The organism is Stenotrophomonas sp. JAI102 (genome assembly GCF_013409105.1).
Taxonomy (GTDB): Bacteria; Pseudomonadota; Gammaproteobacteria; order Xanthomonadales; family Xanthomonadaceae; genus Stenotrophomonas; species Stenotrophomonas maltophilia_AA.
Window position 1 is genome coordinate 1,313,595 of record NZ_JACCCI010000001.1, and the last position, 451,769, is coordinate 1,765,363.

Genomic DNA, 451,769 nt, shown 5'->3' on the forward strand with positions numbered 1-451,769 from the left:
CCTGATCGGCGAGCTGGGCATGGGGGGCGGTCAGTTCCTGATCGATATCGAGCCGCAGACCGTGGCCAAGCCGGACCCGAACGGCGCCGAGCGGGTCGAGTTCCTCGTCGCCGCCAACGCCGGCCAGCCGCCGCGTGCCCTGCGCAAAGTCGCTTCGGGCGGTGAGCTGTCCCGGATTTCGCTGGCGATCGAAGTGGCCGCGCTGGGCCTGGATGCAGTGCCGACCATGGTCTTCGACGAAGTCGACTCGGGCATCGGCGGCGCCGTGGCCGATATCGTCGGGCAGAAACTGCGCGCCTTGGGCGAGAAGCGTCAGGTGCTGTGCGTCACCCACCTGCCGCAGGTCGCCTCCAAGGGCCACGCCCACTACCGGGTCAGCAAGGCCCCGGTGGACGGCATGACCCAGAGCGCGGTCGAGAAACTCGATGCCAAGGCCCGCGAAGAAGAGCTCGCCCGCATGCTGGGCGGGGTGGAAGTCAGCAAGGAAGCCCGGGCAGCCGCGCGCAAGCTGCTCCAAGTCTGACGGGTAGTGCCGGCCGCTGGCCGGCTCCTCCAGATGCCGGCCCGCCCTGCCCTCACCGGCCGCTGGCCGGCTCCCCCATCACCCCAGCGGCCTGGCCAGGTCCACCCGCGCCACCAGGAAATCCAGCAGCGCGCGCACCCGCAGCGGCAGGTAACCGCCCTGCCCCTGGAACACCGCATGCACCTCTTCCAGATCGCCGGGATTGGCGTGCTCCAGCACTGGCAGCAGCCGCCCGGCCGCGACATCGGCCTGCACCTGGAACGCCGCCAGCCGCGCGATGCCCACGCCGCCGAGCACCAACCGGCGCAGGGCCTCGCCATCACTGGCGCGCACGTTGCCCTCGGTCGGAACGACCCGGCGTTCGCCGTTGAGCTCCAGTGGCCAGCCCGTATACGCGCGTGGATGCCCGATATCGAGCCGGTTGTGCGCCAGCAGCGCGTCGGCGTCTTCCGGCAGCCCATGCCGGGCGGCATAGCCGGGGGCGGCCACGATCATCATCCGGGTCGCGCCCAGCCGCCGCGCGACCAGGCTGGAGCTCTTCAGCGGCCCGGCCCGCACCGCCACGTCGGTGCGCTGTTCGAGCAGATCGATCACCTCGTCGGTCAGCACCAGGTCCACCGCGACCTGCGGGTGCAGGGCGAGGAAGCTCGGCAGCAGCGGCAACAGGAAGTGCTGGCCGAACGGCACGTTGGCGTTCACCCGCAGGCGCCCGCGCGGCGCGGCATGTGCGCTGGCACAGCGCTCGGCCTCGTCCAGATCGGCCAGCACCCTCAACCCGCGCTCATAGAAGGCGCAGCCCTCCTGGGTCAGCTGCAGCTGGCGGGTCGAGCGCTGCAACAGGCGCGTGCCCAGCCGCTGCTCCAGCCGCGAGACCAGCTTGCTGACCGCCGAGGGACTCAGCTCCAGCGAGCGGGCCGCCGCCGAGAACCCGCCGGTTTCGACCACCCGCACGAATACTTCCAGTTCGCCGGAACGGTTGATGTCGGTGCCTGCCATGGGATGAATCCAGTTCACAGATGATTGTCCGCAGGCAGTCTAGTTCACAGGTGAGCCGCAGATCACCATGGCGTCCCCTCGCCCACGGATTGCCCGATGAATGCCCTCGCCCGCCTCACCGCCACCGCCCTGCTTGCCACCGCCGGGGGTGCAGCAGCGGCCCCTCCGACGATGTGGGTAGCCAGTTGGCAGGCCAGCCCGCAACCGGTCTGGGACGCTGGCTTCCTGTTTCCCACGCTGATTCCCGGGCACCTGGAGGCACAGACCTTCCGGCAGACCGCGCGGCTCGGCCTGGGGGGCGGGAAGCTGCGCGTGCGCCTGAGCAATGCGTATGGCAGGCAGCCTCTGCGGATCAGCGCGGCCAGCGTTGCTGCCGGAGCGGGACGACCCCCGCTGCAGCTCTCGTTCGACGGGCACAGCGACACCCTGATCGCGCCCGGCAAGGAACGCCTGAGCGACCCGCTGGCGCTGGCGACCGCCGATCTGCAGACCGTGCAGGTGAGCGTCTACCTTGCCGAACGCACGCCGCTGCAGACGTTTCACTGGGACGGCCGGCAGACCGCGTCGTTCGCCGCTGGCGACCAGACCCTCGCCCCTACCCTGAGCACCACCGCGACCACGACCGCCCGCCTGTTCGTCTCGGGCATTGATGTGGAAGCGCCCGCCGACGCCCACAGCGTGGTCGTGATCGGCGACTCGATCACCGATGGCGCGACCGCCAGTCTGGACCGCGACCAGCGCTGGACCGACCACCTCGCCGCGCGCCTGGCGCCGCAGGGGGTGGCCGTGGTCAACGCCGGCATCTCCGGGGGACGCCTGCTGCGCGATGGCATGGGTGAGGCAGCGCTGTCCCGGTTCCAGCGTGATGTGCTCGATCAATCCGGCGTGGCCAGCGTGATCGTGCTGCTGGGAACCAACGACATCGGCTGGCCCGGCACCGCCTTCGCCCGCACCGAGCCGGCGCCGACCCTGGGCGCGCTGCAGGCGGGCTATCGCGCCCTGGTCGAGCGCGCCCATGCGCGCGGTGTCCGCATCCTCGGCGCAACCCTGCCGCCGTTTGAAGGCGCCCTGCCCGGCACCCCGCTGGACGATTACTACCAGCCCGACAAGGACGCGCTGCGGCGTCGGCTCAATGACTGGCTCCTGCAGGACAGCCCGTTCGATGCCGTGATCGATCTCGATGCCGTGCTGCGCGACCCGGCCGATCCGTCCCGGATGGCGGTGGCGTTCGATTCCGGGGACCACCTGCATCCGGGCGATGCAGGCAACCGGGCGATGGCCGACGCGGTGGATCTGCAGGCGCTGCTGCCCCGCCAAGTGCCGGTCACGACACCCTGAGAACGAAAAAACCCCCGGGCCGAGGCGCGGGGGTCTGATCAGCAGCCTGTTCTGGCCAGGCCGGTCACCACGACCGGCCCAAAGCCATCACCGGCGCTTCTTGCGCACGTAGAGCACCAGCGAGTGCTCTTCGAGCTCGTAGCCGTGGTCCGCGGCGATCTTGCGCTGCAGCTCCTCGATCTCGTGGCTTTCGAACTCGATGATCTTGCCGCTGTCCACATCGACCATGTGGTCGTGATGACCACCGCGGTCCAGTTCGTAAACGGCCTGGCCGCCTTCGAAGTTGTGCTTCAGCACCAGGCCGGCGGCCTCGAACTGGGTCAGCACCCGGTACACCGTGGCCAGGCCGATCTCGTCGCCGTGCTCCAGGAGCTGGCGGTAGATGTCTTCGGCGGTCATGTGGTGGCTGGCATTGCGCTGCTCGAGCAGCGCCAGGATCCGCATCCGCGGATGGGTCACCTTCAGGCCGACTTTGCGCAGGTCGTGGGTTTCCATAGTTCTCCGTTCATTGGCGATTTAGCGCCAGCTGCCTCGGATTGGGTCGCGGCGACACCTCAGGAGTGTATCATCGACTCGATTTCCCCAAACGCCATTCCCCGATGCGCAATCTCCTGCTGGTCGCCGCCGTTGCCCTGTCCACCACGGGCTGCGGCATCATTTACAAGCAACCCATCTATCAGGGCAACCTGATCCGGGAGCAGGCCGTCGGTCAGCTGCAGGTGGGCCAGAGCAAGCAGCAGGTCAGTGCCCTGCTCGGCACGCCCTCCATCGCGGACCCGTTCCACGCCCAGCGCTGGGACTACACCGCCAGCCAGCGCGTGAACCGGGTCGGCAAGACGGACGTGAAGAACTTCACCGTCTACTTCGAGAACGACGCGGTCACCCGCTGGGACGGCGAGTATTTCGCCAGCGATGATGCCCAGCTGGCCCGCAGCACGGTGCGCCAGTTCGGCCGCAACCTGCCCAAGGACAAGAAGAAGCGCGGCCGCTGAGGCCCGCTTTCTTCAGTCAGCTGCCGGCGCGTGCGCGTCGGCGGCGATTGTCTTTCGGGTCGGCCAGCAGCGGACGCAGCAGCTCGACCCGGTCGCCGTCGCGCAGCCGCTGATCCGCCTTGGCCAGCAGGCCATGCACGGCCACGGCCGGGCATCGGTCACTGCCTTCGATGGCGGCCAGCGCGACGGCGTCGGCAACGGTGGCCCCCTCGGCCAGCGTCAGCACCCGCGACGCGACCCGATGAGGCCAGGCCAGCACCACCTCGACCGTGATCACGGCTCACTCCTGGGCGTCGGCGACGCGGACGAAATCATTCACCATGCGATCGGCCAGACCCTGGAAGCCCAGCGCCAAGGCCGGACCGAGCAGGCGTGAGGTCGGCTCGAACTCCAGCGTCAGCGTGACCTTGCAGGCGTCCTCGGCCAGCGCATGGAACTCCCAGCGCCCGTGCAGCCGCTTGAACGGCCCGTCCTTGAGCTGCATATCGATGCTGTGCGGGCGCTGCAGCGTGTTCTCGGTCATGAACCAGGTCGAGAACGAACCGAAGCCCAGATCCAGGCGCGCGACCAGGCGGTCCGGGCCGGACTCCAGGATCTGCGAGGCCGAACACCAGCGGAAGCGGCGCGGATAGGCGTCAATATCATTGACCAGGTCGAACATGCGGGCAGCCGAATGTTCGACCAGGGCACTACGGCGGATAGTTGGCATGCGATACAGATGTCTGATGAATCGACCGGGCGTGCCCGAATCGGAGACAATAGGGAAATGAGCAAGAACAGCGGCAAGGATAAAGCAAAGGACGCGACGGCCAACAAAACCATCGCGCTCAACAAGCGTGCCCGTCACGAGTACCACATCGAAGATCGCTTCGAAGCCGGCCTGGCCCTGCAGGGCTGGGAGGTCAAGTCGATCCGCGCCGGGCGCGGCAACATCATCGATGCGTACGCCTACGTGCGTGATGGCGAGATCTACCTGATCGGTGCGCAGATCACCCCGTTGATCCAGGCCTCCACCCACGTGGTGGCCAACGACCGCCGGGAGCGCAAGCTGCTCCTGCATCGCAACGAGATCGACAAGCTGATCGGCAAGGTCCAGCGCGACGGCTACACGATCGTGCCCACCGCGATGTACTGGAGCAAGAACAAGATCAAGCTCGAGATCGCGCTGGCCAAGGGCAAGCAGACCCACGACAAGCGCGATGCCGAGAAGGACCGCGATTGGGCGCGCGAGAAGTCGCGCACGATGCGCCGCCACAACCGCGACGCCTGATGACGCGCACGGTGCCCGCGCCGGGCATCCAGCCGGCCAGCGCCGAGGACACCCGCGCGGTGTTCGCCGGTCTGCTGGCCTTCAACCAGGCCGCCAGTGGCGATGCCTTGGACGATCAGCCGGTCAACCGCGTGATCCACGACGCCGCCGGCCAGGTGGTGGCCGGGATCGCCGCCGATGTCTGCGGGGGCTGGCTGATGGTGCATGCGCTGTGGGTCGACGACGCCCATCGCGGCGAAGGCCTGGGCCAGGCCCTGCTGGCCGATGCCGAACACCAGGCCCGCACGCTCGGCGCACACGCCGTGACGCTGGACACCTTCTCCTGGCAGGCCGAGGGCTTCTACCGCAAGCAGGGCTATGAGGTGTTCGGCTGGCTGCAGGCGTTTCCGCCCGGCCATCAGCGGCTGTATCTGCGCAAGCGGCTGTAGGGCCCTGTGCGGCGCGCGGTCAGCGCGCGGTAGCGTCCGGGTCGGCCTGATACGGTCGCATCTCCACCGGCGGCGGGTCCACCCCCAACCGCCGCGCATCGCGCATCGTTGCCGCCACCGTGTCGCCGGCCCGTGCCGCCTGGTCGAGCTCGGCGTCGGAGGCCTGCTGATAGCGGGTCCACTGCGCGCCATTGGGGAAGCCGTGCTGGTCGAGCCAGCGCCGCTCCTCCGGGTGACCGGTGCTGAAGGGGTCCTGGGCGATTTCCTGGCCCTCCCGTGAGCGGGGGAGATCGGGGAAGGGATGGGGCGGTTTGGTCGAGGGCGGCGGCGTTGCTTCAACCGAAGGCGTGGCCGCCTGCCCGGTCGGTTTCGACGCCTGCCCTGCCCCGCCCGGCGCCTGCGCACCCGACGTCGACCGCCAAAGGCTGGCGGCTCCGATCACCGCCACCGCCAGCACCGCCACTGCACTCCACACCTGCTTCTTCAACGCCTCGTCCCTGTCTGCAACCACTCTTCCGGGGCCGGATTGTAGTCCGCCCGTGCACCCGGGGGCCCGCCCCGCCTGACCCGCGGACGCCAGCGAGACAACGATCTTTCCCCGCCAACCCCGCACAACTGTCAGAATCCCCGCATTGATACGGAAAGGATCCGCGCGTGACTCTCGAAACTACCCCGGCACCCGCACTGGCGGCGGACGAACTGACCACCCTGCGCGCCGACGTGGCGGCGCTGGAGTTCATCTTTGACGAACTCGCCCGCGCCATGGACCCGGCCGCGCTGCTCAAGGTGCTGACCTACCTGATCCGCAACGCCAAGCGCGTCGCCTCGGAGACGCAGAGCTACGACAGCCTGGAGCACCGCCGCCTGGTGGCCCAGGTGGAATCGCTGATGGCCCGGGTCGAACCGCAGGCCAAGAAGCAGGCGATGACCGTGCGCAACGAGCACAACCGCCTGAAGAAGGAAAAGGCCCGGCACAAGGCCGACAGCCGCCGCCAGTTGCAGAAGTAAGTAGCCGGCGGGCAAGGTGACTGTTCAGCTGGATTGGAGTAGCATCCAATCCGTCAAGTAGACGTCCGGTGCTGTTTTCCGGATGAAGTGCGGTTCTTGAAGAAACCGGGGGTGCATTGGTTTCGACGGGGGTTGTGAAGTTACTTGGTGCATGCCGAGGGGGCAGCTTTCCTCGTTAATCCAGCAGCAAACTTTTAGTTGCCAACGACGACAACTACGGTTCGAACGACTTCGCAATCGCTGCCTAAAAACAGCTTTAGCGTTTAGTTCTACAGCCGCCTTAGGCGAACCCCCGAACCTACTTGTGCCCGTGCTCGTAGATGTAGGGTCATTATCACGGAACCGGTTGTGATGGCTGCCTGTCAGTCACGACTTAACTAAAGCAGGCTGGTCCTGGGGTGCGCTTTGCACACCGTGCTGCCACAGGATGAGATTCAACGGTGAGCTAAGCATGTAGTACCGGGGATGGAGTGCCTTCGGACGGCGGTTCAATTCCGCCCACCTCCACCAATTAGCCGTTTCGACGGTGCATCAAAGGCTGGAACCCTAGAGAAATCGAAGGTCCCGGCCTTTTTTGTGCCCGTCTTTCGCCAGCAAACAGGCGCTCAGCCCCCTCACGGCAACGTAAACTTCCGCGCCATCCGCAGCGGCCACACCGAGGTGAACTGCGCGCCGCCCACCAGCCGGTACGCCGCAGACACACTGTGCAGCACCCCCATCCTCTCCAGCACATCCTTGGTCTTCCGGAACGTCGGGCGCGGATCCGCAGTGAACATGAAAAGGTTGATCTCTTTCGCGCTGACGTCATAGCCATCCAGCGTCGCGGTCTTGCCGAGCGCGGTGGTCAGCTCGGCCTCCAGCGTCGCGAGGAAGGCCTCATCGTCCAGCGACTTGCGCCAGAATTTGATCACAAGCTGGTAATCCATCAGGCGGACCCGTCATTCAAGAAGTGAACCGCCAAGGTTACCCGCATGGCGGGCATCACGCTGTCGTCGAGGCTGCCGCGATCGTCTGCGCCAGCCGGTCGGCAATGGCCTGCCGCACCTCCGGCGCCAGCCGCGAGCGCGACAGCGCTTCGAACACCCACATGCCGTCGGCGGCGAGCTTGGCGATGAACAGGTCCAGCGCGGCCGGATCGCTCAGGTCCTGCGGTGTGGGAGGCGACCAGCGCTCCACCACCGTGGTCCAGGGCTGCATGTTCTCGTCGGTGGCGGCCGCATCGAACATCAACTGCAGCTCGGCCCGGCTCGCGGTCTGGGCACAGGTGAGTGCGTACGCCTGGTAGCGTTCGGTCCTCCCCGCGGCCTCGGCCGGCTTGCCGGCGGCATCGATCATGCTTGCCTCCCACACGCTGGCCAGGTGCTGGTGGATGCCCTGCAGCAGCGCGTCGCGCGAGGGGAAGTGGTACAGCAACCCGCCCCTGGCGATGCCGGATTCGGTGGCGACCGCTTCGAAGGTGAGCGCGGTGATGCCCTCGCGTTCGATCACGCGGACGGCGGCATCGAGGATGTTGGTTCGGTTGCTCGGGCGCATGGGCTCAGTGGGTGTGGGAGACGGTGGTGGCCGTGCCGGGGCCATGGCGGCGCAGCAGCACGCCGGTGACGACGGTGCCGACCAGCAGCACGGCGGCGATCACATACAGTACCCAAACATAGCTTGCGTCGTAGGCGCTGGTGGCGGCACTGAGCCACCCCGCGTCAGCGCCCGGGCGGGCCGCCTGGGCGAACGCCTGCTGGATGCTCTCACCGGCACCGGCATCCACGCCGTCCGGCAGCGACACGGTGGCCGAGTACAGCGCGGCGATCAGGCTGCCCAGCAGCGAAACCGCGAACAGGCTGCCGAACTCATAGGACACCTCCTCCACCGACGACGCCATGCCGGCGCGATGAGGCGGCACGTTGCCGATGATCGCGGTGGAGGCGACGGAAATGGTCGCGCCCATGCCCAGCCCGGTCAGCAGCAACCCGGCAACGGTCCAGCTCACGTCGCTGCCGAAGGTCGTCGCCACCAGCAGCACGCCCGCGGTGCCGACGCCGAGGCCGCCGGTGATCAAGGGCAGCAGCCCGACGCGGTGCAGGAAGGCTCCGCCGAACATCGCGCTGGGCAGGCAGCCGAGCGCGACCACCGAGACCAGCAGACCGGCCTGCAGCGGCGTGTACTCCGCCACCAGCTGGAAACGCTGGGTGGTCAGCAGCTGCAGGCCCGCAATGGCGAACATCGCGAACGCGGCCGAGAGCACGCCGGCCAGGAACGGCGCGTTGCGGAAGATGGCCACGTCGAGCATCGGGTACGGCAGGCGACGCTGGCGAAGCAGGAACAGCCCCAGGCCGACAACGAACATCAGCGCGGCCCCACCGGCCAGCGGCCAGTTCGGCGGTGCATGCGCAATCTCCTTGATCGCGACCACCAGGCCGGACAAGGCCACCAGGCTGAGCAGCGAGGAGATCATGTCCCACGGCCTGCTCCCATCGGGCGTGCCGTGCGGCGCGAACAGCATCGCGCCCACCAAGGCCAGCAGCACGATCGGCACGTTGATCAGGAACACCGAGCCCCACCAGAAATGCGCCAGCAGCACGCCGCCGACGATCGGGCCGAGGGCACTACCGATGATGGAGATGCAGCCCCAGACCGCGATCGCCAGGTTGCGCTCGCGCTCGTCCTCGAAGGTCAGGCTGATCAGCGCCAGGGTGGCCGGCATCATCGCAGCGGCGCCCACTGCGAGCAGCGCGCGGGCCCCGATCAGCAGGTTGGCATCCGGGGCGAACGCGGCCAGCAGCGAGGCGATGCCGAAGATCACCAGGCCGATCAGGAACATCCGACGGTGACCCAGGCGGTCACCCAGGGTGCCCGCACCCAGCAGCAGGCCCGCCATCACCAGCGGGTAGGCGTTGATGATCCACAGGCCCTGCAGCGGCGTGGCGCCGAGTTCGGCGGTCAGGGTCGGCAAGGCGGTATACAGCACCGAGTTGTCGAGCGTGATCAGCAGCAGGCCGGCGGCGACGGTGAGGAGCAGGCTCCAGCGCTGGGTCTTGGTCGGGGTCATGGGGGCGCAAACGGATCGGGCGGGGTCGTAACTATACAGGACATCCTGTTTTGTTATGAGCCCTCTGCCGCTCGGGTGTTCAGGCTGCGGAGGGCGCGGCGGTGCGCCGCCCGGACGTGGCCGCCCGACCCGTCCATTCGCGTTTGTCCGATGGCAGGGGGCTCATTACCCGGACAGGCGCGCCTGTCCGGTCCGCACGGTGTCGGGGATGGCTATGGACGGACAGAAAGAGGCGTTTCGGCAGGCACACGCCGAGCTGGAACAGTGCTGGACAGGTGGCCGTTCGGCCGCCGAGCGTTGGGCGGTATACGACCAGATCCACGATCGGCTGGTCGCGCAGTGGCCGACCGATGCCAACCGTATCGTCGGGATGATGGTGATATGGGTGACCGAAATCCGCGGCAGCTGCTCGTCCCCCTCCCCGGCCACCGGGTCAGCCGGGAAGAGCACTACCCTGCGGCTGCGCCCCGCCCGCATCGATTCCTGACCGCCTACGGCGCGGGCGGCTGGAAGGGCGCGTTGTGCCCGGCCACTTCCATGTTGATGGCATTGATCAGTGCCGATACGGCGGACGCCAGGCGGCGGCTGTCGGCGATGGAGCCGAAGAACAGGATCGACGTGCCGTCCAGTTCGACGCCGGCCAGGCCCAGTTCGCCCTTCAGCGCGGCGACGCGCTCGTCGAACAGTTTCAACCAGTGCGCATCGGGAATGACATCGAGCATCGCCACGATGGCTTCGTCCGCACCATGATCGACACGGGTCTGCAGTGTCGGGACGTCGAAACCCAGCAGTCGTGGCACGCTGCTGTCCGGTACGGGGATGCTCATGCGGGCATGGTAGCCGGTAACCCTGGGCGGTGCCGGTGACTCCAGCCACAGACCATCCACAATCCCTTGATCGGCGCGCGATCATGCTCGGCAGACAGGCCCCCTCCCGGGCCCCTTGGGACACGCTCATGATGCCGCTCCGCTCAGTACTGTTGACCACCCTGCTCGCCGCGACACCGATGCTGGCCGACGCGGCAGACAAGGTCACCACCACGCCCGTGCACTTCAGCAAAGGTGCCAGCAGCGCCACGCTGCGCGGCACGCTGTCCGGCTATGACACCGTGCGTTACACGATCGCGGCGCGCGCCGGCCAGACCATGGCGGTGACGATCGATGGCAGCCCGAATGCCAACTTCAATGTCTTCGCCCCCGGCGTGGTACCCGGCCAGGGTGAGGCGCTGGGCAGCAACGATGAGAAGCGGCGCTGGAGCGGCACCTTGCCGACCACCGGCACCTATGTCGTGCAGGTCTACCAGATGCGCGCGCAGGCGCGCCGTGGCGAAAAAGCGCCGCACAGCCTGACAGTCGCCATCCGCTGAGCCCATCCCCGGGTATCCTCGGCGTTGTCGGCTTCCTCCTCGCAAGGACCCCGGGATGGACTTCCTCAAACTGCTGCGGTCGCTGGAAGAGTTTCTCTACGAACTGTGTACCTGGTTCCTGTTCTTCCCGCGCACGCTGTATCGCGTGATCGTGCATCCGCGGCGGATGGCCCAGTACGTGGACACCGAACTGAGAGAAAAACTGGAGCACCAGTTCGACGATGCGATCAGCCCGCCGATGTTCCTGATGCTGGCGGTGCTGGTCGCGCACGGGGTCGAACTGATGCTGCACCAGCAGGTGGTCGGCACCGGGGCGTTGTCGCGCTCGGTCTTCGGCAATGAAGAGGGCCTGCTGCTGTTCCGCTCGATCAACTTCGCGATCTGGCCGCTGGTGACCACCACCCACCTGCTGCGGCGCAAACATGTGCCGCTGACCCGCGAGTCGCTGCGCCGGCCGTTCTTCATGCAGTGCTACCTGACGGCCCCGTTCGCGGTGGCACTGTCCACCAGCATGGTCTTCGTCCGGCTGCCGGGCGCGCTGTCGACCACCCTCGGCATCACGGTCGGCGTGATCGCCGCGCTCTGGTATGCGGTGGTGCAGGCCCGCTGGCTGAAGGTCGCGCTGCAGCGTTCCTGGCTCAACACGATCCTCTCCACGGCGTGGGTGCTGGTGCTGGGCTCGCTGATCAACCTCACGACCGGGTTCATCCTGCTGTCGAACTGAGCACCTCGGCGGAACGCTCCGCGAGACGGGAGTAGAGTTCGCAGACGACCTCGGCCTGGGCCAGCTGAAACCGGCCCGCTCCCCGTTCAACCGCCATGTCGCGCATAGCCTTGCCCTGCCCTTCCATGCGACCCTCCGGGAACGTTTTCATGGAATGGAGGGATTCCACATGCTGTCTCGTTTCCATCGGCCCGCGCTGCTGGCCCTGATGATGTTCGCGGCCCCGCTGGGTACCGCCTGGGCGCAGGCACCGGCTGCGTTGAAGGTGATGTCCTTCAACGTCCGCACGCCGGCCGATACCGACCCCGGCAAGCGCTGGGAAGACCGCCGCGATGCGATGGTCACGCTGATCCGTGAGCAGAAGCCCGAGGTGATCGGCACGCAGGAACTGGTGCAGAAACAGGGCGCGTACCTGGTTGAGCACCTGCCCGGGTATTCGCTGTTCGGCAAGGACCGCCGCGGCGGCAACGGCGACGAGCACATGGGCGTGCTGTACGACACCACGCGCTTGAAGGTGCTCGAATCCGGTGACTTCTGGTTGTCCGATACGCCGGACGTGCCGGGCAGCATCACCTGGGGCAACCTGATGCCGCGCATGGTCACCTGGGCACTGTTCCAGCGGCAGGCCGACGGCCAGCGCTTCTATCTGTTCAACACCCACCTGCCCTACCGCGATGAGGATGAGCCGCGTCGCGTGCTCGGTGCGAAGTTGATCGTCTCGCGCCTGGCGGCGCTGCCCAAGGACATCCCGGTGGTGGTCACCGGCGATTTCAACAGTGAGCCCGGCAGTGACACCTACAAGGCGTTCACCGCCGCGCTGGGGGATGCTCGCAAGCTCGCCGGCAGGGTCGACGGACCGCGCCTGACCTTCCACGATTTCACCGGAAAGCCCACGGTGGAACTGGACTGGATCCTGGTGCGCGGCTTCAGCGTGGACCGCTTCAGCACGCTGGACCAGAAACCCGGTGGCGTGCTGCCGTCGGACCATTATCCGGTCCAGGCCGAGCTGCGTTTTGCTGCACCGGCTGCCGCCGCAGGCAGGTAAGCGCCTGTCCGCTGGACGGCCGGGAGCCGTCCAGCGGTATCACACCGCCGCGATGGCGGTGCGATAGCGGGGTCGTCACCGGCGCTGCGGTCAGCGCTGCGTGACCGCGACCGGGGTGTTCGCCGCATCCTGCTGCTGGCCCCAGCCACCCAAGGCCTTGTACACGCCGACCACGCTGACGTTGACCGTGGATTCGGCCTCGGCCAGCGCGTCATCCGCGGCAAGCTGCGTGCGCTGTGCATCCAGCAGGGTCAGGAAGTCTTCCGACCCTTCGCGGAAGCGGATCTGCGCCAACTCCTCGGCACGCCCTGCGGCCTGGGCCTGCTCGGCGACGATCGCCAGGCGGGCCTGCTGCTTGGCGTAACGCGTCAGGGCGTTCTCGGTGTCTTCCAGTGCCAGCAGCACGGCCTTTTCGTACTCGGCCGCAGCACCGTCGGCCTGCGCCTTGCTCGCACGCAGACGGGCTTTCACCGTGCCGAAATCGAACGCGGCCCAGCTGATCGACGGGGTCACCGACCATGCCTTGTTGTTGCCGTTGACCAGCCCACTGGCATCGCCGGACAGGAAGCCGACGAAGCCGCTCAGGCTGATCCGCGGGAACAGATCGGCCGTGGCCACGCCAACGCGCGCCGTCGCCGCCGCCAGCCGGCGCTCGGCCACGCGCACATCGGCCCGCTGACGCAGCAGACCGGTGGTGTCACCCAGCGGCAAGGCCTTGGCGTACGGCCGCATCTCGCGTGGCTGCAGCAGGCTGTCCAGCGCGTCCGGGCGCTGGCCCAGCAATACCGCCAGGCGATGCCGTGACTGCACTTCGGCCACTTCCAGCAGCGGGATGTCGGCCTCGATCGCCTTCAGTCGGGCACGGCTGCTCTGCACGTCCAGCTCGCTGCCGGCGCCCAGTTCCCACCGCGTTTCGGTGAGCTTCTGGGTGTCGCGCAGGTTGACCAGGGTGCGTTTGGCCACCGCGATGCGCTTCTGGGTACCGCGCAGCTCGAAGTAGTTGCGGGCCACCTCGGCGGCGACGGTGACCTGCGCATCGGCGAGGTTGTCCTGCTCGGCACCCAGGTCCGCGCGCGCCGCTTCGGCGGCACGGCGCTGACGGCCGAACAGATCCAGCTCCCAGCCGGCATCGAAGCCGAGCTGGTAGGTCTCGCTGAAGACGCGCTCGCCACCGACGGTTGCATCCGGCTGCTTGCGACGGTCGTAGCTGCCACCGCTGGTGACGTGCGGCAACTGGTCCAGGCGCTGCTCGACAAACACCGCGCGGGCCTCACGCACGCGCGACATCGCGATGCGCAGGTCCAGGTTGGTGCCCAGTGCGTCATGCACCAGCTGCTCCAGCACCGGGTCATCGAACTGGGCCCACCAGCTCGCCACCGGCGAGGTGGTGGTGAACACCGGCGCGGCGGCGCCCTGCAGGGTCACCGGCTGGGCCGGTGGCGCCTGGTAGTTGGGGCCGACGCTGACGCAGCCGGCCAGCAGCGCGCTGGTCACGGCCACGGTCAACAGGCGGATCACCATGGCAGCACCTCGCCGAGGTAGGTGAAGCTGCCGTTCGGGCCGTCGGCATCGATCAGCGCCATGCCGACGCTGGAACGCGCGCCTTCGCTGATTTCGATTTCGCCCTCGCCACCGTTCATATCGGTTTTGACGTAGCCCGGATGCACGGTGTTGACCTTGGTGGTGCTGTCGCGCAGCTCGTACGCCAGCTGCACGGTCCAGGCATTCACCGCGCTCTTGGAGGCGTTGTAGGCCGGCACCGCGAAGCCGTAGATCGGCGAGCCGGGCTGGCTGTGCAGGGTCAGCGAGCCCAGGATGCTCGACACGTTGACGATGCGGCCGGCCGGCGACGCGTTGAGCAGCGGCAGGAAGGCCTGGGTGACGGCGATCACTGCGAACACATTGGTGTCGAAGGTATCGCGCCAGGTCTGCAGGGTCTGCGCCGACGGGGCCAGTTTGATGTCGTCCAGCAGGATGCCGGCGTTGTTGACCAGGATGTCCAGGCGGCCGTGACGCTCGGTCACGGTCTGCACGGCGGCGGCGATGCTGGCGGCATCGTCCACGTCGAGCTGGATCGCCTCGACCGGCAGGCCCTCGGCCTGCAGCTTCAGCGCCTCGGCCACGGCAACGTCGCGCTTGCGCCCGGCCAGCAGCGTATGCACGCCGGCCTGGGCCAGCTGGCGGACGGTTTCCAGGCCGATGCCGCGGGTGGCACCGGTGACCAGGGCGATCTTTTGGGTAGCGGTATTCATGTGAAAAACCTCGCGGAGGAAGGAATCAATGGTGGATGGTCGGTTCGCCGTGGGTCACCAGCTGCCCGCCGCCGTTACGGCTGACGAACTTGCGCAGGGCCACGTAGAACACCGGGGTCAGGAACAGGCCGAACAGGGTGACGCCCAGCATGCCGGCGAACACCGTGATACCGGTCACCGAGCGGACTTCCGCACCGGCGCCATGCGAGATCACCAGCGGGATGGTGCCGGCAATGAACGCGATGGAGGTCATCACGATCGGGCGCAGACGCAGGCGGCACGCTTCCAGCGCAGCCTCGACGATGCCCTTGCCGCCCATTTCCAGTTCGCGGGCGAACTCGACGATCAGGATCGCGTTCTTGCATGCCAGGCCCATCAGCACCACCAGGCCGACCTGCACGAACACGTTGTTGTCGCCACCGGTCGTCCATACGCCGAACAACGCCGACAGCAGGGTCATCGGGACAATCAGGATCACCGCCAGCGGCAGCGACCAGCTTTCATACAGCGCAGCCAGCACCAGGAACGCCAGCAGGATCGCCACCGGGAACACGATGAAGGCGGCCTTGCCCTGGGTGGCCTGCTGGTAGCTCAGGTCGGTCCACTCGGTCTGCATGCCCACCGGCAGGACCTGCCCGGCGATCTCGGTCAGCTTGGCCATGGCCTCGGCCGAGGACAGCATGCGCGGGTCGGCTTCGCCGGCCAGATCGGCCGCCGGGTAACCGTTGAAGCGCAGCACAGGATCCGGACCGTAGGTCTCCTTCACGGTGACCATCGAGCCGATCGGCACCATCTCGCCACGGTTGTTGCGGGTACGCAGGCGACCGATGTCTTCCACGCTGTCACGGAACTGGCCGTCGGCCTGCGCGATCACCTGCCAGGTACGCCCGAACTGGTTGAAGTCGTTCACGTACGCCGAACCCAGGTAGGTCTGCAGCGTGTCGAACAATTCGGTCAGCTCCACGCCCTGGGCCTTGGCCTTGACGCGGTCCACTTCGGCATCCAACTGCGGCACGTTGGCCTGGTAGCTGGTGATCGGGAACGCCATTCCCGGGGTCTGCGCGACCGCGCCCTGCATCGTGCTGACGGCAGTCTGCAGTGCGCCGTAGCCGAGATTGCCACGGTCCTGGATGAACATCTGGTAGCCGTTGCCGTTGCCCAGGCCGAGGATCGGCGGCGGCATCATGGAGAACGCGAAGCCCTCCTGCAGCCCGGCGATCTTGGCGTTGATCTCGGCATTGATCTGCGCGGCAGTGCGGCCCTTGCGCTCACTGAACGGCTTGAGCGGAACGAACGCCACACCGGTGTTGGGCGTGTTGGTGAACTGCAGCGCGTTCAGACCCGGGAACTGGATCGTGTGCGCCACGCCATCGGTATTGCGCGCGATCTCGGCGACCTTGGCCAGCATGGCGTCGGTGCGTGCGATAGAGGAACCTTCCGGCAGCTTCACACCGGCGATCAGGTACAGCTTGTCCTGGGTCGGGATGAAGCCGGCCGGGACCGCTTTGAACATCAGGCCGGTGGCCAGCAGCAGGCCGGCGTAGACCACGAACACCAGGCCACGACGGCCCAGCAGGCGGCCGACCGAACCGTGGTACTTCTCCGAGCTGGTCTTGAAGAAGCGGTTGAACGGACGGAAGATCCAGCCGAACAGACGGTCGATCAGGCGGGTCAGGCCATCTTTCGGTGCACCGTGCGGCTTGAGCAGGCGCGCGGCCAGGGCCGGCGACAGGGTCAGCGAGTTGATCGCCGAGATCACGGTCGAGATCGCGATGGTGACGGCGAACTGCTTGTAGAACGCACCGGTCACGCCCGACAGGAACGCCATCGGCACGAACACGGCACACAGCACCAGCGCGATCGCCACGATCGGGCCGGAGACTTCACGCATCGCCTGGTGGGCCGCGGCCAGCGGGGTCAGGCCTTCTTCGATGTTGCGCTCGACGTTCTCCACCACCACGATCGCGTCATCGACCACGATGCCGATCGCCAGCACCAGCCCGAACAGCGTCAAGGTGTTGATCGAGAAGCCCAGCACGTACAGCGCCGCAAACGTACCCACGATGGACACCGGCACCGCGATCAACGGAATGATCGAGGCGCGCCAGGTCTGCAGGAACAGGATCACCACCAGCACCACCAGCGCGATCGCCTCCAGCAGCGTGGAGACCACGGCCTTGACCGAGTCGCGCACGAAGATGGTGGTGTCGTACACCGCTTCGTACTTCACGCCGGCCGGGAACTGCTTGGTCAGCTCATCCATGGTGTGGATGACCGAATCGCGGATTTCCAGCGCGTTGGCGCCCGGGGCCTGGAAGATACCGATACCGACCGCGTTCTTGCCGTCCAGCTGCGAACGCAGCGTGTAGTCACCGGCACCCAGTTCCAGGCGGGCGACATCGGACAGGCGCACCACTTCACCGTCGTCACCGGCCTTGAGCACGATGTCGCGGAATTCCTGTTCGCTGCGCAGGCGACCCTGGGCGTTGATCAGGGTCAGGAAGTCGCTGCTCGGCATCGGTTCGGCGCCGAGCTGGCCGGCCGAGACCTGCACGTTCTGCTCGCGCATCGCACGCACCACGTCGCTGGCGGTCAGGCCACGCGCGGCGATCTTGTCCGGGTCCAGCCACGCACGCATGGCGTAGTCGCCGCCGCCGAACATCTGCGCATCACCGACGCCCTGCAGGCGTGCCAGCGCATCCTTGACGTGCAGGCGGGCGTAGTTGCGCAGGTACAGCGAGTCGTACTTGCCGTCCGGAGAGGTCAGGTGGACCACCATCAGGAAGGTCGGCGACTGCTTCTGGGTGGAGACACCCTGGCGGCGCACGTCTTCCGGCAGGCGCGCCTGCGCCTGGGCGACGCGGTTCTGCACCTTGACCGCCGCCTCGTCCGGGTCGGTACCCGGGCGGAAGGTCACGGTCATCTGCAGCACGCCGTCGGAGCCGGCGACGGACTTGATGTACATCATGTCCTCGACGCCGTTGATCGCTTCTTCCAGTGGCGTGGCCACGGTTTCAGCGATCACCTTGGGGTTGGCGCCCGGGTACACCGTGCGCACCACCACCGATGGCGGCACCACTTCGGGGTACTCGCTGATCGGCAGCATGGGGATCGCGATCAGGCCTGCGGCGAAGATCACGATCGACAGCACCGCCGCGAAGATCGGCCTGTCAATGAAAAAACGGGAAAAGTCCATGGGTGGATTCCTGGGTGTTCGCCGACACCGGCGTGCAGGCCCCCTGCCGCTGTCGCGGACGACAGCGGAGACGGGCAGCCCCGCACGGGGCATCAGCGAGGGAAGATCAGTTCAGAGCGGCGGTGGCTTTCGGCGCAACGGTGCCGCCGGCCGGCTGCATCGCGACGGCCTTGGCCTGGACCGGCATGCCCGGCATGAAGACTTTCTGCACGCCGTCGATGATCACGCGGTCACCGGCCTTCAGGCCCTGCTCGACGATGCGCAGGCCGTCGGCGGTGCGGCCGAGTTCGATATCACGGCGCTGTGCCTTGTTGTCCTTGTCGACCACGTAGACGAACTTGCGGTCCTGGTCGGTCAGCACGGCCTTGTCATCGATCAGCATGGCCTGGAACTGGCCGCTGCCGAGCAGCTGCACGCGCGCGAACAGGCCCGGGGTGAAGGCGCGGTCGGCGTTGTCCAGCAGCGCGCGGACCCGGATGGTGCCGGTGCTGCGGGTGACCTGGTTGTCCAGGAAGTCGACCTTGCCTTCATGCGGGTAGCCGGTCTCGCCGGACAGGCCGACCTTCACCGGCAGTTCGCTGTCACGCTCGCTCGGGCGTTCACCCTTGCGGGCCATCTGGGCGTAGCGCAGGAAGGTCCCTTCATCGGCATCGAAGTACACATGCACCTTGTCCAGCGAGACCAGCGTGGTCAGCACGCTGGCACTGTCGCCGGCGGTCACCAGGTTGCCGGCGGTCACCATCGCGCGGCCGGCACGGCCGTTGATCGGGGCGCGCACCTGGGTGAACTCCATGTTCAACCGCGCCGCATCCACCGCCGCCTGCGCGGCCTGGACCTGCGCCAGTGCCTGTTCGGACACCGCGCGGCGCTGCTCCCAGGTCTCGGTGGAGATCGCCTGCTGCTCGGACAGGCGGCGGGCACGGTCGGCTTCGCTGCGGCTCACCTGGGCCTGGGTGCGCGCGCGGTTGAGCTCGGCGGTGGCGCGGTCCAGCTCGGCGCGATAGCTGCGTGCGTCGATGGTGAACAGCACGTCGCCCTTCTTGACCTCCTGGCCTTCGACATAGTTGACCTTGTCGATGTAGCCGGAGACGCGCGGGCGCAGTTCAACGCTTTCGACCGCTTCGACGCGGCCACTGAAGTCGTCCCACTGACTGACCTGCTTGACCAGCACCGGGGCGGCGCTGACCGACGGCGGCGGCGGCATGCCGGCTTCTTCAGCGTGACTGCCACTGCAGGCGGTCAGCACCGCGGCGGCGAGGATCGAGACGCCGGCCATGGCCAGCCGTCGGGTGAAACGATGCGGGGAGGAGTTGGAAGTCATGTCATGCATCCGTACGTAGGGGTGGTGATACAGAATCGAAAACGTGGGGCGACGTGGGGGGCGTAGCCTGGGACCTGAACCTTGGTAGAGGTCAAGCGGTGCCGGCCGTGTTGCGCGACATCGGAGGGGGGCGATCCAGATGCAGCAGCCCGCGCGGCAACTCGGCATCGCGCGCGTCGCAGCGCACGATCGCGCGGTTGTCGGTGCAGTTGTCCAGCAGCGAGACCACGCGACGGCCGACCAGCAGCGCGCTCGGCCATTCGATGCAGGCCTTGGCCGCATTCGCCGGGGTACACACCGGATCGCACACTTCCAGCATCTGCGCGCGCACACCGAGGGCCTGTGCCTCCTGGTGCAGCACCTGCGCGTACATGCGCGTGGCGGACATGGTGATGGAGGATTCCCCATGCCCGGCCCACGGCTTGAAACCGGCCGGGCCGCCGACCAGCACGTAGCGCCGCGCCTGGCCGCCACCGCGCAGCAGCGGCAGCAGATGCCGCCCCGCATGCACGTGCGGCATCACGTCGGCCTGCAGCGCGTGCAACAGTGCATCACCACTGCGGTCGGTCACCCGCCCGCGGTTGTACGGGCCGCCCATGGCATCGACCACGGCCGCCAGCGCACGGCGACGCCCGCCGATGCGCTCGGCCACGGTGCGCGCAGAGCCGTCATCGCCCAACGAGCCAAGCAGGACTTCCAGCCCGGGCTCATCGGCGAACTGCTCCTGCAGCGCGGCCAGCCGCGTGGGATCGCGGCCGACCACCAGGACCGGGCTGCCGGCCTCCAGCAAAGCGGCCACGATGCCCTGGCCCACGCTGCCGGTGCCACCGAGCACCAGCACCTCGGGGGCCAATGTCCCATTCATGGGACTTTCACTCCCGTCGCCGGGATAATCCCAATTCGACCCAGTCGGTCGTTGCCACGGGCACCCAGGCGAAGGCTGCCACCGCGCTGCATGTTGGCAGGCGGGGTGAATTCCCGGAACGCCTTGCGGGACAAGGAACCCAGGCGGGGCTCCACGGTCATCGCGAGGTCCAGCGGGGCGTTGGGGCCGCTACGCAGGCGGCCAAGAATGTTCCGCAACCACATGGTTGTCGTCCTTCATATCTGGAATGGCGCCAGATTAGTCCTCAAACTCCCCCTTGATTAGTCCGGATTTAGGGGAATAATCATCCCGTGCCCGGCACAATCATCTGCGACACTCTTCCCCTCCCCCGACTTTGGATCCCGTCATGGCCCACGATCTCAACGACACGCTGATCTTCGTCAAAGTGGTCGAGCAAGGCAGTTTCATCGCCGCCGCCACTGCACTGGGGCTCCCCAAGACGACGGTGAGCCGCAAAGTGCAGGAACTGGAAACGCGGCTCGGCGCACGCCTGCTGCACCGGACCACCCGCCGCCTCGGCCTCACCGAGGCCGGCTCGGTCTATCACGAGCACTGCCAGCGCATCGCGCGCGAACTGGAAGAAGCCGAAGGTGCGGTCAACCAGCTGCAGTCCGGCCCGCGCGGCTGGCTGCGCTTCACCGTGCCGTATTCGATCGGCATCACCTGGATCGCGCCGCTGCTCGGCCAGTTCCACGCGCAATACCCGGAAATCCAGCTGGACATGCACCTGGGCAACGAGAAGCTCGACCTGATCGCCGGTGAAGCGGATCTGGCGCTGCGCGTGGGCACCCTGCCCGACTCCAACCTGGTGGCGCGCAAACTCGGCAGCCTGCGCACGCAGGTATTCGCCAGCCCGGCCTACATCGAGCGCTACGGTGAGCCGCTGCATCCGGATGAGCTGCAGTTCCACCGCATCCTGGCGATGCGCAAGGCACGCAACCTCAACAACAACCGTTTCTTCTGGCAGCTGGGCGAGAACGGCGGCGAGCTGCTCGATTTCCCGGTCAATCCGCTGCTGGTCGCCAATGATCCGTCCGCATTGAACGGCGCACTGGTGTGCGGCGAAGGCCTGCTGCTGACCGGTGACGTGATGGCCAAGCCCTTCGTCGAATCGGGCATGGTGCGTCGCGTGCTGGCCGGCTGGACCGGCCCGGAAGTGGACTTCAACGCGGTGTTCGCCGGCGGCCGGCTGGTCTCGCCGAAGGTGCGCGCGTTCGTGGATTTCCTGGTCGAGAAGATGAACTTCGACGCCAACTACATGCTCGCCCAGTGCCCGGCTGCGAAGCTGGCCAAGCAGCAGCAGACCCAAGCGGAAACGGAGCTGCAGTCGGCAGGGAAGCGGATTCTGGAGACGGTGACCGCGGGGTGATGCTGGCGATGCTTCATCAGCGTAGTGCCGTATGAACGACAACGCCGCCCTTGGGCGGCGTTGTCGTTTGGGCGGTGCGGTTGTGTGGGTGTGCGAGCGGATGGAGTTGTTCCGGGTGTACCGGCCAGCGGCCGGTACCCACAAGAATGCCGCCTGCGAGGGCGGCATTCTGTTCCCGCCTGCGGCGCGAACGTTGCAGCAATAACGCGACGCGTTATTGTTGCAACGGAATCACACGGATCTCGACGCGGCGGTTCTGCGCACGGCCGGCATCGGTGTTGTTGTCGGCGATCGGGTAGGCCTTGCCGGCCCCCAGGGTTTCGATGCGGGCGCGCTGCACGCCCTGGCCGGCCAAGTAAGCGGCGACCGAGTCGGCGCGTTCCTTGGACAGGCGGTTGTTCACCGCATCGCTGCCAATGCTGTCGGTATGACCGACCACTTCGATCATCGTCTGGTTGTATTCGGCCAGCGTGCTCGCCACGCCGTTGAGCGACCCGTAGAACTGCGGCTTCAGCGTGGACTTGCCGAAGTCGAAGGTGATGCCGTCCGGCAGGTTCAGCACGAGGTTGTCGCCATTGCGGGAGACGTCGATACCGGTGTTGGCGGTGCGCTCGCGCAGGGCGCGCTCCTGGCGGTCCTGGTACTGGCCGACGGCCGCGCCGCTCAGTGCGCCGATACCGGCACCGATCATGGCGTGCTGGCGGCGTTCGGTGGCGCTGTTGCCGCTGAGCAGGCCCGCGGCGACGCCGACGGCGGTACCGATCAGGGCGTTGCGGCCGGTGCGGTTCTGCTGCTCGACGGGATTGCCGTACTGGTCACTCTGCACGTAGGAGCCACCGGTGGCGCAGGCCGTCAGGGCGGCAGCAGTCATCAGGGCCAGGGCCACGTTGCGGGTTGCGGGTCGAATCATGAGGTTTCTCCTTGGTTACCGGACGGCGCCGGCGTGCGGGCCGTGAAGAGCATAAACAGCCCAACGCGATGCCGGCATGATGAATGGCACGCTCGGCAGCTCCCTGTTCAGGTAATCGTTTACGGCGGCGGCGCTGGATCCGGGGTGCGGGTCACGCTCCGCCGGTGTGGCGATACGCGGCCAAGGCGGCATCCCGGCCTTCGGACAGATCCACCAGCGGCAAGGCCGGATAGCCTGGCGCGCACGCGGCCAGCAGCTCCGGTGACTGCCAGGGAGCAAAGCGCGCCTTGACCGGCAATGGGGCCAGCTCAGGCACCCACCGCGTGATGTAACGCGCCCGCGGGTCGAACTTCTGCGACTGCGTCACCGGGTTGAATATCCGGAAGTACGGCGCCGCGTCCGCCCCAGTGCCGGCAACCCACTGCCAGCCCATCGTGTTGTTGGCCAGGTCCGCATCGACCAGCGTGTCCCAGAACCAGCGCGCGCCTTCGCGCCAGTGCTGGCGCATGTGCTTGCACAGGTAGCTGGCGACGATCATGCGCACGCGGTTGTGCATGTAACCGGTGGCCCACAGCTCACGCAGGCCCGCGTCGACGATCGGAACGCCGGTGCGACCCTGCTGCCATGCACGCAGCGCGTCCGCATCGGGCTTGGCCCATTGGAACTGATCGAAGCGCGGGTTGAGGTTGTGATCCGGCGTCTGCGGGAAGTGATGCAGCAGGTGATACGAAAACTCGCGCCAGCCCAGCTCGCGGATGTAGCCGTCGATGTCGGCATCCCGGCTGGCACTGCGCTCGCCCTGCAGGCGGCGGACGATCTGCCACGGGGCGATCTCGCCGAAATGCAGGTGCGGCGACAGCAGCGAGGTGCCGACCCGGTCGGGCAGATCACGTTGCTCGCGATAGCCGTTGAGGGCACCGTCGATGAAGACCGTCAGCGCCTCGTGGGCGCCGGCTTCACCTGGCTGCCAATGCGCCCAGAACTGCCGGTCCCATGTGATCGCCGGCGCCAGGCCCAGGGACTCCAGCGTCCCGCCGCTCGCGCTGTGCCCGGGGAACCGGTCCGGGACACCGCTCGGCGCCGGCAGCTGGAGGCGGGTCAGCGCATTCCGCCAGAACGGGGTGAACACTTTGTACGGCCCGCCCTGCTGGGTTGCCACGTCCCATGGCTCGAACATCAGGCTGCCGTTGTGGCTTTCGGCCTCGATGCCCTGCTCGCGCAGCGCCCGCTTGATCTTCGCATCGCGCGGCTGGGTGGCCGGTTCGTACTTGCGGTTCCAGTAGACCGCCACCGCACCGGTCTGCTCGATCAGCGCCTGGAGCTGCGACTGACTGTCGCCCTGGCGCAGCACCAGCGAAGAGCCGCGCGCACGGAGGTCAGCGTCGAGGGCTGACAGCGAGCGATGCAACCACGTATTGGACGCGCCACCGGGCGCCCAATCGCCTTCTTCGTGTGGCGCATGGATGTAGACCGGCACCGGCACGTGGCCGGCCTCCAGGGCGGCCTGCAGGGCCGGGTTGTCCTGCAACCGCAGGTCACGGCGAAACCACACCAACGCTACCGACACGAGACTACCCCGGAAGATTCGAGAGGCAATGATAGCCAGTGCAGGTGAAGGACAGGCAGCGATCACGCGTGGATGGCCCGCACTGTTCCACATCGCCGTGCTTGACCTCAATCATGCTTGAGGTTCTATCGTGGCGTCCTCCCTCCCGCCTCCCTTCTGGAGATGCACATGGCCTACACCCTCCCCGCCCTGCCCTACGCTTACGACGCACTCGAACCGCACTTCGATGCACGCACGATGGAAATCCATCATGCCAGGCACCACCAGGCCTACGTCACCAATCTCAATGCCGCCCTCACCGATGCCGGGATCGAGGGCACCGACATCGACGCGCTGATCGCCGATATCGGGTCGCTGCCCGAAGGTGTGCGCAATGTCGTCCGCAACAACGGCGGCGGGCATGCCAACCACAGCCTGTTCTGGACAGTGCTGACCGCCAGCGGCGGCACGCCGGAAGGCGCCGTGGCCCAGGCGATCGAGCGCGATCTCGGCGGCTACGCCGCGTTCAAGGAGGCCTTCACCAAGGCCGCGCAGACCCGCTTCGGCAGTGGCTGGGCGTGGTTGACGTTGAGCCACGACGGCAAGCTTCTGGTGGAGAGCAGCCCGAACCAGGACAACCCGTTGATGGGCGACTTCGCGGGTCTCTCCGGTGGCACGCCGATCCTGGGGCTGGATGTGTGGGAGCACGCTTACTACCTGAACTACCAGAACCGCCGCCCGGACTACATCGCCGCGTTCTTCGAGCTGATCGACTGGGCCGAAGTCGCGCGCCGTTACCAGGCCGCCGGCGGCCGTTGATGGACACGGGTCCTGCACTGGGCCTCGGCACGCAGCCCTCCGCCACGCCGTCCGAGGCTGCAATGCTGGACCCGTCCCTGTCCCCGGGCGCGCTGCGCCATGCGTTCGGCCAATACCCGACCGGGGTGGCCATCGTCGCATCACGCGCGGACGACGGCCGTCTGATCGCAATGACGATCAACTCGTTCGCATCGGTGTCGCTCGACCCACCCCTGATGCTGTGGAGTCTGTCCAGCCACTCGCCGGACCTGCCGGTGTACGGCGTCGGGAAGCCCTTCTCGATCAGCATCCTCGCGGCGCAGCAGATTGCGTTGGCGCGGCATTTCGCCGATGGGAAGCTGCGGCGGGTGGCGTTGCCCGGCGCGATGACCGACCATGCCAGCGGGGTGCCGCTGGTGCGCGATGCAGTGGGGAACCTGGTCTGCGTTATCGAACAAACGGTGCCGGCCGGTGACCACGTGCTGATCATCGGCCGGGTCATGCAGCTGGAGACCGCCCCCGGCGACACCCTTGCCTTCCACCGTGGGCGCTACGCCCGCGTCACCGCTGCCTGAGTCCGCATCGAATGGATATCCCCGCACTGCAACGTCTTCTCGACCGGGGTCGCGACAGCGCCCTGCTTCGCTTCGGGCTGGGCAAGGCCCTGCTCGACGCGGGTGACACCGCGGAAGCGGTCATCCATCTGCAGCGCTGTGTCGCACAGGATCCACAGTACTCGGCAGGCTGGAAATGGCTGGGTAAAGCCCATCTGGCGGTCGGCGATCCGGACGCGGCGGCACAGGCATGGCAACAAGGCCGTTCTGTCGCCGAGACCAACGGCGACAAGCAGGCGGTGAAGGAGATGGCCGTGTTCCTGCGGCGGCTGCAGAAGGCCAGCGCCGGCCCGGCCTGATGGCCTGCGATGGCTACCAGAGCAGACCGTTGTTATGGAGCGCGATCAGGGTCCACACCAAGGCGATCAGCCCGAAGCCAGTGAAATAGCTCCAGTTCTGATGCGCGGCCGTCCAATCGTCCTTCCCGAAGCGGCCCCCGCTGAAGGCGAACAACGTCAGGCGACCAATGCCGAACACCAGGATCTGTACGATGAAAACGACCACGATCCAGTGGATCACGGTCAGTACGCCGCGCTTGATCTCCTCTTCCATGTGCCGTCGCCCCGTCCCTTGAAAGGCCGGTCATCGGCGATGCGCAGACGACCGATACCGAGCATAGCGGACGTCACCGGCCGCGCGGAAGCTGTTGGACCACCGCCTGGTCCGACAGCCCGAACGATCAATCGCCCTTCGCCCGCCGCTGCTGCGCGTCGAAGCGCTGCATCGAAGCCCGGATCAGCGCCTTGGCCTCGGCGGCATTGCCCCAGCCGTTGAGTTGGACCGGATTGCGGCCGGCCGGCAGGTCCTTGTAGACGCGGAAGAAGGCTTCGATGCGCTGCCGTTCGATCAGCGGCAGATCGTCCAGATCGCGGATGTTGGCGTAGGTGGGGTCGATCTTGTCGGTCGGCACGCCGATGACCTTTTCATCCTGCTCGCCGTCATCGACCATCTTCAGGTAGCCGATCGGACGGAACCGCACGATCACGCCGGGATGCAGCGGCTCACGGGTCAACACCAGTGCGTCCAGCGGATCGTTGTCGCCGGCCAGGGTGCGCGGCATCGAGCCGTAGTTGGCCGGGTATGCCACCGGCATCGACTGGAAGCGGTCCACATGGACCAGGCCGTCTTCCTTGATCTCGTACTTGGTGAAGCTGCCGGCCGGGATCTCCACGGCCAGATGCACTTCGTCCGGCGCGCTCTTCGGCTGGGCGGCGAGGAACGGGTGCAGGACTGCATTGCCAGCCACGCCGGCACCGGCGAGCAGCAGCAGCGAGGTGGCCAACACGGCCCGCGCGATGGAACGGCGATGCGTCATCTCGATCTCCACGGAAGGCCGGGCGCACCGCAGTGGCCCGGCCGGTCGGTCATTCCCAGCAACGGTCGGCGCGGCCCTTGAGGGTCTGGGCGCGCGTGCAGTCACGGGGGGCGATACGTCCCTGCGTCAGTTCGGCCTTCTGTTTGCGGCCATCGGCAGCGCGTGTCAACTCGAAGCCGTCGTACAGGCGGCCGGTGACAGTGCGCGCCTCGTAGCGCAGATGCGTCGGATCGATCTTCAATACCTGGAACAGCTGCGTGTCCTCGCCGACCGGCGCCATGGTGGTCCGGGCCTCGTCGGAGAGCCGGTACTGCTTCGGCCCGGCGACGGTGACCACGAACTGCGGCGTCGCGCCCTGCCCTTCGCCACGGCGGCCGTAGGTGTGGTCGTGGCCCTGCAGGACCAGATCGACCTGGTGGCGGCGCACCACCGGCAGCAGCACATCGCGCAGTTCGGTGTTCTCGCGGCCCTCGCGCGGGGAATAGAACGGCTGGTGCAGCAGCACGATGCTCCACGGGTGTGGATTGGCGGCCAGCACCGTGTCCAGCCAGGCGGCCTGCGCCCTGGCCGTGCCCAGATCGAGCGCGGAGGTGCCGTCGAGCACGGCGATGCGCACGCCCTGGTAGTCGAACCAGTAGGTACTGGTGTCGGCGGCGTCCACGCCGTTGCGCGGCAACGCGAACGTCACCGGCCAGTGGCGGCCGAGCACGCGGCGCTCCTGCGGCGTGTCTTCGAACTCCTCGAAGTACTCGTGGTTGCCGATCGCCGGGGCGACCGCGGTCTCCTGCGGCAACCAGCCGGCGGCGGCGAACCACTCGCCCCACTCGCTGTCATCCTGCCCGTCACCGCCACTGACCAGGTCACCAGCGAACAGGCTCAGACGCGCGTCCGGGGCCGCCTTGATGCCGGCCCGCAGGACCCGGGAGACGTGGCTGAGGTTCTTGTTCTGGGTGTCACCGAAATACAGCAGCGTGAGCGGCTGATCGGCACGCCCAGCCGTGCGCAGCTGGTTCCAGGCACTCCAGGTGTTCTGGCCCTGCACGCGCCACAGGTACAGGGTGTCCGGCTGCAGGCCGGTCACGTCGGCACGGTGATGATGGGACGCGCCGAGTTCAGTGGTCAGCGCCTGGGTGGTCGCGGTGATGCGGGTCGGCGTGCCGACATCCGGTGAGTCGCCGGCCACGACCCATTCCAGCACGGGCGCCTTCACCGAGGTGTCGGTACGCCAGGCGACCGAGAAGCCGCGCGCGGCGTCCTGCGCCGGCGAGGCGACCAATCGATCCGGGAAGCCAGTCGCTGCGTAATGGCGGTTGCCCACAGGAACTTGGGTGTTCGGCTCGGCACCGTTCTCCGTCCCTTTCTTCGCCACGGCACTGCCGCTGCACAGCAGCAGCGCCATCGCCAGCGCGGTCAGGGCGGCAGGAACGCGGCTCACGCGCCACACTCCAGCGGCAGCGACAACTGCGTGGCGATGCTCGCCCAGTCGAAGGCCACCACGCCCTGGTCATCGTGCACCGCGTACAGCGCGCCATGCGGGAAACGCGCGGACGGCGCCTGCATCGACCAGATGCCGTCGGTGTTGGCCACCGTATTGCCCTGGAACGCGCCGACATGTTTCAGGCTGTGCCGGTCGAACAGGTGGAATACGCTGCGCTGCTTGCCCTGCTCGGTGGTGATCCACCAGCCATCCTTGCCACAGGTCCGCAGCATCACGCCTTCGGCCTGGGCCTGGAACGCATCGCGTCCGAAGGTGGTGCCGCTGAAACGGCCTTCCAGCGTGTAGACCTTGAACTCGCTGGCGTAGGTTTCGTCTTCTTCGGCGATCAGCAGGCGGTCGTTGGCCGGGTCACCCCAGATCGATTCGACCACGCGCAGCGCACCCGCTTCGGTGGTGTCACCGATGCTGGCGGTGAGCGTGGCCTGCGCCTTGCCGTCCTGCACGGTGAGCGCGTAACGGCGCACGCGCTTGTCCAGTTCGGCCAGCGGCGGCAGCACGTCGTTGCCCTGCGCGTCTTCGCCCGCGTCGTAGGAATCGGTCACGTACACGTCGTAGCCGCTGCCCTGCTTGTTCACCCACAGGCCGTAGGGCTTGCGCAGGTCGTCGGCGGCGAACACACCCAGGGGTGTGAAGTCCGGCAGCTGCAGTACCTGCACGCGGTGGTTGTCGCGCTCCACGATCAGCACGAGGTCATCGACCACGGCGATGCCGTTCGGGCGATCGAACTGGCCGGGGGCGGTGCCGAGGCTGCCGACGTCACGCAGCTTCGCGCCGGTCTGCCCGTCGTAGACCACCAGCTTGTCGGTGGCCTTGGCGGTCGCGATCAACCAGACCTGGCCCTCGGGCGTGGTCCAGCTGGCCGGCGAGTCGATGTTGTCGTCCGGGGTCATCGGGGTCAGGAACGCCTCGGCGACCGTGGCGACATCGCGTGCGGCGGAGGCCTCGGCCGCAGTCGTCGGCGCGGCGGGTGCCGCAGCGTCCGGCGTCGCTGCCGGCGTGCAGGCGGTCAACAGCGCCAGCGCGAGCAGGCTCAGGCAAGGGGCGGCGCGCATCACAGGGCCACCTTCAGGCCGAGGGCGTAGGTGCGGCCATATTCTTCGTTCTGCAGGGTGCGCGAGCGCACGCCCTGGTAGAGCTCCAGCGGCTTGTCGAGCAGGTTCTGGGCTTCGAAATAGAGGCTCACGTTGGCGGTGAACTTGTAGTCCAGGCTGAAATCGAGCTGGGTATTGGGCGCCACGTAGATATCGTAGGCGCGGCTGTCGCCCAGCGAATCCAGGTACTCGCTGCGGTAGACCGCAGCCACGCGGGTGCTGAACCCGGCCTTTTCATAGCCCAGGTGTGCGCTGTACACATGTTTGGAGGCGCGCGGCAGCATGAAATCGTCGCGCTCGCGGCCGGCCACGCCGGGATCGAAATCGGTGTCCAGCCAGGTGCCGCTGGCACCGACCAGCAGGCCATCCCAGCCCGTCGGCAGGAAGGCGAGCTGCTGCTGCCAGTTGAATTCGGCGCCCTTGACCGTGGCCTTGTTGCCGTTGATCACACGGGTGACCTTGAAGTCCGGGTACGCGGGATCCGTGTTGCTCACCGTGTTGACGATATAGCCATCGATCGACTTGTGGAACACGCCCAGCGAGACGATGCCGGTGCTGCCGAGGTACTTCTCGAGCGACAGATCGATGTTCTTCGATTCGTACGGATCCAGCTGTGGATTGCCGATCCGGACTTCCTCGTCGCCCCGGCTCAGGCCGACGCGCGGCGCCACATCGCCGAACGACGGGCGCGAGACGGTCTTGTTCGCGGCCGCGCGCAGCACCCAGTCATCGCCGGCGTCGTAACGCAGGTGCAGGCCGGGCAGCACGTTGGTATAGCTGCGGCTCACGCTCAGCGGAGTCACCGTGAAGCTGCGCCCGTTGCTGGCCACCTCGACGCTGTTGCCGGTCGCACTGAACTGGGTGTTCTCCACGCGCACGCCGCCGATGATGCGCAGCGCGCCGACATCCCAGGTGCCCATTGCATAGCTGGCGAAGATGTCTTCACTGGCGGTGTAGTCCTCTTCCAGCGAGGTCAGCGCGTTGCCACCGGCGTCCTGCGGACGGGCGCTGTACTGGCCGCCATGCTGGGCCCAGTAGCGGCGCATGGCATCCGAGCTCATCCCCTGGCCGAGGCTGCCGCCACGGTGATCGGGGGTGGCGGCGGTCCAGTCCGACAGCGCCACGTCCGGGCCGACGCGCAGTTCGCGCTCGTCGACATTGACGTCGCGGTCGCGCCAGCGGCCGAGCAGGCCGAACTTGACGCTGGAGGAATCCCCATCGAAGCGCACGTTGATCTGCGCACTGCGCTCGCTGTCGTTGACCTGCTTCGGCGAGAGCACGAAGCGGTCGAAATCGTAGTTGCCGTTATCCATCCACTGTGCACTGGTCAGTGTGTAGCGCGGGATGCCGCTGTTCTGATCGACGCTGGCGCCGAGGTCGTCGCCGTTGTACTCGAAGCGCGCCTCCATCTCATCGTTGACGCGCTCTTCGGTGCGGGTGTAGCCGACCTTGTAATCGATCACTGCGTTGGTGAGGCGGTTCTCGCCACCGGCACTGGTGGTGAAGGTATTTTCCTTCTTGGTGCGGTAACGCATCCGCTTCTGGATCGCATCGGCCGGCAGGTCCTCGACGCGGTACTGGTTGTTGCCCAGCGCGGTGACCTCGCCATCGCCGAAGTTGAAGATCGTGCGCTGGCGGGTTTCTGCATCATCGAACTGGCTGTACAGCGTGCGCAGGTAATAACGGTTGTCTTCATCCGGACGCCAGTCGAGATTGAGGTTGGCGCCGATGCGCTTGCGTTCGATCTCGTACTTGCGCTGCTGCAGGCTGTTGGCGAACAGGTCGTCCTCCGCACCACCGTCGAATTCGCCGTACTCCACTTCGGTGTTGTCCGATTCGAACTTGCGGTTCTGGTAGTTCACGCCCAGCGCGACGCCGAACGTATCGGCGAACACTTCGCTGTAATTGATCGCCGCCTTCGGGCTGGTGTTGCCGGAGAGCTGCTGGTGGCTGGCTTCGATCTTGCCGCGCAGGTTGCGGCCTTCGCGGTCGAATGCCGAGGCGGACTCGACCAGGATCGCACCGCCGATCGCGTCGCCGGGCATGTCCGGGGTCGGCGATTTGACCACGCGCAGGCGCTCGGTCGAATCGGAAGGAATCACATCCAGCGGCGCCGCACGGCTAGAATCTTCCGGGGTGCCGATGGCGATGCCGTCGACACTGACGCTGTTGAGGTTGGCATCCAGGCCGCGGATGACCACGAAGCGCCCCTCGCCCTGGTCACGGGTGACGCTGACGCCCGGCAGGCGCTGCAGCGATTCGGCCACGTTCTTGTCCGGATAGACGCCCATGGCATCGGAGGACACCGCATCTTCGATCGCATCGCTGCTGCGCTTGAGGTCGACCGCACGGGTCTGCGACTCCAGCTGCGGGCGGACCTCGACGCGGTCCAGGTCGATGGCGGCGGCCCCGGCGGCGGCGCTGCCGGCCACCGTGCTGCCATCGGGGGTGTCGGCGGCATGGGCCGACGGGGTGATCACCGCCAGCAACGAAAGGCTGATCGCCAGGCCCAACGGACGCTTCTTCTGCACTGCATTCCCCAATCTGTGTAAAGAATGGGTCAGCACGGTATGTCCGGGAAGTTGCATGGGGATGACACCGGGGACATCGGGGGCGGTCGGTGGCGGCGTCGGCTTTTGGCTTCGGTGGGGTGTTGCGGCACACTATCGGCCTCTCCTTTGCAGTCTTCCCCCATGAAAATCGTCGAAGTGCGCCATCCGCTGGTGCAGCACAAGATCGGCCTGATGCGCGATGCGTCCCTGAGCACCAAGGACTTCCGCGAGCTGGCCAATGAACTCGGTGAGCTGCTGGCCTATGAGGCCACCGCCGATCTGGACACCGAGGCCCACACCATGGCCGGCTGGGCCGGGCCGGTGACAGTGCAGCGCATCGCCGGGGCCAAGATCACCGTGGTGCCGATCCTGCGCGCCGGCCTGGGCATGCTCAGCGGCGTGCTCTCGCTGATCCCGGCCGCGCGCGTGAGCGTGGTCGGCCTGCAGCGCGATGAGGAAACCCTGCAGCCGGTGCCCTACTTCGAGCGCCTGACCGGCCGCCTGGAAGAGCGCGATGCGCTGATCCTGGACCCGATGCTGGCCACCGGCGGCACCCTGATCGCCACCATCGACATGCTCAAGCGCGCCGGTGCCCGCCGCATCAAGGGCATCTTCCTGGTCGCCGCACCGGAAGGCATCGCTGCGGTGCAGGCCGTGCACCCGGACGTGGAGATCTTCACCGCCGCGATCGACGCCCAGCTCAACGAGAAGGGCTACATCCTGCCGGGCCTGGGCGATGCCGGCGACCGCATTTTCGGGACCCGTGTGGTCGGTTGACCCGGGCGTCTGCAGCGGCGGCCGCCACCGGCCGCCGGTACTTCACATGGAGTAGCCATGTCCGGGATGCGTCGAGGGTGCCGTGCCGACCCACGGTCGGCACCTTCCGGTGTGGTTGCGCGGCCGCGCCAACCGCAGGCGTTACGCCAGCGCGCGGGCCTTCAGTTCGCCCTGTTCGTGCACGGTGCCGAAGCGGCCCTTCTCATCGCGTGACACCTGCGCCAACGCGCAGTGCGGGTCATGGGTGAAGAACAGATGGACGTTGCGGGCAAGCTTGTCTTCCAGGAAGCTGCGCTTCTCGTCGATCAGCAGCTCGGCGTTGCGGTCGTAGCCCATGGTGATCGGGACGTGCACCCATGAGCGGCCCGGGATCAGGTCCGCACAGAACACCACGCCGCCTCGCGGCTGACCCTCCACGGTCTCCGGCCCGATGATCTCGGCCAGCATCAGGCCCGGCGTATGCCCGTCGCTGAAGCTGAAACGCACGCTGTCGCCCAAGGTCTTCGAGTGCGGACCATCGACGATTTCCAGCCGACCGCTCGCCTCCAGCAGGCCGGGCAGTTCCGGAATGAAACTGGCGCGGTCGCGTGGATGCGGATGCAGCGCGCGGGCCCAGTGCTCGGCCCCGACCAGGAAGGTCGCATTCGGGAACAGCAGCTCGGGCGAGCGGCCCTCGCTCCACGGCGCCAGCAGGCCGCCGGCGTGGTCGAAGTGCAGATGGCTCAGCACCACCACGTCGATGTCTTCGTGCTCGAAACCCGCCTCGCGCAGCGATTCGATCAGCACGTGGCTGGGTTCCTGCACGCCGTAACGGTCCCGCAGTTTCGGCTCGAAGAAGGCACCGATGCCGGTTTCAAACAGCACGGTCTTGCCGGCCAGCGGGCTGGCCAGCAGCGCGCGGCAGGCCAGTTCGATCCGGTTGAGATCGTCCGGCACCGCCCATTTTTCCCAGACTGCGCGCGGCGCATTGCCGAACATTGCGCCGCCGTCGAGTTTCTGCGAGTTACCGCGGATGGACCATAGTTTCATCCGCAAATTATCGTCGCGCGACCGTTAAATATTCGCTAGCCGTCGCCCATGAAAAAACCCCGCCACTGGGACGGGGTTTTTCGTTTCCGCACGCAATCAGTGGGCTTGGCTGACCTTGGCGCTGCCCACCGGGTTGCGCGGATCGCTGCCACCGCTGAGCACGTTGCTGCGGCGGTCCCATTCCACGGTCTGCAGGTTGCCCCAGACGTGGCTGGAACCCCGGCCCCCGGCGGCGCTGTCGCCGGGCAGATCGATCTTGTGGCCCATCGCCTGCAGCTGCTTGATGGTATCCGCATCGAAGGTGCCGTCTTCGGCCTCGATCAGGTCCGGCAGCCACTGGTGGTGGTAGCGCGGCAGCGCGGCGACCTGCTGGGCGGTCAGGCCGTCGTCGTAGCCGAGGATGCCGAGCAGCACCATGGTGATGATGCGGCTGCCACCGGGCGTACCGAGCACCACGACCTTGTCGGCGGACTCCATGAAGGTCGGCGTCATCGAGCTGAGCATGCGCTTGCCGGGCTTGGGTGCGTTGGCCGCATAGCCCATCACACCGAAAGCGTTGGGCGTGCCCGGCTTCAGCGCGAAATCGTCCATTTCGTTGTTCAGCAGCACGCCGGTACCCGACGGAATCAGGCCCGAGCCGTACAGCAGGTTCACGGTCTGGGTCGCACCGACGCGGTTGCCTTCGCGGTCGATGATCGAGAAATGCGTGGTCTCGTCATCTTCCAGCGGGGTCGGGTTGCCCGACAGCAGATCACTCGGGGTGGCCTTCTCCGGGTGGATGGTGGCACGCAGGCCCTGGGCGTAGTCCTTGCTGGTCAGCACCTTCTGCGGGATATCGACGAAGTCCGGGTCACCGAGGAAGAAGGTGCGGTCGCGGTAGGCGCGGCGCATCGCTTCCACCACCAGATGGGTGCGGTGCGCCTGGTCCATCGCCTTCAGGTCCCAGCCTTCCAGGATCTGCAGCATGGCGGCCAGCGCGATGCCACCGGAGGACGGCGGCGAGGCGGTGGTGATGGTCCAGTCGCGGTACTTGAAGGCGATCGGCTCGCGCAGCTTGACCCGGTAGCCGGCCAGCTCCTCGGCGGTCCAGTGGCCACCGGCCTGCTTGACGCCCTTGAGCAACAGCGTGCCGGTCTCGCCGCGGTAGAACCCGTCAAAGCCCTGGTCGGCCAGGCGCTCCAGGGTCCGCGCCAGTTCCGGCTGGCGGAACAGGTCGCCCTCGGCGATCGGCCTGCCGTTGCGCTCGTATACCTCGCGCGTGCCGGGATAGCGCTGCATCACCGCGCGCCGGGACTGATAGCCCCTGGACATGCGCGCATACACCGGGAAGCCCTCGCGCGCGATGCGCATCGCCGGTTCCAGCGAGGTCTTCAGCGGCAGCTTGCCGTGTTTGGAGGACAGTTCGACCAGCGCTGCCGGCAGGCCCGGGATGCCGGCCGACCACGCACCGTTGACCGAACGGTCGCGGTCCAGCTCGCCCTTCTTGTCCAGGAAGGCGGCCGGGGTCGCGGATTGCGGCGCGGTTTCGCGCGCATCCAGCATCACGTCCTTGCCGGTGGCGGCATCGTGCAGCAGGAAGAAGCCGCCGCCGCCGAGGCCCGAGCTGATCGGCTCGACCACCGCCAGCGTGGCGGAGACCGCCACCGCCGCATCGAATGCGTTGCCGCCCTTGGCCAGGATGTCCATGCCGGCTTCGGTCGCCAGATGGTGACCACTGGCGACGGCCACGCCATCCGGATGTTTGGCCAGGACCGCCTGCGCGGACCCGCCAGCCCAGGCACTCGGCGCAACCAGCAGGACGAGCAGCAACCAACGACGCGACAGCGTTCTCATTTCGGCAGAAACTCCGTGACATACAATTCGGGATGATCGCGCTGCAGCCCGCGCAGCTTGGCGAGCAGGGCGTCCTGGGTTTCCGGAATGTCCGGATCGGGATCGATGCATTCGACCGGGCAGACGACCACGCACTGGGGTTCGTCGAAATGCCCCACGCACTCGGTGCAGCGGGCCGGATCGATCACGTAGATGGTTTCACCCATCGAGATGGCCTGATTGGGGCAGGCCGGCTCACAGACGTCGCAATTGACGCAGAGCTCATTGATTTTCAGCGACATGGCGTTACTCCACGCCCGCGCCGGCGGATGAGAACCGGCCCACGCGGGCGCGCGGGCCGGTCATCGGTGACGCCCCTGCGGGCGCCACCCGGGCCGCGCACGAGGCGCGGCCGCCACTGCACGGGTTACTTGGCTTCGACGAAGATGTACTCGGCGCCGGTCGGCTGGATGATCGACTGGACGCGGGCGTTGTCGGCGGCCTGGCCGATGAAGACCACGCGCACACCCTTCATCGAGTCCGGCGAGACGTCCTTGAACACGGCCTGGATCATGTCGGCCATCTTGGCCGAGGCCGAGGAACCGAAGGCCAGCATGTTGCCCGGCTGCACGCCACGGGCGACGGCCTGGGTGGCGCTTTCGACCTGACGCTCATACTTGGCGGCGAATTCCGGATCCGATTCCGGCGAGAGGTAGTACAGGTACGGGCTGTTGCTGATGTTGCCCATGTTCTGCACGGCCACGGCCTGCAGGTACTTCTTCCAGCCGGCATCGTCATCGGCAGCCGGGGCGACCAGCGCCTGCTGGGCTTCGACGACCGGTGCGGCCTCTTCCTTCTTGCAGGCGGTGAAGGCCAGCGCGAACGACGCGATCAACATGGCACGCATGGTGTTGTTCATGGAATTCCTCCCTTGGTGATTCTTGGTATGTATGGGTCTGACAGGTACTACGCTTGGCCCGACTTCGCTTCACGGACCTTGCGCAGCGCCTCAAGCACGGCGGACGGCACAAAGCCGGACACGTCGCCGCCCAGGCGGGCGATCTCGCGGACCAGCGAAGACGAAATGAAGCTGTGCTGCTCGGCCGGGGTCAGGAACAGCGTCTCGACCTCCGGGATCAGATGACGGTTCATGCTCGCCATCTGGAATTCATATTCGAAATCGGACACCGCGCGCAGGCCGCGCAGCAGCACCCCGCCCTGCACCGAGCGCACGAAATGCGCCAGCAGGGTATCGAAACCACGCACTTCCACGTTGCGGTTGTGGCCCAGCGCATCGCGGGCCAGCTGGACACGCAGCTCCAGCGGCAGCGTCGGCCCCTTGGACGGACTCTGCGCCACGCCCACCACCACCTTCTCGAACAGGGGCGCAGCGCGGTTCACCAGATCGATGTGACCGTTGGTGATCGGATCGAAGGTGCCCGGGTACACGGCAATGCGGCGGTTGGCCACGGTCATACGTCAGCTACGCGTGTTGGTCTGGTGAAAGTGTAGCAGTGGCGCGCCGATACAGGGCAAAACGGACCTCCCGGGTGCCCCCCTCGCGGTGCAGCAGCCATCCGGCGGGGATCCGGAGCGTGAGATCGGCCGGGGATTCCACGTACAGCCAGGCGTCGGCGGCCAGATGCGACGGCAGCCCGGCGATCACCGCCTCCCACAGCCCATCGGCAAACGGCGGATCGACGAACGCGATATCCGCCAGCGGCCCGGCCGGCTGCCGCAGCCACTGCAGCGCATCGGCCTGGACCACCGTGATCTGGTCCTGCGCCCCCAGCCTGGCGATCGACTCGCGCAACTGCCGGGACAATGCCGCATCGCGCTCGACCAGCGTCGCCTGCGCCGCCCCCCGCGACACCGCCTCCAGCCCCAGCGCCCCGCTCCCGGCGAACAGATCCAGCACCCGCGCCCCGCCCAGGCGCGGCGTCAGCCAGTTGAACAGCGTCTCCCGCACCCGGTCACTGCTGGGCCGCAGCCCGGGCGACAGCGGTACCGGCAGCTTCGTATTGCGCCACCTGCCCCCGATGATCCGAACCTGGCCCATTGCGGCCGCCGGCTGACGCGACTTCATGCGTGGCTCTTGGTTGAGTGGGTCGACGCGTGAAACGGAGGGAAACGGGTCATGGCACGAAGGTCTGGGGGGAAGGCGGTCCAATATTCTAATCGGTGGTACCGGGCGAGTGCGCTTCATGGACCAAACGCGACACGGGGCGATCTCACCGATAGATCTTGGACCCGCACCTCTGTATGGATGGGCGAGGACCGTCGCATTCATACATCAATCTACTATTCCGCAAATCCTGAGCGCCCTCGTCGCTCGAAACTTGGCCAGTACGCATGGCTGCGTCGCAACGCCTCACATCCACATCCAATCAGTTTTCCCGACCGGGTTGTCAATCGATTAGCAATTCCATGCATCGATGGCCACCCAACATCGGCACAGCAAATAGCCTCGCCAGTATCAATATAAATATATCATTGACAGGCTCGCAGTTTCGAGACGACGGATGCTGCACAACCGCACTTGGTTAAAGAGAATCCAATTGCCGCATCTGCGACCCTCTGAACACTCACAATGAATAAACTCGCGATCACGCTGATAATTGCACTCCCAGTATCTGCAGCCCCTCCCACCTCTCAAAAAGATCGAGTAGAAAATACAGGCGAGGGGCGCACCATGGTCAGGACCACTGACTGGCCGGACTTTGAAGGGGGCTTCGTCGCCGTCGAACAACGTTTATTGATCAACGAAGAAGGGGATCCCACCTATCAGTATTCTCGCCAAAGCAAGGCAACGCAGCTCTACCATGAGGCCTTCTGCCTCGAAAAGAATGCGCAGCCGGCTGGAGGAGAGGCAGTATTGAAAGGAAGTATTGCGGCCTGGATATGCGAGTTGGGCGATGAGAACAAGGCGCTCGACCCAGAAGTAGCTACCCCTCGAAACCCGGGGGCGTTCATGGATAGATCAACCGATTATGTTTTTGCAAACACACCCAATGGCTCAGCCCGCGTAGGCGTCAACTTCCACTCCACGGGCTCCATTCGCTACAGCAGCTCAATCTCCGGCTCCATGCGAGGTAGTGTTTCAGTCGATGGCGGGAGGTGTACAACCAATTTTCCGCAGTTTTATGCCAGCCCATTCAGCGGCAGTCATGTTGCAACCGCGATCTGTATCGTTCACGAGCCAAGAAGGGTGTCAACGAAAATGGAAGGCTGCGTCCCCCGCCTATGTGGCTCCGACAGTGGCTCGGTGACTATCAACTGAAGCAAGCGGAGTTGCTCCGTCACTCCAGAATGTTCAGTAGGTATTGAGCCGCATCACCAGCAAAAAGACGCTGGGCCATCAACGAAATAGTGTGATGTTCATTAACAATGGCGACGGGGCGCGACCAGTCCAGGCGGAACCGCCCCGCCTCTGCCCCATCAATAGAGAAGGGCCGCGTCTGCCCACAAGACCACGGGCTTCGCCCGCATCGTCAGGGTCCACGCAGGTCTACGCGCTGCTTCCACGCCCTTGAAAACCCGTGCCGCCACCCCTACCCCTTGAGCCAGCCGCCGCGCCGGGCGCGGCAATGTCCCAAGGAGCAACACGACCCATGACCGTGCAGACCCAAAAAGAAACCCTGGGCTTCCAGACCGAAGTCAAACAGCTGCTGCAGCTGATGATCCACTCGCTGTACTCCAACAAGGAAATCTTCCTTCGCGAGCTGATCTCCAACGCGGCCGACGCCTCGGACAAACTGCGCTTCGAAGCGCTGACCCAGCCGGACCTGCTCGAGAACGACGGCGACCTGCGCATCCGCGTCAGCTTCGATGCCACGGCCAACACCCTGACCATCGACGACAACGGCATCGGCATGAGCCGTGACGAAGCGATCGCCCACCTGGGCACCATCGCCAAATCCGGCACCGGCGACTTCCTGCGCCAGCTCTCCGGCGACCAGAAGAAGGACTCCCAGCTGATCGGCCAGTTCGGCGTCGGCTTCTACAGCGCCTTCATCGTCGCCGACCAGGTCGACGTCTACTCCCGTCGCGCCGGCCTGCCCGCCAGCGAGGGCGTGCACTGGTCCTCGCGCGGCGAAGGCGAGTTCGACGTGGAAGGCATCGACAAGCCCGAGCGCGGCACCCGCATCGTCCTGCACCTCAAGGATGACCAGCGCGACTTCGCCGACGGCTGGCGCCTGCGCGGCATCATCAAGAAGTACTCCGACCACATCGGCCTGCCGATCCAGATGGTCAAGGAACACCACGGCGAAGATGCCCCCGCCGAGATCGAATGGGAAACCGTCAACCGTGCCAGCGCGCTGTGGACGCGGCCGCGTACCGAGATCACCGACGCCGAGTACCAGGAGTTCTACAAGCACGCCGCGCACGACCACCAGGATCCGCTGGCGTGGAGCCACAACAAGGTGGAAGGCAAGCTCGAGTACACCTCGCTGCTGTACGTCCCCGGCCACGCCCCGTTCGACCTGTACCACCGCGATGCGCCCAAGGGCCTGAAGCTCTACGTCCAGCGCGTGTTCGTCATGGACCAGGCCGAGCAGTTCCTGCCGCTGTACCTGCGCTTCATCAAGGGCGTGGTGGATTCCAACGATCTCTCCCTGAACGTCTCGCGCGAGATCCTGCAGTCCGGCCCGGTCATCGATTCGATGAAGTCGGCGCTGACCAAGCGCTCGCTGGACATGCTGGAGAAGCTGGCCAAGGACAAGCCGGAGGTCTACGCCGGCTTCTGGAAGCAGTTCGGCCAGGTGCTCAAGGAAGGTCCTGCCGAAGACTATGGCAACCGCGAGAAGATCGCCGGCCTGCTGCGCTTCGCCTCCACCCATGACGACAGCGGCGAGCCCAGCGTCTCGCTGGCCGACTACGTGGGCCGCATGATCGAGGGCCAGGACAAGATTTACTTCCTGACCGGCGACAGCCACACCCAGGTCAAGGACAGTCCGCACCTGGAAGTGTTCCGCAAGAAGGGCGTGGAAGTGCTGCTGCTCACCGACCGCATCGACGAGTGGCTGATGGGCTACCTCACCGAGTTCGACGGCAAGTCGTTCGTCGATGTGGCGCGTGGCGATCTGGACCTGGGCGCGCTGGAAAGCGCCGAAGACAAGCAGGCCCAGGAAGCCGTCGCCAAGGACAAGCAGGCGCTGGTGGACCGCATCAAGACCGCGCTGGGTGACGACGTCGCCGACGTGCGCGTTTCGCACCGCCTGACCGATTCGCCGGCGATCCTGGCGATCGGCGAACAGGACCTGGGCCTGCAGATGCGCCAGATCCTGGAAGCCAGCGGCCAGAAGGTGCCTGACAGCAAGCCGGTGTTCGAGTTCAATCCGGGCCATCCGCTGATCGGCAAGCTGGACCAGGAAGGCGATGCCGCACGCTTCGACGACCTGAGCCGCGTGCTGTTCGACCAGGCCGCGCTGGCCGCCGGCGACACGCTGAAGGACCCGGCGGCGTATGTGCGCCGGCTCAACAAGCTGTTGCTGGAGCTGTCGGCGTAAGGCGTTCTGTAAGCGGGTGCCGGCCAAGGGCCGGCATCTGCCGCGGAAGTTCTGCGTGGAGCCGGCCAGCGGCCGGCACTACCGAACGAATCAGGTCCAGCGGTCCAGCAGGGTGCCCAGCATCTCGTCCTGACGGCGGACCACCGTCGCGTTGGCGGCAAACGCCAGCGCGGCTTCCCTGGCCGTCAACAGGCCCGCAATCGGCGCATTGGCGTCGTCCGGCGCGGCAACCACGGTGGCGGTGACGCCGCCTCCTGCCGCTGTCGTCTGTGCGACACCCAGCCGGGTGGTCTCGGTGACCGGCAGCCGCGCCACGTTGGAGGCCGCAGCCTGCACGCCCAGCGAGGCAGCGCGCATGCCTGAGCTGGCAATGGACATCACGCTCATCGTTCACCGTTTCGCTGTTATGGCCGCACCCGCATGGCGCAGCCCTTCACAACCGGTAACGGCCGCATCGGCCATTACTTGAGTCCCGCCCCACCGCACCTGCACGCCCATGGGCATTCGGGGCGCAGTGGTAGCATAGCCCTCTGATTTCAGCGTCTTTTGCCAATGCTCAGCTTCTTCCGTCGCAAAAAGCCCCAGGACGCCCCGCAAGAGGCGGCCAAGACCCAGCATTACTCCACCGAGGAGCTGGCTGCCGCGTTCCCGCAGGCCACTCCCGAGCCTGCGGCACCGCCGGCGCCTGCGCCGCTGCCGCCCGTGGTGGAAACGCCTGTACCCGCTGCCGAGCCGGCCGCTCCGGTAGAGCGCGTGATCGCGCCGACGCCGGTGGTGCCTGCGCCTGTGGTTCCCGCGCCGGTTGTGCCTGCCCCTGTGGTGCCTGCCCCCGCGGTGGCTGCGCCGGCGGCCCCGGCTCCGGTTGCGCCGGAACCGGTCGCCCCCGCGCCTGCGGTGACCGCACCGGCTCAAGCACCGATCGCACCGGTAAGCGCACCCGCGCCCGCTGTCGTCGCGCCGCCGGCCGTCACCCCGGCTGCTCCGGTTGCTCCAGCCCCAGTCGCCCCGGTCGCCCCGACCATCGTGACCGAGCGCCCGACCTCCCAGGACATGGCTCCCGCCGCCGCCGGCAAGAGCGGCTGGCGCGAGCGCCTGCGCAACAGCGTGATCGCACGCAGCTTCGGCGGCCTGTTCTCGCGCAATCCCAAGCTCGATGACGACCTGCTCGACGAGCTGGAAACCGCGCTGATCACCGCCGATGTCGGCGTCGGCGCGACCACCGCGCTGGTCGAAGGCCTGCGCAAGCGGATGAAGGCGCGCGAGTTCACCGATGCCAATGCGCTGCTGACCGCGCTGCGCGCCGAACTGATCGCGATCCTGCAGCCGGTGGCCAGGCCGCTGGTCATCGACCGCACCGCCAAGCCGTTCGTGGTGCTTACCGTCGGCGTCAACGGCGTCGGCAAGACCACCACCATTGGCAAGCTGGCCAAGCGCTTCAAGGACGACGGCCACAGCCTGATGCTGGCCGCCGGCGATACCTTCCGTGCCGCTGCCGTCGCGCAGCTGCAGGCCTGGGGCGAACGCAACGGCGTCGCCGTGGTCGCGCAGGGCCAGAACGCCGATGCGGCCTCGGTCGCCTTCGATGCGCTGCAGGCCGGCAAGGCCCGCGGCACCGAAGTGCTGATCGCCGATACCGCCGGCCGCCTGCACACCCAGGCCGGCCTGATGAACGAGCTGGGCAAGATCCGCCGCGTGCTCGGCAAGATCGATCCCGATGCCCCGCACGAAGTGCTGATGGTCATCGATGGCACCACTGGCCAGAACGCGCTGTCGCAGCTGCGTCAGTTCCATGCGGCGGTCAACGTGACCGGCCTGGTGGTGACCAAGCTGGACGGCACCGCCAAGGGTGGCGTGGTGTTCGCGCTGGCCCGTGAGTTCGGCATCCCGATCCGCTTCTGCGGCATCGGCGAGCGCCCGGAAGACCTGCGCGTGTTCGACCCGGAAGCCTTTGTCGACGCACTGCTGCCGGAAGCATTGGGCGCCTGAGCCGATGCAGCCACGCATGGCGTGGCTCCACCCCTTCCTCCGGAACCTGCATGACCCGCCAGCCTCCCGCCAGCGCCCCGGTGCCGACCGACGATGTCTTTGTCGCGCGGCTGCTGCACTGGTTCGACGACCACGGCCGGCATGACCTGCCGTGGCAGCACCCACGCAGCCCGTACCGGGTGTGGCTGTCGGAGATCATGCTGCAGCAGACCCAGGTCGGCACGGTCATCCCGTACTTCCTGAAATTCCTCGACGTATTCCCGACCCTGCCCGACCTGGCCGCGGCCAGCAATGATGCGGTGATGGCACAGTGGGCCGGGCTCGGGTACTACGCCCGCGCACGCAACCTGCATGCCGCCGCACAACGCTGCGTCGAACTGCACGACGGCGAGCTGCCGCGCGATTTCGATGCGCTGCACGCGCTGCCCGGCATCGGCCGCAGCACCGCAGGCGCGATCCTCAGCCAAGCCTGGAATGATCGGTTCGCGATTCTCGACGGCAACGTCAAACGCGTGCTGACCCGCTATCACGGCATCGAGGGCTTCCCGGGGCTGCCGGCGATCGAGAAGCAGCTGTGGGCGGTGGCCGAGGCGCATGCGGCGCAGGTACCGGCATCGCGCATGGTCGATTACACCCAGGCGCAGATGGACCTGGGCGCCAGCATCTGCAGCCGCAGCAAGCCCGCCTGCGTGATCTGCCCGCTGCAGGCCACCTGCGTGGCGCGTCGCGAGGGCCGCACCGATCAGCTGCCGACGCCCAAGCCGGGCAAGACCCTGCCCGAACGCGAGGCGGTAGCGCTGCTGCTGCGCGATGCGCGCGGTCGGGTACTGCTGCAGAAGCGGCCGGACACGGGGATCTGGGCACAGTTGTGGACCCTGCCCCAGGCCGACAGCGGGGTCGCGCTGCAGGACTGGTTCGACACGCACATCGATGGCTCGCTGGACGATGCCGAGCCGTTGCCGGTGCTGGAGCACACCTTCAGCCACTACCGGCTGCACCTGCAGGTGCTGGTGCTGGTGGCCACGGTGCAGAGCCTGCGCAACCAAGCGGAGGGGCTGCGCTGGGTCGCTGCCGAAGAACGGGTCACGCTGGGCCTGCCCGCGCCGATCCGCAAGCTGCTGGAGACCGGTGCACCGCCCGCTCAGCCCAAGCGCCGTACAATGCGGCGCGCAGCAACATCCCAAGACATCGAGTAACGCTATGCCCCGCACCGTTTTCTGCCAGTACGAACAACGCGACGCCGAAGGCCTGGACTTCGTGCCCTACCCCGGCGAACTGGGCCAGCGCATCTTCAACCACATCGGCAAGCCGGCGTGGGCCGCGTGGCTGGCGCACCAGACCATGCTGATCAACGAAAACCGCCTGTCGCCGCGTGACCCCAAGCACCGCGCGTTCCTGGAAGAAGAACTGGTGAAGTACCTGTTCAGCGGTGGCGCCGAAAAGCCGGCCGGATTCGTTCCGGAGGCGTGACCGGGTCTGATACCGACCAACGGTCGGTATCTACCGCGAGGATGGGGCGGCCACGAGGATGGGCGACAGCGAGGATGTGGCGACCGCGAGCTCACGGTGCCATCTTCGATACCTCGGCCGGCCAGCGGCCGGCACTACCGGACCTGCTGGCCTTCTTCGCGCTCCTGCAGCTGCGCCTGCCGCAGCTCCTGCTCGGAGGCGCGCAGCGCCTGGGTATCGAGCTTGCGGATGCTGCTGATGAAGCACGGCATGTTCATCGGTCCGGACGTGGGGTCACGCACCAGCACCTTGTCGAAGCGGGCCGACACACGGCCCACCCGGCTGGTCAGGCCGATCGCCGGGGCGTAGTCCAGCCCCTGGCACGGCCCGGTCAGTTCCAGCAGATAGCCTTCGCTCGGGCGCGTCCACACCGCCAGCGCGCTGTCGCCCAGTTCGGTCCAGCCTGACAGCGAACCGTACAGCGGCATGTCCTGCTGCGGCGGCCCCGCGTGGGCACGGTAGAGATCGAGCTTCTGCGCGGTGGATAGGCGGCCGGTACTGGCGCACGCGGCCAGCCCAAGGCACAGGGCCACGATGGCGAGGGTCTGCTTCATGACGCCTCCTGCTGGAGAATGTGCGCCGATGATGCGCCGTCCGGCGTGGTCCCGGCGAGAGGAACCCGCCGGGTGTTCAGCGCCCAGGCAGGCACCGATGCCTGCTCAGACCTCGCTGTGGGCCAGGCTGTGCAGCCGCCCTTCGCGCAGCTCCAGCACCCGGTCCAGCTTGCGCGCCAGCGAGCGATCGTGGGTCACCAGCACCAGGCTGGTGTGGTGCGCGCGGTTGAGCTCCAGCATCAGCTCGAACACGGTCGCCGCCGTCTTGTCGTCCAGGTTGCCGGTCGGCTCGTCGCCAAGCACGCAGGCCGGTCGGTTGACCAGGGCGCGGGCGACGGCAGCGCGCTGGCGCTCACCACCGGAGAGCTCACCGGGCTTGTGGTCCAGGCGATGGCCCAGGCCGACCGATTCCAGCAGCGCCTGCGCACGGGTGCGCGCGTCCACCACTTCTTCGCCCCCGAGCAGCACCGGCATCATCACGTTTTCCAGCGCGGTGAATTCGGGCAGCAGGTGGTGGAACTGGTAGACGAAGCCGAGCGCGCGGTTGCGCAGCCGGCCGCGCTGGCTGTCGGACAGGCCGGACATGCGCTGGCCGGCCACATAGACCTCGCCCGCCGTCGGGGTATCCAGGCCGCCCAGCAGGTGCAGCAGGGTGCTCTTGCCGGCGCCGGAGGCACCGATGATCGCCACGGTTTCGCCCGCGGCCACGCGCAGGTCCAGCCCGTTGAACACGGGCGTCTGCATGCGGCCTTCGGCGTAGGTCTTGGCCAGGGCTTCGGCGCGGATGACTTCCTCGCCCAGGGTGAGTGCTTCATTCATAACGCAGGGCCTCCGCCGGCTGGGTGCGTGCCGCGCGCCAGGCGGGATACAGAGTGGCAAGGAAGCTCATGACCAGCGCCACGGCGGTGATCACGATGATGTCCGGGGTCTGCATGTCGGTCGGCAGGCCGGTGATGTAGTAGACGTCTTCCGGCAGCAGCTTGACGTTGAACAGGGTCTCGATCGCCCCGAGGATGCGCTCCAGGTTCAAGGTCAGGGTGATGCCGCCGACCACGCCGAGCACGGTGCCGAAGATGCCGATCAGCGAGCCCTGCACCATGAACACCTGCATGACCCCGCCCGGGGTGAGCCCAAGCGTGCGCAGGATGGCGATGTCAGCCTGCTTGTCGGTGACCAGCATCACCTGCGAGGACACCAGATTGAAGGCGCCCATGGCGATGATCAGCGAGAGCAGGATGCCCATCACCACCTTCTCCATGCGCAGCGAGTGGTAGAGGTTGGCGTTCTGCTGGGTCCAGTCGCTGACGCGGTAGGCGCCGGTCAGGTTGTGGGCCAGATCGACGCCGACGTCCAGCGCCTTGTCCATGTCATGCAGCTTCAGGCGCACGCCGGTGACACCGTCGATACGCAGCACTTTTTCCAGATCGGCCATGTTGGCGTACGCCACGCCGCGGTCGACCTCGTTGTAGCCGGCTTCGAAGATGCCGCTGACGGTGAAGCGCTTCATGCGCGGGATCGCACCGATCGGCGTGCCCTGCACTTCCGCCAGCGTCACCAGCACGGTATCGCCGACGCCGACACCGAGGTAGAGCGCCAGCTCCTTGCCGACCAGCAGGTTGTAGCTGCCTGCGGTCAGGCTGTCGAAACTGCCTTTCTTGACCTTCTCGTTGATGACCGAGACGTTCGGCTCCAGCGCCGGGTCGATGCCCTGCACGATGGCGCCCTGCACGCGGGGACCGCTGAGCATGGCCTGGATTTCGATATACGGTGCCGCGCCGGCAACACGCGGATCCTTTTTCGCCACCTCCACCGCATGCGCCCAGTCAGCCATCGGCGCGCCGTCGGTGGTGATGGTGGTATGCGCGGTCATCTGCAGCAGTCGATCGCGGATTTCCTTCTGGAAACCGCTCATGACCGCCAGCGTGGTGATCAGCACGGTCACGCCCAGGGCAATGCCGAGGATCGAGGCCATGGAGATGAAGGAGATGAAGCCGTTGCGGCGTTTGGCGCGCAGGTAGCGCAGGCCAATCGAGACAGGTATGGGTTTGAACATGCAGGTACGCCGGACAATTCAGGCTATGGTGCCACTGCAGGGGGTGAACGGGAAATGCAGTGTGCCCGGACGGCTAGTCGCAGTTCACGTGCCTGCCCCTGCGGGAGGGTATCGGGCCAGAACAAACGCCAGTGGCGGCGCCCCCCGTCTCGCCAGGCCAGCTGCACCAGCGGGCCGCGCTGCCGCATCTGCAGCTCCTCGACCGGCGCGTCATCCACCTGTGCCGGGGCGTCATCGACCGGGATCAGGAAGACGCAGCCCGGACGGCGCGCATGGCGCCGTGCCTCCCACCAGGTACCGGCCATCGCCACCATGCCCAGCGCCAGACCCCAGGGCGCGGGCAGATCGGTCGACCCCAGCGCCCAGGGCATCAGCGCCCCCATGGCGATCAGCGCACGGCACTGCCAGCGCGAGGGATGCCACTCACGCCGGAAGGGCGCGGATCCGGGCGATGAGGGCGGCGGGCGCGGCATGCGGGCACTCCTCGTAGCCCATGAACCAGCGCCACAACTTATCGTCCTCGCTCTCGAGCAGGAACAGGAAAACCTCGCGCTCGTCTGTCGGTGCCTGCAGCCAGCAACGGTCCAGGTAACGGCCGAACAGCTGGTCCAGCTCGCGCATGCCACGGCGGCAGCGCCAGCGCAGCTTTTTCAGTTCGGTTGCTTCATCCATTTTCTGCGTTTCCAGATAAGGCAAAGCCACGCATGGCGTGGCTCTACCGTTTCGATCCTTTTCTGCAAAGCCACGCATGGCGTGGCGCTACAGGGCACACCTGGATCAGGCGCGGCGCGCCATCATCAGCTTCTTGATCTCGGCAATGGCCAGCGCCGGGTTCAGGCCCTTCGGGCAGGTGCGCGAGCAGTTCATGATGGTGTGGCAGCGGTACAGCTTGAACGGGTCTTCCAGCTCGTCCAGGCGCGCACCGGTGTCTTCATCGCGCGAGTCGATGATCCAGCGGTAGGCCTGCAGCAGGATGGCCGGGCCCAGGTAACGTTCGCCGTTCCACCAGTAGCTCGGGCAGCTGGTCGAGCAGCACGCGCACAGGATGCACTCGTACAGGCCGTCCAGCTTCTTGCGGTCTTCCGGCGACTGCAGGCGCTCGCGATCCGGCGGCGGCGGCGTCTGGGTACGGATCCACGGCTTGATCGAAGCGTACTGCGCGTAGAAGTGGGTCAGGTCTGGCACCAGATCCTTGACCACGCTCATGTGCGGCAGCGGGTAGATCGGCACTTCGGCCTTGCCGCAATCGGCAATCGCACGGGTGCAGGCCAGCGTGTTGGTGCCGTCGATATTCATCGCGCACGAACCGCAGATCCCCTCGCGGCACGAACGACGGAAGGTCAGGGTCGGATCGATCTCGTTCTTGATCTTGATCAGCGCGTCCAGGACCATCGGGCCGCAGGCGTCCAGATCGATCTCATACGTATCGGTGCGCGGATTGCTGTCGTCGTCGGGACTCCAGCGGTAAATCTTGAAGGTGCGGGTGTTCTTCGCACCGGTCTGGGCGGGGAAGTGCTTGCCCTTTCCGATCTTGGAATTCTTGGGGAGGGAAAACTCGGCCATGGCTGTTCTCGTTGGCTCAGGCGGCTCGCGCTGCGGAGCAGGCGCGGGTAGCACGGAAGATGAGGAAGTCGACACCACCGGCCAGCGGCGCACGCGCCACCCCACCCGTGCGGGTGGCGGCGGTCGCGAGCGCTGCGTGGACGGAGGTCATGCCGCAGGTCTCTTAGTAAACGCGCGGCTTGGGCGGGACGACGTCCACGTCCTTGCTCAGCGTGTACATGTGGACCGGACGGTAGTCGAACTCGCACTTGCCGTTTTCGTCGACGTTGACCAGCGTGTGCTTCTGCCAGTTGACGTCGTCGCGGTCCGGGAAGTCCTCATGCGCATGTGCGCCGCGGCTTTCCTTGCGCTGTTCGGCCGAGTTGATCGTCGCCACCGCGTTGAGCAGCAGGTTGTTCAGCTCGTAGGTTTCGATCAGGTCCGAGTTCCACACCAGCGAACGGTCGGAGACCTTGACGTCCTGGAAGGAGTCGAAGATCTCGGCCATCTTGCCGCAGCCCTCTTCCAGCGTCTTGCTGGTACGGAACACCGCCGCGTCGTTCTGCATGGTGCGCTGCATGCGATCGCGGATGACCGAGGTCGGGGTGTCGCCGTTGGCGTAACGCAGCTTGTCGAGCAGGCCCAGGGCCTTGTCGCAGGCATCGGACGGCAGGGTCTTGTGCGGTGCGCCGGACTTGATGGTGTCGGCGCAGCGGTTGGCCACCGCGCGGCCGAACACGACCAGATCCAGCAGCGAGTTCGAGCCCAGGCGGTTGGCGCCGTGCACGGACACGCAGGCCGCTTCGCCGATGGCGTACAGGCCCGGCACGACCGCATCGGGGTTGTCGCCGACCTTGCGCACGACTTCGCCGTGGTAGTTGGTCGGGATGCCACCCATGTTGTAGTGCACGGTCGGGATGACCGGGATCGGCTGCTTGTGCACGTCCACGCCGGCGAAGATGCGGGCGCTTTCAGCGATGCCCGGCAGCTTGTCGTCGATGACGCCCGGGCCGAGGTGGGTCAGGTCGAGCAGGATGTGATCCTTGTGCTCGCCGACGCCGCGGCCTTCGCGGATCTCGATGGTCATCGAACGCGACACCACGTCGCGTGACGCCAGATCCTTGTAGTGCGGTGCATAGCGCTCCATGAAGCGCTCGCCGTTGCTGTTGCGCAGGATGCCGCCTTCGCCGCGCACGCCCTCGGTGATCAGGCAGCCCGCGCCGTAGATACCGGTCGGGTGGAACTGCACGAACTCCATGTCCTGCATCGGCAGGCCGGCGCGCATGACCAGACCGCCGCCGTCGCCGGTGCAGGTGTGGGCCGAGGTGGCGCTGAAGTAGGCGCGGCCGTAGCCGCCGGTGGCCAGCACCACGCCATGGGCGCGGAACAGGTGCAGCGAGCCGTCGGCCATGTCCAGCGCGAGCACGCCGCGGCAGACGCCTTCGTCATCGAAGATCAGGTCGAGCGCGAAGTACTCGATCATGAAGCGCGCGTTGTGGGCCAGCGACTGCTGGTACAGGGTGTGCAGCATGGCGTGGCCGGTACGGTCGGCGGCGGCGCAGGTGCGCTGCGCGGACGGGCCTTCGCCGTACTTGGTCGTCATGCCGCCGAACGGGCGCTGGTAGATCTTACCCTCTTCGGTACGGCTGAACGGCACACCGTAGTGTTCCAGCTCGATGATGGCCGGGATCGCTTCGCGGCACATGTACTCGATGGCGTCCTGGTCACCCAGCCAATCCGACCCCTTGATGGTGTCGAAGAAGTGGTAGCGCCAGTCGTCTTCGCCCATGTTGCCCAGCGCGGCGGAAATACCGCCCTGCGCGGCCACGGTGTGCGAACGGGTCGGGAAGACCTTGGTCAGACAGACCGTCTGCAGGCCCTTGGCGGCAAGGCCGAACGTGGCGCGCAGGCCAGCACCGCCGGCGCCGACCACGACCATGTCGTACTTGTGTTCCGTAATCTTGTAAGCGGACATCTAATCTGGATTCCTGTCTTGGTGCCTGGACTCAGGCGACGCCGAGCGCGATGCGGGCGACCGCAAAAACACTGACGATCCCGCCGAGCACGGCGATGAACTTCACCGTGGTCTGCAGCGCCAGGGCCAGCAGCGAATTGTGGATGTAGTCTTCCAGCACGACCTGCAGGCCGAACTGGGCATGCCAGAACATCGCGACCAGGAAGCCGACCAGCAGCACCGCGTTCCACGGCTTGGACACCGCGTCGGTGGCGGTCACGTAATCGGCGCCGATCAGGCTCAGCACGAACACCAGGAACCAGATGGTCAGGCCGACCAGCGCGGTGGCGGTCAGGCGCTGCAGCACGAAATGCTCGGTGCCGGTCTTGGCGGCGCCCAGGCCACGCACGTTCTTCAGCGGGGTACGGTACTTGTTCATGCGGCCGCTCCCAGGAAGACATAGGCCCAGATCAGGGCGGTGATCACCAGGCTGGCGAAGACCGAGACCCAGCTGCTGCGCACGAAGGCGGGAATGGAGAAGCCGATCGCGAAGTCCTGCACGATATGGCGGATGCCATTGCACAGGTGGTAGGCGAAGGACCAGCTCCAGGCGAACAGGAACAGCTTGCCGTACCAGCTGCCGGCATGGCCGGTGAAGCAGTTCCAGGATTCAGGGCCCATCATCAGGGCGAGCAGGCCGCCGGCGATGATCAGGGCTCCAACAGACAGAAAGATGCCGGTCGCTCGATGCAGTATCGAGGTGGCCATCTGAATCTGCCAGCGATACACCTGAAGGTGCGGGGAAAGGGGACGTTCTCTGGCGGCCATTCGCTGGGCTCGTTGTCTCGGCTGGGCGGCGCAATGCCGCGTTGGCTCAATGCTGATCAGAAATCGATGCAGCGTCCGTTTTTTTCCCAATCTCCGTACCGCACCGGATCAAGTCCGCCGCGGCCGCCGATTTCCAAAGGCAATGCCTCGGTCTCGGGAAGCGGCTGCTTCTCCGGTACCAGCGTGCCTTCAGCTTCAGAATCTGGAGTGGGGGGTGTTTGGCCTATCATGGGTGTTCTCGCAACGCACAAATTTTAGACCCCGTTCACGTGCCTGACAACCTGCCCTCCGATTTCGCCGGCTTTTCGCGCCTCCCCGGTCACCAGCTGCTCAGCCTCAGCGGTGCCGACGCGGCCGCGTTCGCCCATGCCCAATTCTCCAGCGATGTCACCGCCCTGCCCCTGCGGCATTGGCAGTGGAGCGCCTGGCTGACGGCCAAGGGCCGCACCATTGCTGTGTTCCAGCTGTTGCGGCTGGACGAGGAGCGCATCGTGCTGCTGCTCGCCGACGGCGATGCCGATGCGATTGCGTCGCAGTTGCAGCGTTTTGTATTCCGCCGCAAGGTCCGGATCGAGGTGCGCAACGACCTGGCCGTGGTGGCGAGCTTCACCGCCCCCGAAGCGGCCTCCGGCGCCGCGATTGCGCAACTTGGTGGCGAAACCGTGGAATTGGACCTGGGCAGCGATGCGCTTCCGCGCAGCCTGCGGATCGGTGCCGCCGATGCCGTGGCCGCCGCCGCGGACAGCGCGGATATCGCGCTGGCCTGGCGCCAGTCCGACCTGCGCTATGGGCTGCCGCGACTGGACGCCGATCAGCGTGAACAGTGGACGCCACAGCAGCTGGGGCTGGACCGCCTGAACGGGTACAGCGTCAAGAAAGGCTGCTACCCGGGCCAGGAAATCGTGGCCCGCACCCATTTCCTGGGCAAGGCCAAGCGCGCCCTGCAGCTGCTGCGGGTCGTGGAGGGCACGACCAGCGGCACGCAGGTGCAGCAGAACGAGGCGGCGATCGGCACGGTGGCCGCGGTGGCCGGTGACCTGGCCCTGGCGGTGCTGCCGCTGGAAATCGCCCCCGAACCGTTGACGGTCGGCGGGGTCGAAGCTACCCATCTGCCCTTGCTGGACGGCCTGGCGCGGTAGACCCGGCAGGCGCCGACCGTTGGTCGGCGCGCCCCGTAACCCGTCCGCGCCTTAGGCGTCGTTCAAGCGCTCGCCGGTCTCTGCATCGAAGAAATGCAGGCCCTGCGGGTGGATCGCCACGCGGATCGGCTCGCCGACCGACGGCAACGCCTGCGGCGCCACGCGCATCACCAATGGCTGGCCGCCGCTGGTCATGTTGACGAAGATTTCGTTGCCGACCGGCTCGATGCCATCGATCATCGCCTCGAACGCCGTCGCATCCCCGGCCGCGGCCGGCTGCAGATGCTCCGGGCGCACGCCCACGGCGATCGCCTTGCCGACCCACGCCTGATCGATCCGGGCCTGGCCCAGCGGCGCGGTCAGTGCGGTGTCCTGCACGGCATAGCCACTGGCGGTGCGCTGCAGGGTGCCGCGCAGCACGTTCATCGCCGGGCTGCCGAGGAAGCCGGCCACGAACAGATTGGCCGGACGGTCGTACAGCGCCATCGGGGTATCGATCTGCTGGATCACGCCGTCCTTGAGCACCACGATCCGCTGGCCCAGGGTCATCGCTTCCACCTGATCGTGGGTCACGTAGATCATCGTGGTGCCGAGCTTGCGATGCAGCTGCGCGATTTCCGTGCGCACGCTGTGGCGCAGCTTGGCGTCCAGGTTGGACAGCGGCTCATCCAGCAGGAACACCGCCGGCTCGCGCACCAGCGCACGGCCCAGCGCGACACGCTGACGCTGGCCGCCGGACATCGCCTTGGGCAGCTTGTCGAGCATGTCGGTCAGGCCCAGCGTTTCGGCCGCCTCGCCCACCCGCTTGCTGATCGTGGCCTTGTCGTGCCCCCGCAGCTTCAGACCAAAGGCCAGGTTCTCGGCCACGGTCATGTGCGGGTACAACGCATAGCTCTGGAACACCATGGCGATGTCGCGGTCCTTGGGCGCCACGTCGTTGACCACGCGGTCGCCGATCGTCAGCGTGCCGCCACTGATTTCTTCCAGGCCGGCGACCATGCGCAGCAGTGTGGACTTGCCACACCCCGACGGCCCCACCAGCACCATCAATTCACCATCGGCCACTTCGAAGGTCGCGCCCTGCACGGCCACCTGACCGTTGTCATAGACCTTGCGAACGCCCTGCAACTGCACTTTTGCCATATCACCATTCCAGTCCGCCCGGTCTCCGGGCTGTTATGCGGAACTGCCTTCGGCCCTCCCGATGGCAGGTCGATGGCGTGGTGCCGCATGACGGCGACCACTGCAATCGAATACAGTCTGCGCATTCTGCCATGTAAACGTTTTCACGTGGCACTATCCGATAGTCGGCCGTGACCTGGATGCCGGGGAGGATGCGATATCTCCCACGACACCGGGTTGGCAGGCCATCATGCCGGGCGGAATCCATGGGGCGTGCTGCACCTGCAACAAGCAGACAACGGACCCCGCCCGACCCCCGAGAACATAGACGAGAAGCGATTGACAACGATGTCACCCGGATCTGAAACTCGAGCGATGCACGACACCCTTTTCCTGTTTGGCGCCACAGGTGACCTGGCCCAGCGCTATCTGTTCCCCTCGCTGCTGCGATTGCTGGGCGACGGTCTGCTCCCCGAGGACTTCAAGGTCCGTGCGCTGGCGCTGTCGCCGCACGATACCGAAGCCTTCCGCGAGATCCTGCGCCCGCGCCTGCAGCAGGCCATGCCGATGGCCAGCCAGGACGACATCCACTCGCTCCTGCAGCGCATCGATTACCGCTCGGTGGATCTGCGCAATCCGGACTCGGTGGCCGAGTCGGTCAGCGATCTGGTCGACCGCCACTGCGTGAGCTACCTGGCCATTCCGCCGGGCCTGTACATCTCCACCTGCGAAGGGCTGGCCAAGGGCGGCGCGTTGGCCGCTCCGCACCGCCTGATGCTGGAGAAGCCGATCGGCAGCGACAGTGCCAGCGCCGAGGAGATCATCTCCACCATCGGCCAGTGGATCGACGAAGACCGCGTGTTCCGCCTGGATCACTACCTGGGCAAGGCCGCGGTGCAGAACCTGATCGCGCTGCGCTTCGGCAACACGCTGCTCGAGGCGGTGTGGAACCGCAACTACATCGAATCGGTGCACATCCTGGTCGCCGAGAGCGAGGGCGTGGACGGTCGCGATGCCTATTACGCCCGCTCCGGCGCGCTGCGCGACATGGTCCAGAGCCACATCCTGCAGCTGCTGTGCCTGGTCGCGATGGAGCCGCCGGCCTCGCTGGAAGCCGATCGCATCCGCGATGAAAAGGTCAAAGTGCTGCGCGCCCTGCGCCCGCTCACCGCCAAGCACGCCGCGCGCGACAGCGTCCGCGGCCGCTACACCGCCGGCACCATCAACGGCCAGCCCGCGCAGGCCTACCAGCCTCCGGAAGGCAGCGATGTGGAAACCTTCGCCGGGGTCACCGCGCATATCGACAACTGGCGCTGGTCCGGCGTGCCGTTCCACCTGGTCACCGGCAAGCGCCTGGCCGAGCGCACCACCCGCGTGGTGGTCACGCTCAAGCCGGTCACCCACTGGCTGTTCGAGCGCCCGCACCGCCGCAACGCGACCCCGAACCGCATCACCTTCCAACTGCAGCCGCAGGAGAACATCGAGCTGGGCCTGATGAGCTCGCTGGCCGGCCCGGAATGGGGCGCGCTGGAGCTGCATCCGCTGGAACTGGAACTGTCCGTCCCGACCGGCCTGCACCGTCGCATCGCTTACGAGCGCCTGTTCCTGGATGCATTCAACGGCAACCATGCGCTGTTCGTGCGCGATGACGAAGTGCGCGCCGCCTGGGCCTGGATCGACAGCGTCAGCGACGCGTGGAAGGAAGCCAAGCTGCCACTGCAGCCCTACCCGGCCGGCGAATGGGGTCCGCGGGAAGCCACCGGCTTCCTGCCCGCCGACGCCGAGGCCGACGCTGTCCACGGTGATCAGGCATGACGGTGTTGTCCCAGCCGGTCCTCGTCGCGGATATCGGAGGCACCAACGCACGCTTCGCCCTGGCCGATACCTCGCTGGCCGCGCCGCTGCAGCAGGACAGCATCCGCGAGTTCCGCGTCGCGGAGTTCCCGTCGCTCGGTGAGGCGGCGCGCCACTATCTGGACGAGATCGGCGCGGAGGCAAAACGCGGCGTGTTCGCCGTGGCCGGCCGCGTCGACGGTGACGAGGCGCGCATCACCAATCACCCGTGGGTGATCTCGCGCATGCGCACCGCGCACATGCTCGGCTTCGACGAGCTGCACCTGATCAACGACTTCGCCGCCCAGGCGATGGCGATTTCGCTGCTGCAGCCGCAGGACGTGATCCAGGTCGGCGGCGCGGCGTGGGTGCCGGGCAAACCCGGCCAGCCGCGCAACTATGCGGTGATCGGCCCGGGCACCGGGCTGGGCGTGGGCGGGCTGATCCTGCGCCACGGCCGCTGCTACCCGCTGGAAACCGAAGGCGGCCACGTCAGCTTCCCGCCGGGCACGCCGGAGGAAATCCGCATTCTGGAAATCCTCTCCGAGCAGTTCGGCCGTGTCTCCAACGAGCGCCTGATCTGCGGCCCGGGCCTGGTCAACATCCATCGCGCCGTGTGCGAGATGGCCGATATCGATCCGGGCCAGCTGCAGCCGGTGGACGTCACCGCGCGTGCGCTGCATGGCGACCCGCAGGCGATGCGCACCGTGGATGTGTTCTGCGCGGTGTTCGGCGCGATCGCCGGCGACCTGGTGCTGATGCAGGGCGCCTGGGACGGCGTGTTCCTGACCGGCGGCCTGGTGCCCAAGATGCTCGATTCGCTGCAGCACTCCGGCTTCCGCCAGCGCTTTGAACACAAGGGCCGCTTCTCTTCGATCATGTCCAAGGTGCCGTCACTGGCGGTGATGCACCCCAGCCCCGGCCTGCTCGGCGCGGCCGCATATGCGGCGGATGTGGAACGCGATCTGCCGGGAGGCACCGCATGAATACCTTGGATACGTCCGACCGTTTCACCCTGGTCCGCCACGGCGATGCCGATGGCTGGATCGAAGCCGTGGCCGCCGAAATGGCCGCCGAGCTCAACCGCGACATCGCCGAATTCGGGCGGGCGCGCATGCTGCTCTCCGGCGGCACCACGCCGGCGCCGATCTACCAGGCGCTGGCCGAGCTGGACGTTCAGTGGGACCGGGTGGAAGTGAGCCTGGTCGATGAGCGCTGGCTCTCGCCGCAGGATCGCGACAGCAATGCATGGCTGGTGAAGGAGAGCTTCCTCACCCGTGCCGAAGGCGCGCATTTCGATCCGCTGGTACGGGTCGGCAAGCCGCTGCCCGAGTGCGTCTACAGCGCCAACCTGCAGGCCCAGCACAGCCAGCGGCCCTGCCTGAGCGTGCTCGGCATGGGCAATGACGGCCACACTGCCTCGCTGTTCCCGGGCTCGAAGGATCTGACCCGCGCACTGGAAAGCACCCTGCCCTACGCGGCGCTGGATGCCACCGGCTGCCCCGGTGCGAACCAGTGGCCGCTGCGCATCACCCTCACGCCACACGGCCTGAAGCAGAGCCGCCAGCGCCTGTTGCTGCTGCGTGGCAAGCAGAAGCTGGAAGTGCTCAAGCACGCGCTGGAAAGCAACAATCCGCAGCTGTATCCCATCCTCAACGCGATCGATCTCGACGGCGCGAAACTGCGCGTCCACTGGTGTGACTGAGTTGCCCCGGTGTTGTTCCGTTCGCCTTCTCATAGCCGGTAGCCAATGAGCCTGCATCCCAAACTCCATGCCATCACCGAGCGCATCGTCCAGCGCAGCGTCGCCTCCCGCGCCGCCTACCTGGCCGGTGTCGACGCGGCGCTGCGCGACGGTCCGTTCCGTTCGCGCCTGAGCTGCGGCAACCTCGCCCACGGATTCGCCGCGTGCGGCCCCACCGACAAGTCGCGCCTGCGCGGCGGCGTGACGCCCAACCTGGGCATCATCACCGCGTACAACGACATGCTCTCGGCGCACCAGCCGTTCGAGCACTACCCGGAGATCCTGCGCGAAACCGCGCGCGAACTCGGCGCGACCGCACAGGTTGCCGGTGGCGTGCCGGCGATGTGCGACGGCGTCACCCAGGGCCGCGGCGGCATGGAGCTGTCGCTGTTCTCGCGCGATGTGATCGCACAGTCGACCGCGATCGGCCTGAGCCATGACATGTTCGATGCCAGCGTCTACCTCGGCGTCTGCGACAAGATCGTGCCGGGCCTGCTGATCGGTGCGCTCGCTTTCGGCCACCTGCCGGCGATCTTCCTGCCGGCCGGCCCGATGACCCCGGGCATTCCGAACAAGCAGAAGGCCGAAGTGCGCGAGCGCTATGCGGCCGGCCAGGCGACCCGCGAGGAACTGCTGGAAGCCGAAGCCGCCTCGTACCACGGCGCCGGCACCTGCACCTTCTATGGCACCGCCAACTCCAACCAGACCCTGCTCGAGGCGATGGGCGTGCAGATGCCGGGCGCCTCGTTCGTCAATCCGGATACGCCGCTGCGCGATGCACTGACCCGCCAGGCGGCAGTGCGTGCGCTGGAGATCAGCGCGCTGGGCGACGACTTCCGTCCGCTCGGCCGCCTGATCGACGAACGCGCGATCGTCAACGCCGTGGTCACCCTGATGGCCACCGGTGGCTCGACCAACCACACCATCCACTGGATCGCAGTGGCGCGTGCAGCCGGCATCGTGCTGACCTGGGACGACATGGACCAGCTCTCGCAGCTGATCCCGCTGCTGGCCCGCGTCTATCCGAACGGCGAAGCCGACGTGAACCGCTTCGCGGCCGCGGGCGGCACCGCGTTCGTGTTCCGTGAGCTGATGGAGGCCGGCCTGATGCACGCCGACCTGCAGACCGTGGCCGAAGGCGGCATGCCGCAGTACGGCCAGGAGCCGGCGTTGCGCGACGGCAAGCTGACCTACATCGATGGCGTGCGCGAGAGCGCCGATCCGGATGTGGTGCGTGGCGTGGCCAATCCGTTCGAATCCCAAGGCGGCCTGCGCCTGCTGCGCGGCAATCTCGGTCGCTCGCTGATCAAGCTGTCGGCGGTGAAGCCGGAGTTCCGCACGATCGAAGCGCCGGCGGTGGTGGTCGATGCGCCGCAGGTGCTGAACAAGCTGCACGCGGCCGGCGTGCTGCCGCACGATTTCGTTGCGGTGGTCCGTTACCAGGGCCCGCGCTCCAACGGCATGCCGGAGCTGCATTCGCTGGCGCCGCTGCTGGGTCTGTTGCAGAACCAGGGGCGCCGGGTGGCGCTGGTCACCGATGGTCGTCTGTCGGGCGCCTCGGGCAAGTTCCCGGCGGCGATCCACATGACGCCGGAAGCGTCGCGTGGGGGGCCGCTGGCGCGGGTGCGCGAGGGCGACATCATCCGCCTGGATGGTGAGGCCGGCACGCTGGAACTGCTGGTGGATGCGGCGGAGTTCGCGGCACGCGAGCCGGCGCCGAACACGGCACCGGCGGGGCACGATCTGGGCCGCAATCTGTTCGCGATGAGCCGCCGTCTTGTGGGCCCGGCCGATCAGGGCGCGATGTCGATTTCGTGTGGGCCGGCGGCCGATGACGGCAGCATCTGGAATTACGATGCGGAATACGAGCTTGGGCGTGATGCGGCGGCTGCGGATGCGCCGCATGAGGCGAAAGACGCCTGAGCTGACCCAGCGGTAAGGTTTCCTGGTTGAGGCAGCGGATGGCCCCAACCAGGACGCGCCGTGAACCCGTCCATGGGGGCTCGTCAGCGCCATCCATGGCGCTGTAACGGTCCTGGTTGGGGCCATCCCGCTGCCTCCGGACACATTTTGGCGCGTCGTTTGCGCTGCAGACATTGATGAGAAGAAGGATTGGAAACGCATGAGCATCGCCGAACATCAGAAACGTGCTGAAACCCTGTTGACGGCTGCCGGCATTCTGCCGGTGGTGACGGTGCATACGCTGGATCAGGCCCGTGCGGTCAGCGCGGCGTTGCTGGAGGGTGGGCTGCCCGCGATCGAGCTGACGCTGCGGACGCCGGTGGCGATGGAAGCACTCGCGATGCTCAAGCGCGAGCTGCCGGATGTGGTGGTGGGTGCGGGCACGGTGTTGACCGTGGAGCAGATGCAGCAGTCGATCGATGCGGGGGCGGATTTCCTGGTCACGCCGGGTACGCCGGCGCACATGGCCGATGCGTTGGCACAGGCCGCGTTGCCGGTGGTGCCGGGTGCGGCGTCGCCGACCGAAATGCTGGCGCTGTATGCGCGCGGCTTCCGGGTCTGCAAGCTGTTCCCGGCCTCGGCCGTGGGCGGGCTGGCGATGATCAAGGGGCTGGCCGGTCCGATTCCGGACCTGAAGCTGTGCCCGACCGGTGGCATCACCGAAGACACCGCCGCCGAGTACCTGGAGCAGAAGAACGTGGTCTGCATCGGTGGCTCGTGGATGGTGCCGGGCGGTTGGATCGAGCGCGGCGAGTGGGACAAGGTACGCGCGAGTGCGGCCCAAGCCGCGAAGATCGTGGCGCGGGTCCGCGCGCGCTGAACGAAAACGCCCGGGCATGCCCGGGCGTTTTTCATCCGCCGCCAGCACGCGGGTTACATCGGTCGCGCCGGATTCACCAGGCCGTACTGGCTGGCCATGCGCGCCAGCGCGATGTTGTCATTGATGCCCATCTTCTCGAACAGGCGCGCCTTGTGCGTGTTGACGGTCTTCGCGCTGAGGCTCAGGCGCTTGGCGATGTCTTCCTGGCGCAGGCCCTGGGTGAGCAGCAGCGCCACTTCCAGTTCGCGCGGGGACAGCGTGTCGAACGGCGAGTGGTTGCCTTCCACGTTCGACAGCGCCAGGTTCTGCGCGATGCTGTTGCCCAGGTAACGGCGACCGAGCGCGGCATCGCGCACGGCACGCAGCAGTTCCTGTGCGTCGCAGGCCTTGCCGATGTAGCCGGAGGCACCGGCTTCGAGCAGGCGCTTGGGCATCGGGCCATCTTCAAGGACGGAGACGATCACCACGCGGGTGCCGTGATCGCCACGGACCACGCGTTCGGTGACCTCCATGCCGCTCACGCCCGGCAGGTGCAGATCGCACAGCACGACGTCGGGCCGCAGGCGGCGGATATCCGGCAGCGCATCTTCACCGCTCTCCGCCTCACCGACCACCTCGATGTCGGTCTCGTTGGAGAGGATCATTTTCATGCCGGTACGCACCAGAGCATGATCGTCCACCAGATACACTCGAATCGTCATCCGCCAACCTCGTCAAACACTGTGAACGGGGGCAAGCCTAGCTGCGGGATGTGTCGATCACAAGGAACCCGGTTCCCCGTCATCGCGTTCTGCTCCGCGCATCACAGACGTGCTGTCCTGCCCCTCCCCCTGTGCCTCTCATCCTAGTCTGTTCCAAAGAAACAGCCTATCGATGCGGCTCGCTTTCATGCCGTTTTCGGCCAGTTTACCGCCGTAATGCTCTCAGTGGCGGTGCCGCCAGGGATGGCGGCGGCGGAACATGACCAGGAAGCACCCTACCACCCAGACCAGGGCGGCACACCAGCCGGCCAGGATGTCGGAGGGGTAATGGACCCCGAGGTAGACCCTCGAGAGGCTCACCAGCACCGCGAAGGTCACCGCCGACAGGGCCACCGGCCAACGCCAGCGGGTGTTCCAGGCCAGCAGCACCAGGGTAACGGCCAGGGTCATCGAGCCCATCGCATGGCCGCTGGGGAAACTGAAGGTGCTCTCCGGGGCGATCGATTCCCACAGGCTGGGGCGGTCGCGCTGGAAGAAGCGCTTGCTGCCCAGGTTCAGCAGGGCGGAGCCGACGAAGCAGATCGCCACGAAACTGGCTTCGCGCCAGCGTTTGCGCCAGACCAGCAGGGACACGATCAACACGTCGGCGGGGATCAGGAACCACTCATAGCCCAGCTTGGAGAGCAGCACGAAGAACGCGTCCAGCCCCGGCGAATGCAGGCCGTGCAGCTTCCACAGCAGGGGCGCGTCGAAATAGATCGATTCCAGTTCGTGGACTTCGTCGGCCAGCGCGACGAACCCGGCCAGCGGCAACAGCACGCCGACGAACAGCAGCACGAAGCGCCAGGCGTTGCGGCCCATCCAGTGGCGGAAACCGGCCGCCGGCTCCGGGGCGGCCAGCACCGCCGGCTTATCCCGCGCGTCGGACATAGGTCCGTTCGACGTACGCGTCGATCAGCGCCACGAAGTCCTGGGCGATGTTGTCGCCGCGCAGGGTCACCGTCTTCTCACCGTCCACGAAGACCGGTGCAGCCGGGGTTTCGCCGGTGCCCGGCAGCGAGATGCCGATGTTGGCGTGGCGCGATTCGCCCGGCCCGTTGACGATGCAGCCCATGACCGCCAGGGTCATGCTTTCCGCGCCGGGGTGGCTCACTTTCCAGACCGGCATCTTCTCGCGCACATGGTTCTGCACCACCTTGGCCAGTTCCTGGAAGAACTCGGAGGTGGTCCGGCCGCAACCCGGGCAGGCCGTGACCAGCGGCGTGAAGGCCCGCTGCCCGGTGGTCTGCAGCAGCTCCTGGGCCACGATCACCTCGGCCGTGCGCGACTGGCCCGGCTCGGGCGTCAGCGAAATGCGGATGGTGTCGCCGATGCCTTCCTGCAGCAGCACGGCCAGCGCCGCCGAGGAGGCGACGATGCCCTTGCTGCCGATACCGGCTTCGGTCAGGCCCAGGTGCAGCGCGAAATCCGAGCGCTGGGCCAGGTCGCGGTACACCGCGATCAGTTCCTGCACGCCACTGACCTTGGCCGAGAGCACGATGCGATCGCGCGGCAGGCCGAGCTCGACAGCGGTTTCAGCCGAATCCAGCGCCGACCGGATCAACGCTTCGCGCAGTACGCGGCCGGCATCCCAGGGCTGCGCGCGCTGGCTGTTCTCGTCCATCAGGCGCGCGGCCAGGGACTGGTCCAGCGAGCCCCAGTTGGCGCCGATGCGGACCGGCTTGTTGTAGCGGATCGCGAACTCGATCAGCTGCGCGAACTGGGTGTCCTTCTTCCTGCCGAAGCCGACGTTGCCCGGATTGATCCGGTACTTGGCCAGGGCCTCGGCGCAGGCCGGTTCCTGGGTCAACAACTGGTGGCCGTTGTAGTGGAAGTCGCCGATCAGGGGGACATCGATCCCCATCATCTGCAGCTTCTCCACGATCCGCGGAATGGCCGCGGCCGACTCGGGATTGTTGACGGTCAACCGCACCATCTCCGAGCCCGCACGCCACAGTTCGGCCACCTGCTTCACGCTGGAGGCGACATCGGCGGTGTCGGTGTTGGTCATCGACTGCACCACCACGGGATGGCCCCCACCCACGACCACGCCGCCGATATGGACAGGCTGGGTCTGGCGGCGGGCCCACACGGCGGAATCGGCGGGTTGGGTCGGTCGGGTCACGGCGTCATGCATCCGCCTATTTTAGCGCGCCAGGCGCACGCTGAGGTGCTTGCCGTTGGTTGCCGCTCATGTTGCCCCGCCGCGATGCGGCCGATTGTCGCAGGCAGGCGTTGGCGGGAGCGCATACGATGTGCGGACATGACCGGTACCGACGCCCCCTTCCTCCGCACCCTGTGCAGCCTGCGCTGGCTGGCCGTGGCCGGCCAGGCCGCGACGATCCTGGTCGCCACCTCGGTGCTGGGGCTGGAACTGCCGCAACTGCCGCTGTGGGCCGGCGTTGCCGCGCTGACCCTGTTCAACCTGTACGCGCAGCTGCGTGTCCAGGGCCCCGATACCGCGCCGGTCACCGCGTTCGGCCACATCCTGGTGGATGTCACCGTGCTGACCTGGATGGTGGGCTGGAGCGGCGGCATCGCCAATCCCTTCGGCTCGCTGTTCCTGATCCTGATCGCGCTGGCCGCGCTCGCCCTGCCCCTGCGCTGGACCCTGGCGGTGGCCGCGGCCTGCCTGATCGGTTATGCGGTCAGCGGCGTGTTCGGCCTGCCGCTGCCGAGCGGCTACTTCACCGGCGCGCAGATGCAGCAGTGGGGCGTGGTCTGCAACTTCCTGCTGTCGGCGACCGTGGTGCTGGTGTTCGCGACCCGGCTGGCGATCGCCCTGCGCCAGCGCGAGCATGAGCTGGCGATGCTGCGCGAACGCTTCGTGCGCAACGAGGGCATCGTCGCGCTGGCCACCCACGCTGCCTCGGTCGCCCACGAACTCAATACGCCGCTGGCGACCATGACCCTGCTCGCCGACGACATCGCCGACCAGACCGAAAGCAGCGAGGTCCGCGATGACGTGGAAACCCTGCGCGAGCTGCTGGTGCAGTGCCGTGAGCGCGTGCTGGCGCTCGCCCGCCCGGCCGCCGGCGATGCGCCGGGCCGCGACGCGGTGACCCTGCCGCAGGTGCTGGAACAGTGGCGGCTGGTGCGGCCGACCATCGCGCTGCATCGCAATGAAGATGCCCCGCTGACCCTGCCGCTGGACCCGGGCATCGGCCACCTGCTGATGGTGCTGCTCAACAATGCCGCCGACGCCGGCGAGAAGGCCGACCGCGCGCAGGTGGATCTGACGCTGCGCATCGAAGGCGACGACCTGATCGGCGAAGTGCGGGATTACGGCCACGGCTTCGACGCGCGCCAGGCGGTGCTGCCCGGCACGCTGTTCAACAGCGGCAAGACCGACGGCATGGGCGTCGGCCTGGCCCTGTCCCACGCCACCATCGAACGCCTGGACGGCGAGCTGTGGATGCGCCCGGCCAAGGGCGAAGGCACCCGCGTCGGCTTCCGCCTGCCTCTGTCCCCACGGGAGACTTCCGCATGACCACCTTCACTCCGGCGCCCGGCCTGGCCAGCCATGGCCTGCTGGTCGACGACGACGAACTCTATCTGCGCACGCTGCAGCGCAGCCTGGCCCGCAAGGGACTGGAAACCGTGACCGCCAGCGACACCGCCTCGGCGCTGCTGCTGGCCCGGCAACAGCCCCCGGCCTACGCGTTGATCGATCTCAAGCTCGGCACCGAATCCGGCCTCGCCCTGATCCAGCCGCTGCGCGCCCTGCGCGAAGACATGCGGATCCTGCTGGTGACCGGCTATGCCAGCATCGCGACCGCGGTGGAGGCGATCAAGCTCGGCGCGGACGACTATCTGCCCAAGCCGGCCACGGTGCCGATGATCCTGCGCGCGCTCGGCGAGGAAGACGATGGCCCGGCCGACGATGGCGACATGGAGCCGCCGGATGCGATGACGCCGATCAGCCGGCTACAGTGGGAACACATCCAGCAGGCAATGCATGAGACCGGTGGCAACGTCTCCGCCGCTGCGCGCCTGCTCGGCATGCACCGGCGCTCGCTGCAGCGCAAGCTGGCCAAGCGGCCGAGCCCGGAGCGCGACCCGAGCCGGTGAAGCGTCATTACCCCACGCGGCATGAGACAGAAACGGCGACCCGAAGGTCGCCGTTTCTGTTTCCGGAAGCCACAACGCAGAACCGCCGGACAGGCCGGCGGTTCGTGATGGCACGGGATGAGACGATGCTCAGCCCTTGAGCCGGCCCAGCAGTTCCAGCGTCACCGGGTCGGTGATCGCATGCGCCTGGCCTTGCAGCGCGGGCAGCAACTGGCTGGCCAACTGCTTGCCCAGCTCCACGCCGAACTGGTCGAAGGCGTTGATGTTCCAGATCAGCGACTGCACGTACACGGCGTGTTCGTACATCGCGATCAGCGCCCCCAGCGACTGCGGGGTCAGCGCGTCGAGCAGGATCAGCGTGCTCGGGCGGCCGCCGGGATACTCGCGGTGCGGATCATCGCTGCCCTGGCCATTGGCCAGCGCTTCGGTCTGCGCCAGCAGGTTGGCCATCAGCGCCTGGTGGTTGACCACGTAGGGATCATCGTTGTGCACGCAGCCGATGAAATCGGCCGGGATCACGCTGGTGCCCTGGTGCAGCGCCTGGAAGAAGCTGTGCTGCACATCGGTGCCCGCCCCGCCCCACCACACCGGCACGGTGTCGCTGGCGACCGGACTGCCATCGAGCTGCACGCGCTTGCCCAGGCTTTCCATCACCAGCTGCTGCAGGTAGGCCGGCAGCAGCGCCAGGCGCTGGTCGTAGGTCATCACCGCATGCGTGGCATGGCCGAGCAGGTTGCGGTTCCAGATGTCGGTCAGCGCGTGCAGCACCGGCAGGTTCTGTGCCAGCGGTGCGGTCAGCGCGTGTTCGTCCATCTGCGCCGCGCCCTCGAGCAGCTGCTCGAAGCGCGTGAAGCCGATGGCCAGTGCGATCGGGAAACCGACCGCCGACCACAGCGAATAGCGCCCGCCGACCCAGTCCCACATCGGCAGCACGCGGCCGGCGGCGATCGAGAAGGCCTTGGCCGCACGCTCCGGGTTGGCGCTGACCGCATACAGGCGCTCGCTGCCGCCCAGCCAGTCATGCAGGATCTGACCGTTGAGCAGGGTTTCCTGGGTGCCGAAGGTCTTGGAGATCAGGATGCCGGCGGTGGTGGCCGGGTCCAGCGTGGCCAGCGTGCGCTGCATCGCGGCGCCGTCCACGTTCGAAACGAAATGCACGCGGAAGCGTGCGCCGGTGACCGGACGCAGCGCATCGGCGACCAGCCGCGGACCGAGGTCCGAGCCGCCGATGCCGACGCTGACGATATCGGTGATGGTGGTGGCTTCCAGCGCGGCGACCAGCTCGCCCATCTGCTGGCGTACCTGCGCGGCGGTAGCGCAGGCCTCGCCGGCCACCGGCGCGCCGCTGGCATCGCCGCGCAGCGCGGTGTGCAGCGCCGCGCGGCCTTCGGTCACGTTGACCGTTTCACCGCGGAACAGGCGCTGGAAGCCGCCGGCGACATCGCGCTCGGCGGCCAGCTGCAGCAGTGCGTCCAACGCCGCGCGGTCGTACTTCTGCCGCGCGAAATTGACGTACAACGGACCGACCCGCAGCCCCAGCGATTGTGCGCGGCCCGGTTCGGCGGCGATCAACGAAGGGATGCTCGCGCCACGCAGGCGCTGGGCATGGGAATGAAGCGGGTCGAATCCGTTGTGCTGTGTCATGCGGCCTGTGTCGGGATCGTGTCGTTGGTGTGGGAGATCTGGTTCTTGCCGTCCACATATACCAACTTCGGCTTGAAGCTGTCAGCTTCTTCTTCGCTCATGCTGGCGAAGGCCGCGATGATGATGATGTCGCCCACCTGCACGTGGCGCGCGGCGCCACCGTTGAGCGACACCACGCCGCTGCCGGCTTCGGCGCGGATGGCATAGGTGGAGAAACGCGCACCGTTGGTGACGTCCCAGATGTGCACCTGCTCGAACTCACGGATGCCGGTGGCAGCCAGCAGGTTGTCATCGATGGCGATGGAACCTTCGTAGTTCAGCTCGGAATGCGTGACGGTGGCGCGGTGGATCTTGGTCTTCAGCAGGGACAGGTGCATGGCGACGGGACAACGGTAACGGAAAGGGAAATTCTAGCACCCGCTGGATCGGCGGCAGGGCGCGCGGCGCCGGTCCCGGGAGGGCGCTGCCGGCGGTTCAGCATCGTCACGACCCACACCCGACCCCGTAGAGCCACCCCATGGGTGGCTGCGAGGGACCGGGGGTCACATCGGCGGAACGGGGGGCACACCGGCCGGACGGCAGGTGACCCGTAGAGCTGCCACGCGTGGCGTGGCTCTACACCCGCCCCGCCCGGAGGTTTGCCCCCTCAGAACTCCAGGTTGTCGATCAACCGGGTGTTGCCGATCCGCGCGGCGATCAGCGCTACGCGGGTGCCGTCGTTGGCATCGGCCGGCTCGGACAGGTCCGGCAGGCGCACCACGGCGTAGTCGACCTGGAAGCCCGCCGCCTGCAGTGCGGCGGCCGCCTCGGCCTCGATCAGGCTGCGGCTCTTGCCGGCGATGAAGCCTTCGCGCATGCCCAGCAGCACCTGGTGGATGCTGGTCGAGACCGGCCGCTGCTCGGCGTTGAGGTACTGGTTGCGCGAGCTCATCGCCAGGCCGTCGTCTTCGCGGACGATGTCGCCGCCGACGATCTGGATCGGGAAGGCCAGGTCTTCCACCATCTGGCGGATCACCGCCAGCTGCTGGTAATCCTTCTTGCCGAAGGCCGCCACGTCCGGCTGGACCTGGTTGAACAGGCGCGAGACCACGGTGCAGACGCCATCGAAATGGCCCGGGCGGTGCGCGCCCTCGAGCAGGCCGCTGATGCCCGGCACGTTGACGCTGGCCGCCAGCTCGACGCCGAACGGGTACATCGATTCAACGGTGGGCAGCCACAGCACATCGCACCCGGCCTGCTCCAGGCCGGTGGTGTCGGCTTCGGGCGTACGCGGATAGCGGGTGAAATCCTCGTTCGGGCCGAACTGGGTCGGATTGACGAACACGCTGGAGACCACGCGGTCGGCGTACTGCCGGGCCAGCGTGACCAGCGAATAATGACCTGCATGCAGGTTGCCCATGGTCGGGACCAGCGCGACGCGCAGGCCCTCGCGCTTCCAGCCGTTGACGACGGCGCGCAGACGGGACAGTTCGGTGACGGTTTCGATCATGAGGCGTAGGCGTGTTCTGCGTCGGGGAAGGAGCCGTCGCGCACGGCGTCGGCGTAGGCACGGACCGCACCGGCAACCGACCCGCCTTCGGCAAGGAAATCCTTGACGAACTTGGGACGGCGATGGCCGCTGTCCAGGCCGAGGAAATCATGCAGCACCAGCACTTGGCCATCGCAGTGCGGGCCGGCACCGATGCCGATGGTGGGCACACTGATGTCCGCGGTGACCTGGGCAGCCACCGGCGTCGGCACGCATTCGAGCACGACCAGGCTGGCGCCGGCGGCGACCGCGGCCTTGGCGTCGTCGCGCAGTTGCTGGGCGGCATCGCCACGGCCCTGCACGCGGTAACCGCCCAGGCGCAGCACCGACTGCGGGGTCAGGCCCAGATGCGAGCAGACCGGAATCTCGCGCTCGACCAGGTAACGGATGATGTCCAGCTTGAAGCCGGCGCCTTCGATCTTGACCATCTCCGCACCGGCCTGCAGCAGGCGCAGCGAGGCATCCAGCGCGCGCTCGGGCGTCGCGTCGGCGCCGAACGGCAGATCGGCGACCAGCAGCGCGCGGTTCAGCACGCGGGCCACGGCGCGGGTGTGATAGACCATGTCGTCGGTGGTCACCGGCAGGGTCGAATCGTGCCCCTGCACCACCATGCCCAGCGAGTCGCCGATCAGGATCAGGTCCACGCCGTTGGCGTCGAAACTGCGGGCGAACCCGGCATCGTAGGCGGTCAACATCACCAGCTTCTGCCCAGTGCGCTTGGCCTCCGCCAATGCGGGGAGAGTCCAGGGCTTGCTGTCTGCGTGGGTACTCATGAGCTGATAACCGGTGGCGATAAGCCCCGCATTATCCTCCTATTGGAGCGATCCCGCAGGCCTCGACCCGCATCACAGCATCCCGCACGCGGCCGTGCCCGGGAATGGTGGCGTCCGGCGCGATCTCGGCCAGCGGCAGCAGCGCGAACGCACGCGCGTGCAGATACGGATGCGGCACCTGCAGCTGCGGCAGATCGATGACCTCCTCGCCGTACAGCAGCACGTCCAGATCCAGCGCGCGCGGGCCCCAGTGCACGGCCGGGTCGCGCACGCGGCCGAACTGGCGCTCGATCTCCAGCAACGCGTCCAGCAGCGCGGGCGCGGGCAGCGCGGTATCCAGCACGGCGGCGGCATTCACGAACGCCGGCTGGTCTTCGTTGCCCCAGGCCGGCGTGCGGTACAGCTGCGAGCACGCGCGCAACGTGGTCTGCGGCAGCACCGCCAGCGCCTGGAACGCATCGCGCAGGGTCTGCGCGGCGTCCCCGAGATTGGCGCCCAATCCGATACAGGCCAGGGTCACGGCTTACTCGCCTGCCACTCCACCGGGACGACGACGGCGGCGGCGACGCTTGCGCGGTGCACCGTCTTCGCCTTCGCCGTCGGCCTGGGCGGCATCCAGGGCCGAGTCGAGCTCGGTACCGGACTGCAGCTGGGCCTCGCGCCAGAACGCCACGTCCGCTTCATGCTCGCTGGAGGCGACCTGGCGCAGGACCAGGAAGTCGTAGGCGGCGCGGAAGCGCGGGTGGGTCAACGTACGGATCACGCGCTTGCGCTGGCGCGAGCCGAAGCGGCCCTGCAGCAGCCAGATTTCCTGCATCGGCAGCGAGAAGCGGCGCGGCAGGGCGATCGTGGTCAGCTGGTGCAGGGTCACGCGATCCGCGGCGCGGCGCTGTGCCTCTTCCAGTGCGACGCCCTGCTTCTGCAGGCTGGCCAAGGCGCGGCAGAAGGCCGGCCACAGCAGCAGCGCGAACAGGAACGACGGCGACACCGGTTCATCGTTGGCCACGCGCAGATCGGTGTTGTGCAGGCCTTCGATGACCATCCGGCGCAGCGCACCGCTGCGGTTGCTGCGCAGGGCGGCGGCGCTTTCCGGGAACATCACGTCGAGCAGACCGTAACGCTCCAGGCCTTCGAAGCTGGCCACGCCGTGCCCGGACAGGAACAGCTTGAGCACTTCCTCGAACAGGCGCGCCGGGGCGGCCTCGGCCAGCAGGTTGGCCAGGCGCGGCAGCGGCTCGGCGGTCGCCTCTTCGATCTGGAAGCCCAGCTTGGCCGCCAGGCGCACCGCGCGCAGCATGCGCACCGGGTCTTCCTGGTAACGCTGCTCGGGATCGCCGATCAGCTTCATCAGGCGTGCCTGCACGTCTTCAAAGCCACCGGTGTAATCGCGCACCGAGAAATCCTCGATCGCGTAGTACAGGGCGTTGCAGGTGAAGTCGCGGCGGATCGCGTCGTCTTCGATGCTGCCGTACACGTTGTCGCGCACGAGCATGCCGTTTTCCATCTCACGGTCGCCGCTGCCATCGTCGATGTTGGCGCGGAAGGTGGCGACCTCGATGATCTCGCGGCCGAACACCACGTGCGCCAGGCGGAAGCGGCGGCCGATCAGCCGGCAGTTGCGGAACAACTGCTTGACCTGCTCGGGCGTCGCGTCGGTGGCGACGTCGAAATCCTTGGGGTGGCCGTTCACCAGCAGATCGCGGACGGCGCCGCCGACCAGGTAACCGGCAAACCCGGAATCACGCAGCCGGTACAGGACGCGCAGGGCGTTCGGGCTGATGTCCTTGCGGGAGATGTTGTGCTGATCGCGCGGGATCACGCGCAGGCTGAACGGTGATGTAGCAGAGGAATTGATGTTGGCGCTTCCGGTTGAGTTTTCGGGATTGCCCAATGGCATCTAGGTCCATATACTAGCGCGCTGCGCAGTTCGCGACAAAGTCTGCTCCCTTCGTCTAGAGGTTAGGACGTGGCCCTCTCAAGGCTAAAACAGGGGTTCGAGTCCCCTAGGGAGCACCAGTCGCGGTGCAGAAAGCCAAAAACCCCGCCACCGCGGGGTTTTTTGCGTTCCGGGCCCGGGTTGTCGCTCCTGCCCCGCCCGGACCGGACCGGGGCGCACGCTCCCCGACCCGACCCGGCCCCTGCCCTGCGCGCAGGGCCGTCGGAAGCGGCTCAGCCCTCCATCTGCTCCAGTTCCTTGCCCTTGGTCTCCTTGACGAAGCGCAGCACGAAGAACACCGAGATCACCGCCGCGACCGTATAGATGCCATAGGCCCCGGCCAGGCCGATGCTGGCCAGCAGGACCGGGAAGGACACGGTGATGGCGAAGTTGGCGGTCCACTGCGCCGCACCGGCCACCGCCAGCCCCGAGCCACGAATCTGGTTGGGGAACATCTCGCCCAGCATCACCCACATCACCGGGCCCCAGGACATGTTGAAGAAGATCACGTAGACGTTGGCGGCCACCAGCGCCAGCGTGCCCATGCCGTCGGTCAACTGCAGCTTGCCGCCGGCATCGAGCGAGCCGCTGGCAAAAGCGAAGGTGACCAGCGCCAGCGAGACCGCCATGCCGACCGAGCCGGTCCACAGCAGCGGCTTGCGCCCGATACGGTCGATCAGGACCACGGTGATCAGGCAGGCGCCGATGCTCAGCGCTCCGGACAGCACGTTGATCAGCAGCGCGTCGTTCTCGGAGAAGCCCACCGCCTGCCACAGCACCGCGCCGTAGTAGAAGACGACGTTGATGCCGACCAGCTGCTGGAACACCGCCAGGCCGATACCGATCCAGACGATCGGACGCAGCCTGCCGGTCGCCTTGCTGACCAGGTCGGAGAAGGTCGGGCGGTGCTGGTCACGGGACAGCGAGCCTTCGATCTCGGTGATCTTGGCCTGGGCCTCGGCCGCACCGTACAGACGGGTCATCACCGCCAGGGCCTGGTCACGGCGTCCTTTGACCACCAGGAAGCGCGGGCTCTCCGGGATCACCAGCAGCAGGCACAGGAACAGCAGCGAGGGAATGGCCTGCATCCAGAACATCCAGCGCCATGCCGCCTGCCCCAGCCACAGCGCCTCGGTGGAGGCACCGGCGGCCTTGGCCAACAGATAGTTGCTGAGGAAGGCGCAGAACAGGCCGCTGATGATCGCGATCTGCTGCACCGTCGCCAGCCGCCCCCGATACCGGGCCGAGGCGACCTCGGCGATGTAGGCCGGCGACATCACGCTGGCCGCACCGACCGCGAAGCCGCCGATGACCCGGGCGATGATGAACACTGCGGAGCTGTGTGCCGCCCCGGCCGCCAGGGCGGAGAACAGGAACATCAGCGCGGCGATGATCAGCACGCCGCGACGACCGAGCCGGTCGCCGAGGCGGCCCGCGAAGAACGCACCGATCGCGCAGCCGAGCAGCATCGAGGCGACCTCGAAGCCGATCCCGGCCGAACTGGACTGGAAGGTGTCCTTCAGGCCATCGACGGTGCCGTTGATCACGCCACTGTCGAACCCGAACAGGAAGCCACCGATGGTGGCCACGCAGCTGATCAGGATGATGAAGCCGGTGTTCTCGCCGCCGGCGGCGCGGGGACTGCTGAGCGAAGCACTGGACATGGGAAACCCTGGGTTGAAGGGACGCTGCGGATCCGCGCAGCAGGGACGGGTGGACCAGATTCTCACACCTGCAGCGCACACGGGATTGATCGGCCGGATGGCAGAATGCCGCAGCCCCTGCTGTCGTGAGACCTGCCCCATGCCCGATGCCATCGCCGCACCCTCCACCGCTGTCGCGGATGCCCCCCTGCTGGTCGACAGCCGTTGCACCCATGGCGAAGGTGCACTCTGGTCGGCACGGCGGCAATGCCTGTTCTGGGTGGACATCAGCGAGCGCCGCCTGTGGCAGTACCGTACCGCCGATGGCAGCCACCGCAGCTGGCTGCTGCCCGACCGCCCCGGCTGCCTCGCCGAGGGCGAAGACGGCCGCCTGCTGATCGCGCTGGCCGGTTCGCTGCAGCGCCTGGATGTCGACCGCGATGGCGATGCCCCGGCCCCGCCCCTGGAATGGCTGGCCGATGTGGAGCCCGAGGTCGCGGATACGCGCAGCAATGACGGCCGGACCGACCGCGCCGGCAACCTGGTGTTCGGCACCATGAGCGAGGATCCCGCGCGTGCGCCGCTCGGCCGCTACTACCAGTTCTCGATGCGGCACGGCCTGCGCGAACTGAACCTGCCCGCCGTCGTGATCCCCAACGCGATCTGTTTCAGCGCGGACGGCACCACAATGTACTTCTGCGATTCGGTGCGCCCCGCGCTGTGGTGCTGCGACTACGACGCCGAGCGCGCGCACTGCGGCCCGCCCCGCCTGTTCGCGGCCCTGCCCGATCCGGGCTGGGAACCCGATGGCGCCATCATCGATGCCGAAGGCGGCCTCTGGAACGCGCAGTGGCGTGCTTCCCGCGTGGTGCGCTATCGACCCGACGGCCAGGTCGACCGGGTCGTGCTGCTGCCGGTGCGGAACCCGACCTGCGTTGCACTCGGTGGACCATCGCTGCGGCAGTTGATGATCACCAGCTCCCGGCTCGATCACACCGACGCAGAATTGGCGGCCAGCCCCCGTGCGGGCGGCGTGTTTGCGCTGGAAATCGGCATCGCGGGCCTGCCCGAGCAGCCCTTCCGCTGGTCCTGAGCCTTGCGCCGAGGGCATTTCGCGGTTTGAGGCACGATCCGACCCCGCGTCACGGACCAACCTGTTCTAGAATTGTCCGGCTTACTGTCGGATCCAGATCCAGCCATGCCTTTTGTCGTCACCGAAAACTGCATCAAGTGCAAACACACCGATTGCGTGGAAGTGTGCCCCGTGGATTGCTTCCATGAAGGCCCCAACTTCCTGGTGATCGACCCGGATGAGTGCATCGATTGCACCCTGTGCGAACCGGAGTGCCCGGTCAACGCGATCTTCCCCGAAGACGACGTGCCCGCCGGGCAGGAGGCGTTCGTAGCGCTGAACGCCGAACTGGCCCAGGCCTGGCCGGTGCTGACCGTGCGCAAGGACCCGCCCGCCGATGCCGGCGAATGGGACGGCAAGCCGGACAAGCTGAAGCTGCTGGAACGCTGAGCCTCCGGGTTCTGGCGGCAACGAAAAAGGGCGCCGAGGGCGCCCTTTTCGTTTCTCTGAGACGGTCCGGTTACGGAGCCAGCTTCGCCTTCAGCTCACCCAGCAGCTTGGTCGGGGCTGCGGCGGTCGCCGGCAGGCCACGCGGATCCACGGCGGAGACGTAGGCACCGGCATCGACGGCGACCACGCGGACCAGGAAATCGCTGCCTTCGAAGGCCACGTCGTAGGAACCGAGCAGCTGCGCCTTGCTGGCGATCTTCACGCCTTCAACGGACTCCAGCGCGGTGCCGACCTTGGCGAACACCTCTTCCTTGGTGCCCGGCACGGTGAAACCGGCATTGTTGGCGGCAGCCTGGGTCGAGGCCGGGGCCGGACGCGCAGCCTGCGAGGCCAGCGAGGAGCTGGTGGCAGCCGTGGCGGCGGCCTGGCCGGCCGGGACGTTCAGATCCGGCGGCACTTCCAGCGGGCGCACGTCCGGGGCCAGAGCGTAGTCGCCCTTGGCGCCGCGCTTGAAGCAACCGGTGGTGCCGATGAGGGTGGCGGTAGCCAGGATCGCGAAGGACAGCACGCGGATGGCGGAAACGGATTGACGCATGGGAATCTCCTGGGTGACCACTGTCATCAGTGGTTGGATAGTGCTTCCAGCGCACCGATATCGGTGGCCAGGTGTTCGGCAGCGGCGTGATGGGCCGCGGACAAGGGCAGCAGCGGCAGGCGCAGGCCGTCACCAATGCCGATCCGGCGCAGCAGGTCCTTCACCGGGATCGGGTTGGACTCCACGCCGCAGAATTCATGGAAGGGCTCAAGACGGGCATCCCACGCCTCGGTCGCCTCGCGCTCACCGGCCGCGGCCAGGTCGCACATCCGGCGGTAGGCCCCCGGCAGCGCGTTGGAGCCGACCGAGATCAGGCCATCCACGCCGGACAGGATCGAGCGCGCGGCGGTGCCATCGTCGCCACTGAGAATGACGAAATCCGGCGAACGCAGGGCCAGCAGCGCATGGACCCGGCCGACATCGCCGACCGCTTCCTTGATGCCCACGATGTTCGGATGACTGGCCAGTTCGGCCACGGTGTCGGGCAGCATGTCGCAGCCGGTGCGCCCGGGCACGTTGTACAGGATGACCGGCAGGCCGCCCTGGTCGGCCACCGCGCGATAATGCGCGATCAGGCCGGCCTGGGTCGGGCGCACGTAAGGCGGGGTCACCACCAGCGCGTGGGTGGCGCCATTGGCGGCCGCCCGGCGGGTCTGCTCGATGGTTTTGGCCGTCCCCGACAGCCCGGTCCCGGCCAGCACCGGAATGCGCCCGGCCACGGTTTTTACCGCACTGCGCAGCAACTGGTCGTACTCGTCGTCGGACAGGGCCGCCGCTTCACCGGTCGAACCGGCCACCACGACACCGTGAACACCACCCTCCAGTTGCAGGTGCAGCAGGCGCTGCCAACCGTCGGGATCCAATGCGCCGTTCGCCTGGAAGGGCGTCGCCAGCGCGGTGATGAGACCGGAAAGGGACAAGGACATCGTGCTCGGAAGAAAAGGGGGCACCCCGCCTGCGTAAACGCCGGCCAGATGTACGTCGCATGTTACTTGCGGGTCGAAAGCGCGGGCAAGTATGCTGGACTCCGGCGAACGTGCCGTCGTCCGGCCGTTCAGACTCACCTTGCATCACCCGGAACCATCTTGACCGACACCACGCCGCGGCCTGCGCCGACCGAAAACCACCTCCTGATCAACGCCTATACGACGCATCCGGAGTCCCCCCTGCTGCCTGTGACCCGGCGTATCGCCGACAGTGGCTGCAATCTGGTCGATGCCCGCCTGGCCACGGTCGGTCGCGACGTCTCCGTCACCGCCCTGGCCACCGGCTCGTGGGATTCGGTGGCCAAGCTGGAGGCGATGCTGACCCGGCTCGAGCGCGAGGAAGGCCTGAAGCTGGTCTGGTACCGCACCGGTGCCAAGCAGGCGCAGTCCAACCTGCTGCCCTACATCGTGGAAGTGATCGCGGCCGACAAGCCGGGGATCCTGTTCCAGCTGGCCGATTTCTTCGACCGCCAGGGCATCACCATCGAAACCCTGCAGAGCACGCGTTACCGCGCGATGCAGACCGGTGCGGAAATGTTCTCGGCACAGGTCACCATCGGCGTGCCCGCGAACATGCACATTGCCGCGCTGCGCGATGATTTCCTCGAGTTCTGCGATCACCTGAACCTCGATGCGATCATGGATCCGATGAAGTTCTGATGTTTCGCGCGTTCGTCACGGGCGCGCGGGGTTTCATGCAGGTGTAGTAGACGTACCCCAGGATCCGGAAAGGAACCCATGAACGACGGCGACACCCTGGACAGCACCACCCTCGCACTGCCGCTGGCCTTGTCCGGCGGCGAGACCACCACCCTCGGCGATCTCGCCGGCCAGTGGCTGGTGCTGTACTTCTATCCCAAGGACAGCACCCCGGGCTGCACCACCGAGGGCATCGATTTCAACGCGCTGCTCCCGCAGTTCACGAAGGCCGGCGCCCGCGTGTTCGGCGTCTCCCGCGATTCGGTCAAATCCCACGACAATTTCTGCGCCAAGCAGGGCTTCGCCTTCCCGCTGATCAGCGATGGCGACGAAGCGCTGTGCACCGCGTTCGACGTGATCAAGCTGAAGAACATGTACGGCAAGCAGGTGCGTGGCATCGAACGCAGCACCTTCCTCATTTCGCCGGACAGTCGTATCGTGCAGGTGTGGCGCAAGGTCAAAGTGGCCGGCCACGCAGACACCGTCCTTGAAGCCCTGAAGGCCGCGAAAGCCCAGTGATCAACCCGGCACCCCCAATGGCCATCACCCTGCCCTGCAGGTCGTGATGGCTTGTCCCTGTTCCGCCACCAGGAATTGACGATGACCCGAGGCAAGCGCATCTACGTACTGGATACCAACGTGCTCATGCACGATCCGACCGCGCTGTTCAAGTTCGAGGAGCATGATGTCTACCTGCCGATGCAGGTGATCGAAGAGCTGGACAACGGCAAGAAGGGCACCACCGAGGCGAGCCGCAATGCGCGCCAGGTCAGCCGCTTCCTCAATGAGCTGGTGCAGGCCTCGGGCCTGGACAACCTGGCCGATGGCATCCCGCTGCAGCGCCCGAACGGGCTGCAGCTGCGCGGCAAGCAGAGCGTGGGCCTGCTGCGGTTCCAGACCAGCCACTTCGAGGCCGGCAAGAGTTTCGGCGCGGTCATCCCCGACAACGCCATCCTCGGCGCGATCCTGGCGCTGAAAGAGCAGGTGCCGGACATCCCGGTGGTGTTCGTCTCCAAGGACATCAACCTGCGGATCAAGGCGGCGATCGCCGGCATCGTGTCCGAGGATTACGAGAACGACCGTGCGCTGGATGATTTCAGCCTGCTCTACACCGGTGCCACCGAGCTGCCGGAAGACTTCTGGAAGAAGCACACCGACAACCTGCGCAGCTGGAGCGACAAGGGCCGCACCAGTTACGAGATCATCGCCAGCGAAGACGAGAACTGGCATCCCAACCAGTACGCCTACCTGCCGGGCGACGATGAAGTCGAACTGCGCGTGGCCAAGATGGACGGCGACAAGATCACGCTGTCGCTGGTCAACGATTTCCGCCATGGCAGCCACGCGGTGTGGGGCATCAGCGCACGCAACCGCGAACAGAACTTCGCGCTCAACGCGCTGATGGACCCGGAGATCGATTTCGTCACCCTGCTCGGCACCGCCGGCACCGGCAAGACCCTGCTCGCGCTGGCCGCCGGCCTGGCCCAGACCATGGACCAGCAGCGTTACCGCGAGATCATCATGACCCGCGCGACGGTCAGCGTCGGCGAGGACATCGGTTTCCTGCCCGGCACCGAGGAAGAGAAGATGACGCCGTGGATGGGCGCGCTGACCGACAACCTGGAAGTGCTGACGCATACCCAGGAAGGCGGCGCATGGGGCCGTGCGGCGACCAACGACCTGATCGCCAGCCGGATCAAGATCCGCTCGCTGAACTTCATGCGTGGCCGTACGTTCCTGTCGCGCTATCTGATCCTGGATGAAGCGCAGAACCTCACCCCCAAGCAGATGAAGACCCTGATCACCCGTGCCGGCCCAGGCACCAAGATCGTCTGCCTGGGCAACGTCGAACAGATCGACACCCCGTACCTGACCGAGACCACCTCGGGCCTGACCTACGCGGTGGACCGCTTCAAGAACTGGCCGCACAGCGCGCACATCACGCTGCGTCGTGGCGAGCGTTCGCGCCTGGCCGATTACGCGTCGGAGGTGTTGTGATCCGTTCCCTGTCACGTGCCGTCCTGCCGCTGGCGCTTGCCGCGCTGGCGGCGGCCTGCACGCCCGCCAATACGCGGCCGGGCGCCAGCGTCCCGACCGCGATCAAGACCGGCCAGTCCTGGGTGGTGACGCGACCGCTGGTCGCCGCCCAGGTGCTGGATACCTGCTCGCGCGACAGTCCCGGCCGCGAGGCCGGGCGCGTGACCGGTTACTGGGCGCCCAGCCGCAAGGAGGTCGAGCAGTTGGAGGCCGCACTGCCGACGCTGGAGGCGCAGGTGCCAAAGGCCGCCGATTTCGATCGCCAGTACGTCGGCATCGAAATGAGCGGACGCAAGCTGATCTACCTCAATGCCTTCCATCTGCCCGATGACGCCGACATCGATCCGGCCCGCGACGCGATCCGGGTCTGCGATGGGGGCGCGCAGTTCTGGGGCGCGCTGTTCGATCCGGCCAGCGGCAGCTTCTCGGATGTGCAGTTCAACGGCCCGCCCCCGGGTCGTTGATCGTGCCGTGACCCCCACCGCGCACGCCGGATGAGCATCCGGCTGCCCACCTGGGTCTGGATCGGGGCGATCGCCCTGTCCTGCGTGGCCGGGATGGTCAACGTGGTCGGCTTCCTGGGGTTCGAGCACCAGGCGGTGAGCCACATGACCGGCACCACCAGCCAGCTCGGCATGGCGCTCGCCCAGCGGGACTGGCGGGTGGTCGCGCCTCTATGGGGACTGCTGATCGCGTTCTGTGCAGGCGCCACGCTCAGCGGCATGATCATCCAGGACAGCGGCCTGCAGCTGGGCCGACGCTATGGCGTGGTGCTGGCGCTGGAATCGCTGTTGCTGCTGATCGCGATCCCGCTGTTCAAGCAGCAGCAGATCTGGGGCGCACTGGCGGCGGCGATGGCCTGCGGCCTGCAGAACGCGATGGCGACCACCTTCAGTGGCGCGGTGGTGCGCACCACCCATCTCAGCGGCATGTTCACCGACCTGGGCATCGGCCTGGGCCATCTGCTGCGCGGCCTGCCGCTGCCGATCCGGCGCCTGACCCTGAGCGGGCTGATCATCAGTGGTTTCCTGGCCGGCGGCGTGATCGGCGCCTGGCTGTTCCTGCGCTTCGGCTATGACGCCCTGCTCGCCCCCGCCCTGCTGACCGGCGGCACCGGGCTCGGCTACGTGCTGTACCGGCAGTGGGCACTGCTGCGGGCACGCTGAGAGCGCGGCAGCAATGCCGCGGCAAACATTGCACAATCGAGTCATGACACCGTCCAGCCCCGTTTCCGCCCTGACCATCGCCGGCTCCGATTCCGGCGGGGGTGCCGGCATCCAGGCCGACCTGAAGGCCTTCGCCGCCCATCGCGTGCATGGGCTCTCCGCGATTGCCGCGCTGACTGCACAGAACACCCGTGGCGTCATCGCCGTGCACGTGCCGCCGCTGGATTTCCTGCAGGCGCAGATCGATGCCTGCTTCGCCGATTTCGACATCCATGCGGTGAAGCTGGGCATGCTGGCCAACGCCGAAGTGATCGGCCTGGTCGCTGATGCACTGGAAAAGCACCGGCCACCGCACGTGGTGCTGGATCCGGTGATGGTCGCCACCAGCGGCGCCAAGCTGCTGGAGGACAGTGCACTGGCGGCGATGCGCACCCGCCTGATCCCGTTGGCCACGCTGCTGACGCCCAATACTCCGGAAGCCGAGCTGCTGCTCGGCCGCCGCATCGTTACCGCCGAAGACGCGGAGGATGCCGCCGACGCGTTGCTCGAACTGGGCGCCGGTGCGGTACTGCTCAAGGGCGGCCATCTGGATGAAGGCAGCCGCGTGATCGATCGCTACTTCGACGGTGTGACCCGCGAAGAATTCATCCATACGCGGCTGCCCGTGGATGCGCACGGCACCGGCTGCACGCTGGCCTCGGCCATCGCCGCGCAACTGTGCCAGGGGCTCTCGTTGCCGAACGCCTGCGAAGCGGCCATCGATTACGTCGCGCGCGGGCTGCAGGGCGGCTATTACCCCGGCCGCAGCGAGGTGCTGGTGATCGACCACTTCGGCGCGGCACGCCCGGCATGATCGACGCCTCGCCCCTGCCCGTGCAGGCCGCAGACGGCCACCGCTTCGAGCTGCTGGCGCGCGTCCCCGTGCAGCCGCGCGCGCGGCTGCTGTGGCTGCCTGCGCTGGGTGTCGCCGCGCGGCACTACCTGCCTTTCGCCGAAGCGCTGGCCGCACGCGGCATCGCGGTGTACCTGCACGAGTGGCGTGGCAACGGCAGCAGCAGCCTGCGGCCCTCGCGCACGCAGGAGTGGGGCTATCGGGAAATCCTCGAACAGGACCTGCCGGCGAGCCTGGCCAACATGCCAGGGGAATCTGAAGCGCCTTTGATCATCGGCGGCCACAGTCTCGGCGGCCAGCTCGCCTGCTGCTTCGCGGGGCTGCACCCGCAGCGTTTTGCCCGCGTGTGGCTGGTGGCCAGCGGCACGCCGTACTGGCGCACCTTCCCTGCCCCGCGTGGCTGGACGCTGCCGCTGGTGTATCGCTTCCTGCCCTGGCTGGCCCAGCGCCAGGGGGTCCTGCATGGCAAGAAGCTCGGCTTTGGCGGCACCGAGGCACGCGGGTTGATCCGCGACTGGTCGCGCGTGGGCCTCAACAACCATTACGCGGCCGTCGGCATGGCGGACGATCTGGAGGCCGGCATGCGCGAGCTGCGCGGCCAGGCCACCGCGGTGGTGATGGAGGCCGACTGGCTGGCCCCGACGGGATCGATGCAGGGCCTGCTGGCCAAGATGCCGGGCATGCGTGCGCAGCTCAGCGTGATCAGTGCGCAGATGCTGGGTGCGCGTGCCGATCACTTCGCGTGGATGAAAACGCCGGAAGCCGTGGTGGAGCGGCTTTTTCATTCATTTGCATGAAGACCTTCACAAAAACCGTTGACGAATGCGACGCCGATCCGCATAATTCCGCTCCTGTTGACGCGCCCGTAGCTCAGTTGGATAGAGTACCTGGCTACGAACCAGGCGGTCGGGAGTTCGAATCTCTCCGGGCGCACCATCAACAGGGTATCGATTTCGCCGTCGGTATCAGCAATGAAAATTCGATGTAAATGCGCCCGTAGCTCAGTTGGATAGAGTACCTGGCTACGAACCAGGCGGTCGGGAGTTCGAATCTCTCCGGGCGCACCATTACATCGAACGGCAGGCTCGCCTGCCTTCCCGTCGAACGTGGCGACACGCGCGGCAGGACACACAACCAGACAATGCAAATGCGCCCGTAGCTCAGTTGGATAGAGTACCTGGCTACGAACCAGGCGGTCGGGAGTTCGAATCTCTCCGGGCGCACCATTGCATCGACGAAGACAGCAGCCATCGGTTGCTGTTTTTTTTTGCGTTGGCGCCGGCCAGCGGCCGGCACTACCGGGGGTCATCCCTGCGGTGCGCGTGCCTGGGCCGCCTGCATCGCCATGAGATCGGCTTCACCCGGCAGCTCCGGCGCCGGGCACGCGCCACCGGCGTGATCATCATGCGCCAGCCAGTCGTCCACCACGCCGCCCAGCAGATCCACGCGCAGCGGGAGGGTGATGTGGTCTTCGCCACGCATCTCGATGTAATGCACGCGCGGGCTGGCGGCGGCCAGGCGGCGGCCCTGCCCGACCGGCACGTGCGCATCGTCCTGGCCGTGCAGCAGCAGCACGCAGGCGCGGCTGTCGGCCAGCGCGCGGGTGACGTCGACGCGGTCCAGGTCCAGATCCAGCCGCTGGCTGGCGGCGGCGATCACCTGGTCGATATCCTGCCCGCCATAGCGCCAGCGCCCGTAGGCCGCCATGGCCTGCGCCTTCCATGCGGTCGGCTGCAGCGACATCAGGTGCGGGATCATGCTGCGGATCGCATCGCCGGCATTGGCGAAGGACTCCATCGCCACCACGCCGGTGACCTGATCGCCGAGCTTGTCGGCGGTGAACAGCGCCGTGGCCGCACCGTAGGAAACGCCGAACAGGTACAGCGGCCCGACCACCTCGCCGCGCGCCTTCAACGCCGCGATGACATCGACCACGTCATCCGATTCGAACGTGCCGTAGCCGGACGGGCCGGCGCCGGAATGGCCGTGGTTGCGCAGGTCGATGGTGACCACGCGGTAGCCGGACTGCGCCAGCTGCAGCGACCACGGCAGCATCGCATCACCGTTCATCATCCAGCCGTGCAGCAGCACCACCGTGCCGCGTGGCGCCTGCGGCTGGAACGGATGCGGCAGGTCCAGCGCCATGCCAGTGCGCAGCGGCTCGCCGTTCTCGTGCTGCTGGGCCAGGTAGGCGTAGCGCGCCCCGTACTGGCCCGGGTCGAAGGCCCGCCAGAAGATCGGCACGCCCGCGCGGCCGGTCACCAGGCCGTGCCGGTTGGGCACGCTGTCCACCGCTTCGGCGATGCGCGCGGTGTCCAGCAGCGTGGACACGCCACCCGGCGCGATCAGCCGATCGCTCAACGAGGTCGAGGCGGCGGTGGAGGTCAGGGAGGAGCAGGCAGCCAGCCACAGGCCAGCCCCGGCCAGCAGCAACAGCAGCAAGCGCTTCATGGGGAGATATGCGAAAAACAGACGAGTCGGGCAGGTTACCGATCACGCTGACGGCGCTCTATCGCATCCAGATGACCATCCGATGACAGCGAGGCCACGATTCAGGTTGACTAGCCCAGCCAGGCCTCCATGGTCGGCCACCAGCCCGCCAGCACCTCCGGGCGCTGCATGCGCTCGCGCCACCACTTCAGCGCGGCCCCCTCCTCGCCGGTGCGCCAGGCCAGCCAGAAGGTCTCATCCGGCTTGGGCTCCTCGACCTGCCGGATCACCAGCCGCCCTTCGCGCACCGCCTGCTGCACATACGGCTCGGGCAGGAAGCCGAACCCCAGTCCCGCACACTGCAGGCGGAACTTGCTGACCATGTCCGGCACGGTGACCGTCTCCTGCCCCATCAGCAGCCCGACCGTGCGCGGCAGCAGCCGCCGCGCCGAATCGGCCACGGCGATCGCACAGTGTCCGGCCAGCTGTTCGCGGCCCAGCGGCGCGGGCGCGGTGGCCAACGGGTGCGAGGGCGCCACCGCGAACACGAAACGCACCACGCCCATCGGCTCGACCACGTAGCCGCCGCCACTGGGCCCCTCGCCTGCCGCGCCGATCAGCAGGTCCGCGCGCCGGTCCAGCAGCGCCTCCCAGGTGCCCGACAGCGATTCACTGATCAGCCGCATCCGGGTCTGTTCGGCCACCGCATTGAACGCGCGCACGTCCTCGGCCAGCAGTGCCGGCACGAACATGGCGTCGACCGCCACGGTCAGTTCGGCTTCCCAGCCGGAGGCCACCCGCCGCACCCGCATCTCCAGCTCGCGCGCCGCCCGCAGCAGGTGGCGCCCCTCTTCCAGCAGCGCCTCCCCGGCCGGGGTGAGGTGCGCGCGCGGCCCGACCCGGTCGAACAGCTGCACGTCCAGGTCCTCTTCCAGCTTGGACACGGTGTAGGAAATGGTCGACGGCACCTTGTGCAGGGCCTTGCCGGCCGCGGCGAACGAGCCCCGGCGGTCGATGGCATCCAGGATCTGCAGGGCGTCGAGGCTGAGTTTGAGCATTCGAATTTTTCGATGATGGCTTGCAAAACTATCCGTTTTTCAAGCCGACGGAGCAAGCGGATACTGGCCGCAACAGGAAAGGGGACGGCAGCGACCGCCCCAGACCGCCATCGAAACCATCGAACACCAAGGAGATTCCCATGCTGCAGATCCGCAAGAGCAACACCCGTGGCAAGGCCGACCATGGCTGGCTGAACTCCATGCACACCTTCTCCTTCGCCAACTATTACGACCCGCGCTACGTCAGCTTCGGCCCGCTGCGGGTGATCAACGAAGACCGCGTCCAGGGCGGCCAGGGCTTCGGCACGCACAGCCACAGCAACATGGAGATCATCTCCTACGTGCTCGGCGGCGCGCTGGAGCACAAGGACTCGATGGGCACCGGCTCGGTGCTGCGCTACGGCGACGTGCAGCGCATGAGCGCCGGCAGCGGCGTCAGCCACAGCGAGTTCAACCACTCGGCCGACGAAGCGGTGCACTTCCTGCAGATCTGGCTGTTCCCCGACCAGGAGAACATCACCCCGAGCTACCAGGAGACCCACTTCGCCCCGGACACCAAGCGCGGCCAGCTGCGCCTGATCGCCTCGCGCGATGGCCGTGAGGGGTCGCTGCTGATCCACCAGGACGCCAACCTCTACGCCACGATCCTGGACGGCGACGACCGCGTCCACCTGCCGCTGGCCCCGCGCCGCGGCGCCTACGTGCAGGTCGCCCGCGGGCAGCTGCAGGTCAATGGCATCACGCTGGAGACCGGCGATGCGCTGCAGGTCAGCGACGAGGCACAGCTGACGCTGGAGAACGCCAGCGACGCGGAAGTCATCGTGTTCGAGCTGGCGCTGTAACCCAGGCCTCAAACGCAGACACCCCGGTTGCCCGGGGTGTCGTTCGTTGCGTGGATCAGAATCTGTAGTTCAGCGTCAGCCGCACGTTGCGCGGCTCGCCCCAGGTGTAGGTGCTGTACCAGCTGAAGATCGTGTAGTAGTGCTTGTCCAGCAGATTGTTGACGTTGAGCGTCGCCGACAGCTGGTCGTTGAACTGATAGCGCGCCATGGCATCGAGCAGCCAGTACGGCTCGGTGCGATGGAGCTGGCTCCCGCCGGTGGCGGGGTTGGTGATGGTGCCGAACGTGCTGCCCTGCCAGCGCGCGCCACCGCCCACGCTCCAGCCATCGGCTGCACCGGTGAGGCGGTAGCTGGTGTGCACGCTGAACTGATCTTCCGGCTCCAGCGTGGAGACCTTGGTGGACTGCTGGCGCGCGATCTTGTGCGCATAGCCGCCCTGGACCTGCCAGCCCGGCGCCAGCTGACCCGACACCTCCAGCTCGTAGCCCTGGGTGCGCACCCCCATCAGGCCTTCATAGGCGATCCCGCCGCTCGGCGTCCTGCCGCCGGTCGGTTGTGCGTAGTTCTCCTGCTCCAGCTGGAACACCGCCGCGCTGGCGTTGAGCCGACCGTCGTAGAACTCCGCCTTCAGGCCGGCCTCGTAGCTGCGCCCTTCCATCGGATCCAGTACCCGGCCCTGTTCGTCCTGGTTGCCCTGCGGCTTGAAGATGGTGCTGTAGCTGGCGAACACCGAGAAGTTGCGGTTGAGGTCGTACACCAGGCCGGCGTACGGCACGACCACGCCACTCTCGTCGGTATCCGGAGATTTATAGTTGGCGATGCGGCTGCCGATGATCAGCTTCAGCGGGTCGGCCAGGTCGAAACGGCCCACCACGTAGGCGCCGCTTTCGCGGGTGACCTGGTTGTCACCGTAGCCCCACTGCCAGTCCGGCTCGGGCACGTCGCCGGTCCAGGCGTAGTAGTCGGCAACGCCGCTGACATAGCCCGGCTGCGGCGAGTAGCCGTTGTTGACCCAGCGCTTGCGCGACACGCTGCCGCCGACCACCAGCTCGTGCTGACGGCCGAACCACTCGAACGTGCCACTCACGTACAGATCGGCCGCGTTGCTGGTGGTCTTGCCGATGTACTGGCCCAGCCACATGCTCACGCCTTCACCGGTGACCGGATCCGGATTGCCACCGGCCGCGGCACCCAGCGAGGCGTCATACCCGTTGACCTGATGGTTGAGCTGCAGCTTGGCGACCCAGTCATTGCCGAAGGTGTGCTCCAGCGTGGCGAAGCCGGTACGGGCGTACTGGCCCCAGCGGCTCCAGCGCGCGCCGTTGTTGAACGAGCGCGGCATCGTGTTGAAGTCGCCTTCGCTGTCCAGCAGCGGAATGCCGCCCCAGCTGGACCCCTCGGGATCGCTGTCCTGGTAATCGGCACCGACGGTCAGCAGCGTGCTCTCGCCGATGTCGGCCTCGAGGATGCCGTAGAACACCTCATTGCTGCGCTGGTAGTGGTCGGCATTGGAATGCCTGTCCTGGTAGGCGCCGACCACGCGGCCGCGCACGCGGCCACTGTCGGTGAGCGGCCCGCCGACATCGACCTCGGCGCGATAGCTGTCCCACGAGCCCACGCCCAGCGTGGCGCTGCCGGCCACTTCGCGGGTCGGCTTCTTGCGCACCAGGTTGATGGTCGCGCCCGGGTCGCCCATGCCGGTCAGCAGGCCGGTGGCGCCCTTGAGCACTTCGATGCGGTCGTAGATGGCCATGTCGCTGAGTGTGTTGCCGGCCGAGTACGCCGAATCACGCGCCATCGGGATGCCGTCGTACTGGAAGTTCTGCACCGCGAAGCCGCGCGCGTAGTACTCGGTGCGCTCGCTGTCATAGGTGACGATGCTCACGCCGGGCGTGACCTTCATGACGTCGTCGATGCCGTTGAGGCCGAAGTCGTTCATTTCCTGCCGGGTGATCACGCTGATCGACTGCGGGGTCTGGCGCGGGCTGAGCACCAGGCGGGTCGCCGTGGCGATCGTGCCGGGCGTATACGAATCACTGCCTTCGGTCACGGTGCCGAGCTGGTTGGCGGTGACCTGCACCGTCTGCAGGGTCTGCGCGCCCTCCTTGGGCGGTGCTTCGCCATTGGGCGCCTCGTCGGCCTGCACGGCCGAGGCGAACAGGGCCAGGCCCAGTACGCAGGCCATCGCCTGCATCAGCGGGGAGAGCGCGGGAACAGCACGACGGCGACCCGGGTGGATCGGGGCAACACGCAACGGAACGACGGACACGGCAATGCCTCCAGGCAGGAAGGAACTCCTCTGGCGGCGGCTGGAGGGAACGAATGGGCGGCATGATGCCGCATCCGGGGCGATAGCGAAAGGCTATCGCGGCATGCGATAGGCGGACAGCCCTGCAGCACGGTGATGCCCCCACTGCAGGCGGGGCGCAGCGGATCAAGGGGCGTGCCGATCAGGTCCAGCGATCTGCAGGTCCACGGGCTGGATCAGCCACGCGGTACCGGCGCATCCGAGGCGATCAGCTTCTCCTGCTTCAGCTCGGCCCAGAACGCGGCCGGAATCGCCACGGACATCGAGGCGACATTGGCCAGCACCTGTTCCGGCGTCCGCGCGCCGGGAATCACCGCCGAGACCACCTCCGGCGCATCGGCGAACTGCAGCGCCGCGGTGCGCAGATCCACACCATGGCGATCGCAGAGAGCCTGCACCTTCGCGCGCTTCTCCGGCGCCCACGACGGCACCTTGCCGTCATAGAGATACCGGTCGCGACCGGCCAGGTAACCGGCCAGCAGCGGCGAACCGACCACCACCGACGCACCGTGTGCGGCGATCTTCGGGAAGGTGTCATGCAACGCCTGCTCGTGGTCCAGCAGCGAGTACTGGCAGGCGAGCAGGAAGATGTCCGGATCCGCCTCGGCCACCGCGCGCAGTGCGGGCTCGGGACGGTTCACACCGAAGCCCCACGCCTTGATCAACCCCTCCTCGCGCATGCGGGTCAGCGCCGGCATCGCGCCCTTCGCCGCTTCCGCGAAACGCTGCTCCCAGGGCATGCCCAGGTCTTTCTCGTTGTCCGGCGACAGGTCATGGATGAAGACCACGTCCAGCTGCGACACACCCAGCCGGTTGAGGCTGTCCTCCACCGAACGCCGCGTGCCGTCCGCGGAGTAGTCGTAGCGGTAATGGAACGGCGACGGGTCCTTCCACATCACCTCCTGCAACTCACCGGCGGTCGCCGTCAGCAGGCGGCCGACCTTGGTCGACAGCGTGTACCCGCGCGCGGGGTGGCTGTGCAGGTGATGGCCGTACCGACGCTCGCTCAGGCCAAGCCCATACCAGGGCGAGGTATCGAAGTAGCGCACCCCGGCCGCGTACGCTGCGGCCAGGGTGGCTTCGCTCTGCGCATCGGTCGCGGCCTCGAAACCATTGCCGATCGCGACGCCGCCCAGGCCCAGGCGGGTGTGCGGACGGTAACGCCCGCCCTGCTGCGCGGGATTGCCGGGCAAGGGCTTCGCTGACGCCTGCCCGCGGGTGGGCAGGACGCTACCCGGGCCGGCCGGTTGCGCCATCAACGGCGAGGCCGCGAACGCTGCGGTACCGGCGGCGGCAACGGAGAGGAAGTGGCGGCGCGCGTTCACGGCGACTCCTGTTTCTGCGGGGGAAGCGCACACCTTCGCAGAGCGGTGGTGCAGGGCATGACGTTGCCGCGTCAAGGCAGCGGCAACACGGCCCCCTGCCGTCCTGCGGATGCTCAGCCCTGGCCAGCGCCGGCGACGAGAAGCAGCGTCTCGATCTCGCGGTAGCCGCGCTGGCGTGCATGCTGCAGTGGGCTCACGCCCTCACCGTCGGGCAGGTTCACATCCGCGCCTGCCGCGATGAGCTGACGGACGATCTCGACATGCCGTGGGCCGCCATCGGCGAGGATGATCGCCTCCAGCAGCGCGGTCCACTGCAGCTTGTTGACGTGATCCACATCGACACCGGCCGCGATCAGCGTCGCCACGGTCTCCACGTGCCCGCGTTCGGCCGCTGGAATGAGTGCGGTGCCGCCGTAGCGGTTGGTGCTCTTCAGGTCCGCACCGGCCGCGAGGGTCGCGCGCAGGATGTCGAGATGCCCGCGGGCCCCGGCGTAGAGGTAGGGGCTGTCCTGGATCGCGTCCTTGGCATTGACGTCGGCACCGGCCTGGATCAGCGCCAGCGCGGCCTCCACGTGGTTGTGGTGGGTCGCGACCAGCAACGGCGTCGCGTTCGCCATGCCGCGCGCATCCACCCGGGCGCCCTGCCCCAGCAGCGTACGCACCGCAGTGGCGTCACCTTTCTCCGCCGCCCGATGCAGCCGCTCTTCCAACGAGGCGGCACTGGCCGGCATGACCATGCCCATCAGCAGGCTCATGACCACCCAACCACGCAGCGACCTCCGTCCCATCGACATGTTCCTGCTCCTTTCACGGGGGCGCCCGGTGGGACGCCGCTGGAGAACGACCGTAGCCGAGCCGCCGCGCCGGTACCAATGAAGATTGGGGATCGACGGCATTCGCCATCCGAATGTGCCGGCCGGCGCGCGTTCCGCCGATTTCATGCGACGCTGCGCGCGACATTCGACACGGACGCACATCGCCATGCTGCATCACATTTCCCTGGGCGTGCGCGATCTCGCGCGTGCCGCCGCCTTCCACGATGCCGCGCTCGGTGCACTGGGCATGCGCCGCGTCTTCGAAGACGACGAGGCCATCGGATATGGCTACGCGGAGGATGAGGACCTGGTATGCCTGAAACTGCGGGCCGATGCGGCAGCGCCCGGACCTGGATTCCACCTGGCGTTCGGCGCCCCGTCCCGCCAGGCCGTGGACGCGTTCCATCGCGATGCGCTGGCGGTCGGCGGCACCTGCAATGGTGCGCCGGGACTGCGCGCGGACTATGGCGATCACTACTACGCCGCGTTCCTGATCGATCCGGACGGGCATCGGATCGAAGCGGTCTGCAAGTCGGTCGCTTGAACCGGATCGCACAAAGAAAAAGGCCTCCGCACTTGCGTACGAAGGCCTTCTCTACAACTGGCGGAGCGGGAGGGATTCGAACCCTCGATAGAGTTTTAAGCCCTATACTCCCTTAGCAGGGGAGCCCCTTCAGCCACTCGGGCACCGCTCCAGTGTTCTTGGTCCGCCGCCGTGATGAATCATCTCAGCGGGGGCGCGAATAATAACGTTTTCCGCGCCCTCAGGTAAAGCCTTAATCCGAAGAATTTTCACTTCCGGATGCATTCGGCTCATCACCGCGCTGGATGCGCTGGTAAATCTCTTCGCGGTGCACGGCCACGTCCTTCGGAGCGGTGATACCGATACGCACCTGGTTGCCCTTGACGCCGAGCACGGTCACGCTGACCGAGTCACCGATCATCAGGGTTTCGCCTACACGGCGAGTCAGGATCAACATTTGTTCAAGTCTCCAGGGGAACCGGTGGTGGCATTTCCCCACCGGCTTGGCGCCCCGGCAAGAGCGCCCCACGACAACGGGAAAAGATTCGCCATAGTACCGTCAGGCCTCCCGACCCATCAAGGAGCAGGAGGCTTCAGGCTGTTCAGATACGGGGGGTGACCCAGTCGACGACCGCAGCCAGTGCAGAAGCAAGGGCGGGCCCGTCCTCACCACCACCCTGGGCGAGGTCCGGGCGGCCGCCGCCCTTGCCCCCGATCTGACTGGCGATATGGGCCAACAGTTCCCCGGCCTTGACCTTGCCCATTGCGCTGCCGTTCACGCCCGCGACCAGGGCGGCCTTGCCGTCCTGGGTGCCGGCCAGCACGATCACCGCGTTGCCGAGCTGCTGCTTGAGGCGGTCGATCGCATCGCGCAGCGCCTTGGCATCAAAGCCTTCCAGGCGCGCGGCCAGGATCTTGATGCCGTTGACCTCGACCGCGGCGGCGCCCAGATCGGCGGTCGCACCGGCGGCCTGCTTGGCCTTGAGCGCCTCGAGCTCGCGCTCGAGCTTCTTCTGGCGCTCGCCCAGCTGGCGGATCTTGTCGACCACGTCGCCGGCGTTGCCGCCGAGCAGTGCGGCCGCTTCGCTCAGCTGCGCTTCTTCATGGGCCACGTAGTCCAGCGCGCCCTGCCCGGTCACCGCTTCGATGCGGCGCACGCCCGAGGACACACCGCCTTCAGCGGTGATCTTGAACAGGCCGATGTCACCGGTGCGCGACACATGCGTACCGCCACACAGTTCGGTGGAGTAATCGCCCATCTTCAGCACGCGCACGTGCTCGCCGTACTTCTCGCCGAACAGCGCCATCGCACCGAAGTCGAGCGCTTCCTGCATGCCCATGGTGTGGACTTCGGCCGCGTTGTTGGCGCGTACCTGCTCGTTGACCTTGCGTTCGATGATCGCCAGGTCCTCGGCGCTGATCGGCGCGAAGTGCGAGAAGTCGAAGCGCAGGCGATCGGGTGCGACCAGCGAGCCCTTCTGCTGCACGTGGGTGCCCAGCACTTCGCGCAGGGCGGCATGCAGCAGGTGGGTGGCCGAGTGGTTGAGGATGGTCGCGCCGCGGCGCTGCCCATCGACCTGCCCGGACAGCACATCGCCGACCTTCAGGGTGCCGGAGGTGATCCTGCCCACGTGCCCATGGAACTGGCCCGCGAACTTCTGGGTGTCGCTGACGTCAACCTGCACGCCGGCGCCTGACAGGCTGCCGTTGTCGCCGACCTGGCCACCGGATTCGGCGTAGAACGGGGTCTGGTGGGTCAGCACGATGACGTCGTCGCCGGACTGCGCGGTCTCCACCGGGCGGCCCTCCTTGAGGATCGCCACCACGGTGAGGTCGTCGGCCTGCAGGCGGTCATACCCGAGGAACACGGTCGGCTTGAGCGTGGCGACCAGATCGGCCGACAGGGTCACGCCGCCGCCGAACTTGCCGGCCGCGCGCGCGGTCTCGCGCTGGGTGTCCATCGCGGCGTTGAAGCCCTCGATATCCACGGTCAGGTCACGCTCGCGCGCGATGTCCTGGGTGAGATCGAGCGGGAAGCCGTAGGTGTCGTACAGGCGGAACGCATCCACGCCCGGGATCACGCCGTTGCTGACCTTGGCCGCGACGTCGTCGAAGATCTTCATGCCCGAATCCAGCGTTTCAGCGAAACGCTCTTCTTCGGCCTGCAGGGCGCGCACGACGATGTCGACCTGCGCCGGCAGTTCCGGATAGGCCACGCCCATCTGCTCGACCAGGGTCGGCACCAGCTTGCTGAAGAACGGCTGGCGCACGCCCAGCATCCAGCCATGGCGCAGGGCGCGGCGGATGATCCGGCGCAGCACGTAGCCACGGCCTTCGTTGGACGGCAGCACGCCATCGACGATCAGGAACGAGCACGCGCGGATGTGATCGGCGATCACGCGCAGCGACTTGTTCTCCAGATCGGCCATGCCGGTCAGCTCGCTGGCCTTGCGGATCAGCGCCTGGAACAGATCGATCTCGTAGTTGGTGTGGACGTGCTGCAGGATCGCGGCCAGACGCTCCAGGCCCATGCCGGTATCCACGCACGGCGCCGGCAGCGGCACCAGGGTGCCGTCGGGCTGGCGGTCGAACTGCATGAAGACCAGGTTCCAGATCTCGATGAAGCGGTCGCCGTCTTCATCCGGCGAGCCCGGGGGGCCACCGGCGATATGGTCGCCATGGTCATAGAAGATTTCGGTGCACGGGCCGCACGGGCCGGTTTCCGCCATCTGCCAGAAGTTGTCCGAGGCAAACGGCGCGCCCTTGTTGTCGCCGATGCGCACGATCCGGTCTTCCGGAATGCCGACCATGTCGCGCCACAGCGCATAGGCCTCGTCATCGGTCTGGTAGACGGTGACCAGCAGGCGCTCGGCCGGCAGCTTCCAGACCTGGGTCAGCAGCTCCCAGGCCCAGGCGATGGCGTCCTTCTTGAAGTAATCGCCGAACGACCAGTTGCCCAGCATTTCGAAGAAGGTGTGGTGGCGCGCGGTGTAACCGACCTGGTCCAGATCGTTGTGCTTGCCACCGGCGCGCAGGCAGCGCTGGACGTCGGCCGCGCGCACGTAGCTGCGCTTCTCGGCGCCAAGGAACACGTCCTTGAACTGCACCATGCCGGAGTTAGTGAACAGCAGGGTCGGATCATTGCCCGGCACCAGCGGCGCCGACGGCACGATCGTATGGCCTTTGCCCTTGAAGAACTCAAGGAAATCGCTGCGGATCTGGGAGGTAGTGAATTTGACGGATGCGTTCATGGGGGGCTGGCTTTGTGCGGGCCGGTCAGTCCCTGGCACGCAGCCCCAATGGCCGGGTGTCAACTGCAGGACCGCCGAAACCACAAAGGGTATCAGGCCCGGGCCGCTCAGTCCTCAGGGTCGTAACGGGTAGCCTGGCGGATGCTGTCGCCGGGGAACCCACGGCGGGCCAGAAGATCGGCGGCTTTGCGCCGCGCAGGCAGTTCCTGCGGGCCGGCGTCGCCGAAACGGCGGCAGACCAGGTCGCGGGCGTTCTCGGTCCAATCGCCCTCGAAGGTGTCCATGGCGGCGGCGATCTGGTCGCTGTCCAGCCCATGCGTGCCCAGTTCGGCGCGGATGTGGATCGGGCCGTAGCCCGTATTGGCCCGGATCCGGACCAGGTTCTCGGCAAAGCGGGTGTCATCCTGCCAGCCGGCCTCGGCCAGCTTGGCGACGGCCGCATCGGCCGCCTCGTTCTCGATGCCACGGGCCTGCAGCTTGCGGGTCAGCTCTTTACGCGAATGCTCCCGGCGCACCAGCAGCGCCAACGCCCGCTGGACCGGCGTCTGTTCCTGGACACGGCGCTTGCGCCGGGGTGCGGGGGCTTCGGAGTCTTGCATGGCAGCGGTCCATTACAGTGCGCCGTCCTTGGCGCCATCCCGTCGGGGATACGTGAAACTGCGGGACAGGGCGAGCGTCACTGACGGCGCTGCCCTGCCCCGCAGGAAACTCATTCGGCGTCGTCTTCGGCCTCGTCGCCGCCTTCGCGCACGGCTTCCTCCGGCTGGAACTTTTCGCGCAGCTCGGCTTCCAGGCGCTGGGCAATCTGCGGGTTGTCGCGCAGGTAGCCGCGGGCGTTGTCCTTGCCCTGGCCGATGCGCTCTTCGCCGTAGCTGTACCAGGCGCCGGCCTTCTCGACCAGCTTGGCTTCCACGCCCATGTCGATCAGTTCGCCTTCGCGGCTGATGCCTTCGCCGTACAGGATCTCGGTGATGACCTGCTTGAACGGGGGCGCCAGCTTGTTCTTGACCACCTTGATCTTGGTCTGGTTGCCGATGATCTCGTCGCCCTTCTTGATCGCACCGATGCGGCGGATGTCCAGGCGCACCGAGGCATAGAACTTCAGCGCGTTGCCGCCGGTGGTCACTTCCGGGCTCTGGCCCGGCATCATCACGCCGATCTTGTGACGCAGCTGGTTGATGAAGACCACCAGGGTGTTGGAGCGCTTGATGTTGCCGGTCAGCTTGCGCAGCGCCTGGCTCATCAGACGGGCCTGCAGGCCCGGCAGCTGGTCGCCCATTTCACCTTCGATTTCGGCCTTCGGGGTCAGCGCGGCGACCGAGTCGACCACCACGATGTCCACCGAGCTGGACCGCACCAGCATGTCGGCGATTTCCAGCGCCTGCTCACCGGTATCCGGCTGCGAGAGCAGCAGGTCGTCCACGTTGACACCCAGCTTGGCGGCGTAGATCGGATCCAGCGCGTGCTCGGCATCGATGAAGGCGGCGGTACCGCCCTTCTTCTGGCATTCGGCGATCGCCTGCAGGGTCAGGGTGGTCTTGCCCGAGGATTCCGGACCGTAGATCTCCACGACACGGCCCTTGGGCAGGCCACCGATACCGAGGGCGATGTCCAGCATCAGCGAACCGGTGGGGATGACCTCGACCGCCTCGACGACGCGGTCGCCCATGCGCATCACGGCGCCCTTGCCGAACTGCTTTTCGATCTGGCTCAGCGCGGCGGTGAGGGCGCGCTTCTTGTTTTCGTCCATCGGAGTGGTCCTTGCAGAGGTCGTATCGGTGGAGGTGCTGTCTTTGGAAGTCTTCTTGGCCATGGGTTCACTTTAAGGCTGGCGTATCGCACGGGCTGAGATTCTGCCCGGCGTTCGGAAAAAAAGTATCGGACATCCGTACCAACCTCAGCAGAACCAGAGATGTGCCACAAAAGACCGCGCGTAATAGAGGGAAAAACCGGGTCAGCGGTTGGGCCGCAGCAACCCGCAATAGAGGCCTTCGATGGCGAAGTCCTGGTCGGGCAGCACTTCGATCGGCTTGTAATCGGGGTTGCGCGGCAGCAGGCGGATCCGGTCCTTGCCCATCTTCAGCAGCTTGACCGTGATCTCGTCATCGATGCGGGCCACCACGATCTGGCCGGACCGGGCGTCGCGGGTGCGGTGCACGCCGATCAGGTCGCCGTCGAAGATGCCTTCGTCGATCATCGAGTCGCCCTGCACTTTCAGCAGGTAATCCGGTGCCGGCGAGAAGAACACCCGGTCCAGGACCACGAAATCGTCGGAGCCGATGTCCGCCCCGATCGGCAGACCGGCCGCGACCCGGCCCAGCACCGGCAGGCGCAGGACGTGGTCCGGCAGCGCCGAGGCGTGCAGCGATTCGGGCAGGCCGCTCTGCAGCGACGGCGCCTGGACCAGCCGGATGCCGCGCGCCTGGCCCGGGATGCGACGGATCGCCCCGGCCTGCTCCAGCGCCTCCAGATGGTATTGCGCGGCCCGGACGCCCTTGAAGCCGAACGCACGGGCGATTTCGGTCTGCGACGGCGGTGCGCCATCGGTCTCTATACGCTCGGCGATCAACTGCAGGATCGCCTGCTGGGTATCGGTCAGGTCCATGGTTAGTAGTATTACTACTAACGATGCGGGCACGCAAGTGCCCGCAGAGAAAGAGCAGATAGAAGAAGGGTGGTCCAGGCCCGACCGAAGCCGCCAGCAACACCTGTAGCCACCGACCGTTGGTCGGTGACCGCGCGCACGCGCGGCAATGCCTGACGGCGCGTGCGCATGTCGCTTGCGGCCGTCTCTCCGGCGTTTAGCCTCTGCCATCTCTTGGGTCAGGCATTCGTGGGCGCCGGATGAGGAGCAGCCACGCATGGCGTGGCTCTACAGGGGGGCCGAAGCAGCCACGCATGGCGTGCCGGTGGCGCAACCGAGGCAGCGGGACGGGCCGAAGCGCAGCCACGCATGGCGTGGCGCAACCGGAAGCGGTGACGGGTCGGTCAGGAAGGAGCGTCCGACCAACGGTCGGACCTACACGGAATCCCCCGCTTGGGCGGGAGATTCCGGGGATCCTGCGGATCCCAGCGGCAAGAACCCTACGGGTTCTTGCCGCTGCGCCAGATCGAAAACAGGATCCACACGCCGCAGAGCCCGGCGCCGATGAAGCCGGCCACGCCGAGCGCGAGCAGCCAGCGGCTGGAGATGCCGCCGACGCTGTGCATGACGATCGAGGAGCCGATGATCAGCGCGGCAGTCACGATCCCCATCACCAGCCGGTTGGCGGCGCGGTTGACCTGGTCGCCGAACCCCTGCAGCGCGGTGGTCTCGACCTTGAGCTGGAGCCGCCCGCGGCGCGCCATCTGCAGCAGGCGGCGCACATCGCGCGGCAGATCGCCGACCAGGTCCATCACCCCGACCAGGCTGCGCTTGCCGCGCTTGAGCATCGCGCCGGGCGAGTAGCGCTGCCACATCACGCGCTCCAGATAGGGACGCGCGGCACTGGCCATGTCGAACTGCGGATCGAGCTGCCGCCCCATGCCTTCCAGGGTGAGGAAGGTCTTGATCATCAGCGCGAGGTCGGCCGGCAGGGTCAACGCGTACTGGCGCAGCAGCTGGGTGATGTTGCCCAGCATCAGGCCCATGTGCAGGTCTTTCAGCGGCACGCCGCGGTACTGGTCGACCAAGGTGCTGATGTCCTGCTGCAGCCGCGATTCGTCGACCTCCACGCCCCCGGCCCAGTCCAGCAGCACGTCGGCTACTTGTTCCGGCTCCTGGGTGACCAGGCCATGCAGCAACTGGGCAACCTGGAAACGGCGCTGCTCGGAGATCGCACCGACCATGCCGAAATCGATCACGCCGATGCGGCCATCCCGCAGGTAGATGATGTTGCCCGGATGCGGGTCGGCGTGGAAACAGCCATCTTCCAGCACCATCTTCAGCACGATGCGTGCCCCCGTGCGGGCCAGCTGCACGCGGTCCAGACCGGCCGCATCGACGCCGGCCAGGTCACGGCCGGGAATGCCGTCGACGAAGTCCTGCACGTTGAGGCTCTCGCAGGTCCACTGCCAGTGCACGTTGGGGATCAGGATGTCCTCGCGGCCCTGGAAGTTGCGTGCGATGCGTTCGGCATTGCGGCACTCGGCGGCGAAATCCAGCTCGCGGCGCAGCGATACCTGGAACTGCTGCACCACTTCGGCCGGGCGGTAGCGCTGCAGGTCGGGCAGGCGCGCTTCGACGATTTCGGCCAGCCGCGCCAGCAGACGCAGATCGGCCTCGATCACGTCACGGATGCCCGGCCGCCGGATCTTCAGCACCACGGCGGTGCCGTCGTGCAGGGTCGCGCGATGGGCCTGCGCCAGCGAGGCTGCGGCCATCGGCGTTTCATCCAGCCACGCGAACACCTCGGTCGCCGGCGCGCCCAGGTCGCGCTCCAGCTGATCACGCACCTGTGCATACGGCAGCGCGGGCACGGCGTTCTGCAGTTCGGAGAATTCAGCGATCCAGTCCGGCGGGAACAGGTCCACGCGGGTTGCCAGCACCTGGCCGAGTTTGACGAACGTGGGGCCAAGGTCTTCCATCGCACGACGGACGCGCACCGGTGCGGTCATCCGCAGCATCTGCTGGGTGTCGTTCCAGTGCAGCAGCCGGCCGGCGCGTTCGAGCACATCGGCCAGGCCGATCCGGCGCACCAGGTCGCCAAAGCCATAGCGAATCAGGACCGACGCGATTTCCTGCAATCGCCCCAGGTCACGCACGGTACCCAGCGTTTCCCACATCGGCCCACTCTCCTGTCAGCACACCCGGTCAGGATGTCACAACAGCGGGAAGATTCCGGTCAGCGCCTGCTGCACGGTCTGCCGCCGTATGGCTTCGCGGTCGCCCTCGAACTGGAACAACTGCGCACGCGCGTAACCGCCACGGCCCTTCCAGCCGATCCAGACGCTGCCGACCGGCTTGTCCTCGCTGCCGCCGCCCGGCCCGGCAATGCCGGTCACCGCCACGGCGATGCCGGCACCAGAATTGATCAGCGCACCGGAGACCATTTCCAGCACGGTCTCGCGGCTGACCGCACCGAACTGCTCCAGTGTCTGCGCACGCACGCCGAGCAGGCGTTGTTTGGCTTCATAGCTGTAGACGACCATGCCGCAATCGAAGAACGCCGAGGAGCCGGCGATATCGGTCATCGCCTTGGCGATCCAGCCGCCACTGCAGCTTTCGGCGGTCACCAGCTGCAGCGAGGCCTGCTGCAGGCGCTGGCCCACGTCACTGGCGAGGGCGCCCAGCTCGGCGTCGGAAGGAACGGTCATGGGGAAATCCTGGATCAACGGGGGGACGAACGCCCCCTGTTTTAGCCGAAAACGTGGGTGGTGTCGTGTGTCGCCGGCCAGTGGCCGGCACACCCATCACCATTCCGGGAGCTTCTCCGGAAGCATCGCGCGGATCGGTTCGCCCCCCTCGCCGGCCGCCAGCTTCTCGGCCTCGGCAATCGGAATCTCGACCTGGAGCAGCCAGCCGTCCTCATCGGTGACTTCGCTGCGCACGACCTCCAGCTGATGCAGGCGCGAGCGCAGGCGACCCGCACTCGGCGGCAGCCGCAGCTCGCCACTGACGTGCTGCAGGCCCAGGCGCTTGCCCAGCACGGACTGCAGCAGCGGCAGGCCGACACTGTCGCGGGCGGAAATCCAGACCCGCTCGCGGCGTGCGCTGTCCGGGATGCCGTCCTGGCCATCGTGGCGCACCTCGGCCCCGTCGATACGGTCGATCTTGTTGAACACCAACAGCTGCGGCAGATCGCCCGCGCCGATGGCGGTCAGGACTTCATCGACCTGCGCGATGCGTTCCTCGCGGTGCGGATCGGCGGCGTCGACCAGATGCAGCAGGAAGTCCGCTTCGCGGGCTTCGGACAAGGTCGACCGGAACGCGGCCACCAGATCATGCGGCAGGTCGCGGACGAAGCCGACGGTGTCAGCGAGCACCACGCTGCCGCCCGGCAGCGCGATGCGGCGCACGGTCGGGTCCAGCGTGGCGAACAACTGGTCCGCGGCGTAGGCCTCGGCACCGGTCAACGCGTTGAACAGGGTCGACTTGCCGGCGTTGGTGTAGCCCACCAGGGCCACGCGCGGCAGCTCGCTGCGCAGACGGGCACGGCGCATCTGGGTGCGCTGCACTTCCACCTTTTCCAGCTTCTTCTGCAGCTGTTCCACCCGCTTCTGCAGCAGGCGGCGATCGGTTTCCAGCTGGGTTTCACCCGGCCCGCGCAGGCCGATGGAACCGCCGCGCTGGCGCTCCAGATGGGTCCAGCCGCGGATCAGCCGCGTGGACATGTGGCGCAGCTGCGCCAGCTCGACCTGCAGCTTGCCTTCGTGGCTGCGCGCGCGCTGGGCGAAGATGTCCAGAATCAGCCCGGTACGGTCGATCACGCGCCGCTCCAGGAAGCGCTCCAGGTTGCGCTCCTGCCCCGGCGACAGCGCATGGTTGACCAGGATCAGGTCGGCCCCGGTCGCATCGGCCGCAGCCTTGACCTCGTCCAGCTTGCCGCTGCCGATCAGGATCGACGGGTTGGGCCGATCGATGCGCGCGGTCAGGGTGGCCGCGATTGTGGCCCCGGCGGAGCGGGCCAGATCGGTGAACTCTTCAAGCACGTCGTCTTCGAGCCGGCCGGCATGCGGCTGGATCAGGAGTGCATGTTCGCCTCGCTTGGAACGGTCAAACACGCAGTTCTCCAGAAATTTTCACACTGTCACTCAACGTCGTCATCACCTTGGACGCCTTCGGCGCCATCATTGGACTGCACATAGCCACCACCGGGCCCGACCTTCACGTTGCGCGCCGGAACGACGGTCGAGATGGCGTGCTTGTACACCATCTGGCTCACCGTGTTACGCAGCAGCACCACGAACTGGTCGAACGATTCAATCGTCCCCTGCAGCTTGATGCCATTGACCAGATACACCGACACCGGCACACGTTCGCGCCGAAGTGCATTCAGAAACGGATCCTGCAGCGATTGCCCCTTGGACATTGCACACTCCTGATTATTGTTTTTATGGTCTTCCGGCAGTTGCCACGGCCCCCGCCGCCCGCCGGAACCCTTGATGGTACACGGGGTGGAGGCGTGAAGGCGTGGACTCAGCGTGCGACGAAGGTCGACACCGCATCCGCCAGGGAAGCCCTGTCTAAATGGGGATCGAACCAGCGCGCATCAAGCTCCCCGCGCAGCCAGGTCAGCTGGCGCTTGGCCAGCTGACGGGTAGCCTGGATGCCGCGTTCACGGAACGCCGCCGCCGTACCCTGCCCGTCCAGATACTCCCAGCCCTGCCGGTAGCCCACCGCGCGCACCGCCGGCAGATCCAGCGGCGCCGCGACCCCGGCCATGGCCGGCAGGGCCCGCAGCGCGCGGACTTCGTCCAGGAACCCGTGAGCCAGCATGGCGTCGAAACGCGTCTCGATGCGCTGGTGCAGTACCAAGCGTTCGCGCGGTGCAAGGACCAGTTTCAGCGCCCGCACCGGCAGCCGGTCCACGCCAGGCAGCTTCTGCCACTCGCTGATCGGTGTGCCGGTCAGGCGATGGACTTCCAACGCCCGCTGGATGCGTTGCGGGTCGGTGGCATGGATGCGCTTTGCAGCGGCCGGATCGATCCCGGCCAGCTGCGCGTGCATCGCCGCCCAGCCCTGCTCAGCCGCCTCGGCCGCGATCTGCGCGCGCACCGCCGGGTCGGCTTCGGGCATCGGCGACAGGCCCTGCAGCAGGGCGCGGAAATACAGCCCGGTGCCACCGGCCAGGATCGGCATGCGCCCGCGCGCGATGATGTCGCGGACGGCACGCGCCGCGTCGCTGGCGAACTCCGCCGCCGAATAGGTCTGCCATGGGTCGCGCACATCGAGCAGATGGTGCGGCGCCTGCGCGCGCTCGGCCGCATCGGGCTTGGCCGAGCCGATATCCAACCCGCGATAGACCAGCGCCGAATCGACGCTGACGATCTCGCCGTCCAGCTGCTGGGCCAGCGCGATCGCGGTGGCGGTCTTGCCCGACGCGGTCGGGCCCATGACCGCGATCGCCAGCGGGCGCCGATCGACGGCCATCAGTCCTCGTCCGGCCAGCGCGGCATCGCCGGGGCGGCGGACACCCGCGGCATCGGGACGGCATCGACCGCTGCCCACACCTTCAGGGCATCGACCGTGGCCGCGACATCGTGCACGCGCAGCAGCATCGCGCCACGCTGGGCCGCGATCAGGTGCGCGGCCACCGAACCGGCCACGCGGTCACGCGGCTGCTCGCGACCGGTCAGTTCACCGATGCTGCGCTTGCGCGACAGGCCGGCCAGCATCGGCACGCCCAGCTCGAGGAACCGGTCCGAGCGCGCCAGCAGGATCATGTTGTGTTCGGTGGTCTTGCCGAAGCCGAAGCCCAGATCGATGATCAGGTGCTTCTTGGCGACGCCGGCCATCTCGGCCTGGAACATGCGCTCGGTCAGGAAGCGGTGCACCTCGGCGACCACGTCATCGTAGTGCGGGGTGTCCTGCATGCTGCCCGGCTCGCCCTGCATGTGCATCAGCACCACCGGCACGCCGAGATCGGCGGCGGCGTCCAGCGCACCCGGCTGGCGCAGTGCATGGATATCGTTGATAAGCCCCGCACCGGCGGCGACGGCGGCCCGCATCACCTCGGGCTTGAAGGTGTCGATGCTGATCGGCACGCTGGTTTCGCGTGCCAGGCGCTCGATCACCGGGATGACCCGGCGCAGTTCTTCGTCCAGCGGCACCGGCGCACTGCCAGGCCGGGTCGACTCGCCGCCGATGTCGAGCAGGTCGGCGCCCTCGGCCACCAGCTGCAGGCCGTGTGCGACCGCGGCCTCGACGCTGTCGTGGTCACCGCCGTCGGAAAACGAATCCGGGGTGACGTTGACGATGCCCATGACCCGCGGGCGATCCAGCCGCAGCAGGCGGCCGCCGCAATCGAGCTGGGGGGAGATATCGAACATGGGCAGATCCACGAAGTACGCCAGCGGGTAGTTTACGCTGGCGTACCGGACCGGCCGTCAGAGGTCGCCGAGGCGGGCCCCATCGACCGGCTTGGCCAGCCAGATCGCCAGATCGTTGCCGATCGCATTGACGGTGCGTTCAAGCACATCGCAGGAGCCCTTGAAGCCGGCAAACGCGCCACCGCGCGACACGCGGCGTGCGGTGACCGTGGCCACCTGCTGGCCGTTCTCGAACAGCACACCGCGCACGGCGGCCGACTTGAAGTGGCCGGTGAACGCATTGCCTGCGCTCTGCGCCTCCACCAGCTCCAGCTTCAATGCGTGTCCGCTGCCGGTGTTCACCGGATCACTGCCGAAGACGATGGTGTTGCCATGCGCCGGAGCATTCCTGCCCAGCGCGGTCGCCAACTGCGCGCCCATGCGGCACTCGGCCTTGATGTTCTCGGCGATCATCGCCGACTCGTTGAACGGCACCGGATCCTGCACGTGGATCTCGGCCGCCATGACCGGCGTGGCACAGCACAGCAGCGCAGCGACGGCTGCGCGCATCGAATGACGCATGAACATCCCCCTGGAAAGTGTGTCGGCCGATCCCCCGGCCATGCCCGACCGCAGCATGCGGCGCGGGCAAGCGCATCGTGCCCACTGCCAGCCGCGCGCGCAACTACTCAGCGCTGGCGGCGCTTGCGCTCCACGTACACGGTCTTGGCGATGCTCATCAACACGCCGACCGCGATGCCGATGCCGGCGCCGAGCAGGAAGTTGTCGCGGGTCAGGCCGACGGCCACGCCGATGATCGTGGCGATCACCATTTCGGTGGTGTGCGAGATCGGCTGCGGCGGGGGGGCGGACATGGCGACTCCAGAACGGGAACGAATACGGTGTCCCATTATGACCTGCCCGAAACGACGAAGGCCGGGTTTCCCCGGCCTTCGTCACTTACGTGGGCAACACTCAGATCTGCTCGGCAGGACCGGCGATCGGCGCGACCGGACGGGCATCGCCGCCCTTGTCGTTGTTGTTGCCACCATCCTTGTTGCTGGGCGACTTGTCCCAGCCCATCGGCGGCGGCGGATCGCGGCCTTCCATCACGGCGTTGATCTGCGGCGCATCGATGGTCTCGTACTGCAGCAGCAGCTGGGACATCGTGTGCAGCTTGTCGAGGTTGGCGGTCAGCAGCTCCGTGGTCCGGGCGTAGGCCTTGTCCAGGATGCTGCGGACGACTTCGTCGATCCGGCGGGCGGTGTCATCGGAGACGCTCTTGTGCTGCGTCACCGAACGGCCGAGGAACACTTCATCGTCCTCTTCGCCGTAGGCGATCGGGCCAAGCTCGTCGGACAGGCCCCACTTGGTGACCATGTTGCGGGCCATCTTGGTGGCGCGCTCGATGTCGTTGGAGGCACCGGTGGTGACCTTGTCGGTGCCGAAGATCAGCTCTTCGGCAACGCGGCCACCGTACAGCGAGCACAGCTGCGACTCGATCGCGACGCGGTTCATCGAGTACTTGTCGCCTTCCGGCAGGTACATCGTCACGCCCAGCGCACGGCCGCGCGGAATGATGGTGACCTTGTAGACCGGATCGTGCTCGGGCACCAGGCGGCCGACGATGGCGTGGCCGGCTTCGTGATAGGCGGTGAGCGTCTTTTCTTCTTCGCTCATCGCCATCGAACGGCGCTCGGCACCCATCAGGATCTTGTCGCGGGCACGATCGAAGTGGTCCATGCGGACTTCCTTCTCACCGCCACGCGCGGCAAACAGCGCTGCTTCGTTGGCCAGGTTGGCCAGGTCCGCACCGGAGAAGCCCGGGGTACCCCGCGCGATCACCATCGGCTCGACATCGTCGGCCAGCGGCAGCTTGCGCATGTGCACCTTGAGGATCTGCTCGCGGCCCTTCACGTCCGGCAGGCCGACCACGACCTGGCGGTCGAAACGGCCCGGGCGCAGCAGCGCCGGATCCAGCACGTCCGGACGGTTGGTGGCGGCGATGACGATCACGCCCTCGCCTCCCTCGAAGCCGTCCATTTCGACCAGCAGCTGGTTCAGGGTCTGCTCGCGCTCGTCATGACCGCCGCCCAGGCCGGCACCACGGTGGCGACCGACGGCGTCGATTTCATCAATGAAGATGATGCACGGCGCCTGCTTCTTGGCCTGTTCGAACATGTCGCGCACGCGGCTGGCGCCGACGCCGACGAACATTTCCACGAAGTCCGAACCGGAGATCGAGAAGAACGGCACCTTGGCTTCGCCGGCGATCGCACGGGCCAGCAGGGTCTTGCCGGTACCGGGCGGGCCGACCATCAGCACGCCGCGCGGAATCTTGCCGCCCAGCTTGGTGAACTTGGTCGGGTCGCGCAGGAAGTCGACCAGCTCGCCGACTTCTTCCTTGGCTTCGTCGCAACCCGCGACGTCGGCGAAGGTGACCTTGATCTGGTCTTCGCCCTGCAGCTTGGCGCGCGACTTGCCGAAGGACATCGCGCCCTTGGCACCGCCGCCACCGCCCTGCATCTGGCGCATGATGAAGATCCAGAAGCCGATGATCAGGATCACCGGGAGGAAGTTCATCAGGATCGCGCCCAGCGAGATGCCGCTGGACGGGGGCGCCTGCTCGAATTCCACTTTCTTGCCACGCAGCACGTTGATCAGGTCGCGATCGTAGGGCGCGGTGATGGTGCTGGTCTGGCCGCTGCGGGTGGTGTAGGTCACATCATTGGCACCGCCGCGCATTTCGCCCAGCACTACCTTCTGGATGTTGCCGCTGTCCACCTGGTCCAGGAACTGCGAGTACGTCGCACCCTGTGCGCCGGCTCCGCTGCTCTTTGGCGAGAAGCTCTGGAAGACCACCATCAGCACGACGGCGACGACCACCCATAGCAGGAGGTTCTTGGTCAAGTCGTTCATCCTCATTGGCTCCGGTGTTCCTCTAATTCCTGACGCGATTCGTATGGTTGAGCTTACTTGATCTGCGCGCGTTTTCCCTGCCCCAAGGCATACACCTCGGGCGAGCGCTTGCGGGACGCTTCAGGCTTGCGGATCACCACTTTGTCGTACCGGCGGCGCATTTCGCGCACGTAGTCGTCAAAGCCCACGCCCTGGAACAGCTTGATCAGGAACGCGCCACCGGGCTTGAGATGGTTGTCGGCAAAATCCAACGCCAACTCCGCCAGGTGCATCATCCGCGGTTGGTCCACCGCGTCCATTCCACTCTTATTGGGGGCCATATCCGAGAGCACAAGGTCCACCGGCTGATCGCCCAGCATGGCTTCGAACTCCGATAGGACGGCCTGCTCCCTGAAGTCCCCGTGAAGGAACTCCACGCCGGCCAGCGGCGGCATCTCCAGGATGTCCAGGGCCAGCACCCGGCCGGTGTCGCCGATCTGGCGGCGGACCTGCTGGGACCAGCCGCCCGGGGCGGCGCCCAGGTCGACCACGACCATGTGCGGCTTCAGCAGCCGATCCCGCTGCAGCAACTCCTCCAGCTTGTAGGCGGCGCGCGAACGCATGCCCTCGGCCTGGGCCTTCTTCACGAAGGGGTCGGCGAAGTGCTCTTTCAACCAGCGTTGACTGCTTTTGCTACGGGTTGCCATTGAGATGCGGGTCGGATGGGGAGGTCATGATACCCTGATCGCCCCAGTTAACCGCTTGTTCCTGAATGGCTATCGCCCTGACGTCTTCCCAAACCCGTTTCCTCCGCGGCCACGCGCATGATCTGAAAGCCCTGCTCCAGATCGGCGGCAAGGGGGTGACACCGGCCTTCCTGGCTGAACTGGAAGAGGTGCTGGAGCGCCACGAGCTGATCAAGGTCAAGGTCGCCGCCGAAGACCGCGAGGCCCGTGACGCCCTCATCGCCGAGCTGGTCAGTGCCAGCGAAAGCGCGCTGGTGCAGCGCATCGGCCACGTCGCCGTGCTGTACCGCCCGAGCAAGGAACAGCGCCAGATCGTCCTGCCGCGCGGCTGATCCCGGAACGCCCATGCAGCTGAGCCACGAAATCCCCGACTACGCCTACGCCCTGCGCGCCGCCGATGGCCGCAGCGCGAAGGTGAATGACCGGATGCTGGCCGCCAGTTTCATCCTGGCCCCGGATACGCTGATCGAGGCCTGGCCGGTGACCGACATCGCCCAGCTCACGCCCGAGCACCTGCAGCCGGTGCTGGCCTTGAACCCGGCGCTGGTCGTGCTGGGCACGGGCGACACCCAGGTGTTCCCGCCGGCCGCGGTCATGGCCGCCTGCCTGACCCGGGGGATCGGCCTGGAAGTGATGAACAACCCGGCCGCGGCGCGGACCTTCAACATCCTCGCCAGCGAGGGTCGCAAGGTGGCGGCGGCGTTCATCCTGAGGGGGTGAGGCCGGGATTTCCGTTCAGAAAAGGCCGCCCTTGGGGCGGCCTTTTTCGTTCTTACTTCGGCGGCAGGTACAGCAGCGGATCGACCGGCTTGCCGTTGTAGCGGATCTCGAAGTGCAGCATGTCGCGCGCAGCACCCGTCCGGCCCATCTCGGCGATCTGCTCGCCGGCCTTGACGCTCTGGCCTTCGTTGACCAGACGCTTGCGGTTGTGGCCATAGGCCGACAGCCACTGGTCGCTGTGCTTGATGATGATCAGCTCGCCGAAGCCGACCAGGCCGGCACCGGAGTACACCACCACGCCGGCGGCCGTCGCGCGGACCGGCTGGCCACTGGCGCCGGCGATGTCCACGCCCTGCTTGGTCGCTTCACCCGCGACGAAACGGCCGACGATCGCGCCATCCGCCGGCCAGCGCCAGCTGATGTTGCTCTTGATCGCGGTGGTCGGTGCCGGGGTCGCGGCCGGCGCGGAGGTGCCCGGGCGCGGCGCGGTGACGACGGTGGTCGGCGCGCGGCCGGGGCTGCCGCTGGCGCCCGGGTACAGGCGCAGCGACTGGCCGGGATAGATCGTGTACGGCTCGGCCAGCCTATTCCAGGCCGCCAGGTCACGCGGCGTGATGTTGTGCATGCGGGCCAGCGCATACAGCGTGTCGCCGCGGCGGACGACCGCCGTCTGGCCCGGCTTGGCCACCGAGGTCTGCGGGGTGCTGTGGGCCACGCCACCGCCCGAGCCCGAAGGCCGCACCACGGTGGCGGTGCCACAGGCGCTCAGCGCCGACACCACCAACAGCAGCGCGCCGGTGCGCACTCCTTTGCTCAAACAATCAGCACTCATGCGAACTTCGACCTCCATACAAGCCAGGCCACCAGCACGACCACCAGCGCGGTCGCGATCCAGCCCAACGGTTCAATCCAACGGCGCAGCGCAGCTTCCGCGCGCGGCCCGCCAATACGAATGACCGCCGCCAGCACGTACACGCGCTTGCCACGGCCGATCAACATGCTCAGGAAATACTGTGGCAACGGCACGCCGACGATACCCGATGCCCATGTGAAGACCTTCATCGGGATCGGCATGAAACCGCCCAGCACCAGGAAGGTGAACACTGCCCACGGCGATTCGGCCATCTTGGCCTGCACGAGGGCGATGCCGCCTTCGATGCTGGTCAACATGCCCAGCGCGGCGAAGACCGGCTTGAGCGCTTCGAAGGCGAAGTGACCCAGCGCATAGCCGACCAGCGCACCGGCCATCGAGCCGGACAGGCTGAGCGTGGCGAACCACCAGCCGCGCTTGGGCTGGGCAACGCACATCGGGGCGAGCATCACCTCGGGCATCACCGGGAAGATGATCGCCTCGATGAAGCTCAACACCGTCAGATAGGTCGGCGCGCGCTCGTGCGCGGCCCACTTCATTGCCCGCTCGTACAGCGGACCGAAAATCTTCATGACGCAACGCTCCTTGGAATCAGTCCAGCATGCCAGACAGCAGCGGCACGAACGTGACCGGCGCCAGTACCTGCTGTTCGACACTGCCGTCGTCGCGACGGGTCAACTGGATCAGCGACTGCGCGCCCGGGCCACCGACCGGTGCGACCAGGCGGCCGCCGACGGCAAGCTGCTCGACCAGCGCATCCACCAGCGCCGGTGCCGCAGCAGTCACCACGATCGCATCGTACGGACCGTGCTCGGCCCAGCCGACGCGGCCATCGTCATGCTTGCTGCGGATGTTCATGCCCAGGGCGCGGAAGCGCTTGCGCGCCTGGCGCAGCAGATCGCCGATGCGCTCGACCGTGTACACCTCCAGCCCGATCGCGCCCAGCACGGCAGCCTGGTAGCCCGACCCGGTGCCCACTTCCAGTACCGTCTTCGGCGCGGACTGCAACACCGCTTCGGTCATGCGCGCCACCACCCACGGTTGCGAAATGGTCTGGCCATGGCCGATCGGCAGTGCGGTGTCCTCGTAGGCACGCGAGGCCAGCGCTTCATCGATGAACAGATGACGCGGCACCACGCGGATCGCATTGAGGGTAGCTTCGTCAGCGATGCCGGCATCGCGCAGCCGATCCACCAGGCGATCGCGGACCCGCTGCGAGGTCATGCCGATGCCGACGGCTTCGGGCTGCAGGCGCAGGCGTGGGCTCATGCCGGCCGGTCCAGTGCGGCAGTCAGCCCGCCGACCCAACTGGCCACTTTCTCCAGCGCCTGGTAACGGGTGAGGTCCACCTGGATCGGGGTGATCGAGATGAAGCCGTTGCGCACCGCATGGAAATCCGTGCCGGGGCCGGAGTCCTGCTCGCGCCCGGCCGGGCCGATCCAGAACACCTGGTTGCCGCGCGGGTCGCGCTGCGCGATGCAGCCTTCGGCGCGATGGCGGTTGCCCAGGCGGGTCACTTCGAAACCACGCACCTCGCTCCACGGCAGGTCCGGCACGTTGACGTTGAGGATGGTGTCGGCCGGCAGCGGATCGGCCTTGAGGCGGGTCACGATCTCGACCGCGGCACGCGCGGCGGTCTCGAAATGACGGGGCTCGTGGTTGTGCGTGACCAGCGACATCGCCACGGCAGGCAAACCGAGGAAACGTCCTTCCATCGCCGCCGACACGGTGCCGGAGTAGATGACGTCGTCGCCGAGGTTGGCCGCGTTGTTGATGCCCGAGACCACCATGTCAGGCTCGTACTCGAGCATGCCGGTCAGGGCCAGGTGCACGCAGTCGGTCGGCGTGCCGGCCACCGAGCAGGTGTAGTGGTCGATGCGTTTCATGCGGATCGGCAGGTCCAAGGTCAGCGAATTGCTGGCGCCGGAACGATCACGATCCGGAGCGACCACGGTCACTTCATGACCGGCGTCACGCAATACCGTGGCGAGCATCTTGATGCCCGGGGCATCGACACCGTCGTCGTTGCTGACCAGAATCCGCATCTGCGATTTAACCGCTTGATTTTTCAAGACTTCGATTCCATCACTTCCCACTGTTGGCGGCGGTGGCCCTGCCCCTCCCGGGACCGGACGACCGCGCAAGTGCGTCAGCTATTGTGCCGCAAGCAGACAGATCGTCCTACCCCGATAACGGTAGGCATCGCCGTTCCCGCCCATTAGGCTGTACGCATGTCACATCCTGAAGACGAAGATCCCGCGGCGCTGTTCCGGGCCGCCATCGGCGAGGTCACGCCGCTGCGCAAGGCGGTCACCCCGCCGCCGGCCGCGCCGCGGCCCAAGCCGCGTGCGCGGATGGCCGAACAGGATGAACAGGAGGCCCGCGGGGAATTCGCCCGGCTGCTGCGCGACAGCAGCCCGCTGGAGGCCGGCGATACCGCCAGCTACCGGCGCGACAACCTGCCACCGCGGATGTTCCAGCGGCTCAAGCGCGGGCAGTATTCCGTGCAGGACGAACTCGACCTGCATGGCGCGACGGTGGCCCAGGCCGAGGCACTGGTGCGGCAGTTCCTGGTGGAGGCGCATGCGCATGAGTACGGCTGCGTGCGCATCATCCACGGCAAGGGGCTGCAGTCCGACGGGGGTGCGCCGGTGCTGAAGAATCTGGTCGATCGCCTGCTGCGGCTGCGCAACGACGTGCTGGCGTTCCATTCCGCGCCCGCCGGGCAAGGCGGAACGGGCGCAGTGCTGGTACTGCTGGCAAACCGGTAGCCACCCCGCAGCCACGCATGGCGTGGATCTACGCCTCCGGTGCGGACTGGCTGGCGTCTTCCACCGGGCCCAACTCGTGCAGCACCGCGGTGGCATAGCAGCCCGGCGGCAACGCGAAACTGAGCTCCAGCACATCTGCAGCCAGCCACTGATGCTGCAGCATGGCCGGGCGCAGGCGCAGTGCGCGGCGCTCCTGCTTCAGGCGAGCGCTTTCCAGGCCGGCCCGCAGCGCGAGCGATTGCTCATCCGACACCGCGCCTAGTTCCAGTTCGGCAGCGGCACCGGTGCTGCGCAGCTCGCCCTCGCCCCACAATGGGCCGCTGGGATGGATGTCGAACCGGCCGAGACGATCGGCCAGCAGATCCGTCCACGGCTCCGGGCCGAACACGCTGCGGCTGCCATCGAGCATCCAGACCTCGCCGTCCAGCGGCGTGTCCCAGTTGCCCTGCTCCACGCGTGCCGCCAGCACCTGGTTGAACAGGGCCGAACGGGCCGCCGAAAGCAGCAGCGAACGCTGGTCGGGGCGCATGCGACGGCCACCGAACATCGCCAGCGCGGCCGGCACGTTGCCACCATCGCGGCCGAAGCGCTGCTCACCGAACCAGTTCGGCAGGCCACGCGAGGCGATATGGGACAAGCGCTCTTCGATGGCCGCGGGATCGCCCTGCACATCGCGCAGCACCAGCTTGAAGCGGTTGCCGGCCAGCGCACCGCGCTGCAGCTTGCGGTTGTGCCAGGTCGACTCGACCACCTCGATCTCGTCCGAGGCCAGCAGCCCCGGGTCCGGTGCCACGCGCTTGGGCAGGTGCACGCTGAAGCGCTGCGTGGTGACCGCGTGGCGATCCTTCATGCCGGCGTAGCTGACCCCCATGTCCGGCAGCCCGGCCCACTTGGCCAGCACTTTGGCGACATGCACGGTGTTGGCGCCGCGCTTGCGGAGGGTCAGCAGCAGGTGCTCGCCCTCCCCGCTCGGCTCGAACGCCGGCAGTTCGTCGACCTGGAAGTCCTCGGGCGTGGTGCGGATCTTGGCGCTGAGCAGCGGCGCGCCGAACGCCAGCGGCAACGGGATCACAGCGTCACCAGCAGCACGCTGGCCTGGGCGGCGATGCCCTCGCTGCGGCCGGTGAAGCCCAGCTTCTCCGACGTGGTCGCCTTGACGCTCACGCAGTCCAGCGCGATCCCCAGCACGGCGGCGATGCGCTCGCGCATGGCCAGGGCGTGCGGACCGACCTTCGGCCGCTCGCAGATCACGGTGATGTCGGTGTTGCCGACCTGCCAGCCGCGCGCGCGCAGCAGCCCGTTGCAATGGTCGAGCAGGTGCGCGCTGTCCGCGCCCTTCCAGCGCATGTCGGTCGGCGGGAAATGCACGCCGATGTCGCCCAGCGCCAACGCACCGAGCATCGCATCGCACAGCGCGTGCAGGATCACATCGCCATCGCTGTGCGCGAGCACCCCGCAGCTGTGTTCGACACGGATGCCGCCGAGCATGACGTGGTCGCCCTCGCCGAAGGCATGGACGTCGTAGCCCTGTCCGATGCGGAAGGGAGGAAACTGTGGCGTGATCATTGCAAGAACCTGCGGTTGGGTGCGGCGCGTGCGGACGTCAGGGTGCGCGACGCGACAGCACGAATTCGAAACGGGACAGATCAGCCGGGGTGGTGACCTTGAAATTGTCTTCGCTGCCTTCCACCAGCAGCGGGCGCAGCCCCTGGCGCTCCATCGCCATGGCTTCGTCGGTGATCTCCACGCCGGCGTCGGCCGCCTCCTGCAGCGCGCGCGCCAACTGGTGGCGGCGGAACAGCTGCGGGGTCAGCGCGCGCCAGAGGCGTTCGCGTGGCTCGGTGGCATCGATGCCGCCGTCGTCGCCGGCACGCTTGAGCGTATCGCGCACGGGTGCGGCCAGGATCGCCCCGACCGGGTCGGCACGACCGACTTCCAGCAGGCGACCGAGATCGGCAGCGGCCAGATTGGGGCGTGCGGCGTCGTGGACCAGCACGAAATCGTCGGCGCGCACGTCATCCGGCAAGGCCTGCAGGCCGGCCAGCACCGAGCCGGCGCGGGTCGCGCCGCCGATGCAGGTCAGAATGGGTTTGTCCGCCAGCGACTGCCAGCCCGGCCAGTCGGCGTCGTTCTCGGCGACCACCACCATCACCCCGGCCACGACCGGGTGCGAGAGCAGTGCCTCGAGGGTATGGGCCAGCAGCACACGGTCGCCGGCGAGCAGATACTGCTTGGGCGTGGCCCCGCCGAAGCGGGTGCCACGGCCAGCGGCGGGAACCACCGCCCAGATGCCCGCCATCAGGGAATATCCTGGTGCGGCGCGTCCGGATCGGTGACCGCCGTCGGCGCACGCGGAGGCGGCACCGGCGCGTCTTCGACCACGCGGTAGAACTTCTCGCCGGGCTTGATCATGCCCAGCTCGCTGCGGGCGCGTTCTTCGATCGCTGCTTCGCCTTCCTTGAGGTCCTTGACCTCGGCAGCGAGCGCGTCATTGCGCTGCTGCAGCCCGGCGTTGTCCCGCTTCTGGTTCTCGACCTGGGCCTCGAGCATCATCACTTCGCCCGAGTTGCCCGGTCCAAACCAGAAGCGGTACTGCAGCCATGCGAGCAGCAGCGCGAGCACCAGCAGCAGCCAGCGCCAGTTGCGCATGCGATCAGCGCTTCAGCGACACGAACGCGTCACGACCGGCGTAACGCGCGCCGGCACCGAGGGCTTCCTCGATACGCAGCAGCTGGTTGTACTTGGCCACGCGATCGCTGCGGCACAGCGAGCCGGTCTTGATCTGGGTGGCGGTGGTGGCCACGGCGATGTCGGCGATGGTGGTGTCTTCGGTTTCGCCCGAACGGTGCGAGACGATCGAGGCGTAGTTGGCCGCGTGCGCCATGGCGATCGCTTCCAGGGTCTCGGTCAGGGTGCCGATCTGGTTGACCTTGATCAGGATCGCGTTGGCGGTGCCGGACTCGATGCCTTCCTTGAAGATCTTCGGGTTGGTGACGAACAGATCGTCACCGACCAGCTGCACCTTGCTGCCGATGCGGTCGGTCAGCAGCTTCCAGCCGGCCCAGTCGTTCTCGGCCAGGCCGTCTTCGATGGTCACGATCGGGTACTGCGCGGCCCAGTCGGCCAGGAAGTCGACGAACTGCTCGGAGGTCAGTCGCTTGTTCTCGCCGACCAGGTTGTACTTGCCGTTCTCGTAGAACTCGCTGGAGGCCACGTCCAGGCCCAGCAGCACGTCTTCACCGGCGGTGTAGCCGGCCTTGCCGATCGCTTCCAGGATGGTGTCCAGCGCTTCGACGTTGCTGCGGAAGTCCGGCGCGAAGCCGCCTTCATCGCCCACCGCCGTGCTCAGGCCGTGGCCCTTCAGCACCGACTTCAGCGAATGGAAGATTTCGGTACCGGCACGCAGCGACTCGGAGAACGAGGTGAAGCCGACCGGCAGCACCATGAATTCCTGGAAATCGACGTTGTTGTCGGCATGCGCGCCGCCGTTGATGATGTTCATCATCGGCACCGGCAGGGTCACGTCACGGCCGTTGGCCAGGTGCTGCCACAGCGCCTGCTTCTTCGAGGCGGCCACGGCGTGGGCATTGGCCAGCGAAACACCGAGCAGCGCGTTCGCGCCCAGGCGGCCCTTGTTCTCGGTGCCGTCCAGGTCGATCAGGCGGCGGTCGAGGCCTTCCTGGTCGGCGGCATCGAAGCCCTTCAGCGCGGTCGCGATGGTGGTGTTGACGTTGGACACGGCGTTGCGCACGCCCTTGCCCAGGTAACGGGTCTTGTCGCCGTCACGCAGTTCCACGGCTTCCTTGGTGCCGGTCGAGGCGCCCGAGGGCACCGCGGCACGACCGAACGAGCCGTCCTCGAGGATGACTTCGGCTTCCAGCGTGGGATTGCCACGGCTGTCGAGGATTTCACGGGCGTGGATGCTGCGGATCGTGGTCATAGCGGGCCGGTTACCAGTCAGAGGGGGGAGGCGCCGCCAACGCAGCGCCGAAAAATAGATGCCGCGTGATTATCCCTGCACACCCGTCACTTGCCAAATCGGCGAGGGCGCGGACAGCGCCCCAACCACGCTGGCGTTGCCCGGAACCAGCGACGGGATCACCAGCAGCACCAGCAGCAACGCCAGCAGGACCAGCCCGACGCCGCCGCCGGCCGGTTGCCGGCGCAGCCGGAACGCGAGCACGCTGGCGGTGACGCAGGCCAGTGCGGCGGTGCCGGTCAGCGACAGCGTCACCAACAGCATCGGCATCACCGCGCGCACTGCGTTGTCGCCATCGCCGGGCGAGCCCATGCTGGTGAACATCAGCACCACCATCAGGAACACCCCGCACCAGGCGGCGATCGCCGCGCCCAGCGCGATCCAGCCCCAGGCCCAGCCGCGCCAGCCGCGGCGCACCGCGGGGGACGCCGGAACGTCGGCCATCATGCGAAGCGCGAGAACCCGTGCTTCTTGGTGACCGCGTCGAGCTCCATCAGGGTTTCGAGCAGTTCTTCCATGCGGTCCAGCGGCCACGCGTTGGGACCATCGGACAGCGCCTTGGACGGATCCGGGTGGGTCTCGGCGAACAGGCCCGACACACCGACCGCCACCGCCGCGCGCGCCAGCACCGGCACGAACTCGCGCTGGCCACCGGAGCTGTTGCCCTGCCCGCCCGGCAGCTGCACCGAATGGGTGGCATCGAACACGACCGGGCAACCGGTATCGCGCATCACCGACAGCGAGCGCATGTCGCTGACCAGGTTGTTGTAGCCGAAGCTGGCGCCGCGCTCGCAGACCATGATGTCCTGGTTGCCGGTGGCCTTGGCCTTCTCCACGACAGGCTTCATGTCCCACGGCGACAGGAACTGGCCCTTCTTGATGTTGACCGGCTTGCCGGCCGCGCACACCTTGGTGATGAAATCGGTCTGGCGCACCAGGAAGGCCGGCGTCTGCAGCACGTCCACCACCGAGGCCACTTCGTCCATCGGGGTGTATTCGTGCACGTCGGTGAGCACCGGCACGCCGATCTGCTTCTTCACTTCGGCCAGGACCTTCAGGCCCTCCTCCATGCCCGGGCCGCGGAAGGCGGTGCCGGAGGTGCGGTTGGCCTTGTCGAAGCTCGACTTGAAGATGAAGTTGATGCCGAGGCGATCGGTGATTTCCTTCAACTTGCCAGCCACGTCCAGCTGCAGCTGCATCGACTCGATCACACACGGGCCGGCGATCAGGAACAGGGGCTGGTCCAGCCCGACGTCGAATCCACACAGTTTCATGGCGTTTCCTTGTTGTCCGGCGGACACTGGCCAGGCCAGCCGCCGTGGGTGATTAGCGCTCTGCAATGGGGGCGCGCGGCCCCCACTGCAAGTGCAGCGTGCCGATCAGGCGGCTGCGTCCTGGGCCAGCTTGCCACCGGCCTTGCGCTCGCGCGCGGCGCGGATGAAGCCGATGAACAGCGGGTGGCCTTCGCGCGGCGTGGACAGGAACTCCGGGTGCGCCTGGCAGGCCAGGAACCACGGATGCTGGTCGCGCGGCAGCTCGATGACTTCCACCAGGGTGTCGTCCATCGACTTGCCGGCGATCACCAGGCCCGCATCCTCAAGCTGGGTGCGGTAGCGGTTGTTGAACTCGTAGCGGTGGCGGTGACGCTCGGAGACCACGTCCTTGCCGTACAGCTCGCGCGCCAGCGTGCCCGGCTTCAGGCGCTGCTCCTGCAGGCCCAGGCGCATGGTGCCGCCCAGATCGCTCTTGTCGTCACGCTTCTCGACATCGCCGGTGGCGGTGCGCCATTCGGTGATCAGGCCGATCACCGGGTTCGGCGACTGGCGGTCGTTCTCGGTGCTGTTGGCGCCGTCCAGGCCGGCCACGTGGCGGGCGAAATCGACCACCGCGGCCTGCATGCCGTAGCAGATGCCGAAATACGGCACGTGATGCTCACGGGCGAACTGCGAGGTCAGCACCTTGCCTTCGAAGCCGCGGTCGCCGAAGCCGCCCGGCACCAGGATGCCGTCGACATCCTTGAGCGCGGCGAGGTCGCTGTCTTCCAGTTCCTGTGCTTCGAGCCACTTCAGGTTGACCTTGGTGCGCTGGCGCAGGCCGCCGTGCTTGAGCGCCTCGCCGACCGACTTGTAGGCATCCTGGTGATCGACGTACTTCCCGACCACGGCGATGGTGACCTCGTCCAGCGGATGCAGGGTGGCATCCACCGCGGCTTCCCACTCGGCCAGGTCGACCGGGCCGGCCTTGTCGCCGAGCTTGAGCTGGTTGACGACGATGTCGTCCAGGCCCTGCGCATGCAGGCCCATCGGGATGCGGTACAGCACGTCCACGTCCGGCACGCTGATCACCGCGCGCTCGGAGACGTTGGTGAACTGGGCGATCTTGCGGCGCTCCGAATCCGGCACGACCTGCTCGGAACGGCACAGCAGCACGTCCGGCTGGATGCCGATCGAGCGCAGCTCCTTGACCGAGTGCTGGGTCGGCTTGGTCTTCAGCTCGCCGGCGGCGGCGATGTATGGCACCAGGGTGAGGTGCATGAACAGCGCCTTCTCCGGGCCGCGCTCGGTGCGCACCTGGCGGATCGCTTCCAGGAACGGCAGCGACTCGATGTCGCCCACGGTGCCGCCGATCTCGACCAGCGCCACGTCGAAGCCTTCGGTGGCCTCGTCCATGCAACGGCGGATTTCATCGGTGATGTGCGGAATGACCTGCACGGTGGCGCCGAGGTAGTCGCCGCGGCGCTCCTTGCGGATCACGTTCTCGTAGATCCGGCCGGTGGTGACCGAATTCTTGCGGCTCAGGCGGGTGCGCACGAAGCGCTCGTAATGGCCCAGGTCCAGATCGGTCTCGGCGCCGTCGTCGGTGACGTAGACCTCACCGTGCTGGAACGGGCTCATGGTGCCCGGATCGACGTTGATGTACGGATCGAGCTTCATCATCGTCACCCGCAGGCCGCGGGCCTCGAGGATGGCGGCAAGCGACGCGGCGGCAATACCTTTGCCGAGCGAGGACACTACGCCACCGGTTACGAAGATCAAGGGAGTCATGGCTGGGGGTGTCCTGTCAGGAAGGGGGAAACGGCGCCGGCGCGCAGGGCGACGGACGACGTGAAGGGGGAAATCGGGGCGATCCGGGCGGCTGCGGGGCGTTCACGCGCCAGGGCCGGGATCAGGGGGGAGACGGTGCGGGAGTGGGTCAGCGACGTCGGGTCAGCCGTGCCGGCCACTGTCTGGACCGTCACCTCCTGCCTACCCTGCTGGCGATCGCGCACGATCAGGCCAGTCCATTCGCTGATGGATGACACGCACTACTCCCGGAAAGCCATAGTTTACAGATTGCCGGCCTCCAGCCCAAGGGGCGGATGACGGTCTTCACATAAAAAACGCCCCGGCCAGGCCGGGGCGTCGGTTGTCAGGCCAAAGGAATCAGCGCTTCTTCCGCGCTTCTTCTTCCTCTTCCTTCTGCGGGGCCTGCCCGCCCTTGGCCTTCATTTCGGCCGTGGCGGCGGCGCGGCGCTTGGCCTTGGCGTCCGCCTCGGCCTGCGCCTTGTCGGCCTGTTCGCCCTGCTGCGGCGTGGGCTGGCCCTGTCCGGCGTTCTGGGCCAGTGCCATGGGCACGGCCACCACGGCGGCGGCGATGGCAACGATGGTCAGCAACTTCTTCATGGGGTGCTCCTCGCGGTATGGCATGGAATGGGTCGCCGGAGGCTCCGGTTTCCCATCGCAGACAGTCTATCGCGCCCCGGTCGGCCGCCCCCTGAACGTGTGGCGTGCAAAAAACCCGTCCAGACCGCAAACTTCGCCGTCGCATTGCGCTTTATGAAGACAGATGAACGCCCGCTATAACGCCGCCGATATTGAAGTCCTGTCCGGCCTGGACCCGGTCAAGCGCCGCCCCGGCATGTACACCGACACCGCGCGCCCGAACCATCTGGCGCAGGAAGTCATCGACAATGCCGTCGACGAAGCCTTGGCCGGACACGCCCGCACGGTCGAAGTCACGCTGTTCAAGGACGGCAGCTGCGAGGTCAGCGATGACGGCCGCGGCATGCCCGTGGACATCCACCCCGAGGAGAAGATCCCCGGCGTCGAACTGATCCTGACCCGCCTGCATGCGGGCGGCAAGTTCAACAACAAGAACTACACCTTCTCCGGCGGCCTGCATGGCGTCGGCGTCAGCGTGGTCAACGCGTTGTCCACCCTGGTCGAAGTGCACATCAAGCGCGACGGCAGCGAACACCGCATCACCTTCCGCAACGGCGACCGCGCCACCCCGCTGGAAGTGGTCGGCAGCGTCGGCAAGAAGAACACCGGTACCCGCGTGCGCTTCTGGGCCGACCCGAAGTACTTCGATACGCCCAAGTACAACCTGCGTGCGCTGCGCCACCTGCTGCGCGCCAAGGCCGTGCTGTGCCCGGGCCTGACCGTCAAGCTTCTCGATGAAGCCACCGGCGAGCAGGACACCTGGTACTACGAAGATGGCCTGAGCGATTACCTGAAGGCCGAGCTTGGCGAGCGCGAGATGCTGCCGGCCGACCTGTTCGTGGGCCACCTGAAGAAAGAAAACGAGATCGTGGACTGGGCCCTGGCCTGGATTCCCGAGGGTGAACTGGTCCAGGAAAGCTACGTCAACCTGATCCCGACCGCTCAGCACGGCACCCACGCCAACGGCCTGCGCACCGGCCTGACCGAGGCGCTGCGCGAGTTCTGCGACTTCCGCAACCTGCTGCCACGTGGCGTCAAGCTGGCCCCGGAAGACGTCTGGGACCGCGTGTCGTTCGTGCTGTCGCTGAAGATGACCGATCCGCAGTTCAGCGGCCAGACCAAGGAACGGCTGTCCTCGCGCCAGGCCGCGGGCTTCGTCGAGGGCGCAGCGCATGATGCCTTCAGCCTGCTGCTGAACCAGAACGTCGCCTTGGGCGAGCAGATCGCGCAGCTGGCCATCGAGCGCGCCAGTGCGCGCCTGAAGACCGAAAAGCTGGTGACCCGCAAGAAGGTCACCCAGGGCCCCGCCCTGCCCGGCAAGCTGGCCGACTGCATCAGCCAGGACCTGTCGCGCACCGAGCTGTTCCTGGTCGAAGGCGACTCCGCGGGCGGCAGTGCCAAGCAGGCCCGCGACAAGGACTTCCAGGCGATCCTGCCGCTGCGCGGCAAGATCCTCAACACCTGGGAAGTGTCCTCGGGCAGCGTGCTGGCCTCCGAAGAAGTGCACAATCTGGCGATCGCGATCGGCTGCGACCCGGGCAAGGAAGACATCGCCGGCCTGCGCTACGGCAAGGTCGTCATCCTGGCCGACGCCGACTCGGACGGCCTGCACATCGCGACCCTGCTGACCGCGCTGTTCCTCAAGCACTTCCCGGCGCTGGTCGATGCCGGTCACGTGTTCGTGGCGATGCCGCCGCTGTTCCGCGTCGACGTGGGCAAGCAGGTGTTCTACGCCCTGGACGAGGAAGAAAAGCGCACGATGCTGGACAAGATCGAGCGCGAGAAGATCAAGGGCCAGGTCAGCGTGACCCGCTTCAAGGGCCTGGGTGAAATGAACCCGCAGCAGCTGCGCGAATCCACCATCCATCCCGATACGCGCCGCCTGGTGCAGCTGACTATCGACGATGGCGAGCAGACCCATTCGCTGATGGATATGCTGCTGGCCAAGAAGCGCGCCAGCGACCGCAAGGGCTGGCTGGAAAAGAAGGGCGACCTGGCCTCGCTGGAAGTCTGATCGACCGGTAGTGACACTGGAAAACCCGCCTCCCGGCGGGTTTTTTCTTGGGCGCGGGGACACGCCAGGCATGGCTACACGGCGCAGGAGCGGCTACCTTGGCCACACCTCGAGCACAGGAACCCGCATGCCGTTCGATCCCACCCTGCAATTGGAGAGCGCGCGCCTGATGTTGACACCGATCCGCGCCACGGACGCGCAGGCGTTGTTCGCGATCCAGTCCGACCGTGCGGTGATGCGGTACTGGAACCATCCGGCGTGGACCGACCTCAAGCAGGCCTATCTGCAGATCTTCGACGATCTGGCCGCGCTGGATGCGGGCACGCAGTTGAAGCTGGCGATCCGGGAGCGTGTGGACGGGCCGCTGCTGGGGATCGTGGTGGTGTTCGCGATCGACGAGACGTCCCGGCGCGCGGAGATCGGGTATCACCTGGCGCCGTCGGCGCAGGGCAAGGGCTACATGCACGAGGCGCTGTCACGGTTCGTGGCATATCTGTTCGATGTGCTGCGCCTGCGCCGCCTGGAAGCGGAGATCGATCCGCGCAACGTCCCCTCGGCGAAGGTGCTGGAGCGGCTCGGCTTCCAGCACGAGGGACTGCTGCGGGAACGCTGGCGGGTCGCCGGCGAAGTATCGGATTCGGCGGTGTATGGGCTGCTCGCAAGGGAGTGGCAGAGGCCAGGCAGCGCAGTGCCGGGGTGACCATCGCACGAAACTCCCCCGGCCATTGCGGCCTCGGCATCCGCCTTGCCCCACGAAAAAGCCCGCCTTTCGGCGGGCTTTTCGATGTTCAACCGCGTGGACCGATCAGGCCCAGCCGAACATTTCGAACAGACGCAGGATCAGGTACGCACAGCCGCCGGCGGCCGGGATCGTCAGGATCCAGGCCCACACGATGCGCTCGATCACGCCGAAGCGCAGCGAACGCGGGTTCTTGGCGAAGCCCACGCCCATGATCGCGGTGGAGATGCTGTGGGTGGTGGAGACCGGCATGCCGAAGTGCGCCGCCACGGTCAGGATCGTGGCCGAGCTGGTTTCCGCGGCGAAACCGTGGATCGGGTGCAGCTTGACCATCTTGTGGCCCAGGGTCTTGATGATCTTCCAGCCGCCCGAAGCGGTACCGGCGGCCATCACCACGGCGCAGGTCAGCACGATCCACATCGCGATGCCGTCACCGGCGCTCGCGTCCGGGTGCATGAAGGCCAGCCAGGACGGCAGGTCGTTCAACGCACCGGTCGCCTCGGCACCGATCAGGGTCATGGCGATGATGCCCATGGTCTTCTGCGCGTCGTTGTGGCCGTGGGCGAAGCCCATGTAGGCCGCCGACACGATCTGCGCCTTGCCGAAGAACGCGTTGACGATGCGCGGGCGAGCCAGGCGGCCCAGGAAGCCACCGATCTTCGCCATGCCCGCGATCATGCCCCACAGCAGCAGCATCACCGCGATGCCGAGCAGGAAGCCGGCGATCGGCGAGGTGATCATCGGCAGGAACACCTTCCACAGCAGGCCCTTGTTCTGGGCCCAGGTGCCGATGCGCTCGGACCAGATCAGCGCGTCCCAGTTGTTGTGGGCCGCGGCCAGGCCGGCGCCGCACAGGCCGCCGATCAGGGCGTGCGAGGACGAGGACGGCAGGCCCTTCCACCAGGTGATCAGGTTCCAGATGATGCCGCCCAGCAGCGCGCACAGGATCACCTGCGGGGTCACATCGACCACGTTGGTGTTGAGCAGGCCCGAGGCGATGGTCAGCGCGACGGCGGTGCCGGTCAGCGCGCCGATGAGGTTCATGAACGCGGCGAGCATCACCGCCCAGCCGGGCGAGAGCACTTTGGTCGCCACCACGGTGGCGATGGAGTTGGCGGTGTCGTGGAAGCCGTTGATGAACTCGAAGACGAGCGCGGCCAGGATCACCACCAGGACAAGGGTCAGCATGCTGTGGCGTCCGTCAGCTGTTCTTCAAGACGATCTGGTACGCCACCACGCCGGCCTCGCGGCAACGATCGATGGCCTTTTCCAGGATCTCGAAGAATTCCTTGAGCAGGAACATCTGCAGGCTGTCCAGGCGGCCGGAATAGATGTCGCGGTACAGCTCGAGCATCAGGCGGTCGGCTTCGTTTTCCAGCGAACGCAGCTTCTCGTTGAGCGCGGTCATCCGGTCCAGGTTCATGTGGCGCAGGTCGTTGACCATCTCCACCACCACGTTGGCGGCCTGTTCCAGCATCGCCGCGCGCGGCGCGAAATCGATGTGCTCCAGATGCTGGGTGGCCAGCGAATAGCGATCGGCGAACTTCTCGATCTGCTTGGGAATCTTGTACAGCGCCGAACCCAGCGCTTCGATGTCTTCGCGCTCGATCGGGGTCATGAAGCTGTCGACCAGCGCCTGGCTGATCTTGTCCGAGGCCGCGCGCTCGCGCAGGCGGGCCAGCTTGAAGGCGTCCAGCGCCGGCTGGCGGTCCGCTTCGCGCAGCATGGAGTGCAGCGCCTTGGAGCTGTCCTGGGCGGCCTGGGCAGCCTCGTCCAGCAGGGTGTAGAACTGTTTGCCGGAGCCAAAAATGGTCTGCAGAGAGAACATTGAGAAACCTATTCGCCGTCGAGGAAGGACGGCACCGGGCGGAATTATGACGGTTTGATGTCCAATCCGGGTACTCCCTGTCATCTTCACGCTCTGACGGCCCTGCCTGAACGACCCTGATTGCATCCCTGCCCCGGCCTTTTGTTAAGATGCGCGGGCACCTTCGGGTGCACTCTATGGACGACGACCCTTACCCCCCGCCGCACCGCCGCGCTCACGCGCCCTCCGGTAGCCGACATCGCTTGAACACGCCCTCCCTGCCACCAACCGGGGATGCCGCCCGTGTTTGAACTGATTATTGTCCTCGCCCTGATCCTGCTCAACGGCTTCTTCGCCATGTCCGAGATGTCGGTCATGACCTCGCGCAAGAGCCGGCTCAAGCAGATGGCCGGCTCCAGCAAGCGCGCCGAGCGCGCCCTGGCGCTGTCCGAGAAGCCCGAGAACTTCCTCTCCACGGTCCAGATCGGGATCACCCTGATCGGCATCCTGACCGGCCTGTTCGGCGGTGAGGCCATCGGCCTGACCATTGCCGAGTGGCTGCAGGGCATGTTCCCGGCCTTTGCTTACTCGGGCGTGGTCGGCAAGACGCTGGCCGTGGCCCTGATCACCTTCCTGACGCTGATCTTCGGCGAACTGGTCCCCAAGCGGCTGGCCCTGACCCGTTCGGAGGACATCGCCGGCCTGGTGGCGCTGCCGATGAGCTGGCTGGCCCGCATCGCCGCGCCCGGCGTCTGGCTGCTGTCCCACTCCACCCGGCTGGTGCTGCGCGTGCTCGGCCTGGGCAAGGACGAATCGGCCTCGGTGACGGAAGAAGAGATCCGCATGCTGGTGGCCGAGAGCCACGAGGCCGGCGTGATCGACGCCCACGAGCGCGACATGATGAACCGCGTCATGCGCCTGGGCGACCGCACCGCCGACAGCCTGATGACCCCGCGCAACCGGATCGCATGGCTGGATACCCAGGCCGATCCGGAGAAGAACATCGCGACCATGCGCGAGAACGAGTTCTCGCGGTACCCGGTGTTCCGCGACAACGACCAGGACATCGTCGGCGTGCTCGAGGTCAAGAGCCTGGTGACCCGACTGGTGCGCGATGACCATTCGCTGTTCCAGAACCTGCGCGAGCCGCTGTACGTCTCCGAGTCCACCCATGCGATGAAGCTGCTGGAGATCTTCCGCGAGGAACAGCAGTCGATGGCGCTGGTGGTGGACGAGTACGGCGAGATCCAGGGCCTGGTCACCATCAGCGACCTGATGGGCGCGGTGGTTGGCCGCCTGCAGTCGGTGGAGAACGTGGACGAGGACGCGCTGGTGGTGACCCGTGAGGATGGCTCGTTCCTGGTCGACGGTTCGCTGTCGATCGAGGACCTGCGCGAACTGATGGGCAACGCCGAGCTGCCCGATGCCGACGATGGCGACTACTACACGCTGGCCGGCATGTGCATCCACTATTTCGGCCGCATCCCGCATGCGGGCGAGTACTTCGATTGGGCCGGCTGGCGCATCGAGATCGTCGATCTCGACGGTGCCCGGGTCGACAAGCTGCTGCTGCGTACCCTGAGCGAAGACGAGACCGATGACATCACCGGCTGAGCCGACGCCGCCGGACCCGACGCGGCCCCAGTACCGCAACGAGGGTATCCGTACCCTGCTGGCGATGTTCGACCACGGTGACCCGGAGCAACGGCTGCTGCTGGGCCAGATTCTGCAGGACCTGCAGCAGAGTGCGTTCGGTGTGTTTCTGTTCGTCGCGATCCTGCCCGCCTTCATTCCGATCCCCGGGATCGGCGGTGCGGTCAGCGGGCCGCTGGTGGTGCTGATCGGCGCGCAGATGCTGTGCGGCATGCGCCGGCCGTGGCTGCCGGGCTTCGTCAGCAGGCGGGGTCCGAAACGCGGAACCATGCATCGTTTCCTGGAGCGCATCGACGGCCCGCTGCGGCGGCTGGACCGCCTGCTCAAGCCGCGGATGCCCGGCCTGCTGGTGCCGCTGCCGGCGCATGCGTTCAGCGGCCTTCTGCTGATCCTGATCGGCGTACTGTTGTCGCTGCCGATCCCGCTCACCAATTACCTGTTCGGCTTCCAGCTGCTGCTGTTCGCCCTCGCGCTGCTGGAGCGCGACGGCGTGCTGATGCTGCTCAACTGGATCGGCGCCGTGGCCGCCGTGTTGTTCTTCGGCTTCAGTTCGGGGCAGCTGGTGGGCTATACGGTGGATCTGTTCCAGCGCTGGTTCTGACGTACCGACCAACGGTCGGTACCTACCGCGTTTCTGACCAACGGTCGGTACCTTCCGCATTGCTGACCAACGGTCGGTACCTTCCGCATTGCTCACCAACGGTTGGTACCTGTCGTTGAAGTACCGACCAACGGTCGGTACCTACCGCTGAATTACCTACGCGCCCGGCTTGAGATCCACCGTGCCGGTGTCGGACATCGCGCCCGGATCGTCGGTCACCGCCGACAGCACGAAGTACAGTGCCTTGCCCAGCAGGCCACCGGGGCCATCCCAGTACTCGGCCGATTCGGCGCTGACGTGGATCAGGCGCAGGTTCGGGTCGTCCTTGCCGCCGGGGAAGAAGAGCTTCATCGCCGGTGACCACAGCTCATCGATCTTGGCGCGGTCATTGACCACGCGGGCCGTACCCGAAACCGAGACATAGGTGTTGCCCGAGGGCGACGCGTAGGCAACGTTGACGCGCGGATTGGCCGCGATCTCGGCGATCTTCGGGCTGTCGGCCCCGGTGGCGAACCACAGGTCGCCATCGAACTCGACTTCCTGCGTGCCCAGCGGTCGGCTGAACAACCGTCCATCCGCGCCGACCGTGGTGAACATCGCGATGTCCACGTCGCGGATCAATCCGGCCAGTTGTTTGATGTGCTGCTGGCGATCGTGTTCGGCCATGAGGTGGCTCCTGTAAGGGGAGCCCCCATCACAGCCGATTGGCGGCTACGGCGACGTGAACCGCGCGGTCACGCGTTCTTCGCATGCAGCGCCGGGGTCAGGCCTGCAACGCGCGCCATGCCTGCATCGCCAGGCCGAACGAACGCTTGCGCGCGGCATGATCGTAGATGTTGGCGGTGACCAGCACTTCGTCCGGCTTGTGCCGCGCCACGAAGGCGGCGAGACCGTCCTGCACCTGCTTCACGTCACCGACCACCGCGCAGGCCAGCGCGCTCTGAACACCGGCCTTTTCGTGCGGCTGCCAGAACGCTTCGATGTCGTCGATCGGCGGCGGAATCAGGCCCGGCAGGCCGCGGCGCAGATTGACGAAGCTCTGCTGCTGGGTGGTGAACAGCCGCTTGGCGTCGGCCTCGGAGTCACTGGCGACCACGTTCAGGCCCAGCACCGCGTACGGCGCCTGCAGATACTGCGAGGCGCGGAACTCGCGACGGTAGACCGCCAACGCTTCGTCCATCGCGTCCGGGGCGAAGTGCGAGGCGAACGCGAACGGCAGCCCCATCGCCGCCGACAGGCGCGCACTGAAGAGACTGGAGCCCAGCAGCCACACCGGCACCGGAATCCCCGCACCGGGCACGGCGCGCACGGCCTGGCCCTTCTGGGCCGGCTCGAAGTAGTGCAGCAGCTCGCGCACGTCCTGCGGGAACTGGTCGGCGCTGTCGAAGTAACGGCGCAGCGCACGGGCGGTCGGCTGGTCGGTGCCCGGCGCGCGGCCCAGGCCGAGATCGATGCGGTCCGGGTACAGCGAGGCCAGCGTGCCGAACTGCTCGGCCACCTGCAGCGGCGAGTGGTTGGGCAGCATGATGCCGCCGGCGCCGACGCGGATGCGCTGGGTGCCACCGGCCACATGACCGATCAGCACCGCGGTCGCGGCGCTGGCGATGCCAGGCATGTTGTGGTGCTCGGCCAGCCAATAGCGATGGAAACCCCAGCCTTCGGCGTGCTGGGCCAGGTCCAGCATGTTGGCGAAGGCCTGCGTGGTGTCGCTGCCTTCGCAGACCGGCGCCAGATCAAGAATCGACAGCTGCATCATGAATGCTCGTTCCAACCAGGAGATATCTCACTGAGATGGGGCTGTCCGCGCGGTTTGCCACCGCCCACAAGGCACGGATGGCAAGACGCTGATTTCCGTCTCGCGACGATTCAGGACAATCAAGGCCGTGAAGACGGCTCAGGCGGCGTCGGCGTTGGCGTCCTGGTCGACCAGGGGTTGCAGAGACGGGTCCAGCGCCACCCGCTCGTCGAACACGAAGCAGCGGCCGTCATAGCCCTCGCCGCCCACGGCCTCGAAATAGCCCAGGATGCCGCCGTCCAGCTGCAGCACGTTGTCCATGCCGTCATTGCGCATCCACAGCGCCGCCTTCTCGCAGCGGATGCCGCCGGTGCAGAAGCTGACCACCGTGCTGTCCTTGAGCGCCTCGCGGTGCGGGGCCAGGGCCTCGGGCAGGTCGGTGAACTTGGTGATCGGCAGCACCAGCGCGTCCTGGAAGGTGCCGTACTCGATTTCCTGGGTGTTGCGGGTGTCCAGCATCACCACCGGCCTGCCCGCGTCATCGTGCCCCTGGCGCAGCCAGCGCTGCACCGTGGCGGGATCGATCGAGGGTGCGCGCGGATAGGCCAGCGGCTGGCCGTCATCGATGCGGAAACTGATGATCTCCGGCTTGACCTTGGCCTTGAGCCGGGCGAACGGCTGCATGTGGCTGTAGCTGGTCTTCACGCGCAGCCCGGCAAACCGCGGATCCGCCCGCAGCGCGGCGTAGAAGCCGTCGATCCCGGGCTCGGCGCCGGCCAGGAACAGGTTGATGCCCTCGCCCGCCACCAGGATCGTACCGCGCAGCTGCGCGGCGGTTGCCCGCTCCAGCAGGGTCGCGCACAGCGCGTCCGGGTCGGCGACAGGGGTGAAGTGGTAGGCAGCGGTATTGGCGATCATCCCGGCATTTTAGCCGCTGGTCAGGCGCCGCGCCTGACCCGGCCGGGAATCAGCCGCGCAGCAGCACGAACGGCAGCAGCACCAGCGCGGTCGCGACGGCCATGCCGATCAGCACCGCGACCACGAACACCGGGCGGCGCCGGATCAGGCTGCCGAAGGTCTCGGCCGTGCCCTCGCGCAGGGCGGCCTCGCGCTCACCGCGGACGCGTTCACCGCGCGCCTGCTGGTACTCGGCCATCAGCGCCTTGGCCCGGGGGTGATCCTCGTTGTCGCGGACCCAGATCCCGCCAAAGGAGATTCCCCAGGGGCTGGGCTCGGTGCGGTAATGGGCGATGCCCGCCTTGTCCAGCAGGGCGGTGACATCCTGGATTTCATCGTCCGCGACATTGCGCAGGTTGAGCAGCAGTTTCGACATGCGCCCATGATAGCGCCCGGCGATGCGCTACCCTTGCGTCCCCGTTTTTTGGATCCGGAGCCCGCCATGCGCCGTCTGCCGCGTTACCTGCTCGCCCCCCTGATGTTGTCGCTGCTGGCGGCCTGCACCCCGCCCGGCCCGCCGCCCGGGGGCAGCATCGCGCAGTTCGAGAAGATCGACACCCAGCCGGGCACCGGCGCCGAGGCCACGCCGGGCAGCAAGGTCACCGTGCATTACACCGGGTGGATCTACGACGAACGCACCGCCGACAAGCATGGCGACAAGTTCGACAGCTCGGTGGACCGTGGCGAGCCCTTCAGCTTCGATCTCGGCCAGGGCCAGGTCATCAAGGGCTGGGACGAAGGTTTCGCCGGCATGAAGGTGGGCGGCAAGCGCACGCTGATGATCCCTGCCGAGTATGGCTATGGCGCCCGCCGCGCCGGTCCGATCGCACCGAACTCCTCGCTGGTGTTCGATGTCGAGCTGCTCGACGTCAAGCCGCGTTGATCCTGCCTGCATGAGCATTGCCCTGACTCCCCCACGCCGGGTTGCGATCATCGGCGGCGGTCCCGCCGGCCTGATGGCGGCGGAAACCGTGCGCGCTGCCGGCCACGTCGTCGATCTGTACGAGGCCAAGGGATCCCCCGGCCGCAAGTTCCTGATCGCCGGCAAGGGCGGCCTCAACCTGACCCACTCCGATGCGCGCGACGTGTTCGTCTCGCGTTATCGCGAGCGGGCGGAAGCGGTAGGCGGCTGGCTGGCCGATTTCGATGCCGGTGCGCTGCGCGCCTGGGCGCTGGCATTCGGCGTGGAGACCTACGTGGGCAGTTCGGGGCGCGTGTTCCCGGTCGATCGCAAGGCCGCGCCACTGCTGCGCGGCTGGGTGCGGCGGCTGAAGGAACAGGGTGTGCGCGTCCATGTGCAGCATCGCTGGACCGGTTGGGATGACGCGGGCGCGCTGTGTTTCCAGACCCCTGAAGGCGCGACCACCGTGACTGCCGACGCCGTGGTGTTCGCGCTCGGCGGCGGCAGTTGGCCGGAACTGGGGTCGGATGGCGCGTGGGTCTCTCCCATGAGCGCGCGCGGCATCGACATCGCCCCGCTGAAGCCGGCCAACTGCGGCTTCGACATCGGCTGGACGCCCTACTTCAGCGAGCGCCAGGCCGGTGCCCCGCTCAAGCCGGTGGTGGCGCACTGGACCGACCTGCAGGGTCAGCCGCGCTCGCTGCAGGGCGAATGCGTGATCACCGCGACCGGGATCGAAGGCAGCCTGATCTATGCGCTGTCGGCCGATCTGCGCGACGGCCTGGCCCGCGATGGCCGGGTGGACCTGCAGCTGGACCTGTTGCCGGGCCAGACCGAAGCACAGGTACTGGAGAAGCTGCAGAAGCCACGCCAGGGCCGCAGCTTCGGCGAGTTCCTGCGTCGCCAGCTCGGCCTGGGCGGGGTCAAATCCGCGCTGCTGTTCGAGGTGCTGGGCCGCGAGGCCGGGCAGCTGCCGCAGGACCGGATCGCGCACGCGCTCAAGCGCCTGCCGCTGGCACTGCAGGCACCGCGGCCGATCGATGAAGTGATCAGCACCGCCGGTGGCGTGCGGCTGGAGGCGATGGACGCGCAGTTGATGCTGCGCGAGCGCCCCGGCACGTTCTGCGCCGGCGAGATGCTGGACTGGGAAGCGCCGACCGGCGGTTACCTGCTGACGGCGTGCTACGCCAGCGGGCTGCGCGCCGGGCGTGGCGTGGTGGCGTGGCTGGCGCAGGCGTAGACCGCGTGGTGCCGGCCAGCGGCCGACACTACCAGTGACGCGCCGGGACAGGCGCTCAGCACACCTCGGCGTGCATGCCGCGCGCAGCATCGAGGTAGTGCCGGCCGCTGGCCGGCATCACCGTGTGCGCTGCATGCGCACCGAGGCGAGCGCTACCCCGCTGGGATGCGGATAGGATTCCTCGCGCAGGGCCTCGAAGCCACAACGGGTGTAGAACGGCACCGCGTTGAGCGAGGCCGAGAGCACCAGCGGCCGCGCCGGATCGGCCAACGCCTCCATCGCCTGCATCAAGGTCAGGCCGATGCCACGGCCACCGCAGTCGGGATCGACGAACAGCGCATCGATCTCATTGCCGTCCCGATCGATCACCCCGTACCCCAGCAGGTCGCCGTCGTTGTCTTCAGCGATCACGCAGCCACCGGCCGCCAACAGCGCGCGATAGTGCGCCGGCGGTGGCGTGGCCGACCAGGGCCCGATCACCTCCGGCGGATAGGCCGCGCTGCACAGTTCGCGCACGCAGCGCGTGCGCAACACCCACAGGGCGTCGGCCTCATCGGCACGTCCCACACGCAGTTGAACGGTACGGTCTCCACTCATCGCGATTTGCTCGTCCGCAGCGCCTGGATGCGCGCCGGGGGCTGGAAGGAATCGCTGCGCGCATCGGCCCAGTAATCGTGGAAGACGGCATGGTCCGGCACCTTGCGCAGCAGCTCGCCCGGGGCGAGATACCGGTACAGCGATGCCAGCGATCGGATCTCCACCGGTGAAACACGGCGCAGGATGTGCTCCGGTCCCAGCTCCGACGGATCATTGAGGCCGGCCGCACACAGCAGGTCGCGCAGCGCACGCAGCGTGTTCTCGTGATAGCTGTGCACGCGCGTGGCCTTGTCGGTCGCGTCCAGGTGGCGCCAGCGATGCGGGTTCTGCGTGGCGATGCCGGTCGGGCATTTGTCGCTGTGGCAGCTCAGCGACTGGATGCAGCCCAGCGCGAACATGAAGCCCCGCCCGGCATTGCACCAGTCCGCGCCCAGCGCGATGGTGCGGGCGATCTCAAACGCGCTGGTCACCTTGCCGGCCGCACCGATACGGATACGGTCGCGCAGGTCCAGCCCGACCAGGGTGTTGTGCACCAGCAGCAGGGCTTCATGCATGGGCACGCCGACATGATCGATGAACTCGGCCGGTGCCGCACCCGTACCGCCCTCGGCCCCGTCGACCACGATGAAGTCCGGCAGCAACCCGGTTTCCTGCATTGCCTTGGCGATGCCGAACCACTCCCAGGGATGACCGATGGCCAGCTTGAAACCGACCGGCTTGCCGCCGGACAACTCCCGCAGCCGCGCCACGAACTGCAGCAGCTCGACCGGCGTGTTGAACGCACTGTGCTTCGACGGCGAGACGCACTCCACGCCCATCGGCACGCCGCGGGTGATCGAGATTTCCTCGCTGACCTTGGCCGCCGGCAGCACGCCGCCGTGGCCGGGCTTGGCCCCCTGCGAGAGCTTGATCTCGATCATCTTGACCTGATCGTGGCTGGCGTTGGCGACGAACTTCTCTTCGCTGAAGCCACCCGCATCGTCACGGCAGCCGAAGTAGCCCGAGCCGATTTCCCAGACCAGATCGCCGCCCATCTCACGGTGATACGGTGAGATCGACCCTTCGCCGGTGTCGTGATAGAAACTGCCGCGCCGTGCGCCTTCGTTGAGCGCGCGGATCGCATTGGCCGACAGCGAGCCGAAGCTCATCGCGGAGATGTTGAACACACTGGCCGAATACGGCTTGGCGCAGTTGGGGCCGATCTGGATGCGGAAATCGTGGTGGCCGATCTCGGTCGGCGCGAGCGAATGGTTGATCCATTCGTAGTCCACGGCGTACGTGCTGCGCAGCGTGCCGAACGGCACCACGTCCATGTCATTCTTCGAGCGCTGGTAGATCAGGGCGCGCTGCTGCCGCGAGAACGGCACGTCCTCCAGATCGCTCTGCACGAAGTACTGGCGGATCTCCGGGCCGATCGATTCCAGCCCGTAGCGGAAGTGCGCCAGCACCGGGTAGTTGCGCCGCAGCGTGCTGCGTTTCTGTAACAGATCCCAAGTGCCCAGCACCGCCAGTGCGGCCGTCACCCCCACGCCCCAGTACCAGGCGGGCCAGATCGTGGCCAACCACAGGCAGACCGGAAACAGCAGGATGGCGAGCAGATACGCGAGATAGCGATGCATGGCTTTCCTCAATCAATAGCTGCCCCGAGTCTACAGGCGGTCGTCCACCACTTCCCGGGGCCATACGGATTTGACGTCGTACACCACGCCACCGGGCGTGAGCAGCGCGCGCACCTGCGCCGCGTCGAAGGCGCGGAAACGCTCATGCGCCACCGCCAGCACCACCGCGTCATAGCCGGCCGCCGCCGGTGCCTCGACCCAGTGCACCCCCGCATCGGCGAGCGCGGCCGGCCCGACCCACGGGTCCTGCACGTCCACCCGCGCGCCACTGGCCTGCAGCCGCTGCGCCAGCTCCAGCGCACGGCTGTTGCGCAGGTCCGGGCAGTTCTCCTTGAAAGTCACGCCCAGCACCAGCACGCGCGCCTGTGCGACGGCGATGCTGCGCGAGGCCAGCAGCGCCAGCACTCGCTGTGCGACGTGCTCGCCGACCCGGTTGTTGACCTGGCGCGCGGTGTGGATCAGATCGGGGTGGTACCCCACGCTTTCGGACTTGTGCAGCAGGTAGTACGGGTCCACGCCGATGCAGTGGCCGCCAACCAGTCCGGGCCGGAACGGCAGGAAGTTCCACTTGCTGCCGGCGGCGTCCAGCACATCCTGGGTGTCGATGCCGAGCCGGTCGAAAATCAGCGCCAGCTCGTTGACCAAGGCGATGTTGACGTCGCGCTGGATGTTCTCGATCACCTTGGCCGCTTCGGCCACGCGGATCGAGGGCGCCGGCCAGGTGCCGGCGGTGATGATGCCCTTGTACAGCGCGTCGACCACGGCGGCGACCTCGGGCGTCGAGCCGGAGGTGATCTTGCGGATATCCGGCAGCCGGCGTTCGCGATCGCCCGGATTGATCCGCTCGGGGCTGTAGCCGCAGTAGAAATCGACGTTGAAGCGCAGCCCCGATCCCGCCTCCAGCAGCGGCACGCACACTTCTTCGGTGGTGCCGGGATAGACGGTGGATTCGTAGATGACGATGTCGCCGGGTGTGAGCAGGCCGGCGATCAGGGTGCTGGCGCTGCGCAACGGCGCCAGGTCGGGCTGTTCGTGTGCGTCGATCGGGGTCGGCACGGTCACGATGTACACATTGCACTCGGCCAGATCGGTCGGATTGGCGGTGTAACGCGCGTGTACCGCGGCAGCGAGTTCGTCCGCCTCGAGTTCCAGGGTGTGGTCCACCCCACGCTGCAGCTCGGCCACGCGCGCGTGGTCGATGTCGTAGCCGATCGTGGCGTGTTTTCCGCCGAAGGTCACCGTCAACGGCAGACCGACGTAGCCGAGCCCGATGACGCCGATGCGCGGGGCGAGCGCGGCGGAGATGGCCTGCGTCATCGAGCGGCTCCGCACCGCGGAACCGGACCGGCCATCAGGCGGGGCATCATCAGGGAATACGTCATGCGCTACGGAACCGGGGGTGCAGGTGATGCAAGCCTAACGCGCCGGACCCTGCCCCACAAAGAACAAAGCCGCCGCCCGCGGAGAGTACGGACGACGGCCAAAGGAATAATGGTCCAGCTGCGGTTACTACCCTTTCAGACAGCCTCCAAGGGCAAACCCCGCAAGACTGGTCACAGCTGGTAGAAACATACTAGGCACTGAGCCGTGATCATTCTGTTACGGCCAGCGTTGTTTTGCGTTACGACCCCAGCGTCACCGCCGCCGGTTCCAGCTCTCCGGAGACACCGGTCCAGGCGGCGAGGAGACACCCGAAGCCTGCCAGTGTGTCGCTGCCAGCCGCGGTCAACGACTGGAATCCCTGCCACGGCGCTTCGGCGATGCGCGCCAGTGCCGTCGGGTCGACCGCTGCCGATGCCATCGTCCAGCGCGGGAAATGACGGGCATCCACCCGACCACGCGCGAGTTCGCGAAGATTCGTATGGATACGCGCGTTGAGCACACGCTGGAACACTGAGTCGACGCCGTCTTCCGGGCCTTCGAAGTACTGCAGGAAGCGCTGGCCGTCGAACATCAGCACGCCGGTCACACCCGCCACTTTGTTGAATCCCATGGCTGCCTGCAGGATCTGATCGATATCAGACGTTTCGATTCCATCGATAGCGTCGCTGACATAGGCGACCGCATGCAGCGGCATGAAGTATTTCCTTGATGAACTTAAGCTGACTATGCCACGAAGCCTTCGCACTGGGTAGACGCCGTATATCGCGCTCACTCCGGCACCAGGACCTCGTAGCCACGCGCCCGCAGTTGATCGGCATAGCCACCGGGCGTGACCATCGACGTCACCGGGACGGTGGCGAAGGTCACCGCGTTGCGACGCAGCGCAGCGCTGGCCATGTCCAGCCATTTACGCTGCGCCTGGGCATCGACGTCGGCCAGCCCGCGCCGCCGCCCGAAGTCGCTGGTCGCCACCGCATCCACGCAGGCCAGGTACTGCCCTTTGACCGCCAGACTCTCCAGCGCCGCGATGTCGCCGACCGACCAGGCATTGGCCCGCTCGGCCAGCAGCGGCAGCCCGTGCTCGACCACGTCCAGTGTGCGGCGGAAGCACTCCACGTCCTGCAGCGCGGTGCCGCGCACTTCCTTGAGCGCTTGCCGCGGGTCGGCGATCTTGATCGTCACCCGTGTCGATACGGGCGTAATGCCGCGAGCCTTGCTGGCCTTCTCCACCACCTTGGACACCGGCGAGGAACGCCCAAGGCCGACATCCTTGAGCGCGGCCGCGTACAACTGCCCCGCCGCGACCAGGGGCCGGTCCTTCTCGATGCCGTTGTCGCGCCCGATGTGGCGCTGCTTGAGCACCTCCCAGCGCGCGTAGAGGTCGGCCGGCACGACCTCGCGCAGCGTGCGCCCGTCCGGGTCACGCGCGGCCTTCATCGCCGAGGGCAGCAGGGTCAATCCGCGGAAGAAACCTACATCGGCGTCCAGCGTCCAGCCGGGTGAGCCAAGCACCTCCTGCGCGCTGGCGATCACGGCCCGCACCTCGTCGGCGCGCCACTCCAGCTTGGCGGGCAGCGGCGACACGGTACCGAGGATCCACAGCGTGTGGCCCTGCGCGTCGCGGACCTGCCACATACCGGGCCCGGGCTGCTCGCCCGAGACCACCACCGGCGCGAGGTCGATCACCTCCCCCGCAGCCTCCTTCGCCGCCGGCAGCGGCGTCGGAACCTGGGCATGGGCGACGCTGCCGAGCAGCAGCGCGACACTCCACACCAGTGCTTTCCCTGCACGTACTGCGTTTGCCATGTGGCCTGTCCGGGATGGTGTGCTGCGCAGCCTACGGCGGTGTGCGTCGGGCTGCGTAAAGTTTGCGTTGCGCGTGATCCCAAGAAGCCTTGGTGCCCGGGGCCGGAATCGAACCGGCATGGGGTTGCCCCCGGCGGATTTTAAGTCCGATGCGTCTACCAGTTTCGCCACCCGGGCAACGGCGCGCATAGGGTGCCTGATCACGCCGGGTTTTGGAATGCACGCACGCCGATGCCACCGCGCTCAGATCGCCCGCGAGTAGCGTACCGGCTGGTCCGGTTGGGCCAGATAGCGGTCGAAACACATCGCCAGCAGCCGCAGCAGCGGGCGTCCACGCTCACTGGCACGCACCACGCCCTGCGTGTACTCGGCCAGGCCGTCGGCCTGCAGTGCGGCCAGCGCGCGCAGCCCGTCGGCGAAATACGTGTCGAAGTCCACGCCATACCTCGCCGCAAGCGCCCTGCCATCCACTTCGCCCTGGCACATCAGCTGGCCGATCAGGTCGGCACGCAGCACATCGTCCGGGTCCAGTGCCAGGCCGCGCCAGACCGGCAGCCGCCCCGCATCGACGGCCGCTTCCCAGGCCGGCAGCTCGCGCGGGTTCTGGCTGTAGGTGTTGCCGATATGGCTGATCGCGCTGGCGCCAAGGCCGACCAGATCGGTATCGGCGTGCGTGGTGTAGCCCATGAAGTTGCGGTGCAGTTGACCCGCGCGTTGGGCGCGCGAGAGGTCTTCCTCCGGCAGCGCGAAGTGGTCCATGCCGATGTACTGATACCCCGCCTCGGAGAGTCGCTGCACCGCCAGGCCGAGCAGGGCGAGTTTCTGTTCGGGGCTGGGCAGATCCGCATCGGCGATCTGGCGCTGCGCGCGGAACAGGTGCGGCAGGTGCGCGTAGCCATAGACCGCCAGGCGATCCGGCCGCTCGCGCAACACCGTTTCCAGCGTCTGCGCGAAACCGGCCAACGTCTGTTTCGGCAACCCATAGATCAGATCGACATTGACCGAGCGCAGCCCGTACTCGCGGCATGCACGCAGGATATCCAGCGTGGCTTCCACGCCCTGCTCGCGGTTGATCGCCTTCTGTACATCGGGATCGAAATCCTGCACGCCCAGACTGGCGCGATTGAAGCCCAGTTCGGCCAGCACCGCGATGTCGGCGCGCGTGACGAAGCGCGGATCGAGCTCGATGGAAAAGTCGCGCGAGGCCGCCGTGCTGAGCGTGAAGCGCTGGCGCAGCCCCTCGATCAGCTCGCGCATCTGTGCCGGCGCGAGGAAGTTCGGCGTGCCACCGCCGAGATGCAGCTGGATCACCTCCCGCGCCGGATCGAACTGTGGCCCCATCAGGTCCGCCTCGTTCAGCACCCGCGCGACATAGGCGATGCCCTTGCCGTGGTCGCGGGTGATGACCCGGTTGCAACCGCAGTAGAAGCACGGGCTGCTGCAGTACGGCACATGGACATACAGCGACAACGGTCGCCCGAGCCGGTTGCTGTCCACGATGGCCCCGCGCAGGGCCGGTTCACCATAGCCGTCATGGAAGTGCGGCGCGGTCGGATAGGAGGTGTAGCGCGGGCCGGGCCGATCATGGCGGCGCAGCAGCTCGGGGTCGAAGTGCCAGGCGAGCCCGGCGGCGGCAGGCGAGAAGGTATCCATGTCGCCAGCGTGCGCGCACATGGGCGCGCGCGCATTGCGTCAGATCAATTCAGACCCGGGCGCCCTGCCATCGGCAGGCTGGGCCAGCGCAGCATCTGGAAGCGGCGCCAGAACGTATCGGCGATGCGCTCGGCGACATCATCGGCCAGCCGCTGCATCGGCACGTTGCCGCCTTCGGCAGTGGTCTGCCGGAACAACGCCAGCCAGCGGTCGAACAGGTCGCGGTCCAGCTCGTCCATGGCCATGTGCTTGGGCATCGGCGCGCCTTTGAAGCGACGCGTCCCGCGCAGCATCGCCGACCAGAAATCGACCAGCTGGGCCAGGTGCGCATCCCAGTCGTGGACCCGCGCCGCGAACACCCGTGCCAGGCGCGGCTCCTCACGGACACGCGCGTAGAAGTCGTGCACCAGGCGGGTGACCTCGTCCTCGCTGCACAGGTCCAGCGCCGGGAGCGGCAGCGTGTTGTCGGTGGGATCGGCCATGAACATCCTCGGGCGGCAACGCCCAGCATCGTCGGCAGGGTCCGCCGCTGCCTTGATCAGGATCAATGAAGCCGGCGGCGAAGCCTTCTAGTCTGGGAACTCGACAGGAAGCGCGCACCCGCGATCCCGGCCCCCGGTCGGCGCAAAGTATAGCCGTGCCCTGCCCCCTCCTCCTGAGCGTGGCCGCAATGAACGACCTGCACGACCCGCCCGACGGCAGCCGCCGACGGCTGATCCAGCAATGGGGCGCCATCCTGTGGCCCAGCTTCGTCGCCGCCGGCCTGGCCAGCGTGGTGTTCTTCGCCTTCGTCGACCCATTGCGCCTGCGCGACATCAGCTTCCCGCAGCACGAGATCAGCCGCGAGCTCGGGTACACGCTGGGCTTTTTCATGTTCTGGGCGGTCACCGCCGCCGCCAGTGCGATCACCGGGTACCTGCTGCGGCCGATGCCAGGCGACGACGACGATCTGCCGCTGGGCTGACCATGTCCGATCGCCTGACCCTGCACCTCGTCGATACCTCGCCCGCGCCCCCGGCCCCAGGTCAACGCGCGCCGCTGCGCTGGCGTCCGCTGTTGTCCGCGCTGCTGCTGGCCGGCTTCTACGCGCTGCCGTGGCTGCGCTGGGACGGCCGCCAGGCGCTGTTGTTCGACCTGACCGCGCGCCGCTTCGATCTGTTCGGCTGGACGCTCTGGCCACAGGACGTGGGCCTGCTGTTGGGGCTGGCCGCCGTGCTCGGCGCCGCGCTGGTACTGCTCACCAACCTGGCCGGGCGGGTGTGGTGTGGCTACGGCTGCCCACAGACCCTGTGGAGCCGGCTGTTCCGCTGGATCGAACAGGGCATTGCGCGCCGGGTGCCGTCCGCAGGCGTGGCGCGCGCGATCAAGCACCTGGCGTGGATGCTGGTGGCGGCGTGGACCGGTATCACCTTCGTCGGGTTCTTCAGTCCGATCCACGGGCTGGTCGGCGCCTCATGGCCGCCGGCCTGGAGCGGCTGGGAAACCTTCTGGGTCGTGTTCTATGCGGCAGCCACCTGGGGCAATGCCGGTTTCCTGCGCGAGCATGTCTGCCGCGAACTATGTCCGTATGCACGCCTGCACGGCAGGTTCTGCGACAGCGACACACCGCGGATGCAGTACCTCGCCCGCCGCGGCGAGCCCCGTGGCCCACGCGCGCCGGGGTTGGGCGGTGTCGAGGCGCGCGGCCGCGGGCTGCTCGACCCCACCAGTGCCAGCGATTACGCGTTCCGCGCCGCGCATGAAGACATCGCCGGCCCGATGCCGCACTTCAGCGCCGACCGTCTTGGGGATTGCCTGGATTGCGGCGCCTGCGTCAGCGTCTGTCCGATGGCGCTGGACGTGCGTGCCGGGCCACACGCGGACTGCATCGGCTGTGGCGACTGCCAGGACGCCTGCGATGCACGGATGCGCGCCGCGCAGTTCCCGATCGGGCTGATCCAATACACCAGCGTGGCGGCCATCCAACAACGCCCGGCGCGCTGGCTGCGCCCGCGCACGCTTGCCGCGGCCGGCACGCTGCTGGCGTTGCTGGGTATCGGTCTTCATCACGTGTCGTAGCGCCGTGCTGGCGGTGTCCCCGCTGCGGATTCCCGGCCCCCCGACCCGGTCTCAGCGCGCGCGCGTCCGCGCACTGCGCGGCGGCACCAACTGCGCCCGCCGCACGATCCCCAGCTGTTCGATGATCAACGCCAGCTCATTGGTGACACGGGTTCGCGCGATGCCCTGCGCGGGTGGGACCAGGCGCTCGAGCACGCGCTGGTAGGTGGACCAGAATTCCGGGCCGCAGCCATGCTTCACGTAGCTGGCTTCCAGCTCGGTTCGCACTCCGTCAGCCAAGTCATGTTCGCCGTATGCCATACGACCTCCGTGGGACTTGCTCGCTTCAGGGACGACAAAACCCCCTCAGGGGCGGATTCACTTCGGGTTCACTTAAAATTTGCACGGCCGTTGCATTAAGTCAATTACCCCAAGGGCAAATGCAGACGCCATGATGAACCGTTCATAGTGCGTCCGCGCCCACATCCGCATCATGCAGGCGCTGTATTGACAGCAATATGTCAGCGCGGCATCCGGATAATCCGTGGCTCATCGGCCGCGGCCCAAGGGAAACTCCCGGTGCGACGTTCTCACTCCGCAGACGAACGGGTCTGCTGCACCCCAGCGCGTTCGGGAAGATGCGGCGCGACAAACCGCATCAGGCGTTCCATCGCACTGTCCACCGGCGGGCCGCCCAGGATGCGGTCGGCAAACGCCTCCCAGTCACCGGCCGACAACCCTGCGATCTGGGTCGGTTCCACCCCCAGCCAGCGCATGCTCCAGTACGGGAAATAACGCTGCGGCACGCGTGCATGGCCGAGTTTTTGGATGGCCCGATGACTGCGCGCCTGCAGCACGCGCTCATGCACGGCGGACACGCCATCATCCGGACCTTCGAAGTACTGCAGGAACCGACTGCCGTCGTAGAGCAGTACACCGGTGACCCCAGCCAGGCTGTTGAAGCGGATGGCATCTTCGACAAGAGCATCGAGATGCGCCGCAGACAACGGGCCCGCAACGTCGCTGACATACGCGATCGCGCACAGGGGCATGGGTAAACTCCGACAATTTCAAACCACTATGCTGGCACTTTCAGGTACCTAAATAAAGCGCCTGCCTGAAGCGTTCAGAACATGGCGCGTTTACTGGCGCGGGGCAATCGAGCTGCGTACCGCCTCACTGAACGCATCGAGCAGGAACGGTTTGGCGATCATGGCCATGCCGTTGTCGAGAAACGCCGAGCGTTCCTGCGCTTTCTCTGCGTAGCCGGTCATGAACAGCACCGGCAACGACGGGCGCGACTGCCGCGCGATTTCCGCCAGCTGTCGTCCGTTGAGGCCCGGCAGCCCGACATCGGTAATCAGCAGGTCGATTTTTTTCGACGACGCCAGGATCGGGATGGCGCCGTCGGCATCGCCCACCACCTCCGCGGTATACCCAAGATCTTCCAGCACCACGGTCACCAGCATGCGCACCTGCTCGTCATCCTCCACCACCAGGATCGACTGCCCGGCGCCGAGCGACACCGGCGGCGTGTTGGGGGCGGCGTCGTCTTCGGTGACCTCGTGGGCCACCGGCATGAACAGCGACACCGTGGTGCCCTGCCCCGGCGCGGAGTCGACAGTGATGTGGCCGCCGGACTGCTGCATGAAGCCGTAGACCATGGACAGGCCGAGCCCGGTGCCCTTGCCGATCGGCTTGGTGGTGAAGAACGGCTCGAAGATGCGTTCCACCACCTCCGGGGGCATGCCCGTGCCGGAATCGGAGACGGACACCACCGCGTACTCGCCGGCCGGAATGGTCGGCACCTCGCCATCGGCGACGTGGACGTGCAACGTGCGCAGCTGCAACTCGCCGCCATCGGGCATCGCATCACGCGCATTGATGGCCAGATTCAGCAGCGCGCTTTCGAACTGGTTGCTGTCCAGATTCGCATGCAGCGGCGTCTGACTGATGGCCATCTGGATGCGGATCGTTTCGCCCAGGGTGCTGCGCAGCAGGTGCTGCACCGAACCGACCCGCTCGTTGAGTTCCACCGTCCTGGAATCCAGCGATTGCCGGCGCGAGAACGCCAGCAGCCGCTGCGTGAGCGCCGCCGCACGCTGGCTGGAGGCGGTCGCCGCATCGAGGAAGCGCTCCAGCCCATCCATGCGCCCCATGTCCAGGCGCATGCGCACGATATCCAGCGAGGACAGGATGCCGGTCAGCATGTTGTTGAAGTCGTGCGCGATACCGCCGGTCAACTGCCCGATCGCATCCATCTTCTGCGACTGGCGCAGGGCCGCTTCACTGGCCTCGCGCGCGGCCATCTGGCGCTCCAGTTCGGCGGTGCGCTCGGCTACCATCGCCTCGAGGTCCAGCGCGTGCTGCTGGCTGGTCTCCAAGGCGAGTTTGGAGGCGGTGATATCGGTGACGAACACATGGAAACCGTCCGGCGCGCCTTCCGCATTGAAACGCGGCGAGTAGCGGATTTCACTGTCGCGTCGACGGCCGTCACTGAAGGGCCAGTTGGCTTCGAACACGATGTGCTCGCCGTTCAGCGCACGCTCGATCAACAGGTGGCGACTGCTCCAGACCTCCGGCCCGAACACGTCCGGCACGCGCTTGCCGATCACCTCCGACACGGGCCGCCCAAACCAGGCTTCATAGGCCTTGTTCGCGAAACGGTAGTGCAGGTCGCGGTCGATGAAAGCGATCAGCACCGGCATGGCATCGGCGACCAGGCGCAGTTCGGCTTCACTGCGCTCCAGCGCGGCGCGCCCATCGGCCAGCGCCTGCATCTGGTCACGCACCAGGAACTGCTTGTCGCGCGCTCTCAGCGCACTCTGCACGGAGCTGAGCAGCGAGCTACGCCCCAATGGCCGATCCAGCTCGATGATGTTGATCGCCAGCGGCAGGCCCGGATCGGCCAACGGGCGTTTCTGCGAACGCGGCGATCGCAGCAGGATGAACGGAATATCCGACCAGGAGGGCTGCCGGGCCAAGGGCTCCAACAGGACGCCCGCGCCTTTGACTACCGCTTCCTCGGTAACGACCACCGCGCCGACGCCATCATCGAGCGCATCGGCCAGCCGCGACAGGCTGTCATGGACCGTGGTCTTCAGTCCAACGCCGGTGAGCACGGAGGCGATGCTTTGCGCATCGTGCCCGAACGGCGCAAAGATGTGGACGGCGCCGGACACGCCCTCATTCTGCACGGGCAAGACCAAGCAGATGCGCCGTGTTGCCCACGAACTCCGGCGTGCCGGTCAGGATGCCCTTGAATTCGTCGAGGGGCGCACTGAGCGAGATGCCCTTGCCGTCGATCTTCAACTCCCGGATCGTGTTCTCGTGCGCACCGCCGCGGTTCTTGATGACCGAGATCGCCTTGCGGATGCGACCCTGCGATTCGAAGAAACGGAACAGCACGACCGAGTCGGCGATGTAGGAAACGTCGAGGTTGCCGGTCGACATCGTTCCGACCAGGCCATGTTGCGGATTGATCAGGACGGTCACCACGCCCTTCTGGTTGAGGTAGGAGAGCATCTCGTGCAACTGCAGCATGAGCTGCTTTTCCTGCGGCATGGCGGTGACATAGCCGTTGAGGCTGTCGATCACCAGCACGCGACACTGCCTCTCCTCGACCGCGCGCCGCATGTTCCAGGCGAACTCGCCCGGCGAGATTTCCGCCGGATCGACCTGCTGTATCTCCAGCAGACCTGACGCCATGTGCTTGCTCAGATCGATGTCCAGCAACTCCGCACGTGCCAGCAGGGTGCCGATGCGTTCATCGAACTCGAAGATGCAGCAGTGCTCGCCACGCTCGCAGGCCGCCCAGACATACTGCAGCGCCACGTTGGTCTTGCCGCTGCCGGCCGGGCCGGTCAGCAGGGTGCTGGTACCCCGCAGCGGGCCACCTCCGAGCAGGCTGTCGATGCCGGCCACGCCACTGCTGATGGGCGTACCCAGGAACGTTGCGTGGTGGTCCGAGGCGATCAACCGCGGGAACACCTCCAGGCCGCCTTCGCGGATGACCATGTCATGGTAGCCAGCGGTGAAGTTCACCCCGCGCAGCTTCTGCACATGCATCCGGCGCCGTGCCGGACCGAAATCCAGCGTCAGTCGCTCCAGCGACACCACGCCATGACACAGGCTGTGCAGCTGGCCATCGCGCTCTTCACCGGAGGCGGTCATGTCATCGACCAGCACCACCGTCGCGCTCTTGGGCGCGAAGAACTGCTTCAGCGAGAGAATCTGGCGCCGGTAACGCAGCGGATCCTGCGCCAGCAGCCGCAGTTCGGACAGGGAATCGAAGACCACGCGGTGCGGCTTGATGCGCTCGACCTCGCCCAGGATCAGCTTGACCGTTTCGTCCAGCTCCACCTCCCAGGGATGCAGCACGGACTGCAGGCGGCCATCACCGAGGGCCTCTTCGGCCGAGGCGAGCTCGAACAGCTCCAGCCCCTCCAGCGACCAGCCGTGGGCATGCGCGACCTCGCGCAGTTCATCGGCCGTTTCCGAGAGCGTGATGTACAGGCAGCGCTCCCCCCTGCTCAATCCATGCAGCAGGAACTGCAAGGACAGCGTGGTCTTGCCCGATCCGGGTGGCCCCTCGAGCAGGTACAGCCGCCCTTGGGGAAAGCCTCCGCCCAGAATGCTGTCGAGCCCTTCGATCCCGGTTGCTACGCGCGCTTTTTGTGTCTGCATAAGGCTGCCAATGTGGACGGCCGCAGCATACGAAGCCCGCTGTGTAGGCCCCGTCGGCTCTCGCGTCCGAAACTGAATGGAGCCCCACAACGCACAAAGCCCGCTTTCGCGGGCTCTGGACTTGTTTCTATTTGGAGGCCTGGGTCGGAATTGAACCGGCGTACGCGGATTTGCAGTCCGCTGCATGACCACTCTGCCACCAGGCCGGTGACCCTACGATCATCGAAGGCGTGTTGCGTGCCCCGATAAAACAAGACCCCGAGAACGGGGCCTGGTCAGGATTTGGAGCGGGAAACGAGACTCGAACTCGCGACCTCAACCTTGGCAAGGTTGCGCTCTACCAACTGAGCTATTCCCGCAAAATCAAGCGTGCATGTTACCGAAACCACTCGAAACACGCCAGCTTTTTCACACCTTTTTTCACATCCCGGTCGATGCCGCCGGACCGGATGCCCGCGTGCCACCGCGGAGAAAAACAAGGCCCCAAGGGGGCCCTGTCGAAATCTGGAGCGGGAAACGAGACTCGAACTCGCGACCTCAACCTTGGCAAGGTTGCGCTCTACCAACTGAGCTATTCCCGCAGACTTTCGCTTGCCCCGACCGCACCGCACCCTGGGGCGCTGGAGGCTGTCGGCCCCTCGACCTGCGTCGAAGGAGCGCTATTCTGTCGGAATTCCTTCACGTCGTCAACATCCTTTTGGCGGCAATTCCGTGCGTTGCTCCGGGCCGCCCCGGGGTGCTTGCCGGCCTTGCCCTGCCCCTCCCCGGTCAATCCATGAATCACCGCATGCCACGCCCTCTCCGCATTGCCAGCCTCGCCATCGCCGCCCTGATCGGCGCGCTCGCCATCGTCGGCGCGGCCACCCACGTCGTCTCCAATGCCTGGATGATGCTGACCGACAGGAGCAACGTGATCCCGGCCGAATCATCGATCCTCTCGTTCGAGCCCTACGTCATCAACCCGGGCTCATCGAACTATTGGCTGTACGGCAAGGACCGCACGAACTATTACCACTTCGTGCACACAGAGCAGGCGCTCTACGTGTACCTGCCGATCGAAAACAGCTGTCCCGGGTTCGACCGCGAGAACATCCGCACGTGGTGCAACGTCCGGATCGGAACACGCCACTGACCGCAGACGCGCGCATACGAAAAAAGCGACCCGGAAGGTCGCTTTCTTCGGCGTTTCCGTTCGCGACGAATCGCGATGGAAACAGTATCTGGAGCGGGAAACGAGACTCGAACTCGCGACCTCAACCTTGGCAAGGTTGCGCTCTACCAACTGAGCTATTCCCGCTTGGGAGGCGAAATTCTACAGCCAAATGCAGGGCTGTCAACAGCCTTTCATGCATTCTTTTTCGCCTTGGCGCTCTCACGCGCGAGGCGTTCGTCTTCGCGCAGGCTCGGCCAGGCCGCGTGCAGGTACTGCAGGCCCGACCACAGCGTCAGGATCGAGGCGATCGCCAGGGTCCAGTCACCGATATGGAAGACCTGGATGCCCATCCAGATGTCCTGCATCGGGGTGTGCGGTGCGACCGAATACAGCAGGCACAGCAGCGCGACCATCTGCGCGGTGGTTTTCACCTTGCCGATCACGGCCACGCGCACCTTGGCGCGCTGGCCGATTTCCGCCATCCATTCGCGCAGTGCGGAGACGGCGATTTCACGGCCGACGATCACCGCCGCCCAGACCGCCATCCACGCCGTGGGATGGCCCTGCACGATCAGGAACAGCGCCACCGCCACCATCAGCTTGTCCGCGACCGGGTCCAGGAACGCGCCGAACGCGGACTGCAGGTCGTAGCGGCGGGCGATCCAGCCGTCGAGCCAGTCGGTGAGCGCGGCCAGGCCGAAGATCGCCGCAGAGGCGAAATTGGTCCACTTGTAGGGGAGATAGAACACCAGCACCAGCACGGGGATCATCACGATCCGCAACAGGGTCAGCCAGGTGGGGAGGGTCAACTTCATTGCGTCTCTCTACTCGCCCGCCGCGTCGGGCGTGGGCAGTCCATGAAGGTTAGCGTAGATACGCGCAGCGAGGGCGTCATTGATGCCTTCCACCTTCGCGATTTCCGCTTCGCCGGCGGCTTTCAGGCCGACCAGGCCGCCGAAATGTTTGAGCAGGCTGGCACGCCGGCGCGGGCCGATGCCGGGGATATCTTCGAGTTTGCTGGTCATGCGGGCCTTCTGGCGGCGCCCGCGGTGGCCGGTGATGGCGAAGCGATGGGCCTCGTCGCGCACCTGCTGGATGAACTGCAGCGCCGGTGAGGCCGCGCCCGGGCGCAGCTCGCGGCCGTCGGGCATGACCAGGGCTTCATGCCCTGCCCTGCGCTCCACGCCCTTGGCCACGCCGACCAGCATCACCCCTTCCACGCCCAGATCGGCCAGTGCGGCCTGCGCCTGGGCCAACTGGCCGGCGCCACCATCGATCAGCAGCAGATCGGGCAGCACGCCATCCTCTTCGACCGCACGGCGGAAGCGCCGTTCGATCGCTTGGCGCATGGCGGCATAGTCATCACCCGGCTCGATCCCGCTGATGTTGAAGCGGCGGTACTGGCTGCGCACGGGCCCGGCGGCATCGAACACCACGCACGAGGCCACGGTGGCTTCGCCCATGGTATGGCTGATGTCGAAACACTCGACCCGCTTGACCTGCTCGGTGAGGCCGAGCATCTGGCGCAGGTCTTCGCTGCGCGCGTGCTGCGCGGTGCGGCTGCCCAGTTCGGTCACCAGGGTGATCTGCGCATTGCGCGCGGCCAGCTCCACATACCCGGCGCGCTCGCCACGGACATTCCACCGCAGCTGCACCTTGTGCTCGGCGGAGGCACTCAGCGCCGATTCGATCAGGCTGGCATCGGGAATCTCGCGGTCGAGCAGGATCTCGCGCGGAGGGGCGTGTTCGGCGTAATACTGGGACACGAACGCGCCCAGCACTTCGTCGGCACTTTCTTCGCCATTGGTGCGCGGGAAGAACGGCCGCGTGCCCATGTTGCGGCCATCACGGAAGGCCAGCAGCAGCACACAGGCACTGGCGCCCTGGGTGGCGCAGGCGAGCACGTCCAGGTCGGCAGCGCGGCCGTCCACGTATTGACGGGTCTGCATGCTGCGCAGCGAGGCGATCAGATCGCGCAGGCGCGCGGCCTGCTCGAACTCCAGCGCTTCGCTGGCGGTCTGCATCTGGGTGCCGAGCTCGCGCGCGAGCTGGTCGCTCTTGCCTTCCAGGAACATCGAGGCGCGGCGCACGGATTCGGCATAGTCCTCCGCCGCCACCAGGTCCACGCACGGCGCGCTGCAGCGGCCGATCTGGTATTGCAGGCAGGGCCGCGAGCGGTTGCGGAACACGCTGTCTTCGCAGCTGCGCAGCTTGAACAGCTTGTGCATCAGGTTGAGCGTTTCGCGCACCGCGGTGACGCCCGGGTACGGCCCGAAGTACCGCCCCGGCACCGCACGCGGGCCACGGTGCAGCGCGATGCGCGGCCATTGCTCGCGGGTCAGCAGCACGTGCGGGTAGGTCTTGTCGTCGCGCAGGGAGACGTTGTAGCGCGGCGAGAGCGACTTGATCAGCTGGTTTTCCAGCAGCAGCGCCTCGGCTTCCGAGCGGGTCACGGTCACGTCCATGCGCGCGACCTGCGACAGCATCGACATGATCCGCGTGGTCTTGGGCGTGCCGTTGAAATAACTGCCCACGCGATTGCGCAGCGCACGCGCCTTGCCGACGTACAGCAGGGTGTCGTCGGCAGCGTACATGCGGTACACGCCGGGGGCGGTGCTCAGGTGGGCCGCAAATGCCTTGCCATCGAAGGCGGGGGCGGAAGAAACAGTCATTCGTTGATCGGCACGTCGCTCAGGACACCACTGACGGGGTCGAAACGGAGGACGGCATGGGCGTCGGTCTCCGCGATCCAGACCGCACCGCCGCCCAGCGCCAGGCCGGCCGGGCCATGCAGGCGGCGCGGCAGCTCCAGCGTGCTCAGCTCGCCGCCGCCGAGGCGCAGCGTGCGCAGGCGGCCGTTGCCGGCATCGGCGATCCACAGCAACGGGGCATCCGGACTCAGCGCGATCGCCTGCGGGTACTGCAGCAGCGCCGAGGCCCGCGGGCCATCCTGTTCGCCGAAGGTCCACAGGCCCTGCCCGACCAGTGTCTGCACCAGGTCGCCGCGCAGCTGCAGGGCGCGGATCGACGAGCCGAGTGCATCGCAGACGTACAGCACCTGCTGGACCGCCGCGACCGAGCACGGCTGCGCGAACGCGGCCAGATGACCGCTACCGTCGCGCGCGTCGATCGCGCCGCTGCCGGCGCGCCACTGCAGGCTGCGCTGGCCAAGGTGATAGCTCCAGATGCGGTTGTCGCCGGCCATCGCGATATGGATCTGGTTGTCGGCGACCGCCAGGCCCTGCGGGTGGTTGAGCGCGGTACGGCGCGGATCGGCCACCGGCCCTTCGATCGGCTCGCCGGGGCGGCCGGTGCCGCACAGCGTATCGACCTGGCCGGACAGCAGATGGATGCGGCGCAGCGCATGGTTGCCGGTGTCGGCGACGTACAGCCATTCGCGCTCCAACGCGAGGCCCTGCGGGTGGTGGAAGGCCGCTTCGGCCTGGCCCCCGTCCATGAAATCGGCGGTACCCATGCCGAACTGGCGCAGCACGCGGCCACCGTGGCTGCATTCCAGCACGCGGTGATGCCCGGTATCGGCGATGTACAGGCGCTCGGTGGTCACCGCCAGGCCGGTCGGGAAGCGCAGCGCGAGGCGCGGTTCGGGGCTGAGTTCGCGGGCGCCGTGCAGGTCCTCATCGGACGGCCGCGAACTGCCTTCGCAGAGGGCCGTGAGGGCGCGCTCGAGTTCGCCGCCGAGGCCGACCAGCCGTTCGCGCTCGCGCCCCTGGGCATCCAGCAGGACCAGAGTCGGCCACGCGGTCACGCCGAAGCGGCGCCAGCCGTCCCACTCCGCATCCAGCAGCGCCGGGGCGTTCAGGCCCTGGCGGCGGAGCAGTTTCAGCGACTGCGCGGGATCGCGCTCGCCATCGAACCGCGGCACCTGCAGCACCAGCAGCTGCAGCTTGCCCGGGTTGCGCGACTGCCACTGGGCCAGCTCGGCCAGCCGCTGCGCGCACCACACCGAGGCGGCATTGACGAAGGCCAGCACCACCGGCCGCCCCTGCAGCTCGGCGAGGGTGGTCGGCGGGGCGTTGAGCCAGGTGGCGAATTCGGGCAGATCCTGGACGGGCTGGACGTTCATGCCCCGATTATGCCGGACTCGGCGTCATGCATCCGTCGTGCCACGGTCATCCGGCGGTTCATCGGCGTGCGGCGGAGGTCGCCGCGGCGGACGACCGCCCCGGTCACGGGTGCGCGGCCCACCACGCTTCTGCGCGCTCCAGATCCTCCGGCGTATCGATGCCGGGCGGGAACTCGGACGGGGTCAGCGCCACGCTGATGCGGTGCCCCGCTTCCAGCACGCGCAGCTGCTCCAGTGATTCCAGCTGCTCCAGCGTGCCGGGCGGCAACGCAGCGAACTGGCGCAGGAAGCCGGCGCGGTAGCCGTAGATGCCGATATGGCGCAGCCAGTGCGGGCCGGCCAGGGTGTCGCGCGAGCGCGCGAACGCATCGCGGTGCCACGGGATCGGTGCACGGCTGAAGTAGAGCGCGTCCAGGTTCTGCCTGCGCACGACCTTGACCACGTTCGGGTCGAACAGGGTTTCGGCGTCCTCGACCGGGGTGGCCAGCGTGGACATCTCCGCACCGCTGTAGACCAGGGCTTCGGCCACTGCGCGGATGCCCTCGGCCGGGGCGAACGGCTCATCGCCCTGCAGGTTCACCACCAGCGTGTCATCCGCCCAGCCAGCCTGCGTTGCGCACTCGGCCAAGCGATCGGTGCCGGAGGCATGCGCGGTGGAGGTCATCGCCACGCGCACCTCGGCCAGCCCCTGCAGGGCATCGGCGATGCGCTGATCATCGGTGGCGACCCAGACTTCGCGCGCACCGGCAAGCAGGGCGCGTTGTGCGACGCGCAGCACCAGCGGCTCACCGCCGAGCAGGCGCAGTGGCTTGCCCGGCAGCCGCGAGGCGGCATAGCGGGCGGGAATGGCGACGACGAACTCGACGGAAGCGCTCATGGGGGACGACCTGTACGGAAGGAATGCAGTCAGGGCCTCAGTGTGCCGCACGCGGCACCGGGCCCGTCAACGCTTGCCGAGTTTCTCGACGCGGTCCAGCAGCGTGATCCAGAACGCCGCCGGCAGTTCGGCCGACAGCGGCACGGCGAAGTGCCATTCGGTCGCGAAGGCCTTGCACTTGACCGCGTCCTTCTCGGTCATCAGCACCGGCAGTTCGCTGCCGAAGCGCAGATCGGCCGGCTGGTAGGCATGGTGATCGGCGAAGGCATGCGGCACCACGCCGATGCGATGCGCACGCAGCATGTCGAAGAAGCGCTGCGGGTTGGCGATACCGGCCACTGCGTGCACGCGCTGCCCCTGGAAATGCGCGAGGCGCCGCGCGCGGCCGCCCTGCAGCGGCTGGGCGCTGTCGATGCGCAGCTGCATCGGCCATTCGCCGAAACCGCAGGCGGTCTGGGCTTCGGTGCCATCGCTGGCCTGGCCCATGTTGACCACCCGGAAGTCGCAGTCTCGCGCACGGCTGGCCGGCTCGCGCAGCGGCCCGGCCGGAATCAGCCGGCCATTGCCGTAGCGACGCTGGGCGTCGACCACTTCGATCTCGATGTCACACGCCAGCCGGTAATGCTGCAGGCCGTCGTCGCAGACGATGATGTCGCAGCCCGCCTCGACCAGCGCCTTGCCGGCCGCGACGCGGTCCGCATCCACCCGGACCGGCACACCGGTTTTCCAGGCGATCAGCACCGGCTCGTCGCCGCCGAGCGCGGTATCGGTCGTGGCCAGCACCCAGCGTGGCGTGCCCGCGTCATCGCGGCCATAGCCACGGCTGGCGACGCCCGGCTTCCAGCCCGCCTCGCGCAGGCGGTTGACCAGCGCGATCGTCAGCGGGGTCTTGCCGGTGCCACCGGCGGTGATATTGCCGACCACCACCACCGGCACCGGCAGCGGATGCCGCTTCAGCCAGCGGCGGCGATACGCCATCCGCCGCAGCGCGATGGCCGCGCCGTACAGCGGTGACGCCAGGCGTGCCAGGAACGGAATCGCGGTGCCGTCATACCAGTACGACGGCGTGTGCGTACCCTTGCCGGCCATCAAGGCTGCCTTTCGCGGAACTGCATCTTGTGCAGGTGCTCGTAGAGGCCACCCAGCGCCAGCAGCTCAGTGTGCGTGCCACGCTCGACGATGCGGCCGTGATCCATCACCAGCACCTGGTCGGCATGCTCGATGGTGGACAACCGGTGCGCGATCACCAGCGTGGTGCGCTCGGGCATCAGGCGCTGCAGGGCATCCTGCACCAGGCGCTCGGATTCGTTGTCGAGCGCAGCGGTGGCTTCATCCAGGATCAGGATCGGCGCGTCGCGCAGGATCGCGCGGGCGATCGCCAGACGCTGGCGCTGGCCGCCGGAGAGCAGCGCACCGTTCTCGCCGACCGGCGTCTGCAGCTGCTGCGGCATGCGCGCGATGAACTCCCAGGCATTGGCCGCTTCGGCCGCCGCGCGGATCTGTTCTTCGGTGGCGTCCATGCCGTAGGCGATGTTGGCGCCCACGGTGTCATCGAACAGCATCACCTTCTGTCCGACCATCGCGACCTGGCGGCGCAGATCGGCCAACGGATAATCATCCAGCGCCACGCCGTCCAGCGTGATGCGGCCACCGCTGGGTTCGTAGAAGCGCGGCACCAGGCGGATCAGGCTGGTCTTGCCGCTGCCGGAGCGGCCGACGATCGCCGTCACCGTGCCCGGCTTGGCCACGAAACTGATGTCATCCAGCGCGATGCCGGTGTCCTCGCGGTAGCGCAGCATCACGTGTTCGAACGCGAGCTCGCCACGTGCGCGGCCGATCCGCTGGAGGCCTTCGTCGCGCTCGACCGGCATGTCGAGAATCCCGAACAGGCGCTCGGCTGCGGCCACGCCGCGCGAGATCGAGGTCTGCACGCTGGTCAGGCGACGCAGCGAGGGAATGATCGCCATCATCGAGGTCATCAGGCCCATGAACTGGCCTGCGTTGAGCTTGCCGGCCAGCGCCTCGCGGGTGGAGACCCACACGATCACCGCCAGCGCCAGCGCGGCCAGGAACTGCACCGTGCTGGAAGCCAGCGCGCGCGTGGTTTCGACCTTCATGTTCAGGCCGAGCATGCGGTTGGCCAGACGCGAATAGCGCGAGATCTCGTGCGCCTGGGTGCCATGCACCTTCACTTCCTGCTGCGCGGCCAACGATTGCTCGGCGGTCTGCGCCATGCCACCCATGCCGTCCTGGATGCCGCGGCTGATGCGGCGGTAACGCTTGCCGACGATCGAGACGATCACACCGATCAGCGGCACCACGACCAGCATCGCCATGGTGACCTTGACGCTCATCTGCAGCATCACCACCAGCATGGCGATGATGGTGAGGGTGTCGGCCACCAGGGTCTTGAGCGCATCGGCGCTGGCCTGGGTGACCTGCTCGGTATCGAAGTTCAGGCGGCTGACCATCACCGGCGTGGCTTCGGCATCGAAATGCGAGGACGGCAGGTGCAGGTATTTCTCCAGCACCTGCTCACGCAGGTCGCGCACCACGCTGCGCCCGGTGCGGGCAAGCGCGTAGTCGCTGACCAGGGTGGCCAGGCTGCGCATCATGAACAAGCCGAGGATGGTCAGCGGCAGGATCACCGCCATGCGCGGCTCCGGGTTGACGAAACCCCGGTTGACCAGCGGCTCCATCAGCTTGGTGAAGCTGTAGCCGGCCAAGGCTTCGATCACCATCGCGACCACGGCCGCGACCATGAACACCCAATAGGCACCTGTATAGCCGAGCAGGCGCTTGTAGATCGGCCAGACGGGGGAATGTTTCTTGCTCATGGACGCACCTCCGGCGCGGTAGCGATGGCGATGCGGCGGAAGCCCAGCTGGCCCAGGGCATCCTGGGCCGTGACGACAGCCTGGTAAGGCGTACGCGCGTCGGCGCGCAACAGCACGGTCTGTTCGCGATCACTGCCGGCCACGGCGGCGATCGTCTGCTTGACCGACTCGACGTCGGTACGCAGCACTTCCTGGTCGTTGATGAAGTAACGCCCTTCGGCATTGACCAGCACGCTCAGCGAACGCGGCGGCTCGGTGGTGTCCTGCTGGCTGGCGGTCGGCAGCTGCAGCTGCAACGTCGAGCGCGCGTCGAAGGTGGTAGTGACCACGAAGAAGATGATCAGGACGAGGATCACATCGATCAGGGGAACCAGATCGATGTGCGGCTCGTCCTGGATCCGGTCATTGCGGATGCGCATCCGTCAGCCCTTGACCGTCACGGGTGCGGCACCGGCCGAAGCACCGCCGGCGCGCGGGGCGTTGTTCATCACGCCCGGGCGGCCATCGAGCGCGTCCAGCAGGGCCGAGGCCTCCTGCTCCATGTCGATCACGTAGCCGGCGATGCGGCCCTTGAAGTAGCGATGGAACATCAGCGCGGGGATCGCCACGATCATGCCGGTGGCGGTGCAGACCAGCGCCTTGCCGATACCGCCGGCCAGCTGGTTCACATCGCCCACGCCGTGGTCGAGGATGCCCATGAACATCTGGATCATGCCGACCACCGTGCCGAGCAGGCCGAGCAGCGGGCCGGCCGAGGCGATCGTGCCCAGGGCGTTCAGGAACCGCTCCATGCGGTGAACCAGGTGCCGGCCGGCATCTTCGATGCGCTCGCGGATCTGGTCGCGCGGGCGATTGCGTGCTTCCAGCGCGGTGGCCAGCAGCGCGCCCAGCGGCGAATTGCCGCGCAGCGACTGGATATGGCTCGGATCGAGCTTGCCGCGCGCAGCCCAGTTGCGCACTTCCTGGCCCAGCCCGGGGGGCAGGACTTCATTGCGGCGCAGGGTCCAGAAACGCTCCAGGACAATTGCCAAAGCCAGTACGCCCAACAGCAGCAGCGGCAGCATCGGCCAGCCACCGGCCTTGACCAGTTCCCACACGTTTCAATCCTCCGGCCCAGCGGCCGCCTGTTTGATCGCCGATAGGATAGCAGCCGGCCGGCTCCGCTCCGCGGCATCCCACCAACGCCGCTCGAAAACCCGTTGTTCACGCACCTGCAGGCCTTCACGCCCGAGCCAGACCCGCACCGCACCACTGTCGGCGGTGCTGAGCACTTCGGCGCCCACCGCCTGCCAGCGCTCCACCACCTCGGCACGGGGATGACCGAAGCGGTTGCGGTGGCCCGCCGAGACGATTGCCAGCCGCGGCGCGACCGCGGCCACCCACGCCGGTGTGGACGAACCGGCGCTGCCGTGGTGTGGGACGACCACCGCTTCCGCCGCCAGGCGTGCGCCCGCCTGCTGGACCAGCAGGGCTTCGCTGCGCTTTTCGATGTCACCGGCCAGCAGGATCGCCCCCTGCGGCGTCTCCAGCCGCAGCACGCAACTGCTGTCGTTGGTGGACTGCGGTTCGTCGCGCGGGGGATGCAGCACCCGGAACGTCACCCCGTCCCACTGCCAGGATTGCCCGGCATGGCAGGCCGAGGCCCGACCGCGCAGTGCATCGGGCGGCGCCTGCAGCATCGCGTCCGGAAAGCTGCGGCGGACCCCACGCAGGCCGCCGGTGTGGTCGCGGTGATCGTGGCTGATCATGATCCGGTCCAGACGGCCCTGCACCAGCGCCCGCAGGGTCGGCACCACGATCCGCTCGCCCGCGTCGAAGCCATCGTCGGCCCCGGGCCCGGTGTCGTACAGCAGCGTGTGCCGGCGCGTGCGCACGGCTACTGCCAGGCCCTGCCCGACATCCATCACGATCAGCTCCACCTCGCCCTCGCCCGGGCCATGCCGCGCCGGCCACAACAGCGGCAGGCACAGCAGCAGGGCCGGCACGCGGCCACCACTGCCGCGCGGCAGCAGCAGCCAGAACACACCGAACATGGCCGAGATCAACGCCCAGCGATTGGCCTGCGGCAACCACCACAGCGACAGCTGGCTGCGCGCGGCATACCCGAACAGCCACCAGCTCGCCTCGAAGCACCACGCCGCCAGCTGCCACGGCCAGCGTCCCGCCCCGTCGATCAGCGCCTCCAGCGCGGTGCCGAGCAGCGCCAGCGGCACCACCACCATCGTCCACCACGGAATCGCCACCAGATTCACCAGCGGCCCCGCACGCGAGGCCTGGCCGAACAGCGCCACGGTCAGCGGCAGCAGCGCCACGGTCGCCACGCCCTGCGCGCCCAGAAAACCGCGCAGCCAGCCCTCCTCACGCCCCGGCAGGCACCAGATCAGCCACAGCACGCCGGCAAAGCTCAGCCAGAAGCCCGGGGCGAGCACGGCGAGCGGATCGAACAGCAGCATCGCCAGTGCCGCCAGCGCCAGCGACTGCGCGACGGTCGCCCGGCGCCGACTACAGCGTGCAGCGGCCACCACCGCGATCATCAGCACGGTCCGCACGGTTGGCAGCGCGAAACCGGCTGCGGCGGCGTACAGCGCCGCGCCTGCGACAGCGGCTACCGCGGCGCCCATCGGCCTCGGCCAGTGCAGGCCGAGCATCGGCAGGCAGCGCCAGAGCCCGCCCGCCAGCACGGCGGCAACGCCCGCCACCACACCGACATGGAAACCGGAGATCGCCACCAGGTGGGTCACCCCCAGCGCGCGCAGATCGTCCCAGTCGGCCGGGCTCAGGCCACGGGTGTCGCCCAGCGCCAATGCCTGGACGAAGCGGCGGCCGTCGCTCTCGACCGCCGTGGCGATCGCGTCGGCCATCCGCTCGCGCCACGCAGGCAATCCGGTGGGCGCGGCCAGCGCAGCCGCCTGCGCGGGTTCCCGCACGTAGCCGCTGCCGGCAACACGGTGCCGGAGTGCGTAGCCCTCGGCATCGAACCCACCAGGATTCACCCGGCCGCGCGGGGGCCGGACGCGCACGCCGAGCGACCAGCGCTCGCCCGCGCGCAGCGTGCGCCGGCGATCATCGGCCGCGCCACGGAATCCGTCGTACCAGCCCAGGGCCAGGTCGCGGCCACGGAGTTCGGCTGGCATCGCCGGATCATCGTCCACCCGAAAGCCGAAGCGGGTGCCGCCGGGGCCGTGCTCCGGCAGGCTGGTCACCCGTCCCTGCACGACGTGGTCCACCGGCGCGGTGCCGGGGGGAAGCTGCTGGGCGAGCCCGGCGTGGCCGTGGAAGGCGGCCCAGCCGAGGCCGAAAAGGGCGGCGCCGAGCAGGCGCAGGCGGGAGGGCAGGATCCAGAGCAGGATGCCGACCGACGCCGCAGCCACGCCCCATCCCGCCGGCAGCAGCCGGGGCGCGAATACGGTCGCGCAGACGCCGACCAGCAGGGCCACGACACAGGCCTTGCCGAAGATCGGAAGATGCGTCGGCATTGCCATGACACTGGCGTGCAGCACTCGCAGCATGCGAAGCGCCCTGGAAAACCAGAGTGTCGGTCGTTGGCTACATGCTGGGTATCAGGGGGGTGTGTATTACGTTGTCGGGATACGCACAGGAAGCGCCAAGGGGAAATCACACCGCAGTGGAGGAACGCGCCCTTTCCTGTCGCCAACAAAACGCACATAGCAAAAAAGCCAACCGTATGGCTGGCTTTTCTGATGTTCCACTGCAGTCTCCGGGACTGAAGTGGTGGGCGGTACAGGGTTCGAACCTGTGACCCCTACCATGTCAAGGTAGTGCTCTACCGCTGAGCTAACCGCCCGTTTTGCTTCCCTGCCCCGCTGCGAATGCGTCGGTGCAGGCCGCGTATATTACGGACGCCCCCTGAAAAGCGCAACACTTTTGTGAAGATATTTCACAACGCGTTGTTCAGCCCAGACTGGCCTCCTTCAATTTGCGGATCTGGTCGCGGACGCGGGCGGCATCCTCGAACTCCAGATCACGCGCGTGCTGGTACATCTGCTGCTCCAGCGCCTGCAGGCGCTTGGCGATCTGGGCCGGCTCCATCGTGCGGTAATCGGCCGCCTCTTCGGCCACGCGGCCGCCCTTGCCCTTGCCCTTCCCTTTGCCGCGCGACTCCTTCTCGGCCGCTTCCGATCGCGCGCCTTCCAGCATATCGGTGATCGGTCGCAGTACCGACTTGGGCACGATGCCATGCAGTTCGTTGTATTCGACCTGCTTGGCGCGGCGGCGGTCGGTCTCGTCGATCGCCGCCTGCATCGAGCGGGTCATCTTGTCCGCATACAGGATCGCCTTGCCACGCAGGTTGCGGGCGGCACGGCCGATGGTCTGGATCAGCGAGCCGGTCGAGCGCAGGAAGCCCTCCTTGTCGGCATCCAGGATTGCCACCAGCGACACTTCGGGCATGTCCAGGCCTTCGCGCAGCAGGTTGATGCCGACCAGCACATCGAACTTGCCCAGGCGCAGGTCGCGGATGATCTCCACGCGCTCGACGGTGTCGATATCCGAGTGCAGGTAACGCACGCGGATGCCGTGCTCGGTCAGGTATTCGGTCAGGTTCTCGGCCATGCGCTTGGTCAGCGTCGTGACCAGCACGCGGTCGCCGAGCTTGATGCGTTCGTTCACCTCGGACATCAGATCGTCGACCTGGGTGCCGACCGGACGGATTTCGACCACCGGATCAATCAGGCCGGTCGGACGCACCACCAGCTCGGCAATCTCGCCCTCGGTCTCGCGCAGCTCGTACGGCCCCGGCGTGGCCGAGACGTAGATGCTGCGCGGGCACCGTTCTTCCCACTCCTCGAACCGCAGCGGACGGTTGTCCAGCGCCGACGGCAGGCGGAACCCGAACTCGACCAGGGTCTCCTTGCGCGAGCGATCGCCTTTGAACATCGCGCCGATCTGCGGGATGGTCACGTGCGATTCGTCGATCACCAGCAGCGCGTCCGGCGGCAGGTAATCGAACAGGGTCGGCGGCGGATCGCCGGCATTCTTGCCGGTGAGATGGCGCGAGTAATTCTCGATGCCGTTGCAGTAGCCGACCTCGGCCATCATCTCCAGATCGAACTGGGTGCGCTGCGCCAGGCGCTGCGCTTCCACCAGCTTGTTCTGCTCGTACAGCTGCTCCAGGCGGACTTTCAACTCCGCCTTGATCGTATCCACCGCCGACAGCACGCGCTCGCGCGTCGTGGCGTAGTGGGTCTTCGGATAGATCGTGTAGCGCATCATCTTGCGCAGGCTCTCGCCGGTCAGCGGATCGAACATGCTGATCTGCTCGACCTCGCCTTCGAACAGCTCGATGCGCACCGCCTCGCTGTCCGACTCGGCCGGGAACACGTCCACCACTTCGCCGCGCACGCGGAAGGTGCCGCGGTGCAGCTCGAACTCATTGCGGGTGTACTGCAGCTGGGTCAGGTGCTTGATCAGGTCGCGCTGGTCGATCCGCTCGCCGGTGGAGAGGATCAGCCGCATCGACAGGTAGTCCTCCGGCGCACCGAGGCCGTAGATCGCCGACACCGTCGCCACCACGATCGCGTCCGGGCGCGACAGCAGGGTCTTGGTCGCGGCCAACCGCATCTGCTCGATGTGCTCGTTGATCGAACTGTCCTTCTCGATGAAGGTGTCCGACGAAGGCACATAGGCCTCGGGCTGGTAGTAATCGTAGTAGCTGACGAAGTACTCGACCGCGTTGTGCGGGAAGAACGACTTGAACTCGCCGTACAGCTGCGCCGCCAGCGTCTTGTTCGGGGCCATCACCAGGGTCGGCTTCTGCACCTGCTGGATCACGTTGGCGATCGTATAGGTCTTGCCGGAACCGGTGACGCCGAGCAGGGTCTGCTTGGCGATGCCCGCCTCGAAGTTGGCGGTCAGTTTCTCGATGGCCGCCGGTTGGTCGCCCGCCGGCGAATACGGGGATACAAGTTGGAAACGATCGCTCATGGTGCCGCCACTGCCGGGAAGCGCCCAGTATAACGGCCGCCTTGGTGACGGCTGGTTGATGGGATCACCGACAGCAGAACGCGGCATGAACCGGCGGCGGCGGGACATCCGGACGGCCAGAGTGGACACTTCCCGCGCGCCGGACGTCCACCGTGAACCACCTCCGCTCCCTGCCCCGCCCCGCCGCCTGCGCGGGCGTGACCCTGATCCAGGCACTGGTCGCAATGGCGGTGCTGGGCATCCTCACCGGCATGGCCTTGCCGGCTATGCAGCAGACCCGGGACCGCCTGCAGGCCGACAGCCTGCGCATGCAGCTGGCTTCGGCGCTGGCCACCGCACGCAATACGGCGATCACCGAGCGGCGCCGGATCACAGTCTGTCCGACCGACGATGGCATCCACTGTAGCCGGGACTGGAGCCGGGGCTGGATGCTCCATCGGGCCGCGACGCCCTCGGGCCAGGACCCGGGACAGGACCCCATTCTGGTGCAGCTGCAGGCCCGCTCGAGGCTGAGCGCCCACGGCAGCCAGCACAAGCCCACCCTCCAGTTCCGGCCGGATGGGCAGCTCAATGGCAGTAATCAGTCGGTCATCTTCTGCCTGGACGGCAGCGCTCAAGGGAAGGTCGTGGTCAGCCGGCAAGGCCGCATCCGCAGCGAGCGGCCCCGCCGACCGGAGGCCTGCTGAGGCAGGCATCGCCGGCCCGCCAGAAACACAAAAAACAAAAGCCGCGATTGCTCGCGGCTTTTGTAGATCTGGCGCCCGAAGTTGGACTCGAACCAACGACCCCCTGATTAACAGTCAAGTGCTCTAACCGGCTGAGCTATTCGGGCGGGGTGCGCATTCTAGCCAGCATCGGCGGTGTGATGCAAGCGCTCGCGTCCGTCGGATGGAACAGCCGCGTCACCAGCAACCGGAGACGGTCTTTTCGGTCGGCGTCTTGCGCCCGGCCTGGTCCAGCGCCAGCGTGCCGCACTTGTCCTTGGCCTGGCTGCCGCCCTCGACCGGGGTGGCCTGGATGCCGAAGGTGCTGCCGGTTGGATCCTTGTCGAACGCCAGTGTGTAATGCGCGGTGCCTTCGCGCGGCGACTGCGCGAAGGCCAGCGTGGCGGCGGCATAGGTGTTGTTCACCGTGTGATAGCGCTCCAGATTCTGGGCCAGTTCGACCAGATCGGCCTTGGCCTGCGCCCGCCGCGACTTGCGTACGGAGTCCTGGTACGCCGGCAGCGCCACGGTCGCCAGGATGGCGACCACGGCCACCGTGATCATCAGTTCGATCAGGGTGAAGCCCGCGACCTGGCGGCGGAAGGAAGTGCGCATTGTCTTTCTCGTCAGGAGGGTCATCAGCGCACCTGCCGCCAGGACTGGCGACCGCAGGGACGCGGCATGTACAACGGATCGGCGCTACCGGTGCGCAGCACGTAGGTGCAGATGTCGTTCTTGAGCTGCTCATCGATCGTGCAGCCCGGATCGCCCGCCTTGCAGATGTTGCTCTTGTTGTCCGGGACGAAGATGCTGTTGTCCTTCATGGGCGGTCCGTTGCTGTCCTTGCCCCCGCTGGTCAGCTTCGCGCCCCCGCAGTTGCCGGTGCACAGCGGATCCCCACCGGGCGTGTCACTCAGCCCGCCCAGCGCGCCGGCGCCGGTCAGCAGGTTCAGCGCATACCGCCAGTTGACGCCACCGCCACCACCGCAGACGGCCTGGCCGGGCACGTAGGTATTGAAGTACACCGCACCACTCTGGATGCGCGGATTGCCGATGAAGCGCTCCCCATCGACGGTACCGCCGACGATCAGGTCGACGTACCAGCCGCGTTTGCTTACGTAGCTGACTGCGTTCTTGCTGACGTAACGGTAACCATCGCTGCCAAGCGTGATCTCCTGGGCGACCAGGTCACTCCTGCTGCCGACGGTCGTGCTCAGGTTGTCCCAGACGCTGTACAGCGAATTGATCGGAGAGTTCGAGCTGACGGCATTGTCATCGCTTGCGAAGTACTGGCCGGTACCGAACAGGATGTTGTAGCCGCGGCCGGCCGCTCGGGTCACTTCGAAACCGCCGGTGATCGGCTGGGCCACGCCGTTGCGGGTCGCGGTGAACACCGGCGCACCGCCATAGGCAACGGTCCAGTTGGCCGGATCGGCGTCGCGCAGATCGAACTTCCAGAGATTGCCCTGCATGTCGCCGCCATAGACCGTATCGACGATGCGGTTGTTGTTGTTGGCGGCCACGGCGGCAACGTTCATCAGGCCGTTGCGCAGCGCATAACCACCGCCGCTCGGAGAAATCCGGCCGATCACCTCACCGGTCTGGATGTCCACCACGAACAGCACCGGCTTGCCGCTGGAGGAATTGATGCCGTTACCGAACAGCGCCACGAAGCGCGGTGCGGTATTCGCATCGCCGCCGCTGACCGGCACGATCACCGGCTTGCCCAGTGCAAAACCCATGTCCGAATCGGTCTTGCCCGAGATCTCCCACAGCACGTCATCCTTGGTGAAGCCGGTCGGGTTGCTCACATTCAACGCGAACATCGAACCGTTACCTGCGGCCGTCGCATTCGGTGCACGGTTGGCGCCGCCGGCACCAGTCGAACCGACCAGCACGGTGTGCCACGCATCCCCGTAGTAGACATCCGAGGACGTCAGCGGACCATCGACGTAGTACCGGTGCGCATAGCTCGGGTTGGCCAGTTCCGCCATGTGCTGCAGCGAGGAGGACGGAATGAATGCCATCACCTCGCTGCCTGCCGCGGTACCCGTGGACGCGTCGAAGCCATGCAGCATGCCGTCGTTGGCACCGACGTAGAGCATGCTCGGCGGGCCACCGGCGGCCTTTTTTGCCTTCAGATAGGCGGTGTAGCGGGAGCCGAGCGTTGCTTTCCATTCGGGCGACGTGGTCCAGGAGCCGTAACCGAAGTTGTTGGCCGTCGACACGATCTCGGTCGTCGAATTGACGATGTCGCCGAGGATGGCGCTGCGCGAACGGAAGCCACTGAACGCTGCGCCCTTCAGGTAGTTCACCAGATCGGCGACGGTATGCGAGCCGAACCAGTTCGGGACCGAGCTGCTGAAGCCCATGTTGCCCAGCTGAGCGGCGCGATCGCTGCCCGGGACGTTGTTGGCCTCGAACGGTGCAGCTGCTACCGGCACCAACTGACCGCGTGCGTTGACCGTCGTCGGCGCGGTCGCCATGACGATGTTTCGTCCACTGGAGCTCATCTTGGTCGATGCCCGCCACAGCACATCGCCATCGGCCCCGAGCGGACCCACCTTGGTCGCGACCACGTCGCCGGTCCAGTCGTTCGTGCCCGAGGGCACCTTGTAGCTGGCCGAGATCGTGAAGGAACCCTTGCTGATGCGTGCGCCGGTACCACCACCGCCCACGGGCGCATCGCCCTCGGCGGCGCTTTCGAAGATGGCCTCCAGCGCCGCCTTCAGCTTGGCCGGGTTGCGCGCCAGGAAGTAATTGTCCGGCACACCGGCTTCCTTGGTATCCCACTTGCCGCTGGGAACGCCGTATTTGGCGGCGTACCAGAGCGGGCTCTGGAGCTGGTTGGCCTGGGTGCCGCCGAGCTTGTAGCGGACCACAGAGGGCTTGGTCCAGTCATTCGGCGGATTCTCCGTGGAGCTGATCACCGAGCCGTTGCTGTTGCCGGGACGCAGCAGCAACCGCTGCACGTTGTTGGCTGCGTTGGAACCGACGATGGTGTACCCGGTGAGCATCGCATTGCCTGCATAGGCCGAGAGATTCTCCAGGCGGACCAGCACCTCGTCTTCACCAATGGTCGCATTCAACAACTGGTTGGAACACACCGCGTTGTTCGGAGAACGCCAGCACATGTCGGCGATCCCGGTCTTGTCACCGCAGGCAGCGCCAACGCAGTAGCTCATCATCGTCACGACGTCATTGTCGTGGTCGTTGCCCCACAGCGAATCCTCCCAGACCAACGAGAAGCTGCCGGACTTGGCATCGGCACGATACGGGCGGCCATATATGTGCTTTGGCGAGACCGCGGCCTGCTTGGTGCCGATACCCACCGAGCCCAGGAAACAACTCCGCCAGCCGGAATCCGCGGCCTTGGCGCTACCCGTGTTGTTCGCCTGGCACAACGGGGAAAGCGAGATCGTGCCACCGGCGACACTGATGTCGAATTTGGGCAGGTTCTCGGCCATGGCCACGGTGTACGTGGTCGCGGTGACCTTGTAATCCGCCGGCTTGCCCGCCAGACCGGGCCGCATGTCGGTCTCCGCTGCGGCCTTGGCCAAGCCTGCAATCAGGTAGCTGCCCTCGGTGGACGGAATATCCGGGCAAATACCACGGACGAGGCTGAGCTGGTTGACCGTCAGCGCCTTGCAGATGTCCTCGTGGGTACTGAGCGAGGCGTAGCGCGGGGTCGCACCGACACGGCCGGCGAGGTAGCTCTTTCCATTGATGCCTTCGGCTGCGCCGAGCGCGTCGGTGGCTGCCTCGGCCGAAGCCAGGTGCGGTATGGAACCGACGTTGTCGCTGTCGAACGAGGGCAGGCCCGACGACATCACCAGGATGTTGCAGGTCGCGCAGTAGGAATTGCCCCCCTGTGCCGGGGTGCGATACGGATCCTTCCATTCCACACCTTTCGGGAGCCCGGACAGGTCTCCGGTGTCGCCGTACACCTTGGTCCCGGCACCCACGTAGCGCAGCGCCTCGGCATACATCTCCGCCAGCGGATTACCCCAGGCACTGCACTTCTTGGCCTTGTCGCCCGACGTGCCAGGATCCAGCAGATTGCCACGGTCGCCGAAGCCTTGACGGTTGAGAATGCTGTAGTCGTTGCAGTCGTTCCAGTTGTTGCTCCAGTTCCACTGGTCGATGCGGAAGTTGGACATCGTATTGATGATGCCCTCGGCCTCACTGTTCCGTGCCAGACAGAGTTGTCCCGTGGCAAGATTGATCTCATCGCCGATATCACAGAGTTTGGTGCCATTACCCGCGATCTTGCCGATGTTCTTGCGCAGAACGCCACCGTCACGCGGACTGGAATACGTGCCGCTCACCAGACCGAAGCGCAGGCGCCCGCTCTCACCGTACGTCTGCAGCAGGCCGCTGGGCTTGTAGTGATCGGTGGTGCCGTCGTTGTATTTCCGGCAGAAGGCCTCACGATGGCTGTCCTTGCCGGGATCGCAGACTTCCACCCGCACGGTGTAATCGGACACGCCCTTGGGCGTATCCGCGCCGCCCTCACCACTGCGATTGACGCCGCACTGGTAGGACGCCGTCGACGCCCATTCGGACCAGTTACCATTGGCCACGCGCATGAGCGGCGCGCCGCCCGCTCCGATGGTGGCATTGCAGAAAGAGGCGCTCGCGCTCAGCGGCGTGAACTTGTTGATGTCCGAGCCGGTATAGATCTTGACCCACGCATGCAGATCGTTGGGGATCTGAGCACGCTCGATCACAGTCTTGTTGGGGGCGTCCGTGGAGCGCTGCCCGCCATAAAGCACGTAACGCATCACATCCAGACGGCTCATCGTCACCCAGTTAAGGAAGTTTCCCGACCATGCACCGCTGCACTCGTGCTTTTTTTCCCCCGCCCCCGTCGCTGGGCCTGACGCTTTGAATACGCCGCTGGCGTAGCCGTAGCAGAGGTTCGAGTCGAAATAGCCCGAGTACGAGAAATTGTTCTGGTACGTCGTATCGATGATCTTGTCATCGTCCAGATCGCTGTAGTCGCTGTACGCTTTGTTGAACAGCTGCTCATCGCGCGACATCACCATCATCATCAGCGGCGGCTGGCTCTGCTTGGTGTACAGCGGTTCCTGGGCGAGGTCGTAATCGCCGAGCGCGGCGCGCAGCGGCACCACGCGGCTGAGCAGGAAGCCCAGCACCAGGACACCGAAACCGATACGCAGCCAGGTGATGGTGCGCTTGCTGAAGTGGAAGCGATCAGAGGTCATGGGATATAGATCGTGTCGACGACCGCACTGGCCGAGGGGTTGTCCGCGTCATCACTGGCCAATGCCGTGATCTGGTAGATGTTGCCGGTGTCTTCGTTCTCGGGCTGGCCCTCAAGGACACTGCCACCGGCCGTGAAGCACTTGTCCAGCCGCCGTGTATAGGTGGCCTTCGTGTCGCTGGTGCCGTCGGCCCAGGTCAGCGGATCGAAGATCGGACTGCACTCTTCCTGGTCGGCGCTGTAGGTCTCACCGCCGGCCAGCGTCGTCTCGATCGTGCTCTCCATCGAACGCGCATCTGCCTCGGCGTTCTGGAAGGCCAGGTTGGTACGCAGGTAGTTGGCGGCCATGCGCTCCTGCATACCGGTCACCTGCATCCCGGCCACGCCGAGCAGGGCCAGCAGGATCAGGATGATCAGGGCGACATACAGCACGGCGCCATCCTGGCGGCGGGGTGCGGTGAAGGGCTTGCGACGCATGGCCATGGAGACCTCAGTTGCCGTAGAGGCGGTTACGCACCGCGATCGTGGTCTGGTAGACCGTGCGGAACCGGCCGTCCTTCGGTGCAGTGAAGGTCACCCCAAGCGCGGTCAACGCGGCAGCGGTATTGGCCTGCGCTGCCGCGGAGGGATCCGGGCTTTCCAGCACCAGGCCCAGCTGCACCGCGCCGACCCGGCGCCATGCCGCGTCAGCCGGGCTGAGTGACGCGTCCACGTCCGCCGCGGTGCCCTGGCGGTCGATGAAGCCGCTGGGTGCGCCGGTCGCGCTCAGCGCGTGGTCCTGGCCGTACAACAGCTGCATGTTCCGGACGCCTTCGACCAGCGCTTCGGGCTGGCCGGCAGCCAGCGCACCGCCTGGAGCGGCATCGAAACGCACCCGATACAGCGAACTCTGCTTGGTCGTCGCGTCGTACCCGATGTAATAGACCACGCTCTCGGCGCGGTAGAGCACCGACTGGCCGGCGGTGTACAGCGTGGCGAAGCTGGTGCTGTTGTTCGGTGCCGTGTCGAAACGCACGGTGCCGGCGGTACTGCTGACGGCACTGGCCTGGAACACCGTGGCCGACACGCAGTCGGCCACGCCGAACAGGCCCGGCGTCGGCACCCCGCTCTGCAGCACCGCCCAGCGGCCGGTATCGAACGAGAAGGTGGGCTTGTCATCCGTGCCGCCGATGCTGGTCACCGGCACCCCGTCAGGCACCAGGAAGCGCAGTGCGACGATATCGCTGCCGTCGACGCGGTTGGTCAGCGCCGCGGCGTATTCGGTCGGCAGCGCGGGGGTGTACTCGACGCCGCCGGTCGCGGGCGTGGCGCTCAGGGTCAGCGGATCGCCCGGTTTGGTATCGGCGGCCTCATAGCCCTGGATGGACTGCGTGAAGTCCAGCGCAGGGTGGGCACCGGCGGTGAACGTGGTGTGCAGCGAACCGGGGTTGTTGATGCTGTGGCTCTGGTCGTTCACGCAGCCGAAGTGGCCGGCCATGCGCAGGTCGCGCTGCAGGAAGTCCATCGCGAAGCGTCCGTTCTCCTGCACGCGGGCCAGGCCTTCGGACAGGCGCGAGGCGGTGCGGGACGCGGCGAACACCTGCATCAGGCCCAGCAGCAGGACCAGGCCGATGACCATGGCGATCATCAGCTCGACCAGCGACAGGCCCGCGCTGGTGCGATGGAAGGCAGGCGCGCGCCTCACAGCCGGGTCCCCGCCGAGAAGGTGGTATCGGCCGCATCCAGCCAGCGCTCATCGCCCCAGCTGACGTTGACCGTGATCTCGTCCCCGTCGCGGGTGACACTGGCGCTGGCTTCGTCGCCCAGCGCCTTGCCCAGCCGGCAGCGCCAGTCCGTCATGTACGCATCCTTGGTGATCTCCGCGCCGGTGGGTGAGACACAATCGGCGGCCTTGGTGGTTGCCGCATAGGTGCCGACGTAGGTCCCGGCATTGATGCGGTTGATCCGGATCTGATCCAGCAGCTCGTAACTCAGGTTGGTCGCCTGGGTGCGGAAATTCGCGCTCTGCACGAACCGCACGTTCATGGTCTGCAACAGGGCGAAGCCGAGCAGGCCGATGCTCATCACCACGATCGCGATCAGCACCTCGATCATGGTGAAGCCGCCCTGCCCTGCGCGACGCGCGCCAAGGTGTCTTGCCCTCACTTGCAGCTCTCCTTTTCCACGCGCACCTGCCCCACTGCCGACAGCCGCAGCGTGCGCTGCAGCGGCTGGTCGCCGCATTCGTCAGGCTTCAGGGTGATGTCCAGCGCCGCGGCGGCGCGATTGCGACCGCGGCCATCGAAGGCCACGATCAGGTTGTCCTTGCTGCCGAGCATCTTGGGCGAGCCGGCGGAGTAGCGCAGGACCTGCTCGCCGGCGTCGAAGCTGCCACTGCCGTCGGCATCGGACCAGACCATCCAGCCGTCGCCCCAGCTGTCGCCGTTGCATCCGGTGCCTTCGGTGGAGGCGCACACGCCGGCACCGCGGGTGTTCTTCAGCGCTTCACTGCGCGCCAGTGCGAGCGAGGCCATCAATTCGTTGGTGGTGGTGGCCGCGCGATTGGAGCGCAGCACGCCCTGGAAGCTCGGCATGCCAAGCGTGATCAGGATGGCAAGCACCGCGATGGTGACCATCAACTCGATCAGTGTGAAGCCGTTGGACCGGCGCAAAGACATGAAACGCTCCCCAGCGTTGATGACACAGAAGATGAACGCCCCGCCGCCGATCAGCAAGCGGCGGCAGGACGAACGGTCGCCCGGAGGCGACAGGCGTCAATCAGTTGACGCAGAACAAGGCCAGCGGCGGGGCCCCTGCCCGCCGCCGGCCGGGTCACGGCCTCAGGCCATGACCTTGTAGCAGGGCTGGTACTCGCCCGAGATCTTCATGCGGCGCTGCTCGACGAAGGCGCGCAGCAGCTCGTCCAGGGCCTGCATCATGTCCGCATCGCCATGGATCTCGAACGGACCGAACTGCTCGATGCGACGCATCCCGTCTTCCTTCACGTTGCCGGCGACGATGCCGGAGAACGCACGACGCAGGTCGGCGGCCAGGGCATGCGGCGGGCGGCCGTGGTGCAGGTCCAGCGCGGCCATCGCCTCGTGGGTCGGCACGAACGGCTGCTGGTACTCCCACGGAATCTCGATCGACCAGTTGAAGAAGAACGAGTCCTTCTGCGCCAGGCGGTGCTCGCGCACGCGCTTGATGCCCTGGGCCATCTTGCGGGCCACGTTGACCGGGTCGCCGATGATGATCTCGTAGCGGCTGGCGGCTTCTTCACCCAGGGTGAGGCGGATGAAGCGGTCGATCTGCTCGAAGTACGGCGCGGCCACGGTCGGCCCGGTCAGGATCAGCGGGAACGGCAGGTTCTTGTTCTCGTCGCGCAGCAGGATGCCCAGCAGGTACAGGATCTCCTCGGCGGTGCCGACGCCGCCAGCGAACACGATGATGCCGTGGCCGATACGCACGAACGCTTCGAGGCGTTTCTCGATGTCCGGCATGATCACCAGGTGGTTCACGATCGGGTTCGGCGATTCGGCGGCGATGATGCCCGGCTCGGTCAGGCCGATGTACCGCGTGGTGGTCTTGCGCTGCTTGGCATGGGCGATGGTGGCGCCCTTCATCGGACCCTTCATCGCACCCGGACCGCAGCCGGTGCAGATGTCCAGCCCACGTAGGCCCAGCTCGTAGCCGACCTGCTTGGTGTACAGATACTCATCGCGGCCGATCGAGTGGCCGCCCCAGCACACGACCAGGTTCGGGTCGCCCGGGTTGAGGATGCGCGCATTGCGCAGCAGCCCGAACACCGCGTTGGTGATGCCTTCGGAGGATTCCAGCTCGGCCGCGTAGGCCGGGCCCATCTCGATGGCCATGTAGGCCAGGTCGCGGACCACGGCGAACAGCAGCTCGGCGACGCCGCGGATGATCTCGCCATCCACGAACGCCATCGCCGGCGCGTTGACCAGGTCGATGCGCACGCCGCGATCCTGCTGCGCCACCTGGATGTCGAAATCGGGGTACAGATCGCGCGCCGCGCGCGGATCGTCGGAGGCACTGCCGCTGGTCAGCACGGCCAGCGCGCAGCGGCGCAGCAGCTCGTGCATGCCGCCGCCGGATGCATCGCGCAGGCGTGCCACCTCGGCGCGCGACAACACATCCAACCCACCGCGCGGGTAGATCCGCGCGTCCTGCACCGGCAGCGTACGCGCCGGTTTTTCGTTGATCGTCATGTCCATCTTTTTCGCTTTCCTCAAGGTTACCGACTGTACCGCTGCCCCCTTAAAAAGCAAAACGGCCGGGAAACCCGACCGTTTGGATGTGTCCTGACCGCGACAGGGGCACTGGGCCGTCGCAATTGCGTCGATTTCCGCGCAACTAGACGAAGATACATCCTCGAAGACGTTCTGGCAAGAAAGTCGATGCGCCCTGTCGCCGGCAATGCCGCTAAAAAAAGAAAGCGGCCAGGTTGCCCCGGCCGCTTCCACTTACTGCTTCAGGTTCTGAAAGATCAGAACTTGTATTTCAGGGTCAGCTGCATCGACCAGCGCGACACGGCGGTGTTGCCCTTGTCGTTGTTGTTTTCCTGGATCGCAGAGCTGTCCGCACCGGTGAACGAGTACACGTACTTGCCGGTGGCCGGATCGATACCAGCGTAGTTGGCCACACGGCGGGTCGAGTAGAAGCCGTAGTCGTCGATCAGGCCCCACTTCTTGTTGATCAGGTTGCCGACATTCATGATGTCCAGCGCGATCTCACCCTTGTGGCTCTTCACGAAGCCCGGGAATTCCTGACTGATACGGACGTCGAAGGAGTTGGTCCACTTGGAGCGGTGCTCGTTTGCCGGGACCACGCCGCCACGGTAGGCATCGAGTTCCGGATTCTGCGCCAGCCAGTCGAAGAACTGCTTCTCCATCGCCGCGCCGCCGGTGAACAGCACGTCACCCGGACCCTTCGGCACGTAGAACAGGTCGTTGGTGGTGGCACCGTCGCCGTTCGCATCGTTGTAGAAGATGTAGCTGTACGGACGACCCGAACGGCCTTCGTAGAACATGCCGACGCGGGTAGCGTTGTCACCGAAGAAGTTGTGCTTCCACTCCAGGGTACCGGTGATGCGGTCCTTGATCGCGTAACGCGAGTTGTAGGCCACGTTCTCGTTGGCATTGAAGATCATCGTGTTGTTCCAGTTCGAGGTGTTCTGCGAGCTGGACAGCGGGCTGACTTCTTTGGACTGGGTGTAGGTGTAACCCAGCGACCAGCCCCAGTTTTCGGTCAGCGGCTTGGCCAGCGCGAAGGTCGCCTGGGTGCCACGGCCCTTGTCGGTGTTGCGCATGACCAGCACGTCGCCGATGTCACCCGGGCGGTTGGCGCGGTCGACAGCAGACTTGGTACCGGTGGTGATGCCGTAGTCCACACCCTTGTCGATACGGGTGTTGGCCTGGTTGCGGCCTGCGGCGTTCCAGTAGATCGCACGGCCGTCGGGACCGTAGGTGGTCGGCGCGGAGACGTCCAGACGGTCGAAGTAGATGCCGTCCTTGACCTTGGTCACCAGTACTTCGGCCGAGGCCACGATGCCATACCACGGCAGTTCATGGTCGAACGCCAGGTTGGCCTTCCACACCGACGGCAGGCGGGTGCCCGGGGCGATGATGTCCACATTTTGGCGCGCCGACGCTGGGCCACCGGCCGGAACGTACGGGTTGTTGCCATCCGGAGTGAAGGAGCCCACCGGCGGATTGCGCTGGTCATACTCGATGTAGTTCAGACCGGTGTTCTGGTACGCACCGGCCAGCCACACGTTCGGGGCCGCGCCGCCGAACAGGCCAACGCCACCGCGCAGCTGGGTTGGACGATCACTGTCGAAAGTGTAGTTGAAGCCGACACGCGGCTGCACCAGGTTCTTGTCGACCAGCTGGGTGTTGTTGAAGCCGTACAGCTGTTCGATACGCGGGTTGTACAGGCGCTGGGTGCTGAAGTCCGGCATGTCCACGCGGACGCCGAACATCAGGCTCAGGTTGTAGTTGATCGCCCAGGTATCCTGCACGAACACACCCGTGTTCTTCAGGGTGAAATCGGCCGGGATGTCACTGCGACTGCCATCGGCGCGCGGAGCGCGCAGCTGGTAACGCGCCGCGTTGCCAGCCAGGAAATCATTGACGCTGTTGAATTCGTACACGCCGTTGAGGTTGCGGCCGTAGAAATTCATCAGGTCGTTCTTCGAGTAGTCGAAGCCGAACTTGACGGTGTGGTCGCCGACATACCAGGTACCGGCACCGAAGGCGCTCAGCTCCTTGGATTCGACGATGTTGACGTGGGTGTTCTGCTCGGTACCGACGTACAGGGAGTCGTTGCCCGAGCGGATGCGGATCTGCGGCATGTCGACCAGCGGAATACGGTTGGCCGAGTAATCCTTGTGCGAGACCTTGAACTCGGTCGAGAAGTTCTCGGACCAGTCGCTGAACAGTTCGCCCATCCAGGTTTCATACTGGGTCGGCTGCTGGTACCAGAAGTTGCTCAGCGAGATGGCGCTGCTGCTGACCTGCGGGAAGCGAACGACGTTCTGCTCCATCTTGTTGTAGCGCAGGGCCGCACGGTGGTTCTCGTTGATGTTCCAGTCCAGCTTGACCGCGTATTCTTCGATCTCGGTCTTGCTGCTCGGCGCAGTCAGGGAGCCCGGATCGTAGCCCAGGTTGCCCAGGTAGTTCTGGACGCTGGTGATCTGGTCCTGGGTGATGGTGCCCTTGCCGATCGGGGTGTCGCTCAGGCTGATGCCGGCGGCCGAACGCTCATACTTTTCGTAATTGCTGAAGAAGAACAGCTTGTCCTTGATGATCGGGCCGCCGAAGGTCATGCCATAGGTCTTCTCGTCTTCAAAGCCGTTGAAGTCCTGCTTGTCACCTTCCAGACGCGAACGGACCATGTCCTTGTCGCGGTAGGAACCGTAGACGGTGCCATGGAATTCGTTGGTGCCCGACTTGGTCACAGCATTGATCACCGCACCGGTACCGCCGGCGATGGTCGTGTCGTAGTTGGCCAGGTCGATGTTGATTTCCTGGATGGCGTCCATCGACACCGGCTGACGCTCGGTCGGCAGGTTGTTGGAGCCCAGGCCGAACGGATCGGAGGCGCTGATACCGTCGATGCGGATGGCGTTGTAACGGGTGTTCTGGCCGCCAGCCGAGATCGCGCCGTCAGCCTTGCTGACCTGCGAGATGCGCGGGTCCAGACGCACGTAATCCTGGATGTTGCGGTTCGCGGACGGCAGCGCGTCCATCGTTTCGCGGGTCACGTTGGAGCCGGTGCCCATCTTGGTCGCGCTGAAGACGTCCAGGCCGCCAGCAACGGCGACGACGTTGACGGCGCCCAGGTTGGTGGCCGCGATGTCACCCGCCAGGTTGGCGTTGATCGTGTTCACCTGGTTCAGGTTGAGGTACACACCCTCTTCGGTCTTGGTACCTTCACCGGGCTTGTTGATGGTGATGGTGTACGGACCACCCACGCGCAGGCCGCGCGCGTTGTAACGACCCGATGCATCGGTCGTGGCGCGGCTGACCGTGCCCGACTCGGTGTGCGTGATGGTGACTTCTGCACCAGCGACAGGCGCGCCTGCAGCCGACGTGACCTGACCGCCGACACCGGCAGAGGTGCTCTGGGCGAAGGCGGGAGCGGCGGCAAGTGCAGCCACGAGACCAAGCGTCAGCTTGGACATCCGGAGACAACGGGAGTGGGTCATTGGGGAGTAGCCTCGATGCGAGATTGGCGATGGCGGAGAAAAAAACGCGCCCAAGCAGCCTTGCTGGCGGCTGACTGGACTTTTATCTGGGTTCCCTAGCCGCGAGCTGGTTTCAGCCGCAACGGTTAACACTAGATTAACACGATAGCCTTGGATTGTGACGGTTTGGCGACAAAACACACGCCCTCACAACGGAATCGTGACGCCATCTTCACATCTGTTTGTGACCGGCTGAATGCAGGCCGTTGAAGGCGTTCAGCGGGGTCGAGACGGTTTTTCGCGGGTTGGCTGGGGAGCCGGCCAGCGGCCGGCACTACCGGGGCGGCCGGTCGGCACCGAGCGCCCTGCGGGCGACGCCCTCAGGCGTCGAGAATCTGGCCGCGGTGCGCGGCGCCCGCGGCGGACAGCAACAGGACCGCCGCGGCGGCGCAGTCGGCCGGGTCCCGGGCGGTGCGGTCCTCGTCCAGCGAGAACGCGCGGGCCCGCAGGGCCGTGCGCATCGGCCCGGGCTGCAGGCCGCTGACCCGTACCGGGCTGCGGCCGAGTTCGTCATGCAGGGAGGCGATCAGTCCGCGCAAGCCATGCTGGGCCGCGCCGTAGCCACCCCAGTAGGCCTGCCCTACCCGCGCGGGATCGTCCACGGTGAACACCAGGGCGGCATCGTCGCGCTGGCGCAGCAGCGGCAGGCAGGCCTGGGCCAGCCAGGCCGGGGCGGTCAGGTTCACGTGGACCGCGCGGGCGAAGGCGGCCGGATCGGCCAGTTCGAACGGGGTCAGCCCGGCGAAATCGGCCGCGCAGTAGAGCACCCCGTCCAGCTGGCCCAGCTCGGACTGCAGGCGCTCGGCCAGGGTGGCGTAGTCGTCGGGGGTCGCGCCTTCCAGATCCAGCGGATACAGCAGCGGCTCCGGGCCGACGGCTTCGACCGCGGCATAGACCCGGTCCAGCCGGCGCGGTTTGCGCCCCAGCAGCACCACGGTCGCCCCGGCCTGCGCGCAGGCCACGGCGGTGGCGCTGCCCAAGCCTCCCCCGGCCCCGGCAACAAGAATGACGCGATCGGCGAGCGATCCGGTCCCGACCACCACGGACGGGACCGCACTCACGGCTGGGAGGCCTCTTCGACGATGCGCTTGAGCTCGCCGGATTCGAACAACTCCAGCACGATGTCGCAGCCACCGATCAGCTCGCCGTGAATGAACAGCTGCGGGAAGGTCGGCAGATTGGAGAAGCGCGGCAGGTTGGCGCGGATCTCAGGCTCTTCCAGCACGTTGACCGTGCGAAGCGCGATCGCGCCGGCGGCCATCAACGCCTGGAGGGCACGGCTGGAAAAGCCGCACATGGGATATTGCGGGGTGCCCTTCATGAACAACACGAGGGGGTAACGTTCGACTTCGGACTGGATCTGCTGCATCACCGCCACAACGACTCTCCCTCCAATGGGACAACCCGGCCTCACCGGTCGGATAGACTTCCCTGACCGCCATTGTATGCCCTACCTTCGCGTGGTGGGCACCCTGTCGGCGCTCTCCCCTCCCAATCTGTCGTGCCCATGCCCCTCGAACTGCCTCGCCTTCCCTACGACCGCGCCGCCCTGCAACCCCACCTGTCGGCGGAGACGCTGGACCTGCATCACGGGCGGCACTTCCGGGCCTATCTGGAGGCGGTCAACGCACGTATCGACGGCACGGAGCTGGCCGAGCTGCCGCTGGAGGACATCGTCCGCCAGAGCCAGGGCAGCCTGTTCGATGCAGCGGCGCAGGCCTGGAACCACCAGTTCTATTTCCAGTGCCTGCACCCGCGCGCCGGTGGCGATCCGCAGGGCCGGCTCGGCGAACGGGTGACCCGATATTTCGGGGATGCCAAGCGGCTGCGCGAGGCCTTCGACCGCGCGGCGCTGGGCCTGTTCGGCTCGGGCTGGGTGTGGCTGGTGCAGCACCCCAACGGCGCACTGGCGATCCAGGTCACGCGCAACGCGGGCACGCCGTTGACCGGCGAGAGCACGCCGCTGCTGGCCTGCGATGTGTGGGAACACGCGTATTACACCGATTACCAGAATGAGCGCGGCCGCTATCTGGAGGCGTTCTGGAAGCTGGTGAACTGGGATTTCGTCACCGCGCAGCTGCGCGATTAAGGTAGCGCACGACCGTTGGTCGTGCGGCCGGGTCGTGCGGCCGGGTCGTGCGGCCGGGTCGTGCACCCGGGTGGGTAGTGCCGGCCGCTGGCCGGCACTACTGCGCCTTCAACCGCGCAGGCTCTCGATCACCGGCGCAACCTGCTCACCGCGATCAAGCTGCCCACCGACGGTCTCCAATGCACGGGCCAGCGCAGCCGCATCATCGTCGCGCAGCGTGGCATGGCCGACCTTGCGGCCGTCCCGCGCCTGCTTCCCGTAATCATGCCAATGGCCGCTGGCCTGGCCGAGCACGGCACCGGCGGCGGGCATCTGCCCGATCCAGTTGAGCATGCAGGCGTGGCCGAGCATGCGCGTATCGCCCAGCGGCAGGCCGAGCACGGCGCGCAGATGGTTCTCGAACTGCGAGGTCTCGCTGCCTTCGATGGTCCAGTGGCCGGAGTTGTGCACCCGCGGCGCCATCTCGTTGGCCAGCAGTTCGTCGCCGCGGCAGAACAGCTCCAGCGCGAATACGCCCACATAGTCCAGGCGCTCGGCCAGGGTGCGGGCGTAGCCGATGGCCGCCTCGTGCTGGGCCGCTGACAGCCGTGCCGGGGCCAGGCTGGCCGAGAGCACGCCATTGACGTGCCAGTTGCCGGTGATCGGCCAGGCGCGGAACTCGCCGTCCTGCCCACGGACCGCCACCACGCTGACCTCGCGATCGAAGGCGACGAAGCCTTCCAGGATCAGGCCGGTCTTCTCGACCTGGCTGCCGAGGGTGTCCCAGGCCGCGTCGATGTCGGCGACGCTGCGGATCCGGAACTGACCCTTGCCGTCGTAGCCCAGGCGGCGGGTCTTGAGGATGCAGGGCATGCCGAATTCGGCGATCCTGGCCGCCAGTTCGTCGCGGCTGCGGATGTCGGCGAAGGCCGGCAGCGGGATGCCCAGCGACTGGAACAGGGTCTTCTCGCTGAGCCGGTCCTGGGCCACGGCCAGCGCATCCGGATTCGGATGCACCGGCACGCGCTCGGCCAGGAACGTCGCGCTCTGCGCCGGCACGTTCTCGAAATCGAAGGTCACCACGTCCACGCGGGCGGCGAAGGCGGCCAAGGCGGCTTCGTCCTCGAACGCAGCCACCTGCAGCGGCGCCACCTGGGCGCCACAGGCATCGGCAGCCGGGTCGAACAGCTCGAAGCGCAGCCCCATCGGCGCGCCGGCCAGGACCATCATGCGGGCGAGCTGGCCGCCGCCCAGGATGCCAACGGTCTTGGGGCTCATTGACGCGGGTCGTCGTGGGCCATGACGTCTTCGGTCTGGCGGGCACGGAAGGCTTCCAGCGCCTCACCGATCGCCGGCTGGTCCGAGGCCAGCATGGCGGCCGCGAACAGCGCCGCGTTGGAGGCGCCAGCATTGCCGATGGCGAACGTGGCGACCGGGATGCCGGCCGGCATCTGCACGATCGAGAGCAGCGAGTCCATGCCGTTCAGGGCCTTGGACTGCACCGGCACGCCCAGCACCGGCACGGCGGTCTTGGCGGCGATCATGCCCGGCAGGTGCGCGGCCCCGCCGGCACCGGCGATGATCGCGCGCAGGCCACGCTGGCCCGCCTGCTCGGCGTAGGTGAACAGCACGTCCGGCGTGCGGTGCGCCGAAACCACTTTCACTTCATAGGGAACGCCCAGCGAATCCAGCTTCTGGGCGGCGTGCTGCATGGTTTCCCAATCCGAGCGGGAACCCATGACGATGCCGACGAGCGGCGCGGTTTGGTTGAGGGTCATTGGCCGTCACCTGCCTTAAAGACGTATTCTAGCCGTCTTCCACGCAAGACGAAGAATCCATGGATCGCAAGCTGCTCGACCTCCTGTGCTCGCCCGATACGCGCCAGCCCCTGTCCCTGCTCGACGCCACCGGCCTGGACGCGCTCAACCGCGCGATCGGCAGCGGTGCCGTGCTCAAGGCCGATGGCAGCCCGCAGGCCCAGGCGCTGCGCGAGGCCCTGCTGACCCGCGACCGCAAGCAGGTGTTCCGCGTGGACGACGGCATCCCGGTGCTGCTGGCCGAAGAGGCCATCGCCACCGCCCAGATCGCCGATTTCCCGGAAAAATGAACCACCTCCCCGTGCCGGCCCCCGAGGCCGCCCTGGTGGCCGCCGATGTGGCCCGTGCACTGGCCGAGGACATCGGCAGCGGTGATGTCACCGCCGCCCTGCTCCCGGACCGCCCCGACACCGCCTACCTGCTGTGCAAGCAGGACGCGGTGATCGCCGGCCGCCCTTGGTTCGATGCGACCCATCAGGCGCTCGACCCGCAGGTACGGATCGACTGGCGCGTGGCCGAGGGCGACCACGTCGCCGCCGGTACCGTGCTGGCCCTCCTGCAGGGCCGAAACCGCAGCCTGGTGAGCGCCGAGCGGACCTCGTTGAACTTCCTGCAGACGCTGTCCGGCACGGCGACCACCACCGCGCAGTACGTCGCGGCGGTGGCCGGTACCGGCGCGCGGATCCTGGACACCCGCAAGACCCTGCCCGGCCTGCGCGTGGCGCAGAAGTACGCGGTGCGCTGCGGCGGCGGTGACAACCATCGCCTGGGCCTGTTCGACACGGTGATGCTCAAGGAAAACCACATCCGTGCCGCCGGCTCGCTGACCGCCGCGGTGCTGGCCGCGCGCGCGCAGTGGCCGGCACTGCCGCTGGTGGTCGAGGTCGAGGACCTGGACCAGCTGCGCGAGGCGCTGGAAGTCGGCTGCACCCGCATCCTGATCGATGATTTCGACGCCGCCACGCGGCGCGAAGCCGTGCGCATCGCGGCCGGGCGGATTCCATTGGAAGTCTCCGGCAGTGTCGGCCTGGACGGGCTGCGCGCGATCGCCGAGGACGGCGTGGACTGCATCTCGATCGGCGGGTTGACCAAGCATGTGCAGGCGATCGACCTGTCGTTGAAACTGGGTCCGCCCCCGCAGGGGTAATGCCGCTTTCACGGTATGGGCAGATGCGGTCTGCGAGGCTGCGTCTGCCCCCACCTGGATTGCACGCATGCGCTGCCTGCCGCTTCTCGCCTGCCTGTCTCCCCTGCTCGCGCTGCTGCCCCTGCGGGCGGCCGCCGCCGAGGTCTGCGATGTGCCGCCGCGCTTCGGGCTCAGCCCGCTGGCGATCAACATCGTCAGAACCGCCTGCAACGAACACCGCCTCTGGTACCGCCCTTTCATCGATCGCGATGGCCGCGCGGCCAGCCTGAGCGTGACCGAAGCCGAGGACGTACACCTGGCCGACAACGGCCTGGTTGCCTGGCAGCGGGTGGTCGGCTACTGGCGGCAGAGCGGCACGCTGTCGCCGATGGGCAGCCAGCCCGGCGCATCGAGCTGCATGGCCCCGCCGGGTACGCGCTACACCGACACCGACTGCCGTGCGTTCCTGGTGGACAACCCGTGGTCGGCCGCCTTCATTTCCTGGGTGATGACCCGCGCCTCGGCACCCGGCTTCACCCGCTCGCCGCGGCACATCGACTACATCCGCGCGGCGTACCAGAACAGCGGACCGTACCGGATGACCGACCCGGCGCAGGAGAAACCAGCGCCCGGCGACCTGCTGTGCTACCTCCGCGATCGGCGCGAGACGCTGAGCTACAGCGGCCTGGTGCAGTCGCTGGGCAGCGGCGCGGTGACGCACTGGAAATCGCATTGCGAAGTGGTGATCGCGGCCAACATGGGCGGCGATCGCACGCTGTATCTGATCGGCGGCAATGTCATGAACACCGTGGCGTTGCGCAAACTGTCGCTGGACCGCAGCGGCCGGATCGAGCTGCCGCCCGCGAAGGCCAGTGCAGGCGACGGTGTGGACCTGGGCTGTACGCCGGGCCGCGAAGAGGAATGCAGCTTCAACCGCCAGGACTGGGCCGCACTGCTGAAACTGGTCGCGACCGCCCCAGCGACGATGCCGATGGACGCGCCCGTTCCGGGCGACGTGCCAGCGCCGGGCACGATGACACCGCCGATCCCGGCGCCACAGCCCGTACCGGTCCTGCCACCCCGCACGCCCTGATCGTCGACGCCCGCACGGCTTGATCCGCGCCGCATTCGTCGCCATCTTGGAGGGACCGTCCTCCCTGACCCCGCCGAGTCACCGATGCCCAGTTTGATCCTGTTGATGATTGCCGGCGCGTTTGCCTACGCCTTCTGGAATTCTTCGCGTGCCGCCGCCGAACGTGCCGGCGTGCTCGGGCGCAATGCCTGCCGCGCTGCCGACGTGCAGTGGCTGGACCAGAGCGTGCACGCCACCGGCCTGCGCGTGTGCCGCAAGGACAACGGCTGGCTGGGCTGGGAGCGCACCTTCAAGTTCGAGTATTCGCACGATGGCGTGGACCGCCACAGCGGCCGCATGGTGCTGCGCGGTGATCAGCTGATCACGTTCGTGGGGCCGTCGGCGGCGCGGATCAGTGAGATCCGGCGCGATATCGATACCCGGGATGCTGAAGACGTCTGATGAAAATGGCCGCCTTGCGGCGGCCAGGGTGTGTCTTATTTGACGACCCGCAGATGCGGGCGACCACTGGGCTTGGGCGGTGCATCGTCCGGCGGGGTCGGTGAATCGTCCGGCGGCAGCTCGTCATCCGGGCCTGGCTCGTGGCCCGGGATATCGTCCGGCAGCGCCATGCCCTGCCCCGTCTCGCGGGCATACACGGCCAGCACGGCCGAGATCGGCACGTGCACCGGGTAGCTGGTGCCCGAGAAGCGGGCCGAGAAGCTCACGCTGTCATTGTCGATATGCAGGCGCACCACGGCGCGCTCGGCGATGTTCAGGACGACGCGGCCGTCCTTGACCGCGCTCTGCGGTACCTGCACGCCGGGCATGCCGGCGTCGACCAGGATATGCGGCGTCAGGTCGTTGTCATTGATCCACTCCACCAGGGCCCGCAACAGGTACGGACGGTGGCTGGTCATGCGAAAAGTGTCTTCAGTCATGTGGTAGAGCCGAGCCGTGCTCGGCTGCTCTTGATCCGGATTGCCTGATGCAAGTGTACGCGCCCGCCTACCCGCAGGTCAGCCATGGCGCGTACCGGCACCGCGATTTCGTTCAGTCCACCGGTGCCGGACGCGGCACGCGCCCCGCCGCTCAGACCGGCAGGTCGCGCAGCTTCTTTTCCTGCTCGGTCAGGCTGCGGATGAAGCCCGGGTGGCGGAAAATGCGGTTGCCATAGTCTTCGATCGACTTGCCATCCTTCGGCAGCGGCACGTCCAGTGCCTGCAACCGCCAGATGATCGGCGCCATCGCGCAGTCGGCCAGGCTCATTTCCGGATTGAGGAAGAACTTGCTGGCCTTGAACAGCGGGACCGCGCTGGTCAGCAGTTCCTTGAGCCGCTTGCGGCCGGCCTCGGCCTGGGTCTTGTTGCCCAGCTGGATGGCCTGCACCTGCGGCACCCAGTCGTGTTCGATGCGCAGCATCGCCAAGCGGATGCGGGCCCGCGAGAGCGGATCGACCGGCATCAACGGCGGGTGCGGATAGCGCTCGTCCAGGTACTCGCTGACCACCGACGCCGCGTACAGCACCAGCTCGCGTTCCACCAGGGTGGGCACGGAATGGTACGGATTGAGATCGATGAGATCCTCGGGCGGGTTCTGCGGGTCGACCGGCACGGAGTCATAAGTGACGCCCTTGGCCGCCAGTACCAGCCGCACGCGATGGCACAGCACATCGTCGTTCGAGGAAAACAGCGTCAGGGTGTTCCGCATGCGTACGCTCGCCGCCATCAAAGGCTCTCCAACGTCCGGTAACCGCCGGTCGTATCGGCGCCGCCAGCCCATTGCCGACGGTCGTCACAGTACCCGAGTGTGCAACCGCACATCACAAAAGCCAATAGGTCGATCGTCCCACGGCAGGAACGATCGACACAGGACGGCGTCCGGCGGCTCAGTGGACGTCCTTCCAGTATTCCTTCTTGAGCAGATAGGCCAGGAAGGTCAGCAGCGCCAGGAACAGGATCACCCAGACACCCAGCTTCTGCCGCTTGAGCGCGGCCGGCTCGCCGGCATACTCCAGGAAGTTGGTGATGTCGCGCACCGCCTGGTCGTACTGCCCGGGATCCATGTTGCCCGGCTGCTCGATCTTCAGGCCGACCACCGGCGGATCTTCACCCGGGTTCTCCGGCTTGCCGTGCACCGCATGCTGCAGCCCCTGCATTTCCCACAATGGGTTGGGCATGGACGCATTCGGGAACACGGTGTTGTTCCAGCCCAGCGGCCGCGTGGGATCGAGGTAGAACGATTTCAGGTACGTGTAGACCCAGTCGCTGCCGCGCACACGCGAAATCAGGCTCAGATCCGGCGGCATCTTGCCGAACCATTTCTCGGCCTGCGCCTTGGGCATCGTCACCGGGATCGGCTCACCCACCGGGGTGCCGGTGAAGTTGAGGTTGTTCATGACCTCCTCTTCGCTCAACCCGAGATCGGCGGCCATGCGCGAGTAACGCAGGTATTTCAGCGCGTGGCAGCCGGAGCAGTAGTTCATGTAGAGCTGCGCGCCGCGCTGCAGCGAGGCACGATCGCTCAGGTCATTGCCTGCCTGCAGGGTCTTGGCGCCCTCGGCGGCATCGGCTGCCGCGACACCCAGCATCAGGGCCGCCGCGCAGGCCAGCCGGACAATCCAGTGGTCAGTCATGCGTGGTCACCCGGTCCGGTACCGGCTTGGTCCTGTCCAGCTTGGTCCATAGCGGCATGGTGATGAAGAAGGCGAAATACAGGAAGGTCAGCACGCGGCCGACGTAGGTCTCGTGCGCATCCGTACCCGGGCCCGAGCCGATCACGCCCAGCCACACGAAGCACACCGCGAACATGCCCAGCAGGCCGCGCGAGAGCAGGCCGCGGTAACGGTAGGACTTCACCCGCGCCCGATCCAGCCACGGCACCAGGAACAGGATGGCGATCGCGGAGAACATCACGATCACGCCGCCGAGCTTGTTGGGCACCACCCGCAACATCGCGTAATACGGGGTGTAGTACCAGACCGGCTTGATGTGCTCGGGCGTCACCAGGCGGTTGGCCTCGGTGAAGTTGTCGTGCTCGAGGAACAGCCCACCGAAGGCCGGGGCGAAGAAGATGATGAAGGCGGCGATGATCAGCAGGAAGCCGGCGCCGACCGCATCCTTGAGCGTGTAGTACGGATGGAAGGGAATGCCGTCGGTGGGCGCGATGGCCGACCAGCGGTTGCCCTTCGGACCCTTCTTGATCTCCACGCCGTCCGGGTTGTTGGAGCCCACTTCATGCAGGGCGCCCAGGTGCAGTACCACCAGCAGCAACAGCACCAGCGGCAGTGCGATCACGTGCAGGGCGAAGAAGCGGTTGAGGGTGGCATCGCTGGGCAGGTAGTCGCCCATGATCCACTCGGTCAGGCCGGTGCCGATCACCGGGATCGCGCCGAACAGCGAGATGATCACCTTCGCGCCCCAGAACGACATCTGGCCCCACGGCAGCACGTAGCCCATGAAGGCTTCGGCCATCAGCACCAGGTAGATCAGCATGCCGAGGATCCAGACCAGCTCGCGCGGCTTCTGGTAACTGCCGTAGAGCAGGCCGCGGAACATGTGCAGGTAGACCACGATGAAGAACAGCGAAGCACCGGTGGAGTGCATGTAGCGGATCAGCCAGCCCCACTCCACGTCCCGCATGATGTATTCGATGGAGGCGAACGCTTCGGCGGCGTTCGTCTTGTAATGCATCGTCAGGAAGATGCCGGTGACGATCTGGTTGACCAGGATCAGCAGCGCCAGCGAGCCGAAGTAGTACCAGATGTTGAAGTTCTTCGGCGCGTAGTACTCGCTGACGTGCTTGCGATAGACCGGCATGAGGCCCGGTGCGCGCGCGTTGACCCAGTCGGCGACGCCGGTGGCGGTGCGGGAAAGGATGTTGGCCATGATCAAGCCGCCCCCTGCGGATCAACGCCGATGATGATGGTGTTGTCGTCCTGGTAATGGTGCGGCGGCACCAGCAGGTTGATCGGTGCCGGAACATCCTTGAACACGCGACCGGACATGTCGAAGCGCGACTTGTGGCAGGGGCAGAAGTAGCCGCCCTTCCACTGGGGGTCGTAGGGCTCGGGACGGATCTCGGCGACCATTTCCGGCGAACAGCCCAGATGGGTGCACAGCCCGACCAGCACCGAGACCTCGGCCTTGATCGAGCGGAATTCGGGATTCTGCTTGAGCACGTACTCGGGCTGCTGTTCTTTCTCGCCCGAGCCGGGATCCTTCAGGCGGCCGTCCAGTCCGTGCAGCGCCTCGAGGATGGCCTTGGAGCGCTTGACGATCCAGATCGGCTGTCCACGCCACTCCATGACCAGTCGCTGGCCTTCCTGGAGCGCACTGATGTCGGCAATCACCGGTGCACCGGCCAGTTTGGCGCGGGCGCTGGGATTCCAGGACTTGATGAACGGTACCGCTGCAAATCCGACGCCGACCGCTCCGACCACCGCAGTGGTGGCGGAAAGAAACCGTCGACGTCCAGTGTTGACTGGATCGTTTACCCCATCGTTGGCCATCCGGCACTCCGATATTGATTTAGGTAGCTTGAGGCTGCCAGCAGACCGGTGGGGGCCAGTCCACATTGAATCAGCCGCGAGTGTAGCTGAACCGAAGTCGGCCACACAACGCGGTACTACGGAACGACATTACCCCCGACAGTACGGCATCAGGTACCACCGGCGCCATGGGTTATTGATGGCTGGCCACCGCGCCGCGATAGCGGTCGGCCAACAGGGCCACCCGCTTCACGTAATACTGGGTCTCGCTGTAGGGCGGCACGCCGCCGTGGCGGTCGACCGCGCCCTCGCCCGCGTTGTAGCCCGCCGCGGCCAGGGTGAGATCGCCATTGAAGCGTTTGAGCAGCCAGGACAGATACTGCACGCCGCCGCGGATGTTCTGCGAGGCATTGAAGGAATCGCTGACACCGAAGCGGCGCGCGGTCGGCGGCATCAGCTGCATCAGCCCCTGCGCGCCGGCACGGCTGAGCGCGGTCGGGTTGTAGGCCGACTCGGCGTGGATGATCGCGCGGACCACCGCTTCCTCCACCCCGAACTCGCGCGCGGCGGCGGCGATCTCGCTCTGGTAGGCCGTGGTGTTGAGCCGCACCGAGCCGAAGTTGACCGCCGGGTTGGCCCCGCAGGCGTAGCAGCGCTCGATGAAACTGTAGTGGATGGTGCGGACCTGGCCCAGGCTGGCGACGCCGGCCGGGCGCGCGCTGGTGTAGTGGCGCACGCCGTCCTTCATATAGGAGTAAAGCTGGCCACTGCGCACCTTCCCCGCCTTGCCGGTGGCAGCGGACGGGGCGGACGGTGCGGTCAGCACCGTGGCCGTGGCCGGAGCCGGGGCGGGTGTGATCGCGGTGGCGGAGGTGACGCTGTCGGCCCGGACGGGGGCTGGCGCCGGCGTCATGCTGGCGATCGGGGCCGCCGGGCCCGGCGCGGGCGGCGGCGGCAGGGCCCGGCGAGGCGCGCTGCGGTCCGGCCGGTAGCTGCTGATCACACTGCAGCTGGCCCCGCTCACACGTTTGCTCACGTAGCTCGGGATGCCGTCGCTGCCGACACACTTGTACAGCGTGCCCGCACTGGCCGGCATAGCGGTCAGCGCAGCCAAGGCCAGCGCAGCGATCCCCAACATCCCCTTCATGAGCGGGAGTGTCCCCAATTCGTCGGGGATTGCCAAGGGGGGAGCCCGACCCGGCTACAATGGCCTGCTCACCGCAGCCATCCGGCTGCCTGCCCGCCCACCCGACTGGAATAAGCGCCATGACCGGGACGCCAGCTTCGACCGCGCCGACTTCGGCCGGTTCTACCCTGCCTGCCTCTGCTCCTGCCAGCACCGCCCCCCGCCCCGACCTGCTCCCCCTGCCCGGTGCCAGGCCGCAGGTGACCGGACCGGTGCGCGGCAAGCTGTACATCAAGACCCACGGTTGCCAGATGAACGAGTACGACTCGACCAAGATGGCCGACGTGCTCGCCGCCTCGGAAGGACTCGAGCTCACCGACGACCCGGCCGAGGCCGATGTGTTGTTGATGAACACCTGCTCGATCCGCGAGAAGGCCCAGGAGAAGGTGTTCAGCCAGCTCGGTTACTGGAAGGCACTGAAGAACAACGGCCGCGGCGTGATCATCGGTGTCGGCGGCTGCGTGGCCTCGCAGGAAGGCGAGGCGATCATCAAACGCGCGCCGCATGTGGACCTGGTGTTCGGCCCGCAGACCCTGCACCGCCTGCCGGAACTGATCCGCCAGCGCCGCGAATCGGGCAGGTCGCAGGTGGACATCAGCTTCCCGGAAATCGAGAAGTTCGACGCGCTGCCCGAACCGCGCGCCGAGGGGGCCTCCGCGTTCGTCTCGATCATGGAAGGCTGCTCGAAGTACTGCTCGTTCTGCGTGGTGCCCTACACCCGCGGCACCGAAGTCAGCCGCCCGTTCGAGGACGTGGTGGTGGAAGTCGCGCAGCTGGCCGCCCAGGGCGTGCTGGAAATCAACCTGCTGGGGCAGAACGTCAATGCCTACCGCGGCCCGTATGGCGACGGCGAGTTCGCCGATCTGGGTCTGCTGATCCGCACCATCGCCGAGATCGACGGCGTGGGCCGGATCCGCTTCACCACCTCGCATCCGCTGGAGTTCAGCGACTCGCTGATCGACGCGTACCGCGATGTGCCGCAGCTGGCCAACTTCCTGCACCTGCCGGTGCAGGCCGGCAGCGACCGCGTGCTGTCGGCGATGAAGCGCGGCTACACCGCGCTGGAGTTCAAGTCCAAGATCCGCAAGCTGCGCGCGGTGCGCCCGGACATCTCGATCAGCTCGGATTTCATCGTCGGCTTCCCCGGCGAGACCGACGCCGAGTTCGAGAAGACCATGAAGCTGATCGAGGACGTGGGCTTCGACCAGAGTTTCTCCTTCATCTATTCGCGCCGGCCGGGTACCCCCGCCGCCGATCTGGAAGACACCACCCCCGATGCGGAAAAGCACGCGCGCCTGTCGCGCCTGCAGGCCCGGATCAACGAGCAGGCCGCGGCCATCTCCGAGAAGATGGTCGGCACCGTGCAGACCGTGCTGGTGGAAGGTCCCTCCAAGCGCAACCCGAACGAGTTGACCGGCAAGAGCGAGAACATGCGCTCGGTGAATTTCCCGGGGCACCCACGCCTGATCGGCCAGTTCGTCGATGTGGTGATCACCGAGGCGTACAGCAATTCGCTGCGTGCGCGGATGGTGACCGCCGACTGAGCCGCGCGCCGCGCGCACTGGTCATGAAATGATCACGTGCTCGCGGCCCTTGGCCGCATTGGGGCGACGCGGCTTATCCACACCTTTCTCCCGTGCCCACCCACAGGGGATGTGGATGACCGGGCCACGACGCACGCATCGTTGACGCTTTTTTGACCGCCCGATCGAACCCTTTGCCGCACAAGGGCTGGCGAGCGCTATCCACAGGTTGCTGCACCGACGTTGCACAGGCGGTGTGGAAAAGTAGCGGCCGCCCGATACCCGCGCTACCCTGTTCTCCCTTTCCCTGCTTGCGGCCCGGTCGGCTGGACCGGCGGCCGCCGGACGCAATGACCGCACTCGCACAACGCGACTTCACCCTCACCCCGGAAGACAACGAACGCCTGGCGAACATGGCCGGCCCGTTCGACGAACATCTCCGCCAGGTGGAACTCAAACTCGGCGTGGAAATCGCCAACCGTGGCCACGTCTTCCGCGTGACCGGCCCCAAGGCCGTGGTCGCCGATGCGCAGGCCCTGATCGAAGCGCTGTACGCCGAGGCCGGCGACGTGGTGTTCGACAGCCATGCCATCCACCTGCGGCTAAACCAGGCCAACGTGGAGCATGTGGTCGAGCGTGCCTACGAGGCCCAGGACGTGGCGATCAAGGTCAAGCGCGGCACGGTGCGCGGCCGCGGCGCCAACCAGGCGCGCTACCTGCACCAGATCACCACCCACGACATCAATTTCGGCATCGGCCCGGCCGGTACCGGCAAGACGTTCCTGGCCGTGGCCAGCGCGGTCGAAGCGCTCAACGAAGCGCGCGTGCAGCGCCTGATCCTGGTCCGCCCCGCGGTGGAGGCCGGCGAGAAGCTCGGCTTCCTGCCCGGCGACCTCAGCCAGAAGGTCGACCCGTACCTGCGCCCGCTGTACGACGCGCTGTATGAAATGCTCGGCGTGGAAAAAGTGCTCAAGCTGCTGGAGAAGAACGTCATCGAGATCGCGCCGCTGGCCTACATGCGCGGGCGCACGCTCAACGATGCGTACGTGATCCTGGACGAAGCGCAGAACACCACGGTCGAGCAGATGAAGATGTTCCTGACCCGGCTGGGCTTCGGCTCCACGGCGGTGGTCACAGGTGATCTCACCCAGACCGATCTGCCCAAGCACGTGAAATCGGGCCTGCGCGATGCGATCGATGTGCTGCGTGACGTGGAGGGCGTGAGCTTCACCTTCTTCGAAGCGCGCGACGTGGTCCGGCATCCGCTGGTGGCCCGCATCGTCAGCGCCTACGACCGCCGCGATCTGCAGCAGGTCCAACCCGGAGCAGCCCCATGACCCGTGGTCCCGTGCGACTGGACGTCGCGATCAACTACGCCCTGCCCCGCGCCGGCCTGCCGTCGGCGGTGAGCTTCCGCAAGTGGGTTGCCGCGGCCCTGAAGGGCCGCATCCGCGAGGCCGACCTGGCGATCCGCCTGGTCGACGCCAAGGAAGGCCAGTCCCTGAACCGCCATTACCGCGGCAAGGATTACGCCACCAACGTGCTCAGCTTCCCGGCCGAACTGCCGGAGGGCCTGCCCAAGGGAGTCAAGTTCCCCCTGCTCGGCGATCTGGTGATCTGCGCCCCGGTGGTCGCCCGCGAGGCGGACGAACAGGGCAAGGCGCTCAACGCCCATTACGCGCACCTCACCGTGCACGGCGTGCTGCACCTGCTCGGCTGGGACCATGAGGACGAGAAGGAAGCCGATGCCATGGAACAGCTGGAGCGTGACATCCTGGCCGAACTGGGCATCGCCGATCCGTATGCCGGCGAGCGCTGAGCGGCAGCCACGCTGCCTGTGCTGAATCTCCTGCCATACAAGGACGTATGCCGCCATGTCGATTCCTGATCGTCGTTCCGCGCTTGGCCCGGTCCTGCTTGCCCTGTCATTGGCCGCGCTGCTCTACGCGCTCATTGGTGCTCCGGGCCTCCCCGCATTGACGCCCTCCGGCCGCGACCCCATCGCGCTGCGGTGGGGCATCCTGGCGCTGTCGGTGGTGATTGCACGATTGTCGCTGGCCCCGGCACGCAGTTGGTGGATGGCGCGTCAGCGGCGCTCCCCTCTCTCCGTCGCGTGCACCGGGCGCCTGGCCATCCTGTCGGCGGTGGTACTCATCGGCGGCACCCTCACCTGCCTGGTCTCGGGCCTGGTCCTGCCGCGCCTGCTCGCGGGCCCGGGCGGTCCTGCGCTGAGCGCGACCAGCCTGAGCGTGATGGGGTGGTCGGGACTGGCGGCCGCACTGGCCGCGCCGCTGGGGTGGCGCACGCTGTATCGCTGGGTCCGCCGCGATGGCGTTGCGCCGGCCCAGTCGTCGACCTTCCGCGCACGGCCGGTGCAGGTGGCCTTCCTGTTCGTCCTTGCCGCGTCGTTCGCCCTGATTTTCGGGCGCGCGCTGCTGTCGGTCACCGCCAGCGGTCCGGCCGCGATCCATCTGGGCACCGCCGCGCTGGTCCTGTGCGCGGCGGGGATCGCGATCGTCACCTTCACCGCCACGCTGCGCTGGCTGCTGCGGCGTCGCTGACGGCCTGCCACGCGGGGCCGCCCCCCGTTATGATCGTCGCCGCGTCCGTGCCGTGCACGCCTGTTAATGGACCTGTTCCGATGACCCCGTTGCGATTTTCCTGCCTGGGCCTGCTCGGCCTGCTGCCTGCCCCGGCGTTTGCCGACGCTTCGCCGCTGGACCTGGCCGCCTTGATTGAATGCCGCAAGAGCGTGAGCGATTACGATGCCGTCGCCCCGGTCGTGGCGGACCCGCTCAAGGCGGTCGCCAATGGCCTGCAGCCGTTGCCGCAGACCAACCAGTTCATGACCGAATTCCGCCTGGCCGCGCCGATCACGGTCTTCGGCCAGCGCGCCGAGTACATCACGGTGGCCGGGGCCAGCATCATGGCGATCCTGGACCTGGCCGATCCGCGCCCGCTGGCCAAGCGTCTGGCCCTGGAAGACGGCGTGGATACCCCGGAGAAGTTCATGGCCGGCCGCGAGCTGGTCAGCCGCGACGTCACCGACCCGCGTACCGGAGAGGCCCTGATCGAGTCCGTGATCCTGAGCCTGTCCACGGTCAAGTCCCACCCCGGCAAGACCCTGGCCGGCTGTACCTACAGCCTGGACCTGCCGCCGGAAGAGGAGACCCCGCCCCCGGCCGCCGCCCCGGGCCCCGCGCCGGGCGTGAATCCCCCCTCGGCAGGCCGCTGACAGGCGCCCGCATCCTGATAGACTAAATCCAACGCCCGGCACGCCGGGTGCCTTTTTTTCCAGAGATGTCTGAAGACGACAGTAGTAGCTCCACCCAGGAGCACAATGAAAAGAAGCGCAGCTGGCTCGAACGCCTGACCTCTGCCTTCTCCGGCGAACCCCACACCCGCGACGAGCTGGTGGCGGTCCTGCACACCGCGCACGAAGACGGCCTGATCGCCGCCGACACGCTGCGGATGATGGAAGGTGCCATCGCGGTGGCCGAGCTCACCGTCGGCGACGTGATGATCTCGCGCTCGCAGATGGTCTCCCTGCCGGTCGAAGCCCCCTTCCTTGAACTGATGAAGCAGGTGGTCGAATCCGGCCATTCGCGCTTCCCGGTGCATGGCGACAACAAGGACGACATCCTCGGCATCCTGCTGGCCAAGGACCTGCTGCGCGGCGTGGTCGCCGACAACGGGCCGGCCAACATCCGCGAGCTGCTGCGCCCGGCGGTACTGATCCCCGAAGCCAAGAAGCTCAACGTGCTGCTCAAGGAGTTCCGGCTGTCGCGCAACCACATGGCCATCGTGGTCGACGAGTACGGCGGTGTCGCCGGGCTGGTCACCATCGAGGACGTGCTGGAACAGATCGTCGGCGAGATCGACGACGAGCACGACGAAGCCGAGGACCACACCTCGCAGATCGCGATCCAGGCCGACGGCCAGTACGTGGTCGACGCGCTGACCGCGATCGAGGATTTCAACGAGCGTTTCGGCGCCACGTTCCCCGATGATGATTACGACACCATCGGTGGCCTGGTCACCGAGGCGATCGGGCACCTGCCGGAAACCGGCGACGAACTCACCCTGGATCGCTTCGTGTTCCGGGTCGCGCGTGCCGATGCCCGCCGCGTGCAGGCGTTCCACGTGACCGTACTGCCGCCTGACACCCACAACGAGGATTGACCCACGCCATGCGGCCCCCTTTGAATCGGTGGTCGCTGTGCCGCCTGTTGTTCGTGTTCTCGCTGATGGCGATGGCCAGCCTGCCCTTCGGGGCGCTGGCCGCGCAGGATGCCGCGCCGGTCAGTGATGCCCCGGCCTCCGTCGCCGCAGCGCCGCGCATCGGCGTGGTCACCATGCAGCCGGGCGAGATCTTCTTCGAACGCTTCGGGCATGACGCCCTGGTCGTGGTCGACCCGGTCACCGGCGACGCCACCTCCTACAACTTCGGTTACTTCGATCCGAGCGAGTCCGATTTCATCGGCAACTTCGTCCGCGGCGACATGATGTATTACCTGGTCGCGCTGCCGCTCGGGCAGGACCTGTCGTACTACCAGGAGAGCGGCCGTGGCGCGAGCGTGCAGTGGCTGGACCTGACGCCGGACCAGGCGCATGCCCTGGCCGCCTCGCTGGCCGAGCGCGCCAAGCCGGAAAACGCGCGCTACCACTACGATTACTACACCGCCAACTGCGCCACCATGGTCCGCGATGCGATCGATGGTGCGCTCGGCGGTGGGCTGCATTCGCAGCTGTCCGGGCGCTCGCGCGGCAACACCTACCGCAGTGAATCGGTGCGCCTGGCGTCGCCGTCGCCGTGGATGTGGCTGGGCTTCGATATCGGCCTGGGCCCGTTCGCCGACCAGCCGCTATCGCGCTGGCAGGAAGCGTTCGTGCCGATGCGTTTGGCCGATGCGCTGCGCCAGGCGCGCAACAGCGAAGGTCGCCCGCTGGTACAGGCCGAGCAGGAGCTGCTGCCGCACCGGATCGCCCCGGAACCGGCCGAGTCGCCCCGGCGCTGGTGGCCCTGGCTGCTGTGCGGCCTGATCGCCGCCGCGGGTGTGGTCGCACTGCGCCGCCGGCGGCGTCTGCTTGGCGGCCTGGCGCTGCCGTTCTGGCTGTTCTGCGGCATCGGGGGCGCCCTGCTGACCTACCTGTGGGGCTTCAGCGCGCACCAGGCCGCCTGGGCCAACCGCAACCTGCTGCAGCTCTCGCCGCTGTGCCTGCTGCTCCTGCCCGGCGCGATCACCGTGCTGCGCGGCCGCGTGCCGCGTGCATGGTTCCGGAACGTGCTATGGGCGGTCGCTGGCCTCTCGCTGCTGGGCCTGGTGCTGCATTGGCTCACGCTGCAGGCGCAGTACAACCTGCAGTGGATCGTGCTGCTGCTGCCGATCCACGTGGCACTGGCGTGGGCGCTGGCCCGCCGTGACCTGCCCGTCACGGGCCGCTGACGCACGATGCCCGGCATGGATACCGTCACACCCGAAAATCCCGCCTGCGTCATCAACTGCGTTCACTACGATGACCAGGGCAAACGCCACGACATCAGCCTGGACGCGATCAGCGATGTGATCGCCAGCGACAACGGCTTCGTCTGGGTGGGACTCTACGAGCCCCAGGACAGCGTACTGCTGAAGCTGCAGGAAGAATTCGGCCTGCACTCACTGGCCATCGAAGACGCGCGCAACGCCCATCAACGGCCCAAGGTGGAGGCGTACGGAAACTCGCTGTTCGTGGTGGTGACCACCGCGCAGATGGTCGACGAACGCATCCAGTACGGCGAAACGCATGCCTTCCTCGGGCCGCGCTTCCTGGTCACGGTGCGCCATGGCGCCTCGCTGTCGTACGCGGCACCGCGCGCCCGCGTCGAGCGCGAGCCGGAGCTGCTGCGCACGATGGGGCCGTCGTACTGCCTGTATGCGGTGCTGGATTTCGTGGTCGACAACTACCTGCCGATCACCCAGCGCTACCGCGACACGCTGGAGCTGCTGGAGAAGGACATCTTCTCCGACAACTACAAGCGCCATACCGTGGTGCGCCTGTACGAACTGAAGCGCGAGCTCAACAAGATGCGCATGGCGGTCGCGCCGCTGCAGGACATGCTCTCGCAGATCAAGCGCTACCAGGGCGACCTGGTGCCCGACGAAGTGAAGCTGTACCTGCGCGACGTGCACGACCACGCGGTGCGGATCAGCGATGTGATCGACACCCTGCGTGAGATGCTGGGTACCGCACTGAGCGTGAACCTGTCGCTGGTGACCCTGGCCCAGGGCGAGACGGTGAAGCGCCTGGGTGCGTGGGCGGCGCTGCTGGCCGCCCCGACCCTGATCACCAGCTGGTACGGCATGAACTTCACCCACATGCCCGAACTGGACAAGCCCTGGGCCTACCCCGCCATGATCATCGGCGTGGGCGCGGTGTGCGTGGGCCTGTACCGCCTGTTCAAGCGCGCCCGCTGGCTGTAGGTGTAGGTAGCGACCGTTGGTCGCTACGACGGCGACCGTTGGTCGCCAAGGCGGTGAGCCGACCAACGGTCGGCTCCTACCCCGATCGGTGGCCTCAGGCCACGTAAACGGTCTTGATGTTCATGAACTCATGGATGCCGTGCTCGGCCAGTTCGCGGCCGAAGCCGGATCTTTTGCTGCCGCCAAACGGCAGGCGCACGTCGCTCTTGACGATGGCGTTGACGAAGGCGGCACCACATTCCAGCTGCTGGGCGATGGCTTCGCCGCGCACCGCATCGGTGGTCCAGACGCTGCCGCCCAGCCCGAAGCTGGTGTCGTTGGCCACGCGCAGTGCCTCTGCCTCGTCGCTGACCCGCAGGATCGCCGCAGCCGGGCCGAACAACTCTTCGTCGTAGGCCGGCATGCCGGGGGTGACGTTGTCCAGGATGGTCGCCGGATAGCCCGCGTGCGAGCCGGCCACCGGCTCGCCGCCGAGCAGCAGTGTGGCGCCCTTGGCGATGCTGTCCTGCACCTGCTTGTGCAGCTCGTCGCGCAGGTCCGCGCGTGCCATCGGGGCCAGCGTGGTTTTCTCGTCCTGCGGATCGCCGTAGACGCGCTTGCCTGCCGCGGCGACGAACTTCTCCACGAACGCATCGGCGATCGCATCGACCACGATGAACCGCTTGGCGGCGATGCAGGTCTGCCCGCTGTTGTCGAAGCGTGACTTCACTGCTGCGGCGACCGTCTTCTCGAGATCGGCATCGTCCAGCACCACGAAGGCGTCGCTGCCGCCCAGTTCCATCACGCACTTCTTGAGCTGGTCACCGGCATTGGCCGCGATGGAGCGCCCGGCGCGTTCGCTGCCGGTCAGGGTGACCGCCTTGATCCGCCTGTCGCGCAGCACCTCGGCGGCCTGGTCGTTGTCGATATGCAGCACATCGAACACGCCCTCGGGCAGGCCGCCATCGCGGCACACCGCCAGGATCAGGTCCGCGCACTGCGGCACGTTGCTGGCGTGCTTGAGCAGGGCCACGTTGCCGGCCATGAACGCCGGCGCGAGGAAACGGAACACCTGCCAGATCGGGAAATTCCACGGCATCACCGCGAACACGCAGCCGATCGGCTCATAGCGCACGTAGCTGCGCTGGGCCTCGGTATCGATCAGCTGCGGCTTGAGGTAATCGGCCGCGTGGTCGGCGTAGAACTCGCAGGCCTCGGCGCACTTCTCGATCTCGCCCAGCGCCTCCCCCTTGAGCTTGCCCATCTCGGTGGTCATCGCCTGCTGGATGTCGCCCTTGCGCTGGCGCAGCTGGCCGGCGATGGCACGCAGGATCGCCCCGCGCTCCTGCAGCGAGCGTGCTGCCCAGGCCGGGAAGGCCGCAGCGGCGGCGGCCAGGCGCTGTTCCACCCCCTGGTCGGTGAGCAGTTCGTGGCGATAGGTGACCTGGCCGGTCGCGGGATTGATGATGTCAGCGGTCATCGCGGGTCTCCAAAAGTCAGACCCGCAGTGTGCGCCCGGCCACGTGAGCCGGATGTTGCCGGATCGGGATCACGTTCAGCCGGGGTCCTGCAACGCCATCTGCATGTCGCGCTGGCGACGCTTTTCCGTGCGCGCGGTGATGTACCACCCGATCACCGCCGCGATCGACACCGCCAGCACCATCAGGGTGGCCAGCGCATTGATCTCGGGCTTGATGCCCATCCGCACCGAGGAGAACACCTTCATCGGCAGGGTGGTCGAGTTCGGCCCCGCCACGAAGCTGGCGATCACCACGTCATCCAGCGACAGCGTGAACGCCAGCAGCCAGCCGGCCACCAGCGCCGGGGCGATGATCGGCAGGGTGATCTGGAAGAACACCTTCAGCCGGCTCGCACCGAGATCCATCGCGGCCTCTTCCAGCGAGCGGTCCAGCTCCTGCAGCCGCGAGGACACCACCACCGTCACGAAGGACAACGTGAAGGTGACATGCGCGATCCAGATGCTGGTCACGCCGCGGCTCGGGAAACCCGGGATGCCACCCATCGCCACCAGCAGGGTCATCAGCGAGAAGCCCAGGATCACTTCCGGCATCACCAGCGGGGCGGTGATCAACGCCCCGAACAGCGTCTTGCCCGGGAAGCGGCGCATGCGGGTCATCACCATCGCCGCCATCGTGCCGAGCACGGTGGCCGCACAGGCGGTCCAGAACGCGACCTTGAGGCTGATCCAGAGCGCATCCAGGATCTGCCGGTTGTTGAACAGTTCGCCGTACCAGCGCGTGGAGAAACCCGACCAGACCGTGGCCAGCTTGGAGGCGTTGAAGGAGTACACCATCAACAACAGGATCGGCAGGTACAGGAAGGCGAAGCCGAGCCCGAGCAGGCTCCAGCCCAGCCAGCGGTTGCTGCGCACCATGCTCATGCCAGCTTTCCTTCCAGCTCGCGCTGCTGCATGCGGTTGAACAGCAGGATCGGCACCAGCAGCAGGGCCAGCATCACGATCGCCACCGCAGAGGCCGTCGGCCAGTCGCGGTTGTTGAAGAACTCGCCCCACAGCACGCGCCCGATCATCAGCGTGTCCGGCCCGCCCAGCATTTCCGGGATCACGAATTCACCCACGGCCGGAATCATCACCAGCATGCAGCCGGCGATGATGCCGGTGCGCGACAGCGGCAGCGTGATCCGCAGGAAGGCCTGCCACGGCTTGGCACCGAGGTCGTAGGCGGCCTCGAGCAGGCGGTTGTCCAGCTTGACCAGGTTGGCGTACAGCGGCAGCACCATGAACGGCAGATAGCAGTACACGATGCCAATGTAGGCCGCGGTCGGGGTGTACAGGATCTGCAGCGGCGCATCGATCACGCCGATCTTGAGCAGCAGCTGGTTGAGCAGGCCGTTGCGGTCGAGGATGCCGATCCAGGCATACACGCGGATCAGGAACGAGGTCCACGAGGGCAGCACCACCAGCATCATCGCCACGTTGCGCGCGGCCGGGCTCATCCGCGAGATCACGTAGGCCATCGGGTAGCCGATCAGCAGCGTGAGCAGGGTCGAGATCACCGCGATCTTGATCGAGCTCAGGTAGGCAAGCAGGTACTGGTTGTCCTTGACCAGGGCCGCGTAGCTGCCGAGGTTGAGCTTGAGCGAAAAGGCGCCGTCCACGTACTCCAGCAGCCAGGTGTACGGCGGCGAGCCGACCTGGGTGCGCGCGAAGGAGATCATCAGGATGATCACGAACGGCACCGCGAAGAACAGCAGCAGCCACAGGTACGGCGCGGCGATCACGCCGGCGCGCGTGCCCGGGAGCCAGCGCTTCCAGCCGGTCGCGCTCATGAGGTCAGCACCACGCCGTCGTTGTCGCGCCAGTGCACCCACACGGTGTCACCCCAGGTCAGGCCATCGCTGGCCCAGCGCTGCGAGTTGGCGAAGTTGGACAGCACCTTGGCCCCGCTCGGCAGGCGCACATGGAACACCGAGTGACTGCCGAAATAGGCGATCTCCTCGATCACGCCCTGGGCCTTGTTGGTGTCGCCGGCCGGCTCGTCCTTGCCGATCATCACCTTCTCCGGGCGCAGCGCGAACGCCACCGGCTGCCCTTCGTAGCCGGTGATACCGTGGGCGACGTAGATCGGCGCGGGGAACAGCGGCGTGCGCACGGTGACGTACTCCGGCAGGTCTTCGTCCAGCACGCCATCGAACAGGTTCACCGAGCCGATGAACTCGGCCACGAAGCGGTTGGCCGGCTGCTCGTAGATTTCATCCGGCTTGCCGACCTGCTGGATCCAGCCGGCGTCCATCACCGCGATCCGGGTGGCCATGGTCATGGCTTCTTCCTGATCGTGGGTGACCATCACGCAGGTCACCCCGGTGGTCTCGATGATGTTGACCAGCTCCAGCTGCATCTGCGAGCGCAGCTTCTTGTCCAGCGCACCCATCGGCTCATCCAGCAACAGCAGCTTCGGGCCCTTGGCCAGCGACCGCGCCAGCGCCACGCGCTGCTGCTGGCCGCCGGAAAGCTGGTGCGGTTTGCGCTTGGCCAGCTTGCCCAGCTGCACCAGCTCCAGCATTTCGCCGACGCGGCGGTTGATCGCGTCGCGGGCCATGCCGTCCTGCTTCAGGCCGAAGGCGATGTTCTGCTCCACCGTCATGTGCGGGAACAGCGCATAGGACTGGAACATCATGTTGATCGGGCGCTGGTACGGCGGCAGCGCGTTGATGCGCTGGCCGTCCAGGTCGATGGTGCCCTGGGTCGGCGTCTCGAAGCCGCCCAGGCAGCGCAGCAGCGTGGATTTGCCGCTGCCGGAGCCACCGAGCAGCGCGAAGATTTCGCCCTTGCGCACGTCCAGGGTGACGTCATCGAGCGCGACGAAGCCGTCGAACTCCTTGCGCAGCGCGCGGATGGACAGGTAGCCCGGTTCCAGGACCGGGAGGACCGCGCCTTCCGGCTTGGCTTCAAATGGCATGGGGGGCGGCTCCGGGAGCGGCGGCAGGACGGGGGGAGCATCCCATTTTACCGGTCGTGGTGGCGTCATGCGCTACCCGGCAGGGCGGCCCGCTTTGCCGGGCCTGGGGCGGATTGCCGCCCCTCCCCCTGAAACGACGACGCCGGCACGGGGCCGGCGTCGCAGGGGGCGGGTCAGCGCCCGGTCTTCACCTCGGTCCACAGCCGGGTGTAGAGCTTGTCGACCTCGGGCGTGTTGATCGAATAGGTGAACATCTTCGCCGCCACGTCGGCCGGCGGGTAGATGGTCGGGTCGGTACGGATCGCTTCGTCCACCAGCGGCGTGGCCGTGGTCACCGGGTTGGCGTAATGGATGAAGTTGGTGTTGGCCGCGGCGACCTTCGGCTCCAGCAGGTAGTTGATGAAGGCATAGGCAGCCTCCGGGTGCTTGGCATCCTTGGGGATGGCCAGCATGTCGAACCACTGCGGGGCGCCTTCGCGCGGGATCGAGTACGCCACGGTCACACCGTTGGAGGCCTCGGCCGCGCGATCACGGGCCTGGATGATGTCACCGGACCAGCCCACCACCAGGCAGGTACCGCCGTTGGCCAGCGAGCCCACGTACTGCGAGGAGTGGAAGTTCTGCACGTACGGGCGGATGGTCTTGAGCAGCGCGGCGGCCTTCTCCAGCGTGGCCGGGTCCTGGCTGTGCGGATCCTCGCCCAGGTAATGCAGCGCGATCGGGATCATGTCCGACGGCGTATCCAGGATCGTGATCCCGCAGTCCTTCATCTTGGCGATGTTTTCGGGCTTGAAGATCAGGTCCCAGCTGTTGGCGATCTCGGTGCTGCCACCGAAGCGCTGCTTGAGCAGTTCCACGTTGTAGCCGATGCCAGTGGTGCCGATCATGTACGGCACGCCGTATTCGTTGCCCGGATCCTGCTGCGCGATGCGCTTCATCACGCTCGGATCGAGATTGGCCAGGTTCGGGATCCTGCTCTTGTCCAGCGGCAGGAACACGCCGGCCTTGATCTGGCGGCCGAAGAAGTTCAGCGTCGGCACGACCACGTCGTACCCACTGTTACCGGCCAGCAGCTTGGTTTCGACCATCTCATCGCTGTCGAACACGTCATAGGTCACCTTGGTGCCGGTGGCCTTCTCGAAATTCGGGATGGTGTCTTCCGCGATGTAATCGCTGTAGTTGTAGACGTTCAGCACCTTGGCGTCGTCCTGCTTGTCACCGCCGCCACAGGCGGTCAGCACGGATACGGCAATGCCGAGGGTGAGGATTCGCAGCTTCATCGGACTCTCCACAGGTCAGGTGCGAGTTGGGGGGAACCGGCCGGACCGGCGCAACGGGTGCCAGCCTACCGGGCATGTCCCTATTTTCCCAGCACACGGCCCTCACGGCCATGCCGGATGGGGGGTGCCCGGGGTCAGACGTTGAGCAGCAGGAACTCGCGCTCCCAGGAGCTGATCACCCGGAAGAAGGTCTCGTATTCCTTGCGCTTGACCGACACGTAGGCGCGGCAGAAGCGCTCGCCGAGCATCTCGCGCAGCTCCGGGCAGCCTTCCAGCCCGTCCAGCGCCTCGCCCAGCGAGCGCGGCAGGTCGTAGCCGAGCTCCTTGGCGCTGCCGCTGATCGGCGCGGTCGGCGAGCCCTGCTCGCGGATGCCGAGCAGCCCGGCAGCCAGGGTCGCGGCGATCGCCAGGTAGGGGTTGGCGTCCGAACCGGCGAACCGGCTTTCCACCCGCATGTTCTCCGGCGTGTCCAGCGGCACCCGCAGCCCGCAGGTGCGGTTGTCGAAGCCCCAGTGCACGTTGCTGGGCGAGACTTCGCCGAACATCAGCCGGCGGTAGGAGTTGACGTTTGGCGCGAAGAACGCCATCGCGGCCGGCACGTATTTCTGCAGGCCGGCCAGGTAGTGGCCGAACAGCGGGCTGAAATCCTCACCGCCGTGCTCGCCGGTGAACACATTGGTGCCGTCGCTGATCTTCAGCAGGCTCTGGTGGATGTGCATCGCACTGCCCGGCTCGTTTTCCATCGGCTTGGCCAGGAACGTCGCATAGATGCCGTGGCGCATCGCCGATTCGCGCATGGTGCGCTTGAACAGGAATACCTGGTCGGCCAGGTCCATCGCGTTGGCGTGGGTGAAGTTGACCTCCAGCTGCGCCGCGCCGGATTCGTGGATCAGCGTGTCCACGTCCAGCTTCATCGCATCGCAGTAGTCGTACATCAGATCGAGGATCGGATCGAACTCGTTGACCGCATCGATCGAGTAGGACTGGCGCGCCGTCTCCGGTCGCCCGGAGCGGCCGGCGGGCGGCAGCAGTGGGAAGTCCGGATCGGTGTTCTTCTGGACCAGGAAGAACTCCAGCTCTGGTGCCACCACCGGGCGCAGGCCCAGTTCGGCATAGGCATTGAGGACGCGACGCAGCACGTTGCGCGGGGCCAGCTCATGCGGCTCGCCGGTCTTGGTGAAACAGTCATGGATGACCTGCGCGGTCGGATCGGTCGCCCACGGCACCATGCGGACGGTGTCCGCGTCCGGGCGCAGGATCATGTCCGAATCCGAGGGGGAGGTCAGCTCGTAGTAGTCGTCCGGGAATTCGCCGGTGACCGTGGTGGCGAAGATGCCTTCCGGCAGGCGCGTGCCGTAATCGTGCGAGAACTTGTCGGCCGGAATGATCTTGCCGCGGGCATTGCCGGTGATGTCCGGCACCAGGCACTCCACCTCGGTGATCCGCCGGTCCTTGAGCCAGCGCAGCAGCGTGCTCTCCTGCGGAACAGGCTTGGGGGCGGCGGCTTTGCGCGAACGCGTTCGGGTGGTCATGACCGGTCTGCTGTAAGGGAGTTGCGGCGACAAGCATCGCCGAAGGCATGGAAAATACTGTGATAGAACGGATTGTCGGCCACCCGCCACTCCGGATGCCACTGCACCCCGAGCACGAAACGATGCGTGGTGCTGCGCGCGGCCTCGATCAGGCCGTCCTCGGCGACGGCCTCGATCTGCAGCCCCTCGGCCAAGCGATCGATGCCCTGCCCGTGCACGGAATTGACCCGCGCCGACGATGCCCCGGCCCAACCGGCCAGCCAACCGCCGTCGGACAGCCGGATGTCATGTGCAGGACCATACTGCACCTCGACGGGCGCATCCGGATCTTCACGATGATCGCTCATCCCCGGTATCTCGTGCACACGCGGATGCAGGCTGCCGCCCAGGGCGACGTTCAACTCCTGGAAACCGCGGCAGATCGCCAGCACCGGCAGGTCGCGCGCCAGCGCTTCGTGCAGGAGCGACAGCGCGTTCGCATCGCGTGCCGGATCGTGGCGATTGCCCGGCCAGCTCGGCGGCCCGGCATACAGATGCGGCTCGATGTTGCTCACCGCGCCGGTCAGCAGCACGCCTTGGAGGCGATCCAGCCAATGCGCGGCCGGCAACGGCGGCTGCAGGCTGGGCAGCAGCACCGGCATGACGCCGGACGCCTCGATCAGCGCGTGGAGGTACTTCTCACCCACCGCCGCGAAGCGGTGATGGCCCAGCATCGTGCTGTCGGTGGGCAGGCCGACCCAGGGGGGCGAGACCATGCGTCATGCTCGGATGACCTGCGGCCACGTTACCCCTGCGCGCAGACCCCGCGCAACACGCGGCCGCGCTGGCGAAGCACGACCCATCACATGCCGGCGGCAAAGGCTGCGACAGACTGCGTACTGTTCCGCGCGTCGGTTGCTGGCATCCTCTGTCCATGATTGTCGTCCTCACCTTTTTCCGCCGGTGCCCGGCGTGACCGCCGCCGGCGAAGTGCACGCGCCGAGCTGGTACGCCGACAGCGTGCCTGGCACGCCACTGCGTGCGCCGCTGGCCGGCGACCTGAACGCCGATGTCTGCGTGCTGGGTGCCGGCTACACCGGGCTGTCCGCCGCCCTGACCCTGGCCGAGCGCGGCTATCGCGTCGTGCTGCTGGAGGCCCATCGGGTCGGCTGGGGCGCCTCCGGCCGCAACGGCGGCCAGGCCATCGTCGGCTACGGCTGCGAAGTGGATACGCTGGAGCATCTGGTCGGCGCCGAGGACGCGCGGGCGCTGTTCGCGTTTTCACGCGACGGCATGCGCCTGCTGCGCGACCGCATCGCCCGCCACCAGATCGACTGCGACTGGCGTGACGGCCATGCCAGCGTGCCGATCAAACCCCGCCAGGAGCGCATGCTGCGTGCCGGGCTGATCGATCTGGCCCAGCGCTACGACTATCCCCTGGAGTGGTGGGACCGCGCGCAGTTGCGCGGACAGCTGGACAGCCCGCGCTACCGGGGGGCCATGTTCGATCCCCACAGCGGCCACCTGCATCCGCTGGCCTATGCGCAAGGCCTGGCGCGCGCGGCCGAGGGGGCCGGGGCGGTGATCCACGAACAGTCGCCGGTACTGCAGCTGATCCGAGGGGCGCGGCCGCAACTGCGCACCGCGCACGGCACGGTCACGGCCGACCATGTGGTGATCGCCGGCAACGCGTGGCTGGAAGGCATCGCGCCGGAGCTGGAATCGCGGATCATGCCGGTGGGTACGTATATCGGCGCGAGTACGGTGCTGGGCCAGGCACGCGCGCAGTCGCTGATCCGCAATGACATGGCCGTGGCCGATGTCAGCTGGGCACTGGACTATTTCCGGCTGAGCCGCGACCACCGCCTGCTGTTCGGCGGCCAGGCCAGCTATTCCGCCCTGCCCCCACCCGGGCTGCGCGGCGTCATGACCCGGCGCATGCGCGCGGTGTTCCCGCAGCTGGCCGATGTGGAGCTGGAGTACGTCTGGGGTGGCTATGTCGACATCACCCGCAACCGCGCCCCGCACTGGGGCCGGCTGACCCAGAATGTCTATTTCGCGCAGGGCTTCTCGGGCCACGGCGTGGCGGCGGCCGGGCTCGCGGGCCAGGTGCTGGCCGAGGCCATCGCCGGGCAGGCCGAGCGCCTGGACGTGTTCGAACGCATCCCGCACCGGCCCTTCCCCGGCGGGCGCATGCTGCGGACGCCGCTGCTGGTCGCGGCGATGTCCTGGTACAAGCTGCGCGATGCATTGTGGTGAGGACTTAAGGGGCTTTCGGCGGGGGCGGCGGGTTCGGGGGTGGCGCCGGCCGGGTGCTGCGCGGTGACGGGTTGGAGCCCTTGCGTCGATTCGACATTTTCAGCCACTCAATGTGCGTCGTGGCCGCCAAGCCGGGAGTTGTGAAGATCGTAGGCCCCCTCATTTACTCGCGCTGCGTTGACACCCGGCATCGGAAAAATGAGACACGGCGCGGCATCTGAAAACGGGCTCTCCACATCCCGCCAAATCCAGACCGAGGGGCCACTAGACGGTATCGCAGCATCTCCCGCACTTTGTACGTCGCGCGTCACATAAAGACGAAGCGTGGAGAATGCGTCATATCAACGCCTGCAGTGGCTGAGATTGGCACTCCTCGAGAACCGGGAATCACCTGCGTGGCTGCGGCGCATTGCGAATGCGGCCCCACAGCCTGCGTGAAGGATTTCATAAAAAATGAGATATGTGTCACGCCCATGAGCGCTATGCAGTGCCGCGCGCGAATCCACACCGTGTCGTCGGCACCACGGCGGATCAGTTGCGCAATTGCATAATCCGGCGGGTATAGATACCGTCCAATCTCATCGCGGGCATTGCTACACAGGGAAGTAGAAGGCACGAACAGGGGGAGCCGATGCGAGGAGAATGGTGGAAAAATGGACTTGAGTTGAACCTGCGCATCGAGCCTATCGGGCTTGTCCTTGCAGTCATCTATGCGTTTGCATGCTGGGGCGCACGCAAGCTGTCCCTCGACCAGTTCTACCTGCCTGCGGGCATACGCGTGGCCGCGCTGCTGCTTTGCCCGCCACGACTGTGGCCGTACCTGTTTCTCGGCGAATACGCCTACTTCGCCCAGATGCGTTACCCGATGGTGGAAAAGTATGGGTTGACGTGGGTCATCCTCGCCTCCGTCTCACTGATGCCAACGGTTGCAATGATCGTGCGACTGCATCGCAGGATGGTGGCCACCACCACGCAGGCCTGGTTGCTTTCAGTTGGCGCGACATCGGCCGTAGCGGTCACGTCGTTGAACCTGGTCCTGATGCACCTGTTGTGGCCGACGCCAGATGTACCGTTACTCACCGGCGCGGCGCGCTACATCGTCGGCGACTTCATCGGCATTCTGACGGTCGTCCCTCTTGCCCTGCTTTGGGCCAGTAGGCGCGCAGAACTGCCATGGACAGGTCGCTTCCTGACACCGAGTATCGCCGCACTCGCGCTCATGATCCTGACTGGCATCGCTTCTGCGCTGATTACCGAAGAGTCGGCCACGGCCAAGAGCAGCCTGCAACTGTTGATGGCACTGCCTGCCATCGCTCTTACCTGCCTGCTTGGTTGGCGTGGGGCCGCAATAGCCGTCCCGTCACTCAATCTCATCATTGGCCTCACGACGCCAAAGCCGTATCCCCTGGCATTCGATCCGACGACATTTACGACGCAGATGGTCATGGCCGTTGCCAGTATCGCCCTGCTTCTGTTCGGCTCGCGCATTACGCACTATTACCATCGTTACCGGATCCGTGACGATGGCGAGAGAAATGCACTAAAGCTGGCCCGCAACTCACATATCGCCAGTGAAAAAGGCCTTCGCGAACGCGCGCTCCACATCAGGAAGCTCGGCGACGGCATTGAGGTATCGCTTAGAGAAGTGGTGAACTGGCTGAAACTGCAGGGCCACCATGAAATAGCAAGCGGACTGTTGAACACTGCAGCGGTGCATTCACATCAGTTCCGTACCCAGGCAAGCATGGTCTATCCCACCACATTGGATCATCTGGGTCTCTACGTTGCCCTGCAGGCCGGCGGCGTACGAGAATCCTGGGACCAGAGCAACCGGATGACGCGGCCTCGCCTGGAAGGCGATCCCTGCATGTTGAGTACAGGACTGCAGCTGGCTGCCTATCGGGCACTCACTGAGGCGGTGTCCCTGCTTTTGGAACATGAGTTCGGACAGATAGTGGTTCGTGCGCGCTGCGGGCGTTTCGGGTCGCGGCGGGGAATCCTGATTGTGGTGGCACTGCTTGATTCGGTGCAGCCGTTGTCCGGGACAACCGTCGCCATGGTGGATGAGCATCTGGCGGGCCTGCCTCTCGCTTACGGCGGCTTCGTACAGTGCCGCCGCAATCGGGTCAGGATAGTACTCGCGGAGACCGCCGCGCGGTCGTCCGCCAGAGCGACGAACATGCCCCCACAGACGTGGGTAAGGGAAAGTACTCGACCAGGACAATAGGTCCGTTCGACACCTACCAAGGTGCATTGAGGTGCTGCCCCCTAGGCGGCAGCACCTCAACGCTGGCTGTCTATCAGAATGCTAGGGCTGCTGGTCTACGACCTCGACGGACCACACAGCATCGGCACCGCGTCCATACAGGACCAGCGAGAAGTGGGGGCCTCGATAGATTTCGGTCCTCGCTGCATTTGCCGGGAGTTGTACGCGTTGCAGTGGCAACGACACACTCGCCGAGCTTTCGCCAGCGGGCAAGGTCCAGAATGCATCATCCACATTTCCGATGATCACCTGCACACGTCCCAACAGATCATTTACCTGGAAGTACGAGATTCCATCGCGCTGGAACCCATACAGGCGCCACTGCGGATCCTGACTCAGATTGACAGCTGTCGGCTGCGCCCTGCCCAGACCACTTTTTGCCAGATGAGTCCCGTGACCATCTGACTGCGCCATCCCAACCATCGGAACCGACGCGAGAATTACGATACCCACAACACCAACAATCCTTGGAATGCGCACATTTACCTCCTGATTAAACGTTGAGGGGAACTTCGGCGATAGTAACGGCAAGCGGAGATCCATCGATCAACGGGAGCTGCTTGAGCGGCCGGTACAGTAAGACGCCCCACCGGGCAACCAGGCCGAGGCTGCGACGTTACGCGGCACCCCTGCCCCTAAAGTTGCGTGTGAAACCGCCGCTATCTGTCCCGACCCACTCGGAACCGAGCGTACGCCTCATGCCGGCACTGTTGCAGGGCGCTGTCCTCAGCGACCCCGGTGATGCCCTGCCCCAGCGGATCCTGCTGGTGGAAAACTCGCGCACGTTCACCAGCATGCTGCGTGAGGCGATCGAGCAGCGGCTGGAGCTGCCGGTCTCGGTGGCGACCAGCCTGGCCGATGCCGGGCGGCTGCTCGATGAGGAACAGGGCTGGTTCCTGGTCCTGACCGGGCTGGTCCTGGCCGATGGCGACCGCGATACCGTGGTCGACTACTTCCTGTCGCGCGGGCTGCCCACCGTGGTGGTCAGCGGCGTCTACGACGAAGACCTGCGCAAGCGCGTCCTGCAGCAGCAGATCATCGACTACGTGCTCAAGAACACGCCCGGCAGCATCGACTACCTGGTGTGGCTGGTGCAGCGGCTGGAGCGCAACCGGCGCATCGCCGCCCTGGTGGTGGACGACTCGATGTCGGCGCGGATGTACGCCGCCTCGCTGCTGCGCATGTACGGGCACGACGTCTACGAGGCCGCCGACGGTGCCGAGGGACTCAAGGCGATCGAGGCCCATCCGGCAATCCGGCTGGCCGTGGTCGACCAGGAAATGCCCGGCATGGAGGGCGTGGAGTTCACCCGCCGCCTGCGTACCATGCGCTCGCGCGACAAACTGGCGGTGATCGGCATTTCCGGCAACACCGATCCATCGCTGATCCCGCGTTTCCTCAAGAACGGCGCCAACGACTTCCTGCGCAAACCCTTCTCGCGCGAAGAGTTCTTCTGCCGCGTCTCGCAGAACGTGGATCAGCTCGAGCTGATCGGCACCCTGCAGGACTTGGCCACCCGTGATTTCCTGACCGGCCTGCCGAATCGCCGGTGTTTCCTGGAGCAGAGCCAGCGCCAGCTGCCGCAGCTGCACCTGGACGGTGAACAGGTCGCGGTGGCGATGATCGACATCGACCACTTCAAGCACATCAACGATACCCATGGCCACGAAGCCGGCGACGATGCCCTGCGCGCGGTCGCAGCCGCGGTCGGCCAGCACGCCCGCCAGGACGACCTGGTCGCGCGCTTCGGTGGCGAGGAATTCTGCCTGCTGGTGCCGGGCCTGGACCAGGAGGCTGCGCTGGTCTACTTCGAGGAACTGCGCCAGACGATCGCCGCGCTGGAGGTCGACCTGGGCCATACCACGCTGCGCATGACGGTCAGCATCGGACTGTGCTGCCTGCGCCCGCAACGCGATTCACTGCACCGGCTGATCTCCGAGGCCGATCGGCAGCTGTACCTGGCCAAGGCGGGCGGCCGCAACCGGGTCCACTGCGCCACCGTGGCCACCGGCCCACGCCAGCGCGAGCCCGCGCTGGCGCCTTGATCGAGATCAACGCGGCCCCGGCCGCGACTGCCTAGAGTCGCCGCCAGTTGAACAGCGCGGGGAACGCACCATGGCACTTCTGGTCTGGCAGGACGATCTGAACATCGGCATCGATGTCATCGATCACCAGCACATGCGCATCGTGGAGATGCTCAACCACCTGCACGTTGCCCAGAAGAGCCTGGAGCGGCTGGCCGTGGCCGAAGTGATCGACGAGCTGGTGGACTACACGATGTCCCACTTCGCCTTCGAAGAAGAGCTGATGGAAGAGGCCGGCTACCCGTTCTGCGCGGCGCACAAGCGCGTGCACGAGATTTTCGGCAAGCGCGTGGGCGAGTACCGGCTGCGCTTCCAGGCGGGCGAAGACATCACCGAAGAGCTGCGCACGATGCTGTCGCGCTGGCTGTTCAACCACATCCGTGGCGATGACAAGGCCTACGCGCCGCAGGTCAAGCAGCACCTCAACCAGTTCGCGCGCGATCACCAGCAGGGCAGCTGGCTGGGCCGCACGCTCAAGCGCTTCTTCCGCTGATCAGCGCCCGCGCCGCCCCATCGCCAGCAGCGCCACGATGGTGATCAGCGCGGTCACGCACAGGTAGTATCCCACCGCCACCAACCCATAGCGTTCGGCCAGCCAGGTGGCCACGTACGGCGCCGGTGCGGCACCGAGGATGCCGGCGAGGTTGAACGACAAGGACGCGCCGGTATAGCGCACCTGGACCGGGTAGATCTCCGCCAGGAAGGTGCCGCAGGGCCCATACGTCAGCCCCATCAGGAACAGGCCCAGCGCCAGGAAGCCCAGCACCAGCCACGGGCTGCCCGCCTGGAACAGCGGCGCGAACACCACGCCGAAGGCGAGGATCAGGCCACTGGCGACGATCATGGTGCGGCGCGTGCCCCAGCGGTCGCCGTACAGCGCGGAAATCGGAATGCCCGCCGCGAAGAACAGGATGCCGACCATCTGCAGCAGCAGGAACTGCTCACGCGAATACCCCAGCACGGTGGTGCCGTGGCCCAGCGTGAACACCGTCATCAGGTAGAACAGCACGAAGGTGGCGAATGCCCCCAGGGTGCCCAACACCAGGGTCAGCGGATGCTCGCGCAGCACCGTCAACATCGGCAGCTTGACCCGTTCGTTGCGGTCCAGCGCGGCCTGGAACTGCGGGGTCTCATGGATGTTCAGGCGTACCCACAGGCCGATGCCGACCAGCAGCGAGCTGGCCAGGAACGGCACGCGCCACCCCCACTGCAGGAAGTCGGCCTCGCTCATCGCGCGACCCAGCAGCAGGAAGATGCCGGCCGAGAGCAGGAAGCCCAGCGGCGCGCCGAGCTGCGGGAACATGCCGTACCAGGCCCGTTTGCCGGGCGGTGCGTTCTCGGTGGCCAGCAGCACCGCGCCGCCCCACTCCCCGCCCAGCCCCAGGCCCTGGCCGAACCGGCACAGCGCCAGCAGCGCCGGCGCCACCAGGCCGATGCTGGCATGGGTAGGCAGCAGGCCGATCGCCACGGTCGAGATGCCCATCGTGAGCAGCGCCGCCACCAGGGTGGCCTTGCGCCCGATGCGGTCGCCGTAGTGGCCGAACACCGCCGAGCCGACCGGCCGCGCGATGAACGCGACGGCGAAGGTCGCCAGCGACTGCAGCATCGCCGCCCCGTCGCTGCTCTCCGGGAAGAACAGGTGCGGGAACACCAGCACCGCCGCCGTGGCGTAGATGTAGAAATCGAAAAACTCGATGGTGGTGCCGATCAGGCTCGCCAGCAGGATGCGGCGGGGGGAGTTCACGACAGGGGCGACAGCAGGTGTGGACATCGGGTACGCAGGAATAGGCAGCTGCCGGATTCTGCCACGCCCATCCCGGGCCTGCCGCGATGGTTGCAGACGAGACTGTCAGGCTGTGACCGGGTCGGCGACCTGCGCATCGGGCAGGAACTTCCCCTGCATCGCCCGGTCTCACCGCGGTCACCCCACCAGGACGGTCCCGGATGTCTGCCTCAAGGAAGAGTGCCACCGCCTCGCGCTGGACACAGCCGACCGCCGTCGCCGTGGTGATCGTGGTGCACGGACTGATGCTGGGCGTGCTGCTGCGTTCACCGGCCCCCAGCGCCGCCGCTGATGAAGCGCGCCTGGCGATGTACTGGTTGCCGAAGCCGTTGCCTGCACCGGTTCCCCCGCGCTCGACGGCCCCCCTGCCCTCCCCGGCGCAGGCCGCGGCATCGCGGCGCCTGCCTGCGCCCATCGCGACCACGCCAACCCCCGCATCGCATGCCGCCGTGGATCCCCTGGCCCTGCCCGTGCCGCTGGACCTGGGCGTGCCGTCGTCGCTGACCGGCAGCGGCATCGACGCCGCGTCACTGGTGCCGCGCGTGCTGGGCGACCGGGATGTCCACCCGGCGTTCCAGCCCCGGCGCGAGCGCTTCCGCATGAAGGCGGGAATGACGCCGGAGCAGATCGTACAGGGCATCTTCCAGCTGATCGGTGCCTGGCCCCCGGGCTACATGGTGGACCAGTGCGCACTCACCCGGCAGCAGATCGATTACCTCCGCAACGCCGTGGACGAGATGGACCGCGACCTGCTGCGCGAGTCGCTGATCCGCCACAGCCAGGACTGCTGAGGTGCCTCATCCGCCCAGATGGATCCAGGTCGCCTTGAGCTCGGTGTATTTGTCGAAGGCGTGCAGGGATTTGTCGCGGCCGATGCCGGACTGCTTGTAGCCACCGAACGGCGCGGTCATGTCGCCGCCGTCCCATTGGTTGACCCAGACACTGCCCGCACGCAGCCCGCGGGCCACGCGGTGCGCACGCCCCAGGTCGCGCGTCCACACACCGGCGGCCAGGCCATAGACCGAGTCGTTCGCCATGCGCAACGCGTCCTCTTCGTGATCGAAGGTCAGCACCGACAGCACCGGCCCGAAGATTTCCTCGCGGGCGATGGTGTGCTGCGGATCGACCTCGTCGAACACCGTCGGCTCCACATAGCTGCCGCCCGGCACCACCTCGCGCCGCTTGCCGCCCAGCAGCAGGCGCGCGCCCTCGGCCTCGCCGCGTGCCACGTAGTCCAGCACGCGGCCCGCGTGCGCCTCATCGACCAACGCCCCCATCGCGGCGTCCGGCTCGAACGGATGCTGCGGCTGCATGTGCCGGCCCTGTGCGAGCACCCGCGCCACGAAGGCATCCTTGATCGAGCGCTGGACCAGCAGGCGCGAGCCTGCCGTGCACACCTCGCCCTGGTTGTAGAAGATGGCGGTGGCGGCCGCCTGCGCGGCCTTGTCCAAATCCGGCGCGTCGGCGAACACCAGGTTCGGGCTCTTGCCACCGCACTCCAGCCAGGTGCGCTTGAGATTCGATTTACCCGCGCACTGAAGCAATCGGCGACCGACGGCGGTGGAGCCGGTGAAGGCCAGCGCATCCACGTCCATGTGCAGCGCCAGCGGTTCGCCGGTGCGCTCGCCATGGCCCGGCAGCACATTGAACACGCCATCGGGCACGCCGGCTTCGGCGACCAGTGCGGCGATGCGGATCGCGCTCAACGGCGACCGTTCGGACGGTTTGAGCACGATCGAGTTACCCGCCGCCAGGGCGGGCGCGATCTTCCACGCGGCCATCAGCAGCGGGAAATTCCACGGCACGATCACCGCGACCACGCCGACCGGCTCGCGGGTGATCAGGCCCAGCGTGTCCAGCGCCGTGGGGGCGACCTCGCCGTACACCTTGTCGACTGCCTCGGCGGTCCAGCGCAGGCAGCGCAGCACCCCGGCCAGGTCGCCCTGGCGCGCGTCGCGCACCGGCTTGCCCATGTCGAGGGTTTCCAGCAAGGCGAGTTCGTCGGCGTGCCGTTCAACGAGATCGGCCAGCCGCAGCAGCACCTGCTTGCGGTGCGACGGTGCGGCCCGCGACCAGTCCCCTGCGTCGAAACTGCGCCGCGCCGCCGCGACCGCACGGTCGACATCCACGGTATCGGCGTCGGCCACCTGCACCAGCACGCGGCCGTCGATCGGACTGATGCAGTCGTAGCGCGCGCCGCTGGCGGCGTCGACATACCGCCCATCGATGAAGGCCTGCCCCTGGAAGGCCAGTGCATCGGCCTCGCGCTGCCAGTCGTCACGGGTGCGTGCGGTGGTCATCGGCGTCATCCTCGCGGTGTCATTCGGGTAAGGCGGTTATACCCGCCGCCGTCACGGGATGACGTGAGGCGGGTGCGATAAAGTCGTGACCATCGCGACCCTGCGGAGTGCCTCATGCCTCGTCCCGAATCGTCGTTGTCGACCCTGGCCAGCCACGCGCCCGCGGACCTGGACGCGTACTGGATGCCGTTCACCGCCAACCGTCAGTTCAAGGCCTCCCCGCGCCTGCTGGTCCGCGCCGAGGGCATGTACTACCACGACGTCGACGACCGCGCGATCCTGGATGGCGCGGCCGGGCTGTGGTGCTGCAACGCAGGGCATGCGCGGCCGCGGATCGTGCAGGCGATCCAGCAGCAGGCCGCAACCTTGGATTTCGCGCCGCCTTTCCAGATGGGCTCACCGCTGCCCTTCGTGCTGGCCCAGCGCCTGACCGCGCTGGCGCCGGGCAGCTTGAACCATGCGTTCTTCACCAATTCCGGTTCCGAAGCGGTCGACACCGCGATGAAGATCGCGCTGGCCTACCACCGCCTGCGCGGCGAGGGCCACCGCACCCGCTTCATCGGCCGCGAGAAGGCGTATCACGGCGTCGGCTTCGGCGGCCTGTCGATCGGCGGCCTGCCCAACAACCGCAAGAGCTTCGGGCCGTTGCTGGCGGGCAGCGATTTCCTGCGTCATACGCTCGACCTGCAGCGCAATGCTTTCAGTGCCGGCCTGCCGCGCCACGGCCACGAGCTGGCCGAGGATCTGGAGCGGCTGATCGCTTTGCACGATGCGTCCACCATCGCGGCGGTGTTCGTCGAGCCGATCGCCGGCTCGGCCGGCGTGATCCTGCCGGCGCCGGGCTACCTGCAGCGCCTGCGCGAGATCTGCGACCAGCACGGCATTCTGCTGGTGTTCGATGAGGTCATCACCGGCTTCGGCCGGGTCGGCAATGCCTTCGCCGCGCAGCGCTTCGGGGTCACCCCGGATCTGCTGACCCTGGCCAAGGGCCTGACCAACGGCGCCGTGCCGATGGGCGCGGTGCTGGCCAGCGATGCGATCCATGGTGCCTTTATGCAGGGCCCGCCGGCCGCGATCGAGTTCTTCCATGGCTATACGTATTCCGGTCATCCGCTGGCCTGTGCGGCCGCCCTGGCTGCCCTGGATACCTACGCCGACGAGCATCTGTTCGAGCGTGCCCTCGAGCTGGGCGACTACTGGCAGCAACGGCTGCACAGCCTGCGCGGGCTGCCGCATGTGATCGACATCCGCAACTTCGGGCTGATCGGCGCGGTCGAGCTGATGCCGCGCAAGGATGCCCCGGGCGCCCGCGGCTACGAGGTGTTCGAGCGCTGCTTCCGCGACGGCCAGCTGCTGGTGCGCTGCACCGGCGATGTGATCGCACTGTCGCCGCCGCTGATCCTGGAGCGCAACCACATCGACCGCATCGTGGACGTGCTGGGCGAGATGATCCGCGCCACCGGCTGAGCCTGAATCCGTCGGCGACGACGGCGACCGCCGCGATCCTTACAATGGTCGGTCACGTTTCGCTCGCGTACCGGATTGCATGGACATTGTCGTCAAAGAAGAACTCAAGGCCTACATCGACCCGCTGACCCCGGACGAGCACGACGCCCTGGAGCGCAGCATCCTCGCCGAGGGCTGCCGCGATGCGCTGGTGCTGTGGGGCGAGGTGCTGGTGGACGGCCACAACCGCTACGGCATCTGCCAGAAGCACGGCCTGCCCTTCCAGACGATCCAGAACACCCGCTTCCAGTCGATGGACGACGTCCACCTGTGGATGATCGAGCAGCACCTGGGCCGCCGCAGCGTGTCCGATTTCCAGCGCGGCGTGCTGGCGCTGCGCAAGCGCGACATCCTGGCCGAGCGTCATCGCGCCGACCAGGCCCAGTTGCAGAAGGAAAGCGACGGCGAGATCAGCGGCCCGGCCGATGCCGGTGACGAGGACAGCCCGCCGTGGGCCGCCGCGCCGAAGGTCAGCCGCGCCGACATGGCCCGCGAAGCGCGCCTGAGCAGCAGCCAGGTGACGATGATCGAGCGCATCCACAAACAGGCCGCACCGGAGCTGGTGGAAGCGGTCAAGACCGGCGTGATCTCGATCAGCGCCGCAGCCGCCGTGGCCGACCTGCCCGAAGACGAACAGCGCGCCGCGGCCGCCGCCGGCAAGGACGAACTCAAGCAGGCCGCCAAGCGCGTGCGTGAGTCCAAGCGCAAGCCGCGCAAGCCGTCCCAGGAGGTGCTGCACAGCGCCGATGGCGATGCCGAAGTCGATCCGAGCCGCGCCGCCGAGATCGCCGACGCGCTCAACGCACTGGGCGAAGGCCCAGCCGAGCTGCGCCAGCGCATCATCGCGCTGACTCTGGAGAACGACACCCTGCGCCAGCAGCTGGCCGCGCTGCGCAGGCAGGTTGCGGACGTCTGAGGTAGTGCCGGCCGCTGGCCGGCAACGCGGATAACCTTCGGACGGGGCTACCTGGTTGCCGGCCAGCGGCCGGCACTACCTGTTGCTCATGCCGGGGTCGTTAAACTGCCTGGATGACGCCGATCTCCCCGCCCGACCCGCGCCGCGCCCAGCTGCGCCGCCTCAAACTGATCGCCTTGGCCATGCTGGTGGCGATGCTGGCCGGATTCGCGGTCAGTCACTGGCACGGCGAACGCGGCATCTGGGCCTGGGTCTCGGCCTTCTGCGAAGCCGCCGCGGTCGGCGCGCTGGCCGACTGGTTCGCGGTGGTCGCGCTGTTCCGTCGCCCGCTCGGCCTGCCGATCCCGCACACCGCCATCATCCCGCGCAGCAAGGACCGCATTGCCGACAGCCTGGCGCTGTTCGTGCGCGACCAGTTCCTGGAACCGCAGGCGCTGCTGGCGAGGCTGCAGGTGTTCGACCCGGCCAGCCGTCTCGGCAGCTGGCTCGCCGAGCCCGCACGCGCCCGCATGCTGGCCGACATGGCGCGCGGCTGGGCGCTGCAGGCGCTGGATTTCCTCGATGAGGCCGCGGTCCGGCGCAGCATCCAGGGCTTCGTGATCCAGCAGCTGCGACAGTGGAACGCAGCCGCCACCGCCGGTGAACTGCTCGGCCTGTTGACCGCCGACAACCGTCACCAGCGCGTGCTGGATGAAGGCCTGACCCGGATCAGCGAATGGCTGGGCAACGAGAAGGTCAAAGACCGGGCCTCCACCCTGATCGTGGGCTACATCCAGCGCGAGTGGCCCAAGCTCGCCAGCACGGTCAACTGGGTCAAACCGATCGACGAGATCGGCGACACCCTGGCCGAGCGCCTGGCGCACGCGGTGCTGGAAGAACTGCAGCAGATCCTGGCCCAGCCCGAGCATCCGCTGCGCCGCGATTACGAAACCTGGCTGAGCGACTACATCCAGCGGCTGCGCGAAGACCCGGCCCTGGCCGAGAAGGTCGAGCAGCTCAAGCAGCAGGTGATCGACCACCCGGCCGTGCAGGAGTACGTGCAGGGCCTGTGGGCGCGCATCCACGCCAGCCTGCGTGCCGACCTGGCCAGCGAGGACTCCGCGCTCGCCGGCCATCTGCGCCGCAGCCTGGCCTCCGTGGGTGAGGCGCTGCAGGCCGACCCGTCGCTGCGCGAGGCGCTCAACCAGCACCTGATGGACGGTGCCGAGCGCCTGACCACCCGGCTGCGCAGCGGCGTGACCGAGCACATCGCACAGACGGTCAAGAGCTGGGACGAACGCCACCTGGTCGAGCAGCTGGAACTAAGCGTCGGCCGCGACCTGCAGTTCATCCGCTTCAACGGCACCCTGGTGGGGGGCCTGATCGGCGTGATCCTGCACGCGCTGACGGTGTGGTTCCACTGGTAGCCCGACCCGCGTCGAGCCCGCCGCCGGACGCTGGCGAGGACGTCGCCAGCGCCGCCGGTGTGATCAGCCCGCGACCGCGCGTACCGCCGCCACCAGCGTGTCCATCTGCGCCGGCGTGCTGAAGATGCCCGGCGTCACCCGCAGGCAGGCGCCGGAGGCCAACCCCTCGCGCGGCACCACGAACACGCCGGACTGCTTCACCATCCGCTGCGAGGTGGCGGTGTTGTCGCGCATCGTGGTCTGCCCGCGCAGCCGGAACGAGGTGATCGCACTGGACAACCGCGGGTCGTCCGAGCCCAGCAGCTGGATGCGCGCGTCGCCGCGCAATCCGTCCATCCACTGAGTGCGCAGGCGCAGCAGGCGCGCCCGCTTGTTGGCCACGCCGATGCGCTCGTGCAGGTCCAGTGCGACCGGCAGTGCCATGTACGCCGCGAAGTTGACCGTACCGGTGTGCACGCGGGTGCGGATGTCGTCGTGGTCCTGCTCGCCCATGTACGGATCCAGATCGCGCACCCGTCCGCGGCGGACATACACCGCGCCGACACCGACCGGCGCGCCGATCCACTTGTGCAGGTTGATCCCGATGAAATCCACGCCCAGCGCGCGCAGCGGCGTATCCACCTGGCCGATGCCATGCGCCGCATCGAGCACCACCTCCACGCCGGCCGCCCGGGCCAGCGCAGCGATCTCGGCCACTGGCAGCAGCATCCCGTTGCGATGGTTGACGTGGGTCAGCAGGAGCAGGCGCACGCGCGGGTTGGCGGCCAGCGCGCGGCGGTAGGTCTCCACGATGCTGTCATGGTCGAACGGCTCGGGCAGCGTGATCGCCACCGGCTGCACGCCGCGCCGCGCCTGCAGCCATTGCATCGCGCTGATCATGCTGTCGTAGTCGGTGTCCGCGTACATCACCGCATCGCCCGGTGACAGCCCGCGGTAGCTGCCGATCAGCACCTGCATCGCCTCGGTGGCGCCACGGGTGAGCACGATCTCCTCGGTCTCCACACCCAGCACCTGCGCCAGGCGCACGCGGGCCTGCTCGAACAGCGGCGGGAACGCCAGCCGCCCGAACCAGGCGTTGCCGGCATTCACCGTGGCAGTGGCCTGCTGGTAGGCCTGCAGCACCGGGCGCGCCATCGCGCCCCAGTAGCCGTTGTCCAGCATCACGATCTCGTCGGTGAGGTCGTACAGCGCGCGGACCTGGGCCCACCAGGTTTCGTCGGCGGCAAGCTCTGTGGGCGTACGCGTGCCCACTGCCGGCAGCGCCATCGGTTCAGCACCCATGGCGGTCGTGCCGGAAAGTACCGTGGCGACCGGCAGGGCCAGTGCGCCACGCAGCAGAGAGCGTCGTTGCCGGTCCATCAGTAACGGATCCGATATTCGGCGTAGAGGTTGCGGCCGTCGGTGTCATACGGCGCGTTCCGCGAATAGACCAGGCCGCGGCTGGCCTGGAAGCTGGCCTCGTCCGGGTAGCGGTCGAACAGGTTGTCCGCGCCGATCCGCAGCGTCTGCTGCTCGGTGACGTTCCAGCTGACCGCCAGATCGACGAAGCTCATCGCCCCGAAGCGCTGGAAGATGTCGCCGGTGGCATTGCCCGAAGAGTCTGTCCATGCCCCGTAGTATCGCAGCTTGCCGAGCACGCTGAAGCGTCCCCACGCGTAGGTGCTGCTGAGCGTGGCCTTCTGCCGTGGCAGGCGCTCTTCGAAGATGCGGCGCTGGCTTTCATTGGTGGCCACGCCGGTGGCACCGCTGTCCACCTGGGTCTGGTTGTAGTTGTAGCCCAGCGTGGTGCTCAGGCGCCCCGCGCCGAGTGCCGTGGTGTGGCTGGCGACCACATCGACACCGCGCGTGGTGGTGTCGAAATCGTTGGTGTAGAAGCTCACCGAGGTGTACGCCAGCGGGTTGGGCACGCCGGCCGGCACCGCGAACGAGGCCGACTGGCTGAAGCGGTCGGTGACCTTGATGTCGTACAGGTCCACCGAGCCGGAGAAGCCCAGGTCGTTCTTCCAGGTCAGGCCGAGTGAGGCGGTGCGCGACTGCTCCGGCTTGAGCGGCTGGGCACCGAGCTGGATCGCGAGCGGATCGCTGGGCGACAGGCGGCCGGTGGTGAACACCTGCAGGGTCACGGTATCCAGGCCCTGCTGGGTGCTCTGGGTGTAGAGCTGGCCCGGGGTCGGCGCACGGAAGCCGGTGGAGACCGAGCCGCGCACTGCCAGGTCCGGGGTGAACTCGAAGCGGCTGGAGAGCTTGCCGTCCACGCTTTCACCGAACGCGGAGAAGTGCTCGTAGCGGGTCGCCGCGCCGACCGTCCAGCGTGCCGTCAACGGCGCTTCGACATCGATGTAGGCCGCGCGGCTGCGCTGGCTCCAGCGCCCGGCATTGGCCGCGCTGAAACCCGGCGCACCATTGGCCCCACCGGCCAGGCCGGTCACCGCACCCGGGCCGATCGCGTACGACGCCGGATCACCGGCATCCACGCCGTAGGTTTCCTCGCGCGTCTCCGCGCCGAAGGCGATGTTGATCGGCGCGGACAACGCGCTGACCGGCAGCGAATACACGATATCCGCGTTGAGGTTCTTCTCTTCCTGCGAGAGGCGCCCAAGGTAGAACGAGGTGGGACTGTCGGGGCCGAGCGAGGCGTTGATCGAATTGCCCAGCGTGTAGTCGATGCGGTTGCGCCCGTAGGAGCCGCTTACATCCCAGCGCCAGCGCTCGCCCCAGTAGCCCCGCAGACCGAGCACGCCCTGCAGATCGTCCTGCTCGCTGCCGTACTTCGGGCTGAAGCCGATCGGGTACACGCTGCGTGCATCCCAGCCGGGGAACACGCGGCTGCGGTTGTAGACCGAGGCGGTGCCATCGGGATTGCGCCAGTTGAAATCGCTGACACCCTCGCTGTGCCCGTACAGACCGAAGCCGTAAAGGTCGACGCTGTCGTTCAAGGCCAGGGTGAGGTTGAAGCCGAAATGCCGGTTTTCCAGGTCCGGCTGGCCCCAGCGCTGCACCGGATCGGGCACGACCAGATCCGGATGCGCGTTCTGGAAGGCGATCGCATCGGCGCGCTGGCGGCTGCGCGAGGTGGCATCGGACTTGTCCCAATCGGCGAACAGCGACAGGCTGCCTTTGTCGCCCAATGCGAAGCCGTGGCGGCCGCCGATCTTGCGGCCCGTGCCATCGCCCTCGCTGTATTCGGAGAGTCCCAGCGACAGCTCACCCCCGACGCGGTCATCCAGGATGATGTTGATCACGCCGGCGATGGCATCCGAGCCGTACTGCGCCGACGCACCGTCGCGCAGCACTTCGATGCGCTGGATCGCATGCACCGGAATCTGGGCCAGGTCCGGGCCCTGCGCACCGCGTGCACCGAGCAGCGCAGAGCGGTGGAAGCGCCGGCCGTTGACCAGCACCAGGGTCTGGTCCGGCGAGAGGCCACGCAGCGTGGCCGGCCGCACGAACACCAGGCCATCGTTCATCGGCATGCGTTGCACCACGAACGACGGCACCAGCTGCGCCAGCACATCGTTGAGGTCGGACGATTCGATCGCCTGGATCTCTTCCTGCGAGAACACGTCCACCGGGGCCAGTGTGTCGAACTGCGTGCGGTTGCTGCCGCGCGTGCCGGTGACGATCATCGTGTCCAGGGTGGCGGGGGCCGCGGCATTCCCTGCCGGGGCGGCCTCGGCGCGCGCATCGGCGGCCGTGGCGAAAGTAAGGACGGACAGCACCGCAACAGCAAGGGCACAACGATTCACTGACGACTCCGCGAACGAACAGAGGGGGGATGCCGTGACGGCGTGTCACGACATCCTCACAGTCTGTTGACGCGATATTGCCCGGCCGTGACACACAGGCGACGGTCTTATCGCCCACCGGACGTACCCCAGCGCAGGGCGTTTACCCGGTCCCGACACGCCCTGATACTTGTCTAACTAAATGATAATGCCTATCATTCACCACTCGACTGTGCGCCTGGCCCATTGACGCACCGAGGCCCTGCGCTTTGCCGCGCAACGGTCCCGTGTACCTCGCATGACCCGTGGTTCCTCGCACTGCCTTCTGCCTTTGGCAGCGTCGCTGTGCGCGGACGCTGCCGATTCTCACACTGGAATTGCCATGTCCTGTTCGCCCGCCTCTCCGTCGTCCAGATCATCGTTGTTGGCGACTGCGCGTGTGGCTGCCTACGGAACGTGATGTTGAACCTGCGCTGGAAGCTCTGACACTGGCTCCAAGGGACCACTGCGACGCGCAGTGAACACGGCCACGGATGGCCACTATCATTCATCACCGGCTGCGGCCGGTGATGCCCGTTTCCCCGATCGATCAGCAGGTTTCCGTGGACAGCACGCCGAACGCCAGCGCCAGGTTCAACCGTCTTGGTTCTTTCTTCACCCGCCCCTGGCTGGGTGTGTTGTCACGCTCGCTCGCCGCGATCTTCGGCGGCTACGCACTGGCCGCCACCTGCTCGATGTTCTTCGCCGTCGCCCTGCCGATCGCGCGTGGCCAGGCCGTGCTGACCGGCATGCTGGTGGCGATCGTGCTGTGCGCCTGCGCGGCGTTGTGGGCGTTCGCCACCCGCACCGCCCTGCGCGCCTGGGTTGGCATCCTGGTTCCGACCGTGCTGTTCTGGGTGGGCACCCGCCTGCTGCAGGGGGCCGCATGAAGAATGGATTCCGCCAGTCGATGGCCTGGCTGCACACCTGGACCGGCCTGCTGGTCGGCTGGCTGCTGCTGCTGATTTTCATGGCCGGCACCGCCAGCTATTACCGCGAAGAGATCAGCCGCTGGATGCGCCCGGAGCTGCCGCGCAGCAACGTCACCGCCGACGTGGCCGCCGAACGTGCGCTGACCTTCCTGCAGCACAAGGCCCCGCAGGCCGAGAGCTGGAACGTCACCCTGCCCGACCCGCGCAACCCGGCGATGCGCATGTTCTGGCGCAACCCCGAATCGATGGTCAAGCCACCGGTGGAAGGCGAGCGCCGCCGGCGCGGCGGTGGCCGCTTCGGCGATGCCACCGTCGATCCGAACACCGGCGAGGAGATCGCCGCGCGCGAGACCCGCGGTGGCGACTTCTTCTACCGCCTGCATTTCGACCTGCACTACATCCCGGTGTACTGGGCGCGTTACCTGGTGGGGTTCTGCGCGATGTTCATGCTGGTGGCGATCATCACCGGCGTGATCACGCACAAGAAAATCTTCAAGGACTTCTTCACCTTCCGTCCGGAAAAGGGCCTGCGTTCGTGGCTGGATTTCCACAACGTCAGCGCGGTGATGGCCCTGCCGTACCACGCGATGATCACCTACACCGGCATCGTCACCTTGATGTTCATGTACCTGCCGTGGGGCGTGAGCGTGGCCTACCCCAAGGATGAGGAGGCGTTCTTCAGCGAGGCCTTCGCGCGCCTGGCCGAGATCGAGACCCCCGCCGAGGGACGCGCCACGCCGCTGCCGATCCAGCAGCTGCTGGACAGCGCCCGCGCCGAATGGAAGGGCGCGGACGTGGCCGGCTTCACCCTGTACCACCCGGGCGCGGCCAACGCGATCGTGGACATCACCCAGCGCGATGGAAAGCGCCTGTCGGTGGATACGCCGTCGCTGCGTTTCAATGCCATCACCGGCCAGTTGATCGAGGCCAGCCCGGCCTCGGGCGGCGCGACCCAGACCCGCGGCGTGATGTACGGCCTGCACCTGGCCCGCTTCGCGGATTGGGGCCTGCGCGCCCTGTTCTTCCTGTCCGGGCTGATCGGCTGCCTGATGGTCGCCAGCGGCGTGGTCCTGTGGGCGGTCAAGGAGCGGCCCAAGCACGCCAAGTCCGGCAGGACCGGCTTCGGCCTGCGCCTGGTCGACGCGCTCAACATCGGCGCGGTGGCCGGCCTGCCGATCGCGTTCGCGACCTACTTCCTGGCCAACCGGCTGCTGCCCGTACACATGGCCGAGCGTTCCGATGCCGAGGTCAATGCCTTCTTCTATGCCTGGGCCGCTGCCTTGCTGGCCGGCTTCGTCTGGCCGAAGCGGATGATGTGGACCTGGCAGCTGTATCTGGGTGGCGTGCTGTTCGCCCTGATTCCGGTGGTCAACGCATTTACCACGCATGCGCATCTGGGCGTCACCCTGCGCACCGGTGACTGGGTGCTGGCCGGGTTCGACCTGAGCATGCTCGCCTTCGGCGCCATGCTGGCCTACTGCGGCCATCGCATGCAGCGCTGGCAGCCCCCGCTGAGCGCGGCCGAGAAGAAGCGTCGTCAGCAGGCCGCTGCTGCGGGGGCGACGGCATGATGCTGCTCGCGATCACGCTGACCTTCTCGGCATTCACGGCGTTGTCGTTGGCCATGGACAAGCACCAGCTGGACCTGCACGGCAAAGCCGGCGCCAGCCCATCGCGCATGCGGGTGTGGCGATGGGTGGGCTGGGCGCTGCTGACCGTCGCATTCGCACTGTGCGTGCTGGACCACGGCTGGGCGATCGGCCCGGTGCTGTGGCTGGGCGCGCTGACGATCAGCGGGGTGCTGATCGCGTTCGGGCTGTATCCGTACCGCCCGCGCTGGATCGCGCCGCTGGCATGGGCGTTGCCGGTGGTGGGGCTGGCGGTGGCGCTCATCGCGCGCTGAGGGAGCAGCCACGCATGGCGTGGCGCTACCTTCGGATCGATTCCTGCGGTGCGCCCGCCGCACTCTCGGGTGCGTCGCCGCATCGCGATCGCCGCTCAGGGCACCAGTGAGAACATGTGCGCGGCGACAGGACGTTCGTCGATGACCAGTCGGTTGCGCGCCACGCCCTCGCGCAGGGCGCCGGACTTCACCGCCACGCGTTCGCTGGCGAGGTTGCCCACGGCCACGACGATCTCCACCCGATGCAGGCCCAGCGGCCCGAATGCCTGGACGGCCAGCGCCTGCACGACGCGGGGCGCGACGCCCTGGCCGCGACACGCCTGCCGGACCCAGTAGCCCAGGTTGCAGAACCGGGGGTCGTTCTGGATCTTGTTGAGTCCCGCGCCGCCGACGAAGGCGGCGGTGTCACGGTCGAATACCCCGTACTCGCAGGCCGTGCCTGCCGCCCAGCCGTCCCGGCAGACCTGGAACCACTGCAGCGCCTGCTCGACGCTGTAGTCGACCGAGCTCCACGGCATCCAGCGCCGCATACCCTCGGCCGATTCACGCACCGCCGCTGCGAACGCGGCGGCGTCGGCATCCTCGAACGGCCGCAGCAGCAGCCCGTCGGCGTGGAGGTGGCTGTCGTCCATGTCAGCCCCTTCCCGTCAGGCGCCGTAGCGGCGCAGTTCCCACGCGCGGTGGATGCGCGGGTTGCGTTCGAAGTCGGCACCGATGGTCTCGGGCGAAATCTCCTTGCACTCCGCGAATTCCTTGATCGCTTCGTCGTCCAGCTTGAAGCGGCGGAAGTTGTTGGAGAAATACAGCACGCCTTCCGGGCTCAGGCGCGCCACGGCCGCGCGCAGCAGGCGCACGTGTTCGCGCTGGATGTCGAAATCATCGGCGCGGGCCGAGTTGGAGAACGTCGGCGGATCGCAGAAGATCACGTCGAAGCGGTGGCGCTCCGCCTCCAGCCACGCCAAGGCATCGGCCTGGATCAACTGGTGCTGGCTGCCGCCCTTGCCGTTCAAGGCCAGGTTGTCGGCGCACCACTGCAGGTAGGTACCGGACAGATCCACGCTGGTGGTGGTCGCGGCACCTGCCACGGCGGCCTGCACCGAGGCGACGCCGGTGTAGCAGAACAGGTTGAGGAAACGCTTGCCCTGGGCTTCCTGCGCCATGTGCCAGCGCAGCGGGCGATGGTCCAGGAACAGGCCGGTATCCAGATAGTCGAACAGGTTCACGCGCAGCAGGGCATCGTTCTCGCGCACCAGCACGAACTCGCCGCGCTGCTCGAAACGACCGTACTTGCTGCCGCCCTTGCCCCGCTCGCGCGACTTCAGCGCGACCTGCTCGGCCGGCACCTGGAAGACCTCGCGCGCGGCCGAGAGCAGCTCGTTGCGACGACGACGCACATCGACATCCGGGATGGTCGCCGGGGCCGCGTATTCCTGCACATGCAGGAAGGTACGGCGGGCACCGCCATCTTCTTCATACACGTCGATGGCGGCCGCGTACTCGGGCAGATCGGCATCGTAGACGCGGTAGCAGGTGATGCTCTCGCGCGTCCGCCACGTCTTGAACTTCTTGATGTTCTTGCGCAGGCGGTTGGCCACCATCTGCGCGCCTTCGCTGAGCTCGCGCGGCTGGCCGGTGTTCTCGCGCTGCGGCACCGCGATCGGGTCGCAGACGATCAGCGCGCACTCGATGGCGCCGTTGAACAACTGGTACTTCTTGTTGGCGCGCAGGCCGGTGGCGAAGGCCAGGTCGGCGCTGCCGCACAGCAGGCTGGCACGCCACTGCGGCACCGCGCGCTTGAGCGCGTCGCCGAGGCGGCGGTACAGCAGGGCGTCGGCGGCCAGGCGCTCGTCGTAGGGCGGGTTGCAGACCACGCAGCCGGTTTCCTGCAGCGGCACCTGGACATCGGCCACGTCGCGCACGCCGAACCAGATCGCGTGCGAGACGCCGGCGGTCTCGGCGTTTTCCTTGGCCGCGCGGATCGCATGCGGGTCGATGTCGCTGCCGTGGATGACCTGCTTGAGCGCGCCACGGCCGGCTTCTTCGCGCGTGCGCGCTTCGGCCATCAGGGTGTTCCAGCTCTCGCGGTCAAAGCCCAGCCAGCGGCTCGGCGGAATGCTGCCGTGGCGCTGCAGGCCCGGGGCGACGTCGGCGGCCATCAGCGCGCCTTCGATCAGCAGCGTGCCGCTGCCGCACATCGGGTCGAGCAGGCCACCGCCTTCACTGTGGATCTTCGGCCAGTTGGCGCGCAGCAGCACGGCAGCGGCCAGGTTTTCCTTCAGCGGCGCCTCGTTCTGCGCCATGCGCCAGCCGCGGCGATGCATCGGGCCGCCGCCCAGATCGATCGAGATCGTGGCCCGGCCCTTGCGCAGCGACAGGTTGATGCGCACGTCCGGGAACTCCACGTTCACCGACGGCCGTTCCAGGCCCTGCGCGCGCAGGCTGTCGACCACGCCATCCTTGACCCGCTGCGCGGCGAAGCGCGCGTGGGTGATCTCGGTACCGGACACGTGTGCGTCCACCGACAGGGTCAGCTCGGGGCTGATGTGCTGCTCCCACGCCATCGCCGACACGCCCTGGTAGAGCGAGCCCTCGTCCGGGCACTCGAACTCGGCCAGCGGCCACAGCACCCGGCTGGCCAGGCGAGACCACAGCACCACGCGCTGTGCCTGCGCCAGCTCGCCCTCGGCGTTGACGCCGGAAATGGTGGCGGTGGCCTTGTCCAGGCCGAGCGCCAACAGTTCGTCGGCGAGCAGATACTCCAGGCCCTTGGCGCAGGAAACAAAGAATTTCACGGAATCGGTATCGCAGGTCAGCGGAGAGGGGGTGCCCACGGGCACGGCAAGCAGCCGGGCACGGAGCCCGGGTGGCCATTGTACGTGACGTGGGCGGGATCGCCCGGTTACAGCGAAGCCAGCAGTTCCTCGAACGCCCGGCTCGAGGCCTCGACGTGGTCGGTCAGCCGGTGCCCGTCATCCACCATCAGCAGCCGCGCCGAACGGGCCTGGGCCCAGGCGATCACCTCGCCCGGCGGGATCAGCTCGTCGTGCCAGGCATGCACCACGCTGGTCGGCACGCGGGCCGCGTCCAGGGCTGGCATCGGCCCCATCCGGGTCGGCGGCACCATCAGGAACAGGCCACGGACCGGTACCTGCAGCGAGGCGATGGCCGAAATGTAGGACCCCAGGCTGGAGCCGGCCAGCACCACCGGGCCCTCGGCGGCACGGGCGGCGGCGACGGTGACCAGGCGCTGCAGGCGGGCGCGCACGTCGCCCAGGCTGCTGACCTCGCGCTGGGCGTCCAGGTCGGTGTAGTCGGGGCGCTCGTGGGTCCAGCCCAGGCGTTCGGCCACGTCCGCCAGGGCGGTCACCTTGATCGCGTCGGGGCCGCTTTCAAAGCCGTGGGAGAGGATGCAGTGGCCGCGGCTCATGCGCGTACCGCGTAGGAATCGATAGGAGCGTTCATGCCCAAATGCTAGCATCGCCGCATGCCCGACCGCGCCCCGCCCGCCATCGAAGCACAGCCCCTGCCCTACCAGGACAGGCTGCTGCCGCGCACGCACGACGAGATCGATCTGGTGGTCATCCACTGCACCGAACTGCCCGACCTGGCGATGGCACGCGCCTACGGCGAACGCGTGCTGTATGAGAGCGGCACCGGCAACAGCGGCCACTACTACATCGACCGCGACGGGCGCATCGTCCAGTACGTGACGCTGGACCGCGTCGCGCATCAGGTCAGCGGCTTCAATCCGCGCTCGATCGGCATCGAGCTGGTCAACACCGGGCGTTACCCGCACTGGTGGGATTCCCGCCACCAGGCGATGGACGAGCCCTACCCCGATGTGCAGATCGCGGCCCTGATCGATCTGCTGCAGCATCTGTGCGGGACGCTGCCGTCGCTGACACATATCGCCGGCCATGAATGGCTGGATACGCGCGAGGAAGTGGCCAGCGATGATCCGGAGCGGCGCGTGCCGCGCAAGCGCGATCCCGGTCCGTTGTTCCCGTGGCCGCGCGTGCTGGCGGCAGTGCCGTTGCAGGAACTGCGTGGGTGATGGTCAGCCGGTGGCGACAGGACGCGAAGGGTCGCTGACCCAGCCGCTCCACGAATCCGCATAGATCCGCGCACCTTCCAGGCCCGCGACGTCCATCGCCAGCAGCAGGTGGCAGGCGGTGACGCCGGAGCCGCACATCAACACTACCTGCTCCGGTGCGTGGGTGCCGATCAGCGGCTGCAGCGCTGCACGCAGGTCGTCCGCAGGGCGCAACCGCCCGTCATGCACGTTCAACGCGAAAGGACGATTCACCGCGCCGGGCACGTGGCCGGCGACCGGATCCAACGGTTCCACTTCACCACGGAAGCGTTCACCGGCCCGCGCATCGATCAGCCAGCCCGGTGCGTGCTTCAGTCGCGCCTGCACCTCCTCCACCGAGGCGATCCGGCTGCGGTCGAAACGACCGGGGTACGGCGGCAACGGGGACACCTGCGGCAGCTCGGCAGTCACCGGCAGGCCAGCCGCCTGCCAAGCGGCGAAGCCACCATCGAGCACCTGCACGTGCGCATGTCCGATCAGCCGCAGCAGCCACCACAGGCGCGCGGCGGCCATGCTGCCGTCGCCGGCGTCGTAGACCACGACCCGGGTCTGCGGCCCGATGCCCCACTCGCCCAGGCGCGCAGCGAATGCATCGCTGTCCGGCAGCGGGTGCCGGCCATGGCCGGTGCGGCCAAGATCGGACAGATCCCGGTTGAGATCGGCGTACAGCGCACCGGGCAGATGCCCCTGTGCATACAGCTGCGCGCCGGACTGCGGGTCAGCGAGCGAGAACCGCGCATCCACCACCTTCAGCGGCGGTGCGGCACTGGCCGTCGCCCGTGCATCCATCAGGCGCGTGGCGCCCTCCTCCAGGGCTGTTGCGAGGGCGGTGACATCGATCAGTGGCGTGGTCATGCGGACTGCTCCAGGCGGCGACGCAGGTTGTAGAGAATGGCGGCGGTCGCGCCCCAGATCCGCTGCCCGGGCCAGCCGTATTCGAGCACGTGGCGGATGCGCCCGCGGTGGTCGATCTCGACGTGGTGCAGGTTGGCCGGATCCATCAGGTAGGACAGCGGCACTTCGAAGACTTCCGCGACCTCCCCCGGTTCGGGTACGGCCACGAACGCGGGATCGATCACCGCCACCACCGGCATGACCCGATAGCCGGTGATGGTCACGAACGGATCGAGATACCCGAGCACCTGCACCTGGTCGTGCTTGAGCGCGATTTCCTCGTCGCTCTCGCGGATCGCGGCGGCCACGGCGTCACGGTCGTCCGACTCCATGCGGCCGCCGGGGAAGCCGACCTGCCCCCCATGGTGGCGCAGCGTGTCGGTACGCCGGGTCAGCAGCACCTGGGCGCCACCCTCGCGCGGAATGATGCCCGCCAGCACGGCCGCCTCGACCGGCGGGCCGGGCGGCAGAAGATCGATGAGTTCGCTGCGGTTCCAGCCATCGCCCTGCGGCGGCTGGTCCAGCGGATGCAGCGCGCGCAGCAGGCGTTCGTGCTCGGCCAGCGAACCGCGCAGCGATTGACGCAGTTGTTCGCGCAGGGGCAGCGTGTGCTGCATGACGTGATGCTGTTCGGGTCGGCTCATGGTTCGCCAGCGGGTGATCTCATCCACGGTGCGCAGGCAGCCCGTGCAGATACCGGCGCGATCCAGTGCGCAGATTCCGATGCAGGGAGTGGGCGCGGCATGCGGGGATTCTTCCATCGATTGGACCGCTCAACAGTAGCGCGAATGCACGGAAACGAAAAACGCGCCGGTGTTTCCACCGGCGCGTTCTTGGTGTTGCAGAAATTACTTGACGCTGACGAGCTTGATTTCGAACTGCACCGCAACGTTCGGCGGGAACGGCGTGCGCGGATCGGCGCCATAGGCCTGCTCCGGCGGCAGCGTCACTTCCCACTTGGAGCCGGCCGGCATCTGCAGCAGCGCTTCACGCATGGCCTTCATTTCGACTTCGCTGACCTTGATGCCCGGGATCTGCTGGGCCGGGCGCGCTTCGGCCGGACGGGTGCCGAACGGATACGGACCGGCCACTTCCAGCTGCACGGTGCTGGCCTGGGTCGGCTTGGCACCCTTGCCTGCTTCGATCACGCGGTACTGCACGCCGCTCGGAAGCGACTGCACGCCGGCCTTGGCCTTGTTGGCGGCCAGGAACTGGGTGCTCTTGGTCTTGTTCTCGGCGGCAGCCTTGTCGTACTCGGCCTTGGCGGCCTGCGCACGACCCTGCTCACGCTTCTGGAAGGCTTCGACGGCGGGCTTCAACTGCTCGGCCGTGATCGACGGCTGCTTCTTGGCGTAGGCATCCTGCAGGCCCTTCACCACCGAGTTGATGTCCAGCTGCTCGCCGCGTGCGGTGAGTTCAGCCAGGTTGTTACCGTAGTCGTAACCGAAGTAATAGCTCAGCTTGCCCTTTTCGGACGAGGTGTCCTGGGCGAAGGCATTGCCCGTCAGGGCCAGGGCCGCGACGGCGACCGCGATAGAACGCAACTTCATCAAACTTTTCTCCAGGGGTGGTAACTCAGGACGCGTTGGGCCGCCCTGAGGCGACGGGTTAGGATAGCCGCCGCAACGTTGAACCGCCACTAACGACGGAGGCTCTGACCTGACTTCGTTTCAAGAGTTCAACATCACTATTTTTTAACGTTTTCAGGAGTCCTGCCGTGGCCGACGCTTCTATCGCGATTATGGACGAGGGTGCCGTACGCACCGTGACGGTCAACCGCCCGGACAAGCTCAACGCCCTCGACCGGGCCACACTGGAAGCCCTGGATGCCGCCTTCGCCGCGGCGGCCGCCGATCCGCAGGTGCGGGTGGTGGTGCTGACCGGCGCCGGTCCCAAGGCGTTCGTCGCCGGGGCCGACATCGCCGAAATGAACAGCCTGAGCGCGGTTCAGGGTCGTGATTTCTCGCTCCTGGGCCAGGGCTTGATGCGGCGCATCGAGCGGATGCCCAAGCCGGTCATCGGCAAAATCAATGGATTCGCGCTGGGGGGCGGGCTGGAGCTGGCCATGGCCTGCCACCTGCGGGTGGCCGCCGAGACCGCGAAACTCGGCCAGCCGGAGATCAACCTGGGGCTGATCCCCGGCTTCGGTGGCAGCCAGCGCCTGCTGCGTCTGTGTGGCCGCGCCGCCGCGCTGGAGCTGTGCCTGCTCGGCGCCCCGATCACCGCCGCCCGCGCCGCGCAGTTGGGGATCGTCAACGAGGTCGTCCCGGCCGCCGATCTGGATGCCCGCGTCCACGCACTGGCGTCGCAACTGGCCTCGGCCGCGCCGCTGGCGCTGCGCGGCATCCTGGATGCCATCCACATCGGCGGCGAGTGCGCGCTGGGCGAAGGCCTGGAATACGAGAGCGCGCAGTTCGGCCTGATGTTCGCCACCGAGGACATGCGCGAAGGCACCAGCGCCTTCCTCGCGCGCCGCCCGCCGGTGTTCCAGAACCGCTGAGCCATGTCGCCTCCCGATACCGCTTCGCCGGCGCAGCTGCTGGCCCTCGTGCGTGACGATCAGTGGGACGCCGCGCTCGCCGCCGGCCTGATGGACTACATCCCGCAGCCGGGCGACGAGCACCTGCTGGCCGACCATCCCGATCTGCCACAGCGCCTCCAGCACGCACAGCAGCAGCTGCAGCGCGCCTGGGCTGCACGCGAACGCTACCGCCAACGCGCGCAGCGGCTCGCCCGCCGCGCCGCCGAACGGGAGGCGCGCCGCGCGCCGCCTCCCACACCCGACATCCAGAAACCCGCCCTGCCCTCGGCCGCCGCCGCGATTCTCGCGCGCGCCAAGGCGAAGGCCGCCGGGCGTTTTCCCTGATGGCCACGATGAAGAAGACCGCCGCACGCAGCGCGCGTATGCCCAAAGCCGATGTGATCGAGATGTTCACCCGCCTGCGCGAGCTCAACCCGCACCCCAGGACCGAACTGGAGTACAGCTCACCCTTCGAGCTGCTGGTGGCGGTGACGCTGTCGGCGCAGGCCACCGACGTCGGCGTCAACAAGGCCACGCGCAAGCTGTTTCCTGTTGCCAACACGCCGCAGGCGATCCTCGACCTCGGTGAGGAGGGCTTGAAGAAGTACATCGCCACCATCGGCCTGTACAACGCCAAGGCAAAGAACGTGATCGCCGCCTGCGCGATGCTGGTCAACCAGCACGGCGGCGAGGTGCCGCGCGATCGCGCCGCGCTCGAAGCATTACCCGGCGTTGGCCGCAAGACCGCCAACGTGGTGCTCAACACCGCGTTCGGTGAACCGGTGATGGCGGTCGACACGCACATCTTCCGCGTCTCCAACCGGACCGGCCTGGCGCCGGGCAAGGACGTGCGCGCGGTGGAGGACCTGCTGGTCAAGGTGATCCCCGCCGAGTTCCTGCTCGATGCGCATCACTGGCTGATCCTGCACGGCCGCTACGTGTGCAAGGCACGCAAGCCGGACTGCCCGCAATGCGTGATCCGCGACCTGTGCCGGTTCAAGGAGAAGACCGCCGCCTGAACGGGGGCGCGATTGCCATGTGGACGCAACCCGGCGGTCATCTCCGCCGGGCATAAATGGCAGCCCCTGACGCCGCTTGGGATACGGCAGATGACGGTTTGTCTGAAACTGTCACATTTACGCAATCTTCACTAATTAGCCTGCGCAGCATCTTCCCACCTGCCTGCAAGGCTCCTTCCATGAAACTGCATCGCCAACTTCTTACTGCGGCCGTGGTGGCTGCGCTGTTCGTTCCGGCCGCTCACGCTGAAGTGGCCATCGATGTGATCGGCGGTTCGGAAATCACGTTCGAGGGCCTGGTCCAGGCCGACGGCAACTGGTTCGACAACGATGTGACCGACCTCAATGGCGGCGACGCCGGCAACGGCAAGAACAGCGAGTTCGAGCTGCGCCGCGCCGAGCTGGTGCTCAAGGGCAAGGGCCCGGGCAACGTGGAATGGGTGGTGGGCTACGACGCCAAGGCCGACAAGTTCCTGGACACCAACCTGAAGTACAAGCTGGCCGGCAACGCCAACCACTTCGTGCAGTTCGGCCAGTTCAAGCAGCCCAACAGCCTGGAAGAACTGTCCAGCACCAAGAACAACGACTTCATCTCCAAGGCCACGGTCACCAATACCTATGCCGTGGCCCGCCGCCTCGGCGCGGCATACAGCATCGGCGATGCGAACTGGTCGGTCACCGCCAGCGCCTTCGGCCGCGAACTGACCCGCAACCTGGCCCACGGCAGCGGCTACGGCGCGCGTGGTACCTGGGCCCCGATCAATGACAAGGGCCAGGTCCTGCACTTCGGCCTGAGCTACGTCGACTACGACACCGATGCGGACACCCTGCGCGTGCGCGCCCGTCCGAACGCCGACCTGGCCACCGCGCGCCTGGTCGACAGCGGCAACCTGGTCGACACCGACCGGGTCAGCACGATCGGCGCCGAAGCGATGTACATCGGCGGCCCGTTCAAGGCCCAGGCCGAGTACTACACCAGCAAGGCCAAGCGTTACACCCGCGACAACTACAGCAGCGACGGCTACTACGTCAGCGGCCTGTGGAACATCACCGGCGAAACCTGGGGCTACAAGGGCGGCACCCCGACCACCGGCCTGCCGGACGAGCCGGGCCGCGGCATGTGGCAACTGGGCGCGCGTTACGACCACATGGACCTCAACGACGGCAACCTGTCGGCGAATCCGGTGGCCGGTCGCCCGCCGATCGTCGATGGCGTGCTCGGCGGCAAGATGGACATCTGGACCGTGGGCGTGAACTACTACTGGCGCTCCAACACCAAGTTCGCCCTGAACTACGTGATGGTGGACAGCAAGAAGTACAGCTCCACCGCCCGTACGTTCGTGAATGACGATCCGAACATCCTGGAAGCGCGCCTGCAGTTCTTCTGGTAAGCCCTGCAACACGCGTGTGACACAAAGGCGCAGCTTCGGCTGCGCCTTTTTTCGTGCCCGTGCGCGGGTATGCTGGGCGCCCTTTGCCCATGGATGGACCCCGATGCGTACCGCACTCCCGCTGTTGCTGGCCGTCGCGTGCAGTGCCGCCGCCCTGCCCGCCCACGCGCAGGACTGCCACGACGCCCAGGCCGCCGCGGAGGAGGCGTACGTGGTGCGGGCGGACGACGCACTGCCCGATCGCCCCGGCTACACCCGTGACACGGCCGCCAGCGTCTGCCGGCGCTGGCCGGCGCGCCCCGAGCTGACCCTGCTGGCCACGCCGGTCTGGCGCGACGGTGGCGACAACGACTCCCGCGATGGCGACGTGGAGGTGCTGGTGATCGATTCCGACACCCTCGCCACGCGCGCATGGACGGTGCTGCCCGGTGCACTCGACAGCGATGCGATTTTCTTCGACGGCATGCACCTGGATACCGCGCGCTACCAGCTCGCGCCGGACACCCTCGCGTTCGGCCTGCGCGTGCAGCGGCGCAATGGCTCCGGGCCCAATCCGTTCAGCGAAGAACAATTGCAACTGCTGGCGGTGCAGGCAGACACGCTGCGCACGCTCGGCCCACCGATGGTGCTGCGTCGTTTCCAGGCCGAGTGGGACACCCGCTGCGCCGGTGAATCCACCGACGTGACGCGCACCGTCGCGGTCGGCCCGCAAGGCAGGCACGGCCTGGCCGACCTCGTCCTGCGCGAACGCCGGGTCACCACGCACAGCTGGATGGACGGCGACACCTGCCGCGACCAGGACACGCCGGTGGAAGGCGAGCGCCATGTGCTGCGCTTCGACGGCCACCGCTACGCGGTCCCGAAGGTCCTGCAGCCGTTGTGACACCCCGCCCGGAAGGCGTGTCACGAGGTGGTCATATGACAGTCGCTGCGCTGTCATCGAACCGTTATGGAATGAGCACCGGGCGGGACACCCCGCACCTTCATCCATCCCAGGAGCCACCCCGTGATCCACGCCTTCAAGTCGCGCGCCGCCGTTGCCGTCCTCGCCGCGTCGTCCGTGTTCGCCGCCAATGCCGCCGATGTGACCGGCGCGGGCGCCTCGTTCATCTACCCGGTCATGTCCAAGTGGTCGGCCGACTACAGCACCGCGACCGGCAAGAAGGTCAACTACCAGTCCATCGGTTCCGGTGGCGGCATCGCCCAGATCAAGGCCGCGACCGTTGATTTCGGCTCCTCCGATGCCCCGCTGAAGCCGGAAGAACTGGCGGCAGCCGGCCTGGCCCAGTTCCCGTCGGTCATCGGCGGCGTGGTCCCGGTGATCAACGTGGCCGGCATCGCCCCGGGCGCGCTGAAGCTGGATGGCCCGACCCTGGGCAACATCTTCCTCGGCAAGATCAAGACCTGGAACGACCCGGCGATCGCCGCGCTGAACCCGGGCGTCAAGCTGCCGGACGGCAAGATCACCGTCGTGCACCGCTCGGACGGTTCGGGCACCACCTTCAACTTCGTCAACTACCTGTCCAAGGTCAACCCCGAGTGGAAGACCAAGGTCGGTGAAGGCACGTCGGTCCAGTGGCCGGTCGGCATCGGTGGCAAGGGCAATGAAGGCGTCGCCGCCTACGTGAAGCAGATCAAGGGTGGCATCGGCTACGTCGAACTGTCCTACGCGCTGCAGAACAAGATGTCCTACGCCGCGATGAAGAACGCCGCGGGCAAGATCGTGCTGCCCAGCGACACCTCGTTCGCCGCCGCTGCCGCCAGCGCCGACTGGGCCAGCGCGAAGGACTTCTACCTGGTCATGACCAACGCCCCGGGCGCCGATGCGTGGCCGATCACCGCGACCAACTTCATCCTGGTCCGCAAGCAGCCCAAGAACGTGGCCAACGCCAAGGCCACCCAGGAGTTCTTCCGCTGGATCTACAAGAGCGGCGATGCCCAGGCCAAGCAGCTCGACTACGTCCCGCTGCCGGACACCCTGGTCAAGCAGATCGAAACCTACTGGTCGCAGAACCTGAAGTATTGATCGATCGACGGGGTCACCACCCACGGTGGTGACCTACCGGTAGGTACCGACCGTTGGTCGGTACGCGTCGCCCCCGACGCAACCCACCGGACAGTGCAATGGCGCCGGAGGGTCCTCTCTCCCCCTTCCGGCGCCATCGGGCGCGGACCGCAAGGTTCCGCGCCTTTTTGTTGCCTGCCCCTGCAAGCCCGGCCCTTGTGCCGCAAGGCTTCGCGTGCGCCCGGTCACGGCGTCATCAAGCTGTAACAAAAACATCATTTCATAGTCGCGTCGCCGGAAAGACCGGCCTTTGTCCCGCTATGGAGTGACGCATGAAACTGCACACGGCCAGCATCGCCGCCCTTTCCCTCGCCATCGCGCTGGGTCTTTCCGCCTGCAAGCCGGGCACTGAAGGCCAGGCCGCCGCGCCGGCCACCGACGCGCCCGCCGCCGCTCCCGCCGCGGGCGACCGCCTCACCGCCGAGATTTCCGGCGCCGGTGCCTCCTTCATCTTCCCGCTGGTGTCCAAGTGGTCGGCCGACTACAACGCCGCCACCGGCGCCAAGATCAACTACCAGTCGATCGGCTCGGGTGGCGGCATCGCCCAGATCAAGGCCGGCACCGTTGATTTCGGTTCCTCCGACAAGCCGCTGAGCAGCGAAGAGCTGGCCCAGGCCGGCCTCGGCCAGTTCCCGTCGGCGATCGGCGGCGTGGTCCCGGTGGTCAACATCGACGGCCTGGAAGCCGGCAAGCTGCGCCTCAGCGGCGCCCTGCTGGCCGACATCTTCCTGGGCAAGGTCAAGACCTGGAACGACCCCGCCATCGTCGCCGCCAACCCGGGCGTCACACTGCCGGACGGCAAGATCACCCTGGTCCACCGTTCGGACGGTTCGGGCACCACCTTCAACTTCTCCAACTACCTGTCCAAGGTCAGCCCGGACTGGAAGAGCAAGGTCGGCGAAGGCACCTCGGTGCAGTGGCCGGACGGCGTGGGTGGCAAGGGCAATGAAGGCGTGGCGTCGTACGTGAAGCAGATCAAGGGCTCGATCGGCTACGTCGAACTGGCCTACGCGCTGCAGAACGGCATGCCGTATGCCTCGATGCAGAACGCCGCCGGCAACTGGGTGCAGCCGAGCGCGGAAACCTTCGCCGCTGCCGCCGCCAGCGCCGACTGGGCCAGCGCCAAGGACTTCAACCTGGTCATCACCAATGCCCCGGGCGACCAGGCATGGCCGATCACTGCCACCAACTTCATGCTGATGCACAAGCAGCCCAAGGATGCCCAGCGCAGCAAGGACACCCTGGCGTTCTTCAAGTGGGCCTTCGAGAAGGGCCAGGCCCAGGCCAACGAACTGCACTACGTGCCGCTGCCGGCCGAGCTGGTGACCCAGATCGAAGCGTACTGGACCAGCGAGTTCAAGTGAAAAAGGCAGGCCCGCGCCTGGCGCGGGCCTGACCGATCGTAGTGCCGGGCGCTGTCCGGCCGCACCACGCTCCGAACGTGATGCCGGGCAACGCCCGGCACTACCTCTTCTCTTTTCGGGCCCCCGCCTCAGCCATGAATGCCATCGCCCAGCCTGTTCCCGCACCGTCCCTCCGCGACCTGCGTGATGCCCGCAACGACACACTGTTCCGCTGGGTCCTGATCGCCACCGTCATCCTGGTGCTGGTCGCCCTGGCCTGCGCCGCGCTCTCGATGCTGTGGGGCGGCCGCCATGCCCTGCAGGAGCAGGGCCTGAGCTTCTTCTATTCGTCCGAATGGAATCCGGTCGAGAACAAGTTCGGTGCCCTCGCACCGATCTACGGCACCCTGGTCACCGCACTGATCGCGATGGTCATCGCCGTGCCGGTGAGCTTCGGTATCGCCTTCTTCCTGACCGAGGTCGCCCCGCGCTGGCTGCGCGGCCCGGTCGGTACCGCCATCGAACTGCTGGCCGGTATCCCCTCGATCATCTACGGCATGTGGGGCCTGTTCGTGCTGGTCCCGGTGATGACCGAGTACGTCACTCCGTTCCTCAACGATCACCTCGGCACGATGCCGATCATCGGCCCGTTGTTCCAGGGTCCGCCACTGGGCATCGGCGTGCTCACCGCCGGCTTCGTGCTGGCGATCATGGTGATCCCCTTCATCTCCTCGGTGATGCGCGAAGTGTTCCTCACCGTGCCGACCCGCCTGAAGGAATCGGCGTACGCGCTGGGCTCGACCAAGTGGGAAGTCAGCTGGGACATCGTCCTGCCCTACACCCGCTCGGCGGTGATCGGCGGCATCTTCCTCGGCCTCGGCCGCGCCCTGGGTGAAACCATGGCGGTGGCCTTCGTGATCGGCAACAGCGTGCGTCTGTCGCCCTCGCTGCTCGAGCCGGGCACCACGATTGCCGCGCTGATCGCCAACGACTTCGGCGAAGCCACCGAAACCTACCGCTCGGCGCTGCTGCTGCTCGGCTTCGTGCTGTTCATCGTGACCTTCGTGGTGCTGGCGATCGCCCGCCTGATGCTGATGCGCCTGGCCCGCAAGGAGGGCAACTGATGTCCACCGCCAACGCCCAACCGCTGTACCTGCGCCGCCGCATCGTCAACGTGGTCGCGCTGCTGATGTCCTGCCTGACCGCGCTGTTCGGCCTGTTCTTCCTCGGCTGGATCCTGTGGACGCTGGCCTCCAAGGGCCTGGCCGGGATCAACCTCGACCTGTTCACCAAGATGACACCGCCACCGATGCAGGACGGCGGCCTGGCCAATGCGTTCTTCGGCAGCGCCGTGATGTGCGGCCTGGCGATCGCGATCGGTACGCCGCTCGGCGTGCTGGCCGGCACCTGGCTGGCCGAGTACGGCAACTTCCGCAAGGCCGGCACGGTGGTCCGCTTCGTCAACGACATCCTGCTCTCGGCGCCGTCGATCGTGCTGGGCCTGTTCGTCTACACCCTGTACGTGATGCAGACCGGCGGCCAGTTCTCGGCCTTCGCCGGTGCGCTCTCGCTGGCCTTCATCGTGCTGCCGGTGGTGGTGCGTACCACCGATGAAATGCTGCGTCTGGTGCCGTCGCAGATGCGTGAAGCGGCCCTGTCGCTGGGCATCCCGCAGTGGAAGGTGACGGTGCAGGTGCTGTACCGCAGCGCCGCCGCCGGCATCGTCACCGGCATCCTGCTGGCGCTGGCCCGCATCTCCGGCGAAACCGCCCCGCTGCTGTTCACCGCCTTCGGCAACCAGTACTGGAACAGCAACGTCTTCCAGCCGATGGCCTCGGTCCCGGTGGTGATGAACCAGTTCGCCGGCAGCCCGTATGAATCCTGGCAGGTGCTGGCCTGGGCCGGCGCGCTGGTGCTGACCGTGTTCGTGCTGCTGGTCAGCCTTTCCGCGCGCGGCATCCTGCTGCGCAACCGTATCTCCCATGACTGACCTTTCCACGGACATCGCCATGAACGATCTCTCCAACGCCGTGCCGATGCAGCGCATCGTGGTCCCGGCCTCGCATGAAAGCCTGCAGACCCCGGCGCCGATCAAGCTGGCCGCACGCGGGCTGGATTTCTACTACGACAAGTTCCATGCGCTTAAGGGCATCGACCTGGAGATCCCGGAAAAGCGCGTCACCGCGCTGATCGGTCCCTCCGGCTGCGGCAAATCCACCCTGCTGCGCATCTTCAACCGCATCTACGCGCTGTACCCCAAGCTGGAAGCGCGCGGTGAAGTGCTGCTGGACGGGGAGAACATCCTCTCGCCGAAGTACCCGATGAACCGCCTGCGCAGCAAGGTCGGCATGGTGTTCCAGAAGCCGGTGCCGTTCCCGATGACCATCTTCGAGAACGTTGCCTACGGCATCCGCCACCACGAGAAGCTCTCCAAGTCGGAGATGACCGACCGCGTCGAGCAGGCCCTGCGCCAAGGCGCGCTGTGGGACGAGGTGAAGGACAAGCTCAACCAGAGCGCGCTGGGCCTGTCCGGTGGCCAGCAGCAGCGCCTGTGCATCGCCCGCGCCGTGGCCCTGCGCCCGGACGTGCTGCTGCTCGACGAGCCGACCTCCGCACTGGACCCGATCTCCACCAGCCGCATCGAGCAGCTGGTCGAGGAGCTCAAGCACGATTACACCATCGTGATCGTGACCCACAACATGCAGCAGGCCGCGCGCGTCTCCGATTACACCGCCTTCATGTACCTGGGCGACCTGATCGAACACGACCGCACCGAAGTGATCTTCTCGCAGCCCAACAAGCAGCAGACCGAGGATTACATCACCGGTCGTTTCGGTTGATCGGTGCTGTCCCCTCACCAAATGTCCCAGCCAGGCACGGCCTGGCTCTACCCGGATTGCAGACCATGAATCTTCCCAACGACCACATCGTCAAGAGTTACGACGAAGAACAGCAGCGCCTGGCGGCCGAGATCGTGCGCATGGGCGAGATGGCCGTCGCCCAGCTGGAGGCGTCCATGGACGTCATCGAGAAGCGCGACGAGAACGCCGCCCAGCGCATCATCGCCAACGACGAGGCCATCGACCAGCTTGAGCAGCAGATCAGCCACGACGTCATGCGACTGGCGCTGCGTGGGCCGATGGCGCGCGACCTGCGCGAGATCCTGGCCGGCCTGCGCATCCCGGCCGACATCGAACGCATCGGCGATTACGCCGCCAACGTGGCCAAGCGCTCGATCGCGCTGAGCAAGGTGCCACCACTGCCACAGATCCAGGGCCTGCGTGCGCTGGGCCGCCTGGCCGCCCAGCAGGTACGCCGCGCCATCGAAGCCTACCGCGACAACGACGCCGCCGCGGCGCTGGAACTGCGCGACGACGACGCCCGCCTGGACGCGCAGTACACCGCGCTGTTCCGCGAGCTGCTGACCTACATGATGGAAGACCCGCGCAACATCACCCCGTGCACCCACCTGCTGTTCATGGCCAAGAACCTGGAGCGCGTGGGCGACCATGCCACCAACATCGCCGAGAACGTCTGGTTCCTGGTGCATGGCGAGCAGGCGTTGCCGCCGCGCGAGAAGCGCGACGAGACCAGCAGTACCGATCACGTCTGAGCGCGTGCTTCAAACGCAGAAAGCACAAGCCGCTGCCTCCGGGTGGCGGTTTTTCTTTGTCTTTCTGTTGCGTTGCCATGATGGCAATCCCCCACACTTCACGAAACGTTGAATCCTGTGTGAGGATTCGATGAGTCGGGTCGGTCCACCATGGCCGCACCTGCTGCCCCCACGCAGCCATCCCGGGCCCCGGCCCATTCCAAGGAGATCCACCCGATGAGTACATCCACCCGTTCGCTGTCCCTGTTGGCGGCCACCGCGCTGGTCGCCGGCCTGGGCGCCACGGCCTCGGCATCCGCGCTGAGCATGACCGAGCTGGCCCAGGGCTACCTGGTGGCTGGCCAGGCCGCGACCAAGGCCACCGAGGGCAAGTGTGGCGAAGGCAAGTGTGGTGCGCACGGCACCAAGGCGGGCGAGAAGGCCGCGACTGCGGGCACCAAGGCAGCCGAGGGCAAGTGCGGGGAAGGCAAGTGCGGTGCCGACAAGGGCAAGACCGCCGACACCAAGCCCAAGGCCGCGGGCGACAAGAAGTCGGCCGAAGGCAAGTGCGGCGAAGGCAAGTGCGGTGCCAAGCACTGACGCCACTGCCCGCGGTCCGGACCGGTCGCCGCTGCCTGTCGCGGCGACCGGCCTGGGCTTGCGCCGGGCCCTGCTGCACGACCTGCGCGATGCGCCCGCCGGCGATGTCGACTTCCTCGAGTGCGCCCCGGAAAACTGGATCGGCATCGGCGGGCCGGCCGGCGACGCACTCGCCGAACTGGCCACGCGCTACCCGCTGACCTGCCATGGGCTGTCGCTCTCGCTGGGCAGCACCGCGCCGCTGGATACCGTGCTGCTGGAACAGGTAGGACGCTTCCTGGACCGGCACAACGTGCCGCTCTACAGCGAACACCTCAGCTACTGCAGCGATGAAGGCCACCTCTACGACCTCCTGCCGCTCCCCTTCACCGATGAGGCGGTACGGCACACCGCGACGCGCATCGCCCGCGTGCAGGACCTGCTCGGCAGGCGCATCGCGGTGGAAAACGTTTCCTATTACCTCGCCCCGGAACCGGCCATGGACGAACTGACGTTCACCAATGCGGTGCTGGCGGAGGCCGACTGCGACCTGCTGCTGGACGTCAACAACGTCTACGTCAACGCCTGCAACCACGGTTACGACGCCGACACCTTCATCGCCGGGCTTCCTGCCGCGCGCGTCGTCTGCCTGCATGTCGCCGGCCACCTGGACGAAGCCCCCGACCTGAAGATCGACACCCACGGCAGCGCGGTGATCGACCCGGTCTGGGACCTGCTCGCCCGCACCTATGCGCGCATCGGCGCGCGCCCGACCCTGCTGGAACGCGATTTCAATTTCCCCCCATACGCCGAACTGCGCGGCGAACTGCATACCATCCGCCGCCTGATGGCCGCCCATGCCGGAGCCGGGCATGACTGACGCCCCTTCGCACCTGCATACACAGCAGAGGGCGTTCACCGCGCACCTGCGCGACCCGGCCCATGTCGCCGCACCCGTCGGCCTGGACGCACGCCGGCTGGGGATCTACCAGCGGCTCGTGTTCAACAGCGTGCTGGGATTGCTTGGCACCGGTTTCCCGGTCTGCGTGCGACTGCTTGGCGAGGCGACGTGGGCCACGTTGATCCGCCAGTTCTTCGCCCGTCACCCGGCGCAGACCCCGTTGTTCACCGAACTGGCCGCCGAGTTCGTGCAGTGGCTGCAGCAGCAGCCCGCGCTGCCGCACCCGGCGCTGGCCGAACTGGCCCACTACGAGTGGGTGGAAACGGCCCTGTACCAGCTCGACGCGCAGCCCCTGCCACCCTCCCCCGGCCTGGACCCGATATCCGCGGCGCTGCAGCGCTCGCCGCTGGCCTGGCCGCTGCTCTATCACTGGCCGGTGCACCGGCTGGGTGCCGAGGATGCACCGCCGCATCCGGGCGCAGGTCCCACCGGGCTGCTGGTCCGGCGCGATCCTGACGGCCAGGTCCGCTTCGCCACGATCAGCCCGATGGCCGCGCAGCTGCTGGAGCAGATCGGCCAGCATCCCGGCCACAGCGGCGCCACCCACCTCCAGCAGCTCGCCCAGGCGAACGGCCTGGCGGTCGATGCGCTGCTCCTGCCCGGCGCCGCCCTGCTGCGCCAGTTCCATGGCAACGGGGTGATAGGCCCCGCCGCGCCCGTTTGCTGATCCCTCTCCAAAGGAATGTCCCCGATGAAGTCACCGTATCTGGTCGCACTGCGCGACCGGCTAGACCATGTTGCCCCGTGGTTCGCCCCGCTCGGCCTGCGCCTGCTGATGGGCTGGGAGTATTTCGAGTCGGGTCGCGAAAAACTGCGCGGCCAGAACTGGTTCGAGGACCTGCAGCAGGCCTTCCCGTTTCCGTTCGACCAGTTGCCGGCGGCCCTCAACTGGCATCTCGCCACCTGGTTCGAGCTGGTCGGCGCAGCCTGCCTGCTGCTCGGGCTGGGCACCCGCCTGGCGGCCAGCAGCCTGCTGGTGCTGACCGTGGTCGCCACCGCCGCCGTGCACTGGCCGATGCACTGGGAGGGCCTGGGCGAGCTGGCGATGGGCTATGCCATCACCGACCAGGGCTTCGGCAACTTCAAACTGCCGCTGCTGTTCATGGCCATGCTGCTGCCCCTGGCCCTGCAGGGCGCCGGCCCACTGAGCCTGGACCACCTGCTGCGCCGCCGCGCACGCACGCCTGCCCCGGCGTGAGCACGGGGGGGCGTACAAGACGCTCTGCTAAACTGGCGCAATGACTGACGACCTCCCCCGCTCCGACGCGCCGGCTGCTGCCGACGCACTGCCCGCTGCTGCACAGCGCTTGATGGCAACCCGCTTCCGTGGCTTCCTGCCGGTGGCGGTGGATGTGGAGACCGGCGGATTCGACTCTGATCGCCACGCGCTGCTGGAAATCGCCGCCGTTCCGATCGAGATGGACGAAAACGGCCTGCTCTATCCCGGGCAGACCGCCAGCGCCCACGTGGTGCCGGCCGAGGGGCTGGAGATCGATCCCAAGTCGCTGGAGATCACCGGCATCATCCTGGATCATCCGTTCCGACTGGCCAAGGTCGAGCGCGATGCGCTGGACCACATCTTCACCCCGATCCGCGCCGCGATGAAAAAGTACGGCTGCCAGCGCGCGATCCTGGTCGGGCACAACGCGCACTTCGACCTGGGCTTCGTCAACGCGGCGGTCAACCGCACCGGCCACAAGCGCAACCCGTTCCACCCCTTCAGCGTGTTCGACACCGTTACCCTGGGCGGTATCGCCTATGGCCAGACCGTGCTGGCGCGCGCGGCCACGGCGGCCGGCCTGGGCTGGGATGCCGATGAAGCGCACAGCGCGGTGTACGACACCGAACAGACCGCGAAACTGTTCTGCAAAGTCGCCAACAGCTGGCCGCGCTAGGCGCGCCCGGCGTTGCGCTGACGCGGCGGACAGCAGCCCGCACGAGCGGACAGGCCACGCATCGCGGGGCCGCTCGGGCTCAGCCGATGCTGGTCCTGTCCCGGCCTTCGCTTTTCGCGCGGTACAGCGCGCGGTCGGCGCGCTGGTAGAGCAGCATCGGGGTGCGATCGGCGGCATCGAGTTCGACCAGGCCGGCGCTGAAGGTGACCTTCAGGCCCGGAATCCCCGCCCAGTCCGGGTGATCATGGAACAGCCCGCGCAGGCGCGCGCAGACCTGCGCCGCTTCGTCCAGGCGGGTGTCGTTGAGTAGCAGCGCGAACTCCTCGCCGCCGGTCCGCGCCGGCATGTCCGAGTCGCGGCAGGCCGAGGCCAGCAGGCGCGCCACTTCGACCAGCACTACGTCGCCCACCGAGTGACTGTGCCGGTCGTTCACTTCCTTGAAGTGATCGATGTCCAGCACCACCAGGCACAGCGGGTGGCGGCTGCGCTGCGAACGGGCGAAGTCACGCGCCAGCGCTTCGTCGAAGGCACGCCGGTTCGGCAACCCGGTCAGCGCGTCTTCGCGCGCCTGCCGTTCGAACGCCTCGGCCTGCACCGCCAGGCGATCGGCCAGCTCGGTCTTCTCCTGATTCAGCGCCTGCAGGTTGACCGTCTGCGTCTGCAGATCCAGGGTGGCTTCCTTCACCATCCGCGCCAACCGCACGTTGCTGGTCTTGTAGCGGTTGATCAGATAGCGGTACAGCGCGACCAGGCCGGCCAGCAGCAGCAGCGCGGCGATCAGCTGCACGCTGTGGCGCTGCCACAGGAACGGCTCCACCGTGAACTCCCAGACCGCCTCGCTGTCACTCCAGACACCGCCGGGATGCGCGGCCGAGACGTGCAGCGTGTAATCGCCCGGCGGCAGGCCGATGAACTCCACGCTGCGCTGCTGGCCGCGTTCGATCCAGCCCTTGTCCAGGCCCTCCAGTCGGGTGCGGTAGCGGATGCGCTCGGAGAGCAGATAGCTCAGACCGACGTAGCTCACGCTCAGCCGGCGCCCGCCGGGAATCGAATTGTGATTGCTGCCCTGCCAATGCAGGGGCGCCCCATCGACCTGCACGTTCTCGATCACCGCCGGCGGCGCCAGGCGCTCGCGGAAGCGCTGCAGGCGCAGCGGATCGACCGTGCTCAGGCCGCCGGCGGTGACCACCCAGAAGGTGCCGTCCTGGCGCAGGATCGCCGATGGGCCGGAGCTGCCGTTGGCCTGCGAGTTGGCCATGCCGTCGATCTCGTTGTAATGCTCCACCTCCACCCGCGCCGCGCGACCATCGGCGACGGCGTTGAGCATCGTCATGTCGGTGCGCAGCACGCCGCGGTTGCTGCTGATCCAGACGTTGCCGACCCGGTCGGGCACCAGCTGGAACACCGTATCCACCGGCATGCCCTGCTCCAGGCCAACCCGCGCGAGCTGACCTTCCTGGTAGCGGTACAGGCCGCGATCGGTGCTGATCCACATCGCATCGCCGATCTGCTGGAACCCGAACACGCTGCGCCCGCCACCCAGCGGCTGCAGATCGATGGACTGCACCCGGCCCCCCCGCAGCACCCGGATGCCTTCGATGGTGCCGATCCACAACGCACCGTCGTCGTCGTGCGCCAGCGCGGTGATCAGCCCGCCGGGCATGCCCGGGATCGCCGGCTGCTCGGCCCTGCCTGCATCGATACGGACCACGCCCTTCTGCGTGCCGGCCCAGACCACGCCGTCGGGGTCGATGCTGATCGCACGGATGTTGCCGCCCGGCAGCCCTTCGGCCGTGCCGTAGCCACGCAGGCGCTGGCCCTGTTCGTTGATCCGGAAGATGCCGTCGCCGAAGGTGCCTACCCACAGCGTCCCCTCGCGGTCCTGGGCCAGGCTCAGCACCGAGGGGCTCTTGCCGACATTGTTGCGCAGCGGCACCGGGCTGAAGCGGCCCTGCGCGTCGCGCCGGTCCAGACCGCTGGCACTGCCGATCCAGAGTTGGCGCTGGCGATCCTCGAACACCGTCCGCACGTAGTCGCCGCTGAGTCCGTCGCGCTCGGTGAAGCTGCTGAACAGCGTTTCGCGCAGCCGGTACAGGCCGCCGTTGGCGCCGACCCAGATGCTGCCCTCGGCATCTTCGCGCAGGCTGACCACGCGCCCGCCTGGCAGTGAGAGCCCCGTCGGCAGCCGCTCCAGGCCGTGCCGCGACAACCGCAGCAGACCTTGATTCTCGGTGCCCAGCCACAGGTCGCCATGGCGGTCCTGCAGCATCGCAGTGATGTGGGTCACGCCGGGCAGGCGGTGCTGCAGCAGGGGCGCCCCGTCCTGCATGCGGTAGATGCGCTCGCCGGCCACTACCCACATCACCCCGTCGGGCCCCCGGTACGGCCAGACCAGGCCACGCCCCAGCCCCCAGCTGTCCGGCGCACGGCGCTGCACGCCGTCGTTATCGCGCACCACCAGCCCGTCCAAGGTGCCGACCCAGACCCGGTCCTGCGCATCCACCACCAGCTTGGTGAAACTCATCGCCATCGGCACGTCGGCCGGCGCTGGCTGGTAATCGATGACGCCATCCGGCCCCAGGCTGGCGATCCCCTTGCCTTCATACAGCAGCCACAGGCGTCCATGGCTGTCCATCTGCATCGCCTGGATCAGCACCTGCGGGGTGTCTGTACGGTGCTCCCAGACCTGCCAGCGGCCGTCCGTCCCGCGCCGGGTCACGTTGCCGCGCGAGTCACTGATCCACAGTGCGCCGCTGCGGTCCACCAGCAGCGCGCCCACGCCGTTGTCGCGCAGGCCCGGCGTGGTGCTGCGGTCGAACACGGTGAAATCCAGGCCGTTGTAACGGACCAGGCCCTCCCAGGTGGCGAACCACAGATGCCCTTCGGGGGTTTGCGCGATGTCGCGCAGGGAGTTGTGCGGCAGCCCGTTGCGCGAGGTCCAGACATCGACGGCGTAATCGCGCAGCGGCGGCGGGCCGTCCTGCGCCGACAGCGGCCAGGGCGCCGCGCACAGCAGCATCAGCCACAGCGCTGCGGCCTGCAGCGTCGGCAGGCCCGGGAACTTCAGTTGTACCGGCCGCCACCGGATCCTGCCCCCCCGATCGCTCATCCGTGTGGATCAGCCCTGGGAAGGCGCCGTGCGCATGGGGGGGACGGCCGTGCACCAGCGCGGAGGCTGGCAGAGTCGTACGCTCTCATGGGGGAGACGCTGGAAAGAGATGCCCATAGTAGGCAAATCCTTGCGTTTTGGGGGAGCCGGCGTCAGCTCCCGCGTGGTCCCGATGGCGCCCGCGCGGGCGACGTCCAGCGCACGATCGCCTCCAGCCCGCCCTCGGGATGGTTGCGCAGGTGCAGGGTCGCCCCGTCCTTTTCGGCCAAGGCGCGGGCGATGGTGAGCCCCAACCCGGCACCCCCGGTCTGGCGCGAGCGCGAGGTCTCCAGCCGCACGAACGGGTCGAACACCGCTTCCAGCTCGTCCTCGGCCAGGCCCGGGCCGCTGTCGCGGATGCGCACTTCAACGTCCTGCCCGACCTGCTTCACCCGCACGCGCGCGGTCTGGCCGTACATCACCGCGTTGTCGACCAGGTTGGAGAACAGGCGGTGCATGGCCAGCGGACGCAGCATCAGCACCGCCCCGCTCGGCTGTTCGAAATGGACATCGGCCCCGGCCTCGGCGGCATCTTCGACGATGCTCTCCAACAGCGAATCCAGGTCCAGCGCGGCGCGCTGCTCGGCACTTTCGGCGCTGCGGGCCAGCTCCAGGCCTTCACGGATCAGCGCCTGCATCGCACCGAGATCACCGATCAGGCGCTCGCGCAGCGCCTCGTCGGTGACGTTTTCCAGGCGCAGGCGCAGGCGGGTCACCGGCGTCTGCAGGTCGTGGGTGATCGCCGCCAGCATCTGGGTGCGCTCACCGAGGTGGCGCTGCAGGCGCTTCTGCATGGCGTTGAAGGCTTCGGCCGCCCGGCGCACCTCGAACGGCCCGGTCACCGGCATCGGCGCGCCCTGCAGGTCATCGCCCAACGCGGCGGCGGCATCGGCCAGGCGCTGCAGCGGTGCACTGGCCATCCGCGCCACGATATAGGCCAGGATCGCGATCGCCACCACCAGCAGGGTCAGGAACAGCGGGTCCACGGCGAGCACGCCGTTGTGCGCGACGGCCGGGGAATCCAGCGCCAGCCGCAGGGGCGTGCCGTCGGTCAGCTGCAGGGTCACCACGCGGCACTTGGGCGGAATGAACGCCGGGTCGCGCTCACGCGGCGGGTGTCGCATCTTGTCCTTGTCGCGCGGGGGGCGCGGCAGCAGCTCCGGCAGCCGCGGCAGGCAGGAGCGGAACGAGGTGAAGGCGACCTGGCTGCTCGCCACCGGCCCGGGACGGTCATCCAGGATCTCCATCAACGCCGCATCGGGCCGGCCGATGCGCGCGCCGTCCGGCAGTTGCCGCACACTCGGCCCGCCACTGGTCAGCAGGCGCTGGCGCAGTTCCGGATTGCCATCGAGCAGGTTCACGAACCCCTGCAGGCGATCCGCGATCCGGTTGAGGTTCTGCCGTTCGAATTCCTGTTGGCGCTTGGTGCTGGCCAGCATGGTCGCACCGATCGCCGCCACGCTCATGCCCAGCAGCAGGATGACGAACAGGCGCCCCACCATCGAGGAAAAGAAGTGGCGCAGGCGCTTCATTCCAGGCTGACTGCCGCAGCGAGTACGTAGCCTTCGTTGCGCACGGTCTTGATCAGCCCGTCGCTGCCGCCGTCATCGGCGAGCTTGTTGCGCAGGCGACTGACCTGCAGGTCGATCGCACGGTCCTGCGACTCGTAGTTGCGGCCGCTGCTCAGCGAAACCAGCTGCTCGCGCGAGAGCACCTTGTTGGCATGCCCGACGAACACCCGCAGCAGGCGGAACTCGGCGCCGGACAACACCACCACGCGCCCATCCGGATCGACCAGGTGGCGGTGTTCCAGGTCGAACACCCAGCTGGCGAAGCGCGCGCGGCGGATCGCCAGCGGCTCCAGGTTGGTCGGCAACGCTTCGGTACGACGCAGCACGTTGCGGATGCGCGCGAGCAGCTCGCGCGGCTCGAACGGCTTGGCCAGGTAATCGTCGGCGCCCATCTCCAGACCCAGCACGCGGTCGATCGGCTCGCTGCGTGCGGTCAACATGATCACCGGCGTGCTCGAGCGCGCGCGCAGGTCGCGGCACAGGGTCAGGCCGTCTTCGCGGGGCAGGTTGAGGTCGAGCACGATCAGGTCCACATGCTCGCGCTCCAGCACCTGGCGCATGCCGTGGCCATCACTGGCGGTGCTCACCAGGTAGCCGGCGCGGCCCAGCTGCTCGGCGAGCAGTTGGCGGATATCGTTGTCGTCATCGACGATCAGCAGTCTGTGCATGCTGTTGGCAGTCTCCATGCGGCGATCATCCCCTGTCGGGCGCTGAACCGCATCTCCTGGTTTGCGTACGTCTGTTTCAAAGGGCGATGCGGATACACAACGAAACGTGCCGTGCGCCGCAGAGATACATCTTGGTACACGGCGAGCATTGAGCCGGCGGTGAACGGTCTTCACAATGCTGACAACGCCGATGCACCGGCCTGCCGAGTTGACGATCATCGTGAAGCCCCGTTTGCCCAGAACCCGCCGTGCCCGCCTCCTGCTGCTGCTCGTGGTCCTCGTTCTGATCGCCGCGATTGTGGCATGGATGCTGCACAAGCCGGCCGCGCCCACGCTGGCGACCTCACCGGTCAGCCGCGGCGACATCGAACAGACCGTGGAAGCCACCGGCGTGATCGATGCCTACAAGCTGGTCAGCGTCGGTGCGCAGGCCTCGGGGCAGATCAAATCGCTGAAGGTCCAGCTCGGCGATACCGTCAAGGAAGGCGACCTGATCGCCGAGATCGACGCCACCACGCAGCAGAACCAGGTGCTCAACGCCCAGGCGTCGCTGGACCAGGTCAAGGCGCAGCGCGCAGTGCAGCAGGCCAGTCTGCGTGAAGCCGAGCTCGAGTTCGCCCGCCAGCAGCAGATGCTGGCCGCCGAGGCGACCTCGCGCGCCGAGTTCGATGCGGCCGACGCGAAGCTCAAGACCGCACGTGCCCAGATCCAATCGTTCGACGCGCAGATCACCGGCCGCGAAACCGAGCTGGGCACCGCCCGCGCCAACCTGGCCTATACCCGCATCACCGCACCCATGGACGGCACCGTGGTCGCGGTGGTCGCCGAGGAAGGCCGTACCGTGAACGCCAACCAGACCGCGCCGACCATCGTGATGCTGGCGCGGCTGGACCTGGTGACGGTGAATGCCGAAGTGTCCGAAGCCGACGTGGTCAAGATCAAGGCCGGCATGCCGGTGTATTTCACCACGCTGGGTGAGCCGGACCGCAAGTTCCACGCCACGCTGCGCCAGATCAACCCGGCACCGTCCTCGATCGCCAACGACAGCTCCAGCAGCTCCAGTTCGTCCAGCTCCAGCTCCAGCACCGCGGTCTACTACAACGCCTTGTTCGATGTGGAAAATCCCGATGGCACGCTGCGCATCGACATGACTGCCCAGGTCTCGGTGATGCTCAAGCAGGCCAAGGACGTGCTGATCATCCCCGCCGTCGCGCTCGGTCCGAAGACCCGTGACGGGCAGTACATGGTGCGCGTGGCCGATGCCGACGGCATGCCCGCGCCGCGCAAGGTCAAGATCGGCATCAACAACGGCGCCAATGCCGAAGTGCTGTCCGGCCTGGCAGAAGGCGACAAGGTCATCGTCGGCGAAGGCGGCGGTGCGCCGGGTGCCGGCGGCAACCGCGGCGGTGGCGGCGTGCGGATCAGCGGCCCCGGCATGGGTGGGCCGCGCCGATGAGCAGCACCGCCACGGGCACGCCGCTGCTGCGGCTGCGCGACCTGCGCCGGGAGTTCCCGGCGGGCGATGAAACCATCGCGGTGCTGCGCGACGTCAATCTGGACATCGCAGCGGGCGAGATGGTGGCCATCGTCGGCCAGTCCGGCTCCGGCAAGTCCACGCTGATGAACATCCTCGGCTGCCTGGACCGGCCCACGCGCGGCAGTTACCAGGTGGCCGGTCGCGAAACCGGCCGCATGCAGCCGGACGAACTGGCCGAGCTGCGCCGCGAGCATTTCGGCTTCATTTTCCAGCGCTACCACCTGCTCGGTGACCTGGACGCGCGCGGCAACGTGGCCGTACCCGCCGTGTATGCAGGCAGCCCCGGCCCGGTGCGCACCGCGCGCGCCGAACAACTGCTGCAGCGGCTCGGCCTGGGCGACCGCATGAACCACACCCCCGGCCAGCTCTCCGGCGGCCAGCAGCAGCGTGTGTCGATCGCGCGTGCGTTGATGAACGGCGGCGAAGTGATTCTGGCCGACGAACCGACCGGCGCACTGGACACGAAATCCGGCGAAGAAGTGATGGGCATCCTCGGCGAGCTGCATGCCGAAGGCCACACCATCATCATCGTGACCCATGATATGAGCGTGGCCGAACACGCCCAGCGCATCATCGAGATCCGCGACGGCGAGATCATCGCCGACCGTCTCAATCCGACTGCACCGCGCTACCGCGCGCAGCGCCAGCCGACCGTAGCGGCCGGCAAGGGCCACAGCTGGCGGGCCGCGCGCGACCGCTTCACCGAAGCGTTCCGCATGGCCCTGCTGGCGATGAACGCCCACCGCCTGCGCACCTTCCTGACCATGCTCGGCATCATCATCGGCATCGCCTCGGTGGTCTCGGTGGTAGCGATGGGCAATGGCTCCCAGCAGCAGATCCTGCAGAACATCAGCGCGCTGGGTACCAACACCATCGACGTCTATCCCGGCCGCGGTTTCGGCGACATGCGTTCGGCCCGGGTGCAGACGCTCAAGGCCAGCGATGCCGATGCACTGGGCCGCCAGAGCTACATCGACAGTGCCACGCCCAGCGTGTCCTCCTCGGTGACCGCGCGCTACCGCAATCAATCGGCCACCGCGCAGGTCAACGGCGTCGGCGAGCAGTTCTTCCGGGTCAAGGGCGTGACCCTGATCGCCGGCAGCTTCTTCGATACCGATGCGGTGCGCAGCCTGGCCCAGGTGGCCATCATCGATGAGAACACCCGCACCCAGTTCTTCCCGAATGGCGAAGACCCGGTCGGCCAGGTGATCCTGCTCGGCAACGTGCCGGTGCGCGTGGTCGGTGTCGCGCAGCGGCAGAGCTTCGGCTTCGGCGGCAGCACCAGCCTGAGCGTGTGGGTGCCCTACACCACGGTGATGTCGCGCATGCTCGGCCAGAGCCATGTTTCCAGCATCACCGTGCGCGTGGATGACACTACGCCGATGGATGCGGCACAGGCCGCCATTTCCAAGCTGCTGATCATGCGTCACGGCACCGAAGACTTCTTCCTCAGCAACAGCGCCGAGATCCGCCAGACCATCGAGCAGACCACCCGCACGATGACGCTGCTGATCAGCGCCATCGCCGCGATCGCGCTGCTGGTCGGTGGCATCGGCGTGATGAACATCATGCTGGTCTCGGTGACCGAGCGGACCCGCGAGATCGGCGTGCGCATGGCCGTCGGCGCGCGACAGAGCGATATCCGCCAGCAGTTCCTGATCGAAGCGGTGCTGGTCTGCCTGCTCGGCGGCCTGCTTGGCGTCGGCCTGTCGCTGGTGGTCGGCTGGCTGTTCGGCAAGTTCGCGCCGGACTTCCAGATGCTGTTCTCGACCGCATCCATCGTGGCCGCCTTCGCCTGCTCCAGCCTGATCGGCGTGGCGTTTGGTTTCCTGCCGGCCCGCAATGCCGCCCAACTTGATCCCGTGGAGGCGCTGGCGCGCGAATGAAGATTTCTCCTGCTCTGCTGCACCCCGCATCACTGCGTCCGCTGGCTCTGGCCTGCGTGACCGCGCTGGCCCTCTCTGGCTGCGTCAGCACCGGCGGCTACCCGGTCGAAGCGCCGACGGTGCCGGCCACCTATGGCCGTGGCGATGCCACCTTGAACGCCCCCACCGAGGTGGTCGGCGAACAACCGCATGCGGCATCGGCGGATGTCCGCGCCGATGCCTGGTGGACCCAGTTCGGCGACCCCGGCCTGGACCGCGTGATCGATCGTGCCCTGGCCGCCAACACCGATCTGGTCTCGGCCGGATTGGCCGTGCAGCGTGCGCGGTTGCAGGCCGGGTTGGCCGACAACGCCCTGTGGCCGCAGCCTTCGGGCAGCGTCGGCAGCAGCGGCAACCGCCCGATCGACCAGAGCGCGGACTGGAACCGCGGCAGCTCGGCCGGCGTGTCCCTGCAATGGGAGATCGACCTGTGGGGGCGCCTGCGCGCCCAGCGCGACATCGCCCAGTGGGAAGCCCAGGCCAGCCAGGAGGACCTGCAGAACACCGCGCTGCTGGTGATCAGCGACGTGGCCACGCAATACTGGACGCTGGCGTTCCTCAACCAGTCGATCGCCGCCGGCCAGGCCAACCTGGCGCGGCTGCAGCGTACCCGCGAGCTTGTCCAGGCGCGCTTCGATGCCGGTGCGGTATCGCGGCTGGAAGTGCGCCAGGCCGCGCAGAGCCTGGAAGCACAGCGTGCCGCGCAGAGTGCGCTGGAGCAGCAGCGCGTCGCCGCGCGCAATGCGCTGACCGTGCTGCTGGACGGGCAACCGCTGGCGATGGCCGACGAGCCGCAGCAGTTGCAGCGCGTCGGCAGCCCGGTGATCGCCGAAGGCCTGCCGGCCGATCTGCTCGGCCGACGCCCGGACCTGCGCGCCGCCGAGCTGCGCCTGCGCAACAGCCTGAAGACCATCAAGGTCACCGCGACCCAGTACTACCCGGCGCTGAGCCTGACCGGCAGCATCGGAACCGGTGCCACCTCGCTCTCGGACGTGCTGAAGAATCCGGTCGCCACCTTGGGCGCGGGGCTGTCGCTGCCGTTCCTCAACCTGCGCCAGGCCCAGTTGAATACCCGACTTGCCGGCACCGATTACCAGATCGCGGCGAATGGGTTCCGCCGCACGCTGTACACCGCGCTGTCGGAAGTGGACAACGCCTTGTCGGCGCGCACCCAGTTCGCCACGCAGGTCGCGGCCTCGCAGGCGTCCTATGACGAAGCGGTGGAGATCGAACGGATGTACGAGGTGCGCTACCGGGTCGGTGCGACCGATCTGCGGACCTGGCTGGAAGCGCAGCAGACCCGGCGCGATGCCGAGCTGTCGCTGGCATCCGTGCGTCAACGACAGCTGATCAACGATGTGACGTTGTTCAAGGCGCTGGGGGGAAGCGCGGGCTGATCGCCCGCGCCAGGTGCATCACGGGTAGAGCCTGTGCGCGGCTTACAGCCCGCGCTGACGCACTGCTTCGAACAGGCTCACGCCGGTGGCGACGGAAACGTTGAGGCTCTCGATATCGCCCGGCATCGGAATCTTGACCAGGCCATCGCAGTTTTCACGGGTCAGGCGGCGCAGGCCGTCGGCTTCGCCGCCCAGCACCAGCGCCACGTTGCCCTTCAGGTCGATCGCGTACAGCGATTCGGTGGCTTCGCCGGCCAGGCCGTAGATCCACACGCCCTGCTTCTGCAGGTCCTTCAGGCAGCGCGAGAGGTTGGTCACCTGCACCACCGGGATGCGGTCGGCCGCGCCGGCCGAGGTCTTGCGCACGGTCGCGTTGACCGACGCCGACTTGTCCTTGGGAATGATCACCGCCGTGGCACCGGCCGCAGCCGCGCTGCGCAGGCAGGCGCCGAGATTGTGCGGGTCCTGCACTTCATCCAGGATCAGCAGCAGGGCCTTGCCCTCGGCCGCTTCGACCAGCCCTTCCAGCTCGTTCTCGCCCCAGGTCCGTGCGGCCTGGTAGCGCGCGGCCACGCCCTGGTGACGCACCGAACCGCCCACACCGTCCAGCGCCTGGGTGTTCACCTTGCGCACGTCGATGCCCTTGCGGCGTGCGTTTTCCTCGATCTCGGTCAGACGCGGATTCTTCGCACCGGCCTCGATGAGGACCTCGCGGACGTTCTCGGCATCATTCTCGATCGAAGAGGCGACGGCGTTGACGCCGACGATCCACTGGCTTTGCTTGCTCATTGCGGGGGGCGGGACCGGTAAAGGGGTTGGTAATGGTAGAGCATCGAGGCCCACCCTGCCCTGCCGGGCGTTCACGGGGGGCGTTCACGGGGGTGCCGCCACCGCCGGCCTTCAGCCCGGCGGCCAGTCCGTGGTGTCGTGGTCCGGGTGCTGGCGGGAGACGATATGCAGCAGGAAGTCCCCGGCCGCCGTGTCCTCCTCGCTGCGCAGCGCGCTGAGCGAGCCCAGCGTATCCACGAACGGCAGCTTGGCCTCGATGCCGTACTGGATCGTCGGCGGCAGACGGGCCGGCTCGTCGAACGCACCGGCCGCGACCGCCACGCCGTCCGGCGCTTCATAGGTCAACGGGGTGCCGCAGTCGGCGCAGAAGCCGCGCTGGACCAGGTTGGACGACGCGAAACGCCGGGGTTCGCCGCGGGTCCAGCGGAAATCGCTGCCGCGCACCGATACCAGGGAGGCGTAATACGCGCCGAAGGCCTTCTGGCACATCCGGCAATGGCAGATCGAACTGTGGGTCAGCTCACCGACCACATGGAAGCGATCGCGCCGCACTGGCAGCCGCCGCTGTACTCGGGGAAGGACTGCATGGGATCGCTCCGACGGGGTCCGTGGGAAACAACATGCCCGACCGCCGGGGCGGGTAGACGATGTGCCGACCAACGGTCGGCACATACCGCGTACCGGCCGTGGGCCGGTACGCGACGATCAGTACTTCTGCTTCTGACGCTTGGCCGGCTGGCCGCGCGGCGGCAGCTCGGGCAGCGCATCGTCCTTCTCTTCGACCAGGCGGAAGTCGATCTTGCGCTCTTCCATGCTGGCCTTGAGCACCAGGATCCGCACCCGGTCACCGAGACGGTAGATCTTGCCGCGACGCTCACCGTTGAGCGTCTTGCGTACCGCGTCGAACTGGTAATAGTCGTGCGGCAGCTGGGTCACGTGGACCAGGCCGTTGACCTTGGACTCATCCAGCTCCACGAACAGGCCGAAGCTGGTCACGCCACTGATCACGCCGTCGAACTGACCACCGACGTGCTTTTCCATCCACGCGGCGCGGTAACGCTCGTCGACTTCGCGCTCGGCTTCGTCGGCACGGCGCGCACGCTCGGAGCACTGCAGGGCCAAGGCGGCCATCTCACGCGGCGAGTAGGTGAACTTCTCCGGCGCGGCCCCGCTGAGCGCGTGCTTGATCGCACGGTGCACCAGCAGATCGGGGTAGCGACGGATCGGCGAGGTGAAGTGGGCGTACGCGTCCAGCGCCAGGCCGAAGTGGCCCAGGTTGTCGGGCGAATACACGGCCAGGCTCTGGCTGCGCAGCAGCACCGATTCCAGCAGCGCCGCGTCGGGGCGATCGCGCACCTTCTTGAGCAGCTTGGTGAAATCGGCCGGCTGCACCTTCGACCACGGCGGCAGGCTCAGCTTGAATTCCTTGAGGAACTCGAGCAGATCGGCGTACTTGGATTCCGGCGGGCGCTCATGGTCGCGGAACGGCGCCGGCACCTGCTTGGCCAGCAGGTAGCGTGCGGCCTGCACGTTGGCCGCGATCATGCATTCTTCGATCAGCTTGTGCGCATCGTTGCGCACCATCATCCCGGCCTGGGTGACTTCGCCGGTGTTGTCCAGCACGAAGCGCACTTCGGAGGTTTCGAATTCGATCGCACCGCGACGGGTACGGGCCTTGGCCAGCACGTGATACAGCTGGTACAGGCGGTCGACCTGCGGCATCAGCGGACCGATCGCCTTGCGCGCGGCCGGGTCGTTCTCGCCCACCGCTTCCCAGACCTGGTTGTAGGTCAGGCGCGCGTGCGAGTTCATCACCGCTTCGTAGAAGCGCGAATGGATGACTTCGCCTTCGCGGTTCACCTGCATGTCGCAGACGAAGCACATGCGGTCGACCTTGGGCATCAGCGAGCAGATGCCGTTGGACAGCGTTTCCGGCAGCATCGGCACCACGAACCCGGGGAAGTAGACCGAGGTCGCGCGCTTCTGCGCTTCATCATCCAGCGGCGTACCGGGACGCACGTAATTGGAGACGTCGGCGATCGCCACGACCAGGCGGAAGCCTTCGGCATTCGGTTCGCAGTAGACCGCGTCGTCGAAGTCCTTGGCATCCTCGCCATCGATGGTGACCAGCGGCGTGTTGCGCAGATCTTCGCGGTGGCCGATCTGTTCCGGGGTGACCACCATCGGCACGGCGGTGGCTTCCGCCAGCACGTCGGCCGGGAACTCGAACGGCAGTTCGTGGCCGTGGATGGCGGTTTCCACCACCAGCGACGCGGTCAGCTTGTCGCCGAGCACGGCGATGATGCGGCCGATCGGCGGACGACGGGTGTCCGGTGCCTGGGTCAGCTCGCAGACCACCAGCTGGCCGTCGCGGGCATCGCCGGTCTGGTCGGGCGGAATCTGCACATTGCGCTGCACGCGCTTGTCGTCGGGCACTACGTAATTGATGCCGAACTCGACGCTGAAGCGGCCGATCAGGCGGCTCATGCCACGCTCGAGCACGCGCGAAATGCTGGCCTCGCGGCGACCACGACGATCGATGCCGGTCACGTTGACCAGCACGCGGTCGCCATGCAGCACCTTGCGCATTTCGAACGGCGGCAGGAACAGGTCGTCACCGCCTTCGACCGGGCGCAGGAAGCCGAACCCTTCCGGGTTGGCGATCACCACGCCGGTGATCAGGTTGACGGCCTGCAGCGGCGCGAAACCGCCACGGCGGTTCTGCACCAGCTGGCCGTCACGGCACATCGCACCCAGGCGCTTGCCCAGGGCATCGGCACGGTCCGGCTCGGTCAGGCCGAGATGGATGGCGATCTCGTCGGCGGTCTGCGGGCCATCGCAGCGGTCGAGCAGCTGCAGGATCGCCTCACGGCTGGCGATCGGCTGCGCATAGCGCTCGGCCTCGCGGGCGGCGAACGGATCCACCTGCACTTCACCATCCAGCGGAGCCGGATGCGGGCGGCGGCGCGTCGGGATCGGCCCGGCGTGCGCGGGCTTGGCGCCCCGCTTGTTGCCGCGCGGCGGCTCAGGGGTGTTCAGGGATTCGGGCATCCAGGGGGGCAGCTTGCCGGCTTTCTTGGCGGCAGCGCGGGGGTTGCCCGACGGACCGGCGGCCTTCTTGGGCGCCGGGGACTTGGGGGCTTTCGCGCCCTGGGTCGGTTTCTTTGGTTTCATTGACCTCAATAGTAACCGCTACGCGTGTGCAGAATCGGTCAGCGGCACTCCTGTGCAGGATTGTGAAGAAATTTCACAAAACCGTTGACAAGCTTCCCGGACATGCCCAGAATTCTCCCCCTGAGTCGCCCAGGTGGCGGAATTGGTAGACGCACTAGCTTCAGGTGCTAGCGGGGGCAACTTCGTGGAGGTTCGAGTCCTCTCCTGGGCACCATGACTCGGAAAATGATCAAACCCGCGCAAGCGGGTTTTTTCGTTTCTACCGTCCGGGACGCGCCACGCACGATTCGCGCGTCACTGTCGTCGATGACGCTGCATCGCGCGACGACCAGAATTGCCTGCGACATCCTGTTGACACATTCGCGGTTATCCCGCAGAATTCTCCTCCTGAGTCGCCCAGATGGCGGAATTGGTAGACGCACTAGCTTCAGGTGCTAGCGGGGGCAACTTCGTGGAGGTTCGAGTCCTCTTCTGGGCACCATGACTCAGTAAATGATCAAACCCGCGCAAGCGGGTTTTTTCGTTTCTGCGGTTGGCTGCCAGGTCCCCGGCAACCGCCATGATGCGCGTGGTCTGCGATGCGATGACGCGGCAGCCCGGCGATCGAAATTTTTCGCGGAATGCGGTTGACACATTCGCGCTTCTCCCGCAGAATTCCCCTCCTGAGTCGCCCAGATGGCGGAATTGGTAGACGCACTAGCTTCAGGTGCTAGCGGGGGCAACTTCGTGGAGGTTCGAGTCCTCTTCTGGGCACCATGACTCAGCAAATGATCAAACCCGCGCAAGCGGGTTTTTTCATGTCCGTACCTGCAGGATTCCGACGTTGCAGTCAGCGTCGGCAACCGCCTCTTGGCTGCAGCCGCAGTCGGACCAGTTCCACCACGCAGAGTGCCCCCGACAGAGCCAGCGCCGTAATCAATGAAGGCAGCCCTGCGCCCCGGAAGCCGATGAAGTCCAGTGCGGGAGGAATGCCCTCGGCGACGACCGCATATACCGCGAGCAGGCAACTGGCGAAACCCAGCGTCGGCCTGCGCGCGCGGCGCCCACACAGGACCACGCACAAAGCGATGCAGAGCAGACCAGCCTCCACGGTGGCCAGTCGCAATCCCCCCGCCTGGACGACAGGCAGCATCGCCACCGCCGCAGGCAACATCAGTCCGAGCGCAGGGACCAACAGCCCACGCAAGCCATACAATGCCGGCTGACACGCGTCCATGCCCCCCAATGCGCGGATCTCGTGCTCTCCATCCCTGGCGGCGCCTGCCAGCACCGATGCCAGGGCAAGCAGCACGGCCATGGGTATACCGGCGCTGCCCAGGCAGCTCAACAGTGCGGCACCCGCCAGAACCCACCCCCATCGAGACCGGCGCCGATACCACTGGGCGAGCTGCCACGCAGCCCCACACACACCAACGTCGCCGGCTGCCTGCACCGGCGGCACTTGCTGTGCCAGCAGGGCTGCCGGGTGGCGTGCACGCGCGGACCGGCGCGGGCGCGCAATTGCCCGCACCCGCATCCACCGCCAACACAGCACAAACAGCGCCCCCGCAAGGACCAGCATTGCGCCAATCATGGACAGCCGGGAGCCGGCCAACCCCGCCATGCCGGCAAGCTGGTGCCACTCCACCGCGCCTACGCCCACACGCGTGGTGAAACCCAATGTCATCGGTCCTGTCCCGGACACGACATTGCTGATCATGCCGATGCCGAAGGCATCGAAGCTGTCCAGCATCGTCAGTTGGAGCAGAAGCAGCCATGCGCCGATCACGGCCACTACCCGCCCCAACCGGTTCATCGGCACCAGCGCGTCCAGCACGATCGCCACCACCAGCGCCACCGACACGACCACAGCACCAAGCAGCAGTGTCATGCCGACCACCGGCCAAGCCGGGAATCCGGCGTACTTGAAGTACGCAAGCACCACCATGGACAGGCACGACAGTAGTGCGAAGCACACCGCCATGCCAATGCCTCCGAGCAGGTTGCCTGCGACCCCCAGCATCGGCCTGAGCGGGGCACAATAAAGGATCCGGTACGCCCCTTGGACACGCTCGATCGCCGGCGCTCCGCCGATCATGAATACCAGGAACGGAAACAGAAATACGCCCCAGAGCACGGCCGCCAGCACCATCGCGGTATCGGCCGTCATCGATACCGCCTTGTCACCGGCGAGCAGGAGCGAATATCCCGCCTCCTGGCCTGGCACCAGCGCTGCACAGAACACCAGGATCAGGCCCGCGCTCAGCAGACTGCGGCGATCTCTGCAACGCGCACGGAACGTGCCGCAGGTCCAGACCCACAGCGAGGCCAACTGGAATCGCACCGTCATCGCGCTCATCGCCCCTGAAGCACAAGGCGATCACCTTCCAGGCGCAGCAACGCCGAGAGCCCGGCAGCGCAACTGGCGGGGAAATCATGATCGGTGAAGATAATGATGCGCTCAGCCGCCTCGGCAGCGAGGATCGCATACATGGCTTGGCGGGAAGCAGCATCCACACCAGCAGTAGGCTCATCCAGGATGCAGGCCCGGGTCGGCGCCTGCAACGCGTACGCAAAGCCCAGCCGCTGCAGCATGCCAACACTGTACTGCTCGCAGCGGCTGTGGGCATCGGCTACCAGCCCCACCCGCCCCAGCCAGTAGTGAGCAATCCGTTCGGCGGGGCGCCGTTCGATATCGCGCAAGCGCAGGAAGTGCACCAGCAGCTCGAGGCCTGTCATGTGCCCATAACAGGGAAAATTCTGTGGCATATAGGAAGCCACCGATAAAAACTGCCGTCGGCTGGTTGCCGAATTCCTGCCATCAACCGACACCGACCCGGAAATCGGGCGGCGCAATCCGAACATGCAGTCAAACAGCGTCGATTTGCCGCTGCCGTTGGATCCTTCCAGCAGATAGAGTCCGTCACCCAGCACCACGGTACCGGTGCGGACCACGCGGCCGCCGGCGTCGAACACCATGTCCTCGAAACGAAGTTCGCCCATCATCCTGCCACTGCCTCCGCGCCGAACGCCGGCAACGGACGTTTGCAACGCACCACCCGCGCAGCGCCGGGCTCGATCATCACCACCTGATCGGCACAATTGGCCATCGCCTCTGAATGGGTCACCGCCACCACGGTCACCTGCCCTTCCATTGCACCCAGCAACGCCAGTACACCAGCCTCCGAGTCGGCATCGAGCGACGCCGTTGCCTCGTCCAGCAACAACACCGACGGCCTGCGCACCAACGCACGGGCCAGCGCGATCCGCTGCTGCTGACCGCGCGACAGGTTACGAGCGCCTTCCGATACCTCATATTGCAAGGTTCTTCCGGGCCCGGTGAACTCGGTCAGGAGTGCCCGCGCAGCGGCATCCCGCACCTCGTCATCTGTGATATCCGACTGCCCGAAGCGGATGTTGTCGGCGATCGTTCCGGCAATGACGCAAGGATGCTGCGGGACGATCACCATCCCACCGGCTCCAGGGCGGGCGCCGACAGATACAACCCCCTCGGTAGGCCGGGTAACCCCGGCCAGCAACGAGGCCAGCGTACTCTTGCCCACTCCGCTCTTGCCGACGATCGCGGTGAAGGTACCCGGGGCCACCGAGAACGACAGGTCCCGCAACACCGGGCCACTGCTGCCGGGGAACTGGAAACCGACCCCGGCCACGTTGATCGCGCCAGGCACGACATCACTGCAGGAGTCGGCCTCACCGGCCGGCGCGAAGGCGGCGTCGGACAACAAGGGGTTGACCGTGAGCACCCCCGCAGCCCGTCTCAGTTTTCCGGCATTCCCGTTGAGCCGACCGGCGGCGCTGATGGCGATGTACATGAAGGCAAGAAGTGAGATCAGACTGGCACTACTGATCGAGCCTGCGGCCACCTTGCGCGCGCCTAACCAGACAATCGCCCCCAGCGACAGGGTGAATGCCACCTGCGCGATAGGGGTCGCCAACGCCATCAACCGCAAATTTCGACCAATGGCCTGGTTGGCCACCGACAACGACGCGGTGAAACGGCCCAGGAAGAAGTCCTGCGCCGCAAAGGCCTGAATGGCAAACAGCCCTGAGGACGCCTCGGTGAACACCGAGGTGTAGCGCGAACGCAGCTCCTGGATATGCAGTCCCCCCGCGGTCACCCTTCCATAGAGCGTCCACATGATCCAGGCATTGATGCCCATGAACGCCACGCAGGCCAGCGCCAAGGTGATGTCGATCACCGCTATCGCAGACAGCGCACCCACAAACAGCAGACTGTTACGCAGCGACACGATCAGATTGGTGGACAGTCCCGCCTGGATCACCGACACGTCTGAGATCAGGCGCGACACACTTCGCTCATGCGGGGTCAGCGAATCAAGTGGGTGCCGCATCAAGGCGTCGAAGAAACGCCGGCGCAGATCGAAGGCAATTCGTTCTGCGGCCACCAGCGAGGTGTAGGTAAAAACAGAGGCAAATACACCTTGCACCACCAGTAGTACGCCCAACAACGCAATCGAGGGCCATACCGCATCGATGGACGCCCCGACATTGGAAGTGTCGATTCTGGCTGCCACGCGACCGAGCAGCGCCGGCGCCAGCAGGATCGATACGCTTGCCAGCAGAATCAACAGAATCGACAACGCATAAAGGCGCCATTGTTGGCGAGCCAGCCGCACAAGCGGAAGATACGCGTTCATGCCGCTCCCCCCGAAGGCAGCGATCGCAGGCCCGCGTCCTGGACCGCGAGGGCGTGAACGGTGAATGGAAGATGGAACTGGCGATCCAGATCGTCGGGAATGACGTTTTTCTTGTTCAACATATTCACATGGCCGTAGCTGCCATTGGACCGCCGCTGCAATCGGATGAACGCCATGCCATCGTCCAGGTAGGCGGAACGACAACCGCAGCAGAGCAGCGCGCACAGCAGTGTGCAGGCGGTATCGAACCGGTACTTCCGCAGGTCGGACAAGGCAATCAACGCCAGGCAATCGGCGAGGTCCGGATCAAGCCTGTGCGGCTGGGCCATCAGTTCGTATGCATAGGCGATAAGCTGTGGAGAGGTCCATTGGAGAATCGCAACCGGATCCAGCGGCGGGGGTAGCTGCGGCGACACATCGGCAGAAGGCCCCGACAGCAGCGACTGGATGTACCGCGCACGTCCCGTGTGTGGGCCACGCACTCGCGCGAACTGTGCCGCAACTTCGTCGCGGGCGCGTGCAATGCCGGCCCAGCGAGACCGGGTGGGAAGCGCAGCAACTACCCGCAGCACCATCGCTGGATCCAGCTCGTCCAGGCTCGCGTCGAAGTCGGTACATAGACGCTGATCAAGCGCAGTCAGCGCCTGGCTGGACATCGTTGACGCTTCGCCGCCGATCCTTGGCGCCTGTCGCTCCAGGTATAGCAGGCCGAGCGTGGCCGAGAAGGACGATGCGATCAGTCGCGTGTCCTGCGAGACAGCGGATGCGTGCTTGAGAAGGTAGCCGGCGGTGGCATCTTCGTCCAACAGGGCGAAATCTAGAACTGGGTTCATGCACATTGCTCCGATTCGATGCATCTGACGCAGGCAATGCTTGCCTGCAGACGAAGCCCTTTCTCCGCCATCGCGGCGAACTCCTCGTCCTGGGGTCGCGCCGGGTGCAGGGCGATCAGCTGTCCGGTCGCTACCGCCTGATCCACATACTCGACCACTGCCGCGCCCGCTGCCGCGCGCAACGCGGGCGGTGCGCTCTGCATGCCGTCCAGCGAACCGAGTGTGGCCACCCACGCCACTGCCCCCTCCAGCAGAGACTCGTACAACATCACCGAAGCCCACCGCACCGGGAAGCAGCTGGCATCAACCAGCCGCTCCTGAACCAGCGCATCCAGCCTGACCAACGTCAGGATGTCGCCCTCCCCGTAGTAGCCATGCAACAGGCGCCTGTCCAGCAAAGTGCTGGCCAGCGCGCGCACGCTCCACGGGTCGGCAGGTTCGCCTCGCCCCAACGGTACTGCCAGGTTCGCATCCAACGAAAGTCGCGCCAGCGGACTCATTTCACAACGTGCAAGACAGCTGTGGAAGATGGCATCCACTGCACGGCGATCGGCGAAGTTGAAACCCGGCTGCGACGCCGCCAACCGCACCATCGCCGAGAGTGCCGAGGAATGGTCGCGCTTGGCCGATGCATAATCATGCAGCCGCCCGGCACGCAACAATGCCAGTGCGCGCCTGGCGACCTGGTCGCGGAGGCACGCCAGCACATTCGATCGCTCGGCCAGAATGAGATATTGCGCAACCACGCCGGCACTGGCCAGGGCGGATTCACATTGATTTTCCGCCAGCTCGTCAAACAATTCACGGGCCTGCGCCTCGCAGAGGTCGATCAATGACATGACGTCCATCCCCACTCCCCGCGCAGGCCAAGCAAAATGGAGACCACCAACGTGGTGTGATAGACCTCGAGAAATTTGGCGGTGCCGCCGGCAGCGCGGTCAATGGAACGGGCCGATGACGGCACACATCCGTCCGGCGCCATGCCTGCCAGTATCTTCGCCATCGCCGCGGCACAGAATCGCTGCTCGACACCGCGTAGTGGCAGGCGGCAGATTCGGATACAGATCAGCAGCTCACCGAGGACATCGTTGTTGTCACCGCGCAGCATCATGGTGACCAGGATCATCAAGGTCCGCTGCAGGCGCCCATCGACTACGCCCAACGTGCGCCGGTCCAGCTCGATCGCGCCCATATCGGTAAGATAGAAGAGTGCATGGGTAAGCGAGTAGATATCGTTGACCGTATAGCTGCATGGGTTCTTTCCCAGGCCGAATGCAGTCATCGCAAAGCCTGCGTCGAGCGCCGCAGGATCGCTCCCGGACACGACCTTGGACATCATGTAGTGGCAGTCCATATCCCGAAACGGAATACGCAGTACCGAATGAAAGTACCCGCTGCTGCGCGCGCGCCGGAACTGGGCAAAGAGCCCAGGCATCGGCACAGCATGCAGGGCGAACAGATCCATCGCCATGGCGACGCACACCGATGAAGAGGGGTCTTCGGCCATCAGCGCTTCCCACTCGAACCCGCACGCTGCCCGCAGGGTACGCTGTTCCAGCGCGATGAACTCCGGTGAAGCCAGCCCCTGCCGGTGCAGGATCAGAACGAGGAAAATCAGTTCGCACAGCGGCTTGGAGCGCCATGCCAATGTGTCCTTGTCCTCACGGTAGTGGTGCGCAGCAAAGTAAGGCTGGTAGTTTTCGATGTGCTGGAGGTGCCAGTCAAGCGTACGCGCCAGCCGGGTCGGCTCTCCCTGTTCAACCATGATGCTGTTCACTTCACGTCCCTGTTCAGCGTGTGGCGGATGCCGGGGAGGGCAACGCCCCCACCCGGCAGGTGTGTTACTCGGGGTCGTGCACGATGAACGTGAAGTTCGAGTTGGTGATGATGGTGACGCTCGGGGTAGCGTCATCGATATCCTCGATTTCCACGGCAGCCGGCGCAACGGATTCGTAGTTGAAATTGATCATGATTCTTCCTTGTCTTTATTGGATGACGGGGTGGAAAGCAGGCCTTTCGTCCTGACTTTCTTACTCCGGGTCGCGGGTGATGAAGATCAGGTTCTCGCCTACGATCACGGCCTGGCTCGGCGCGGCGATGTCGGCTTCCGTTGCTTCTGCGTCAGTGAAGGAAATGGCAGTACTGTCGTCCAGGAAATTCATCATTGAATGTATCTCGATCCATAGTTCAATCCGGAACGGCTCCGGCAGCCAATCGTTGAATCAACGCACTGATTCAAGCGAATTTTTTGCACATCCCCGTGCTGCATGCGGCCACACCGCGACACGGCAATCGCTTTAAAGGGCGCGTGGTCAGCAACGGGATCCACTCTGTGCGCATCTCCTTTTTGAAGCACCGCTTTTCGCGTGTCAATAAGAATGCTGGCCGGCAAAGAATGTCTTGTCCGCAGCTGCCACAACTGCAGCACTTGGCAATCAATGGCTTGCGGGGTCGTGCAAGCAGAACACGACTTTCAGGGTCAGAGTTCCTCACCACGAGTGATGCGGCAAAGCACGAGAAGATCATTGAAATTGATCACACATTTTCATGAGCGCCCCGCCGTGCACCGCTGTACGCAGTCTTGACTAAGTTGCACTGGAGCTATAGTTCTATTCACTCTGCTTTTCATGGATGGAAAGGACGTCATGCGTTTTTCAATGAGGGTTCGGACAGCCCGTCTCAGTGCAGGGATGACGCAGCAGGAGCTGGCGCAGCGGCTGTGCGTGACACGAACGGCGGTCGCGAACTGGGAAGGTACTGCACGCGGACGACCCGCCACGGACCGGATACTGCGTCTGGCAGTGGTGACTGGCGTGTCATTTGAATGGCTGGCGACCGGGCGCGGCACATCTATGGTGGTGGAGCCGGACGCAACGCTTCGGACCGGGACCGAAGTGATCGAAGATCCACTGGAGATGCGTGTTCTGCACGCATTTCGATCGCTCCCGCAGCAGGAGTTGCTGCGGACTGTCCATTGGATGGAACGTCGGTGCGGTCTGTCGGATGTTGGCGCCTGACACCGGTCGCAGGTGATGGCAGCCAGCTCGTGTCGCGCACAAAAAACCCGCCTTTCAGCGGGTTTTTCGTTTCAGCGCATCCTGCGATCAATCTGCGATCAATGCCCACCGGCCGAGGCCGCACCCGCCCCTGCGCCGAACGGCGGCTTGGCCAGCCACAGGAAGGCGATGATGGCCAGGAAGATCCAGCCGAGCAGGAAGAAGATGTCGTTGAAGCCCATCTGCGAGGCCTGGTGGTTGATCATGTTGTTGAGCGCGGCCGCGCCATGCTGCAGGTCGCCCTGCCCCATCGCGGTCACCTGGTCCTGCATGCCGGGGGTGTAGCCGGAAATGTGTTCGGTCAGGTGCGCGTGGTGTTCCTGGGTACGGCGTGCCCACAGCCAGGTGGTCAGCGAGGCGGCGAAGCTGCCGCCCAGCGTGCGCAGGAAGGTGGCCAGGCCGGAACCGGCGGCGATCTCGCGACCGTCCAGATCCGACAGCAGGATCTGCAGCACCGGCATGAAGAACAACGCCACGCCGATCCCCATGATCAGCTGGATGCCGGCCACATGGCCGAAGTCCACCTGCAGGTTGAAGCCCGAGCGCAGGAAGCTGGTGAACGACAGGAAGATGAAGGCGATCGTGGCCAGCATGCGCATGTCGAACCGCGAGGCGTACTTGCCCACGAACGGCGTCATGATCACCGGCAGCACGCCGATCGGCGCGGTTGCCAGGCCGGCCCAGATCGCGGTGTAGCCCATGTCACGCTGCAACCACTGCGGGATCAGCAGCGCCACGCTGAAGAACGCCGCGTAGGCCACCACCATCGCCAGCGTACCGGCGCGGAAGTTGCGATGCCGGAACAGGCGCAGATCGACGATGGGATCCTTGTCGGTCAATTCCCAGATCAGGAACACCGCCAGGGCCACCACCGACACGCAGGCCAGCACGACGATCTTGGTCGAACTGAACCAGTCTTCGTCGTTGCCCAGATCGAGCACCAGCTGCAGCGCGCCCACGCCGATCACCAGGGTGATCAGGCCGACGTAATCCATCTTCGGCTTTTCGACGTGTTCGGGGCGCCCCTTCAGCTGGTTGCCCACCACCAGCGCGGCGAAGATGCCCAGCGGCACGTTGATCAGGAAGATCCATTCCCAACTGTAGTTGTCGGTGATCCAGCCCCCGAGGATCGGGCCGGCGATCGGCGCGACCACGGTGATCATCGCCAGCAACGCCAGCGCCTGCCCGCGTTTCTCGCGTGGATAGAGCGAGACCAGCAGGCTCTGCGTGATCGGGTACATCGGGCCGGCGACGAAGCCCTGGATCGCACGCGACACCACCAGCATGCCCATGCTCTGGGCCAGGCCGCACAGCAGCGAGGCCAGGGTGAAGGCCAGCGTGGCCCAGACGAACAGCTTGGTCTCGCCGAAGCGCCGGCTGAGGTAGCCGGTCAGCGGCAGCGCGATCGCGGTGCTGACCGCGAACGAAGTGATGACCCAGGTGGCCTGCTGCGAACTGGCGCCGAGATTGCCGGCGATGGTCGGCAACGAGACGTTGGCGATGGTGGTGTCCAGGACCTGCATGAACGAGGCCATCGCCAGCCCTGCGGTACACAGGGCGACGTTGGCCGGCCGGAAGGCCGTGCCTGGCGCCGCGGGGGCGCCCGGCGCGGCGGGAGCTTGTGCGGACATGGTGGCCTCAGCTCGCCTTGGCCTGCTGCGGCAGGTTGCTCTGGATGATCTGGTGGATCACATCGTCGGCGCTGTGCAGCTGCTTGGCGTAGACATCGGTATCGAACACCTGGCCCTTGGCGGTTTCGGTCGGCAGCACGGTGCCCTTCTGGTCGCGCAGGCTCACTTCGGCCTTGATCGACAGACCGATGCGCAGCGGGTGCTCGGCGAGCTGCTTGGCATCGATGGCGATGCGCACCGGCACGCGCTGCACGATCTTGATCCAGTTGCCGCTGGCGTTCTGCGCCGGCAGCAGCGAGAACGCCGAACCGGTGCCCAGGCCGAGGCTGTCGATGCGGCCCTTGTAGGTGACATCACCGCCGTACAGGTCCGAACGCAGCTCCACTTCCTGGCCCAGGCGCATGTGGCGCAGCTGGGTTTCCTTGAAGTTGGCTTCGACCCACATCTGCTCGGTCGGCACCACGGCCATCAGGGCATTGCCCGGCTGCACGCGCTGGCCGACCTGCACCGAACGACGGGCGATGTAACCGGTGACCGGCGCGACGATGCCGGCGCGGGCATTGTTGAGATAGGCCTGGCGCAGCTGCGCGGCGGCGGCCTGCACGTCCGGCTGGGTCGCGATCACGGTGTCATCGACCAGCGCGTTGCTGCGCTCGAAGGTCTCGCGCGAGCCGGCCACGGCGGCTTCGGCAGCGGCCAGTTCGGTGCGGGCATGCGCCAGTTCTTCGTTGGAGATCGCGCCGGTGCTGGCCAGATCCTTACGACGGTTGAAGTCCTCGCGCACGCGCTTCAGGGTGACCTGGCGCGCGTTCAATTCGGCCTGGGCGCCTTCCACGCTGCGGTACAGACCGCGCACCTGGCGGACCGTCTTGGCGAGGTTGGCTTCGGCCTGCTGCAGGGCGACTTCGGTATCGGCCGGGTCCAGCTGGACCAGCAGCTGGCCGCGCTCGACGCGCATGCCGTCATCGGCGTTGATCCCGACCACGGTGCCGCTGATCAGCGGGGTGATCTGGACCTGGTTGCCCTGCACGTAGGCATCGTCGGTTTCTTCGAACCAGCGGCCGAACATGAAGTACCACAGGGCCAGCGCGGCCAGCAGCAGCACGACGACGACCAGCAGGCCGCGCAGCAGCTTGCCGCGACGGGAGGGAGCTGCCTTCTCGGCAGCGGGGGCGGAGGTCTGACTCATGGGGATGACTCTCAGGAATGCGGGGATTCGGGGGTGGCGGCGACCGTGGCGGCGTCGCTGGTCGGGGTGAAACCACCGCCCAACGCCTGGCTCAGGCGGACCGAAACAAGGATCTGACGCGACTGCAGGCTGGCCAGCCGCTGCTGGGACACCAGCAACTGCTCTTCGACACTGAGCACGTCCAGGTAGCTGCCGATGCCGGCGCGGTAGCGCTGCTCGGCCAGGTCATGGGCGGCGCGCGCGGTGCTGACGGCCTGGGCCTGGGCACTGGCCTGGTCGGCCAGCGAACGCACCGCGTTGACCTGGTCGGCGACGTCACGCAGCGCGTTGACCACGGACTGGTTGTAGTCGGCCACGGCCAGGTCGTACTGCGCGTCGGTCTTGCCCAGGTTGGCGCGCAGGCGGCCGCCGTCGAAGATCGGCAGGCTCAGCGCCGGACCGAGGAAGGCGAACGTCGAGCCACTCTTGAGCAGTTGGTCCACTTCACTGGAGACCACGCCGCCCAGGGCGGTCAGGTTGAGACTGGGGTAGAACGCGGACTTGGCCGCGTGGATCTCGCGGTTGGCCGCCTCCACGCGCCAGCGCGCGGCGACGATGTCCGGGCGACGACCGAGCAGTTCGCTCGGCAGCACGCCGGGCAGCTGCAGCGCAAGCGGGTTCAGCATCTGCGGGCGTTCGATCTGCAGGCCACGGTCCGGGCCCTGCCCGACCAGCGCGGCGAGCGCGGTGCGGGCTTCATCGATCTGCTGCTGGGCGGCCTGCTGTTGCTGCTGCGCGGCCGGGATGCGGGCCTCGGCCTGGCGGGTCTGCAGATCGCTGTCGATGCCTGCGGCGCGACGCTGGCGGGTCAGCTCCAGGGTCTTCTGCGAGCGCGCCAGTTCTTCGCTGGCCACGTCATGCAGCGTCCACGCGTAGCCCAGCTGCGCATATGCCTCGGCGATGGCGGCGGAGAGATTCAGGCGCGCGGCCTGGGCGTCCACTTCCGCGGCGTGACCGCTGTCCACGGCCGCTTCCCAGGCGGCGCGCTTGCCGCCCCACAGATCGATGCCGTAGCTGAAGCTCAGGTAGGCCTGGCCGCTGCCGGCGTAGCTGCCACCGAGTTCGTCACCGACCATCGATTCGGGCAGGCGCACGCCGGTGTAGCCGCCCGAGGCGGACACGCTTGGCAGGCGATCGGCGCGGGCGGTGCCGATCTGGGCACGGGCCTGGCGCAGGCGCGCATCGGCGGCCTCCAGCCCGGGATTGCGCTGCAGGCCTTCGGCGATCAGCGCGTCAAGCTGGGGGTCGCCCAGCGCGCGCCACCAGTCGGTGGCCGGCCAGCCGGGCTGGCTCAGGCCGTTGGCGGCCAGGGTGCGCTGGGTCTGCAGGCTGTCGGCGTCGAGCAGACGACCCTGCGGCTCCAGGCCGCGGCTGCTGGCACACGCGGCCAGCGCAAGCGCCAGCGCGGAGACCAGCACCGGCCGCAGCGGGCGCAGTGGATGAGAGCGTTCAAACATGGAAGTCATGGCGTTACCAGGGAGTCGCGTACACGGGTCATGAGGGAAAGCAGCTGGGCGCGTTCGTCCGGAGACAGATCGCGCATGGCGTCGTCGATGGTCTGGTCCCCGCGCTGTTTGAGGCGGGCCCACAACTGGCGGCCCGACTCGGTCAGCACGATCTGCAGTGCCCGCCGGTCCTGGGCATGCGGCTCGCGCCGCACGCAATCCAGGGCTTCCAGCTTGTCCAGCAGGCGGGTCACCGCGCTCGGCACCTGGTCCAGGGCCTGGGCCAACTCGTTGGCGGTGCACGGGGCACGCGCCGCGAGCACCTTCAGGCCGAGATAGTGGGTGAAGCCAATACCGAGGTTTTCCTCGGCCATCGACGTGTCTAGCTGACGGACCAGGCCATCGCGCACTTGGCGCAGCAGGAGTCCGAAGCTGGGGGGATGGGCATCAGGGCAGATCATGGGTGAGCATTCTCTTCCAAAAAATATATTTCTCAATAGAAATATTTAATCTGGAACAAAATGCTGTGTTGCAGCAATCAGAACAATGGGCAGGGCGCTACCTTAATGGCGCCCCGGACTGGCCCGGTATTACAATTTGGACAATGGATAACACTTTCAGGCCAGAGCGCGAGACCGACGCCACCCAGATGATCCGCAACCAGGTCTTGGACTGGTTCGAGCGGGACGATGGACTGGGCGTGCTCGGCTTCCGGATCGAGAGCGCCCGCGGGCTGGACCGGGAGATCGACTGGCACCAGCACCGGCGCGCACAGCTGATCTGCGTGGAGGCGGGCCTGCTCACCACCCGCACCCGCCATGGCACCTGGTCGCTGCCGCCCGGCTGCGCCGGCTGGATGCCGCCGGGAGAGCCGCACACCGTGGATATCTGTGGGCCGCTGCGGGGCTGGGGCATTATCGTCAGCGCGGCGATGGCCCACGACCTGCCCGACGAGCCCTGCGTGGTGGCCATTTCCGATCTGCTGCAGGCCCTGTCGCTGCGGGTCACCGCGTGGGTGCCGGCGGCCGAACCCAGCCTGCGCCAGCAGCACATGATCGAAGTCCTGCTGGACGAAATCCGCAATGCCCCGCGCCAGCGCATGCACCTGCCGATGCCGCAGGACCGGCGCCTGCTGCGGATCGCCTCGCAGCTGATCGCCGATCCGGCCGACGGCCGCAGCCTGGAGCAATGGGCCCAGTGGGCGGGCCTGTCGCCGCGTACACTGACCCGGCACTTCCGCGATGAAACCACGCTCAGCTTCGCCCAGTGGCGCCAGCAGGCCCGGTTGGCCGAGGGCCTGCGCCGCCTGTCCGATGGCCAGAGCGTGTCCGACATCGCGCACGAACTGGGGTTCAGCAGCCCCAGCGCCTTCGTCACGGTGTTCCGCCGCCACTTCGGCAGCCCGCCCGGGCGCTATCTGGCGCGCAGCGGACACCCCCTGAACCCATCACGCGGCTTGGCATCCCCGGCCGCATCCGGATAATCATCCGCCTGCGAGGGCGACAGCCGTCGCCGTCCCTTGCCACAGGTAACAATCCCGCATGACCGATCTTGCCCGCCCCGCGTTCCACGGCTTTGAACAGCTGCCCCTGCGCGAGTACGCCGAACGGGCGTACCTGGACTATTCGATGTACGTGGTGCTCGACCGCGCACTGCCGTTCCTCGGCGACGGCCTCAAGCCGGTGCAGCGCCGCATCATCTACGCGATGAGCGAGCTGGGTCTGAACGCGTCCTCCAAGCCGAAGAAGTCCGCGCGTACCGTCGGTGACGTGATCGGTAAGTACCACCCGCATGGCGACAGCGCCTGCTACGAAGCGCTGGTGCTGATGGCCCAGCCCTTCTCGTACCGCTACCCGCTGATCGAAGGCCAGGGCAACTTCGGCTCGACCGACGATCCCAAGTCGTTCGCGGCGATGCGTTACACCGAGTCCAAGCTGACCCCGATCGCCGAAGTGCTGCTGGGCGAGATCAACCAGGGCACCACCGACTGGACCCCGAACTTCGACGGCACCCTGGAAGAGCCGACCTGGATGCCGGCGCGCCTGCCGCACCTGCTGCTCAACGGCACCACCGGCATCGCCGTCGGCATGGCCACCGACGTGCCGCCGCACAACCTCAACGAGATCGTCAGTGCGCTGCTGCACCTGCTCGACGACCCGGATGCGACGGTCACCGACCTGTGCGAGCACGTGAAGGGCCCGGACTACCCGAGCTTCGCCGAGATCATCACCCCGATCGCCGATCTGCGCACCATGTACGAGACCGGTTACGGCAGCGTGCGGGCGCGCTCCACCTTCCTGAAGGAGAACGGCAACATCGTGATCAACGCGCTGCCGTTCCAGGTATCGCCGTCGAAGGTGATCGAGCAGATCGCCGCGCAGATGCGCGCCAAGAAGCTGCCGTGGCTGGAGGACATCCGCGATGAGTCCGACCACGCCAACCCGGTGCGCGTGGTGCTGGTGCCGCGCTCGAACCGCGTGGACGCCGAGCAGCTGATGGGCCACCTGTTCGCGACCACCGACCTGGAGCGCAGCTACCGGGTCAACCTCAATGTGATCGGGCTGGACGGCCGCCCGCAGGTCAAGAACCTCAAGACCCTGCTCAGCGAGTGGCTGCAGTTCCGCGGCACCACCGTGACCCGCCGCCTCAACCACCGCCTGCAGAAGGTCGAGCGCCGCCTGCACATGTTGGACGGCCTGCTGGTCGCCTTCCTCAACCTGGATGAAGTGATCCACATCATCCGCACCGAGGACGAAGCCAAGCCGGCGCTGATCGCGCGCTTCGCGCTGAGCGAGGAACAGGCCGAGTACATCCTGGAAACCAAGCTGAAGCAGCTGGCCCGCCTGGAAGAAATGAAGATCCGCGGCGAGCAGGACGAGCTGGCCAAGGAGCGCGACAAGATCGTCGGCATCCTGGAGAGCAAGGCCAAGCTGAAGAAGCTGATCCGCGACGAGCTGGTGGCCGATGCCAAGAAGTTCGGCGATGACCGTCGCTCGCCGCTGGTGCAGCGTGGCGCGGCGCAGGCCATCGACGAGACCGAGCTGGTGCCGAGCGAACCGATGACGGTGGTGCTCTCGGAGAAAGGCTGGATCCGTGCGGCCAAGGGCCACGACATGGACCCGTCCACCCTGTCCTACCGCGATGGCGATGCTTTGCTCGGTTCCGTGCGCGCACGCAGCACGCAGCAGGTGGCCTTCCTGGACAGCGAGGGCCGTGCGTACTCGACCCTGATCCACACCCTGCCCTCGGCCCGTGGCAACGGCGAGCCGCTGACCGGTCGCTTCTCGCCGGCCCCGGGCAGCGCCTTCATGACGCTGGCCAGCGGCGAGAACAACACGCGCTTCGTGCTGGCCTCCACCCACGGCTATGGCTTCGTAACCCGCTTCGAGAACCTCACCGGCCGCAACAAGGCCGGCAAGGCGATGCTCAACCTGACCTCCGGCTCCAAGGTCCTGACCCCGGCCGTGGTCGCCAATCCGGAGACGGACCGCATCGTGGCCGTGACCAGTTCGGGCAACCTGCTGGCGATCGCCGCCAGCGACCTGCCGGAACTGGACAAGGGCAAGGGCAACAAGATCATCGACATCCCCAAGGCCAAGCTCGCCACCGAGCGCGTGGTCGCGGTGGTGTCGGTGGCGCCGGGCAACACGCTGCTGGTCCGCAGCGGCCAGCGCACGATGAACCTGTCTTTCAAGGACCTGGACACCTACCTGGGGACCCGCGCCACCCGCGGCCATCTGCTGCCGCGTGGCTGGCAGAAGGTGGAAGGCCTGGCGGTGGAATAACACCGTCCAGTGACTTGTACAACCGATCACGCACAGACAAAAAGGCCGGGTTTCCCCGGCCTTTCTGCTTGGTGCAGCGTCGGCTGGCTGGCGGATGCTGGCTGGCGGACGAGGGTTTGATGCGGCGTGCTGGCGAAGGCTGGCTGGCGCGAGAACCCGATGACGGGGTGGTGGATCGTGACGCATCCAGTACCCGTCTGGAGATACAGCCCCCTTGGAGTCCAAGGGGGCGCGCCGACAGGCGCGGGGATGTGGAAAGTGATAAGCCGGGGCCCGCGATGTGCGCAGCACGTCGTGGGGCTGAAGCGCGTATGCGCTTCAGTGCGCGGCGGTACCCTTCGCATCCATCTTGCTGGTCTGGTACAGCGCCAGGCCGATCCGCTTGATCAGACCGAGCTGCTGCTCCAGCCACCAGGCGTGGTCTTCTTCGGTGTCCTTCAACTGCACCAGCAGCATGTCGCGGCTGACGTAGTCCTGGTGCTGTTCGCACAGCTTCATGCCGGCGGCCAGGTTGTTGCGGACGCTGTACTCGGTGTCCAGATCCTTCTGCAGCATCTCTTCCACGGTCACGCCGGGCTCGAACACATGCGGGCGCATGTCCGGATCGCCGCCGAGGAAGAGGATGCGGCGCAGCAGCGCATCGGCGTGCTGGGTCTCTTCTTCCATTTCGTGGTTGAGGCGCTCATAGAGCGCGAACAGGCCCTGGTCTTCGTAGCGGCGCGAATGGATGAAGTACTGGTCGCGCGCGGCCAACTCGCCGCGCAGCAGTTCCTTCAAGCAGGCGATGACGTCCGGGTTGCCTTTCATGGGGGTGCTCCTGATGAATCAATGCGCGCATGGTGCCCTATCTGGAATTCCGGTGATCTAATCGGAATCAGTTGCACTTGCGCTTCGGTCGGCGCGCACAGGGCGTTCACGCCTCCCCTACAATCGACCCACACCTAAGAGGGGGATGCGCAGGATGCGGCATTGGCTGAAGCGGTTGGTCTGGGGAGTGCTGATACTGACGCTGGCGGCGGTGTTCATGGTGTGGTGGCTGCTGCGTGGCAGTCTGCCCACCCTGGAAGGCGAGCACGCCATGACCGGCCTGGCGGCGCCGGTCGGCATCACCCGTGACGCCTTGGGCGTGGTCACCATCGACGCCGGAAGCCAGGCCGATGCAATGCGGGCGCTGGGTCTGGTGCATGCGCAGGAGCGCTACTTCGAGATGGATCTGATGCGCCGTACCGCGGCTGGGGAGTTGGCCGAGCTGTTTGGCCCGGCGGCGATCAAGATGGACAAGCGCATGCGGGTGCACCGGCTGCGGGCGCGCACCGAGGCCCATCTGGAGGTTGCCATGGGCGGCAGCGCCGCTGCCCTGCAGGCCTATGTGGACGGCATCAACCAAGGCGTCGCTGATCTTCAGGTACGGCCTTGGCCGTATCTGCTGCTACGCCAGACGCCCGCACCGTGGCGTGCCGAAGACAGCGTGCTGACCGCGCTGGCGATGTATGCCGACCTGCAGGACCCCGCCAATCAGAACGAACTGGCGATGGCGCGGATCCGCGAGGTGGTGCCACCTGCGCTCTATGCGTTGCTCAGCCACGATGGCAGCGAATGGGACGCGCCCCTGTTTGGCGGGGCGCGCGGCAACGCACCGCTACCGGACGCCGCTGCGCTCGACCTCCGGCGGCTCGATGCGGCGCGGGCAAACAGTGCCACCACCGCCGGTCATCTGGACCCGGACGTGCTGGGCAGCAACAACTTCGCCGTATCCGGTGCACTGACCGCGGACGGTCGCGCCATCGTTGCCGACGACATGCACCTGGGACTGCGCGCACCGAATCTCTGGTTCCGGGTACGGCTGCGCTATCCCGATCCGCAGGCTCCCGACGGCCGCGTCGATGTCAGTGGCTTCTCGCTGCCCGGCCTACCGGCCATCGTCGTCGGCAGCAACGGGCACGTGGCCTGGGGCTTCACCAACAGTTACATCGACACCGCCGATTTCCGCAGCGTGCCCGCCAACGCGCCGGGCATCACCACGCATGAAGAGCGTATCCGCGTTGCCGGTCAAGCGCCGGTAACGCTGCGCGTGCGCGAGACTGCATGGGGTCCGGTACTGCACGAAAAGCCGGACGGCAGTGGCGAGGCGCTGCGCTGGACGGCGCAACTGCCTGGCGCGGTCCGCCTGGACTTCGCCGAGATGGCGCGTGCGGCGACGCTTGACGAGGCTTTCCTGGTGGCCGACCGCAGCGGCATTCCCGCGCAGAACCTGGTGATCGCCGACCGTAGCGGCCGCATCGGCTGGCGGTTGATCGGCACACGCCCGGATCGCGCTGCGGGCTGCCCGCCGGATGGCAACACGATCACAGCGCCTGCAAGCTGTGCGCCTTGGGCGATCCGCAGCGATGGCGCGCCGGCATTGATGGATCCCCCCACGCATCGGCTATGGACCGCCAACGGCCGTGTGCTCGATGGGGACGCTCTGGCCATCGCCGGAAACGGGGGCTACGACCTGGGTGCACGCGGGCGGCAGATCCGCGATGGCCTGATGGCGAAAGAGCGCTTCACCGAGGCGGACCTGCTGGCGATCCAGCTCGACGATCGCGCCCTGTTGCTCACGCGTTGGTGGCATCTGCTGCGCGACGTCGTCACCTCCAGCGACGACCCTGCCCTGCAGCGGCTTGAGGTCGCAACCCGGCGATGGGATGGCCACGCGGCCGTCGATTCGGTCAGCTACCGGATCACCCGCGGTTTCCGCGGCATGCTGATCGACCGCGTTGGTGAAGGCCTGCTCGCGCCAGCGAAAGCACAGCTCGGAGAGGCCTACCTGGAGCCGCGGCTGGGGCAGTTCGAAGGCGTGTTGTGGCCATTGGTGAACGAACGGCCGGCGCATCTGCTGCCGCCCGCGTATGCCAGCTGGAATGCGCTGTTGACCGATACAGCCAAGGCGCTGGAGGCCGACCTGAGCAGTCAGGGGCCGCTGGACGCGCGCACGTGGGGCGAACGCAACACCGCTGCGATCTGTCACCCGGTCAGTCGCGCCCTGCCCAGCGTGGCCGGACGATGGCTGTGCATGCCCACCGATCCGTTGCCCGGCGACCGGGACATGCCCCGCGTGCAGGGGCCGGCATTCGGCGCATCGCAGCGGATGGTGGTGTCCCCCGGCCACGAAGCCGAGGGATTGATCCACATGCCCGGTGGGCAGAGTGGTCACCCGTTGTCGCCCTTCTGGGGCGCTGGGCACGACGCTTGGGTGAAGGGAACACCCACCCCATTCCTGCCGGGAAAAACCGCGTACACGCTGACGTTGATCCCCGAGAAATGATCACGGGGTCAACGCCCTACTTCCGCTTCCACCGCTCCATCGCATTCAGCAACGGTCCGGTCATGGCCGTGGTCACCAGCGCCATGATCACCAGCACGGCAAACAGCCGGTCCCCCAGGAAGCCCAGCTCGTAGCCCAGGTTGAGCACGATCAGCTCCATCAGGCCGCGGGTGTTCATCAGGGCACCCAGCTTCCACGCGTCATGCTTGCCCATCCCGGCACTGCGCGCAGCGCTCCAGGTGCCGATCAGTTTCCCGAGGGTCGCCACGACGATCACGATCAGGCACAGCACCAGGTCGCTGGCCTGTAGTGCATCGGCGCGCATGCGCAGGCCGGTCATGGCGAAGAACAAGGGCAGCAGCAGGGTGACCGCGAACGGCTCGACGCGCTCGGCCACGGTATGCCGCAGGGTGGCGTTGCCGGAGACCGCCACGCCGGCCGCGAACGCGCCGAACAGCGCGTGGATGCCCAGCATCTCGGTAACCAGGGCGCAGCCCAGCGCCATCAACAGCATGATCAGCAGCCAGCGTCCTTCCTGGCCCGGTGCGATCACCAGGCGCGAGAACCACGGGCGCACCACCCCCAGCATCAGCCCGACGAAAGCGACCACGCAGACCAGGTTGATCGTCGCGGGCACCCAGCCCTGCGATTGCGCAGCCGCCACGATCAGCGCCAGCAGGCACCATGCGGTGGCATCACCGAGCGCGGCGCAGGCGATGGCGGTCTGGCCCAGCGGCGTGCCGGCCATGCCACGGTCGGCCAGGATGCGCAGCAGCACCGGGAAGGCAGTGATGCTCAATGAGATACCGACGAACAACGCAAAGCCGGTAAAGCCCACGCCTGGCGGTGCGTGCGCGCCGTACAGCCAGATCGCCAGCAGCACGCCCAGCACGAACGGCACTGCGATGCCGGCATGGCTGACCACGAACGCGAAACGACGCCGCCCCCGCAGCCCGCCCAGATCCAGCTCCGCACCGGCCACCAGCAGGAACATCAGCACGCCGAGCTGGCTGAGCAGGCCGAGCGAACCGAGGGAGGCCGGCGGGAACAGCATGCCGTGCACCTGCGGCAACAGGGCGCCCAACACCAGCGGCCCCATCATCAGGCCCGCCGCCATCTCACCGATCACACCCGGCTGGCCCAGGCGACGGAACACCCAGCCCGCGCCCTTGGCGACCATCAGCAACACCAGCAACTGCAGCAGGAACAGACCGAGCGGCGCATGCAGATGCGCGGCCCAGTCGGCGCCCAGCGAGGACTCGGCACGGGTCACCTGTGCGGTCACGGCCGGGCCGGCAAACCGTGCCAGGCCCAGGCCGATCAACAGCGGCAGTGCCACCCAGCCCAGGTAGCGCCATGCCAGCCCGCTGCGGCGCATGCCGGTGGTCTCAGAGTCCATGACCGATCCCCATCGATTGAAGGGGCGATTCTACGGGCTGCACGCGCTGCCACACCACCGCGGACGACGCGGCGGTGTGGCCCATCGGTCAGGCCAGTGCCTGCTCGTGCACGCCGGCGATGGCGCGCCCGGACGGATCGGCCATCGCGGCAAAACTGGCATCCCATGCGATGGCGGCCGGCGAGGAGCATGCGATGGACTTGCCACCCGGTACGGTTTCCGCCGCGGCCTGGCTCGGGAAGTACTGCTCGAACACGTGGCGGTAGAAGTAGGCTTCCTTGGTCTGCGGCGGGTTGTGTACGAAGCGCTTGTCCGCCGCCGCCATCACGCGGTCGCTGACCTGGGCGTCGGCATGTGCCTTGAGCCCGTCGATCCAGCCGTAGCCGACGCCATCACTGAACTGTTCCTTCTGGCGCCACAGGATCGAATCCGGCAGGTAGCCTTCGAAGGCCTCGCGCAGCACCGCCTTCTCGATCCGGCGTGCACCGGCGGGGCCCTGCCCGACCATCTTGTGCCTGGCATCGATGCGCATGGCGACGTCGAGGAACTCGCGGTCCAGGAACGGCACGCGCGGCTCCACGCCCCAGGCCATCATCGACTTGTTGGCGCGCAGGCAATCGTAGTTGTTGAGCGCGTCCAGCTTGCGCACCAGTTCCTCATGGAACTCCCGTGCGTTCGGGGCCTTGTGGAAGTACAGATAGCCACCGAAGATCTCGTCGCTGCCCTCACCGGACAGCACCATCTTCACGCCCATCGCCTTGATCCGGCGCGCCAGCAGGAACATCGGCGTAGACGCGCGGATGGTGGTGACGTCGTAGGTCTCCACGTGGCGGATCACTTCCGGCAGCGCATCCAGGCCTTCCTCGAAGGTGTACTCGAAACCGTGGTGCACGGTGCCCAGTGCTTCGGCGGCGATGGCGGCGGCGGCCAGATCGGGCGAGCCCTTCAGGCCGATCGCGAAGGAGTGCAGGCGCGGCCACCAGGCTTCACTCTGATCGCCATCTTCGACACGGTGGCGGGCATAACGCGCGGCAACGGCCGCGACCAGCGACGAATCCAGGCCGCCGGAGAGCAGCACGCCGTAGGGCACGTCGGTCATCAACTGGCGGTGCACCGCGCGCTCGAACGCCTCGCGCAGCTCGACGCGGTCGGCCTCGACGCCTTCCACCGCGTCGTAATCGCGCCAGGGGCGTTCGTAATAGCGGGTCAATGTATCGGTGGCACTGTCGTACCAATGGCCCGGCGGGAACTGCGCGGCGTCGGCGCAGATGTCCACCAGCGACTTCAGTTCGGAGGCCACCACCAGGCGGCCGTCCTTGTCGTGGCCCCAGTACAGCGGCACGACGCCGATCGGATCACGCGCGATCAGCACGCGCTGCTGGGCGCGGTCCCACAGCGCGAAGGCGAAGATGCCGTTGAGACGGTTCAGGAAGGACGCCGGGCTGTCCTCGCGGTACAGGGCGTTGATCACCTCGCAGTCCGAGCCGGTCTGGAAAGCGTACGGCTGGGCCAGTTCGGCCTTCAGTTCGGCGTGGTTGTAGATCTCGCCGTTGACCGCCAGCGCCAGGCCGCCGTCCTCGGACAGCAGCGGCTGCGAGCCACCGGCCGGATCGACGATGGCCAGCCGCTCGTGGACCAGGATGGCGCCGTCATCGACATACACCCCGCTCCAGTCCGGGCCACGATGGCGCTGGCGCTGCGAGAGGTCCAGCGCATGGCGGCGCAGTGCGGGGAGGTCGTCGCCGGCCTGGAGGCCGAAAATACCGAAGATCGAACACATGGGAACAGCTCCTGATAATGGGGGAATACACGTGTTGCAGGCATTCGACCGGCCACCCGGGCCCGGAAGGGGTAAACCCGGGCCACAAAAAAACCCGCATCGGTCGATGCGGGTTTTCTGGGGTCCGGGCGTGTTGCTTGTACTAGCCCTGGTCGCAGTCCCGCATCGGCCGCGCACGATTATTCGCGCGCAGATTGGTGCGGTTGGTATTGTTGACAGCGGTGGCCGGGAACGAGGACATGGATCGACCGTAACCGGGTTTCGACGGCGGTGCAACTGTTGCGATGGCAACCAAACCGACCGCCGCGGACAACCCAGAACTCCGGGGCCGGGCGATAATCACCGCCCTTACGCATCACCTGGCTGGCATGACCCCTCGCATCGGACGCATCGCTTCACGCCTGGGCGGCATCGCCCTCACCTTCGCCCTGGTCGCCTGCAGCAGCGCCCCGTCACGGACGCCCGCAAGCATCGTGCAGTCGGTCGAGGCCAAGGCCGCCGACGGCAGCTTCGACAGTGCGTGGGACGCGGCGAAGACCTACGAAACCTTCAACGATCCGCGCGCGGTGACGTGGTATGAGCGTGCCGCCGCCGTCACCCCGTGGAGCTTCCACAACCCCCAGGCCGAAGAGGCGCTGGGCCGGATCTGGACCCACGGTGAGCTGCTGCACGGCACCGGCCCGAACATCGTCCAGGGCACGGCGCTGCGTGCCTCGCCGCGGAAGGCCGAGCGCTGGTACCGCACCGCGGCCGAGCACGGCAACCCGATGGCGATGCTGATGCTGGCCAAGTTCCATCGCGAACGCGGTGACGCAGCGAGCGCCCTGCGCTGGGACCTGCGCGCGACCATCTACTTCCACATGCAGTCCGAATCCTCGCGGCTGCCGCAGGCGATCGCGCCACAGCCGGATGGCACCCTGCATCCGCTGGTCGTCGACATCCAGCGGCGTGCGCAGCGTGGCGATGCCGACGCCCAGGTGGATCTCGGCGCGATGTACGAACTCGGCATGGGCCTGCCGCGCGATGGCATCGAGGCACTGCGCTGGTACCGGCGTTCGGCCGACCAGGGCAATGTGTATGGCCAGTACTTCAGCGGCCTGCTGTTGGGGCGTGGTCGCGCGGGCGTGACCAAGGATCTCGACGCCGCCGCCGGATGGTTTGCGAAGGCGTATGCGCAGAAGTTCTATCTGGCCGGGGAAACCTATTGGCGCAAGACCATCGAGCCGCCGTTCTGGACGTTCGGGTAGGGCCGGTCGCGGGCCGGCTTTCGTTCGGGTAGTGCCGGCCGCTGGCCGGCTCGCGTGATTGCGTGGTGACATGGGGAGCCGGCCAGCGGCCTGCACTACCGCGACGTAGGTCTACGACGTGGCTTGTACACACTCCAGAGGGACGTTCAAGTCTGCCGCTCGCTTGCTGCATCACCCAGAATGGCGGCATGAATACTGTCACCTTCCGCGATGAGACGCTCACCCGCGAGCGCATGCAGGCCATCATCGCCGCGCATCCGCGGGCAGCCATATTCGAGAGCTGCAGCTTCGATCACGGCGACTTCTCGCGGCTGGACATGGATGGCTTCCAGTTCCACCAGTGCTCGGTCACCAGCGCGTCCTGGCTGGCGGCCTCACTGGAAGAAAGCCAGTGGACGAAGTGCCGTGGCAGCCAATGCGATTTCAGCTCGGCGCTGCTCAGCGACGCGCGCTTCTCGCACTGCGACCTCAACAACAGTCACTGGCGCCGCGCGACGTTGTCCTCGGTGCAGTTCCAGGACTGCAAGCTGACCGGCGCGCACCTGCAGGAAGTCACCGGCTGGGCGCTGGAGTTCCGCGATTGCCTGCTGGTGAGCGCGGACCTGCGCGGAATGTCGTTCCGCAAGGCGCAGCTGGAGGGCATGGATTTCTCGGAGGCGGAGCTGTCCGGCTGCGACTTCCGCGATGCGGTGTTCAACGGCGGCAGCCTGCGCAACGCACAGACGCGGCTGACCCGGTTTGAAGGTGCGGACCTGCGCAGCACCGACATCAGCGGGCTCAACGTGATGGATGCCAAGCTGTTCAAGAAGGCGGTGATCTCGCAGCGCCAGGCGGCGGCCGCGTTGGCGTCGTTCGGGTTGATCGTGGCGTAGGGGCGAACCGACCAACGGTCGGTTCCTACCTGAGGCGGCTATTCCACCTGACGCGGTCGTTCCTCCGTGACGCGGTAGGCGCCGACCGTTGGTCGGCGCAGCGCGCGCATCAGGCCAACAAACGCTCGATCAAGCGGCGGTACAGCGCCGGCAGCGCTTCCAGATCCGCCACCCGGACGTTCTCGTCCACCTGGTGGATGCTCGCATTGACCGGCCCCACTTCGATGCACTGCGCGCCCAGCGGCGCGATGAAGCGCGCATCGGAGGTGCCACCGCCGGTGCTCTCCTCCGGCGGCGCACCGGCGAACTCACCCAGCACGTCGCGGGCGACCCTGCGCAGCGTGCCTTCCGGGGTGTAGAACGGCTCGCCACTGCGGTGCCACGTGAGCGTGTACTCGAGCGCATGCCGCTCCAGCAGCGTGGCGATCTCCTGCTCCAGCGCCGGCGCAGTCCAGTGCGGGTTGTAGCGCAGGTTGAACAGCACCTGCAGCTCGCCGGGGATCACGTTGTTCGCACCGGTGCCGGCATGGATGTTGGAGACCTGCAGGCTGGTCGGCGGGAAGCTCTCGAAGCCATCGTCCCAGTGCCGTGCGGTCAGTTCCGCCAGTGCCGGGGCAGCAAGATGGATCGGATTTCGCGCCTTGTCCGGATACGCGACATGGCCCTGCACGCCTTTCACCGTTAGCGTTCCCGACAGGCTGCCGCGGCGGCCGACGCGCAGCAGATCGCCGAGCACGGCGGTGGAGGACGGTTCGCCGGTGATGCACCAGTCGATGGCCTGGCCGCGCTCGCGGAAGATGTCCGCCACGCGACGCACACCGTCGATGGCGTCGCCCTCCTCGTCGCTGGTCAGCAGCACGGCCAGCGTGCCGGGATGGTCCGGATGGGCGGCCACGAACTGCTCGGCAGCCACCACGAAGGCGGCCACGCTGCCTTTCATGTCGGCCGCGCCGCGCCCATACAGCACGCCCTCGCGGATCTGCGGATCGAACGGATCACTGGTCCAGGCCGAGACCGGGCCGGTCGGCACCACATCGGTATGCCCGAGCAGCACCAGCACCGGTGCGCCCTGCCCGTGTGTGGCCCACAGGTTGTCGACCTCGCCGAGGCGCAGGTGTTCGCAGTGGAAGCCGGCGCGTTCAAGACGGCCGGCCAGCAGCGCCTGGCAACCGGCGTCCGCGGGCGTGACCGAGGCGCGCGCAATCAGGTCGCGGGTCAAGGCAACGACGTCGTTCACGCGCCCACTCCGAACCGCTGCTTGAAGCCGTTGTCCGAGAAGCCCTGGGTCATCACGCCATCAGCGCTCACCACCACCGGGCGCTTGATCAGCTGCGGGTACTCGCGCAGCAGCAGCTTCCATTCGGCCTCCGAATCGGCTGCGTTGCGGTTCTCCGGAAGCTGCCGCCACGTGGTGGAGGATCTGTTGATCAACGCGGGGAAGCCACCGGCCTGGGCCGCCCAGTCGATCAGGGTCTCCGGCGTCGGCGTGTGGTCGCGATAGTCGACGAAGGTGTACGGCACCTGGAAACGGTCCAGCCACTTGGTGGCTTTCTTGCAGGTGTCGCAGTTCTTCAATCCGTACAGAGTGGTGGTCATGGCGCGGCGTGCAGCATCGATCAGGAAGGACGCCGTGAGGATGTCACAACAGGCGTTCGGACACGACCCGGAACGGCACCTGCGGCACCCGGAAACAGAACGCATCGGCCAGATCGACGCCCATCGCGGCCAGATGTGGGCAGGACACCGGCCCCTGCAGTCGCAGCGGCTGCACGTCTGCCAGGGCAATCGGCAGGTCGATATGGGTCAGGGCGAGCCGACCATCCGGGGCGACCGCGAACGCGGCCTCCTGACAGGCCAGAAAAGTCATGGCCTGCGCTGCATCGGTGAAGGCACCGGCTGCCCATGCAGCCGCCAAGCCCTCTGTCGGACGCACCTGCGCCTGCAGTGCGGGGGCACTGCCCTGCCCCGGCTCGATCACGGTGTGCCCGCCATCGGCATCGACGGCATGCTCGAAACGGGCGGCCAGATGCGGTTGCATGGCGTCGCTCCACAACCGTGCACCGACCGCGTGCACCACGCTGTCGATCACATTGCGGTCGAACAGCACCCGCGGCGTGGAGGGCCCGGCCGCCGCATCGTCCGGCACCACATACCAGCGCCAGTTACTCTGCAGCGGAGAGGGAAAGAGGCCACGCAACGGCCCCGCCAGCGCCGGCCCGAAATGGCCGTGGCGGTACGTCAGGATCGTGTAGGGCGTACACCCGTCATGCACGAACAGGCGATGGCCCGGTGGCGGCGGCGGTGCATGACGCACGTCCACCCACCAGCTCAGGTACACCACCTCACGCACATCACTGATCAACGCCGGTACCGGCAGCACGCGGGTCAGCGCGCGCCGGGCGGCGGTCAGATGCGCGCAGCCCAGCAGACGCTGCAGCGCGCGTCCCGGCCACCCCGCGAACGGGTGCCGGTAGCGCGCTGCCTGCGCCAGCGCGGGCTGCGGCGTACTCAGTCGGCCAGGCCGCGCAGCAGGTCGTTGACGCTGGTCTTGCTGCGGGTCTTGGCATCGACCTGCTTGACGATCACGGCGCAGTACAGCGAATGCGAGCCGTCCTTGGACGGCAGCTGGCCGGAGACCACCACGCTGTAGGGCGGCACCGAGCCGTAGCTGATCTCGCCGGTGGCACGGTTGTACACGCGGGTGCTCTGGCCGAGGAACACGCCCATGCCGATCACGCTGTGGTGGCCTACCACGAAGCCTTCCACCACTTCCGAACGCGCACCGATGAAGCAATGGTCTTCGATGATGGTCGGGCTGGCCTGCAACGGCTCGAGCACGCCACCGATGCCGGCGCCGCCAGAGAGGTGGCAGTGCTTGCCGATCTGCGCGCACGAACCGACCGTGGCCCAGGTGTCGACCATGGTGCCCTCGCCCACGTAGGCGCCGATGTTGGTGAAGCTCGGCATCAGCACCACGTCCTTGCCGAAGTAGCTGCCACGACGCGCGATCGCACCCGGCACCACGCGCACGCCGGCGCGACGGAACTTGGCTTCATCGAAGCCGGCGAAACGCGACTCGACCTTGTCCCAGAACGGCGCCGGGCGCGCATCGACCACCGCCATGTCATTGACGCGGAAGTACAGCAGGACCGCCTTCTTCAGCCACTCGTTGACCTTCCAGCCACCGTGGCCATCCGGCTCGGCAACGCGGAACTCGCCGGTTTCCAGGCCATCGATGACGCGGCCGACCAGCGGCTTGGTGGAACCTTCGATCTCATGCAGGGTCAGCGTGGCGCGGCGCTCGAACGCGCTCTCGATGCCGAACTTGAGCTCTTCCACGCCCGGCGTGGCCGGCTTGCGCAGCGACTTGCGCGCGATGGTGGCGTCACGGCTGGCACTGCGCTTGGCGGCGCTCTCGGCCGGGGTAGCGGCAGCCTTGCGGGCCGGTGCCTTTTTCACGGCCGCCTTCTTCACTGCGGGTGCCGCCTTTTTCGCGGCGGCAGCGGTCTTCTTCACCGCAGGCGCGGCAGCAGGGGTCTTGGCCGCTGCGGTCTTCGCGGCGGTCTTCTTGGCAGGCTTGGTGGCCATCAGTGGGGGTCTCCGGCGTTTCGATCAGGGTCCAGGCAGGCGAGCATCGTGTCTTGCAGCTGCTGCCTGGCGGATTCGGTCAGGGCGTGATCATGCTCATCGCTGATCACGAACATGTCTTCGGCGCGCTCGCCGAAGGTGGCAATGCGCGCATCATGCACGCGCAGCCGCTGGTTGCGCAGCACGAACGCCACGTCGGCCAGCAGGCCGGGGCGGTCGGGTGCGACCAGGCTGAAACGGGTGCTGGTAGTGTCGCCATCGGTGATGTCGCGGAACTCGATGCGCGGCGCGAAGCGGAAGTGGCGCAGCTGGCGCGGGATGACCCGGCGCGACGGGCGCAGGCGGGTCAGGTCGCCGGCCAGCGCTTCACGCAGGCCGGCTTCCAGGCGCAGCGCATCGCCGTCGGCGAAGCTGTCGGCCGGGGTCACTTCGAACGTATCGAAGATGGTGTCGACCGGGCCGTCCAGCACGCGGGCGCGATGGATGCCGTAGCCCTTGCGGTCCAGCGTCATCACGATCGCGGCGAACAGTCCATCGCGATCGGGCGAGTGCACGAACACTTCCAGCGCATGGTCATCCGGGGTGATCCGTCGCACCTTGACCAGGGTCTGGCCCTGCTTGATCGGCACCAGCGCGGCCGCCTGCCAGGCGAGCTGCTCGGGTCGCAGCCGGATGAAACTCTCATCGGGCATCACCGTGAACTGGCGCTCGATGGTCGCGTCGTCATAGCCGCGCTCGCGCACCAGCTGGCGCACGGATTCGCGCGCTTCGGCGACGCGCTCGGCGGCCGGCATCTGGTTTTCCAGGCCATCGCGCAGCGCGCGTCGCGCGGCGAAATACAGGTCGGCCAGCAGACGATCCTTCCACGCATTCCACAGCTTGGGGCTGGTTCCGGCGATGTCGGCGCAGGTCAGCAGATAGAGGTAGTCGAGCCGGTCACGGCTGGCCACCAGGGTGGCGAAGCGATGGATCACGTCCGGATCGGAGATGTCCTGCTTCTGCGCGGTGATCGACATGCGCAGGTGCTGCTCGACCAGCCAGGCCACCAGCTCGGTATCGGAACTGCTCAGCCCCAGCGCCTGGCAGAACTCACGCGCATCCACCGCACCGAGTTCGGAGTGATCGCCGCCGCGGCCCTTGGCGATGTCATGGAACAGGCCGGCCAGCAGCAGCAGCTCCGGCTTGCGCAGGCGCGGCCACACTTCATGTGCGATCGAGAAGCGCTCGTCGGCACGGCTGCTGGCGAACAGGCCGATGTTCCGCAACACCATCAGCGTGTGCTGGTCGACGGTGTAGACATGGAACAGATCGAACTGCATGCGCCCGGAGACCTGCGCGAACGCAGGGATCCATTGGCCCAGCACGCCCAGGCGCGCCATCCGCGCGAGGGTGTCCACCGCGCGCGGGCTGCGCAGCAGCGCAAGGAACTGTTCGCGGGCGGCGGGGCTGGCGTCGGTATACGCGGCCAGCTCGGGCAGTGCTTCGGCCAGCGCGCGGGCGGTCAGCGAATGCAGGCCGCGCACGTCCGGGTTGTAGGCCCAGCTGGAGAACAGCGCGAACACCTGTTCGATGTCGCCCTGCGGCCACGCGGCGTCATTGGCGGCCAGGTAGCCGCGACGCAGCGAGAACCCGACGCTGACCGGCTCGGGCACCGCTTCGCCATCGAACTGTTCTTCAAAGCGCTGCAGCAGGCGATCGCTGATCCGCCGCACCACGGTGGCGCTGCGGTAGAAGCCCTGCATCATTTTTTCCACGGCCAGGCTTTCGATGTCGTCTTCGAAACCCAGGCGGGCGGCAAGTGTCTTCTGGTAATCGAAGCGCAGGCGCTCTTCCGGTCGGTTGGCGACCAGGTGCAGGCCGAAGCGCAGCCGAGCCAGCGCGCAGCGTTCGCGCTTGAGCGCAGCCGCCTCATCCGGGCCGAGATGGCCCAGGCCGACCAGGGCTTCCAGGTCGCGCACGCCGAACGCGCGCAACGCCATCCAGCCCAGCGTATTGAGATCGCGCAGCCCGCCGGGGCCATCCTTGATATCCGGCTCGAGGTTGTCGGCGGTGTCGCCGAAGCGCTGGTGGCGGGCCAGCAGTTCCTCGCGCTTGGCGAGGAAGAATTCGCGTGGCGGCCACAGGCCCTCCACGTTGACCGCCGCCTTCAAGGCCTGGCGGGCCGCCTCATCGGCGACCACCGGGCGCGACTCGATCAAGGCGGTCAGCACGGTCTGGTCGGCGCTGGCCTGGGTGCACTCGGCCGGCGAGCGCACCGCGTGGCTGACCGGCAGGCCGCAATCCCACAGCAGCGCGAAGAAGCGCGCCAGACCGGATTCGTGGCGTCGCTGCTGCTCGGGCGTGCCCAGCACCAGCACGTCGATATCCGAGCGCGGGAACAATTCGCCGCGCCCGTAGCCGCCGACGGCGAACAGCGCCAGACCCGACCCCGCCGGCAGGCAGCGATGCCAGGCCAGCCGGATCAGGTGATCGGCCGCGCGGGCGCGCAGCGCGAGCAGGCGCTCGATGTTGTCGCCCTGGTCGAAGCGGCGATACAGCCGCGCGTCGGTCTGTTGCAGCGACTGGCGCGCCAGTGCCGCCCAGTCCGGGTCGGCGACGGATTCGGCCGGCGCGTCCAGCATCGGGCTCGCCGGCAGCATGCTCAGACCTGCGATTCGCCGGGCGAGAGGGTCAACACGTCGACGCCGGTCTCGGTGACCGCGACCATGTGCTCCCACTGCGCCGACAGCTTGCGGTCCTTGGTGACCACGGTCCAGCCGTCCGGGAGCACCTTGTTGTAGCGGGTGCCCTCGTTGATCATCGGCTCGATGGTGAAGGTCATGCCGGGCTGCAGCACCAGGCCCTGGCCCGGACGGCCGTAATGCACCACCTGCGGCTCGTCGTGGTAGACCTTGCCGATGCCGTGGCCGCAGTACTCGCGCACCACGCTGAAACGCTCGGCTTCGGCATAGCTCTGGATCGCATGGCCGATGTCGCCCAGCGTCGCGCCCGGCCGGACCGCGCGGATGCCGCGCCACATGGCTTCGTAGGTCGCATCGACCAGGCGCTTGGCCATGACCGACGGGGTGCCGACGCAGTACATGCGGCTGGTATCGCCGTGCCAGCCATCCTTGATCACGGTCACATCGATGTTGACGATGTCGCCGTCCTTGAGGACCTTGGCTTCGCTGGGGATGCCGTGGCAGATCACATTGTTGACCGACGTGCAGACCGTCTTGGGGAAGCCGCGGTAACCGACATTGGCCGGCGTCGCCTTCTGCACATGGATGATGTGGTCGTGGCAGATGCGGTCCAGCTCTTCGGTCGTCACGCCCGGCTTGACGTGGGGGGTGACGATGTCGAGCACCTCGCTGGCCAGACGGCCGGCGATACGCATCAGTTCGATTTCCTCGGGGGTTTTCAGATTCACGCTCATGGCGCCCATTATCGCCGATCCGGGGCCAATCTGAACGGGATCGGGTGGTTCGATTTCCTCGGGGGTTTTCAGATTCACGCTCATGGCGCCCATTATCGCCGATCCGGGGCCAATCTGAACGGGATCGGGTGGAACGCTGACAGCCGCGGTTTGGGCACAGGGCCAGTCAGGTCGATGAATGAATGCGATGGGCGTCGCAGAAATCGGTTTTGTGCCGAAAACGGCCATCGAATCGCCCAAATCTCACGGGGTCCCTACGCCGGCAAACCTATAACCAGATCAACACCGTTCCACCGCCCCACCGTTCGGCAGCATCGTGTTGTTCAGCAAAGGACCCGCGTCCAAGGAGCATGCCCATGCGATTCCTCCGTCCCGCCCTGCTGAGCCTGGCCTTCGCCAGCCTCGCTTCGCCCGCCCTGGCGGCCGATACCACGACCTTCAACGTCAAGATCATCATCACCAAGGCCTGCACGATCACCGCAGCCGCCGCCACGGACGTGGATTTCGGCACCGCACTGTCCACGGCCACCACCCCTTCCAATGCCCAGGGCACGATCACGGCACAGTGCTCGGCACTGACCCCGTACACCGTCGCGCTCAATGCCGGCTCCAATGCAGGCACCGCCAACGATGTGACCACGCGGCGCATGAAGAACACCGACGCCGGCGTCACCGCCAACAATTTCGTCGGCTACCAGCTCTATCGCGACGCCGCGCACACCGATGTGTGGGGCGCCACGGCGGGCACAAACACCGCCGCCGGCATCGGCACCGGCCTTGCGCAGACGCTCAATGTCTACGGCCAGATCGCCAACCCCAGCGTCAACAACGCCGCTGCGGGTAACTATCAGGACACGATCACCGCCACGATCACCTACTGAGGTCCGCCATGCCGATTTCCGCAGGGCGTCGCCCTGGGCGGTTCGGGTGCGCGGCCCTGGGCTGGCTGTGGCTGCTGATGGGGAGCGCCACCGCCGCAAGCCTGCAGGTCGCCCCGACATCACTGCAGCTCACGCCGCGACAGAACGCCGATGCACTCTGGCTGACCAACAGCGGCACCTCGCCCGTACAGGTGCAGGTGCGGGTGTTCGAGTGGCGCCAGGACGCCGGCCAGGATCACCTTGTGCCCACCACGGACCTCCAGGTGAGTCCGCCGATGCAGTCGCTGGCCGCCGGCCAGCAGCAGCTGATCCGGGTCGTGCGCAGCGTGCCCACCCCGCCCGCATCGCAACGCGCTTACCGGGTGGTGGTCGATGAACTGCCCACGGTGGATCCGCGCCGCACCGGGATGCAGTTCGTCCTGCGCTATTCGATGCCGGTATTCGTCCAACCCGACGCGGATGCCCCGCTGCGACACGCCCTGCAGGCGCGCCTGACCCGGCTGGATGACGGGCGACCGGCCCTGGAGGTGCACAACAGCGGCAACAGCTACGCGCAGCTGGCCGATCTCGGCCTGGGCCCGGCCAACCGCCCCCAGATCATCCATCCCGGCCTGCTCGGCTATGTCCTTGGCGGACAGACCATGCGCTGGCCACTCGAAGTTCCGGCGGCCCGCCTGGCGGGCGCCACGTTCTCGGCAAAGATCAATGGCGAGTCGACCCAGACGCCACTGCCCGCCGCGCCGCCGGCTCGCTGAGGCCTGCATGCGGATGCTGCTCACCGCGACGCTGACCCCGTGCGCCGCAATGGCAGCCGACGCAGACATCGGCGCTTCGGCCGATGCGATGCTGCCCCCGCCCACGCCGCTGACTGCCGGGCAGACGCTGTACCTGGACGTGACGCTCAACCAGACCCCGCGCGGGCTGCTGCCGTTCACTGAACTGCAGGGCCGGCTGATGGCCTCGGGCGCCACGCTGCGCCAACTCGGCTTTCCGGCACGCGGCGAGGGCCCGGTCGCGCTCGATCAGCTCGGCGGCGTGGTCGTGCGCTACGACGCGGCACTGCAGACGCTGGCCATGGACGTTCCCCTGGAACAGTTGTCGCTGTCCACCACGCGGCTGGAACGCCCGACCGAGACCGCACCGGCAGCGGCCGCCTCGCCCGGCGTGGTGCTCAACTACGACGTCTACGGGAGCCACAACGAGGGCGGTGGCAACCTCGCCCTGACCACCGCGCTGCGCCTGTTCGGGCTGGGCCAGGGGGTACTGGAGACCAGTGCGCTGCTGCGCACGTACCAGGGCCCCGCCGATCATCAATGGCAGGGCGAAAGCGTGCGCCTGGACACCGCGTGGCGCCTGGATTTCCCGGATTCGGCGGTCTCCCTGACCGTGGGCGACTTCTACAGCGGCTTCGTGGACTGGAGCCGACCGGTGCGGATGGGCGGCGTCCAGGTGGGACGCAATTACGGGCTGCAGCCCTACCGCGTGCTGACCCCCACGCCCACCTTCCTCGGCGAGGCGGTCGTCCCCTCCAATGTGGAGCTGTATGTCGACGGCCTGCGCCAGTACAACGGCGAGGTGCCGATCGGCCCCTTCCAGCTGGCCGCGCAGCCCGGCATCAACGGCACCGGCAATGCACAGGTGGTAATCACCGACGCCTTCGGCCGCATGCAGACGCTGGATTTTTCCTTCTACGGTACCCAGCAGCTGCTGGCCAAGGGCCTGTCCGACTGGTCGGCCGGCGTGGGCAGGATGCGCCGGGACTACGGTATCCGCTCATTTGCCTACGAAACGCCGGTGATCGGCAGTGCCACCTGGCGCTACGGCGCCAGCGACCGGTTTACCGCCGAGTTGCATGCGGAGGGCGGTGGCGGCGTACTCAACGGCGGTGCCGGCGGCTGGTGGCTGCTGGGCGGCGCCGGGGTGGTCAACGCTGCTTACGCGCACAGCCGCCATGCGGGGCTGCAGGGCGGCCAATATTCCCTGGGGTACAGCTGGAACAACCGCCGATTCAACGTCAACGTGCTGACCCGGCGAACGCATGGCGCGTATCGCGACCTTGGCGCGCTGCAGGACACGCTGCCGCCGGACATCAGCGAGCAGGCCACGCTGGGCATCAACCTGCAGGGCGCCAGCTCGCTCAGCGCCAGCTACCTGCGGCTGCGCTATCCCGACGGCGACGACAACCGCTACGCCAGCCTGTTCTGGTCGCGCAGCTTCGGCGATCGCTGGTCCGCCTACCTCTCGTTCAATCAGAACCTGGCCGACAGTGATGACCGCAGCGCGTATCTGTCCGTCTCGGCCGCGCTCGGGCGCAACCGGCAGAGCAGCGTGTCCGCACAGCGCAACGGTGAGCGGCTGACCTATGTCGCCGATCTGTCCCAGCCCGTGCCGGGCGACGGCGGCCAGGGCGGTTATGGCTGGCGGGTGCAGGCGCGCGGGGGCGACGACGGTGCCGGCGGACTGGCCGAACTCGGCTGGCTCAACCGGGTCGGGCGCTATTCGATGGGCTATGCGCGCCAGGGCGATGTCGATTACGGCTACGCCAGTGCCAGCGGCAGCGTCGTCTGGATGGGCGGACACGTCTTTGCCGCCCGCGAGGTACCCGATGCCTTTGCAGTGGTGTCCACCGGTGGTTTCGGCGGGATCCCGGTACGGCTGGAAAACCGGCTGATCGGCAGCACCGACAGGAACGGCCTGCTGCTGGTCACCCCATTGCTGTCCTGGCAACGCAACCGGCTGTCCATCGACACACTGGACCTGCCGGCGGACATGCGCGCGGATCGCGTGGATACCTGGGTCACGCCGCGGCAGAGCGCAGGACTGGGCGTCGACTTCGGCCTGCGCCGCACCCAGGCGATGCATGTGGTCCTGCACGATCCCTCCGGCGCCCCCCTGCCCGTCGGCAGCCAGGTGCGCCTGCCCGACGGCGGTTCCGCCACGGTGGGCTACGACGGCGAAACCTACCTGGAGGACGTGGCCACGCCGGTCCAGCTCGAGGTCGAGCTGCCCGACGGGCACTGCCGCGTGCACCTGGCGCCGCCCGTCGCCGCGACCTCGACCGGCGCGCCCCGGATCGGACCGCTGCGCTGTCTGCCGCTGCCGGCGCCGCTGCCATGACGGCCGTGCGGCTGCTCGCGATCGTGCTGGCAGTGATGGCGTCGTGCTGGGCAGCGCCGGCACGCGGGGCTACGACATGTACGGCCACGGCACCGACGGCACTGGCGTTCGGCACGATCACCAATGGTGCGGCGACCCCGACCAACGCCATGACCAGCTTCACCATTACCTGCAACACGGCCGCGTTGAGCCTTCTGGGCAGCGCCAGCGTGCGTGCCTGCCTCAAGATCGGCACCGGCAGCACCGGCAGCACGCTGCTGCCGACCCGCAGCATGACCAATGCCACCGCCGATCCGATGGCCTTCCAGCTCTACACCAATGCTGGCCGCACCACGGTATGGGGCGCGGTGCCGGGCGCTTCACCGCCGGCGGCGGTAGTGACCCTCAGCTACGGCGTGCCCTTGATCACCGGCGGCAGCGGTGCCCAGTCCGTCACTGTGTATGGCCAGATTCCCGCCGCCCAGGTGCTGTCGGCCGGCGCTTTTTCCAGCAGCTTCACCGCCGCCAACGTCAGTCTGGAATACGCCTACAACGAAAGCATCATCGGCACGGCCCAGCCGCCGGCGCTGTGCACCAGCACCAGCGGGGTCAGCGGACACAAGACCGCCAACGGTGCGTTCCCGTTCACCGTCGGCGCCAACGTCCTGCCCCAGTGCAGCACCTATGTCACCACCGACATGGACTTCGGCAGCAACGCCGGCGCGATCAGCGCCAACCTCGATCGCAGCTCGACGATCGGGCTGACCTGCATCAATCGCACCGCCTACAGCATCGGCCTGAACAACGGACAGAACGCATCGGGCAACGTGCGCCGCATGCGCTTCACCGCACCGGACGGCAGCGTCTATTACATCCCCTACGAGCTCTACCGCGATGCGGCGCGCTCACAGCGCTGGGGCAACACGATCAACACCGATACCCAGGCCGGCACCGGCACCGGCGCCGCGCAGAGCCTCACCGTCTACGGGCGGGCGCCACCCACCATCGGAGCGATTCCCGCCCAGGGCAGCTACAACGACGTGATCACGGTGACCATCACCTACTGAGGGGGAGAACGCTCAAGGCGCGCTGATCGCAGCCGTTAACGGTCGCATCCCCTGCCGTGCGATGTTCGATGTCCCCGCGACCACCCTCCCTCGTCCTGGCCTGCCTGCTGGCTGCCTGCGCCACCGCGCCCGCTGGCGCACGTCCGGGCGTCGGCACGGCCACCCCACTGCGGATCGGGGTGCGGATCATCGCCGACTGCCACGCGGCCGGGGCGCGCGACACTGCCTGCCGGCCGGCCCTGCAGCGCAGCGATGACCTGCACCCGGTGCCTGCCCAGGTGGCGGCATTGAGCCCCGCCGTCGACGCCACCGACCGCCCCGCCCCGGTCACCGTGACCTACTGATGCGCTGGCTGCTGGCTCCCCTGCTGGCGGTGGTGGGCGTCCTGCCGGTGCGGGCCCTGGAGATCCGCCCGGTCAGCGTCTCGGTCCCGGCGGGCACCGCGCATGCCGAGGTGTGGCTGGAAAACACCGGAAACACGCCCTGGGATGGCCAGGCCCGCCTGTACCGGTGGGAGCAGGCCGGCGACCAGGAGCGCCTGCTGCCCGCCGGCGGGGTCGCGGTCAGCCCCGCCCATCTCACCCTCGCCCCAGGCCAGGGCCAGCGGGTCCGCGTGGTCCGGCTTGGCGGCGCCCCCGACCTCGTCCAGCAGGCCTATCGGCTGGTGCTCAGCCCCGGGCCGGATGCGGCGGCCGGAACCGCGCGCTATTCCCTGCCGGTGTTCCTCGAGCCGCAGGCCGTGGCGCCCCGCTCGCGGCTGCGGGTGGCGATCGCCGGCAGCACCGGCGCCCCGCTGCTGCGGCTGTACAATGACGGCGCGGCACACGCCCACCTTGCCGATCTGGCGTTCGTGGATGCCCAAGGCCGGCGACACGGCCTGATCGACGGGCTGGCGGGATATGTCCTGCCGCACAGCGCCCGCAGCTGGACCCTGCCGCCGCGCCCGGACGGCTACGCCGGTAGCCGCTTCCAGGCCCGCCTCGACCACGCCGCAGAGGCCGCCCTGCCCTCCGCGGCGCCCGAGATTGCGGCGCCAGCACAAGCCGGGCTATAATCGACCGGATCTCCTGCCTCATCGAAGCAGGAAACACGTCAACACCGGACGTCACCGGTGAATCCACACCTGCCGCCCATATCCGTGCCGGGGTGCTCCGCAAGGAGTTCGGTCACGGAAGCGACAGGGAAGCCAAACCCCGGAACCCCCGCCTTGCGGCGGACCGCCCAACTATTACCCGTGGCGGCCGGTTCCCTATCAGGAGTTACTGCAATGCCCCAGGTCACCATGCGTCAGATGCTGGAAGCCGGCGTCCATTTCGGCCACCAGACCCGTTACTGGAACCCCAAGATGGGCCAGTACATCTTCGGCGCCCGCGGCAAGATCCACATCATCAACCTGGAAAAGACCGTTCCGCTCTTCAATGACGCGATGAACTTCATTTCCAGCGTTGCGCAGAAGCGCGGCACCATCCTGTTCCTGGGCACCAAGCGCAGCGCCCGCGAGTCGATCCGTGAAGAAGCCGAGCGTTGCGGCATGCCCTTCATGAACCAGCGTTGGCTGGGCGGCACCCTGACCAACTTCCGTACCGTGAAGCAGTCGGTTGCCCGCCTGAAGGAACTGGAAGCCGGTGAGACCGACGGCAGCTTCGACAAGCTGGTCAAGCACGAAGTGCTGGGCCTGCGTCGCGAGCGCGACAAGCTGGAAGCCTCGCTGGGCGGCATCAAGGACATGAACCGTCTGCCCGACGCGATCTTCGTCATCGATATCGGCCACGAAGACATCGCCATCAAGGAAGCCAAGAAGCTCGGCATCCCGGTGATCGCTGTCGTCGATACCAACTACAACCCGGAACTGGTCGATTACGCGATCCCGGGCAACGACGACGCCATCCGCGCTGTGCAGCTGTACGCCCGCGCCGCTGCCGACGCCGTGCTGGAAGGCAAGGCTGCTGCTCCGCACGCTGCCACCGTCCGCGAAGAAGAGTTCGCCGACGCTGCCGCCACCGAAGAAGCCAAGCCGGCCCGCCGCGCTCCGGCCAAGAAGGCTGCTGCCGCTGCTGCCGCTCCGGCCGCCGCTGAAGCCCCGGCTGCCGACGCTCCGGCCGCTGGCGAAGCCCAGGCCTGATCCAGGCCCACGGTGGGCGCAGCGCGCCCACCGTTCCTGTCCGCTGCCGATGGCGCGACGACAGGACACTGTCACACGGGCCGGCCACCATGCCGGCCCAACCCCTTTCTTTCGTGAGGAAATCCCGTGGAAATCACTGCTTCCCTGGTCAAGGAACTGCGCGAGCGCACTGGCGCCGGCATGATGGAGTGCAAGAAGGCACTCGTCGAAAACGGCGGCGACATCGACGCCTCGGCCGAATGGCTGCGCAAGTCCGGCCTGGCCAAGGCCGACAAGAAGGCTGACCGCGTGGCTGCCGAAGGCATCATCGTGGCGGCCCAAGACGGCGGCAAGGCCGTGCTGGTCGAAGTCAACTCCGAAACCGACTTCGTCGCCAAGGACAGCAACTTCCTGGACTTCACCAAGGCTGTCGCCGGCACCGCGCTGAGCTCGGGCGCTGCCGACATCGACGCCCTGAAGGCCGCCAAGCTGCCGTCCGGCGAGACGATCGAAGAAGCCCGCGCCGCCGTCATCGCCAAGGTCGGCGAGAAGGTCGACGTGCGTCGCATCGTGCGCCTGGAATCGACCAACAACGTCGCTGCCTACGTGCACGGCGGCCGCATCGGCGTGCTGGTTGAACTGGCCGGTGGCAGCGAAGAGCTGGCCCGTGGCCTGGCCATGCACGTGGCTGCCATGAACCCGCCGCACAACAAGGCGGCCGATGTGCCGGCCGAGTTCGTCGCCAAGGAAAAGGAAATCGAACTGGCCAAGATGTCCGACAAGGACAAGTCCAAGCCGGCCGATATCCTGGAAAAGATCATCAGCGGCAAGATCGCCAAGATCGTCAACGAAGTGACCCTGTACGGCCAGCCGTACGTGCTGGACACCAACCAGTCGGTCGAGCAGGTCCTGAAGGCCGCCGGTGCCGAAGTGATCGGCTTCCAGCGCCTGGCGGTCGGCGAAGGCATCGAGAAGGTGGTGGAAGACTACGCCGCCGAAGTGATGAAGCAGGCCGGCCTGGCCTGATCCATCGCAGGACTGCCGCAACGCAGTCCCTGTACGACGAAAAAGCCCGGCTTGCGCCGGGCTTTTTCATGCCCAAAGGGCTTGCAGGACTGGGCTCAACCCTTGGCCTGGAAGGTGACTTCCTCGTAGGGCTGCACCACCACCCAGCCTTCACCGGCGAACCGCATCTGCAGGCTCTCGCCCGAGCCGCGGCCGAGCAGCGTCCCCAGCGAAATGTCGGTGACCAGCTCCGGGGTCAGGGTGCCGGCCCAGGCCACGGTGGCATTCGGATCGGTGAAGATCGGCCCGGTCTGGGCATTGACCGGCAGGGTCAGCGGTTCGTAGTGCGAGGTGATCGCCACGATACCGTGGCCACTCAGACGGATGTTGAACAGCCCCCCGGAGAGCATGCCGGCGACTTTGCGCATCATCGTGATCTTCGACTGCACGCCGGACTCGAACGCCAGCACATCATTGCCATTGACGAAGATCGATTCGCCGCCCAGGCGCAGCAGGGTGATCTGCTTGCCGGCATCGGCCAGGTAGACGCGGCCCTGACCTTCAGCCTTCATCAGCTTCAGCCCTTCGCCACTGGCCATCTTCTTCAACAGCGTGCCCAACCCCTGTTCCAGGATGCCTTCGCGGGTGAACTTGACCGCGCCCTTGCGCGCGACCATGGCGCCGGACTTGGCCCAGACCATGCCGTCCAGACGGACTTCCAGCAGGTGCGGATTCTCCAGCTCGAAGGCGTCGGCACTGACATCCTTTTCCTGGGTGGTGGCGAGGAACTGGTCGAGGGTACGTACGGTCATTGCGCTGGTCTTCCATGTGGACGGGAGCGCGATGGTAGCCTCCCGGTGTTGCAAAGGGTGACGGAGCGAAGGTCCGCGCCTGCCGTACTGCACGCGAATCCACCCCTGGCTTTGCTTTGTGTGCCGGAACGGGGCAATACTCCCAAACTGATCTGCCGCGTCAACGCAAGAAATCAAGGACGAAACTGTGATGTACCTCAGGTATTCTTGCCCCAACATACTGAAAGCCCCGCCATGCCTCCCGAGCTGACAGCCGCCCTGGCGCTCTGCCGCAACCTGCCCTCCCCGCCCGGTATTGCCCTGCGCATCATCGAACTGGCGCAGGATCCGGAAGCGGACATCACCACCGCCGCGGACATCATCGCCATCGACATGGCGCTGAGCGCCCGCATGCTGCGCATCGCCAATTCGCCGCTGTATGCCAGCCGGCGCCGGATCGAAAACCTCGGCCAGGCGCTGACCATGCTCGGCCTCAACGCCACGGTCAGCCTCGCGCTGGGCTTCACCGTGACCCAGAACCTGACCGCGGTCGGCGACGGCCAGGACCTGCGTGAGCGCGCCTGGCGCCGCAGCATCCTCAGCGCACTGGCCGCCAGCCTGCTGGGCCAGGCCCGTGGCCTGCGCAAGGCCGAGGAACTGATGCTCGCCGGCCTGCTGCAGGACATCGGCGTGCTGGCGCTCGCCCAGGCGCAACCGGAGACCTACCTGCCGCTGCTGCGCCAGGCGGCCGACAACGACGCCCTGGTCGCGCTGGAGCGCGAGCACCTGCAGTGCACCCATGCCGATGTCGGCGCGTGGGTCGCCGAAGAGTGGGGCCTGCCGCGCTATCTGGTGGACAGCATCGCGCACAGCGAATCGCCCGCCACCAGCGACGACAATTTCCAGAACTGCGTGGCGCTGTCCGGCGCCGTGGCCGATATCTGGCTCGGCCCCGATGCCGATGCCGCGCGCGAACACGCCCTGCAGCAGATGCACGACACCCTCGGGCTGGACAGCGCCCAGTTCGACCAGGTGCTGGCCCGCATCGGCGAATCGCTGCCGGACATCAGCACGCTGTTCGAAACCCCGCTGTTCTCGCCCTCCCGCGTGCAGCAGCTGATCGACCACGCCCAAGAGCTGGCCACCCTGCGCAACCTGCGCGAGATGCAGGACGCCGCCCTGGCCCGCCAGCGTGCGGACGAATTCGAAGCCCGGGCCAACCGGCTGGCCGAACAGGCCCACCGCGATGCCCTGACCGGCGTGCTGAACCGCCGCCAGCTCGAGGCCGTGCTGGAACAGGAGTTCCTGCGCGCGACCCGGCATGGGTGGCCGCTGTCGGTCGCCTTCATCGACCTGGACGACTTCAAGAAGATCAACGACGCCCACGGCCACCTCATGGGCGACCAAGTGCTGCGCATGTTCGCCACGAAGCTGCAGGAGCAACTGCGCAACAGCGATACCGTGGCGCGCTTCGGCGGCGAGGAATTCATCGCGCTGCTGCCCAACACCACCGAGCCGGTCGCCCTTGAAGTGGTACGGCGGGTGCTGGCCACCATCGTCAACACGCCGATGGCCGAGGTCGCCAGCGGCCCGCTGTTCGTCACCTTCTCGGCCGGCGTCGCCACCCAAGGGGGGTATGAGCGTTTCGCCGATGTTCAGGACCTGCTGAAGGCCGCCGACGACGTGCTGTACCGCTCCAAGAACCTGGGCCGCAACCGGGTCATCGCCCGCTCGCCGAGCACCGCGCCGGCCTGAGCCGGCCCCGCACGCGGGGCCGTGTCCATGGCCGCCGCGGCGCCTCCATACGCCGCAGTGCAGCAAATTTATGCTGCCCGATGGCCCGGCTTCCAGTAGAATCCGGGCGTTTTCCACGCACCCAGAGATCGCCATGTCAAAGCTCGCCTATCGCCGCATCCTGTTGAAAGTTTCCGGGGAGGCGCTGATGGGAGACGAGGACTACGGCATCGACCCCAAGGTGATCCACCGCCTCGCCCGCGAAGTGATGGAAGCGCAGGCAGCCGGTGCCGAAGTGGCGCTGGTGATCGGCGGCGGCAACATTTTCCGCGGTGCCGGCCTGGCGGCCGGCGGCATGGACCGGGTCACCGGTGACCAGATGGGCATGCTCGCCACCGTGATCAACGCGCTGGCCATGCAGGACGCCCTGGAGAAGCTGGGCGCCAAGGCCCGCGTGATGAGCGCGATCAAGATCAACGACGTCTGCGAGGATTACATCCGTCGCCGCGCCATCCGCCACCTCGAAAAGGGCCGCCTGGTGATCTTCGCCGCCGGCGTCGGCAGCCCGTTCTTCACCACCGATTCCGGCGCTGCCCTGCGCGCGATCGAAATCGGCGCGGACCTGCTGCTGAAGGCCACCAAGGTCGACGGCGTGTACGACAAGGACCCGAACAAGTACAGCGATGCGGTCCGTTTCGACAGCCTGACCTACGACGAAGTGATCCGCCGCGGCCTGGAAGTGATGGATACGGCCGCCTTCGCGCTGGCCCGCGACAGCGATCTGCCGCTGCGCGTGTTCGACATGGGCCAGCCGGGCGAGTTGCTCAAGATCCTGCACGGCGACAACATCGGGACCCTGGTCCAGGGCCGCGACAACGCCTGAGCCTGAGCGGCGCCCCACGCCGGGCGCCCGGAACGGCCCGGAAAGGGTCGGTATTCGCCTATAATCGCCCGATTCCCAGTGACATCCAGGATTCGGGCGATGCTCAACGAAATCAAGCAGGACGCGCAGACGCGCATGGCAAAGAGCATCGATGCTCTGAAGCACACCCTCACCTCCATCCGCACCGGCCGTGCTTCCCCGGCCCTGCTGGATCGCATCACCGTCAAGGCCTACGGCACCGACACCCCCCTCAACCAGGTCGCTTCGATCAGCGTTTCCGAAGGCCACTCGCTGGTCATCACGCTGTTCGACAAGGGCATGATCAAGGACGTCGAGAAGGCGATCTACGCCTCCGACCTCGGCCTGACCCCGAACGTGGCCGGCACCGTCATCCGCCTGAACCTGCCGCCGCCGACCGAAGAGCGCCGCAAGGAGCTGGGCAAGCAGGTGCAGAAGGAAGGCGAAGGCGCCAAGATCGCCATCCGCAACATCCGCCAGGACGCCAACAAGGCGATCGCCAGCCTGATCAAGGACAAGGCGATCAGCGAAGACGACAAGAAGCGCGGCGAAGACGACATCCAGAAGCTGACCGACAAGTCCATCAAGGACGTCGACAGTGTTGTCGCCGAGAAAGAAAAGGAACTGATGGCGGTCTGAGCCCCATGTCCCAGGCCCCGACCAGCGGCTCTGCCGCGCCCATGCCGCGCCACGTCGCCATCATCATGGATGGCAACGGGCGCTGGGCACAGAAGCGTCGTCGCCCGCGCGTGATCGGCCATCGTGCCGGCGCGCGCGCGGTCAACCGCACCATCGATTTCTGCCTCGACCACGGCATCGCCGCGCTGACCCTGTTCGCCTTCTCCAGTGAGAACTGGGGCCGGCCGACCGATGAAGTCGATGCGTTGATGAAGCTGTTCCTCAATGCCCTCGACCGCGAAGTGGACGAGCTGCATCGCCGTGGCGTGCGCGTGCGTTTCATCGGCGAGCGCGAGCGTTTCGGCGCCGGGCTGGTCAGCCGCATGCAGCTGGCCGAGCAGCGCACGGCCGACAACCGCGCGCTCACCCTGAGCATCGCCGCCAGCTACGGCGGCCGCCAGGACATCGCCCGCGCCGCGCGCGAACTGGCGGCCGAGGTCGCGGCCGGCCGGCTGCTGCCCGAGCAGATCGACGAGGCGATGCTCAGCAGCCGCGTCGCTCTGGCCGACCTGCCGCCGCCGGACCTGTTCATCCGCACCGGTGGCGACACCCGCATCAGCAATTTCCTGCTCTGGCAGCTGGCCTACACCGAACTGTGGTTCACCGACGTACTGTGGCCCGAGTTCGATGCCGCCGTCCTGCAGCAGGCGATCGACGCCTATGCCTCGCGTGAACGCCGTTTCGGCCTGACCAGCGCCCAGATCGCCGCCTTGGCCACCGAGACCTCTTCCCCATGACCAAGACCCGAGTCATCGCCGCGCTGATCATGGCGCCGGTCGCCATCCTCGCCATCCTGATGCTGCCGACCCAGTGGCTGGCCGCCGCCGCGGCCGCCGTGTTCCTGATCGGCCTGTGGGAATGGCTGAAGCTGGCCGACGTCGAAGACACCCTCGCCCGCACCATCCTGCTGGTGCTGAACCTGGTGCTGATGGTGCTGATCGTGTGGGCCGATGCCGGCTCGCTGGTGCTGTACCAGATCGCCGCGCTGGTCGGAATCGGGTGGTGGCTGCTGGCCCTGCTGTGGCTGCGCTTTTTCAACTTCGGCGCCAGCCCGAGCAGCCCGGCGCGTGCGCTCAAGCTGCTGGCCGGCACCCTGGCGATCGTCCCGGCCTGGGCCTCGCTGGTGCTCATCCATGCCAGCGGTGACAACGGCCACCTGTGGTTGCTGACCGCGCTGGCCGTGGTCTGGGCCGCCGATTCGGGCGCCTACTTCGCCGGCCGTACCTTCGGCCGCACCAAGCTCGCCCCGCGCATCAGCCCCAACAAGACCTGGGAAGGCCTGGGTGGCGGCATGGTCGCCGGCCTGATCGTGGCGCTGGGCTTCGGCTGGCTGGCCGGCATCGACAGCGGCCACCTGGTCGGCCTGGTGATCACCGCCGTGGTCACCGTGTTCGCTTCGGTCCTGGGCGATCTCTACGAGAGCCTGATCAAGCGCCACGCCGGTGCCAAGGACTCGGGGCACATCATCCCCGGCCATGGCGGCGTGCTCGATCGCATCGACGGCGTGCTCGCCGCCCTGCCGGTGTTCGCACTCGGCAAGGAAATCTTCGGATTCTGATCATGGCCAGCGTTTCCGCTCCCCGCCAGGTCGCCGTGTTCGGCGCCACCGGTTCCATCGGCGCATCCGCGCTGGATGTGATCGCGCGCCATCCGGACCGTTACCAGGTCACCGTGCTGGCCGCCGGCCGCCAGGTCGATGCGCTGGTCGCGCTGTGCGCCACGCACCGCCCGGCCCACGCGGTGATCGCCGACGCATCGCTGTATGCCGCCCTGCGCGATGGCCTGCGTGACGCCGGCCTGGCCACCCAGGCCCATGCGGGCGCTGCGGCGCTGGACCAGCTGGCCGCCAGCGATGTCTGCGACACGCTGGTCGCGGCAATCGTCGGCGCCGCCGGGCTGTCCTCGACCCTGGCCGCGGCCGCGGCCGGCAAGCGCATCCTGCTGGCCAACAAGGAATCGCTGGTGCTGGCCGGCGAGCTGCTGATGCGCCAGGCCGCCGCCGCCGGGGCCGAGATCATCCCGATCGACAGCGAGCACAGCGCGATCTTCCAGTGCCTGCGGTCGCGCGATGCGAGCCTGGACGGGGCCGGCGTCCGCCGGATCATCCTGACTGCGTCCGGGGGGCCGTTCCGTGGCCGCACCCGCGAACAGCTCGCCCAGGTCACCCCGGCCCAGGCCGTGGCCCACCCGAAGTGGTCCATGGGCCCGAAGATCTCGGTCGATTCGGCGACGTTGATGAACAAAGGGCTGGAAGTCATCGAGGCGCACCACCTGTTCGGCGTCCCCGGCGAGCGCATCGACGTGCTGGTCCATCCGCAGAGCCTGGTCCATTCACTGGTCGAATTCGTCGACGGCTCGACCCTGGCCCAGATGGGCCTGCCGGACATGCGCACCACGCTGGCCGTGGGCCTGGGCTGGCCGCAGCGGATCGAATCCGGGGTCGGCGGGCTGGATCTGCTGACCCAGGGCCGGCTGGATTTCGAAGCCCCGGACACCGAGGCCTTCCCGTGCCTGAAGCTCGCCTGGCAGGCGATGGCCGCCGGTGGCACCGCCCCGGCGATCCTCAATGCGGCCAATGAAGTCGCTGTTTCAGCGTTTCTTCAGGGGCGGGCAGCTTTCCTTGCCATTCCCGCGCTGGTCGCTAACGCTCTGTCAACACTGTCGACCGAGTCCGCCGATACACTGGAGGGCCTGCTGACCGCCGATCAGCGCGCCCGCCAGATCACCCAAGCCGCCATCGACCACGCCTGAATGCCCCACACGCCCCCTTACAGTGCTGATCACCATGGGTGATTTCATCGGATCCGTCTGGTGGATGATCGTCAGCCTTGGCCTGCTGGTGACCTTCCACGAGTTCGGCCATTACTGGGTCGCCCGCCGTTGCGGGATCAAGGTGCTGCGCTTCTCTGTCGGTTTCGGCAAGCCGCTGTGGTCGCGCCGCAACCGCGCCGGCACCGAGTTCGCCATCGCCGCCATCCCGCTGGGCGGCTACGTGAAGATGCTGGATGAACGCGAGGTCGAGGTACACCCGGCCGAGCGCGGCCAGGCCTTCAACCATAAGACCGTGTGGCAACGGATCGCGGTGGTCGCCGCGGGCCCGGCCGCCAACCTGATCCTGTGCATCGCCCTGCTCTGGGCGATGTTCGTGATCGGCAAGCAGGATTATTCGGCCACCATCGGCCGTACCACCGGCATGGCCCAGATCGCCGGGCTGCAGCCGGGCGACCGCGTGGTCAAGGTGGATGGCCGCAGCGTGGCCACCGCCGGTGAAGCCAGCATGGCGCTGACCACCGCGGCGATGGACCGTCACGATGCCAAGGTCGAGGTCCTGGACGGCCTGGACCAGGTGCGGACCCGCACCCTGCCCCTGTCGCAGCTGCCGGCCGGCTTCGATGAACGCCGTGTTCCCCAGCTGACCGGGCTGAGCTGGCAGTTCTGGCTGCAGCCGGCGCTGGTCGACAAGGTCCTGCCCGAGGCGGCCGCCCAGGGCGTGCTGCTGCCGGGTGACCTGATCGTGGCCGTGGACGGCCAGCGCATCGAAGGCGCCGACCAGGTCCCGGCGCAGATCGCCGCGCTGGGCCAGCGCGGCGGCCCCGGCATGATCGACGTCCTGCGCGGCGGCGAGCGGCTGGCGTTGGAGATCACCCCCCGCCAGGGCGTGGACGGCCGCGGCCAGCCCACCTGGCAGATCGGCATCGGCTTCCCCGAGAGCCATGCCCCGGCGTACGACGCCGAACTCAGGTTCGGGCCGTTTGCGGCGGTCCCGGTGGCCCTGCGTGAAACCGCCCGGATGGCGGGCGATTCGCTGGGCATGATGCGCCGCATCGTCACCGGCAACGCCTCGCTGCAGAACATCTCCGGCCCGGTCACCATTGCCCGCGTCGCCAATGTCTCGGCCAAACGCGGCCTGGACTGGTTCCTGTATTTCCTGGCCCTGCTGTCGCTGAGCCTGTGCATCATCAACCTGTTGCCCATCCCCATCTTGGACGGCGGGCACCTGCTGTATTACCTTATCGAGTTGGTCAAGGGCAGCCCGCTGAGCGAGCGCGCCATGGCTGCCGGGCAGTATGTGGGCCTGGCGCTGCTGGCCGGGCTGATGGGATTGGCGTTCTACAACGACATCCTCGGCCTGGTCCCGCGATGAACTTTTTTCCTTTTGTCGTCGTCTTATGCGCCGGCATCCCGCAATGTTGAAATCGACTCCAACCGGACGTGACATGACGCGACTCCCCAATCGCCGCCTGCTGGCCCTCGCACTCGTTGCCGGTTTCGGCGCGCCCGCCCTGGCGCAGGCAGCCGAGCCCTTCACCGTCAGCGACATCCGCGTGGATGGTCTGCAGCGCATCACCTCCGGTACCGTGTTCACCTACCTGCCGGTGGAACGTGGCGACACCATCACCGACAACAAGGTCGGTGAGACCATCCGTGCGCTGTACAAGACCGGCTTCTTCGAAGACGTCCAGCTCAACCGCCAGGGCGACATCCTCGTGGTCACGGTCAAGGAACGCCCGGCGATCAACAAGTTGACCGTCACCGGCAACAAGGACATCAAGAGCGACCAGCTGCTCAAGGGCCTGAGCGACATCGGCCTGACCGAGGGCGGCACCTTCGATCGCCTGAGCCTGGACCGCGTGACCCAGGAACTGCGCCGCCAGTACAACGACCGTGGCAAGTACAACGTGGACATCACCCCGACGGTGAGCCCGCTGGACCGCAACCGCGTCGACATCGCCATCGCGATCAAGGAAGGCAAGGCCGCCAAGATCCAGCACGTCAACCTGGTCGGCACCGAGAAGTTCCCGGCCAAGGACATCCTGGAAACCTGGGAATCCAAGGAGCACAACTGGGCCTCGTGGTACCGCCGCGATGACCAGTACTCCAAGGAAAAGCTGTCCGGCGACCTGGAAAAGCTCAACGGCTGGTACCTGGACCGCGGCTACGTGGACTTCAGCATCGACTCCACCCAGGTCTCGATCAGTCCCGACAAGCGCGACATGTTCATCACCGCCGGCGTGACCGAGGGTGAGCAGTACAAGATCTCCGAGATCAAGGTCACCGGCGACACCATCCTCCCGCAGGAAGATGTCGAGCGCATGGTGATCCAGAAGTCCGGCGACACGTTCTCGCGTGCGCTGCTGGAATTCAGCTCGGACCAGATCACCAACTCGCTGTCCAACATCGGCTACGCGTTCGCCAAGGTGAACCCGATCCCGACCAGCAACCGTGCCGACCGCACGGTGGCCATCAACATGCAGGTCGTTCCCGGCCCGCGCGTGTCGGTGCGCCGCATCACCTTCAAGGGCAACACCCGCACCTCCGACGAAGTGCTGCGTCGTGAAATGCGCCAGTTCGAGAACAGCTGGTACTCGCAGGCCGCGATCGACCGTTCCAAGATCCGCCTGCAGCGCCTGGGCTACTTCGAGTCGGTGGACGTGGAAACGCCGCCGGTCACCGGCAGCAACGACCAGGTCGACGTGGTCTACAACGTCAAGGAAACCACCTCGGGCAGCTTCGTGTTCGGCCTGGGCTACTCGCAGTCCTACGGCATGACCACCTCGGTGCAGCTGTCGCAGAACAACTTCCTCGGCGGCGGCAACCGCGTGTCGGTCGAAGCGTCGCGCAGCAGCTACCTGCAGCGTTACGGCTTCTCCTACACCAACCCGTACTTCACCGATGACGGCGTCTCGCTGGGCTACAACCTGTCCTGGCGCGAACTGGACTACTCCGACTTCAACACCGCGCAGTACAACAGCACCAACGGTGCCGCGCAGGTGGTGTTCGGCGTGCCGATCACCGAGAACGACACCGTCTCGCTGATGGTGGGCATCGACAGCAACCAGATCACCACCTACCAGGGCTCGACCCCGCAGGCGATCATCGATTACATCGACGCCATCGGCCAGCGCACGTTCCATTCGTGGCGCACCGAGCTGGGCTGGGCGCGCGATACCCGCAACGACTACTTCATGCCGACCCGCGGTACCTACCAGCGCGTCGGCCTGGAAACCACGCTGCCGGGTTCGACCGTCGAGTACTACAAGCTGAACTACCAGTTCTCCAAGTACTGGCCGATCATCCCGCAGCTGGTCATCAACACCCGCGCCGAAGTCGGCTACGGCGACAGCTACGGCAATGACACCACCCGCGTGATCACCAACCCGGATGGCAGCACCCGCGTGGTCACCGCGACGGGCCTGCCGTTCTACGAGAACTTCTACGCCGGTGGTACCAACTCGGTACGTGGTTTCGAGGACAACACCCTCGGCCCGCGTTCGGAACCGACCCTGAGCTACAACCGCGGCCAGCCGCTGGGTGGCTCGCTGAAGACCGTCGGTTCGGTCGAAGCCTACTTCCCGCGCCTGTTCGACAGCCCGTCGGCCCGCATCTCGGCCTTCGTGGACTTCGGCAACGTCTACACCGGCGTGGACAACTTCAAGGCCAACGAACTGCGCGTGTCCACCGGTGTGGCCCTGCTGTGGCGCGCCCCGGTCGGCCCGATCTCGATCAGCTACGCCTTCCCGCTCAAGAAGGAAGACGGCGACGAGGTCGAGCGCCTGCAATTTACGTTTGGCGGCCAATTCTGAGAATTGACCACCAAACGTACCCAAGGTTTGCGTCGCAAACCTCGGGGCCTGTCCTGCCTCCTTAACCCCGCGCCTGTCGGCGCGCCCCCTTCAACAAGAAGGGGGCTCTCCACCAGACGCGGTACGCATTCGCCGGGCTTTGCCCGGCGTTTTCGTTTTGGGATTGGGACCGATTGGGGGAAGGCTTTTAGCTTCGGGTAGGTGCCGACCGTTGGTCGGCACGAACGTCCGGGATCAATGCGAGCCGGCCAGCGGCGGCACTACCCTGCCGCGCGCGCGTTGAACCGTCGGGGGTCGTGGCGGGTAGCCCTGGCCAGGACCGTTGGGCCGCATGGATGCGGCCCACGAGCCCCCATGGATGGGTTCACGGCGCGTCCTGGACGGGGCTACCCGCCATGACCCCGCGCGATAGCAACCGAAGCGCCACGCCGCAGCAAACCGACCAAGACACCCCAAAGCCCCCGCCCCGCATGACCGTTTCGGCAGCACACGGTAAACTCCCCCGGTGAACACTCCTACCTATACCGCCCAGCAACTCGCCGAGCAGTTTGGCCTGCAGGTCCATGGTGATGGCAGCACTGCCATCCATGGCGTGGCTACGCTCGCCCATGCCGGCCCCGGCCAGCTCACCTTCCTGGCCAACCCGCGCTACCGCGCGCAGCTGGCCGACAGCCAGGCCGCGATCGTCGTGCTGCGCGCCGAGGATGCCGAGGCCGCGCCGGGCGCCGCCCTGGTCGCCAAGGACCCGTACACCACGTTCGCCAAGATCGCCGCCCTGTTCGACATCGCACCGCCGCGCGCCCCGGGCATCCACCCCAGCGCCTGCATCGATCCAGACGCACAGGTCGCCGCCAGCGCCCACATCGGCCCGTTCGTGACCATCGGCGCCCGCAGCGTCGTCGGTGAGAACTGCATCGTCGGCCCCGGCAGCATCATCGGTGAAGACTGCACCCTCGAGAACGGCTGCGAGCTGATCGCCCGCGTGACCCTGGTCACCCGCGTCAAGCTCGGCAAGCGCGTGCGCATCCATCCGGGCGCCGTGCTCGGTGCCGACGGCTTCGGCCTGGCCATGGATGCCGGCCATTGGATCAAGGTGCCCCAGCTCGGCGGCGTGCGCGTCGGCGACGACTGCGAGATCGGCGCCAACACCTGCGTCGACCGTGGCGCGCTGGAAGATACCGTCCTCGAGAACGATGTGCGCCTGGACAACCTCGTGCAGGTCGCCCACAACGTACAGATCGGCGCCCACTCGGCCATCGCCGGCTGCACCGGCATCGCCGGCAGCGCCAAGATCGGCCGCTACTGCCTGCTCGGCGGTGCCGTCGGCGTCGTCGGCCACCTCGAAATCTGCGACAAGGTCGTCATCACCGGCAAGTCGGTGGTGCGCAACTCCATTCATGAGCCGGGCGAGTACTCCTCCGGCACCCCACTGACCGACAACCGCACGTGGCGTAAAAACGCCGCGCGCTTCAAGCAGCTCGATGCGCTCGCCCGGCGCATCCTGTCTGTGAGCAAGGAGAAGGAATGAGCAACAACCAGAATCTGCCGGACATCAACCTGATCCAGCAGTTGATCCCGCACCGCTATCCGTTCCTGCTGGTGGACAAGGTGATCTCGCTCGATTTCGAGAACCGGAAGATCGTCGCCACCAAGAACGTCAGCATCAACGAGCCGTTCTTCCAGGGCCACTTCCCGGGCCAGCCGATCATGCCCGGCGTGCTGATCATCGAAGCCATGGCGCAGGCCGGCGGCGTGCTGACCCAGCTCACCCTGGGCCGCGATGCGCAGTCCAAGCTGTTCTACATGGTCAAGGTCGACAAGGCCCGCTTCAGCAAGCAGGTCGTGCCCGGCGACGTGCTGGAGATGCACGTGGAGATCAAGCGCGTGATCCGCAACATGGCGGTGTACGACTGCGTGGCCAAGGTGGACGGCGAGATCGTCGCCTGCGCCGAAGTGCTGTGCGCCGGCACCCGCGAATGATCCAGGCAGGAGAACTGCAATGAGCGACAACGCCCCTCTCATCCACCCCACCGCGGTCATCGACCCGTCGGCGACGCTGGCTGCGGATGTGCGCGTGGGTGCGTTCTGCCTGATCGGCGCGGACGTGGAGATCGGTGCCGGCACCGAGATCGGTCCGCACTGCTCGATCCATGGCCCGACCCGGATCGGCCGCAACAATCGTTTCATCGGCCATGCCGCGATCGGTGGCGAGCCGCAGGACAAGAAGTACAAAGGCGAGCGCACCGAACTGGTGATCGGCGATGACAACGTCATCCGCGAATTCGTCACCATCAACCGCGGCACCGCCGGTGGCGGTGGCATCACCACGGTCGGCAACGACAACTGGATGCTGGCCTACACCCACGTCGCGCATGACTGCCACGTCGGCAACCACTGCGTGTTCTCCAACAACACCACGCTGGCCGGCCACGTCACCGTCGGCGACTACGTGATCATCAGCGGCTTCGCCGGTGCCCACCAGTTCTGCCGCATCGGTGCCCACGCCTTCCTCGGCATGGGTGCACTGACCAACGGCGACGTTCCGCCGTTCACCATGGTCGGCAGCGACACCCTGGGCCGCCCGCGCGGGATCAACAGCGAAGGCCTCAAGCGCCGCGGCTTCGATGCCGAGCGCATCGCCAGCATCAAACGCGCCTACCGCACCCTGTACGTGGCCGGCCTGCCGCTGGCCGAGGCCAAGGTCCAACTGGCCGAACAGGCCACCCACAGCGCCGACGTGAAGGACCTGCTGGACTTCATCGAAAGCGCCGAGAGGCCCCTGCTGCGATGACGGGTCCAGGCGGGCACACCCCGGGCATCACGACCGCCGAGATCATTCCGCTCGCCGCGATGGCGTCCAGCGTCGAACAGACGCTGGCCCTGCGCACCTCCGACCGGCCGGTGCGGATCGCCCTGGTCGCCGGTGAAGCCTCCGGCGACCTGCTCGGTGCCGGCCTGGTCCGCGAACTGCGCCTGCGCTTCCCCAATGCCGAGTTCGCCGGCATCGGCGGCGATGCCATGCGCAGCGCCGGCTGCCAGACCTGGTTCGACGCCAGCGAACTGGCGGTGATGGGGCTGACCGAAATCCTCCGCCACCTGCCGCGCCTGCTCAAACTGCGTCGCGAGTTCCGCGCGCGTGCCCTCGCGTGGCAGCCGGACGTGTTCATCGGCATCGACGCACCCGACTTCAACCTCGGCGTGGAGCGCTGGCTGAAGGACCGCGGGATCCGCACCGTCCACTACGTCAGCCCCTCGGTCTGGGCCTGGCGCGAAAAGCGTGCCGAGAAGATCGGTGCCAGCGCCGACCTGGTGCTGTGCCTGTTCCCGATGGAACCGCCGATCTACGCCAGACACGGCATCGATGCCCGCTTCGTCGGCCACCCGATGGCCGATGACATTTCCCTGCACAACGACCGCGAAGAAGCGCGTGCCGAGCTCGGCCTGCCCTCCAACGCGAAGGTGCTGGCGGTACTGCCCGGCAGCCGCCTGGGTGAAATCAGCAAGCTCGGCGAACCGTTCTTCGAAGCCGCCTGGCAGGTTTCCGAACGCATCCCCGGCCTGCACGTGGTGGTCCCGGCCGCCAACGCCGCCTGCCGCCAGCTGATCAGCGAACAGCTCTCCGCCTCAGCCCTGCCGGTGGCGCACTCGCACCTGCTCGACGGCAGCGCGCGTACCGCGATGATCGCCGCCGACGTGGTCGTGCTCGCCTCGGGCACCGCCACGCTGGAGACCATGCTGGTCAAACGCCCGATGGTGGTCGGCTACCGCGTCGCCGAACTGACCTACCGCATCGTCAAGGCGCTGGGCCTGCTCAAGGTCGACCGCTTCGCCCTGCCCAACATCCTGGCCGGCAAGGACCTTGCCCCGGAACTGATGCAGCATGACTGCACCCCGGACAAACTGGCCGCCGCCATCCTGCAATGGTTCGACCACCCGCAGCGCGTGATCGACCTGCAGGGCACCTACGAGCGCCTGCACCTGCAGCTGCGCCGCGACGCCTCCGCACGCGCCGCCGATGCCGTCACCGACCTGCTCGAACGCGGCCCCGACCGCAACCGCGCCGCATGAGCCGCCGCCACGCCGCAGCCGCCTCGCTGGCCCTGTTCGACGGCGCTGCCCTGGCCACCGTCGCCCCGCGCTACGTCGCCGGCGTCGATGAAGCCGGCCGCGGCCCGCTGGCCGGCCCGGTCGCCGTCGCCGCCGTGGTGTTCTGCCCCGATCGCCCGCGCCTCAACGGCCTGGACGACTCCAAGCAGCTCACCGCCGCCCGCCGCGACCAGCTCTACGACAGGATTCTCGACCGCGCCCTGGCCTGGCACGTAGTGATGGTGGACGTCGGCGAAATCGACGCCCTCAACATCTACCAGGCCACGATGCTCGGCATGCGCCGCGCCGTCGAAGGCGTCGCCCACGTCGCCCAGTTCGCCCGCATCGACGGCAACGTCGTCCCCAAGGGCCTGCCCTGCCCGGCCCAGGCGCTGATCGGCGGCGACGCCCTCGACCGCGCCATCATGGCCGCCTCGATACTCGCCAAGGTCAGCCGCGACCGCTTCATGCAGTCGCTGCACGACACGCACCCCGAGTACGGCTTCGACCAGCACAAGGGCTACGGCACCCCCGCCCACCTCGCGGCCCTGCGCAGCCACGGCCCCTGCCCCCAGCACCGCCGCAGCTTCGCCCCCGTGCGCGCGTGCCTGGACGCCGACCGCAGCAGCGTTCCCGCCTGAGTGATGCCGTTGCCGGGCACCGCCCCGCACGGCCCCAGCGCATGACGGCTGCCGCCGGAAACCTGAACCCCACCGCCAACCCGCGCCCCCGCAACACCCCTGTCAAGCCTTGTTCGCGTGCACCGCCACGGCTACCCTGACCGGGCATCACATTGGTTCGGCATGTCCACTTCCCGTTTCGTACATCTCCACGTCCACACCGAATTTTCGCTGGCGGATTCGACCATCCGTGTCCCGGCGAAGCCGGATCAGGCTGACCCGAAGAAAGCCAAGCAGGCCAACCTGCTCAGCCGCGCGGTCGAACTGAAACTGCCCGCACTGGCCGTGACGGACCTCAACAACCTGTTCGCGCTGGTCAAGTTCTACAAAGCCGCCGAGACCGTGGGCATCAAGCCCATTGCGGGCGCCGACATCATGATCGCCGAAGAAGGCATGACGCCCTGGCGCATGACCCTGCTCTGCCGCGACCGCGAAGGCTACCTCAGCCTCTCCAGGCTGCTGACCCGCGCCTGGATGGAAGGCCACCGCCCCGAAGGCGGCGTCGCCGTCCACCCGGACTGGCTCAAAGCCGGTTGCCACAACCTGTTCGCACTGGCCGGGCGTGACAGCCTCGCCGGCCGCCTCGCCGGCGACGGCCGCCACGACCTGGCAGAGCAACAGCTCGCCGACTGGCAGCGCGTGTTCGGCGATGGCCTGCACCTGGAGCTGACCCGCACCGGACGCGACGGCGAAGAAGCCTTCAACCAGTTCGCCCTGCAGGCCGCCGGCCAGCGCGGCCTGCCGGTGATCGCCAGCAACGACGTCCGCTTCCTGCAGCCGGAAGATTTCAACGCGCACGAAGCGCGCGTCTGCATTTCCTCCGGCCGCGTGCTGGACGATCCCAAGCGTCCGCGCGACTACAGCGACCAGCAGTACCTCAAGTCCGCCGAGGACATGTGCGCGCTGTTCGCCGACATCCCCGACGCGATCGACAACACGCTCGCGCTGGCCGAACGCTGCAACATCGAAATGCGCCTGGGCACGTACTTCCTGCCCAACTATCCGGTGCCCGAGGACGAAACCCTCGACAGCTGGATCTGCAGCGAATCGCGCAAGGGCCTGGAAGCACGCCTCGAAAAGAACCCGCTGGCACCGGGCAAGACCCGCGCCGATTACTTCGAGCGCCTCGAATTCGAACTGGCGACCATCATCAAGATGGGGTTCCCCGGCTACTTCCTGATCGTGGCCGACTTCATCCAGTGGGGGAAGAACCAGGGCATTCCGATCGGTCCCGGCCGTGGTTCCGGTGCCGGCTCGCTGGTCGCCTGGGCGCTGCAGATCACCGATCTGGATCCGATCCCGTACAACCTGCTGTTCGAGCGGTTCCTGAACCCCGAACGCGTGTCGATGCCCGACTTCGACATCGACTTCTGCATGGACCGCCGCGACGAAGTCATCGACTACGTCGCGCGTAAATACGGACGCGACCGCGTCAGCCAGATCATCACCTACGGCACCATGGCGGCCAAGGCCGTGGTGCGCGATTCCGGCCGCGTGCTGGGCTTCCCGTACGGCCTGGTCGACGGCGTTTCCAAGCTGATCCCCAACATCCTGGGCATCTCGCTCAAGGACGCCATGGGCGAAGGCAAGGATTCGGAAATGGCCTCGCCGGAGCTGATCCAGCGCTACCAGAACGAAGACGACGTCCGCGACCTGATCGACCTGGCGCGCCAGCTCGAAGACCTCACCCGCAACGCCGGCAAGCACGCCGGTGGCGTGGTGATCGCGCCCGAACCGCTGGCCGAATTCTGCCCGCTGTTCGCCGAACACGACGAAGGCGGCCGCGGCCGCAACCCGGTCACCCAGTTCGACAAGAACGACGTCGAAGAAATCGGCCTGGTAAAGTTCGACTTCCTCGGCCTGCGCACGCTGACCATCATCGACTGGGCGGTCAAGGCGATCAACAAGCGCCATGAGCGCGCCGGCATCCCGCCGGTGGACATCACCGCGCTACCGCTGGATGACGTGCCGACCTACAAGGACATCTTCGCCAACGGCAATACCGGTGCGGTGTTCCAGTTCGAATCCTCGGGCATGCGCCGCCTGCTGAAAGACGCGCGTCCCGACCGCTTCGAAGACCTCATCGCGCTGGTGTCGCTGTACCGTCCCGGCCCGATGGACCTGATTCCCTCCTTCAACGCGCGCAAGCACGGGCAGGAAGAAATCATCTACCCCGATCCGCGCACCGAAGCGATCCTGAAAGACACCTACGGCATCATGGTGTACCAGGAGCAGGTGATGCAGATGGCGCAGATCGTCGGCGGTTACTCGCTGGGCGGCGCCGATCTGCTGCGCCGTGCGATGGGCAAGAAGGTGCCGGCCGAAATGGCCAAGCATCGCGAGATCTTCCGCGAAGGCGCGGCCAAGGACGGCGTCGTCGAAGCCAAGGCCGACGCGATCTTCGACCTGATGGAGAAGTTCGCCGGCTACGGCTTCAACAAGTCGCACGCTGCTGCCTACGCGCTGGTCAGCTACCAGACCGCATGGCTCAAGCGCCATTACCCGGCCGAGTTCATGGCCGCGACGCTGTCCTCGGACATGGACAACACCGACAAGGTGGTCGGCTTCCTCGCCGAAGTACGCAACCTCGGCCTGACCGTGCTGCCGCCGCGCGTGAACGAATCGGCGTACATGTTCGAAGCCTCCAGCGCCGACACCATCGTGTACGGCCTGGGCGCGATCAAAGGCGTCGGCCAGGGCGCCTGCGAAGCGATCGTGGAAGAACGCCAGCGTGGCGGCCCGTACGTGTCGCTGCTGGATTTCTGCATGCGCGCCGAATCCGGCAAGCTCAACCGACGCACGCTGGAAGCGATGATCAACTGCGGCGCGATGGACGGGCTCGGCAAGAACCGCGCCTCGCTGATGCTGCAGCTGCCCGAAGTGCTCAAGGCCACGGACCAGATGGCGCGCGAGAAGGCCTCCGGCCAGAACTCGCTGTTCGGCGCACCCGATCCGGTCAGCACCGCGATGCAGCTGGAGCTGCCCGAAGCCAAGGAGTGGGCGCTGGGCCAGCTGCTGGAAGGCGAGCGCGAAACGCTGGGTTTCTACCTCAGTGGCCATCCGTTCGATCCCTACGCCGACGACGTCAAGGAACTGGTCGGTACCGACCTGGGCAAGCTGGAGAAGTTGATCCCGCCGGCGCGTCCGAGCAAGGACGGTGAGAAGCGCGCCTGGCGCCAGGAAACCCCGGTGATCCTCGCCGGCCTGGTGGTCGGCGTGCGCCGCAAGGGCGAAAGCCAGATCTTCATGCAGCTCGAAGACGGCAAGGGCCGCGTGGAATGCAGCGCCTTCACCGATGGCCTGGCCGAGTTCGGCCACCTGATGACCAAGGACCGCATCCTGGTGGTCAAGGGCGGCCTGCGCGAGGACGAGTTCAACGGCGGCTACGCGCTGCGCATCCGCCAGGTCTGGGATTACGAAGACATCTGCGCGAACTACGCCACGCGCCTGTCGCTGCGGGTGGACCTGCGCCAGGACGGCGCGGTGTGGAACCGCATCAACGCCCTGCTCGACCGGCATCGCCCGGGCCGCACGCCGCTGCGCCTGGACCTGCTGCTCGGCTCGGAGCAGGGCCCGGTGGCCGGCATGCTCGACGTTGCCGGCGAGATCGCCGTGCGCGTGGACAGCCAACTGGTCGACGCCCTGCGCGCCGATCCCGCGGTACGCACGGTGAAGGTGCGCTACAGCCCGCCGTGGGCGAACTGATCTTTTTTCTGTTGCAACACAGGTGTTTTGTTTTGATCAAGCGTTTTGCCGTGCTGCTGAGTGCAGCCGTCGCCATCACCGGCTGCTCCGGCCCCGCCCAGACCTTCGAGATCGACAATCCGGGCGCCACGCCACTGACCCTGCGCATCGATGGCAATGAACTGCCGATCGCCGCGCACGCCTCGCGGCCGGTCAAGCTCAAGCCCGGTGAACATCATCTGCAGACCGAACAGCTGGGCGACGTGCGTTTCATCGTCTACGCCAGCGGCAAGGGTGGGTTGATCAACCCGACCCTGGCCGAGTACGTGATCGCCAACGAGATCTACGTCACCGGCGAGGACAAGCTGCAGCACTTCGGCCGCCTGAACAACCAGATCGCGCTGGGCGGCGTGACCTTCGAAGGGCCGTACCAGGCCACCCACGACCTGTTCATCGACCAGGCCTGGAGCTTCGGCGTCCGCGAGCCGTTCCCCGAGGTCCAGACCGTGTCCCACGTGGACGCCAGCGGCGGCCGGATCAACGCGAAGATCTTCACTGCCCCGGATTTCATCGCCTACGTCGAAGCAGGCATGGGCCAGCCGGGCGCTTACACGCGCCAGCAGCCCAAGGGCTACGTTGCCCCCGTCTACACACTGGACGCCGCGCCGACCGCGCTGCCCGCGCTGGATCCGGCCTTCGAAGCCCATGCCGGCCCACTGCGCGAGCTGTACAGCCGTTACCTGCAGGCCACCACCGCCGATGCGCAGCTGCAGCTCCAGCAGGAGGCCTTCCAGGCCCAGATGGCGTTCACCGCCGCGACCGCCACGCTGGGCTCCGGCCTGTCCAAGGAGGCGAACGAGGGCTACAACACCTTCGTGCGGACCCGCAGCACGCTGATGGGCAGCGCGGCGCTGGTCGTCCCCTGACCTGACTGGCGCCCTTGGCCCCGCTGCGCTACCGTCGGTTTCCAGACGACGGCGTACGGGGCTTTTCGGCGCATTCGGCTACACTTCCCCTCTTTTCTTCACGACGGTTTCCGATGAATCCGAACTACCTCGACTTCGAGCAACCCATCGCTGATCTGGAGGCGAAGATCCAGGAACTGCGCAGCGCCAGCGCCGGACCTGCGGTCAATGTCGAGGCCGAGGTCCATGCCCTGCAGGACAAGCTGCGGGTGCGCACCGCGCAGATCTTCCGCAACCTGACCTCCTGGCAGGTGCTGCAGCTGGCCCGGCATCCGTCCCGCCCGTACACCGAGGACTACATCCGCATCATCTGCGATGAGTTCCAGGAACTGGCCGGCGACCGCGCCTTCGCCGACGACAAGGCGATCATCGGCGGCCTGGCCCGCATCGGTGGCCGCTCGGTGATGCTGATCGGCCATCAGAAGGGCCGCGACACCAAGGAAAAGATCAGGCGCAACTTCGGCATGCCCAAGCCGGAGGGCTACCGCAAGGCGCTGCGCCTGATGAAGATGGCCGAACGCTTCGGCCTGCCGGTGCTGACCCTGATCGATACCGCCGGCGCCTGGCCGGGCATCGACGCCGAATCGCGCGGCCAGTCCGAAGCGATCGCGCGCAACCTGATGGAAATGGCCGAACTGAAGGTGCCGGTGGTCTGCACCGTGATCGGTGAAGGCGGCTCGGGCGGCGCACTGGCACTGGGCGTGGGCGACCGCACCGTGATGCTGGAATACAGCGTGTACTCGACCATCAGCCCGGAAGGCTGCGCCTCGATCCTGTGGAAGGACCCGGCCAAGGCCAAGGACGCCGCCGAACAGCTCGGCCTGACCGCCCCGCGCCTGAAGAGTCTGGGCCTGGTCGACAAAGTCCTGCGTGAGCCGACCGGTGGCGCCCACCGCAATCCCAACCAGATGGCCAAGCGCCTCAAGGCCGTGCTGCTCAACGAGCTGGACGTGCTGGAGAAGCTGCCGGTCGACGAACTGCTGCAGAAGCGTTACGAGCGCCTGCGCAGCTACGGGACCTACGAAGTGGCCTGATCAGGCTGCGGCACAGACGAAAAAAGCCGGACGCGCAAGCGCCCGGCTTTTTTTGTGCTGCACGCCGGCGGCGTGGCTCGGCGGTAGTGCCGGCCGCTGGCCGGCTCCTCCGTTATCCGGCCTCCCCGGCATCACCGTGAGCCGGCCAGCGGCCGGCACTACCCGGTTTCGCACGCGGGTCCCAGGTAGTCGGCCTGCGGCCGGCACCACCGCTGCGGATCGCTCAGAACGGCTTGGCGAGGACCAGCCAGACCACGGCGATGAACAGCACCAGCGGCAGTTCGTTGAACCAGCGCAGCGCGCGCGAGGACGGCAGCACCCTGCCCTTGACCGCGCCTTTCAGCAGCCGCCCGGTCCACGAGTAGTACACCAGCAGCAGCACCACCAGCCCGAGCTTGGCATGCAGCCAGCCCGCCGCCCCCGGGGCGACCATGGTCGGGAAATCCGGAATCACGCGGTAGCCCAGCCACAGCACCAGGCCCAGGATCAGCGCGAGGCCGAACATCATGTGGCCGAACCGGTACAGGCGCAGGCCCATCAGCTGCAGCCGCTCGGTCACCGGCAGCTGGCCGGCGGTCTCGCTGAGGTTGACCAGGATCCGCGGCAGGTAGAACACCGCCGCCATCCATGCCACCACGAACAGCAGATGGAAGGTTTTGACCCAGTAATAACTCTGCATGCGCTTGCTCCCGCGGCTGGCGTAGGTTGGCCGCCATTCTCGCATGCCCCGTAGAGCCACCCCATGGGCGGCTGACGCGACCCATCGCCGCACCTCAACGACGCATCCACGTGCGCCACGCCGTACGATAGACGCCGCTTTCACCCACGTGCACATCCTCCATGGACAAAACCTACGACGCCGCCTACTTCCAGCGCTGGTACCAGCCTGACCAGACCGGTGGCGCCACGCGCCTCGCGCGCAAGGTGGCGCTCGCGGTGGCCAGTGCCGAGTACTACCTGGAACGGCCGATACGCAGCGTGCTCGATATCGGCTGCGGCGAAGGTGCCTGGCGCGCCCCGCTGCTCAAGCTGCGGCCGCGCGTGCAATACCTCGGCTTCGACAGCAGCGATTACGCCGTGCTCCGCTACGGCCGCAGCCGCAACCTGCACCCGGCCAGGGTCGGCGATTTCGCGTGGCTGCGCCCGTGCGCGCCGGTCGATCTGCTGATCTGCTCGGACGTGATGCACTACGTGCCCAGCCGCGAGCTGCGCCCGGCACTGGAGGGCTTCGCCGAACTGACCGCCGGCGTTGCCTTCCTGGAGGCGTTCACCGCCGAGGACGACTTCGACGGGGATCACGAGGGCTTCCAGGCGCGACCGGCCCGCTGGTACCGCAGCCAGCTCAAGCGCGTCGGCTTCACCGCGCTGGGCTCGCACTGCTGGTTGTCCCCGGCGCTGGCCGGCCATGCGGCCGCGCTGGAACGCGGCGGGCCCTGAGTCTCCATAACATTTGAGACAGGACCCGCATTAACGCGCCCGCGCGACGGGTGCGCTATGCTGCGCGGCAACATAAGACCATACATATTGGACGTCATGCTATATCAGCTGCATGAGTTGACCCGCAACCTGCTCGCCCCGTGGGTGCACCAGGCCCAGGCCAACGCGAAGTTCTTCGCCAATCAAGATCATTGGTGGTCGCAGATGCCCGGCGCGGATCGCCTGGCCGCTGTGAACGAGCTGTTCCACCGCATCGGCAAGGATTACGAGAAGCCCGAGTGGGGCATCAACGAAATCGACGTCGAGGGCGAGCGCGTGCCGATCGTCGTCCACGAAGAGATCAGCAAGCCGTTCTGCAGACTGCTGCGCTTCAAGCGCCACAGCAATGAAGCCGACCAGCTGCACACCATGCTCAACCAGCCGTTCGTGCTGGTGGTGGCGCCGTTGTCCGGTCACCACGCCACGCTGCTGCGCGATACCGTGCGCACCCTGCTGCGCGACCACCGCGTGTACGTGACCGACTGGGTCGATGCGCGTATGGTGCCCGGCAGCGAAGGCGAGTTCGGGCTGGATGATTACATCGCCTATGTGCAGGAATTCATCCGTCACCTCGGTGCGGAGAAGCTGCATGTGGTCAGCGTCTGCCAGCCGACCGTGCCGGTGCTTGCCGCCGTCTCGCTGATGGCCAGCCGTGGCGAAACCACGCCGCGTTCGCTGGTGATGATGGGGGGCCCGATCGATGCGCGCTGCAGCCCGACCGCGGTCAACAACCTGGCCACGCAGAACCCGATGTCGTGGTTCGAGAACAACGTGATCCACACCGTACCGGCCACCTTCCCGGGTGCCGGCCGCCGCGTGTATCCGGGCTTCCTGCAGCATGCGGGATTCCTGTCGATGAACCCGAGCCGCCATTTCAGTTCGCACTGGGATTTCTATGCCGACCTGGTCAAGGGCGACATGGAAGATGCCGACGCGCACCGTCGTTTCTACGACGAGTACAACGCCGTGCTCGACATGCCGGCCAAGTACTACCTCGACACCATCCGCGTGGTCTTCCAGGAATTCCTGCTGCCGCGCGGCGAGTGGTACGTGCAGGGAGAACGCGTGGATCCCACCGCGATCACCGGCACTGCGCTGCTGAGCATCGAAGGCGAGCTGGACGACATCGCCGGCCTCGGCCAGACCGAAGCCGCGCAGGCATTGTGCACCGGCATCCCGGCCGCGCATCGCGAACATTTCATCGTCGAAGGCGCCGGCCACTACGGTATTTTCAGCGGCCGCCGCTGGCGCGAAACGGTCTACCCGAAGGTGCGCGATTTCTTCGCCGCCCATGCGCAGACCGTGGCGAGCAAGCCCAAGAAGGCCGCGAAGATCGCGAGCAACGTGACGCCGCTGCGCCGTAAAGCGGGCTGAGCGATCCGTACCGACCAACGGTCGGTACCTGCAGCGCCGGTAGAACGCTTGACGAACGCCCCCCGACTCGGGGGGGCACACGCTGTGGGTAGTGCCGGCCGCTGGCCGGCTGCGCTTTCATCCAGCATCGTGGGGAGCCGGCCAGCGGCCGGCACTACCGGATCCTCGGGTTCTGCAGCGCCGGTAGGTGACGACCGTTGGTCGTCACCCTCGCCCTCCTCGTGTCCCGTTTACAGCCGCACCAGCAGCTGCTTGGCCATCATGCCGTGCAGGCGGCCGATGCCGCGGGCCAGGTGCAGCGTCGCGAACAGCAGCAGCACGCCGACCACCGCCAGCAGCGGTGTGACCCAGACCGGCAGCATCTGGCTGCCGTCGAAGTGCAGTCCCACGTAGCTGCTGGAGAACAGCGCCGCCACCGGTGCCCAGATGAAGCCCATCGAGGTCGACAACAGCGTGGTGGCGATCGTGAAGTAGACGATGCCCAGCGGCAGCATCAGCACGAAGTACAGCAGGGTCAGCCAGGTCCGCCCGTCAGTGAACATGTCGCCGATGCGCTGCAGCCAGCTGCGGCTGCGGTCGGAGTACGTCGGCCGGCGCGGCATGCGCTCGCCCAGCAGGGCTTCCACCAGCCGTCCTTCCAGCAGTGACAGGCCGCGCACCGAGCCGAAGAACAGCACCGCCACCGGGATGCCGATGATCAGCACCATCAGGCCCAGCGACAGCGACAGGCCGGTGACCACCCAGGTGAAGAAGAACGTGCCGGTAGCGAGCGACAGCAGCATGTAGAACAGCGCGCCGTAGGTGCGGGCCTCCAGCGCGACACCGAAGAAACGGGCCAGCGCCGAGCGCGGCCTGGGCGGGGCCGGCGGCGGCGGCGCCGCGTCCGCGCCGTTACCGACCGGCGCGGCGCGTCGCAACGGCGCCGTACCGGCACTGGGCGTGCGCAGCGCGCGGTTCACGGTGATCTCGGTTTCGCGGTAGATGTCGGCGACTTCTTCCGGCGCGCCGTAGCTGCCGGCGACATCGGCGATCACCTCGGCCTCGCTGCGGCCCGGCTGGGCGGCCAGCTCCGAACGCAGGTATTCCTCGGCGTCGTACAGGGCGTCCTGCACCATCGCCGGATCGGCGTCGTGCAGCGCCGCGCGCAGCTGGGCCAGATACGCGGGAATGGTGGTCGGCAAGGCCCGACCGGCCACGGACTCGATGTTCATTCGGTTACCCCTTCCAGGACGGAATCGACGGAATCACGGGTGGCACGCCACGCGGCGGTCCATTGCCTGAGCACTTCGTGGCCCGTGTCATTGATGCGGTAGTAGCGGCGCGGCGGACCGGCCACCGACGGTTCAACATGGCTTTCCAGCAACCCGGCCCCCTCCAGGTTGCGCAACACCGGGTACAGCGCGCTCTGCTTGCCGCTCAGCACGCCCTCGCCGATCCGCTCCAGCTCCTTGGCGATCAGGTACCCGTACAGCGGCTCGCCGGCCTTGGCCAGGACCGCCAGCAGGGCCAGTGAGACCGTGCCGGAGCTGAGCTCTTTCTGGAACTTCTTCAGGTGGACGTCGTGGTCGCTCATGGCGGTCTCCGCTAGCGTGGAGTCCACACTAGTCCGAAGTTCGCTATAGCGGATGTGTCGTTAGTCACCGTGCCGGTGGGCATGGCCGGCTGGCCGTGGCTGGCGTGCTCGCGCACAATCGGGGCACTACCTTCCTGAACGGGTCCGCCATGTCGCCACGTCGTCCTGCCCTGCTCGCCCTCGCCCTGGCCTGCCTGCTCCCCACCCTGGCCAGCGCGGCCACGCCTTACCGCAGCCCGCAGCAGATCCTGGACGCCTCGCCGGACAGCGACTGGCGCACGCCCGACCCGGCCAACCTGCTGTACATGAACCTGCCGGCCGGCCGCGTCATCATCGAGCTGGCCCCGGCGTTCGCGCCGCGGCACGTGGCCAACATCCAGACCCTCGCCCACGAGCATTTCTGGGATGGCGAGAGCATCTACCGCGCGCAGGACAATTTCGTGGTGCAGTTCGGCGATGCCGACGCCGATGATGCCGCCAAGGCAAAGCCGCTCGGCAGCGCCACGCGCAAGCTCCCGGCCGAGTTCCAGCGCGACAGCAAGGGGCTCAAGGTCAGCCTCCTGCCCGACCGTGATGGCTGGGCCGACCAGACCGGTTTCGTCGACGGCTTCCCGGTGGGCCAGGACCGCAAGGACGGCAAGACCTGGCTGGCGCATTGCTATGGCGCGCTGGGTGCCGGCCGCAACAACGAGGAAGACAGCAGCGTCGGCGCCGAGCTGTACGTGGTGACCGGACAGTCACCGCGTCAGCTGGACCGCAACATCACCGTGGTCGGCCGCGTGCTGCAGGGCATGGAACTGCTCAGCGCCCTGTCGCGCGGCCCGGCGCCGATGGGCTTCTACACCGATCCGGCGCAGCGCACCGCGATCCAGTCGATCCAGCGTGCGAGCGACGTCCCGGCTGCGCAGCGCCCCAAGCTGCAGGTGCTGCGCACCGACTCGAAGACCTTCGCCGATGCGACCGAAGCACGCCGCAACCGCGTCGATGATTTCTACAAGCGCCCGGCGGGCCACATCGACCTGTGCAACATCCCGGTGCCGGTGCGCTGAGGATGAGATAACCGACGCGTCAGCATCCTGATGCCCTTGTAGAGCCACCCCATGGGTGGCTGCACGCGGCCCCCCCCGGCCTATCGCTGCGATGCCGCCACGCTGCCAAGGATCAGCACCCCCGCCACCACCATCGCGCCGGTCACCGGTTCGCCCAGGAACCACCAGGCGAACAGCGCGCCGAACATCGGCACCAGGTAGGTCACGGTCGAGGCGCGCGCCGGGCCGATGCGCGCGATCAGGCGATAGAACATCAGGAACGCCAGGCCGGTGCAGACCACGCCCAGGGCGATCGCGCAGGCCCAGGACAGCATCGGGATCGGGCCCGTCGGCCAGTGGGTCAGCGCCATCGGCAGCAGCAGGATCGCCGCGCAACCCAGCGTGGCGCCGGCCGAGGCCGCCGGCGGCAGGCCGGTCATGTGGCGCTTCACCAGATTGACGCCCAGGCCGTACAGCAGCGCCGCCAGTGCACCGGCCAGCACCGCCGCGCCGATGCTCAGGCCGGAGACCTTGGCCGTCGCCAGCACCACCACCCCCGCGAAACCGACCAGCAGGGCGATCGCGCGGCGCATGCCGATCTTCTCGCCGAAGAACAGGAAGGCCATCAGTGCGGCGAACAGCACCGTCATCGCATTGCAGATCGCCCCGATCGCCGCCGGGGCGCGCTGCGCGGCCCAGGCGAACAGCACGAACGGGATGGCCGAGTTGATCAGGCCGATCGGCGCCAGCCACAACCAGCGGCGGGCCGGAAACTGCGCCCGCGCCTGCCACAGGAACGGCAGCAGCACGAGCGCGCCGAGCAGCAGCCGCACTTCCACCAGTGCATAGGGGCCGAACGCCGGCACGGCTACGCGCATGAACAGGAACGAGCAGCCCCAGATCGCGCCGAGCACGGTCAGCTCCAGCGGCGTGCGCCAATCGCGCTCGACCGTGCCGGCGGCCAGCGGCGCCCCGCTCATGACCGCCCCCACAAGCAGGGCAGACACGCGGGGCAAGCGGTAAGGGACGACAACATGCGCGTGTATCCAGGGAGGAAGGGCGACAGCATCCGCCCGCCGTTGCGCGCCCACAAGCGCGTAGTATCCGTGCAAGCCACAAATATGATTTGGGTCTCAACCATGATCCTTCGCCCTGCCCTGCTGCCCGCCCTGGGGGTGTTCGCGGTAGCCGCCCGCCACCAGAACTTCGCCCATGCCGCACAGGAACTGCACCTCACCGCCAGTGCGGTCAGCCACCACGTGCGGCGGCTGGAGGATCTGCTCGGCACGGTTCTGTTCCAGCGCCATGCGCGCGGCGTGCGGCTGACCGCGGAGGGCCGCCAGTTGGCCGATGCGGCCGCGGCGGCATTGAGCGATCTCAATGCGGTGGCCGGCAACCTGCATCCCCAGGCCGACATCGTGCCGCTGCGGGTCACCACCATCCGCTCGCTGTCGTACTGCTGGCTGATCCCGCGCCTGCCGCGTTTCACCCACCAGCATCCGCGCATGCGCATCGAGCTGCAGACCAGCACCGAGCTGGTCCGCTTCGACGAGACCGGCCCGGAGCTGGGCATCCGCTACGGGCTGGGCCAGTGGCCCGGCATGACCGCGCATCATCTGATGGACGACGAACTGTGCCCGGTCGCCTCGCCGTCCCTGGCGGGCGTCTCGACATTGCGCGAACCGGCGCAGATCGCTGCCCTGCCGCTGCTCAGCGACATGTCACCGCAGGGGTGGCGCGACTGGTTCCGCGCTGCCGGCGTGCGCGGGCTGGATCTGCCGTCGCTGCACACCTTCAGCGACAGCACCGATGCGATGCGCGCGGCGGTGTATGGCATCGGCGCGGTGCTTGCCCGCAAACACATCGCGCAGCCCTATCTGCAGCGCTACGAACTGGTGCGCCTGCCCGGGCCTGCGCTCAAGGCACGCTACGCCTACTACGTGGTGCACGCCGAGCACCGCCCGCTCAGCCTGACCGCGCAGGCGTTCATGGACTGGCTCAAGCGCGAGGCGCTGGACGAACGCACTCCGCTGCCCGCGCTGCCCGACGGACTGCTGGGGTTGCCCCCTGCCGACGGCACGCACGACTGAACCGGACGCCGCGCCCGGTCGCGCGTCCTCACCCGGCCTTTTCCGTCCGCTGGCTAGGCTGGAGTCCCTTTCCCCCGAGGCTCGACCCATGGCCCTGTTGCGACTGCGAATCACCGGCACCGAAGACGATGCACGTGCCATCACCGACCTGCTGCAGAGCATCGAGGGAATCGAGCACGTCGAAGAAACCGACGACCTGATGCCGCACATGGACGACGACGATTCCAGCTCGGCCGGCCTCTCCGACGACATCGGCCCGGGCACCCACGAACTGGAAGTGGAAGTCGGCAATGCACTCGGTGCCCAGCGCGTGCGCGATGCCGTGCAGGAGCTGGCGCTGGAACTGGATGTGTTCGTCGAGTACGAGCAGGACGAAGGTTGATTGAACCGTCGTGCCGCGCGTTGAGGCGCGGCACGACCGGTTTGATCAGCGCGCGGCCGCGGCGGCCTTGCGACGCTTGCGCCGACGCCACAGCGCCACGACCACCGCACCGACCGCCCACACCACCACGCCGACCGGCAGCAGCGCGGCGACCGCGCGGATCACGAAGGCGATGCTGGTGGTGAAGATCGCACCAAACTCGCTGAACGCCTTGCCGATCTCACTGCGGCTGCGCTGCCCGGCCGGACCTTCGAAGTTCATCGTCACCAGCTGGGTGTCGATCCGCCGGCGTTGCTGCGCCGCGTCCTTGTTGGCCTGCTCCAGCCCGGCCTCGATCTCCGCCATGCGCTGCGAGACCGCCAGCAGGTCGGCAACCTTCATGTCGCTGCGCTGCTGATACGCCTGCAGCTGCGCGTGTTCCTTCTGCAACCGTGTTTGGGTCAGCGCGGTATCGGCCACCTGCTGGGCCAGATCTTCGGCATGCGTGTTGCGCGAGGCGACATCGCCGCCTTCACCGGCCAGCGCGATGATCGGCTCCACGCCCTTGGGGGCGATGCGCACGCGGATCGAACCGGAGCGGCTCTCACCGCCTTCCTCGCCCACCTGCAGCACGGCGCAGTCCCCGAACCGGTTGCTCTGGCAGGCCTCGGACACGGCCTTGACCCGTGCGCTGATGCGCTGGGCATCGAGCTGGATCCGGATGTCGTGTTCGTAGGCCAGGAACGCGCCTTCCGGCGACGCGACGGCCCCGGCAGCCGCATCGGCGGCGTAGTCCGGCCCGCTGCGGCCACAGGCCACCAGGCCCAACAGCAGCATCCCTGCCAGCCCGGCGCGGGCCCCTCCTGTCCATCCAGTCACAGTGCAGCTCCATCAACGGCGGTGAATTTCACAGCGCATGGTAATCCAATGGCACGGGGACAAAGGGGGCCATCGGCCCTATGCTCGGGGATTGTCCCCAGTACAGGAACACCGATGCGCCAGCATCTGCTTGCCCTCGCCCTGATCGCCGCCCTTGGTGGCTGCCAGCAGGCCGACTCCCCGACGCCCGCCACCGGCACCGAAGCGGCCACCCCGGCCGGCGATGCCGCGGTCGATGCGGCCTTCGCCGACCTGTCCAAGCGCGCCCTGGACACCTGGATGCAGCTGTCCCCGATCAGCGCCACGCAGATCGGCGACCACCGCTACGACAGCGAGATCGACGATCTCAGCGCCGCCGGCCAGCAGAAGGTGCTGACCGCGTACAAGGCGCTGCTGGGCGATCTGGACAAGATCGATGTCAGCAAGCTCTCGCGCGAAAACCAAGTGGATGCGGCGATCCTGCGCAACCAGCTGCAGTCCGAAGTCTGGACCGCGGAAGTGCTGCAGTCGCCCAAGTGGGATCCGCAGATGTACAACGGCATGGCCGGCAGCGCGCTGTACGGCCTGATGGCGCGTGAGTTCGCGCCGCTGCCCGACCGCCTGAAGTCGGCGACCGCGCGCATGGAGAAGCTGCCGCAGATCTTCGCCCAGGCCCGCGAGAACCTGGACCCGGCCCGCGTGCCGAAGATCCATGCCGAAACCGTGGCCAAGCAGAACCGCGGCATCCTCAGCATCGTCGATACCTTCATCACCCCGCACATCGGTGAACTGCCGGCCGAAGACCAGAAGCGTCTGCAGGCCGCGATCGAGGGTCTGAAGAAGGCCGTCGACGAACAGCAGACCTGGCTGGACAAGACCCTGGTGCCGAACGCCAAGGGTGACTTCCGCATCGGCGCCGACCTGTACGACCAGAAGCTGAAGTTCGCCCTGAACTCCTCGCTCTCGCGCGCCGAGATCGGCGAGCGCGCGCGTGCCGAACTCAAGCGCGTGCGCCAGGACATGTACGGCATCGCGCAGACCGTGCTCAAGGACAAGCCCGGTGCCCCGGCGCTGCCGGCCAACCCGAGCGACGCGCAGCAGCAGGCCGCGATCGAAGCCGCGCTTGAGCTGGCGTATGCCGACAAGCCGGCACGCGACAAGGTCGTTGAAGACGCCAAGGCCGCGCTGGAGCAGTCCACCGAATTCGTGCGCAAGCACGACCTGATGACGCTGCCGGATTCTCCGGTCGACATCATCCTGATGCCGGAATTCCAGCGTGGCGTGGCCGTGGCCTACTGCGATTCGCCGGGCCCGCTCGACAAGAACCTGAAGACCTTCTACGCGGTCTCGCCGATTCCGGACGACTGGACCGACAAGCAGGTCGATTCGTTCCTGCGCGAATACAACAGCCGCATGATCCACCTGCTGAGCATCCACGAAGGCACGCCGGGCCATTACCTGGAAGGCTGGCACTCGGGCAAGTTCCCGTCGACGCTGCGCGCAGTGCTGCGTTCGGGCCTGTTCGCGGAAGGCTGGGCGGTCTACACCGAGCGGATGATGCAGGAGCAGGGTTACCTGGACAACGATCCGCTGTTCCACCTGGTGCAGCTGAAGTTCTACCTGCGCACCATCTCCAACGCGATCCTGGACCAGGGCGTGCACGTGGACAACTGGACGCGTGAGCAGGCGATGCACCTGATGACCCACGACGCCTTCCAGCAGGAAAGCGAAGCCTCGGGCAAGTGGGTGCGTGCGCAGCTGACCTCCGCGCAGCTGCCGACCTACTTCGTCGGCGCGCAGGAACACTTCGACACGCGCAAGGCCGTGCAGGACAAGCAGGGGGCGAAGTTCAACCTGAAGGCCTACCACGACCAGATGCTGTCCTACGGCGCTCCGCCGGTGCGCTTCGCGCGCCAGCTGATGCTGGACCAGCCGATCGAGTAGATCCACGCCATGCGTGGATGAGCCTATCGATAAATCCACGCCATGCGTGGATGAGCCTGCAGACGGCCCGGGAATCCCGGGCCGTTTTTCTTGTCACGGAACCAGATGCCTCCACGCAGAGCGTGGCCCTACGCGTCGGCGGCCACGAATCCACCGGTCTGCCGCGCCCACAGGCGTGCATACAACCCGCCCGCCGCGATCAGCTCGGCGTGCGTGCCGGTCTCCGCGATGCGGCCCTGGTCCATCACCACCAGCCGGTCCATCCGCGCGATGGTGGACAGCCGGTGCGCGATCGCGATCACCGTCTTGCCGGTCATCAGCTCGTCCAGGTTGTCCTGGATCGCCGCCTCCACTTCCGAATCCAGCGCCGAGGTGGCTTCGTCCAGGACCAGGATCGGCGCATCCTTGAGCAGCACCCGCGCGATCGCGATGCGCTGGCGCTGGCCACCGGAGAGCTTCACCCCGCGCTCGCCGACGTGCGCGTCGTAGCCACGACGCCCTTCCCCGTCCACCAGCGTGTCGATGAAGGCCGAGGCACGCGCCTTGGCCACCGCCGCATGCAGCTGTTCCTCGGTCGCATCGGGGCGCCCGTAGAGCAGGTTGTCGCGGATCGAACGGTGCAGCAGCGAGGTGTCCTGGGTGACCACGCCGATCTGCCGGCGCAGGCTCTCCTGGGTAACCCCTGCGATGTCCTGGCCGTCGATGCGGATCTGCCCGCTTTCCAGGTCATAGAGGCGCAGCAGCACGTTGACCAGGGTCGACTTGCCGGCCCCCGAGGGACCGACCAGGCCGATCTTCTCGCCCGCTTTCACGTTCAGATCGAGCCCGGCGATCACCCCGCCGCTCTTGCCGTAATGGAAATGGATGTGATCGAAATGCACGGCGCCCTGGCTGACCTGCAAGGGCACGGCATCGGCACGGTCCTGCACGGTCAGCGGCTGCGAGATGGTGGTGATGCCGTCCTGCACCGTACCGATATCCTCGAAGATGCCGTTGATGGTCCACATGATCCAGCCGGACATGTTGTGGATGCGGATCACCAGGCCGGTGGCCAGGGTGATCGCGCCCACCGTGATGTGCCCACCGTTCCACAACCACAGCGCCAGCGCGCAGGTGCCCACGATCAGGAAACCGTTGACGACGGCGATGGTCACTTCCAGCCCGGTGGTGACCCGGGTCTGGCCGCGGTGCTTGGTTGCCAGTTCCCCGATCGCTTCGGCCACGTAGGCCTGCTCGCGCCCGCCATGGGCGAACAGCTTCAGCGTGGGCACGTTGGTGTAGCCATCCACGATGCGGCCCATCGCCTTGGAACGCGCCTCCGAGGCAAGCCACGCCCGCTCCTTGGCGCGCGGTACGAAGTACCACATGATCACCACGTAGCTGCCCATCCACAGGGCCAGCGGAATCATCAGCCGCCAGTCGGCCTGTGCGAACAGGTACAGCGCAGTGCCGGTGTAGACCAGGATGTACCAGACCGAATCGACCATCTGCACCGCCGATTCACGCAGCGAGGTGCCGGTCTGCATCACCCGGTTGGCCATGCTGCCGGCGAAGTCGTTCTGGAAGAAGCTCAGGCTCTGCCGCACCACGTAGTTGTGCATCAGCCAGCGCGAGCGGTTGCTCAGCCCCGGCACGATCGCCTGGTTGACCAGCAGACTGTGCAGCGATACCAGCAGTGGCCGTGCGATCAGGGTGATGCCGGCCATCCACATCAGCGTGTTGGCATGCCGTGCAAAGAAACCACTGCCGGGCTGCTCGGCGACCATGTCCACGATGCGGCCAAGGAAATCGAACATCGCCACTTCGACCAGTGCCAGCAGCAGGCCGGCGATCAAGGTGGCCAGCAGCACCGGCCAGACCGGGCGCAGGTAATGGATATAGAACGGCACCACCTTGCGGGGTGGCATGCGCGCATCGATCGGCGGGAACACCGGAATAATCGACTCGAACCAGCGGAACATCGCAGTGCACCGAAAACAAAACAGGCCGCGATTATCCCACCGCGGCCTGCCCTTTTACTCTCACCCCCCTCACACGCTGGCGACGGGGTTCAGCCGTTGGCCTCGACGGCGATCGGCATCAGCAGCAGGTCCTGGAAATCGAAACTGAAATCGGTGAGCGAGGACACCGCCTGCATGCGCACCTCGCGGACCTTGCCGTCCGGATCGAGGCTGAAATTCACGAAGGCATCGGCATTGAGCGAGCGATCATCCCAGCGCACCAGGAAGGTATCGTGCTGCCAATGCTCCAGCGTGCCGATCAACTGCGCGGTCTTGCCGAAGCGCAGGCGCAGCTTGCCACCCTGCTGTTCGACGAACACATCGCCGTACCACGCGTCGCGGTAACCACCGGCATAGCGTGCCAGCGGCAGCGACGGCCTGGATTTGGCATCGCGCGCGGCCTGATGCTTTGCCCAGCCTTCGTCTGCTTTCTCCTGTGACTTGGCGACGGCAGCGGCATAGGCGGCGACCCAGTCGGTGGCCGGGGCCTGCAGGTAAGCGTCCAGCGCTTCCATCGTGATCGCGTTGAAGGCTGCGCCGACTTCCTGGTTGGTGAGCACTACGATGCCCAGCTTGTGCTCCGGCACCAGGGTCACGCGCGACACCATCCCCGGCCAGCCGCCGGTATGCCAGACCAGTTTCTGGCCGCGGTAGTCGCTGAGGCTCCAGCCTTCGCCATAGCCGGCGAAATTCGGCCGCGCCGCGGCCAGCTGCGGCACGCTCGGCTCGGGCACGACCTGCGGCGTGATCATCTGCCACATCGCCTGCTGGGTCTTGGCGGTGAACAGCGGCTGCCCGTTCTCCAGCGTGCCCTGGGCCAGCTGCACGTTCATCCAGCGCGCCATGTCGTGGACGCTGGAATAGATGCCGCCGGCGCCGGCATTGTTGGACCAGGTCAGCGGCGCGACGGTGCGCAGCTGGCTGAAATCGTACTTGGCGTGCCCGACCGCGGCGTTGTCGCCGGGCTGCAGATGGTCGGCGTTGTAGCGGGTGCCGCGCATTCCGACCGGCGTGAAGATGTGCTGCTGCAGGAAGTCCGCATAGGTCTGCCCGGACACCTGCTCGATCACCTGCTGGGCGACCGCGTAGAGAATGTTGTCGTAAGCATAGCGATCGCGGAAACCGGCTTTCAGCGGCACCTTGCCCAGACGCTGCACCACCTCTTTGTTGCTGTAGGAGGTGGTCGGCCAGAACAGCAGGTCGCCCGCCCCCAGGCTCAGGCCACTGCGGTGCGAAAGCAGATCGCGGATGCGCATCTCGCCGGTGACGTAGGGATCGGACATGCGGAAGCCGGGCAGATGATCGATCACGCGATCATCCATCTTCAGCTTGCCCTGCTCAGCCAGCAGGTTCAGCGAGGTGGCGGTGAACGCCTTGGTGTTGGAGGCGATCGCGAACAGCGTATCGGCCTGGACCGGATCCGGCTTGCCCAGTTCGCGCACGCCGTAGCCGCGCTCCATCACCACCTTGCCATCCTTGACCACCGCCACGGCGATGCCGGGAATGTCGAACGCGGTGCGAGCGCGTTCGATGGTGGCGTCCAGCCGCTGCAGTTCGGCCGGCACCGCAGCCGATGCCAAGGGTGCGCATGCAAGCAGCACGGCGCCTCCGATCCAGGATGTGTTCAAGCAGTGTCTCCGGTTGCGTGTGGCGGGGGCGTCGAGGGTGCCGATGCCCCGGTTTCGCACGATGGTAACGCGGCCCGGATCAGGCTCGCCTGTGCCAGAAGGAGGCCCGTCATGACCGCGCCCGCCGCGACCACCGCCACCCTCATTCCCTGCCTGCGCTACCGCGATGGGCACGCTGCGATTGTCTGGCTGCATATGGAAGGCTGCCTGTGGTGGTTCGGCTGTCGCGATCCGTGGGCCGACCCCGCGGGCGTCGCATGAGCACAGCGGCCGGTTCCATCCGCACGGGTATCGGTGGCTGGGTGTTCCCGGCGTGGCGCGGCGGTGCGTTCTATCCCGCCGGGCTGCCGCAGCGCGAGGAACTGGCTTACGCCAGCCAACAGCTGGGCTGCATCGAGATCAACAGCACGTTCTACCGCGCGCAGAAGCCGGCCATCTATGCCCAGTGGCGCGAACAGACGCCCGAAGGCTTCCGCTTCTCGGCCAAGGCGCCGCGCACGATCACCCAGACCCATGACCTCACCACGGTCGGCGAACGTGCCGAGCATTTCATTGATGGCATCGCGGCGCTGGAAGACCGGCTGGGCCCGTTGATCTGGCAGTTCGGCGACAGCCATCCGGCCGGTGCGGCCGAGTTCGATCAGTTTCTGGAGATGCTGCCGCGTAAGGTCGACGGTCACCGCCTGCAGCACGTACTGGAGGTGCGCAATCCCGCGGCATGGACGCCTGGACTGCTGACCGCCGCCCGTGCGCATGGCGCCGCGCTGGTGTTCAGTGGCTCGGACGAGCATCCCAGTTTCGCCGACCCCACGGCGGACGTCATCTATGCGCGGTTGATGGGCTCGCGCGCCAACCTGCGTGCCGGCTACCCGGCGCGTGCGATGGAGCAGTGGTGCCTGCGTGCGATGCGCTGGGCCCGGGGCGAGGACAATCCGGACCTGCCCCATCTCGGGGCGGAGGTGCCTGCCTCGCCGCCGCGCGAGGTCTATGTGCTCTTCATCGGGGCGGCCAAGCAGCGCAATCCCGGCGCGGCGATGGCGCTGCGCGACCAGCTGGAGCAGCTCGGCGGCGGCTGACGCCCTTATCCGCGCCGGCGGCGTTGCGCCAGCGCGCCATCCAGCCACCACAGCAGACCGCCGCAGACGACGAACACCACCGCCACGGCCAGCACGTTGCGCAGGACCAGCACGGGGCCCAGCGTGCCCAGGTCCAGGAAGGGGTACGGGTACTGGCCACTGACCCGGCCGACCAGCAGCGCCCAGCCGAGATAGACCATCGGAAACGCCAGCGCGCCGAACAGCCCGCGCCGGTGCAGGCCACCGTGCGGCCCGCCCAGCCAGCCCAGCAGGTACAGCACCGGCACCGCATAATGCAGTCCCGCGTCTGCCCACCATTGCGCGCCCTGTGGGTGCCACAACGGGCGCAGGATGATCACGTAGATCAACCCGGTGATGCCGATGAACAACGCCACCGCCGCGCGCGGGACGGGGCCGGCCAGGCCGTCGCCACGGCCACGCACCAGCGCCAGGCAGACCGCCGCCACCCCGATGTTGCTGAGGATGGTGAAGTAGCCCAGGTAACGCAGCGTCGCGTCCGCCGTACCCAGGCCGGGCGTGCGCAGCAGCAGGTGGTACTGCAGCAGCAGGGAGGCCACCGCAATGACCGCGGTCAGGCCGGCCCAGCCGCGCAGCGCGGGGGTCGGGGCGGCACGGACAGGTTCGGTGCGAAGGCGGGTCATCGCCGCAGGATGCCACGACCATGCAAAGGAGCGCGTGGAAGGCATCCTTCGCGGCGCGGCTTGCCGCACAATATGCCGATGCCGATGACCGATACCCGCAGAGCCCTGCTGCAAATCCATTTCTGTGTGCTGCTGTGGGGCGTCACTGCCATCCTCGGCAAGCTGATCACCCTGCCCGCCCTGCCGCTGGTGTGGTGGCGCATGCTGCTGGTGGTGGCGATGCTGGCGCTGGTGCCACGCGTGTGGCGCGGCCTGCGCCAACTGTCGCCACGCCTGGTGGCCGGCTACTGCGGCGTGGGCGCCCTGGTCGCCCTGCACTGGCTGACCTTCTATGGTGCGGTGAAGCTGGCCAATGCCTCGGTGGCGGCCACCTGCATCGCGCTGGCGCCGGTGTTCACCGCGGTGATCGAACCCTGGGTGGCCAAGCGTCCCTTCCAGTTCCGCGAGCTGGCCTTCGGCCTCCTGGTACTGCCCGGCGTCGCACTGGTGGTCGGTGGCGTGCCGGACGGCATGCGCCTGGGCGTGCTCATCGGCGCGTTGTCGGCACTGCTGGTGGCCATCTTCGGCTCGTTCAACAAGCGCCTGGTCAGCCACGCCGACCCGCTGACCGTGACCGCGCTGGAACTCGGTGCGGGCACCCTCACCCTGACCCTGCTGGCGCCGGCGCTGCCGTTCCTGCTGCCGGCCCTGGCCAGCCCGCTGTGGGTGATCCCGGACCTGCACGACGGCCTGCTGCTGCTGGCCCTGGCCGGGCTGTGCACGCTGCTGCCGTTCGCGCTCGCGCTGGTGGCGCTGCGCCATATCAGCGCCTATACCTCTCAGTTGGTGACCAACCTCGAACCGGTCTACGCGATCCTGCTGGCGATGGTGCTGCTCAGCGAGCAGCGCGAGTTGACGCCGCTGTTCTATGCGGGCGTGGCGATCATCGTCGGGGCGGTGTTCCTGCACCCGCTGCTCAACCGCCGCAGGAAGGTCCAGCACCCGGAAATCCTGGCGACCTCCGAGGCGCGCAACATCGCCGAGTGAGGCGAAGCCGGCCTCAGTCGGCGCGGATGACCCGGTTGCGGCCGTCGCCCTTGGCCCGGTACAGCGCTGCGTCGGCGCGGGCCAGGGTCTGCTCGATCGCGTCGCCATGGCGGTGCGCGGCCACCCCGATGCTGATCGTCAGCGGCAGGCCCAGCGGCAGATCGGCCACCGCCATGCGCAGGAAGTCGCACTGCAGTTCGGCCGTGGCCAGCGGGGTATCGGGCATCAGCACCACGAACTCTTCGCCGCCGTAGCGCGCGGCCAGGCCGTGCCCGGCGAAATGCGCGCGCAGCAGCCGCGCCAGTTCCGCCAGTACATGGTCGCCGGTGGCGTGGCCGTAGAGATCGTTGACGGTCTTGAAGTGATCGATGTCGAGCAGCGCCACCGCGGTCGCACGCGGTTGGCCGTCGGCATCGACCACGGCCGCTTCCAGCGCGGTGCTCATCGCGCGGCGGTTGGGCAGGCCGGTGAGCGGATCGGTCCGGCTCTGCTCGGCCAGGTCCGCGTTCTGCTGTTCCAGCAGTTCGTTGTATTCGGCCAGGCGCTGCTCGTACCAGGCGCGGTCGGTCATGTGCTGCTGGATCTCATGGGCGTACCGGCGCAGTTCCATCACCAGCGAGACCTGCCGCGACAACGCCGACAAGGCCTCGCGCTGGCCGACGCTGAGGTGCCCCGGGTGGGCATCGAACACGCACAGCGTGCCCAGCGGCAGCCCTTCGCTGCTCAGCAGGGGGGCGCCGGCATAGAACCGGACGTGCGGATCGTCGACCACCACCGGATTGTCGAAGAAGCGCGGATCGGCAAGGGCGTCCTCGACCACCATCACCTGGTCCGGCTGCAGGATGGCGTGGCCGCAGAAGGAAATATCCCGGTGCGTTTCAGCCGCCTCGAGCAGCTGCCGCGACTTGAACCACTGGCGGTCCTGGTCGACCAGGGTCACCGCGCCCATGCGGGTGCCGCACAGCGCGGTGGCGATCGTGACCAGATCGTCGAAGGAGCGCTCGCGCGGGGTGTCCAGGATCTGGTAGCGCTGCAGCGCCAACAGGCGCTGCGCTTCGTTGTCCGGTTTGGACGGCTTGATCATCGTGGCAGGCGGTAGCGTGTGCCTGCGCAGTCTAGCCCGGGTGGCGCCATCCGGGGACGCACGGCATCACCAGTCCAGCTGTTTGGGCAGCAGGCCCTTGAGCTCGGCATCGGTGAGGTTGCGCCACTGCCCCGGCTTGAGCGCGCCGAGCTTGATGTTGTCGATGCGCACGCGGCGCAGCTGGGTGACGCGGAAGCCGAACGCGGCGGCCATCAGGCGGATCTGCCGGTTCAGGCCCTGCTGCAGGGTGATCCGGAAGCCGAACTTGGCCAGCTTGCTGGTCCGGCACGGCAGCGTGACTTCATCGCGGATGCGCACGCCACGGGCCATGCCGCGCAGGAACTCATCGGTGACGGCCTTGTTGACCGCGACCATGTATTCCTTCTGGTGGCCGTTCTCGGCGCGCAGGATCTGGTTGACGATGTTGCCGTTGCTGGTCAGCAGGATCAGGCCTTCCGAATCCTTGTCCAGGCGGCCGATCGGGAAGATGCGCTGCTCGTGGCCGACAAACTCCACGATGTTGCCCTTCACCGAGCTCTCGGTGGTGCAGGTGATGCCCACCGGCTTGTTCAGCGCGATGTAGACGTGCTTGCGGCCACCGGCCTTCTTCGCTTCGCGGGCGCGCAGCGGCTGGCCGTCGACCAGCACCACGTCCTGTTCGCCCACCACCGCACCGGTGCCGGCCGGATGGCCGTTCACGGTGACGCGGCGCTCGCCGATCAGGCGGTCGGCTTCGCGCCGGGAACAGAAGCCGGTGTCGGCGATATGCTTGTTGAGTCGGGTTGTCATCGGCCCATTATCGGGCAAAAGGCGGCCGCCGCTGCGTTTTTCCGCGCGCCGGCGGTTCAGGCCGATACCGGCTCGCCGGCCGTCGTGGTGCGCTCGCCATCGTGAATCTGGTTGCGGCCGTTGCGCTTGGCGCGGTACATGGCGTGGTCGGCCCGACGCAGCAGCCCGGCCAGGTCATCGCTGCCGGGCCTGAGCACCGCCAGGCCGATGCTGGCCGAGACCGTCAGGCCGGGGATGCCGAGCGCCTGGGTGACCGCCGCCACCTGCTGGCGTACCGTCTCCAGCCGCGCCACGGCGGCGGCATGACCGGCCCCGGGCAGCAGCACCAGGAATTCTTCCCCGCCCATCCGGATCACGTCGTCGTGGTTGCGCACCGACCCGCGCAGCGCGCGCGCCACCGCGACCAGGACCTGGTCGCCCACGTCATGGCCGTACTGGTCGTTGATGTCCTTGAACAGATCGATGTCGAGGAAACCAATCGCCAACGCGTGCGGCGGCTGGTGCGCACGCTCCAGGTACTCGGCCAGCAGGCGCAGGCCGGCCCGGCGATTGGGCAACCCGGTCAGCATGTCGGTGTCGGCCAGCTGGCGCATTTCATCGCGCTGGCGACGCAGGCGCCCGAGCCGCAGGTTGAGCGCATAGGCGGCCATCATCAGGAACCAGGTGGCCGCCAGCTGCAGTACTTCGATCCGGTAGGCCACCAGCCAGCGCGCATCGAGCGCATCGGCCACGATCATGATCCACCACGGGGCCAGTGCGGCCAGCCCCGGCAGTGCGTGCGCATCGCGCCGCCACACCCCCCACAGGCCCGCGCCGAGGCACAGCGTGCAGGCCGCCAGGAAGGTCCACTCCAGCACGAGCGCCACCGCACCCAGCCCCTCCAGCCCCCACAGCGGTACGCTCAGCCCGATCGCGATCAGCCCCCACAGCACGAGATGCTGCACCGGGCGCGAGCGCGGCCAGCGCCGGTGACCGCCGCTGAGCCGCCACAGGACGGGCAGCAGCAGCGCCTCGCTGAATGCCGCGAGCGCGACCAGCCACCAGGAGGCACGGTCCTGCACCGGCAGCCAGGGCTCCGGATAGCCACTCAGCCCGCCGAGCACGGCCTGCCACAGCACGAACACAGCGCAGGCACCGACATAGACCAGGAAGGACTGATCGCGGGTGGTGACCCAGCCCATCAGCGCCGACAGCGCCAGGGCAATCGCCACCGCGATGCAGGCCGCACGCACCAGCAGGCGGGCGGTGTCGTTCTGCTGGACCGGACTGGGCGCGCCGAGCTGGATCGTCGGCACCCAGCCGTCCTTGAGCGGGCGGGTCCAGGAGACCACGATCGGCTCGTGATCGCCGGCCTCCGGCACCACCACCAACCCGACCCCGGCGCGGAAGCGCGAATCGCGCGTGCGGGCATCGTGCATGCTGCCGCAGATCTCGCGGTCGCCGTGGCTGATACGCACTTCGCCGGTCAGCACCCCGAACACATCCACCGCCTGGGGCTTGCCCGACCAGCCGGCGGCGGGCGCCGGGATCGAGAGCACTTCCTGATGGCGCGCCAGCACATCCGGTGTGCAGGCACGCTGCGGCGTCACTTCATCGGTCGCCCCGCCGAGCAACAGGAAATCCTGGCCCACGCGCGGGCCCGCCTGCAGGCTCCATGGCAACAGCCACAGCAGCACCATGATCAGCGCCGCCCACCCGATTGAATACCCGCCCCCGTTGCTCACACCTGCGCCCCGCCCGTGATCGCCCGCGGACACCCTGTCCGCTGCCGCCGGTGGCGATTATCGCATCATGGCATGCCCCGCCAGGCGTCGGACGAGTGCCCTGTCCGCACCGGCCGTATCGCCAGCTGCGTCATCCTTTCCAGCGGAATCGGCCGTTCGATCGCATACCCCTGCAGGCCTTCCACGCCCATCTGCGCCAACTGGTCGGCCACCACCGCCGATTCCACCCATTCGGCGACCACCATCATGTGCAGCTCGCGGCCGACCTCGGTGATCGCCCGAACGGCGGCACGGTTGACCGGATCCACGTTCATGTCGCGCACGAACACGCCGTCGATCTTGAGCATGTCCGCCGGCAGCTGGCGCAGATAGGCGAACGAAGAAAGCCCAGAGCCGAAATCATCCAGCGCCATGCGGCAGCCACGCGCTTTCACCGCATCGATGAAGGCGCGCGCCTGGGCAAGGTTGCTGACCGCCGCGGTTTCGGTGATTTCGAAGCAGAGCTTGCGGGCCAGGCCGCGGTTGCGCTCGAGCAGGTCGGTGACGAACGCCAGGAAGCTCGGCTCGGCGATCGACTGCGCCGACACGTTGACGTTGCACAGGCCCAGCTGCTGCACATGGTTCGGGCACACCTGCAGATGCCGGAACAGCAGCGACAGCACGTGCCGGTCCAGCGCCATGGCCATGCCGTAACGTTCCACCGCGCCCATGAACTCGGCCGGCCCCTGCAACGCCCCTTCCGGGCTGCGCATGCGCACCAGAACTTCGTAATGCAGGAACTCCGGGTCGCCGACCCGCTCGATGCGCTGGGCATACAGCAGCATGCGGTTCTCGGCGATCGCGCTGGAGACACTGGCCAGCCGTTCCGCTTCGTGGCGGCGCTCGTCCAGCGCCATGCGGCTTTCGTTGTAACAGTGCACCCGGTTGCGGCCGGCTTCCTTGGCCGCGTAGCAGGCACTGTCGGCCGCGCTCATCAGCCAGTTCACGTCCGGTGCCTCGGCGGTCACTTCAACCACGCCGATGCTGCAGCTGACCTTGGGGGCGCCGTCCCCATGCTGGAAGCTGACCTGGCCGAGCGTGCGGATCACCCGCTGCAGCACCTGCTTGGCCTCGTCCTGGCTGGCGTTGGCCAGGAACAGGGCAAATTCGTCGCCGCCCAGGCGGCCGACCCAGTCGCCGTCGCGCACCGCCCCCACCAGGTAGTCGGCGAAGCTGCGCAGGAGCTGATCGCCGGCGGCATGGCCGAGCCCATCGTTGACCAGCTTGAAGTAGTCCAGGTCGATGTAGCACAGCGCGTGGGTACCGCCTTCGGCACGCACCGCCGCCAACGCCTGGTCCAGCAGCCGCTCGATCTCGCGGCGGTTGATCAGGCCGGTCAGGGGGTCGTGGCTGGCATGGTGTTCCACCTCGCGCGCCAGCGCATGGTTCTGCGACACGTCCTCGACCAGCGCGAACACCGCCGGTGCCCGCGCCCGGGTGTGCACCACGGTGCCGCTCCAGCGGCCCCACATCAGGCCGCCGTCGGAACGCAGGAAGCGCAGCTCGCCCGGGCGCAGCTGGCGCGGCCAGTCGATCCGGCCGTGCGCGTCCAGGGTCAGCTCGCCCTCCACCAGCAGGTCGGCCAGCGACAAGCCAAGCAGCGCTTCGCGGCGATGATCGAGGATGTCGGCCATCGCCTGGTTGGCGTCTACGATGCGGCCGCGCTCGTCGAGTTTGAGCATGCCCACCGTGGCCTGGTAGAAGGCCGCGCGGAAACGGCTCTCCTGCTCGGTCAGGTCGTTGCGCACGCGCCGCGCCAGCAGCACGGCGATCAGGGTGATTGCCAATACCGACAATCCGCCCACGATGAAGGTCGTCATCCGCACCATCGCCGCGGTGTGCAGCAACGCGCCGGAGAACGCACGCGCCTGGTTCTGCATGCCCACGTCCAGCGCCTGCACCCGGCGCAGCAGGGCCTGCTCCACGGCCGGGGTCAGGCTGCCGGCAGCATGCCCGGCCTGGACCTGGTCGGTGATGGCGGCCAGTTGCAGCAGATCGTCATCGGTGTCGCGCCACAGGCGGACCGCATCGCGGAAATAGGCCTGATCACGCAGGTAGCGGTAGGAGAGGATCAGGCGGTTGATGTCACCGCGGGCGTTGCCGCCTTCGATGAAGCCCTGGCGTGCCGCGGCAATGTCCGGTTGGGCCTGTTCGAGAGCACGGCGTGCATGGAGATCGCCCAGCGGCACCCGCAGCGCCTGGCGGGTCACGGCCAGGTCGGCGGGATCGCCGGAGGTGATGTACCGCGACAGCGCGTAGGCGGCCTGCTGCTGGCCGCGCGACCAATGGCTCTGGCCCATGATCCACGCCGTGGAGGCCGCCTGCAGCTCTTGGATCAGCGCGGAGATGCCGACCAGGCTGATCGCCATGCCGGTCAACAATGCAAAGCGCAGGGTCAGCCCCCGCGTCGAATACGGTATCGCGGTGCCGCCACTCTCCCTGCGACCTCCTGACATCGCCGATCCCCCCGGGGCTGCGGATGTGGAAACTCATTCCATTGGAGCATGGTCCAATCCGAAGGCTAGGGCCAGCACTGTTGAGACGGTGCGAAACCGGTACGGCGGGGACGCGAACCCCGGAAACGACGACGCCAGCCCGGAGGCTGGCGTCGAGGCGATCACCCGGAAGCGATCAGAAGTTGCGCGGACCGCGCGGCTTGAAGCCGTCGCGACGCGGCGGGCGGTCGTTGCCGCCCGGACCACTGCGCGGGCCACCCGGGCCACCCGGACCACGCGGCTTGCCCTGGCCGAACTTCGGCTTGAACGGCGGACGCGCCGACGGGGTCAGGTCTTCACCCGGCTCGACCTTGCGCATCTGAAGCTGCTGGCCCGAGACCCACACCTTCTTCAGGTGGGTCAGCAGGTCCTGCGGCATTTCGGCCGGCAGGTCCAGCACCGAGAAGTCGTCATGGATGTCGATGCGGCCGATGAAACGGCTTTCCAGGCCGGCTTCGTTGGCGATCGCGCCGACGATGTTGCCCGGCTTCACGCCGTGCACGTGGCCCACTTCGATGCGGAAGGTCTCCATGCCCGGCTCGGCGGCACCGCGCGGGGCGATGTCACGGCGCGGGGCGCGCTCGAAGCCGCCCTCACTGTTGCCGAAGTCGCCTTCCGGACGCGGCGGGCGCGGGCCACGGTCGTCTTCACGGCGCGGGCCACGCTCGAAGCGCGGCTCGAAACGGGCCGGGCGTTCGCCACGGTCGTTGCTGCGCTCGTTGCGCTGGTGCGGGGCACGCTCTTCACGCGCACCACGGACCGGCGGGGTGAGCAGGAACGGCGAATCGCCCTGCAGCAGCTTGGCCAGCGCGGCGGCGATGTCGATCGCCGGCACGTTCTTCTCGCCTTCCAGGCGCTGCAGCAGATCGCGGTAGAACTCGGTGCCGCCGGCATCGAGCACATCGCTGATGCGGCTCATGAACTTGGTGATGCGGGTGTCGTTGACCGCGTCCACGCTCGGCAGCTGCATTTCTTCGATCGGCTGGCGGGTGGCGCGCTCGATCGCACGCAGCATGCCCTTTTCGCGCGGGGTGGCGAACAGGATCGCGTCACCGGTGCGGCCGGCACGACCGGTACGGCCGATGCGGTGCACGTAGCTTTCGGTGTCGTACGGGATGTCGTAGTTCAGCACGTGGCTGATGCGCTCCACGTCCAGGCCGCGGGCGGCCACGTCGGTGGCGACCAGGATGTCCAGCTTGCCTTCCTTCAGCATGCCGATGGTGCGCTCGCGCTGGGCCTGCTGCATGTCGCCGTTGATGGCGGCGGCGGCCAGGCCACGCGCCTGCAGCTTCTCGGCCAGCTCTTCGGTGGCGGCCTTGGTGCGCGAGAAGATGATCATCGCGTCGAACGGTTCGACTTCCAGGATGCGGGTCAGCGCGTCCAGCTTGTGCATGCCGCTCACCCACCAGTAACGCTGGCGGATGTTGGCCGAGGTCGTCGTCTTGCTGACGATGGTGACTTCGGCCGGGTTCTTCAGGTAGGTCTGCGCGATGCGGCGGATCTGCGACGGCATGGTGGCCGAGAACAGGGCGACCTGGCGGGTCTCCGGCAGCTTCTTCAGCACGGCTTCGACGTCGTCGATGAAGCCCATGCGCAGCATTTCATCGGCTTCGTCGAGCACCAGCGTCTTCAGCTCGGACAGGTCCAGGGTGCCGCGCTCGAGGTGATCGATCACGCGGCCCGGGGTGCCGACGATGACGTGCACGCCACGGCGCAGGGCCGACAGCTGCTGGCCGTAGGGCTGGCCGCCGTAGACCGGCAGCACGCGGAAACCGGGGATGCCGGACGAATAGGTCTGGAACGCCTCGGCGACCTGGATGGCCAGCTCGCGGGTCGGCGCCAGCACCAGCACCTGCGGCTTGGTCTGGTTGAAATCGAGGTTGGACAGCACCGGCAGCGCGAACGCGGCGGTCTTGCCGGTACCGGTCTGGGCCTGGCCCAGCACGTCGCGACCTTCCAGCATGGCGGGAATGGTGGCGGCCTGGATCGGCGAGGGGGTTTCATAGCCGACGGTGGCGACCGCCTGCATGACGGCGTCGGACAGGCCGAGGTCTGCGAACAGCAGCGGCGTGGTGGTTTCTTGGGACATGGGGAACTCCGAAACACTGCCGTTTACAGGCAGTGAGATAAAAAAGGGGGATGGTCCGCGCTTTGGGCGCCCTTTCTTATCGCGTGCCCTAGCGCTGCTCGGTCGGAGGAGAATTCACTCGCTCAGGGCGCGATGATACCGCATCGTTCCTGAACAACGCGTACAGATTCCCGCATGGATGCCGTCCTGCCCCGCGCTGGCGCACAATACGCGCCCTCTTCCGGCCCGGCCCAGCGGCCGCGCCCCTTCCCTAGGATACCCCCTCCATGCAGACCCTCGAATTTGAACTGGACCGCGACTATGTCGAGCTCAAGCAGCTGCTCAAGCTGGCCGACCTGGTCACCAGCGGGGGCGAAGCCAAGACCGTGATCGGCGACGGCCAGGTCCTGGTCGATGGTGAAGTCGAGCTGCGCAAGGCGTGCAAGATCCGCGCGGGCCAGCAGGTGCAGTTCGCCGACACCGTCATCCATGTGATCGCCGACAGCGACGCGCCCTGACCTCTCCCGCCCGCCTCAGCGCAGCGTGTCGCGCTGGGTGAGGTGGGCCGCGATCAGCTGGCGGAACGGGGCCACCCCGTGCGCCAGCCGCAGCCCGGCCCGGCGCAGCAGCCGCGCCGGCAGGCGGTCATCGGTATACAGCGTGGCGATCGCATTGGTCGCCTCGTACAACGGGCGCGAGGCCAGACGATGGCCGCGTTCGTAAGCGGCCAGTCCGGACGGTGCGCCGATGTCGCGCCCCTGCCCCGCGGCCTTGCGCAGGATGCCGGCCAGCCGGTGCTGGCTCTGCAGGCCCAGGTTGAATCCATGCGCGGTGACCGGATGCATGCCGACGGCGGCATCGCCGATCAACGCGCAGCGATCGCCAGCGAACGCGTGGGCATACACACCCACCAGCGGATAGGCCACCGGTTTGGCGACCGGCCGCATCGCGCCCAGCCGATGCTCGAAGAACGTGCTGATGCTGCGGCCGAATCCGCCCTCGTCCTGGGCCATCAGGCCGGCGATCTCGCGCGGCGGCAGGGTGATCACCGCCGAGGCCTGGTCACCGTTGAGGGGCAACAGCGCCATCGTGCGGCCATAGCCGAACCATTCCCAGGCGGTGTGCTGGTGCGGCACCTCGATCTGCATGCGGCAGACCAGCATGGACTTGCCGAAGTCGCGCATCTGCGCGCCGATGCCGAGCAGGCGACGGGTCGAAGAAAAGCGGCTGTCGGCCGCGACCACGAGCCTGGCGGCCAATACGCGGCCATCGCCCAGCGTCACCGTGCTGTGCGTCTTGCCGGGTGTCACGGCCGTCACGCTGGCCTGGTCGACGATCTCCAGCCCGGCCTGGCCCTGCACGCTCTGCCACGCCGCGCGGCGGAGCAGATGATTGGGCACCAACCAGCCCAGGTCGTCACCGATGCGCGGGTCCGCCGCGAAGGTCAACGCGAACGGCGAGCCGCCGTCCATCACCTTCGCATCGCGCAGCGGCGAGATCTCGGCCGGATCCAGCCGCGCCCACAGGCCCAGCGATTCCAGGATCTGGCGTGAGGCATGGGTCAGTGCGATTTCGCGGCCATCGAACGCGGCCTCGGCCAACGCGGCACGCGGCTGCTGTTCGATCAGGGTGACGCTGAGGCCGGTATCGGCCAGCGCGCGGGCGAAGCACAGCCCGGTCGGGCCGGCCCCCACCACCACCACATCCACTGACTGCATGATTCCCTCCTGCCGTTACGTGTCCGCAGCAGCTTACCGCCGCAGCAGCGGCACCGTCCTTGATCTGGATCAGCCGCGCCAGCGCCGGTTCACAGCAGCGCCCACAGCAGCATGACGATCCCGAGCAGGGAGACCAGCCAGACCAGGCTGCGCACATACGGGACGCCGGCCGCGTACAGCGGCAGATAGACCAGGCGCGCCCAGAAGTACAGCTGCACGGCCACGGCGGTCATCCCGTCCTGGCGCTGGGTCAGCACCACCGCCAGCACCGCGGCGGCGAAGAACGGGAACGTCTCCATGAAGTTGCTCTGCGCCCGTTGCAGGCGGCCAGCCAGCGGACTCGGCGGCGGCATCGGCTGGTCGCGCGCCGACGCATTCCAGCCGATCCCGCGCTCGCGGGTGATCAGCGTGGAAGGCGCAAACACGTGCACAAGGCCGAGCACCATTGACCACACCAGCATCTGGATCTCGATACTCATCTGCGCAGTCTCCGGCAATCAGGGGGTGGCGGCACGCACGCTGTAACCGGCCAGGCGCCAGATGCGGTCTTCATCGAACCGGAAGGAGACCAGTTCGCGGACCGGCTGGGCACTGTTGGCAAAGCGCGTGGGAAAACTGACATTGATGTACAGGCCTTCGGGCACGGTCGCGCCGGCGGCGTACTTGACCCGGGTCACCACCGGCTGGCCACGCGAGGCCAACGCACCGAGGCGCTGGCGATCCGCGCTGAGCTGGCTGACGAAGGCCTGCTCGGTCACCGATTTCTTCGCCACGGCGGAGGCCCCCTTCCATGCTTCGCCGGCACGGTTGGCGTCAATCAGGCGGGCCACCTGCAATGCGGCGGCGGTCATCTCCGCATCCTGCTTCTGCACCTGCGCCTGTTGCGCCGGGCTCAGTGCCGGGCGTGCAGCAGGGGCGGGCGCGGGGCGCGCCGGGGCCGGTGCAGGTGTGGCCGGTGGTGGTGGCGTCTGGGCCAGCGTGGCGAAAGGCAGCAGGGCGGACAACAGCAGCAGCGGAACACGCATCAGGGACACCGTTGGCTGGAAGTAACTGCGCTCCAGTCTACGGGAAGGACGTGAGTCCTCCGTCAGTTACGCTCGGCCGCGTCCGCCGGTGCCGGGCGGGCATCGCCCAAGGTCTGCTCCACCGCCTCCGGCTGGCCCGGTGCGGTGGTCTCCGGCAGCAGCGTGGAGACATCGATCTCCGACAACGGGCTCTCGTCCGGGCAGGTCTCATCCGGGAACCCGAAGCGCTGTTTCAGCGCCTGCCCGCAGCTGTTGACGGCGTCCAGCTCGCTGCCTTCGCGCTTGCACTCCTGATCGAAGGCGACCAGGAACGCATCCTTGCGGCGGACGAAGGCATCGCCGCACTTGCGCATCTGCTTGATCCGCTCCAGATCATCCTGCACCGCGTTGGTGCCATCCAGACCGAACTGACGCAGCTCCTCGGCGGTCAGCAGGCGCAGGCTGCGGTTGGGCACGGTCATCATCAGGTCGGCCACGCCCACCGCCACGCCATTGCGCTGCAGGTAGTCCTTGACGTTGTCGTAGACCTCGTGGAGCTCGCGGTTGAGCTCGGCACGCGAGGTCGCCTTGGAGCTGATCCGCATCATGCGATGGATGCCGACCTTGCCCGACACCAGCCGGTTGTCGCCGGCGGCCAGCACGAACACGCAGGCGCTGTGGCAGACCGAACCTTCGCGCACCCAGATCGTCCAGTTGGATTCGCCGATGCGGTCGCCGGCCACGATGGCGGCTTCGACCTGGCCGCCGCTGGAATCCAGATCGAGGATGCGGCGGGAAATACGCTGCGCATCGGCGACCACGGCCAGCCGCGCCACCAGCTCGGAGAAGCCGGGGTTGATCTTGCCCACGTAACGCACGCGCAGCAGGCCGCGTTCCGCACAGGGCTGCAGGGCGGCATCGATGCTGGTCCGATCCAGCGCCTCCAGCGGCGCGCCATCACCCGCGTCGCCGGCATAGTCGGTATCGCAGCTGATCCACGCCTTGCCGTTTTCCAGGGCGGCGGCCGGCCAGCTCAGGTCGCCGCGCTTGGGCGCGGGCGGCGGCGGTGGCGGCGCATCAGCCGCATTGATCGAGACCATGTGGTCGCCATCGGCGGTCTGTGCCCGCACGGCCTTGTCGGCGGCAGTGACATTGCCCGGGTTTTCCAGCTGGCTGCAACCGGCCAGGCCCAGGCACAACAACGGCAACCACCACGACTTGAGCAACATGGACAACCCGGAATCCTTGCGAGGGGGAATGCGCGGCAAAACCAGCGCGGATGCACAGTCTAGTGCGCGGCTGGCGTGTCGCGGCAACCTGTCCTGAACCGGGCGGCGCGGGGCTGGCATTGCTGTCCGAAAATGGCGAGCCTGTACCAGCCGGCAGGCATAGACTGGCCCCCATGGAGACCGCCCTGCCCCTGGATCACGCCGCCTGCGAAAGCGCCCGCCTTGCCCGCGATGCACGCTTTGACGGGGTGTTCTTCACCGCCGTGCGCAGCACCGGCATCTATTGCCGGCCGGTCTGCCCGGCCCCGGCGCCGAAGCCGTCCAACGTGACCTACTACCCGACCGCGGCCGCCGCGGCTGCCGCAGGTTTCCGCCCCTGCCTGCGCTGCCGCCCCGAGCTCGCGCCGGAGGCGCAGGACGCACTCAACAATGAAACCCTGCAGCGCGCGTTGGCACTGATCCACGATGGCTACCTGCAGGACCAGCCGGTCGCCGATCTGGCCGCGCACGTCGGCCTGAGTGCCCGCCAGCTGCAGCGCCTGTTCATCGCCCGCCTCGGCGCGGCGCCGGTGCAGATCCACGCCACGCGTCGGCTGCTGCTGGCCAAGCAGCTGCTGACCGAAACCGCGCTGCCGGTCACCGATGTGGCGATGGCCTCGGGCTACAACAGCCTGCGCCGTTTCAACGCGGCGTTTCTGGAGGGCTGCGGCATGCCCCCCACTGCGATCCGCCGCCAGCGCGGCGCGCTCACCGAAGGCGCATTGACCCTGCGCCTGGGCTATCGGCCGCCGCTGGATTTCCCCGCGATGCTCGGCTTCCTGCGTCGCCGCGCGATTCCCGGCATCGAAGAGATCGACACCGCCAGCTATCAGCGCGTGATCGGCCCGCCCGAGCGCCCCTCGCTGCTGCGCGTCACCGCGGACCCGCGGCGCCCGGAGCTGCTGCTGCAGCTGGGCCAGGTCGACCCGCGCGCGATTCCGGGCATCGTGCGTCGCGTGCGCCGCATCTTCGATCTCGATGCGGACCTGCGCATGGTGCACGCGACACTGCGGCAGGAACCCCTGCTCGCCACGGGTATCGCGCAACGGCCCGGGCTGCGCGTGCCCGGCGGTTGGGACGGATTTGAAGTCGCCGTGCGCGCGGTGCTCGGCCAACAGGTCAGCGTCGCGGCCGCAGCCACCCTCGCGCGGCGGGTGGTGGATCGCTTCGGCGCCACCCTCGAAGGCATGCCGGAGGGGCTGGACCGTCAGTTCCCCTCCCCCGCGATGCTGGCGCAGGCCCCTCTGGAAACGATCGGCCTGCCGCGTACCCGTGCCGCCACCGTGCGTGCCGTCGCCCAGGCGGTGGTCGATGGCAGGCTGGATTTCCGTGCCGGCCAGTCGCTGGCCGGCTTCGTCGACCGCTGCGTGGCGCTGCCCGGGATCGGGCCGTGGACCGCGCATTACATGGCATTGCGCGCGCTGGCCCTCCCCGATGCCTTCCCGGCCGGCGACCTGGTCCTGCAACAGGTGCTCGGCGGTGATGCGCGCTTGAGCGAACGCGCCACCGAGGCACGCTCGCAGCCCTGGCGTCCGTGGCGTGCCTACGCCGTTCTCCACCTGTGGCACTTGGCCACACCCTCTTCCGGAGTGACCTCATGAGCCTGCTCTACGACACCTTCGACAGCCCGATCGGCGCGCTCACCGTGGCCGGTGACAGCCAGGGCATCCACCACATCCTGTTCGAGAACAACCGTTACGACGCCAAAGGGCGCGAACACTGGCAGCGCGACGCCCATGCATTGCGCGACGCGCGCGGACAACTGCTGGAATACCTGCGCGGCGAACGCATGCGCTTCGATCTCCCGTTGGCGCCGCACGGCACGCCGTTCCAGCTGCGGGTGTGGAAGGCGCTGGCCGATATCCCGTTCGGCCAGACCTGGAGTTACGTGGACCTGGCGCGGCACATCGAGCACCCCACCGCCAGCCGCGCGGTCGGGGCCGCCAATGGCCGCAATCCGCTGCCGATCGTGCTGCCCTGCCATCGCGTGATCGGCAGCAGCGGTGCGCTGACCGGGTTCGGTGGCGGGCTGGAAACCAAGGCGGCCCTGCTCCAGCTGGAAACCCGGCGCGACTCGCTGTTCGCCTAGGGCATCACGCGTCACCGCGGGCATGTGCCATGGGTTGTCTTCGACGCGTCACCGCCACGCACTATCATGTCGCGATGATTTCCGTCCGCCTTCCGCTGGCGCTTGCCGCCGCTCTTTCGCTGGCCGCCTGCGCCACTACACCGTCTTCCCCACCTGCCGCGGCGACCGCGGCGACCGCGACGACAGCGCCGAACGTGGCTGCGCAGCAGCAGAAGCTGCTGCTGATCTCCATCGACGGCCTGCGTGCGGACATGCTTGATCGGGGCATCACTCCGAACATCGGCCGGCTGGTCCGCGAGGGCGTTCGGGCGCAATGGATGACGCCGTCCTATCCGTCGCTGACCTTTCCCAACCACTACACGATCGTGACCGGGCTGCGCCCGGACCACCACGGCATCATCCACAACAGCATGCACGAGGACGCACTGGGCCAGTTCCAGCTGCACGTGCGCGAATCGGTGGCCGACGCACGCTGGTGGGGGGGCGAGCCGATCTGGGTGGGCGCGGAAAAGGCCGGCGTGCGCACCGCGGTGTGGTCTTGGCCGGGCAGCGAGGCCGCTATCCAGGGCGTCCGCCCCAGCCAGCTGCACGGCTACGACGAACGTGTGAGCCTGCCGGACCGCGTCGATCAGGTGCTGGGCTGGCTGGACCAGCACGGCCCACAGTCGCCGCGCCTGGCCACGCTGTACATGGAGCAGGTCGACAAGGCCGGGCACAATCACGGCCCGGAATCGCCCGAGTACGCCGCCGCAGTGGCACTGGCCGACAGCGCGGTCGGTCGCCTGCTGGATGGCCTACAGGCGCGTGGGTTGGCCGATACCACCAACGTGATCCTGGTCTCCGATCACGGCATGGCGGGCGTGCCGGCCGGCCAGGTGGTGGCCACGGAAGACATGATCGATCCCTCGATTGCCCGGGAAATCTCGGTGGGCCAGTCGATCGGCTTCGCGCCGCTGCCGGGCAGACAGGCACAGGCCGAGCAGATTCTGCTGGGCGCGCACGCCCACTACGACTGCTGGACCCGCCAGACCCTGCCGGCGCGCTGGAAGTACGGCAGCAACCCGCGCATTCCGCCGATCATCTGCCAGATGCACGAAGGCTGGGATGCCCTCACCCGCGATCGCATCGCAAAACGTGGCCCGGGCGACCGCGGCTCGCACGGCTATGACAATGCCCTGCCCTCGATGCGTGCGGTGTTCGTGGCGCGCGGCCCCGCGTTCAACCAGGGGCAGCGCCTGCCCGCGTTCGACAACGTGGATGTGTATCCGCTGCTGACCCGCCTGCTCGGGATTCCGGCGGCGCCCAATGATGGCGACGCCGAGCGACTGCTGCCTGCGCTGCGCTGAGCACGCAGCGGCTTCGTCGCCGGAACGCGGGCACAAAAAAAACGCGGCGCAAGCGCCGCGTTTTTCATGACCCGCCTGGCTGGATCAGCCGGCCTTGGCCACCGCTTTCTTGGCAACGGCCTTCTTGGCCGGCGCCTTCGTCACGGTCTTCTTGGCAACCGGCGCAGCTGCGCCCACGGCCGCCTTGCTCACGACGTGCGAACGCGAATTGCCGTAGCTGGCATTGAAGCGCTTGCCCTTGGCGGTCTTGCGGTCACCCTTACCCATGTCGTAACTCCTTAGTCTGAATGCTGCGAAATCTGATTACCCCGTACTGACACGGGTTCGGCGGGGCCGCCCTCTCAGGCGCCCCCGCGCACGATCGGAAAGCCTACCATGCGCGCTCTCAATGAGCACAGCTCGCGTCGTGGACGTGGCCGTGGTTCAGCCGCAGATTCACCAGATGGGCCACACCCACCAGCACGCCGCCCAAGGTCATCACCACGGCATGCGGCACGACCGAATGGTGCAGCGGGCCGTACAGCAGCCCGGCCCAGAGCGCGGTCAGGCCGGGAATGAGGAAGCCCAGCGCACGCAGCGCGCCATGCCGGCGCCAGCCCCAGACCAGGCTGAACAGGCCCAGCAGAGTCACGAAGCTCACCAGCGCCAGCTCCACCCCGTCGCTCATCCAGACCGACAGGCCCAGCGAGGGCGCAGCGGCCAGCAGCACCGGGAGCACGGCGCAGTGCACGGCGCACAGCAGCGAACCGGTGGCACCGAAACGATCGATCAGATGGCGGAGGCGAGGGAACAAGGGCATGACTTCCAGCAGGGTCGGCGAAGCGTTATGGAATAATATAACATCAATCCTGACGCGCACCCTGCCTCCCCCCTGACTTGCCCTCCCCGTTCCGCGACGGGATTCGCGCGCCCCACCATTGATATATTGTAACAATTGACCGAAGGCCCTTGCCCTATGCGCTCCAGCTCCCTCCTGCTCACCCCCCACGCCCTGTCCCTGGCCCTTGCCGCCGCCATGCTGCCCTCGCTGGCAAGCGCCGCCGACGCCCCCGGCAGCCATCGCGACGGCCATCTGACCGAACTGTCCACCGTGAAGGTCACCGCCTCGCCGCTGCAGGGCGATGCCGAATCGCTGGCCCGCCCGGTCGACGTGCTGGCCGGTGAACGCCTGGACGAGCAGAAGGCCGGCACCCTCGGCGACACCGTGGCCAAGCTGCCCGGCGTGCAGAGCACCTTCTTCGGCCCCGGTGTCGGCCGCCCGATCATCCGCGGCCAGGAAGGCCCGCGCGTGGCGGTGCTGTCCAACGGCATGGGCAACATGGATGCCTCCACCGTCAGCGCCGACCATGCCACCAGCATCGAGCCGTTCCTGGCCGACCAGATCGAAGTGCTGAAGGGCCCGGCCACCCTGCTGTTCGGCAGCGGCGCGATCGGCGGCGCGGTCAACGTGGTCGATGGACGCATCGCGCGCGAACTGCCGGACCGTCCGCTCAGCGGCCGCGCCGAACTGCGTGGCAATTCGGTCAACGACGAGCGCAGCGGCATGTTCCGCCTGGACGGTGTCAGCGGCAACGTGGTGCTGCATGTCGACGGCCTGGTCCGCAACGGCGATGACGTCCGCATTCCCGGCTACGCCGTGATCGATGGCCTGGAAGACCACAGCGGCCACGACCATGAGGAAGGCGACACCGACGAACCGCGCCGCGGCCGCCTGGACAACAGCTCGATCCGCACCCGCGCCGGCGGCGTCGGTGCCACCTGGCTGGGCGACGAGGGCTACTTCGGCGTGTCCGCCAGCACCTACCGCACCAACTACGGCATTCCCAACGGCGCGCACGTGCATGCCGACGACGACCATGATCATGACCACGATCACGACCATGGCGACGAGGAAGAAGGCGACGAGCATGACGTCCGCATCGACATGGTGCAGAACCGCTTCGAAGCCAAGGGCGGCATCTACCAGCCGACCTCGTTCCTGAAGAACATCAATCTGCGTACCGCCTACACCGATTACGAGCACACCGAACTGGAAGCCGGCACGCCGGCCACCCGCTTCACCAACCGCGGCATCGAAGCCCGCCTGGAAGCCGTGCAGGAACAGATCGGCGGCTGGGACGGCGCGTTCGGCCTGCAGTTCGGCAACAGCGACTTCGGCGCCAAGGGCGAAGAAGCCTTCGTGCCGGACACCGGGACGAAGAACATCGGCCTGTTCGTGCTGCAGGAAAAGCAGTTCGGCCCGTTCAAGCTGGAACTCGGCGGCCGCCATGACCAGGTCAAGCTCGACCCGACCGGTGACTACCGCGCCCGCAAATTCGATGCCACGAATCTCTCCGCGGCCGGCATCTGGACGCTCAATGACGCCGTCGACCTGCGCTTCGGCATCGACAGCTCCGAGCGTGCCCCGACCAACGAAGAGCTGTACGCCGCCGGCGCGCACATCGCCACCCGCTCGCTGGAAATCGGCGATGCCAACCTGAAGACCGAACGCGGCCAGCGCGTCGAACTGGGCATCCACACCCACAGCGACCGCGTCGATTTCTCGGCCTCGATCTACCATACCAGGTTCAAGGACTTCATCTACCTGGCCGACACCGGCGTGGTCGAGTCGCTGCCGGTGCGCCTGTGGACCCAGCAGGACGCCACCTTCAAGGGGGCCGAAGCCGAAGCCCTGTTCCATCTCTTCGAAGGCAACGCCGGCGACTGGGACCTGCGCGTGTTCGGCGACTACGTCAAAGCCGAACTGGATGGCAGCGGCAGCCGCAGCGTCGATATCGCCGTCCCGCACGGTGACCACAACCACAACTACACCGTGGACCTGGCCAACACCGGCTACCTGCCGCGCATCGCCCCGGGCCGCGTCGGCGCAGACCTGCGCTGGTCCCGGGACGGCTGGCGCGCCTCGGTCGGTGCCGTGCGCTACAGCAGCCAGAAGGATGTCGCCCAGAATGAGGACCCGAGCAACGGCTACACCCTGGTCGATGCCCACCTCGCTTACCGCTGGGACCGTACCGACAGCAACAGCTACGAAGTCTTCCTGGATGGCAACAACCTGACCAACCGCGAGGTGCGTCCGCACACCTCCCTGCTGCGCGACTACTCGCCGCTGCCGGGCCGCGGCGTCGCGTTCGGCATCCGCGCTTACTTCTGATCGTTTGATCGGGTGGTGGTTTTACCCGAGGGGGGGCCGCAAGGCCCCCTTTTTTGCCTCACGTGCCCTCGACATTGCCGAGCGTCCGCCCACCGGCCCATGCCGGGGACGTCACCCACCCCTTCCGCGCCGGACAGTTGTGTCCGATGATGCGCGCATGCCTACCCAACGTGCCGACGCGGCCGCCCGCCGCGCCCAGATCCTCGACGCTGCCGATGCTGTGTTCGGCCAGCACGGCGTGACCGCCCCGTTGGACCTGGTCGTCGAGCGTGCCCAGGTCGGCCGCGCCACCCTGTACCGCAACTTCCCCGACCGCACCGCGCTGGTCGAGGCCCTGCTCCAGCGCACCGTCAACCGCATCGCGCGGCAGGTACAGACCCTGGGCGACCGCGACGACGCGCTGTTCGAGGTTCTCGAGAGCATGGCCAACCGCATCGTGCAGTCACCGGCCCTGTCGGACTACTGGCGCGCCGTCGATCCCGACCAGATTCCGATCCGGGCCGCGCGCGAGACCATTTACGAACTGCTGCGCGAACCGATCGCGCGCGCGATCGCCGCCGGGCTGTGCCGGCCGGATCTGGAAACGACGGACATTTCACTCATCTCAGGCATGCTGGGAGCCGCGCTGCGTGGCAAGACGCGTGACGAACGCGCCCGGCTGGTCACGCGCGCCCTGCAATTGCTGCGTGGCGGATTGCGGGGGCCTGCCGACGGGGAGGGATGATGCCGCAGTACCTCAAGCCGGTTCCGGACTGGGAGGAGCACGAAAAACCGACCCTGCCGGGCTCGGCCTCGATGCCGTGGCATCCGCCGCACCGCCGCCTGGCCTATGCGCTGGTCGCCCTGCTGGTCGGCATCACCGGCGGCCTGGGCAATGCACTGGTCAGCGCCAACCTGCCGTTCCTGCAGGGCCAGCTCGGGCTCACCCCGGCGCAGGGCAGCTGGCTGGTGGCGGCCTATGCGATGGTCAACGTGACCGCCAACCTGCTTGCCTTCAAGTTCCGCCAGCAGTACGGCATCCGCCTGTTCGCCGAGATCGGGCTGGGCCTGTATGCCGCCCTCGCGGTGCTGCATCTGTTCGTCGGCACGTTCGAGACCACCGTGCTGATGCGCGCGGCCAGTGGCTTCGCCGGCGCGGCCTGTACCACCCTGGGCACCCTGTACATGCTGCAGTCGCTGCCGCGCAGATACACGGGCAACCTGCTGGTGATCGGCGTCGGCATCTCGCAGCTCGCGGTGCCGATCGCCTGGCTGGTCTCGCCCGGGCTGGTCGACACCGGGCAGTGGCACAACCTGTATCTGTTCGAAGCCGGCCTCGCCCTGTGCGCGTTCGCCGCCGTAGTCGTGCTCAAGCTGCCGCCCGGCGCGCAGATCAAGGCCTTCGAACCGCTCGACTTCCTGACCTTCGCCCTGCTCGCCCCCGCCGTCGGTCTGCTGGTGGTCGTGCTCGCGCAGGGGTATACGCGCTGGTGGCTGGACACCGCGTGGCTGGGCTGGGCGCTGGTCGCCTCGATCGCGCTCTCCACCACCGCTTTCATCATCGAGCACTACCGCCGCAACCCGCTGCTGCAGACGCGGTGGCTGGCCAGCCTGCCGGTGATCCACTTCATCATCGGCGCGTTCCTGATCCGCTTCCTGACCACCGAGCAGTCCTACGGCGTGGTCGGCCTGATGCGCACGCTCGGCATGGGCCCGGACCAGATGCGCCCGTTGTTCGCGGTGATCCTGGCCGGGGTGATCACCGGCATGGCCGCCAGCTCGCTGACCTTCGGCCCGAAGCGGCTGATCCCGCAGCTGTTGATGGCGATCCTGCTGCTCGGCAGCGCCGCCCTGCTCGACCAGAGCCGCACCAGCCAGGACCGGCCACACGATTTCTTCGCCAGCCAGTTCCTGGCCTCGGTCGGTGCGGGCATGTTCATGGGCCCGCTGATCATGCTCGGCATCACCCAGGCCTTGAAGCAGGGCGTGGACCACATGATCACGTTCCTGGTCACCCTCTCGATCACCCAGACCCTCGGTGGCCTGGCCGGCTCGGCGGTGCTGGGCACCTACCAGCTGCACCGCGAGCAGGTGTACTCCAGCGCGCTGGTCAGCCAGTTGGACCCGGCCGACAACGTGGTCGCCCAGCGCCTGAAACAGCAACAGCAGCTCTACGCCCGGCTGATCACCGACCCGGTCCAGCGCAGCGCACAGGGCACCGCACAGCTGGCCCAGATCACCCGCCGCGAAGCCAACGTGCGCGCCTTCAATGATGTGTTCGCGCTCAGCGGCCGCGTCGCCCTGGTTTTCCTCGGCTGGTTGCTGCTGCTCGCGGTACGCACCGCCGTGCTCAAGCAATGGCGCAAACGCCACGCGCCGACACCTCCCCTTTCCGCGCCGACGCTTGGCAGCGTCGCGCCTCGATGAGCCCGCCCATGTCGACCCAACCGCCGCACGACGACGACGCCCCGGAAAACGTCAACCCACCTCCGCCGACCGACGCCGCGCCCGCCCCTGCGCCGCCGCCGACGGCCGCGCCGTCGGGCGTGCCCAAGTACCTCAAACCCAGCCTGCGTGCCGTGATCCTCATGATCGTGGTCGCGTTGATCGGCATCGCACTCATCCTGCGCGCCTGGTCACTGTGGCCGTTCGAAACGGCGCGGGTGACCACCGACAATGCCTACGTGCGCGGCCAGATCACCGTGCTCGCACCGCAGGTCAACGGCTACGTCACCGAGGTGCTGGTCAAGGACTTCCAGCACGTCAAACAGGGCGAGCCGCTGCTGCGCATCGACGACCGCATCTACCGCGAGAAAGTGGTGCAGGCCGAAGCGGACCTGGACAGCGCGAAGGCCGCACTGGCCAACTCCGACCAGTCCCAGGCGCAGAACCGCGCCCAGATCCAGGCCGCCCAGGCCAACCTCTCCGCCGGCCAGGCTGAGCTCTCGCGCTCGCGTACCGAGCTGAAGCGCTACGAGGAACTTGCCGCGCAGCAGCTGGCCGCCCTCAACGACCGCGACAAGTTCCGCACCACCACGCAATCCGCGCAGGCCAGCGTGCAGCAGTCGCAGGCCCAGATCCGCATCGCCGAGGAAACCCTCACCTCCACCCAGGTCGCCCGGAAAGGACTGGAGGCCCGCGTCGAGACGGCCCAGGCCCAGCTGGAACTGGCCAGGATCGACCTCGCCAACACGGTGATCCAGGCCCCGCGCGACGGCCAGGTCAGCGAAGCGTCGGTGCGCCTGGGCCAATACGTCACCGCCGGCTCGCAGCTGCTGTTCCTGGTGCCCGACACCTTGTGGGTGGTCGCCAACTTCAAGGAAGGCCAGACCTGGAAGATGCGCATCGGGCAGCCGGCCACCTTCACCGTGGATGCCTTCGACGGCCAGAAGCTGCACGGCCACATCGAACAGATCGCACCGGCCACCGGCTCGGAGTTCAGTGTGCTGCGCCCGGACAACGCCAGCGGCAACTTCACCAAGGTCGTCCAGCGCCTGCCGATCCGCATTTCCATCGACCCCGATCAGCCGCTGGCACCGCGTCTGCGGCCCGGCATGTCGGTGATCGTCAAGGTGGATACCGCTGCCGAGCCGATCCGGCAGCAGTGAAGCGGTCCGTCGCGACGGAGCACGGTATCGGTAATTGCCGAGGCGTCTGGGCGCCACGGCGAGAGGCGGGTCCATCCAATGACCAGCGGGGCGACCCCGATCCTGCGCATCGATGCCGGCCAGTTGCGGGCCAAGCGCAAGCGGAGACCGCGAAATGTCCCATACATGGAACATATACTAAATATGATCTGTATATGGCACATCTAAAGTGCTATATTTGGCACATCCAAATAAAATGTGCTTTATATAGAACATGAACGACATTATTCTCGCACGCGTTGGCCAGTCGCTCCGCGACCTCCGCAAGCAGCGGGGATTGAGCCAGCTTGAGCTCGCAGCCAGGGCGGGCACAACCCGCAAAGCGGTCATCAACGCTGAAAAGGGCAGCCCGGGGCTCTCACTGGGTTCGTTCGTGGCCTTGGTGGAGGCGATGGGCGCCGAACTGGCGACGGTTCCGGTGCGCCGCCCCACCACCGAGGAGATCCGGTCGCTGCTGCAGGCCCAGCCGCACACAGCCACCACAAAAAAGATGAGCGGCCATGGCTGACTATCTGGTCGCATCCACTCCCCAAGGCCTGTCCGGCACACTGTCGCGCTCGGACAGCTATCTGTTCGACTACGACCGGCAAGCCACCCTGGCGGCCGAAATTTCCCTGGGCATGCCACGGCGGGCCTTGCAGTACCAGGCGAACACCCTATTCCCCATCTTCCAGATGAATCTTCCGGAAGGGTTCGTGCTGGAACGGCTTCGCGCGCGCTTTGCCAAAACCTCGCGACTGGACCCGATGATGCTGCTGGCATTGACCAGCAGCGAAGCGGGCATCGGACGGGTACGGCTGTCGCTGCCGGATTCTGTTCAGAGGCCAGCAGCAGCCATCCCGCTCGCCGAACTGTTGGCGCACGAAGGCACCAGCAACCTGTTCGAGCAGTTGACCAACGACTATCTGATGCGCACCGGCGTCTCCGGCGTGCAGCCCAAACTGCTGGTTCCCGAGCAGGTCGATCCGCTGTATTACCAGGCGATGCTGTCTACGCCGGAGTTGATCGTGAAGGCATCCGGAAACGGTTATGCCGGGCTACCCATCAATGAGTTCGTGTGCATGAGCATTGCCCGCGACGCCGGCATCCCGGTTGCCGAATTCCATCTATCCGAGGACCTCAACCGCTTCGTGATGCGCCGCTTCGACCGGGATGCCTCGGGATTCGCGCTCGGCTTCGAGGATGCAGCGGTACTGATGGGCCTGGATGCGGAGTTCAAGTACGACAGCAGCTACGAGAACGTGGCTACCGTCGTGGCGGCATACTGCGAACCGACCCATCGTGGTACATCGCTGGCACAGCTGTTCGACCAGGTCGCACTTTCATGCATGGTGGGCAACGGCGATGCGCATCTGAAGAACTTCGGCCTGCTGTACAGCACCCCGCAAGCCCAGGACGTGCGCCTGTCACCGGCGTACGACATTGTCTGTACTACGTGCTACCTGCCGGACGACACGCTGGCGTTGTCGCTGAACCGGAGCAGGAACCTGTTCACGGCACGGCTGGACCTGCTGGAGTTTGGCAAGGCCCACTGCCGTATCGACGACCCCAAGGCGCGCATCGCCGGCCTGCTCACCGCAATGGAAGCGATTCTCTACACGCATGCCGAGCTGATCGCCCGGGTGCCGCAGCTGACCCAGGAATTGACAAGGCGAATGAAACAGGTTGGGCATTTGCTCGATTGACACGTCGGCAACGAGTGCCGACGTGACAACAGCGGCGAGTCAGAATGGTCATGTTGCTCAGCCGCAGCAAGGACCTTAAATATCGATCCGATATAACTGAAATGACGACCATCCTGATGAGGTTTCTAAAGGAAAACCAACTCATTGATATCGACCCAGTCAATGAAGATGACTCCTTGAAAGTTGACCCCATCCTCCGCCAGTCCAATCTATCTGTGGCGGCAGATCGCTTGTTCGCGGAATTTTTTCCCAAGAGGTCTGACTACATCGACCGTGGAGGAAATCCTGGGAACATAAAAATTCTCGCGAACGGGCTAGCCAAAATAAGATCGAACCAGAACACTTGATCTCACTATGCCCCGAAGACCGGTTTTCGGCGAGACTATCGCGATGCTCCTGTTCAACGCCAGCGGCAACTTCACCAAGGTCGTCCAGCGCCTGCCGATCCGCATTTCCATCGACCCCGATCAGCCGCTGGCACCGCGGCTGCGGCCCGGCATGTCGGTGATCGTCAAGGTGGATACCGCCGCGGAAAGGCGTAAGCCGGCCGACGCGACGCCGTGATGCGGCTGCGATGAAGTTCAACACACTTGCACAGAAGGCCGCCAAGGGCAGCGCACCGGCCTTCAAAGGTGGCGCGCTGGAGGTCGAACACCTGATCACCTTCGCCCTGGCCCACGGCGAGGAAGGCGCGGCGAAAATCGAGCGGCTGTCGGCACTGTATGGCTGGCTGGACGACGGCCTGCTGCCCGATGGAAGCCGCGTCGTGCCCTTTGGCCGATGGGCGCGCGCCTGCGCAGCGTTCGCAAGGGGCGGCGTACCCGCAGTGCAGCCACTGCTCGCGGAATCGGCGATGGCAGACATCGCGATCGGCGTGCTCGAAAGCGTGCGGAGCGTCGACGCCGTGGAGGCGCTGCTTGCCTTTGGCGAAGACAGCGACTGGCATGGCGATGACCCCGCGCATCCCGCATGGAAGGCCGTGAGCGGACTGAATTCACTGCTGTCGTTCGACGATGGCGTGCCGGTCCCGCATACAACCCGGCAGCGATTGCATCGACTCCTCGTGCGCGCCTGGAGCGACGCGCCCACCGATCGGCTGCGCAGCCTCTGCCTGTATACCCTGCGCGGCGCGACCACGCCCGAGGCACTCGCCTGGGCACAGGCGCTGGTGTTGGACGCTCCCACACTCATCGCAGCGCGGAAGATGGCCGTCAAAACGATCAAGCGCCGCCTCGATCCAACGTACACGGCGCCCAACGCAATACAGAAATGGCAGATCAAGCGCGCACGGAACAGCGCAACGTAGCCGACAGGCGTGACGTCATCCGGCGCGTACGGGTCGAATGCCCTGCGCCCTTCCCCACCCCCATTACGAAACCGTCGGGAAGCGAGCCGGGGGAAACAGAGTGGCTGCTTTACAGCTGCTCTCGCGCGGAAACAAAAAGCCGCGCAGGTGCGCGGCTTTTCAACATCAACAGCGTACCGACCACCGGTCGGTACCTACCCCGCACAGCGCGCGCACAGGCCATGCACTTCCAGCGTCTGCGCCTGGGGCTGGAACCCCAGCTCCTTCGCCCGCTTCTCCAGCTGGCTGACAATCTCCTTGTCCTCCAGCTCGACCGCACTGTGGCAGCTGTTGCAGATCAGGAACGGCACCGAATGCTGCGCACTGCTCGGATGGTGGCACGCCACGAACGCGTTCACCGACTCCAGCTTGTGCACGAAGCCATTGGCCATCAGGAAATCCAGCGCGCGGTACACCGTCGGCGGCGCGTCGGCACCGACGCCCTTGCCATTACGTACCCACTCCAGCAACTCATACGCCTTGACCGGTTTCCCGGCCTCGGCGATCAGGCGCAGCACGTTCGCGCGGATCGGCGTCAGCCGCAGCCCGCGTTCCGAGCACACGCGTTCGACCACCTTCACGAAGTCGGAGGCATCGTGAACATGATGGTGCGGAGCGGTACAAGCGGTCTTTGCGGACATGCGCGGTCTCCTGTGGTCAGGCCGTCGGTACTTTAGTGAGTGCGACGTCGATGCGTTTCAAGGCCTCTTCACGTCCGGCCAGGAACACCGTCTGCGAAATGTCGGGGCTGACCTGGGTGCCGGTGATGGCCACGCGCAGCGGCTGGGCGACCTTGCCCATGCCGATCTCCAGCGCCGTTGCGACATCGTGCAGGGCGGCCGACACGCTCTCCACCGTCCACTCCCCTGCCGCGCCCAACAGCTCGCGCGCCTTGCCCAGCGCCAGTTCCGCGCCCGGCTTGAAGTGCTTGGCCACGGCGGCCTCGTCGTACTCGGTCAGCGGCTGGTACCAGACCACCGCCTTCTCGGCCATTTCCTTCAGCGTCTGCACACGGTCGCGCAGCGCCACCACCACGTCCGCCGGCGCCGGACCGGCGTTCAGATCCAGGCCCAGCTTGTTCAGCTGGTAGACCAGGTGCGGGGCGATGTCGGCCGGCTGCTCGGTCTTCAGGAAGTGCTGGTTGACCCAGCCCAGCTTGGCCATGTCCAGGCGCGCGGCCTTGGAATTGCAGTGGGTCACATCGAACAGATCGATCAGCTCCTGGCGGCTGAACAGCTCCTGGTCACCATGCGACCAGCCCAGGCGGGCCAGATAGCTCAGCAGCGCGTCGGGCAGGTAACCGGCGTCCTTGTACTGCATCACGTCGGCCGCACCGGTGCGCTTGGACAGCTTGGCGCCCTGCTCGTCCAGGATCATCGGCATATGCCCGAACTTCGGCACCGGCGCACCGATGCCTTCATAGAGATTGATCTGGCGCGGGGTGTTGTTGATGTGGTCGTCGCCGCGGATGACCTCGCTGATGCGCATGTCCCAGTCGTCCACCACCACCGCGAAGTTATAGGTGGGGAAGCCGTCCGGACGGAAGATCACCATGTCGTCCAGCTCGCTGTTGGCGATCTCGATGCGGCCCTTGATCAGGTCATCGAACACCACCGTGCCTTCCAGCGGATTCTTGAAGCGGATCACGCGGTTCGGGTCGTCCCTGTACGGCAGGGCCAGATCGCGCGCGGCGCCGTTGTAACGCGGCTTTTCCTGCTTGGCCATGGCGGCCTCGCGCATCGCGTCCAGTTCTTCGCGCGTCTCGTAGGCGTAGTAGGCCTTGCCGTCGGCGACCAGCTGCTCGGCCACTTCCAGGTAACGGGCCACGCGCTGGGTCTGGTAGATCGGACCTTCGTCATAGCCCAGGCCCAGCCACTCCATCGCCTCCAGGATCGCGTCGATCGCGCCCTGGGTGCTGCGCTCGCGGTCGGTATCTTCGATGCGCAGCACGAACTCGCCGCCGCGGTGGCGGGCCTCCAGCCAGCAATACAGCGCAGTGCGGGCGCCACCGATGTGCAGGTAGCCGGTGGGACTGGGGGCAAAACGGGTGCGGCAGGTCATGGAGGGCTCAGGGCGGGAAACGGAATCCCGGCAATTTTACCCCGCCCCGGCCGCAAACCGGGCACTCGTTGCCCGGCATGGCCGGGACCGCCCTCTCCGGGCGGTCCCGCGGTGCCTCTCAGGGCGCCAGCAACGGCTTGCGCGGCAGCTTTTCATCACGCATCGCCGCGTTGTACACGAACGAGGCGACGATGGCGGCGGCCTGCTTAAGGTCTTCCGGCTCGGCGTGGTCCCAGGTGTCCAGGTTGCTGTGGTGGACGTTGGTGAAGTAATCCAGGCGATCCTGGATGAACTGGAACCCGGGCAGGCCGACGCGATCGAACGCGATATGGTCGGTGCTGCCGGTATTGCGGGTCGCCACGGTGGTCGCGCCGACATCATGGAACGGGGCCAGCCACGCTTCGAAGATCGGCACCGCGGCCAGGTTCTCCTGCGCATAGATGCCGCGGAAGCGGCCCGAGCCGTTGTCCATGTTGAAGTACGCCGAGAATCTGTCGTAATCGCGCTGGCGCTGCAGGGCGCCGGTCGGCTCACGCATCGAGGCCGGCAGCGTGAGCTGCGCCGGGTCGGTCGGCTCCGGGTAGCGCGCGAAGTGCTTGGACACATAGTCCTGCGAGCCGATCAGGCCCTGCTCCTCGCCGCTCCACAGCGCCACGCGGATGGTGCGCTTGGGCTTGGCACCCACCGCCTTGAGGATGCGCATGGCTTCCATCATCACCGCCACGCCGGCGGCGTTGTCGGCCGCGCCGGTGCCGGTGTGCCAGGAATCCATGTGCGCCCCCAGCATCACGATCTCGTCGGCCTTGCTGCTGCCGCGGATCTCGGCCAGCGTGTTGTAGCCGGGCTGGTCCTGCGCATCGGTGAAGCGGGCCTCGACATTCACCCGCAGCTTGACTGCCTGCTTCTGGTCGACCGCCCGCACCAGCTGATTGTAGTGCTCGGCCATCATCGCCAGTTCGGGCACGCCGACCGGTTCACCGGCCTTGCGCGAGCCACCGCCGCCGACGCGGATGATGCCGTTGTCCCAACCGCTGATGCTGATCGTGGCCAGCACCCCCTGCTCGGCGAAGAAGGCATTGGTGGCGCGGGTCAGCGCCTGCTTCTCCAGATATTCCTTGGCCTTCTTGGCCCGGTCGGCCTTGGCATCGGCGACATCCTTGGGCACCGCGAACACCTGCAGCTCGGCCAGGCCGGCGTCATCGTGGCGGTGCGAATCGGACTTGGTGGCCCGCTCGTAATCGCGCGCATCGTTGAGCAGCAGGATCTTGCCGGCCAGCTTGCCCTTGTACTGATCCAGGTCGGCCAGCTTCTTGATCTCGACCTTGATCACCTCGCCTTCGACCGGACCGTTGGTGCCGGGCGTCCAGGCCTTCGGCAGCGCATACAGCGGCGCCACGCGCGGGCTCAGCAGTTCCACGCTGGCGTTGCTGAATTCCCAGCCGCGGCCGAACGCGTCGAACGCCTCGTCGTGCACATTGACCAGGCCCCACGCGTTGAACTTGCTGCGGGTCCAGGTGTTGGCCTCGCCCATCGCGGGGGAATTGGTCAGGCGCGGGCCGATCTGCTCGGTCAGATGGCTGAAGGTCGCCATCACCTGTGATCGGTGGAAGGCTTCCTGACGGATGCGGCTGACCATGTCCAGGTCCACCGTTTCCTTCGTCTGTGCATCGGCGACGCCGCTCAATGCCAGTGCCACGCTCAACATGCCCCACTTGAACACGATTACCCCCGCCTTTCGGCCAGACCACGAACAATCCCCGAGTCTATCGAGCGCTGGCCCGGTACCCCCGGGCCAAGAGTCATGGTCCGTCCATCCAGCCGTACCAGAGCTGGCCGCGGGTCGGCAGCACCAGCAACCAGCGGCTGCGGTCCAGTGAGGCGCTGGCGTAGACCGGCGCATGCTCGGGCCAGTCGCCGGGCAAGCCGCGGATGCCGATCTCGCGCAGGGCCTGGGCACCTTCGCGCCACGGCCGATACTCGCCACACCACTGCGGCAGCGGCAGGCGCCCGCGCGCCTGCCGTGCCTGTTCCAGAAAGCGCAGTCCCTGCGCTGCGATCGCCTCGCAGGTGACCGGGGCCAGCCCGAAGCGGACCAGGCCCGGTGCCCCCTGCGCGCCCGGCAGTGCCATCAGTGGCGACGGCCATCCCGGCGCCTCGCCGTCCAGCAGCGAGGCCACCTCCAGCCGGGCGGGGAGCGCCCGGCGCATACGTTCCTGAAGACAACGACGCCAGCTCATGGTCGGTCCTTACTTCAGGCTCGCGCCGAGTTCGTACCAGTCGACCCGGCGGGTCACCCACATCACCGCGGCCAGCACGCCGAACAGCAGCAGCGAGCCCATCAGCAAGGCGTTGTTCTCCGAGATCAGCAGTCCGTAGAGCGCGCCGTACAGTGCGCTGAGCATCAGCGCGAAGCCCAGGCCACGTTTCCAGCTTTTCAACACCCCGGCCAGGTACACGGTCTGGATGCCGATGCACGCCAGTGCCGAGAGCGCATAGGCCTGCCAGAAGGCGATGTGCTCGGAGAGGCTGAGCAGCAGCAGGAAGAAGATCGCCAGTGCCAGGCCGACCATCAGGTACTGCAGCGGGTGGATGCGCAGCTGCTTGATCAGCTCGAACAGGATGAAGCCGACGAAGGTGAGCAGGATGAAAAGGATGCCGTACTTGCTGGCGCGGTCGGCCTGGGTATACACATCGACCGGGTTGACCAGCTCCACGCTGACGGCTTCGGCGTCGATGTCCGGGCGGTTGCGCAGCTGATGCTGGGCACGCGAGGCCAGCGAAGACACCGCCCACTGCGCGTCGAAACCCTGCGCGTCGACCTTGCGCTCGTTGGGCAGGAAACTGCCACCGAACAGCGGATGCGGCCACGGCGAGCGCAGCGCGATGCGGCTGTCATCGCCGACCGGCACCACCGACAGCGACCGGGTGCCATCCAGCACCAGCTCCAGCTCGACCTTGCTGCCCTTGAGCAACCCGCCGCGTGCATCCTCCAGCCCCGGCAGGCCGACATGCAGGCCGGTGCCGATGCCACTGACGCCGCCGGCATCGGGCAGCAGGTTCAGGGCATCGCCATCCACCCGCAGGTTCGGCGAACCGACCAGGCCGCGCACGTCGGCGATGCCCACGGTCAGGAACGGGGCGCCGTAGACGCGGCCCGCCTTCACCGGGTAATCGTCATCGGCGAATTCGGCGGTGACCGTGGCCTTCCAACTGTAGACCGGCACGCGGAACAAGCCGACGCGGCGCTCGTCCGGCTGCATCACGCCGTCCACCTTCAGCGTCGCCGGCATCTGCAGCCACTGGCCCTGCTCGACCTGCTTCTCCTTCTTCTTGGTGCCGGCCGCGTCCACCACCTCGACTTCGCGGGTCTCGGTCCACGGCACCACGCGGATCGGGCCGGTCAGGATCTGCGCGCCGGCGCGGCTCTGCGCCACGCGCTGGTATGCCTCGTCGCGGTACGCCTCGCGTTCGCGGATCACGCCCTTGATCAGGCTCAGCGGAATCAGCAGCAACAGGATCAGCCCGCCCACGATGGCGAACCGCAGCAGCATCTTCAGGGATTTCATGACCCGTCCTCGGTTGGGAGGGGGCCAGCTTCCCGCGCGCCGGTGTGCGGGGTTTGTGCCGGGTTTGAAGTCTGTGTGAAGTGTGGCGCGGCGGTCAGCGCCGCGGCGGGACCGCGGGCAGCCGCGACGGCAGCCACAGCACTGCCTGTGCGCCGCCGTCATCGCGGTTGCGCAGGCTCACGCGGCCGCCGTGCAGGCGCGCCACTTCCTGCACGAAGGACAGGCCGAGGCCGGAGCTGCGCTGGCCGGTGCCGGGACGCGCCAGCGAATAGAAGCGTTCGAACACACGGTCGAGCGCATAGTCCGGCACGCCGCTGCCGCGATCGGCCACGGTCAGTGCGATGCCCTCGCCTTCCACACCCGCACCGAGGGTGATGGCGCTGCCGGCAGGCGAGAAAGCCACGGCATTTTCCAGCAGGTTGTTGAGGGCCTGGCGCAGCAGGTAGCCATCGCCCTGCACGCTGTCGGCCCGCACGTCGATCGCGATCACCACCCCGGCCGCCTGCGCACGTACCGCCACGGCGTCGGCGGCGGCCTGCAGCAACGGTGCCAGCGCGAGCCGCTCATGCTTCTGCAGCCAGCCATACTGCTCCACCTCGGCCAGCGCCAGCAGTTTGTCGATGGTTTCGGTCAGGCGCTGCGCCTGGCCTTCGATGCTGCGTGCGAAGTGCGCGCGGTCGGCATCCGGCAACGGCTCCTGCAGCAGTTCGGCCGCGCCGCGGATCGCGGCCAGCGGGCTCTTCATTTCATGCGTCAGCGACTGCACGTACTGCTCGACGTAGGCCTTGCCTTCCAGCTTGCGGCGCATGGTTTCCAGCGCCTGGCCCAGATCGCCGATCTCATCGCGGCGCGGCTTGGGGGGCGGCACCGGCTCACCGGCACTGACCGCCTTTGCATAGCGGTTGAGCCGGCTCACGCCATGCATCAGCCACGCAGTCATCAGCAGGCCGATCAGTGCCGAGAGACCGATCAACCACGCGCCACGTTTCATGATGGCGCGCTGGCTGGCCGCGATGAACGGATCGATGCTGCGGTTGGGCTGGGCCAGGCTCAGCACGCCGATCAATCGTTGCCCATCGGCCGGATCGAAGATCGGCGCGGCCACGTGCATCACCGAGTGGGTATCGTCGCCCGGGGTTTCCGGGCTGGAACGCGCGCCGTATTCGCCACGCAGCGTGCGGTAGACGTCATTCCAGCGCGAGTTGTCGCGGCCGACATCGCGGCCGGTCGAGTCGTACACCACGATGCCCTTGGCATCGGTGATGGTGACCTGATAATCCAGCGTGCGTTTGGGGAACCGCCATACCATCGCCTTGGGGTCGCGCCGCTGCGCCCGGGCCAGGTCGGCGACGAAGCGGCCCTGGCGGATCTGTCCGGCCTTGAGATCGGCCGCGGCCATTTCCGCCAGCACGTTGGCCGCATCGACGAGCGTCGACTCCATCGCCTGGCGCACGCCCGGCTTCACTTCGTTGACGAAGATGCGCATCACGAAGAACGCGGCGATGCCCACGATCAGGAAGAAGCCCAGGAACAGTTTCAGGCCCAGCCGCATGCCTACACCTCCAGTGCGTAGCCCAGGCCACGGTGGGTGCGGATCGGGTCGGTCGCGGCGCCAGCGGCACGCAGCTTGGCGCGCAGCGTTTTCACGTGCGTATCCACCGTGCGGTCGGCGCTGTCGGCGTCACTGTCCCACCCGCGGTCCATCAGCTGGGCGCGGCTGAGGATCGCGCCGGGGCGCTGCAGCAGGGCCGCCATCAGCGCGTACTCGTAACGGGTCAGGTCCAGCGGCTGGTCGCCGAAGCGGATCCGGCTGCCCTCGCGGTCGATCGAGAAACGGCCGTATTGCTGCCAGCCCGAGGTCTCCGCGGGCGCCGCCGACCGGCGCAGGCGCGCACGGACCCGCGCCACCAGCTCGCGCGGCGAAAAGGGCTTGGCCATGTAATCGTCCGCGCCCAGTTCCAGCCCGAGCACGCGGTCGAACTCGTCATTACGGGCGGTCAGGAAGATCACCGGCACCTCACTGAAGGTGCGCAGCGTGCGGCAGACCTCGAAGCCGCTCATGTCCGGCAGGCCGACGTCCAGCACCACCACGTCGAACGCCTGCTGGCGCAGCCGGGCCAGCGCCTCCCCGCCGAGCAGGCTGTGGTGGGCACCGTAGCCTTCGCTGCGCAGCGCATACAGAACGGTGTCGGCGATGGCGGTTTCGTCCTCGACCACCAGGACGTTGTGCAGGGGGTGGTTCATGCGCGCAGCATAGCCGCTGGGCCCGCCGCCCCGTACACTGCCCCGATGAATTACCGCCACGCCTTCCATGCCGGCAACCATGCCGATGTGCTCAAGCACATCGTGCAGCTTGCCCTGCTCGACACCTTCAAGCGCAAGGACAGCCCGTTCTTCGTGCTGGACACCCACGGCGGCGCTGGCCGCTACCTGCTGGCCAGCGAGGAAAGCCGCAAGACGCTGGAGGCCGAGGACGGCGTGATGCGCCTGATGGCCCAGCCGCAGCTGCCGGCGGTGGTCGAGCGCTATCTCAAGGCGGTCCAGGCCGACAATCCGGTCGGGGCGATGATCAGCTACCCCGGCTCGCCGTTGCTGACCGCCCAGACCCTGCGCGAGCAGGACCGCATGGCGGTCTGCGAGGTCCAGGATGCCGAAGCCGCCGCGCTGAAGGCGCTGTTCGCCCATGACAGCCGCGTCGCGGTGTACCACGCCGACGGCTACGCCCAGAATAAAAAGCTGCTGCCGCCCAAGGCCAACGGCGTGAAGATCGGCCGCGGGCTGGTCCTGATCGATCCGCCCTACGAGGGCCAGGACGCCGAGTACCAGGCAATCATCGCCTCGGTGACCGAGATTCTGGCGCGCTGGCCGCAGGCAAGCTTCGCGATCTGGTTCCCGATCAAGCAGCGCCGGACCATCCTGCATTTCCTGCGCAAGGCCTGCGCCCTGCCGGTGAAATCGGTGCTGACCGCCGAGTTGCTGATCCGTCCCGACGACTCCCCGCTGCGGCTCAACGGCAGCGGCATGTTGCTGCTCAACCCGCCGTGGCAGTTCGACCAGGTCCTGGCCCCGGCGATGCCGGCGCTCAAGCAGCACCTGGGCGAGGCCGGCGCCTCGACCCGCCTGCAGTGGCTCAAGCAGGCCGAATGACCCCTCCAGGCCAGACCGGAACCCCGGCCTGGCCGGCTCCTCCCGGCCGCATGGGCGTGAGTGATCCGTTCACGGAACGCTGCCCCCGGGATGCGAGAATCCTGAGACCACCAAGGAATCACCGGTATGGCTACCCGTAACCGCATGCCGCCCTGGCACGAGATTTTCAAGGCACCCAGTGGCCACGAGCTGCTGATCCGCCCGATCCGGCCGGAAGACGGCCCGCCGCTGCATGCTGCCTTCAGTCTGTTCGGTCCCGAAGAGATCCGCGACCGTTTCCTGCAGTCGGTGACCGAGCTGTCGCCGGAAACGACGCAGCGCCTGACCCACCCCAATCCCAAGAGCGAAATCACCCTGGTCGCGGCCGAGTCCCTGCCCGCCGGTGAAGCCGTGGTGGGTGCGGTGGCGCGCGCCTCCATCATCCCCGGCACCCGCGAAGCCGAGTACGCGATCCTGGTCAGCCGCTTCCTGGTCGGCCAGGGCCTGGGCCGGCAGCTGATGCGCAAGCTGGTGAAGTGGGCGCGCGGCAAGTACCTGGATCGCCTGTACGGCGATGTCGCCGAAGAGAACGAGCCGATGAAGCAGCTGGCCGCCTCGCTGGGCTTCCAGCCGATCCCGCACCCCAACGGCACGCCCGGTCTGGTGCGCATGGTGCTCGAACTCGACAGCTGAAACGGGGCGCCTTTCCGCGCCCTGATCGGTAGCGCCGGCCGCTGGCCGGCTGACCTTGCCCCGGTAGTGCCGGCCGCTGGCCGGCTCCCCTGAACATCACGCATCGCCTGGAGCCGGCCAGCGGCCGGCACTACCGTTGACTGCCAGCGGCCGGCACGACCGGCAACGTGGCACGGGCCGTGCGTCTGCCCGCCACCGGATGACGCGGCCGCCACGCTGCGGTCTGCTAAAATCGACGGTTCATGTCACGCACCTCCTATCCCGTACCGCCGCTGCCACGTCCTGGACAGCTCCGCGCCTGGTGGCGCGCTCCCGCTTCGGCGACAGCGCTGGCGTGGTACATCGCCCGCGCGGCGCAGTCGCACGACGGGCCGCTGCTGGTGGTCGCGCGCGACAACCACGGCGCGAACCAGATCGAAGCGGACCTGCACACCCTGCTGGGCACCGCCGGCGACGTGCCGATCGTGGCGTTCCCGGACTGGGAAACCCTGCCCTACGACGCCTTCAGCCCGCACCCGGACATCATTTCCCAGCGCCTGGCCGCGCTGCACGCGCTGCCTGCGCTCAAGCGCGGCATCGTGGTGGTGCCGGTGCAGACGCTGCTGCAGCAGCTGGCCCCGCTCAAGTACGTCATCGGTGGCAGCTTCGACCTGACCGTCGGCCAGCGCCTGGATCTGGATGCGGAAAAACGCCGCCTGGAATCGGCCGGTTACCGGAACGTGCCGCAGGTGATGGACCCGGGTGATTTCGCCGTGCGTGGCGGCCTGCTCGATGTCTACCCGATGGGCGCCGACGCGCCGCTGCGGGTGGAACTGCTCGACGAAGACATCGATTCGATCCGCGCCTTCGATCCGGAATCGCAGCGCTCGCTGGACAAGGTCGAGGCGGTGCACATGCTGCCCGGCCGTGAAGTACCGCTGGATGATCTCAGCGTCTCGCGCGTGCTCAACACGCTGCGCGAGCGCTTCGACGTGGATACCCGGCGCAGCGCGCTGTACCAGGATCTCAAGGCCGGTATCGCACCGGCCGGCATCGAGTACTACCTGCCCCTGTTCTTCGACAGGACCGCGACCCTGCTCGATTACCTGCAGCCCAACGTGCTGCCGGTGCTGGCGCCGAACGTGTTCGATGCCGCGGCCGCGTTCTGGGCGCAGACCCAGAACCGCTACGAGCAGCGCCGTCATGATGTCGAACGCCCGCTGCTGGCGCCGGAAGAGCTGTATGCCAGCCCCGAGCAGCTGCGTGCCACGCTCAACGGACTGGCCCGCGTGGAAGTCTGGCCGCCGGATCACGACCGCATCGGCGATGCACAGCCGCTGGGCGACCAGCCGCTGCCCCCGCTGCCGGTGGCCGCGCGCGATGCCCCGGCCGCCGAGGCACTGAAATCCTTCATCGGTCATTACCCGGGCCGGGTGCTGATCGCCGCCGATTCCGCCGGCCGCCGCGAAGCGCTGCTGGAAGTGCTGCTCGCCGCGGAGCTGAAGCCGCCGGTGGTCGCCGATCTGCCTGGCTTCCTGGCCGACGACAGCGTGCGCTTCGGCATCACCGTGGCGCCGCTGGAAGATGGCTTCGCGCTGGAAAATCCGCCGATCGCGGTGCTGACCGAGCGCCAGCTGTTCCCCGAACGTGCCGGCCAACAGCGCCGCAGCCGCCGCGCCGGGCGCGAGCCCGAAGCGATCATCCGCGACCTCGGCGAGCTCAGCGAAGGCTCGCCGATCGTGCATGAAGACCACGGTGTCGGCCGTTACCGCGGCCTGATCGTGCTCGATGCCGGCGGCATGCCCGGCGAGTTCCTGGAAATCGAATACGCCAAGGGCGACCGCCTGTATGTGCCGGTCGCCCAGCTGCACCTGATCAGCCGCTATTCCGGCGCCTCGCCGGAAACCGCGCCGCTGCATTCGCTCGGTGGCGAGCAGTGGACCAAGGCCAAGCGCAAGGCGGCCGAAAAGGTCCGCGACGTAGCCGCCGAGCTGCTGGAAATCCAGGCGCGTCGCCGTGCCCGTGCCGGCCTGGCGCTGCATGTCGACCGCGCGATGTACGAGCCGTTCGCGGCCGGCTTCCCGTTCGAGGAAACGCCGGATCAGCTCGCCGCGATCGACGCGACGCTGCGCGATCTGGCCAGCAGCCAACCGATGGACCGCGTGGTCTGCGGCGACGTCGGCTTCGGCAAGACCGAGGTCGCCGTGCGCGCCGCGTTCGCCGCCGCCAGCGCCGGCAAGCAGGTCGCCGTGCTGGTGCCGACCACCCTGCTGGCCGAACAGCATTACCGCAATTTCCGCGATCGCTTCGCCGATTGGCCGCTCAAGGTGGAGGTGCTGTCGCGCTTCAAATCCACCAAGGAGATCAAGGCCGAACTGGAGAAGGTCGCCGCCGGCACCATCGACGTCATCATCGGCACCCATCGCCTGCTGCAGCCGGACGTAAAGTTCAAGGACCTCGGTCTGGTCGTGGTCGATGAGGAGCAGCGCTTCGGTGTGCGCCAGAAGGAAGCGCTGAAGGCGATGCGCGCCAACGTGCATCTGCTGACGCTGACCGCCACGCCGATTCCGCGCACGCTCAACATGGCCATGGCCGGTCTGCGTGATCTGTCGATCATTGCCACGCCGCCTCCGAACCGGCTGGCGGTCAAGACGTTCATCACCGCCTGGGACAACGCGCTGCTGCGCGAAGCGTTCCAGCGCGAGCTGGCCCGTGGTGGCCAGCTGTATTTCCTGCACAACGACGTGGAGAGCATCGGCCGCATGCAGCGCGAGCTGTCCGAGCTGGTGCCCGAAGCGCGCATCGGCATCGCGCATGGGCAGATGCCCGAGCGCGAGCTGGAGCGGGTGATGCTGGACTTCCAGAAGCAGCGGTTCAACGTGCTGCTGTCGACCACGATCATCGAATCGGGCATCGACATCCCCAACGCCAACACCATCATCATCAACCGCGCCGACCGCTTCGGCCTGGCCCAGCTGCACCAGCTGCGTGGCCGCGTCGGTCGCTCGCATCACCGTGCGTACGCTTACCTGGTGGTCCCGGACAAGCGCGCGATGACGCCCGATGCCGAGAAGCGCCTGGAGGCGATCGCCTCGATGGACGAGCTCGGCGCCGGCTTCACCCTGGCCACCCACGATCTGGAAATCCGCGGTGCCGGCGAGCTGCTCGGCGAGGACCAGAGCGGCCAGATGGCCGAGGTCGGCTTCAGTCTGTACACCGAGCTGCTCGAACGTGCGGTGCGCAGCATCCGGCTGGGCAAGCTGCCGGACCTGGATGCGGGTGAAGAAGCGCGCGGTGCCGAGGTCGAACTGCATGTGCCCGCGTTGATCCCCGACGCCTACCTGCCCGACGTGCATACCCGCCTGACCCTGTACAAGCGCATCAGCAGTGCGCGCGATACCGGCGAGCTGCGCGAACTGCAGGTGGAGATGATCGACCGTTTCGGCCTGCTGCCGGACCCGGCCAAGCACTTGTTTGCGATTGCCGAACTCAAGCTGCAGGCCAACGTGCTCGGCATCCGCAAGCTGGAACTGGGCGAGAACGGCGGGCGCATCGTGTTCAATCCCAAGCCGGAGATCGACCCGATGGCGGTGATCCAGCTGATCCAGAAGCAGCCCAAGCTGTACACGATGGATGGGCCGGACAAGCTGCGCATCAAACATCCCCTGCCGCTGCCCGAAGACCGTTTCAGTGCCGCCAAGGCGTTGCTGCTGACCCTGTCCCCGCGCTGATGTCACGCCTGGCGCCGGTCGCCAGGCGGTAACTTTCCACCGGCACGGGCGGCATGCCGTCCTGCCAGGATGGCGGTCTTGCGGCCGCCCACCACCGGACGCCCCCATGTTCGAGTCCCCCCGGTTCGACGATGCCCATCCGCAGGCGTGTTCCATCGATGCCCTGTCGATGTCACTGCAGATGCGCGACCAATACACCCGCTTCCACTGCGACCGCGTCGGCCTGCTGGGCGAACAGCTCGGCCGCCTGTGCGACCTGGATGAGGCGGAGCGCGCGCATCTGGCGCTCGCCGCGCGCTTCCACGACATCGGCAAGATCGGTATCCCCGACGACGTGCTGCTGCACCCGGCCCGCCTGGATGACGAGCAGCGCGCGATCATGCGCACCCATCCCGAGCGCGGCGAACGCATTTTCGCCGCGACCGGACGCAGCGACGCGGCGGCGGTGGGTCGCCTGATCCGCGCGCACCACGAAGCCTTCGATGGCGGCGGTTATCCGGACGGCCTGAAAGGCAGCGAGATCCCGCTGGGCGCCCGTGTGCTCACCATCGTCGACGGTTACGACGCGATGACCAGCAACCGCCCCTACCGTGGCCCGATGCCGCACGCCAAGGCCATGAGCATCCTCGCCGAGCAGCAGGGCGGCCTGATCGATCCGGACGTGTTCGCCACGTTCACCCGCATGATCTCCACTGCTGTCTAGCACCACACCCTGCATGGCCCACAAAAAACCCGGCGAATGCCGGGTTTTTCGTTGCACTCAACCGCGTGCGATCACCAGATCACGACGCGCTTGTCGTCGGCCCGCACCATCGCGTCGCCGGCCTTGCACTCGAACGCCTGCGCGTACGCCGGCATGTTCGACGGCGCGCCGTTGGCACGGAAGTTGGCCGGGGCGTGCGGATCGGTGTTCAGACGCACGCGCAGCTCGCCTTCATTGAAGTTGCGGCGCCACACGGTGGCCCAGTTCATGAAGAAGCGCTGGTCCTGCGAGTAGCCGTCGACCTCGACGTTGGCCTTCGGGTCTTCCTTCAGCGCCATCTGCAGCGCGTCATACGCCACGGTCAGGCCACCCAGGTCGCCGATGTTCTCGCCCAGGGTCAGCTTGCCCTTCACGTTCACGCCCGGCAGCGATTCATAGCCGTCGAACTGAGCGACCAGCTGGTCGGTACGCTGGGTGAAGGCGGAACGGTCGCTGTCGGTCCACCAGTTGTCGAAGTTGCCGTTGGCGGCGAACTGGCTGCCCGAGTCGTCGTAGCCATGCATCATCTCGTGGCCGATGACCGCACCGATGCCGCCGTAGTTCAGCGCCGGATCGGCCTTGGCGTCGAAGAACGGCGCCTGCAGGATCGCCGCCGGGAACACGATCTCGTTCTTGGTGGCGTTGTAGTAGGCGTTGACGGTCTGCGGGGTCATGCCCCACTCGGTCTTGTCGACCGGCTTGCCGATCTTGTTGAGCATGTAGCGGTAGTTGAACGTGCGCGCCGCCTGCATGTTGCCCAGGTAGCTGTCGCCGTTGGTTTCCAGGCCCGACCAGTCACGCCATTTGTCCGGATAGCCGATCTTCGGGGTGAAGCTGGCCCACTTCTCGAGCGCCTTCTTGCGGGTGTCTTCGCTCATCCACTCCAGCTTCTCCAGGCGCGCCTTCAGCGCCACCGAGAGGTTCTCCACCAGGTGCTGCATCTGCACCTTGGACTCGGCCGGGAACACGGCGTCGACATACATCTGGCCCAGGCCTTCGCCGATGGCACCATTGACCGACTCCAGCACGCGCTTCCAGCGCGGCTGCATTTCCTTCTGGCCACGCAGGGTGGTGCTGTAGAAATCGAAGTTGGCCTTTTCGAAGGCGCTGCTCAGGTACGGCGAGGCGTCATCGATGGTGTGGAAACGCAGGTAGGCCTGCCAGGTGGCGGCCGGCACGTCGGCCAGCATCTTGTCCACTTCACCGAAGAAGCCCGGCTGGGCCATCGAGAACTTCTGCGCGGCCGGCACCTTCAGGGTGTCGAACAGGGCGGTCCAGCTGAAGTTCGGGGTCAGCTTGTCCGCGTCGGCAGCGCTGACCGGGTTGTAACGCTTGGCCGGGTCACGCATGTCGATGCGCGACATCGAGGCCTTGGCCAGACGCGTTTCGAAGTCCATCACGGCCTTGGCCTGGGTCTTGGCCTGCTCGGCATCGACGCCGGACAGGGTCAGCACCTGCGCGATGTAGGCAACATAGGCGTCGCGGATCTTGGTCTGCGCATCGTCGAAGTAATAGCCCTTCTCCGGCAGGCCCAGGCCGCCCTGGCCGACGTACGCGATGACGTTGGCCGAGTCCTTGTAATCCGCATTGGCGAACAGCGAGAACAGCACGCCCTGGCCCTGTGCCTGGCTGTCGCGCAGGTACTGGGTGATGGCGGCGGTGTCGTTCAGCGCGGCGATCTTGTCCAGCTGCGGCTGCAGCGGGGTGATGCCGGCGGCCTCGATCTTGGCTTCATCCGAGCCGGTCTTCCAGATGTCACCGATCTTGGCTTCCACCGTGCCGGCCTTGGCCTGGCTGGCGGCCGCCTGCTGGACCAGCGCGTGCTGCACTTCCAGCGAGCGCTCGCGCAGGATTTCGAAGCTGCCCCAGGTGGTCTGGTCGTTCGGGACCGGGTTGGCGGTGAGCCACTTGCTGTTCACGAACCCGTTGAGGTCGGTGCAGGCGGCGATGGCGGTATCCAGATCGGCAGTGTTGAGCGAGATCAGCGCGGTCTTGATCTGCGACTGATCAAACGCCGGCTTGGCCGCATCGGCGGTGGCGGCAGGCGCGGTATCGGTCTTGCCGCAGGAGGCCAGCGACACGGCGATGGCGACGGTCAGGCCCAGCGGGACCAGCTTGGAAAACTTCATTCGACTCTCCGGCTACAGATGGATGCATCACCCGGCTCACGGGCAATCGGGCAGCGTAGCGCGGGAGGAGCCGGGGCGGACCGGCCAAAGGTCACAGGTGGGAGCGCCTGCGGTCGGTAGGTGCGGACCGTTGGTCCGCACACACCGGGCAGATGCATCCCTACCGACGGGATGCATCCCTACCGACGGGATGCATCCCCACCGACGGGATGCATACCCACCAACGGTGGGTATCTACCGCGCCTTGCCCTGGTTTGCCACGGCCTCAGCGGCCTTGCGTGCCGCCTCCGGATCGCCCAGGTAGCGGAACGACTGCACCGTCAGGTCGTCGTTGAGTTCGAACAGCAGCGGAATGCCGGTCGGGATGTTGAGCTCCAGGATCGCTTCCTGCGAAACGCTGTTGAGGTACTTGTAGAGCGCGCGCAACGAATTGCCGTGTGCGGTGACCAGCACGGTCTTGCCGTCCTTGAGCTGCGGGGCGATGGAATCGAACCAGTACGGCAGCACGCGGTCCAGCGTGGTGGCCAGCGATTCGGTGCCCGGCAGCGCGTTGCGGTCCAGGCCGGCGTAGCGGCGGTCGTGGATCGGGTGGCCCGGGTCTTCGATGTCCATCGCCGGCGGCGGGATGTCGTAGGAGCGGCGCCAGATCTTGACCTGGTCCTCGCCATGCTTGGCGGCGGTCTCGGCCTTGTCCAGGCCCTGCAGCCCGCCGTAATGGCGCTCGTTCAAGCGCCAGCTTTTGCTGACCGGCAGCCAATCCTGGTCCAGCTCGGCCAGGGCACCCTGCAGGGTGTGAATGGCGCGCTTGAGCACCGAGGTGTGGGCGACATCGAACTGCAGCCCTTCTTCACGCATCAGGCGGCCGGCGGCGGCGGCCTCGCGGCGGCCCTGTTCGGTCAGTTCCACGTCCACCCAGCCGGTGAAGCGGTTGTCCAGGTTCCACTGGCTCTGGCCGTGGCGCAACAGTACGAGTTTCCGGGTCACTGCAGTATCTCCGACAGATGGCAAGGCAGGCCCGCATTGTAGCGGCAACCCTGCCCTGCCAGTCCGCCGTGGGCCCCAGGACAGCCCTCAGGGATGCGGATGCCCGTGGTGGCCCTGCACGTCCGGTGCAGCGCGGCGGCTGTCGTGGCTGCCGTGCGCATGGCCGGCATGGTCGTGCGCGGCGTGGTCGTGCCCCGCATGGTCATCCGCATGCCGGTCGCGCGGGCTGCCGACGCTGCACGGATCCCCACAGTGGTCGGCCTCGATCTGCAGGGTCACGTGGTCGATGCCGTACTGCTCGTGAAGATCGGCACCCAGCTCGCGGCGCAGTCGGTCCGCATCCACGCCGGTGCCCATCACCACATGCGCGGTCAGTGCCGGCGTGCTGGAGGCCAGCGCCCACACGTGCAGATCGTGCACGTCCGCCACGCCATCATGCGCGCACAGCGTGCGACGCACCGCGGCAACATCCATGCCCTTGGGCACGCCTTCCAGCATCACGTTGATTGCTTCGCGCATCAGCACCCAGGTGCGCGGCAACACCCACAGCCCGATCAGCACGGCCAGGATCGGATCGATCGGCCTCCAGCCCGTCCAACGGATCAGCAGCGCGCCGAGGATCACCGCGACCGAGCCGAGCATGTCCGCCCAGACTTCCAGATACGCGCCCTTGACGTTGAGGCTCTCGCCGCTGCCGGCGCGCAGCAGGCGCATCGAGATCAGGTTGATGACCAGCCCGAACACCGCGATCACCAGCATGCCGGTGGACGCGATCTCCTGCGGGGCGCGGAAGCGCTGCACGGCTTCCCAGAGAATGTAGCCGGCCACCACGAACAACATGCCACCGTTGATCATCGCGCCGAGCGCTTCCAGCCGTGCGTAACCGTAGGTGCGCTTGGCATCGGGTGGGCGCCGGCTCAGCCGGACCGCGACCAGCGCGATCATCAGCGCGAGCGTATCGGTGGCCATGTGCGCGGCATCGGACAGCAGCGCCAGGCTGTTGGTCCAGAACGCGCCGGCCACCTCCACCAGCAGGAAGGTGGTGGTCAGCCCCAGCGCCCACCACAACGGTTTTTCGTGGCGGATCTCGCTGGGCAGATGGTCGTGGTCGTGACCCATGAAAGCTCTCCTGGACAATGCCGGCAGGTTAAGCAGCGCCTCGCGCGGAGACTATTACACTTACCGCAGCGTTCAGTTTGCACCTCAATAACACCAGCGCCCGGCCGCTACCTCTCGACGGCCTGTGTGGCGGGAAGACAATCGTGCATAACGTTCCAAATCTTGATGATGCCAGCCAGCCACTCGCGCTGGCCTGGAGCCAGACGCTGGCGCAGACGCCGGCCGCCGCGGCGGCACTGTTGGCGAGCCTGTCGGCGGAAAGCCCGCCCGAGCTGGCCCACCACTTCTACGATGTGCTGCTTGAAGACCCGCGCGCGGGCCGCTTCCTCTCGCACGACCAGGTGCGGCTGCGCTTGAAGCCAGCGATGCAGCGCTGGCTGCAGCAGATCCTCACCGCCACGCCGGACAGCATCAATGCGCTGGTCGCCGCGCAGCGCGTGATCGGTGACGTGCACGCCCGCGTCGGCATCCCGGTGGATCTGGTCGCCCGCGGCGCGCGCGTACTCAAGCACCGCCTGTTCGATCGCATCATCGCGCACGCCGAGGAAAGCGCCACCGCGTTCGCGGCGATCCACTGTCTCAGCGCGTCGATGGATATCGCGCTGGAGGGCATGACGCTCGCCTATACCCATGCACGTGAGCGCTCCTCGCGCACCGATGCGGCGTATCGCCTGTTCTCGCTGGTGCAGAACGTCAGCACCGAGCGCGAACGGCAGCGTGCCCTGCTGCTCGACTGGGAAAACGCCCTGCTTTACGCGATGGCCAGCCAGAATGCCGAGGCGGAGCTCACCGGACTGGCGCAGTCCGAGTTCGGCCTGTGGTTCACCCACAAGGGCATTCCCAGTTTCGGCGAAAGCAGCGAGACCGGCCAGGTCGGTGCGTTGGTGGCCGCGGTCGATACGCAGTTGCAGGAAGCCTTGGCGCATGCCGATTTCGCAGCGCGCTTCGGCGCGTTGCAGGGCATCCGCGAGCGGCTGGCGCAGATCCGTACGTTGATGGGCATGTTGTTCGAGCGGATCGGCGAACTCGATGCCGGCAGCGATGCACTGACCAACCTGCTCAACCGCCGCTTCCTGCCGACCGTGCTGCGCCGCGAAATCGAACTGGCCAATTCCACGCAGACCCCGTTCTCGGTGCTGCTGCTCGATCTGGATCACTTCAAGGCGATCAACGATGCGCATGGCCATGACGGCGGCGACCGCGCCCTTCAGCACGTGGCCGCCCTGCTGGGCCAGCTCACCCGCGGCAGCGATTATCTGTTCCGCTACGGCGGCGAGGAGTTCGTGGTGGTGCTGGTGGCCGCCACCGACGTGCAGGCCGAAGTGATCGCCGAGAACCTGCGCAAGCACATCGCGCAGAGCCCGGTGCAGCTGGCCACGGGCGCGACGCTGTCACTGACCACCAGCATCGGCGTGGCGGCGCACGATGGCCATCCCGACTACGAGCGGCTGATGGCGCGTGCCGATGCGGCGATGTACCAGGCCAAGAAACGCGGTCGCGACCGGGTGGTGCTGGCCAGCGACGACCTGCCCGATGCACCCGGGCGACAGGCTCTGCAGCGCGGCTGAGGCACCTGTCGCGGCATACCGGGCTGACCAATGGCGCATGCCCGGCGCGCTCCGTGCGGCGTAGCATCGCCGCATTGCCGTCCGCCACAGGAACACCCCGATGTCGATCCGCCGCGCCCTGACCCGCCCTGCCCTGCTGCTGCTCCAGTCGGCACTGCTGATGACGCCGCTGCTGGGCAACGCGCGCGAGGTGGCGGCGCCGGCCGAGCATGTGGACGCCGATGGACCGTACGTATTCCGTACCGCCACGGGGCTGGAAGCGGCCTGGGTATGCAAGGACCAGGTGATCCGCCGCACACTGCCGGCACGCGGCGAAACCACCGTGGTCGCGCCCGCATGCGGCTATCCGCACCCGCTGACCGTGCTGCCGCCGCGCACCGCGGAAATCGCGCGGTTTCCGGCCACGCCGCGGATCGTCGCGCTGTCGGACATCCACGGCCAGTACGGCCTGCTCGTAAAACTGCTGCGCGCCCACCACGTGATCGACAATGATGACCACTGGGCGCTGGGCGACGCCACGCTGGTGGTGGCCGGCGATGTGTTCGACCGCGGCCCGCAGGTCACCGAGGCCTTCTGGCTGCTGTACAGCCTGCAGCAGCAGGCCGCGGCCGCCGGTGGTGCGGTGCACTTCGTGCTCGGCAACCACGAGACGATGGTGCTCTACAACGACCTGCGCTACGTCAACCCGAAGTACCTCAAATCCGCGCAGCTGCTCGGCCGCGCCTATCCGGCGCTGTATGGCCCCGATTCGACGATCGGCCAGTGGCTGCGCACCCGGCCGGTGCTGCTGCGCATCGGCGACACCCTGTTCCTGCACGGCGGCATCGCGCCGGAGAACCTGGACCTGGTCCGCGGGATGGACACGACCAATGCCGGTTATCAAGCGGCGGTCGGCCTGCCCAAGGAACAGGTCAAGGCCGCGCCGGACACCGCCCGCCTGTTCGACGGCAAGACCAGCCCGATCTGGTACCGCGGCTACTTCGATGGCCGCATGGACACCGCCCAGGTGGAGACGCTGCTCGAACAGCTGGACCTCGCCCGCATCGTGGTCGGCCACACCTCGATGCCGCATGTCAGCAGCTTCCACGGCGACCGCATCATCGCCATCGACAGCAGCATCAAGAACGGCGAGAACGGCGAGCTGCTGTTCATCGAGAACGGCACGCTCAGCCGCGGCCTGCTGGACGGCTCGCGGGTGCCGCTGGCCGAAGGCAGGATCGGCGAGAGCGACTGACCGGCCGTCGACGGCATTGGTCCGCACCAATGACCAACCTGTTGCATGACATGCGACATGTGTCGCACACTTGCGACACCCCGCCACATCTGGAGTGTCATGTCCGCGCTGCCTACCCCCTCCAATGCCGAGCTGGAACTGCTCAAAGCGCTCTGGCGCCAAGGCGCATGCAGCGCGCGCGAAGTGCACAACGGTGCGGTGGCCGCACTGGACTGGTCCTATTCCTCCACCCGCAAGACCTTGGAACGGATGGTCGACAAAGGTCTGGTAGAGGAAACCGTCGAGCACGGCTTGAACATGTACCGCGCGAAGGTGGGTAAGGTCGCCACGCTGGCCGCGCTCAGCACCGACTTTGCGCGCCGGGTGCTGGAGCTCGACGGCGCATTGCCGGCGCAGGCCTTCGCCGACAGCCGCCTGCTCAGCGAGCAGGAACTTCAGCAGCTCGATGCCCTGCTGCGCACCCCTGCTCAGGATGACCCGGCATGACCCTGCCGACGCTCGGGTTCTGGGTGGTGCATGGGGCCGGCGCCGTGGCCGGTGGCTGGCTCGCGTGGGCCGCCGGCCAACGTCTCCACCGGCGGCTGGGTCTCTCCCACGCCGCGCAGGGCTACTGGATGGGGCTGTGGCTGCTGGCGGTGATGCCGGTGCTGCTGTCGGCCGTACTGGCGCTGTGGGCGCCCGCACCACTCGTCTCATTGCCAGCGGCATTGAGCATGCCCTTGCCGCTCGCGCTGGACCTGGGCGATTCCGGTGCGACGGACCGAAGCGTAATGGCGTCCGGCTGGTCGCGTCCGGCCACCGCCCCGTTGCTGGCCGCGCTCTACCTGATCGGCGTTGGTGTCGCATTGCTGCGCGTCCTGCTCGGCACGCGGGCAACGGGCCGGCTGTGCCGCGCGACGACGCCGATCGCGCCGGAAGCCTGGCCAGGCCCGCGCAGTCGGGCTTCCGCGCTTAGGCTGCGGTCGGCCGGCATCGCCTGCCGGGTGAGCGCGTTGCCGGTGAGCCCGTTCGCGGTGCGCTGGCCTCGGCCCTTGATCGTGCTCCCGGCCTCGGCACTGCAGGCGCTGGATGATCGTGCCCTGTGCCTGATCCTCGGCCATGAAGCGGCTCACCTGATGCGCCGCGATCCCCAACGCGCCGGGCTGATGGCGGTGTTCAATGCGCTGCTGTGGTGCAACCCGTTCCTGGCCCGGATCGGTGCGCGTGTGCAGTTGGCGGCGGAGCTGCGCTGTGATGCACATGCACTCGCCGGTGATGCCGACCGCGGGCGCGAGTTCGCTGCAGCCTACGTACACACGCTGCGACTTTCCGCAGCGGCCCACCGGCCCTCCACCGCGCTGACCCACCGCGATCTGGCCGGGCATGAAATCCGCATCCGCCACATGCTGCATGGCGATGCTGCAAGGCCACTGTCGGGATCACGACGTGCCGTGCTGCTGGGCAGCGCACTGATCATCGGCTGCGCGCTGATGGTGATGCAGGCCAGCACCGCGCGACCGCTGCAAGGCTCTGTCACCCCGAGTGCCCCGGCGCTGAACACGACCACCCACGCCGCATTGCCGCTGCCGCCGATGGGCAACACCCCCATCGAGATGCTGTTCCAGGCGCCATTGGCCACCCCGCGGATCACCGGTCGCTTCGGCGACACCGGCAGCATCCGTCAGCGCCCGCATCGCGGCACCGATTTCGGTGCGCGGCCGGGCACGCCCGTGCTGGCGCCGGCGGACGGCCGCGTCGTGGCCGCAACGACCGCCTACCCCGATGGCCCGCAGTACGGCACGGTGGTGGTGATCGACCACGGCCAGGGGTGGCAGACGCTGTACGCCCACCTGCAGGGTGTGGACGTGGCGGTCGGCCAGCAGGTGCATGCCGGCGAGCAGATCGCACGGGTCGGCAGCACCGGGCGCGTGACCGGCCCGCACCTGCATCTGGAAATGCTGCGCAACGGTGAGCGCGTCGATCCGCAGGCGCACCTGCCATGACCCGCTAAGCCGCTCCCCCGAAACCACCGCTGCATTTCGTTTGCCTGGCCACAGGAGGGGCGCGTGTTGCCCCGCGAAATGCGTCCCTGGCCCTTCTGCACGGATCGCCCATGACCCCTTCGTTCCGCATCGTCCTGGCCCTGGCCCCGCTGTGCACCGCGTTCTCGAGCGCTGCGCAGTCACTCCCCGCGCCAGCGCCCCCGCCGACCACCGCGCTGGACACCGTGCAGGTGCAGGCGCAGGCCTACGACATCCGCCGCGACGACACCGCCACCCGGATCGTGATCGGCGCCGCGGCGCTGCGCCAGTACGGTGACCTCGGCCTGGTCGATGCGCTCAAACGCCTGCCGGGCATCACCGTCGGCACCGGCGCCCCCGGTCGCAGCGGCGCGCTGTCGCTGCGGGGGTTGGGCGCGGGCTACACCCAGATCCTGCTCAATGGCCAGAAAGCGCCCACCGGCTTCGATCTGGAGTCACTCACGCCGGAGATGGTCGAGCGGGTGGAGATCATCCGCGCGCCGACCGCCGACCAGCGTGGCGAAGCGATCGCCGGTTCGATCAACATCGTGCTGGTCGCCGGTGCACGCACGGATGCCGACCAGCTGACGGTGGCCTGGGGCAGCAGCAATGGCCGCAACACGCCCTCGGCCAGCTGGCAGCGCAACCGGCGCGCCGGACATCGCAGCAGTGCGATCACGGCGACCGCATCGCGTCGCGAATTCCTCGTCGAGGAAACCGGCACCGAACGCGCGTGGGACCCGGAGGGAACCCCGACCGTGCTGCGCGACACCACCCTGCGCGCGGGCGGGAACCGCGATGTGCTCTCGCTGGCCCCCAGCCTGGAAGCCACGCTGGAGAACGGCGACACGCTTGCGTTGCAGGGCCTCGTCGATGCCAGCCGGTTCAACCGCGTCACTGACATCGACTGGATCAGCACACTCGGCTCGCCACTGCGGACCAGTCGGTATCAACAACGCACGCGCATCGATGTCGCCCAGGCAAACGGCAGCGTGACGTGGACGCGCGCCTTCGAACAGGGCGGCACATTCACCACCCGACTTCGCCTCGGCGGCAATCGCGAGCGCTATGCCTACCGCGAGCAGGGTCGGTCACCGGAGGGGCAACAGAACCTGGACGACCACACCGATGCGCGGCTGAGCGTGCGCGACCTCAACAGCACCGGCAAATACACGCTGCCAACCCGCGGGCGTCATGCGCTGCAGCTCGGTTGGGAAGGCAGCGAGGATCGTCGTGACGAGTCGCGGGTGCAGCACCTGCTGCCGGTCGGCGGGGAAGCGGAGTGGTTCAGTGACCTGGCCTTCGACGCCCGCATCCGGCGGCTGGCGCTGTATGCCCAGGACGACATCACCCTCAGCGAGCGCTGGTCGGTCTATGCCGGGGCGCGTTGGGAGCAGATCGATACGCGTAGTGAAGGCAGCGGATTCAGCGGCATCCATCGGCGCGAGCAGATAGTGTCGCCTGTGCTGCAGTCGCTCTGGAAAATTCCCGGCACCAGGAGCGATCAGCTGCGCGTCGCGCTTACCCGCACCTATCGCTCGCCCACGCTGGCATCGCTGATCCCCCGTCCGTACACCTCCACCAACAACCGCCCGCTCAATCCCGATGAACGCGGCAACCCTGCGCTGCGCCCAGAGCTGGCGACCGGGCTGGACCTGTCCTACGAGGCCTACGGCAAGCAGGGCGCGCAGCTCAGTGTGGGGGGCTATGTGCGACGGATCACGGACGTGATCCGCACCGAAACGCATCTGCAGGACGGGCGCTGGGTGGCCTCGCCGGTGAACGGCGGCACCGCGATGACCTGGGGCGTGGAGATGGATACCGCGTTGCGCCTGCCGCAGGTGATCGCCGGTGCACCGGATGTGGCGCTCCGCTTCAATGCGACGGCCAACGATTCGCGCGTGGACGATGTGCCCGGTCCGGACAACCGCCTCGATGAGCAGGTGCGCTTCAGCAGCACGCTGGGCGCGGACTATCTGATCCGCACCGGCTGGACGGTCGGCGGCAGCTACACCTACCGGACCGGCGGTTCGGTGCAGGTCAGTCCCGGACAGTTCGAGACCAGCGCCTACGCACGCGAGCTGGACCTGTATTCGCTGTGGTCGCTGCGCGCAGGCAGCAAACTACGGCTGAGCCTCAACAACACGCTGCACCCGTCGCTGCACACCGGGCAATCGCGGATCAGCGACGAAGGCACCGAGCAGCTGCGACGGCAACGCAGGGCTTCGCCGCTGCTGCGCCTCCAGCTCGAACTCCCGCTCTGATCAGCCCGGCTGGCGGCTCGCCTCACCTACCGCCGGCAGCGCGCGCGCGCGGCCCGGCCTGCTCGGGAAGGCATGGCGCACGATCCGCCACATCACCTGGCCGAACTGGCGCGGCAGCGAACCGGTGTTGTAGTGCTGGCCGTAACGCGCGCAGATCTCCTTCACCTCGACCGCGACCGCGGCGTAGCGGTTGGCCGGGATATCCGGGTAGAAGTGGTGTTCGATCTGGTGGCTGAGGTTGCCCGACAGGACGTTCATCAGCTTGCCGCCGGTCAGGTTGGACGAGCCGCGCAGCTGGCGCAGGTACCAGTGGCCGCGGCTTTCATCGCGCACGCATTCCTTCGGGAAGGTCTCGGCGTCGGCGGTGAAATGACCGCAGAAAATGATCACGTAGGTCCACACGTTGCGGATCAGGTTGGCCACCACGTTGCCCAGCAGCACCGGCAGGAAGAACGGGCCGGCCAGCGCCGGGAACAGCAGGTAGTCCTTGAACATCTGCTTGCCCATCTTGCGGCCGACCGGGCGGAACTGCGTCCCCAGCTGGCGCAGCGTCATCTTGCCGGCGAACACGCGGCCCAGGCGCAGGTCCTGTATGGCGATGCCCCACTCGAACAGCAGCGCGAACACCACCGCGACCACCGGCTGCATCAGGTAGAACGGGCGCCAGCGCTGCTCGGGGAAGATGCGCAGCAGGCCATAGCCGATATCGTCGTCCAGCCCGCGCACATTGGTGTAGGTGTGATGGCGGAAGTTGTGGGTCTTGCGCCAGGCGTCGGCGGTGCCGACGATATCCCATTCGTAGGTGCTGCCCTGCAGCTGCGGATCCCCCATCCAGTCGTACTGGCCGTGGATGACGTTGTGCGCCAGCTCCATGTTCTCCAGGATCTTGGACAGCGCCAGCATCACCACGCCGGCGATCCACGCCGGGATCAGCACGCTGTGCACGAACGCGCCGAGGAACAGCAGCGCACGGCCGGCCACGCCGGTCCAGCGGACGGCGGCAACGACGCGGCGGATGTAGCGCGCGTCGCGCGCACCGAGCGTCGCCAGCTGGCGCGCGCGCAGTGCATCGAGTTCATCGCCGAAGGCCTGCAGTTCGGCCGGGGACAGCGCGCGGTTGTGCACGGAAGACATGGTCACAGCTCCAGGATCAGGTCGGTGCTGGCGCTGTTCACGCACAGCTTCACTTGCGTGGCCGGTTCGGCCGCGTGCTCGCCGGTCAGGGTGTGGCGGGTGACGCCGGACACCTTGCCGCAGACACAGGTATTGCAGATGCCCATGCGGCAGCCACTGGCCGGGCGCAGCCCTTCGGCTTCCAGCGCCTGCAGCAGCGAGGTGCCCCGCGGCAGGGACAGCGTGCGGCCGCTGCGACGCAGCTCGACCTGCACGGTGCCCGTTTCCGCCGCCGGCAGGACCGGTGGGGTGAAGGCTTCGGACTGCAGCGAGGCGACACGACCCTGCAGGCGTGCCTGGGCGGCGTCGACAAACCCGCCGGGGCCGCACACCAAGGCGCGCGCACTGCCCAGGTCACCCAGCGCCTCGAACGCGAACGCGTCCACGCGCGGGGCCGGTGCGGCCGGATCGCGGGTCAGCGCGATATGCAGCGAGAACGAGGGATGCCGTGCGGCGAGCGCCGCCAACTCCTCGGCGAAACACAGTTCCTCGCGGCGGCGTGCCCAGTACACCAGGTCCACCGGCGCCGGCATGCCGGAGGCGTCGAGTTGGCGCAGCAGGGCGCGCATCGGGGTGATGCCGCTGCCGGCTGCCAGCAGCAACAGGCGCTCGCCGTGCGCTGCGGGCAGGGTCATCTCACCGAAGGCCTGGCCGAGTTCGAACACGTCTCCAATCACCGCGGCCCGGGCCAGGTGCTGGCTGACCGCGCCGCCGGCGATCGCCTTGACGGTGATCGCCAGCCGGCCATCGGCCAGCACGGTGGGGCTGTAGCTGCGCGACAGCCGGCGGCCGTCGACCTCCACGCCCAGGGTGATGTGCTGGCCCGGCAGCAGGCCGCGGAAATGGCGGTTGGGCTTGAGCACCAGGGTGACGGCATCCGCGCTCTCGGCAGTGCGCGATACCAGCCGCGCCAACGGGCGACGCAAGGTCCACAGCGGATGCAGGCGGGTGCCCCAGAAGTCGAACAGCTCCTCGGAGACCCAGCGGCGGGGGCTGGCGGCGTGACGGCGGGCGGCGATGCGCGGGACGGTGCTCATGCTGCGCACTATACGGCCGAGCATACGACTGTGTATACAGTTGTATATGGCCGGGACGGGCTATGATTCAGGGACTTGACTGCCCTGCCCCCGATGACCTCCCCAGACCTGCCCCTGCCCGCCTCCGACGACGCCCATCCCGCGCGCAAAGCCTCGATCTCACGCGAGGATCTGCTGGCCGCGGCATTGGCCCTGATCGGGCCGCACCGCAGCGTCTCGACGCTGAGCCTGCGCGAGGTCGCGCGTGAAGCCGGGATCGCCCCGAACTCGTTCTACCGCCAGTTCCGCGACATGGACGAGCTGACCGTGGCGCTGATCGACCTGGCCGGGCGTTCGCTGCGCACCATCATCGGCGAGGCCCGCCAGCGCGCGGCCTCCTCCGATCGCAGCGTGATCCGGCTGTCGGTGGAGACCTTCATGGAACAGCTGCGTGCCGACGACCGCCTGCTGCACGTGCTGTTGCGCGAGGGCACGGCCGGCTCGGATGCGTTCAAGCACGCCGTCGATCGCGAGCTGAATTACTTCGAAGACGAACTGCGGGTCGATCTGATCCGCCTGGCCGCCGCCGATGGCGCGCGGCTGCACGAGCCGGCCCTGGCCTCCAAGGCGATCACCCGCCTGGTGTTCGCGATGGGTGCGACCGCGGTGGATCTGCCGCCGGAGAAGGATCCGGAGCTGATCGAACAGTTGACCCAGATGCTGCGGATGATCATCACCGGCGCACGGACGCTGGCCGGCAGTCCGCCGCTGCGCTGATCCGCCCCCGCCTCGATGTCCGCGCGTAACGTGCGCAGACGTACGAGGATGCTTCAACCGCGTGACAAAGACGGCAAAACGAAATGGCGGCCCGAAGGCCGCCATTTCTTTCTGCATTTCCCCGCCCCTCAACCGTCGCCCCCATGCGGGTTTCGATCAGGAAGGGCTGGATCAGCGGTACTGGCGCTCGCAGCGACGCTCGACCACGCGGTCGCCGTTCTTGGACTGCTGGTTGCCCTGGATCTGACGCCCGGCGGCGCCGCCTGCAACTGCACCGGCGACCGTGGCCAGCTTCTTGCCATTGCCGCCGCCAACCTGGTTGCCCAGGAGACCGCCTACCACGGCACCGGTCGCGGTGCCGGTGATGCGGTTGGGATCCCGGGAATTACGCTGGACATCGACGTTATGGCAGACAACCTTGCTGCCGTCGTTGAAGCGGCGTCCTTCGTCCTTGGGGCCGTAAGTCTGTGCGCCGGCAACGGCCGACACCGCCAGCAAACTGCCCAGGCACAACACGCGGATGCTCGTCTTCATGGTCGATCCCTGTTTATGGAACATGGATCGAGTGTCTGCCTGACTGCGGCAAGCCCGGGTGAATTCAGGTGGAGGCCGCGTCAAGGCCGTTGCATTGGTTCAGGAGGCAGCCAGAGAGCGGAGGCCTCCCTACAACCGCTCGCGGATCGTCTGGCGCAACGCCTCCAGATCCTTGGCGAACGCATCGATGCCGCTCGCCAGCTTCTCCGTCGCCATCGGATCGGCCGCCAGATCCGCCGCAAACCGCGCGCCATCGATCGGCGTCACCTGCACGGATTCGGCCGCACCGGCCACCAGCCTGCGCGGCAGTTCGCCGTGATCGGCCTCCAGCTTCTCCAGCAGCTCCGGCGAGATCGTCAGGCGATCACAGCCCGCCAGCGCCTCGATCTGCGCCGTCGAACGGAACGACGCGCCCATCACCACCGTCGGCGAACCGCGGCGCTTGAACTCGGCATACACGCCGCGCACGAACACCACGCCCGGATCTTCATCGATGGTCGCCGGCGCCTGACCATTGGCCACATACCAGTCCAGGATGCGGCCCACGAACGGCGAAATCAGGAACGCGCCGGCCTCGCTGCAGGCCAGCGCCTGGGTCGGGTTGAAGATCAGCGTCAGGTTGCAGTCGATCCCCTCGGCCTGCAGCTGGCGTGCCGCCCCCACGCCTGCCCAGGTCGCCGCGATCTTGATCAGCACCTTGCTGCGCGGCACGCCGGCCGCTTCGTACATCGCGATGAACTGGCGCGCCTTGGCCACCGTCGCCGCCGTATCGTGCGCCTGGTCCGCATCGACCTCGGTCGAGACCCGGCCCGGCACCAGCGTGCTCAGCAGCGTACCCACGCCCACCGTCAGCCGATCGGCCACTTCATGCACGACCGCCTCGCGCTCGCCACCCTGCTCGCGGCCCCAGGCCAGCGCGCTGTCGATCAGATCGGCGTACACCGGCAGATCCAGCGCCTTCTTCACCAGGGTGGGATTGGTCGTGCAGTCGACCGGCTTCAAGCGCTTGATCGCTTCGACATCGCCGGTATCGGCAACCACCACGGACAGATCACGCAGCTGGGAGAGTTTGGACAGCGACGCCAGCGCAGCGACCGCGGCCGTGTCCTGGTCGAACACCGGTGCCGCGAACGGCTCCGGGCCAGGCGTGCGGCCGAACACGATCGGCCGGGTGATGCCGCGATAGCTGCCGAGCAGCGGATGCGGCAGCGACGTGATCATCGCCTCGGCCAGCACCTGTGGATGGTCGAACATATCCTCCACCTGGCGCGCGGCCGCGCAGGGCACCTCTTCACCGAACAAGGTCTCCCATGCCAGCGCACTGCGTGCGGCCAGCGCCGCGTGCAGCTGCGGCAGCAGTACCTCGGCATGCGTGGCACGTTTGCGCACCGTGTCATAGCGCACATCGGCTGCCAACTCCGGCAGCCCGATCCGCTCGCACAGGGCCTGCCAGAAGCGCGGCGTATTGGCCGAGATGTACAGATACCCGTCCGCGGTGGGATGGATGCCGGTGACACCGCCAGAGCGCATATCGCGACCCACTCCCTCCGGCTCGCCCTCGGCCCAGATCATCCGCGCCGACTGCATCGTCAGCGCACTGCGCAGCAGCGACACCCCGACGAACTGGCCCTCGCCACTGCGCTCGCGCTCGTACAGGGCCGACGACACACCGGCCGCCACCAGCGCCGCCGCGTAGTAATCGACGACCGAGCCATACAGGATCTCCGGAGCGCCGCCCGTCTTGCCCTGCATCGTGCACATGCCGGTCATGGTCTGCAGCACCTGGTCGTAGCCGGCCTTGTCTTTCAGTGGCCCCTGCTCGCCATAGCCGGTGACCGAGCAGTACACCAGGCGCGGGTTGAGCTTGTGCAGGCTGTCGAAATCGATACCCAGGCGCACCGGCACGCTGGGCCGGAAGTTGTGGACCAGTACGTCGGCCTCGCGCACCAGGCGCATCAGCACCGCACGTTGGTCGGGCTGCTTCAGATCCAGCACCACGCCCCGCTTGGACCGGTTCACACCGAGGAACGCCCGGCTCTCCGCCTCCAGCGTGGACGGATAGCGGCGCAGGTTGTCGCCGACCGGCGGCTCCACCTTGATCACCTCCGCGCCCTGGTCGGCCAGCAGCGTGCAGCCGTAGGGGCCGGCGATGTAGGCGCTCAGGTCCAGCACGCGGATGCCGCTCAACGGCCCGATGGCGCCCTCCCGCTGGGCAATGGCGAATGGAGAACTGGGGGTGCTTCCGGTCATGGTCACTACACTCGATACCTTGAGGGAAGTTTCCTCCTGGGCAGCGGGAAGAAACAGATCGTGTGGGTATGTTCTGCGTGGACAAAAAGCACGCTGCGGCGTCGGCGGCTGCGTGGCCGCCGAACACCGCCAGGGCGTCAGTCCGAGGGCGCCAGCGACAGCCAGCTCAGGCGCCAGCTGCCGTGATCGCGGCCACCGCACCGGTAGTAGGGCTCGAACATCAGGGGGCCACGGCAGTCCAGCTGCAGGGTGATCGACGCACCCTCGCCACCATCCTCACCCACCTGCAGCCACTGCGAGGGCGGCAGGTCAGGCAGGCGTACCGTCTCGTCTGTCTTGTAGCCGTCAATCAGACCGGTGGCATACACCAGCGGCCCGTAGCTCAGCCCCACGTACTCCCAACGCAGTACCTCCTGCGCCACCGGCGCGCCATCCGGCGCACGCGATTCCTGCACGTTGATATTGGCCGCCCGGTGCAGGCGCGGCTGCATCGGCAGGTACACGCGCAGGGTGTCGCCGGACTGCCAGGTCCTGTGCACCTGCACGAACCCGTCCGCACCCGCCTCGGCGGCCACGGGCTGATCGTTGACCTCGATGCGCGCGCCCGTGGTCCAGTGCGGTATCCGCACACCGATATCGAAGGTTGCGATGCATTCGGGCAGCACGGTGATCGTCACCGTTCCGTCGAAGGGGAATCGGGTCGCCTGCAGCAGGGTCACCGCGCCGGCCTGCGCATGCAGCAGCGTGGCCTCCCCCGGTCCGTAGAGGTTGACCCGCAGCCCGCCGTCGGCCGCGATCCCATAGGCCACCTGCGGCAGCTCTTCCACCGCCATCGCGCCGCTCGACTTGCAGCAGCGCCAGTACGTCGTGTGCACGCGCCGGCCATTGGGATAGGTGTAATAGCACCAGTCCTCGCCATTGGGGGCCATCGCCGCCAGCAGATCGTTGTAGGCGGTGCGCTCCAGTTCGTCGGCGTAGCGTGCATGGCCGGTAATGGCCAGCAGTTCGCGGTTGAGCTGCATCCACGCCAGCACCGAGCAGGTCTCGACATAGGCCTGCGGGAAGAAGGTGCGCGGCGCATTGAACACTTCACGCGATCGGTGTGCGACCCCACCCCACGGCCCGCCGCCCAGCGTGAGGTGCTGCTCGCGGATGTTGTGCCAGAGATGATCGAGGGCCTGGCGATGGTCGGCATGCCCGGTGGCCTTGTACAGCTTGGCCAGCCCGACCAGGTTCCAGCTGAGCTGGTAAGCCTTGCCCGTGGCGATGAACGCCGCATCCTCACCGGCCAGCGCCTTGTCCAGCAGCGCCAGCCGCGGGTTCGCGTTGGCCTGCGCCAGGATGCGCTCGGCCAACGCCAGGTAGCGCGGCTCACCCGTGACCAGGTAGAGATCCGCCGCTGGATCCAGCAGCACCGTGGCGGACATGCCGTGATGATTGCCCAGGGTGGTGATGTCGATCCCGGACTCCAGCGCCTGCCAGCACAGGTCCGCGATCCGGCATGCGGCCTGCAGATAGGCAGCATTGCCCAGCGCGCGCCATGTTTCCAGGAACCCCAGGATCAGATAGCTGTGCGTCCAGATGTCCCAGGTGCGCAGCGCCGGCTCGCCGTTCCAGCTTTCCGGCTTGGGCGGCTGCGGCACCGTGAAGCGCCGCTCGGCCGCATAGTTGCCAAGATAGCCGTCGTCGTCCTGCTGGCTGATCAACCAGTCGGCGACGCGGCGCAGCGACGCCTCCAGCCGCGGCTGCCCGCCCTGCGCCACCGCGCGTGCGGTGGCCGACAGCCATTTCCCGGCATGTTCGCCGTACCAGTCGCCCTCGTGGTTCTGCTGTTTGTGCGCCTGGCTGAAGATGCTGATCGGCGCGCTGTGCTCATCGACGATGAACGTACTCAGGCGCCCGCTTCGGTTGGCCGTCAGCGCGTCACCGAGCACACCGTGCAGCGTGACCTGCTGCGGCAGGACCAGCGTCATGCCGCGCGCGGCGGGATGCAGACGGTTCATGCCGCATCCACCACGCAACGGAAGCCGACCGTACCGGAACGGTCCTTGGACGGTCCCATCAGCAGGTACTTGCCGTGCTGGTCCAGTCGGTAGGCCTGCGGGAAGTACCAGTGCGAGGTCTGCGGTTGATAGCTGCTACCGCCACGCAGTACGGCCGCACGGGTGTGCGCATCGCTGAATTCATCGGTCCATTGCCACACATTGCCGACCAGGTCCTCCACTCCGAAAGGGCTGGCACCCTGCGGATGCGCATCGACATCGGCTGGCGGGGTAAGGCGACGGCCACGATTGACCCGCGGCACGCATGCCGCATCCCACGCGTTGCCCCACGGATACAGGCGCCCGTCGGTGCCCTGCGCGGCGTACTGCCATTCCCACGCATGCGGCAGTCGCTTCCCGGCCCAGGCGGCGTACGCACGCGCGTCCTCGATCGAGACCCAGGTCACCGGCTTGTTGTCCCAGCCCGCACGCGGCGCGCCATCCTTCCAGTCCGCCAGGAAGTTGTGATCATCGGCCGGCCGGTAGCCGCTCGCATCGAGGAAGCGCTTGAACGCTGCGTTGGTGACCGGGTGGCGATCGATATGGAACGACGCCAGCGTCATGCGCCGGCGATGGTGGCGGCGCGCGCAGTCTTCCCACGGGAACTGCACATCCAGGCCGGCCCAGGTGAAGCCCTCGATCTCGACGCCGCCCACCTGGAACAGGAACTCACCGGCCGGGATCGTAATCATGCCGGTCGGCGTCTCGGCCTGCGGGGGCGTGCTCGCGATCGCCAGCAGCTCCTGGGGAGCGGCCTGCCACGCGGCGGAGTAGCTGTTGAGGGGCTGCTGTGCACGCTCGGCGGTCGCCGCGAGGAAATCGTCCAGACCTTCGACCGCGGTATCTGCAGCCACACTCAGGATCGCGCCGAAGCCGCGCGCTTCCATCGGCAGCTCGATGTACGCCGCGCCGTCGATGATCCGCGGCGTCAACGCGCGGCCATGCCACGCATCGTAGTAGCGGGTGCCGTCCGCATGCACCAGCGCGATCTGCTCACCGTCCACGGCGTATTCGTTGCGGTTGATCAACGTGTGCAGCGCGATGCCCTCGCCCGGGAACCGACTGGCGAAAATGCCGCCCTGCAGGCAGACCTGGTACGGCTCCCAGTCCATCGAGACCACCAGCTGCGGGAACTGCCGGTACAGCGTGGCGATCCGGCGCAGGGCCTCGCCATCGCGCGGGGTGAACTGGTTCCAGACGCCCCAGATGTTCTCCCAGGCGTTGTAGCCGATGCCGTTGAAGAAGCAGTACTGCAGGTCGTGATTGCGGTTGCGGCCCCAGCGGTTCTCGTAGTTGACCATGTGGCGGGGCTCCAGCCACTTCCACTTGGAGACCGGCGGCACCGGGCCATCGGGTGCCTTCTTGCCCCAGCTCTGCACGTTCCAGATCAGCTGCTCCTCGGAACTGATGGTGGACTCGGGCTGCACCACCACCGGGTTGCCGCGTGCATCGCAGGCATCGAAGAACGCCCGCGGCACACCATTGAAGGTATCGCCGTTGATGCCATCGGCACCGACCGCCTTGACGATCTCGGCCAGCCCATCCCAGTGCGTCACGCCCGGGTCGCGGGTGCCGTGGTCCCACGGCTTGGCCGGCAGGAACACTTTGACGCCGCGCTTCTGGAAAGCCTGCACCGCGGTTCGCAATCCCGCCAGGCCGCCGGGCATGTCATGCGCCAGATCGAACTGGTTGCGGTCATCGATGCCGATGTTCGGGTAGATGTACCAGATCAGCACCGAGTCCAGCCCGCCAAACCGCGCCGTCACATCGTCCAGGTATCGATCGACGGTGTACTGGCCGGTGGCCGCATCGAAGAAGTAGCGGTCCTCGACCATCATCTGCGCATGCACGAAGTTGCGCTGCGCCCACTGCAGTTCCGGGCGGCGGTAATTCACATCGGTATAGCCAATCCGGACCAGATGCTCGCGGCGCCAGTCCTTGAGTTCTTCCAGCCAATCACCCGCACTCGCATTGGCATCGATCATCCAGCTGCCGATGTCAGCGAACGGCCACGCCGGCGCCTTGCCCGGGGTCGGCAGGTAGCGCCCGGTGGTCACGTGCGAGAACTTGTACTCGGTGCGGATCGCCTCACGCCCGTAGTCGGCTGCGTCGGTGTCGTAGTCGGGGCTCTGATACGGCGTGGTCATGGGCAAGGCATCCAGCAGGAAACGGAAAGGAGGTACATCAGCGCGCGCACGCTGCCGCCAGCGCGGCATGGGCGTCGGCATCGGGAACGCGCGCGGGGTCTGCAAGCAGCGCCAGCACTTCGGCGCGGGTGGGAATGCTCGACTGCGCGCCCATGCGGGTGCAGGCCAGCGCGGAGGCTGCGGTGGCGGCAAGCAGCGCCTCCGCCATCGGTTGATGGTCGGCCAGCGCAGCGACCAGCGCGCCGCAGAAGGTGTCGCCGGCCGCCGTGGTGTCGGTCGGATCGATGCGGAACCCGGGTTGCAGCAGCACCGTGTCGTTCACCCGGGCCAGACAGCCGCGCGCGCCCAGGGTCACGATCACGCAGGGCACCGGCACCCGCGCCAGCCCCGTGGCCAGGTCCGGGGGATGGCCGGCGACCACGTCGAGCTCCCCCTCATTGACGATCAGTACATCCAGCAGTGCAAGCAGCGTGTCGGGCAGTGCCTGGGCCGGCGCTGCGTTGAGGGCGACCTTGAGCCCGGCCAGGCGGGCGCGGCGCGCATACGCGATGACGGTGGGCAGCGGGGTTTCCAGCTGCAGCAGCAGCCAGTCGACGCCGTCCAGCGCGGGCAGGTGTTGCTCGCCCAGGGCCAGGTTGGCACCGGGTGCGACCGTGATCGCGTTCTCCGCACTGTCGGCAAGGCAGATGAAGGCCGTGCCGGTCGGCAGCGCAGGATCGCGCACGATCGACAGGTCCACGCCGGCGTCCCGCAGCGACGCCTCGATCGGCATGGCGAAATCATCCTCGCCCAGGGCCAGCAGCATCCGCGTCGTCGCACCGCCGGCACGCGCGCAGGCCACGGCCTGGTTGGCGCCCTTGCCTCCCGGGAAGGTGCTGAAGCCATGGCCGAGCACGGTCTCACCCGGCGCCGGCACATGCGCGGCGCGCACGACGAAATCGAGATTGGCCGAGCCGGCGACGAGAACGGTGGAACGTGCCGCACTACTCATGGGTCTAGGGCCTCATCAACGCGGTTGTAGAACATCGTACTGATGCGCGGCAGGTCGTCGTTGCCACCGGGCAGGTGCTGCAGCAGCAGGATCGCGACCAGCCGGCGCGCCGGGTCGATCGTGTAGTAGGTCGAGGCCGCGCCCGACCAGCCGAACGCACCCACCGATGCGGTGCGTCCTTTCATGGCCGGGTCCAGCAGCACCGAACCGCCCAGGCCGAACCCTTCGGCATCGCTGAACTCGGTCACTGGCCTGGGCAAGGCGGTATGCACCAGCTGGTTCTGCATCATCAGGGCCACGGTGGCGGGACGAAGCAGGTGCGTGTCGCCATGGCGCCCGCCATCGAGCAGCATCTGCGCGAACCGGCCATAGTCGCCGGCCGTGGAGTACAGCCCGCCGGCCCCGCTTGGATACGGCCGCAGCGGGCTGCCGGGTTCCCGCGCGTGCGCCTCATCGGCAAGCACCAGGTCACCGTGCTCGCCCATGGTGGTCAGCTCGACCACCCGCGCACGATCGCGCGCCGGCACCACGAAGCCGGTATCGGCCATGGCCAGTGGACGGAAGATGCGTTGTTGCAGGAACTGCTCGAACGGCAGCCCGCCCACCACCTCCACCAATCGCGACAGAACTTCGATGGAGGTGCTGTCGTAGCGGAAGCGCGTGCCCGGCTCGGTCGCGAGTGGAACGCGGGCCAACCGGGCGGTGTAATCGGCCAGGCTGTCCGCTGCCTGCACCTGCTGGCGTTCCAGCAGTGCGGTGACGGCCTCGAACCCCTCGCCGCCCGCAGCGAAGCCGGCGGTGTGGGTGAGCAGATGGCGGACGGTCAGCGTCTGCGTCGCCGGCCGCAGCTGCGGCGCCGCGGCGGTGCCCCCGGCGAAGACCTCCAGATGTGAGAACTCGGGGAGGTGGCGCGCCACCGGATCATCCAGATCCAGCCGCCCCTCCTCCACCAGCATCATGGCGGCCACCGAGGCCACCGTCTTGGTCATCGAATAGATGCGGAAAATGCTGTCGGTTCGCATCGGCCTGGCACGGGCCAGGTCCTGCCAGCCGTAGGCAGCGTCATGCACGATGCTGCCGTCGTGGATCACCAGCGCGACCGCGCCGGTATAGCCTTGGCGGCCGGTCGATTCGTGCAGGAAGTCATCAACCACCGGCAATCCCGGCGGTGTAGCCGGCGGCTCCGGCAACGACGCCGCGGCCTGCCCGACGATCAGCGTCAGCAACGCGAGCATGGCCAGGCATGCTCGAGGGCGGCAATGACGGGCGTGGGCCGGTCCGCGCGATGGCCAGTACATCCGCTCTCCTGCTGTCAGTGGCGGTAACGTCATGACAGAGTAAGGCAAGTAAAACGGACCGGCGCTGCAGTGCTCCGCAGCGCCGGCCCGCGGTGACGGTCAGAACGTGAAGGTGTGGGTCAGCGACACCATGCGGCCACGGCCGGAGAAGAAGTTCTGCCAGCCCGGCAGCTGCGACCAGGTCAGCACGTACTGCTTGTCCAGCAGGTTCTCGATGCCCAGCGACAGCTTGCCGTAGGTCCCGGTGTCGTAGTTCATGCTGAGGTCCCACAGCGCGTAGCCGTAGGTATCCTCTTCGTTGAGATAGACCGCGCCGTTGGACGGATTGACGAAGGTTTCGCGCAGGTCGCGGCTGAAGGTACGGCTCACGCCCAGCGTCGCATCGAAACGATCGTTCGGCGTCCAGGTCAGCGAGGCGTTGACCTTGTCCGGCGAGATGTCGAGGATGCCCATCTCCTTGTTCAGGCCCGAGCCGTCGTAGTACTGGGTCTGGCCGCGGATCCGCGAGTACAGCAGCGTCGCCTTCCACTGGTCGTTGAAGGTCCAGGCGCTGTTCAATTCAACACCTTCGATGCGGGTCGGCGCGCGGGTGAGGATGAAGTCCTCGGTGACCTTGTCCACCGTCAGCGATGAGCCGAACTCGGAGGTCGAGCGGTACCCCGAAATGCCGACCTGTGCCTGCTCCCCGCGCCAGTTGAAGCCCACTTCCTTGTTCTTGGTGATCAGCGGCTGCAGATCGGCGATGCACGCCACCGTCTTGCACGGGCTGTTGGCCTGGATGTTGCGCAGCGGGATGCCCACGTTGGCGATACCGAAGCCTTCCGAATACGAGGCGAAGACCGACCACGCATCGCTGATGCGCCAGATCGCGCCGAAATTGGGCAGGTTGGCCTTGTAGTCGAGCTTGCCGCCCTGCACCGGGGTGAAGTCGCGGTAGGCGGTGGTGGTATAGCTGTCGATCTCCAGCTGGCCATCTTCGCGGCGGATGCCCGCATCCAGTGTCACCGGACCGATGTCCCAGCTCAGCTGCGCGTAGGGTGCCAGGCTGGTGTACTTCATCGGCGGCACCCATACCCGGTCGGTCAACGCCAGGCGCTGCTCAGCCGTGTCTTCCACCAGGTCCAGGCCGGTGCGCAGGCGCAGGCCCTCCACCGCGAACAGGCCGCTGTAGGCATAGGCCGCGCGCAGCCCCTTCTTCTCGGAGTTGATCTCCGACTGGTCCCAGATGCGCTGGTCTTCCGGCGGCGCCGGCTTGACCAGTTGGCGGTCCGCACCGTTCTCCGGCACATAACGCATCGCCTGCTTTGCCCAATAGAGATCCACGCTCAGGTCACCGCCGAAGAAGTCGGCATGGGTGTACTTGGCGGCGAACTGCTCGAAATCGTTGAACTCGGCCAGCGAATCCTTGATCGAACCCTTCTCGGCGGTGTTGGTGCTCGGCACCGGGCACTCCACGGCGTCGTAGCGGCAGCCTTCGACCGGAATGTAGTTGTGCTTGCCGCCGATGTGGAAGTTGCTGTAGCTGGCCTGGATGCGCTGCATCTGGCCCTCGCCGAAGTTGTAGCCGCCCTTGAGGAACAGGTTCTTGCTGTAGGAATCGGACAGCGAGCCGGAGGTGTTCAAGCCAACCCGACGGCCGTCGCCGTCGTAGGCGATGCCGCGGTCGATGTAGGCGCCGCTGATCAGGAAATCGGCGGCGTCGCCCTTGAAGGTGTGGGTGATGCCGATCTTGGACTGCCCGCTGTCATCCTTGAACTGGGTGCCGTAGCGCGTGCTCACCGTGGTCTGGTGACCGTCCACTTCCGGATTCTTGGAGAGATAGTTGATGACGCCACCGGCGCCGCCGATGCCCTCGGCGGCCGAGGGGCCGTTGATGACCTCGATGCGGCCGATCACGCCCATGTCGGTGAAGGTGCCATTGCGGCTGCCTTCGCGCAGCGGGGAGCCCTGCGGCACGCCGTCGAACAGACGCAGCGCGACGCGGCCGCGCAGCGTTTCGCCGCTGTTGCTCATCGCCTGCGAGGACTCGGAGTAACCCGGCACCATGCGCGCCAGCACGGCCGTCGCATCTTCGGTCAGGTTTAGGGTGCGCTGCACCTGCTCCTGGTTCACCACCGTCACTGCGCCGGGGACCTTCTCGATCGAGATCGGGGTCCGGCTGCCGGTCACGATCACCTGGTCCAGATCGGTCGGCGTCGTGCTCTGCGCCATGGCAGGGCTGATGCCACAGGCGAACAGTGCAGTGCTGATGGCCGCGGAAAGTGGCTTGATCATTCGTTTCTCCCCCCCAAAAAAAAGGAAATGCGGGACAGCCGGCCGGGGAGCCGTCGCCACCGATGACGCGCGTGGGCTTTCGCCCCTCCGCCGGTCGATGCGGTTCCCTTGCGGGTCTCCACGTCCTGTCCGGCAACGAGGCGAGAGCCTAGGCGCGGCTCCACGGCGATAGAACTGCGCTCAGGTATGTTCAAAGCCTAGGATTTGTTTCGCCTCGCACCGCACACCACGCGAGAACCCGTGGTGTCAGCGTTGCGGCTCGGTCAACGCGACGCGCGCTTCTTCCAGCAGCACGTTCACCAGGCGGATGCGCACCGACGAACGCGACCAGACCACCCCGATCCGGCGTGGTTCGCTGCACTGCGGCAAGGGAATGCGCACGACATTCAAGCCTTCCGGCCAGGGCTTGGCCCAGTCCGGCACCAGCGATACGCCCAGCCCGCGGTCGACCATCACCGCGATGGCGTTCAGCGCATTGAGCTCGAACCGTTCGCGCGGCACGATACCGGCCTGCCGCAGATAGTCATCGGCAAGGCGCCCGCCCCATTCGTGGCGGTCGTAGCGGATCAGCGGTTGCTCGCGCAGCAGTTCGTGCGGGTCGCGGCTGCCCAGGTGAGCCGGTGCCAGCACCACCAGCGGTTCCTCGCGAAGCTGCTGCCACTTGCAGGTCTTGGGCAGCGCGAACGGTGCCTGCAGCACCATCGCCGCATCCAGATCGCCCGCCTCCACGGCCCGGTACAGGTCGGCAGAGTAGCCCGGTTTGATGAACACGTTGATCTGCGGGAAGGTCGCCACCATCCGCGACAGGATGTCCGGCAGCAGGCCCGCCAGTGCGGTCGGGCACGCACCCAGCCGCAGCTCGCCGGCGATGTCGTTCTCGTTGGCCACGCTGCGCAGGTCGGCGACCTGGCGCAGCAGGTCGCGCGCCCGTTGCAGGATGCGCGCGCCGTCCTCGGTGACGCTGACCGTTCGCCCGGCGCGGGCGATCAGCGGCGCGCCCAGCTCGCGTTCCAGCGTCCGGATCTGCTGGGCGACCGCCGCCGGGGTGATATGCAGCGAGCGGGCCGCGGCGGCCATGGAGCCGCGGTCCACCACTGTGACGAACGTACTCAGGAACTGGGTTTCCACGGTTTACCTCTCAGCGCGTCAGCAACCTACACGAGCCACCGGCGTAATGCGATTGGACCAATGGCCCGCGCGCCGCCACGCCAGGGGTGATGGTCATGGGGCCGCCACTTCGGCCGGAGTATCGGTGTAGATGGTGAGCCCCTTCAGCGAGCGGGTCGGCGCCGGGAAGAACAGGCTGGCCACGTAGCCGATCACGATGCACAGCAGGATGGAGATCGCCAGGTAGAAGTAGGGGTGCACCAGGTCCATGCTCCAGCAGACCAAGGTGATCAGCACCGACCCGGCCACGCCGATCGCCACACCCGGCGCGTTGGCCCGGCGGGTGAACATGCCGAGCGTGTAGGCACCGGCGAAGCCGCCGCCAAGCAGGCCGGCCAGTTCGATGGAAACGTCGAACAGCGAGTGGATGTCGTAACGGCTCATCACCAGCGCGATGCCGATGCCGATCAGCCCTACGCCCACGCCGGACCATTCGGCCACGCGCACGGCGGTCTTTTCATTCGGGTTCTTGACCAGCTTCTGGTAGAAATCGACGGAAACCAGGGTGGAGATCGAGTTGATGATGCTCGACAGGGTCGACATCGCCGCCGCGAAGATGCCGGCGATGATCAGCCCGGTGACACCGGCCGGCAGCTCGGCGGCGATGAACAGCGGGAAGGTCGCATCGATCGGCAGCAGCGGATTCAGGCGCTCCGGGTTGTTGCGGTAGTACATCCACAGCGCCGTGCCGATCCCGTAGAACACGAAGCCACCGGGAATCATGATGGCGGCGAATGCCCAGATCGATCGCCCGGCTTCCTTGTCCGAGCGCGTGGACAGCGTGCGCTGCATCAGCACCTGGTCCTTCGGGAAGGTCAGCACCACATCGAACACGACCAGGAAGATGAAGCCCCACACCGTGGCCTTGGTCAGGTCGAAGCTGAAATCAAACAGCTTGGTCTTGTCCTCCGCCGCGGCCGCACTGAGCAGCTGCGGCATGTCGCCGCCGGTCTGCAGGAAGATGAAGCCGATCGCGAACAAGGCACCGCCGAACATCACGATCACCTGCACCACGTCGGTCCAGATCACCGCCTTGGAGCCGCCCACGGTGGAGTAGATGATGGTGAACACGCCCATCAGCATGATCGACCAGACCACATCCACGCCGGTGATCGTGGAGATCGCCAGCGCCGGCAGGAACAGGATCACGCTCATGCGGCTGCCGATCTGCATCACGATGCACAGTGCGCTGGACAGCATGCGGATCGCCGGATGGAAGCGGGTCTCCAGGTAGGAGAACACGCTCATCAGGTCCAGCCGGCGCAGCAGCGGCACGATCCAGACCGCCACGAACATCAGGCCGACGACCGCGATCAGGTTGTTGGTCAGGTACTGCCAGTTGGTATCGAAGGCCTTGGCCGGGATGGCGATGAAGCTGATCGAGCTGGTGTTGGTGGCATACAGGCTGATGCCGGCTGCCCAGAACGGAATCGAGCGCCCGCCGACGAAGAAGTCCGCCGTGGAAGCGTTCTTATCCTTGAGGTAGAAGTAGAAGCCCATGCCCATCATGGCCAGCAGATAGATGCCGATCACCGTCCAGTCCAGCCAGCGCAGCAGGTGCTTGCCGCCCTGCATTTCGGCGTACTGGAGCTGGCTGCCGGCGGCACCCGCGGTCGCCCAGGCCAGTCCGTTGCCCCAGGCCGTGACCGCCTGCGGTTCGGCCGCAACGGGGGTGTCCAGCGTGTTCCATGCATCGGTGATGGTGTGGAAGGTGCGCGCGTGGGTCTCGCCGCTGCCATCCTTCACCAGCATCAGGAGGTGCGCCTGGCCCAGCGCGCGCATCGAGCCGGCAACGAGGCTGCCGTTCGGTGAAGCGACCTGCTGCCAGCTGGCGTCGGCGTTGCGGCGCCACAGCTGGTCGCTGCCCGCGCCGGTACGCAGGCCCAGGTACAGCGCGCCTTTCTGCGCCTGCAATGCGCTGGCAACCCCCTGCTGCGGCAGGTCCTCCAGATGCTGCCAGGCGGCAGTGCTCGCCGCCGCGGTGCGGCGATAGAGCTGGGCGCTGCCAGCCGCATCGGTGCCCACCAGATACAGCGCGTCACCGAGGGTCGCCGCCTGCGCGTTGCGCAGCGGCTCGGGCAGCGCAATGGCCGCGCCGAAAACCAGCGCGCCGTTGTTCAGGACCACCGGCTGCAGGCGGTCACCGAGCGGATCCAGGCCCTGCAACAGATAGGTGCGCCCGGCCGCGCTAACGCTGCCTTCAAGCCCGTCGAGCTGCCCGGCGGCCGGCGCCGGCAACGCATCCCACGCCTTGTTGTCGGCGCGCAGTTCCCAGGCACCGTCATGGCTGAGTGCCACCAAGCGCCCGTCCACATGTACCAGCCCGCCCGGCGCAATCTGCGCCGGCAGTGCCGGCAGGTTGCCGGCCGCCACCGTGGTCAGGCTCTCGGCAGCCACGGCGCCACTGCCGGCAAGCAGGACAGCGGCGGCAACCAGCCGCACGCTGCGCACGCAGCGCCGGAGCACAGTGGAAAGGAACGCGGACGGTGCAGGCTTGTGCATGAAATTACCCGGAAAAAGTGCGGCAACGCCGAGACCGGCAAACGCGCAGGTAAGAGACAGTGGTCGATGCATCCCGATACCGCAATCAGGCAAGCGGGGGAGAGGACGCGGCAAGCAGGGCTTGAGCACGGCGCAGGTACGGCAGGTCGATCATCCGGCCTTCAAACAGGAACGCGCCGTGCCCCTGCCCTTCGGCACCGGCGGCGGCGGCAACAATCCGCTGCGCCTCTTCGAGCATCGCTGGCGGCACGCTGAAGGTGGCATTGGCCAAGCCAACCTGGCGCGGGTGGATGCAACTTTTGCCGATGAAGCCCAACTGCCGGGCCATCTTCGCCTCGGCCAGGAAGCCGTCGCTGTCAGCCACATCCGGAAACGCGCCGTCGCAGGCGAACACCTGGGCTTCGGCGGCGGCCAACCGCAGCGCGAACAGCGTGGCATGCACATTGCTCGGCTCACGGTCGATACCGTTGGGCGAAAACAGGTCGCCCAGCCCCAGCTGCAATCCGGCCACGCGCGGGTGCGCGCCGGCCAGTTCGGCGGCGATGCGCAGGGCCTTGGGGGTTTCGATGTTGATCAGCAGACCGATCGGGCGCGTCACGCCATTGCGCTGCTCAGCCCGTTCCAGCCGGGCGATGGCCGCCAGCAGCTGAGCCACCGATTCAATCTTGGGCAGGTTGAGCAGGTCCACGCCGGGGAGCGCCACCGCATCCAGGTCCGCGCCGAAATGGGCGCTGTCGGTACCGTTGCTGCGCACGATCAACTGCTTGCCACCGGGGCGGCCCTGCACGCGGCGCAGGAAGCCGGCGATCTGGTCGCGGGCCTGGGCCTTGCCGGCCTCGGGCACCGAATCTTCCAGGTCGAAAGAGAGCGCATCGGCCTCGCCGGCCATGGCCTTGTCGAACAGTTCCGGCCGGGCGCCGGGGACGAACAGCTTGCTACGCATGGTTTTCCCTCATCAACCCGCGCAGTCTGCAGAATTGAAAGCCCTTTAAAAGTGCGGTCCCGGACATTCATTGGATAGCATTTGTTTCGACCGCCCACTGCGCTGCAGTGCACCACGAGCAGAAGAGCGTCGGACCGCCCGTGTTGCGCGCACAATCGGTTGCTGGAACCTGCCGTGGTGACCGCCCACGTCGCGTCTCGGGAGGTCACACACCAAACGCGTCACGAGGACTGCTGCCGATGCATGAACCCACCCTGCCGTCGACAACCACCGCTGGGTGCGCGCAGCACCTGGTCGCGCTTACCTGAGCATGACCGGTCCAACCCTGGTGCTGGACGGAAGCACCATCCACGATATCGCCGGCTTCTACGCCGAGATCAACCGCGTATTCATGGCCTGCGAGGACTGGCAACTGGCCCCAAGCCTGGATGCGCTCGATGACCTGCTCTACGGCGGCTACGGCGCACTGGCAGGGCACCCAACCGCCACCGTGCACTGGACGCACATCGCACACAGCCGCGACGCGCTCGGGGTGACGGCCACCCGCGCCTGGCTGCAGGAAAAGCAGATGCGGCCCGGCATGTTCAATGCCGCGAGAATCGACACCCAGCTGGAGGCGCTGGAACGCGGCACCGGTCAGACCTATTTCGACATCATCATGGAGGTGTTCGCCGCCCACCCCACCCTGCACCTGCGCACGGACTGAGCGGCTGCGCATCGCGCCGGTGCCGCTTGCGCCGCACGCCCTTCGCCCTGCCCGCCCCCTCCCCTACAATGGCCGACCAGGCGGCCTTCCGGGCTGCTCCCGACTGTGATGGACCCCGCGTGACAGAGAAGCAGCCCGAGCACACTCCCCTGATGAAGCAGTTCTTCGCCGCCAAGTCCGATTACCCGGACCTGCTGCTCTTCTTCCGGATGGGCGACTTCTACGAGCTGTTCTACGACGACGCCCGCAAGGCGGCGCGGCTGCTGGACATCACCCTGACCCAGCGCGGCAGCTCCGGCGGCGCGCCGATCCCGATGGCCGGCGTGCCGGTGCATGCCTACGAAGGCTACCTCGCCCGGCTGGTCGCCTTGGGCGAGTCGGTGGCGATCTGCGAACAGATCGGCGACCCGGCGCTGGCCAAGGGCCTGGTGGAACGCAAGGTGGTGCGCATCGTCACCCCCGGCACCGTCACCGACGAAGCGCTGCTGGACGAGCGCCGCGATACGCTGCTGATGGCCCTCTCGCGCGGCAAGCACGGCTATGGCCTGGCCTGGGCCGATCTGGCCGGCGGCCGTTTCCTGGTCAACGAGGTCGATTCGGACGATGCGCTGGAGGCCGAGCTGGCCCGCCTGGAACCGGCCGAGCTGCTGGTGCCGGATGAAGAAAACTGGCCCGCCTTCCTGCAGTACCGCAATGGCATCCGCCGTCGCGCGCCCTGGCTGTTCGATGCCGACAGCGGCCGCCGGCAGCTGCTGAGTTTCTTCAAGCTGCACGACCTGACCGGCTTCGGCATCGACGACAAGCCGCGCGCCACCGCGGCCGCCGGTGCCCTGCTCGGCTATGTCGAAGAAACCCAGAAACAGCGGCTGCCGCACCTGACCGCGATCGCCACCGAAACCGCCAGCGAAGCCATCGCCATGAACGCGGCCACGCGCCGCCATCTGGAACTGGACACGCGCGTCGATGGCGATACCCGTAACACCCTGCTCGGCGTGCTCGACACCACGGTGACGCCGATGGGCGGTCGCCTGCTGCGGCGCTGGCTGCACCGCCCGCTGCGCCTGCGCGAGGTGCTGGTGCATCGCCACGATGCGGTCGCCACGCTGATCGATCGCGGCGCCGAGGGCGACGTGCGCGATGCCTTCCGTGCCCTGGGCGATCTGGAACGCATCCTCACCCGCGTGGCGTTGCGCTCAGCGCGCCCGCGCGATTTCTCCACGCTGCGCGATGGCCTGGGCCTGTTGCCCGAGGTGCGCGCGGTGCTCGCACCGCTGGATTCTCCGCGCCTGGTCGCGCTGCACGATGCACTGGGCTCGCATGACGAGTGCGCGCAGCTGCTGGCCAGCGCGATCGCGCCGACGCCGCCGCTGAAGCTCAGCGATGGCGGTGTGATCGCCGAAGGCTACGATGCGGAACTCGACGAGCTGCGCCGCCTGTCCACGCATGCCGACCAGTTCCTGATCGACCTGGAACAGCGCGAGCGCATCAGCAGCGGCATCGCCACGCTGAAGGTCGGCTACAACCGCGTGCACGGCTATTACATCGAGATCAGCAAGGGCCAGTCCGAGAAGGCGCCGGTGCATTACACGCGCCGCCAGACGCTGACCAATGCCGAGCGCTACATCACCGAAGAGCTGAAGTCGTTCGAGGACAAGGTGCTGTCCGCGCGCGAACGCTCGCTGACCCGCGAGAAATTCCTGTACGAGCAGCTGCTCGACATCCTCGCCAGCGGCCTGGAGCCGCTCAAGCAGTGCGCCGCCGCACTGAGCGAACTGGACGTGCTGGCCGGCTTCGCCGAGCGCGCGCAGGCACTGGACTGGGCGCGCCCGGAACTGGAGACCGCCCCCTGCCTGAAGATCGAGCGCGGGCGTCATCCGGTGGTCGAGGCGGTGCGCGAGCAGCCCTTCGAACCGAACGACCTGGACCTGCATCCGGACCGTCGCATGCTGGTGATCACCGGCCCGAACATGGGCGGTAAATCCACCTACATGCGCCAGAACGCGCTGATCGTGCTGCTGGCCCACATCGGCAGCTTCGTGCCGGCCCGCCGCGCGGTGATCGGCCCGATCGACCGCATCCTGACCCGCATCGGCGCCGGCGACGATCTGGCCCGCGGGCAGTCGACCTTCATGGTCGAAATGGCCGAGACCAGCTACATCCTGCACCACGCCAGCGCGCAATCGCTGGTGCTGATGGACGAGATCGGCCGCGGCACCTCGACCTACGACGGCCTGGCCCTCGCCGACGCCGTCGCCCGGCATCTTGCCTACCAGAACCGCTGCTACACGCTGTTCGCCACGCATTATTTCGAACTGACCGCGCTGGCCGACGAACAGCACGAAGGTGGCGCCAGCGGCATCGCCAACGTGCACTTGGATGCGGTGGAGCATGGCGACGCCCTGGTGTTCATGCACGCGGTGAAGGACGGTCCGGCCAACCGCAGCTTCGGCCTGCAGGTGGCCGCGCTGGCCGGCCTGCCGAAGTCGACCGTGGCCCAGGCGCGGCGTCGCCTGGCCGAGCTGGAACAGCGCAGCCACGAGACCCAGTCCGCCGTGGTCGCCGCGCAGGCGCTGGATGCACCGCAGCAGTTCGGGCTGTTCAACGCGCCCAACACCGCCGCACAGGACGCGCTGGCCGCGATCGATCCGGACGAGCTGACCCCGAAGCAGGCACTGGAAGCGCTGTACCGGTTGAAGACGCTGCTCTGAAGGAGTGTCCGGGCTGGCCACGACCAACGGTCGTGGCCTACCGCGAAACGGTCGTGCCCTACCGCCACAGTGCGGTAGTGCCGGCCGCTGGCCGGCTCGCCGCGGAACCTGATCGAGATGCAGCCGGCCAGCGGCCGGCACTACTCTACCGAACCGGTAGCACCCGACCGTTGGTCGGGTGGCCGCGCACGCCCCACGTGAATTCTTCGCATTCCCGTAGTGAACGCAGCGCTATGCTCGGCCGGTTCCCATCCCTGCCCTGGAGTCCGCCGTGAATACCGAATCGCTTGCCGCGTCCCTCTTCCAGCAGCTGCAGCAGGGCCAAGGCCTGCAGCAGGTGTCCCAGCAGCTCGGCATCGACCAGAATCAGGCCAGCGGCGCGATCGGCGCGGCCCTGCCGCTGCTGCTCGGCGCGATGGGCCGCAATGCGCAGGAACCACAGGGTGCGCAGGCCCTGCTCGGAGCCCTGCAACGTGACCACGCCCCCGCCAGCAGCGGCGGCTTCGATCTGGGCGGTCTGCTCGGCAGCGTGCTTGGCGGAGGTGGCGGCAACGCCACCAATGGCGCCGGCATCCTCGGCCACGTGTTCGGTGGCAACACCGAGCGCGCTACCCAGGGCCTGAGCCAGGCGACGGGATTGGACAGCAGCAAGACCAGCCAGCTTCTCGCGATCCTGGCGCCGATCGTCATGTCCTATCTGGCCCAGCGCTTTGCCAGCGGCGGCAACCCGAACCAGCTCAGCCAGGCCCTGGGCCAGGAAGCACAGAGCGCCAACAGCGGCGGCCTGCTGACCTCGGTGCTGGACCAGGACGGCGATGGGCAGCTCGGCGTAGGCGACCTGCTCAAGCTCGGTGGCGGTCTGTTCGGCAAGCGCTGAGGAGAGGCGTTGGAAATAGCCTGCGTCTATCGCATTGGTTGATTCATTCGAATGTACTGAATGAACCGCAGTGCTTAACGTGTGGGTACGCCTTCACATCGCGGCGCCTCACGCCCGCATGGGCAGGCACCACGTTTCCAACGTCGCCATCGCCTCCCCCGCGCCGGTGGTTTCCACGTTCGCCAGTCCACAGGTAGAGACCCATGAAAAGCGAAGCCAAGTGCCCGTTCAACCACGCCCTCGTCGGCGATGCCACCACCAACCGCGACTGGTGGCCCAAACAACTGCGGGTGGACCTGCTCAACCAGCACTCGACCCGCTCGCATCCGCTGGATGAGACGTTCGACTATGCAGAGGCCTTCAAGGGCCTGGACTACGCCGGCCTCAAAGCCGACCTCAAGGCCTTGATGACCGACTCGCAGGACTGGTGGCCGGCCGACTTCGGCCACTACGGCGGCCTGTTCGTGCGCATGGCCTGGCACAGTGCCGGCACCTACCGCATCGGCGATGGACGTGGTGGCGCCGGCCGCGGCCAGCAGCGCTTCGCTCCGCTCAACAGCTGGCCGGACAACGTCAGCCTGGACAAGGCACGCCGCCTGCTGTGGCCGATCAAGCAGAAATACGGCCAGGCGATCTCCTGGGCCGACCTGCTGGTGCTCACCGGCAACGTCGCGCTGGAATCGATGGGCTTCAAGACGCTGGGCTTCGCCGGTGGCCGCCCGGATACCTGGGAACCGGACCAGGATGTGTACTGGGGCCGCGAAACCACCTGGCTCGGCGGCGATGTGCGCTACGCGCACGGCTCCGAAGGCGTGCAGGAGAATCACGGCGTGCTGGTCTCCGATGATGACGCCGACGGCGACGTCCACTCGCGCGACCTGGAGAACCCGCTGGCGGCCGTGCAGATGGGCCTGATCTACGTCAATCCGGAAGGCCCGGATGGCAACCCCGATCCGCTCAAGGCGGCGTTCGACATCCGCGATACTTTCGGCCGCATGGCCATGGATGATGAGGAAACCGTCGCCCTGATCGCCGGTGGCCACAGCTTCGGCAAGACCCACGGCGCCGGCCCGGCCGATAATGTCGATGTCGAACCGGAAGCGGCCGGGCTGGAAAGCCAGGGCCTGGGCTGGGCCAACAGGTTCGGCACCGGCAAGGGCGGCGACACCATCACCAGCGGCCTGGAAGTGACCTGGACGCGCACCCCGGCGCAATGGAGCCATGACTTCTTCGAGATCCTGTTCGGCCACGAGTGGGAGCTGACCAAGAGCCCGGCCGGTGCGCACCAGTGGGTCGCCAAGGACAGCGAGGCGATCATTCCCGACGCGCACGATCCGTCCAAGAAGCACCGCCCGACCATGCTCACCACCGATCTGTCGCTGCGCGTCGATCCGGCGTACGAAAAGATTTCGCGTCGCTTCCTGGCCGACCCGCAGGCCTTCGCCGATGCCTTCGCCCGCGCATGGTTCAAGCTGACCCACCGCGACATGGGCCCGCGTGCACGCTATCTCGGCCCGGAAATCCCGGCCGAAGAATTCGTCTGGCAGGATCCGGTGCCGGCGGCACCGCAGACCACGCTGAGCGCGCAGGACATCACCACGCTGAAGCAGCAGATCGCCGCGGCCGGGCTGAGCGCGGGCGAGCTGGTCTCCACTGCCTGGGCATCGGCCTCCACCTTCCGCGGCTCGGACAAGCGTGGCGGCGCCAACGGTGCACGTGTGCGCCTGGCCCCGCAGAAGGACTGGGCGGTCAACCAGCCGCAGCAGCTCGGCAAGGTGCTGGCCGCACTGGAGAAGATCCAGGCCGGCTTCAAGAGCGACGGCGGCGCGCAGGTCTCGCTGGCCGACCTGATCGTGCTGGCCGGTAATGTCGGTGTCGAACAGGCGGCCAAGGCCGGTGGCCATGAGGTCAGCGTGCCGTTCAACCCGGGCCGCACCGATGCCAGCCAGGCCCAGACCGATGTGGACTCGTTCGCGGTACTGGAACCGTATGCCGATGGGTTCCGCAACTACGTCAAGGGCCGCTACAGCGTGCCTGCCGAAGCGCTGCTGATCGACCGTGCGCAGCTGCTCACGTTGACCGCGCCGGAGATGACCGCGCTGGTCGGTGGCCTGCGGGTGATCGGCACCAATGTCGGCGGCAGCACGGACGGCGTGTTCACCGATCGCGTCGGCACGTTGAGCAACGACTTCTTCGTCAACCTGCTCGACATGCGCACGCAGTGGGTCGCGGATGGCGATGGCTACAGCGGCCGCGACCGCAGCACGGGCGCGCCGCGCTGGAGCGGCAGCCGGGTGGACCTGGTGTTCGGCTCGAACTCGGTGCTGCGTGCACTGGCCGAGGTGTATGCGAGCGCGGACGGCGAGAAGAAGTTCGTCCGCGACTTCGTGGCCGCTTGGGCGCGGGTGATGGAACTGGACCGCTACGACCTGCGTTGATTCACCACCGTAGCCACACACAGAGACCGGGCCGCATGGCCCGGTTTTTTCATGCGTGCAGCAGGCAGATTACAGCGCGTCCAGATCCCCCAGCGCGCGGATCAATCGACGCGCACGCTTGTCCGGCTTGTGCTCCGGCGGCTGGTACCCGTTTTTCGCCGCGGCGCGCTGCAGGCGCAGTTCCGCCCGGCGTGCCAGTGAGGCCTCACTCTCGGCATACAACTGCTGCGCCACGGGTGCCGGACCGCGCATTTCGCTGAGCCCAAGCACCTGGATATCGAACACTTCGTCGCCACGGCTGATCTGCAGCGCTTCACCCACGCGCACCGCGCGCGAGGATTTCGGGCGTTGCCCGGCCACATCGACCTTGCCCGTTTCCACCGCCTGTTTGGCCAGGCTGCGGGTCCGGAAAAACCGTGCGGCCCACAGCCACACGTCCAGCCGCACGGCGGCCACCGGTGTTGCGTCAGTCATGCTTCCTACCCAGCTCCACGGCATTGGCCGGTTGTCGATTGAGGGGTTGCGGAGCGTCCGGCGTGCCACGACACCCGGTACCGCCGATCAGCGCCGGCACCCCGGCATCCAGATCGAGGCGCTGGCTGCCGACCTGGCATTCCGGTCGGTCCATCGGGCGCACCTGCATGTCTCCCAGACGCTGCGAGGTGGAACATGCGGCCAGGGCCCCGACAATCAAGAGCAGCGTCAAGATCGTCCGACTCACGTTCACGGATGCGGTCCTCATCATGCCTCCACAGGCGTCGCGCCCCGCCACGGGCAGATTCCATCATCCGCGGGCCGTTGGCTCCGCGCAATTCCATTCGATGGCAGCCGCACATTCAGTTCGGGTTGACTCTTGCTCCGCGGCTGGTCACCATAGACGGGCTATTTTCCCTAACGGAGTAGGAGACCCCTCATGTTTAAGAAGACGATCGCAGTGCTGGCCTTGGTAGGCCTGTCCGCCTCTCCGGTGATGGCTGCCCCGCAGGACGCCCCCGCTGCTGAGCCGGAAGCCGCCACCGACGTGGCAGGCGCCGAAGCCTCCGCGTACTCGACCACCGCAGTCGTAGCGACCGTGGGTGCCTCCATCGCTGCCGCAGCCGTGCTGTACAGCATCGGCGGCGACAGCTCGAGCGGTGAAAAGGATCCGGGCGGCACCGACGGCGGCCCGGGTGGCCCCGGTGGTCCGGGTGGTACCGGTGGCACGGGTGGTACCGGCGGCACGGGCGGTTAATCGCTCTTAGTTCCGCACTCAAGCCCTCGCCGGGCCAAGCTTGGCGAGGGTTTTTTATGCCTGCCGTAAAACCTTGATGAAGATGATGATGAAGCCCCTGTGCCTGCCGGCCGCCATCGCGGCGACCCTGCTCCTGTCCGGCTGTATGCTGGCCCCTGGCCAACACCTGCGCCACAGCGACGTTTCGGCGACCCGTTCCAGCGAGGATGGTCGTCTTGAGATGATCCCGATCACGCCGAAGCTCATCGCCATGAACGATGCGTCGCAGGCGGAACAGGTACTGCCGGCTGCACTGCTGGATTACCAGGCCGAGCCTTATCGCGTGGGCCCCGGCGACATGCTGTACATCACCGTGTGGGACCACCCGGAGCTGACCGTGCCTGCGGGTTCCCAGCAGCAGGGCAACCTTGCCGGGCGACTGGTTCAGGGCGACGGCACACTCTTCTACCCGTACATCGGCAAAGTCCAGGCGGCCGGCAAGACGCCGGTCGAGCTTCGTGCGGAAATCACCCAGCGGTTGGCCAAATACATCGAGGCACCGCAGGTGGATACCTCCGTGCTGAGCTACGCCAGCCAGCGCGTCTGGATCACCGGCGCTGCCGAGCGTTCGACCTCGGTCCCGCTGACGACGACGCCGCTCACGCTGTCCGATGCGATCAGCCAGGCCGGCCTCAATGCGAGCCAGGCCGATCTCTCCGGCATCCAGCTCAGCCGCGACGGTGTCACCTACTCTATCGACATCGAAACCGTCGCCCGCCAGCATGGTGGCCGACCGATCTACCTGAAGAACGGCGACTCGATCTACGTGCCGTATCTGGATCGAAAGGAGATTTTCGTCGTGGGTGAAGTCACCCAGCCGGGTGCCTTCAGCTTCCGCACCTCCGACATCTCGCTGAACCAGGCGATCGGCCGCGCCCGTGGCCTCACCCAGGCCACCTCCAACGGCAATGCGGTGTATGTCATCCGGGGCTCGAAGGATCTGCAGAAGGCGCCGTCGGTGATCTATCACCTGGAAGCCCGATCGCCGACCGCGTTCGCCGTAGGCAGCCAGTTCATGCTGCAGCCCGGCGACGTGGTGTTCGTGGGCGCCGCCGGCGTAACGCGCTGGAACCGCTTCGTGAACCAGCTGCTGCCGTTCACCAACATCCTCTACACCGCCGCTCGTACCGAGAGCGAAGTCGGGAACTAACATGGGTCCTATGCAGCATGACGCCACGCGCTCCAGCGCGCGTGGCGGGTTGGGCCGCGCCATGGGCATCGCTGCGCTGGTGGCCCTCGCCGCCTTGACCAGCAGCTGCACCACGGTGAGCCGCTCCAGCGCCGACGCGCTGCGGCTGATCTTCGTTCCCAAGCCAAGCGCGACCCCGGCCCAGGTGGCGGCCGTGCGCTTCCCACAACTGCAGTTGCGCGCACCGGACGTCAATGGCGTCCTCGTGCTCGGCTTCGTTGATGGGGGGCGCCAGGCGTGGATCGCGGGCGGCGACGCGGTCTTCTATCTGCAGCCCAACGGCCTGGTCACCGCGACGTCGGGGATTGGCCGCAGCTATGCCGCGCGCATCACCGGACCGTCGCCGTTCGATGATCTCGGCGCACTGCAGGGCACCGCCCGGGTGCAGCGCCAGTACGACTGGATCCCTTCGTATCAAATGAGCGTACCGGTGACCGGCACGCTCACGAAGGTCGGCACCGAGAAGGTGGTGATCCTGGAGCGGCCACTCAGCCTGGCGCGCTACGAAGAAAAGCTCTCCGGACCAGGCTTCCGCGAGACCAACATCTATTGGGTGGATGAGCGCTCCGGGTTCATCTGGAAGAGCCGCCAGTACCTCGCCCCCGGCTATGCCGTGGACATCGAGCAGCTCAAACCCTATCGCCCTGGCCAATGACCATGCTGCGCTACTGCCTGATCCTGTGCTCCACCCTCCCTTTCTTCGTCACACATGAGGCTGCGGCGCAGCCCGTGACCGACACGGTAGAGGTTACCGTCGAGGGTGCGGTCAAGGCGCCGGGCGTCTACCCTCTTCCCGCAGGAGCGCGCTTGGCGGATGCCCTGATTGCCGCCATGCCGATGCCGGTCAGCTACGTCGCAGGTGCATCGCTGCTGCGCGAAAGCGCACGTGCGCAGCAGGCACGCCTCAAAGCCGGGCTGCTCTACGACCTGAAGGTGCTGCAGCAGAGCCAGAACGAGGCAGCCAGCAAACTTGCCTCCAGCCTTTCAAGGCAACTGACCGACCTGCCAGCAACTGGCCGGGTGGTGGCAGAGCTCGAGCCGCGCCTGATGCAGACGCGCAAGTCATCCAACCCGGTCGCCATGCCGTCGGACATCGTGCGGTACCCCGCCAGGCCAGACACCGTCCGGGTCATGGGCGCGCTGGATCAGGCCTGCGAGCTTCCGCATCAACCCACCGCGGATGTCACCCATTATCTGGCCGCCTGCCCATCGAACCGCGTGGCAGACAAGGACGTAGTCCACGTGATCCAGCCGGATGGACACGTACAGATCATCGGTATTGCGCTGTGGAATCGCGCAGACCTGCAGGCCGTCGCACCTGGCGGCACGATCTATGTCCCCATCGCCGCAAGACTGATGAAAGACATCGATCCTGAGTTCAACACGCAGTTCGCCGCATTTCTCGCGACGCAGCCGCTGCCTAATCCGCGAGTAGCACCTTGATGCACGTCCGCTCCAGACATTTCGCTACCCTGGCTTTCTCAGCATTGGCATTGGCGACATCCGCCTGCCTGCACGCGCAAGAAGCGCCGCCCGCGACAGCAAGCGAATGGGGTGGAATGGGCCTGCTGCAGACGCCGAGCGCGCGCATGGCCGATGACGGCGAGATCAGCTTCACTGCCTCGCACAACTCGCCGTACAGCCGCTACAACCTGACGATGCAGCCGTTCCCTTGGCTGGAGGGGTCGTTCCGCTATATCAACGTTGCCAACATCCGCTACGGCGCGACGAGCGTCAGCGGAGACCAGAACTACAAGGACAAATCGATCGACTTCAAGCTGCGCCTCTGGGAAGAGAGCCACTGGCTGCCTGAGGTTGCATTCGGCATTCGAGATCTCGGCGGTACCGGCCTGTTCTCCAGCGAGTACCTGGTGGCAAACAAGCGGTTTGGGCCGGTCGATGCGAGCCTGGGTTTTGCGACCGGGTACATCGGCAACCGCGGCGACCTTGGCAATCCGCTGAGCGCCATCGACGACCGTTTCGATGTTCGCCCGACGCCAACGAGCGATATCAACAATGCCGGCAAATTCGGCCTGAGCTCCATGTTCCGCGGCCGCGTGGGCATTTTCGGTGGTATCAGCTACCAAACGCCCTGGGAGCCGCTGCTCGTCAAAGTGGAATACGACGGCAACGACTATAAGAACGAGCCCAGGCGCAACAACCTGCCACAGAACACACCTGTGAACGTGGGTCTGGTGTACAGCCTCAACAGGAACGTGCAGTTCACTGCTGCTTGGGAGCGCGGGGATGCAGCAATGTTTGCGATAACACTCAGGGGCAACCCCGGGCGTGCGTCGACATCGCCGAAACCGTTCGACCCTGCGCCCGAATCTCTCAAGAACACTGCAGCCAACGTCTCCCAACCCAGGCAGGGGGTTGATTCGGCTACGCTGGTAACTGAAACCACCGTACAACCCCCGCAATCAGAATCAATCAGCGGAAGCGATGATGCGCGATGGGCAGAGATTGCCGCGCGGCTGCAGGTCAATGCCGGCTTCCGCGTGGAAAAGATCTCTCGGCGCGGCACGGAGGTGATTGTCACCGGGCACCAGCTGCGCTACTTCCATACAGCCAAGGGCTTGGGCCGGGCGTCCAGGATTCTGCACAACGATCTGGATCCATCGATCGAGTGGTTCACCTTTGCCACGTCACGCTTGGGTATGCCAATCGTCGACACAACCATCAACCGTCAGCGCTTCGTCGATTACACGGAGAGCCGCGCGGACCTCGACCAGCTCAAACTTGGTATCGAGGTCACGGCACCCGCTCCTGTCTACAGCGACACGCTGTATCGTGCGCCCCTGCAGCGTTATGGTGGCGGCTTCAACGTGAGCTACAAGCAGAACGTTGGTGGCCCCGATGGCTTCATCCTTTACCAGGTCTCGGCAAACTACACCGGCAGTTTCTTCTTCACTCCGGGTGTCTGGATTACAGGCACAGCCAGTGGCAACGTGCTCAACAACTACGACAAGTTCAAGTACGATGCGCCCAGCCGACTTCCAAGGGTGAGAACCGATCTTCGTCAGTACACGACCACCTCGGATTTCACCGTCCCCAATCTGCAGCTGACCGCTGCCCACCAGTTCGGCCGTGACCTTTATGGCATGGCCTACGCAGGTTACCTTGAGTGGATGTACGCAGGCGTCGGGGCTGAAGTCCTTTATCGGCCGTTCGGCGAGGCGTGGGCGATCGGTGCCAACCTCAACTGGGTGAAGCAGCGCGATTACGACCAGCTTGCGGGCCTGCGCGACTACACCATGACAACCGGGCATGCCTCGCTGTACTACGCGTTCGACCAGGAGCAGCGCATTGTCGGCTCCATCAGCGCCGGCCGCTACCTTGCGGGGGACTATGGCGCGACAGTGAATCTTGCCCGCGCGTTCCCGAACGGGGTCACCATGGGCGCTTACGCGACGAAGACGAATGTCTCCGCGCGCGACTTCGGTGAAGGCAGCTTCGACAAAGGCATCTACTTCTCGATTCCCTTCGACACCATCCTGCCACGCTCCACCCGCGCGCGCGCAGCGGTCGTCTGGAACCCGCTTGTTCGAGATGGCGGCGCCATGCTCGGTCGTAAGTACACGCTGTACGGCACGACCTCGGAACGCGATACGGAATTCTTCTACGAGAATCTTCGCCACATAGATGACTGATCCGGGAGGACGGTCATTGGACCGTCCGCAGCGACAGGAACAATCCAACACTCCGCGCGTCGGGGCATCGGGGCGTCCCAGACCTGGTCATGAGGAATCCGCGCAAGGACTATGGCTGCCGCCTGGCTCCCTTCTGGATGGCCGGCAGAAGACCCTCTACGCCAAACCCGCCCTCGTAATCGAACAGGCACCAGGTGATGCCACGCTCCTCCGACATTCGGGCGACGGAGGATAGCCAAACAACACGATCCTCCGCGGGGGCGCGCTTGAAGACACCGAACTCACCGAGAAACAGAGGTGCGTCGTTCCGCGACCTCCAACCATCCACCGACCTGAAGTCAATCGCGAGGCGCGTGCGATCCGCGTAACTACCCCACCCAATGTTCCGGCGCTCGGCAAGACTTGGATGGGCCTTCAGCCAGTCAGCCCCCTGATGGGTGAAACTCATGGGATTGTAGTAGTGGAACGTGTAGATGATCCGTTCCTGATCAGGGTCTGCTGGAGGCAGATCCCATATCGTCGAGTAGCCTTTGCCACCAACGATGATCGAATGGTGACGATCCTTCGACCTGACCAGCTTGATCAACTGGGGATAGAGGGCGCCCCACTGACTGACCATCTCCCCCTTCGGCTCATTCAGGAGCTCGTAGGAGACATCGAAGCGCGTATCGGAGAACATCCCCGCCGTCCTTGACCAGAAGTCGGTTGTCAGCCTCCTGCACTCCGAAGCGTCGACTCCACAGCGATTGGATTCGTGCAGATCGATGATCATATGCAGGCCAACCGAATTGCCATATGTCACAAGCACACGAAGCGACTGATACCAAGCATCGATAGCGTCCACGCCACCCTCTGCAACCGCTGCAGGAAAAAGATTCAGTCTTATCGATCTGAACCCCTCTTGGCGGGCCTGGAGCAGCAGCGCCTTTGTCTCCTCCATGCGGGAATTCTGGTACCAGAGCTTGTTCTCAGAAAGCATATTCACGCAGGGCCCCGGCACGCCAGCCCCGTGGGCGGATCCCACGCAAAGCAGCAACGCGACAGACGTCCAGATGTATTTCAATGGCGCCACCTCACGCTGACCGAAGAACCATGCATTCTGCAGACGCGATTATGCACTTGCCCGGCTCCAGCCCTGGGCCGCGAGCCTGCGGGGAGGCTCGAACAGGAACATCAATTGCCATCGCTTGCAGAGCCGGTACAGGACAACGGGCAATGCAATACCCGCCACGAGACCAGCAATGACGTGAAGCCACACGGGGCATTCGGGCCATGCTCTTGAGAGCGCGACTCTCATCCCGCTTGCCACAAGAATGTGGCCGAGGTAGATGTACATGGACATCCTGCCCAGATAGGCCAAGGAAGAGGAAAGACGACCTGTAACCAGGGAGGCGACGCCGACGGTTGCCGCAATGCCCATGCACGCAATCAGCAGGGAGAACAGGCTCCGATCCGAGTATCGCAAGCCTGCGAAGGAGTGGAACAGGTACTCGGTAACCGCAAACGTGGAGAACAAAACGAGCGTCACCATCGGCGCACGCCCGATCTCCGCCTTGGACAGCCTGAAAAAAACGACACCCAACACGAAGAACACCATCATGCGTGCGGCATGGATGAAAGGCCCCATATCCTCTGCGCGCGCAAAAATGAACGATAGCGCTGCAGCGCCCAGAACCAGATAGGGCAGCCAGCGGGCTTTGAAGGAAAAAAGCACCGCGCTGACTATGAATATCTGGAACAACGCATAGAGAAACCAGAACTGTGCCCTGGGCGCCCACAGTAGTGCCAGCACATCACCTGCCTCCGTCGCACCATTCGTATATCGTGCCAGCAGAACCTCGATGAAGCCCTGCAGCAGCGACCAGACGAGATACGGGTACAGAATCGAATCGACCTTTGAAAGGGCCACACCGCCAACCCCTCGCTTGGCCAGTGCCTGATCAAGGAAAATGCCGGCCAAGAAGAAGAACAACGGCATGTGGAACGAATAGATGACACTGTCCACGATCTGAAATGTTGAGCTGTCTGGTGCAAGACCCGCAGACACCAGGCCCCGCATGACGTGACCGTAGACGACAAGCATGATACCCATGCCTTTCGCCACATCGATCCAGTGGAAACGCTTGCCACTCATAGTTGCCATCAGAACCTGCCGTTAGTCAGAACGTTGAGCACTGGATGTCATTCTCCGATATGCCTAGTCGGCGCCAAAGACACTCATCGCCTGTCTTTGGCGACAGCGAGGATGAAGGCAGGGATACCGATGACGTAACGATTGAACAATCTTCGCGGCTCCAGCAACAGGCGATATAGCCACTCAGCACGAACCAACCGCAAAAACCGTGGCGCGCGGGTGAAGCGTCGCGCTTTGAAATCCAGGATCGCGCCACCGCAGATCAACAACATGTCCGTCTGCAGCGCGGTCCGGAAGAGGTTTGCGATGACCTCCTGCTTGGGCATTCCCATCCCCAGCACTACGATAGCTTGGCCCTGCGCTGACAGGTGAGCACGGAAGTGCTGAAGGTACTCGGCAGGCTCCCTGAAGCCATCCAGAGAATGGAAATCCCGACCATTGAAGAGGGCGTCACCGCCCCTCTTCAACCAAGGCTCGGCGGTGCCGTAAGCAAAGAACTGTACGCGAGGTCCTAAGGAAGATGACGCGTATTCCACGAGCGCTGGAATGAGATCCGTGCCGTTCAGGTTGTCTTTTGCATCCAGCCCAAACGCTTTGCACGCGAGTGCCATGCCAATCCCATCCCTGAAGATGACGTCCAAGGAGTCAAACGCTCCATAGGCAACTGGGTCGCGGCGCGCCAGGTTGTATCCGTGCTGATTGAGGAAGCCAACCGACACTGGACCCTCCAGCTCAAGAAGCTCCTGAAAGATCGCGTTCAACTCTTCTGCATCTGCCAGACGGCATTTAAGCACCAGACTCCGCATGCTCACCGTCCTGGAGTGGCCGGATTGCGCATCAGACTTCATCATCAGCCCCCACGCGACGCCCCACCGCCAACACAAGGCCCAACGCAAAGTACACACTGTTGATTGCACTGACCGAAAGCCCATTGGCGATCAGCAGGACAATGAAACACAACCGCACGCGACTCGGCACGTGATCCATCATTCGCCACATGGCCCCGACGATGAAGAGCAGACCAACCAGGCCGTGGTCGTAGATAACCCGCATGTTGAATGAATGAAGAATCACTGAGTAGCAGGTGCCATCGTTCCGATAGCTGAATAGCCCTCTGTAGGCGGAAAGCTGATTGCACGCCCACTGAGGGAGGGCCGTGATCCTCGGTTCGCCGAACAGGTAATTCCACCAATGCCAGTCACTGATAGCCTCAGTGAAGACAAAGAAGAACCGGACACGATCGATGTTTTCCACACCGCCTGCACCCGCTCTAAGCTGAAACAGGATGGCCCCCATTATCACGGCAGCGACCAAGCCACCAATCGCGAGCAGATCGCGACGTCGCAACCGTCCTCTCACCAGCAGGAAGGCAATGACGATTGCAAAGCACAGGGCGGACGAACGCGACCCTGAGATGAATACAATCGCGCCAAGCGCAAGCATTTCTCCGATGTGGATTCTGTCGCGCGCCAAACAGGCAAGGTAGAACACCATGCACACGAGCAGCAGTTCAAAGTTGTTCTCGGTCAGGACGATCGGACGATCGATCTCCAGGAAGAATTTCTTTACTGAGTAGATGACCAGGAACAACGTGAGCAGAAATCGATTCAGCCGGACGATATCCGACTCCGATAGAAATCTCGCACCGGAGATGGGTATCAACAGCAGCAGGTACCAGAACGACTTGTAAGCCTGGAAGAAGTCGAGGAAGTTGGCCTTCCTGATGACAACCGCCAGCACCACTCCCGCAAGAATGTACAAAAGCAGGAACATCGCCAGAAAGATCTTTGACCTTGGCACTCGGGCGCTGTGCAGACTAAGCACGGCCAGAAGCACCATGAAAGGCTCAAGCAACGGAGTCAACCAGCCAATGTCGGCAAAATTGATGATGCCACCGACCAGGAAGATTCCACCCAGCCCGAAATAAAGGGCACTGGATAGTGGGTCGCGACGGCGGATGGTGAAGCCATTCATGGAGGTGTTCCAGGTCACAGATCTATTGTAAGGCTCAGGGCGGTGCAGCGATTGCGGAGCGACCAGCGTCTACGCACCACCTATATAACGCGTGCTTTCTGCCCTGACATGACCGGATCCGGACAGGGGGCACGAGGCCAGTCGGCATCTTGTGGTACGAAATCCGGTCACTTGCCAGACAATGCAAATATCCGCCCTACCAACGTTGGTGCGTCAAAGCCCTTCACCGCTTGGGACACTCCCCAGCGCTCAATCTTCTGGGAGCTGATGACGCGTTGCGCAATGTTGAGCGGATTGCGATCACAGGTGTAACCAGTCACTCCATCGCGAACGATGCCGCCCGTGTCGCTCCCTTCAGTGACCACCGCTGGGAGGCCCGATGCCATGGCTTCGACCAGCACGCGGGCAAACCCTTCATAGCCCGGATGCGACGTCATCAGAAATACGCCACCCCGGGCCATGTCCTGTGCCACCTGCTTGGGCCCGACGCGGCCATGCAGTGTAATACGACCTTTTACGTTCGGCTCCAGACGCTCCACCAAGCGAGCCACTGACTCGAATCGCGTTCCGGAACCGAGCATCTCGAGCGTCCACGGTGTAGCCGGATCAACCGAAACCAGCGCTTCCAACACAGCCACTGCCAGCTCGGGATCCTTGGGTACTTCGAACCGTCCCACCCATATGATCGAATTTGGATTCTCATGAGCGGGCTCCTGCTCGATCAGTGCAGGATCAAACCACGTGGGGAAGAAATGTGTTCGTTTATTCCACTGCTTCACCGTCTGCGCATACTGATCGTTGAAGACCATGATGGCCCTCGCTCTTTTGGCGACCCGCCGCTCCAGCACATGATGCAGACCGCCAAAGAACCTCCAGAAACTGTCGGATGTCTTCCCGGTCAGACCATTTTCCTGTGTATGGACGAAGTACACCTGCGGACGCGCGGACAGCAACCCGACCGCAGCCGCCATATCCATCCGGTGCACATGAAACGCCTCGCTCGCCGGAAGCTTGCGCCAGTTCATGACGACGGCCAGGAACAGTCGGATCGAGTGAGGGATCAGCCGGGACTGGTTCCCCGGGTCCAGGCGAACAGCAGGAAGAAACCAGAAATCGGCGCCGCCGAGATTATGGCGCTCCCACTTCCCGACCTGGCGACCAGGAATGTCCGCGCCAGCGTCCACGCCAACAAAGGCCAGACTCTTGTCGCTGGGGAAGTAACGAGCGATCCCCCTCAGGCAGGTGTCGATTCCACCCGGGGAGGGTCGCGCTGGGTCGAACTGATGGATGACCAGGCGATCGACGGACTGCGGTGGGATGGAGTGCTCAACTAACATCGGATACGCCCTTTCTCAATTCCATTTTGTAACCTTCTTCCAGAATGCTATCCACGCGCTGCCTTCTTGTTTCGCCGGACATCTCGACCTCTGCCCGCCATCCGCGTACTTTGTCGACAAAATCGTCATACTCGCAAATGTACTTCGCAGGATTTCCAGCCACCACAGAGCCGGAGGGTATGGATTTGGTCACGACAGAGCCAGCCCCAACGACGCACCGGGAACCGATCCGCACGCCCGGCATTATCATGGAACCGGCCCCGATGAAGCAGCCATCGCCCACCGAGATTCTCGCGTAGCGATACCGCCGTCCTTTTTCATCCGACACCAGCCATCCTGAGCCATCGTGATTGACGAAGACGACGTCGGAACTGACAGTCACCCGGGATCCGATGCTGATCAACCAGGGTTCCGAGCCAAATCGGCTGGTCAGGATGCGGCAGCCTTCGCCGACAGTCGCTCCTTTTCTCCTCGCAAATGCGACGCCACCAAGAATTCTGTACATCAGCTTGTCAAGCATATCTTCCTCACGTTGCGGCAACCAACGTAGATGTGCCGCAGGATTTCCTCAGCCTCTTCCACGAGCATCGCCTTGCAACTAGAGTCACCAAGAGCCTGTGGATTAACGGAGAGCCATCTGTTCATTCTGCTCTCCTGATGAACCAGAGACTCACGAATGTATGAATCACGTATCCCAAGCTTGCCGCTACGGTGAACCAGGCCATCGCCGAGATCACGGTGTAGCCCATCCATAGCGGGATGGCGAGAGAGAAAATCCTCAACAGGACTTGGATTACGCCGAACGCCAGGTTGAGGCGCTGCAACCTCAGCGCGGATGCCGCGAACGAAATGGGGAGCCGCGCCACGAGCGCGAGCAATGTGATACCCAACAGGGCAGCGAAGAACTGTACGTCCTGCCAGTCATCGCTCAGCAGTGTACGGGTCACCAGCACGGCCAACATGACCAGCGGGACTACTGTGACAAGGCCGGCGGCGAAGGAGATGGCAACATACCGGAACATGCGACGAGCCATCGCCCCCCCCTTCCTAGCCGTGCCAAGATGGCGCAGGAACAAAGGGCGCAGGCTTCCAGAGACGACGAAGAAGGGAACGAAAAGCAGATTGAACCCCATCCAGTACATGCCAACTGCATGCTTTTCAGAGAAGAGCGAGAGAACGTACACGGCGCACTGAAGCTCGACGACACTGAGAAGCGCCGATGAAGATCCGTAGAATATCTCCTGCCTTGATGACCGATAGATCCTCCGGGCATCCGCCTTTTTCAACGAGCGGGCGTTTGAAACCCCGGTTGAAACGTCCGACCGCAGCAGCAGGGCACCAGCAGCCCACGCGACGACGCGCGCACCGATCAGAGACAGACCAATCGGAGCAATCTTCGCACCCACGATCTGCAGAACCGCCGTGGAGAAAGACACCAACAGATTCATGCGTCCCAAGCGTGAGAGCTGCCCTGGCGACGAGTTCTGCGTCGGCAGCACATATGTCACCAGGGATGACAGGAGAACGCCGATGGGCACCAATGCCACCCACGGCGGTGCAAGGCCGAGAACTGCAGCAGTTACGCAAAGCGGTAGCGCAATGAGCAACAGGCACAGGTTGACTGCATACGACATTGCGACGAAGTTTCGACGGGCAGCGTCGGTCTTGCAGACAAGGGCGCGAATTTCAAAGCGGGCGCCCGATGCCATGGATAGAAGGGCGCAGAACGATGTAAAGAGCCCTAACTCACCGTATACATCCGGCGTCACCAATCGTGCTACCCAAAACGTACTGAGCAGCACCGCTACTTGACCGAGGCCACGATTCATGACCAGCCCAACGACCGGGTGTCGTAGCGCATTGCGTGTGCGCGCGATGATCATGCGACCCTCGCCTTTGCCCTGAGTGCGGCGAGCCGGCCACGGAGGGGGCGGCGGCCGCGGTAGGGCGACCAGTACGCCAGCCAGAGTCTGCTATGCACCATTGCCCAGCACTCTCAGGTAGTGGTCGGTAATGACGGGCGCCGAGAAATCCTTCGCCCGCCCGACCAGCGCCTCGACATCAACCTCTTTATCCAGTGATGAGAGTATTGCACCAGCCAATGCAGCGCGGTCCCCGACGGGGACCAAGTGCCCGAACTTTCCACCGGCAAGCACCTCTTCGGGACCATAGTCGCAGCGGGTCGATACCACTTTTGCACCAACGGAAAGTGCTTCCACCAAGACATTTGCAAGCCCCTCGTAGCGCGAAGCGAGCACGAAGACCTTGCATTGAGCAAGGAAGGGCCGGGGGTTTTTGACGAACCCCATGAAATGCACCCGGGCATTGATGCCCAACTCCACGGCGTAGCTCTGCAAAGGGGCGAGCAGAGGCCCATTACCCAGTATCACCAGATGGACGTCCTGATCCGCCTCGGCGACGACTGCAAATGCCGCCAGCAGATCATCGTAGCCCTTCTGCTCAACCAGTCTTCCGATCGCGAGGATGAAACGCTGCGCACCGAAGGGAACCGGCGCCAGTCCGTCCTCCGGTTCCTGCGCCATGTACGCAGGGTTGTAGATGACACTGATATTCTCGATCGGAAATCTACACGCCCGGGACACATCCTCCGCGATGCCGTGGGAGACTGCAATTACACCATCCGCAAGGGGGAGCAACCGCCGGTAGAGCAGCGGTACAACCCTCTGAGCGAGCGACTCACTGCTTGATTGCCGGGTAAGTGCATTGTGCTGGGTGACGAACACCTTCGTCTTCGACCGCGCGAGACGCGCGGCCAGGATCGCGACGATATTCTGAGGCCCGAGGCTCGACACCAACCACTCCGGCCGCACCGCCCGAAGGTAGCGGACAAGGGGCAGAATCGACGTCAGCGTCCTGCCTGCCTTCAGATCAACTATCCGCACTCCCGGCGGCACCTGGTCAAAATACTCACCGTGGGCCTGACAGAGTACAAAGTCCACCTCGAAGCCCCTTGAAAGAAGCTCCGTCGCGAGCACGATCCGCATCTTTTCGACCCCGCCACTGGCCAGGCGCGGAAAATGAAAAGCAATCCTCACGGCATTCTCTTCTTTAATGAATAGTGGAGGCTCCGCTCGACGTTCGGAATCACACCCTGAATCGAGAAGCCATCAATGTTCATCTTGTCGACCATAAGCAAGCGAGGAAGGACAGTGGGACCGAAGCGGCCACCCTCGCGGGCAGCGGAGCATTCGAGATCTCAGTCAACCCCGAATAGATCCCTGGTATAAACCTTGTCGCCCACGTCGGCGATCTCGGCGGTCAACCTGTTCGCAATGATCACGTCGCATCGCGCCTTGAAAGCACCAAGGTCATTGACCACAGGCGAGTTGTAGAAATCTTCAACCTCAAGAACGGGCTCGTGGACGATCACCTCCACACCCTTGGCCTTGATCCTCTTCATGATGCCCTGGACGCTGGACGCCCTGAAGTTGTCGGATGCGGACTTCATGATCAGCCGATACACGCCAACGACCTTGGGACGTCGGCGAAGAATATCGTCAGCGATGAAGTCCTTGCGTGTGGAGTTGGAGGAGACAATGGCCTGGATCAGATTCTGTGGAACCTGGTTGTAGTTGGCCAGCAACTGCTTCGTATCCTTGGGAAGACAATAGCCCCCGTATCCAAACGATGGATTGTTGTAGTCGGCGCCGATCCGCGGATCCAGGCAGACACCTTCAATGATCTGCCGGGGATCCAGGCCGTGACTTGCGGCGTAGGTATCCAACTCATTGAAGTACGCCACGCGCATCGCTAGATACGTGTTGGCAAACAGCTTTATGGCCTCGGCCTCCGTCGACTCGGTGAAGAGCAGGGGCACGTTCTGCTTTACGGCACCCTGCCTCATCAGTTCCGCGAACTGTTCCGCACGCGGGGAGCGCTCACCGACAACAATTCGGCTCGGATGAAGGTTGTCATATAGCGCACGTCCTTCCCGAAGAAACTCAGGGGAGAAGATGATTCCATCGACCCCGAACTTCCGCCGCATGCTTGCGGTGAAACCGACCGGCACGGTGGATTTGATGATCATTACCGCAGCGGGATTGACGGAGATGACGTCCGCTATGACGGATTCAACCGACGAAGTATTGAAATAGTTCGTACTCACGTCATAGTCGGTAGGGGTCGCGATTATGACGAAATCAGCGCTCTCGTATGCATGGACCTTGTCCAATGTTGCCGTGAGATCAAGGGCGGCATTGTCCAGGAACTGCTGGATTTCCGCATCGACGATCGGAGACCTGCGCTGGTTGATCAGATCAACCTTGCGACCGTCCAGATCCAGGGCGACTACATGATGATGTTGGGCGAGCAGAACGGCATTGGACAGGCCGACGTAGCCCGTTCCCGCTATTGCAATCTTTTTCTTATCCATAAGTACGCACCAAATTTGAAAGACACAGTTCATCCGACGCCTGACTTGGCGGCGCGCAGCGACTGGATCGCGCTGCCCCGGGAGCGAACACCGGGGTGGATGGCAAATTCGCGGATGACGAGCCTGAGCCCGCATACCGGCTTCGTTGAAGGCTTGGCACTCGCAGCTGAAGAGGATTCATCCCCGCCCCAGCAGAATCCGAGTATCAGTCCTCAGTGGACTGATACTGGTAATAGCCATAGCTGTAGTAGCCGGTCGTCCGACGTTCGACGGCGTTGAAGATTGCTCCCTTCAACTTGACATTGTTCTGCTCGAAACGCTTCTTGGCGAGCTCTACTTCTCGCGGTTGGTTCAAGCCGAATCGCGTAACGAGCAGACTGGTGCCGGCATGGTGCGCGATGACCGCCGCGTCAGTAACCGCCAGGATCGGGGGCGTATCGATGATCACCAGGTCGTAGTTACTGGAGACCTGCTCGAGCAAGGAAGTGAAGTTCTCATGCATCAGGAGCTCGGACGGATTCGGCGGCACCTCGCCTCGGGAGATGAAGCTGAGTGCCTCCAACCCCGGCATTGCGCGGATGCCCTGCTCGAACGATGCCTTTCCTACCAGAATGTCGGACAGTCCAGGCGTCTGCTTCATGCCGAACGCCTTATGCAGCGTACCCTTTCGCATGTCGGCGTCGATGATCAGGACCTTCTGCCCTGCCTGTGCCATGACAACGGCCAGATTTGCAGACACGAAGGTTTTACCCGCATGCGGGCTGCAACCAGAGATCAGCACGACGTTGTTCTTGGCTTCCAGACGAGCGAAATGAAGGCTCGTGCGAAGGCTTCGGACCGCCTCGACAGCCAGGTCAGCCGGATCCTTGATTGCGAGGACGTGCACCTTGCCGTCGCCCGGCCCACGGCCACGGACCGAGTCAGACTCTTGGCTGGTACTGGTGGGGATGGACGCGTACACAGGGAGCCCCAGTTCCTCGATCTGTGCGGGGTCCTCGATACCGCGATTGAGCAGCTGGCGGAGGAGGACGACGGCTACCGCAATGAAGCCGCCGAGCAACGTGCCGATCAGCACGACCAGCGACTTGCGGGGCTTGATGGGACTTGTCGAATCTACGGCCGCTGCATCGACGATTCGCACATTGCCCACAGTGCCTGCTCGCGCGACGTCGAGCTGCTGAGCTTGATTGAGCAGGGCCGTATACATTTCATTACTGACTTGGAGATCGCGGGTCAAGCGCAGAATCTCCTGCTGAGCATCCGGCAGTTTTTTGACCTGATTCTGGAAGCTCGCCTTGCGGCCTTCCAGCTGACTGATCTGACGAACGAGCGCCTGGTACGCGGGGTGGTCCCGGGTGAACTTGCGGTCCATCTCCGCCTGCTGCAACCGAAGCTGCTGGATGCCCCCCTCAACGGTAACTTCCTGATCCAGGAGCCCCTTTGTCTGAAGCGTCAGGTCAACGGAATTAACGCGTGTCTGGTATGCACTCATCGATGCTTGTGCAGCATCGACCTGCCTGCGGACGTTGGGCAGCTGCTCCTTGACGAATGTCAGCTGCGCCGACGCCTCTGCCGAGTTGCGTTCCACGTTCTGACGAACGTAGGCCTGCGCCACATGCTGCAGGAACTCCTGTGCGGCGAGAGGGTTGGGATGCTCGTATCCAAGCGACAGAATGCCGGAGTCCTTTCCGGACTCGATCACCTGCACCTGGTCCTGCAGGTCGCTGATCACGTTCAGCGTCCGGAGTTTGGTTACTTTGAAACGGGTACCCGGGTTGGCATCGAGCTTGCCCACCTGGATCTTCACTGCATTGCGTTCGGCAGGCTCGCCAACGCGACCTTCCAGAAGCACGCCGCCATCACTGTTCTCCAGCGTGAAAGCGCCCTTCTTTTCTCCCGCCACGAGCGTCAGCTGCTGATTCAGAAGCCGATCAGGGACCTGCAGCTGAAAAACCTCCAGCGACTCCCCGCCCCAGCCGTAGCTGTTCATCCCCAACCAAGGCGGAGCAAGGGTGCCAGGCGACTTCGCTTCAGCCCGGCGGACCAGGAACGACCCCAGCACGGGAAAGCGAACCGCTTGGACGTCGATATCCAGGTTGAGCTCGTCAACTGCGCTGCCAACAACGGATCGCGACGTAATAAGCGCGATCTCGGTCGTGGCCGCGGCCTTGCCACTGCCAATACCAAGCGATTGGCCAATATCTGCAAGGCCTGGAACCGAGGGGACCTTGGACTCGACCTGAACCAAGGCATTGGCGCGATAAATTGGAGTCGCAAGAAGCGCGTAACCAACGCTCGCCGCGAAGAATATCCCGGTAATACCTACAATCAACCATCTCTGGTCAACCAGGGCGCCCAGCAGATGGCGCAGATCGATTTCATCCGCAGCGGCCGTGGCGGCTCGGGAGTCTTGACTCGTCATAGGTGAAGAACTTTGCTCGAAGTATTGAAGTGATTCGATGTCGGCGACTGCGTTACAAGTAACGTTTCCAGCTCTCCACGCCTTCAGCCATCAGCTTGTAGACGTGTTCGAAGGCCGGTCGCTGCTGGCGGTAGGGATCGGGGATGTCGCGGTCGTCCTGCCACTTGCCCAGCAGGAAGGTCTTTCCAGAAGCTTCCGGCGCCAGTTCGGTGATGCGCTTGACGTGCTTGCGCTCCATGGTCAGCACCAAGTCGGCAGCGGACAGGATGGCAGGACTGATCTGTCGCGCACGATGGGCCGTCCCGTCCAGGCCATGCTCGACGAGCAGCGCCTGGGCAGTGGCATCGATGCCATGATCTACCAGCGCCCCCAGTCCGGCCGAGGTAACCTGGATGCCCCGGTCGCCAAGGGCGTCCCGCAGCATGACTTCAGCGGAAGGACTACGGCAGATGTTGCCGACACACACAAAGAGAATATGCTTGAACACGACTTCCAATCCTGATGCACTCCCGTAATGGGAATGTCGTGCACGGCCGAAATTTCGGCCGCGCGCCCAAACCAACAGGATACCCCAAGGCCCGGACCCGAGGGTCGAGGATCGCCCGCAAGGGCAGGATTTCCCAAGAATTTTTGGATCGCAGCGCGTCTTGAACACCCGCGATCTGGGGGGAAACGTGACCTAGTAGGCGCTTTTCTGCCCCAGCACCTTGGCGACCGTCATGACGATGATGGCCATGTCCAAGCCCGGGCTCCAGCGCCGGATGTAGTCGATGTCGTACTGGACGCGCTTCTTCATGGAACGCAGCTCCGGGGTCTCGCCCCGCAACCCATGCACCTGGGCCCATCCGGTGATGCCGGGTTTGACGTAATGGCGATGCATGTAACGCTCGATCAGGCGCTCATAGTGATTGTTGTGCTGCACCGCATGCGGACGCGGCCCCACGACGGACATGCTGCCGCCCAGGACATTGAAGAACTGGGGCAGTTCATCGAGGCTGGTGCGCCGCAGGAAGGCGCCGAAGCGGGTCACCCGCGGATCGCCACGGGTCGCCTGGACGATCGTGCCGACCGACTCCTGGTGCACCTTCATGGAGCGGAACTTGAGCATCCAGAATTCCTTGCCGCCCTGCCCGTGCCGGCGCTGGCGGAACAGCACCGGACCCGGGGAGCTGAGCTTGACGCCGATGGCCAGCACCAGGAACAGCGGCATCAGTGCCAGCACGGCGATGCTGGCCACCACGAGGTCTTCCACCCGCTTGGCCACCATGTAGTTGCCCTTGACCAGACCCTGCCGGAGATTGATGACCGGAACTGGGCCGATCTGCTCGACGGTGGGGTTGAGCATGCTGAAGCCATGGATGTCGGGCACCAGCTTGACCGGCACCGGGTAGCGTTCCAGCAGCTTGAGCAGCTTCTTGACTTCACCGGTATCGGACAGCGGAAGGGACACCCACACCTGTTCGAGGCTGTGGTGATTCGCGCTCAGGTACGTGTCCAGGGCATCCAGCGCCCCCAGCTTGCGCGGCTTGTCGCTGTGCCGGGGCGTGGGAATATCCTCGTGCGAAGCGAAGTAGCCGATGATCTCGATGCCACTGCCGTTGCGGGCCTTGAGATGTCGGTGCAGCTTCAGCACGGGGGCCCGAAGGCCGACCACGACCACCCGCTGCCGATCGATGCCCTTGGCCCTCAGCACATGCATGCGTGCGCGCACCACGATCCGCCACCCGACCAGTCCCGTATAGCCGAGGACGAACCAGGTCAGCAGCCAGGGAACCGGGACGCTGTCGCTCGAGCCGACCACCAGCGCATGGGTGGCGAACAGTGAGAAGACACCCGTCCACACCAGCAGCAGCATTCCCACGCAGCGCAGGAAGGGCCGGCTGCGCCATTGGCGATACAGCGGCGAGAGCGAGAAGCACAGCAGGCCATAGAGCACGAGCAGCCCGATGATCGAGCGCTCATGCGGACTGATCGCCACCATGCCGAAATGGATGACATAGGCCACCGCGGCTGCCAGCATCGCGATGACCAGATCACCTACCTTGAAGAGCGCATCCAGCGCAGCCTTCGCTTCCAGCGTACGGTGCAGGAACGTCTTTCCGTCTTGCACGCCGCCCAACGATCCATGTAACAAAAGCACTCTCCTGAGACGGCATTACGGCGCGAGGCGGGCGATGACCCTAGATAGGTGGATGAATGTTCGTCAATTTTATACCACATCACTGTCGGTATCGGAATTTTTTTCACACGCAACCCACTGAATACTCTGGAACTCCTGCGCATTCACTCGAATCACATCGACAGGGCTAACGTACGCGGCACATCCATTGCATCCCGCTCACTGCTCCCGGACATCCCCATGGCCAAAGCGCCGCTTGACCTGACCACCGGCCCGATCGGGCGCAACCTGTTCCTGTTCGCCCTGCCGATCCTGGCCGGCAACATCGCCCAGTCGATGAACGGCTCGGTGAATGCGATCTGGGTCGGCCGCTTCCTTGGTGAAGCCGCGCTCACCGCCACCGCGAACGCCAACAACATCATGTTCTTCCTGATCGGCTCGGTGTTCGGGATCGGCATGGCCGCCTCGATCCTGATCGGGCAGTCGATGGGCGCACGCGACCTTCGCCAGGCCCGGCGCGTGATGGGAACCAGTGCGACGTTCTTCATCGGCCTGTCGGTCGTGATCGCGATCGCCGGCTGGTGGCTGTCGCACCCGCTGCTGGCGGCGATGGGCACGCCCGCCGAATCCCTGCCGCTGGCCGAGGCCTACCTGCGCATCATCTTCCTGGCGATGCCAACGCTGTACGCCTTCGCCTTCCTGAGTTCGGCGCTGCGCGGCGTCGGCGATTCACGCACGCCGTTCCGCTTCCTGCTGCTCTCGGTGGTGCTGGATATCGGCTTCAACCCGCTGCTGATCTTCGGCATCGGCCCCTTCCCGCAGCTCGGTATCGCCGGCGCGGCCTGGGCCACGCTGATCGCGCAGACCCTCTCGCTGCTCGGCCTGCTCTGGTACATGCGCAACAAGCGCCATGTGCTGTGGCTGGGGCGCAAGGACATGGCGCTGTTCAAGATCGATGGCGAGATCCTGCGCGCCCTGGTGGTCAAGGGCGTGCCGATGGGCCTGCAGATGGTGCTGATCTCGCTGTCGATGATTCTGATGATGACCATGGTCAACAGCTACGGCACCGACACCGCCGCCGCGTATGGCGCCTCGCTGCAGCTGTGGACGTACGTACAGATGCCGGCAATGGCGATCGGCGCGGCGTGCTCGACCATGGCCGCACAGAACGTAGGTGCGCAGCGCTGGGACCGCGTGCGCGGCACCGCGCGCAGCGGCGTGCTCTACAACTTCCTGCTGACCGGCGTGCTGATCCTGCCGCTGATCCTGCTCGATCGCTACACGCTGGCCCTGTTCCTGCCCGAAGGCAGCCAGGCGCTGGAAGTGGCGCGCCACCTCAACCACATCGCGGTGTGGTCGTTCCTGTTCTTCGGCGTGAACTTCGTGATCTCCGGGGTGGTGCGCTCGACCGGCGCGGTGATTCCGCCGCTGCTGATCCTGGCCGCCTCGTTGTGGGGCATCCGCGTGCCGTTCGCCGAACTGCTGCAGGACCGGTGGGGCGCCGATGCGGTGTGGTGGAGTTTCCCGGTCAGCTCGTTCTGCGCGATGCTGATGTCGCTGGCGTATTACCGCTGGGGCGGCTGGCGCAAGGCGCGCATGCTGCCCAGCCACCACGAGGAGCTGGCCGCGCCGGCCGAGGTCCCCGCTTCGCCCCCCTCGCCCGTGGCGGACCCGAACCCGAGCACGCCGCTCCAGCCGGCCCCGGCAGGCACCGCACGGCCGGATTAAGGGGCGCGCCCCTGCAGGAGCGTCTTCCAGGCGGGCAGTTGGTAGCGACGGCGCTGGTAGCGCATCAGCAGCGCCATCAGCACGCCGAACAACAGCCCGGCCATGACAGCACTGCCGATGGTGATACCCAGCGTAAGCGAGCCAAGGTCCAGCACCAGCCCCATCAAGGCACGCCACAACACGCCCCACAACACGCCAAACAGCCCGCCCATCACGAACAGGTTGGCACTGAAGCTGGCGAGCAGCGGTGGCGGCACGCGCAGCCCCATGCGCCACAACAGCCGATGCATCGGCGGTGCGCGCAGCGCGGGTGGCACGTTGGCGTCGGCCATGGCCTTCAGGGCGTTGCGAACATCAGCGGGATAACGGTCCATGTGCTTCTCCATCACGCGGCCACAAACGCAAACGGCCACCCGAAGGTGGCCGTTTGAGGCGACAACCGGAGTTGTCGGCCGGGAATTACTGGGCAGCCTTGGCAGCCAGGCGCGCGGCCTTGGCCTGCGCAGCAGCAGCCAGATCTTCCTTGATGCGGGCAGCCTTGCCTTCCAGGCCACGCAGGTAGTACAGCTTGCCGGCGCGGACCTTACCACGACGCTTCACTTCGACCGAGTCGATGATGGCGCTGTGGGTCTGGAAAACGCGCTCGACGCCGTAGCCGTGCGAGATCTTGCGGACGGTGAACGCGGAGTTCAGGCCGGCATTCTTGGTGCCGATGACGACGCCTTCGTAAGCCTGGACGCGCTCACGGTTGCCTTCCTTCACCTTCACGTTGACGACGACGGTGTCACCCTGGCTGAACTTCGGCAGCTCGCGGGTGATCTGGGCGGATTCGAAGTCCGAGAGGATGGATTTGTTCAGCTTGCTCATGGGTGCACCGATAGTGTTCGGGTGGTCGTGTCGTTCGACAACGTGGGCTCATGCAGTCACCGGACTGTGCTGCACGTTTTTTGTAGGGATCCTGCCAACGGGCCCCAAAAGGCCGATGGCAATCCCGAATTGTAAACAAGATCCGGCCCCCGCGCTAGGGGGTCGGATACTTGGCATCCGCCTGCCGCGCCTGCTCCAGCAGGAGGCGGTCGGCCTTGGACAACCGGCCTTCGTCGAGCAGGTCCGGCCGCCGCAGCGCCGTGCGCAGCAGCGACTGCTGCCGGCGCCAGCGGGCGATGGCGGCATGGTTGCCCGAGCGCAGCACATCGGGGACGGTGCCCCATTCATGCTGGGCCGGATGGCTGTAATGCGGGCAGTCCAGCAGACCCTGCGGGCCTTCGAAACTGTCCTGGGCGGCCGATTCGGCATCGCCGAGGGCCCCCTCCTGCAGCCGGGTCACTGCATCGACGATCACCGCCGCGCCCAGCTCACCGCCGGACAGGACGTAATCGCCGAGCGAGATCTCCTCGGTGACCTCGGCCTCGAGGAAGCGCTCATCGATGCCTTCATAACGGCCACAGAGCAGGATCATCCGCGGCAGTGCCGCCAGTTCGCGGACCTTGGCCTGGGTCAGCGGCTTGCCCTGCGGGCTGAGGTAGATCACCGGTGCGGGCGCCGGATCGGCGGCTTTCGCGGCCGCCAGGCAGGCCCGCAGCGGTTCGATCAGCATGACCATGCCCGGGCCACCGCCGAACGGACGGTCGTCCACCCGGCGGTAGTTGCCTTCGGCATAGTCACGCGGATTCCAGCCGTGCAGTTCGAGCAGGCCGCGCTCAGCGGCACGGCCGACCACGCCCAGCGCGGCCGACTGTGCCATGAACTCGGGGAACAACGTGACGACGTCGATACGCATCCGGGTTAGAACTCCGGATCCCAGTCGACCACGATCAGGTTGGCCTCGAAATCCACCGAGACGACGAACTCGGGCTGCACGAACGGAATCATCCGCTCACGGTCGCCCTGCACCACGAGCACGTCGTTGGAGCCGGTCGAGAACAGGTGCGAAGCACGCCCCAGTTCAACGCCATCGACGGTGCGCACCTGCAGACCTTCCAGATCGACCCAGTAATACTCGTCCGGCTTCGGCGGCGGCAGTGCACTGCGTGCGACATAGACTTCGGTCCCGTACATCGCCTCGACCACATCGCGGTCGGTGATGTCGGGAAACACGGCCACGAGATGCTTGCCGGACTGACGTCCGCGCGCACCGGTGAGCGTGCTCTCCTGGCCGGCGGGGGTACGCAGGATCCAGGGCTGGTAGTGGAAAATGGCGGTACGCGGCTCGGTCCAGGACTCGAGCTTGATCTCGCCTCGCACACCAAAAGCGCCGACAATCCTGCCCAGCAGGATCCGGCGCTCGGTATCTTTCATCTGTATGGACCGAATGGGCCGCGGCAGGCGCGGCCCGTCAGGATCAGGCCGCGGAGGCCTGGGCCTTGGTCGCTTCCTTGTACAGGTTGCGAACCTTGTCGGTCATCTGGGCGCCGTTGGCGACCCACTTGTCGACCAGCGGCAGGTCCAGCACGATGCGGGACTCGGCACCCTGGGCAACCGGGTTGTAGTAACCGACGCGCTCGATGTTGCGGCCATCACGGGCGCTGCGCGAGTCGGTCACGATGATGTGGTAGAACGGACGCTTCTTGGCGCCGCCGCGGGTCAGTCGAATCTTGACCATGGTGTTGTTTCCTCAATTGCCCAGTCGCCAGGATGGCGCGGTAAGCCGGCGATTATAGCGGCGGCCTCCGGTCATTCCAAGCCTGTGAAGACCGGGAAAGCTGAACAGGGCCTGCAGATCCGGCGGCTCAGGCCACCAGCGGCTGCCAGGGCGCTGCCCGCAGCACCTGCCGGGCCTTGGCGCACAGCGCTTCGGAGTTCGCCAGCACGACCCCATCGATCGCCGCGATCGGCCAGAGGCCGGCCGCGTTGCAGGCGATGGCGGCATTGAATCCGGACAGGTCCGCCAGTGCGACCGGCCGTACCTGCTGATCACCGCCCCACCCCGCCTGCAGCAGACGCTCGTGGGTGCCGCGCAGGGCCGGCGCCTGCGGCCAGACCAGCGTGCTGCCCGAGGCGAACGCGATGTTCCAGGTGGTGCCTTCGCTGACAAGGCCGTCGTCGCCGACGAACAGCGCGTCGTCCACGCCTGCCTGCAACGCTTCCCGGCGATGCTGGAACAGCGCGAACGTGCCGACATGCTTCACATGCGGCAGCTCGCGCTGATAGCGGACCGTCCGCAGTCGCCGCGTTATCGCCGGCAGATCGACCGGCGGCGCGACGGCGACCAGTACGTCCACGGCGACGGGCTGCAGCGGCCGCCGGAAATCGAACTGGCGCGAAAACACGGTCACCCGCAGCGAGGCATCGACAGCCCCTTCGGCCTGCAGCGCGTCGTGCATCCAGGCCCGCACCTGGAGCGGATCCAGCGCGCTGCCGAACAGTTCATGCGTACCCGCCTGCAGGCGCTGCAGATGCAGATCCAGCCCCTGCACCGCGCCCTTGCGCACCTGCAGCGAGGTGAAATGGCCGTAGTTGGTGAGTGCACCGGCAAGATCATCGGCGCTGGCGGCGCGGCCATTGCAGTAGAGCGTCATCCGAGCAGCGCCTTCGCATCGGACCACATCTGCTGCAGCACCTCGGCGGCCGGGCGTGCCGGGGCCATCCACGCGGACTGCCCGGCCCAGGCCTGCATGGCATCGACATTGTTGTCCCGGCCCGCCTGCGCGCGCATCGGGGCGGTCAGCCCACGCTGCACCGGATAAGGTCGCGGCGGTGGCGCCTCGACTACGGCGGCCGCGCGGACATACGCCGTCGCCAAGCCACGCCCGAGCCGGCCACTGAAGGCGCGCGTCGGCCAGGTGTCTTCCGGCTCGGCCTCGGCCAGCGCCTGCGACCACGCCGGATTCAAGCCGCACTCCGGGGTGCGCAGGAAGGCCGTACCGACCTGCACCGCACTCGCGCCCAGGGTCAGTGCCGCCGCGATGCCACGACCGTCGGCGATGCCACCGGCAGCGATGACGGGGATCTCCAGGTGGTCGGCCAGCCGCGGCAGCAGCGCGAACAGCCCGACCAGCTGGCGCTCGGCCGCGTCCGGATCGAACGCGCCACGATGGCCGCCCGCTTCGAAGCCCTGTGCGACCACCGCATCGGCGCCGGCGGATTGCGCGGCCAGCGCTTCAGACAAGGTCGTGGCGCAGGCGATCCAGGCGATGCCCACGTCTTTCAGGCGCTGGACCTGTGCCGCCGTGAACACGCCCATGATGGTCGAGGCCACCGCCGGGCGCGCCTGGATCAGGGCATCGAACTGCGCATCGAAATCGGCCGGTCCGGCATCGGCGGCACTGGCCGGCACCTCCGGACCCCACTGCGCCAGGAAGCGGCGTGTCGCGGTTTCGGCATCGGCATCGCGCGACGGCAGCGGATCCGGAATCCAGACATTGACCTGCGCCGGCCCAGTGGACTGCGCGTGGAAGTCGGTCATCCACGCCACGATGTCCTGCGGCTGCGACAACACCGCGCCCATCGCGCCCATGCTGCCGGCATTGGCCAGCGCGGCCGACAGCGGCACCGGGCAGGCGCCGGCCATCGGCGCCAGCAGGATCGGGGCCTGCAATGCAAAACGCCGACAGAAGCTGTCGGCGCGTTCGAGAAGCGGGGAACCATTCACGCGCGGCGCACCTGGGGAAGGAGACGGTGCCAGCATACGCCGCACCTTCCCTGCCCGGAATGCACGCGCGCAGGACTCAGCGGAACGGCATGCCGCCGCGGCCGCCCATGGCGCCCATCATCCCCTTCATGCTGCGCATCATGCCCTTCATGCCGCCGCCGGCCATCTTGCTCATCATCTTTTCCATCTGCTGGAACTGCTTCATGAGCTTGTTGACGTCGGCCGGGGTCAGGCCGGAACCACGCGCGATGCGGGCGCGGCGCGAGCCGTTGAGCAGGCCCGGGTTGCGGCGCTCTTTCTTGGTCATCGAGTTGATGATCGCGATCATGCGCGGCACTTCCTTGCCCTGGCTGACCTGCTGCTTGAGGTGCTCGGGGATCTGGCCCAGGCCCGGCAGCTTGTCCATCAGGCCGCCGATGCCGCCCATGTTCTGCATCTGCTCGAGCTGGTCGCGCATGTCGTTCAGATCGAACTTCTTGCCCTTGGCGACCTTCTCGGCCAGCTTCTGCGCCTTGTCCTTGTCGACCTGCTGCTCGACCTGTTCCACCAGCGACAGCACGTCGCCCATGTCCAGGATGCGGCTGGCGATACGGTCCGGGTGGAACACGTCCAGGCCGTCCGGCTTTTCACTCACGCCGACGAACTTGATCGGCTTGCCGGTGATGTAGCGCACGCTCAGCGCGGCACCGCCACGGGCGTCACCGTCGGTCTTGGTCAGCACCACGCCGGTCAGCGGCAGCGCATCGCCGAAGGCCTTGGCGGTGTTGGCGGCATCCTGGCCGGTCATGGCATCGACCACGAACAGCGTTTCGGCCGGGTTGACCGCGGCGTGCAGCGCCTTGATCTCGGCCATCATCGCTTCGTCGATGGCCAAGCGACCGGCGGTATCGACGATCAGCACGTCGACGAACGACTTGCGGGCGTCATCGATCGCGGCGCGGACGATGGCTTCCGGCTTCTGGTCGGCGGTGGACGGGAAGAACAGTACGCCGACCTGGTCGGCCAGGGTCTTGAGCTGCTCGATCGCGGCCGGTCGGTAGACGTCGGCCGAGACCACCATCACCTTTTTCTTGCGCTTTTCCTTCAGGTGCTTGGCCAGCTTGCCCACCGTGGTGGTCTTGCCCGCACCCTGCAGGCCGGCCATCAGGATGATCGCCGGCGCCGGCACGTTGAGGTTCAGGTCCGACGCGGCCGAACCCATGACCGCGGTCAGCTCGTCGCGCACGACCTTGATCAGCGCCTGGCCCGGGGTCAGCGACTTGAGCACTTCCTGGCCGACCGCGCGCACCTTGATGCGTTCGACCAGCGCCTGCACCACGGGCAGCGCGACGTCGGCTTCGAGCAGCGCGATGCGGACTTCGCGGGTGGCCTCGCGGATGTTTTCCTCGGTCAGGCGACCGCGGCCGCGCAGCCGCTCGATGGTGCCGGAGAGGCGCTGGGTCAGGGACTCGAACATGGAAGCGACCTGTTCAGAACAAAAGACAATGAGACCGCCAGTATAACGGTTCCGCCCGGACTCCCGGACCGGCCCCGTCTGCGGCCCGCCGGGCATCGCCAGCACCCCGGGGGTATGCGAAACTGACACGATGACAATCGTTCTCATCGCGACCCTGCTGTACCTGACCGCCACCGGCCTGCTGGTGCGCGCGGTCGTCCGCGATGATGCGGTGACCTCACCGGCCTGGCTGTGGCCGGCGCTGCCGGCGATGCTGCTGCACGGCGGTTATCACGTGCTGGTGGCGATGCGTACCAGCGGCGGGCCGGACATGCACTTCTTCGCCGCCCTGTCGCTGGTCGGCCTGGGCATGGCGTGGCTGACCTCGCTGGTCGCCGCGCGCGGGCGCATGGCCGCACTGGGGGTCCTGGTGTTCCCGATGGCCGCGGCCGTGATGTGCATCTACCACGCCTACGGCCACGCGCCGAGCAGGCCGCTGGGCTGGCAGCTGGCCACGCACGCGTGGATGGCCCTGCTTGCATACGCCACGCTGAGCGTGGCCGCCTTGCTGGCGATCATGCTGTGGCTGCAGGAGCGCGCCCTGCGCCGCCGCGATTTCCGCCCGTGGCTGCGCGCCCTGCCCCCGCTGGCCGACCTGGAAGCGCTGCTGTTCCGGGTGATCGCGGTCGGCTTCGCGCTGTTGACGCTGACGCTGGTCACCGGCGTGCTGTTCGTCGATGACCTGCTGGCCCAGAAGCTGGTGCACAAGACGGTGCTGAGCATCCTGTCCTGGATCGTGTTCGGCACTCTGCTGATCGGCCGCCGCCGCTATGGCTGGCGCGGCGCCAAGGCCGTGCACTGGACCCTGACCGCGATGGCGCTGCTGCTGCTGGCGTTCTTCGGCAGCCAGTTCGTGATCGAACTGGTGTTCGGGCGCGCCCGATAGAAACGTGCCGACCAACGGTCGGCACCTACCCGTGCACCGCGTGCCGATCGTTGGTCGGCACGCGGCCCGCCGGGGCTTACAGACCGTAGCGTTCGATGGCCTCCAGGTGGCGCTGCGCGTCCTGGTTGCAGGCTTCTGCCAGGCGCAGCCAGCACATCGGGTGCGTCCACGCGGCGGTAGCCTCGACCAGGAAGCGGTGCAGTGCCAGCGGTGGCTGGTCCTTCGGCTGCGCAAGGGTGAACAGGACGCCGGGCAGATGGCCGCCCTCGGTGTCCGGATCGGTCAGCTGATAATCATCGCGACTGTGCTTCCACAGCTTCCAGCCACGCGCCTCGACCGCCTCGGTGAAAGCGTTCCACGCCGCCTCGCCCGGGTCCACGCCATCGATCAGCCAGCTTGCCGCGTAGCCACCACTTTCCAGCGTATGCACCGCGGCATAGGTCGGCATGAAGTGCTCGCGCTCGGCCTCGTCTTCCGGCGCCGGGTGTACCAGTTCGGCGTCGAAGACCACCCAGTCGTCCACCCGCTGGGTGCGGTTGGCCGGGGCATTCTCGATGATGCGCGCGGTCACCGGTCCGGTACGGCGGGCGTAGTACTCGATCGGCTCGCCGCCATCCATGCAGCGGATGATGACCCAGCCGAAATTCTCCTCCACCGGCCCATCCGTGCTCTCCAGTTCCATGCCGATGGCAGCGGCCGAGTGGCGCACCGCCGGCCAGTCGCGCGCGGCGCTGGCGGCGGTCATGTGGTCCCAATGCGCACTGCGCGGCTCCTCCAGTACCTCGGTGAGGTGGCGGTAGTGCTGCGCGGCCTCCTCGAAACGTTTGGCAACCAGGTACGAGGAGGCAAGCATGCCGCGTGCGCCGTGCGACCCTGGCGACAGCGCCAGCAGCGCAGTGACCGCCTGTTCCAGTGCCGCCCAGTCGGACAGGCGCCGGGCCAGCTGCGCCTGGCACCAGAGGGCGAACACCGGCACCGTCACCTCGTAGTGGCGGACCAGGCGCAGCAGCCCGGCCTCATCGCCGCGCTGGGTCAACAGCCGCATCAGCGAATACGCGGGCTGGGCATCTTCTTCCGGATGCCGCTCCACGAACGCCCAGAGCAGCGCGATGGCATCGTCCTCAGCGCCACAGGCGCTCAGCGCCGAGGCGGCGGTGTCCACCAGCGCGGCGTCATCAGGCCGCTCTGCCACGCCCTGCAGCAGCCACTCCGCTTCGCGCTCGGGATCGCGCGACTGGTTTGCCTCGCCCTGCGCGGCCAGCCAGTCGAGCAGTTCCGCAGCGGGCACAGGGAGTGCGGCCGCAGCCGGCGCGGCATCGATGCGCGCAGCCATGTCCGCCACCTGCCGGGCTGCGCCGCGGTCCTGGCGCAACTGGCCGAGATGGCGGCGGGCCAGTGCGAGGTGCCGGCGTGCTACCCACCCTGCCCCGCGCTGCAGCGCCATCTCCACGCACAGCCCGGCGATCTCGATCACGAAGCGATGCGCGCCAACGTCGGAAAAGTGCGCCAGGGTGGCGTTGAGACGGCTGCCCAGATCCCAGCTGTTGCGTTCCGGCGACGCCCGCACCAGCAGCGCGACCACGTGCGCCCACATGCGCCGGTAGTTCGGCGACAACTGGCCGAACGGCACCAGCGAGGCCAGCGCCTCTTCATCGCGGCCCAGCTGCGCCAGCGCCCAGGCTTTGGACAGCCTGCGCGGCACGGTGCAGTTGGCGGGTTCGTAATTTCCCTCGGCGGCGACCTCCCCTTCGCGCTGCTCGATCAGTGCCAGCGCCTCGGCGGCCCGGCCGCTGGCGAGCAGGATCTTGATGCGCGTTTCCGGGAAGCTGTCGTACACCGTGCCACCGTGCGCCAGGACGGTAGCGGCCTGCACGTCCAGGTAGGTCAGCGCCTCGTCGGCGCGGCCATCGTCGAGCAGCGCGTCGGCCTTCTCGCAGCTCAGGCACTGGAAGCATGCCCAGCTCGGGTCCACCCGCGACAGCGTCTCTTCGCACACCTCCACGCGCTCGGGCACCCAGCCCGGACCGTCGATGTTGCCGTAGCAGGCGGCCAGATCCTGGGTAACGCAGACCGACTGCGGGCATTCGGCTGTATCCGCGCGATGCGCACGCTCGAACAGCGCCACCGCGTCGCCCAGTGCCGACTCGCCCTCAACCCGGTTGCCGACCCGGTTGCGCATTTCCCAGTGGCCGACAAATACCTCCAGCCAAGGATTGCCCAAGGTCTTGCCCAGCGCACGCGCCTCGGGCAACAGCGCATCGACACGGTCCATGCGCAGTTCGCAGACGTCGTCGGTGAGCCGCGTCAGCAGCTGCGCACTCTGCGGCTGCCCGGCTTCGCCCAGGTCGTCCTGCAGCTTTTCCACCCAATTCCAGATATCCATGCGGTCCCAGCGTCCTCTTGTGTCGAAATGGAGAGTCAGCGCGGCGCCTGCAGCATCTGCTGCAGGGCCACGGCGATGTCGGCGAATGCGCGGTTGAGATCGCCGCTGCCGGTGCCGGCATCCTGTGCACGCCCCTGCGCACTGACGATGATCTTCAGCGAACGCAGCAGACGCGCAGCGGCCTCGGCCTGCGGGTTGTCGCTGCGCATCGCCGCCAGCAATGCCTGTACCGCGGGGTTGTCCAGGTTGATGTACAGGCGCGATACCTCGCGCGTGGCGATGCGCGCGGTGAACTGGCGCGCCAGCCGCAATGCCGCCATCGAGACGCGCTTGTCGTTGTCATCGTCTTCGAGGCGGCGCTTGAGTTCGGCTTCGCGGTCGGGCACCACCACCACCGGCAGCTCGATCGGGCTGAAATGCGCAGGCAGCAGCTGCTCGCCATCGCCCAGGTGCTGCTGAAGCCATGCGATGTCGGCCTCGGGCAGGCTGCCGGCCTTGAACAGCGCGCGATTGCCCTGCTCGGTGCCCAGCTCGACCAGGCGCATGCCCTTGGCCTGCGCCCAGCGTCGCAGGAACGGCACCACGGCGTAGCGATGACCATGCGCGACAGGAACGCCCATCGCCCGGAACAACATTTCCTCGAAGCCGCCGCCGCTGTCCAGGATCACATGCAGCGCGCCGCGTGAGGGCAGCTCGCTGGCTTTCATGTCGCCCTGCGAGGTCGGCACGCGCACATGCTCCATCAGAAGCTGGAACAGGCGCTCATCGCACAGTGCCGCGCCGAGCAGCGCTTCGTTGTGGCGGGCCAGGACCCGGCGCCATGCCTCCGGCTGCTGGCGCGCCACCTCGGCCAGGCCTTCGATCAGGGCTTCGCCCAGCGCATGCTGGACCGAGCGGTAGGCCTCGTCGCGCTGCAGGTCTTCGCGGCTGGCAGTGGGGGTGAGGCGATTGGATTCGATCACCCCGCCGATGAAGCCGGCCCACGGCGGCAGCAGGTCGCGCGCGTCGTCGTCCAGCAGCATGCCGCGCACGAACACGGACAGGTTGCGGTTGTCGCTGGTGCCATAGGTGGCACCGTCCTGCACCCACAGCAGGCCCACGCCATCGCTGCCGGGCGCGGCACGCACGGGCACGGCGCAGATCGGTTCGAAGTTGCGCTCGAAGCGTGCGGCGAATTCCACCGCGCGGCGCTGCGCCTGCAGCGGGTGCAGCACCACGCCATCACGGGGGCGCCACGGCGGCGGCTCGGGGTTGATCGGCTGCGCGTCGTGGCCGATATAGATCGGTTCACCCAGCAGCGCACAGTAGCGGCCGAGGATGTCGCGCAGATGCGCTTCCTGGGCCAGGTGCTGGAAGTCCGCGTGCAGCTCCAGCAGCACTTCGGTGCCGACCGCACGCGCTGGCATCGGCGACACGGTGTACTGCTCGGCGTTGCTGGACACATAGCAATGCCCCAGCGTCGGGGCCTGGTAGGAGGTGGTGCGCAGCGTCACCCGCCGTGCCAGCACGAAGGCGGACAGGAAGCCCAGGCCGAACATCCCGATCAGGCCTTCATCGTCCTCACCGGCCTGGCGCAGGCCGCGGGTATAGCCCACGCCCACGGTAGCCAGGTAGTCGTGGATCTCGCGCTGGGTCAGGCCCGCGCCGGTATCGATGATGCGCACGATGCCGTTGCCGGCATCGCCATGCACTTCGATGCGGCCCGGCTCGACCCAGTCGGGTTGCTCAAGGCGGCGGCGGACCAGGGAATCGTGCGCGTTCTGGACCAGTTCGCGCAGGGCGACCACCGGGGTGGAATACAGATGCTTGCCCAGAACCGTCATCAACCCATTGAGATCGACACCGGCACGACGGATTTCAGTGGCGCCGGCGGCGTCGAGGGTCGTCTCTTCCATGTAATCGTTTTCTCCGGGGTGCGTGCCCCGGCGTCGAAATGCGCCGGGGCGAGGAAGCGCCGGGAAAACTAGCACAGCCCTGTGTGATTGCGGCTGCGTCCTGGCGCCGTCATCGAGGCCCTCAGCTGCGCGCCGGGAAGGCCCGCAGCCTTGGCAGTAAAAGCCCGGAGTGCCCTTGCTTCACTGGGTGGCGGATGAACTGCAGCTGTGCGGCCTGTCACTCACAGCGCGTCGATCGCCTCCGACAGCCGCTCCACCGCGATCACCTCCATGCCCTTCACGCTGCCGGTCTTCGGCGCATTCGCCTTGGGCACGATCGCCCGCTTGAAGCCGTGCGTGGCCGCTTCGCGCAGGCGGTCCTCACCGTTGGGCACCGGGCGGATCTCGCCGGACAGGCCGACCTCGCCGAACGCGATCGTCTTCTCGGCCAGCGGCCGGTCCTGCAGCGAAGACAACACCGCCAGCAGCACCGGCAGGTCGGCCGCGGTCTCCTGCACGCGGATGCCGCCCACCACGTTGACGAACACGTCCTGGTCGCCGACCAGCACCCCGCCGTGGCGGTGCAGCACCGCCAGCAGCATCGCCAGCCGGTTCTGCTCCAGGCCCACCGCGACCCGCCGCGGGTTGGACAGCGGCGAGGCATCCACCAGCGCCTGCACTTCCACCAGCAGCGGACGGGTGCCCTCGCGGGTGACCATCACGCAGCTGCCGGGCTGCTGGGTGCTGCCACCGGACAGGAAGATCGCGGAGGGATTGGAGACTTCCTTCAGCCCCTTCTCGCCCATCGCGAACACGCCCAGCTCGTTGACCGCGCCGAAGCGGTTCTTGAACGCGCGCAGCAGGCGGAAGCGGCTGCCGCTCTCACCTTCGAAATAGAGCACCGCATCGACCATGTGCTCGAGCACGCGCGGGCCGGCGATGCCGCCCTCCTTGGTCACGTGGCCGACCAGGAACACGGCCGTGCCGGTCTCCTTGGCGAAGCGCACCAGCCGTGCCGCGCTCTCGCGCACCTGGCTGACCGAACCGGGGGCGGCGGTCAGCGATTCGGTCCACAGCGTCTGTACCGAATCGGCCACGATCAGCCGCGGCTTGGCCACGCTGGCGTGCTGCAGGATCGCCTCGACTTGGGTTTCGGCCAGGGCATTGACGTTGTCCAGCGGAAGATCCAGCCGCACCGCGCGGCCGGCGACCTGCGAGAGCGACTCCTCGCCGGTGATGTACAGCACCGGCAGCGACGCGGCCATCTTCGCCACCGCCTGCAGCAGCAGGGTGGATTTGCCGATGCCCGGATCGCCACCGACCAGCACCACCGCGCCTTCGACCAGGCCACCACCCAGCACGCGATCGAACTCGCCGATGCCGGTACTCACCCGCAGGTGCTCGGTCTGCTGCACATCCTTGAGCGCCATGATCTTCGGCGCGTCGACCTTGCCGGCCCAGCCGGAGCGGCGCGACGCCGGCGAGGACTTGGCGGGCGTGGCGCTTTCCAGCGTGATCTCGCTGAGCGTGTTCCAGACCCCGCACTCGGTGCACTGGCCCTGCCACTTGCTGTATTCGGCGCCGCATTCACTGCAGACGTAAGCGGTGAGTCGCTTGGCCATGTCCACTTCCGCTTCAGAATCGATGGGGCAGGATAGCCGAGCCGCGTCGCAACAACCGAGACGCCGGGCGTACGCGCTCAAGATTCCGGCCCCGGTGCCGATACTGCGGCGGGCCACCGCCCCTCCTCCAATTTCTCCAGGTTTCTCCATGACCGGCACCTACAGCCAGAGTCTTGTCGTGTTCTCGCTGCTGGTCGCCATCCTCGCCTCGTATACGGCGCTGGACATGGCCGGTCGCCTGGCCAGTACCCGTGGCCGGGTCGCCCGCTGGTGGCTGGCCGGTGGCGCGGGCGCGATGGGCCTGGGCATCTGGTCGATGCACTTCATCGGCATGCTCGCCTTCGATCTGCCGATCCCGGTCGGCTATGACCTGGCGATCACCCTCTACTCGCTGGCGGTGTCGGTCGGCGCCTCGGCCTATGCCCTGTGGCTGGTCTCGCGCGCGGAGCTGCCGTGGTCGCGGTTGTGTGCCGGCGCGGTGCTGCTGGGGCTGGGGATCGCGGCGATGCATTACCTGGGCATGGCCGCGCTGGAGATGCAGCCGGGCATCGACTACGACCCGCTGTGGTTCACCGCCTCGATCCTGATCGCCATCGGCGCGGCCGGTGCGGCGCTGTGGATCGCGTTCCGGCTGCGCCTGGAACAGCGCCGTCCGTTCCTGCTGCGCGGCGTGGCCTCGCTGGTGATGGGCCTGGCGATCGTCGGCATGCACTACACCGGCATGGCGGCGGCCACCTTCCCGGAAGGCGCGCTGTGCGGCGCGGCGTACGGCCAGGGGATCGATACCAAGTGGCTGGCGGTGCTGGTGATCGTCACCACGCTGGCCACGCTGGGGATCGCATTGATCGCCTCGGTGTTCGATCGCCAGATGCGTACCCGCACCGGCCTGCTCGCCGATTCGCTGGCCCAGGCCAACGAGAAGCTGATGCAGGCCGCTCTGCACGACCCGCTGACCCAGCTGCCCAACCGCATGCTGCTGCAGGACCGGATCGAACAGGCCATCGAAAAGGCACAGCGCCGGCAGTTCAGCTTCGCGGTGATGTTCTGCGACCTCGATGGATTCAAGGCGATCAACGATGCCTACGGCCATCAGCTCGGCGACCAGCTGCTGATCCAGGTCAGCGAACGGATCACCGCGCTGCTGCGCGCGCAGGACACCTTCGCACGCCTGGGCGGCGACGAGTTCGTCATCGTGTTCCAGGTGGAGGATCCCGAAGACGCGGCCGTGGTCGCCGAACGCATCATCGCCAGCGTGGGCGAACCCTTCGAGATCGACGCACTGGAACTGCAGGTCAGCGCCAGCCTCGGCATCGCGCTGTATCCCGCCGATGCCAGCACCGAGCGCGACCTGATGGCGCATGCCGATGCGGCGATGTACCACACCAAGGACTCGGGCCGGAACGGCTATACCTTCTTCACCCAGTCGCTCAACGTCAGCGCCAACCGCCAGCTGAAACTGCTGCAGGAGCTGCGCAAGGCGGTCAGCCGCAGCGAGCTGGTGCTGCACTACCAGCCCAAGTTCCAGGCCAACGGGAAATCGCTGATCGGCGCCGAAGCACTGGTGCGCTGGCAGCATCCCGAGCTGGGCCTGCTCTCGCCGGATGCGTTCATCCCGATCGCCGAGCGCAGCGGGCTGATCCTGTCCATCGGCGAGTGGGTGCTCGACCAGGCCTGTGCGCAGCTGCGCCACTGGCACGATGCCGGGCACCCGGACTGGACGATGGCGGTGAATCTGTCGCCGCTGCAGTTCGGCTCAAGCACCCTGCTCGAGACCGTGCAGCGCACGCTGGACAAGCATGGGCTGGACCCGAAGCGGCTGACCCTGGAAGTCACCGAGACCACCGCGATGCGCGACGTGGAAGCCAGCCTGCTGATCCTGCACGGTCTGACCGCGATGGGCGTGAACATCTCCATCGATGATTTCGGCACCGGCTACTCCAGCCTGCTCTACCTCAAGCGCATGCCGGCCACCGAGCTGAAGATCGACCGCGCCTTCGTGCACGACCTGGAAGACAACGCCGAAGACGCCGCGATCGTCTCCTCGATCATCGCGCTGGGCCGCTCGCTGCAGCTGCAGATCGTCGCCGAGGGCGTCGAGACCGCCGGTCAGCGCCAGTACCTGAGCGACATGGGCTGCGATCAGCTGCAGGGGTATCACCTCGGGCGGCCGGTCGATGCCGTGGAGTTCATGCGGCTGGCCAAGGCGGCGTAACGCGCGGCACTTTCGCCAGCGCATCGCCCAACAGAAAGGCCGCCCGAGGGCGGCCTTTCTGCGTGTGGCAACGTCGGAGAGACGTCAGTGCATCATGTGCACGTTCATGTTGTGCATGACCCACAGCGAACCGGCGACGATGATGCCGATCACCACGACGGTGAAGGCCGCCGCGCTGACGTTCCAGCGCTGTTCCGAGGAGCGGTCCAGGTGCAGGAAGAACACCAGGTGCACCAGGATCTGCAGCACCGCGGCAACGACGATGATGACGCCGGTGGTGAAGCGCGGCAGGTCGCCATGCATGACCGCCCAGAACGGGATGATGGTCAGCACGGCGGCCAGGACGAAGCCGATCAGGTAGGACTTGACGCTGCCATGGCTTTCGCCGGCAGCGCTGTGGCCATGATCGTGTGCGTGATTGTCATGTGCGGCCATTACAGCGCTCCATTCAGATAGACGACGGAGAACACGCCGATCCAGATCAGATCCAGGAAGTGCCAGAACAGGCTCAGGCACGCCATGCGGGTCTTGTTGGTCTGGGTCAGGCCGTTCTGCTTGATCTGGATGAACATGATCAGCAGCCACAGCAGACCCGCGCTCACGTGCAGGCCGTGGGTACCGACCAGCGCGAAGAACGCCGACAGGAACGCACTGTGGTCCGGACCGTAGCCCTGATGGATCAGGTGGTTGAACTCCCACACTTCCATGCACATGAAGCCGAAGCCCAGCAGCCAGGTCAGGGCAAGCCATGCGTACATCTGGCCCACCTTCTGCTTGTGCATGGCGATCATGCCCAAGCCGAAGGTCAGCGAGGAGACCAGCAGCAGCGTGGTTTCCCAGGCGACGAAGGACAGCTCGAACAGGTCCTTCGGGCCCGGGCCACCGTCGGTGCCGCCGGACAGCACGATGTAGGTCGCAAACAGCGTGGCGAAGATGAGGCAATCGCTCATCAGGTACACCCAGAAACCGAAGACGGTATTGCCGCCGGTGTCGTGGTGCTCGTGGTCGTCATGGCCGTGGGCCGCCGCGTGCGCGGCGTGCCCATGGTTCATGGTGTTGGGGATAGTGGTGCTCATGCCTTCAGCTCCGATTTCACCAGGCCCTGCGCCACCAGGTGGCGACGGTGCTCATTCTCGATCCGCTCCACTTCCGCGGCCGGCACGTAGTAATCCACGTCCTTGTCGAAGGTGCGCCAGATGAAGGTGCCGATCATGCCGATCATGCCCACGATCGCCAGCCACCAGATGTGCCAGATCATCGCGAAGCCGAACACCAGGCTGAAGGCGCCGATCACCACACCGGTGCCGGTATTGCGCGGCATGTGGATGTCGGTGTACTTGGCCGGGCGTTCCCACGCCTCACCACGCTGCTTGCGCTCCCAGAACTCGTCCAGTTCGTTGACGCGCGGCAGCGAGCCGAAGTTGTAGAACGACGGCGGCGAAGAGGTTTCCCACTCCAGCGTACGGGCGTCCCACGGATCGCCGGTCAGGTCGGCGGTCTTCTTGCGGTCGCGGATCGACACGGCGATCTGGATGATCTGGCACAGGATGCCGGCGCCGATGATGAAGGCACCGCACATGGCGATGATCAGCAGCGGCTGGTATTCCAGGTTCGGGTAGCTCTGCATGCGGCGGGTCATGCCCATGAAGCCCAGGATGTAGAGCGGCATGAACGCGACATAGAAGCCGATGAACCAGCACCAGAACGCGCGCTTGCCCCAGGTTTCGTTGAGGCGGAAACCGAACATCTTCGGCCACCAGTAGGTGATGCCGGCGAACATGCCGAACACCACGCCGCCGATGATGACGTTGTGGAAGTGGGCGATCAGGAACAGGCTGTTGTGCAGCACGAAGTCGATGGCCGGGATCGCCAGCATCACGCCGGTCATGCCGCCGATGGTGAAGGTGACCATGAAGCCGATCGTCCACAGCACCGGGGTCGTGAACTGCACGCGACCGCGGAACATGGTGAACAGCCAGTTGAAGATCTTCACGCCGGTCGGGATCGAGATGATCATCGTCGTGATGCCGAAGAAGGCATTGACGTTGGCACCCGAGCCCATGGTGAAGAAGTGGTGCAGCCAGACCAGGAACGACAGCACGCCGATGCAGGCCGTCGCGTAGACCATGCCCTTGTAACCGAACAGCGCCTTGCGCGAGAACGTGGCGATGACCTCGGAGAACACGCCGAAGGCCGGCAGGACCAGGATATAGACTTCCGGGTGACCCCAGATCCAGATCAGGTTGATGTACAGCATGGCGTTGCCGCCACCGTCATTGGTGAAGAAGTGCGTGCCGAGGTAACGGTCCAGGGTCAGCAGCACCAGGGTGATCGTCAGCACCGGGAAGGCGGCGATGATCAGCACGTTGGTGACCAGCGCGGTCCAGGTGAAGATCGGCATCTGCATCAGCTTCATGCCGGGCGTGCGCATCTTCAGAATGGTGATGAAGAAGTTGATGCCGCTCAGCGTGGTACCCAGGCCTGCTACCTGCAGGCCCCAGATGTAGTAGTCGACACCTACCCCTGGACTGTATTCCTTGCCTGACAACGGCGGGAAGGCCAGCCAGCCGGTCTGCGCGAACTCACCGACACCCAGCGAGATCATCACCAGGCCCGCGCCCGCCACGAACAGCCAGAAGCTGAGCGAGTTGACGAACGGGAAGGCGACGTCGCGTGCGCCGATCTGCAGCGGCACCACGACGTTCATCAGGCCGGTGATCAGCGGCATCGCCACGAAGAAGATCATGATCACGCCGTGGGCGGTGAAGATCTGGTCGTAGTGATGCGGGGGCAGCACGCCCTCGTTGCCGCCGGCGGCCATCGCCTGCTGGATGCGCATCATGATCGCGTCGGCGAAGCCGCGCAGCAGCATGACGAAGGCGACGATGAGGTACATCACGCCGATCTTCTTGTGATCCACCGAGGTGAACCACTCTTTCCAGAGATAGCCCCACAGCTTGAACTTGGTGATCAGGGCCAGCACGAGCAGGCCACCGATCCCCGCGCCGATCAGCGTGGTGATGATGATCGGATCGTGCGGGATGTCGGCAAAGGTCAGTTTACCCAACAGATTCATGGTCATTCTCCCGAGCCGTCGTGACCGGCGTGACCGGCTGCGGCGTGCTCGTCTGCAGTGTGTGCGGCGTCCGCGGCAGCGGGCTGGTCGGCATGGACCGGCAGCTTCGCAGCGTCGTCGTGGGCTCCGCTCATGGCCTGCATGTCGTGGCCTTCATGGCTTTCGCCCTCGGCGCCGTCATGCTTCATGGCCTTGTGGTCGTGCTTCATGCCGTAGTGCTGGTTGTCGCCCATATGCTTGGCGATGACCCAGTCGAACAGGCCGGCCTCGGTGGTGCCGTAATAGGTCACCGGGTGCCAGTCGTGGTTCTTCTCGGCGACCAGCGCAGCGAAGGCGGTCTTGTCCAGGGTCGCGCTTTCGGCACGCACCTTGGTCAGCCACTGCTGGTACTCCGCCTCGGTCACCGAGTGCGCGGAGAAATGCATCTTGCTGAAGCCCGCGCCGCTGTAGTGCGAGGACATGCCCGGGAACTCACCGGTCTCGTTGGCGATCAGGTGGAGTTTGGTCTCCATGGCCGTCATCGAGTAGATCATGCTGCCCAGGTGCGGGATGAAGAATGCATTCATCACCGAATCGGACGTGATCTTGAAGTTCAGCGGGGTATCGACCGGGAAGGTGATCTCGTTGACGGTGGCGATGTTCTCTTCCGGATAGATGAAGAGCCACTTCCAGTCCAGCGAGATGGCTTCGATCACCACCGGCTTCTTGTCCGAGTCCAGCGGACGGTACGGATCCAGCGCGTGCGAGGAACGCCAGGTCAGCACGGCCAGCACCAGCACGATCATGCACGGGATCGACCAGACCACCACTTCGATGGCCGTGGAGTGCGACCACTTCGGCTCGTAACGGGCCTTGGTGTTGGTCGCACGGTACTTCCACGCGAAGGTGAGGGTCATGATGATGACCGGCACGACAACCAGCAGCATGAGCACGGTGGCCGTGATCAGCAGGGTCTTCTCGTCGTGGCCGATCTGGCCCTTGGGGTTGAGGATGGCCGAGTTGCAGCCCGTCAGGAACACGGACAACGCAAACAGCAGGCCCGGACGCAGGAAGCGTCCAAGGGGTTTCAACGGAATCATCGGTCGATCCAATTGCGTAGGGAATGCCAGTTCAAGCCCGCCTCCGTCCCAGCCAAAGCCGGTGGTGCCGGTCCAAGGGGACAGGCACGAAGGACGATCATGTCAGCCTTCTAATTTTAGGCCGTCACGCATCATTTAAGAAAGGCATTGACAATGATCCAGCGCAGGAAAGGCCTGTTTTAGGCTGCGACACGTTGTCGCAGTGCCGGGCAATGACCCGATTCGGCAACATTCCGGCCCTTGTATAGACATGAACGGGTCAGGTCCGGGGCTCGCTCAGCGCGGACCCCAGCCGCGTCACCACGGGCGTTCTGCGCAGCACCCGGCGGGCGGCCACGGTACACGCACCGCCCGGCCAACGTCACGAGCGGCGACGTTCAGACAGGCCGCACCCGGTTCGCGCAGTCCGCCCCACTGACGAAGTCGGCCAGGTTGCGCAGCGTGATTTCCGAGATCTCCTGCAGGGCCTCCACCGTGAAGAAGCCCTGGTGCCCGGTCACCAGCACATTGGGGAAGGTCATCAGGCGCTGGAACGCGTCATCGTCGATGATCTCGCCGGACCGGTCCTGGAAGAACAGCCCGCTCTCCTGCTCGTAGACATCGATGGCCAGGTGCCCCAGGCGGCGGGACTTCAGCGCGCGGATCACCGCATGGGTATCCACCAGCCCACCCCGCGAGGTATTGACCAGCATCGCCCCGGGCTTCATCCGGGCAAGCGAGGCGTCGTCGATCAGGTGATGGGTGTCCGGCGTCAGCGGACAGTGCAGCGAGACGACATCCGATCGCGCGAGCAATTCGTCCAGCGCGACGGACGTTCCGATCGCGGCGAACCCGGGCGACGGATACGGATCGTGGCCCAGCACGGTGCAGCCCATGCCCTTGAAGATGCGGGCGGTCGCCAGCCCGATCTTGCCGGTCCCCACGATGCC

At 66.8% G+C, this 451,769-nt stretch carries 413 protein-coding genes, 15 tRNA genes, 1 other RNA gene and 4 pseudogenes (2 of these 433 cut by a window edge); 178 read left to right on the top strand and 255 right to left on the bottom strand.

Going from position 1 to position 451,769, the window contains the following annotated elements; translation table 11 throughout:
* On the top strand, positions 1-523 hold the final stretch of the coding sequence (gene recN, locus HDC96_RS06025; protein ID WP_179459169.1) for a DNA repair protein RecN. The gene continues 1,139 nt to the left of window position 1, outside the view; the window shows 523 of its 1,662 coding nt (coding positions 1,140-1,662); its start codon lies off the left edge, out of view; the stop codon is at positions 521-523.
* 78 nt (positions 524-601) lie between these two features.
* Here the strand turns inward: recN and HDC96_RS06030 are convergent, their stop codons facing one another.
* Positions 602-1,519: a LysR family transcriptional regulator gene (locus tag HDC96_RS06030; protein WP_179459170.1), complete on the bottom strand. Its 918-nt coding sequence runs from the start codon at positions 1,517-1,519 to the stop codon at positions 602-604.
* Positions 1,520-1,615: 96 nt separating this feature from the next.
* On the opposite strand from HDC96_RS06030, the gene HDC96_RS06035 reads away from it, so the two are divergent.
* Positions 1,616-2,857: an SGNH/GDSL hydrolase family protein gene (locus HDC96_RS06035; RefSeq protein WP_179459171.1), complete on the top strand. Its 1,242-nt coding sequence runs from the start codon at positions 1,616-1,618 to the stop codon at positions 2,855-2,857.
* An 87-nt stretch (positions 2,858-2,944) separates the two neighbouring features.
* Here HDC96_RS06035 and fur read toward each other — a convergent pair whose 3' ends face one another.
* A complete protein-coding gene (fur, locus tag HDC96_RS06040) occupies positions 2,945-3,352 on the bottom strand; it encodes a ferric iron uptake transcriptional regulator (RefSeq protein WP_070470227.1) in 408 nt (135 codons plus the stop codon).
* A 104-nt stretch (positions 3,353-3,456) separates the two neighbouring features.
* On the opposite strand from fur, the gene bamE reads away from it, so the two are divergent.
* A complete protein-coding gene (gene bamE / locus HDC96_RS06045; RefSeq protein ID WP_179459172.1) occupies positions 3,457-3,849 on the top strand; it encodes an outer membrane protein assembly factor BamE in 393 nt (130 codons plus the stop codon).
* A 16-nt stretch (positions 3,850-3,865) separates the two neighbouring features.
* Here the strand turns inward: bamE and HDC96_RS06050 are convergent, their stop codons facing one another.
* Entirely contained in the window at positions 3,866-4,126 is a 261-nt protein-coding gene (locus tag HDC96_RS06050) for an RnfH family protein (RefSeq protein ID WP_179459173.1), read from the bottom strand.
* Positions 4,127-4,129: 3 nt separating this feature from the next.
* Positions 4,130-4,558 carry a type II toxin-antitoxin system RatA family toxin gene (locus HDC96_RS06055; protein WP_176989739.1) on the bottom strand — a complete coding sequence of 143 codons (429 nt, stop codon included), beginning with the start codon at positions 4,556-4,558 and terminating at the stop codon, positions 4,130-4,132.
* Between the two features lie 57 nt (positions 4,559-4,615).
* On the opposite strand from HDC96_RS06055, the gene smpB reads away from it, so the two are divergent.
* Together smpB and HDC96_RS06065 are read left to right on the top strand one after the other, a co-directional pair.
* Positions 4,616-5,119 carry an SsrA-binding protein SmpB gene (gene smpB / locus HDC96_RS06060; protein WP_179459174.1) on the top strand — a complete coding sequence of 168 codons (504 nt, stop codon included), beginning with the start codon at positions 4,616-4,618 and terminating at the stop codon, positions 5,117-5,119.
* Entirely contained in the window at positions 5,119-5,547 is a 429-nt protein-coding gene (locus tag HDC96_RS06065) for a GNAT family N-acetyltransferase (protein WP_179459175.1), read from the top strand. Before smpB ends, HDC96_RS06065 begins: the two co-directional genes overlap by 1 nt.
* Before the next feature lie 19 nt (positions 5,548-5,566).
* Here HDC96_RS06065 and HDC96_RS06070 read toward each other — a convergent pair whose 3' ends face one another.
* Positions 5,567-6,034: a hypothetical protein gene (locus tag HDC96_RS06070; protein WP_179459176.1), complete on the bottom strand. Its 468-nt coding sequence runs from the start codon at positions 6,032-6,034 to the stop codon at positions 5,567-5,569.
* Between the two features lie 167 nt (positions 6,035-6,201).
* On the opposite strand from HDC96_RS06070, the gene HDC96_RS06075 reads away from it, so the two are divergent.
* On the top strand, positions 6,202-6,555 hold the full coding sequence (locus HDC96_RS06075) for a hypothetical protein (protein ID WP_121042052.1): 354 nt from the start codon (positions 6,202-6,204) through the stop codon (positions 6,553-6,555).
* A 107-nt stretch (positions 6,556-6,662) separates the two neighbouring features.
* Positions 6,663-7,065, top strand: a transfer-messenger RNA (tmRNA) gene (gene ssrA, locus HDC96_RS06080).
* A gap of 104 nt (positions 7,066-7,169) precedes the next feature.
* Here ssrA and HDC96_RS06085 read toward each other — a convergent pair.
* Genes HDC96_RS06085 through HDC96_RS06095 form a run of 3 tightly spaced genes read right to left on the bottom strand, consistent with a single transcriptional unit; the run spans position 7,170 to position 9,598 of the window.
* Positions 7,170-7,481 carry a hypothetical protein gene (locus HDC96_RS06085; protein ID WP_179459177.1) on the bottom strand — a complete coding sequence of 104 codons (312 nt, stop codon included), beginning with the start codon at positions 7,479-7,481 and terminating at the stop codon, positions 7,170-7,172.
* Between the two features lie 55 nt (positions 7,482-7,536).
* Positions 7,537-8,088, bottom strand: a complete 552-nt coding sequence (locus HDC96_RS06090; RefSeq protein ID WP_179459178.1) for a TetR/AcrR family transcriptional regulator — start codon at positions 8,086-8,088, stop codon at positions 7,537-7,539.
* Positions 8,089-8,092: 4 nt separating this feature from the next.
* Positions 8,093-9,598: an MFS transporter gene (locus HDC96_RS06095; protein ID WP_179459179.1), complete on the bottom strand. Its 1,506-nt coding sequence runs from the start codon at positions 9,596-9,598 to the stop codon at positions 8,093-8,095.
* 208 nt (positions 9,599-9,806) lie between these two features.
* Here HDC96_RS06095 and HDC96_RS06100 point away from each other — a divergent pair, with 208 nt between their 5' ends.
* Positions 9,807-10,085, top strand: coding sequence for a hypothetical protein (locus HDC96_RS06100; RefSeq protein WP_179459180.1), 279 nt, complete (start codon positions 9,807-9,809; stop codon positions 10,083-10,085).
* A 4-nt stretch (positions 10,086-10,089) separates the two neighbouring features.
* Here HDC96_RS06100 and HDC96_RS06105 read toward each other — a convergent pair whose 3' ends face one another.
* On the bottom strand, positions 10,090-10,425 hold the full coding sequence (locus HDC96_RS06105) for a hypothetical protein (RefSeq protein ID WP_218842028.1): 336 nt from the start codon (positions 10,423-10,425) through the stop codon (positions 10,090-10,092).
* Positions 10,426-10,553: 128 nt separating this feature from the next.
* Between HDC96_RS06105 and HDC96_RS06110 the strand changes: the two genes are divergently transcribed.
* The 3 genes from HDC96_RS06110 to HDC96_RS06120 all read left to right on the top strand — a co-directional run bounded on the left by HDC96_RS06110 (position 10,554) and on the right by HDC96_RS06120 (position 12,733).
* Positions 10,554-10,964 carry a g-type lysozyme inhibitor gene (locus HDC96_RS06110; RefSeq protein ID WP_179459181.1) on the top strand — a complete coding sequence of 137 codons (411 nt, stop codon included), beginning with the start codon at positions 10,554-10,556 and terminating at the stop codon, positions 10,962-10,964.
* Positions 10,965-11,019: 55 nt separating this feature from the next.
* Positions 11,020-11,688 (top strand): hypothetical protein, encoded by a 669-nt coding sequence (locus tag HDC96_RS06115; RefSeq protein ID WP_179459182.1) that lies wholly within the window; start codon positions 11,020-11,022, stop codon positions 11,686-11,688.
* A 169-nt stretch (positions 11,689-11,857) separates the two neighbouring features.
* Positions 11,858-12,733 carry an endonuclease/exonuclease/phosphatase family protein gene (locus HDC96_RS06120; RefSeq protein ID WP_179459183.1) on the top strand — a complete coding sequence of 292 codons (876 nt, stop codon included), beginning with the start codon at positions 11,858-11,860 and terminating at the stop codon, positions 12,731-12,733.
* A 90-nt stretch (positions 12,734-12,823) separates the two neighbouring features.
* On the opposite strand, the gene HDC96_RS06125 is transcribed toward HDC96_RS06120, so the two are convergent.
* The 5 genes from HDC96_RS06125 to HDC96_RS06145 all read right to left on the bottom strand — a co-directional run bounded on the left by HDC96_RS06125 (position 12,824) and on the right by HDC96_RS06145 (position 20,367).
* A complete protein-coding gene (locus tag HDC96_RS06125) occupies positions 12,824-14,254 on the bottom strand; it encodes an efflux transporter outer membrane subunit (protein WP_179459184.1) in 1,431 nt (476 codons plus the stop codon).
* A complete protein-coding gene (locus HDC96_RS06130) occupies positions 14,248-14,985 on the bottom strand; it encodes an SDR family oxidoreductase (protein ID WP_179459185.1) in 738 nt (245 codons plus the stop codon). The genes HDC96_RS06125 and HDC96_RS06130 overlap by 7 nt, the downstream gene beginning before the upstream one ends.
* A 25-nt stretch (positions 14,986-15,010) precedes the next feature.
* Entirely contained in the window at positions 15,011-18,181 is a 3,171-nt protein-coding gene (locus HDC96_RS06135) for a multidrug efflux RND transporter permease subunit (RefSeq protein ID WP_179459186.1), read from the bottom strand.
* 106 nt (positions 18,182-18,287) lie between these two features.
* On the bottom strand, positions 18,288-19,502 hold the full coding sequence (locus HDC96_RS06140) for an efflux RND transporter periplasmic adaptor subunit (RefSeq protein ID WP_179459187.1): 1,215 nt from the start codon (positions 19,500-19,502) through the stop codon (positions 18,288-18,290).
* A gap of 91 nt (positions 19,503-19,593) precedes the next feature.
* A complete protein-coding gene (locus HDC96_RS06145) occupies positions 19,594-20,367 on the bottom strand; it encodes an SDR family oxidoreductase (protein WP_179459188.1) in 774 nt (257 codons plus the stop codon).
* 367 nt (positions 20,368-20,734) lie between these two features.
* On the opposite strand from HDC96_RS06145, the gene HDC96_RS06150 reads away from it, so the two are divergent.
* Positions 20,735-21,757, top strand: coding sequence for a LysR family transcriptional regulator (locus tag HDC96_RS06150; RefSeq protein ID WP_179459189.1), 1,023 nt, complete (start codon positions 20,735-20,737; stop codon positions 21,755-21,757).
* A gap of 214 nt (positions 21,758-21,971) precedes the next feature.
* Here the strand turns inward: HDC96_RS06150 and HDC96_RS06155 are convergent, their stop codons facing one another.
* Together HDC96_RS06155 and HDC96_RS06160 are read right to left on the bottom strand one after the other, a co-directional pair.
* The gene (locus tag HDC96_RS06155) at positions 21,972-22,667 is read right to left on the bottom strand and encodes an OmpA family protein (protein ID WP_176989714.1); all 696 of its coding nucleotides are present in this window, start codon (positions 22,665-22,667) and stop codon (positions 21,972-21,974) included.
* A 151-nt stretch (positions 22,668-22,818) separates the two neighbouring features.
* Positions 22,819-24,234, bottom strand: coding sequence for a deoxyribodipyrimidine photo-lyase (locus tag HDC96_RS06160; protein ID WP_179459190.1), 1,416 nt, complete (start codon positions 24,232-24,234; stop codon positions 22,819-22,821).
* Between the two features lie 168 nt (positions 24,235-24,402).
* Between HDC96_RS06160 and HDC96_RS06165 the strand changes: the two genes are divergently transcribed.
* From HDC96_RS06165 to HDC96_RS06175, 3 genes are all read left to right on the top strand, one after another.
* Positions 24,403-25,032, top strand: coding sequence for a superoxide dismutase (locus HDC96_RS06165; RefSeq protein ID WP_179459191.1), 630 nt, complete (start codon positions 24,403-24,405; stop codon positions 25,030-25,032).
* A gap of 62 nt (positions 25,033-25,094) precedes the next feature.
* Entirely contained in the window at positions 25,095-25,586 is a 492-nt protein-coding gene (locus HDC96_RS06170) for a flavin reductase family protein (RefSeq protein ID WP_179459192.1), read from the top strand.
* Between the two features lie 11 nt (positions 25,587-25,597).
* Positions 25,598-25,924, top strand: a complete 327-nt coding sequence (locus HDC96_RS06175) for a tetratricopeptide repeat protein (protein WP_179459193.1) — start codon at positions 25,598-25,600, stop codon at positions 25,922-25,924.
* A 13-nt stretch (positions 25,925-25,937) separates the two neighbouring features.
* Here HDC96_RS06175 and HDC96_RS06180 read toward each other — a convergent pair whose 3' ends face one another.
* From HDC96_RS06180 to HDC96_RS06200, 5 genes are all read right to left on the bottom strand, one after another.
* On the bottom strand, positions 25,938-26,177 hold the full coding sequence (locus HDC96_RS06180) for a hypothetical protein (RefSeq protein ID WP_179459194.1): 240 nt from the start codon (positions 26,175-26,177) through the stop codon (positions 25,938-25,940).
* A 127-nt stretch (positions 26,178-26,304) separates the two neighbouring features.
* Positions 26,305-26,940 carry an inorganic diphosphatase gene (locus HDC96_RS06185; RefSeq protein WP_179459195.1) on the bottom strand — a complete coding sequence of 212 codons (636 nt, stop codon included), beginning with the start codon at positions 26,938-26,940 and terminating at the stop codon, positions 26,305-26,307.
* Positions 26,941-26,989: 49 nt separating this feature from the next.
* Entirely contained in the window at positions 26,990-28,339 is a 1,350-nt protein-coding gene (locus tag HDC96_RS06190) for a metallophosphoesterase family protein (RefSeq protein WP_179459633.1), read from the bottom strand.
* Between the two features lie 32 nt (positions 28,340-28,371).
* A complete protein-coding gene (locus tag HDC96_RS06195) occupies positions 28,372-29,490 on the bottom strand; it encodes a phytase (protein ID WP_179459196.1) in 1,119 nt (372 codons plus the stop codon).
* Entirely contained in the window at positions 29,490-32,060 is a 2,571-nt protein-coding gene (locus HDC96_RS06200; RefSeq protein WP_179459197.1) for a TonB-dependent receptor, read from the bottom strand. The genes HDC96_RS06195 and HDC96_RS06200 overlap by 1 nt, the downstream gene beginning before the upstream one ends.
* 162 nt (positions 32,061-32,222) lie before the next feature.
* Between HDC96_RS06200 and upp the strand changes: the two genes are divergently transcribed.
* Positions 32,223-32,858, top strand: a complete 636-nt coding sequence (gene upp / locus HDC96_RS06205; protein ID WP_179459198.1) for a uracil phosphoribosyltransferase — start codon at positions 32,223-32,225, stop codon at positions 32,856-32,858.
* 141 nt (positions 32,859-32,999) lie between these two features.
* On the opposite strand, the gene HDC96_RS06210 is transcribed toward upp, so the two are convergent.
* From HDC96_RS06210 to rsmD, 6 genes are all read right to left on the bottom strand, one after another.
* Positions 33,000-33,887, bottom strand: coding sequence for an MBL fold metallo-hydrolase (locus HDC96_RS06210; RefSeq protein ID WP_179459199.1), 888 nt, complete (start codon positions 33,885-33,887; stop codon positions 33,000-33,002).
* Positions 33,888-33,983: 96 nt separating this feature from the next.
* Positions 33,984-35,720, bottom strand: a complete 1,737-nt coding sequence (gene ggt / locus HDC96_RS06215) for a gamma-glutamyltransferase (RefSeq protein WP_179459200.1) — start codon at positions 35,718-35,720, stop codon at positions 33,984-33,986.
* Complete coding sequence (locus HDC96_RS06220; protein WP_019183239.1) at positions 35,717-36,001, bottom strand: YfhL family 4Fe-4S dicluster ferredoxin; 285 nt, start codon at positions 35,999-36,001, stop codon at positions 35,717-35,719. Before HDC96_RS06220 ends, ggt begins: the two co-directional genes overlap by 4 nt.
* A gap of 125 nt (positions 36,002-36,126) precedes the next feature.
* Positions 36,127-36,618, bottom strand: coding sequence for a hypothetical protein (locus HDC96_RS06225; RefSeq protein ID WP_179459201.1), 492 nt, complete (start codon positions 36,616-36,618; stop codon positions 36,127-36,129).
* Positions 36,619-36,665: 47 nt separating this feature from the next.
* Positions 36,666-37,175 carry a pantetheine-phosphate adenylyltransferase gene (gene coaD, locus HDC96_RS06230; protein ID WP_019183241.1) on the bottom strand — a complete coding sequence of 170 codons (510 nt, stop codon included), beginning with the start codon at positions 37,173-37,175 and terminating at the stop codon, positions 36,666-36,668.
* Between the two features lie 7 nt (positions 37,176-37,182).
* Positions 37,183-37,785 carry a 16S rRNA (guanine(966)-N(2))-methyltransferase RsmD gene (gene rsmD / locus HDC96_RS06235; RefSeq protein WP_179459202.1) on the bottom strand — a complete coding sequence of 201 codons (603 nt, stop codon included), beginning with the start codon at positions 37,783-37,785 and terminating at the stop codon, positions 37,183-37,185.
* 504 nt (positions 37,786-38,289) lie between these two features.
* Between rsmD and HDC96_RS06240 the strand changes: the two genes are divergently transcribed.
* Positions 38,290-38,979 (top strand): hypothetical protein, encoded by a 690-nt coding sequence (locus HDC96_RS06240; RefSeq protein WP_179459203.1) that lies wholly within the window; start codon positions 38,290-38,292, stop codon positions 38,977-38,979.
* Positions 38,980-39,310: 331 nt separating this feature from the next.
* On the top strand, positions 39,311-41,209 hold the full coding sequence (gene htpG, locus HDC96_RS06245; RefSeq protein ID WP_179459204.1) for a molecular chaperone HtpG: 1,899 nt from the start codon (positions 39,311-39,313) through the stop codon (positions 41,207-41,209).
* Positions 41,210-41,299: 90 nt separating this feature from the next.
* On the opposite strand, the gene HDC96_RS06250 is transcribed toward htpG, so the two are convergent.
* A complete protein-coding gene (locus HDC96_RS06250; protein ID WP_179459205.1) occupies positions 41,300-41,596 on the bottom strand; it encodes a hypothetical protein in 297 nt (98 codons plus the stop codon).
* Positions 41,597-41,761: 165 nt separating this feature from the next.
* Between HDC96_RS06250 and ftsY the strand changes: the two genes are divergently transcribed.
* Genes ftsY through HDC96_RS06265 form a run of 3 tightly spaced genes read left to right on the top strand, consistent with a single transcriptional unit; the run spans position 41,762 to position 44,665 of the window.
* Complete coding sequence (gene ftsY, locus HDC96_RS06255; RefSeq protein WP_179459206.1) at positions 41,762-43,195, top strand: signal recognition particle-docking protein FtsY; 1,434 nt, start codon at positions 41,762-41,764, stop codon at positions 43,193-43,195.
* 50 nt (positions 43,196-43,245) lie between these two features.
* Positions 43,246-44,391, top strand: coding sequence for an A/G-specific adenine glycosylase (gene mutY, locus HDC96_RS06260; protein WP_179459207.1), 1,146 nt, complete (start codon positions 43,246-43,248; stop codon positions 44,389-44,391).
* A 4-nt stretch (positions 44,392-44,395) separates the two neighbouring features.
* Positions 44,396-44,665 (top strand): oxidative damage protection protein, encoded by a 270-nt coding sequence (locus tag HDC96_RS06265; protein ID WP_019183247.1) that lies wholly within the window; start codon positions 44,396-44,398, stop codon positions 44,663-44,665.
* Between the two features lie 134 nt (positions 44,666-44,799).
* Here the strand turns inward: HDC96_RS06265 and HDC96_RS06270 are convergent, their stop codons facing one another.
* The 10 genes from HDC96_RS06270 to HDC96_RS06315 form a co-directional block, all read right to left on the bottom strand.
* The gene (locus tag HDC96_RS06270) at positions 44,800-45,258 is read right to left on the bottom strand and encodes a DUF6491 family protein (RefSeq protein WP_179459208.1); all 459 of its coding nucleotides are present in this window, start codon (positions 45,256-45,258) and stop codon (positions 44,800-44,802) included.
* Between the two features lie 105 nt (positions 45,259-45,363).
* Positions 45,364-46,077 carry a lipoprotein-releasing ABC transporter ATP-binding protein LolD gene (lolD, locus tag HDC96_RS06275; protein WP_179459209.1) on the bottom strand — a complete coding sequence of 238 codons (714 nt, stop codon included), beginning with the start codon at positions 46,075-46,077 and terminating at the stop codon, positions 45,364-45,366.
* Positions 46,070-47,311 (bottom strand): lipoprotein-releasing ABC transporter permease subunit, encoded by a 1,242-nt coding sequence (locus tag HDC96_RS06280; RefSeq protein WP_179459210.1) that lies wholly within the window; start codon positions 47,309-47,311, stop codon positions 46,070-46,072. The genes lolD and HDC96_RS06280 overlap by 8 nt, the downstream gene beginning before the upstream one ends.
* A 23-nt stretch (positions 47,312-47,334) precedes the next feature.
* Positions 47,335-47,784, bottom strand: a complete 450-nt coding sequence (locus HDC96_RS06285) for a hypothetical protein (protein ID WP_179459211.1) — start codon at positions 47,782-47,784, stop codon at positions 47,335-47,337.
* On the bottom strand, positions 47,735-47,983 hold the full coding sequence (locus HDC96_RS06290) for a succinate dehydrogenase assembly factor 2 (protein WP_019183252.1): 249 nt from the start codon (positions 47,981-47,983) through the stop codon (positions 47,735-47,737). Before HDC96_RS06290 ends, HDC96_RS06285 begins: the two co-directional genes overlap by 50 nt.
* A 105-nt stretch (positions 47,984-48,088) precedes the next feature.
* Complete coding sequence (locus tag HDC96_RS06295; protein WP_088432210.1) at positions 48,089-48,874, bottom strand: succinate dehydrogenase iron-sulfur subunit; 786 nt, start codon at positions 48,872-48,874, stop codon at positions 48,089-48,091.
* Between the two features lie 163 nt (positions 48,875-49,037).
* Positions 49,038-50,828, bottom strand: coding sequence for a succinate dehydrogenase flavoprotein subunit (gene sdhA, locus HDC96_RS06300; RefSeq protein ID WP_179459212.1), 1,791 nt, complete (start codon positions 50,826-50,828; stop codon positions 49,038-49,040).
* A 31-nt stretch (positions 50,829-50,859) separates the two neighbouring features.
* Positions 50,860-51,246 carry a succinate dehydrogenase, hydrophobic membrane anchor protein gene (gene sdhD, locus HDC96_RS06305; protein WP_179459213.1) on the bottom strand — a complete coding sequence of 129 codons (387 nt, stop codon included), beginning with the start codon at positions 51,244-51,246 and terminating at the stop codon, positions 50,860-50,862.
* Positions 51,243-51,635: a succinate dehydrogenase, cytochrome b556 subunit gene (sdhC, locus tag HDC96_RS06310; RefSeq protein WP_179459214.1), complete on the bottom strand. Its 393-nt coding sequence runs from the start codon at positions 51,633-51,635 to the stop codon at positions 51,243-51,245. Before sdhC ends, sdhD begins: the two co-directional genes overlap by 4 nt.
* A gap of 56 nt (positions 51,636-51,691) precedes the next feature.
* The gene (locus tag HDC96_RS06315; protein ID WP_179459215.1) at positions 51,692-51,865 is read right to left on the bottom strand and encodes a DUF1674 domain-containing protein; all 174 of its coding nucleotides are present in this window, start codon (positions 51,863-51,865) and stop codon (positions 51,692-51,694) included.
* Positions 51,866-51,904: 39 nt separating this feature from the next.
* Here HDC96_RS06315 and HDC96_RS06320 point away from each other — a divergent pair, with 39 nt between their 5' ends.
* A complete protein-coding gene (locus HDC96_RS06320; RefSeq protein ID WP_179459216.1) occupies positions 51,905-52,774 on the top strand; it encodes a folate-binding protein YgfZ in 870 nt (289 codons plus the stop codon).
* Between the two features lie 51 nt (positions 52,775-52,825).
* On the opposite strand, the gene ugpC is transcribed toward HDC96_RS06320, so the two are convergent.
* Positions 52,826-53,917 carry a sn-glycerol-3-phosphate ABC transporter ATP-binding protein UgpC gene (gene ugpC, locus HDC96_RS06325; protein WP_179459217.1) on the bottom strand — a complete coding sequence of 364 codons (1,092 nt, stop codon included), beginning with the start codon at positions 53,915-53,917 and terminating at the stop codon, positions 52,826-52,828.
* 354 nt (positions 53,918-54,271) lie between these two features.
* Between ugpC and zwf the strand changes: the two genes are divergently transcribed.
* The 5 genes from zwf (at position 54,272) to HDC96_RS06350 (ending at position 60,255) form a co-directional block, all read left to right on the top strand.
* Positions 54,272-55,711 carry a glucose-6-phosphate dehydrogenase gene (gene zwf, locus HDC96_RS06330; RefSeq protein WP_179459218.1) on the top strand — a complete coding sequence of 480 codons (1,440 nt, stop codon included), beginning with the start codon at positions 54,272-54,274 and terminating at the stop codon, positions 55,709-55,711.
* Positions 55,708-56,715, top strand: a complete 1,008-nt coding sequence (gene glk, locus HDC96_RS06335; RefSeq protein ID WP_176989684.1) for a glucokinase — start codon at positions 55,708-55,710, stop codon at positions 56,713-56,715. Before zwf ends, glk begins: the two co-directional genes overlap by 4 nt.
* Positions 56,712-57,434: a 6-phosphogluconolactonase gene (pgl, locus tag HDC96_RS06340; RefSeq protein ID WP_179459219.1), complete on the top strand. Its 723-nt coding sequence runs from the start codon at positions 56,712-56,714 to the stop codon at positions 57,432-57,434. Before glk ends, pgl begins: the two co-directional genes overlap by 4 nt.
* A 45-nt stretch (positions 57,435-57,479) precedes the next feature.
* Positions 57,480-59,396, top strand: a complete 1,917-nt coding sequence (gene edd / locus HDC96_RS06345) for a phosphogluconate dehydratase (RefSeq protein WP_179459220.1) — start codon at positions 57,480-57,482, stop codon at positions 59,394-59,396.
* Positions 59,397-59,595: 199 nt separating this feature from the next.
* On the top strand, positions 59,596-60,255 hold the full coding sequence (locus HDC96_RS06350) for a bifunctional 4-hydroxy-2-oxoglutarate aldolase/2-dehydro-3-deoxy-phosphogluconate aldolase (protein WP_179459221.1): 660 nt from the start codon (positions 59,596-59,598) through the stop codon (positions 60,253-60,255).
* A gap of 53 nt (positions 60,256-60,308) precedes the next feature.
* Here HDC96_RS06350 and HDC96_RS06355 read toward each other — a convergent pair whose 3' ends face one another.
* The 3 genes from HDC96_RS06355 to ispG form a co-directional block, all read right to left on the bottom strand.
* The gene (locus HDC96_RS06355; protein WP_123728958.1) at positions 60,309-60,956 is read right to left on the bottom strand and encodes a response regulator; all 648 of its coding nucleotides are present in this window, start codon (positions 60,954-60,956) and stop codon (positions 60,309-60,311) included.
* Positions 60,957-61,178: 222 nt separating this feature from the next.
* Positions 61,179-61,886, bottom strand: coding sequence for a phosphatase PAP2 family protein (locus tag HDC96_RS06360; protein WP_179459222.1), 708 nt, complete (start codon positions 61,884-61,886; stop codon positions 61,179-61,181).
* Positions 61,867-63,132 (bottom strand): flavodoxin-dependent (E)-4-hydroxy-3-methylbut-2-enyl-diphosphate synthase, encoded by a 1,266-nt coding sequence (ispG, locus tag HDC96_RS06365; RefSeq protein ID WP_179459223.1) that lies wholly within the window; start codon positions 63,130-63,132, stop codon positions 61,867-61,869. Before ispG ends, HDC96_RS06360 begins: the two co-directional genes overlap by 20 nt.
* Positions 63,133-63,258: 126 nt before the next feature.
* Between ispG and HDC96_RS06370 the strand changes: the two genes are divergently transcribed.
* Together HDC96_RS06370 and HDC96_RS06375 are read left to right on the top strand one after the other, a co-directional pair.
* Positions 63,259-64,485, top strand: a complete 1,227-nt coding sequence (locus HDC96_RS06370) for an ATP-binding protein (protein WP_179459224.1) — start codon at positions 63,259-63,261, stop codon at positions 64,483-64,485.
* Positions 64,482-65,066: a response regulator transcription factor gene (locus tag HDC96_RS06375; RefSeq protein ID WP_179459225.1), complete on the top strand. Its 585-nt coding sequence runs from the start codon at positions 64,482-64,484 to the stop codon at positions 65,064-65,066. Before HDC96_RS06370 ends, HDC96_RS06375 begins: the two co-directional genes overlap by 4 nt.
* A gap of 129 nt (positions 65,067-65,195) precedes the next feature.
* Here HDC96_RS06375 and pgi read toward each other — a convergent pair whose 3' ends face one another.
* From pgi to pcnB, 6 genes are all read right to left on the bottom strand, one after another.
* The gene (gene pgi, locus HDC96_RS06380) at positions 65,196-66,710 is read right to left on the bottom strand and encodes a glucose-6-phosphate isomerase (RefSeq protein ID WP_179459226.1); all 1,515 of its coding nucleotides are present in this window, start codon (positions 66,708-66,710) and stop codon (positions 65,196-65,198) included.
* Entirely contained in the window at positions 66,707-67,087 is a 381-nt protein-coding gene (gene panD / locus HDC96_RS06385; RefSeq protein ID WP_019183273.1) for an aspartate 1-decarboxylase, read from the bottom strand. The genes pgi and panD overlap by 4 nt, the downstream gene beginning before the upstream one ends.
* Positions 67,088-67,356: 269 nt before the next feature.
* Positions 67,357-68,199, bottom strand: coding sequence for a pantoate--beta-alanine ligase (gene panC, locus HDC96_RS06390; protein ID WP_176989674.1), 843 nt, complete (start codon positions 68,197-68,199; stop codon positions 67,357-67,359).
* Positions 68,196-69,011 carry a 3-methyl-2-oxobutanoate hydroxymethyltransferase gene (gene panB, locus HDC96_RS06395; protein ID WP_179459227.1) on the bottom strand — a complete coding sequence of 272 codons (816 nt, stop codon included), beginning with the start codon at positions 69,009-69,011 and terminating at the stop codon, positions 68,196-68,198. The genes panC and panB overlap by 4 nt, the downstream gene beginning before the upstream one ends.
* A gap of 31 nt (positions 69,012-69,042) precedes the next feature.
* Positions 69,043-69,531: a 2-amino-4-hydroxy-6-hydroxymethyldihydropteridine diphosphokinase gene (gene folK, locus HDC96_RS06400; RefSeq protein ID WP_179459228.1), complete on the bottom strand. Its 489-nt coding sequence runs from the start codon at positions 69,529-69,531 to the stop codon at positions 69,043-69,045.
* 3 nt (positions 69,532-69,534) lie between these two features.
* Positions 69,535-70,902, bottom strand: coding sequence for a polynucleotide adenylyltransferase PcnB (gene pcnB / locus HDC96_RS06405; RefSeq protein WP_152151658.1), 1,368 nt, complete (start codon positions 70,900-70,902; stop codon positions 69,535-69,537).
* A gap of 50 nt (positions 70,903-70,952) precedes the next feature.
* Here pcnB and HDC96_RS06410 point away from each other — a divergent pair.
* Positions 70,953-71,027 (top strand) — tRNA-Glu (locus HDC96_RS06410).
* A gap of 153 nt (positions 71,028-71,180) precedes the next feature.
* Here HDC96_RS06410 and HDC96_RS06415 read toward each other — a convergent pair.
* Positions 71,181-72,611, bottom strand: coding sequence for a sugar porter family MFS transporter (locus HDC96_RS06415; protein WP_179459229.1), 1,431 nt, complete (start codon positions 72,609-72,611; stop codon positions 71,181-71,183).
* A 139-nt stretch (positions 72,612-72,750) separates the two neighbouring features.
* Between HDC96_RS06415 and HDC96_RS06420 the strand changes: the two genes are divergently transcribed.
* Both HDC96_RS06420 and fdxA read left to right on the top strand, forming a co-directional pair.
* Positions 72,751-73,683 carry an SMP-30/gluconolactonase/LRE family protein gene (locus tag HDC96_RS06420; RefSeq protein ID WP_179459230.1) on the top strand — a complete coding sequence of 311 codons (933 nt, stop codon included), beginning with the start codon at positions 72,751-72,753 and terminating at the stop codon, positions 73,681-73,683.
* 105 nt (positions 73,684-73,788) lie between these two features.
* Complete coding sequence (fdxA, locus tag HDC96_RS06425; RefSeq protein WP_123728932.1) at positions 73,789-74,112, top strand: ferredoxin FdxA; 324 nt, start codon at positions 73,789-73,791, stop codon at positions 74,110-74,112.
* A gap of 70 nt (positions 74,113-74,182) precedes the next feature.
* Here fdxA and HDC96_RS06430 read toward each other — a convergent pair whose 3' ends face one another.
* A complete protein-coding gene (locus HDC96_RS06430) occupies positions 74,183-74,707 on the bottom strand; it encodes a hypothetical protein (RefSeq protein ID WP_179459231.1) in 525 nt (174 codons plus the stop codon).
* Between the two features lie 26 nt (positions 74,708-74,733).
* Entirely contained in the window at positions 74,734-75,627 is an 894-nt protein-coding gene (gene dapA, locus HDC96_RS06435) for a 4-hydroxy-tetrahydrodipicolinate synthase (RefSeq protein ID WP_179459634.1), read from the bottom strand.
* 165 nt (positions 75,628-75,792) lie between these two features.
* Between dapA and HDC96_RS06440 the strand changes: the two genes are divergently transcribed.
* The 10 genes and pseudogenes from HDC96_RS06440 (at position 75,793) to HDC96_RS06485 (ending at position 81,713) form a co-directional block, all read left to right on the top strand.
* Positions 75,793-76,353, top strand: coding sequence for a glycine cleavage system protein R (locus tag HDC96_RS06440; protein ID WP_179459232.1), 561 nt, complete (start codon positions 75,793-75,795; stop codon positions 76,351-76,353).
* A gap of 78 nt (positions 76,354-76,431) precedes the next feature.
* Positions 76,432-76,911, top strand: coding sequence for a peroxiredoxin (locus HDC96_RS06445; protein ID WP_179459233.1), 480 nt, complete (start codon positions 76,432-76,434; stop codon positions 76,909-76,911).
* 81 nt (positions 76,912-76,992) lie between these two features.
* Entirely contained in the window at positions 76,993-78,390 is a 1,398-nt protein-coding gene (locus HDC96_RS06450; protein WP_179459234.1) for a PhoH family protein, read from the top strand.
* On the top strand, positions 78,390-78,893 hold the full coding sequence (locus HDC96_RS06455) for a hypothetical protein (protein ID WP_179459635.1): 504 nt from the start codon (positions 78,390-78,392) through the stop codon (positions 78,891-78,893). Before HDC96_RS06450 ends, HDC96_RS06455 begins: the two co-directional genes overlap by 1 nt.
* A gap of 30 nt (positions 78,894-78,923) precedes the next feature.
* Positions 78,924-79,595, top strand: a complete 672-nt coding sequence (locus HDC96_RS06460; RefSeq protein WP_179459235.1) for a YoaK family protein — start codon at positions 78,924-78,926, stop codon at positions 79,593-79,595.
* A gap of 43 nt (positions 79,596-79,638) precedes the next feature.
* Positions 79,639-80,448, top strand: a complete 810-nt coding sequence (gene thiD, locus HDC96_RS06465; RefSeq protein ID WP_179459236.1) for a bifunctional hydroxymethylpyrimidine kinase/phosphomethylpyrimidine kinase — start codon at positions 79,639-79,641, stop codon at positions 80,446-80,448.
* A pseudogene (locus tag HDC96_RS06470) lies at positions 80,445-81,343 on the top strand (alpha/beta fold hydrolase); the annotation flags it as partial. The gene thiD and the pseudogene HDC96_RS06470, both read left to right, overlap by 4 nt.
* A 3-nt stretch (positions 81,344-81,346) precedes the next feature.
* Positions 81,347-81,423: transfer RNA gene (locus tag HDC96_RS06475), tRNA-Arg, on the top strand.
* A 54-nt stretch (positions 81,424-81,477) separates the two neighbouring features.
* Positions 81,478-81,554, top strand: a tRNA-Arg gene (locus HDC96_RS06480).
* 82 nt (positions 81,555-81,636) lie between these two features.
* A tRNA-Arg gene (locus HDC96_RS06485) sits at positions 81,637-81,713 on the top strand.
* Positions 81,714-81,792: 79 nt separating this feature from the next.
* Here the strand turns inward: HDC96_RS06485 and HDC96_RS06490 are convergent.
* Both HDC96_RS06490 and HDC96_RS06495 read right to left on the bottom strand, forming a co-directional pair.
* Positions 81,793-82,938, bottom strand: a complete 1,146-nt coding sequence (locus HDC96_RS06490; RefSeq protein WP_179459238.1) for an alpha/beta fold hydrolase — start codon at positions 82,936-82,938, stop codon at positions 81,793-81,795.
* A 110-nt stretch (positions 82,939-83,048) separates the two neighbouring features.
* Positions 83,049-83,975, bottom strand: a complete 927-nt coding sequence (locus HDC96_RS06495; RefSeq protein WP_179459239.1) for a LysR family transcriptional regulator — start codon at positions 83,973-83,975, stop codon at positions 83,049-83,051.
* A gap of 140 nt (positions 83,976-84,115) precedes the next feature.
* On the opposite strand from HDC96_RS06495, the gene HDC96_RS06500 reads away from it, so the two are divergent.
* Positions 84,116-84,817: a pirin family protein gene (locus HDC96_RS06500; RefSeq protein WP_179459240.1), complete on the top strand. Its 702-nt coding sequence runs from the start codon at positions 84,116-84,118 to the stop codon at positions 84,815-84,817.
* Between the two features lie 55 nt (positions 84,818-84,872).
* Here the strand turns inward: HDC96_RS06500 and HDC96_RS06505 are convergent, their stop codons facing one another.
* From HDC96_RS06505 to HDC96_RS06515, 3 genes are all read right to left on the bottom strand, one after another.
* Positions 84,873-87,011, bottom strand: coding sequence for a TonB-dependent siderophore receptor (locus HDC96_RS06505; protein WP_179459636.1), 2,139 nt, complete (start codon positions 87,009-87,011; stop codon positions 84,873-84,875).
* Positions 87,012-87,301: 290 nt separating this feature from the next.
* Complete coding sequence (locus HDC96_RS06510; RefSeq protein WP_179459241.1) at positions 87,302-88,450, bottom strand: aldo/keto reductase; 1,149 nt, start codon at positions 88,448-88,450, stop codon at positions 87,302-87,304.
* Between the two features lie 113 nt (positions 88,451-88,563).
* Positions 88,564-89,205 carry an ankyrin repeat domain-containing protein gene (locus HDC96_RS06515; RefSeq protein WP_218842116.1) on the bottom strand — a complete coding sequence of 214 codons (642 nt, stop codon included), beginning with the start codon at positions 89,203-89,205 and terminating at the stop codon, positions 88,564-88,566.
* A gap of 124 nt (positions 89,206-89,329) precedes the next feature.
* Between HDC96_RS06515 and HDC96_RS06520 the strand changes: the two genes are divergently transcribed.
* The gene (locus HDC96_RS06520; protein WP_306455616.1) at positions 89,330-89,809 is read left to right on the top strand and encodes a VOC family protein; all 480 of its coding nucleotides are present in this window, start codon (positions 89,330-89,332) and stop codon (positions 89,807-89,809) included.
* 58 nt (positions 89,810-89,867) lie between these two features.
* Here the strand turns inward: HDC96_RS06520 and HDC96_RS06525 are convergent.
* From HDC96_RS06525 to rlmE, 16 genes are all read right to left on the bottom strand, one after another.
* Positions 89,868-89,960: transfer RNA gene (locus HDC96_RS06525), tRNA-Ser, on the bottom strand.
* 81 nt (positions 89,961-90,041) lie between these two features.
* Complete coding sequence (gene csrA / locus HDC96_RS06530; protein ID WP_019183311.1) at positions 90,042-90,245, bottom strand: carbon storage regulator CsrA; 204 nt, start codon at positions 90,243-90,245, stop codon at positions 90,042-90,044.
* Positions 90,246-90,390: 145 nt separating this feature from the next.
* The gene (gene alaS / locus HDC96_RS06535) at positions 90,391-93,039 is read right to left on the bottom strand and encodes an alanine--tRNA ligase (RefSeq protein ID WP_179459243.1); all 2,649 of its coding nucleotides are present in this window, start codon (positions 93,037-93,039) and stop codon (positions 90,391-90,393) included.
* A gap of 107 nt (positions 93,040-93,146) precedes the next feature.
* Positions 93,147-93,638 carry a recombination regulator RecX gene (gene recX, locus HDC96_RS06540; protein ID WP_179459244.1) on the bottom strand — a complete coding sequence of 164 codons (492 nt, stop codon included), beginning with the start codon at positions 93,636-93,638 and terminating at the stop codon, positions 93,147-93,149.
* Positions 93,639-93,748: 110 nt separating this feature from the next.
* Positions 93,749-94,789 (bottom strand): recombinase RecA, encoded by a 1,041-nt coding sequence (gene recA, locus HDC96_RS06545; protein WP_123728917.1) that lies wholly within the window; start codon positions 94,787-94,789, stop codon positions 93,749-93,751.
* A 204-nt stretch (positions 94,790-94,993) separates the two neighbouring features.
* Positions 94,994-95,644 carry a transcriptional repressor LexA gene (gene lexA, locus HDC96_RS06550; protein WP_179459245.1) on the bottom strand — a complete coding sequence of 217 codons (651 nt, stop codon included), beginning with the start codon at positions 95,642-95,644 and terminating at the stop codon, positions 94,994-94,996.
* 479 nt (positions 95,645-96,123) lie between these two features.
* A complete protein-coding gene (gene ubiB / locus HDC96_RS06555) occupies positions 96,124-97,803 on the bottom strand; it encodes a 2-polyprenylphenol 6-hydroxylase (RefSeq protein WP_179459246.1) in 1,680 nt (559 codons plus the stop codon).
* A gap of 36 nt (positions 97,804-97,839) precedes the next feature.
* Positions 97,840-98,334, bottom strand: coding sequence for a CinA family protein (locus HDC96_RS06560; protein WP_176989644.1), 495 nt, complete (start codon positions 98,332-98,334; stop codon positions 97,840-97,842).
* Between the two features lie 96 nt (positions 98,335-98,430).
* Positions 98,431-99,741 (bottom strand): ribosome rescue GTPase HflX, encoded by a 1,311-nt coding sequence (gene hflX / locus HDC96_RS06565; protein ID WP_179459247.1) that lies wholly within the window; start codon positions 99,739-99,741, stop codon positions 98,431-98,433.
* Between the two features lie 26 nt (positions 99,742-99,767).
* A complete protein-coding gene (gene hfq / locus HDC96_RS06570; RefSeq protein WP_019183319.1) occupies positions 99,768-100,049 on the bottom strand; it encodes an RNA chaperone Hfq in 282 nt (93 codons plus the stop codon).
* Positions 100,050-100,156: 107 nt separating this feature from the next.
* Positions 100,157-101,110, bottom strand: coding sequence for a tRNA (adenosine(37)-N6)-dimethylallyltransferase MiaA (gene miaA, locus HDC96_RS06575; RefSeq protein ID WP_179459248.1), 954 nt, complete (start codon positions 101,108-101,110; stop codon positions 100,157-100,159).
* A complete protein-coding gene (gene folP / locus HDC96_RS06580; RefSeq protein ID WP_179459249.1) occupies positions 101,110-102,009 on the bottom strand; it encodes a dihydropteroate synthase in 900 nt (299 codons plus the stop codon). The genes miaA and folP overlap by 1 nt, the downstream gene beginning before the upstream one ends.
* A gap of 57 nt (positions 102,010-102,066) precedes the next feature.
* Positions 102,067-102,570, bottom strand: a complete 504-nt coding sequence (locus tag HDC96_RS06585) for a hypothetical protein (RefSeq protein WP_179459250.1) — start codon at positions 102,568-102,570, stop codon at positions 102,067-102,069.
* Positions 102,571-102,677: 107 nt separating this feature from the next.
* The gene (locus HDC96_RS06590; RefSeq protein WP_179459251.1) at positions 102,678-102,863 is read right to left on the bottom strand and encodes a hypothetical protein; all 186 of its coding nucleotides are present in this window, start codon (positions 102,861-102,863) and stop codon (positions 102,678-102,680) included.
* 100 nt (positions 102,864-102,963) lie between these two features.
* Positions 102,964-104,907, bottom strand: coding sequence for an ATP-dependent zinc metalloprotease FtsH (gene ftsH, locus HDC96_RS06595; RefSeq protein WP_176989639.1), 1,944 nt, complete (start codon positions 104,905-104,907; stop codon positions 102,964-102,966).
* A gap of 53 nt (positions 104,908-104,960) precedes the next feature.
* Positions 104,961-105,593, bottom strand: coding sequence for a 23S rRNA (uridine(2552)-2'-O)-methyltransferase RlmE (gene rlmE / locus HDC96_RS06600; protein WP_121041780.1), 633 nt, complete (start codon positions 105,591-105,593; stop codon positions 104,961-104,963).
* A gap of 65 nt (positions 105,594-105,658) precedes the next feature.
* Here rlmE and yhbY point away from each other — a divergent pair, with 65 nt between their 5' ends.
* Complete coding sequence (yhbY, locus tag HDC96_RS06605) at positions 105,659-105,964, top strand: ribosome assembly RNA-binding protein YhbY (protein WP_019183325.1); 306 nt, start codon at positions 105,659-105,661, stop codon at positions 105,962-105,964.
* A gap of 13 nt (positions 105,965-105,977) precedes the next feature.
* Entirely contained in the window at positions 105,978-106,352 is a 375-nt protein-coding gene (locus HDC96_RS06610) for an Mth938-like domain-containing protein (protein ID WP_179459252.1), read from the top strand.
* A gap of 52 nt (positions 106,353-106,404) precedes the next feature.
* Here the strand turns inward: HDC96_RS06610 and HDC96_RS06615 are convergent, their stop codons facing one another.
* From HDC96_RS06615 to surE, 4 genes are read right to left on the bottom strand one after another with little or no spacing between them, the layout of a single operon-like run.
* Entirely contained in the window at positions 106,405-107,184 is a 780-nt protein-coding gene (locus HDC96_RS06615) for a peptidoglycan DD-metalloendopeptidase family protein (protein WP_179459253.1), read from the bottom strand.
* A complete protein-coding gene (locus HDC96_RS06620) occupies positions 107,181-107,795 on the bottom strand; it encodes a YqaA family protein (RefSeq protein ID WP_176989635.1) in 615 nt (204 codons plus the stop codon). Before HDC96_RS06620 ends, HDC96_RS06615 begins: the two co-directional genes overlap by 4 nt.
* Positions 107,796-107,814: 19 nt before the next feature.
* Positions 107,815-108,492, bottom strand: coding sequence for a protein-L-isoaspartate(D-aspartate) O-methyltransferase (locus HDC96_RS06625; protein WP_176989634.1), 678 nt, complete (start codon positions 108,490-108,492; stop codon positions 107,815-107,817).
* Positions 108,489-109,268 carry a 5'/3'-nucleotidase SurE gene (surE, locus tag HDC96_RS06630; RefSeq protein WP_176989896.1) on the bottom strand — a complete coding sequence of 260 codons (780 nt, stop codon included), beginning with the start codon at positions 109,266-109,268 and terminating at the stop codon, positions 108,489-108,491. The genes HDC96_RS06625 and surE overlap by 4 nt, the downstream gene beginning before the upstream one ends.
* A gap of 186 nt (positions 109,269-109,454) precedes the next feature.
* Here surE and HDC96_RS06635 point away from each other — a divergent pair, with 186 nt between their 5' ends.
* Positions 109,455-109,994 (top strand): Smr/MutS family protein, encoded by a 540-nt coding sequence (locus tag HDC96_RS06635; RefSeq protein ID WP_179459254.1) that lies wholly within the window; start codon positions 109,455-109,457, stop codon positions 109,992-109,994.
* 28 nt (positions 109,995-110,022) lie between these two features.
* On the opposite strand, the gene truD is transcribed toward HDC96_RS06635, so the two are convergent.
* From truD to HDC96_RS06685, 10 genes are all read right to left on the bottom strand, one after another.
* Positions 110,023-111,066, bottom strand: coding sequence for a tRNA pseudouridine(13) synthase TruD (gene truD, locus HDC96_RS06640; RefSeq protein ID WP_179459255.1), 1,044 nt, complete (start codon positions 111,064-111,066; stop codon positions 110,023-110,025).
* Positions 111,063-111,560, bottom strand: a complete 498-nt coding sequence (ispF, locus tag HDC96_RS06645; protein ID WP_179459256.1) for a 2-C-methyl-D-erythritol 2,4-cyclodiphosphate synthase — start codon at positions 111,558-111,560, stop codon at positions 111,063-111,065. The genes truD and ispF overlap by 4 nt, the downstream gene beginning before the upstream one ends.
* Before the next feature lie 37 nt (positions 111,561-111,597).
* Entirely contained in the window at positions 111,598-112,296 is a 699-nt protein-coding gene (gene ispD / locus HDC96_RS06650; RefSeq protein ID WP_179459638.1) for a 2-C-methyl-D-erythritol 4-phosphate cytidylyltransferase, read from the bottom strand.
* On the bottom strand, positions 112,293-112,643 hold the full coding sequence (gene ftsB, locus HDC96_RS06655; protein WP_176989630.1) for a cell division protein FtsB: 351 nt from the start codon (positions 112,641-112,643) through the stop codon (positions 112,293-112,295). The genes ispD and ftsB overlap by 4 nt, the downstream gene beginning before the upstream one ends.
* 4 nt (positions 112,644-112,647) lie before the next feature.
* Positions 112,648-113,934, bottom strand: a complete 1,287-nt coding sequence (gene eno / locus HDC96_RS06660) for a phosphopyruvate hydratase (protein ID WP_179459257.1) — start codon at positions 113,932-113,934, stop codon at positions 112,648-112,650.
* 69 nt (positions 113,935-114,003) lie between these two features.
* Positions 114,004-114,420: a hypothetical protein gene (locus HDC96_RS06665; RefSeq protein ID WP_257018603.1), complete on the bottom strand. Its 417-nt coding sequence runs from the start codon at positions 114,418-114,420 to the stop codon at positions 114,004-114,006.
* Entirely contained in the window at positions 114,417-115,247 is an 831-nt protein-coding gene (gene kdsA / locus HDC96_RS06670) for a 3-deoxy-8-phosphooctulonate synthase (RefSeq protein WP_019183338.1), read from the bottom strand. Before kdsA ends, HDC96_RS06665 begins: the two co-directional genes overlap by 4 nt.
* A gap of 105 nt (positions 115,248-115,352) precedes the next feature.
* Entirely contained in the window at positions 115,353-117,017 is a 1,665-nt protein-coding gene (locus HDC96_RS06675; protein WP_179459258.1) for a CTP synthase, read from the bottom strand.
* Positions 117,014-117,274: a hypothetical protein gene (locus HDC96_RS06680; protein ID WP_179459259.1), complete on the bottom strand. Its 261-nt coding sequence runs from the start codon at positions 117,272-117,274 to the stop codon at positions 117,014-117,016. The genes HDC96_RS06675 and HDC96_RS06680 overlap by 4 nt, the downstream gene beginning before the upstream one ends.
* Positions 117,275-117,395: 121 nt before the next feature.
* Positions 117,396-117,635 (bottom strand): hypothetical protein, encoded by a 240-nt coding sequence (locus HDC96_RS06685; protein ID WP_179459260.1) that lies wholly within the window; start codon positions 117,633-117,635, stop codon positions 117,396-117,398.
* Between the two features lie 163 nt (positions 117,636-117,798).
* On the opposite strand from HDC96_RS06685, the gene parE reads away from it, so the two are divergent.
* Complete coding sequence (parE, locus tag HDC96_RS06690; protein ID WP_179459261.1) at positions 117,799-119,688, top strand: DNA topoisomerase IV subunit B; 1,890 nt, start codon at positions 117,799-117,801, stop codon at positions 119,686-119,688.
* Between the two features lie 127 nt (positions 119,689-119,815).
* A complete protein-coding gene (locus HDC96_RS06695) occupies positions 119,816-120,388 on the top strand; it encodes a GNAT family protein (RefSeq protein WP_179459262.1) in 573 nt (190 codons plus the stop codon).
* Positions 120,389-120,493: 105 nt separating this feature from the next.
* On the opposite strand, the gene HDC96_RS06700 is transcribed toward HDC96_RS06695, so the two are convergent.
* Positions 120,494-121,615 (bottom strand): inorganic phosphate transporter, encoded by a 1,122-nt coding sequence (locus HDC96_RS06700; protein WP_176989624.1) that lies wholly within the window; start codon positions 121,613-121,615, stop codon positions 120,494-120,496.
* A 13-nt stretch (positions 121,616-121,628) separates the two neighbouring features.
* Positions 121,629-122,255 carry a DUF47 family protein gene (locus HDC96_RS06705; RefSeq protein WP_176989623.1) on the bottom strand — a complete coding sequence of 209 codons (627 nt, stop codon included), beginning with the start codon at positions 122,253-122,255 and terminating at the stop codon, positions 121,629-121,631.
* A 282-nt stretch (positions 122,256-122,537) separates the two neighbouring features.
* Between HDC96_RS06705 and HDC96_RS06710 the strand changes: the two genes are divergently transcribed.
* Both HDC96_RS06710 and HDC96_RS06715 read left to right on the top strand, forming a co-directional pair.
* Complete coding sequence (locus HDC96_RS06710) at positions 122,538-123,848, top strand: hemolysin family protein (RefSeq protein WP_176989622.1); 1,311 nt, start codon at positions 122,538-122,540, stop codon at positions 123,846-123,848.
* Positions 123,832-124,488 (top strand): exopolysaccharide biosynthesis protein, encoded by a 657-nt coding sequence (locus HDC96_RS06715; RefSeq protein ID WP_179459263.1) that lies wholly within the window; start codon positions 123,832-123,834, stop codon positions 124,486-124,488. The genes HDC96_RS06710 and HDC96_RS06715 overlap by 17 nt, the downstream gene beginning before the upstream one ends.
* A gap of 156 nt (positions 124,489-124,644) precedes the next feature.
* Here HDC96_RS06715 and HDC96_RS06720 read toward each other — a convergent pair whose 3' ends face one another.
* The 4 genes from HDC96_RS06720 to HDC96_RS06735 form a co-directional block, all read right to left on the bottom strand.
* A complete protein-coding gene (locus HDC96_RS06720; protein ID WP_179459264.1) occupies positions 124,645-125,154 on the bottom strand; it encodes a pyridoxamine 5'-phosphate oxidase family protein in 510 nt (169 codons plus the stop codon).
* Positions 125,155-125,251: 97 nt separating this feature from the next.
* Positions 125,252-126,244 carry an LLM class flavin-dependent oxidoreductase gene (locus HDC96_RS06725; RefSeq protein WP_179459265.1) on the bottom strand — a complete coding sequence of 331 codons (993 nt, stop codon included), beginning with the start codon at positions 126,242-126,244 and terminating at the stop codon, positions 125,252-125,254.
* A 138-nt stretch (positions 126,245-126,382) separates the two neighbouring features.
* The gene (locus HDC96_RS06730; RefSeq protein WP_179459266.1) at positions 126,383-127,141 is read right to left on the bottom strand and encodes a sulfurtransferase; all 759 of its coding nucleotides are present in this window, start codon (positions 127,139-127,141) and stop codon (positions 126,383-126,385) included.
* Between the two features lie 49 nt (positions 127,142-127,190).
* Positions 127,191-127,556, bottom strand: a complete 366-nt coding sequence (locus HDC96_RS06735) for a DUF6164 family protein (protein ID WP_176989617.1) — start codon at positions 127,554-127,556, stop codon at positions 127,191-127,193.
* A 66-nt stretch (positions 127,557-127,622) separates the two neighbouring features.
* Here HDC96_RS06735 and HDC96_RS06740 point away from each other — a divergent pair, with 66 nt between their 5' ends.
* Positions 127,623-128,063 carry an FKBP-type peptidyl-prolyl cis-trans isomerase gene (locus HDC96_RS06740; protein WP_019183352.1) on the top strand — a complete coding sequence of 147 codons (441 nt, stop codon included), beginning with the start codon at positions 127,623-127,625 and terminating at the stop codon, positions 128,061-128,063.
* Positions 128,064-128,073: 10 nt separating this feature from the next.
* The gene (locus HDC96_RS06745) at positions 128,074-129,321 is read left to right on the top strand and encodes a TIGR03862 family flavoprotein (protein WP_179459267.1); all 1,248 of its coding nucleotides are present in this window, start codon (positions 128,074-128,076) and stop codon (positions 129,319-129,321) included.
* 117 nt (positions 129,322-129,438) lie between these two features.
* Here HDC96_RS06745 and HDC96_RS06750 read toward each other — a convergent pair whose 3' ends face one another.
* The 8 genes from HDC96_RS06750 to HDC96_RS06785 all read right to left on the bottom strand — a co-directional run bounded on the left by HDC96_RS06750 (position 129,439) and on the right by HDC96_RS06785 (position 136,867).
* Positions 129,439-129,918, bottom strand: coding sequence for a GNAT family N-acetyltransferase (locus HDC96_RS06750; RefSeq protein WP_179459268.1), 480 nt, complete (start codon positions 129,916-129,918; stop codon positions 129,439-129,441).
* Positions 129,915-131,537, bottom strand: a complete 1,623-nt coding sequence (locus tag HDC96_RS06755) for an FMN-binding glutamate synthase family protein (RefSeq protein ID WP_179459269.1) — start codon at positions 131,535-131,537, stop codon at positions 129,915-129,917. Before HDC96_RS06755 ends, HDC96_RS06750 begins: the two co-directional genes overlap by 4 nt.
* 30 nt (positions 131,538-131,567) lie before the next feature.
* A complete protein-coding gene (locus HDC96_RS06760; RefSeq protein WP_179459270.1) occupies positions 131,568-132,854 on the bottom strand; it encodes a nucleotide sugar dehydrogenase in 1,287 nt (428 codons plus the stop codon).
* A gap of 304 nt (positions 132,855-133,158) precedes the next feature.
* Positions 133,159-133,614 (bottom strand): BLUF domain-containing protein, encoded by a 456-nt coding sequence (locus tag HDC96_RS06765; RefSeq protein WP_179459271.1) that lies wholly within the window; start codon positions 133,612-133,614, stop codon positions 133,159-133,161.
* A gap of 74 nt (positions 133,615-133,688) precedes the next feature.
* Positions 133,689-134,726, bottom strand: coding sequence for a TraB/GumN family protein (locus HDC96_RS06770; protein WP_179459272.1), 1,038 nt, complete (start codon positions 134,724-134,726; stop codon positions 133,689-133,691).
* A 90-nt stretch (positions 134,727-134,816) separates the two neighbouring features.
* A tRNA-Leu gene (locus tag HDC96_RS06775) sits at positions 134,817-134,903 on the bottom strand.
* A 66-nt stretch (positions 134,904-134,969) separates the two neighbouring features.
* Entirely contained in the window at positions 134,970-136,379 is a 1,410-nt protein-coding gene (hemN, locus tag HDC96_RS06780; RefSeq protein WP_179459273.1) for an oxygen-independent coproporphyrinogen III oxidase, read from the bottom strand.
* Between the two features lie 44 nt (positions 136,380-136,423).
* On the bottom strand, positions 136,424-136,867 hold the full coding sequence (locus HDC96_RS06785) for a group III truncated hemoglobin (protein WP_179459274.1): 444 nt from the start codon (positions 136,865-136,867) through the stop codon (positions 136,424-136,426).
* 182 nt (positions 136,868-137,049) lie between these two features.
* Here HDC96_RS06785 and HDC96_RS06790 point away from each other — a divergent pair, with 182 nt between their 5' ends.
* Together HDC96_RS06790 and HDC96_RS06795 are read left to right on the top strand one after the other, a co-directional pair.
* Positions 137,050-137,343, top strand: coding sequence for a hypothetical protein (locus tag HDC96_RS06790; protein WP_179459275.1), 294 nt, complete (start codon positions 137,050-137,052; stop codon positions 137,341-137,343).
* Positions 137,344-137,345: 2 nt separating this feature from the next.
* Entirely contained in the window at positions 137,346-138,437 is a 1,092-nt protein-coding gene (locus tag HDC96_RS06795) for a 4Fe-4S dicluster domain-containing protein (protein ID WP_179459276.1), read from the top strand.
* A gap of 51 nt (positions 138,438-138,488) precedes the next feature.
* Here the strand turns inward: HDC96_RS06795 and HDC96_RS06800 are convergent, their stop codons facing one another.
* The 7 genes from HDC96_RS06800 to HDC96_RS06830 form a co-directional block, all read right to left on the bottom strand.
* Positions 138,489-138,737, bottom strand: coding sequence for a hypothetical protein (locus tag HDC96_RS06800; RefSeq protein ID WP_179459277.1), 249 nt, complete (start codon positions 138,735-138,737; stop codon positions 138,489-138,491).
* A 269-nt stretch (positions 138,738-139,006) separates the two neighbouring features.
* The gene (locus HDC96_RS06805; RefSeq protein ID WP_179459278.1) at positions 139,007-139,468 is read right to left on the bottom strand and encodes a BLUF domain-containing protein; all 462 of its coding nucleotides are present in this window, start codon (positions 139,466-139,468) and stop codon (positions 139,007-139,009) included.
* A gap of 90 nt (positions 139,469-139,558) precedes the next feature.
* A complete protein-coding gene (locus HDC96_RS06810; RefSeq protein WP_343202996.1) occupies positions 139,559-141,598 on the bottom strand; it encodes an ATP-binding protein in 2,040 nt (679 codons plus the stop codon).
* 4 nt (positions 141,599-141,602) lie between these two features.
* Entirely contained in the window at positions 141,603-143,114 is a 1,512-nt protein-coding gene (locus HDC96_RS06815) for an ATPase domain-containing protein (RefSeq protein WP_343203006.1), read from the bottom strand.
* 120 nt (positions 143,115-143,234) lie between these two features.
* Positions 143,235-143,308, bottom strand: a tRNA-Cys gene (locus HDC96_RS06820).
* Between the two features lie 77 nt (positions 143,309-143,385).
* Positions 143,386-143,461: transfer RNA gene (locus tag HDC96_RS06825), tRNA-Gly, on the bottom strand.
* A 146-nt stretch (positions 143,462-143,607) separates the two neighbouring features.
* Positions 143,608-143,683: transfer RNA gene (locus tag HDC96_RS06830), tRNA-Gly, on the bottom strand.
* Positions 143,684-143,877: 194 nt separating this feature from the next.
* Here HDC96_RS06830 and HDC96_RS06835 point away from each other — a divergent pair.
* Positions 143,878-144,234 (top strand): hypothetical protein, encoded by a 357-nt coding sequence (locus HDC96_RS06835; RefSeq protein WP_179459281.1) that lies wholly within the window; start codon positions 143,878-143,880, stop codon positions 144,232-144,234.
* An 89-nt stretch (positions 144,235-144,323) separates the two neighbouring features.
* Here HDC96_RS06835 and HDC96_RS06840 read toward each other — a convergent pair.
* The 12 genes from HDC96_RS06840 to uvrB form a co-directional block, all read right to left on the bottom strand.
* Positions 144,324-144,399: transfer RNA gene (locus HDC96_RS06840), tRNA-Gly, on the bottom strand.
* 47 nt (positions 144,400-144,446) lie between these two features.
* Positions 144,447-145,070 (bottom strand): CDP-diacylglycerol--glycerol-3-phosphate 3-phosphatidyltransferase, encoded by a 624-nt coding sequence (gene pgsA / locus HDC96_RS06845; RefSeq protein WP_176989601.1) that lies wholly within the window; start codon positions 145,068-145,070, stop codon positions 144,447-144,449.
* 9 nt (positions 145,071-145,079) lie between these two features.
* Complete coding sequence (uvrC, locus tag HDC96_RS06850) at positions 145,080-146,927, bottom strand: excinuclease ABC subunit UvrC (protein ID WP_179459282.1); 1,848 nt, start codon at positions 146,925-146,927, stop codon at positions 145,080-145,082.
* Positions 146,924-148,339 (bottom strand): hypothetical protein, encoded by a 1,416-nt coding sequence (locus HDC96_RS06855; protein ID WP_179459283.1) that lies wholly within the window; start codon positions 148,337-148,339, stop codon positions 146,924-146,926. The genes uvrC and HDC96_RS06855 overlap by 4 nt, the downstream gene beginning before the upstream one ends.
* 103 nt (positions 148,340-148,442) lie before the next feature.
* A complete protein-coding gene (kdsB, locus tag HDC96_RS06860) occupies positions 148,443-149,216 on the bottom strand; it encodes a 3-deoxy-manno-octulosonate cytidylyltransferase (RefSeq protein WP_179459284.1) in 774 nt (257 codons plus the stop codon).
* A gap of 66 nt (positions 149,217-149,282) precedes the next feature.
* The gene (lpxK, locus tag HDC96_RS06865; RefSeq protein WP_179459285.1) at positions 149,283-150,305 is read right to left on the bottom strand and encodes a tetraacyldisaccharide 4'-kinase; all 1,023 of its coding nucleotides are present in this window, start codon (positions 150,303-150,305) and stop codon (positions 149,283-149,285) included.
* The gene (gene msbA, locus HDC96_RS06870; RefSeq protein ID WP_179459286.1) at positions 150,305-152,053 is read right to left on the bottom strand and encodes a lipid A export permease/ATP-binding protein MsbA; all 1,749 of its coding nucleotides are present in this window, start codon (positions 152,051-152,053) and stop codon (positions 150,305-150,307) included. The genes lpxK and msbA overlap by 1 nt, the downstream gene beginning before the upstream one ends.
* A complete protein-coding gene (locus HDC96_RS06875; RefSeq protein ID WP_019183376.1) occupies positions 152,050-152,472 on the bottom strand; it encodes a biopolymer transporter ExbD in 423 nt (140 codons plus the stop codon). Before HDC96_RS06875 ends, msbA begins: the two co-directional genes overlap by 4 nt.
* Before the next feature lie 3 nt (positions 152,473-152,475).
* Entirely contained in the window at positions 152,476-153,150 is a 675-nt protein-coding gene (locus tag HDC96_RS06880) for a MotA/TolQ/ExbB proton channel family protein (RefSeq protein WP_179459287.1), read from the bottom strand.
* Between the two features lie 3 nt (positions 153,151-153,153).
* Positions 153,154-155,529 (bottom strand): DNA internalization-related competence protein ComEC/Rec2, encoded by a 2,376-nt coding sequence (locus tag HDC96_RS06885; protein WP_257018604.1) that lies wholly within the window; start codon positions 155,527-155,529, stop codon positions 153,154-153,156.
* Between the two features lie 254 nt (positions 155,530-155,783).
* A tRNA-Val gene (locus HDC96_RS06890) sits at positions 155,784-155,858 on the bottom strand.
* Positions 155,859-155,965: 107 nt separating this feature from the next.
* On the bottom strand, positions 155,966-157,996 hold the full coding sequence (uvrB, locus tag HDC96_RS06895; protein ID WP_179459288.1) for an excinuclease ABC subunit UvrB: 2,031 nt from the start codon (positions 157,994-157,996) through the stop codon (positions 155,966-155,968).
* A 152-nt stretch (positions 157,997-158,148) separates the two neighbouring features.
* On the opposite strand from uvrB, the gene HDC96_RS06900 reads away from it, so the two are divergent.
* The gene (locus HDC96_RS06900; RefSeq protein ID WP_179459289.1) at positions 158,149-158,682 is read left to right on the top strand and encodes a GspH/FimT family pseudopilin; all 534 of its coding nucleotides are present in this window, start codon (positions 158,149-158,151) and stop codon (positions 158,680-158,682) included.
* Positions 158,683-158,751: 69 nt separating this feature from the next.
* Here the strand turns inward: HDC96_RS06900 and HDC96_RS06905 are convergent.
* From HDC96_RS06905 to grxD, 11 genes are all read right to left on the bottom strand, one after another.
* A tRNA-Asn gene (locus tag HDC96_RS06905) sits at positions 158,752-158,828 on the bottom strand.
* A gap of 70 nt (positions 158,829-158,898) precedes the next feature.
* On the bottom strand, positions 158,899-159,315 hold the full coding sequence (locus tag HDC96_RS06910; protein ID WP_179459290.1) for a type IV pilin protein: 417 nt from the start codon (positions 159,313-159,315) through the stop codon (positions 158,899-158,901).
* Between the two features lie 23 nt (positions 159,316-159,338).
* Positions 159,339-163,928: a PilC/PilY family type IV pilus protein gene (locus HDC96_RS06915; RefSeq protein ID WP_179459291.1), complete on the bottom strand. Its 4,590-nt coding sequence runs from the start codon at positions 163,926-163,928 to the stop codon at positions 159,339-159,341.
* Positions 163,925-164,410 carry a PilX N-terminal domain-containing pilus assembly protein gene (locus tag HDC96_RS06920; RefSeq protein WP_179459292.1) on the bottom strand — a complete coding sequence of 162 codons (486 nt, stop codon included), beginning with the start codon at positions 164,408-164,410 and terminating at the stop codon, positions 163,925-163,927. Before HDC96_RS06920 ends, HDC96_RS06915 begins: the two co-directional genes overlap by 4 nt.
* A 7-nt stretch (positions 164,411-164,417) precedes the next feature.
* The gene (locus HDC96_RS06925; RefSeq protein WP_343202997.1) at positions 164,418-165,611 is read right to left on the bottom strand and encodes a PilW family protein; all 1,194 of its coding nucleotides are present in this window, start codon (positions 165,609-165,611) and stop codon (positions 164,418-164,420) included.
* Positions 165,608-166,072: a type IV pilus modification protein PilV gene (pilV, locus tag HDC96_RS06930; protein WP_343202998.1), complete on the bottom strand. Its 465-nt coding sequence runs from the start codon at positions 166,070-166,072 to the stop codon at positions 165,608-165,610. Before pilV ends, HDC96_RS06925 begins: the two co-directional genes overlap by 4 nt.
* Positions 166,069-166,584 carry a Tfp pilus assembly protein FimT/FimU gene (locus tag HDC96_RS06935; RefSeq protein WP_179459294.1) on the bottom strand — a complete coding sequence of 172 codons (516 nt, stop codon included), beginning with the start codon at positions 166,582-166,584 and terminating at the stop codon, positions 166,069-166,071. Before HDC96_RS06935 ends, pilV begins: the two co-directional genes overlap by 4 nt.
* 162 nt (positions 166,585-166,746) lie before the next feature.
* On the bottom strand, positions 166,747-168,135 hold the full coding sequence (gene ppnN / locus HDC96_RS06940) for a nucleotide 5'-monophosphate nucleosidase PpnN (RefSeq protein ID WP_179459295.1): 1,389 nt from the start codon (positions 168,133-168,135) through the stop codon (positions 166,747-166,749).
* Positions 168,136-168,413: 278 nt separating this feature from the next.
* Positions 168,414-171,635 carry a carboxypeptidase regulatory-like domain-containing protein gene (locus tag HDC96_RS06945; RefSeq protein ID WP_179459296.1) on the bottom strand — a complete coding sequence of 1,074 codons (3,222 nt, stop codon included), beginning with the start codon at positions 171,633-171,635 and terminating at the stop codon, positions 168,414-168,416.
* Between the two features lie 359 nt (positions 171,636-171,994).
* Positions 171,995-172,735 carry an SDR family NAD(P)-dependent oxidoreductase gene (locus HDC96_RS06950; RefSeq protein WP_179459297.1) on the bottom strand — a complete coding sequence of 247 codons (741 nt, stop codon included), beginning with the start codon at positions 172,733-172,735 and terminating at the stop codon, positions 171,995-171,997.
* Entirely contained in the window at positions 172,732-173,052 is a 321-nt protein-coding gene (gene grxD, locus HDC96_RS06955; protein ID WP_176989582.1) for a Grx4 family monothiol glutaredoxin, read from the bottom strand. The genes HDC96_RS06950 and grxD overlap by 4 nt, the downstream gene beginning before the upstream one ends.
* Before the next feature lie 129 nt (positions 173,053-173,181).
* On the opposite strand from grxD, the gene HDC96_RS06960 reads away from it, so the two are divergent.
* Positions 173,182-173,763 (top strand): Fe-Mn family superoxide dismutase, encoded by a 582-nt coding sequence (locus HDC96_RS06960; RefSeq protein WP_179459298.1) that lies wholly within the window; start codon positions 173,182-173,184, stop codon positions 173,761-173,763.
* 108 nt (positions 173,764-173,871) lie between these two features.
* Here the strand turns inward: HDC96_RS06960 and HDC96_RS06965 are convergent, their stop codons facing one another.
* Both HDC96_RS06965 and purE read right to left on the bottom strand, forming a co-directional pair.
* The gene (locus tag HDC96_RS06965) at positions 173,872-175,020 is read right to left on the bottom strand and encodes a 5-(carboxyamino)imidazole ribonucleotide synthase (protein ID WP_179459299.1); all 1,149 of its coding nucleotides are present in this window, start codon (positions 175,018-175,020) and stop codon (positions 173,872-173,874) included.
* Complete coding sequence (gene purE / locus HDC96_RS06970; protein WP_019186188.1) at positions 175,017-175,520, bottom strand: 5-(carboxyamino)imidazole ribonucleotide mutase; 504 nt, start codon at positions 175,518-175,520, stop codon at positions 175,017-175,019. The genes HDC96_RS06965 and purE overlap by 4 nt, the downstream gene beginning before the upstream one ends.
* 59 nt (positions 175,521-175,579) lie before the next feature.
* On the opposite strand from purE, the gene HDC96_RS06975 reads away from it, so the two are divergent.
* From HDC96_RS06975 to HDC96_RS06990, 4 genes are all read left to right on the top strand, one after another.
* Positions 175,580-175,849 carry a Trm112 family protein gene (locus tag HDC96_RS06975; RefSeq protein WP_176989579.1) on the top strand — a complete coding sequence of 90 codons (270 nt, stop codon included), beginning with the start codon at positions 175,580-175,582 and terminating at the stop codon, positions 175,847-175,849.
* Complete coding sequence (nadC, locus tag HDC96_RS06980; protein ID WP_179459300.1) at positions 175,846-176,706, top strand: carboxylating nicotinate-nucleotide diphosphorylase; 861 nt, start codon at positions 175,846-175,848, stop codon at positions 176,704-176,706. The genes HDC96_RS06975 and nadC overlap by 4 nt, the downstream gene beginning before the upstream one ends.
* A gap of 67 nt (positions 176,707-176,773) precedes the next feature.
* Entirely contained in the window at positions 176,774-177,778 is a 1,005-nt protein-coding gene (locus tag HDC96_RS06985; protein ID WP_179459301.1) for a DUF2272 domain-containing protein, read from the top strand.
* A gap of 84 nt (positions 177,779-177,862) precedes the next feature.
* Positions 177,863-178,219 (top strand): DUF3301 domain-containing protein, encoded by a 357-nt coding sequence (locus tag HDC96_RS06990; RefSeq protein WP_019186192.1) that lies wholly within the window; start codon positions 177,863-177,865, stop codon positions 178,217-178,219.
* Positions 178,220-178,254: 35 nt separating this feature from the next.
* Here the strand turns inward: HDC96_RS06990 and HDC96_RS06995 are convergent, their stop codons facing one another.
* The 6 genes from HDC96_RS06995 to HDC96_RS07020 all read right to left on the bottom strand — a co-directional run bounded on the left by HDC96_RS06995 (position 178,255) and on the right by HDC96_RS07020 (position 183,393).
* Positions 178,255-178,698: a ClpXP protease specificity-enhancing factor gene (locus HDC96_RS06995; protein ID WP_179459302.1), complete on the bottom strand. Its 444-nt coding sequence runs from the start codon at positions 178,696-178,698 to the stop codon at positions 178,255-178,257.
* 151 nt (positions 178,699-178,849) lie between these two features.
* A complete protein-coding gene (locus HDC96_RS07000) occupies positions 178,850-179,485 on the bottom strand; it encodes a glutathione S-transferase N-terminal domain-containing protein (protein WP_088433019.1) in 636 nt (211 codons plus the stop codon).
* 160 nt (positions 179,486-179,645) lie between these two features.
* Entirely contained in the window at positions 179,646-180,347 is a 702-nt protein-coding gene (locus tag HDC96_RS07005) for a cytochrome c1 (protein WP_257018660.1), read from the bottom strand.
* A gap of 37 nt (positions 180,348-180,384) precedes the next feature.
* Entirely contained in the window at positions 180,385-181,644 is a 1,260-nt protein-coding gene (locus tag HDC96_RS07010; protein ID WP_179459304.1) for a cytochrome bc complex cytochrome b subunit, read from the bottom strand.
* A 2-nt stretch (positions 181,645-181,646) separates the two neighbouring features.
* Positions 181,647-182,267, bottom strand: coding sequence for a ubiquinol-cytochrome c reductase iron-sulfur subunit (gene petA, locus HDC96_RS07015; protein WP_176989573.1), 621 nt, complete (start codon positions 182,265-182,267; stop codon positions 181,647-181,649).
* 172 nt (positions 182,268-182,439) lie between these two features.
* Positions 182,440-183,393: a lytic transglycosylase domain-containing protein gene (locus HDC96_RS07020; RefSeq protein WP_179459305.1), complete on the bottom strand. Its 954-nt coding sequence runs from the start codon at positions 183,391-183,393 to the stop codon at positions 182,440-182,442.
* A 251-nt stretch (positions 183,394-183,644) separates the two neighbouring features.
* Here HDC96_RS07020 and miaB point away from each other — a divergent pair, with 251 nt between their 5' ends.
* The 8 genes from miaB (at position 183,645) to HDC96_RS07060 (ending at position 191,416) form a co-directional block, all read left to right on the top strand.
* Complete coding sequence (gene miaB, locus HDC96_RS07025; protein ID WP_343202999.1) at positions 183,645-184,976, top strand: tRNA (N6-isopentenyl adenosine(37)-C2)-methylthiotransferase MiaB; 1,332 nt, start codon at positions 183,645-183,647, stop codon at positions 184,974-184,976.
* 329 nt (positions 184,977-185,305) lie between these two features.
* On the top strand, positions 185,306-186,292 hold the full coding sequence (locus HDC96_RS07030; RefSeq protein ID WP_179459306.1) for a PhoH family protein: 987 nt from the start codon (positions 185,306-185,308) through the stop codon (positions 186,290-186,292).
* Positions 186,289-186,774: an rRNA maturation RNase YbeY gene (gene ybeY, locus HDC96_RS07035; RefSeq protein WP_019185849.1), complete on the top strand. Its 486-nt coding sequence runs from the start codon at positions 186,289-186,291 to the stop codon at positions 186,772-186,774. Before HDC96_RS07030 ends, ybeY begins: the two co-directional genes overlap by 4 nt.
* A gap of 55 nt (positions 186,775-186,829) precedes the next feature.
* Positions 186,830-187,516, top strand: a complete 687-nt coding sequence (locus HDC96_RS07040; protein ID WP_179459307.1) for a hypothetical protein — start codon at positions 186,830-186,832, stop codon at positions 187,514-187,516.
* A gap of 80 nt (positions 187,517-187,596) precedes the next feature.
* Positions 187,597-188,190 carry a hypothetical protein gene (locus HDC96_RS07045; RefSeq protein ID WP_179459308.1) on the top strand — a complete coding sequence of 198 codons (594 nt, stop codon included), beginning with the start codon at positions 187,597-187,599 and terminating at the stop codon, positions 188,188-188,190.
* 65 nt (positions 188,191-188,255) lie between these two features.
* The gene (locus HDC96_RS07050) at positions 188,256-189,137 is read left to right on the top strand and encodes a transporter associated domain-containing protein (RefSeq protein WP_176989567.1); all 882 of its coding nucleotides are present in this window, start codon (positions 188,256-188,258) and stop codon (positions 189,135-189,137) included.
* 8 nt (positions 189,138-189,145) lie between these two features.
* The gene (locus HDC96_RS07055) at positions 189,146-190,402 is read left to right on the top strand and encodes a DUF4105 domain-containing protein (RefSeq protein WP_179459309.1); all 1,257 of its coding nucleotides are present in this window, start codon (positions 189,146-189,148) and stop codon (positions 190,400-190,402) included.
* Between the two features lie 15 nt (positions 190,403-190,417).
* Positions 190,418-191,416, top strand: a complete 999-nt coding sequence (locus tag HDC96_RS07060; protein WP_176989565.1) for a magnesium and cobalt transport protein CorA — start codon at positions 190,418-190,420, stop codon at positions 191,414-191,416.
* Between the two features lie 94 nt (positions 191,417-191,510).
* On the opposite strand, the gene HDC96_RS07065 is transcribed toward HDC96_RS07060, so the two are convergent.
* From HDC96_RS07065 to HDC96_RS07095, 7 genes are all read right to left on the bottom strand, one after another.
* Positions 191,511-192,875, bottom strand: a complete 1,365-nt coding sequence (locus HDC96_RS07065) for an NAD-dependent succinate-semialdehyde dehydrogenase (RefSeq protein WP_179459310.1) — start codon at positions 192,873-192,875, stop codon at positions 191,511-191,513.
* Between the two features lie 75 nt (positions 192,876-192,950).
* Positions 192,951-193,796, bottom strand: coding sequence for an ABC transporter permease subunit (locus tag HDC96_RS07070; RefSeq protein WP_176989563.1), 846 nt, complete (start codon positions 193,794-193,796; stop codon positions 192,951-192,953).
* Positions 193,793-194,704 (bottom strand): ABC transporter permease subunit, encoded by a 912-nt coding sequence (locus tag HDC96_RS07075; protein ID WP_176989562.1) that lies wholly within the window; start codon positions 194,702-194,704, stop codon positions 193,793-193,795. Before HDC96_RS07075 ends, HDC96_RS07070 begins: the two co-directional genes overlap by 4 nt.
* On the bottom strand, positions 194,701-195,834 hold the full coding sequence (potA, locus tag HDC96_RS07080) for a polyamine ABC transporter ATP-binding protein (protein WP_070426989.1): 1,134 nt from the start codon (positions 195,832-195,834) through the stop codon (positions 194,701-194,703). The genes HDC96_RS07075 and potA overlap by 4 nt, the downstream gene beginning before the upstream one ends.
* A gap of 173 nt (positions 195,835-196,007) precedes the next feature.
* Positions 196,008-197,114 (bottom strand): polyamine ABC transporter substrate-binding protein, encoded by a 1,107-nt coding sequence (locus HDC96_RS07085; RefSeq protein WP_102789220.1) that lies wholly within the window; start codon positions 197,112-197,114, stop codon positions 196,008-196,010.
* Positions 197,115-197,248: 134 nt separating this feature from the next.
* The gene (locus tag HDC96_RS07090) at positions 197,249-198,646 is read right to left on the bottom strand and encodes a glutamine synthetase family protein (protein ID WP_179459311.1); all 1,398 of its coding nucleotides are present in this window, start codon (positions 198,644-198,646) and stop codon (positions 197,249-197,251) included.
* Positions 198,643-199,401 (bottom strand): gamma-glutamyl-gamma-aminobutyrate hydrolase family protein, encoded by a 759-nt coding sequence (locus tag HDC96_RS07095; protein ID WP_179459312.1) that lies wholly within the window; start codon positions 199,399-199,401, stop codon positions 198,643-198,645. The genes HDC96_RS07090 and HDC96_RS07095 overlap by 4 nt, the downstream gene beginning before the upstream one ends.
* A gap of 196 nt (positions 199,402-199,597) precedes the next feature.
* Between HDC96_RS07095 and HDC96_RS07100 the strand changes: the two genes are divergently transcribed.
* The 4 genes from HDC96_RS07100 to HDC96_RS07115 all read left to right on the top strand — a co-directional run bounded on the left by HDC96_RS07100 (position 199,598) and on the right by HDC96_RS07115 (position 205,727).
* Entirely contained in the window at positions 199,598-200,884 is a 1,287-nt protein-coding gene (locus tag HDC96_RS07100; protein WP_179459313.1) for an FAD-binding oxidoreductase, read from the top strand.
* A gap of 664 nt (positions 200,885-201,548) precedes the next feature.
* Positions 201,549-203,111, top strand: coding sequence for an MASE1 domain-containing protein (locus tag HDC96_RS07105; RefSeq protein WP_306455617.1), 1,563 nt, complete (start codon positions 201,549-201,551; stop codon positions 203,109-203,111).
* 737 nt (positions 203,112-203,848) lie between these two features.
* On the top strand, positions 203,849-205,195 hold the full coding sequence (locus HDC96_RS07110; RefSeq protein ID WP_179459315.1) for a diguanylate cyclase: 1,347 nt from the start codon (positions 203,849-203,851) through the stop codon (positions 205,193-205,195).
* A 70-nt stretch (positions 205,196-205,265) separates the two neighbouring features.
* On the top strand, positions 205,266-205,727 hold the full coding sequence (locus HDC96_RS07115) for a bacteriohemerythrin (RefSeq protein ID WP_179459316.1): 462 nt from the start codon (positions 205,266-205,268) through the stop codon (positions 205,725-205,727).
* On the opposite strand, the gene HDC96_RS07120 is transcribed toward HDC96_RS07115, so the two are convergent.
* A complete protein-coding gene (locus HDC96_RS07120; protein ID WP_176989555.1) occupies positions 205,728-207,005 on the bottom strand; it encodes an MFS transporter in 1,278 nt (425 codons plus the stop codon).
* Between the two features lie 173 nt (positions 207,006-207,178).
* Between HDC96_RS07120 and HDC96_RS07125 the strand changes: the two genes are divergently transcribed.
* The gene (locus tag HDC96_RS07125; RefSeq protein ID WP_179459317.1) at positions 207,179-207,808 is read left to right on the top strand and encodes a hypothetical protein; all 630 of its coding nucleotides are present in this window, start codon (positions 207,179-207,181) and stop codon (positions 207,806-207,808) included.
* 6 nt (positions 207,809-207,814) lie between these two features.
* Here the strand turns inward: HDC96_RS07125 and HDC96_RS07130 are convergent, their stop codons facing one another.
* Positions 207,815-209,317, bottom strand: coding sequence for an aldehyde dehydrogenase (locus HDC96_RS07130; protein ID WP_179459318.1), 1,503 nt, complete (start codon positions 209,315-209,317; stop codon positions 207,815-207,817).
* Between the two features lie 114 nt (positions 209,318-209,431).
* On the opposite strand from HDC96_RS07130, the gene HDC96_RS07135 reads away from it, so the two are divergent.
* The 3 genes from HDC96_RS07135 to HDC96_RS07145 all read left to right on the top strand — a co-directional run bounded on the left by HDC96_RS07135 (position 209,432) and on the right by HDC96_RS07145 (position 213,145).
* Entirely contained in the window at positions 209,432-210,784 is a 1,353-nt protein-coding gene (locus tag HDC96_RS07135) for an aspartate aminotransferase family protein (protein WP_179459319.1), read from the top strand.
* 79 nt (positions 210,785-210,863) lie between these two features.
* Positions 210,864-211,739 carry a plasmid replication/partition related protein gene (locus HDC96_RS07140; RefSeq protein WP_179459320.1) on the top strand — a complete coding sequence of 292 codons (876 nt, stop codon included), beginning with the start codon at positions 210,864-210,866 and terminating at the stop codon, positions 211,737-211,739.
* A gap of 113 nt (positions 211,740-211,852) precedes the next feature.
* On the top strand, positions 211,853-213,145 hold the full coding sequence (locus HDC96_RS07145) for a DUF445 family protein (protein WP_179459321.1): 1,293 nt from the start codon (positions 211,853-211,855) through the stop codon (positions 213,143-213,145).
* 63 nt (positions 213,146-213,208) lie between these two features.
* On the opposite strand, the gene HDC96_RS07150 is transcribed toward HDC96_RS07145, so the two are convergent.
* Together HDC96_RS07150 and HDC96_RS07155 are read right to left on the bottom strand one after the other, a co-directional pair.
* Positions 213,209-214,504, bottom strand: coding sequence for an aminotransferase class V-fold PLP-dependent enzyme (locus HDC96_RS07150; RefSeq protein WP_179459322.1), 1,296 nt, complete (start codon positions 214,502-214,504; stop codon positions 213,209-213,211).
* Positions 214,504-216,891: a TonB-dependent receptor gene (locus tag HDC96_RS07155; RefSeq protein WP_179459323.1), complete on the bottom strand. Its 2,388-nt coding sequence runs from the start codon at positions 216,889-216,891 to the stop codon at positions 214,504-214,506. Before HDC96_RS07155 ends, HDC96_RS07150 begins: the two co-directional genes overlap by 1 nt.
* A gap of 548 nt (positions 216,892-217,439) precedes the next feature.
* On the opposite strand from HDC96_RS07155, the gene HDC96_RS07160 reads away from it, so the two are divergent.
* The 3 genes from HDC96_RS07160 to HDC96_RS07170 are packed head-to-tail and all read left to right on the top strand — an operon-like array spanning position 217,440 to position 219,744.
* A complete protein-coding gene (locus HDC96_RS07160) occupies positions 217,440-217,799 on the top strand; it encodes a DUF3649 domain-containing protein (RefSeq protein WP_257018606.1) in 360 nt (119 codons plus the stop codon).
* The gene (locus HDC96_RS07165; protein WP_179459324.1) at positions 217,796-219,412 is read left to right on the top strand and encodes a PepSY-associated TM helix domain-containing protein; all 1,617 of its coding nucleotides are present in this window, start codon (positions 217,796-217,798) and stop codon (positions 219,410-219,412) included. Before HDC96_RS07160 ends, HDC96_RS07165 begins: the two co-directional genes overlap by 4 nt.
* A complete protein-coding gene (locus tag HDC96_RS07170) occupies positions 219,409-219,744 on the top strand; it encodes a DUF3325 domain-containing protein (RefSeq protein ID WP_179459325.1) in 336 nt (111 codons plus the stop codon). The genes HDC96_RS07165 and HDC96_RS07170 overlap by 4 nt, the downstream gene beginning before the upstream one ends.
* Before the next feature lie 95 nt (positions 219,745-219,839).
* Here HDC96_RS07170 and HDC96_RS07175 read toward each other — a convergent pair whose 3' ends face one another.
* The 3 genes from HDC96_RS07175 to HDC96_RS07185 form a co-directional block, all read right to left on the bottom strand.
* Positions 219,840-220,376, bottom strand: a complete 537-nt coding sequence (locus HDC96_RS07175; RefSeq protein ID WP_179459326.1) for a GNAT family N-acetyltransferase — start codon at positions 220,374-220,376, stop codon at positions 219,840-219,842.
* Between the two features lie 15 nt (positions 220,377-220,391).
* The gene (gene rlmKL / locus HDC96_RS07180; protein ID WP_123729701.1) at positions 220,392-222,536 is read right to left on the bottom strand and encodes a bifunctional 23S rRNA (guanine(2069)-N(7))-methyltransferase RlmK/23S rRNA (guanine(2445)-N(2))-methyltransferase RlmL; all 2,145 of its coding nucleotides are present in this window, start codon (positions 222,534-222,536) and stop codon (positions 220,392-220,394) included.
* 107 nt (positions 222,537-222,643) lie between these two features.
* A complete protein-coding gene (locus HDC96_RS07185; protein ID WP_179459327.1) occupies positions 222,644-223,171 on the bottom strand; it encodes a hypothetical protein in 528 nt (175 codons plus the stop codon).
* 57 nt (positions 223,172-223,228) lie between these two features.
* Between HDC96_RS07185 and HDC96_RS07190 the strand changes: the two genes are divergently transcribed.
* Positions 223,229-223,798, top strand: a complete 570-nt coding sequence (locus HDC96_RS07190; RefSeq protein WP_179459328.1) for an N-acetylmuramoyl-L-alanine amidase — start codon at positions 223,229-223,231, stop codon at positions 223,796-223,798.
* 3 nt (positions 223,799-223,801) lie between these two features.
* Here HDC96_RS07190 and HDC96_RS07195 read toward each other — a convergent pair whose 3' ends face one another.
* The 3 genes from HDC96_RS07195 to HDC96_RS07205 all read right to left on the bottom strand — a co-directional run bounded on the left by HDC96_RS07195 (position 223,802) and on the right by HDC96_RS07205 (position 226,281).
* On the bottom strand, positions 223,802-224,692 hold the full coding sequence (locus HDC96_RS07195; protein ID WP_179459329.1) for a sulfurtransferase: 891 nt from the start codon (positions 224,690-224,692) through the stop codon (positions 223,802-223,804).
* Entirely contained in the window at positions 224,689-225,492 is an 804-nt protein-coding gene (locus HDC96_RS07200) for a CoA pyrophosphatase (RefSeq protein WP_179459330.1), read from the bottom strand. Before HDC96_RS07200 ends, HDC96_RS07195 begins: the two co-directional genes overlap by 4 nt.
* 87 nt (positions 225,493-225,579) lie before the next feature.
* Positions 225,580-226,281: an FKBP-type peptidyl-prolyl cis-trans isomerase gene (locus HDC96_RS07205; RefSeq protein WP_176989918.1), complete on the bottom strand. Its 702-nt coding sequence runs from the start codon at positions 226,279-226,281 to the stop codon at positions 225,580-225,582.
* 167 nt (positions 226,282-226,448) lie between these two features.
* On the opposite strand from HDC96_RS07205, the gene HDC96_RS07210 reads away from it, so the two are divergent.
* The 16 genes from HDC96_RS07210 (at position 226,449) to rnt (ending at position 240,097) form a co-directional block, all read left to right on the top strand.
* On the top strand, positions 226,449-227,231 hold the full coding sequence (locus HDC96_RS07210; protein WP_179459331.1) for an enoyl-CoA hydratase-related protein: 783 nt from the start codon (positions 226,449-226,451) through the stop codon (positions 227,229-227,231).
* Between the two features lie 3 nt (positions 227,232-227,234).
* Positions 227,235-227,597 (top strand): hypothetical protein, encoded by a 363-nt coding sequence (locus tag HDC96_RS07215; protein WP_179459332.1) that lies wholly within the window; start codon positions 227,235-227,237, stop codon positions 227,595-227,597.
* Complete coding sequence (nth, locus tag HDC96_RS07220) at positions 227,597-228,271, top strand: endonuclease III (protein WP_179459333.1); 675 nt, start codon at positions 227,597-227,599, stop codon at positions 228,269-228,271. The genes HDC96_RS07215 and nth overlap by 1 nt, the downstream gene beginning before the upstream one ends.
* Positions 228,272-228,450: 179 nt before the next feature.
* Entirely contained in the window at positions 228,451-229,662 is a 1,212-nt protein-coding gene (locus tag HDC96_RS07225; RefSeq protein ID WP_179459334.1) for an OprO/OprP family phosphate-selective porin, read from the top strand.
* 103 nt (positions 229,663-229,765) lie between these two features.
* Entirely contained in the window at positions 229,766-230,545 is a 780-nt protein-coding gene (locus tag HDC96_RS07230; protein ID WP_179459335.1) for a hypothetical protein, read from the top strand.
* Between the two features lie 123 nt (positions 230,546-230,668).
* Positions 230,669-231,688, top strand: coding sequence for a phosphate ABC transporter substrate-binding protein PstS (gene pstS / locus HDC96_RS07235; protein WP_179459336.1), 1,020 nt, complete (start codon positions 230,669-230,671; stop codon positions 231,686-231,688).
* A 311-nt stretch (positions 231,689-231,999) separates the two neighbouring features.
* Positions 232,000-233,091, top strand: coding sequence for a phosphate ABC transporter substrate-binding protein PstS (gene pstS, locus HDC96_RS07240; RefSeq protein ID WP_179459337.1), 1,092 nt, complete (start codon positions 232,000-232,002; stop codon positions 233,089-233,091).
* Between the two features lie 134 nt (positions 233,092-233,225).
* On the top strand, positions 233,226-234,194 hold the full coding sequence (gene pstC / locus HDC96_RS07245) for a phosphate ABC transporter permease subunit PstC (RefSeq protein ID WP_019185892.1): 969 nt from the start codon (positions 233,226-233,228) through the stop codon (positions 234,192-234,194).
* A complete protein-coding gene (pstA, locus tag HDC96_RS07250; protein ID WP_176989926.1) occupies positions 234,194-235,060 on the top strand; it encodes a phosphate ABC transporter permease PstA in 867 nt (288 codons plus the stop codon). The genes pstC and pstA overlap by 1 nt, the downstream gene beginning before the upstream one ends.
* A gap of 19 nt (positions 235,061-235,079) precedes the next feature.
* Positions 235,080-235,910, top strand: coding sequence for a phosphate ABC transporter ATP-binding protein PstB (pstB, locus tag HDC96_RS07255; RefSeq protein ID WP_179459644.1), 831 nt, complete (start codon positions 235,080-235,082; stop codon positions 235,908-235,910).
* Positions 235,911-235,975: 65 nt separating this feature from the next.
* Positions 235,976-236,683 carry a phosphate signaling complex protein PhoU gene (gene phoU / locus HDC96_RS07260; RefSeq protein WP_179459338.1) on the top strand — a complete coding sequence of 236 codons (708 nt, stop codon included), beginning with the start codon at positions 235,976-235,978 and terminating at the stop codon, positions 236,681-236,683.
* 216 nt (positions 236,684-236,899) lie between these two features.
* On the top strand, positions 236,900-237,262 hold the full coding sequence (locus HDC96_RS07265) for a hypothetical protein (RefSeq protein WP_179459339.1): 363 nt from the start codon (positions 236,900-236,902) through the stop codon (positions 237,260-237,262).
* A complete protein-coding gene (locus HDC96_RS07270) occupies positions 237,249-238,121 on the top strand; it encodes a DUF692 domain-containing protein (RefSeq protein WP_179459340.1) in 873 nt (290 codons plus the stop codon). Before HDC96_RS07265 ends, HDC96_RS07270 begins: the two co-directional genes overlap by 14 nt.
* Positions 238,114-238,869, top strand: a complete 756-nt coding sequence (locus tag HDC96_RS07275; protein ID WP_179459341.1) for a putative DNA-binding domain-containing protein — start codon at positions 238,114-238,116, stop codon at positions 238,867-238,869. Before HDC96_RS07270 ends, HDC96_RS07275 begins: the two co-directional genes overlap by 8 nt.
* Before the next feature lie 24 nt (positions 238,870-238,893).
* Positions 238,894-239,400, top strand: coding sequence for a DoxX family protein (locus HDC96_RS07280; RefSeq protein WP_179459342.1), 507 nt, complete (start codon positions 238,894-238,896; stop codon positions 239,398-239,400).
* A gap of 112 nt (positions 239,401-239,512) precedes the next feature.
* Complete coding sequence (gene rnt / locus HDC96_RS07285; RefSeq protein WP_176990127.1) at positions 239,513-240,097, top strand: ribonuclease T; 585 nt, start codon at positions 239,513-239,515, stop codon at positions 240,095-240,097.
* Between the two features lie 79 nt (positions 240,098-240,176).
* Here the strand turns inward: rnt and HDC96_RS07290 are convergent, their stop codons facing one another.
* The 3 genes from HDC96_RS07290 to HDC96_RS07300 all read right to left on the bottom strand — a co-directional run bounded on the left by HDC96_RS07290 (position 240,177) and on the right by HDC96_RS07300 (position 245,502).
* Positions 240,177-243,116: a ligand-binding sensor domain-containing diguanylate cyclase gene (locus tag HDC96_RS07290; protein WP_179459645.1), complete on the bottom strand. Its 2,940-nt coding sequence runs from the start codon at positions 243,114-243,116 to the stop codon at positions 240,177-240,179.
* 242 nt (positions 243,117-243,358) lie between these two features.
* Positions 243,359-244,777 (bottom strand): ATP-binding protein, encoded by a 1,419-nt coding sequence (locus HDC96_RS07295; protein ID WP_179459343.1) that lies wholly within the window; start codon positions 244,775-244,777, stop codon positions 243,359-243,361.
* Entirely contained in the window at positions 244,774-245,502 is a 729-nt protein-coding gene (locus tag HDC96_RS07300) for a response regulator transcription factor (RefSeq protein ID WP_179459344.1), read from the bottom strand. Before HDC96_RS07300 ends, HDC96_RS07295 begins: the two co-directional genes overlap by 4 nt.
* A gap of 172 nt (positions 245,503-245,674) precedes the next feature.
* Here HDC96_RS07300 and HDC96_RS07305 point away from each other — a divergent pair, with 172 nt between their 5' ends.
* The 3 genes from HDC96_RS07305 to HDC96_RS07315 are packed head-to-tail and all read left to right on the top strand — an operon-like array spanning position 245,675 to position 250,343.
* On the top strand, positions 245,675-246,940 hold the full coding sequence (locus tag HDC96_RS07305) for an efflux RND transporter periplasmic adaptor subunit (RefSeq protein WP_179459345.1): 1,266 nt from the start codon (positions 245,675-245,677) through the stop codon (positions 246,938-246,940).
* Complete coding sequence (locus tag HDC96_RS07310) at positions 246,937-248,907, top strand: MacB family efflux pump subunit (RefSeq protein WP_179459346.1); 1,971 nt, start codon at positions 246,937-246,939, stop codon at positions 248,905-248,907. The genes HDC96_RS07305 and HDC96_RS07310 overlap by 4 nt, the downstream gene beginning before the upstream one ends.
* Positions 248,904-250,343 carry a TolC family protein gene (locus HDC96_RS07315; RefSeq protein WP_179459347.1) on the top strand — a complete coding sequence of 480 codons (1,440 nt, stop codon included), beginning with the start codon at positions 248,904-248,906 and terminating at the stop codon, positions 250,341-250,343. The genes HDC96_RS07310 and HDC96_RS07315 overlap by 4 nt, the downstream gene beginning before the upstream one ends.
* A gap of 42 nt (positions 250,344-250,385) precedes the next feature.
* Here the strand turns inward: HDC96_RS07315 and rlmB are convergent, their stop codons facing one another.
* The 3 genes and pseudogenes from rlmB to rnr form a co-directional block, all read right to left on the bottom strand.
* Positions 250,386-251,132, bottom strand: a complete 747-nt coding sequence (gene rlmB / locus HDC96_RS07320; RefSeq protein WP_176989936.1) for a 23S rRNA (guanosine(2251)-2'-O)-methyltransferase RlmB — start codon at positions 251,130-251,132, stop codon at positions 250,386-250,388.
* 111 nt (positions 251,133-251,243) lie between these two features.
* Positions 251,244-251,719 (bottom strand): annotated as a pseudogene (locus HDC96_RS07325) (GFA family protein).
* A 118-nt stretch (positions 251,720-251,837) separates the two neighbouring features.
* Entirely contained in the window at positions 251,838-254,306 is a 2,469-nt protein-coding gene (gene rnr / locus HDC96_RS07330) for a ribonuclease R (protein WP_179459348.1), read from the bottom strand.
* 127 nt (positions 254,307-254,433) lie between these two features.
* Between rnr and HDC96_RS07335 the strand changes: the two genes are divergently transcribed.
* The 3 genes from HDC96_RS07335 to HDC96_RS07345 all read left to right on the top strand — a co-directional run bounded on the left by HDC96_RS07335 (position 254,434) and on the right by HDC96_RS07345 (position 255,062).
* A tRNA-Leu gene (locus tag HDC96_RS07335) sits at positions 254,434-254,520 on the top strand.
* 180 nt (positions 254,521-254,700) lie between these two features.
* A tRNA-Leu gene (locus HDC96_RS07340) sits at positions 254,701-254,787 on the top strand.
* 188 nt (positions 254,788-254,975) lie between these two features.
* Positions 254,976-255,062: transfer RNA gene (locus HDC96_RS07345), tRNA-Leu, on the top strand.
* A 73-nt stretch (positions 255,063-255,135) separates the two neighbouring features.
* On the opposite strand, the gene HDC96_RS07350 is transcribed toward HDC96_RS07345, so the two are convergent.
* From HDC96_RS07350 to HDC96_RS18355, 8 genes are all read right to left on the bottom strand, one after another.
* Entirely contained in the window at positions 255,136-256,644 is a 1,509-nt protein-coding gene (locus HDC96_RS07350) for a hypothetical protein (RefSeq protein WP_179459349.1), read from the bottom strand.
* Positions 256,641-257,291: an ABC transporter ATP-binding protein gene (locus tag HDC96_RS07355; protein WP_179459350.1), complete on the bottom strand. Its 651-nt coding sequence runs from the start codon at positions 257,289-257,291 to the stop codon at positions 256,641-256,643. Before HDC96_RS07355 ends, HDC96_RS07350 begins: the two co-directional genes overlap by 4 nt.
* Positions 257,288-258,964 (bottom strand): ABC transporter ATP-binding protein, encoded by a 1,677-nt coding sequence (locus HDC96_RS07360; RefSeq protein WP_179459351.1) that lies wholly within the window; start codon positions 258,962-258,964, stop codon positions 257,288-257,290. The genes HDC96_RS07355 and HDC96_RS07360 overlap by 4 nt, the downstream gene beginning before the upstream one ends.
* Positions 258,961-259,797 carry a hypothetical protein gene (locus HDC96_RS07365; RefSeq protein ID WP_179459352.1) on the bottom strand — a complete coding sequence of 279 codons (837 nt, stop codon included), beginning with the start codon at positions 259,795-259,797 and terminating at the stop codon, positions 258,961-258,963. Before HDC96_RS07365 ends, HDC96_RS07360 begins: the two co-directional genes overlap by 4 nt.
* Entirely contained in the window at positions 259,794-260,636 is an 843-nt protein-coding gene (locus HDC96_RS07370) for a hypothetical protein (protein WP_179459353.1), read from the bottom strand. The genes HDC96_RS07365 and HDC96_RS07370 overlap by 4 nt, the downstream gene beginning before the upstream one ends.
* A complete protein-coding gene (locus tag HDC96_RS07375; protein ID WP_179459354.1) occupies positions 260,627-261,574 on the bottom strand; it encodes a hypothetical protein in 948 nt (315 codons plus the stop codon). Before HDC96_RS07375 ends, HDC96_RS07370 begins: the two co-directional genes overlap by 10 nt.
* A gap of 64 nt (positions 261,575-261,638) precedes the next feature.
* A complete protein-coding gene (locus HDC96_RS18350) occupies positions 261,639-261,767 on the bottom strand; it encodes a hypothetical protein (protein WP_257018607.1) in 129 nt (42 codons plus the stop codon).
* A 60-nt stretch (positions 261,768-261,827) separates the two neighbouring features.
* Positions 261,828-261,962: a hypothetical protein gene (locus HDC96_RS18355; RefSeq protein ID WP_257018608.1), complete on the bottom strand. Its 135-nt coding sequence runs from the start codon at positions 261,960-261,962 to the stop codon at positions 261,828-261,830.
* 492 nt (positions 261,963-262,454) lie between these two features.
* On the opposite strand from HDC96_RS18355, the gene HDC96_RS07380 reads away from it, so the two are divergent.
* Positions 262,455-262,814, top strand: coding sequence for a helix-turn-helix transcriptional regulator (locus HDC96_RS07380; RefSeq protein ID WP_257018663.1), 360 nt, complete (start codon positions 262,455-262,457; stop codon positions 262,812-262,814).
* Between the two features lie 98 nt (positions 262,815-262,912).
* On the opposite strand, the gene HDC96_RS07385 is transcribed toward HDC96_RS07380, so the two are convergent.
* The 4 genes from HDC96_RS07385 to HDC96_RS07400 are packed head-to-tail and all read right to left on the bottom strand — an operon-like array spanning position 262,913 to position 267,618.
* Positions 262,913-264,484: a DHA2 family efflux MFS transporter permease subunit gene (locus HDC96_RS07385; RefSeq protein ID WP_176989939.1), complete on the bottom strand. Its 1,572-nt coding sequence runs from the start codon at positions 264,482-264,484 to the stop codon at positions 262,913-262,915.
* Positions 264,485-264,491: 7 nt separating this feature from the next.
* Positions 264,492-265,673, bottom strand: coding sequence for a multidrug efflux MFS transporter periplasmic adaptor subunit EmrA (emrA, locus tag HDC96_RS07390; protein ID WP_179459356.1), 1,182 nt, complete (start codon positions 265,671-265,673; stop codon positions 264,492-264,494).
* A gap of 11 nt (positions 265,674-265,684) precedes the next feature.
* Entirely contained in the window at positions 265,685-267,169 is a 1,485-nt protein-coding gene (locus tag HDC96_RS07395) for an efflux transporter outer membrane subunit (RefSeq protein WP_179459357.1), read from the bottom strand.
* Positions 267,170-267,174: 5 nt separating this feature from the next.
* Positions 267,175-267,618: a MarR family transcriptional regulator gene (locus HDC96_RS07400; protein WP_179459358.1), complete on the bottom strand. Its 444-nt coding sequence runs from the start codon at positions 267,616-267,618 to the stop codon at positions 267,175-267,177.
* Between the two features lie 143 nt (positions 267,619-267,761).
* On the opposite strand from HDC96_RS07400, the gene HDC96_RS07405 reads away from it, so the two are divergent.
* Both HDC96_RS07405 and parC read left to right on the top strand, forming a co-directional pair.
* Entirely contained in the window at positions 267,762-268,640 is an 879-nt protein-coding gene (locus HDC96_RS07405) for a helix-turn-helix transcriptional regulator (RefSeq protein ID WP_179459359.1), read from the top strand.
* Positions 268,641-268,698: 58 nt separating this feature from the next.
* The gene (parC, locus tag HDC96_RS07410; protein WP_179459360.1) at positions 268,699-270,942 is read left to right on the top strand and encodes a DNA topoisomerase IV subunit A; all 2,244 of its coding nucleotides are present in this window, start codon (positions 268,699-268,701) and stop codon (positions 270,940-270,942) included.
* A gap of 318 nt (positions 270,943-271,260) precedes the next feature.
* Here parC and bfr read toward each other — a convergent pair whose 3' ends face one another.
* Positions 271,261-271,749, bottom strand: coding sequence for a bacterioferritin (gene bfr / locus HDC96_RS07415; protein ID WP_176989944.1), 489 nt, complete (start codon positions 271,747-271,749; stop codon positions 271,261-271,263).
* A 154-nt stretch (positions 271,750-271,903) separates the two neighbouring features.
* Here bfr and HDC96_RS07420 point away from each other — a divergent pair, with 154 nt between their 5' ends.
* Positions 271,904-274,249 (top strand): penicillin acylase family protein, encoded by a 2,346-nt coding sequence (locus tag HDC96_RS07420; RefSeq protein WP_179459361.1) that lies wholly within the window; start codon positions 271,904-271,906, stop codon positions 274,247-274,249.
* A 16-nt stretch (positions 274,250-274,265) separates the two neighbouring features.
* On the opposite strand, the gene HDC96_RS07425 is transcribed toward HDC96_RS07420, so the two are convergent.
* Both HDC96_RS07425 and asnB read right to left on the bottom strand, forming a co-directional pair.
* On the bottom strand, positions 274,266-275,648 hold the full coding sequence (locus tag HDC96_RS07425) for a cation:proton antiporter (protein WP_179459362.1): 1,383 nt from the start codon (positions 275,646-275,648) through the stop codon (positions 274,266-274,268).
* An 88-nt stretch (positions 275,649-275,736) separates the two neighbouring features.
* Positions 275,737-277,428, bottom strand: a complete 1,692-nt coding sequence (asnB, locus tag HDC96_RS07430) for an asparagine synthase B (RefSeq protein WP_179459363.1) — start codon at positions 277,426-277,428, stop codon at positions 275,737-275,739.
* A gap of 368 nt (positions 277,429-277,796) precedes the next feature.
* Here asnB and HDC96_RS07435 point away from each other — a divergent pair, with 368 nt between their 5' ends.
* Both HDC96_RS07435 and HDC96_RS07440 read left to right on the top strand, forming a co-directional pair.
* Positions 277,797-278,675 carry a tetratricopeptide repeat protein gene (locus HDC96_RS07435; RefSeq protein WP_179459364.1) on the top strand — a complete coding sequence of 293 codons (879 nt, stop codon included), beginning with the start codon at positions 277,797-277,799 and terminating at the stop codon, positions 278,673-278,675.
* A 188-nt stretch (positions 278,676-278,863) separates the two neighbouring features.
* On the top strand, positions 278,864-279,547 hold the full coding sequence (locus HDC96_RS07440; protein ID WP_179459365.1) for a pentapeptide repeat-containing protein: 684 nt from the start codon (positions 278,864-278,866) through the stop codon (positions 279,545-279,547).
* Positions 279,548-279,656: 109 nt separating this feature from the next.
* On the opposite strand, the gene dapE is transcribed toward HDC96_RS07440, so the two are convergent.
* From dapE to map, 6 genes are read right to left on the bottom strand one after another with little or no spacing between them, the layout of a single operon-like run.
* Complete coding sequence (gene dapE / locus HDC96_RS07445) at positions 279,657-280,784, bottom strand: succinyl-diaminopimelate desuccinylase (protein WP_179459366.1); 1,128 nt, start codon at positions 280,782-280,784, stop codon at positions 279,657-279,659.
* A complete protein-coding gene (locus HDC96_RS07450; protein ID WP_179459367.1) occupies positions 280,781-281,143 on the bottom strand; it encodes an arsenate reductase in 363 nt (120 codons plus the stop codon). The genes dapE and HDC96_RS07450 overlap by 4 nt, the downstream gene beginning before the upstream one ends.
* A 43-nt stretch (positions 281,144-281,186) precedes the next feature.
* Positions 281,187-282,059, bottom strand: a complete 873-nt coding sequence (locus HDC96_RS07455; protein WP_179459646.1) for a hypothetical protein — start codon at positions 282,057-282,059, stop codon at positions 281,187-281,189.
* The gene (gene dapD, locus HDC96_RS07460) at positions 282,056-283,135 is read right to left on the bottom strand and encodes a 2,3,4,5-tetrahydropyridine-2,6-dicarboxylate N-succinyltransferase (RefSeq protein ID WP_179459368.1); all 1,080 of its coding nucleotides are present in this window, start codon (positions 283,133-283,135) and stop codon (positions 282,056-282,058) included. Before dapD ends, HDC96_RS07455 begins: the two co-directional genes overlap by 4 nt.
* Complete coding sequence (locus HDC96_RS07465; protein ID WP_179459369.1) at positions 283,135-285,774, bottom strand: [protein-PII] uridylyltransferase; 2,640 nt, start codon at positions 285,772-285,774, stop codon at positions 283,135-283,137. Before HDC96_RS07465 ends, dapD begins: the two co-directional genes overlap by 1 nt.
* Positions 285,775-285,776: 2 nt before the next feature.
* Positions 285,777-286,550, bottom strand: coding sequence for a type I methionyl aminopeptidase (gene map / locus HDC96_RS07470; RefSeq protein ID WP_218842032.1), 774 nt, complete (start codon positions 286,548-286,550; stop codon positions 285,777-285,779).
* 356 nt (positions 286,551-286,906) lie between these two features.
* Between map and HDC96_RS07475 the strand changes: the two genes are divergently transcribed.
* From HDC96_RS07475 to tsf, 8 genes are all read left to right on the top strand, one after another.
* Positions 286,907-287,431, top strand: a complete 525-nt coding sequence (locus HDC96_RS07475) for a spore coat U domain-containing protein (RefSeq protein ID WP_179459371.1) — start codon at positions 286,907-286,909, stop codon at positions 287,429-287,431.
* An 8-nt stretch (positions 287,432-287,439) separates the two neighbouring features.
* Entirely contained in the window at positions 287,440-288,186 is a 747-nt protein-coding gene (locus HDC96_RS07480) for a molecular chaperone (protein WP_179459372.1), read from the top strand.
* 7 nt (positions 288,187-288,193) lie between these two features.
* A complete protein-coding gene (locus HDC96_RS07485; RefSeq protein ID WP_179459373.1) occupies positions 288,194-290,548 on the top strand; it encodes a fimbria/pilus outer membrane usher protein in 2,355 nt (784 codons plus the stop codon).
* Positions 290,545-291,594: a spore coat U domain-containing protein gene (locus HDC96_RS07490; protein ID WP_179459374.1), complete on the top strand. Its 1,050-nt coding sequence runs from the start codon at positions 290,545-290,547 to the stop codon at positions 291,592-291,594. Before HDC96_RS07485 ends, HDC96_RS07490 begins: the two co-directional genes overlap by 4 nt.
* A 68-nt stretch (positions 291,595-291,662) precedes the next feature.
* The gene (locus tag HDC96_RS07495) at positions 291,663-291,938 is read left to right on the top strand and encodes a hypothetical protein (RefSeq protein WP_179459375.1); all 276 of its coding nucleotides are present in this window, start codon (positions 291,663-291,665) and stop codon (positions 291,936-291,938) included.
* Positions 291,938-292,648 (top strand): fimbria/pilus periplasmic chaperone, encoded by a 711-nt coding sequence (locus HDC96_RS07500; protein ID WP_179459376.1) that lies wholly within the window; start codon positions 291,938-291,940, stop codon positions 292,646-292,648. Before HDC96_RS07495 ends, HDC96_RS07500 begins: the two co-directional genes overlap by 1 nt.
* A 213-nt stretch (positions 292,649-292,861) precedes the next feature.
* Complete coding sequence (rpsB, locus tag HDC96_RS07505) at positions 292,862-293,716, top strand: 30S ribosomal protein S2 (RefSeq protein WP_179459377.1); 855 nt, start codon at positions 292,862-292,864, stop codon at positions 293,714-293,716.
* Between the two features lie 126 nt (positions 293,717-293,842).
* A complete protein-coding gene (gene tsf, locus HDC96_RS07510; RefSeq protein ID WP_179459378.1) occupies positions 293,843-294,721 on the top strand; it encodes a translation elongation factor Ts in 879 nt (292 codons plus the stop codon).
* Positions 294,722-294,816: 95 nt separating this feature from the next.
* Here the strand turns inward: tsf and HDC96_RS07515 are convergent, their stop codons facing one another.
* Positions 294,817-295,512, bottom strand: coding sequence for an AIM24 family protein (locus HDC96_RS07515; protein ID WP_179459379.1), 696 nt, complete (start codon positions 295,510-295,512; stop codon positions 294,817-294,819).
* 234 nt (positions 295,513-295,746) lie between these two features.
* Here HDC96_RS07515 and HDC96_RS07520 point away from each other — a divergent pair, with 234 nt between their 5' ends.
* From HDC96_RS07520 to HDC96_RS07595, 16 genes and pseudogenes are all read left to right on the top strand, one after another.
* Complete coding sequence (locus HDC96_RS07520) at positions 295,747-297,246, top strand: GGDEF domain-containing protein (protein WP_179459380.1); 1,500 nt, start codon at positions 295,747-295,749, stop codon at positions 297,244-297,246.
* Positions 297,247-297,379: 133 nt separating this feature from the next.
* Complete coding sequence (pyrH, locus tag HDC96_RS07525) at positions 297,380-298,108, top strand: UMP kinase (RefSeq protein WP_019184398.1); 729 nt, start codon at positions 297,380-297,382, stop codon at positions 298,106-298,108.
* 99 nt (positions 298,109-298,207) lie between these two features.
* Positions 298,208-298,765, top strand: a complete 558-nt coding sequence (gene frr, locus HDC96_RS07530) for a ribosome recycling factor (protein WP_123728764.1) — start codon at positions 298,208-298,210, stop codon at positions 298,763-298,765.
* A 41-nt stretch (positions 298,766-298,806) separates the two neighbouring features.
* On the top strand, positions 298,807-299,541 hold the full coding sequence (gene uppS, locus HDC96_RS07535) for a polyprenyl diphosphate synthase (RefSeq protein WP_179459647.1): 735 nt from the start codon (positions 298,807-298,809) through the stop codon (positions 299,539-299,541).
* Positions 299,538-300,362: a phosphatidate cytidylyltransferase gene (locus tag HDC96_RS07540; protein WP_176989963.1), complete on the top strand. Its 825-nt coding sequence runs from the start codon at positions 299,538-299,540 to the stop codon at positions 300,360-300,362. The genes uppS and HDC96_RS07540 overlap by 4 nt, the downstream gene beginning before the upstream one ends.
* Before the next feature lie 2 nt (positions 300,363-300,364).
* Positions 300,365-301,555 carry a 1-deoxy-D-xylulose-5-phosphate reductoisomerase gene (locus HDC96_RS07545; protein WP_179459381.1) on the top strand — a complete coding sequence of 397 codons (1,191 nt, stop codon included), beginning with the start codon at positions 300,365-300,367 and terminating at the stop codon, positions 301,553-301,555.
* A 34-nt stretch (positions 301,556-301,589) separates the two neighbouring features.
* On the top strand, positions 301,590-302,948 hold the full coding sequence (gene rseP / locus HDC96_RS07550) for an RIP metalloprotease RseP (protein WP_179459382.1): 1,359 nt from the start codon (positions 301,590-301,592) through the stop codon (positions 302,946-302,948).
* A 73-nt stretch (positions 302,949-303,021) separates the two neighbouring features.
* A complete protein-coding gene (bamA, locus tag HDC96_RS07555; protein ID WP_176989966.1) occupies positions 303,022-305,388 on the top strand; it encodes an outer membrane protein assembly factor BamA in 2,367 nt (788 codons plus the stop codon).
* Positions 305,389-305,893: 505 nt separating this feature from the next.
* Complete coding sequence (gene lpxD, locus HDC96_RS07560; protein ID WP_179459383.1) at positions 305,894-306,916, top strand: UDP-3-O-(3-hydroxymyristoyl)glucosamine N-acyltransferase; 1,023 nt, start codon at positions 305,894-305,896, stop codon at positions 306,914-306,916.
* On the top strand, positions 306,913-307,368 hold the full coding sequence (gene fabZ, locus HDC96_RS07565) for a 3-hydroxyacyl-ACP dehydratase FabZ (RefSeq protein ID WP_179459384.1): 456 nt from the start codon (positions 306,913-306,915) through the stop codon (positions 307,366-307,368). Before lpxD ends, fabZ begins: the two co-directional genes overlap by 4 nt.
* 19 nt (positions 307,369-307,387) lie before the next feature.
* Complete coding sequence (gene lpxA, locus HDC96_RS07570; RefSeq protein ID WP_179459385.1) at positions 307,388-308,179, top strand: acyl-ACP--UDP-N-acetylglucosamine O-acyltransferase; 792 nt, start codon at positions 307,388-307,390, stop codon at positions 308,177-308,179.
* A 104-nt stretch (positions 308,180-308,283) separates the two neighbouring features.
* Positions 308,284-309,456 (top strand): annotated as a pseudogene (gene lpxB, locus HDC96_RS07575) (lipid-A-disaccharide synthase); the annotation flags it as partial.
* The gene (locus HDC96_RS07580; RefSeq protein ID WP_176989969.1) at positions 309,453-310,115 is read left to right on the top strand and encodes a ribonuclease HII; all 663 of its coding nucleotides are present in this window, start codon (positions 309,453-309,455) and stop codon (positions 310,113-310,115) included. The pseudogene lpxB and the gene HDC96_RS07580, both read left to right, overlap by 4 nt.
* A gap of 162 nt (positions 310,116-310,277) precedes the next feature.
* Positions 310,278-313,859 (top strand): DNA polymerase III subunit alpha, encoded by a 3,582-nt coding sequence (dnaE, locus tag HDC96_RS07585; RefSeq protein WP_179459387.1) that lies wholly within the window; start codon positions 310,278-310,280, stop codon positions 313,857-313,859.
* Positions 313,860-313,891: 32 nt separating this feature from the next.
* Positions 313,892-314,764 carry a hypothetical protein gene (locus HDC96_RS07590; RefSeq protein ID WP_179459388.1) on the top strand — a complete coding sequence of 291 codons (873 nt, stop codon included), beginning with the start codon at positions 313,892-313,894 and terminating at the stop codon, positions 314,762-314,764.
* 113 nt (positions 314,765-314,877) lie between these two features.
* The gene (locus tag HDC96_RS07595) at positions 314,878-315,837 is read left to right on the top strand and encodes an acetyl-CoA carboxylase carboxyltransferase subunit alpha (RefSeq protein ID WP_179459389.1); all 960 of its coding nucleotides are present in this window, start codon (positions 314,878-314,880) and stop codon (positions 315,835-315,837) included.
* A 223-nt stretch (positions 315,838-316,060) separates the two neighbouring features.
* On the opposite strand, the gene HDC96_RS07600 is transcribed toward HDC96_RS07595, so the two are convergent.
* Positions 316,061-316,516 (bottom strand): CopD family protein, encoded by a 456-nt coding sequence (locus HDC96_RS07600; protein ID WP_179459390.1) that lies wholly within the window; start codon positions 316,514-316,516, stop codon positions 316,061-316,063.
* 161 nt (positions 316,517-316,677) lie between these two features.
* Between HDC96_RS07600 and HDC96_RS07605 the strand changes: the two genes are divergently transcribed.
* Positions 316,678-317,274, top strand: coding sequence for a class I SAM-dependent methyltransferase (locus HDC96_RS07605; protein ID WP_179459391.1), 597 nt, complete (start codon positions 316,678-316,680; stop codon positions 317,272-317,274).
* A gap of 57 nt (positions 317,275-317,331) precedes the next feature.
* Positions 317,332-318,687 carry a polyhydroxyalkanoate depolymerase gene (phaZ, locus tag HDC96_RS07610; protein WP_179459392.1) on the top strand — a complete coding sequence of 452 codons (1,356 nt, stop codon included), beginning with the start codon at positions 317,332-317,334 and terminating at the stop codon, positions 318,685-318,687.
* Positions 318,688-318,917: 230 nt separating this feature from the next.
* On the opposite strand, the gene HDC96_RS07615 is transcribed toward phaZ, so the two are convergent.
* Complete coding sequence (locus HDC96_RS07615; RefSeq protein WP_179459393.1) at positions 318,918-319,898, bottom strand: sensor domain-containing protein; 981 nt, start codon at positions 319,896-319,898, stop codon at positions 318,918-318,920.
* Positions 319,895-320,260 carry a PadR family transcriptional regulator gene (locus tag HDC96_RS07620; protein WP_176989977.1) on the bottom strand — a complete coding sequence of 122 codons (366 nt, stop codon included), beginning with the start codon at positions 320,258-320,260 and terminating at the stop codon, positions 319,895-319,897. Before HDC96_RS07620 ends, HDC96_RS07615 begins: the two co-directional genes overlap by 4 nt.
* Before the next feature lie 149 nt (positions 320,261-320,409).
* Here HDC96_RS07620 and HDC96_RS07625 point away from each other — a divergent pair, with 149 nt between their 5' ends.
* Positions 320,410-321,309, top strand: coding sequence for a peptidylprolyl isomerase (locus HDC96_RS07625; protein WP_179459394.1), 900 nt, complete (start codon positions 320,410-320,412; stop codon positions 321,307-321,309).
* Positions 321,310-321,389: 80 nt separating this feature from the next.
* On the opposite strand, the gene HDC96_RS07630 is transcribed toward HDC96_RS07625, so the two are convergent.
* The gene (locus tag HDC96_RS07630) at positions 321,390-322,268 is read right to left on the bottom strand and encodes a DMT family transporter (protein ID WP_179459648.1); all 879 of its coding nucleotides are present in this window, start codon (positions 322,266-322,268) and stop codon (positions 321,390-321,392) included.
* A gap of 159 nt (positions 322,269-322,427) precedes the next feature.
* Here HDC96_RS07630 and HDC96_RS07635 point away from each other — a divergent pair, with 159 nt between their 5' ends.
* Complete coding sequence (locus HDC96_RS07635) at positions 322,428-323,378, top strand: LysR substrate-binding domain-containing protein (RefSeq protein ID WP_179459395.1); 951 nt, start codon at positions 322,428-322,430, stop codon at positions 323,376-323,378.
* An 88-nt stretch (positions 323,379-323,466) separates the two neighbouring features.
* The gene (locus HDC96_RS07640; protein WP_019184421.1) at positions 323,467-323,760 is read left to right on the top strand and encodes a hypothetical protein; all 294 of its coding nucleotides are present in this window, start codon (positions 323,467-323,469) and stop codon (positions 323,758-323,760) included.
* 45 nt (positions 323,761-323,805) lie between these two features.
* Here HDC96_RS07640 and HDC96_RS07645 read toward each other — a convergent pair whose 3' ends face one another.
* Positions 323,806-324,576: a DUF4349 domain-containing protein gene (locus tag HDC96_RS07645; RefSeq protein ID WP_179459396.1), complete on the bottom strand. Its 771-nt coding sequence runs from the start codon at positions 324,574-324,576 to the stop codon at positions 323,806-323,808.
* A gap of 156 nt (positions 324,577-324,732) precedes the next feature.
* Between HDC96_RS07645 and HDC96_RS07650 the strand changes: the two genes are divergently transcribed.
* Positions 324,733-326,541: a DUF885 domain-containing protein gene (locus tag HDC96_RS07650; protein ID WP_179459397.1), complete on the top strand. Its 1,809-nt coding sequence runs from the start codon at positions 324,733-324,735 to the stop codon at positions 326,539-326,541.
* 128 nt (positions 326,542-326,669) lie between these two features.
* On the opposite strand, the gene smrA is transcribed toward HDC96_RS07650, so the two are convergent.
* Together smrA and HDC96_RS07660 are read right to left on the bottom strand one after the other, a co-directional pair.
* Positions 326,670-328,502, bottom strand: a complete 1,833-nt coding sequence (gene smrA / locus HDC96_RS07655) for a multidrug efflux ABC transporter SmrA (RefSeq protein ID WP_179459398.1) — start codon at positions 328,500-328,502, stop codon at positions 326,670-326,672.
* 89 nt (positions 328,503-328,591) lie between these two features.
* A complete protein-coding gene (locus tag HDC96_RS07660; RefSeq protein WP_179459399.1) occupies positions 328,592-330,169 on the bottom strand; it encodes a serine hydrolase in 1,578 nt (525 codons plus the stop codon).
* 111 nt (positions 330,170-330,280) lie between these two features.
* On the opposite strand from HDC96_RS07660, the gene HDC96_RS18360 reads away from it, so the two are divergent.
* Both HDC96_RS18360 and HDC96_RS07670 read left to right on the top strand, forming a co-directional pair.
* Positions 330,281-330,430 carry a hypothetical protein gene (locus HDC96_RS18360; protein WP_257018609.1) on the top strand — a complete coding sequence of 50 codons (150 nt, stop codon included), beginning with the start codon at positions 330,281-330,283 and terminating at the stop codon, positions 330,428-330,430.
* Positions 330,427-331,245 (top strand): DUF72 domain-containing protein, encoded by an 819-nt coding sequence (locus HDC96_RS07670; RefSeq protein WP_179459400.1) that lies wholly within the window; start codon positions 330,427-330,429, stop codon positions 331,243-331,245. Before HDC96_RS18360 ends, HDC96_RS07670 begins: the two co-directional genes overlap by 4 nt.
* Positions 331,246-331,250: 5 nt before the next feature.
* Here the strand turns inward: HDC96_RS07670 and HDC96_RS07675 are convergent, their stop codons facing one another.
* The gene (locus HDC96_RS07675; protein WP_179459401.1) at positions 331,251-331,907 is read right to left on the bottom strand and encodes a Pr6Pr family membrane protein; all 657 of its coding nucleotides are present in this window, start codon (positions 331,905-331,907) and stop codon (positions 331,251-331,253) included.
* Positions 331,908-331,985: 78 nt separating this feature from the next.
* On the opposite strand from HDC96_RS07675, the gene HDC96_RS07680 reads away from it, so the two are divergent.
* Complete coding sequence (locus tag HDC96_RS07680; protein WP_179459402.1) at positions 331,986-332,933, top strand: DMT family transporter; 948 nt, start codon at positions 331,986-331,988, stop codon at positions 332,931-332,933.
* A gap of 13 nt (positions 332,934-332,946) precedes the next feature.
* Here HDC96_RS07680 and HDC96_RS07685 read toward each other — a convergent pair whose 3' ends face one another.
* The 5 genes from HDC96_RS07685 to HDC96_RS07705 all read right to left on the bottom strand — a co-directional run bounded on the left by HDC96_RS07685 (position 332,947) and on the right by HDC96_RS07705 (position 341,153).
* Positions 332,947-334,017, bottom strand: coding sequence for a sensor domain-containing diguanylate cyclase (locus HDC96_RS07685; RefSeq protein ID WP_179459403.1), 1,071 nt, complete (start codon positions 334,015-334,017; stop codon positions 332,947-332,949).
* A 66-nt stretch (positions 334,018-334,083) separates the two neighbouring features.
* Positions 334,084-334,806 carry a pseudouridine synthase gene (locus tag HDC96_RS07690; RefSeq protein ID WP_019184431.1) on the bottom strand — a complete coding sequence of 241 codons (723 nt, stop codon included), beginning with the start codon at positions 334,804-334,806 and terminating at the stop codon, positions 334,084-334,086.
* Positions 334,807-334,862: 56 nt separating this feature from the next.
* Positions 334,863-336,485: a diguanylate cyclase gene (locus HDC96_RS07695; protein ID WP_179459404.1), complete on the bottom strand. Its 1,623-nt coding sequence runs from the start codon at positions 336,483-336,485 to the stop codon at positions 334,863-334,865.
* A gap of 110 nt (positions 336,486-336,595) precedes the next feature.
* On the bottom strand, positions 336,596-339,025 hold the full coding sequence (locus HDC96_RS07700) for an EAL domain-containing protein (RefSeq protein WP_179459405.1): 2,430 nt from the start codon (positions 339,023-339,025) through the stop codon (positions 336,596-336,598).
* A 175-nt stretch (positions 339,026-339,200) separates the two neighbouring features.
* Positions 339,201-341,153: a DEAD/DEAH box helicase gene (locus HDC96_RS07705; RefSeq protein WP_179459406.1), complete on the bottom strand. Its 1,953-nt coding sequence runs from the start codon at positions 341,151-341,153 to the stop codon at positions 339,201-339,203.
* 266 nt (positions 341,154-341,419) lie between these two features.
* On the opposite strand from HDC96_RS07705, the gene HDC96_RS07710 reads away from it, so the two are divergent.
* Positions 341,420-341,650, top strand: coding sequence for an RNA-binding S4 domain-containing protein (locus HDC96_RS07710; RefSeq protein ID WP_019184435.1), 231 nt, complete (start codon positions 341,420-341,422; stop codon positions 341,648-341,650).
* A 15-nt stretch (positions 341,651-341,665) separates the two neighbouring features.
* Here HDC96_RS07710 and ubiM read toward each other — a convergent pair whose 3' ends face one another.
* The 4 genes from ubiM to HDC96_RS07730 form a co-directional block, all read right to left on the bottom strand.
* The gene (gene ubiM / locus HDC96_RS07715; protein ID WP_179459407.1) at positions 341,666-342,850 is read right to left on the bottom strand and encodes a 5-demethoxyubiquinol-8 5-hydroxylase UbiM; all 1,185 of its coding nucleotides are present in this window, start codon (positions 342,848-342,850) and stop codon (positions 341,666-341,668) included.
* Between the two features lie 89 nt (positions 342,851-342,939).
* The gene (locus tag HDC96_RS07720; protein ID WP_179459408.1) at positions 342,940-343,329 is read right to left on the bottom strand and encodes an MAPEG family protein; all 390 of its coding nucleotides are present in this window, start codon (positions 343,327-343,329) and stop codon (positions 342,940-342,942) included.
* A gap of 18 nt (positions 343,330-343,347) precedes the next feature.
* On the bottom strand, positions 343,348-343,875 hold the full coding sequence (locus HDC96_RS07725) for a DUF4019 domain-containing protein (protein WP_179459409.1): 528 nt from the start codon (positions 343,873-343,875) through the stop codon (positions 343,348-343,350).
* A 62-nt stretch (positions 343,876-343,937) separates the two neighbouring features.
* Positions 343,938-345,080: a hypothetical protein gene (locus HDC96_RS07730; RefSeq protein ID WP_306455626.1), complete on the bottom strand. Its 1,143-nt coding sequence runs from the start codon at positions 345,078-345,080 to the stop codon at positions 343,938-343,940.
* A gap of 176 nt (positions 345,081-345,256) precedes the next feature.
* On the opposite strand from HDC96_RS07730, the gene HDC96_RS07735 reads away from it, so the two are divergent.
* The 3 genes from HDC96_RS07735 to HDC96_RS07745 all read left to right on the top strand — a co-directional run bounded on the left by HDC96_RS07735 (position 345,257) and on the right by HDC96_RS07745 (position 348,557).
* Positions 345,257-346,723 (top strand): DNA-3-methyladenine glycosylase 2, encoded by a 1,467-nt coding sequence (locus HDC96_RS07735; RefSeq protein ID WP_179459411.1) that lies wholly within the window; start codon positions 345,257-345,259, stop codon positions 346,721-346,723.
* Positions 346,720-347,211 carry a methylated-DNA--[protein]-cysteine S-methyltransferase gene (locus HDC96_RS07740; protein ID WP_179459412.1) on the top strand — a complete coding sequence of 164 codons (492 nt, stop codon included), beginning with the start codon at positions 346,720-346,722 and terminating at the stop codon, positions 347,209-347,211. The genes HDC96_RS07735 and HDC96_RS07740 overlap by 4 nt, the downstream gene beginning before the upstream one ends.
* A 74-nt stretch (positions 347,212-347,285) precedes the next feature.
* Positions 347,286-348,557 (top strand): ectonucleotide pyrophosphatase/phosphodiesterase, encoded by a 1,272-nt coding sequence (locus HDC96_RS07745; RefSeq protein WP_179459413.1) that lies wholly within the window; start codon positions 347,286-347,288, stop codon positions 348,555-348,557.
* A gap of 84 nt (positions 348,558-348,641) precedes the next feature.
* On the opposite strand, the gene HDC96_RS07750 is transcribed toward HDC96_RS07745, so the two are convergent.
* A complete protein-coding gene (locus HDC96_RS07750) occupies positions 348,642-348,824 on the bottom strand; it encodes a 30S ribosomal protein THX (RefSeq protein WP_019184443.1) in 183 nt (60 codons plus the stop codon).
* A gap of 118 nt (positions 348,825-348,942) precedes the next feature.
* Positions 348,943-349,356 carry a MerC domain-containing protein gene (locus HDC96_RS07755; RefSeq protein WP_179459414.1) on the bottom strand — a complete coding sequence of 138 codons (414 nt, stop codon included), beginning with the start codon at positions 349,354-349,356 and terminating at the stop codon, positions 348,943-348,945.
* 156 nt (positions 349,357-349,512) lie between these two features.
* Here HDC96_RS07755 and HDC96_RS07760 point away from each other — a divergent pair, with 156 nt between their 5' ends.
* The 9 genes from HDC96_RS07760 (at position 349,513) to HDC96_RS07800 (ending at position 358,325) form a co-directional block, all read left to right on the top strand.
* Positions 349,513-351,708 carry a TonB-dependent receptor gene (locus HDC96_RS07760; protein WP_179459415.1) on the top strand — a complete coding sequence of 732 codons (2,196 nt, stop codon included), beginning with the start codon at positions 349,513-349,515 and terminating at the stop codon, positions 351,706-351,708.
* Between the two features lie 157 nt (positions 351,709-351,865).
* Positions 351,866-352,432 carry a TetR/AcrR family transcriptional regulator gene (locus HDC96_RS07765; protein ID WP_179459416.1) on the top strand — a complete coding sequence of 189 codons (567 nt, stop codon included), beginning with the start codon at positions 351,866-351,868 and terminating at the stop codon, positions 352,430-352,432.
* Positions 352,429-354,114: an MFS transporter gene (locus HDC96_RS07770; RefSeq protein ID WP_179459417.1), complete on the top strand. Its 1,686-nt coding sequence runs from the start codon at positions 352,429-352,431 to the stop codon at positions 354,112-354,114. Before HDC96_RS07765 ends, HDC96_RS07770 begins: the two co-directional genes overlap by 4 nt.
* An 8-nt stretch (positions 354,115-354,122) precedes the next feature.
* Positions 354,123-355,295, top strand: coding sequence for an HlyD family secretion protein (locus HDC96_RS07775; RefSeq protein WP_179459418.1), 1,173 nt, complete (start codon positions 354,123-354,125; stop codon positions 355,293-355,295).
* Positions 355,296-355,548: 253 nt separating this feature from the next.
* Positions 355,549-355,842, top strand: a complete 294-nt coding sequence (locus HDC96_RS07780) for a helix-turn-helix domain-containing protein (protein WP_179459419.1) — start codon at positions 355,549-355,551, stop codon at positions 355,840-355,842.
* Positions 355,835-357,019 (top strand): type II toxin-antitoxin system HipA family toxin, encoded by a 1,185-nt coding sequence (locus tag HDC96_RS07785; protein ID WP_179459420.1) that lies wholly within the window; start codon positions 355,835-355,837, stop codon positions 357,017-357,019. The genes HDC96_RS07780 and HDC96_RS07785 overlap by 8 nt, the downstream gene beginning before the upstream one ends.
* A 50-nt stretch (positions 357,020-357,069) precedes the next feature.
* Positions 357,070-357,366: a hypothetical protein gene (locus HDC96_RS07790; protein ID WP_179459421.1), complete on the top strand. Its 297-nt coding sequence runs from the start codon at positions 357,070-357,072 to the stop codon at positions 357,364-357,366.
* Between the two features lie 43 nt (positions 357,367-357,409).
* Positions 357,410-357,583 (top strand): hypothetical protein, encoded by a 174-nt coding sequence (locus HDC96_RS07795; RefSeq protein ID WP_179458227.1) that lies wholly within the window; start codon positions 357,410-357,412, stop codon positions 357,581-357,583.
* A gap of 10 nt (positions 357,584-357,593) precedes the next feature.
* Entirely contained in the window at positions 357,594-358,325 is a 732-nt protein-coding gene (locus HDC96_RS07800) for a hypothetical protein (RefSeq protein WP_179459422.1), read from the top strand.
* A gap of 194 nt (positions 358,326-358,519) precedes the next feature.
* Here the strand turns inward: HDC96_RS07800 and HDC96_RS07805 are convergent, their stop codons facing one another.
* From HDC96_RS07805 to creB, 7 genes are all read right to left on the bottom strand, one after another.
* Complete coding sequence (locus tag HDC96_RS07805) at positions 358,520-359,005, bottom strand: Fur family transcriptional regulator (RefSeq protein ID WP_019184450.1); 486 nt, start codon at positions 359,003-359,005, stop codon at positions 358,520-358,522.
* A gap of 16 nt (positions 359,006-359,021) precedes the next feature.
* Positions 359,022-360,425 (bottom strand): glutamate--tRNA ligase, encoded by a 1,404-nt coding sequence (gene gltX / locus HDC96_RS07810; protein ID WP_179459423.1) that lies wholly within the window; start codon positions 360,423-360,425, stop codon positions 359,022-359,024.
* Positions 360,426-360,543: 118 nt separating this feature from the next.
* Entirely contained in the window at positions 360,544-362,130 is a 1,587-nt protein-coding gene (locus HDC96_RS07815) for a M20/M25/M40 family metallo-hydrolase (protein ID WP_179459649.1), read from the bottom strand.
* A 94-nt stretch (positions 362,131-362,224) separates the two neighbouring features.
* Complete coding sequence (locus HDC96_RS07820; RefSeq protein ID WP_179459424.1) at positions 362,225-362,662, bottom strand: hypothetical protein; 438 nt, start codon at positions 362,660-362,662, stop codon at positions 362,225-362,227.
* Positions 362,663-362,671: 9 nt separating this feature from the next.
* Positions 362,672-363,991, bottom strand: a complete 1,320-nt coding sequence (creD, locus tag HDC96_RS07825; protein WP_179459425.1) for a cell envelope integrity protein CreD — start codon at positions 363,989-363,991, stop codon at positions 362,672-362,674.
* A 94-nt stretch (positions 363,992-364,085) separates the two neighbouring features.
* Positions 364,086-365,543 carry a two-component system sensor histidine kinase CreC gene (gene creC / locus HDC96_RS07830; RefSeq protein ID WP_179459426.1) on the bottom strand — a complete coding sequence of 486 codons (1,458 nt, stop codon included), beginning with the start codon at positions 365,541-365,543 and terminating at the stop codon, positions 364,086-364,088.
* 2 nt (positions 365,544-365,545) lie between these two features.
* On the bottom strand, positions 365,546-366,235 hold the full coding sequence (creB, locus tag HDC96_RS07835; protein ID WP_179459427.1) for a two-component system response regulator CreB: 690 nt from the start codon (positions 366,233-366,235) through the stop codon (positions 365,546-365,548).
* 45 nt (positions 366,236-366,280) lie between these two features.
* On the opposite strand from creB, the gene rlmJ reads away from it, so the two are divergent.
* The 4 genes from rlmJ to HDC96_RS07855 all read left to right on the top strand — a co-directional run bounded on the left by rlmJ (position 366,281) and on the right by HDC96_RS07855 (position 372,223).
* Entirely contained in the window at positions 366,281-367,138 is an 858-nt protein-coding gene (gene rlmJ, locus HDC96_RS07840; protein ID WP_179459428.1) for a 23S rRNA (adenine(2030)-N(6))-methyltransferase RlmJ, read from the top strand.
* Positions 367,139-367,264: 126 nt separating this feature from the next.
* On the top strand, positions 367,265-367,810 hold the full coding sequence (locus tag HDC96_RS07845) for a GNAT family N-acetyltransferase (RefSeq protein WP_019184458.1): 546 nt from the start codon (positions 367,265-367,267) through the stop codon (positions 367,808-367,810).
* Between the two features lie 242 nt (positions 367,811-368,052).
* Entirely contained in the window at positions 368,053-371,520 is a 3,468-nt protein-coding gene (mfd, locus tag HDC96_RS07850) for a transcription-repair coupling factor (RefSeq protein ID WP_179459429.1), read from the top strand.
* Between the two features lie 106 nt (positions 371,521-371,626).
* Positions 371,627-372,223, top strand: a complete 597-nt coding sequence (locus HDC96_RS07855; protein WP_179459430.1) for an HD domain-containing phosphohydrolase — start codon at positions 371,627-371,629, stop codon at positions 372,221-372,223.
* A 71-nt stretch (positions 372,224-372,294) separates the two neighbouring features.
* Here the strand turns inward: HDC96_RS07855 and HDC96_RS07860 are convergent, their stop codons facing one another.
* From HDC96_RS07860 to HDC96_RS07870, 3 genes are all read right to left on the bottom strand, one after another.
* Positions 372,295-374,391, bottom strand: coding sequence for a M13 family metallopeptidase (locus HDC96_RS07860; protein ID WP_179459431.1), 2,097 nt, complete (start codon positions 374,389-374,391; stop codon positions 372,295-372,297).
* A gap of 234 nt (positions 374,392-374,625) precedes the next feature.
* A complete protein-coding gene (gpmA, locus tag HDC96_RS07865; RefSeq protein ID WP_179459432.1) occupies positions 374,626-375,375 on the bottom strand; it encodes a 2,3-diphosphoglycerate-dependent phosphoglycerate mutase in 750 nt (249 codons plus the stop codon).
* An 87-nt stretch (positions 375,376-375,462) separates the two neighbouring features.
* The gene (locus tag HDC96_RS07870) at positions 375,463-376,494 is read right to left on the bottom strand and encodes a cation diffusion facilitator family transporter (protein ID WP_179459433.1); all 1,032 of its coding nucleotides are present in this window, start codon (positions 376,492-376,494) and stop codon (positions 375,463-375,465) included.
* 143 nt (positions 376,495-376,637) lie between these two features.
* Here HDC96_RS07870 and HDC96_RS07875 point away from each other — a divergent pair, with 143 nt between their 5' ends.
* The 5 genes from HDC96_RS07875 to HDC96_RS07895 all read left to right on the top strand — a co-directional run bounded on the left by HDC96_RS07875 (position 376,638) and on the right by HDC96_RS07895 (position 383,560).
* Positions 376,638-378,062 carry a diguanylate cyclase gene (locus HDC96_RS07875; protein ID WP_179459434.1) on the top strand — a complete coding sequence of 475 codons (1,425 nt, stop codon included), beginning with the start codon at positions 376,638-376,640 and terminating at the stop codon, positions 378,060-378,062.
* A gap of 100 nt (positions 378,063-378,162) precedes the next feature.
* Complete coding sequence (locus HDC96_RS07880) at positions 378,163-379,296, top strand: metallophosphoesterase (protein ID WP_179459435.1); 1,134 nt, start codon at positions 378,163-378,165, stop codon at positions 379,294-379,296.
* A gap of 99 nt (positions 379,297-379,395) precedes the next feature.
* Positions 379,396-379,782, top strand: a complete 387-nt coding sequence (locus HDC96_RS07885; RefSeq protein WP_179459436.1) for a type III secretion system needle length determinant, SpaN/EivJ family — start codon at positions 379,396-379,398, stop codon at positions 379,780-379,782.
* On the top strand, positions 379,779-381,278 hold the full coding sequence (locus tag HDC96_RS07890) for a M23/M56 family metallopeptidase (protein WP_179459437.1): 1,500 nt from the start codon (positions 379,779-379,781) through the stop codon (positions 381,276-381,278). The genes HDC96_RS07885 and HDC96_RS07890 overlap by 4 nt, the downstream gene beginning before the upstream one ends.
* Before the next feature lie 110 nt (positions 381,279-381,388).
* Entirely contained in the window at positions 381,389-383,560 is a 2,172-nt protein-coding gene (locus tag HDC96_RS07895; RefSeq protein ID WP_179459438.1) for a TonB-dependent receptor, read from the top strand.
* Here the strand turns inward: HDC96_RS07895 and HDC96_RS07900 are convergent, their stop codons facing one another.
* The gene (locus tag HDC96_RS07900; RefSeq protein ID WP_179459439.1) at positions 383,561-384,694 is read right to left on the bottom strand and encodes an acyl-CoA desaturase; all 1,134 of its coding nucleotides are present in this window, start codon (positions 384,692-384,694) and stop codon (positions 383,561-383,563) included.
* A 2-nt stretch (positions 384,695-384,696) separates the two neighbouring features.
* Positions 384,697-385,770 carry a ferredoxin reductase gene (locus tag HDC96_RS07905; RefSeq protein ID WP_179459440.1) on the bottom strand — a complete coding sequence of 358 codons (1,074 nt, stop codon included), beginning with the start codon at positions 385,768-385,770 and terminating at the stop codon, positions 384,697-384,699.
* Positions 385,771-385,863: 93 nt separating this feature from the next.
* Between HDC96_RS07905 and fabR the strand changes: the two genes are divergently transcribed.
* Entirely contained in the window at positions 385,864-386,526 is a 663-nt protein-coding gene (gene fabR, locus HDC96_RS07910) for an HTH-type transcriptional repressor FabR (RefSeq protein WP_026069985.1), read from the top strand.
* A gap of 171 nt (positions 386,527-386,697) precedes the next feature.
* Here fabR and HDC96_RS07915 read toward each other — a convergent pair whose 3' ends face one another.
* The 11 genes and pseudogenes from HDC96_RS07915 to HDC96_RS07965 form a co-directional block, all read right to left on the bottom strand.
* Positions 386,698-387,060: a glycine zipper 2TM domain-containing protein gene (locus HDC96_RS07915; protein WP_179459441.1), complete on the bottom strand. Its 363-nt coding sequence runs from the start codon at positions 387,058-387,060 to the stop codon at positions 386,698-386,700.
* Positions 387,061-387,189: 129 nt separating this feature from the next.
* Positions 387,190-388,146 (bottom strand): transaldolase, encoded by a 957-nt coding sequence (locus tag HDC96_RS07920; RefSeq protein WP_179459650.1) that lies wholly within the window; start codon positions 388,144-388,146, stop codon positions 387,190-387,192.
* Positions 388,147-388,173: 27 nt separating this feature from the next.
* Positions 388,174-389,310, bottom strand: a pseudogene (locus tag HDC96_RS07925) (CoA transferase); the annotation flags it as partial.
* Positions 389,311-389,447: 137 nt separating this feature from the next.
* Complete coding sequence (locus HDC96_RS07930; RefSeq protein WP_257018611.1) at positions 389,448-391,313, bottom strand: glycoside hydrolase family 127 protein; 1,866 nt, start codon at positions 391,311-391,313, stop codon at positions 389,448-389,450.
* Positions 391,310-393,499 (bottom strand): SUMF1/EgtB/PvdO family nonheme iron enzyme, encoded by a 2,190-nt coding sequence (locus tag HDC96_RS07935; protein ID WP_179459442.1) that lies wholly within the window; start codon positions 393,497-393,499, stop codon positions 391,310-391,312. The genes HDC96_RS07930 and HDC96_RS07935 overlap by 4 nt, the downstream gene beginning before the upstream one ends.
* 37 nt (positions 393,500-393,536) lie before the next feature.
* On the bottom strand, positions 393,537-394,490 hold the full coding sequence (locus tag HDC96_RS07940) for a ribokinase (protein ID WP_179459443.1): 954 nt from the start codon (positions 394,488-394,490) through the stop codon (positions 393,537-393,539).
* On the bottom strand, positions 394,487-395,725 hold the full coding sequence (locus HDC96_RS07945; protein WP_179459444.1) for a serine hydrolase domain-containing protein: 1,239 nt from the start codon (positions 395,723-395,725) through the stop codon (positions 394,487-394,489). Before HDC96_RS07945 ends, HDC96_RS07940 begins: the two co-directional genes overlap by 4 nt.
* 162 nt (positions 395,726-395,887) lie before the next feature.
* Entirely contained in the window at positions 395,888-398,062 is a 2,175-nt protein-coding gene (locus HDC96_RS07950; protein ID WP_179459445.1) for a TonB-dependent receptor, read from the bottom strand.
* A 246-nt stretch (positions 398,063-398,308) separates the two neighbouring features.
* Positions 398,309-399,190: a LysR family transcriptional regulator gene (locus HDC96_RS07955; RefSeq protein WP_179459446.1), complete on the bottom strand. Its 882-nt coding sequence runs from the start codon at positions 399,188-399,190 to the stop codon at positions 398,309-398,311.
* A gap of 93 nt (positions 399,191-399,283) precedes the next feature.
* Positions 399,284-401,731 (bottom strand): sodium:solute symporter, encoded by a 2,448-nt coding sequence (locus tag HDC96_RS07960; protein ID WP_179459447.1) that lies wholly within the window; start codon positions 401,729-401,731, stop codon positions 399,284-399,286.
* Positions 401,732-401,816: 85 nt separating this feature from the next.
* The gene (locus HDC96_RS07965) at positions 401,817-402,674 is read right to left on the bottom strand and encodes a CoA ester lyase (RefSeq protein ID WP_179459448.1); all 858 of its coding nucleotides are present in this window, start codon (positions 402,672-402,674) and stop codon (positions 401,817-401,819) included.
* Between the two features lie 310 nt (positions 402,675-402,984).
* Between HDC96_RS07965 and HDC96_RS07970 the strand changes: the two genes are divergently transcribed.
* The 4 genes from HDC96_RS07970 to katG all read left to right on the top strand — a co-directional run bounded on the left by HDC96_RS07970 (position 402,985) and on the right by katG (position 409,403).
* Positions 402,985-403,380 (top strand): barstar family protein, encoded by a 396-nt coding sequence (locus HDC96_RS07970; RefSeq protein ID WP_179459449.1) that lies wholly within the window; start codon positions 402,985-402,987, stop codon positions 403,378-403,380.
* Between the two features lie 152 nt (positions 403,381-403,532).
* Positions 403,533-406,088 carry a DNA mismatch repair protein MutS gene (gene mutS, locus HDC96_RS07975; protein ID WP_218842131.1) on the top strand — a complete coding sequence of 852 codons (2,556 nt, stop codon included), beginning with the start codon at positions 403,533-403,535 and terminating at the stop codon, positions 406,086-406,088.
* A 271-nt stretch (positions 406,089-406,359) separates the two neighbouring features.
* Positions 406,360-406,965: a DUF937 domain-containing protein gene (locus HDC96_RS07980; protein WP_179459451.1), complete on the top strand. Its 606-nt coding sequence runs from the start codon at positions 406,360-406,362 to the stop codon at positions 406,963-406,965.
* Between the two features lie 203 nt (positions 406,966-407,168).
* The gene (gene katG / locus HDC96_RS07985; protein ID WP_179459452.1) at positions 407,169-409,403 is read left to right on the top strand and encodes a catalase/peroxidase HPI; all 2,235 of its coding nucleotides are present in this window, start codon (positions 407,169-407,171) and stop codon (positions 409,401-409,403) included.
* Positions 409,404-409,472: 69 nt separating this feature from the next.
* On the opposite strand, the gene HDC96_RS07990 is transcribed toward katG, so the two are convergent.
* Complete coding sequence (locus HDC96_RS07990; protein ID WP_176990030.1) at positions 409,473-409,877, bottom strand: S4 domain-containing protein; 405 nt, start codon at positions 409,875-409,877, stop codon at positions 409,473-409,475.
* On the bottom strand, positions 409,870-410,145 hold the full coding sequence (locus HDC96_RS07995) for a hypothetical protein (protein ID WP_179459453.1): 276 nt from the start codon (positions 410,143-410,145) through the stop codon (positions 409,870-409,872). The genes HDC96_RS07990 and HDC96_RS07995 overlap by 8 nt, the downstream gene beginning before the upstream one ends.
* Before the next feature lie 171 nt (positions 410,146-410,316).
* Here HDC96_RS07995 and HDC96_RS08000 point away from each other — a divergent pair, with 171 nt between their 5' ends.
* From HDC96_RS08000 to HDC96_RS08020, 5 genes are all read left to right on the top strand, one after another.
* Complete coding sequence (locus HDC96_RS08000) at positions 410,317-410,634, top strand: hypothetical protein (RefSeq protein WP_179459454.1); 318 nt, start codon at positions 410,317-410,319, stop codon at positions 410,632-410,634.
* An 85-nt stretch (positions 410,635-410,719) separates the two neighbouring features.
* On the top strand, positions 410,720-411,823 hold the full coding sequence (locus HDC96_RS08005; RefSeq protein ID WP_179459652.1) for a polysaccharide biosynthesis/export family protein: 1,104 nt from the start codon (positions 410,720-410,722) through the stop codon (positions 411,821-411,823).
* A 1-nt stretch (position 411,824) separates the two neighbouring features.
* Positions 411,825-412,517, top strand: a complete 693-nt coding sequence (locus HDC96_RS08010) for a YjbF family lipoprotein (protein ID WP_179459455.1) — start codon at positions 411,825-411,827, stop codon at positions 412,515-412,517.
* A complete protein-coding gene (locus HDC96_RS08015; RefSeq protein WP_179459456.1) occupies positions 412,514-413,305 on the top strand; it encodes a capsule biosynthesis GfcC family protein in 792 nt (263 codons plus the stop codon). Before HDC96_RS08010 ends, HDC96_RS08015 begins: the two co-directional genes overlap by 4 nt.
* On the top strand, positions 413,305-415,515 hold the full coding sequence (locus HDC96_RS08020; protein WP_179459457.1) for a YjbH domain-containing protein: 2,211 nt from the start codon (positions 413,305-413,307) through the stop codon (positions 415,513-415,515). The genes HDC96_RS08015 and HDC96_RS08020 overlap by 1 nt, the downstream gene beginning before the upstream one ends.
* Positions 415,516-415,624: 109 nt before the next feature.
* Here HDC96_RS08020 and HDC96_RS08025 read toward each other — a convergent pair whose 3' ends face one another.
* The 12 genes from HDC96_RS08025 to HDC96_RS08080 all read right to left on the bottom strand — a co-directional run bounded on the left by HDC96_RS08025 (position 415,625) and on the right by HDC96_RS08080 (position 429,885).
* Positions 415,625-416,494 (bottom strand): glycoside hydrolase family 5 protein, encoded by an 870-nt coding sequence (locus tag HDC96_RS08025; protein ID WP_257018667.1) that lies wholly within the window; start codon positions 416,492-416,494, stop codon positions 415,625-415,627.
* Positions 416,495-416,626: 132 nt separating this feature from the next.
* Positions 416,627-417,649, bottom strand: coding sequence for an acyltransferase (locus HDC96_RS08030; RefSeq protein WP_179459459.1), 1,023 nt, complete (start codon positions 417,647-417,649; stop codon positions 416,627-416,629).
* Between the two features lie 83 nt (positions 417,650-417,732).
* On the bottom strand, positions 417,733-418,455 hold the full coding sequence (locus tag HDC96_RS08035) for a WecB/TagA/CpsF family glycosyltransferase (RefSeq protein WP_179459460.1): 723 nt from the start codon (positions 418,453-418,455) through the stop codon (positions 417,733-417,735).
* Between the two features lie 31 nt (positions 418,456-418,486).
* The gene (locus HDC96_RS08040) at positions 418,487-419,623 is read right to left on the bottom strand and encodes a hypothetical protein (protein ID WP_179459461.1); all 1,137 of its coding nucleotides are present in this window, start codon (positions 419,621-419,623) and stop codon (positions 418,487-418,489) included.
* 167 nt (positions 419,624-419,790) lie between these two features.
* Positions 419,791-420,960, bottom strand: a complete 1,170-nt coding sequence (locus tag HDC96_RS08045) for a glycosyltransferase (RefSeq protein ID WP_179459462.1) — start codon at positions 420,958-420,960, stop codon at positions 419,791-419,793.
* The gene (locus HDC96_RS08050; RefSeq protein ID WP_179459463.1) at positions 420,950-421,480 is read right to left on the bottom strand and encodes an acyltransferase; all 531 of its coding nucleotides are present in this window, start codon (positions 421,478-421,480) and stop codon (positions 420,950-420,952) included. Before HDC96_RS08050 ends, HDC96_RS08045 begins: the two co-directional genes overlap by 11 nt.
* Before the next feature lie 121 nt (positions 421,481-421,601).
* Positions 421,602-422,843, bottom strand: a complete 1,242-nt coding sequence (locus tag HDC96_RS08055) for a hypothetical protein (protein ID WP_179459464.1) — start codon at positions 422,841-422,843, stop codon at positions 421,602-421,604.
* Between the two features lie 90 nt (positions 422,844-422,933).
* Complete coding sequence (locus HDC96_RS08060; RefSeq protein ID WP_179459465.1) at positions 422,934-424,016, bottom strand: glycosyltransferase; 1,083 nt, start codon at positions 424,014-424,016, stop codon at positions 422,934-422,936.
* Positions 424,017-424,177: 161 nt separating this feature from the next.
* Positions 424,178-425,353, bottom strand: coding sequence for a nucleotide sugar dehydrogenase (locus tag HDC96_RS08065; RefSeq protein WP_179459466.1), 1,176 nt, complete (start codon positions 425,351-425,353; stop codon positions 424,178-424,180).
* Between the two features lie 205 nt (positions 425,354-425,558).
* Positions 425,559-427,775 (bottom strand): polysaccharide biosynthesis tyrosine autokinase, encoded by a 2,217-nt coding sequence (locus tag HDC96_RS08070; protein ID WP_179459467.1) that lies wholly within the window; start codon positions 427,773-427,775, stop codon positions 425,559-425,561.
* A 52-nt stretch (positions 427,776-427,827) separates the two neighbouring features.
* Positions 427,828-428,262: a low molecular weight protein-tyrosine-phosphatase gene (locus HDC96_RS08075; RefSeq protein WP_179459468.1), complete on the bottom strand. Its 435-nt coding sequence runs from the start codon at positions 428,260-428,262 to the stop codon at positions 427,828-427,830.
* Positions 428,263-428,454: 192 nt separating this feature from the next.
* Positions 428,455-429,885 carry an undecaprenyl-phosphate glucose phosphotransferase gene (locus HDC96_RS08080; protein WP_343203000.1) on the bottom strand — a complete coding sequence of 477 codons (1,431 nt, stop codon included), beginning with the start codon at positions 429,883-429,885 and terminating at the stop codon, positions 428,455-428,457.
* A gap of 249 nt (positions 429,886-430,134) precedes the next feature.
* Between HDC96_RS08080 and HDC96_RS08085 the strand changes: the two genes are divergently transcribed.
* Positions 430,135-431,622 carry an MATE family efflux transporter gene (locus HDC96_RS08085; protein WP_179459469.1) on the top strand — a complete coding sequence of 496 codons (1,488 nt, stop codon included), beginning with the start codon at positions 430,135-430,137 and terminating at the stop codon, positions 431,620-431,622.
* On the opposite strand, the gene HDC96_RS08090 is transcribed toward HDC96_RS08085, so the two are convergent.
* The 8 genes from HDC96_RS08090 to ffh form a co-directional block, all read right to left on the bottom strand.
* Entirely contained in the window at positions 431,619-431,996 is a 378-nt protein-coding gene (locus HDC96_RS08090) for a DUF6404 family protein (protein ID WP_179459470.1), read from the bottom strand. The two genes, HDC96_RS08085 and HDC96_RS08090, sit on opposite strands and share 4 nt — an antisense overlap.
* An 85-nt stretch (positions 431,997-432,081) precedes the next feature.
* Complete coding sequence (rplS, locus tag HDC96_RS08095; protein ID WP_019184486.1) at positions 432,082-432,489, bottom strand: 50S ribosomal protein L19; 408 nt, start codon at positions 432,487-432,489, stop codon at positions 432,082-432,084.
* Between the two features lie 154 nt (positions 432,490-432,643).
* Positions 432,644-433,402 (bottom strand): tRNA (guanosine(37)-N1)-methyltransferase TrmD, encoded by a 759-nt coding sequence (trmD, locus tag HDC96_RS08100; protein WP_179459471.1) that lies wholly within the window; start codon positions 433,400-433,402, stop codon positions 432,644-432,646.
* A 5-nt stretch (positions 433,403-433,407) separates the two neighbouring features.
* Positions 433,408-433,920 carry a ribosome maturation factor RimM gene (rimM, locus tag HDC96_RS08105; RefSeq protein ID WP_176990034.1) on the bottom strand — a complete coding sequence of 171 codons (513 nt, stop codon included), beginning with the start codon at positions 433,918-433,920 and terminating at the stop codon, positions 433,408-433,410.
* Between the two features lie 43 nt (positions 433,921-433,963).
* A complete protein-coding gene (gene rpsP / locus HDC96_RS08110) occupies positions 433,964-434,224 on the bottom strand; it encodes a 30S ribosomal protein S16 (protein ID WP_017356068.1) in 261 nt (86 codons plus the stop codon).
* 127 nt (positions 434,225-434,351) lie between these two features.
* Complete coding sequence (locus HDC96_RS08115; RefSeq protein WP_179459472.1) at positions 434,352-435,140, bottom strand: aminotransferase class IV family protein; 789 nt, start codon at positions 435,138-435,140, stop codon at positions 434,352-434,354.
* Complete coding sequence (locus HDC96_RS08120; protein ID WP_179459473.1) at positions 435,137-436,213, bottom strand: nitronate monooxygenase; 1,077 nt, start codon at positions 436,211-436,213, stop codon at positions 435,137-435,139. Before HDC96_RS08120 ends, HDC96_RS08115 begins: the two co-directional genes overlap by 4 nt.
* Before the next feature lie 76 nt (positions 436,214-436,289).
* On the bottom strand, positions 436,290-437,669 hold the full coding sequence (gene ffh / locus HDC96_RS08125) for a signal recognition particle protein (RefSeq protein ID WP_019184491.1): 1,380 nt from the start codon (positions 437,667-437,669) through the stop codon (positions 436,290-436,292).
* 130 nt (positions 437,670-437,799) lie between these two features.
* On the opposite strand from ffh, the gene ccsA reads away from it, so the two are divergent.
* A complete protein-coding gene (ccsA, locus tag HDC96_RS08130) occupies positions 437,800-438,594 on the top strand; it encodes a cytochrome c biogenesis protein CcsA (RefSeq protein ID WP_179459474.1) in 795 nt (264 codons plus the stop codon).
* A gap of 76 nt (positions 438,595-438,670) precedes the next feature.
* On the opposite strand, the gene HDC96_RS08135 is transcribed toward ccsA, so the two are convergent.
* The 3 genes from HDC96_RS08135 to radA all read right to left on the bottom strand — a co-directional run bounded on the left by HDC96_RS08135 (position 438,671) and on the right by radA (position 444,473).
* Complete coding sequence (locus tag HDC96_RS08135) at positions 438,671-440,977, bottom strand: hypothetical protein (RefSeq protein WP_179459475.1); 2,307 nt, start codon at positions 440,975-440,977, stop codon at positions 438,671-438,673.
* 35 nt (positions 440,978-441,012) lie between these two features.
* On the bottom strand, positions 441,013-442,872 hold the full coding sequence (locus tag HDC96_RS08140; RefSeq protein WP_179459476.1) for an ATP-binding protein: 1,860 nt from the start codon (positions 442,870-442,872) through the stop codon (positions 441,013-441,015).
* Positions 442,873-443,093: 221 nt separating this feature from the next.
* Positions 443,094-444,473 (bottom strand): DNA repair protein RadA, encoded by a 1,380-nt coding sequence (gene radA, locus HDC96_RS08145; RefSeq protein ID WP_088432155.1) that lies wholly within the window; start codon positions 444,471-444,473, stop codon positions 443,094-443,096.
* A 148-nt stretch (positions 444,474-444,621) separates the two neighbouring features.
* On the opposite strand from radA, the gene HDC96_RS08150 reads away from it, so the two are divergent.
* Positions 444,622-446,685 carry a bifunctional diguanylate cyclase/phosphodiesterase gene (locus HDC96_RS08150; protein WP_179459477.1) on the top strand — a complete coding sequence of 688 codons (2,064 nt, stop codon included), beginning with the start codon at positions 444,622-444,624 and terminating at the stop codon, positions 446,683-446,685.
* 84 nt (positions 446,686-446,769) lie between these two features.
* Here the strand turns inward: HDC96_RS08150 and cyoD are convergent, their stop codons facing one another.
* The 5 genes from cyoD to HDC96_RS08175 form a co-directional block, all read right to left on the bottom strand.
* Positions 446,770-447,120 carry a cytochrome o ubiquinol oxidase subunit IV gene (gene cyoD / locus HDC96_RS08155; RefSeq protein ID WP_121043457.1) on the bottom strand — a complete coding sequence of 117 codons (351 nt, stop codon included), beginning with the start codon at positions 447,118-447,120 and terminating at the stop codon, positions 446,770-446,772.
* Complete coding sequence (gene cyoC, locus HDC96_RS08160; protein WP_046272182.1) at positions 447,120-447,761, bottom strand: cytochrome o ubiquinol oxidase subunit III; 642 nt, start codon at positions 447,759-447,761, stop codon at positions 447,120-447,122. The genes cyoD and cyoC overlap by 1 nt, the downstream gene beginning before the upstream one ends.
* On the bottom strand, positions 447,758-449,755 hold the full coding sequence (cyoB, locus tag HDC96_RS08165) for a cytochrome o ubiquinol oxidase subunit I (RefSeq protein WP_179459654.1): 1,998 nt from the start codon (positions 449,753-449,755) through the stop codon (positions 447,758-447,760). Before cyoB ends, cyoC begins: the two co-directional genes overlap by 4 nt.
* An 8-nt stretch (positions 449,756-449,763) precedes the next feature.
* Complete coding sequence (gene cyoA, locus HDC96_RS08170; protein WP_176990043.1) at positions 449,764-450,840, bottom strand: ubiquinol oxidase subunit II; 1,077 nt, start codon at positions 450,838-450,840, stop codon at positions 449,764-449,766.
* Between the two features lie 377 nt (positions 450,841-451,217).
* Positions 451,218-451,769 carry the 3' portion of a 2-hydroxyacid dehydrogenase gene (locus HDC96_RS08175; RefSeq protein WP_179459478.1) on the bottom strand. The gene runs 453 nt beyond the window's last position, so only the last 552 of its 1,005 coding nucleotides appear in the window; the start codon falls outside the window, past its right edge; its stop codon occupies positions 451,218-451,220.

Excerpts from the sequence above, each read along its gene's own strand:
- katG (WP_179459452.1), top strand. The coding sequence starts at position 407,169 with ATGAAAAGCGAAGCCAAGTGCCCGTTCAACCACGCCCTCGTCGGCGAT.
- HDC96_RS07280 (WP_179459342.1), top strand. The coding sequence starts at position 238,894 with ATGAAGTCACCGTATCTGGTCGCACTGCGCGACCGGCTAGACCATGTT.
- ftsB (WP_176989630.1), bottom strand. The coding sequence starts at position 112,643 with ATGCGCAACTGGCGCTGGCTGCTGCTGGTGCTCGCGCTGCTGCTCGCA.
- HDC96_RS06765 (WP_179459271.1), bottom strand. The coding sequence starts at position 133,614 with ATGCCGCTGCATGCGGTCGCCTATGTCAGCGACGCTATCGATGGAATC.
- HDC96_RS06885 (WP_257018604.1), bottom strand. The coding sequence starts at position 155,529 with ATGCCGACGCATCTTCCGATCTTCGGCAAGGCCTGTGTCGTGGCCCTG.
- HDC96_RS06220 (WP_019183239.1), bottom strand. The coding sequence starts at position 36,001 with ATGTCGCTGAAAATCAATGAGCTCTGCGTCAATTGCGACGTCTGTGAG.
- HDC96_RS07400 (WP_179459358.1), bottom strand. The coding sequence starts at position 267,618 with ATGATCTGCCCTGATGCCCATCCCCCCAGCTTCGGACTCCTGCTGCGC.
- sdhA (WP_179459212.1), bottom strand. The coding sequence starts at position 50,828 with ATGTCCGCTTACAAGATTACGGAACACAAGTACGACATGGTCGTGGTC.
- HDC96_RS06715 (WP_179459263.1), top strand. The coding sequence starts at position 123,832 with ATGACATCACCGGCTGAGCCGACGCCGCCGGACCCGACGCGGCCCCAG.
- HDC96_RS07750 (WP_019184443.1), bottom strand. The coding sequence starts at position 348,824 with ATGGGTAAGGGTGACCGCAAGACCGCCAAGGGCAAGCGCTTCAATGCC.
- HDC96_RS07005 (WP_257018660.1), bottom strand. The coding sequence starts at position 180,347 with ATGCTGGGTGTCGCGGCAGCCGATGCCGCCGAGGGCGCCAAGACCCTG.
- HDC96_RS06635 (WP_179459254.1), top strand. The coding sequence starts at position 109,455 with ATGTCACATCCTGAAGACGAAGATCCCGCGGCGCTGTTCCGGGCCGCC.
- HDC96_RS06360 (WP_179459222.1), bottom strand. The coding sequence starts at position 61,886 with ATGTCCGACGCGCGGGATAAGCCGGCGGTGCTGGCCGCCCCGGAGCCG.
- HDC96_RS07060 (WP_176989565.1), top strand. The coding sequence starts at position 190,418 with ATGGATACCGTCACACCCGAAAATCCCGCCTGCGTCATCAACTGCGTT.
- HDC96_RS08135 (WP_179459475.1), bottom strand. The coding sequence starts at position 440,977 with ATGGATATCTGGAATTGGGTGGAAAAGCTGCAGGACGACCTGGGCGAA.
- HDC96_RS06460 (WP_179459235.1), top strand. The coding sequence starts at position 78,924 with ATGAGCATCCGGCTGCCCACCTGGGTCTGGATCGGGGCGATCGCCCTG.
- sdhC (WP_179459214.1), bottom strand. The coding sequence starts at position 51,635 with ATGGCCGCCAGAGAACGTCCCCTTTCCCCGCACCTTCAGGTGTATCGC.
- HDC96_RS06120 (WP_179459183.1), top strand. The coding sequence starts at position 11,858 with ATGCTGTCTCGTTTCCATCGGCCCGCGCTGCTGGCCCTGATGATGTTC.
- rplS (WP_019184486.1), bottom strand. The coding sequence starts at position 432,489 with ATGAGCAAGCTGAACAAATCCATCCTCTCGGACTTCGAATCCGCCCAG.
- HDC96_RS07785 (WP_179459420.1), top strand. The coding sequence starts at position 355,835 with ATGGCTGACTATCTGGTCGCATCCACTCCCCAAGGCCTGTCCGGCACA.
- ybeY (WP_019185849.1), top strand. The coding sequence starts at position 186,289 with ATGACCCGTGGTCCCGTGCGACTGGACGTCGCGATCAACTACGCCCTG.
- HDC96_RS07755 (WP_179459414.1), bottom strand. The coding sequence starts at position 349,356 with ATGCCCTTGTTCCCTCGCCTCCGCCATCTGATCGATCGTTTCGGTGCC.
- HDC96_RS06145 (WP_179459188.1), bottom strand. The coding sequence starts at position 20,367 with ATGAATGGGACATTGGCCCCCGAGGTGCTGGTGCTCGGTGGCACCGGC.
- HDC96_RS08040 (WP_179459461.1), bottom strand. The coding sequence starts at position 419,623 with ATGAATGGCTTCACCATCCGCCGTCGCGACCCACTATCCAGTGCCCTT.
- HDC96_RS07295 (WP_179459343.1), bottom strand. The coding sequence starts at position 244,777 with ATGAAGCGCCTGCGCCACTTCTTTTCCTCGATGGTGGGGCGCCTGTTC.
- HDC96_RS06030 (WP_179459170.1), bottom strand. The coding sequence starts at position 1,519 with ATGGCAGGCACCGACATCAACCGTTCCGGCGAACTGGAAGTATTCGTG.
- HDC96_RS07215 (WP_179459332.1), top strand. The coding sequence starts at position 227,235 with ATGTCGCCTCCCGATACCGCTTCGCCGGCGCAGCTGCTGGCCCTCGTG.
- HDC96_RS06875 (WP_019183376.1), bottom strand. The coding sequence starts at position 152,472 with ATGCGCATCCGCAATGACCGGATCCAGGACGAGCCGCACATCGATCTG.
- bamE (WP_179459172.1), top strand. The coding sequence starts at position 3,457 with ATGCGCAATCTCCTGCTGGTCGCCGCCGTTGCCCTGTCCACCACGGGC.
- HDC96_RS07190 (WP_179459328.1), top strand. The coding sequence starts at position 223,229 with ATGCCCGACCGCGCCCCGCCCGCCATCGAAGCACAGCCCCTGCCCTAC.
- HDC96_RS07900 (WP_179459439.1), bottom strand. The coding sequence starts at position 384,694 with ATGTCTTCCGTGCACAACCGCGCGCTGTCCCCGGCCGAACTGCAGGCC.
- HDC96_RS07765 (WP_179459416.1), top strand. The coding sequence starts at position 351,866 with ATGCCTACCCAACGTGCCGACGCGGCCGCCCGCCGCGCCCAGATCCTC.
- HDC96_RS07605 (WP_179459391.1), top strand. The coding sequence starts at position 316,678 with ATGGACAAAACCTACGACGCCGCCTACTTCCAGCGCTGGTACCAGCCT.
- fur (WP_070470227.1), bottom strand. The coding sequence starts at position 3,352 with ATGGAAACCCACGACCTGCGCAAAGTCGGCCTGAAGGTGACCCATCCG.
- HDC96_RS06270 (WP_179459208.1), bottom strand. The coding sequence starts at position 45,258 with ATGAAGCAGACCCTCGCCATCGTGGCCCTGTGCCTTGGGCTGGCCGCG.
- HDC96_RS07650 (WP_179459397.1), top strand. The coding sequence starts at position 324,733 with ATGCGCCAGCATCTGCTTGCCCTCGCCCTGATCGCCGCCCTTGGTGGC.
- HDC96_RS18350 (WP_257018607.1), bottom strand. The coding sequence starts at position 261,767 with ATGATCAATTTCAACTACGAATCCGTTGCGCCGGCTGCCGTGGAAATC.
- HDC96_RS07540 (WP_176989963.1), top strand. The coding sequence starts at position 299,538 with ATGACCAAGACCCGAGTCATCGCCGCGCTGATCATGGCGCCGGTCGCC.
- HDC96_RS07160 (WP_257018606.1), top strand. The coding sequence starts at position 217,440 with ATGCCCGTTTCCCCGATCGATCAGCAGGTTTCCGTGGACAGCACGCCG.
- HDC96_RS07095 (WP_179459312.1), bottom strand. The coding sequence starts at position 199,401 with ATGGTCTCGCCCCCCTGGGTCGGCCTGCCCACCGACAGCACGATGCTG.
- HDC96_RS07770 (WP_179459417.1), top strand. The coding sequence starts at position 352,429 with ATGATGCCGCAGTACCTCAAGCCGGTTCCGGACTGGGAGGAGCACGAA.
- HDC96_RS06110 (WP_179459181.1), top strand. The coding sequence starts at position 10,554 with ATGATGCCGCTCCGCTCAGTACTGTTGACCACCCTGCTCGCCGCGACA.
- ggt (WP_179459200.1), bottom strand. The coding sequence starts at position 35,720 with ATGAGAACGCTGTCGCGTCGTTGGTTGCTGCTCGTCCTGCTGGTTGCG.
- HDC96_RS06150 (WP_179459189.1), top strand. The coding sequence starts at position 20,735 with ATGGCCCACGATCTCAACGACACGCTGATCTTCGTCAAAGTGGTCGAG.
- HDC96_RS06755 (WP_179459269.1), bottom strand. The coding sequence starts at position 131,537 with ATGCATCGCTATCTCGCGTATCTGCTCGCCATCCTGCTGTTTCCGGTC.
- emrA (WP_179459356.1), bottom strand. The coding sequence starts at position 265,673 with ATGAGTCAGACCTCCGCCCCCGCTGCCGAGAAGGCAGCTCCCTCCCGT.
- HDC96_RS06790 (WP_179459275.1), top strand. The coding sequence starts at position 137,050 with ATGAACGACCTGCACGACCCGCCCGACGGCAGCCGCCGACGGCTGATC.
- map (WP_218842032.1), bottom strand. The coding sequence starts at position 286,550 with ATGAGCGTGAATCTGAAAACCCCCGAGGAAATCGAACTGATGCGTATC.
- HDC96_RS06915 (WP_179459291.1), bottom strand. The coding sequence starts at position 163,928 with ATGACCTCTGATCGCTTCCACTTCAGCAAGCGCACCATCACCTGGCTG.
- HDC96_RS07135 (WP_179459319.1), top strand. The coding sequence starts at position 209,432 with ATGCCTCGTCCCGAATCGTCGTTGTCGACCCTGGCCAGCCACGCGCCC.
- HDC96_RS06700 (WP_176989624.1), bottom strand. The coding sequence starts at position 121,615 with ATGCTGACCCTTGTCCTGGTGGTGATCCTGGCCGCGCTCGTCTTCGAG.
- recA (WP_123728917.1), bottom strand. The coding sequence starts at position 94,789 with ATGGACGAAAACAAGAAGCGCGCCCTCACCGCCGCGCTGAGCCAGATC.
- HDC96_RS06240 (WP_179459203.1), top strand. The coding sequence starts at position 38,290 with ATGAATAAACTCGCGATCACGCTGATAATTGCACTCCCAGTATCTGCA.
- HDC96_RS08005 (WP_179459652.1), top strand. The coding sequence starts at position 410,720 with ATGATGAAGCCCCTGTGCCTGCCGGCCGCCATCGCGGCGACCCTGCTC.
- HDC96_RS07500 (WP_179459376.1), top strand. The coding sequence starts at position 291,938 with ATGCGCTGGCTGCTGGCTCCCCTGCTGGCGGTGGTGGGCGTCCTGCCG.
- HDC96_RS06350 (WP_179459221.1), top strand. The coding sequence starts at position 59,596 with ATGAGCATCGCCGAACATCAGAAACGTGCTGAAACCCTGTTGACGGCT.
- HDC96_RS07000 (WP_088433019.1), bottom strand. The coding sequence starts at position 179,485 with ATGGCGGCGAGCGTACGCATGCGGAACACCCTGACGCTGTTTTCCTCG.
- uvrB (WP_179459288.1), bottom strand. The coding sequence starts at position 157,996 with ATGAGCGATCGTTTCCAACTTGTATCCCCGTATTCGCCGGCGGGCGAC.
- HDC96_RS07735 (WP_179459411.1), top strand. The coding sequence starts at position 345,257 with ATGGAGACCGCCCTGCCCCTGGATCACGCCGCCTGCGAAAGCGCCCGC.
- HDC96_RS06415 (WP_179459229.1), bottom strand. The coding sequence starts at position 72,611 with ATGTCCAGTGCTTCGCTCAGCAGTCCCCGCGCCGCCGGCGGCGAGAAC.
- HDC96_RS07635 (WP_179459395.1), top strand. The coding sequence starts at position 322,428 with ATGATCCTTCGCCCTGCCCTGCTGCCCGCCCTGGGGGTGTTCGCGGTA.
- HDC96_RS07405 (WP_179459359.1), top strand. The coding sequence starts at position 267,762 with ATGGATAACACTTTCAGGCCAGAGCGCGAGACCGACGCCACCCAGATG.
- HDC96_RS07760 (WP_179459415.1), top strand. The coding sequence starts at position 349,513 with ATGCGCTCCAGCTCCCTCCTGCTCACCCCCCACGCCCTGTCCCTGGCC.
- HDC96_RS07140 (WP_179459320.1), top strand. The coding sequence starts at position 210,864 with ATGGACATTGTCGTCAAAGAAGAACTCAAGGCCTACATCGACCCGCTG.
- ispG (WP_179459223.1), bottom strand. The coding sequence starts at position 63,132 with ATGCATGACGCCGTGACCCGACCGACCCAACCCGCCGATTCCGCCGTG.
- HDC96_RS06280 (WP_179459210.1), bottom strand. The coding sequence starts at position 47,311 with ATGTTCAAACCCATACCTGTCTCGATTGGCCTGCGCTACCTGCGCGCC.
- HDC96_RS07690 (WP_019184431.1), bottom strand. The coding sequence starts at position 334,806 with ATGACAACCCGACTCAACAAGCATATCGCCGACACCGGCTTCTGTTCC.
- HDC96_RS07440 (WP_179459365.1), top strand. The coding sequence starts at position 278,864 with ATGAATACTGTCACCTTCCGCGATGAGACGCTCACCCGCGAGCGCATG.
- fabR (WP_026069985.1), top strand. The coding sequence starts at position 385,864 with ATGACCTCCCCAGACCTGCCCCTGCCCGCCTCCGACGACGCCCATCCC.
- HDC96_RS06135 (WP_179459186.1), bottom strand. The coding sequence starts at position 18,181 with ATGGACTTTTCCCGTTTTTTCATTGACAGGCCGATCTTCGCGGCGGTG.
- HDC96_RS06315 (WP_179459215.1), bottom strand. The coding sequence starts at position 51,865 with ATGATAGGCCAAACACCCCCCACTCCAGATTCTGAAGCTGAAGGCACG.
- recX (WP_179459244.1), bottom strand. The coding sequence starts at position 93,638 with ATGCAAGACTCCGAAGCCCCCGCACCCCGGCGCAAGCGCCGTGTCCAG.
- HDC96_RS07745 (WP_179459413.1), top strand. The coding sequence starts at position 347,286 with ATGATTTCCGTCCGCCTTCCGCTGGCGCTTGCCGCCGCTCTTTCGCTG.
- sdhD (WP_179459213.1), bottom strand. The coding sequence starts at position 51,246 with ATGAACAAGTACCGTACCCCGCTGAAGAACGTGCGTGGCCTGGGCGCC.
- HDC96_RS06665 (WP_257018603.1), bottom strand. The coding sequence starts at position 114,420 with ATGATGGCCGACGTTCCGGCGTCCCCCGCGGTGCGCCGCGGCTGGCGC.
- HDC96_RS07425 (WP_179459362.1), bottom strand. The coding sequence starts at position 275,648 with ATGGACTCTGAGACCACCGGCATGCGCCGCAGCGGGCTGGCATGGCGC.
- HDC96_RS07360 (WP_179459351.1), bottom strand. The coding sequence starts at position 258,964 with ATGAACGCGTATCTTCCGCTTGTGCGGCTGGCTCGCCAACAATGGCGC.
- HDC96_RS06180 (WP_179459194.1), bottom strand. The coding sequence starts at position 26,177 with ATGGAAGAGGAGATCAAGCGCGGCGTACTGACCGTGATCCACTGGATC.
- bfr (WP_176989944.1), bottom strand. The coding sequence starts at position 271,749 with ATGAAAGGCAACCCGGACGTCATCGCCTGCTTGAAGGAACTGCTGCGC.
- HDC96_RS07395 (WP_179459357.1), bottom strand. The coding sequence starts at position 267,169 with ATGTTTGAACGCTCTCATCCACTGCGCCCGCTGCGGCCGGTGCTGGTC.
- HDC96_RS07860 (WP_179459431.1), bottom strand. The coding sequence starts at position 374,391 with ATGAAGTTTTCCAAGCTGGTCCCGCTGGGCCTGACCGTCGCCATCGCC.
- fabZ (WP_179459384.1), top strand. The coding sequence starts at position 306,913 with ATGAGCAACAACCAGAATCTGCCGGACATCAACCTGATCCAGCAGTTG.
- HDC96_RS06695 (WP_179459262.1), top strand. The coding sequence starts at position 119,816 with ATGCCGTTCGATCCCACCCTGCAATTGGAGAGCGCGCGCCTGATGTTG.
- HDC96_RS06615 (WP_179459253.1), bottom strand. The coding sequence starts at position 107,184 with ATGAGTGCTGATTGTTTGAGCAAAGGAGTGCGCACCGGCGCGCTGCTG.
- HDC96_RS07145 (WP_179459321.1), top strand. The coding sequence starts at position 211,853 with ATGACGCCGATCTCCCCGCCCGACCCGCGCCGCGCCCAGCTGCGCCGC.
- yhbY (WP_019183325.1), top strand. The coding sequence starts at position 105,659 with ATGGCTATCGCCCTGACGTCTTCCCAAACCCGTTTCCTCCGCGGCCAC.
- pgsA (WP_176989601.1), bottom strand. The coding sequence starts at position 145,070 with ATGAAGTTGACCCTCCCCACCTGGCTGACCCTGTTGCGGATCGTGATG.
- HDC96_RS07365 (WP_179459352.1), bottom strand. The coding sequence starts at position 259,797 with ATGAACCCAGTTCTAGATTTCGCCCTGTTGGACGAAGATGCCACCGCC.
- HDC96_RS07275 (WP_179459341.1), top strand. The coding sequence starts at position 238,114 with ATGACTGACGCCCCTTCGCACCTGCATACACAGCAGAGGGCGTTCACC.
- HDC96_RS07680 (WP_179459402.1), top strand. The coding sequence starts at position 331,986 with ATGCCGATGACCGATACCCGCAGAGCCCTGCTGCAAATCCATTTCTGT.
- purE (WP_019186188.1), bottom strand. The coding sequence starts at position 175,520 with ATGACCCTCAACCAAACCGCGCCGCTCGTCGGCATCGTCATGGGTTCC.
- alaS (WP_179459243.1), bottom strand. The coding sequence starts at position 93,039 with ATGAACGCATCCGTCAAATTCACTACCTCCCAGATCCGCAGCGATTTC.
- HDC96_RS06560 (WP_176989644.1), bottom strand. The coding sequence starts at position 98,334 with ATGACCGTTCCTTCCGACGCCGAGCTGGGCGCCCTCGCCAGTGACGTG.
- HDC96_RS06355 (WP_123728958.1), bottom strand. The coding sequence starts at position 60,956 with ATGACGATTCGAGTGTATCTGGTGGACGATCATGCTCTGGTGCGTACC.
- HDC96_RS06450 (WP_179459234.1), top strand. The coding sequence starts at position 76,993 with ATGACCCGAGGCAAGCGCATCTACGTACTGGATACCAACGTGCTCATG.
- panC (WP_176989674.1), bottom strand. The coding sequence starts at position 68,199 with ATGATCGAAACCGTCACCGAACTGTCCCGTCTGCGCGCCGTCGTCAAC.
- HDC96_RS06250 (WP_179459205.1), bottom strand. The coding sequence starts at position 41,596 with ATGAGCGTGATGTCCATTGCCAGCTCAGGCATGCGCGCTGCCTCGCTG.
- HDC96_RS07305 (WP_179459345.1), top strand. The coding sequence starts at position 245,675 with ATGCACCGGCCTGCCGAGTTGACGATCATCGTGAAGCCCCGTTTGCCC.
- rlmB (WP_176989936.1), bottom strand. The coding sequence starts at position 251,132 with ATGAGCAAGCAAAGCCAGTGGATCGTCGGCGTCAACGCCGTCGCCTCT.
- HDC96_RS06855 (WP_179459283.1), bottom strand. The coding sequence starts at position 148,339 with ATGAACGTCCAGCCCGTCCAGGATCTGCCCGAATTCGCCACCTGGCTC.
- HDC96_RS07290 (WP_179459645.1), bottom strand. The coding sequence starts at position 243,116 with ATGCTGCTGTGCGCGGCGCCCTGGCCGCTGTCGGCGCAGGACGGCCCG.
- HDC96_RS07225 (WP_179459334.1), top strand. The coding sequence starts at position 228,451 with ATGAAACTGCATCGCCAACTTCTTACTGCGGCCGTGGTGGCTGCGCTG.
- HDC96_RS08055 (WP_179459464.1), bottom strand. The coding sequence starts at position 422,843 with ATGATCATCGCGCGCACACGCAATGCGCTACGACACCCGGTCGTTGGG.
- HDC96_RS07090 (WP_179459311.1), bottom strand. The coding sequence starts at position 198,646 with ATGACCACCCGAACGCGTTCGCGCAAAGCCGCCGCCCCCAAGCCTGTT.
- HDC96_RS06610 (WP_179459252.1), top strand. The coding sequence starts at position 105,978 with ATGCAGCTGAGCCACGAAATCCCCGACTACGCCTACGCCCTGCGCGCC.
- HDC96_RS07030 (WP_179459306.1), top strand. The coding sequence starts at position 185,306 with ATGACCGCACTCGCACAACGCGACTTCACCCTCACCCCGGAAGACAAC.
- surE (WP_176989896.1), bottom strand. The coding sequence starts at position 109,268 with ATGCGGATTCTGGTCAGCAACGACGACGGTGTCGATGCCCCGGGCATC.
- lpxK (WP_179459285.1), bottom strand. The coding sequence starts at position 150,305 with ATGGCCGGCAAGGGTACGCACACGCCGTCGTACTGGTATGACGGCACC.
- HDC96_RS07120 (WP_176989555.1), bottom strand. The coding sequence starts at position 207,005 with ATGTCCACACCTGCTGTCGCCCCTGTCGTGAACTCCCCCCGCCGCATC.
- HDC96_RS07045 (WP_179459308.1), top strand. The coding sequence starts at position 187,597 with ATGACCCCGTTGCGATTTTCCTGCCTGGGCCTGCTCGGCCTGCTGCCT.
- rlmJ (WP_179459428.1), top strand. The coding sequence starts at position 366,281 with ATGAATTACCGCCACGCCTTCCATGCCGGCAACCATGCCGATGTGCTC.
- HDC96_RS06585 (WP_179459250.1), bottom strand. The coding sequence starts at position 102,570 with ATGCGTCATTCGATGCGCGCAGCCGTCGCTGCGCTGCTGTGCTGTGCC.
- HDC96_RS07870 (WP_179459433.1), bottom strand. The coding sequence starts at position 376,494 with ATGGGTCACGACCACGACCATCTGCCCAGCGAGATCCGCCACGAAAAA.
- HDC96_RS06100 (WP_179459180.1), top strand. The coding sequence starts at position 9,807 with ATGGCTATGGACGGACAGAAAGAGGCGTTTCGGCAGGCACACGCCGAG.
- hfq (WP_019183319.1), bottom strand. The coding sequence starts at position 100,049 with ATGTCCAAGGGGCAATCGCTGCAGGATCCGTTTCTGAATGCACTTCGG.
- HDC96_RS07310 (WP_179459346.1), top strand. The coding sequence starts at position 246,937 with ATGAGCAGCACCGCCACGGGCACGCCGCTGCTGCGGCTGCGCGACCTG.
- creD (WP_179459425.1), bottom strand. The coding sequence starts at position 363,991 with ATGAAATCCCTGAAGATGCTGCTGCGGTTCGCCATCGTGGGCGGGCTG.
- edd (WP_179459220.1), top strand. The coding sequence starts at position 57,480 with ATGAGCCTGCATCCCAAACTCCATGCCATCACCGAGCGCATCGTCCAG.
- coaD (WP_019183241.1), bottom strand. The coding sequence starts at position 37,175 with ATGACCGTGGCCAACCGCCGCATTGCCGTGTACCCGGGCACCTTCGAT.
- kdsA (WP_019183338.1), bottom strand. The coding sequence starts at position 115,247 with ATGAAACTGTGTGGATTCGACGTCGGGCTGGACCAGCCCCTGTTCCTG.
- HDC96_RS07520 (WP_179459380.1), top strand. The coding sequence starts at position 295,747 with ATGCCTCCCGAGCTGACAGCCGCCCTGGCGCTCTGCCGCAACCTGCCC.
- HDC96_RS07350 (WP_179459349.1), bottom strand. The coding sequence starts at position 256,644 with ATGAGCGCGATGACGGTGCGATTCCAGTTGGCCTCGCTGTGGGTCTGG.
- dnaE (WP_179459387.1), top strand. The coding sequence starts at position 310,278 with ATGTCCACTTCCCGTTTCGTACATCTCCACGTCCACACCGAATTTTCG.
- HDC96_RS06210 (WP_179459199.1), bottom strand. The coding sequence starts at position 33,887 with ATGAAACTATGGTCCATCCGCGGTAACTCGCAGAAACTCGACGGCGGC.
- HDC96_RS07150 (WP_179459322.1), bottom strand. The coding sequence starts at position 214,504 with ATGGACCGGCAACGACGCTCTCTGCTGCGTGGCGCACTGGCCCTGCCG.
- phaZ (WP_179459392.1), top strand. The coding sequence starts at position 317,332 with ATGCTGCGCGGCAACATAAGACCATACATATTGGACGTCATGCTATAT.
- HDC96_RS06965 (WP_179459299.1), bottom strand. The coding sequence starts at position 175,020 with ATGAGCCCCAAGACCGTTGGCATCCTGGGCGGCGGCCAGCTCGCCCGC.
- HDC96_RS06185 (WP_179459195.1), bottom strand. The coding sequence starts at position 26,940 with ATGACGCATCGCCGTTCCATCGCGCGGGCCGTGTTGGCCACCTCGCTG.
- HDC96_RS07435 (WP_179459364.1), top strand. The coding sequence starts at position 277,797 with ATGACCCCTCGCATCGGACGCATCGCTTCACGCCTGGGCGGCATCGCC.
- HDC96_RS06225 (WP_179459201.1), bottom strand. The coding sequence starts at position 36,618 with ATGAACAACACCATGCGTGCCATGTTGATCGCGTCGTTCGCGCTGGCC.
- phoU (WP_179459338.1), top strand. The coding sequence starts at position 235,976 with ATGAATCTTCCCAACGACCACATCGTCAAGAGTTACGACGAAGAACAG.
- HDC96_RS07615 (WP_179459393.1), bottom strand. The coding sequence starts at position 319,898 with ATGAACATCGAGTCCGTGGCCGGTCGGGCCTTGCCGACCACCATTCCC.
- HDC96_RS06740 (WP_019183352.1), top strand. The coding sequence starts at position 127,623 with ATGCGCCGTCTGCCGCGTTACCTGCTCGCCCCCCTGATGTTGTCGCTG.
- HDC96_RS06375 (WP_179459225.1), top strand. The coding sequence starts at position 64,482 with ATGACCACCTTCACTCCGGCGCCCGGCCTGGCCAGCCATGGCCTGCTG.
- HDC96_RS07065 (WP_179459310.1), bottom strand. The coding sequence starts at position 192,875 with ATGACCGCTGACATCATCAATCCCGCGACCGGCCAGGTCACCTATCGC.
- uppS (WP_179459647.1), top strand. The coding sequence starts at position 298,807 with ATGCCGCGCCACGTCGCCATCATCATGGATGGCAACGGGCGCTGGGCA.
- pgl (WP_179459219.1), top strand. The coding sequence starts at position 56,712 with ATGAATACCTTGGATACGTCCGACCGTTTCACCCTGGTCCGCCACGGC.
- HDC96_RS06730 (WP_179459266.1), bottom strand. The coding sequence starts at position 127,141 with ATGATCGCCAATACCGCTGCCTACCACTTCACCCCTGTCGCCGACCCG.
- HDC96_RS07950 (WP_179459445.1), bottom strand. The coding sequence starts at position 398,062 with ATGATCAAGCCACTTTCCGCGGCCATCAGCACTGCACTGTTCGCCTGT.
- panD (WP_019183273.1), bottom strand. The coding sequence starts at position 67,087 with ATGCACCTGTCCCTGCTGAAGACCAAGATCCACCGCGCCACCGTCACG.
- HDC96_RS07050 (WP_176989567.1), top strand. The coding sequence starts at position 188,256 with ATGTCTGAAGACGACAGTAGTAGCTCCACCCAGGAGCACAATGAAAAG.
- HDC96_RS06290 (WP_019183252.1), bottom strand. The coding sequence starts at position 47,983 with ATGGATGAAGCAACCGAACTGAAAAAGCTGCGCTGGCGCTGCCGCCGT.
- HDC96_RS07915 (WP_179459441.1), bottom strand. The coding sequence starts at position 387,060 with ATGAAGACGAGCATCCGCGTGTTGTGCCTGGGCAGTTTGCTGGCGGTG.
- HDC96_RS07490 (WP_179459374.1), top strand. The coding sequence starts at position 290,545 with ATGACGGCCGTGCGGCTGCTCGCGATCGTGCTGGCAGTGATGGCGTCG.
- HDC96_RS06960 (WP_179459298.1), top strand. The coding sequence starts at position 173,182 with ATGCCCCTCGAACTGCCTCGCCTTCCCTACGACCGCGCCGCCCTGCAA.
- HDC96_RS06095 (WP_179459179.1), bottom strand. The coding sequence starts at position 9,598 with ATGACCCCGACCAAGACCCAGCGCTGGAGCCTGCTCCTCACCGTCGCC.
- HDC96_RS07475 (WP_179459371.1), top strand. The coding sequence starts at position 286,907 with ATGCGATTCCTCCGTCCCGCCCTGCTGAGCCTGGCCTTCGCCAGCCTC.
- rimM (WP_176990034.1), bottom strand. The coding sequence starts at position 433,920 with ATGAAAGATACCGAGCGCCGGATCCTGCTGGGCAGGATTGTCGGCGCT.
- HDC96_RS07880 (WP_179459435.1), top strand. The coding sequence starts at position 378,163 with ATGTCGATCCGCCGCGCCCTGACCCGCCCTGCCCTGCTGCTGCTCCAG.
- pstB (WP_179459644.1), top strand. The coding sequence starts at position 235,080 with ATGAACGATCTCTCCAACGCCGTGCCGATGCAGCGCATCGTGGTCCCG.
- HDC96_RS07805 (WP_019184450.1), bottom strand. The coding sequence starts at position 359,005 with ATGTCCGCAAAGACCGCTTGTACCGCTCCGCACCATCATGTTCACGAT.
- HDC96_RS06945 (WP_179459296.1), bottom strand. The coding sequence starts at position 171,635 with ATGACCCACTCCCGTTGTCTCCGGATGTCCAAGCTGACGCTTGGTCTC.
- thiD (WP_179459236.1), top strand. The coding sequence starts at position 79,639 with ATGACACCGTCCAGCCCCGTTTCCGCCCTGACCATCGCCGGCTCCGAT.
- rlmE (WP_121041780.1), bottom strand. The coding sequence starts at position 105,593 with ATGGCAACCCGTAGCAAAAGCAGTCAACGCTGGTTGAAAGAGCACTTC.
- HDC96_RS07200 (WP_179459330.1), bottom strand. The coding sequence starts at position 225,492 with ATGGAAGAATCCCCGCATGCCGCGCCCACTCCCTGCATCGGAATCTGC.
- HDC96_RS06725 (WP_179459265.1), bottom strand. The coding sequence starts at position 126,244 with ATGATGCAGCTGTCGATTCTTGATCTGGCGCCGGTCTGCGAAGGCAGC.
- HDC96_RS07705 (WP_179459406.1), bottom strand. The coding sequence starts at position 341,153 with ATGTCCCAAGAAACCACCACGCCGCTGCTGTTCGCAGACCTCGGCCTG.
- HDC96_RS07995 (WP_179459453.1), bottom strand. The coding sequence starts at position 410,145 with ATGAGGACCGCATCCGTGAACGTGAGTCGGACGATCTTGACGCTGCTC.
- HDC96_RS07230 (WP_179459335.1), top strand. The coding sequence starts at position 229,766 with ATGCGTACCGCACTCCCGCTGTTGCTGGCCGTCGCGTGCAGTGCCGCC.
- HDC96_RS07945 (WP_179459444.1), bottom strand. The coding sequence starts at position 395,725 with ATGCTCGCGTTGCTGACGCTGATCGTCGGGCAGGCCGCGGCGTCGTTG.
- HDC96_RS07695 (WP_179459404.1), bottom strand. The coding sequence starts at position 336,485 with ATGGTGCTGCTGTGGCTGTTGCCATGGAGCCTGCAGGCGGGCCCGCGC.
- HDC96_RS08085 (WP_179459469.1), top strand. The coding sequence starts at position 430,135 with ATGGCCAAAGCGCCGCTTGACCTGACCACCGGCCCGATCGGGCGCAAC.
- HDC96_RS07070 (WP_176989563.1), bottom strand. The coding sequence starts at position 193,796 with ATGAGCATGGTGCGCAGCAACCGCTGGCTGGGCTGGAGCCTGCTCGGG.
- HDC96_RS07010 (WP_179459304.1), bottom strand. The coding sequence starts at position 181,644 with ATGGCCAACATCCTTTCCCGCACCGCCACCGGCGTCGCCGACTGGGTC.
- creB (WP_179459427.1), bottom strand. The coding sequence starts at position 366,235 with ATGAACCACCCCCTGCACAACGTCCTGGTGGTCGAGGACGAAACCGCC.
- ugpC (WP_179459217.1), bottom strand. The coding sequence starts at position 53,917 with ATGGCAAAAGTGCAGTTGCAGGGCGTTCGCAAGGTCTATGACAACGGT.
- HDC96_RS06990 (WP_019186192.1), top strand. The coding sequence starts at position 177,863 with ATGCCCAGTTTGATCCTGTTGATGATTGCCGGCGCGTTTGCCTACGCC.
- HDC96_RS06085 (WP_179459177.1), bottom strand. The coding sequence starts at position 7,481 with ATGGATTACCAGCTTGTGATCAAATTCTGGCGCAAGTCGCTGGACGAT.
- HDC96_RS07895 (WP_179459438.1), top strand. The coding sequence starts at position 381,389 with ATGACCCCTTCGTTCCGCATCGTCCTGGCCCTGGCCCCGCTGTGCACC.
- creC (WP_179459426.1), bottom strand. The coding sequence starts at position 365,543 with ATGCGGCTGGGCCTGAAACTGTTCCTGGGCTTCTTCCTGATCGTGGGC.
- zwf (WP_179459218.1), top strand. The coding sequence starts at position 54,272 with ATGCACGACACCCTTTTCCTGTTTGGCGCCACAGGTGACCTGGCCCAG.
- HDC96_RS06190 (WP_179459633.1), bottom strand. The coding sequence starts at position 28,339 with ATGGCGCTGCTGCTGTGCAGCGGCAGTGCCGTGGCGAAGAAAGGGACG.
- HDC96_RS07580 (WP_176989969.1), top strand. The coding sequence starts at position 309,453 with ATGAGCCGCCGCCACGCCGCAGCCGCCTCGCTGGCCCTGTTCGACGGC.
- eno (WP_179459257.1), bottom strand. The coding sequence starts at position 113,934 with ATGACCACGATCCGCAGCATCCACGCCCGTGAAATCCTCGACAGCCGT.
- HDC96_RS07620 (WP_176989977.1), bottom strand. The coding sequence starts at position 320,260 with ATGAGCGACCACGACGTCCACCTGAAGAAGTTCCAGAAAGAGCTCAGC.
- HDC96_RS08000 (WP_179459454.1), top strand. The coding sequence starts at position 410,317 with ATGTTTAAGAAGACGATCGCAGTGCTGGCCTTGGTAGGCCTGTCCGCC.
- HDC96_RS08090 (WP_179459470.1), bottom strand. The coding sequence starts at position 431,996 with ATGGACCGTTATCCCGCTGATGTTCGCAACGCCCTGAAGGCCATGGCC.
- potA (WP_070426989.1), bottom strand. The coding sequence starts at position 195,834 with ATGCCATTTGAAGCCAAGCCGGAAGGCGCGGTCCTCCCGGTCCTGGAA.
- HDC96_RS07115 (WP_179459316.1), top strand. The coding sequence starts at position 205,266 with ATGGCACTTCTGGTCTGGCAGGACGATCTGAACATCGGCATCGATGTC.
- HDC96_RS06995 (WP_179459302.1), bottom strand. The coding sequence starts at position 178,698 with ATGACTGAAGACACTTTTCGCATGACCAGCCACCGTCCGTACCTGTTG.
- parC (WP_179459360.1), top strand. The coding sequence starts at position 268,699 with ATGACCGATCTTGCCCGCCCCGCGTTCCACGGCTTTGAACAGCTGCCC.
- HDC96_RS07675 (WP_179459401.1), bottom strand. The coding sequence starts at position 331,907 with ATGACCCGCCTTCGCACCGAACCTGTCCGTGCCGCCCCGACCCCCGCG.
- lolD (WP_179459209.1), bottom strand. The coding sequence starts at position 46,077 with ATGAATGAAGCACTCACCCTGGGCGAGGAAGTCATCCGCGCCGAAGCC.
- HDC96_RS06720 (WP_179459264.1), bottom strand. The coding sequence starts at position 125,154 with ATGGCCGAACACGATCGCCAGCAGCACATCAAACAACTGGCCGGATTG.
- HDC96_RS06785 (WP_179459274.1), bottom strand. The coding sequence starts at position 136,867 with ATGTTCATGGCCGATCCCACCGACAACACGCTGCCGCTCCCGGCGCTG.
- HDC96_RS06265 (WP_019183247.1), top strand. The coding sequence starts at position 44,396 with ATGCCCCGCACCGTTTTCTGCCAGTACGAACAACGCGACGCCGAAGGC.
- HDC96_RS06685 (WP_179459260.1), bottom strand. The coding sequence starts at position 117,635 with ATGAAGAAGTTGCTGACCATCGTTGCCATCGCCGCCGCCGTGGTGGCC.
- upp (WP_179459198.1), top strand. The coding sequence starts at position 32,223 with ATGAAAATCGTCGAAGTGCGCCATCCGCTGGTGCAGCACAAGATCGGC.
- HDC96_RS07125 (WP_179459317.1), top strand. The coding sequence starts at position 207,179 with ATGTCTGCCTCAAGGAAGAGTGCCACCGCCTCGCGCTGGACACAGCCG.
- HDC96_RS08050 (WP_179459463.1), bottom strand. The coding sequence starts at position 421,480 with ATGCTTGACAAGCTGATGTACAGAATTCTTGGTGGCGTCGCATTTGCG.
- ftsH (WP_176989639.1), bottom strand. The coding sequence starts at position 104,907 with ATGAACGACTTGACCAAGAACCTCCTGCTATGGGTGGTCGTCGCCGTC.
- pstA (WP_176989926.1), top strand. The coding sequence starts at position 234,194 with ATGTCCACCGCCAACGCCCAACCGCTGTACCTGCGCCGCCGCATCGTC.
- mfd (WP_179459429.1), top strand. The coding sequence starts at position 368,053 with ATGTCACGCACCTCCTATCCCGTACCGCCGCTGCCACGTCCTGGACAG.
- HDC96_RS06130 (WP_179459185.1), bottom strand. The coding sequence starts at position 14,985 with ATGAATACCGCTACCCAAAAGATCGCCCTGGTCACCGGTGCCACCCGC.
- HDC96_RS06920 (WP_179459292.1), bottom strand. The coding sequence starts at position 164,410 with ATGGCCATGCGTCGCAAGCCCTTCACCGCACCCCGCCGCCAGGATGGC.
- rseP (WP_179459382.1), top strand. The coding sequence starts at position 301,590 with ATGGGTGATTTCATCGGATCCGTCTGGTGGATGATCGTCAGCCTTGGC.
- HDC96_RS07370 (WP_179459353.1), bottom strand. The coding sequence starts at position 260,636 with ATGTCATTGATCGACCTCTGCGAGGCGCAGGCCCGTGAATTGTTTGAC.
- HDC96_RS07890 (WP_179459437.1), top strand. The coding sequence starts at position 379,779 with ATGACCCTGCCGACGCTCGGGTTCTGGGTGGTGCATGGGGCCGGCGCC.
- HDC96_RS06835 (WP_179459281.1), top strand. The coding sequence starts at position 143,878 with ATGAATCACCGCATGCCACGCCCTCTCCGCATTGCCAGCCTCGCCATC.
- HDC96_RS07465 (WP_179459369.1), bottom strand. The coding sequence starts at position 285,774 with ATGCTGCCGGCGAGCCCGATGCTGGACGCGCCGGCCGAATCCGTCGCC.
- rpsP (WP_017356068.1), bottom strand. The coding sequence starts at position 434,224 with ATGGTCAAGATTCGACTGACCCGCGGCGGCGCCAAGAAGCGTCCGTTC.
- HDC96_RS07130 (WP_179459318.1), bottom strand. The coding sequence starts at position 209,317 with ATGACCACCGCACGCACCCGTGACGACTGGCAGCGCGAGGCCGATGCA.
- HDC96_RS07485 (WP_179459373.1), top strand. The coding sequence starts at position 288,194 with ATGCGGATGCTGCTCACCGCGACGCTGACCCCGTGCGCCGCAATGGCA.
- HDC96_RS07960 (WP_179459447.1), bottom strand. The coding sequence starts at position 401,731 with ATGCACAAGCCTGCACCGTCCGCGTTCCTTTCCACTGTGCTCCGGCGC.
- HDC96_RS18355 (WP_257018608.1), bottom strand. The coding sequence starts at position 261,962 with ATGATGAATTTCCTGGACGACAGTACTGCCATTTCCTTCACTGACGCA.
- nadC (WP_179459300.1), top strand. The coding sequence starts at position 175,846 with ATGAACCACCTCCCCGTGCCGGCCCCCGAGGCCGCCCTGGTGGCCGCC.
- HDC96_RS07380 (WP_257018663.1), top strand. The coding sequence starts at position 262,455 with ATGAGGGTTCGGACAGCCCGTCTCAGTGCAGGGATGACGCAGCAGGAG.
- HDC96_RS07790 (WP_179459421.1), top strand. The coding sequence starts at position 357,070 with ATGTTGCTCAGCCGCAGCAAGGACCTTAAATATCGATCCGATATAACT.
- htpG (WP_179459204.1), top strand. The coding sequence starts at position 39,311 with ATGACCGTGCAGACCCAAAAAGAAACCCTGGGCTTCCAGACCGAAGTC.
- HDC96_RS07820 (WP_179459424.1), bottom strand. The coding sequence starts at position 362,662 with ATGAGCTGGCGTCGTTGTCTTCAGGAACGTATGCGCCGGGCGCTCCCC.
- HDC96_RS06795 (WP_179459276.1), top strand. The coding sequence starts at position 137,346 with ATGTCCGATCGCCTGACCCTGCACCTCGTCGATACCTCGCCCGCGCCC.
- HDC96_RS06090 (WP_179459178.1), bottom strand. The coding sequence starts at position 8,088 with ATGCGCCCGAGCAACCGAACCAACATCCTCGATGCCGCCGTCCGCGTG.
- miaA (WP_179459248.1), bottom strand. The coding sequence starts at position 101,110 with ATGGCCGTCGATCGGCGCCCGCTGGCGATCGCGGTCATGGGCCCGACC.
- HDC96_RS18360 (WP_257018609.1), top strand. The coding sequence starts at position 330,281 with ATGACCGCGCCCGCCGCGACCACCGCCACCCTCATTCCCTGCCTGCGC.
- pyrH (WP_019184398.1), top strand. The coding sequence starts at position 297,380 with ATGTCAAAGCTCGCCTATCGCCGCATCCTGTTGAAAGTTTCCGGGGAG.
- rsmD (WP_179459202.1), bottom strand. The coding sequence starts at position 37,785 with ATGAAGTCGCGTCAGCCGGCGGCCGCAATGGGCCAGGTTCGGATCATC.
- HDC96_RS08115 (WP_179459472.1), bottom strand. The coding sequence starts at position 435,140 with ATGACGCTCTACTGCAATGGCCGCGCCGCCAGCGCCGATGATCTTGCC.
- HDC96_RS06195 (WP_179459196.1), bottom strand. The coding sequence starts at position 29,490 with ATGCGCGCCGCCCCTTGCCTGAGCCTGCTCGCGCTGGCGCTGTTGACC.
- HDC96_RS06495 (WP_179459239.1), bottom strand. The coding sequence starts at position 83,975 with ATGCTCAAACTCAGCCTCGACGCCCTGCAGATCCTGGATGCCATCGAC.
- HDC96_RS06285 (WP_179459211.1), bottom strand. The coding sequence starts at position 47,784 with ATGCCGCGCCCGCCGCCCTCATCGCCCGGATCCGCGCCCTTCCGGCGT.
- HDC96_RS07970 (WP_179459449.1), top strand. The coding sequence starts at position 402,985 with ATGACCGGTCCAACCCTGGTGCTGGACGGAAGCACCATCCACGATATC.
- dapD (WP_179459368.1), bottom strand. The coding sequence starts at position 283,135 with ATGGCCACCAAGCCTGCCAAGAAGACCGCCGCGAAGACCGCAGCGGCC.
- trmD (WP_179459471.1), bottom strand. The coding sequence starts at position 433,402 with ATGCGTATCGACGTCGTCACGTTGTTCCCCGAGTTCATGGCACAGTCG.
- HDC96_RS07020 (WP_179459305.1), bottom strand. The coding sequence starts at position 183,393 with ATGAAGGGGATGTTGGGGATCGCTGCGCTGGCCTTGGCTGCGCTGACC.
- HDC96_RS08035 (WP_179459460.1), bottom strand. The coding sequence starts at position 418,455 with ATGCGGAGTCTGGTGCTTAAATGCCGTCTGGCAGATGCAGAAGAGTTG.
- HDC96_RS06515 (WP_218842116.1), bottom strand. The coding sequence starts at position 89,205 with ATGAGCCTGCTGATGGGCATGGTCATGCCGGCCAGTGCCGCCTCGTTG.
- HDC96_RS06490 (WP_179459238.1), bottom strand. The coding sequence starts at position 82,938 with ATGAAGCGCTTGCTGCTGTTGCTGCTGGCCGGGGCTGGCCTGTGGCTG.
- ispF (WP_179459256.1), bottom strand. The coding sequence starts at position 111,560 with ATGATCACGCCACAGTTTCCTCCCTTCCGCATCGGACAGGGCTACGAC.
- HDC96_RS06745 (WP_179459267.1), top strand. The coding sequence starts at position 128,074 with ATGAGCATTGCCCTGACTCCCCCACGCCGGGTTGCGATCATCGGCGGC.
- HDC96_RS07670 (WP_179459400.1), top strand. The coding sequence starts at position 330,427 with ATGAGCACAGCGGCCGGTTCCATCCGCACGGGTATCGGTGGCTGGGTG.
- lpxA (WP_179459385.1), top strand. The coding sequence starts at position 307,388 with ATGAGCGACAACGCCCCTCTCATCCACCCCACCGCGGTCATCGACCCG.
- HDC96_RS07990 (WP_176990030.1), bottom strand. The coding sequence starts at position 409,877 with ATGACTGACGCAACACCGGTGGCCGCCGTGCGGCTGGACGTGTGGCTG.
- HDC96_RS07515 (WP_179459379.1), bottom strand. The coding sequence starts at position 295,512 with ATGACCGTACGTACCCTCGACCAGTTCCTCGCCACCACCCAGGAAAAG.
- HDC96_RS08020 (WP_179459457.1), top strand. The coding sequence starts at position 413,305 with ATGCACGTCCGCTCCAGACATTTCGCTACCCTGGCTTTCTCAGCATTG.
- ubiB (WP_179459246.1), bottom strand. The coding sequence starts at position 97,803 with ATGTGGGAAACGCTGGGTACCGTGCGTGACCTGGGGCGATTGCAGGAA.
- ftsY (WP_179459206.1), top strand. The coding sequence starts at position 41,762 with ATGCTCAGCTTCTTCCGTCGCAAAAAGCCCCAGGACGCCCCGCAAGAG.
- HDC96_RS07185 (WP_179459327.1), bottom strand. The coding sequence starts at position 223,171 with ATGAGCCGCGGCCACTGCATCCTCTCCCACGGCTTTGAAAGCGGCCCC.
- HDC96_RS08010 (WP_179459455.1), top strand. The coding sequence starts at position 411,825 with ATGGGTCCTATGCAGCATGACGCCACGCGCTCCAGCGCGCGTGGCGGG.
- cyoA (WP_176990043.1), bottom strand. The coding sequence starts at position 450,840 with ATGATTCCGTTGAAACCCCTTGGACGCTTCCTGCGTCCGGGCCTGCTG.
- HDC96_RS06620 (WP_176989635.1), bottom strand. The coding sequence starts at position 107,795 with ATGAAGATTTTCGGTCCGCTGTACGAGCGGGCAATGAAGTGGGCCGCG.
- HDC96_RS07545 (WP_179459381.1), top strand. The coding sequence starts at position 300,365 with ATGGCCAGCGTTTCCGCTCCCCGCCAGGTCGCCGTGTTCGGCGCCACC.
- HDC96_RS07385 (WP_176989939.1), bottom strand. The coding sequence starts at position 264,484 with ATGTCCGCACAAGCTCCCGCCGCGCCGGGCGCCCCCGCGGCGCCAGGC.
- HDC96_RS07170 (WP_179459325.1), top strand. The coding sequence starts at position 219,409 with ATGATGCTGCTCGCGATCACGCTGACCTTCTCGGCATTCACGGCGTTG.
- HDC96_RS07085 (WP_102789220.1), bottom strand. The coding sequence starts at position 197,114 with ATGAAGCTGCGAATCCTCACCCTCGGCATTGCCGTATCCGTGCTGACC.
- HDC96_RS07720 (WP_179459408.1), bottom strand. The coding sequence starts at position 343,329 with ATGAGTATCGAGATCCAGATGCTGGTGTGGTCAATGGTGCTCGGCCTT.
- HDC96_RS07740 (WP_179459412.1), top strand. The coding sequence starts at position 346,720 with ATGAGCCTGCTCTACGACACCTTCGACAGCCCGATCGGCGCGCTCACC.
- HDC96_RS07630 (WP_179459648.1), bottom strand. The coding sequence starts at position 322,268 with ATGAGCGGGGCGCCGCTGGCCGCCGGCACGGTCGAGCGCGATTGGCGC.
- HDC96_RS06140 (WP_179459187.1), bottom strand. The coding sequence starts at position 19,502 with ATGACTTCCAACTCCTCCCCGCATCGTTTCACCCGACGGCTGGCCATG.
- HDC96_RS07495 (WP_179459375.1), top strand. The coding sequence starts at position 291,663 with ATGTCCCCGCGACCACCCTCCCTCGTCCTGGCCTGCCTGCTGGCTGCC.
- HDC96_RS06055 (WP_176989739.1), bottom strand. The coding sequence starts at position 4,558 with ATGCCAACTATCCGCCGTAGTGCCCTGGTCGAACATTCGGCTGCCCGC.
- HDC96_RS06750 (WP_179459268.1), bottom strand. The coding sequence starts at position 129,918 with ATGAGTGGAGACCGTACCGTTCAACTGCGTGTGGGACGTGCCGATGAG.
- asnB (WP_179459363.1), bottom strand. The coding sequence starts at position 277,428 with ATGTGTTCGATCTTCGGTATTTTCGGCCTCCAGGCCGGCGACGACCTC.
- pstC (WP_019185892.1), top strand. The coding sequence starts at position 233,226 with ATGAATGCCATCGCCCAGCCTGTTCCCGCACCGTCCCTCCGCGACCTG.
- HDC96_RS07165 (WP_179459324.1), top strand. The coding sequence starts at position 217,796 with ATGAAGAATGGATTCCGCCAGTCGATGGCCTGGCTGCACACCTGGACC.
- ffh (WP_019184491.1), bottom strand. The coding sequence starts at position 437,669 with ATGTTCGAGTCCCTGACCCAGCGCCTCTCCGGCACCATCGAGCGGCTG.
- HDC96_RS06295 (WP_088432210.1), bottom strand. The coding sequence starts at position 48,874 with ATGGCCGAGTTTTCCCTCCCCAAGAATTCCAAGATCGGAAAGGGCAAG.
- rnr (WP_179459348.1), bottom strand. The coding sequence starts at position 254,306 with ATGAAACCAAAGAAACCGACCCAGGGCGCGAAAGCCCCCAAGTCCCCG.
- HDC96_RS07625 (WP_179459394.1), top strand. The coding sequence starts at position 320,410 with ATGTCGCCACGTCGTCCTGCCCTGCTCGCCCTCGCCCTGGCCTGCCTG.
- HDC96_RS07645 (WP_179459396.1), bottom strand. The coding sequence starts at position 324,576 with ATGCTGCTGTTGGGCCTGGTGGCCTGTGGCCGCAGCGGGCCGGACTAC.
- HDC96_RS07815 (WP_179459649.1), bottom strand. The coding sequence starts at position 362,130 with ATGTTGAGCGTGGCACTGGCATTGAGCGGCGTCGCCGATGCACAGACG.
- HDC96_RS06675 (WP_179459258.1), bottom strand. The coding sequence starts at position 117,017 with ATGACTCCCTTGATCTTCGTAACCGGTGGCGTAGTGTCCTCGCTCGGC.
- cyoD (WP_121043457.1), bottom strand. The coding sequence starts at position 447,120 with ATGGCCGCACATGACAATCACGCACACGATCATGGCCACAGCGCTGCC.
- HDC96_RS08150 (WP_179459477.1), top strand. The coding sequence starts at position 444,622 with ATGACCGGCACCTACAGCCAGAGTCTTGTCGTGTTCTCGCTGCTGGTC.
- HDC96_RS06065 (WP_179459175.1), top strand. The coding sequence starts at position 5,119 with ATGACGCGCACGGTGCCCGCGCCGGGCATCCAGCCGGCCAGCGCCGAG.
- gltX (WP_179459423.1), bottom strand. The coding sequence starts at position 360,425 with ATGACCTGCCGCACCCGTTTTGCCCCCAGTCCCACCGGCTACCTGCAC.
- HDC96_RS06500 (WP_179459240.1), top strand. The coding sequence starts at position 84,116 with ATGCTGCAGATCCGCAAGAGCAACACCCGTGGCAAGGCCGACCATGGC.
- kdsB (WP_179459284.1), bottom strand. The coding sequence starts at position 149,216 with ATGAGCGCTTCCGTCGAGTTCGTCGTCGCCATTCCCGCCCGCTATGCC.
- HDC96_RS07725 (WP_179459409.1), bottom strand. The coding sequence starts at position 343,875 with ATGCGTGTTCCGCTGCTGCTGTTGTCCGCCCTGCTGCCTTTCGCCACG.
- HDC96_RS06445 (WP_179459233.1), top strand. The coding sequence starts at position 76,432 with ATGAACGACGGCGACACCCTGGACAGCACCACCCTCGCACTGCCGCTG.
- HDC96_RS06805 (WP_179459278.1), bottom strand. The coding sequence starts at position 139,468 with ATGCCCCTGTGCGCGATCGCGTATGTCAGCGACGTTGCGGGCCCGTTG.
- HDC96_RS07640 (WP_019184421.1), top strand. The coding sequence starts at position 323,467 with ATGGCCCTGTTGCGACTGCGAATCACCGGCACCGAAGACGATGCACGT.
- lexA (WP_179459245.1), bottom strand. The coding sequence starts at position 95,644 with ATGGACCTGACCGATACCCAGCAGGCGATCCTGCAGTTGATCGCCGAG.
- HDC96_RS07930 (WP_257018611.1), bottom strand. The coding sequence starts at position 391,313 with ATGAACCGTCTGCATCCCGCCGCGCGCGGCATGACGCTGGTCCTGCCG.
- HDC96_RS07075 (WP_176989562.1), bottom strand. The coding sequence starts at position 194,704 with ATGAGCGCGACCGGCTGGAAGCGCTGGCTCCCGGGCACGCGCGCCGGC.
- HDC96_RS07940 (WP_179459443.1), bottom strand. The coding sequence starts at position 394,490 with ATGAGTAGTGCGGCACGTTCCACCGTTCTCGTCGCCGGCTCGGCCAAT.
- HDC96_RS07775 (WP_179459418.1), top strand. The coding sequence starts at position 354,123 with ATGTCGACCCAACCGCCGCACGACGACGACGCCCCGGAAAACGTCAAC.
- HDC96_RS07800 (WP_179459422.1), top strand. The coding sequence starts at position 357,594 with ATGAAGTTCAACACACTTGCACAGAAGGCCGCCAAGGGCAGCGCACCG.
- HDC96_RS06420 (WP_179459230.1), top strand. The coding sequence starts at position 72,751 with ATGCCCGATGCCATCGCCGCACCCTCCACCGCTGTCGCGGATGCCCCC.
- panB (WP_179459227.1), bottom strand. The coding sequence starts at position 69,011 with ATGAGTACCCACGCAGACAGCAAGCCCTGGACTCTCCCCGCATTGGCG.
- rpsB (WP_179459377.1), top strand. The coding sequence starts at position 292,862 with ATGCCCCAGGTCACCATGCGTCAGATGCTGGAAGCCGGCGTCCATTTC.
- HDC96_RS07450 (WP_179459367.1), bottom strand. The coding sequence starts at position 281,143 with ATGACCACCACTCTGTACGGATTGAAGAACTGCGACACCTGCAAGAAA.
- fdxA (WP_123728932.1), top strand. The coding sequence starts at position 73,789 with ATGCCTTTTGTCGTCACCGAAAACTGCATCAAGTGCAAACACACCGAT.
- pgi (WP_179459226.1), bottom strand. The coding sequence starts at position 66,710 with ATGACACAGCACAACGGATTCGACCCGCTTCATTCCCATGCCCAGCGC.
- HDC96_RS08070 (WP_179459467.1), bottom strand. The coding sequence starts at position 427,775 with ATGACGAGTCAAGACTCCCGAGCCGCCACGGCCGCTGCGGATGAAATC.
- HDC96_RS07205 (WP_176989918.1), bottom strand. The coding sequence starts at position 226,281 with ATGAAGTTGCGTTCTATCGCGGTCGCCGTCGCGGCCCTGGCCCTGACG.
- hemN (WP_179459273.1), bottom strand. The coding sequence starts at position 136,379 with ATGGATACCTTCTCGCCTGCCGCCGCCGGGCTCGCCTGGCACTTCGAC.
- bamA (WP_176989966.1), top strand. The coding sequence starts at position 303,022 with ATGACGCGACTCCCCAATCGCCGCCTGCTGGCCCTCGCACTCGTTGCC.
- HDC96_RS06155 (WP_176989714.1), bottom strand. The coding sequence starts at position 22,667 with ATGATTCGACCCGCAACCCGCAACGTGGCCCTGGCCCTGATGACTGCT.
- HDC96_RS07700 (WP_179459405.1), bottom strand. The coding sequence starts at position 339,025 with ATGTCAGGAGGTCGCAGGGAGAGTGGCGGCACCGCGATACCGTATTCG.
- msbA (WP_179459286.1), bottom strand. The coding sequence starts at position 152,053 with ATGAGCAAGAAACATTCCCCCGTCTGGCCGATCTACAAGCGCCTGCTC.
- ppnN (WP_179459295.1), bottom strand. The coding sequence starts at position 168,135 with ATGACGATCAACGAAAAACCGGCGCGTACGCTGCCGGTGCAGGACGCG.
- HDC96_RS07685 (WP_179459403.1), bottom strand. The coding sequence starts at position 334,017 with ATGATCAAGCCGTCCAAACCGGACAACGAAGCGCAGCGCCTGTTGGCG.
- HDC96_RS08045 (WP_179459462.1), bottom strand. The coding sequence starts at position 420,960 with ATGTTAGTTGAGCACTCCATCCCACCGCAGTCCGTCGATCGCCTGGTC.
- HDC96_RS07355 (WP_179459350.1), bottom strand. The coding sequence starts at position 257,291 with ATGATGGGCGAACTTCGTTTCGAGGACATGGTGTTCGACGCCGGCGGC.
- csrA (WP_019183311.1), bottom strand. The coding sequence starts at position 90,245 with ATGTTGATCCTGACTCGCCGTGTAGGCGAAACCCTGATGATCGGTGAC.
- rnt (WP_176990127.1), top strand. The coding sequence starts at position 239,513 with ATGGCAACCCGCTTCCGTGGCTTCCTGCCGGTGGCGGTGGATGTGGAG.
- HDC96_RS06115 (WP_179459182.1), top strand. The coding sequence starts at position 11,020 with ATGGACTTCCTCAAACTGCTGCGGTCGCTGGAAGAGTTTCTCTACGAA.
- HDC96_RS06800 (WP_179459277.1), bottom strand. The coding sequence starts at position 138,737 with ATGGCATACGGCGAACATGACTTGGCTGACGGAGTGCGAACCGAGCTG.
- HDC96_RS07195 (WP_179459329.1), bottom strand. The coding sequence starts at position 224,692 with ATGACCACGCCACTGATCGATGTCACCGCCCTCGCAACAGCCCTGGAG.
- HDC96_RS06760 (WP_179459270.1), bottom strand. The coding sequence starts at position 132,854 with ATGACGCAGGCCATCTCCGCCGCGCTCGCCCCGCGCATCGGCGTCATC.
- HDC96_RS06910 (WP_179459290.1), bottom strand. The coding sequence starts at position 159,315 with ATGCGCACTTCCTTCCGCCGCCAGGTCGCGGGCTTCACCCTGATCGAA.
- HDC96_RS06705 (WP_176989623.1), bottom strand. The coding sequence starts at position 122,255 with ATGTTCTCTCTGCAGACCATTTTTGGCTCCGGCAAACAGTTCTACACC.
- nth (WP_179459333.1), top strand. The coding sequence starts at position 227,597 with ATGGCCACGATGAAGAAGACCGCCGCACGCAGCGCGCGTATGCCCAAA.
- HDC96_RS06430 (WP_179459231.1), bottom strand. The coding sequence starts at position 74,707 with ATGCGTCAATCCGTTTCCGCCATCCGCGTGCTGTCCTTCGCGATCCTG.
- HDC96_RS06625 (WP_176989634.1), bottom strand. The coding sequence starts at position 108,492 with ATGAGCCCACGCCTGCGCCTGCAGCCCGAAGCCGTCGGCATCGGCATG.
- HDC96_RS07795 (WP_179458227.1), top strand. The coding sequence starts at position 357,410 with ATGCTCCTGTTCAACGCCAGCGGCAACTTCACCAAGGTCGTCCAGCGC.
- HDC96_RS06975 (WP_176989579.1), top strand. The coding sequence starts at position 175,580 with ATGGATCGCAAGCTGCTCGACCTCCTGTGCTCGCCCGATACGCGCCAG.
- HDC96_RS07040 (WP_179459307.1), top strand. The coding sequence starts at position 186,830 with ATGTCGATTCCTGATCGTCGTTCCGCGCTTGGCCCGGTCCTGCTTGCC.
- HDC96_RS08030 (WP_179459459.1), bottom strand. The coding sequence starts at position 417,649 with ATGAGTGGCAAGCGTTTCCACTGGATCGATGTGGCGAAAGGCATGGGT.
- HDC96_RS07595 (WP_179459389.1), top strand. The coding sequence starts at position 314,878 with ATGAATCCGAACTACCTCGACTTCGAGCAACCCATCGCTGATCTGGAG.
- HDC96_RS07420 (WP_179459361.1), top strand. The coding sequence starts at position 271,904 with ATGCGGCATTGGCTGAAGCGGTTGGTCTGGGGAGTGCTGATACTGACG.
- folP (WP_179459249.1), bottom strand. The coding sequence starts at position 102,009 with ATGTTCGATATCTCCCCCCAGCTCGATTGCGGCGGCCGCCTGCTGCGG.
- HDC96_RS06170 (WP_179459192.1), top strand. The coding sequence starts at position 25,095 with ATGCTGGACCCGTCCCTGTCCCCGGGCGCGCTGCGCCATGCGTTCGGC.
- cyoC (WP_046272182.1), bottom strand. The coding sequence starts at position 447,761 with ATGAGCACCACTATCCCCAACACCATGAACCATGGGCACGCCGCGCAC.
- HDC96_RS07175 (WP_179459326.1), bottom strand. The coding sequence starts at position 220,376 with ATGGACGACAGCCACCTCCACGCCGACGGGCTGCTGCTGCGGCCGTTC.
- HDC96_RS07300 (WP_179459344.1), bottom strand. The coding sequence starts at position 245,502 with ATGGAGACTGCCAACAGCATGCACAGACTGCTGATCGTCGATGACGAC.
- HDC96_RS08025 (WP_257018667.1), bottom strand. The coding sequence starts at position 416,494 with ATGCTTTCTGAGAACAAGCTCTGGTACCAGAATTCCCGCATGGAGGAG.
- HDC96_RS06125 (WP_179459184.1), bottom strand. The coding sequence starts at position 14,254 with ATGGTGATCCGCCTGTTGACCGTGGCCGTGACCAGCGCGCTGCTGGCC.
- HDC96_RS07710 (WP_019184435.1), top strand. The coding sequence starts at position 341,420 with ATGCAGACCCTCGAATTTGAACTGGACCGCGACTATGTCGAGCTCAAG.
- HDC96_RS06735 (WP_176989617.1), bottom strand. The coding sequence starts at position 127,556 with ATGTCGAAACTGCTGCTCAACCTGCGCAATGTCGCGGACGATGAAATC.
- HDC96_RS06105 (WP_218842028.1), bottom strand. The coding sequence starts at position 10,425 with ATGAGCATCCCCGTACCGGACAGCAGCGTGCCACGACTGCTGGGTTTC.
- HDC96_RS06590 (WP_179459251.1), bottom strand. The coding sequence starts at position 102,863 with ATGTCCGCCCCCCCGCCGCAGCCGATCTCGCACACCACCGAAATGGTG.
- HDC96_RS07110 (WP_179459315.1), top strand. The coding sequence starts at position 203,849 with ATGCCGGCACTGTTGCAGGGCGCTGTCCTCAGCGACCCCGGTGATGCC.
- HDC96_RS06505 (WP_179459636.1), bottom strand. The coding sequence starts at position 87,011 with ATGCAGGCGATGGCCTGCGTACTGGGCCTGGCCCTGTTCGCCTCGGCC.
- HDC96_RS06035 (WP_179459171.1), top strand. The coding sequence starts at position 1,616 with ATGAATGCCCTCGCCCGCCTCACCGCCACCGCCCTGCTTGCCACCGCC.
- uvrC (WP_179459282.1), bottom strand. The coding sequence starts at position 146,927 with ATGACTGTTTCTTCCGCCCCCGCCTTCGATGGCAAGGCATTTGCGGCC.
- pstS (WP_179459337.1), top strand. The coding sequence starts at position 232,000 with ATGAAACTGCACACGGCCAGCATCGCCGCCCTTTCCCTCGCCATCGCG.
- smpB (WP_179459174.1), top strand. The coding sequence starts at position 4,616 with ATGAGCAAGAACAGCGGCAAGGATAAAGCAAAGGACGCGACGGCCAAC.
- HDC96_RS06935 (WP_179459294.1), bottom strand. The coding sequence starts at position 166,584 with ATGTCTTTGCGCCGGTCCAACGGCTTCACACTGATCGAGTTGATGGTC.
- HDC96_RS07905 (WP_179459440.1), bottom strand. The coding sequence starts at position 385,770 with ATGAGCACCGTCCCGCGCATCGCCGCCCGCCGTCACGCCGCCAGCCCC.
- HDC96_RS07780 (WP_179459419.1), top strand. The coding sequence starts at position 355,549 with ATGAACGACATTATTCTCGCACGCGTTGGCCAGTCGCTCCGCGACCTC.
- petA (WP_176989573.1), bottom strand. The coding sequence starts at position 182,267 with ATGGCCAACGATGGGGTAAACGATCCAGTCAACACTGGACGTCGACGG.
- HDC96_RS06370 (WP_179459224.1), top strand. The coding sequence starts at position 63,259 with ATGACCGGTACCGACGCCCCCTTCCTCCGCACCCTGTGCAGCCTGCGC.
- HDC96_RS06985 (WP_179459301.1), top strand. The coding sequence starts at position 176,774 with ATGCGCTGCCTGCCGCTTCTCGCCTGCCTGTCTCCCCTGCTCGCGCTG.
- mutY (WP_179459207.1), top strand. The coding sequence starts at position 43,246 with ATGACCCGCCAGCCTCCCGCCAGCGCCCCGGTGCCGACCGACGATGTC.
- HDC96_RS07480 (WP_179459372.1), top strand. The coding sequence starts at position 287,440 with ATGCCGATTTCCGCAGGGCGTCGCCCTGGGCGGTTCGGGTGCGCGGCC.
- HDC96_RS08015 (WP_179459456.1), top strand. The coding sequence starts at position 412,514 with ATGACCATGCTGCGCTACTGCCTGATCCTGTGCTCCACCCTCCCTTTC.
- HDC96_RS07965 (WP_179459448.1), bottom strand. The coding sequence starts at position 402,674 with ATGCGTAGCAAGCTGTTCGTCCCCGGCGCCCGGCCGGAACTGTTCGAC.
- ccsA (WP_179459474.1), top strand. The coding sequence starts at position 437,800 with ATGACAATCGTTCTCATCGCGACCCTGCTGTACCTGACCGCCACCGGC.
- HDC96_RS07935 (WP_179459442.1), bottom strand. The coding sequence starts at position 393,499 with ATGACCACGCCGTATCAGAGCCCCGACTACGACACCGACGCAGCCGAC.
- frr (WP_123728764.1), top strand. The coding sequence starts at position 298,208 with ATGCTCAACGAAATCAAGCAGGACGCGCAGACGCGCATGGCAAAGAGC.
- HDC96_RS07885 (WP_179459436.1), top strand. The coding sequence starts at position 379,396 with ATGTCCGCGCTGCCTACCCCCTCCAATGCCGAGCTGGAACTGCTCAAA.
- mutS (WP_218842131.1), top strand. The coding sequence starts at position 403,533 with ATGAAGCAGTTCTTCGCCGCCAAGTCCGATTACCCGGACCTGCTGCTC.
- glk (WP_176989684.1), top strand. The coding sequence starts at position 55,708 with ATGACGGTGTTGTCCCAGCCGGTCCTCGTCGCGGATATCGGAGGCACC.
- HDC96_RS07315 (WP_179459347.1), top strand. The coding sequence starts at position 248,904 with ATGAAGATTTCTCCTGCTCTGCTGCACCCCGCATCACTGCGTCCGCTG.
- radA (WP_088432155.1), bottom strand. The coding sequence starts at position 444,473 with ATGGCCAAGCGACTCACCGCTTACGTCTGCAGTGAATGCGGCGCCGAA.
- HDC96_RS06175 (WP_179459193.1), top strand. The coding sequence starts at position 25,598 with ATGGATATCCCCGCACTGCAACGTCTTCTCGACCGGGGTCGCGACAGC.
- HDC96_RS07055 (WP_179459309.1), top strand. The coding sequence starts at position 189,146 with ATGCGGCCCCCTTTGAATCGGTGGTCGCTGTGCCGCCTGTTGTTCGTG.
- parE (WP_179459261.1), top strand. The coding sequence starts at position 117,799 with ATGAACGCCCGCTATAACGCCGCCGATATTGAAGTCCTGTCCGGCCTG.
- HDC96_RS06770 (WP_179459272.1), bottom strand. The coding sequence starts at position 134,726 with ATGGCAAACGCAGTACGTGCAGGGAAAGCACTGGTGTGGAGTGTCGCG.
- HDC96_RS06165 (WP_179459191.1), top strand. The coding sequence starts at position 24,403 with ATGGCCTACACCCTCCCCGCCCTGCCCTACGCTTACGACGCACTCGAA.
- smrA (WP_179459398.1), bottom strand. The coding sequence starts at position 328,502 with ATGTTCCGCTGGTTCGAGTCGATTATTCCGGTGTTCCCGCCGATCGAT.
- ubiM (WP_179459407.1), bottom strand. The coding sequence starts at position 342,850 with ATGCAGTCAGTGGATGTGGTGGTGGTGGGGGCCGGCCCGACCGGGCTG.
- HDC96_RS07845 (WP_019184458.1), top strand. The coding sequence starts at position 367,265 with ATGGCTACCCGTAACCGCATGCCGCCCTGGCACGAGATTTTCAAGGCA.
- HDC96_RS07265 (WP_179459339.1), top strand. The coding sequence starts at position 236,900 with ATGAGTACATCCACCCGTTCGCTGTCCCTGTTGGCGGCCACCGCGCTG.
- HDC96_RS08065 (WP_179459466.1), bottom strand. The coding sequence starts at position 425,353 with ATGGATAAGAAAAAGATTGCAATAGCGGGAACGGGCTACGTCGGCCTG.
- HDC96_RS08140 (WP_179459476.1), bottom strand. The coding sequence starts at position 442,872 with ATGGAAGAGACGACCCTCGACGCCGCCGGCGCCACTGAAATCCGTCGT.
- HDC96_RS07600 (WP_179459390.1), bottom strand. The coding sequence starts at position 316,516 with ATGCAGAGTTATTACTGGGTCAAAACCTTCCATCTGCTGTTCGTGGTG.
- HDC96_RS07855 (WP_179459430.1), top strand. The coding sequence starts at position 371,627 with ATGTTCGAGTCCCCCCGGTTCGACGATGCCCATCCGCAGGCGTGTTCC.